We start from the raw sequence: 446571 nt of genomic DNA, 5'->3' as shown, positions 1-446571 counted from the left end.
CGCGCTCCGCCTTCTTCCACGAAGCAACTTGCGCGTAGGTGTAGATGCCCAGTTCGTTCAGCGTGCCCTCGATCTTCGGACCGACGCCCGAGATCAGCTTGAGGTCGTCGACGGCAGCCGGTTTTTCGATGCCGGCCGGGCGGTTCTTGTCCTCAAGCGACGGTTTGCCGGCAACGGCTGCAGCCTTGACCGGCTTCGACTTGTCGACGGTGTCGCCTTCGACCTTGGCGTTGGCGGCAGCCTCGGCCTTTGCCGTCGCCGGCGTCTTCAGGGAAGCATTGGTCTCGCTGGCAGCCGTCTTGACACGGCCGGCGTTGGACGGCGGCACGGAGACGGCCGGCGCGTCGCTGACCTTCTTGGCGCTGGTCGCCGCCTTGGCCGGAGCCAGATCAGCCAACATCAGCGACGTCAGACCGCCTTCCGGTGCGGAATAGATACGGTCGATCTGCGGACCGGGGGTGACTTCGGCACCCTTGCCTGCTTCGAAACGGTCGATGATCTGCTCGAGTTGCTCGGGCGTCAGGTCTTCGAAGGTATCCTTGAAGATCATGACCATCGGCGCGTTGACGCAGGCGCCCTGACATTCGACTTCTTCCCAGGAGAGCGTGCCGCTCTCATTGAGGGTGAAGGGATCGTGGGCGATCTTACTCTTGCAGACCTTGATCAGGTCTTCGGCGCCACGCAGCATGCACGGCGTCGTGCCGCAAACCTGAACGTGCGCACGCGTACCGACCGGCTTCAGCTGGAACTGGGTGTAGAAGGTCGCGACTTCGAGCGCGCGGATATAGGCCATGCCGAGCATGTCGGCGATCGACTCGATGGCGGCCTTCGTGACCCAGCCGTCCTGGTCCTGAGCGCGCATCAACAACGGGATGACGGCAGACTGCTCACGACCCTTGGGGTATTTCTTGATCGTTTCCTTCGCCCAGGCGGCGTTCTCCTTGCTGAAGGCAAAGCTCGCTGGCTGGACGGTGTCTTCGGCTAGTCGACGAACGGACATTCTAGTGGACACCTTATCAGTTAATCGAACCGCACCGCGATTTCGTCACCGAGACGAATTCGCAGGCATAGGCTGACTGGTCTTTCTGCAAAAATACGATGTAGCGCGTGCCATTGGCGACCGCGGCCTTGATCTCGTAGCCCTTGGCCACAAGGTCGGCCATCGAGCCCCCGCGCATGCCGCCCGACGTCGCGCCGCTATCGACCGATTCCTGTGCGGAAGCGGTCGATGCAAACGCGAAAAGAGCAAGCGTGGCCAGGGGCACGAGACGCATCAGCGGTCCACCTCACCGAACACGATATCGAGGGAGCCCAGCACGGCCGAAACGTCGGCAAGCTGGTGTCCCCGACAGAGGAAATCCATCGCCTGGAGATGCGCGTAACCCGGCGCACGGATCTTGCAGCGATAGGGCTTGTTGGTGCCGTCGGAGACGAGGTAGACGCCGAACTCGCCCTTCGGCGCTTCGACGGCGGCGTAAACTTCGCCGGCCGGCACGTGATAGCCTTCGGTGTAGAGCTTGAAGTGGTGGATCAGCGCTTCCATCGAGCGCTTCATCTCGCCGCGCTTCGGCGGAACGATCTTGCCGTCGAGCGACGAAACCGGGCCGACTTTGGCATCGCCGAGCAGGCGATCGACGCACTGGCGCATGATGCGCGCCGACTGGCGCATTTCGATCATGCGGATCAGGTAGCGGTCGAAGCAGTCGCCGTTCTTGCCGATCGGAATGTCGAATTCCATGTCGGAATAGCATTCGTAGGGCTGCGAGCGGCGCAGGTCCCAGGCAGCACCCGAGCCACGCACCATCACGCCCGAGAATCCCCAGGCCCAGGCGTCATCGAGTTTGACGACGCCGATATCGACGTTGCGCTGCTTGAAGATGCGGTTGCCCGTCAGGAGCTCGTCGATGTCGTCGACGGTCTTCAGGAACGGATCGATCCACTTGCCGATGTCTTCGACCAGCTCGTGCGGCAGGTCCTGGTGGACGCCGCCCGGACGGAAATAGGCCGAGTGCATGCGCGCGCCGCAGGCACGCTCATAGAACACCATCAGCTTTTCGCGCTCTTCGAAACCCCAGAGCGGCGGCGTCAACGCACCGACGTCCATGGCCTGCGTGGTCACGTTCAGCAGGTGCGAGAGGATGCGGCCGATTTCCGAGTAGAGGACGCGGATGAGCTGGCCGCGGATCGGCACTTCCGTGGCCGTCAGCTTCTCGATCGCCAGCGCAAAGGCGTGCTCCTGGTTCATCGGCGCCACGTAGTCGAGGCGGTCGAAATAGGGCACGGCCTGCAGATAGGTCTTGGTCTCGATCAGCTTCTCGGTGCCGCGATGCAGCAGGCCGATATGCGGATCGACGCGCTCGACGATCTCGCCATCAAGCTCGAGCACCAGACGAAGAACGCCGTGCGCCGCTGGATGCTGCGGGCCAAAGTTGATGTTGAAATTGCGGACGTTATGTTCGGTCATACCGATTGCTCCAGGCCGGACGGCAGCCGTTCAACGGCTACCGCGGGCCATTTAGTCTCACCGTGCCTTCGCCTTCTCGTCGCCGGGCAGGACGTAATCCGTACCTTCCCAGGGAGAGAGGAAGTCGAAGTTGCGGAATTCCTGCTTCAGCTCGACGGGTTCGTAGACGACGCGCTTGGCTTCGTCGTCGTAACGGACCTCGACAAAACCGGTGACCGGAAAGTCCTTGCGCAGCGGATGTCCTTCGAAACCGTAGTCCGTCAGGATGCGGCGCAGGTCCGGATGGCCGGTGAACAGGATGCCGTACATGTCGTAGGCTTCACGTTCGAACCAGTCGGCGCCGGGATAGACCGGCGTCGCCGACGGCACAGGCTCGTTCTCGCCGGTCTGGACCTTGATGCGCACGCGCAGGTTCTGGCGCGGCGACAGCAGGTGATAGACGACATCGAAACGGTCGGGACGCTGCGGCCAGTCGACGCCGCAGACGTCAACGAAGTTGATGAAAGCGCAGTGCACGTCATCGCGCAGGAAGGTGAGCAGCGCGATGAGGTTCGCAGACGTCGTCGTCAGCGTCAGTTCGCCATAGTTCAGCGACGCGTCGGAGATCAGCGCACCGCGTGTTTCGCGCAGGTAGGACGCAAGCTCGTTCAGGGCTTCACTCATATCAAAGACCCCCTGCCTTAGCGCTCGATCGTGCCGGTCCGGCGAATCTTCTTCTGCAGCAAAAGCACGCCGTAAAGCAGCGCTTCTGCCGTGGGAGGACAGCCTGGCACATAGATGTCGACGGGAACGACGCGGTCGCAGCCGCGAACAACCGAATAGGAATAATGGTAGTAGCCGCCGCCATTGGCGCAGGAGCCCATCGAGATGACGTAGCGCGGCTCCGGCATCTGGTCGTAGACCTTGCGGAGCGCAGGCGCCATCTTGTTGGTCAGCGTACCGGCGACGATCATGACGTCGGACTGACGCGGTGAGGCGCGCGGCGCGAAACCGAAACGCTCGGCATCATAACGCGGCATCGACATCTGCATCATCTCGACCGCGCAGCAGGCGAGACCGAAGGTCATCCACATCAGCGAGCCGGTACGGGCCCAGTTGATGAGCTCATCCGTCGAGGTGACGAGAAAACCCTTGTCGGCGAGTTCATTGTTGATCTCGCCGAAGAATGCATCATTGCTGCCGATCGGCTTGCCGGTGGAGGGATCGATGATCCCCTTCGGCTTGGGCGCAACGAGCGTAGTGCCGGATGCTGCTAGTTCCATTCCAGCGCTCCCTTCTTCCATTCATAGATAAAGCCGATCGTCAGCACGCCGAGGAAGACCATCATCGACCAGAAGCCGAACCAGCCCAGCTCATGGAACGAGACCGCCCAGGGGAAGAGGAAGGCCACTTCGAGGTCGAAGATGATGAAGAGGATCGACACGAGATAGAAGCGGATGTCGAACTTCATGCGGGCGTCATCGAACGCATTGAAGCCGCACTCGTAGGCCGACAGTTTTTCCGAATCAGGAGCCTTGAAGGCGACGGCGAAGGGAGCAATCAGAAGCGCCACACCGATCACCAATGCGATTCCAATGAAAATCGCGATCGGAACGTAGGAACCGAGAAGTTCAGTCATTGTTATCCGTCCCTGCCTGCGGGAGGGCGCATGGGAGAGCGCCAGAACAACAGATCTCGCAGGCCGAAAAATATGTTGCAACGCCAGAGTGGTTAGCGCAGCCCGCGCCCGTGCGCAAGCCTTCAAGGGTCAATTAAACCGGTTCGCGACACAGGATCGAATGGGTGGAGACGACAAAGCTCGGAATCGCAAGCCGTGACCGACTTTACCGTAAACAGCGGCAAGGAGAGACAGATTGCCGCAGTGCACAAATCAGGGCTAGCGCACGCAAAAACAGGAGGAGTGTAAGAAGAAGAAATGGCGCGAGTGACGGGGCTCGAACCCGCGACCTCCGGCGTGACAGGCCGGCACTCTAACCGACTGAGCTACACCCGCGCATGATGACCGCGAACGATCATTATTACCACCATCGGCGCTTCCTGAGAATGCCTAGGCAATTCCAGATCAAGAGTGGCGCGAGTGACGGGGCTCGAACCCGCGACCTCCGGCGTGACAGGCCGGCACTCTAACCGACTGAGCTACACCCGCATCATCTTGACTTGGTTGGAGCGTTTCCGCCCCAACACCGAGCGGGCTTGCCCGTTCGATGAGCGGCTAACTAAGCGGTTCGCATTTGGGTGTCAAGCGTGTTTGAAGACAAATCCGTGACGGAATGAAAATAGATCCACAGGACAAAGTGACGACAAAGTTCAGGAGGCCGGATCATGCACACGACGCAGCCACATGCCCACTCCGATCGCCTCTTCCATCCCGTGCAGTGATCCCGAACGGCAAATCTTTATCTCTCGCCCTCCCCTGCCACGGGTGACGGCCAAAGACACGCTTTCTTGTCCACAACCAGGAACCCCGGCAATTCAGGGCATCGCGCGATCCAAGACAAAAAAAATCATAAAAACGATACAAATGCTCTTGCGGTTTTTTTCGGTTACGCCTAGATCACGGCCACCGACGCGGCGGACTGATCCGGTCCAAACGCTGAAGGGCGATTAGCTCAGTTGGTAGAGCGCCTCGTTTACACCGAGGATGTCGGGAGTTCGAGTCTCTCATCGCCCACCATTTTCCTTCTCCTCCCAATTCATCGCATAAGATAGCGACCTCGCGGCGTTAGAACCTTGTTGCGTTCGTGACTGTTCATAGGCCGAGAATGCGTTCGCTCCGGCGACGCCTATCTGTGCCACGATAGCGCTGATGTTGAGCGGCGCCTGTCGGGGACAGAAGCGGCTGTGCCTGACAGCCGCCGTCAGCCATGCACTCCCCACCATCGACGTGACCGGCCGTTCCTGTCGGTCAGCTGATTCTGTCGCGTGGCTCTACGCCCCGCGATACTGTTCGTCGGTCACATGCTCCAGCCAATCCACAGCCTTGCCGTCGAGCGCTTCCTGAATCGCAAGATGAACCATTGCGGTATCGGGTGCGGCACCGTGCCAGTGTTTTTCGCCCGGCGGGAACCAGACCACGTCGCCGACACGAATCTCGCGCACCGGGCCGCCCCAGCTTTGCGCGAGGCCGCGGCCGGCGGTCACGATCAATGTCTGACCGAGTGGATGGGTGTGCCAGGCGGTGCGGGCGCCCGGCTCGAAGGTAACGCTGACGGCGCGGATCCGCGCCGGATCTGCGGTCTCGATGACCGGATCCTGCCGCACCGTACCGGTGAAATACTCAGCCGGCGCGCGCGTCGAAGGTCTCGACCCACCGGGTATGATGTCCATCTCTCGTTCCTCCGGGTTTTTCGTTTGCGGCGCTTCTTTTCAGCGAAAGCGCGTCACGCCAACAGGCACTACCTCGCCCGCGAGCCTATCATAACCTGTGGATTGTCACAGTCGGGCAGGCACTGCGGGCGATCTCGCAAAGATGTTCGTGGTGCGTCAGGTAGATCACCTGGCCCACGCGCGCCATTTCGGCCATTTGCTCGAAAGCGCGGCCAGCACGCCCGTCATCGAAGGTCTCCATGATGTCGTCGGCGATAAAGGGCAGCGATTCGCGCGCTGCCGCGATTTCGTGATAGCCGGCGATCCTGAGCGCCAGATAGAGTTGGAATCGGGTGCCCTTGGAGAGATCCTTGGCAAGTTTCGATCCACCACCAGCGGCATTGGCGATCAGGAACTCCTGCCCCTTGTCGGACTGCGCCGATAGGCCGGAATATTCTCCGCCACTGATCCGGCTGAAGGTTTCGGAGGCGCGGCGCATCATCGCGCTGCGATGCCGCTCGCGGAAAAGCCGGAGCGCCATCTCCGCTGCGATGACGCCGGCCCGGAGCCGCAAATAGCCAAGCGCCCTGTTCTCGATGTCGAGCAGCAGCGTTCGCCGCTTCTGATCGAGATCGGCAACCGTGTCCCCGCCTTCGACATCGACGAGTGCCTTCTCCTTGCCGCGCATATCCGTGTGCAACTCGCTGACTTCGCGGTCGCTGTCTTCAAGCGCCGCATCGAGCCGCGCCAATTCCAACAGGACCGCGGCCTCATCGAGTTCCGTGAGCAACGCCTCGGCCTGCTCGCAGGTGGCGACGCCCAATCGGGAGGCGATATCCGCTTCCAGTTCGGCGATTCGCTGGCGCAGGCGCTCCTGTTCGCGCGCGGCTTCGAACTGCTGCATGGCATCGTCGACCGTTTCACAGTCGAAAAACGCGAGGACGAGGCGCCGGCGCGCCATGTGGAGCTCTTGTTCGGCACAGATTGCGCGTCGCTCGTCGTCCAAGCGGGCCAGTTCCGACAGGAATGTCGCCCGGCGGTCGGAAAGCCGCTGGGCCTCGGCGGCACGCGCCTTGAGCGCCGTAAACGTTGTGAACGTATCGTCTGTCAGCGGTCCGCCAGCGAGGTCGGCGATGGCACGTTCGAATGCCGCCTGATCCTTGCGCATCCCGGCGACACGATACTCGAGATCGGCCTTGCGCTGTACGAGCTTGTCCAGGTCCTGCAGGACCGCAAGCATCGCGCCAATCTGCTCCGGCACGAGCCGGTCGCTGCGTTCCGCAAGCCAGCTCTTGGCAAGAAGCGTATTCCACTGCTCCTGCCAGGTAGTCATTTCGGTTTCAGCAAGATCAAGGGTCGAGCGTCGGCCTTCAAGAACCGTCGCGCTGCGCTTTGCCGCCTCGCGGGCTGTGTTGCGGGCGGCGGCTGAGGTCTGTGCCTGCGATACGACGCGCTCTGCGATCTGCAGGAGATCGTCGAGTCGCTCCGACAGCCCTCCTTCCATGCCGATGCCGGCGAGTTCGTCGCTGAGCCCGCGAATCGCTTCGGCCTCCTCGGCATGCGCCCGGTCGAACTCCAGACGGACAGGGCGCAATTGCGCGCGAAGTTCGAGCGCCGAACTCCGGATAGCGAGCCAGGCTTCCAGTTGGAGCAAGCCCGTGACGCTCGGCAAGCCGCAGGACGTGACGACGACTTCCAGAGACTGCGCCTGGAGCGCCACCTCCTCGCTGCATCGCTGCTGCTGCTCGCGCAGCGCCGCAAGGCGGGCGCGTCTCTCGGCGATCGAAAGAGACAGGCCGCGCATATCGGCAAGCCGCGCCGTTTCGGCGAGGCGCAGCGCGGTAACTTCGTCATCCCTACCCATCGCCTCTTCGAAAGCGACAGCCGTTTCCTGAAGAAGCCGGCCCTTGTGCCGCTCCCAGGCCTCGTCACGACGGCGACGCAGTGCCGCGGCCGAAACATCGTCCAGAGTGCCGCCAACGGCGGACTGCGCGGCCAGCCGCGCCTCCTCGCCCACAAGCAGCTCCTGCTCGCCGGCAACGCGATCGGATACGCGCGCTTGCCGCTCTTCCAAAGTGGCTGCGGCCCTACGCAACGCCTCAAGCGCTCCGGGCGCTGGAACGCTGAGCGCCAGCAGATCGTCGGCGCTTCCAGCGAAAGGCTTCAGCTGCAGCAGCTTGTCGGCAAGTTCCGCTTCCAGCCGATCCAGAGATTGCGCCGCGGCCTGTTTCCGAAGCAGGCAGTCACTGCGACGCAGCAGCGTCAGTCGCCCCGAAAGACCGGAGGTGTCCGCCAGCCCCCCTTCTCCATCAATCCGCACCAGCTCACATTCAGCGATCCGTTTTTCCTCGACCGCGGCTTGCACTTCGTGGTGAGCCGAAGCGCGCCGTTCGGCCAGTGCAGAATGTCGGCGCGCCAGATCCTGCAGTCGCGCACCGACCCCTGCCGGCAGCAGCAGATCGGCAGGGTCGCGGTCTGCCGGTTCACCGAGCCGCAGCAGGCAACCGACGATCTCCGTCGACGTTCTCGCCAACTCTTCCAATCGCGACGGCATATCGCGCGCGGCCGTGACATAGCGCGCATCGAGGGCCGTCTCCTGCAGCGCCGTCAGCCGTTCGGCCAGGCACAGCCCTTTTTTGTCGAGCGGAAGCTCTTCCAACGCATTGCGGCGGTGCTGCATCTCGCTTTGGTTCTGCCGAAGCCTGACCTCGATCTCCGCTTCCTGGCGGCGAAGCGCCGGCAGCTCGGTTGCCCACTCGGTCGGCGGGACCGGCAGCACCGGCGCGCTCGCCAGTTCCATGCGAAGCGCACGCAGCCGGCCAAAGTGCGGCAGGGCCTCGATCTCCGCCTTCAAGCGAGACTGCGCGACCCGAAGTTCGGCGCGACGTGTGATCGCTTCCTCATGCCGGTCGCGTGCTTGCGCCAGCGTCTTGCGCAGCGCCGCATATTCGCGTGCGTTGATGTCGAGGGCATTTCGCTCCGTCCTCAGGGCGTCAAGCTGCGCCTTCAGCTCTGCAAGCTGATGCTTGCGCGCCTGTGGCCGGTAGAAGGCGTCGGCCTGGCCGCGCAAGGCGGCAAGGATCGCCGTACTGTCCGGCAGTCCCGAGCTTGCGGAAAACAACAGCGACCCAAGCTCTCCCTCGCTCTTCAGGATCGCCTCGCCGCCCTTCTCGATGCTCTCGTCATCGAGCGAAAACATTGTCTGATAGGTGTCGCGATCGATCGCGCCCAGCACACCGGAGAAGAGATTGTCGGGCAAAGGCTGGTCGTCGATGCCGACCAGCGAGTTCGACTTGCGTTTGACCCGGAACACGCGGTGCGTCCGATCAGCCGCCTCGATGGTGCCACCGACCCGCATTGTCGGATAGGGATGCAGGAACCCATAGGGGCTCGAGTGTTCGATCCCGAAGAGCAGATCGAGGAAGCCCGAGAACATCGTTGACTTGCCCGCCTCGTTCGGCCCGTAGACGATATGCAGATCGGGCACGCCGGCCACGCTCTCACCGAAGTCGAGGCGGCGATCGGTGAATTTGCCATAGCGGACGAGATCGAGCGCGCGGAGCCGCATCAGTGGATGCCCTCGCCGGAACCGCTGCCATGAAGATGGGCAAGCACTTCCGTGCCTCCCGACGCGCTGGCCTCGAAGGCAAGCTGCTCGATCGCGTCTTCATCGGGTGCCAACGCCTGGCGCATCTCAGGAGGCAATTGTTGCAGCAGATCTTCCACGGCTGCCCGGACGTCCTGGCGAAACCCGTGGGCCGGCAGCACATCGGCCTCGACGAGGGCCACCAGCTCATCGACAGGATCCAGCATCGCACCCGTTTTTTCCACCAGTGGATTGCCGCAGGCGAGTTCCAGCTTCTCGATCCAGCAACCGACGATGCCGGCCGCGATGTTGTCGATCTCGGCGCGCAGCAAATCCGTATCGCGGCGAAGGCGCCAGGCCAGCGGCGTCGCCCCCGTGAACGTTACGCGCAGGATCACATTTTCCGCCGGCGTATCCACAGAGATCCGCACAAGCGCCTGCCTGACCGCATCAAGCACGTCGCGCCACTCGGAGAGGCCGGTGATATCGACTGGCAGGCGCTCGAAACTGGCGATGCCGATCGGCAGTTCGGTAATCTCCGCCCGGCCGTCCTCATCGATCGCCACCAGCGTCACGCTCTTCACACCGGCTTCGTTGACGTCGCGGCCCTGCGGTATGCCGGGCATGACGACGAAGGGGCCCGTTGCATGGATCTGGCGTTGATGGATGTGGCCGAGAGCCCAGTAGTCAAATCCATGTGCCACGAGGTCGGCGGCGCTGCAGGGCGCGTAGAGATCATGGCCGGCCGCACCGGCAAGGCTCGTGTGCAGCATGCCGATGTTGAGCGCGCCCGACATCGGCGGCTGAAAGGCCGGCAGCAGGCTTTCCGGCGCGTGCGGGCTGGCGAAACTCACCCCGTGCACATAGACGTCGCGCCCGCTTGCCAAGGTCTTGGCAAGAACGGCCTTCGCTCTGCCTTTGAACACATGCGCCGAAGGCGGCAAAGTGAGCTCGTTGGTGACTTGCGACTGGGCATCGTGGTTGCCACGGATGATGAACGTCCGGATCCCCGCCTCATCCAGCCGGCGCAACTCCCGCCCGAGAAACAGCGCCGTGTTCATCGACGTCTGGCTGCCATCATAGAGATCGCCTGCAATCAGCAGCGCATCGACCTTTTCGGCAATGCAGAGATCGACGATCTTGACGAAGGCGCGCCTGGACGCGCCGCGCACGATCTCCGCGAGGTCGGCGTTTCTAAGGGCGAGGCTGCGGAGGGGCGAATCGAGATGAAGATCTGCGGTATGGACGAAGCGGAAGGGCATGGCCGACCATGGCCCGGCAGGCCGGCGCCCGTCAATCAGTGGCGACCCTTCATCCACGTGGGAGATTGGTCGGCTGCAGACGAGCATTCTTCAGACCATCCAAGTAAAGCCAAGACTAATACAGAACATCTCCGCAGAGACTGCCGAAAACGAATGATCAACAGCACCGCCGGAGTACCTGCAAATATCAGATTATACTCACTTTAATCGATTAGGGTTTTTGTAACATCTTGTTCGCTAGGTTTCCGTCGGCTGCGCTCCCAGCGCATCCAGGCACCGGAATGATTCCTGCTTCGGCATCCGCTCCGTCATGACGATCAAGAGCCGGAACGACTTCATCAAGTACAGCTTTTATGGACGGCCGTCCTTCCGGGGGAAACCTATGTCACGACTCAAGATTTCACACACGCTCATTGCCCTCTTCCTCGTGGTCGCCGTCATCGTCGCGGCGCTAGCCGTCTCGTCGCTCGGCGGCATCAAGATGATGAACGAGCGCAACAACGAGATCGCCACCACCTGGCTGCCGCGTGTCTCGCTTTCCCGCGCGCTCGAAACCCAGCTTTCCGATACGCGCATGGCCTTTGCGCGCCACCTGATCTCGCTGACGCCCTTCGAAAAGAAGGCCGCGGAAAAAGTCATCGGCCAGACCGTCGAAGGCTTCAACAAGCTCGCCGACGACTATGCGGCGCTGATGGTAACGGACGCCGACAAGGCCGCGCTGGAAAAGGTACGCGCTGCCTATCAGGCCTACCTTTCCATCGCCGATGGCATGGTCAAGCTCTCCAACAACCTCGAGAACATGAAGGCGCAGAGCGTCTTCAAGGTCGAGATGCGGGAGACCGAGCAGAAGGTCGACGAGGCGATCAAGGAAGTACGCGCGCTCAACGTCGCCGGCGCCGACGCCGCGGTTGCAGCAAGCTCGGCAACGCACGACCAGATCCGCATGATCGAAATGGCCGTCATCGCTGTTGCGGCGATCATCGTGCTCGGCGCCATTCTCTATGCCGTGCGCGGTATCGCCCGCCCGATCCAGATCATCACCCGTTCGATGGCGCGCCTTGCGGAAGGCGACACGGACAGCAGCATCCCCTACGGCGCCCGCAAGGACGAAATCGGCGAGATGGCCCGTGCCGTCGAAGTCTTCCGTCAGGCGGCAATCACCAACCAGCAGCTCGAAGCGGATGCCCAGACACAGCGCGCCCGGGCCGAGGCCGATCGCCTGCGCCTGACCGAGGAAGCCGAAACTGCGGCACAGCGCCGCCTCCAGGAAGCGACGGCCGGTCTTGCTGGCGGCCTGCGCCGGCTTGCCTCCGGCGATCTCGCCTTCCAGCTCGACGAACCTTTTGCACCGGACTTCGAGCAGCTCCGCCACGACCTGAACCAGACCGTCGCCCAACTGGCCGATACGCTTGCCGCCGTTTCGGCCAGCTCCGGCAGCATCGACAGCGGTGCGCGCGAAGTCAGCCAGAGTGCGGACGACCTGTCGCGTCGGACCGAGCAGCAGGCAGCCTCACTGGAAGAGACGGCCGCTGCGCTCGACCAGATCACCGTCAATGTCGGCAATTCGTCGAAGCGCACCAACGAGGCCCGTGCCGTCGCCGGCCAGGCAAACGAAAGCGCCCGCAAGTCCGGCGCCATCGTCTCGGGCGCGGTCGATGCCATGGGCCGGATCGAGCATTCGTCGAGCCAGATCTCGAACATCATCGGCGTCATCGACGAAATTGCCTTCCAGACGAATCTTCTGGCGCTGAACGCCGGCGTCGAAGCAGCCCGCGCCGGCGATGCCGGCAAGGGTTTCGCCGTCGTCGCTCAGGAAGTCCGCGAGCTTGCCCAGCGCTCGGCCAATGCGGCCAAGGAGATCAAGGACCTGATCCGCAACTCCGCTGTCGAAGTCGAAAGCGGCGTCCGGCTCGTGCGCGAAACCGGCGAGGCTCTCCGCACCATCGAAGGCTTCATCGTCACGATCAACCAGCACATGGATGCGATCGCCATCTCGGCGCAGGAGCAGTCCGCCGGACTGTCGGAGGTCAACACCGCCGTGAACCAGATGGATCAGGTGACCCAGCAGAACGCAGCCATGGTCGAGGAAGCCAATGCCGCAAGCGCCACGCTTGCCCAGGAAGCCGGCCGCCTGCGCGAGCTGATCGCCCGCTTCACGCTGGAAGAGGCTCAGGCCTACGGCTACGCGCCGTCGGCCGGCTCGACACGCCGGGCGGCATAACCACGACGCACGCCGTGCTTGGTTTTTCGCGGGCGGGTTCGAGACACGAAATTCTTGACAAACCGACAGAAACGGCCGCCGGAAACGGCGGCCGTTTCTTTGCCTCCAAGTGCTTACCGTGAAGTCTCAGAGGTTTCTGTCGACAAAGGTGGCAATTGTAACTATCACTAATGTTACTGCCATTTCACATGGCACCTCATGAAATTCCAGCGACGATCATGAAGAAGACATTTGAAGTTTCCGATAGACTGTTCGAGCTCTACCACCGGGTTCACCGGCTGGTGAACGAATCGATGACCGAAGAAGGCGTGTCGCTGGCACGCAGCAAGTTCCTCTTCTTCCTGAGCAAGCTCGGTCCCTGTCGCTCGACCGATATCGCCTGTGCGCTGAACTTCGCGCCGCGCACGGTCACCGAGGCCATCGACGGTCTGGAACGCGACCGCCTGGTGATGCGCAAGCCCGATCCCGAGGACCGGCGCGCCAAGATCGTCTCGATTACCGAAACGGGCCGCGTCGTGCTTGAGGCCGCCGAGCATCCACGCAAGCAACTGCTCGAGGAGATTTTCTCGGCGCTCGACGACGAGGAACTCGATGCCCTCTACGGCATCGTCGGCAAGCTGGTCGACAGGACGGACGAGATCCGCAAGCGCAAGGATGAGGCCGAAGAGGCGGCGCAGGTCGCTGTCGCCCGCTAGTCGCTATTTCCTACCAGTCCGAAACAGAAAGAGGCCGGGACATCATGTCCCGGCCTCTTCCGTTTTCTCCGGGCGTTAACGCTTACATCGCGTTGATCGCGCCAATGGAGAAGAACAGGGTTTCGCCGGAGGAGTCGTCGACACCGTCATTGTCGGTCACGACATAGCCATTGCCGGCTGCATCGACTGTGAAGCCCTCGACCTTGTCGACGACATAGCCGTTGAGCGCCTTCAGGTCGGGAATGAGGTCACGAACCTCCTCCTTCTTGACGACAGGCAGTTCGCCACCAAGTGCTGCCGGCTTCAGTTCCGTCAGCGCGACGCGGTAGATCTTCTTGAGCTTGGCTGCCTGGCCGATCAGGTTGTCGCGCTCGATGATGTAGGCGTAGTCACCATGAACGGAGATTTCCGACAGGCCGACCCAGCCGTCACCGGCCTTTTCCAGGGGGTAGCGCACGGCACCCCACTCTTCGCTCTTCGGCTTGTAGGAGACGAGCTTGACGAAGCCCTTCTCGTCGTCCTTCCATTCGCGCTGAACAGCCATCCACAGCGTCTGGTCGTCGCCTTCGCCAACAACGGTGATGCCTTCGAAGCCGAAGCGGGTTTCGCCGGCGCGCAGCGCCTCAGGCAAAGCGATTTCCTTCTTGATCTCGCCCTTCTTGTTCACGTGGAAGAGCGCGTGGCTGTAGAGCTTGTCGGAATTGCCTTCCGATGCGAGCCAGAAGCCCCCTTCCCCGTCATTGGCGATGCCTTCGATGTCGAGCTTCTGAGCCGGTGCGCCGTCACGGGTGATGGCGAGCGTCTCGGTGATCAGCGCCGGCTTCTGGGTGGCGTCGATGGTGAAGATCGTCGGCTGCGACGAGAAGACCGAGTCGTTGACGGCGCGCAGGAAGCCCGGCTTGTCCGAGACGGCAGCAAGACCGGAGAGTGCACCGAAGCCGATCGGCAGCCCGTCCTTCTCGGCGGAGTGGATCTGCGGATAGGCAGCTTCGCCTTCGCCGCGCTCATAGATCATCACATGCGAACGCGCGCCGCCGTCCTCGACGAGGTCGACTTCATTGGCGGTCGCAAGCAGATTGCGCGACGGGATCGCGACGGCGCCTTCCGGCGAGATGCCCGACGGCAGCAGTTGCAGCAGTTCGGGCTCCGCACCCGTATCCTTGTAGACGCCGACGACGGAAGCGCGCTCGGCGAGCAGGAAGAACAGGTTGTCGTCGCCGAACTTGGCCGCTTCCAGCCCCTCGGGCTCCGCGCCCTTGGCCGACGAGCGCTTTTCCGGGTAGTGGCCGATCGCGGCAACGGCATGCTCGAAGCTCGCGCCCGATTCGTAGAGCACCTTGCCGGTGGTGTCGAAGATCGTGAAGCCGCGCGAGCCGCCTTCGTAGTCACCTTCGTTGGCAACGACGATGCGGTTATCGTCGAGCCACTTCACCGCATCGGGCTCGCGCTTGCGGCCCGGCTGCTCGTCCTTGAAGGCGATGGCGCCGTTGCGCTTGATGTCGATATCATTGAGGTCGACGGTGCCAGCAGAGAAGTGCGTCTTCACCGTCGCAGTCTTGCCGTCGATGATGACGATGTGGTTGTTCTCCTGCAGCGTCAGCGCAATCTCGTCCTTGCCGTTGAAGGAGACGAACTCCGGCTCCGGATCTTCGCCAGCGATTTCGGCAAGACCCGTCAGCGTCACGCGCTTCAGCGAGCCGCAATCGGCAACGCCGTCCTTCAAGGACAGGATCACCAGATCGCCGGCCGGCATCTGCGGGATCTTGCCGTCGTTCACTTCCTCGTCGCGCTCGTTTTCAATGGCGATGGCCGCAAGCGTACGGTCCTTGTTGACGGCAACCGAGTCCGGCTGACCGCCGAGATCGCAGGTCGCATCCACCTTCTTCGACGCCAGGTCGATGATTGCCAGAAGACCGGAAGGCTTGACGAAGCTTTCGCGCGTGTTGACCGCAACGAGCGCCTTGGCGCCGGCAACGGTAACGGAGGTCGGCTCACCGTCGAAAGAGATTGTGCCGGCTGCCTTCGGCGCCTTGGCATCGGTGATGTCGATCAGGCCGACGCGCTCGCCCGGGCTGTCGGAGTAGATCAGCGTATTGCCGTCTTCGCTGGCCGTGATGATCTCGGCGGACGTCGGCGCTTTGCGCGCGTCACCATCAGGCAGATTGTCGGCAACGGCAAAGGACGCAATACGATTGAATACAGGTTCAGCCGCCGCAGGAAATGCCACCGAAGCAAGAAGGACGGCCGCGAACGCGGTCACGCGCGAAGTAATGATCATTGAAATCCCCCATGGAGAATACTGAAAACATGGGGGTTCTGCGCGACTGCGATGACAGCCGAATGACACCGGCCGGGTTTTACACCGTTCAGGTTGCAACAGCCTCCCGTTCGCGCCGACTCTCGTTGCGCATGATGAACAGTGACGCGCCAAGGATCAGGACCGCACCGAACCAGAGATAGCCTGTCGGTGCGTAACCGAAGACCAGCCAGCCGGCAAAGACATTGAGCGGCAGCTTCAAATCATCGAAGGGCTGCACATAGGCGGCGTCGGCAACCGTATAGGCGAGCGTCAGCAAATATTGCGCGAACACTGTCATGACCCCGGCGAGCACGAGAAGGCCGAGCGCCATGCCCTGCGGCACCGCGAAACCGGCCGTGAGCGCAATGGCGCCATTGATCGGGGTCAAAAGGACAAGCAGCCAGATGGTGATGGTTTCGGGACGCTCGCTGCTCGTCAGGCTCTTGGTGATGAGCGACGAGGCGCCCCAGAGCAAGGCGGAGAGGATCGGCAGCAGCGCTGCCCAGGTGAAGCTGTCCGACCAGGGTTCAAGAATGATCATCGCACCGGCAAATCCGACCGCGGTCGCGGTCCAGCGGGCCGGACCGACGCGTTCGCCGAGAAACAGGCGAGCGCCAAGGATGATGAAGAACGGCGAGGTCATCACCAGGGCAATCGCCTGCCAGATCAGCACATGCGCAAGGCTGGAGACCCAGGCCCCGACGCCGAAGGCCGCGAGGGCCACGCGCACGACGTGGCGCCACGGGTAATCGGTGCGCATCGCCGAAAGTCCGACGCGCCGCAGGAACGGCAAAGAAAAGAGAAGGGCGAAGGCATATTGCCAGAAGGCCGTGGCGGCAGCGGGAAAGCCGAGTTTCATCGTCAGCCATTGGGTAACGACATTGAGCCCGGCGAAGGCAATACCGGCCAGCACCATGAAGCCGGCACCGGCCATGGCGCGCGAGGAGGACAAACCGAGGGAAGTCTGATTCATGTCACGCATCCTGAGAAATGGACAAACACAAATCAGGACGCATGAGCGCACGGCACGACGCCGGGCAGCCCTGCTCTTCGTGCCGACGACCATTCTCTTTCATCCGGACTATGACCGTCGGCTCCGGAATTGCACCGGATCTGCTGACCCCTTCCCCGCTTCAGGAGAAAGGCGCTCGCGGGCTTGGGTCACCGCATGATGTTGCAGCGCCCTTACCGCCGGTGGGGATTTTCACCCCGCCCTGAGAATGGGCAAGCCGTAGAGCAAATGGCAGGAGGCCGCAAGGGCAGCCCCCCGGAATGCGAAAGGGTCCGGCTTTCGCCGAACCCTCGAATACCTGGACTGCCGGCCTCGTGTCCGGCCGCCAAGCAAATCTGATCAGCCGTTGACGGCGTCCTTCAGGCCCTTGCCGGCCGTGAACTTCGGCACGTTGCGGGCCGGGATGTCAACTTCCGCACCCGTGGACGGGTTGCGGCCCTTCGAGGCTTCGCGGCGCGAAACCGAGAAGTTGCCGAAGCCGACCAGGCGAATGTCGCCGCCGCTCTTCAGCTCGCCCTGGATGGTCTCGAAAACTGCATCAACTGCAGAAGATGCGTCGGTCTTGGAAAGTCCGGCCTTCTCAGCAACGGCAGACACGAGCTCATTTTTGTTCATGTTTCCACCCCTTTCAGATTGGTTCGAAACGACTGTGTTTTAAGCCGCGGCGGCTTGCGCATCGCCCGCGTCTTGCCTTTCCCAATTGCGCCTAATCCCTTGGAATGCAAGGCTTGCAGGGCGCTTTTACAACAAAAAAGACCGGCCAGAGGCCGGTCTTCCCAATTTTTCTGCAAAATGGGCGCCGCGTGAGGTCGCGGCGCCCATTCACCGGCACTTTTTAGTGGGCGATCGAGGTGCCTGCTTCGTCCTGCGAATCAACCACTGCGACGGTTGCCGGCTCCCTTGCCGGGTCCCATTCGATCGGTTCCGGCATGCGCGCCAGAGCGTGTACAAGCACCTCGCCCATCCGCGAAACCGGGATGATTTCGAGCGCGTTCTTCACGTTATCCGGGATCTCGGCGAGATCCTTCGCGTTCTCTTCGGGGATCAGCACCTTCTTGATGCCTCCCCGGAGCGCTGCCAGCAGCTTCTCCTTGAGACCGCCGATCGGCAGCACGCGGCCGCGCAGCGTGATCTCGCCGGTCATCGCGACGTCCTTGGAGATCGGGATGCCGGTCATGATCGACACGATCGCGGTTGCCATGGCGACACCGGCCGACGGACCATCCTTCGGCGTCGCACCTTCCGGCACGTGCACGTGGATGTCGCTCTTGTCGAACATCGGAGGCTCGATGCCGAAATCGATCGCCCGCGAGCGGACATAGGACGCCGCCGCCGAAATCGATTCCTTCATCACGTCACGCAGGTTGCCGGTGACCGTCATGCGGCCCTTGCCGGGCATCATGACGCCTTCGATCGTCAGCAGTTCGCCGCCGACCTCGGTCCAGGCAAGACCCGTGACCACGCCGATCTGATCGTCGCGTTCGGCTTCGCCGTGACGGAAGCGCGGAACACCAAGGTAGTCGTTGATGTTGTCCGCCGTGACTTCGACCGTCTTCGTCTTGCCCTTGATGATCTCGGTCACCGCCTTGCGGGCGAGCTTCATCAATTCGCGCTCGAAGTTACGAACACCGGCTTCCCGCGTGTAGGTCTGGATGACCGCCATCAGGGCTCCGTCAGTCACGGAGAACTCCTTCGGCTGCAGCGCGTGGTCGCGGATCGCCTTCGGCAGCAGATGCCGCTTGGCGATCTCCAGCTTTTCCTCTTCGGTGTAGCCGGCGATGCGGATCACTTCCATACGGTCCATCAACGGCGCCGGAATGTTCAGCGTGTTGGCCGTGGTGATGAACATCACGTTGGACAGGTCGTATTCGACTTCCAGGTAGTGGTCCATGAAGGTCGAGTTCTGTTCCGGATCCAGCACCTCGAGCAGAGCCGACGACGGATCGCCGCGGAAGTCCTGGCCCATCTTGTCGATTTCGTCGAGCAGGAACAGCGGGTTGGACCGCTTCGCCTTCTTCATCGACTGCACCACCTTGCCCGGCATGGAGCCGATATAAGTGCGGCGGTGACCGCGGATCTCGGCTTCGTCACGAACGCCGCCGAGCGCCATGCGCACATATTCGCGGCCGGTCGCCTTGGCGATCGACTTGGCGAGCGAGGTCTTGCCGACGCCCGGAGGGCCGACGAGGCACAGGATCGGGCCCTTGATCTTCGACGAACGCGCCTGCACGGCGAGATACTCGACGATGCGTTCCTTGACCTTATCGAGACCGAAATGATCCGTGTTGAGCACGTTTTCGGCATGGTTCAGGTCGGTCTTGATCTTCGACTTCTTGCCCCAGGGCAGACCGAGCAGCCAATCCAGATAGTTGCGAACCACGGTCGCTTCCGCGGACATCGGGCTCATCTGGCGCAGCTTCTTCAGTTCAGCGTCAGCCTTTTCGCGCGCTTCCTTGGAGAGCTTCGTCTTGGCGATGCGCTCCTCGATCTCGGCCATCTCGTCACGGCCATCCTCGCCGTCGCCGAGTTCCTTCTGGATCGCCTTCATCTGTTCGTTGAGGTAGTACTCGCGCTGGGTCTTTTCCATCTGGCGCTTGACGCGCGAGCGGATGCGCTTTTCGACCTGCAGGACGGAAATCTCACCTTCCATGAAGCCGAGCGCCTTTTCCAGACGCATCTTCACGCTGGTGGTCTCCAGCATTTCCTGCTTCTCGACGATCTTGATCGACAGGTGCGAGGCGACCGTATCGGCCAGCTTCGAATAGTCTTCGATCTGGCTGGCGACACCGACGACCTCGGGGGAGATCTTCTTGTTGAGCTTCACATAGCTCTCGAACTCGGAAACGACCGAGCGGCTCAGCGCTTCGATTTCGACCGGATCTTCTTCCGGCTCGCTCAGCGTATGCGCGGATGCCTCATAGAATTCGTCGCGCGGCGTGTAGCCGTCGATCTTGGCGCGCGCGCGGCCTTCGACCAGCACCTTGACGGTGCCGTCGGGCAGCTTCAGCAATTGCAGGACATTGGCGATGGTGCCGACTTCATAGATCGCGGACGGTTCCGGATCGTCGTCGGTGGCGTTGATCTGGGTGGCAAGCATGATTTGCTTGTCGGTGCCCATGACTTCCTCAAGCGCACGGATCGACTTTTCGCGGCCGACGAAGAGCGGCACGATCATGTGCGGGAAGACCACGATGTCGCGGAGCGGCAGGACCGGGTAGGTCGCGCTTTCAGTCGCCGGTGACGTTTTGTTCGTCATGTCATTTCCTTTCCGTCCCGATTTCGGGCCCGTTCCCGGGAGCCCCGCAGGCACTCCCGGTTGTCATATTTTCCACATCAAAGTGGAGTGCCACCGCGTCCATTTCAAGGCTGGACGCGACACCCACCAATCGTGGCCGGGTCCTTCTGACTACGCATCATTTCTGTTGCGGGCCTTGCGACGGAGAACGAGGCTCAAGGACGCGCAACGATAAAGGTCCTTCATTGAATCGTCACATCATTGCGTTGTTTGAGACACTTTAGCAACAATCGAATTGTGAAATCTGCGCTCGGGCGGCTTTGTCTCAACAGCTAAGTGCGCGAACATGAAAAAGCCCGCACAAGGCGGGCTTCTCAAACGATAATTCGGCGTTATCAGGCCGAAACGTTGGTCTTTTCGTCCGACCGCTCGGAGTAGATGTAGAGCGGCCGCGCCGCGCCCTTGACCACCTCGTCGGAGATGACCACTTCGCGCACGCCTTCGAGCGTTGGCAGCTCGAACATCGTGTCGAGCAGGATCTTCTCCATGATCGAACGGAGGCCGCGGGCGCCGGTCTTGCGCACGATCGCCCGGCGGGCAATCTCGCGCAGCGCGTCCTCGTGGAAGGTCAACTCGACGTCTTCCATCTCGAACAGGCGCTGATACTGCTTGATCAGAGCGTTCTTCGGCTCGGACAGGATCTGGATCAGCGCATCTTCATCGAGATCTTCGAGCGTCGCCAGAACCGGCAGGCGGCCAATGAATTCCGGAATGAGACCGAACTTGACCAGATCTTCCGGCTCGAGTTCGCGCAGAACCTCGCCGACGCGGCGATCTTCCGGCGAGCGGACCGTCGCACCGAAACCGATCGAGGTCTTCTCGCCACGGGCGGAGATGATCTTGTCGAGGCCGGCGAATGCGCCGCCGCAGATGAACAGGATGTTGGTGGTGTCGACCTGCAGGAATTCCTGCTGCGGATGCTTGCGACCACCCTGTGGCGGAACCGAAGCAACAGTGCCTTCCATGATCTTGAGCAGCGCCTGCTGCACGCCCTCGCCCGAAACATCGCGGGTGATCGACGGGTTGTCGGACTTGCGGGAAATCTTGTCGACTTCGTCGATGTAGACGATGCCGCGCTGCGCGCGCTCGACGTTGTAGTCGGCGGCCTGGAGCAGCTTGAGGATGATGTTTTCGACGTCTTCACCGACGTAACCGGCTTCGGTCAGCGTCGTGGCGTCGGCCATGGTAAACGGCACGTCGATGATGCGGGCGAGCGTCTGGGCGAGATAGGTTTTGCCGCAGCCGGTCGGGCCGACGAGCATGATGTTGGACTTCGCCAGTTCGACGTCGCTGCCCTTGGCGGCATGCGCCAGGCGCTTGTAGTGGTTGTGCACGGCCACCGAGAGGATGCGCTTCGCCTGCTGCTGGCCGATGACGTATTCGTCGAGGACCTTGATGATTTCCTGAGGGGTCGGCACACCGTCGCGGGACTTGACCATCGAGGTCTTGTTCTCTTCGCGAATGATGTCCATGCACAGTTCGACGCATTCATCGCAGATGAAGACGGTCGGTCCGGCAATCAGCTTACGGACTTCGTGCTGGCTTTTGCCGCAGAACGAACAATAAAGCGTATTCTTCGAGTCACCGCCGTTGCTTCCGCTGACCTTGCTCATTTCCACTTCCTTCCAGCACGCCGGACACTTCAAGCGAAGTATCGCGGACCACTCAATTCGCCCTGTAGCCTATCCTCACGCAGGGCTTCCGGGAGTACTTACCGCACCTGGGCGACCATGCCCGATGCGGCTGCAACGACTCTCCCAACTCATCCGAACACTATGCCCTCAGAATCCAACATAGCATTAACGGTCCATATTACCGGCTTTACCCTGACGATAAAGCCCTTGAGCCATTACAATTGTGTCACAATTACATCTATCGCGACACAAAAGCGCGTTATCAGGCCTGCTCGGTGCCTTCGATCTCTTCGCGCGAGGTCAGTACCTTGTCGACGATACCCCACTCCAGAGCTTCGTCCGCGCTCATGAAATGGTCGCGATCGAGCGTCTGCTCGACTTCCTCGTAGGTACGGCCGCAATGCTTGACATAGACCTCGTTGAGGCGGCGCTTCATCTTGAGGATGTCGCGGGCATGGCGTTCGATATCGGAAGCCTGGCCCTGGAAACCGCCGGAGGGCTGATGAACCATGATGCGCGCATTCGGCGTGGCGAAGCGCATGTCCTTGTGGCCGGCCGCCAGGAGCAGCGAACCCATCGAGGCCGCCTGGCCGACGCAAAGCGTCGAGACCGCCGGCTTGATGAACTGCATCGTGTCGTAGATCGCCATACCGGAGGTGACGACGCCACCCGGGGAATTGATGTAGAGCGCAATTTCCTTCTTCGGGTTTTCCGCCTCGAGGAAAAGGAGCTGGGCGCAGACGAGCGTCGCCATCTGATCTTCGACCGGACCGGTGACGAAGATGATGCGCTCCTTCAGAAGGCGCGAAAAGATATCGTAGGAACGTTCACCGCGGTTGGTCTGTTCAACAACCATCGGCACCAGTGCCAGGGCGGTATCAACGGGATTTCTCATATCGAACCTTCATCAATCGGGCTCGCAAAACCTTTGCGAGCCGGGAATCACGGGATTTGCCTTCTGTCCCTACATAGAGTGTCAACACCCTTCACTTCAAGTCGCGAAGCTTCGATAAGCTTAATCGAAGCCCCCTTTGCTGCGAAGTTCGGCGCTCCTCCACACATGGTTGTCAATAGAACCTTTTTTCGCCGACATGCGCGCCGCAAGCCGCCGCGACCGAGCATTTCACACAGGGTTCGATGACGTCGGTAAACGAACGGCAAATCGTGTATCGGCGGCGCCGCCTTCCTAGAGCTGTGACTCGATCGGCAGAATACGGATCAGGTTGGCAATCATCCGCCTGGCAAGGCTGGCATCCGGCTCGCGCCGCAACAGCCGCTCGGAGCCGTTGGCGCGATCACGCCAGACAAGCCGTGAACCGTCCATCCCGAGCCGGTAGCTGATCGACGGCGAGGTCTCCTCCTCGAACATGCTGGCCAGCTCGCCGGCAAGAGCCGCATCGGCAAAGACGACACCCATTTCCGTATTGAGCGATGCGGAGCGGGGGTCGAAGTTCATCGAGCCGACGAACCCGTTCAAGCCATCGACCACGAAAGCCTTGCTGTGCAGGCTCGCATTGCGGCGCCCGAACAACGTCATGCGGTGCCCTTCGGCAACGTCGCCCTGCTCCTTCAATTCGAAGAGAGCGATGCCGGCCTGGATGAGCTTCCGGCGGTACTTGATGTAACCGCCGTGAACGGCTGCGACATCGGTCGCTGCGAGAGAGTTGGTCAGCACCGCGACCCGAGCTCCGCGCGAAACGATGGCCGCAAGCTCTCGCGTGCCGGCAACGCCGGGGATGAAATAGGGAGAGATGATCCTCAAATCCCGCGTCGCCGCTTCGATCAACGGGAAGAGTTCGCGCAGCAACCAGTTCTGGCGCCGCTGCATCAGCGCCTTTTCCGGCGGGTCGGATGCCAGGCGGATCTGCGAACTCCAGTGAAGCCGCCGCGTGCCGTGATAGATGCCGGTTTCCTGGGCAGCCTTGTCGACGCGCTCGATGTAAAACCGGCCCGCGGGTGTCCGGGCAAGCCCGTCGACGGCCTCACGGAGCGCCGGCAAATATTGCTTGCGTGGCGTGCGCAGTGCAGCGATCGGGAGGACGGAGTCGCTGTTCCAGTACCGGTCGAACATGGCGGACGCCTGGTCCAGCACCGGCCCCACCATCCAGACGTCGAGGTCGCGGAAGTTGGAAAGCTCGGCGGCGTCGAAATAGGCGTCGCCGATGTTGCGCCCGCCGGCGATTGCGACCCGGCCATCCGCCACCCACAGCTTGTTGTGCATGCGGCGGGTGGCGCTGAAGGCGCGGATCGCCATCTCGAAGCCGCGGCGAAAGCGGTCGGTCCGCGCCCGGCTGGGGTTGAAGAGCCGCACCTCGATATTGGGGTGGGCGTCAAGCGCGATGCACATGCGATCATGAATGCCGGCGTTGATGTCATCGAGCAGCAGCCGGACACATACGCCTCTGTCGGCCGCCGCCAGAATCTCTCGGGCCAGCAGAAGACCGGTCAGATCATCCTTCCAGTAATAATACTGCAGATCGAGGCTGCGCCCGGCGCGCCGCGCCGCATGCGCGCGCACTACCAGGGCCTCGATACTGTCCGACACGAGCGCCACGCCATTTGCGTTCGGGCGGCCGGCAAGAAGGGGCATGATAAGCCGATCGAGTTCCGTACCGGCCTCGGCCACCGGAAGTGCCGTTGACGGCAGCCCGTGCGGGCGCCGTCCGAACCGGCCATAGATGTAGAGGATGGCCGCCACGACCACACCGACGATCGCGGCGACGATGATCAGAACGGAGGATAACATCGAAAGCGCGCCTCGCCGTCAGACCGACCCCGCACGGCCGGCCCCAACCCGATTTCCGTCGCGGTGATCCTGCTGGGCAGCCTTCAAGGCGATGGAGGCTTTCACCGGCAGATGGTCCGAGGCGATCCGCGCAAGCGGTGAGTCATGCACGGCGACCGACGTTACCAGGTGGTGCGGATTGCCAAGCACGCGATCGAGCGGCAGCAGCGGAAAACGCGACGGGAAGCTCGCGACCGTGGCGTGCGACGGATCGAAAACCGGACTTAGGAACGACAGTGACGATCTCCGGCCCATGCGCCACTCGTTGAGATCGCCGATGAGCAGCGTCGGCCGCCCGTTCGCGCCGGCTGCCGCTTCAAGGATCGCCTCGGCCTGCTGGGCGCGGGAATGCCTGAGAAGACCGAGATGGGCGGCGATGATGCGCAAGGGGCCGACCTTCAGGTCGAGATCGACGACCAGCGCGCCACGCGGCTCGACACCTGGGAGTTTCAGCTGCCTGACATCGGAAACGGCGCCCTCGCGTAGCAACAGCACATTGCCGTGCCATCCATGCCCCTTCGCCGAAAAGCCGGAGATCGGCACCGAAACGAGATGGGCCTCGCGCCGGAGATGTTCGAGATCGAGAAGACCGGCACGCTCGCCGAACCGCTGGTCCGCTTCCTGAAGCGCAACGATATCGGCGCCCAGTTCGCCAATCACATTGGCAGTCCGCCCGGGATCGAAACGGCCGTCGGTACCGACACATTTATGGATGTTGTAGGAGGCGATGACGATGTCGCCGCGGTTCACCGCAGCTTCGCGATGAACGACCGTGGGACGCCGCTTGCGGATCGCTGCCACGATCCCCGCCGATAGACTGGACTGGTTTTTTGCCATGCCGCTCCCTGCCTGCTGCCCGCATCATTGCGCAAATAGGTCACCGGGCGCCACTGAAAAAGGGTGGAGAGCAGAAGTTGTTTCGCAACTGCGATACGGGAGCGAACGGGTGGATGCCGGGACAGCACGAGCATCGCCGGCGTCCATTTTCGCCGCTCTCGATCAGTCGGCCGGTCCTGCGAACAGGATCAGATTTCCGTCCGGATCGAGCACGATGAAGGTGCGGGCACCCCAGGGTTCGGTCCGCAGCGGCTGGTGAAAGTGTACGCCAGCAGCCTGATAGGTCAGGAACAATTGTTTGATGTCATTGACGGTTTCGAGCGTGATGGCAGCCGAAAGCAGGTCCTCGCGCTGGCGGATGTCATCGACGAAGACCGGCTCGCAGACAAGGCGTAGAGCAAGCCTGGCGCTGTTGCGGATCACTTGCCCATAGAATGGCGGATCGCCGTAGACGAAATCGACGGCAAAGCCGAGCTTCTCCGCGTAGAAGTCGCACGAGGCCTTGATATCGGCAACGAACAGCTGAGCGGCGATCGACTGCAGCACCGGCTGCGATATGGTGGGTTTTGAGTGCGGGGTCATTGTCAGGGCTCCTGATTTGAGCGCCTGCCAACCGTCGAATCCCGATTGGCGCGCGATAAGCTCCTGCGCGTCGGCGAGCTTGAACTCCGCCTTGAGAATGGCGTCGTCATCAAGGTCACAGTAACGGGGCAAGGCCGCCCTGATCTCCGCTGCGACCGGATGGTACCGTTCGCGATGCCATTTGAGGTACGCTTCGCCTGCTTCTTCAGGTTTTCAAGGTTTGGCATGGGCGCAACTACGGTGTGTCTCCCGTAGGCGGGCGTGCCCTTTCAGCCTCTTGCCGATGCGCCCTACGCAGCGCCAGGAGATTGACGACCATTTCCGACACTGTCAACGCCATGCCGATGGCCGGAGGGATATCTGCACTTGCCGGCTGAACGCCGGTTCCCGTAGAAATAGACGTCGGTCAAATTCTGTAAAGAGCCCGTTGCATGCCTGCCATAACCATTGACGGCGCCCAAAGGCGCGTTTCTATCGATGCGCGCAATCCCGCTTTCTACCGTGAGCCGCTCGCCGCCTATGCCGAAATCCACGCGCAATGTCCGGCCTTCTTCTGGGAGGAGCGGCAACAATGGTATTTCGCAGGCTATGACCAGGTAAACGTGCTGCTCCGCGACCGCCGTTTCGGTCGGCAGATCCTGCATGTGGCGACGCGCGAAGAGGTCGGCCTGTCGGCGCCGAAGCCACATCTGAGGGACTTCGACGCGCTGGAGGAACATTCGCTGCTGGAGCTCGAGCCGCCGGCACACACGCGGCTGCGCACCCTCGTCAACCGGGCGTTCGTCTCAAGGCAGATCGAACAGCTGAGACCGGATATCGAGCAGCTGTCGCACGCCCTTATCGATGGTTTCGAAGGCGACGGCGAGGTCGAGTTGCTCAAGACGTACGCCGAAACGATCCCCGTGACGATCATCGCCCGCATGCTCGGCATACCGGTCGAGGCGGCGCCCGATCTTCTCGACTGGTCGCACCGCATGGTCCGGATGTATGTCTTCAACCCGAGCCACGAGACCGAACTCGACGCCAACCAGGCTTCCGCCGAATTTGCCGCCTATCTGCGAGAGATCATCGCCGAGAAACACCGCAATCCCGCCGATGACCTGCTGACGCACATGATCACCTCGGAAAAGGATGGCGAACGACTTTCCGAGGCAGAGTTGGTCTCGACCACCGCCCTGCTCCTCAATGCCGGTCACGAAGCGACTGTGCATCAGATCGGCAATGCCGTGAGAACCATCCTGCAATCCGGACCTTCCGCCGAGGATCTGTTTGCCACGGAGGCATCAACGGGGCTGGCGATCGAGGAGTGCCTGCGTTTTGCGGCACCGCTGCATATTTTCCAGCGTTACGCTCTCTCGGATGTCGAGCTGGAAGACGGCATCACCCTTCGCAAGGGCGACAAGATCGGCCTTTTGCTCGGGGCGGCAAATGTCGACCCGAAGAAGTTCACGGACCCGAATGCGTTCCTGCCGACGCGCGATGAAGGCGCCAATGTCTCCTTCGGGGCCGGCCTGCATTTCTGCATCGGGGCGCCGCTGGCCCGGCTTGAACTCAATCTATCGCTGCCGATCCTGTTTCGGCGGCTGCCGGACATGCGGCTGAAGAACGAGCCCGAGGTGAAGGACGCGTTTCATTTCCACGGCCTGGAGCGTCTCGACCTCGTCTGGTAGCTGCATCGAAGACCGCCCAATCTCCGGCGCTTCGGCACTCACAAGCGGATGACGTAGTCCTTGCGGGTTGTCTCCACGACCTCCCAGGTCCCTTCGAAGCCCGGACGCAGGATCATGCTGTCGCCGGCGCGCAAATGCGCCGCCTCGCCACCATCCTGCGTGACGATCGAATAGCCGGAGATGATGTGGAAATATTCCCACTCCTCATAGACGATCCGCCACTTGCCGGGCGTCGATTCCCAGACCCCGGCATAGAGGCCGCCATCGGCCTCCTCCAGGTTCCAGGTACTGAATTGCGGCGCCCCGGAGATCAGCCGGTCGCCAGCGGGCGTGCCGGTTTCCGGCTCGACGGAAGACAGATCGAACTTCTGCATATTCGCCATTGGGCACCTTTGCTGGAGGCACTGCAACCTCCCCCGTCATGGGTTTCAGATTTGGTTTCGTCACACACCTCCGGGGCAACGTCCATTGTTTTTTCGAGGATATTCCCGCCTCCGTTCTGCTGGTGCCGCCATTCCTCGATCGAGGCGGACGTGGACCGGCATTTCGAAGCAACTCGGCTCCCGCCCCATCCGACCTTGAACTTTCACTCGTCTACCGCTGGATCCTGCCGTCTATCGGCGTCAGAAGCCCGGCGCTGGCCGCTCTCGTCGGCGACCGGGTGTCGGCTAGGGCTGGCAAACGCCAGCCCTTCACCAGTCCGTAGATTGCCGGGATGACCGCCAGTGTCAGCACCGTCGACGAGATCATGCCGCCGATCATCGGCACGGCGATGCGCTGCATGATTTCCGATCCGGCCCCGGTGCTCCAGAGGATCGGCACCAGCCCGGCGATAATCGCCACGACCGTCATCATCTTCGGCCGGACCCGTTCCACTGCGCCGACCATGATCGCGTGATGCAGGTCGTCCCGCGTGAAGGGGCGCTGTTCGCCGGTGCATTCCTCACGGCGTTCGCGAAGCGCCTGGTCGAGATAGATCAGCATGATCACACCCGTCTCTGCCGCCACGCCTGCAAGCGCGATGAAGCCGACGACCACCGCCACCGAGGCGTTGAAGCCCAGCCACCACATCAGCCAGATGCCGCCGACCAGCGCGAAGGGCAGCGACAGCATGACGATGAGCGTTTCGGTCAATGCCTTGAAGTTCAAGTAGAGCAGTAGGAAGATCAGCGCGAGGGTCAACGGCACGACGATCGCAAGGCGCGCTTTTGCCCGTTCCAGATACTCGTACTGCCCGCTCCAGGCGACCGAATAGCCTGATGGAAGCGACACGCTCTTCGCGACGGCTTCCTGAGCTTCGGAGACATAGCTGCCAAGATCGCGGTCGGCGATGTCGACGAAGATGTAGACCGCGAGCTGGCCGTTTTCGGTCCGGATCGTTGTCGCACCGCGTTCAAGCTTGACGTCCGCGACTGCGCCAAGGGGCACCGTGCCGCCGCCGGGAAGCGCGACCTCGATGTCGCGCGCGATCGACTGCGGATCGCTTCTGAACGCCCGCGGATAACGGACGGCGACGCCGTAGCGCTCCCTTCCCTCGACGGTCAAGGTGACCACCTCGGACCCGAGCGCCGTGGCGATGACATCCTGCACGTCACCGATGCTGAGGCCGTAGCGCCCGAGCGCGGTGCGGTCGGGCACGATGTCGAGGAAGTATCCGCCTATGACACGCTCGGCGTAGGCGCTGGACGTGCCGGGGATCGCCTTCAGCACCGTCTCGATGTCGCGCGCCACCCGCTCCATCTCCTTGAGATCGGTGCCATAGACCTTGACGCCGACGGGCGTGCGGATGCCGGTCGACAGCATGTCGATGCGGGCGCGGATCGGCATGGTCCAGGCGTTGGAGACGCCGGGGAACTGAAGCGCTGCGTCCATCTCCCGCTTGAGGCTGTCGATGGTCACGCCCAGCCGCCATTCCGACTTCGGCTTCAGGGTGATGATCGTCTCGAACATCTCCGTCGGCGCAGGATCGGTGGCAGTCAGCGCCCTGCCCGCCTTGCCGAAGACCGTCTCCACTTCCGGGAACGACCTGATGATGCGGTCCTGGGTTTGCATCAGCTCGGCTGCCTTGGTCACCGACAGGCCGGGCAAGGTCGTCGGCATGTACATGAGCGTGCCTTCGTTGAGGGTCGGCATGAACTCGCTGCCGATCTGGCGCGCCGGCCACACCGTTGCGGCGAGGGCGGCGACCGCGAGCAGGATCGTGATCGTCTTCGCGCGCAGCACGCCGTGAATGATCGGGCGGTAGGTCCAGATCAGGAAGCGGTTGAGCGGGTTCTTGTGCTCCGGCACGATCCGGCCGCGCACGAACAGGACCATCAGTGCCGGAACGAGCGTCACCGACAGCAGCGCGGCTGCCGCCATGGCGAAGGTCTTCGTGAACGCGAGCGGTCCGAACAACCGACCCTCCTGGGACTCCAAGGTGAAGATCGGCAGGAAGGACACGGTGATGATCAGTAGGCTGAAGAACAGTGCCGGGCCGACCTCGCTTGCCGCTTCTATCAGGACTTCGGCTCTGGGTTTGTCGGGCGGCGCGCGCTCCAGGTGCTTGTGGGCGTTCTCGATCATGACGATCGCCGCATCGATCATCGCACCGATGGCAATCGCTATGCCGCCAAGGCTCATGATATTCGCCCCGATGCCGAGAGCCCGCATCGCGACGAAGGAAATCAGGATACCGATCGGCAGCATGATGATGGCGACGAGCGCGCTCCTCACATGCAGGAGGAAGACGATCGTCACCAGTGCGACGATGATCGACTCCTCGACCAGCGTGCCCTTGAGCGTCTCGATCGCCGCCTTGATCAGCTCCGAACGGTCATAGACGGGCACGATCTCGGTGCCAGCCGGCAGGCTATCCTTGATCGCCGCCAGGCTCTTCTTGGCGCTGTCGATGACGTTGAGGGCATTTTCGCCGACCCGCTGCAGGACGATGCCGCTTGCGACCTCGCCTTCGCCATTCAGCTCGGTGATGCCGCGCCGCTCGTCGGGAACCGTCTCTACCCGCGCCACGTCGCCGAGGCGCAGCGGCGCACCGCCTTCGGTCATCAGCACGATGTTCTCGATGTCCTTGATGCCTTGCAGATACCCGCGGCCGCGAACCATGAATTCGAACTCGGAAATCTCGACCGTCCGCCCGCCGACGTCGCGGTTGCTGGTGCGCACTGCGTCGGCAATCTGCTTCAGCGTCACGTTCTGGGCGCGCAGGCGCGCCGGATCGACGACGACGGAGTATTGCTTGACGAAACCACCGACGCTCGCGACTTCGGCCACGCCCTCGGACTTCGAGGCGGCGAAGCGCACGACCCAGTCCTGCAAAGAGCGCAGTTCTGCGAGCGACAGTTCCTTGGCGACAAGGGCGTACTGGTAGACCCAGCCAACACCCGTCGCGTCCGGGCCGAGGCTCGGCGAGACGCCTTCGGGAAGCCGGCTTGCGGCGGCGTTGAGGTATTCGAGCACGCGGCTTCGCGCCCAATAGGGATCGGTCCCGTCCTCGAAGATGACGTAGACGAAGGAGATGCCAAAGAAGGAGAAGCCGCGCACAACCTTCGACCGTGGTACCGTCAGCATCGACGTTGTCAGCGGATAGGTGACCTGATCCTCGACCACCTGCGGTGCTTGGCCGGGATAGTCGGTGAAGACGATGACCTGCACGTCCGAGAGGTCGGGAATGGCATCGAGCGGAAGCGAGCGCAGGGAGTACACGCCCGCGGCGATTGAGAGGGCGGCTGCAACGATGATCAGCACCAGATTGCGGGCGGACCAGGCGATGACGTTCGGGATCATGGCTTCACCTCGTCCGCAGTGAGGGCGCTTAGCGCCGCATTGAGATTGCTCTCGGCGTCGAGCAGGAAGTTGGCGGAGACGACGATCTTCTCTCCGGCTTCAATCCCTTTCCTGATTTCCGTTCGGTCATTGCCGCGCGCTCCGAGCTCGACGTCACGCGGTTCGAAGCGGCCTTCGCCCTTGTCGACGAACACCACCTGTCGGTCGCCCGTGTCGATGACGGCGCTGTTGGGCACCGCGACGACCGGGGCGGTGTCACCCGAGGCGATCTCGACCTCGGCGTACATGTTGGCGAGCAGCAGGCCCTCGGCGTTGGAAAGCTCTATCCTCACCTTGGCCGTGCGAGTCTGCGTCTGAAGCTCGGGATAAATCAGATCGACGGCACCCTCGAAGGTCTTTCCGGGCAGGTTCCGCACCCGGACCGTCGCATGCGCGCCTTGCCGGATGGTCGCGGCATCGAACTCGGGCACGTCGGCGATCACCCACACCTTCGACATGTCGGCAATCCGGAACAGGACGTCGCCGGCCTCGGCCATCATGCCGGTCGTGGCGCTGCGTTCGAGGACGACGCCATCGCTTGGGGAGAGATAGGCGATGCTTCTGGGCACCGTCCGGCTCCGTGCAATCGCTCTAACGGTCTCTTCCGGCACGCCGAGATTGCGCAGTTGCAGCGCGCCGCCGACGTCGAGATCTGGCTTGCCGCCACCGCGCAGTTCAGTGGCGTATTCGGCCCCGGCCTTGGCGATGTCCTTCGAGAAGAAGTGGAAAAGCTCGTCGCCCTTCAGCACCCGGTCGCCAGTCGTCACATCGGCGACGCCCTCGATGAAGGCGTTCGCCCGCATCGAGACGATCCGCACCAGGCGCTCGTCGAACGTGACCGTTCCCGGCACCCGCACCTGGCGGCTGACGACGGCGTTCTCTGCCGTCGCCGTCTTCACCCCGGTCCGCTGTAACTTGCCGAGCGAGACCTTCACGACGGAGCTGTCCGCCTCCTCTTCCTCGTATACGGGAAGATAGTCCATGCCCATGGAGTCCTTCTTCGGCACCTTGGAGGTGTCGGGCAGGCCCATGGGGTTGCGGTAATAGAGGACTTTTCGCTCGCCCGCCGTCGGCGTGGCTTCCGCCTTTTGGGGAGCGGCCTTCTTCACCGTGTCGAAGGAGATGTCCTCGCTCTCGCGCACGGCAACGAAAGCGCGACCGTCTGCTGTCTCTCTCGGTGTGGCCGAGTATTCCGGCGAACCGTCTGGACTACGATAGTAGATGACCTTGCCAGTCGGCTTGACTGCAGGGGCCATGGTTTCCCCGAGCGCCTGCTCGGGGAAGACCTTGTTGATGTCGGTGGCAAGGCCGCGCGTGCCAGCCGCGTACCCTCCCCCGCCGGCGACGGCGAGGGAGCTAACGAGGAGCAAGAACTTCACGGGCTTCACGGCGTGGCCTGCAGAACCAGTTCGCCTTGGACGGTCTCGGTCTCGCCCTGGACCTTCGCCGCCAGCTTGAAACGCCAGCCGCCCTCCATGCTGAGGTTAGTCTTGAAACGATAGACGCCGGGTTCCGTTGACGGCATGACCTCGACCGGAGTGGTCATAGCCTCCATGCCCTCCGGTGCCATGTCCATCCGGGTCGTGAAGATCACAGCGTCGGAGACGGGTTTGTCGGTTCGCTTGTCCACGAGGCGGACGGCGACTGTCGCCTCCGGTCCGTGGGCCACTTCGGACTCGACGAGCTTGAACTCGTAGTCCGTCGCGGCGGCGTAGGAAGTGGCAGTCGAGGCCAGCGCGATCGCCAGCGACGCGAAGATCGCCTTCGCGGAAAATTTCTTTGCAGTCATATTGAAATCTCACCCAGGACGGGCGCGTCGGCCACGTCCCTGAAAAATACGATAGTCGGATGCCTCCGCCATTGCGGGCAGAGCGAATCCAGTGGCTCGAAGGGTGAGATCAGGCTTTGGGAGGCCGTGCCGGCGGTTCGACGAGAGCAGACGGCAGGCCGTTTTCCTGGAGGACCGGATGCGACAGCTCGCGTGCCGACAGATCGATGCGCCAGCTATTCGCCTTGCTGCCGTGCGCAAGGATGATGGAAGAGCAGACGAGCGCGAGGGGACATGTCTTTCCGCAATCGTTCTTCTGAGCAGGTTGCCGCTCCGGACAGCAGGACATGTCGTCCATGCCTGTCATCGCATCCATCTGCATGTCGGACGAAAGAGCCATGGCGCTCGCAGCCGTGCTGACGCTCACGGGAACGATTACGATCCCGAGCAACGCCAACACACAGAGAAAGCGCCGGAGCGCGACGACAGCGAACATGCAGCTATGCTTGCATAGCGCGACGTTCATTGGAAGCCGGTCACGGAAAGTTGCGACCGGCCGACGCATCAGAGCTTTGCCAGCGACTGTTCGAGGTCGGCGATGATGTCGGAGACATCCTCGATGCCGACCGACAGACGCACGACATCGGGGCCGGCGCCGGCCGCTACCTGCTGCCCGGGCGTCAATTGCCGATGGGTGGTCGAGGCCGGGTGGATGACGAGCGAGCGTGTGTCGCCAATGTTCGCCAGATGCGAGAACATTTCCAGCCCCTCGACGAAGCGCTTGCCCGCCTCGTAGCCGCCCTTGAGGCCGAAGGTGAAGACGGCACCGGCACCCTTCGGCGAATAACGCTGCTGCAGCGCGTGGTTGGGATCGTCCTCAAGCCCGGCATAGTTGACCCACGAAATCTTGTCGTGCGTCTTCAGCCACTTGGCGACCGCAAGCGCGTTGTCGCAATGGCGCTGCATGCGCAGCGGCAGGGTCTCGGCGCCGGTCACGAGCATGAAGGCATTGAACGGAGAGATTGCCGGACCGAAATCGCGCAGTCCCAGGACACGCGCGGCAATGGCGAAAGCGATGTTGCCGAAGGTTTGGTGCAACACGACACCGGCATATTCCGGACGCGGCTCCGAAAGCATCGGATACTTGCCCGACTTCGACCAGTCGAAGGTACCGCCGTCGACGATGACACCGCCCATCGAATTGCCATGGCCGCCGATGAACTTCGTCAGCGAATGCACGACGATATCGGCGCCGTGCTCCAGCGGCCGCAGCAAATAGGGTGTCGCCATGGTGTTGTCGACGATCAGCGGCAGGTCGTGCTTGCGGGCGACCTCGGCGATGGCGGCGATATCCACGAAGGTGCCGCCGGGATTGGCGAGGCTCTCGATGAAGATCGCCTTGGTGCGCCGGTCGATCTTCGCCTCGAACGAGGCGGGGTCAGCAGGATCGGCCCAGCGCACCTGCCAGTCGAAGGACTTGAAGGCGTGGCCGAACTGGTTGACCGAGCCGCCATAGAGCCGGTTGGCTGCGACGAAATTGTCGCCCGGGTTCATGATCGTGTGGAAGACGAGCAGCTGAGCCGCATGGCCGGAGGCAACGGCCAGCGCAGCCGTGCCGCCTTCGAGCGCCGCGATGCGCTCCTCCAGCACCGCCTGGGTCGGGTTCATGATGCGGGTGTAAATGTTGCCGAACTGCTGGAGGCCGAAGAGTGCCGCGGCATGGTCGGTGTCGTTGAAGACGAAGCTCGTCGTCTGGTAGATCGGCGTCGCCCGCGCGCCCGTGGTCGGATCGGGCTGTGCCCCTGCATGGATTGCGAGCGTGTTGAAACCAGGGTTGTCTTTCGTCATTTCGTCCCTCCCATGACCAGAGCGCGGCCGCCAGCCGGCGCGCCGAGGACGCTCTATCACCTTGAATCTGCGTGTGATCCGCTATCGAACCTCCGTGGCCCAGCGCGGAGGTGGCGGCACTATTCCAGAGCCTACGTGTGCGGTCAAAGAGGATTTTTACGAAACTGACGGTTGCGCAAGCCGCAGCCGTTCTGCGGGCCGAGATCAGCCGATCAGGCGCGGATATTCGATTGCCGGACAGCGATCCATGACCACCTTGATCCCGGCCGCTTCCGCCTTCGCCGCTGCGCCGTCGTGGCGCACCGAAAGCTGTCCCCAGATCACCTTCGGCAGCGTGTCCAGCGCCAGGATCTCGTCAACGAGCGCCGGCAAGGCATGGGCGGCGCGGAAGACATCGACCATGTCGACCGGTTCCTTCACGTCGGCGAGCCGGCCGACGACGGTCTGGCCCTGAATGGCCTTGCCGACATGGCCGGGGTTGATCGGAATCACCCGATAGCCCTTGCGCAACAGGAACGCCATGACCCGATGGCTCGGCCGCTCGGCATTCGGCGAGGCACCGACGAGAGCGATCGTCTTGGTCTCGCGCAGGATGTCGGCGAGATAGTAGTCCGGATAGGCGTCGTGATTCATGTGGGGCTTTTGATCCATCTAATTAAACGGCCGTATAATGGGGCCGCTCCCTTCCAAGTCAACTTCGTGCAGCAATGCGCCTCAGACCCTGACGCAATACAAGACTTTACGGTTGCATTTGCGTGCGAGCGGCGCCACAAGCTTCACCAGGCCCGCCACATCGTTTCCGAGGTTCCATCTTGCCGCTTGAAGTCATTGCGCTCGTCCTGTTCGGGGCGTTGTTGCACGCGACCTGGAATGCCCTGGTCAAGGCAGGCTCGGAAAAATCGCTCGACGCAGCAATGATCGCGCTCGGGGCCGCCGCCGTGGCCATCCCCTTCCTGCCATTCCTGCCCCTGCCGAAGCCGGAAGCCTGGCCCTACATCCTGGTTTCGGCCCTGTTCCAGTTCGCCTATTTCCAGCTCGTCGCCGCCTCCTATCGCGCTGGCGATATCGGTCTTGTCTATCCGCTGATGCGCGGTACTGCGCCCTTGATCGTCGCGGCCACCAGCGGCGCGCTGATCGGCGAACAGCTTACCTTCGGTACGATGCTCGGCATTCTGACAATCTCTGTCGGCGTGCTGACGCTCGCCTTCGAGTCCAGAAAGGGCGGAAAACACGCGATCGTGCTCGCCCTCCTTAACGCCTGCGTCATCGCCAGCTACACCTTTGTCGACGGCATCGGCGCGCGCGTATCGGGCAATGCGATTTCCTACACGCTGTGGATGGCGCTCTTGCCGCCGGTGCTGCTCTTCGCCTGGGCCTTTGCCCGCCGCGGCATCAAGCCGGTCGCCCGCCACGTCTATAAGAACTGGTGGCGGGGTCTGATCGGCGGCGCCGGATCGATTGGCGCCTATGGCCTGGCGCTCTGGGCGATGACCAAGGCACCGGTCGCCACCGTCGCCGCCCTTCGCGAGACGTCGATCCTGTTTGCGGTGGTGATCTCGGTCGTGTTCCTCAAGGAACCGGTCAGCGTCTGGCGCATTGCGGCTGCCTGCGTCATCGCGCTTGGCGCGCTGCTGCTGAAGCTCGCCTGACGATGCCGTAGATCAGTCTTCCTTCCACTCCGGCATGCGTTTGCCGAGGAACGCGCCGATGCCATCCTCGGCATCGCGAGCCAGCATATTCTCGACCATCACGCCGACGGCATAGTCATAGGCCTCCGGCAGGTCCATCTCCGCCTGGCTGTAAAAGGCTTCCTTGCCGATCTTCAGCGCCTGCGGCGACTTCGAGACGATCACAGCCGCATATTTGTCGACCACCTGGCGCAGATACTGCTGCGGCACGATGCGGTTGACGAGGCCGAAATCCTTGGCGGTCGACGCATCGATGGTCTCGCCGGTCAGCAGCATCTCCATTGCCTGCTTGCGGTGCGCGGCGCGCGTGAGCGCGACCATCGGCGTCGAGCAGAAGAGGCCGATATTGACGCCCGGCGTGCAGAAGGTGGAGCTGTCGGTGCAGATCGCCAGGTCGCAGCTTGCGACAAGCTGGCAGCCGGCGGCGGTTGCGAGCCCGTCGATCTCAGCGATGACGGCTTGCGGCAACCGGGTGATCTTCAGCATTAAGTCTGCGCAAAGGCGGATCGTTTGTTCAAAGAAGGCCCGGCCCCGGTCGTCGTCTTCGCGATGCGCGGTCATTTCCTTGAGGTCGTGCCCCGCCGAAAACAGCTTGCCCGACGCGGAAAGCACAACAACCCTCATTTCCTTGGAGGCGGCGACCGCATCGAACTCGGCGTGCAGCGCCTCCATCATGGCGATAGACAATACATTGGCCGGCGGGTTGTTGAGCGTCAGCCGCAACACCGGCCCGGAACGTTCGCGCAGCAGCAGGCCGTTCGGCTCTTCCTTCTTGAACGATACCACTTCGGCCATCTCTTTCTCCTGAAACTTCTACTCGGGCTTGGTGGTACGCCGGACACGCGCGCGGTGCAAGCTGAGCGCAAAACCAGACGGCGCGTTCCGTCTACGACCTTTTTCTGCCTTGCGTCCGGCCGTCGGCCGGTTTCAGGTGGCGGGCGAATATGTTGAAGGATGCAATGCATGACCATCGAGCCGATCATGACCGTCGACGAACTCAACCGGTTTCTCGACACGGATTTTCCGCAGGTCCACACTGATGGCAAGGTCTTTCACGTCACGGCGGCAGGCCCAGGCTTTGCCACCATGCGGCTCGATCCGAACGAAAGGCACATCCGTCCGGGCGGCACCGTCTCAGGCCCCACCCTCTTCGCGCTTGCGGACGTTTCCGCCTATATCGCGCTGATCGCCCATATCGGTCCGGTCGCGCTTGCGGTTACCACCAATCTCAACATCAACTTCCTGCGCAAGCCGGACCCGGAACCGCTCGAATGTACCTGCCGGATCCTCAAACTCGGCAAGCGGCTCGCCGTTCTCGACGCATCGATCGTTAAGGTCGGTGACGACGATCTCGTGGCCCATGCAACGGCGACCTATTCGATTCCGCCGCGTTAAAGTGTGGTATCAAAATACCATACATGTAACTTATTGTTTTTGCTTATATTTATTTACATCGCACAGATTTCGCGTTCTTGACGCTTGTTTCGCACTTGCGTATAAGCTGCCGCAGATCGCGGTCCTCAAGGGCCGCTTTCTTCTTTTGCCCGGGAAACCGGGCAAAACCAAGCAACAAGAAACGCCCGGCGGTTCGCCGCCCGGGTCCAAAGAAAGAGTTTAGATATGGCAACCTTCGTTCAGAAGCCTGCAGAGGTGGAGAAGAAGTGGATCATCATCGACGCCGAAGGCCTCGTTGTTGGTCGCCTCGCTTCCCTCATCGCAAACCGCCTGCGCGGCAAGCACAAAGCTACCTTCACCCCGCATGTTGACGACGGCGACAACGTCATCGTCATCAACGCCGAGAAGGCAGTTCTGACGGGCAAGAAGTACACCGACAAGAAGTATTACTGGCACACCGGCTACCCCGGCGGTATCAAGGAGCGCACCGCGCGCCAGATCATCGAAGGCCGCTTCCCGGAGCGCGTCATCGAGAAGGCCGTCGAGCGCATGGTTCCGCGTGGTCCGCTCGGCCGTCGCCAGATGAAGAACCTGCGCGTTTACGCAGGCGCCAACCACCCGCATGAAGCACAGCAGCCGGCCGTCCTCGACGTCGCCAAGCTGAACAGCAAGAACACAAGGAGCGCCTAATAATGGCCGACCTTTCCGCTCTCAAGGACATCGCCACGACCGCGGAACCGGCTGCTCCGGTTCACGTCAAGAAGGTCGACGCCCAGGGTCGCTCCTACGCGACCGGCAAGCGTAAGAACGCTGTTGCCCGCGTATGGGTCAAGCCCGGCTCGGGCAAGATCACCATCAACGGCAAGCCGTACCTCGACTACTTCGCTCGTCCGGTTCTGCAGATGATCCTGCAGCAGCCGATCGTCGCAGCTGCCCGTGACGGCCAGTTCGACATCGACGCGACGGTCGCCGGTGGCGGTCTCTCCGGCCAGGCCGGTGCCGTTCGTCACGGCATCTCCAAGGCCCTCACCTACTTCGAACCGGGCCTGCGCTCCGTTCTGAAGCGCGGTGGCTTCCTCACCCGCGACAGCCGCGTGGTCGAGCGTAAGAAGTACGGCCGTGCGAAGGCACGTCGTTCGTTCCAGTTCTCGAAGCGTTAATCGCTTCCAAACTGCGACTTGGAAAGGCGGGGCTTTGCTCCGCCTTTTTTTGTTATCATCGCCCCCACCGTATCCCGCAGCATCGATCCTCCGAGGCATCGCATGACAAGCTCCCCCGTCGCCAAGACCCCAGAGCCGCCCTACTACATCGTCACCTTCTCCTCGCGACGGACGGCCGGCGATCACGGCTACGACAATATGGGCACGGAGATGGAGAGGCTGGCGCGCGAACAGCCAGGTTTTCTCGGGCTCGAAAGCGTGCGTGGTGCTGATGGCTCCGGCATCACCAATTCCTATTGGGCGGACGAGGAGAGCATCGCGGCGTGGAAAAGCGACGTCCGGCATTTGACCGCCCAGCGGCTCGGCCGCGAGCGCTGGTACGAGGATTATCAAGTCCGTGTCGGCAAGATCGAGCGGCAATACGGGTTCGAGCGCTCATAGGGTCCCGGCAGTCGCCATGACCGAACCGCTTCAGATCGGCAGTTCCGTCGTCGACTTGAGTTCACGCAACACGAAGCTCGACACGACCGTGCGCACATGCGGGTTGCGCATCAGGTAGCGCGTCATGAAGGCGTCGTAACTTTCGACGTCGTTGGCGCGGATCTTCAGCATATAATCGAAGGTGCCGGATAGAGCGTAGCATTCCATGATCTCCGGGCGATCGCGCACCAACGCCGAGAAGGCTGCGATCGCCTCGTCATGATGATCCTCCAGCGTCACGTGAGCGATGATGCAGAGTTTCAGATCGAGCTTTGCCGGATCGAGCAACGCCACCCGCTTGCGAATGACGCCATCCGTCTCCAGTTCCTGCAGCCGTCGCCAGGCGGAACTTTGCGACATGCCCGCCTTCTCGGCGAGATCGGAGAGCGACTGGCCGCTATCAGCCTGAATCAATCGCAGCAGCTTTCGAACGGGCTGGAGATTTTCTTTCACATCGGACGGCATCTTGAAATTTCCTCCCGTCATCAGGCCCGTGTCTGGCAACTGTGGAACAAATACTCGCGCCATCCGCGATACAATTGCAACAGGAGATTTGTTCTGACGAATGAGGAGACGTCATGACGAAGGAGAGTACATACACTGCGAAACTGCCGGAACCGGACGGAACTTATCATTACACTCCGGAAGAAGATGCGATCTGGGGCGAGCTCTATCAGCGGCAGATGAAGCTTCTCGCTGACAAGGCCTGCGACGAATATTTGGAAGGCGCAAAGACACTCGACCTGGGGCCGCATCATGTGCCGCAGCTGAAGGACGTGAACCGCCGTCTAGCGGAAACCACCGGCTTCGGCGTCGAAGGCGTGCCGGCGCTCATTCCGCCGTCCCGTTTCTACGAGCTTCTGTCCCAGGGCAAGTTTCCACTGGCGACCTTCATCCGCCGGCGTGAGCATATCGACTACATCGAAGAGCCCGACATCTTTCACGAAGTCTTCGGTCACTGCCCGTTGCTCACCAACCAGAGTTACGCCCACTTCGTCCGTCGCTTCGGCGAGAAGGCCGTTTCGCTCGGCAAAGGTTACTCCTGGCATCTGTTCCGGATCTTCTGGTTCACCGTCGAGTTCGGCCTGATCAACACGCCGAAGGGCCGCCGCTGCTACGGCGCAGGCATCGTCTCCTCGCCAAACGAGACGCGCAACGCCATGGAGACACCGGGTGTCGAGTTCCGGCCGTTCGACCTGATGACCGTGCTGCGCACGCCGTATCGCATCGATATCGTGCAGCCGATCTATTACGTGATCGACAGCTTCGCCCAGCTCGAAACGATCATCGAAGAAGATATCGCCGCGCGCATCACCGAAGCGAAGGCGCTTGGCGACTTCGCCCCGACCTACGAAGCCAAGGCTTCGTAATCGCGGAAGAATCGGCCGGCAGGGCCTTGCCTTGCCGGCGACGATTGTCCAACGTCTCGCCACCACAAGTTAGAGCGGGATACGAGCACACGGCTCTCTTCATCCCGCCCTGAAGCAGAGACGGGACATGGCCAACAGGACAATCGATCATGCGCTGACGGCGCGCTCACTCACATCGGCGGCATCCGATCCGACGCATGCCGGCATTCTCTCCTTCATGCGCCGCAAATATTCGAAGCAGTTGAAGGGTGTCGACGCCGTAGTCTGGGGCGTTCCCTTCGATGCCGCCACGTCCAACCGTCCTGGCGCCCGCTTCGGGCCACAGGCGATCCGTCGCGCCTCCGCCATCTTCGACAACGATCCGCAGTACCCCTTCGAGCGCGACCTCTTTGCCGCGATGGCGACGATCGACTACGGCGACTGCCTGCTCGACTACGGCAACCATTCGAAGACGCCGGCGACGATCGAGCGCGAAGCGGTGAAAATCATCAGAAGCGGCGCTTATCTGCAGACGCTCGGCGGCGACCACTTCATTACCTATCCGATCCTGAAGGCGCAGGCGGCCATCCACGGCCCCCTCGCCCTCGTGCAGTTCGACGCACACCAGGATACCTGGCCGGACGAACGGGGGCGGATCGATCATGGCTCCTTCGTCGGACGTGCCGCACGCGAGGGCCTGATCGATACCGACGCCTCGATCCAGATCGGCATCCGCACCCACGCACCCGAAGACTGCGGTATTCGCATTCTCTATGGCTATGACGTCGAGGAAATGAGTGCTGCCGAGATTGCCGAAACGATCATCCGGCAGGTCGGCGAACGCAAGGCCTATCTCACCTTCGACATCGATTGCCTCGACCCGGCCTACGCGCCCGGCACCGGCACGCCGGTTGCCGGCGGCCCGTCGAGCGCCAAGATCCTCTCGGTGCTGCGCAAGCTCGGCGCCCTGACGATTGTCGGCAGCGATGTCGTCGAAGTGGCACCCGCCTACGACCATGCCGAAGTCACCGCAATCGCGGGCGCCACTGTCGCCATGTTCATGCTGGGACTGCATGCGGAGAAACTTGCGGAACGCGCACCGCTGCGCTGAAGAACCGTATCGCCGTTGCGACCAGGGGCGGCTGCTTGTATAGGAACTAACAGGGCTGGCGGCGGTCCGCCGGCCTGTTGAGAAATTGATTCAATTCTATGCCAGAATGATTCCGGAACTATCCGTAAATCACTGACAGAACGGGAAAATCATGAAACCGAAGATCTTCATCGATGGCGAACACGGCACCACGGGCCTGCAGATCCGCACGCGCATGGCCGGCCGCAGCGACCTCGAACTGCTTTCCATCCCGGAAGCGGAACGACGCAACGCCACGATGCGCGAAGATCTCCTGAACGACGCCGACATCGCCATTCTGTGCCTGCCGGACGATGCGTCGCGCGAAGCGGTTTCAATGGTTTCCGGCAACAACAAGGTGCGCATCATCGACACGTCGACGGCACACCGCATCGCCCCGGACTGGGCCTATGGCTTTGCCGAAATGGACAAGGCGCAGCCGGAGAAGATCCGCGATGCACGCCACGTCGCCAATCCCGGCTGCTATCCGACCGGCGCCATCGGCGTGATCCGGCCGCTGCGCCAGGCAGGTATCCTACCGGACGGCTACCCGGTCACGGTCAACGCTGTTTCCGGCTACACCGGCGGCGGCAAGCAGATGATCGCGCAGATGGAAGACGAGACCAATGCGGACCACATCAGCGCGCCGCACTTCCTCTATGGCTTGCCGCTCAAGCACAAGCACGTGCCCGAAATGAAGATGCACGGCCTGCTCGACCGTGCGCCGATTTTCGCTCCCTCGGTCGGCAAATTCGCGCAGGGCATGATCGTCCAAGTCCCGCTCTATCTTGAGGATCTTGCCGCCGGCGCAACGCTGGAGACGATCCACTCGGCGCTGGTCGAGCACTATGCCGGGCAGTCGATCGTCGAGGTCGTGCCGCTTGCGGAAAGCGAGAAGCTCGCGCGCATCGACGCGACCGAGCTTGCCGGCAAGGACACGATGAAGCTCTTCGTCTTCGGCACCGCCGGCGGCAATCACGTGAACCTCGTCGCCCTGCTCGACAATCTCGGCAAGGGCGCTTCGGGCGCGGCCGTCCAGAACATGGACCTGATGCTGTCGGCCTGATCGGCGGCAGCCTGGAAAAACAAAAGACCCCGGCGAGCCGCTCGTCGGGGTCTTTTTTTATCACATATGTTGAAGCGTCAGTCGCGCAGCTCGATCGCCGTCGGCCGCGGATATTCGCCGTAGAAACCACGCCAGTGGGCGATGGCGAAACCGAGCACGACAAGGGCACCGCCCTGGTGTAGCACGCCCCAGCCGATCGGCACCTGCAGCACCAGCGTGGTGATGCCGATGACCGCCTGGGCTGAGACGAGCAGAAACAGAAGCACAGAGCGCCGCGCATGGGTCGTCTCAGGAGCAGCCCTCAGAGAGACAATCATGTGCATCAGCGCGAAGGCAAACAGCACATAGGCGCCTATCCGGTGAACGAACTGCACCGTCTTCGGATTCTCGAACAGATTGATCCACCAGGGCTGCTGCAGGAACAGGTCCTGCGGAACGATCGCTCCATCCATCAGCGGCCAGGTGTTGTAGCTGAAGCCGGCGTCGAGGCCGGCGACGAGCGCGCCGAGATAGATCTGGAACAGGCTGAAGATGGCGATGATCATTGCCATCTTGCGCGAACGATCCGTGGGCGCTGCGTCGTTCGAATGCGGACTGAGCCCCCGGAAGATCCACATACAAGAGGCGAAGATCAGACAGGCAATGACGAGGTGCGTCGCCAGCCGGTACTGGCTGACCTCGGTGCGCTCGACGAGGCCGGAGGAAACCATCCACCAGCCGATGAAACCCTGAAAGCCGCCAAGGCCGAGGATGCCGAGAAGCGGCATCCGGAGCTTGCGCTCGACCCGGCCAGTCAGCCAGAAGAACGCGAGCGGCAGAGCGAAGATGATCCCGATGGTGCGGGCCAGTAGGCGATGCGCCCATTCCCACCAGAAGATCGTCTTGAACTCGTCAACCGTCATGCCGTTGTTCATCTGCTGATACTGCGGAATGCGCTGATAGAGCTGGAACTCTTCCTCCCACTCAGCGGCCGAAAGCGGCGGGATGACACCATGGATCGGCTTCCATTCAGTGATCGACAACCCCGATTCCGTGAGGCGTGTTGCACCACCGACAAGCACGAGCGCAAAGAGCGTGAAAATAACGACGGCGAGCCAGCCGCGGATCTGCCGGCGGTTGCGCTCGGTCTTGCCGATCTCGTTTCGAAGCATCTGTTCTGTCGCCATTTCGACGCCGGCCATTATTTTGCCTCTGGTATCGCAGGGTTGTCGGCGGCGCGACCGGACGGATCAACGGTCGCACCTTTCGGAAAGCCGTTGATTTGCACCAGAGCGGCATGCAAAACAAGACCGAAACCTTTGCGGCATGCCGTCGCGGTCGGTCCGCGCCCATGCAAGCCATCTGAAAGAAGTGAAATGCCCGTACGCCTCAGAAAGCTGATCGGCACGATCCTGATCATCATCCTCGTCGTCGTTTACGCACTGGCTGCCGTCACCTTTGCCTCGCTGCTGCTCGGCGCCGCACCCTGGTGGGTGCATCTGGCCTACTTCTTCTTCACCGGCCTGCTCTGGATATTGCCAGCCATGCTGATTATCAAATGGATGGAAAAGCCGGCTCGCGATCGCTGAGCCAAAGCGCAGCGGCCATTTGAGGAGACGCAAAAATGAGACTTGCGGTCATCGCCGATATCCATGGCAACGATCTCGCGCTCGAGGCCGTTCTCGCCGACATCGATGCGCTCGGTATCACCGACATCGTCAACCTCGGCGATCACGTGAGCGGCCCGCTCAATGCAGCGCGCACTGCCGACATCCTCATGAAGCGCGCGATCCCCTCGATCCGAGGCAATCACGATCGCTATCTGTTGACAGTCGACCCCCGGGACCTGGGGTTATCGGATCGCTCCGCCTACGATGAATTGCAGCCGGAGCACCGCGAATGGCTGGCCACCCTGCCCGTCGCGCACGTCCACAGGGAAACGTTTTTCTTGTGCCATGCGACGCCGACGAACGATGAGACCTACTGGCTAGAGGCTCTGACGACCGACGGCACCGTCCACATGGCGGCGCGTTCGGCAATCGAGGCTGAAGCCGCCGGCATCAATTATCCGGTCATCCTTTGCGGACACACGCATATCCAGCGCGCCATCCGCCTTTCAGACGGCCGCCTCGTGGTCAACCCCGGCAGCGTCGGCTGCCCCGGTTATGACGACGACCAGCCCGTGCCGCACAAGGTCGAGGCGGGCTCGCCGGATGCACGCTACGCCGTCGTCGAGCAGACGCCGTCAGGGTGGAGCGTCACCTTCCGCAGTGTTCCCTACGACTGGATGGCGATGTCCCGGCTCGCGGCCAGCCGCAACCGACTGGAATGGGCAAGGGCACTGGCCACAGGCTTTATCGATTGAAGCCGCGCCGTGAGATATCCGCAACGCTTCACGCTTTGCTAACTGCGTTCTCCGGTTATTCTTCACTGCCGTTCATAAGAGTTGCTGCATTAAACGGATCGTAGCTGCCTTGAAGTTCAATCGCTCGGCAACAGGGACCGGATGGCACCTTCGATGACGAACTCCGATCTGACCATGGAAGGCTCCGGCGACCGTCGCCCGCGCGCGTCCATGCGTGTGGGTCCGTCCGATGTCACGCGCCGCTTCGATATTTCGATCCACCGCGCCATGGAGCCGCTGGAGGCCGAATGGCGTTCGCTCGACGGTCTTGCCGGCAACTCGCTGCATCATGCCTACGACTGGTGCCGTGCCTGGGCAGAGACGCACGGAAGCGATCTCTTGCTGCTGCGCGTTGCGTTCGATGGCGAGCTTTTCCTCATTCTGCCGCTGGAACTCAGGCACGGGCGCCTGTTTCGAACAGCCCGCCTGATCGGAACGGAACACAGCAACCTCAACACGGGGCTCTTTGTCGACGGCGCCTCCGCAGTCATGACTCCGGCACTGGCCCACGCCTTGGCCCGGGATATTCGAACGGCGCTCCGCGGCCTTGCGGATGTCGTCATGCTCGACCGGATGCCGAGCGAGTGGCGTGGCGGCGTCAGCCCCTTTGCCGCACTTCCAGGCGTCGCAAACCCCAATTCGTCATTCCAGCTGCCCCTCCTCGGCAGCATTCAACTCACACTGGCGCAGATCAACGCCAAGCGCCGCCGCAAGAAGATGCGCATCTCCGAACGACGACTGACGGAGATGGGCGGCTACGACTACGTGATCGCCCGCACCCCCGGCGAGGCGCAGGCGTTGCTCGATACCTTCTTCCGGCAGAAGGCGACGCGCTTCGCAACACTCGGCCTTCCCGACGTCTTTCAGGACGCCGAGACACAGGCCTTCTTCCATGCGCTTGCCTCCCATCAGTACGGCAACCCACAGCTCATGCAGCTCAACGCCATCCGGCTTAGAGGAGAACGTGACGGGCAGGTCGTTGCCGTCGCCGGGATTTCGCTCAAGGGCGACCATGTCATCTGCCAATTCGGCTCGATCGACGAGACGCTGGCAGGCGAAGCAAGTCCGGGTGAATTGCTGTTCTATCGGATGATCGAACGCCTCTCGACGCAAGGCGTGCGCCTGTTCGATTTCGGTGTCGGCGACCAACCCTACAAGCGATCCTGGTGCACGATCGAGACGCCGTTGCGTGACATTACATTACCGGTGACCCTCCCGGGGCGCCTTGCCGCCCTGCGCCATCACCTTGTCGTACGCGCAAAGGCAGCGGCGAAGTCGAACAAGGCCGTTTACGCCCGCCTGCAGCGAGCGAGGCGGTTCAGGCAAGGCAAAATCGGTGCACAAAGCACCGGGGACTGAAGGCCGAACAGCAGCAGCCCGCGTTGACTTCTCGCTTTCGACACGCCGTCGTCGGTTAGGCGGCATCCCGGTCAGGATACTCCGGATCGGCTGCCTGCCCGGTCATGAGAACGATGTCGCGATAACCGGCCGCACCGAAACCGGTCAGAACCTCGACGATCCGCTCATCACTGACCGACGGCGCCGAGAGGATGATCTCTGCGCCATCGCGGCCGGTAATCTTCTCGACAGCCATTTCGTCCGCCGGGCCGCACTCGACTAGAACGAGATCGTAGGCGTTGGTCAGGGCGTCGATGATCATCTTCAGCCGTTCGATGCCCCGCATCGCCTGCCGCGGATCCGCATCGCCCTGGGGAATGACGTGTGCATCAGAGAAGCGGTCGGCGTGGATCGTATCCGTGAAGGGCACCTCAGCCGCCAGCAGGTTGGTTATTCCGGGAAGCTGCGGCGAGCGCGCCATCAGGCGCGTCGGGCAGGCCGAACCGGTCAGGTCGATCAGCACCACCTTGATATCGTCCTCAGCCAGCAAGCGCGCCAGCATCACGGTTGCGGTCGATCCTTCGTCTCCGCCCGGCGACACCGAAATCGCAACACGCGCGCCGGTGGCGCGAAGATGTTCCGCCACCGCCTCGATCGAGAAGTCCGGTTCGGCGGCAGCCTCCACGGTGTCCGTATCTGCAGCCGGAATTTGCGCCGCCGGCACCAGTTCGACTGCATCATTATCCTCGGTGACAGGCGCCACTTCAGGCTGCCTATCCGCTGCCATGATCGGGATATCGGTGGCGCTTGCAGCCAAGGCCGGCCGCGGGCGAACCGGTGCCAGCCGCTCGCCGGTTGCCGAAACCGGACGCAGCGCCCGGCCGCTGAACAGTTCGCCAAGCATGATCACGACGCAGCTCAACAGGAACGTCGCGAGGGCGGCAACGATCGTGATCGGCAGCACTTTCGGGAAGTTCGCGCTCGTGGGAACCACCGCGCTTGAAATCACACGTGCATCGGCGGGTGTCGCATTTTCCACCGTGCGCGACGTCGCCTCGCGGTAGCGTGCGAGATAGGTCTCGAGCAACTGACGTTGCGCGGTCGCTTCGCGCTCCAGCGCACGCAGTCCCACCTCTTCCTCGCCGGCCTGTGCGGACTGAGCCTTCAGCGCGTTCAGCTGCTGGACGAGCTGCCGCTCGCGCAGTTCGCCGACCTTGGCCTCGTTTTCCAGGCTCGCCAGGATCTTGCGGGTCTCGCTGCGAATCTGTCCGCGTATGCCTTCGAGTTGCGATTTCAGTGCCTTCAGGCGTGGGTGGCCATCCAGCAATGTCGTCGAAAGGTCGGCAACCTGCCCCTGCAGATTCGCTTCGGTCTCCTTCAGCCGCTGGATCATCTGCGAGCCGACGACGTCGGTGATCGTGTCCGCCGCCCGGCCGCTTGCAAGGGCCGAGCGCACGCCGGCAGCGCGTGCCTCCGCATTGGCGCGCTCGCCGCGCACCCGGGTCAGCTCGGTCGAAATATCGGTCAATTGCCGCGTCGCGAAATTCTCGGTCTCGCCGGTCGGCAACAGATCGGACGAAGAGCGGTAGGCGGCAACCTTCGCTTCCGCATCCCGCACCTTCTCGCGCAGATTGGCGATCTCCGGTTCCAGCCAGCGGGTCGCCTCGGAATTGGTGTCGAGCTTGGCGCCGCTTTGCAACGTAAGGAAGACCTTCGCCATTTCGTTCGGAATGGCGGCCGCGAGCTGGCGGTCCTTCGAGGTGAAGGCGATCGCGATCACGCGGGACTTCTCGACCTGATAGACTTGGAGCTTGTCGTTGAATTCCTTGAGCACCCTCTCCTCTGGCGGCATCTCCAAGGGGTTCTTCTTGAGGCCGAGCATGACGAGAAGATCCGAAAGCGCCGAGGGTGCTGCCGATGGATCGAACTCCTTCAGCTCATAGAGCTTCATATTGCGCGCGACCTGCTTGATGAGGTCCGCCGAACGCAGCACCTGCACCTGGCTCAAGATCCCGGATTCGTCGAAGACACGATCGGCGCCGGCCTGCGAAGACTGATTGGGGCCGCTGAACTCCGGCTCGCGCGATTCGATCAGCACGCGGGTTTCGCTCTGATAGTCCGGCGCAATCATCTTTGCCGCACCGAAGGCGAGTGCTGTCACACAGGCTGTTGCGAGCAACACCTTGACGCGCCGATCCCAGACAGCGCGAAACAGGCCGCCGAGGTCGATATCCACATCCTGTTGACCGCTGCCGCTTCCCGACATGCTATTGGCTCCGAACCCTCAAATTTTGCCGGAGGGTAAACGAACATGGTAACGCAAGGGTTAATACGATCAACCTCCGGGTGATAAACCCCTCCCCGTTGCAGCGATACGGCGCAAAAATTCTACCGCGAGTTTACCGGCTATTAACCCTAACGGATCGATAACGTCTGAAAAGGTGGGTCGTTTCCGGAGCCTATGAACCGCATGTCAACCGCAGCTATCAAGACAGGTCTCGCGATCACGGCGGCAGTGCTGTCGATGTTGCTCAGCGGTTGCACAAGCTACCAGCCGGCGCCGAAGGCTTTTAGCGAAGCCACCATCCAGCCCTACCGCCTCGACAGCGGCGATCGCCTGCGCATCAACGTCTTCGAACAGGCTGGCCTCAGCGGCACCTATACGGTCGACCAGGCCGGTTACGTCGCGTTTCCGCTGATCGGCACGGTCGCCTCGCGCGGCAAGACCCTGCCGGAGCTCGAAGGCATGATCGCCGCCAAGTTGCGCCAGGGCTATCTGCGCGACCCCGACGTGACGATCGAGGTCGATCGCTACCGCTCGGTCTTCATCATGGGTGAAGTCGGCCAGGCCGGACAATATGCCTACGTGCCCGGGATGACGGTGCAGAATGCGATTGCCGTCGCCGGCGGTTTCTCGCCGCGCGCCAACCAATCCAACGCCGACCTTACCCGCAAGATCAACGGCCGCATCATCACCGGCCGCGTTCCGATCACCGACGCGGTTCTCGCCGGCGATACGATCTACGTCCGCGAACGCCTGTTCTGATCTCGATGCAGCAACAGCGTCCCCTGCGCATCATCCATTGTTTCAGATCGCCCGTCGGCGGAATTTTCCGCCATGTGCGCGATCTTGCCGAGGCGCACGCCCGCGCCGGCCATGAGGTCGGCATTCTCTGCGACAGCACCACCGGGGGTAGTCACGAGGATTCACTGTTCGACGAGATCCGGCCCTATCTGGCGCTCGGCCTCGTTCGCATGCCGATTCACCGCTCAGTCGGGCCGTCGGATCTTGCCGCGCTATGGCGCGGCTACAAGGAAATCAGAAGTTTGCGACCGGATGTGTTGCATGGGCACGGCGCCAAGGGTGGCGCCATTGCCCGCCTCATCGGTTCAGCCTTGCGGGTCAACAGGTATCGCGTAGCCCGCCTCTATTCCCCGCACGGGGGGAGCCTCCACTATCGCCGCCGCTCCCTGATCGGGCGGCTTGTCTTCCCGCTGGAACGGGTTCAGGAGCGGCTCGCGGATGCGCTCGTTTTTGTCTGCGACTTCGAGCGCCAGACCTATTTCACCAAGGTCGGTGCGCCACGTGTACGGCACGAACTGATCTACAATGGGATCGACGACGGGGAGTTCGAGGTGATCGCCCCTCGGCCGGATGCTGTCGATTTTCTCTATATTGGCATGATGCGGGACCTGAAGGGTCCCGATTTGTTTGTGGAGGCGTTCGCGCGGACCGAGCGCCTCGTCGGGCGACCGCTTTCGGCGTTGATGATTGGCGACGGCCCACAGCAGCAGGAATATAGCGAACTGATGCTGCAGCAAGGTCTGAGCCGCCGTATCAGGATGCAACCGGCGATGAAGACCCGTGAGGCGTTTACGCTGGCGCGCAACGTCGTCGTTCCCTCGCGGGCCGAGTCCATGCCCTACATCGTCCTCGAGGCGCTTGCGGCGAGAAAGCCGGTCATTGCCAGCCGTGTCGGCGGCATCCCGGAAATACTGGGGGCCGCCAGCGCCGCGCTCGCCGAACCGGCCGACGTTCAGTCACTGGCCGCCATCATGGCGCGCTCGATCAGCGAAAAGGACTGGGCGGTGCGGGTCATGCCTGAGCCGAACACATTCAAATCGCGATTCGCCGCTTCGGTAATGTCGTCCGATATGCTAGAGCTCTACCGGGAATTGTGCCGTTACCAGCCGTCCACGGATAGCGTGTCGTCTACAACGTAAGCGTTTCTTAGTGGCTTTCTGCTATCCGGACTGAGGGACTTCAGCGCCGGAAGACAGCCATGAACAAGTTTGACCGCCCGGATTCATTCGATCCCGAAGCGCTTCGCAAGAAGATTTCGGAAATCCGCTCCCGTGCGCCGGGCGAGATGCCGAGCGGCGAGCCGTCTGCAGAACTCAATCCGCTGGCGCGGCAAATCGCCGAACAGTTCCGGGCCGACACCTATTCGCCGGCCATGATCATGGGGCTGATGCGGCTCTTCGAGTTCAGCGCGCTCTTCGCCATCGGCTACGCGATCAACGCGCTCTACGTTCAACCGGGCTTCGAGCAATTGCCGCTCTATCTGGCGATACTGATGGGAGGCTCGGCGCTGGCGGTTGCCGCGATGCAGATCGCCGATACCTACCAGATCCCTGCATTGCGCGCCTGTCTGCGCGTGATGCCGCGCATTCTCGCGGCCTGGGCGGTCGCCTTCGGTGGGATTGCCATCGCCCTCTTCTTCCTGAAATCCGGCCACCAATATTCCCGCGTCTGGTTCGGCGGCTGGTTCGTCGGTGGCGCGCTCTTTCTCGTCGCCGAACGTGCCTTCATCGCCTATTCCATTCGCCACTGGGCCCGCAACGGCACGATGGAACGCCGCGCCGTCGTCGTCGGCGGCGGCCAGCCGGCGAAGGACCTGATCCGCACGCTTGAGGATCAGCCCGACAACGACATCCGTATCTGCGGCATATTTGACGACCGCGACGAGCGCCGCTCGCCGAACGTCATCGCCGGCTATCCGAAACTTGGAACGGTCAACGAGCTCGTGGAGTTCGCGCGCCTGGCGCGCATCGACATGCTGATCATCTCGTTGCCACTGACGGCGGAAAAACGCATTCTCGAGCTCCTCAAGAAGCTCTGGATCCTGCCGGTCGACATCCGGCTCGCGGCCCACGCCAACAATCTGCGTTTCCGTCCGCGCAGCTATTCCCATGTCGGCGATGTGCCCATGCTCGACATCTTCGACAAGCCGATCGCCGATTGGGACTCGGTCGCCAAGCGCGGCTTCGACATCTTCTTCAGCCTGGTTGCCCTGGTGCTCCTATGGCCGATCATGCTGGGCGCCGCCATCGCGGTCAAAGCCACCTCTCCCGGCCCGATCATCTTCAAGCAGAAGCGGCACGGCTTCAACAACGAGACGATCGAGGTCTACAAGTTCCGCTCGATGTATACGCATATGAGCGACCCTTCGGCACGCAACGCCGTGACCAAGGGCGACCCTCGCGTCACGCCGGTCGGCCGCTTCATCCGCAAGTCGTCGATCGATGAACTGCCGCAGATTTTCAACGTGCTGAAAGGCGAACTGTCGCTCGTTGGGCCGCGTCCGCACGCCGTCGCGGCGCAGACCCAGAACCGGACCTATTCCGACATCGTCGAAGGCTATTTCGCTCGCCATCGCGTCAAGCCAGGCGTTACCGGCTGGGCGCAGATCAATGGCTGGCGCGGCGAGATCGACAATGATGAGAAGATCCGCCTGCGCACGGCGTTCGATCTCCACTACATCGAAAACTGGTCGCTGCTCTTCGATCTCAAGATCCTGTTCCTGACACCTTTCCGGCTTCTCAACACCGAGAACGCCTATTGAGCACCGTCGAGACAGGCCGGTTCCCGATCGCTCGTCCCCAGCTTGCGGCGCTCTCGCTGCTTGGCTCCGGGCTCGTGGCGTTCGCCGTATTTCTCTCCGGCTTCGTCATCTTCGAGCCCGCGCCCTATGAATTGTTCCTGGTCGCGCTCATTGGCCTGTGGGCGCTCTTCGGTCTCAAGATTTCCCGCAGTGTCGCTCCCCTGCTCGCGCTCCTGACGCTGTTCATGGTGGGCGGCATCCTGTCCTTGACGGTCATGGTCGACTTGACCAAGGGCCCGATGTACATGGCGGTCTCCGGCTTTCTTGCCCTATCGTCGGTGTTCTACGCCGCGATCATCGAAGACCGCCACGAGCGCCTGCGGCTGATCTTCAATGCCTGGGTGGCAGCGGCCATCATTACCGCGTTGCTCGGCATTCTCGGCTATTTCGGCGCAGTTCCGGGCGCGGAGAACTTCACACTCTATGGCCGCGCCAAGGGCGCCTTTCAGGACCCCAACGTATTCGGACCGTTTCTCTCGGTGCCGGCCATGTATCTGATCCATGGCATCCTGACGCAGCCGATCCAGAAGGCACCACCGAAGATCGCCGCATTGATGATCCTCGCGCTCGGTGTCTTCCTGTCGTTTTCGCGTGCGGCCTGGGCGCTCAACCTCTTCTGCGTCGTCGCCTTCGTCTTCGTCATGCTGCTCAAGGAACGCAGCGGCCTCTTCCGCCTCAGGATCCTCGTGCTGGCGCTCGTCGGCGGGCTTATGGTCGTCGGCGCTCTTCTCGTCGCCCTTCAATCCGAGCAAGTCGCAACCCTCTTTTCCAGCCGGTCGCAACTCGTGCAGGATTATGACGGCGGGCATCTCGGCCGTTTCGACCGCCATCGCCTGGGCTTCCTGATGTCGATGGAGAAGCCGCTCGGGATCGGGCCGATGGTCTTCAGCACAATCTTCCCGGAAGACGAGCACAATGTCTGGCTGAAGTCGCTGACCTCCTACGGCTGGCTCGGCTTCATCAGCTATGTCACGCTGATCATCTGGACGCTTTCGCTCGGCTTCCGCTTCCTGCTGCTCAACCGCCCCTGGCAAACCTACCTGATGATCGCCTGGGTCGCCGTTCTCGGCCATGTCGGCGTCGGCAATGTCATCGATACCGACCACTGGCGCCATTTCTACCTGCTCCTCGGCATCATCTGGGGATGTGCCGCTCTCGAATACCGCCATCGCCGGCAGGCACGCGCCGGCTGGAGCTCCTGATCATGGAACACATCGTTGCGGGCCGGCGCACGGCCCTTCCCCTGCGCCTGCTCCAAGTGCTGGAGCCGAGCGGCGGCGGCTCGGGCCGACACTTCCTCGACCTCTGCCGCGGCATGCACGAGCGCGGGCACCATGTGGAGGCAGTTTATTCGCCAGTGCGCGCCGAGGAAGGTTTCGTGCGCGAATTGAAGGCAATCGGCCTGCCGGCCGTCCACGCCGTCGATATGAAGCGCGCGCCGGGACCTTCTGATATCGGCCGCTTTCTTGAATTGCACCGCCTCATTCGCCGCGGCAACTTCGACATGATCCACGGCCACAGTTCGAAGGCCGGCGCGCTGACGCGGCTGCGGCTGCCCGGCCCCCATGTTCCGCGTGTCTATACCCCGCACGCCTTCCGGACCCTCGACCCGACACTCGGCCGCGCCGGTCGCCTGATCTACGGCACGATCGAATGGGGCCTCGCCAGCTTCCTCACCGACCATCTGATCTGTGTTTCGGAGGATGAGTATCGTCACGCCCTGTCGCTGAACATGCCGGAAAAGCGGATGTCGGTGATCGTCAACGGCGTTGCCCCGCCCTCATGCGAGATGGCGCAAACGATTCGCGCCAGCTTCGGGATCGCGCCGGATGCCTTTGTCTTCGGCTTCATTGGCCGCCTCTCGGCGCAAAAGGCGCCGGAGCGGCTGATCGCTGCTTTCCAGAGCGTCGCCGCATCCGTGAAAAAAAGCCATCTGGTGATGGTCGGCGCGGGCGAACTCGAAAGGAGCCTGCGCAAGGCAATCGCCGAGAGTGGATTGCAGAACCGCATGCACCTGACCTCGGCCTTCACCGGACCGCAGGCCGCACCGGCATTCGATCTTCTGGTCATGCCGAGCCGCTACGAAGCAATGTCCTACGTGATGCTGGAAGGGGCGGCCGCAGGCAAGCCTATTATCGCCACCGATATCGGTGGCGCCCGCACGGTCATCGAAGATGGCCAGAACGGCTTCATCCTGCCGAACAGTGACGACACGTCCCTGCTCGCCAAGACGATGGTTAAAGCCGCCACACCGGAAACGTTCGGAAAACTGTCCGCCATCGCGCAAAGACTGAAAGACCGCTTCACCCTCGACGTGATGCTCGATCAAACGGAAACGCTCTATCAGAAGGCGGCCGCCAAACGCCGCGTACCGGCAATCCTTCAGCCGGCGGAGTAGCGCTGCAAAGAGGGAAATGAAAAACAGATCAATCGCTCTATGGGGGATTGAGGATTGAGAAAAATGGTCGGAGCGGCGGGATTCGAACCCACGACCCCTTGACCCCCAGTCAAGTGCGCTACCGGGCTGCGCTACGCTCCGAACCGAGGAAACCCCTATATAACCAGCGCTTAGAGCGCAAGCGGGAATTTCGAACTCGGCGTGAAAAAGAAATCTCCGGCGTGGAAAAGCTGCGGGCACTCGGCGGGTCGATCAGAAGAAAAGTCCATTTTGTCGGAAGATCGCCCATGGATCGGCGATCCTCGATCGCAATGGAACCTTCACCAAACCTGAAATCACATCGTTGGAAACGCTGCCCTGACGTAACGTGAGCTTGCCATCACAACCGATTTGAGGGACAGTTTGGTACTGGCCCTTGAGGCCTGGAGCCTCCCTTTCAGGAGTAGACCATGCCTCTTAAATCTCTGATGGCCGTAACCGCACTTGTCGTCCTGACGCTGTCCGGATGCGCGACGTCCGGTTCGACCAACACAACCTACGCGCAGTGGAACGGCCCCTATCCGCAGCCTGATGTTTCCGCATCCAGCCCCGGTGGTTTCCGTATGTCCTACTAAACGCGGCAACTTTAGTGTGAGCGACAGAACACGGGCCCTGTGGGCATCCCTCAGTCGCTCACGTCAATGCATGCGTGGTTTGCCCCTTCCCTTGGGCCTGCAGCATTTGAATGCGAGCCGCCAATCTCACAAACTGACGATCGAACGAGTATTCGCCGATTGCTCGGCCGGAACCGTCGGCTGACTGTTATGCGACCCACGACCGCGCAAGCGTCACGCCTGCGTCGTCGGTCAATTTTCCTATGGTCTTGAAGGCGGGGCGCCTCGTCGGACGAGCACGCGCTTGGTAGGCGACCGCGGTACTCTCAGCGCACCTGATCGAGCAGGCGTTTGCATTCCAGGAGATCGTAGAGCGCCTCCTGCAGCAGCGCCCGGTCTTCCTTGCCGACGGACGACGATTTGCCGAGCGAGATTTCCGGCACGTCGTCGCTGCCGCCGCCGAACGAGAAGAAGCGGCGGCTCGCCGGTGCCTTGGCGCGGCCGACGATCTGATCTTCTTCCGAAACGCCGGCCTTGGGCGGTGCCGGCTCCTCGTTGCTCGACGCCGCAAGCGCTTCGACGGTTGCGAGATCGCCGCTGGCAATGGCGGCAACGAACTTGTTGCCGTTGGTTTTCAACAGCTTCTGCACGCCCTTGATGGTGTAGCCGTGATCATAGAGCAGATGCCGGATACCCTTCAGGAGATCGACATCCTCCGGCCGATAATAGCGACGACCGCCGCCGCGCTTCATCGGCTTGATCTGCTGGAAACGGGTTTCCCAGAAGCGCAGAACATGCTGCGGCAGATCGAGGTCGTCGGCGACCTCGCTGATGGTGCGGAAAGCGTCCGGGCTCTTTTCCATGTGGTTCCCAATCCATGTCACGCGACTCACGCTCGCGGGCCGCAATGAACCGATATCATACCGATGATGGCACGAATCGGGTCCATTTCAACGGCTTATGGATGGGTTTTCAACCACATTTGTGGCTGAAGCCATGACTTCACGCCGCGGGAGATGCCGGCTTCTGCTTCGCTCTACGGCTGAGATGGGCCTTCAGCACGCGCTGCTTGAGCACGTTGGACGCCTTGAAGGTCATCACACGGCGCGGCGAGATCGGCACTTCCTCGCCGGTCTTCGGGTTTCGCCCGATGCGTTCGTTCTTGTCGCGGACCTGGAAGGTCGCGAAAGAAGACAGCTTCACGCTCTCGCCACGCACGATTGCGTTGCATATTTCGTCAATGACGGTTTCCACCAACTCGGCAGACTCTGTCCGTGACAGACCTACCTTGCGAAAAACCGACTCAGCCAAGTCTGCTCGTGTTACTGTTTTTCCGCTCATCTTCCCCCACCAACGTCTGGCACGCCGATCAGCGACCGAAGACTATTGCCCTTGCCTATTGTGGTCAAGCGCCTGCGTTGCCTCAGCATTTTTTACCAGCGTATCAGAACGGAGCCCCAAGTGAAGCCACCACCCATGGCTTCGAGCAGAACGAGATCGCCCTTTTTGATCCGGCCATCGGCCGCCGCGGTGTTCAGGGCCAGCGGAATGGACGCCGCGGAGGTGTTGCCATGGAGATCGACTGTCACCACAACCTTATCGAGCGGGATGCAGAGCTTCTTGGCCGAGCCATCGATGATGCGACGGTTGGCCTGGTGCGGCACAAGCCAATCGATGTCCTCGGCCGTCGTGCCGGTCGCCTCGAAGGCTGCCTCGATAACGTCGGTGATCATGCCGACCGCGTGCTTGAAGACTTCGCGGCCTTCCATCTTGAGATGGCCCACCGTTCCCGTGGTCGAAGGACCACCATCGACATAGAGCTTGTCGCGATGGGCGCCGTCCGAGCGAAGCTTCGCCGTCAGCACGCCACGGTCGGCATTCGTACCCTCGCCTTCCTGGGCTTCCAGGATGATGGCACCGGCGCCGTCGCCGAAGAGCACGCAGGTCGTCCGGTCGCTCCAGTCGAGGATGCGCGAGAACGTCTCCGAGCCGATCACCAGCACGCGCTTGGCAAGACCGCCGCGGATGTAGGCGTCGGCCGTCGTCACCGCATAGACGAAGCCGGAACAAACGGCCTGCATATCGAAGGCTGCGCCATGGCGCATGCCAAGGCGATCCTGGATATTGACGGCGGTTGCCGGAAACGTGTTGTCCGGAGTCGAGGTCGCCAGGATGATGAGGTCGATGTCATCTGGCGTAAGCCCGGCATTGGCGAGTGCGGCGCGCGCGGCGCCTTCGCCGAGCGACGCGGTCGTTTCGCCCTCGCCGGCGATGTGGCGCTGCCGGATGCCGGTGCGCTGCACAATCCACTCATCGGACGTATCGACCTTGGATTCCAGCTCCTGATTGGTAACAACGCGCTTCGGCAAAGCTGCGCCGAAGCCGCGGACGACGGAACGGATCATCTATTCAAACCTCATCATTCATGCCGGCGGAAAGGGCCTGCGGCGGTTCTGCACCATGGTACTTCGCCAGATCGAGCTCGATCTTCGACTTCAGGCCATTCTTCACCATGTCGTAGCCGACATCGATCGCGGCTGCGAAACCTTCGGCATCCGCACCACCATGGCTCTTGATCACGACGCCATTGAGGCCAAGGAATACACCACCGTTGACCTTCCTGGGATCCATCTTCTCGCGCAGGCGATCGAACGCACCCTTGGCCAGGATGTAGCCGATCTTGGCAAGCAGGGTGCGCGACATTGCAGCGCGCAGATATTCGGCAATCTGGCGCGCGGTGCCTTCGGCTGCCTTCAGCGCGATATTGCCGGAAAAGCCTTCGGTCACAACGACGTCGACCGTCCCACGGCCGATGTCGTCGCCTTCGACGAAACCGTAATAGTCAAAGCCATCGATATTGGCTTCACGGATCAGGCGGCCAGCTTCCTTGACCTCTTCCTGTCCCTTGATTTCCTCGACACCGACGTTGAGAAGCCCAACCATCGGTCGTTCGATCTCGAAGAGGGCCCGCGCCATGGCGCCGCCCATCAGCGCGAAGTCCATGAGTTGCTGCGCATCCGCACCGATCGTCGCGCCGACGTCGAGCACGATGCTCTCGCCCTTCAGCGTCGGCCAGATGGCAGCGATCGCCGGGCGCTGGATCCCCTGCATCGTGCGCAGACAGAAGACCGACATGGCCATGAGCGCGCCGGTATTGCCGGCCGAAACGACGACATCGGCCTCGCCGGCATTGATCGCGTCGATCGCCTTCCACATGCTCGATTTGCCGCGGCCGCGGCGAAGCGCCTGGCTCGGCTTCTCGTCCATCGCCACGGCGATTTCACAATCGTAAAAGGTGCTGCTGGCCTTGAGCTTCGGATATTTTCCCAAGAGTTCCGCGCATTGCGCTTCGATACCGAACAACACGAACTTGATGTCCGGATGACGCTCGAGCGCTCTTGCGGCACCCGGGATGACGACTTCGGGACCATAGTCGCCACCCATCACGTCAAGTGAAATTCTGACCACGCGTGTCTTATCCTTCATTTCTGCCACACAACACGTGCCGTCGTGGCGCACTCACCTGGGACGCAATGACGAAACATATTGCTTCTGACGCTTGAGCCAAGCACGCGGCAGATCGCTTCACGGCTCTTTTGGCCGGTTTGGGGCCAAAATACTGCTTTTCCTTTGCGTGACAACCGAATTATAGAAGAGGCTTTCGCGGCCTCAGTCCTTTTTCCAGTCCTTCAGGACAGCAAACGGGTTCGGCTTCTTGTCGTCCGCTGAGGTGCTCTCGATTCGCTCGCCGAAAGCCGCACCCGGCTTGCGCGGATAGGGGTCGATGGCAAGCGCCACCTGCTCGCTGACGACGACGCCGGCATCGATCGTGTCGCCCGTGAACGTGTCGGGGATGTCGGGACCATCCGGGTCGAGAATCATCTCGCCGCCGTCGTTGCTCGCCTGGCGGGCGAGCCGCGATCCTTCGGGAACCAGGATCGCTTCGACCGGTTCATGGATGTCGGCCTCGACGGGCTCGAGCGTCACCACGCAGCTTTGCACGATGCGGGCCGTGACATCGCCCTTGATCTTGACGCCATCCTTCTTCCAGCGCGCGATCTGCAGCTCTGCGCTGAGCGACAGCACATCCCTGACGCACCAGAGCTTCGCCAGTGCCGCCCTTTCCCGCTCGTTTGCTGAAAGCTGCACGCTGACAGCGTTCGCCGAGATATGCCCCACCTTCACCGGATAGGAGAAGGCCGGCTGGCTATCGTCTTTCATGATCGGATCCTTCCTCGCCAGGGCGATTGATGCCGCCCAGTCGCGAATGCAGCTGCCGCCCGGGTTCCGGCTCGCGGCGCTGATATCTCTTAATAACCGCTCTATTAAACGCCAGCGGATGGAATCTGCAACTGACCGGCCTCGACAACCTCTTCGGCAATGTCGGCGAGTTGCGCCTCGACAGTCAGCAGATAGGCTGCAAGCGCCTCCATCGAGGGTGCTGCATCGCCGCCTTCCGGATGAAAGTTGCGCTTGAGTGCCGCTGCCAAGGCGGCCGTATCCTTCGCTTCCAGCGCTGCCGCGTAGGATTCGAGGCGACCGTAATACATGCCGGCCAGCTTCTTCATCTTCTTCGGAACGCCGGCATCGCCCACGCCGAGTTCGCGGATCGAGTGATCGACGTCCTCGAAGAAAGCGTCTATGATCTCCTGGGCGATTTCCTGGCCGGGCCTTGCCGAAGCACGGGTGCGGCGGAAGTAGAGGATCAGCACAGCCGACAGCATCTCGAACCGCCCCATGACCGTGTCCGGCACATCGAGGTCGGTGTAGAGATAAGGTTGGCGCGCGGCCGACGTCAGCAGTGCATACTGACGCTCGACAATCGCGGCATTGCCGCTTTTTCTTTTGAACAGTCCAAAAATCATCACAAAGCTCGGGCTTGGCTTTCTCGAAATGCGCGCAAGCGCCCATCCCGTTGTTGCATGACAGCCGAAGCTGGTTTACCGAAGCAGGCACGAATTGCAATGGCGGATCTGCCATCGTTTCTCCAAGGGGAGCTGTCGTTGACGAAGCGGTATTTGAGAAAAAATTTTAAAACCCTCGGCCGCGTGGCGGCCGTAGCTACCATCGCCGGTCTCACCCTTTCAGCCTGCCAGTCCGCCAATGTCGGTGAAGTCCTTCATCAGGGTTATGTGGTTGACCAGGAAACGCTAAACCTCGTTCCGGTCGGCTCCAGCCGCGAGCAGGTGCTCCTGTCGCTCGGCACCCCGTCGACGACCGCGACCTTCGACAACGAAGTGTTCTACTACATTTCGCAGACCCGCAAGCGTCCCGTCGCCTTCATGAAGCCTCAGCTGGTCGACCAGTCGATCCTCGCCGTTTACTTCGACAAGGAAGGTACTGTCAGCCAGCTCGCCCATTACACGCTGAAGGATGGCAAGGTCTTCGACATGCTGTCGCGCACGACGCCGACCGGCGGCAAGGAAACGAGCTTCCTCGGCCAGCTGTTGAGCGGACCAGGTGCCGGACAGGCTGCCGCAAAGAGCCTGTTCAAGGACTTCGGCAGCAAGTAATTCACCCGTCACAAAGCAAAAGGCCCGCGGAAGTCTCTTCCGCGGGCCTTTTTCGTTTCAGCGATGCGATCAGGCGAGGACGGCCAGAAGCAGCAGTGCCACGATGTTGGTGATCTTGATCGCCGGGTTCACTGCCGGACCGGCCGTATCCTTGTAGGGATCGCCCACCGTGTCGCCGGTGACGGATGCCTTGTGCGCCTCCGAGCCCTTGAGATGACGCTCGCCGTTCTTGTCGACGAAGCCATCCTCGAAGCTCTTCTTGGCATTGTCCCAGGCGCCGCCGCCCGACGTCATCGAGATCGCCACGAAGAGGCCGTTGACGATGACACCGAGAAGCGATGCGCCGAGTGCTGCGAAGGCCGAGGCCTTCGAGCCCGACAGAAGCAGCACGCCAAAGTAGACGACGATAGGTGCGAGCACCGGCAGCAGCGAGGGAACGACCATTTCACGGATCGCCGCCTTCGTCAGAAGGTCGACGGCGCGACCATAGTCCGGCCGCTCCGTGCCTTCCATGATGCCGGGTTTTTCGCGGAACTGTCGACGAACCTCCTCAACGATGGATCCGGCCGCACGGCCGACCGCCGTCATCGCGATACCGCCGAAGAGGTAGGGGATGAGACCGCCGAAGATCAGGCCTGCCACAACGTAGGGGTTGGAGAGATCGAAGGAGATCTGGCCCACATCGGCAAAGTACGGGTACTTGTCACCATTCGCCGCAAAGTAGCGGAGGTCGTTCGAATAGGCCGCGAAGAGCACCAGCGCGCCGAGACCGGCCGAGCCGATCGCATAGCCCTTGGTGACAGCCTTGGTGGTGTTGCCGACCGCGTCGAGCGCATCGGTGGATTTGCGCACTTCCGGCGGCAGATGCGACATTTCCGCGATGCCGCCGGCATTATCCGTCACCGGGCCGAACGCATCGAGTGCCACAATCATGCCGGCAAGACCGAGCATGGCGGTGACGGCGATGCCGGTCCCGAAGAGGCCGGCGAGTTGGTAGGTGAAGATGATGCCGCCAACGATGACGATCGCCGGCAGGGCCGTCGATTCCAGCGAGACGGCAAGCCCCTGGATCACGTTGGTGCCATGGCCGGTGACCGAAGCCTGGGCGATCGAGTTCACCGGCCGTTTGTTGGTGCCGGTATAATATTCCGTGATCACCACGATCAGGGCCGTCACGATCAGGCCGAGAATGCCACAGAAAAACAGATTCCAGCCGGTGATGTCCTTGCCGTCAACCGTACCAATGGTGCCCCATCCGATCGTGAAGGACGTGGCTGCGCCGAGACCGAGGATCGACAACACGCCGGTGACGATCAGACCCCTGTAGAGAGCGCCCATGATCGAATTGTTGGTACCGAGCTTGACGAAGAAGGTGCCGACGATCGAAGTGATGATGCAGGCTGCGCAGATGGCCAGCGGATAGACCATGACCGTCGCGAGCACCGGCGTGCCGGCGAAGAAGATCGCCGCCAGCACCATGGTCGCGACGACCGAGACGGCGTAGGTCTCGAACAGGTCGGCCGCCATGCCGGCGCAATCGCCGACATTGTCGCCGACGTTATCGGCAATCGTTGCCGGATTGCGCGGATCGTCTTCCGGAATGCCGGCCTCCACCTTGCCGACGAGGTCCCCACCGACGTCGGCGCCCTTGGTGAAGATGCCCCCGCCGAGACGGGCGAAGATGGAGATCAGAGAAGCGCCGAAACCGAGCGCGACCAGCGCGTCGATGACTTCGCGCGAGGCGGGCTCATGCCCGAGGCCGACCGTGAGGACGACGTAGTAGACGGAGACGCCGAGAAGCGCCAGGCCCGCTACGAGAAGGCCGGTAATCGCGCCTGACTTGAAAGCGATGTCGAGGCCGGAGGCAAGGCTGACAGAAGCCGCCTGGGCAGTGCGGACGTTTGCCCGAACAGAAACATGCATGCCGATGAAGCCCGCAGCGCCCGAAAGGACCGCACCTACCAGAAAGCCGAAAGCGGCGGCGGGAGAAAGAAGAACCCAAGCGGCGATGAAAACGACAACACCGACGATGGCAATGGTCTTGTACTGACGCGTGAGATAGGCCTGCGCCCCTTCACGAATGTAGCCTGCGATTTCTTGCATGCGGGCGTTCCCCTGGTCGGCGGCCATCACCGACTGTGTTGCCCAGATGGCATAAACCACCGCGAGCAACCCGCATGCGATAACGCCCAGTAAAATGGTCATTTCGCATTACCCTCCGTTACAACCCGCGGACTCACTCCCGGCCACGGGCCCCTCAAAACCGCGAATCACGCGCCACCTCCTCAAGCAGCACCCCCCACGGCGCGGCCAGAGTGCGGTTGCAACGGGAGATCGTCAAGCCCCGGAAAACGCCAGTGAGAAGGCGCTCCGGCGGCTTTGAATGTCAGGAGAATGGAGTTAGGCGGCGGCCTTCCGCGGTGTGCGCTTCAGGAGCAGCAGAAGTACCAGGCAGACGATGGTGACCGGCCACACGACCGCGTTCAGCATGTCCCAGCCATAGGCCGAAAGGACCTTGCCTGAAGCAAAGGACGACAGTGCCACGGTGGTGAAGAGGATGATGTCGTGGAAGGCCTGAACCTTGTCGGCCTCCTGCGGACGGTAACTGCTGGCGACGATCGCCGTCGAGCCGATGAAGCCGAAATTCCAGCCGAGGCCGAGCAGCACCAGCGCACCCCAGAAGTTCCAGAGTTCGATGCCCATATGCGCCACAGTCGCACAGGCCATCAAGAGAAGCAGGCCGCAGCCGACGATGCGCTCGGCGCCGAAGCGGCTGATCAGCCCACCGGTGAAGAAGCTTGGGGCGAACATCGCCAGCACGTGCCACTGGATGCCGAGCGTCGCGAGCTCGGTCGAAAACCCGCAGCCCACCACCATCTCGACGGGAGCACCGGTCATCATGAAGGTCATCAGCGCATAGCTGGAGATGCCGCAGACCATGCCGGTGGCGAAGCGCTGGCTGCGTACGATCGCGCCGAGAGGACGCACGGCCTCATGGTGGTGATCTTTCACCATCGCACCCGGTTCGGGCAACCGCAGGGGTGCGAAGAAGAACGCCGCGAGCAGGCAGATCGGCAGCAGCACGACGAAAGCGCCGGCAAAGGCGACGGGCGCAAACAGGTCTCCGGCAAAGATGACGATCTGGGGGCCGAGCACGGCCGAAACGATACCGCCGCCAAGGATCAGCGAGATCGCCTTGGGTTTGTAGAACGACGGGGAAGCATCGGCGGCGGCGAAACGCAGCTTTTGGGTGAAGCCGTTCGACGAGCCGAGCATCGCGAGAGCAAAGGCGAAGAGCCAGAAGCTTTCGCGGAAGAGCGCGACGGCGGCGAGCGCCGCGCCTGCGGCAGCGATCCCGGTCCCGGTCATGAAGGCAAACCGGCGCCCGATCAGGCGCGAGAGCATCGCGACCAGCACGACCCCAAGCGCCATGCCGACGTTGAAGGCGGTGAGCGGTGCTGTTGCCAGCGACTTATCTTCCGCCAGCAACTGGTAGCCGGCGACACCGCCGATGGAGAAGCAGATCGGTCCGACGACGCCGAGAATGGCCTGCGCGGCAGTCAGATGGAAAACGTTGCGGCGCGCTTCGCGAAGGGTGGCCCCCATGTCATCCGCAGCAACCGCAACCATAAACTCTACTTCCTGAACTCGCTACGAACCTGCTTGGCAATACGATCGAGAACGGCATTGACCAGCTTCGGCTCGTCATCCTCGAAGAAGGCCTTGGCGATCTCGACATACTCGGTGACGATCACCGGAACCGGCACGTCCTTGCGTTCCAGCATTTCGAAGGTGCCGGCACGCAGGATGGCGCGCACGGTAGAATCGAGCCGCGACAGTGCCCAGTCGTCCTGAAGCGCCGAACCGATCAACGGATCGAGTTTGCGCTGGTCGCGCACGACGCCGGCGACGATCGAGCGGAACCAGGAGGCGTCAGCCTTCAGATAGGTGTCGCCGTCGACATCCTGGCCGAGGCGATGGGCTTCGTACTCGGCAACCACTTCGAGCACGCCGGTGCCGCCAATGTCCATCTGATAGAGCGCCTGCACCGCGGCAAGGCGCGCTGCGCCGCGCTGGTTGACCTGCTTCAGCGGCTGATCCGAGGGTGTCTTCGTCACTTTTCCGTGCCCAGTTTCTTCTTCAATTCAATCATGGTGAGCGCTGCACGCGCAGCAAAGCCACCCTTGTCACCTTCCGACCGGCGGGCGCGTGCCCAGGCCTGGTCGTCATTCTCGACCGTCAGGATGCCGTTGCCGATGGCGAGGCTTTCGCTCACGGCGAGATCCATGATGGCCCGCGAAGATTCGTTCGCGACGATATCGAAATGATAGGTCTCGCCGCGAATGACCATGCCGAGCGCGACGAAGCCGTCATATTCCGTACCGCCTTCGTCAGCACCGTCGAGTGCCATGGCGATCGCCGGCGGGATTTCGAGCGCGCCCGGAACCGTCACGATATCATAGGTGGCCCCGGCTGCGTCCAGCGCATGTTTGGCGCCGTCGAGCAATGCATCGGCCATATCGTCATAGAAACGCGCTTCCACAATCAGAATGTGGGCTGCCGTGGTCTCTGCCATGGATCACCTGTCTTTGAGAGTTCGTCGCCGGTTGCGACCGGCAGGCGGCGGTCAAACCATGCCCGGCACCGAATGGCAAGCAAATTCCGCCGCAAACGGCCTTTTGCCGCGCCGGACGGCGCCAGAATACCAAGCCCGAAGGGCTATCCTTGCCGTTCGGGCTTCGAACACAATCGCATGGTTGCTTGCGGTTTGCCACGCGGAACAGCAAGTTCAGGTACCAGACAGGAATTGAACGAGGCATCCGCATGCTTGAGATCCCATCAAAGATCCGCCTCCCCCGCGCCCCTCGAGCGGTCCTCTTCGATATGGATGAGCTGCTCTTCGACACCGAGGCGCTTGCCCGCGACGCCATGATGCGGACCGCACCGGATTTCGGCTACGAGATGCCCGCCTCGCTCTATCTCGACACGATCGGCCTCCCAGGCGACGCGACGCGGTCCGTGCTGAGGCACAGCGCGCTCCTCCGCCGCAGTTACCGTCATAGGATTGCAAAATCGAGGCATAAGCAACGTAACGTTTATCAATTTCGACGCTTGTCGGTTGACGTTCCCTCGATCGCGCGACACGGATAGGAACGGACCGTGGATGCTTCTTGCGAAATGCACGGCGTCAGGGAGATAGACATGACGGAAACGCGAAAACCGATCGTCAATCCGAAGACCCTCAACCTCGACCATTGGACGAAAGGCGAAGGGTTCGAATCGAGCGACGCCTCCTTCGGCGCGTTGCTGGGCCTTAAGGATCTCGGTATCGGCTACGGTGAAGTGCCGCCGGGCAAGTCCGGCTGCCCGTTCCACAATCACCACGTCGAGGAGGAGCTTTTCATCATCCTCGAAGGCGAAGGCACGTATCGCTTCGGCAACGAGCGCCATGCGGTTGGACCGGGCGACATTCTTGGCGCGCCTGCAGGCGGGCCGGAAACGGCGCATCACCTGATCAACACTGGCAGCGTGGCGCTCAAATACTTGTCCATTTCGACCATGGCAGCCACCGAGATCTGCGAGTACCCGGACTCGGGCAAGTTCCTCGCCAAGACGCGCAGTGCTGATGGCCAGAGGCGATTCCGCTTCATTGGCAGACCGGAAGACACTGTCGACTATTGGGACGGCGAGCCCGGCGCCTGAGTTCACCACAGCATAGGATCGAACATGCATAGCGTGCCTATCATCGAGACCGACCGCCTCATCCTGCGCCCCTATCGCCGTGACGACTTCCCCTCCTACGCCGCTCTGTTCGGCGATGCCGAGGTGATCCGCTATGTCGGCGGGGTTCCTTTTACGCGTGAACAATCCTGGACGCGTTTCCTGCGCCAGGTCGGCATGTGGCACTATTTCGGCTTCGGTTTCTTTGCCATCCAGGATCGGGAAACAGGCGCTTTTCTTGGCGAGGCCGGGTTTCACGATGTACACCGCGCCATCACGCCCTCGCTTGAAGGCACGATGGAGACCGGATGGGCGCTTTCACCAAAGGCCCATGGCCAGGGGCTTGCGACAGAAGCGGTCAGTGCGGCGCTGAAATGGGCCGATCACCAGTTTCCCACGCTCCGCAAAACCTGCATCATCGATGTCGGCAACCGTGCCTCAATCCGGGTTGCGGAGAAGCATGGCTTCAAGGAATTCTGGCGGACGACCTACCATGGCAACCACGTGATCATGTTCGAGCGCCACCAGAAGGCAACGACGACGCACAAGTTGCGTGCGCACGCCGAAACATGAACAATTTTTAATTGTTTTCCAGACCCTACGCCACGGAAACGGCCAGATTCCGGGCCAGCTTTCTAGGCGTTGGCACGACGCGCCCCCGCCCCAAGCCGAGGAAACGCCGCCCCAATCAGTCGAAACCGTCCAGCACGTCTCAATGCGGGTGACGCCACCCGCAATCGACGTTTGCTGGCCGCTGCGGCACGAGATGGTGACCGGTCTCCGAGGCCCATAAGGGTCACCCGTTCGGGTAGGAGCCCGGCAGTCGCGATGTCGCAAGCAAACAAAGGAGCATGACCATGAACCGCATAGCCAAGCTTTCCGTCATCGCTGCCCTCTCCGCCCTGTCCTTCGGCGGCGTTTCCTACGCGGCAGGCGCCGCGATGAACTGGCCGGCCGAGATCGACCACACGGTTCGCGAATTCAAGGGCGACCAGTTCACCGTCGTTGACGTCAACACGCTCAAGGAATCGAGCCAGACGCGCCTGTGGATCGACGAAGCCACGCCGCAACAACTCTCGTCCCTCCACGCAGCGGTCAACGCCAACAAGCCGCTTGCAGCCAAGCTGAAGGGCCAGAACGTCGAGATGAACAACATCGCGGGCGCTGAACAGGCGGCCGATGGCAGCCTGACCTTCTATCTACGCTGAGCCGCCAATCGCCCTCTCAAAACGCCACCGCCCCCAATCGGGGGCGGTTTGCTTTTTTTGAGACATATTCGGCAAAGAATCTCAGACTTCGCTCATGCCGGCTTCGGCGCCGGGAACTCGGCCAGGCGCGCCGCGTAACGGGCCATGGTGTCGACTTCAAAGTTGACGAAATCACCAGCCTTGCGGTCGCCCCAGGTGGTGACCTCCAGCGAATGGCGGATGAGCAGCACGTCGAATTCGGCGCCATCGACCTTGTTGACCGTCAACGACGTACCGTCGAGCGCGACGGAGCCCTTCGGTGCGACAAACCGCGCCAGATGTTCCGGTGCCCGAAGGCGAAAGCGCACCGCGTCGCCCTCCGACTCCACCGAGAGGATTTCCGCCTTGTCATCGATATGACCGGAGACCAAGTGGCCGCCGAGCTCGTCGCCAATCTTCAGCGACCGCTCGAGGTTGATCCGCGTGCCCTTTGTCCAGCCCGCAATCGTCGTCAGCCGCAGCGCTTCTTCCCAGGCCTCGACCTCGAACCAGCGCTCGTTGCTGCCGGCTTCAGGCAAGGCGGTCACCGTCAGACACACACCGGAATGGGCGATGGAGGCGCCCATGTCGATGGTCTTCGGATCATAGCTCGTGGCAACACGCAGCTTGATGCCTTCCTTGAGCGGGGTGACGGCATCGACGGTGCCGATGTCGGTAACAATGCCTGTGAACATCAGTTTTCTCTTTCGTATTCCTCGAACAGATCCTCTCCGTAGCGCGCTTCGGCGACACGCGTGAAGCCGGTCGGCACGGACTTACGGTCAAATGGGGATGCAATGCCGTTTTCGCCAATCGTCCCCGGCCCGGTGTAAAGCTGGATACGGTCGACGAGGTCCGCATCGAGAAAGGCGCGCGCCGCGACCGCTCCACCTTCGACCATCAGCGAGGAGATACCGCGCGAGGCGAGGGCCGTCAGAAGGTCCGCAATCGAACCGGCTTCGAGCACCTCAACGCCGGCGGCCTCCAGGGCCGCCTTGCGTGCGGCCCGGCCGTCATCGACATCCGCGTCCGGACCGCCGGATCCGTCACTGGAGACCACGATCACCGGAACATCCCGCGCCGTTCGCACCAGTTTCGAGGAAAGCGGCAGGTCGAGCCGGCGGTCGAGGACGATGCGCAGCGGCGAGCGATTTTCGAGCCCGGGTAGCCGCACGGTCAATTCCGGGTCGTCGGCCGTCGCCGTGCCGATCCCGACGAGGATCGCGTCCGTCTCGGCTCTCAGCATTTGCACCTGCCCCCGGGAGATGGGACCGGTGATGCGGACCTGCCCTGCCCCCTTACGGCCGATCATGCCGTCGGCGGAAACAGCAAGCTTGAGAATCACATAGGGCCGCCGGCTTACCTGGCGCATGAGATAGGCTTCGAGTGCGTGCTGCCCCTCTTCAGCGAGAACGCCGATATCGACGATGATGCCGGCATCGCGCAGGCGCACGACGCCGCGCCCGGCGACACGCTCATCCGGATCGAGGATCGAGATCACCACGCGGGCAACGCCGGATGCGACAAGGGCGTCGGCGCAAGGCGGCGTCTTGCCGTGATGCGAGCAGGGCTCCAGCGTCACATAGGCGGTCGCGCCCCTCGCCGTCTCTCCGGCCTCTGCCAGCGCCTGGGTTTCCGCATGCGGACGACCGCTTCGCGCCGTCACGGCGCGGCCGACGATGACGCCTTCCTTGACTATCAGGCAGGCGACGGAGGGATTGGTGGAAGTCTGTCCGAGATGATGGCGGGCCAGCCTCAGCGCCGCGGCCATGAACCTCTCGTCTTCACGGGTGGGTCCTGCCATGGCTCTATCCAGCTTTCGCCTATTCGCCCGGATCGCGCGCGATCTTGGCGCTGATCTCGGTGATGACCTTCTCGAAATCCTCGGCATGCGAGAAATCGCGATAGACCGAAGCGTAGCGCACGAAGGCAACGTCATCGAGGCTCTTCAGGGCCTCGAGCACCTGCAGGCCGATTTCCTCCGAGGGGATCTCGGTCTCGCCGGAGCTTTCGAGGCGCCTAACGATGCCGGAGACCGCCCGCTCGATGCGGTCGCGATCGACCGGGCGCTTCCTGAGCGCGATCTCGAACGACCGCAAAAGTTTATCCCGGTCGAAAGGAACCTTCCGACCGGTCTTCTTGATGATCATCAGTTCACGCAACTGCACCCGTTCGAAGGTGGTGAAACGACCTCCGCAATCCGGACAAATCCGGCGGCGGCGAATGGCGTTCCCGTCCTCTGCAGGACGGGAATCCTTCACCTGACTGTCTTCAGAACCGCAATAGGGGCAGCGCATGAGCGACCGATCACATGTAGCCGTACATCGGGAAGCGGTCGGTCAGCTTGAGGACCTTTTCGCGAACGCCGGCTTCGACGGCGGCATTGCCTTCGTCGGAGTTGGCGACCTTCAGGCCGTCGAGGACCTCGACGATCAACTCGCCGATTTCCTTGAACTCGGCTTCCTTGAAGCCGCGGGTGGTACCGGCCGGCGTGCCGAGACGGACGCCCGAGGTGACGAACGGCTTTTCAGGGTCGAACGGGATGCCGTTCTTGTTGCAGGTGATGAACGCACGGCCGAGGGCGGCTTCCGCGCGCTTGCCGGTTGCGTTCTTCTTGCGCAGGTCGACGAGCATCAGGTGGTTGTCCGTGCCGCCGGAGACGATGTCGAGGCCGTTGGCCTTCAGCGTTTCTGCGAGCGTGCGGGCGTTCTTGACGATCTGGGCCGCATAGTCCTTGAACGACGGATGCAGCGCTTCGCCGAGAGCAACAGCCTTGGCGGCGATGACGTGCATCAGCGGGCCGCCCTGGAGACCCGGGAAGACGGCCGAGTTGATCTTCTTGGCGACATCTTCGTCGTTGGTCAGAACCATGCCGCCGCGCGGGCCGCGCAGCGACTTGTGCGTCGTCGTGGTGGCGACGTGGCAATGCGGGAACGGCGACGGATGCTGGCCACCGGCAACGAGACCGGCGATGTGCGCCATGTCAACCATCAGCCAGGCGCCGACTTCGTCGGCGATTTCGCGGAAGCGCTTCCAGTCCCAGATGCGCGAATAGGCAGTGCCACCAGCAATGATCAGTTTCGGCTTGTGCTTGCGCGCCTGCTCGGCAACGTTGTCCATGTCGAGCAGGTGATCGTCTTCACGTACGCCGTAGGAGACGACGTTGAACCACTTGCCGGACATGTTGACCGGCGAACCGTGCGTCAGGTGACCGCCCGAGTTGAGGTCGAGGCCCATGAAGGTGTCGCCCGGCTGCAAGAGCGCCAGGAACACGGCCTGGTTCATCTGCGAACCGGAGTTCGGCTGAACGTTGGCGAAGTTGACGCCGAAGAGCTTCTTGGCGCGTTCGATCGCCAGTTCTTCGGCGATATCGACGAACTGGCAGCCGCCATAGTAGCGCTTGCCCGGGTAACCCTCGGCATATTTGTTGGTCATGATCGAGCCCTGGGCTTCGAGCACGGCGCGGGAAACGATGTTCTCGGAGGCGATCAGCTCGATCTCGTGGCGCTGACGACCCAGCTCCTTCTCGATCGCACCGAAGATGTCCGGATCGCTGTCGGCCAGAGAGCGGGTGAAGAAGGCGTCATTGGATTGTTCAAGCATCGGCGCGAGGCTCCTCTCAAGGGTGGCAGTTCTTTAGCTTCCTCGCACGGCAAGAGCAATATCTGCTGTGCGGATTGCGCCATTTCCCCCATCTGCCGCGCCGAAATATCGCGAGCGCTGGCGCATGAAAAAGCCGCGCTTCCAGGGGAAGCGCGGCTTGTCGATCTCGTGTCGCAAATTCGCTTATTGCGGCAGCGCGTCCTGATCGACCGAGCCGGGCGACTGCTCGACGCCATAGGGCGACTGCAGCGCCAGCTCGGTGGCACCGTCGCGCTGGTAGATATCATCGCGGAACTGCACCACGCCATCCTTTGCGGACCAGGCCGTGATGTAGGTGAAGAACACGGGCACTTCCTCGGCGAGCGTGATCGGCGTGTTGACGCCGGTCTTGATGGTCGCCTCGATCTGCTGGCGCGACCAGCCGGGCGTATCCTTCAGCAACCAGGTCGAAAGATCGCGCACGTTCTGCACGCGAACGCAGCCGGAAGACTCGAAACGCATCAGCTTGTTGAACAGACCCTGCTGCGGGGTATCGTGCATGTAGACCTGATGCTCGTTGTGGAAGTTGATCTTCGTCGACGACATCGCGTTGATCTTGCCCGGGTCCTGGCGGAACATCAGGTTCGGCGCCTTCTCGGCGTTCCAATCGACCGTTTCCGGCGACACTTCGCCGCCACTGCCGTCGAACAGACGGATCGAGTTGCGTGCGAGATAGGTCGGGTCCTTGCGCATCAGCGGCATGATATCCTTCTGGATGATCGAGCGCGGCGCGGTCCAATAGGGGTTGAGGATGACCTCGTAGATCTTCGAGTTGAGGATCGGCGACTGGCGGTCGATCTTGCCGACGATCGCCGTATGGCGCAGCGCCACGCGGCCGTTCTCGACCGCTTCGATATAGGCGGCCGGAATGTTGACCATCACGTAGCGGCGGCCAAGATCGCCGGACATCGACTGCAGGCGAACGAGGTTGGTCTGGAGCTGGCCGAGGCGGGTGTTGGCGTCGACGTTGATCGCCTTCAGCGTGTATTCGCCGATGACGCCATCAGCCGGGAGGCCATGGCGAGCCTGGAAGCGCTTGACCGCGCCTTCGACGTAGGAATCGAAGGACGAGGAGACGCCTGCCGACTGCGGCAGGTCACCGGAGACCATCAGGCGCTGGCGAAGCTGCTGCACCGACGGATCCGTGACGCCGAGCTCGAGCTTGACGCTGGTCTGGACCATCGGCCAGCCGCCTTGCGAAACGATGTTCTGGTAGTCGAAGATTGCCTGCTGCACGTGGGCGATCGTTTCCGGGCCGAAGACCGGCGTGTTCGAAACGACCGTCGTCGCGGTGCGCGATGCCTTGGCGTCGTACTGGTCGTCCCAGGAGCCGCGGCGTGGCGAATTGATGATCTCGTTCAGGGCGTCCTGTGCGCTTGCCGCGCCGGCGACTGCCACGGCGCCGAAGGTTGCTACCGAGCGCAGAAAGGCGCGGCGCGAGAATGCATCAATTCCATTCTTTTTCGACATATTCCTACCATCCCAATGCGTTGGCACGCGCCCTATGCGCTGACACGCACGTTGCCGGAGCCCTAACACGATCGTGGTTAACAAAGGTCAACCAACGAGCCACCCTGCCCTCACAAGATTTCACGACACCGCGAGTGAGGACCCTCATCCGGCAGGCGAAACGCGAAACGAATCCACGCTCAAGAAAACACGTGGCCGCACCTACCGCATGTCGTCGTCGCTGTCACAGCAATATGGCCAATTCGTGTCTCGGACAGGTTGAACGGCGACATGGCACGCCTTTTGCTTTTCGCCGTAGCGGACAAGCCGGCGGACGAGCTGCAGACGGCAACATTTTGATTTTCTAATATTTTCCGTTTGGAAAGCCGTCCGAACGCAGGAATGGCGCGCAGAAGTGGTGCGGCTTTTCCGCAACAGGATGAGAAGCCGGCAAATGGCAAAGGTCGGACACGCAGGGATTGCGCCCGACCCTTGAACTGGAGGTTCTACAGCGCCGCGCGTCTATTCAGACGCGCAAAGGTCGCTGTACCACATTGAGTTTCTGCATAACTTTGTCCTTAGATCGCTTCGATCTAAGGAGTTATGCAGGGCCTGGATTACAGGCGGTACATGATCGAGTCGTTCCAGAAGCGATCGAGGCGCTGCAGGAGCTTGTTCATCTGGGTGAACTCGTCCGAACCGATACCGCCGACCTTCTGGATCGAGCCGATGTGGCGCTCGTAGAGCTTGGCGACGGTTTCGGCGATTTCCTGGCCGTCTTCCGTCAGGCTGATACGAACCGAGCGACGATCGACGCGGGAGCGCTGATGGTTGATCAGGCCGAGGTCGACGAGCTTCTTGACGTTGTAGGAGACATTCGAGCCCAGGTAGTAACCGCGGGAGCGAAGTTCGCCGGCGGTCAGTTCCGAGTTGCCGATGTTGAACAGCAACAGGGCCTGGACGGCGTTGACGTCGCTGCGGCCATCGCGGTCGAACTCGTCCTTGATGACGTCGAGCAGACGGCGATGCAGACGCTCGACGAGGTGGAGGGATTCCATGTAGAGACCGCGGATGGTTTCTTCCTGAGGGTCTCGGGGCTGAGCCGCCTGCGGCTTCATCTTCGTGTTCATTTGACTGCCTCACTGTTTTGTTTGGCGGTGTCAGTTTGTCTTCCCGCCTTGAGTGAGACCCTATCGAATACGTCTAAAATTCTACTTAAACCGCAGCCTTAACAAGAGCTTGCCATTTGACGAGCCTGTCTCAGGGTGAATCAACTCTTACCTGCTTGGCCTGCCGCCAGCGCTGAAAGACGAGTGCCGCCCGGAAAAGAACGAAGGTGACGGCAACCGCCACATGCAGCACGACCAGCAAAGGACGGGCGCCGAAACTCACCGGATAGAACTCATACATGGCGATCTCGATCGCCGCTGCGACCACCCAGACCACAGGCCCCCAGGAGACGAGCAACCAGAGGCCGAGCGCCGCAACGGGATAAACGACGGCGAGCGCCGTCGCAGCCGCGCGCCACTCCGGCGACAACAGATCGAAGCGCCCGGCGCCACCATGGGAAAAGCCAATCAGCATGGCCCAGTAGTTAAGTGCGAACCAGATGCACGAGGCAGAGACCAGACGCAGGAAGACGCCGAAGAGGATCTCGGTCAGCGATGGTTTCAGCACGTGGGCAGAATCATGAAGCATGGCCGGCAAGATAGGGCGGGTCTTCCTCATCCGCCAGCAGGATCGCAGTTTCCCCTCCCCTGCTGCTATCTTTTTGAAGAGAAGAAATGCCGCAGTTCGTTCGCCCGGCGCGCGGTTCCCAATTGCCGCCGCCCCATGATAAAGCGCTTGGCTAACGATGATTTTGACCGGAAAGGCGTGGGCGCGATGAACGACAGGACAAATCTTGTGGACAGGATCACCGGCCACCGCCGCATGCGCCGCAACCGCAAGGCCGACTGGACGCGGCGACTGGTGCAGGAAAACCGCCTGACCGTCGACGATCTGATCTGGCCGATCTTCATCGTGCCGGGCAGCAACATCGTCCAGCCGATCGAGGCGATGCCCGGCGTCAGCCGCATGAGCATCGACAAGGCGGTGGAAGCGGTCAAGGAAGCGGCCGATCTCGGCATTCCAGCGATTGCGACCTTCCCGAACATCGACATGGGGCTGCGCGACGAGACCGGCTCCAACAGCCTTGCAGCCGACAACCTGATCAATCAGGCGACGCGGGCCTTCAAGAAAGCGGTGCCCGAGATCGGCATCATCACCGACGTCGCCCTTGATCCCTTCACTAGCCACGGCCATGACGGCATCTTTCGCAACGGCGAGATCGTCAACGACGAAACCGTCGAGATGATCGCAAGGGCGGCGGTCGCCCAGGCGGATGCCGGCTCCGACATCATCGCCCCCTCCGACATGATGGATGGCCGCATCGGCGCGATCCGCCAGGCGCTCGACGCCGCCGGGCACCAGAATGTCGGCATCATGTCCTATGCGACAAAGTTCGCCTCCGGGTTCTACGGCCCCTATCGCGAGGCGATCGGCACCGGCGGCCTTTTGAAGGGCGACAAGAAGACCTATTACATCGACCCGGCCAACGGCACCGAAGCGATCCGCGATGCTGCCCTCGACGTCGAGGAAGGCGCCGACATGCTGATGGTGAAACCGGGCCTGCCCTATCTCGACATCTGCTGGCGCATGAAGGAGGCCTTCGGCCTGCCTGTCTTTGCCTACCAAGTCTCCGGCGAATACTCGCAGGTCAAAGCCGCCGCCGCCAACGGCTGGATCGACGGCGAGAAGGTGATGCTGGAAACGCTGCTCGCCTTCAAGCGCGCCGGTTGCGACGGCATCCTCAGCTATTTCGCCGTCGAGGTGGCTCGTATCCTTGCCAAGGGCCGTTAAGCGCGAGCTTCTGTTGCAGCAAATCAATCTTCTACAGCGACCTTTGCGCGTCTGATAAGACGCGCGGCGCTGTGGTGAGCCTCCAATCCTTGTTTTGCAGGCATCACCATCCCATATCCTGCATGCAACCAAGCGAGGCTTAGACGGATGACCATGCACAACGAAGACCTGAGGCTGCCGAGCAATGACTGGCGCGCCTATCAGGGCGTGCTGTCGCGACGCATCTTTGCCTTCCTGCTCGACTACGCCATCATCGCGCTTCTGTGGATCCCGGCGGCGGTCGTCGTCTTCTTCCTGGGCATCCTGACGCTCGGCCTCGGCTTTATGCTTTACCCGGCGCTCTTTGCGATCGTCGCCATGCTCTATTTCGGCCTCACGGTCGGCGGCCGCGAACAGGCCTCCCCCGGCATGCGCATGATGGGCCTGGCGATCGCCCGCACCGACGGGCGCCCGATGGACTTCCTGACCGCCATCGTCCACCTCGTCATCTTCTGGATCGCCAACGCTCTGCTGACGCCGCTGATCCTGCTGATCGGCCTCTTTACCGACCGCAGCCGCCTGCTGCACGACCTCCTGATTGGCACCGTCACGGTCCGCCGTGACATGTACTGACCGGAACGCGGCCCATTGTCGGCAACGCTAAAATAACTGGACGGAGGAGGCGGAAGCTGCAAACGAGTGAGTTGACGTTTTCCATTCTTCCGCCATGCTATTGTCATGAACAACCGCGCGCAGAGTGACCTCCGCACTCGATGAACACACAGACCACACCGTCTCCGCAATTCTACCTGACTGCGCCGGCAGCCTGCCCTTATCTGCCGAACGAGATGGAGCGAAAAGTCTTCACCCACATGGTGGGCGAACGTGCGCCGGAACTCAACGATCTCCTGACCCAGGGCGGCTTCCGCCGGTCGCAGAACATCGCCTACCGCCCAGCCTGCGAGACCTGTCGCGCCTGCATTTCGGTGCGCATTCTTGCCAACGAGTTCAAGCCCACGCGCTCCATGCGCCGGGTGCTTGCCACCAATCAGGATGTGATCTCGGCGGAGTATCCGGCTGAGCCTTCCAGCGAACAGTACAATCTCTTCCGCCGCTATCTCGACCGCCGGCATCAGAAGGGCGGCATGTCGGACATGTCGGTGCTCGACTACGCAATGATGGTCGAAGATACGCACGTGCACACGAAGATCATCGAGTATCGCCTGCGGGTCGAAGGCGACGGCATCAGCGAGAAAGCACGCGGGCCGCTCATCGCAGCAGCGCTGACCGATCGCATGGGCGACGGTCTTTCGATGGTCTACTCCTACTTCGACCCTGCGCTAGAGGACCGCTCGCTCGGCACTTTCATGATTCTCGACCACATTCGTCGCGCCCGCGAGCGCGGCCTTCCCCACGTCTATCTTGGCTATTGGGTCAAGGGATCGCGGAAGATGGGGTACAAAACAAAATTTTTGCCGCAAGAACACCTTATGGCCCGTGGCTGGGAACGCTATGAAGGCGGAGACGCCACCTTGGAAGCCGCTCCTACGAAAACGGGTTAGACATTGAGTTCATCTTCTGATGCCGCGATGCACCGGCGCGGCCTTGCCATCACCGGCCTCGGTGGCCTTGCCCTTTCCTTCGATATCCCGCTCATCCGTTCCGCCGGTGGCGACGTCTGGTCGCTGCTCGCGGTGCGCAGCCTGTCGACGTTCGTCATCGCGCTCGGCGCGTGGTTCGTGATCAACCGCGTGTTCGGCCGGAAGATTTCACTGTTGCCGGGCAAGACCGGGCTCGTCGTCGGCCTGTTCTACGGCGTCAATTCCTGCACGTTCCTGCTCGCGGTCTTCAACACATCGACGGCGAATGTGGTCTTCATCCTCGCCTTCACCTCGATGTTTGCCGCCATTCTTTCCTGGATCTTCCTGAAGGAACGACCATCGAACGCCACGCTCGTGACGATGTTGATCATGGTGTTCGGCGTCGGATTGATCGTTCAGGACGGGTTGGAAAGCGGCCACCTCTTCGGCGATGCGATGGCAGCATCCTCCGCCTTCCTGCTTGCCAGCGCGATCACGATCAGCCGCGCGAGCAAGCGCGACATGGCACTGGTGCCGCTGGTCACGGCGATCTTCCCGGCAGCGGTCGCTCTGTTGATGCTGTCCCCTTCGGGATTCACGATTGCAGAACCCGGCTATATCTTCTTCAACGGTCTGGTGATGATCCCGCTCGCCTTTTTCTGCCTGGCGACGGGACCGCGTTACCTCTCGGCGCCGGAAGTGGGCATGTTCTACCTGCTGGAAACGATCCTGGCGCCGATCTGGGTCTGGCTGGTCTTTGCCGAAACCCCGACAACGCAGACCTTGATGGGTGGCGCGATCCTGATCTTCGCGCTCATCGGCCATTCGCTCTGGCAGATGCGCAGCAGAGCGCTCAGGTCCGCGGTGGCCTGCGCCGAGTAGCGCTATCGATCAATTTTCACGGCGAGGACCGGTCGGCCGGGGGCGGCGCGACTTCTGTTCGGTTTCGCTGCGGCGGTCGCGAATCGGCGTCCGCTCGGGTACAGGCTCCGGCGCGCCGGAGGCCAGCCGGGTTTCCGGCATCTGAACACGCATCGCCCAAAGCTCGCGGTTGGTGTTGATCCAGGTGGCCGCCTCACTCAAAGGCGCCGGATTTCCGCTTAGGGATTCTCCTTCGCGGCGCCGCAGGCGCGTGATGAGGCCCGCTGCCTCGAGGAGTGCTATGTGCTTCTCCAATTCTTCGCCTCGCACCGCAACGGCCGAGGCGATATCGGCGACACGCGCCTCACCGGCAAAGAGGATCTCGAAGATCCGCCGGCGTACCGGGCTGGCGAGCGCCAGGAGAATTTCGTCGAGGGCATTGGCGTTCGGCATCGTATCCATCCTGTTGGATGGGCAGTCATCCACGATACGCCGGCACATACAAGCGCCGCTTTTCGCTCAAGTTCGACTGTATTTCCAATACCTTAATGCGTGAATTCAATGCCCCGGATTGGGACACCAGCCATGCGGCCCATCGGCCGCACGACTGGTATTTTATGGTCAGCCGCTGAACTTTCCGCTGCGCGGGAAGCCCTTCGGAACGACGCGGCCGGCCGATGCGCGATCGGCCTGCCATTCGATCAGCTCATCCTTCGTCTTGGTAAAGACGCGGCCAGCGCTGTCTTCCCAGATGAGCCCTTCTGCGATCGTGAAGCAGCGAATGTCGGAGATGCCGCCATCCTTGTAACGCTGCAGCCGGACGCCCTTGCCCCGCGCCATCTCTGGGATCTGGACGAGCGGGAAGACGAGCATCTTGCGGTTCTCGCCAACGACAGCAACGTGATCACCCTTGACCGGCACGACCAGCTTGGTTTCGTCCGGCATCGAGACGTTCATCACCTGCTTGCCCTTGCGGGTATTGGCAACGATATCGCTTTCCGTCACGACGAAACCGTTGCCGGCAGCCGACGAGACGATGAGCTTGCGCGCCGGATCATGGACGAAGGCGGTCAGGACGTCCTGGTCGTTCTCCATGTCGACGATGATGCGCAGCGGCTCGCCATGGCCGCGACCGCCAGGCAGCTTGTCGCCGCCGAGCGTGTAGACCTTTCCACCGGTCGTGAAGACCAGGATCTTGTCGGTCGTCTGCGCCGGGAACGCCACCTTGAGCGCGTCGCCCTCCTTGAACTGGAGCGACGACGTGTCGGAGATGTGGCCCTTCAGTGCCCGGATCCAGCCCTTTTCCGAGATGACGACGGTGATCGGTTCCTTCTCGATCATCGCCTGCTGGATCGCCTCCACGTCAGCCTCCGGTGCATCCGCGAAGGTGCTGCGGCGCTTGCCGATTTCGGTTGCCTTGGCAAACTTCTTTTTGACCTCGCCGATCTCCCAGGCGACGGTCTGCCACTGCTTCTCTTCCGACGCGAGCAGCGCTTCGATCTCGGCCTTCTCCTTCGACAGGGCGTCGAATTCGGTGCGGATCTCGAACTCTTCGAGCCGGCGCAAGGAGCGCAGGCGCATGTTGAGGATCGACTCGGCCTGCAGATCAGTGAGCGAGAACCGCTCCATCATGACCGGCTTCGGCTCGTCTTCTTCGCGGATGATGCGAATGACTTCGTCGATGTTCAGATAGGCGACGAGATAGCCGGCGAGTATCTCGAGCCGGCGATCGATCGCCGCCAGGCGATGGCGGGACCGGCGCTGCAACACCTCGCGGCGATGCGCCAGCCATTCCGAGAGCACCTCGTTGAGCGCCATGACCCGCGGTACGCGCCCCATGGACAGCACGTTCATGTTCAGCGAGATGCGGCTCTCAAGCTCGGTCAGCTTGAACAGCGACTCCATCAGGATGCCGGCATCGACCGAGCGGCTTTTCGGCACGAGAACGATGCGAACGTCTTCCGCGGATTCGTCGCGAATGTCTTCGAGCAGCGGCAGCTTGCGCGCAACCAGAAGCTCGGCAATCTTTTCGATCAGGCGCGACTTCTGAACCTGATAGGGAATCTCGGTGACGACGATCTGATAACCGCCACGGCCGAGATCCTCCTGGGCCCAGCGGGCGCGGACACGAAAACCGCCACGGCCGGTGCGGTAGGATTCGGCCATGCTTTCGCGGCTTTCGACGATCACCCCACCGGTCGGAAAGTCTGGCCCCTCGATGCCGCCCTTCTGCGGATTGGCCGGATCGTAAAGCAGATCTTCGACGGTCGCTTGCGGATGGCGGATGAGGTGCAGCGCCGCGTCGCACAGTTCATGCGCGTTGTGCGGCGGGATCGAGGTCGCCATGCCGACCGCGATGCCGGTTGCGCCGTTTGCGAGCAGGTTCGGGAAGGCCCCGGGAAGCACGGTCGGCTCCTGGTCTTCCTCGTTGTAGGTGGGGCGGAAATCCACCGCGTCCTGGTCGATCCCGTCGAGAAGGAGCGAACAGACGTCCGTCATCTTCGCTTCGGTGTATCGCATCGCCGCGGCGTTATCGCCATCGATGTTGCCGAAGTTGCCCTGGCCGTCGACGAGCGGGTAGCGGATTGCAAATTCCTGGGACAGGCGCACAAGCGCGTCGTAGATCGAGGCGTCGCCGTGCGGGTGGAACTTACCCATGACATCGCCGACGATGCGGGCGCATTTCTTGAACGACGAGTTGGGTCTGAGGCCCATTTCGCTCATCGCATGCACGATACGGCGATGCACGGGCTTCAACCCGTCGCGGACGTCCGGAAGCGCGCGGTGCATGATGGTCGACAAGGCATAGGCAAGATAACGCTCTTCCAGCGCCGCCTTGAGGTCAACCGGCTGAATATTGTCGTCCCCGCCTGACGGGGGATTAAGGCTTTGTCCCATGGGACCTTGCTAGCGCAACAAACCCGGAACAGCAAGGTTTTCAGGGGATGCGATTGTGGAGAACCCCTTACCCGCCAACAGTTGGCGCGTGAAGCGATCCGCTTGCTCCGGCGCAATGTTCGTGTAACGGTCGGACGGCTATGCGTCGGAGGCGAGCGCTTGGTAACATCCCGGAAAGCATGCCCGACCAGGAACATGTGCGGTTTGGCCAAGCGAATATAATTTCGCCCTGTTTCGTAATAGCTTCGGCTGTAGTTGATTTGGACGATTTGTGAGGGGGATTGCAAGACACGAACTGGCCGCCGAAAACTTCCGGATGTTGCCGTTCGCTCCCAGTTGACGCCCTCTGCGGAGACAAACCAGATTAGCCACGCCTCATCTTCGAAACAGTTACACAATCAAAGATTTTACGAAGGAACTCGACAATGATGCACACGCGCAAGATCCGCCTGATGATGGCGAGCGCCGCGCTCCTCACGCTTACCAGCCCGGCCTTCGCACTCGACGGCGCGGACCTGATGAAGAAGCTCGACGCGGCAACGAACGCGAACGGCACCTCCATCACCTATGACAAGGCCGAAGTGGACGGCGACAAGGTGACGGTGACCGGCGTGCAGCTGAAGGTCGCCAGCCAGCCGGGCGAACCGACGAGCCTGAAGATCGGTGATCTGACCTTCGAAGGTGTCGAGGAAACCGAAGGTGGCGGCTACTACGCCGAAACCGTGTCGTTCCCTGACGTCAATGTCAGCCAGGACGAGGGAAGCATTTCGGTCAAGGACATCCTGCTTTCCGGCCTGACGATCCCCGCCAATGCCAACGGTGGAACGATCAACGACATTCTTCTCTACGAAAGCGCCAGCACCGGCCCGATCGCTCTCAACGCCAAGGGCAAGGAAGTCTTCTCGCTCGAAAGCACCGAAGCGAACCTGGCACGCCAGGAAAATGACGCCGGCTTCGACTTCGACGCGACCGCCTCGGGCATCAAGGCCGACCTGTCGACCGTCGAGGACGCCAAGACCAAGGAGGCGATCGAAAAGCTCGGCCTCACCACGATCGACGGCGCCTTGACGATGAAAGGCAGCTGGGAGGTCGAAAGCGGCAATGTCGCACTCGAAGAATATGCCCTCGACTTCAAGAACGTCGGCCGGCTGAACTTTGCCCTGGACATTTCCGGCTACACGCTTGCCTTCGTGAAATCCATGCAGGAAGCGATGAAGGCCGCCGAGGCCAATCCGAACAAGGAAGAGGCGAACCAAGCCATGGGCCTTGCCATGATGGGCCTGATGCAGCAGCTGACCTTCAACAGCGCCGAAGTCCGCTTCGACGATGCCTCGATCACCAAGAAGGCGCTGGACTATGCCGGTTCGCAGCAGGGCGTTTCGGGTGAGCAGATGGCTCAGTCGCTGAAGGGCCTGGTGCCGATCATGATGGCGCAGCTCAATGTGCCAGAACTGCAGAACCAGGTGTCGGCCGCCGTCAACGCCTATCTCGATGGACCGAAGAGCCTGACGATCAGCGCGGCACCGGAAAAGCCGGTTCCGTTCCCGATGATCATGGGCGCTGCCATGGGCGCACCGAACACCATTCCGTCGGTGCTCGGCGTCAAGGTGACCGCGAACGACTGATCGCTCCGCTTGCTCCGCCCGGAGCAACCGACCTTACCACGAGCTTTGCGCGCCCACCGGGCGCGCAAACTTTAGCGGCTCAGCCTACCTGATTTGCCGTAGCCCACAGGACCTCTGGTCCAGCTTCATTCAGCAGATCTGTATTTTGCACCCGCCGGCCCTCCACAGGACAAGGGCTGTTTCTACTTGCGGCCATGCGAACGGTCGGCACCGTACGTCTTGAAGGCGCGCGCTTCGGTTGCAGTGGCCGTTACTCTCTCCGAACGTCGTTCATGGCGCCAAGAAAATTTCACCGCCGGGCGATAGCGTTTTTCATCAAAATCGTGCATGCCACACTCAGGCGGCCGAGAATTCGACGTTCCGTGAACTTGAGAGCATTTCAGCCTCGACGAGGAATTCTCGGACTCTGTGTAAGAAATACAAATATACGCCTGAATATCATCTTCATATTACGGCAGATCGGACGTAAATGCTCGCCTGGCTCCAGCAATCTGTAAATTTCAGGGAAGAATTGCTGGAGGGGAAATTCGCCCCCGTCCGTGCCGATTACTATTCGGGTCCGCCAGGTAAGCCGCTACGGCTCCTGCTTCAGGCGCGGACGGATTTCCTGTCGATCTGGCGCGCCAGCGACTATACCGAAAACGTCTCGCAGACCCGGATCCTCGGCCGGCAGATCATCGTCGTCAACTCGCCCGATCTGATCCGACAGGTGGTCGTCAAGCGACACGAGAACTTCGAGCGCAAGAGCCCGCAGATGCGCCGGGCGCTCGAGTTTCTGCTCGGCGACGGGTTGTTCATCTCGGATGGAGACACCTGGAAGCAACGCCGGCCGCTGGTGGCCGACATCGTCCACGCCAAGAGAGTGCCGTCCTTCGGTCCTGTCATGGAGAAGACAACCAGCGAACTGGTCGAGCGCTGGAACCAGATGCCCGACGGTGCCGAGGTCAACGCCCTGCACGAAATGGCGGGCCTGACCGCCGAGATCATCGCACGCAGCGTCTTCGGCAACCAACTCGGAGACGACAGTGCGGCTGCCGTGACCGAGGGCTTCACCAGCTACCAGTCGCTGGTCGATTCCATCAACATCGGCTATTTCCTCGGCTTCGACGACGGCTTGCCCGTCCTGCGCACACCGAGCCTGCGCCGCTCGGTCAAGCGCATCCATGGGACCATCGACAAGGTGGTGGAGGATCACCTTGCCGGCCGCGGCGACCACAATTCGATGGTCGAACTGCTCATCCGGCGGCAGCAGCGAAATCCGGAGCTGAAGCTCGACCTCGTCGCCTTGCGCAACGAAGCCGCGACCATCTTCATGGCCGGTCACGAGACGACGGCAGCCACACTTACCTGGACCTGGTATCTGCTTTCGAAAGCAGGCTGGATCGAGAAGGCCGTGCACGACGAGATCGCCAGGGTCTGCGGCGACCGGACGCCGACGATCGACGACGTGCCGCGGCTCGAATGGTGCCGGGCCGTCATTGAAGAAACGCTTCGCCTTTACCCGCCGGTTCCGATCCTGGCGCGACAGACGCGCGAGGCGGACATGATCGGCGACGTTGCCGCCGAGCCGGGCTCGCTCGTCCTGATCGTGCCATGGCTCTTGCACCGCACGGAAAGTCTGTTCGAAGACCCACACCACTTCCATCCGGAGCGGTTCACCGAAGGCCGTCGCCCGACGCCCTACAGCTTCATTCCCTTCGCCAGCGGCCCCCGCGTCTGCCCGGGCCTGCATTTCGGCCTGACGGAAGCGATCCTCTGCCTGGCGATCATCGCTCAGCGCTACCGGGTTCGCCTGCGCGAACGCCACGCGGTCGAGCCGATCTGCCGGCTGACCCTCAGACCGAAGGGCGGGCTTCCGGTCACTTTACACAGGCGAGAAGGCACGTCGCATGGCGCCGGATAATCCTGGCGTCAGGGGACCGATTGCCAAGCGCAAGGCCTGGACTTTCGCTGAGGAGCAACCGCCGCGTCTTGGGGACGCATTGGCAGGCGGTGACCGGTCCCGGGCCTTCCGGCGCTATTGGATTACCGACAATCTGTGGAACCTTGCCAATCTCACTGCCCATTTCGGCATGAAGCTTCTGCCGATGGATGCATGCTCACGCCTGGGGGCCGCACTCGGCCTTTTCGTGGTGCCGCGCTTTCACAAGATCGCCACGCAGCGCGCCCGGGATACGATCAAACATCTGCGTCCGGACCTGAGCCCCGAGGAACAGGAAGCCTTGTTCCTCGAAAACTGCCAGGCCCAGGGACGGCTGATGACAGAATTTTCCGTCATCAACAGGTTGCAGCGGCATGGCGAGAGGTTGCGGACCGATGGCCTTGCTCCGATCCGCGACGTGGCGAAAGACGGCCCCGTCGTCCTCGTCGGGCTTCATCTCGGAAATTGGGAAGTTGGGACGATCGCGTTCCGCAGTCTCGGTCTCCAGCCTCATGCCTTCTACGTACCACCCAAGAGCCGTGCCAAAGCATGGATCGCCGAGCGCGTCCGCAGCAAGGCCGGATTGCGGTTTCTGCCGCCGGGCATGGAAGGAATCCGACCGGCGATCAAGATCCTGAAGAGCGGCGGCGTCGTCAGTATGTTCTGCGACGAAGGCTTTGGCGGCATGATCCGCGGACCGTTCTTCGATCGCAAACCTCATCAGGAAGGCAATCTCGCGCTTGCCATCCGCCTGGCGCGCATGACGGGTGCCACGATCTGCCCCTGGTACGGCTTGCGCACCGACGGTTTCCGTTTCGAATGCCAGGCGCTGGAGCCCCTCCGGCTTCCGGCTTCCGATGAGCCGAATGCACGCCTCGTGAAAGATATGCTGCTGTTGAACGATGCGATCGAGCCCGTCGTTCGCGCGCATCTCGACCAATGGTATTTCCTGGACAACGCGCTTCGGCCGGAATGACGCCTCATGGTTTTCCGCCCACTTGGCTTCCATGATATGATCAGCGCTTGATGCCTTCAGACCCCGGCCTATTTACATTGGGCGGGGATCCGAGGTCCCCGCATTCCTGACCGATAAAACGGAAGGAGGAGCCCATGGGACTGAAGCATGCGGATATCACCGCTATCCTTGGCCCGGTCGACGAGACACTGATGGCCGAGTTGCTGGCGACGGGGGCCACGGCCGGCGAACTCGCCGAGGCCATTGCTTGGGTCAACAACGACGAGGCGCTGATCGGCGAAGGCCGCCACTTGCCGGCTGGCCGGGTTGCGGCGTTGATCGATATCCTGACGCCGGACAATGACGAGGAACGGGACTTCGCGACCTAGCCGATCAGGCGGCGAGGCTGCGCTAGTGATTTTTGATTGCATGCAAGGTTGCCCCCGCGCGGCGGGCGGCGGGAGCATTAGGCCACGTGTTTTGTGTTGAGGGAGGTCAACGATGGCAGCCAAGGAAGTCAAGTTCAGTAGCGATGCCCGCGACCGTATGCTGCGTGGCGTCGATATCCTCGCCGATGCCGTGAAAGTGACGCTCGGCCCGAAGGGGCGGAACGTGGTGATCGACAAGGCCTTCGGTGCGCCGCGCGTCACCAAGGATGGCGTCTCGGTTGCCAAGGAGATCGAGCTCGAAGACAAGTTCGAGAACATGGGGGCGCAGATGCTGCGCATGGTGGCGTCACGCACCAGCGATGTTGCCGGCGACGGAACGACGACGGCCACGGTGCTTGCTCAAGCGATAGTCCGGGAAGGCGTCAAGGCAATCGCCTCGGGTATGAACCCGATGGACCTCAAGCGCGGCATCGACCTCGCCGTCGAGGCGATCGTGGCACAACTGAAGATCCATGCCCGCAAGATTTCCAACAACGAGGAAATCGCCCAAGTCGGCACGATCTCCGCCAACGGCGACAAGGAAATCGGCAACTATCTGGCACAGGCGATGGAGCGCGTCGGCAACGAGGGTGTGATCACCGTCGAGGAGGCCAAGACCGCCGAGATCGAACTTGAGATCGTCGAGGGCATGCAGTTCGACCGCGGCTATCTCTCCCCCTATTTCATTACCGACCAGGAGAAGATGCGCGTCGAATTTGAGGACCCGTACATTCTCATCCACGAGAAGAAACTCTCCAACCTCCAGGCCATGATCCCGATTCTCGAATCGGTCATCCAGGCGAGCCGTCCCTTGCTGATCATCGCCGAGGATGTGGAGGGCGAAGCGCTTGCCACGCTCGTCGTCAACAAGCTGCGCGGCGGTCTCAAGATCGCAGCCGTCAAGGCCCCCGGGTTTGGAGATCGGCGCAAGGCCATCCTCGAGGACATCGCCATCCTGACGGGCGGCACGGTCATTTCCGAGGATCTCGGCATCAAGCTTGAAAACGTGACGCTCGACACGCTCGGGCACGCCAAGCGGGTGATGGTCGAGAAGGAAAACACCACGATCGTCGATGGCGCCGGAACGAAGGCGGATATCGGCGGACGTGTCAGCCAGATCAAGGCACAGATCGAGGAAACGACCTCCGACTATGATCGGGAAAAGCTGCAGGAACGGCTCGCCAAACTCGCCGGCGGCGTTGCGGTGATCCGGGTTGGCGGCTCGACCGAAGTCGAAGTGAAGGAAAAGAAGGACCGGGTCGACGATGCCCTGCATGCGACGCGAGCCGCGGTAGAGGAAGGCATTCTGCCCGGCGGCGGCGTCGCGCTGCTGAGGGTCGTCCACGCGCTCGACGGGCTCAAGGCCGCCAATGACGATCAGCGCGTCGGCATCGAGATCGTTCGGCGGGCGCTCGAGGCGCCGGCGCGCCAGATCGCCGAGAATGCTGGCGCTGAAGGTTCGGTGATCGTTGGAAAGCTGCGGGAGAACAGTGACTTTGCCCACGGCTGGAACGCCCAGACCGGAGAGTACGGCGATCTGTTCCGCATGGGTGTCATCGACCCCGCAAAGGTCGTGCGCGCGGCGCTGCAGGATGCGGCTTCCGTCGCCGGCCTGCTGGTGACGACCGAGGCCATGATCGCCGAAAAACCGAAAAAGAACGGACCGACGCCTCCGTCTGGTGCTGGAATGGACTTCTGACGGCCGCCAGACGCTCATTCTCGCATGGCGAACGCGACCGTCGAGGGCTTGGGGCCAATTCAGCCGCGCCGTTCTACGGCAAGCACTGAACCCAGATCACAGGCAGACCATGAAAAAAGCCCGGCGAAACGATCGCCGGGCTTTCGTTTTTGACAGGTCTCTTCGACCTCAATCCTTCTTCTGCGGGATCGGGCGAAGCGCCAGTTCACGCAGCTGGGCCGGCGTCGCCTCGGACGGCGCCCCCATCAGGAGGTCGACCGCCTGCTGGTTCATCGGGAAGATCGAAATCTCGCGCAGGTTCTTCGCGCCGACGAGCAGCATGACGACGCGGTCGATGCCGAATGCCATGCCGCCATGCGGAGGCGCGCCGTACTGGAACGCACGGTAGAGGCCGCCGAACTGCTCTTCGACTTCCTGCTGCGACTTGCCGGTCAGCTCGAAGGCCTTGACCATGACTTCCGGGAGCTGGTTACGGATCGAGCCGGAGGCGATCTCGAAGCCGTTGCAGACCATGTCGTACTGGTAGGCCTTGAGCGACAGCGGATCTTCGGTGTTCAGCGCCTCGAGGCCACCCTGCGGCATCGAGAAGGGGTTGTGGGCGAAATCGATCTTCTTTTCGTCTTCCAGCCATTCGTAGAACGGGAAGTCGACGATCCAGCAGAATTCAAAGCGGTCACGGTCGACGAGGTTCAGCTCCTCGCCGGCGCGTGTGCGGGCTTCGCCAGCAAACTTGTAGAACTTCGAAGGGTCGCCGGCGACGAAGAAGCAGGCGTCGCCGTCATCGAGGCCAAGCTGGGTGCGGATCGCATCGGTGCGTTCCTCGCCGATGTTCTTGGCAAGCGGACCGGCGCCTTCGAGCTTTTCGCCTTCCTTGCGCCAGAAGATGTAGCCGAGGCCCGGCTGGCCCTGGCTCTGGGCCCAGGCGTTCATGCGGTCGCAGAAGGCGCGCGAGCCACCGGTCTTGGCCGGGATCGCCCAGACTTCAACCTTCGGGTTCGAGGCGATCATGTTCGCGAAAACCTTGAAGCCGGAGCCGGCGAAGTGCTCGGTAACCGCCTGCATCTCGATCGGGTTGCGCAGATCCGGCTTGTCGGAGCCGTATTTGCGGATCGCCGTGTCATAGGGGATGCGCGGGAACTTTTCCGTCACCGGCTTGCCATCGGCGAACTCGACGAAGATCTCGCGGATGACCGGCTCCATCGTCGACCACACGTCTTCCTGCTCGACGAAGCTCATTTCCAGGTCGAGTTGGTAGAACTCGCCCGGCAGGCGGTCGGCGCGCGGGTCTTCGTCGCGGAAGCACGGCGCGATCTGGAAGTAACGGTCGAAGCCGGCAACCATCAAGAGCTGCTTGTACTGCTGCGGCGCCTGCGGCAGGGCATAGAAGTTGCCGGGGTGGATACGCGACGGAACCAGGAAGTCGCGTGCGCCTTCCGGTGACGATGCGGTCAGGATCGGAGTCGTGTATTCGGTAAAGCCGACTTCGCCCATGTGGCGGCGCATCGACGAGATGATCTGGGTGCGCTTGACGATGTTCTTGTGCAGCGTGTCGCGGCGCAGGTCGAGGAAGCGGTACTTGAGACGCACGTCTTCCGGATAGTCCGGCTCGCCGAAGACCGGCAGCGGCAATTCCTTGGCGGCCGAGAGAACCTCGATCTCCTGCGCGTAGAGCTCGATTTCGCCGGTCGGCATGCCCTTGTTGACGGTGTCGTCGGTACGAGCCTTGACGCGGCCGTCGATGCGGATGACCCACTCGCCGCGAACGGTTTCAGCCGACTTGAAGGCCGGGCTGTCCGGATCGGCGACGACCTGGGTGATGCCGTAGTGGTCGCGCAGGTCGATGAAGAGCACGCCGCCATGGTCACGGACACGGTGGACCCAGCCCGAAAGGCGAACGGTGGAGCCGACGTCCGACTTGCGGAGGGCGGCACAGGTGTGGCTGCGGTAACGATGCATCGTTTTATCCCGGAATTGCGAAAGAGCCGCGCAGGCTCGTGGGACACGGCGCGCGGCACATGGTCAAAATCGGGCGGAAAAGCGCATGATGCGCCGGCTTTGTCAAGCCGCGCGACCGCCGCCGCCCCAGATGGAGATGCGTTCTAAACCAAGGAAACGGCCAGTCCAAGGCCGCTTGAGACCGAAGCCGGCCGAAATGCCGCGAAAAGAACGGCAATCGTCACAATTCGGGGCTGTCCGGCCACGGAATGCGGGGCTACACATTGGAAGGCCCCACAATGATCCCCCGAGTCGCGGCCGCTTTCCCGGATGTCGCCTGCCCCATGTCTCAGATTCGCCCGCTTATCCCCCTCCTCGTCACCGCAGGCATCCTCATCGGCGGCAATGGCCTGCAGGGCACCTTCATCTCGCTTCGTGCGTTGGAGGAAGGTTTCTCGACATCCCTGATCGGCGTCGTCGGGGCCGGCTACAATATCGGTTTCGCGCTCGGCTGCGTCTATGTCACCCGCATGCTGCGCGCAATCGGCCACATCCGCACCTTCTCGGCCATGGCGGCAATAGCCTCCGCCGCGGCCATTTCGATGGTGCTCGTCATCAATCCGCTGATGTGGTTTCTGATGCGGCTGCTTGCCGGCATCTGCTTCGCCTGCCTGTTTGCGACCGTCGAAAGCTGGCTGAACGCCAGCGTCACCAACGCCAACCGGGCGCGTACGCTTTCCGTCTATCGCCTCGTCGACCTTGGATCGGTGACGGCGGCGCAATATGTCATCCCGGGCATCGGCCTCGAGGGCTTCGAACTCTTCGCCATCATCTCCATGGCACTGACCCTGTCGCTCGTGCCGATCTCTTTTGCCGACCGGTCGAGCCCGGTGGCACCGGAAGCGATCCGGTTCGACGTCAAGGCGCTCTGGAACATTTCGCCACTCGCGACCGTCGGCTGCATCGTCGTCGGCCTCACCAACGCCGCCTTCCGCTCGCTCGGGCCCATCTACGCCCAGGGCATCGGCCTTTCCGTGACGGCGATCGCCACCTTCATGAGCGCCGGCATCATCGGCGGCGTCGTGCTGCAATATCCGCTCGGCCATTATTCCGACCGGATCGACCGCCGGCTGATCATCCTGATCGCCACTTTCGGCTCGCTGCTCGCCGGCCTGTTCCTGGCCTTCGGCGCCGGCAACGACGAATGGCTGAACTTTGCCGGCATCTTCCTCTTCGGCGCCTTTGCCATGCCGCTCTATTCGCTCTGTTCGGCCCATGCCAACGACCACGCCGCCGAGGGGCAGCATGCGCTGGTATCTGCCGGCATGCTGTTCTTCTGGTCGCTTGGCGCGATCATCGGCCCGCTGTTTGCGTCCTTCCTGCTCGAGATCTTCGGGCCGCAGGCGCTCTTCATCTACACGGCGGCGATCCTGTTCCTGTTCATGCTCTACACCTTGCAGCGCATGACGGCGCGCGGGCCGGTGCCCGCCGGCGAGCGCGCAATGCCGTTCCGCAACCTTTTGCGCACCTCGTCCTTCTTCAACAAGCTCGCCGCCGGCAACAACCACAAGCGCAAGGATGGCTGAGCCTGCGGCAAGATGCGCGCAGTTCGGATAATTGCTGAACTCCACAATCAGGTTTAGAACCGGCAGCAACCTGAACAGCAGCCGAGATTGCCGAAATGCCCGTCATCAGTCGCCGCACTTTTCTTCAAGGCTCCGCTGCTCTGGGAGGTGCCTTTGCGCTCGGCGCCGGCATGGCGGCCCGCGCCGGGGCCGCGCCGGATCCGCAGATCCTGACGGCACGCCTCACCGAAGCGCAGATCGGCAGGGATGGCGTGACGCCGAAGGTGATGACCTACGGTTTGGGCGAGGCTGAGAACAGCGGCGTGCCGCCGGTCCTGCGCATGCGCAAGGGTGCGCCTTACGCCGCGCGTCTCATCAACCGGCTCGACGAGCCGACGACGGTGCACTGGCACGGCCTTCGCATCGCCAACGCCATGGATGGCGTTCCCGAGCTGACGCAGCCCTATGTCTACCCCGGCGACCAATTCGACTATCTCTTCACGCCGCCGGACGCCGGCACCTTCTGGTACCATCCGCACTGCAACACGCTGACCCAGATGGGCAGCGGGCTCACCGGCGTGATTGTCGTCGAGAACCCCGAGGATCCGGATTTCGATGCCGAGATCGTGCTCAACCTCCGTGACTGGCGGCTTGGCACCGGCGGCGCCTTCATCGATCCGTTCAAGCCGCGCGATGCCGCGCGCGGCGGGACCTATGGCACGGTGCGCACCGCCAACTGGCAGCAGGAACCGACTTACGACGCACCGGCAGGCGGGCTCATTCGCGTGCGCATCGCCGCGACCGACGTCACGCGCATCTACACCATCGGCCTCGACGGCGCTGAGGCGATGGTGATCGCGCTCGACGGCAACCCGGTCGACAAACCCTTTTCCCTCGATCGCTACGACTTCGGCCCAGGCCAGCGCGTCGACCTGGCGTTGCGCATGCCCGATGGCGAGGGCCAGACCGTTTCCCTCGGCAATTTCCGCGGATCGCATCCCTGGACCATCGCACGCTTCCGGGCAACCGGCGCGTCGCTGAAACGCGACCTTAGGGATGTCGCCCCCCTGCCCGCCAACCCGATCGCCGAAGCGGACCTTTCCACCGCGACCCGTGTGCTAATCGAGCTGACGGCGACGGCCGAGCACAAGGCGGCACCTTCGATCTGCGGCTCTCTCGGCTATACGTTCTGGGCGATCAACAAGGTGCCGTGGCCGGGCGACACGCCCGATCCGATCGCGCCGATCGAGGAAATGAAGCTCGGCAAGAGCTATGTTCTTGAGGTTGCCAACCGGACGCCGCATGCGCATCCGATCCATCTGCACGGCCTGAGCTTCCGTATTCTCAACTCGAACAAACGGACCTTCCTGCCGCCGCCGACCGATACGATCCTGCTCCTGCCCGACGAACAGGCGGAAGTGGCGCTAGTAGCGGACAATCCGGGCGACTGGGTCATCCATTGCCACATCATCGAGCATCAGAAGACCGGCATGACGGGTTATTTCAAGATCGTCTGAGAATTTCCATTGTGACAGATGCCGCGAAGAGCTACACGAAAATCTAAGCCGCATTTTTGCCACAGTGATTTAAATCTGATGATTGAAACAACCACAGACCTTGAGGCCGCCTGCGAGCAGCTGGCCCGTTCAAATTATATTACGATTGACACCGAATTTCTGCGCGAGACGACCTTCTGGCCGGAGCTCTGCCTGATCCAGATGGCGAGTCCGGATCTCGCCGTCATTGTCGACCCGATGGCCAAAGGCATCGACCTTTCGCCCTTCTTCGCGCTGATGGCCAATCCTGAAGTCATCAAGGTATTCCATGCCGCGCGTCAGGACATCGAGATCATCTTCCATCTCGGCAACCTCATTCCGCACCCGATCTTCGACACACAGGTCGCGGCCATGGTTTGCGGCTTCGGCGATAGCGTCTCCTATGACCAGCTCGTCAACCGCGTGACTGGCACGCAGATCGACAAGTCCTCACGCTTTACCGACTGGAGCCGCCGGCCGCTGACCGACAAGCAGCTCGACTATGCGCTCGCCGACGTCACGCATCTGCGCGACATCTACAAGTACCTGGCCGCAGAGCTGGAACGCGAGGGGCGCTCGTTGTGGCTGACTGAAGAGATGGCGATCCTTGAGGCACGCGACACCTATGACCTGCATCCGGACGACGCCTGGCAGCGTCTCAAGATGCGCGTCAAGAAACCGATCGAACTCGCCGTCCTCAAGACCGTCGCTGCCTGGCGCGAACGCGAGGCGCGCGCCCGCAACGTACCGCGCGGCCGCATCCTGAAAGACGACGCCATCTACGAGATTGCCCAGCAGCAGCCGAAGGACGCGGAAGCCCTGGCACGGCTTAGGACCGTTCCCAAGGGCTGGGAACGCTCCAGCGCCGGAACTGCGGTCATCGAGGCGGTCAACGAGGCGCTCGCGATCCCGAAGACCGATCTGCCGAAGCTACCGCGCCAAAACCATACGCCGGAAGGCGCCGCTGCCGCAGGCGAAATGCTCAAGGTTCTTTTGAAGCTTATCGCCGAAAAGCAAGGCGTGGCCGCGAAGATCATCGCCAACAGCGACGATCTCGACAGGATCGCCGCCGAGGGCGAGAAGGCCGATGTCGGCGCGCTCAAGGGCTGGCGGCGCGAACTCTTCGGTGAAACCGCGCTGAAGCTCATCAACGGCGAAGTGGCTCTTCGTTTCGTCGACAAGAAGATCGAGACGGTGGAGCTCGGCAGCTAGATCGCGTTTGCGACAGGCGGCAAACGGTATCGGGCAGAGTCAAGTTTCCGCCCGATTCCGGCTCTAGCTGAAAGTCGGGCGGAACAGAATCACCATCGTCTCGAACGAAGGTGATTACTGCATGTTTCCTTTAATCGTACCCGATTAAAGGGCAAAAACATGCAGAAATTCAAAGTGCCACAGCGACCCTTGCGCGTCTGATAAGACGCGCGCCGCTGTTGGCGTGGCAGAGCGGCAACGTTGCGTGCCGACTGACACGTATGCCGCTTCTTCCGTACCGGGGCTTTCTATGCGTTGGCGCTTCTCCACTTTCGAAGGACTTCTGCTGCTGCTCGTCATCGCGGGCGCAGGGGCAGTTTACGCATGGGTTTTCTATGGAAAGGGCGCCCTGATCGGCGCCACCTACGCGCTCTTTATGTGCCTGCCGATCATTGCTTTCGAGAGGCGCATCATCTTCCGGCGCCTCAATCGGCGGATCCACGCCTTCTCGACGCCTGTCTTCTTTGTCGCCTCGCTTGCGATCTACTTTGTGCTTCTCGACGTCGGCTACGCGGCGGCCGGCCTGATCATGCAGACAAGCGGCGTTATGGACGACAACTGGATGGAGGCGATGACGCCATCCAAGACGGTCCTGCTCTTCGCATTGGGCATCTCGGGTTCGCTCGTCTTCATCCTCCGGGTTCGTGAACTGTTGGGCCGCGACGTCTTTCTGAGCCTGCTGACGGGCCGTTACCGCAATCCGGTTCAGGAAGAGCGCGTCTTCCTGTTCGTCGACCTCGCCGGCTCGACCAGCTACGCCGAGAAACACGGCGACCTCAGGATGCAGGAATATCTCGGCCGGCTGTTCGCGACGATTGCCGACCCTGTGCTGCGCTATCGGGGGTCGATAGACGACTATGTGGGCGACGCTGCCGTCATCACCTGGCCCTTCGACCGCGCCACCAACAATGCGGCCTGCATTCATTGCGTCTTCGACATTCTGGAAATAATCGATGCGGAGGCGCACCGCTGGCAGAAGGAATTCGGCGAGGTCCCGCGCCTGCGCGCAGCCCTTCATGGCGGCACCATCGTCGCTGCCGAAATCGGCCTCGACAGGCACAAGATCACCTATTTCGGCGATACGGTGAACACCACCGCCCGGCTGGAAGGCTTTTGCAAGACACTCGGCCACCAGGTGCTGATCTCCACCGACCTCGCCCGCAAGATGCGTCTGCCGCACTATGTCCGGGTCGAGGATCTCGGCGAGCACGCGATCAAGGGCCGCGGTCAAAAGCTCGGCGTTCTGGCACTGCGTGTCGGAGGCTCGACGTCCGCCCTTGCGCCCAGTGCGGCGGAATAGTCACCGTCGGGCCGTAGCCGCTTCAGCCGTGCAGTTTTGCGCCCTTGGTAATCTTGTCGACCAGCTTCTTGTCCGCATGGATGGCGATGCCGGCGACCGCGGCATCGTCCGGGCTGGTTTCCGCGAAAACCGCGCGATTGGCATTGTCGTGGCCGGTGGCGAACATGCCGTCGACATAAATCGACGTCCGCACATCCCTTTCGATCGCACGCCGTTGAATGTTGCCAAGCGTCTTCCCATCTGCGGCGAGCACGATGATCGGCTGAACACTCAAGGCGTTGTAGACGTTGCCAGCGCCATCGCGATAGTCTTCACCGATGATATCGGGCTTCTGCCCGGCAATACCGGTGGCGAGGAAGGCGGTGACGTTCAGCTTTTGCCAGGTTGCCAGGTCTTCGCGCAATACGATCGCAAATTTGGTATCGAACATGACGGTCATCTCCATTTCAGCCCGACAGGGCGTGCCGGAAGACGCATTATCGGAGGGTGCTGCCGTCGATCTTGAACGATTGTGCGGGACTCAAGGTGACGGTATCCGGGTCGCTCCCGCCGTCGATGGCATCGAGCGCATAGAAGCGCGCCTGCATGGGAAATTCTTTGAGCCGCACCGCCACGACACCTATGCGATCGGCGTGACGCTGGGCGGCATCCAGACGTTCCAGTACCGCGGCGAAAGCCGCTTCAGCAAACCCGGGAGCATCATCATCCTCCACCCGGACGAGATCCACGATGGCGGCGCGGGAACGGAGATCGGGCTGCGCTATCGGATGATGTATCTGCAGCCGGAACGCTTGCTCGCCGCGCTCGGAGAAACGGGGCGCGCCCTGCCCTTCGTCGCAGCACCTGTCGTGGGTGACGAGGCCCTGCGGCAGGCGGTCGGAGAAGCCGTGATGGACCTCGACAATGGCATCGACGAGCTGGCGCTTGACGACATCCTCGTTCGGATCGCGGAGGGCCTCTACCGGCATGCCGGCGCCAAGGACATCAAGCCCGGAAAGGCCGACAAGCACGCCGTTCTGGAGGCAACCGAATACCTTCGCGCCAATCTCGAGCGGCCCGTGGGTTCCCAGGAACTCGAGGCCGTCAGCGGGCTCGATCGCTTCACGCTGGCGAGGCAGTTCCGCAAAGTTCTCGGCACAAGCCCGCATCGCTACCTCCTGATGCGCCGGCTGGAGCGCGCCCGGCAGATGATTGCCAGGGGAGAAAGTCTTGCAGGTGCTGCGCTCGAAACCGGCTTTGCCGATCAGGCGCATTTCACCCGCCATTTCAAGCGCGCCTATGGCATAACACCAGGACGCTGGGCGAGCCTCGCCGTCGCCGGCTGAGCCTGTCACCAAAGCTTCATCGGTCTGTCAGACAAGCATCACCCCTTCGTCATCTAAGCCGCCTATCGGGTTGCGGTCTACAGCGCCGCGCGTCTTATCAGACGCGTAAAGGTCGCTGTAGCACTTCGAATTGCTGCATGTCTTTGTCCTTAAATCGAGGGCGATTTAAGGAGGCATGCAGGAGGCTCCAACCCATGGTGACTTTTATGACGAAAACGCTTCTCGCCACCGCGGCGCTCTCACTTTTGATGACGATGGCCGCCTCGGCCGAGGAAAAGTCCTTCACCGCAACGCTGAAGGGTCACGCGATCCTGCCGGCGAACACGATCATCGCCGCTCCCTCGGATGCACCCGATTACCTGAAGACCTCCGGCAAGTTCACCTCCGCGGACCGCAAGCGCGCAGAAGCGCTCGGCACCGTGCCGGGCAAGGACGGCGTTCGCCCGACCGGGCTTTCGCTGCCCTTCAACGGCCAGCCGATGCAAGGCTTTTCCGGCATCAAGGCGATGGAGGACGGTACGTTCTGGAGCCTCTCCGACAATGGCTTCGGCAACAAGCTGAACTCCACCGACGCCATGCTGATGCTGCATCACGTCAAGATGGACTGGGATGGGGGCAAGGTCGAAGCGCTGAAGACCCTCTTCCTCACCGACCCGGACAAGAAGGCACCCTTCCCGATCGTCATGGAAGGTTCTGACAAGCGCTATCTCACCGGGGCGGATTTCGACGTCGAATCGATCCAGCCGGTCGCCGACGGCTTCTGGGTTGGCGAAGAATTCGGACCCTACATCCTCAAGTTCGATCTCGACGGCAAGCTGACGGACGTGGTTGCGACGACGGTCGATGGCAAGCCGGTCCTGTCGCCCGACAATCCGACGCTGACGCTGCAGGCCGACCCGTCGAAGAAGACGCCCGCTTTCAACCTGAAGCGCTCCGGCGGCTATGAAGGCATGGCCCTTTCCAAGGATGGCAGCAAGCTCTATGGCCTGCTCGAAGGCCCCCTCTGGACGGACGGCGAAACGGTCGAGCAGGCCGATGGTCGCCCGGCGCTGCGCATCATCGAACTCGATGTCGCGAGCAAGGCCTGGACCGGTCGCAGCTGGCTCTATCCGCTGGCTGAAGGCGGCGAGGCGATCGGCGACTTCAACATGCTCGACGACAAGACCGCGCTGGTGATCGAACGCGACAACGGCGCCGGCACGGTCGACAAGGCGTGTGCCGACCCGAAGGACCCGAAGCCGGACTGCTTCGCCACCGGCTCCAAGGTCAAGCGCATCTACAAGATCGCCTTCGATGACAGCAATGTCGGCAAGGCCGTCCGCAAGATCGGGTACATCGACCTGCTCAAGATCGCCGACCCGGATAACAAGAAGCGCCAGGGCGGCGGCGAAGGCTTCTACGACATGCCCTTCGTCACCATCGAAAACGTCGACCGCGTCGATGACACCCACATCATCGTCGGTAATGACAACAACCTGCCGTTCTCGGCCGGTCGCTCGCTCGACAAGGCCGACGACAACGAATTCGTGCTGCTCGAAGTCGGCGATTTCCTGAAGGCCGAATAATCAAAAAGGGCGCGCCAGCCCAGGTTGGCGCGCCCTTTCCGCAAGAAACAAGATTTTCCTCAGCCTCAGCTTTCGAAGTGGAAAGCGAGCCTCTTGCCGGTGAGCTTGCCGAGTTGCTGCAGGCGCCCATCCAGCCGCTCGCCGGCAAACTCCGAATAGGCGACCGGAACGACGATCTCGAGATCCACGTCCGGCTGGGACGATTTGCGGAACGTCAGGTTCTGCGTAATCCCCGGCATCGACGCCGAGAACAGGTAGGCGACACGCAGCAGGCCGCCGAGCAGCTTCGCCAGTTCCAGCAAGCGCGGCGTGGTGATACCGGCAAGCGCGTTCGTGGCGCCGTCATCGTTCAGCCCTTCGAAGCGGTAGTAGTTGGCAAGCGCGATATAGGCGCGGCCCGCATGGGTGATACCGGAGAAGGTCGAGTGGGCGATGATGTTCAGCGCCTGCAGGCCGCGATAGTCGGGATGCGCGCGCCAGCTGATATCGGCGAGCAGGCACGCGGCCTGACGATAACGGCTTTCCTCTTCCGTCTCTTCTATCCCGAAGAACGGCACCATGCGGCCCGTCCAGTCGGCCAGTTCACGCGCATGCTCGGGTGAGCGGGCGCGCAGGATGGCGATTTCATTCGCCGCCGTCAGCAGCGGATCCTGGGCGCGTTCCTCGTCCTTCAGCAACGAGAACAGATAGCCTTCGCGCACACCGAGTGCCGAGAAGGAAATCCGCTCCGGCTTCATGATCGAGAGCGCTTCCTGCATGGCGATCGCCCCGAAGGGCAGAAGGCTGCGGCGGCTCTTCGAGATCGTCGCATAGGCCGACGGCTTGATGCTCTTCGGCTCGATCACTTCAGGCAGCAGCGCCATCGCCTCGTCGTAGGAAATCTCGTAGCCCTGCATCATGTGCAGCGGATAGTCCCGGGTCTCCATGTGCAGTTTGGCGATCGAGCGCCATGTGCCGCCGACGGCGTAGAAGGTGCGGCCCGTACCGGTCCTCAGCACGGCCGAGTTCTTCATGAACTTGCGCACCCAGGTGCGCGCTTTCGTGAGCGAGCCATTGCTGTGTTCGAACAGCCGGATGCCGCCGAGCGGCAGGGTGATACCCTTGCCGATCTTCGTGCCCGAGACGTCGACGAGCTCAAGGGAACCGCCGCCAAGGTCGCCGACGACGCCATCAGGATCGTGATAGCCGCTGACGATACCCATCGCGGAATAATAGGCCTCCTCCTCGCCGGTGAGGATACGGACCTTATGGCCGAGGATCGCCTCCGCCTTCTCGATGAAGGCCGGACCGTTGCTCGCTTCGCGTGCTGCCGCCGTGGCGAGCACATACATCGATATGGCACGCGCCTGCTTCGAGAGCGCGTGGAAGCGATGCAGCGCCCTGAGCGCGCGCTCGACGCTTTCTTCGTCCATGCGTCCGGTCGCATCGATGCCCTTGCCGAGACCGCACATCACCTTTTCGTTGAACAGCATGGCCGGCGAGCGGCTCAGGCCTTCATAGACGACAAGGCGGATGGAGTTCGAACCGATATCGATAACGGAAACCGGGCGGATGCCGGGCAGACGCCCCTGCGCTTCTGATTCGACCATGCAATTCCAGTTTATTTGTGCCAGCCGCTCTTCCAGCCAGCTATGAGCTTCGGTGCGCTGGACTTCAGGGCTTCACCCCGGCCGGAGAGGCTGGGATTGGTCATGAAATAGTGCTGTGCGTTGAAAGGCTCGGCGTCCTTGCCGACTTCCATCCGGCGAGAGGTGCCATCAGGAAGAATTTCGTAGCTCTGCTGGTTGTCGATGAGATTGCCCAGCATGATCTGCGACAGAACCTGTTCGTGCACAGTCCGGTTGATGAGAGGCACGAGCGTCTCGACCCGCCGGTCCAGATTGCGCGGCATCATATCCGCCGAGCCGATATAGACAAGGGCATTTTCCGATGGAAGCCCATGGCCGTTGCCGAAGCAGAATATGCGGGAATGTTCGAGGAAACGGCCGACGATGGACTTGACACGGATGCTGTCGGAGAGCCCGGGGACTTGCGGCCGAAGGCAGCAGATGCCGCGCACCACGAGGTCGATCTCGACGCCGGCGCGGCTCGCCTTGTAGAGCGCGTCGATGATTTCCGGGTCGACGAGAGAATTCATCTTCATCCAGATCGCCGCCGGGCGCCCGGCCTTGGCATGTTCGATCTCTTCGTCGACGTGCTTGAGGATGCGCGGGCGCAGCGTGTGCGGCGAAACCGCGAGCTTCATGCCGGCTTCCGGCTCGCCATAGCCGGTGATGAAGTTGAAGATGTTCGCCATGTCGTGGGCGATCACCGGGTTGCAGGTGAAGAACGACAGGTCGGTATAGATCTTCGCCGTCACCGGGTGATAGTTGCCGGTGCCGAGGTGGCAGTAGGTCCTGAGCCTGCCTTCCTCACGCCGCACCACCATCGACATCTTGGCGTGAGTCTTGAGTTCGATGAAACCGAAAACGACCTGCACGCCGGCGCGCTCGAGGTCGCGCGCCCAGCGGATATTGGCCTCCTCGTCGAAACGGGCCTTGAGCTCGACCAGCGCCGTCACCGACTTGCCGGCTTCAGCCGCATCGATCAGCGCGCGCACGATCGGACTGTCGTTCGAGGTGCGGTAGAGCGTCTGCTTGATGGCGACCACTTCAGGATCGCGTGCCGCCTGCAACAGGAACTGCACGACGACGTCGAAGGATTCGTAGGGGTGGTGGACCACCATGTCCTTCTCGCGGATCGCCGCCAGGCAATCGCCGGCATGCTCGCGGACGCGCTCGGGAAAGCGCGGATTGTAGGGGTCGAAGCGCAGATCGTCGCGCGGCGCCTTGGTGATTTCAGAGAGCGTGTTGAGCGCCAGCAGGCCGGGGAGAACGGCGATGCGGTTTTCCGGAACGCCGAGTTCCTGCACGACGAACTGGCGCAGCGACGCCGGCATTTCCGAATCGGTCTCGATGCGGATCACCGAACCACGGCGACGGCGCTTCAACGCGGTTTCGAAGAAGCGCACCAGGTCTTCGGCTTCTTCCTCCACTTCGATATCGCTGTCGCGGATGATGCGGAAGGTACCGGAACCCTTGACCTCGTAACCGGGGAACAGCCGATCGATGAACTGGCTGACCATATCTTCGAGCGTAATATAGCGGATGACGTTCTTGACGTCGGGCAGCCGGATAAAGCGGTCGAGCGCGACCGGCAGGCGCAAGAGCGCGGTCATCGGCTCGCGGCCAGTCTTGCTGACGAGCTGCAGGCCCATCGAGAAGCCTAAGTTCGGAATGAACGGGAACGGGTGCGCCGGATCGATCGAGAGCGGCGTCAGCACCGGGAAGATCGACTGGTCGAACTCGTTGGCAAGCCAGCTCCTGTCCTGCGCCGACAGCGACGCCGGGCGCACGATCAGGATGTCTTCCTTGGCGAGATACTGCTGCAGGACCGCAAGCGAGGCCTGCTGCTCCATCTGCAGATTGTCGATTTCCTTGAGGATGTCTTCGAGCTGTTCGACCGGCGTCTTACCATCGGGCGAGCGCATGGAAAGGCCCTGGCGCACCTGCCCTTCCAGGCCCGCAACGCGCACCATGAAGAACTCGTCGAGGTTGGCAGCGGAGATCGACAGGAAGCGAATCCGCTCCAGCAGCGGATGTGCCGTATTCAGCGTTTCTTCGAGCACGCGACGATTGAACTGCAGCCAGGAGAATTCGCGGTTGATGAAGCGCCGCGGGCTGGTCAGCAGATCGATGTCCTCCACTGCCGCCTGGTTTTCGTTCACCGCCGATACCGCGTTATCCATGCTCATTCGATCCCATTGCTCCGGTTGCACCGGCTATCTCAGTTTGACGACGGTTCTGTGACAGTCAATCGGACCGCCGCCGATTCCCCAGTTCTTCGAGAACTTCGGAAGCAAGTGCCCGGCTGAGCTTCGTTCCGCGGGAAAGTGCCAGATGGTCGATGCGCTCGACGATCGTCTGCGCCGCCTCCAGCGACCGCTCCATGCGCTGAACGATATAGCCCACGAGCCGCTCGTCGACGAAGAGCTGGCGGTCGGCGAAAAGCTTGATCAGCACCTGCGTCAGCAACTCGTCATCCGGCTCGCCGATCTCGACGATGGTCGCCGCCTTCAGGCGCGAGCGCAGATCCGGCAGCGTCACCGGCCAGGACATCGGCCATAGCCGCGTCGTCATCAGGAGACCGGTGCCATGCTGGCGCACGTTGTTGATGACGTGGAAAAGCGTCGTGTCGTCAAAGCCACTGCGGTCGGCGTCCTCGAAGAGGACAGGCTTCTCCACCGCAATCAGCGCGGCATCCGAGCCGGCGAGCGGATGGATCGTTTCGGCCCCTGCCCGCTCTTTCCAGATGCTGGCGAGATGCGATTTGCCGGAGCCGACGGGCCCGGCGATGATGACGACCGGCGACGGCCAGTCCGGCCAGTGGTCGACGATGGCGATCGCAGCGCTCAGCCTGTCGGAGACGAGCAGGTCCTCACGGCCCGTCGCCGGGTCGTGGCCGAAGGCCAGGGGTATTTGTTCGAATGGGCGTTTTGTCATGCTGTACTCGGGACAATCGTCGGAAATCAGGCGGCCTTGTCGCTCTTCGCCTTCTTTTCCACGGCCTTGCCGTGCCCGTGATAGAGGTCGCTATCAAGGTACCGCTGGATGCCGAAGCGGACAAGCACGCCGATGGCCGCTGCTGCCGGCACCGCCACCAGCAGACCGACGAAGCCGAAGAGCGCGCCGAAGGCAAGGAGCGCAAACATCAACCAGACCGGATGCAGGCCGACGCTTTTGCCCACCAGCTTCGGCTGGAGGATGTTGCCCTCCATGAACTGACCGCTGAAGAAAACTGCAAGCACGAGGCCGATCCAAAGATAGTCCGGCCAGAACTGCACCAGGGCAACGCCAACAGCGAGCACGAGGCCGACCATGGATCCGACATAGGGAATGAAGCTGATCATGCCGGCGAAGAGGCCGATCAGCAGGCCGAAATTGAGACCGACCAGCGACAGGCCGATACCGTAATAAAGGCCAAGGATGACGCAGAGCGAGCCCTGCCCGCGCACGAAGCCGGCGATCGTCGTGTTCATGTCGCGGGCGATCTGGCGCACATCCGAGACGTAGTCGCGCGGAACCCAGCTATCGACCTTCTCCACCATCCGGTCCCAGTCGAGCAGAATATAGAAGGCGACGACAGGGGTAACGACCAGCAGCGAGATGACATCGAGCAGCGCCACGCCGGAGTTCCAGATCTGCTGGAAGAGCGTGCCGACGAAAGCGGCTCCCTGTTCCAGCAGCTTGCCGGAGCTCTGCTTGAGCGACGGCATCTGGCTCGCCAGCCAATCGGGGATCAGACGCGTCTGCGCTTCGTTGACCAGCACTTGCAGCTTCGAGGCGTAGCCGGGGATGTTCGCGATGAAATCGGCCGCCTGGCTGACGACAACAGGAATGATGACCATGAGCGCCAGCACGAAGACCACGACGAAGCCGATCAAGATGACGACCGTCGCCATCAACCGGCTGAGGCCAAGCCGCTCGAGACGGTCGGCGACCGGATCGAGGAAATAGGCAAGCGCCATGCCGGCAAGGAACGGCAGCAGGATCGAGCTGAAAACCATGAGGAATGCAATGAAGGCGGCAAGCACCAGCAGCCAGAAGATGACCTGGCGCTGCAATCCGGAACCGCTGACCTTGATATCCATGACACTCCTTTAGATCACGTGCTCTTAGGTCGGATCGACCTGAAATCATCAACGTGACCGTTTCTCGTAAGCGAGAGCAGGATGCCGGCGTAACACCGCACACATTTTCCACATCCCGCCCTGGCGCGCCGCATGCGCCGATCGCGTATCACAACCCTTTAAAGGAGATAGGGGGCGGCGCGGGCGCCGGTCAAGTCCAACCGGGTGAGGCCGCGCGGTTTGGAGCTATGCTGCTTTGCTTCTACCGTGGGATATGGGCAAAATGTTGAAAAAACGCCGCCAATCCGTGGTCTCGGCTTGCACTCCCTTGCCTGCCGTGCCAATCGCATCCGCAAAATACCTGTCGCACGACGAGCCTTGGAGAACGAGCATGAGCCAGTCGGGAAAGAACGGCCTCACCTATAGCGACGCGGGCGTGGACATCGACGCCGGCAACCTGATGGTCGAGAAGATCAAGCCGCATGTGCGCTCGACGAGGCGTCCGGGCGCCGACGGTGAGATCGGCGGCTTCGGCGGTCTCTTCGACCTGAAGGCGGCAGGCTTCACCGACCCGGTTCTGGTTGCGGCCAATGACGGCGTCGGCACCAAGCTCAAGATCGCCATCGACGCCAACAAGCACGACACCGTCGGCATCGACCTCGTTGCCATGTGCGTCAACGACCTGGTGGTCCAGGGCGCCGAGCCGCTGTTCTTCCTCGACTATTTCGCGACCGGCAAGCTCGACCCGGACCAGGGTGCCGCGATCGTCGCCGGCATTGCCAGCGGCTGCCGCGAAGCGGGCTGCGCGCTGATTGGCGGCGAGACCGCCGAGATGCCGGGCATGTATTCGGGTGGCGATTATGATCTCGCAGGCTTTGCCGTCGGCGCTGCCGAACGCGGCCAACTCCTTCCCGCCGGCGACATCGGCGAAGGCGACGTCATCCTCGGCCTCGCATCGTCGGGCGTTCACTCCAACGGCTACTCGCTGGTGCGCAAGATCGTCGCGCTCTCGGGCCTTGCCTGGGACGCACCCGCGCCGTTCGGCGAAGGCACGCTTGCCGATCTCCTGATGACGCCGACGCGCATCTATGTGAAGCCACTCTTGAAGGCGATCCGCGAGACGGGCGCGATCAAGGCGCTCGCCCATATCACCGGCGGCGGCTTCCCCGAGAACATTCCGCGCGTGCTGCCGAAGCACCTCGCCGCCGAGATCGACCTCGATGCGATCAAGGCGCCGAAGGTGTTCTCCTGGCTTGCACAGACCGGCGGCGTTGCTGCCAACGAGATGCTGCGCACCTTCAACTGCGGCGTCGGCATGATCGTCGTCGTCCCGGCGGACAAGGCTGCGGAGATCGCCTCTGTGCTGACCGGCGAAGGTGAAACCGTCTTCACGCTCGGCCGGATGGTCGCGCGCGACGAAGGTGCTGCCGGCACGATCTACAAGGGCACCCTCGCCCTATGACGACTGAGGTCTCGACGGGCAAGAAGCGGGTCGTCGTCTTCATTTCGGGTGGCGGCTCCAACATGCTGGCGCTGGCGAAAGCCGCGGCCGAGCCAGGTTTTCCCGCCGAGATCGTTGCGGTCATCGCCGACAAGGCGGATGCCGGCGGCCTCGTCAAGGCGGCAGCACTCGGTATTGCCACACGCAGTTTCCTGCGCAAGGATTTCGACAGCAAGGACGCCCACGAGGCGGCAATCCTTGCCGAGCTCGATCGCCTATCGCCGGATATCATCTGCCTGGCCGGCTATATGCGGCTGCTTTCGGCAACCTTCATCCAGCGCCATCAAGGGCGGATCCTCAACATCCACCCCTCGCTGCTGCCGCTCTTCCCCGGCTTGCACACCCATCAGCGGGCGATCGATGCCGGCATGAAGGTCGCCGGCTGCACGGTGCATTTCGTGACCGAAGGCATGGACGAAGGCCCGATCCTCGCGCAGGCCGTGGTGCCGGTTCTCCCCGGCGATACGTCAGAAAGCCTTGCGGCACGCGTGCTGACCGTCGAGCACCGCACCTATCCGATGGCGCTGCGGCTGATGGCCGAGGGCAAGGTGCGCATGGAAGATGGTCGCGCGGTGAGCCATAGCGCTGCCGAAGCAACCGCCACGCTGATCTCGCCTGCCGCCTAACGAGAGCACCCCGCTTTCAGTGAAATTACTGGAAGCGGAAGCTGGATCAATTCATCACTTCGCCGACGCCAGCCTGCGGTCGAGTGCGTCGAGCACGCGCCTTGTCAGTGCTGGATAGTCCTCGTCGAAGTGGTGTCCACCGTCGATGCCGATGACGTCGACGCCGGTGCCCTTCAATTCAGGGCAGGCATCATCCTCTTCGTCGGTGCCGTAGATGCATTGCACCAGCGCTGGATCGATGCGCCTGATGTCGTCGAGCGGATCGCCGCCCTTGCCATCGCCTTCCGCCCCCAGCCAGCCGAGCACCGAGACCTTGTAGTCGACCATGTGCGACAGCGCCATCAGCGTCACCTGGCGCACATGCGCCTTTTCGTCTGACGGCAGCAGGTTGAAGGTTCGCGGCAGGACGTCGGCACCGAAGGAATAGCCGATCAGCAATACGTTGCGCACGTTCCAGTGCTTGCGGTAGTAGCTCATCACCTTTGCAAGGTCGTCCGCAGTCGCCTGGGGATCACGTTCCGACCAGAAGTAATGCAGGGAATCGAAGCCGACGACGGGAACGCCCTGCTGCTGGAGGACGTCGCCGACCTCCTTGTCGATATCGCGCCAGCCACCGTCACCCGAATAGATCACCGCCATCGTATCGCGCGTCGGCTTGGCGTCGAGAATGGTCAGCGGCAGACCGAACGGGTTGCCGGCGTCGCTCTCGCTGGCGATGATATCCGAGAGATGGTCGGACAATGCCGTGAAGGCGTCATCGTCGCTGTCTTCCTGATCGACATCCGGATGCTTCGCGATGAGCGCCGCCACATGCGAACGACCATCCGCGGAGGCCGCCGGTGAGAAGACGACGGAGACCGGGTCCGGCAAGGCGCCATCGGTCAAGCCATAGACCATGCGGTCACCCTTTTTCACCTTATCGGCCGGCGTGCAGAGTTGTTTCCTGAGCGCGATGCCCTCCTCAGGGTCCACCGCCAGCGTCTGGCCGATCGTGGCAGGAGGTGTCTGGGCGGCAATCGCGAGCGCCATGGCGCCACCGGCGCCGACGCCGGCGACGATGGGCAGCTGGTAGGCATCGCTGCCGATGGCGCGCTGTACCTGCTGGCTGAGCGATTCGATGTCGGAGACCATGTAGATGCAGTCGCCGTCGTCCTTGGCGAGCGACGCGAGATAAGCCTTGAGATCGACACCGATGACGACGGTCTTGTCACCGGTGAGCGTATCGGCGACCGCCTGCTCCTTGTCCGTCCAGCCAGAAGCATCCGAAAGCAGCACGACCAGTGCGGTCGCCTTTTCCTTGGGCAACATGATGCGCGGCGACGGGATCATCCCGGTATCGTAGCTCTTCGGCGCGTCTTCCGCGGCAGCAGGAAGAATGGAAACCGAAAGCAGCAACGCCGCCGAGGTGAGGCATTTCCAGGCGTTCGCGACACGGATCATTTCTTCACCACTCCCTTGAGACCGCCGCCGATCAGGAATGTCGCATCCATCAAGGCGAGGATCGGATTGATGCCGCCACTGGCGACAAGATAGCGCGGTTGCCACTGCGGATGAAACTTCGACTTGAAGGCGCGCAGGCCCTTGAAGTTGTAGAAGCGCTCGCCGTGTTCGAAGAAGGTACGGCCGGCCCGATCCCATACCGGCGCGATCTGGCGCGTCGACATGCCGGACAGGGGTGCCATGCCGAGATTGAAGGCGCGGAACCCCTCCCCCTTCAGATATTCCATTACCTGGGCGAAGAGGAAATCCATGGCTCCCTTCGGCGCGTCCGGCGAGAAGCGCATCAGATCGACGGTGCCCTCCTCCTTCGTCCCGGTCACGAGGATATTGGCGAAAGCGACAATGCGTCCGTTACATGTGAGGATCGCAACCGGCTGCTCCGTCAGATAGTCCGGATCGAAGGCGCCGAGCGAGAAGCCCTTTTCCTTGGCGTTGTGATGGGCGAGCCAGGCATCGGAAACAGCCGTCAGGTCGGCCATGATTTCAGGAACGTCCGCCGGCGGCACGACCTGGAACTCCAGCCCGTCGCGCTGGGCGCGGCTGACCTGCTGGCGCAAGTTTGCCCACTTGCCGCCCTTCATCTCGAAACGGGCGAGATCGACGCGCGCCAGTTCACCGAGCCGGAAGGCGCGCAGCCCCGCATCGGCATAGTAGGCAAGCCCTTCGGCCGACACCTGGTAGAAAACCGCACGACAGCCGGCGGCTCGCGCCTTCTCGATGAAATGCCAGATCAGTTCCGGCCAGGCGTCGATTGGTCCGACCGGATCGAAGAGCGCAATCCAGGAACGGGCCCGCTGCCCGTACATGATGAAGGCCCGCCGGTCGGCCGAGAACAGGATGCTCTTGTCGCCCATGCGCACCAGATTGGCGTCGGACATGTTTTGCGCCTCGACGATCGCCAAGGCGCGCTCCATCGCATCGTCGGAGGCGGGCTCCGCGGCCCCGGTTGCCGGGCGCATCAGGCTCCAGATCGCAAGCATGCTGGCACCGATGGTGACGCCAAGGAGCGCCCGCAGCCCGCGCGGCGCCTCGGCCGAAAATTCGAACTGCCACCAGAGCTCGTGGCTGTATTCGACATCGCGGTAGACGAAGAGCAGGACGACGAGTCCGCCGAGGCAGATGACCCCAAGCGCCGTCAGCCACGGTATGGTGAGCGCCTGGCCAAAGAGGGATGCCGGACGGACGAACAGGCGACGGCTGACGAGCAGCCCCAGGAGAAAGAAGGCGAGCATGCCCGCTTCCACCACCGCGATCGCCTTGATCAGCGACAGCAGGAGTGCGGCGATCGCAATCACGATCGACGCCCACCAGGCACCATCCAGGCGCAGCGCCAGGCCGCGGGAGACGACGACGAGCGCAAGGCCGAGCAGGCTTGCGAGGAAATGGGCGCCCTCGACGATCGGCAGGGGCAGCAGGCTTTCAAGAAAGGCCAGATTTTCGTCGGGTGTCGGCGTCACGCTCGAAAGCACCAGCATGATCGCGAGCACGACGCCGAGCGTCGCCAGCAGCAGCGGCGTCATCCGGCCGCCAACGCGCCGCACACTTGAGGCGACCGGATGGCCGGAGAGCTGGCGGAGCTCGATGCCGATAACGACGGCGATCGCAATCACCAGCGGCAGCACGTGATAGATCACGCGATAGAGAACCAGCGCGCCGAGAATGGTGTCGACATCGGTGTTGTGGCCGAGCGTCGCGATGATGATCGTCTCGAAGACGCCGAGGCCGGCTGGAACGTGACTGAGAACACCGACGCCGACGGCGAGCGAGTAGACGGCGAGGAAAGCCGGCCAGCCGATGGTGCCGGCCGGCAGGAGCACATAGAGGACGGTTGCCGAAGCGGCGAGATCGAGCGCGGTCACCAGGAACTGGCGCGAGACCGTGCGCGAATCCGGCAGCCGCAATGTCAGGCGTCCGAGGCTGACCTCGCGGCCGTCGCGCGCAAGGAAGAACACGGTGAACAACCCGCCGAGGATGACGACGGCGATCAGGCGCAGCAAAAGCGGATCGAGCCCGGTCATCGGCGCCACATATTCGCCGACCGCCAGCAGGCTGAGGCAGGTCACCGTCAGAAGGCCGAGCCCAAAGGCAAGCGTCACGAAGGCAATGATCCGGGCAATATTTTCCGGCTCGATGCCGAGGCGGGAATAGGACCGGTAGCGGATCGCGCCACCGCTCAAGGCGCCGAAGCCGGCGGTGTTGCCGACCGCATAGGCGCAAGCGGCCGTCAGCGCCACATCCGCATAGGGCAATTTGCGCCGGACATAATCGAGCGCGCCGACGTCATAGAAGGTCAGCGCCAGAAAGCTCAGCGCCGTGAAGAACACCGCCGCCGCAAGCGACGCCCAGGGCGTATCTGCCAGGGCTTGGACGACTTCATCGTACTGAACTTCGGATGTCAGGTGAAAGATCGCAAAGCCGAAGAGAGCGATCACAAATAGCGTACCAGCGGCCGAAAGAGAGCGACGGATGCGGCGCAGGAAGGAAATCCAGCCCCCCTCCGCCTGCTGCTCGTCGTCGGTTGCGCTTTCCGAAAGGGAGGATGTCATGGGGCGCCCATGTCAATGATGAGAACATCAGCGCTTTAGCTTACCCGATACCGATCAAAAAGTGAAATATCCGTAATAAATTATCTTCTTATAAAACAATGATTTAGCCGCTGAGTTCGTTGCGGTTGAGCTTTGCCCATTGCAGCAGCATGATCGTCTTGGCGTCGCAAATCTCGCCGGTGGCGATCATAGCGAAGGCCCGATCAAGCGGTATTTCGAGAACTTCGATGTCCTCTCCCTCATGCGCAAGCCCGCCGCCATCCCCACGCTTTTCCGTGACGTCGATGTGGCCGACGAAAAAGCTCGTGCGCTCGGTGAGCGCGCCCGGGCTCATATAGGCATCGAAAAGGTGGGTGGCGCCTTCGACATGGTAGCCGGTCTCTTCCAACGCCTCGCGGGCGATCGCAACTTCCGGGGTGTCGTCGTCCAACAACCCGGCCACCGCTTCGATCATGTAGGCCTCGTCCCCCTGCAAGAGCACGGGAACGCGCAGCTGCCGCACAAGCACCACGCTTTGCCGCTTGGCGTCGACGAGCAGGATGGTCGCCGCACTGCCATGATCGTGAACCTCGCGCTTCAAGGTCGCGGTCACGCCGTTCGACATGTCCTGTTCGAGCGTCACTTCCTCAAGATGGATGAACCCGTCCCAAAGCGTGCGGCGACCGATGATCCTGACGCGTGGATCGTGATGTGTGCTCATGCGAAATCCTTCGTTGGCGGCAGCCATCCGGCCGTTCCTGCCTCTAGAGCATCCCGCTTTCAAGTGGAAGCACTCGAAAGCTGAAAGATGCTCTACAATCAAAGTGCTAGAGCGTCCTTTGTGCGTTCGTCTGAACGCACGGCGTTCTAGTGAATGTGTTCCGTTGTCGCGCGGTCTTCGCGCTCCATCTGCAATGTCGTGTGATGCAGGTCGAACTCCTGGCGCAGCCGCTCTTCGATCGCCCGGCGCACCGTTTCACCATCGGCGCCCTCGGCGAGCACCGCATGGGCGGTCAACGACGGTTGGTTTTGGGTGATTGCCCAGAGGTGAAGATCATGCACCGAGATGACACCAGGCACGGCGGCGATCGTCGCGTGGACATCGGCGAGCCGCACGCCCGGCGGCACGCCTTCGAGCAGGATGTTGATGCACTCCTTCAGCAGCACCCAGGTGCGCGGGAAGACCATGAAGCCGATACCGACGGCGAGCAGGGAGTCCACCCATTTCCAACCGGTGAACCAGATGACCGCGGCACCGACGATGACGGCGAGCGAGCCGAGCATGTCCGACCAGACCTCGAGATAGGCACCCTTGACGTTGAGGCTCTCGTCCTTGTGGCTCGTCAGGAGCCGCATCGAGGCGAGATTGACGAGAAGGCCTATGACGGCGATCACCAGCATGCCGCCCGACTGGATCTCCTGCGGCTCCGACAGCCGCTTCCAGGCTTCGTAGAGAATGTAGAAGGCAACGGCGAGCAAGAGCAGCGCGTTGAAGGCGGCCGCGAGGATTTCGAAACGCGCATAACCGTAGTTGCGCAGCAGATCGGATGGGCGGCGGCCCACATGGATGGCGACGAGCGCGATCGCAAGGGCCGCGGTGTCGGTCAACATGTGCATCGCGTCGGAGATCAAAGCCAGACTGCCGGTCAGTACACCGCCGACGACCTCCGCCAGCATGAAGCCGCCGGTCAGGCCGAGCGACGCCCAGAGCCTCGAAACCGGCGTGCTACCGACATCTGCATGGTGGTGGTCGCCGCTCATGGAGGATTTCCGTCTGCCGTTGAACAACCTGATTTAGCGCGCCATCCTGACCCAGACCCGGTTGTCGTGGAAGGCGGCACCGCCATAGGGCGCCACCGCATCGGCGCCGGTCAGCACGTTGATCCCTTCCCCGTCGAGATGGGCGCCGTTCGGCCAGAGCCCCTCGGCGATCACAACGCCGCGACGCGTTCCCCCGCCGATCTTCGCATGCAGGCGGATCTCACCACGCTGATTGCCGAGCTGAACGATATCGCCATCGGCGATGCCGAGTGCCTCGGCGTCTTCCGCATGGAGCATGACTTCCGGGCGCACTTCCTTCTGAATCGAGGAAGGCGTCTCGGCAAAGGTCGAGTTGAGGAAGGAACGGGCCGGCGAGGTCGCGAGGCGGAAGGGATGCTCGGCATCAGCGACCTCAATCAGGTCGACATGGTCAGGAAACTCCGGCAGCGCTGCATGCGGCCCCTGAATGCCCATGGACTTCGGCGGCCGGTTCGCCGCCGGCGTTCCCGTCCAGTCCGGCTTGAAGCGGAACTTGCCGTCCGGATGACCGAAGCCTTTGAGATAGTGCGCGTCTTCGAATGCCGGCTGGCAGTCCAGCCACTTCTCTTGTCTCATCTCCTCGTAGCCGATGCCGTAGTTGGCAAGCAGCCGGTCGATATGCTGGCGCTCCGTCAGGCCGAAGCCGGCATGGTCGGCAACGCCCAAGCGCTTGGCCAGTTCCTCGATGACGAAGAGATTGGTGCGCACGGACGACGGCGGTTCCACCACCTTGGGGCCGATCAGGATGTGCTGGTGACCGCCGCCACGATAGAGATCGTCATGTTCGAGGAACATGGTGGCCGGCAGCACGATATCGGCGACCGCCGCCGTATCGGTCATGAACTGCTCGTGCACCGCGACGAAGAGATCATCGCGCAGGAAGCCACGCTTCACCAGCCGCTGTTCCGGCGCGACGTTCACCGGATTGGTGTTCTGGATCAGCATCGCGGTCACTGGACCACGGTGGCGCAGCGCCTCGGCATCACCGGTCAGCACGCGGCCGATCTGCGACTGGTCGAGCATGCGGACATCCGGATCGTGGAAGGCTGAGCCGATCAGTTCGCGCTTGTCGAGCTTGAAGATGTCGTTGTTGGAGTGGAAGGCACCGCCGCCTTCATGCTTCCAGGAGCCAAGAACGGTGGCGACGGAGGCCGCCGCATGGATGGCGACCGAACCGTTGCGCTGGCGGGTAAAGCCGTAGCCGAGGCGGAAGTAGGTGCGCGGCGTCGTGCCGACGAGCTTGGCGAAGGCTTCGATTTCCTCGACCGAAAGACCGGTGATGGCGGAAGCCCAGTCCGGCCCGCGCGACTTGAGATGCGCTTCGAGGCCGGCTGGGTCGTCGGCGAATTCCGTCATATAGGCCCGGTCGGCATGGCCGTCGCGAAAGGCGATGTGCATGACGGCGCAGGCCAGCGCCGCATCGGTGCCGGGCTTCAGCACCAGGCCCATATCCGCCTGTTTGACCGTCGGGTTGTCGTAGATGTCGATGACGACGATCTTTGCGCCGCGATCCTTGCGGGCCTTCACCGCGTGCGTCATTACGTTGACCTGGGTCGCGACAGCGTTCGTCCCCCAGATCACCACGCAATCGGCCTTGGCCATCTCGCGCGGATCAGGTCCGCGCAAGGCGCCGGTCGCCATGGCGAAGCCGGTCCAGGCCATGTTGGTGCAGATCGAGCCGAAGAAGCCGGAGTAACGCTTGGCGTGGCGCAGGCGCTCGATGGAATCGCGCTGCACCTGGCCCATCGTGCCTGCGTAGAAATATGGCCAGACGGCCTCTGCGCCATGCTTTTGCTCGGCGCGGATGAACTGGTCGGCGATCTCGTCGAGCGCCGCTTCCCAGCTGACGTCCTGCCAGTTCCCCTCGCCCTTGGCACCCTTGCGGCGCTGCGGCACCATGAGACGGGCCGGATGATAGATGCGCTCGGAATAGCGCGCCACCTTGGCGCAGATCACACCGGCGGTATAGGTGTTGGCGGAAGCGCCACGCACGCGGCCGATCCGCCCTTCGGCAGTCAGATCCACTTCCAGCGCGCAAGCGGAGGGACAGTCGTGCGGACAGACCGAATGGCCGATCGATTTTTCTGCTTTGATGGGGGTCGCAACGTTCATGGCTTTTCTATATGGCATCGACAAACGGGCTCAAAGAGCCAATCGTTCACCCATCGCAACAATTGATCCAGCCATCGGCGGCGCTCATGAACTATCGGCACATCTACCATGCGGGCAATTTCGCCGACGTCCTGAAGCACGCGGTGCTGGCGCGGCTCGTCAGCTATCTTCAACAGAAGGAGAAGGCGTTTCGCGTGCTCGACACCCATGCCGGCACCGGGCTTTACGACCTATCGAGCGAAGAAGCGCAAAAGACCGGGGAATGGCGCGACGGCGTCGGCCGGCTTCTCGAGGGTGATCTACCCGCCGAAATCGCTGCGATCCTCGCCCCGTATCTCGAAACCATCCGTACGCTCAATCCCGGCAGCGAGCTGAAGCTTTATCCCGGCTCGCCCAAGCTCGCGCGCATGCTCTTCCGTCCGCAGGACCGGCTGTCTGCGATGGAGCTGCACCCGGACGACTATGAAACCCTGCATCGGCTCTTCGACGGCGACTTCCAGAGCAGGATCACCGAGCTCGACGGCTGGCTGGCGCTCGGCGCCCATCTGCCGCCGAAAGAGAAGCGCGGGCTGATCCTCGTCGATCCGCCCTTTGAAAAGGAAGGCGAATACGAGCGCCTCGCCGATGGCCTGGCGCGCGCCTACCGGCGCTTTGCCGGCGGCATCTATTGCCTCTGGTATCCTTTGAAGCAGGGCGCGCCAATCAAGGCTTTCCACGAAGCACTGAAGGCGCTCGATATTCCGAAGATGCTCTGCGCCGAACTGTCGGTCCGCAGTGACCGCGAAACCACGGGCCTTTCGGGTTCCGGCCTCATCATCGTCAACCCGCCCTTCACGCTGAAGGGCGAACTCGATCTGCTGCTGCCGTTCCTGAAAGCACGGTTGGGGCAGGATCGCTTCGCCTCCGCCCGCTGCTTCTGGCTGCGCGGCGAAGAACAGGCAACGCGAGGGGCTTGACGGACGGGCGCGACACACCGCAATCTCGTGTGACGATATAGGGAGACGCCCATGACTCGCACGCTCGCAGCAACGCTTCTCATCTCGCTTTCCCTCGCCGCCGCCGCAGCGCCGGGCGCATCCGCCGCCGACTATATCGGCAGCGGCCAGGTCCAATCCTATAACGCAGGTGTTTGCAGCGAGACCTCGGTGCTCGGTTTCATCACTTCGCGCTTCGAATACCGGGATGCGAACTACCTGCACGCCAATCTGTCGATCGCCGATATCCGCAACATGGGACAGAACCGGCAAGAGTTCCGCGATGAGACTCATCTGGTCGAGCGTGAATATTGCTACGCTACGGCGGTCATGACCGACGGCCAGCAGCGCTCGCTCTACTACCTCATCGAACGCCCCTGGGGCTTTGCCGGCGTCGGCAGGAGCATCGAGTTCTGCGTCGGCGGACTTGATCCCTGGTATGTCTATGGCGCGCATTGCGCCTCGCTCCGCTAATCATGAAAGTAATCCGGAATGCGCGCCGGCTTCTGCCGGCGCTTCTCGTTGCGGCCAGCCTGGCCGGCTGCAGCGATCAGAACACCGAGAAGGTGCCGCCGGCTGCCGAGACGAAACCTGCAAAAGCAATCGCCGCGGTGCCGGTCGGCAGCGGATTCGATTTCTATGTGCTTTCGCTCTCCTGGTCGCCGACCTGGTGCGGCGACAACGATCCCAACGGAAAATCCAGCCAATGCGAAATCGGCGGCAACCGCGGCCTGATTGTGCACGGCCTGTGGCCTCAGAACGAAAAAGGATTCGCGGATTTCTGCCCGACGCGGCAATCGGACCGTGTGCCCTCCCCGCTCGGCAAGCAGTATCTCGATCTCATTCCGTCGATGGGCCTGATCGGCCATCAGTGGCGCAAGCACGGCACCTGTTCGGGGCTCAGTCAGGAGGACTACTTCGCCGTCACACGCGCGGCTTGGAACAGGCTCGCGCTACCAGCAGAACTCTCCCCGCCCCGGCAACAAACGAACATGTCCGTCAACGCGATCGAAAGCGCGCTCGTCGCCAAAAACCCTGGCATGACAAAAGACGCGGTCGCGGTCACGTGCGAAGGCAACATGCTCGAAGAAATCCGGATCTGCTTCGACAAGTCGCTGAATTTCCGATCCTGCCCGGCGGTCGATCGCCAAGCATGCAGGAAAGACAGCGTTTCACTGCCTCCGGCTCCATAGGTATTTGTTCTTAGGCAATTCCGGACGCAATTCCGCTTCGCACTCTTGTCGGACTTGCTCTGGACCAGAAGAAAGACGCTCGATGAAGATACTGTACTCTCCTGCCTCGCCCTATTCGAACAAGGTTCGGATGGCGGCGCATTACGCCGGGTTCTCGGCCGACAGCGTGCTGACCGACACCGGAGCCAATCCACCCGAACTGATCGGCAACAATCCGCTGGGCAAGATACCGACACTCATCCTTAACGATGGGCGTTCGGTCTATGACAGCCGCGCGATCATGCACTTCATCGACCGGGAAACGAAGGGCAAGCTTTACCCGAAGAACGCGGGCAAGCGGACCGATGTCGAGATCCTCGAAGCCCTGTGCGACGGCGTCTGCGACAGCCTGCTGGCGATCGTCTACGAGAAACGTTCACACCCGCCGGAAAAGGTGCATCAGCCCTGGATCGACCGGCAATGGGAAAAGGTCGAACGCAGCCTCGACCATCTGAACGCCAACCTGCCGAAGACCGGAACCAAACTCCATGCCGGCCATTTCGCCCTTGCGGCGATGCTGCGCTACATCGAGTTGCGCTTTGCCGGCGAATGGCAGAAGGGTCGCGCCAAACTCAAGAACTGGCCGGCGAAGTTCGAAAAGCACTTTCCCGACTATTCCAAGTTCAAAGCGTAGGAAACGCGCACAAAAAAGGCCGGGTCGCCCCGGCCTTCTTGTTTGATCCGGCGAGAGCCGATCAGAACTTCACGCCCATACCGACGCGAACGCTGTGTTCGTCGTAACCGGAGGAGACGTTGGTGCCGCCCATCCGGAAGTCCTTCGAGCCGTAGTCCGTGTAACGGTACTCGACGCGTGCGGTGATGTTGTCGGTGACAAAGGTTTCCGCGCCGGCACCTGCGGTCCAGCCGACCATGGTGTTCTTGTCGGAAGCGCCACCAACGGTGCCCTTGGCCTGGCCGACGGCGAGACCGGCGGTGCCGTAAAGCAGAACCGGGTTCAGATCGACGCCGACGCGTGCGCGCAGCGAGCCGTTGACGCCCTGCTTCATGCGCAGGTTGCCCTTGCTCGAATCCTGACCGGAGTAGCCGACATCGGCTTCGCCGCCGTATACGATCTGGCCGCTCTGCATGTTGTAGCCGCCGTAGAGACCGCCGCCGAAGCCGGCTGCCGTGTTGCTGCCGGTCGCGTCAAACTGACCATGGTGCCAATCGGCGGTACCACCGACATAGGCGCCCGACCAGTTCTTCTGCGCCGGCTCGGTGTATTCGGCCTGCGGAGCAGCCGGAACTTCGTCGATCGCATCAGCAGCCTGGGCGGCCTGGAAGGCGATGAGGGTCATAGCCGAAGCCATGAGGGTGGTGGTGAGCGTACGCATAAATATTCTCCTTTTCGTACCGATGCCCCTTGGGCTTGGGGTCCCACAGTGAAACATCGGACAACTTTCAATTAACCCGCCCGGTTGAGCTGAAATTGGTCAGCAAATGCGGATTCACAAGAGCCAAAATGTGAAATTTTGGTGGCACAAACACGCCCGAAATTTGATGTTGCCTTGGCGCAACAGGGGATTTATTAACCATGATTCAAGATTAACGAAAGATATACTATACACATACAAAATAATACAATTTACGCCAATTCCATTAATTTTTCGGCAAGGAACTGTCAGGGAGTGTTTCAGGCTCACGTTTCTTGCCTATATCTTGGTCGGCTGACGCGAAGATTCGAAAAAGCGGGATGAAACGTTGAAGAAAGCACGGAAGGCCGCCCTCGTGACCGGGGGCGCCAAGCGGATCGGCAAAGCTATAGTTGAGGACCTCGCGGCCCATGGCTTTTCGGTCGCCATTCATGCCGACGCCTCATTTGACGAAGCGGAAGCTCTAGTCGAAGCACTCTCGAAAGGTGGAACGAAGGCCATCGCGCTTCGCGCCGACCTCACCGATACGGCGGAGACTTCGACGCTCATCGCACGCGCCGCAGAGGCGCTTGGCCCGCTGAACCTGCTCGTCAACAATGCCTCGGTCTTCAAGAAGGACAGCCTCGACGCTTTCGACGAATCAATCTGGGATCAGCACTTCGCCCTGCATGTGAAGGCCCCTTCCCTGTTGGCGCGCGATTTCGCTGAACTGCTTCCGGCGGACGCCAATGGACTCATTGTCAACGTGATCGACCAGCGCGTCTGGGCTCCCAATCCGCGCTTTTATTCCTATATGTTGTCGAAGTCGGCGCTTTGGACCGCTACCCGGACGATGGCGCAGGCGCTCGCCCCGCGCATCCGCGTCAACGGTATCGGCCCCGGGCCGACTTTGCCAAACGAGCGGCAGGACCCGCAGGATTTTGAGGCGCAGGTCGAAGCCCTGATTCTCAGACGCGGGCCGACGCTCGACGAATTCGGACGGACGATCCGCTTCCTGTTCGACACGCCGTCGATTACCGGACAGATGATCGCGCTCGACGGGGGCCAGCACCTCGCCTGGGAAACGCCCGACATCAGGGAGATAGTGGAATGAACGGACGCGTGCCGACAGACGGCGGCATCCTCTATGACGGCAGCGAAGCGGAAGACGACGACGATCTGATCGAGGTCACAGAAAGCACGAGTGCCACGCCACCCGTCGAGTGGAACGAGAATCGCGCCGAAATGGAAGGCTTGAAGGGCGCAGAGCTGATCCAGGCCTTCGTCAAGCTCCTGCCAAACGGCCCTGGCGTCTACCGCATGTTCAACGAGACCGGCGACGTTCTCTATGTCGGCAAGGCGCGCAGCCTGAAGAAGCGCGTCAGCAACTATGCCCAGGGACGCGGCCATTCCAACCGCATCGCGCGCATGGTGCGCGAGACCGCCAACATGGAGTTCGTGACGACGCGCACCGAGATCGAGGCGCTGCTGCTCGAAGCGAACCTGATCAAGCGCCTCCGGCCGCGCTTCAACGTGCTTTTGCGCGACGACAAGTCGTTTCCCTATATTCTGGTGACGGGCGACAGCCGGGCGCCGGCGCTTTACAAGCACCGCGGCGCACGCAGCCGCAAGGGGGACTTCTTCGGCCCCTTCGCGTCGGCTGGTGCCGTCGGGCGAACGATCAATTCGCTGCAGCGCGCCTTCCTGCTCAGGACCTGTACCGACAGCGTCTTTGAGACCCGGACGCGCCCCTGCCTGCTCTACCAGATCAAGCGCTGTTCGGCCCCCTGCACCGGCGAAATCAGCGACCCCGACTATGCGGAACTGGTGCGTGAGGCCAAGGATTTCCTGTCGGGCAAGAGCCAGGCGGTGAAGGCGACGATCGCCGCCGCCATGGGCGAGGCCTCGGAGAACCTCGACTTCGAACGAGCGGCCCTTTACCGCGACCGCCTGGCGGCGCTCAGCCACGTCCAGAGCCACCAGGGCATCAACCCCGCCGGCGTCGAGGAAGCGGACGTCTTCGCGATCCACCACGAGGGCGGAATTTCCTGTATCCAGGTCTTCTTCTTCCGCACCGGACAGAACTGGGGAAACCGCGCCTATTTCCCGAAGGCGGACCCGTCGCTGCCGACAGCGGAGGTGCTTTCGCAGTTCCTGGCGCAGTTCTACGACGACAAGCCCTGTCCCCGGCAGATCCTTCTTTGCGAGGCGGTGGAGGAGCAGGAATTGCTCGGCCAGGCGCTGAGCGAAAAGTCCGGATACAAGGTCGCGATCCAGGTGCCGCAGCGCGGTGAGAAGAAAGATCTCGTCGATCATGCGCTCGCCAACGCGCGCGAAGCCCATGGCCGCAAGCTGGCGGAAACCGCCTCGCAATCGCGCCTGCTCGAAGGCTTCTCGGAAACCTTCAAGCTTGAGCGGGTGCCGCGCCGCATCGAGATCTACGACAACTCCCACATCATGGGCACCAATGCCGTCGGCGGCATGGTCGTTGCGGGGCCGGAGGGCTTCGTCAAAGGCCAGTACCGCAAGTTCAACATCAAATCGACCGACATCACCCCCGGCGATGACTTCGGCATGATGCGCGAAGTGATGACGCGGCGGTTCTCGCGACTGCTGAAGGAAGAAGGCAAACCGGACCGGAGCGCCGAGGCAACCGATGATGGTGCCTTCCCCGCCTGGCCGGATGTGGTCCTCATCGACGGCGGCCAGGGGCAGATGACCGCCGTGCGGGCCATCCTGAAGGAGCTCGATGTCGAAGACTGCGTCACCGCGATCGGCGTCGCCAAGGGTGTCGACCGCGACGCCGGACGCGAACGCTTCTTCGCGCTTGGCCGCGACAGCTTCACGCTGCCGCCGCGCGATCCGGTGCTCTACTTCATTCAGCGACTGCGCGATGAAGCGCACCGTTTTGCGATCGGCTCGCATCGCGCCCGCCGCAAGAAGGAGATGGTCAAGAACCCGCTCGACGAAATCGCCGGCATCGGGCCGACGCGTAAGCGCGCGCTGTTGACGCATTTCGGCACCGCGAAGGCCGTCTCGCGCGCGGGCATCAACGACCTGATGGCCGTCGCCGGGATTTCCGAGACGGTGGCCCGGCTGGTCTACGAACATTTCCACGACGATGGTGCCAAATGACAACCGGGTGTCACAATTCACCGGGCGTTCACATGGAATCAGGCAAATATGACAATTGCCGCGTGATGACCTGTTGACCTCCGGTCAGCAAAGTCATTCTGTACCTGACGAACCAGAGAACACGAATCCATGCCCACGCCCGTCGCCTACAGCATCCCGAACCTGCTCACCTATTTCCGAATCCTGATCGTGCCGCTGATCGTCCTTTGCTTCTTCATCGAAGGGCGGCTGCACAGTTCGGATTTCGCGCGCTGGACGGCGGTCACGCTCTTCGCGATTGCGTCGATCACCGACTTCTTCGATGGCTATCTCGCCCGCATCTGGAAGCAGACGTCGAACATCGGCAAGATGCTCGATCCGATCGCCGACAAGCTGCTTGTCGCCTCGATCCTGCTGCTGGTCGCCGCTGACGGCACGATCGCCGGCTGGTCGATCTGGGCTGCGATCATCATCCTCTGCCGCGAAATCCTGGTGTCCGGCCTGCGCGAATATCTGGCGGCACTCAAGGTCAGCGTGCCCGTCACCCGCATCGCCAAGTGGAAGACGACGATCCAGATGGTCGCCATCGCCTTCCTGCTCGCCGGTCCTGCTGGCGACAAGATTTTGCCCTACACGACGGAAGCGGGTATCGTGCTCCTGTGGATCGCCGCCGCCATCACGCTCTACACGGGCTACGACTATTTCCGCGCCGGCCTCAAGCACGTGGTCAACGAATGAGCACCGTCAATCTCGTCTATTTCTCCTGGGTGCGCGAGCGCATCGGCAAGGGCGAAGAGACCCTGGACGTTCCCGCCAGCGTCGTCACCATTGCCGACTTGCTCCAGCATCTGAAGACGCTCGGCGACGAATACGAAGCGGCGCTCGAACATGAAAACGTCATCCGCGCGGCCATCAACCAGGAACATGTCGACCACAAGGAGCCGATTGCCGGCGCCCGTGAGATCGCCCTGTTTCCGCCCATGACGGGCGGCTGAGCCCATGAACGCGCCGGTGAACGTGCGCGTTCAGCGCGAGGACTTCGATCTCAATACGGAGGTCGCGAAGCTCTCTGCCGGACGGGCGGACGTCGGCGCGGTCGTCACTTTCTCCGGGCTTTGCAGAGATGAGGCGGGCACGCTCGCTGCGCTTGAGCTCGAACATTATCCAGGCATGGCCGAAGCGGAGATCGAGCGCATCTGCCACGAGGCGGTTGAGCGCTTCTCGCTGCAGGCCGCCACCGCCATCCACCGTTACGGCAAGATCATGCCCGGCGACAATATTGTGCTGGTCGTCGCCGCCTCGCGGCACCGGCAGGCCGCCTTCGACGGCGCCAACTTCATCATGGATTTCCTGAAGACCTCAGCGCCTTTCTGGAAGAAGGAACACCTCGGCGACGGCACCACCGGCGGCTGGGTCAGCGCCAAGGATGCCGACGACACGGCGCGGGACCGCTGGTCGACGAAATAGCGCTACATGCGGGGACTTCCCCTCCCGTTTGACTAGGGAATGACTTTCTCCCGGCGCGTCACGACCAGCACGATCACCAGGAAACCGAAGATCACGAAATCGCGCCAGAGGATGGGGCCATAGGCACTCCAGAGCGTTTCGAGGAAACCGACCCCGGCGGCGCCAAGGGCTGCAAAAAGCGGCGAAGCCTGGCCGCCGATTGCGGCGATGAACAGCACCTTGACGCCGAAGGTGAGCCCCGTGCCAAAATCCATGTTGCCGTAGTAGGACGCAGCGAGAATGCCGCAGACGGCGGCGATCAAAGATGCCGCGCCATAGGCGGCGATGTAAACGGTCGCGGCATCGACACCGCAGAGCGCTGCAGCCCCCCTGTCCTCCGATACGGCGCGCCAGAACCGCCCTGCCCGAGAGTGCGTGAGATACCAGTGCCCGGCCGCCACGAGCGCAGCCATGAGCACGGTGTTGCCGAGCTGGATGACCGTCAAGGTCACTGGAAAGCGAGGATCGTCCCAGAAGACGATATTCCCGTTCAGGAACGGCGGCAGCCACAGGCTGCGTGTCTCAGAGGCGAGCCGCGCCGTTTCCATCAGCAGTAGCAGGCAGCCGAGCGAAGCGACGACGACGGTGTTGGCTGACGAAAAGGCGAGCGGCCGCATGACATAACGCCCGGCGACGAGCCCGGCGCCAACGCTGAAGCTCAGGGCCGCAGCCGCGCCGAGGCCAAGGGCGGCCGGCAACACCAGCCACAGCCGGTTCCAGCCGAAATCAGCAAACAGCACGAACATCTGGCCCGAGAAGGCAAAGAGCGCGCCATAGGTGAGATCCGCCCGACGCGTCACGGCGAAGGCGATGGCATAGCCGAAGGCGAGCGCCGCATAGAGCGCAGCGATTGGGACGGCATTGGCGAACTGCTGCAGAAAATAGAGCATGGCGCATCCGGAGCGTGACAAGATCAATATAACTGGTAAAATCAATTTTACCAGTTAGGATTTTCGCATGACCTTCACCTGGACAGCCCATCGATTTGCCGGCGGCGCGCTGGCGCTGGACGTGGCCAATTCCATCATCCTGCGCGCCGATCCGGAGCGCCGGATCGACCGTTTCGCCGATGTCGCGGCAATCGATTCCTTTGCGGAAGCGGCCAACCGTTTCGGGGCGGAGAGTGCCCGCTTCGGTGCACTGGCGCCCGTCGCAGCGGAGAATCGCGGCCGGCTGCTGCAGCTGCGCGAAGCGACTGACCGGCACTTTCGCGCGGCGATATCGGCCAAGGGACGACCGGAGTTCTTGGCCGATTTGCTCGAGGCGATTGCGGCGGTTCTGCGCGGTTCCCTGCCCCACGTCGGCGCACTTTCGCTCGACGCGGCGACGGCGCAATCTGCCCTCAGCCTTGCCGCCAGCACCGAGCCCGACCGGCTGAAGATCTGTCCGAATTGCGGATGGCTGTTTCTCGACCGCAGCCGCAACCGCAGCCGGACCTGGTGCGATATGGCGGTCTGCGGCAATCGCACCAAGGCCAAACGCCACTACCATCGCAACAGGGAGGAAACCGGCTTATGACGAGGATGATCGTTACGCTTGCGGCGGCCGCCATCACGCTGCTCGCCGCCGGGTGCCAGCGTGAGACCGGTCCGGATCCGCTGAAGCTGACGGGAAAGATGTTCGTCTTCAACTATCGTCTCGCCTATGCGGTCTACACGATCACACTGCAGAAAACAGAGCCCGTGCCCGAGGGCAGCGTCGTCATTGCCACCTTCGAGAATCCGGTGGGCGGCGCGCCGTTCACGCTGACGCGCAAGCTTTTTCCAAAGCTCGACAGGGTGGTGCTGGAAAGTCCTGATTTGACCTGTGTGAAAAAGGAAAGGCCTTATGCGGTGACGATCGAGGTCAAAGGACCTGCCGGCGAAACGCTGCAGAAACTGGAGACCACAGTCGTCTCCGATATCGACCAGGACATCCTGCCGGCGAAGCCGCTGGTCGAAGGCCCCGCTTACGACAAGAACCCCGAGGTCTTCAGGGACGGCAAGGCGCCCGAACATTTCGAGACGGCGACTTGCCCGATATGAAAAAACCGGAGCGTTTCCGCTCCGGTTCAAATCCTGAAACAATTCAAGCCTTTGCGGCTCGAACCGAAGATTTTGAATCAGCCGACGATCTCGGTGCCCGAGAACCAGTAGGCGATTTCTTCAGCAGCGGTTTCCGGAGCATCCGAACCGTGAACCGAGTTTTCGCCGATCGACAGGGCGTGAACCTTGCGGATGGTGCCTTCGTCAGCGTTTGCCGGGTTGGTGGCGCCCATGACTTCGCGGTTCTTGGCGATTGCGTTTTCGCCTTCGAGAACCTGAACGATGGTCGGGCCGGAGGACATGAACTCGACCAGTTCGCCGAAGAACGGACGTTCCTTGTGAACGGCGTAGAAGCCTTCGGCTTCGCGGCGGCTCATCCAGACGCGCTTGGAAGCGACGACGCGCAGGCCGGCATCTTCGAGCATCTTGGTGATGGCGCCGGTCAGGTTGCGCTTGGTCGCGTCCGGCTTGATCATCGAGAAGGTACGTTCAATAGCCATTGGCTCAAATCCCTTGTTTCTTGAGAAGTGGCGGTTCATTAGCCGCCAATCCCGCGCAAAACAAGGGGGTTCACCGATGATTCGGCTCGGGCCAAGCGGGTTTCACGCAGCCGTCACACTACGTCCAAGCCCACCGTGCAGATCGAGGCACCGCTCGAACCAATCGGTGACGGGATCGCCTGGCTGAAGCAGGCGCTGCGGCGAGACGATGCGCGCCCACTGAAACGCGCCGAAGACGATATAGTCGGCGAAAAGCGGCGACGCGCCGCCCAGAAAATCCTGAAACTTCAGCATATGGCGCAAAGGCTCAAGTTTCTCTGCGAGGGTTTCGAGCGCGGCGCCACCGCTTTCGGCTACCGCTTCAAGCGACTTGCCAAAGCGCTTCTCGCGGCTCTGCCGGAAGTAGGCCTGATCGACCGGATCGAGGCGATCGTGAATATCCCTGATGATGATGCGGGTGATGGCGGGATGCAGCGTCGTCTGCGACCAGCCCTCGACGAAGCGGGAGACCGCCATCGCCCCCTCACCGGCGAAGAGCGGCGGGCGATCCGGATAGGTTTGTTCGAGATAAAGCGCGATCTCGAAGCTATCCTTCACCAGACGTTCACCGTCACGCAGCAGCGGCACCAGGCTCGTCGCTCCATCCTCGACCGCGGGGATCTCGGTGAAGCCGATCGGCACGACGTCGAAATCGAGCCCCTTGTGCGCGAGCGACATCTTCGTCTTCCACACATGCGGCGAGAACGGACGCGTCCTGTCGGCCCCACAAAGCGAATAGAGTTTTCTCGACATATAAACTCCCGGTCGGTTGGCGTCCCGTTGAACGACAAATCGGCCACGTCATCAAATCAGTAAATTTCATGAGTGATATCAGCCACAGAAATGCGGTTTCGAGTTAGCTTCGCCGCCCCTTCAAAGGAGATACCCGATGCTCGATCACTTTCGCATGTTCGCCGACTATAACCGATGGGCGAACCGCCTGATCTATGCCGCTGCGGCAGAACTGACCGATGCCGAATTGCGGGAAAGCCGCGGCGCCTTCTTCGGCTCGCTGCTTTCGACCCTCAACCATATCCTCGTTGCCGACCGGGTCTGGATGAAGCGCTTTACGCACGAGGGCGACACCCCGGCCTCGCTCGACACGATCCTCCACGACGACCTCTCGGCCCTCGCCGCCGCGCGGACTGCCGAGGACGAACGCATCATTGCCTGGATCGACGGCCTGAGTGATGCACGCCTTAGCGCCGTCCTCACCTATACGCCGCTCACCAACCCCACGGTCATCACGCAGAAGCTGGCGCCGACGCTCGGGCATTTCTTCAACCATCAGACCCATCATCGCGGCCAGGCGCATGCGACGCTGACCGCACTCGGCCGCCCATCGATAGCGCTGGATCTCGCGTATTTCCTGAGAACCGAAGGGTCAAAGTGGGCGTAACGGAGACCGGAGCGCGCCCAACCCAAGCGACCGCAGTGGTCGGAGCTCACGCTCCCGCCACTCCGCAAGCTTCTTGAGCACCTGACGCTGGCCGAGCCAGGCGACCAGGCCGAGCGCCACACCGCCAACGATCGACAGGACCGAAAACACCACGGACGGCAATGCCGGTTGCAGCGGCAGCATCAGCAACTCCGGCACGAAGCGGTGCAGAATGTAGATGTGGAAGCCCGCCGCCGACAGAGGCAGGATGAGCAGTGCCGCCCAGCGCGGCACGCTGATGCGCGGGAGATAAAGCAGCGCCGCGAGGACGGCGATTTGCAGGAGGTATTTGATTTTCGTCCCGATCCAGACCCCCTCGTATAGGCCGAAGAACAGGAACGCCCCTGTGCCGGCCGTCATCAGCAGCAGGCGCTGCTTACCGGTTTCTGCGACAGCGGCACACCAGCCGATGACCGCGAGATAGAAGATCCACGGCAGGGTAAAAATCTGGCGATTGCCGATCGGCCACAGGAGCGGCAGCGCCAGCCGGGCGGCGAGCGCCGCCAGGAGCAGGCTCATACCGGCGGCGAAAGGCCTTGCCGACACGTACCGCCGGAACTGTGGGATGGCGAAGAGCCCGACGAAGACGAGCATCATCTGGCAATAGGCTTCGATGAACCAGTAGAGATACGGCACCATGCCGTGCGTCTCCGGCAGGGCCACACCGAAATTGCCGAGGAGGAAGACCGAGGCCCAGGGCACCTCGCCCCAGGCGACCGCATAGGCGGCGACGATCAGATAGTATGGCACGAGCACTTGGACGAGCGGGCGCAGGATGGCCAGGCCGTCTCCCGCCAGAAGCGGGCCCATCTGGAAGCGGGCGAGGCTGAAGCCCACGAGAACGACCATGGCTGCCGATCCGCCGGGGATGGGCCAAAGCAATTCGTGGTGCAGCACGACCAGCAGAATGGCCAGTGTGCGGATCACCAGATCCATCCCGATCCGCCGCGTGGCGGTCTCGCGGCGCTCCTGCGCCGATAACTCGGCGATAGACAAGGTCTCCCAGGCGTCGGGAACCTGTCCCAGCGCCTTTTCCAGACCGATCGAGAGCTGAACGAAGCGCAGGGAATCGCCGCCCAGCGACACAAAACTGTCGGAGCGCTTTACCCTTTTCGGATAGAAGACCTGCGCAAAAAGCTCTTCGATGCCGCCGTTGTCGTCGTCAACGTTCGCCGCTGCCTGGCGGGCTGCCATGTTGAGCGCGTTGTAGTCGACCTTGCCGCTGGCAAGCCGCGGCATTTCGGCGAGGGGGGTGGCCTTGAGATGCGAAAGCGTCAGCCCGCTTGCCTGTGCGAGGAACCGTCTGATCTCTTCCGCATCGCGGCTGCCGGCATAAAAGGCGTGAAGGCCGGCATCGTCACCGACGACAGCAGCAGTAATGCCGCGCCTTTCGAGCGCCGCTTCCAGCACATCGTGAGCGATCCTGAGGCCGGCGATCTTGGAAATCCGCTTCATGCGGCCGACGATCTGGAACAGGCCGTCGGCATGGCGCATCGCGAGGTCGCCGGTGCGCAGTTCGGTGAGTTCGGCGCCGCGGCAGAGATCGTCACGCGACGTGGCATAGCCCATCATGACGTTCGGGCCGCGATAGACGAGTTCGCCGGCCACACCGTCGTTTTCAATCGGCGCTCCGCTCTCGTTCTCGATCAAAAGGCGCCCACCGGGGATCGCGACGCCGATCCTGTCCTCGTTGCCGGCAAGCAGGGCGGGCGGCACATAGGCGATCCGCGCGGTGGCCTCGGTCTGGCCGTACATGGCGAAAAAGGCCGCGCCTTGAGCTTTGAGGTGGTCGCTGTACAGACGGATGACGTCCGGGCTCAATCGACCGCCGGCCACGGTCATGAAGCGCAAGCGCGGGAACCGCCGATCGCGGAAGCCCACCTTCTCCAGCAATTCGTAGGAATAGGGCACGCCCGCAAGGTTTGTGCTGCCGCTTGCGGCGAGACCTTCGAGAAAATCGGCATCGAGGATCGATCCACCGGGAATGTAGAGGCTGGCGCCGACTGCCAGGTGAGAATTCAGTACCGACAGGCCGTAGGAATAATGGAGCGGCAAAATGAGGCAACCGCGGTCATCCGCCGTCAGGCCGAGATAGTCGGCGATGGACGCGGCGTTTACGGAGATGTTTTCCCGGGACAAGCGGACGGCCTTGCCACAACCGGTGCTGCCCGATGTCGAGAGCATCACCGCCAGCTCGGAATGCGGCGCACTGCCATTTTGCCGCAGCGGCTGTTCCGTGCGCCAGCGGCCGTCAATCCGGCGAAAGGCATGATCGGGATCGAAGGCATCGACCCAGGATCCGGCGGCCCCGTTCTTCGGGGCTTGCATCGCCACGGCATGTCCAGCTGTCAGCGCTGCCAGATAAGCGACGATGGCATGTTCGGAAAGCTCGGCCTCGATCGCCACCAGCCCACGCGGGCCGCGGAAGGACGGCGCCTGGCGCGTGACCCGCTCGCCGAGTTCCCGATAAGTGACAACCCGCTGCCCGGAAAAGACCAGCGCCGGCCGGTCGCCCCATTTCGCCAGATCCGCAATGAACGAGAGGGACATCCTTGACCGTCGCTGTTTGCCTCGGGCCCCCATGCCCGATTTAGCAGCGCCGAATATAATTGGTGACTAAAGGCGTCAAGTATAAAGATTGCCCGGACTGACGGCTGTCAGTTGGCATGCGATTCTCGGTTGCGTCCGACCGCGAGCAGAGGGAATTCAGCAACCATACCGGGCGCGAATGGGCGGCCGGCCGAAATCTTCAGACTCCCTTAAATGCGGGCTTCCATAGTGCCGTTGGATCCGGACACCACTATCCGGCACACATTGGGGACCACGACAGAATGACCAGGCAAGTTCCAGCGGACGCCAGCCGATCGCAGGCGAGGCAGGCGGCGATCATTCTGAAAGTGGCGCATGCAATGTCCGCGCACGGGGTCGCTGCCCTGCCCCGCAACTACGAGCTTTTCTACGAGGCGCTGTCCGGTCGCCTGCCCCAGCTTTCCCGGGAGCTTGCCGAGCTCGGGCACAATCCGCAACAGGACTCACTGGACGCTTTGGGCCTCAAGCACCACCTCGTCTCCCACGCAGCCCTCGCCGCGGACCGGGCGAGAGCGACAGCCCAGGAAGCCCTCGCCGACATGGCCAGCACGCTCAAGCTTGCGCTGGCGCAGAAGCAAACATTCAAGACCGAACTCGATCATTTCACCAGTCGGCTGGCAGCTGACCCCGTCGTCGGCCTGTCGGAGTTCGCGAACGATGCCGCGCGGCTGCGCGAAGCGGCAGGCCGTTTGATGAACGAAGAGAGTGCTCTGCAGCACACCCTGGAAACCAGGGCGCAGCGCATGGCCGAACTCGAGGGAGATCTCGCCGAAAGCCGCCGGTCGCTCACCCGCGACCCCGCTACCGGCTTGCCGAACCGTCTGGCGCTGACAGCGAAGCTCGACTCCATTCTCGAAACGGAGCGAACCGACCAGCCGGTCGCCCTGCTTCTCGCCTCTGTAGAAGGACTTCGCGGGATGGCCGAGCACCACGGTGGCACGGTTGCGAGCAAGGCGCTCACCAAGCTGTCGGCGCTGTTTCGCAAGTCGATCAAGAAGAACGACTTCGTCGCCCGCGTGGGTCAGCAGGACTTCGCCTTCGTCTGCCGGGACGCCAGCGTCGAAAACGCCGAAGCCATTGTTCGGCGCCTGTGCCAATCCGTGGAGGAACTGAAGGTCACCCTTCCGGGGCGCGCGCACACCGCCGAGACGCTCTCGCTTGCGGCCGGGATCACCATAGCGCAGCCGGCATCGACGAGCGCCGATCTCCTGACCCAGGCCGAATTGGCACTGGCCGGCGCGCGCGATGGCGCCGGCATCCTCTGTTATTCGGCGGCACTCGGCCGCGACCGCGGCAGGACCTACGGTCAGAACGCCGCCTGAGTGTCGCGCGTCAGGCGGCGACCGGCTGGCGGTTTTCGTCGATCTCCGTCGCCTTCTCCCGGAGACAGCCAAGCAGGCGAAAGAGTTCGGTGCGCTCGCAATCATCGAGCGCCGAGAACAATTCGTCGATCGTGCGATGACGTGGCTGTAGCGCCGCTTCCAGTGCGAACCGGCCGCGATCGGTGATCGAGATGATCTTCGCGCGGCGATCTTCCGGGTCCGCTTCACGGACGACCATGCCGTCGCGCTCCAACCCGTCGATCGCTTCGGTGACGGTTCTCGCCGCAAAACCGAGCGCTGAGGCGATATCCGCGCAGCGACAGGGCCCCAGCGTGTTGAGATAGAACAGGAATTTGCTGCGCGCGAGCGAAACGCCTTCCTCCGACATCGATGTGTTCACCAGGCGATGAACGCACTGATAGAGATCGAAGAGCCGCTCGGCGACTTCGATTTTTTCTGTCATGGCAATGTACCTCATTTGGCAACGCCAAAACGAAACAACCCGGCCCCGCGTGGCGGGACCGGGCTGTTCGGTCAACCGTTTGGCGTGACTTACTGCTTGTTTTCGTCGGCCTGGCCGAGAGCCTTGGCGCCGCTGTCGGCGATCGCGCCGGTTGCCGTCGCATCGACGGATCTGTCTTCGACGCCCGCATAATAGTCGCCGCGGCTGGTCGTGCTGGCGGAGACACCGGCGCCGGCGGACGCTTCGGCGCGGCCGGTGAAGAGCGGCGTGGAGCTCACACCCTCATAGTAGCTGCCGCCGGCCACAGCGGCCGACGCGCCGCCAAGCATGGCGGCCGCAACGAGGATCGCGGCAATGGACTTCTTCATAGATCGGTTCCTTGGTGGAGGTAGACGGTGGGGCTATGCCCCGCCTGGGCGCTTGGGAGGTCGCCTCATAGGATCATGGCAATGATCAATCAAATCCCTTGAAAGAGGGTGCGGGGAGAAACCCACACCCCTTCTTCGTCGCGGTTAGCGCGAAATACCCTGATAGTACTCACCTTCGCCGCCGATCACGCTCTTCGGCGCAACACCGTAGTTGACGACCGAACCGGTCCGGGTGCTGTCAACATAGCCAGCTTCCGAATTGCCGATGGTGAAGGAGGTCTTGCCCGTCACCGCAGGCGTGCGCTCGGTGTAGAGCGGCGTCGGGCTGACGCCTTCGTAGTAGCTGCCGCCGGCGAAGGCAGCGGAGGCGCCACCGAGGATGGCGGTTGCAACGAGAGCGGCGGAAAGAGCGGTCTGGATTGCAGTTTTCATGATCTTCACTCCTGGGAGGCTCGTTCACATGAACGAGGTTTCATCTAAATTGTCCGTGGCCGGATCGGTCGTCCCTCTAAACGCGGGGCCCTTGCCGATGGCGTTCAGTCGATCGAGGCGGTCAGAAGAGCGTTCCCCGCCCTTCCATTATTGAGATGGTCCCTCACGATGAGGATGTGTAGTATCGATTGTCGGAACGCCTTGTTCAAAAATCGATAACAATGCCCCCTTGAAATCGAGAACGGGCACCGAGCGGTCACTCAGGCGAACGCGGCCAGGATGCGCCTCTTGCCTTCCCGGACGAGTCCGGGCAAAAGGCCGCAATGATCCAGATTTCCGGCCTTTCCGCCCGTATTGCGGGCCGTCTCCTCATCGAAAACGCATCCGTGACGCTTCCGGCGGGCACGAAGGCCGGGCTCGTGGGGCGCAATGGTGCCGGCAAGTCGACGCTGTTTCGCATCATCACCGGTGAATTTGCCTCCGAGGCCGGCAGCGTCTCCTTGCCGAAGAACGCCCGTATCGGCCAGGTGGCCCAGGAAGCGCCCGGCACCGAGGAACCGCTGATCGAGATCGTGCTGAAGGCCGACAAGGAACGCTCGGCCCTGATCGCCGAAGCCGAGACCGCAACCGATCCGCACCGCATCGCCGAGATCCAGACCCGGCTTGCCGATATCGGCGCCCACTCGGCCGAAGCGCGGGCCGCGAGCATTCTCGCCGGCCTCGGCTTCGATCACGAAGCGCAATTGCGCCCGGCCTCCTCCTTCTCCGGCGGCTGGCGCATGCGCGTCGCGCTCGCCGGCGTGCTCTTCTCCGAGCCGGACCTGTTGCTGCTCGACGAGCCGACCAACTATCTCGACCTCGAAGGCACGCTCTGGCTTGAGGACTACATTCGCCGCTATCCGCACACGGTCATCATCATCAGCCACGACCGCGATCTGCTGAACACTGCGGTCAACGCCATCGTGCATCTCGACCAGAAGAAGCTTACCTTCTATCGCGGACCCTATGACCAGTTCGAGCGGCAGAAGGCCGAGGCCGACGAGCTGCAGATGAAGGCGAAAGCCAAGAACGATGCGGCGCGCAAGCACCTGCAGAGCTTCATCGACCGCTTCAAGGCCAAGGCCACCAAGGCCCGCCAGGCGCAAAGCCGCGTGAAGGCACTTGAGCGCATGGGCACGATTGCGGCGGTGATCGAGGATCACGTCCAGGGCTTCTCCTTCCCGGACCCGGAGAAGGAAGCCGCCTCGCCGATCATTGCCGTCACCGGCGGTACCGTTGGCTACGAGCCCAGCAAGCCGATCCTCAAGCGGCTGAACCTCAGGATCGATACCGACGACCGCATCGCGCTGCTCGGTTCGAACGGCAACGGCAAGTCGACCTTCGCCAAATTCATCTCCGGCCGACTGGCGCCGGAGGCGGGCGAACTGAAGATCGCGCCGAACCTCAAGGTCGGTTTCTTCGCCCAGCACCAGCTCGACGACCTCATCCCCACGCAGAGCGCCGTCGAGCATGTGCGCCGGCGCATGCCGGACGCCCCCGAAGCCAAGGTGCGTTCGCGCGTGGCGCAGATGGGGCTGGCGACGGAAAAAATGGAAACGCCTGCCAAGGATCTCTCGGGTGGCGAGAAAGCACGGCTGCTGATGGGCCTTGCCGCCTTCGACGCACCGAACCTCCTGATCCTCGACGAGCCGACCAACCACCTCGACATCGACAGCCGCAACGCGCTGATCACCGCCCTCAACGACTATTCCGGCGCTGTCATCCTGATCTCGCACGATCGCCATCTGATCGAGGCAACGGCCGACCGGCTGTGGCTGGTGCGCGACGGAACGGTGACGAGCTACGACGGCGACCTTGAGGATTATCGCAGCCTGATCGTCGGCGGACCCAAGCCCAAGGACGACAAGGCCAAGCCGAACGGAGCCGATGACAGCCTCTCGAAGGCGGACCAGCGCAAGGTCAATGCCGACAAGCGCGCTTCGCTGGCGCCGCTCCGCAAGAAGATCAATGAAATCGAATCCTTGACCGGAAAACTGGAGAAACTGATTCAGGCACTTGATGTGGAACTGGCCAATCCGGTGCTCTACGAAAAGTCGCCTGCGAAAGCCGCCCAGAAAGCCAAGGAACGCTCCGACGCGGCAGTGAAACTCGCTCACGCCGAAGAGCAATGGCTCGAGCTTTCCGCCGAGTATGAAGAGGCAATGGCCGGCTGACAGTAGCCTGCCCGACCGGTCAGCCCAGTTCGAACGTGGTGATGCCGTAGATCCGGGTGAGCGGCAGCCCGGGGTCGGGCCCGCGATACATGCGCGCGGTCTCGAACACCAGCCGTAGATTGTAGCGATCGCAAAGCGCCTTGGCCGAGGCGTTCGGTTCGGGGATGTCGAGGTAAATTTCGCTACCATTGACACCGGCGGCGAGCTTGCGGAAGACCAGATCGGCGCCGGTCTCGGTGTCGGAGAAGAGCGGTCCAATCTTGAACCCGTTTCGGCAAGCCCGGATCGTTCCATAGGCCGCCACCGCGCCGTCGCGCAGCAGCAGGATACTGCGCCGTCCATCGCTCGACTTCAGCCATTCGCGAAGGAACGCCTCGCGACGCGCCGGGACGAAGCGGCGGTCGTACTCGGTGAGCAGCGACATATGGATCGGCGCGACCTCCAAAAGATCGGCGCCGGGCGGCTCGATTACGTCGATGACACCGCCGTAGCGGATGTTCGCATGGGCATAGGTGAAGCCGGACCGCCGATAATTCTCCTGCTGTGCGACCACGCCGTCGAGGCCGACGATGCGGTTCCTGGCGACGGCCATCGCCTGTTGCCACAGTTGCCGACCGATCCCCTTGCCGCGGTATTCCGGTCGCGTGATGTAGAATCCGAGAAAGGCGTAGTTTTCGTTGTATCGCACCAGCGAGATGGCGCCGACCGGCCCGTCCTCTCCATCGGCTATCCAGTAACCGTCCGGATCGGCCGCCCAGAAGGCGCCGACATCACCGAGCCCGGGATTCCACCCCTCCTCGGCCGCCCACTCGATCATGACGTCGAGTTCGGCGCGGCTGGCACGACGGATTTGCTGCTGCATGGTTCACTCCTCTTGGGCGGTCCCTATCGTCAGCCCGGTTGACGGGACGAATCGGCACGTCCAGTGGTAGAGCTAGCGCGGTGGCGTTCAGAGGGAATGATAATCTGTCGATTTCCCCGACATTGATGGCATATGCTGGCGACGGACCGGCGGCGCTTGTCCGCCCTGCGCAATCTGCTACAAGAGCCGACAATAAGTCATACAAATCGAGCGGAACACCATGGCCCCCATCAAAATTGCCCTTGTCGGCGTCGGCAAAATCGTTCGCGACCAGCACCTGCCGGCGATCGCCAAGAACAGCGACTATCACCTGATCGCCGCCGCAAGCCGGCATGGCACGGTCGACGGCATCGACAACTTCAAATCGATCGAGACGATGCTCGAAGCCGTGCCTGCGATCGAGGCCGTATCGCTCTGCATGCCACCGCAGTATCGCTACGAGGCCGCCCGCGCAGCACTCGACGCCGGCAAGCATGTGTTCCTGGAAAAGCCTCCGGGCGCCACCCTCAGCGAGGTCGCAGACCTCGAGGCGCTGGCGGCATCGAAGGGGCTGTCGCTGTTTGCGAGCTGGCACTCCCGCTACGCGCCGGCCGTGGAAGCGGCAAAATCCTTCCTGGCGGCAACGACGATCAATGATGTCCAGGTCATCTGGAAGGAAGACGTGCGCCACTGGCACCCGAACCAGGAATGGATCTGGGCGGCGGGTGGCCTCGGCGTCTTCGATCCCGGCATCAACGCGCTTTCGATCGTCACCCACATTCTGCCGCGCCCGCTGTTCGTGACCTCGGCCGTGCTCGAATTCCCCGAGAATCGCGACGCGCCGATTGCTGCCACCATCACCTTCACGGATGGGAAGAAACTGCCGGTTTCCGCCGAATTCGACTGGCGCCAGACCGGCAAGCAAAGCTGGGATATCGTCGCCCGGACGGCGGCGGGCGAGATGGTGCTGTCCGAAGGCGGCGCCAAGCTCGCCGTCGACGGCAAGCTCGTGCATCAGGAGCCGGAACAGGAATACCCAATGCTCTATCGGCGTTTCGCCGAGATCGTCAAAGCCGGACGGTCGGACGTCGATCTCGCGCCGCTGCGTCACGTCGCCGACGCCTTCATGCTCGGCAAGCGCAAGTTCGTCGAAGCGTTCCACGACTGATTTTCCAGACAGGCAGAAACGCAAAGCCCGCGGTATCGGCCGCGGGCTTTGTTCGTCGCAATGCGCTGTAAACTCAGGCCTTCTTTTCCCACCGGCCGTCGCGGTTCTGCTGCCAGTAGGTGAGGCTGTGCCCCTCCCCCTTCAGCCGCTTCCAATGGGCGCGCGCGCCTTCGACCTGATCCTGATCGTAGCCGTCGAACATGAAGACGATGCGCTCATAGGTCGAAACATCAGGCGGGCTGGCGCCATCGATGACGAAACGCACCGTCGCCGCATTCGCATTGCCTTCGTCCGCCACCAGCAACACCGGCTGATCGGCAGCGAAATCACCGGCATCCGTGCCATGCGGCAGGAAGCTCTCGTCGCGATAGACCCAGAGATGCGTGTCCAGCGCGTCACGCCGCTCGGCATCGATCGTCTGCACGGCCACCCGCCAGCCGCGCTCGACACTCTTGTCGAGCAACGGCGGCAGCGCGTCTTCGAGCTTCGATTCCGTCAGGTGATAGAACAGGATTTCGGTCATGCCGATCGCTTCCCGCTTTTCGTCACGTCCAGCACGGCCGGTCAGGATTCGTAGCTCGCCCGCACCAGTTCATCGAGCAGCCGGACGCCGAAGCCCGAGCCCCAGGACTGGTTGACCTCATCCGTCGGCGCGCCCATGGCGGTGCCGGCGATATCGAGATGCGCCCAGGGCGTGTCCTTGACGAAACGCTTCAGGAACTGCGCCGCCGTCACCGCGCCGCCGTGGCGGCCGCCGGTGTTCTTCATGTCGGCGAACTTGCTGTCGATCATCTTGTCGTATTCCTTGCCGAGCGGCATGCGCCACAGGCGTTCCTGCGTCGCCATGCCGGCGGCAAGGAGCTGCCCGGCCAGACGGTCGTCGTTGGAGAACAGGCCGGCGTGATGGGTCGCAAGCGCAACCATGATGGCGCCGGTCAGCGTCGCAAGGTCGATGATTGCCTGCGGTTTGAAGCGGTCGTTGCAATACCAGAGCGCATCGCAGAGCACGAGACGGCCTTCGGCGTCAGTGTTGATCACTTCGATCGTCTGGCCGGACATCGAGGTTACGATGTCGCCGGGGCGCTGGGCGCTGCCGTCGGGCATGTTTTCCACAAGGCCGATGATGCCGATGGCGTTGACCTTCGCTTCACGCGCGGCCAGCACATGCATGAGGCCGGTGACGGCGGCCGCACCGCCCATGTCGCCCTTCATTTCCTCCATGCCGGCGGCCGGCTTGATCGAGATGCCGCCGCTGTCGAAGACGACGCCCTTGCCGACAAAGGCGAGCGGCCGTTCCTTGGCCTTGCCGCCCTTCCACTGCATGATCACGAGGCGCGGCGGTCGGGTAGACCCCTGGGCGACGCCGAGCAGCGCGCCCATGCCGAGCTTTTTCATTTCCTTTTCCGTGAGGATCTCGACCTCGACGCCGAGCTTCTCCAGTTCCTTCGCCTTGGCGGCAAACTCGACCGGCCCCAGCACGTTCGCCGGCTCGTTCACCAGGTCGCGCGCCAGGAACACGCCTTCAGCCACCGCCTCTGCTGTGCCGAAAGCCTTTTTCGCGGCAATGACGGTACCGGTGACGATCGTGACCTTGGTCGGCTTGCCGGAGGACTTGGCGTCGTCATCGGACTTCTTGGTCTTGTAGCCGTCGAAGCTATAGGCGTTCATCTCCATGCCGAGCGCGAAATCTGCGGCCGCCCTGCCGGTCACGTCGACCCCAGGCGCATCGACGAATACGGTCACCTTGTCGACTGAGCCGAGTTTCGCCGCAACGGCGCCGCCGGCCTTCAGCCAATCGTGATCCGAAAGCGCATCCGCCTCTCCGAGGCCAAACACAATGATTCGGTCAGCCGGCGAGCCATGCGGCGCAACAATATCGAGGCTGGAGAACGCCTTTCCGGTGAACTTCTTCACCTTGGCTGCCTTTGTCACGACGTCTTCCGGATCGGCGACATCCGTGCCGGCCGCGGCTCCGCCACCCGACGTCTTGAGGAGCACGGCAACGCCGCCGCTCGGCCGGTGGGACTTGGCAAAGGTGAACTCGAACTTCATCGGCATTGAAAAACTCCGGGATATTTTCCTGTTTCCGTGCGCAGCCAGAGAATCGAAAGTAGCTTCCGAGAGCCGGGCGCCAGGGCAAGGTGATCTGGCCGCGACGCATCTGGACGACACGGCGAGGCTTGTGGCGATCCGCCCTGTTACCGGGCGGTTACAGTGGAAAATATTCGCAACATTCGCCACCGTCAAAGCTGTGGCCGGCACCCTTCTCGCTTTTCAACCGCTTGGCAAGATGCCCCCGGATGTTTACATGCGGTTAACCGAGGTTCTTCGCCTTAAATTATCCCTGTTGCTTCACAGTTTGAGCGACACGAAATAGCGGGTAAGAACCGGGCTTCGGTTTGGACCCGGGCAATGCCCGGTCCGACGCCGCCGCCGGACAGAAACATGAGCAGGATTTTGGACCGGACACGGGCATGAAGCTGATCGAACGCTACATCTTCCGGCGTGCCTTGGTCATGTTCCTCGCGACACTCCTGCCATTGCTCGGCATTGTGTGGACGACGCAGGCGCTTGCCAACGTCAACCTGGTTACCGACAGCGGCCAGTCGGTTCTGGCCTTCGCCAAACTGGCAACCCTCATCCTGCCTTCGGTCATCCCGATCATCCTGCCCTTCGCACTGGTCATCGGCGTCACCCAGACCCTGACCACGATGAACACCGATTCGGAACTGACCGTGCTCAACGCCGCCGGCAGTTCGCGCATGGCCATCATCCGGCCGGTCATCTATCTGGCCGCGGCCCTGAGCGTCCTGTCCTTCGCGGTCGATAACTTCGTCGAGCCCTATTCGCGCGTTTCGGTACGCAAAATGCTGGCGACCGCCAACGCCGACCTTCTGTCGTCGGTCGTTCAGGAGAATTCGTTCCGCAAGGTTGCCGACGGGCTCTACGTTCAGGTCGGAGCACGGCGCAGCGGCGGCGTATTGCAGGGCATCTTCGTTGCCGATTCGCGCAATCCCGCCTTCGAGCTCGTCTATTACGCCCGCGAAGGCGCGGTGGATGAAAAGAGCTCCGCGCTGGTGATGAAGGACGGCGAGGTGCAACGCAAACTGCCTGACGGCAGCGTCTCGATCATCAAGTTCGATTCCTATGCCTTCGACCTCGCCGACATGACCAAGACCACGCGCGAGGCGACGATCCGGGCGAAGGACCGCGACCTGGCCGGCCTTCTCAATCCCGATCCGAACGATCAGGTCTACAAGAACAATCCGCTTGCCTTCACAGCCGAGATCAACCGCCGCCTGACGGAGTGGACCTTTCCGCTGCTCTTCGGCCTGATCGCACTGGTGTTCAGCAGCGATGCGCGCTCTCACCGGGAAGCACGCGTCCATCCAATGGTGAGCGCGCTCGGAACAGCGCTGCTCATCCGCTGGATGACCTTCTATGCCGGCAACAGCGCCGAGGATTCCATCTGGTTCGTGCCGCTGATGTATATCGTGCCGCTCGCAGCCGGCGGACTCTGCATTCACCAGCTGGTGAGCAACAAACGTCTGGATATCCCGATGACCGGGCAGGAAAAGCTGCAGGATCTCCTGGTTCGCCTGCGCCTGGTTCGGCGTGACGCCGAGGGAGGGCAGCCATCATGATGGGCACGCTCGGACGCTATTTCTTCATCCGCTATGTGATCACCACTTTCTGGTTCCTCGTCGGCATCTTCTCGCTGATCTTCATCATCGACTTCAGCGAGCAGGCGAGCCGCCTGGCGAACCTGCCGCACTATTCGATCACCGGCGCTCTGCTGATGACCGCCCTCCGTATCCCGCTGATCCTCCAGCAGACGATACCGTTTGTGGCGCTGTTTTCGGCAATGGCGGCGCTCATCTCCCTCAACCGGCGCTACGAACTGGTCGTGACCCGCGCCGCAGGTATTTCCGTCTGGCAGTTCCTGCGTCCCTTCGTCCTTGGCGCCTTCCTCTTCGGCGTGCTCGCTGTCGTTGCGCTCAACCCGCTGGCGGCCTGGGGAACGAAGCGTGGGGAGGCACTGCTGGCGGAATGGGGCGCCTCGCGATCCTCGGATTCCGGATCGATTCCGTGGCTGCGACAGATCTACAACGGTACCGATACAATCATCGGCGCGCGCTCGGTCCAGGACAATGGCACGACGCTCCTCAACGTCACCGTTATCCACTTCGATCCACAGGGAACGATCATTCTGAGACAGGATGCGACGTCCGCGAAACTCGAAGATGGTTACTGGCTTCTTAACGAAGTAACTGAAACGCGAAACGGCCAGCTGCCGCGGCGTTTGAAAACAGCACAACTCAGCACCAATCTGAAAGCCGAGTTTGTTCAGGAACGTCTTGCAAAGGCTGATTCCATTCAGTTTTTTGACCTTCCGGCAAAGATCGAGGTGGCTCGCTCCTTTGGTTTTTCAACCAATGGCATGGAAACCCAATTTCACTCGATGCTCTCGCTGCCACTGCTTCTCGTCGCCATGACGCTGATAGCCGCCTGCGTGTCGCTCAAGTTTAGCCGGTTTAACCAATCTAGCTCCGTAATTCTCGGTGGCATCCTTTCAGGCTTCGTGCTTTATGTCGTCACCGTGCTTGTCAAAGCATTCGGGAGCAGCGGCATTGTGCCTCCTTTCGTTGCAGCCTGGTTGCCAGTTGTTGTAGCGATGGCGCTGGGCTCGACGATTCTTTTAAATCAGGAGGATGGCTAGTGGCGGTAGTGAACCGCAAACGCATGACGCTGATCAACGCTACCCTGCTTGCAGGCGTGGCGCTGCAGACACTTGCCATGGGAATGAGTGCGCCTGCGATGGCGCAGCAGACTTCGGACCGCCTCGATTCGCTGCGCCCGAACATGCCAGAAGACGCCAAGCTGCTTCTGTCCGCCAATGAGCTCGTTTACAACAAGGACGCCGAGAAGGTGATCGTGCGCGGCAACGTGCAGATCGACTACGGCGGCTATAAGATGGTGGCCCGTCAGGTCGAATACGACCAGAAGAATGGCCGCATCTATGCATCCGGGGAAATCCAGTTCATCGAGCCGGGCGGCAATGTCGTCTACGCCGACAAGATGGACGTCACCGACGATTTCGGCGACGGCTTCCTTGAGCAGATGCGAATCGAAACCACCGATCTGACCCGTCTTGCCGCCACGAGCGGCGAGCGTCGGAACGGTGAGGAGTTCATCTTGAACGAGGCCGTCTACACGGCCTGCACGCCCTGCTCGACCAAGCCGGAGCATCGCTCGCTGTGGCATATCAAGGCGCAACGCGTCGTTCAGAACGGTCGCACGCGGACGATTCGGCTTGAGAATGCCCGCTTCGAACTCTTCGGCAAGCCGATCGCCTATATCCCGGTGATGGAGCTGCCCGACCATACGGTCAAGCGCAAGAGCGGCTTCCTGTTCCCGACGTTCCGCTCGGCCCAGAAGCTCGGCGTCGGCGTCGGCGTCCCCTACTATTGGGCGATCTCGCCCTATATGGATGCAACGGCAACCGTGACGGGCCTGACCCGGCAGGGCTTCCTGCTGGAGGGCGAGTTCCGTCAGCGGTTCCACAACGGCTTCCATACGCTGAACGTTGCCGGCATCAGCCAGCTCGACAAGAGCAAGTTCACGCCGGGCACGGTCGACGCGATGAAGACCAATCGCGGCATGATCGCGTCGCGGGCTGAATTCGAGATCAACCCGCGCTGGACGTTCGGCTGGAACGTCCTCGTCCAGTCGGATGCCAACTTCGCCAAGACCTACGAACTGTCGAACTTCGATAACACGACCTATGTCAACCAGGCCTATCTGACCGGCCTCGGCAAGCGAAACTTCTTCGATCTGCGCGCCTTCTACTTCGACATTCAGGACGCGGACCCGAATAGCATCAATGAAAACCAGCAACCCGTTACGCAGGTCCTTGACTACTCCTACAAGGCGCCAAAGCCCGTGCTGGGCGGCGAGCTTTCGGCAACCGTCAACTTCACGAACGTCAAACGAAACCGGCTGGACCTCGAAACCGTCCCCGGTGTCGTCAATCGTTTCCGCGGCCTTGAGGGCACGACCCACCGCCTGACCGGCGAGCTTGAATGGAAGCGCATGTTCATCGCTCCCGGCGGTCTCGTCGTCACGCCGCTCCTTGCGGCGCGCGGCGATGCCCTCGGCCTCAACATGGACGCGCCGGGACCGCTCTACACCAGCGACTACGACACCAGCGACGCGGCGACGCGGCACATGTTGACCGCCGGTCTCGAAGCCCGTTACCCGATCCTGTTCGTCGGCGAAAACAGCAGCCACGTGCTTGAGCCGATCGCTCAGCTCTACGCACGCCCTGACGAACAGGACGCCGGTGGCCTGCCGAACGAAGACGCCCAGAGCTTTGTGTTCGATGCGACCAACCTTTTCGACCGCGACAAGTTCTCTGGCTTCGACCGGGTCGAAGGTGGTACGCGCGCCAATGTCGGCTTCCGCTATACCGGTACCTTCGACAGTGGCTACGGCCTGCGCAGCATCGTCGGCCAATCCTTCCATCTCGGAGGCCTGAACTCCTTCGCAACCGACGACCTGGTGAAGGCCGGCGCGAATTCCGGTCTGGAAACCAAGCGCTCGGACTATGTCGCGATGTTCGGCATCGACGCACCGTCCGGCCTGATGGCGAGCCTCTCGGGCCGCCTCGACGAAAAGGATCTGGCACTGCGCCGTGCCGATGCGACCGTCGGGTATCTCGGCACGACGTGGCAGGCGGCGATGACCTATACACGCATCGAAGCGCAGCCGCTTTATGGCTCGCAGGTGAACCAGGACGAAATCCAGACGGCGGCCGCCTACAAGTTCCATGACTACTGGTCGGTCTTTGGTGCCATCACTTACGACATCAACCAGGACGTCATCACGCGCAACGGCTTCGGCATCACCTACGACGATCAGGACACCCTGTTCTCGCTTGTCTACAAGCAGGAACGCGATACCGGCAGCACGCTGGCGAACGATTGGTCGATCGGCGCCAGAATCAGCTTCCGTACGCTCGGTGACGTGAATGTCGGCGACACCAAGTTCGAAGAGCTGGATTACTATTAAGATCATTGAAACGAGGGGGCGGAACGCGAAGTTCGCCCCCTCGCGCAATTTTGGGCTGCTCAAACGGTCTTGTCATCGTTTGGCCGCATGTATTATGCATTTCCTCCGACAAGATAAGGCAACGGCGCAAAGCCGGTAGGCGGACAAGGCCCGACGGCGGTGATCGTCCGGCAAACAGGAAAAGGTAATGGGCGGGAAAATGTCGATCTTGAGGACGCTTTCGGTATTGGCTGTGGCCGGAGCCCTGAGCATCGCGGCATGTGCCGGTGCGCAGGCTGCAAGCCAGGTCAAGGTAACGGTCAACAACACCGTGATCACCTCGGGCGATATTGCCAAGCGGGTTGCATTCCTGCGTCTTCAGCGCCAGAAGGGCGGCCCCGAGGAAGCGAAGAAGCAACTGGTGGACGAGGTCCTGAAGCGCGCCGAAATCGTTCGCATCGGACAATCCGTCAGCACGCAGGACGTCGATGCCGCCTATGCCCGTTTTGCTGCGGGCAACAAGCTTTCGGCGGAACAGCTCGGCAAGATCCTCGACCAGGCCGGTGTCGGCGCCGATCACTTCAAGCAATTCATCGCCGTACAGATGAGCTGGCCCCGCGCGGTCAACTTCCGCTATGGCAATTCGAGCCGCCTCCAGGGCGCCGATCTCGTCAAGCGGATGATGGAAGGCGGCGGCAACAAGCCGGTGACCACCGAATACTTCCTGCAGCAGGTGATCTTCGTCATTCCCGAGAAGAAGCGCGGCGCCATCACGGCAAAGCGGCAGGCCGAGGCGAACGCCTCCCGTTCACAGTTCCCGGGCTGCGAGACGTCGAAGACCTTTGCCGCCAACTATCGCGACGTTTCGATCCGCAGTCTCGGCCGGATGCTTGCCCAGCAGCTGCCGGACGAGTGGAAGCCGTTGGTCGAGAAGGCCGGGGAGAACGGCACGACCGGAACCCGCGTGACCGAAAAGGGCGTCGAGTACCTGGCAATCTGCAAGAAGCGTGAAGTCAACGACGACACGGCCGCAGAAATCGTCTTCCGTGCCGAGGACATCGGCAAGAAGAAGGCCGGCGGGGAAGATCCGAACAGCGAAAAATACCTCGAGGAACTGCGCAAGAAAGCGCAGATCGTCAACAAGTAAGCACAGCGGCAACATGCGCGAACCAACCGGCGGACCACTCGCCCTGACCATGGGCGACCCGGCCGGTATCGGGCCGGACATCAGCCTTTCGGCCTGGCTTGGCCGCCGCGAACACGCGACGGCACCCTTCCTGTTCATCGGGGATCCTTCGGTGCTTGCCGCGCGTGCGGCGACGCTTGGCTATTTGGTTCCCCTTCGGGAGACGGATTGTGCCGGCGCCATGTCCGCGTTCGATGCGGCGCTGCCGGTGCTGCCGCTTGCCTGCCCTCACCCGGTCACTGCAGGCGATCCCGACACTGCCAATGCCAGCGCCGTCATCGGCGCGATCGACACGGCAGTACGGCTCGTGACCGCCGGCGAAGCCTCCGCGGTCGTGACCAACCCGATCGCCAAGGCAGTCCTTTACGATGCCGGCTTCCGCTTTCCGGGCCATACCGAGTACCTGGCGGATCTCGCCGAGAAAGCAACGGGGCAACCTGTTCTGCCTGTCATGATGCTTGCCGGGCCGAAGCTGCGCGCCGTCCCCGTCACGATCCACATCCCGCTGAAGGATGTGCCGCACCAGCTGACGCCGGATCTCATCTATCGCACCTGCGTGATAACGGCGGCGGATCTGCGCAACCGCTTCGGGCTTGAGCGCCCGCGCCTCGCGATCGCCGGACTGAATCCACACGCCGGCGAAAACGGCGCGCTCGGCCTTGAGGATGACGCGATCATCCGCCCCGTCATCGACCGGCTGCGCGCTGAAGGCATCGATGCCGTGGGGCCGCTGCCCGCGGATACCATGTTCCACGATCGGGCGCGCGCGACCTACGACGTTGCGATCTGCATGTACCACGATCAGGCGCTGATCCCGGCAAAGGCGCTCGGCTTCGACGACAGCGTCAACGTCACGCTCGGCCTTCCCTTCATCCGCACATCGCCCGACCACGGTACTGCCTTCAGTCTGGCCGGCAAGGGCGTTGCCCGCGACGACAGCTTGAGAGCTGCGCTCGACCTTGCCGCAACGCTCGCGGCCAATATGCCAGGAGATACCCGCTGATGGCCGCGCTCGACGGTCTCCCCCCCTTGCGCGACGTGATCCAGCGCCACGGCCTCGACGCCAAGAAGGCGCTCGGCCAGAATTTCCTGCTCGACCTCAACCTGACACAGAAGATCGCGCGGACTGCCGGTTCGCTCGAAGGCGTGACGGTCATCGAGGTCGGCCCTGGTCCCGGTGGCCTGACGCGCGCCATCCTGGCTCTCGGCGCCAAGAAGGTCATCGCGATCGAACGCGACTCCCGCTGCCTGCCGGCGCTTGCCGAAATCGGCGCGCATTATCCCGGCCGGTTGCAAGTGATCGAAGGCGACGCCCTGAAGACGCGGTTCGAGACGCTTGCCGACGGCGGGCCGGTCAAGATCATCGCCAACCTGCCTTACAATGTCGGCACGCAATTGCTGGTCAACTGGCTGCTGCCCGAACGCTGGCCGCCTTTCTGGCAATCGCTGACGCTGATGTTCCAGCGTGAAGTGGGCCTCAGGATCGTCGCCGAGGCGGATGACGATCACTACGGGCGCCTCGGTGTGCTCTGCGGCTGGCGTACAGAGGCACGGATGGCCTTCGACGTGCCGCCGCAAGCTTTCACGCCGCCACCCAAGGTGACGTCATCGGTGGTCCATCTGGAGCCCGTGGAAAATCCGATCCCCTGCTCCGTTTCATCTCTGGAGAAGGTAACGCACGCTGCCTTCGGCCAACGCCGCAAAATGTTGCGGCAAAGCCTGAAGCCGCTTGGCGGCGAGGCCCTGCTGGCAAAGGTCGATATCGACCCGCAGCGACGGGCCGAGACGCTTTCGGTGGAAGAGTTCTGCCGGTTGGCAAACTGCCTCTAAGCGAGAGACCAATCGCGACCGGTCAGCCGCCAGTCGGGCGAGATATGGCGCGATTCGAAAATGGCTCCCGAAGGAGCCATTCTTTTGCAGTTGTCAGAACGGGTTCTCCGTCAGGAGCCCGTTGACGAAGTCAAACAGACCCGGGCGCCGGTCGCGGCGCAGACGCTCCGCCTCGACAATCGCCCGCACCGCAGAAAACGCGCGGTCGAGGTCGTCGTTGAGGACGATGTAGTCGTATTCCCGCCAGTGCTCGATCTCGGCGCGCGAATTGGCAAGCCGCGTGGCAATCACCTCTTCGCTGTCTTCCGCCCGGCGATGCAGGCGTGACTGCAGCTCGGCCATCGACGGCGGCAGAATGAAGATCGACACGACGTCGCCGGCCATCTTTTCCTGAAGCTGCTGAGCGCCCTGCCAATCGATGTCGAAGAGCATGTCGCGGCCGGCGGCCATCGCCGCTTCGACGGCGTCGCGCGGCGTTCCGTAGAAGTTGCCGTGCACCTCGGCCCATTCGAGCAGCGAGTCGGTTGCCCTGAGCGCCTCGAATTCACGGATCGTCTTGAAATGATAATGCCGTCCGTCGATTTCGCTCGGGCGGCGCTGGCGCGTCGTCACGCTGACGGAAATGCTCATCTCCGGATCAGCTTCCAGGAGGTTGCGCGCGATCGTCGATTTTCCAGCACCGGACGGCGAGGAAATGACGAGCATCAGCCCACGACGGGCAATCTTGATGGGCGAAGGGGTCGCCGGGGTCATGCTTTACTCCAGATTCTGGACCTGTTCGCGGAACTGGTCGATGACGACCTTGAGTTCGATGCCGGCGGCCGATACGGCGGCCGCATTCGACTTGGAACAGATCGTATTCGATTCTCGGTTAAATTCCTGTGCCAGGAAGTCGAGCTTGCGGCCAACCGGGCCGCCCTTCGACAACAGATCGCGCGCCGCAACGATGTGCGAGCCGAGCCGGTCGATTTCTTCCCGAAGATCCGCCTTGGTGGCAAGCAGCGCCACTTCGGCGTAGAGGCGTTCCCGGTCGAGCGAGGAGCCATTGTCCATGACCAGGGCCACCTGCTGCGCGAGCCGATCGGCGATCGCCGCGGCGCTGCGCGATGGATCCGCCTCTACCGTCGCCGTGAGTGTCTCGATGCCTTCAACCTGCGCCAGCAGGATCTGACAGAGCGTGGCCCCCTCGTCTTCGCGCATGACACGGAGGTCGGAAAGCGCCAGCCTCAGTCCTTCGAGGATGTCCGTATCAAGCGCGGCGCGCTCCTCTTCGCTTTCTTCCGGTTCGCGAAAATCGACAATGCCGCGGATGGAAAGCAACGTGTCGAACTTCAGCGGCGCCGGGTCGACGAGATCGCCGAGCTGTTCGCGCAAGTTCAAGACCGCCGTCAGCGCACCCTGATTGACCACCGCCTCGACGGTCGCTTCCGCGCCGCTGACGGAAAGTCCGATCTGGAGATTGCCGCGCGAAAAATAATCGGCCGCGAGCCTGCGCACTTCGGGCTCGAAGCGCTCGAGCCCCTGCGGCAGGCGTAACCTGAGATCAAGACCCTTGCCGTTGACGGAGCGCAGTTCCCAGGCCCAACGGCGGCGGCCACTGCTGCCTTCCCTCCGGGCAAAGCCGGTCATCGATTGGAGCGGCATCGTCACCTCCGTTGTGTTTCAGCAGAAGCAATAAGTCGACGGCGCGGCATCCCGCAAGGGATATCCGCGCCGTGATCTATCCGTCCACAATGCAGGCGTTTATTGCGGCTGCGCTGCTGTCGCTGCCGGTTCGGCCGTTCCAGCGTCGGCGGCCGCCTTTGCGGCTTCCGCAGCCTTCTCGGCTTCCACCTTGCGCCAACGCCTTACATTCGCGTTGTGTTCGTCCAGGGTCTCGGCAAAGACATGGCCGCCCGTACCGTCGGCCACGAAGTAGAGCTCCGGCGTGCGCGAAGGATTGGCGACCGCCTCCAGCGCTGCACGGCCCGGATTGGCGATCGGCGTCGGCGGCAGCCCCTTGATGATATAGGTGTTGTAGGGCGTCTGCTTGTCGATGTCGGACTTCAGGATCGGTCGGTCCGCCGGCTTTCCGTCACCGCCGAAAATGCCATAGATGATCGTCGGGTCGGACTGCAGCCGCATGCCCTTGTCGAGCCGGTTGATGAAGACGGAGGCGACCCGTGGCCGTTCGTCGGCGCGGCCGGTTTCCTTCTCCACGATCGAAGCCAGCGTGACGAGTTCCTCGACCGTCGAGACCGGCAGGTTCGGATCACGCTTCTCCCAGATCTGATCGACCAGAACCTTCTGGGCGGCAACCATCTGCTGAACGATCTCGCCGCGCTTGGTACCGCGTGTGAACTTGTAGGTATCGGGCATCAGCGAACCTTCCGGCGGAAGCTCGGTCGGCAGATTGCCAACCAGGACCGGATCGTCGGAAAGCTTGTGGAACATCTGCTTGACGGTCAGGCCTTCGGGCAGAGAAACCGAATAGAGGATCGACTTGCCCGACTTCAGAAGCTGCATCACGTCCTGCATCGACGAGCCGGCCTTGATCTCGTATTCGCCGGCCTTCAGCGTCTCGTTGTCGAGATAGGCCTCCGAGACGAAACGGAAGACGCGCGCATCGGTGATGATGTTGCTGCGCTCGAGACCGCTGGCGATCTCGCTCATGCCGGCGCCGCCCCTGACGATGAAGTTCTGGTTTGCCTGCAGCGGACCCGGCTTCTCGTACTGATGCATGGCATAGTAGACCGTGCCGGCCGCAGCGAGTGCCGCAAAGACGATGATGGTCATCACGAAATTCAGGAAAATCACCACCTGGCTGCGCGCCTTGCGCGACCGCTTCGGGGGCTGTGGCACTTTTTCCGGGCGCAGTGCCTCGTTTGCCGATTTCGGAATGATCGGCCCGTTGCTCGCGTTTTCATTGCGGCCGAATTGCGCCGCGCCGTTATCGTTTGAGTCGCTCACGATTATCCCGAACCCGAAATTCGCAGCCTCATTCTCTATCCTGCCCCGGTGCGAATTTCGGACTGGACCATGGCAGGCTTAAGTCAATTTCATAAACGGCGCCGACCTGGCGGGCGGCATTCCGCAGTCTTCAACACAATAGACCTGCGGCGCGGTGCATTGGCACCCAAGAACCACAGAAATGTGTCGGTTCACCGTCCATTCAAGAGAACGCGATGGGGACCTGACACTTTACAGAACCGCACGTCTTATAGGACGCGTTAAGGTCGCTGTAACACTCTAAATGGCTGCCTGCTTCATCCTTAAACCGGACAGGAGACATGCAGTCGTTCGGAACGCGCCGCCTTCGGTTATCCCTGGGGCGAACGACATGTTCCCGGCAATAGCTAAATGGCAAGCTGACAGATATGCCTTGCGCGAACATAGCGGTCGGCAACGCCGCCGCGATGGCGGCGCATCCTCCCAAAACATGCTTGTAGCGAGCAATGCGGCAAAAGCAGGATCATCGGACCGACTTGTTGGATCGATCCGATGATTGGCAGGGGCCCGATCAGGCGCCCGTGTAACGGCGCAGGACCAGAGAGGCGTTCGTGCCGCCGAAGCCGAAGGAGTTCGACAGCGCCACGTTGATCTCGCGGTTGCGCGCGACGTGCGGCACGAGGTCGATCTTGGTTTCCACAGACGGATTGTCGAGGTTGAGCGTCGGCGGCGCAATATTGTCGCGAATCGCGAGCACCGAAAAGATCGCTTCGACAGCACCGGCAGCGCCAAGCAGGTGACCGATCGCCGACTTGGTCGAGGACATGGAGATCTTCGACGCATGCTCGCCGACCAGGCGCTCGACCGCGCCGAGCTCGATCGTGTCCGCCATGGTCGAGGTGCCATGGGCGTTGATGTAGTCGATGTCGGCCGCCGTCAGTCCGGCGCGCTTCAGCGCCATCTGCATGCAGCGATAGGCGCCGTCACCATCTTCCGACGGCGCGGTGATGTGGAAGGCATCGCCGGAAAGGCCGTAACCGACCACTTCCGCATAGATCTTGGCGCCACGCGCCTTGGCGTGCTCGAGCTCTTCGAGGATGACGACGCCGGCGCCCTCGCCCATGACGAAGCCGTCACGGTCGACATCGTAGGGGCGAGATGCCTTTTGCGGGTCGTCATTGTGCTGGGTGGACAGCGCCTTGCAGGCGGCAAAGCCCGCGAGCGAGATCCGGCAGATCGGCGATTCAGCACCGCCGGCGACCATGACGTCGGCATCGCCGAGCGCGATCAGGCGGCTGGCGTCACCGATCGCGTGCGCGCCGGTCGAGCAGGCGGTCACGACCGAGTGGTTCGGGCCGCGCAGCTTGTGGCGGATCGACACCTGGCCCGAGGCGAGGTTGATCAGACGGCCGGGAATGAAGAACGGCGAAATGCGGCGGGGGCCCTTGTCGCGCAGCGTATAGCCGCCTTCGACGATGCCTTCGAGACCGCCAATGCCCGATCCGATCAGCACGCCGGTCGCGATCTGGTCCTCGTCGGTCTCCGGCTTCCAGCCGGCGTCGGCAAGCGCCATGTCGGCGGCCGCCATCGCGTAGACGATGAACGGATCGACCTTGCGCTGCTCCTTCGGCTCCATCCAGTCGTCGGCGTTGAAGGTGGCATCGGTGCCGTCACCGAAGGGAATGCGGCAGGCGATCTTGGCAGGAAGGTCCTCGACCTCGAATTCGGTTACCTTGCGTGCAGCATTCTGCCCGGCAAGAAGGCGCGCCCACGTCGCCTCAGTTCCGCAACCCAAGGGAGATACCATGCCGGTACCGGTGATAACGACACGTCTCATAGTCCGCGACCCACCCTGACTTTTCAATTTCAGAGCCGGATCGGACCACGTGTGACGAACTCGATCCGGGCATCCATTTTAAGGTTCTCATTCACGATCAGAGGGAAAAGCGGAGAACGCTTGCTGATCGGCACCCGCGCTTGCGGGACAGCCCACTTCCCTAGGCTGAAACGGGCCGCTTTCGGCGGCCCGTCTGCGGCCGTAGCCGCTCAGATATTAGGCCTGAGCCTTTTCGATGAACTTGACGGCGTCGCCGACAGTCAAAATCGAGTCAGCAGCGTCGTCCGGGATTTCAACGCCGAATTCTTCTTCGAAAGCCATGACCAGTTCGACGGTGTCGAGCGAGTCCGCGCCGAGGTCATCGATGAAGCTTGCGCCTTCGCTGACCTTTTCGGCGTCGACGCCAAGATGATCAATAACAATTTTCTTTACGCGTTCTGCGATATCGCTCATGTCGGAGTTCCTCGACCTTCGTTTCTGTAGGCGCCTATTCCGGCACCGGTACTCTTATGTAAGCCTGATAGACCAAGACGGCCTACCCGGCAATCCATCCAACCGGAACTGCGGCAAACCCAGGGCAGCCAAGGCTGCCGGACACCTGGCGGGACCGGTCGACTGCTAACAGTCATGGCCCGATTAACACGGTTTAAGTCTGCCGCAAAGTCCGAAAATGCCTGACATTCGCTTGCTCAACATTGAATTTCAGGCATTTGGCAGGCGGTGTCCCGGGACGTTGAATATCACCCGTCGCACAATCTCGGCGGGCGGCACATCCCGGAAACCGGATCAGATCATGGCCATGCCGCCATTGACGTGAATCGTCTGGCCGGTGACGTAGCCAGCCTCGTTCGACGCGAGATAGACGACGGCCGACGCAATCTCCGCGCCGGTGCCCATGCGCTTCATCGGGATCGCGCCCATGATCGCGTCCTTCTGCTTGTCGTTGAGCTTGCCGGTCATCGCACTTTCGATGAAGCCTGGAGCAACGCAGTTGACGGTGACGTTGCGCGTCGCGATCTCCTGGGCCAGCGACTTGGAGAAGCCGATCATGCCGGCCTTGGAGGCACAGTAGTTGGCCTGGCCGGGATTGCCGGTGACGCCGACGATCGAAGTGATGTTGACGATGCGGCCGAAGCGGCGGCGCATCATCGGATGGGTGAGTTCGCGCGTCAGGCGGAACACGGCGGTCAGGTTCACTTCGAGAACAGCATCCCAGTCCTCGTCGCTCATGCGAACGAAGAGGCCATCCTTGGTAATGCCGGCATTGTTGACCAGAATGTCTACGCCGCCGAGCTCGGCTTCCGCCTTTTCGCCGAGCGCCTTGACTTCAGCGCGATCCGAAAGGTTGGCCGGGAAGAGCTGCACGCGATCGCCAAGTTCATTGGCGAGCGCTTCCAGCTTCTCGACGCGCGTGCCGTGCAGGCCGACGGTCGCGCCCTGTGCGTGCAGCATGCGGGCGATTTCTTCGCCGATACCACCGGATGCACCGGTGACGAGAGCCTTGCGGCCGGAAAGATCGAACATCTGATTGATTCCTTGTAACTGGTGCGCTTGTTCGACGGCTTACGCGAGCAGTGCTGCAAGAGCCGTGTCGATATCGGCAGGCGTATTGACGGCGATACCGTTGACAGTCTTATCGATCCGGCGGGCAAGCCCGGTCAGGACCTTGCCGGAACCGAGTTCATAAAGCGTCGTGACATTGTTGGCGGCAAACCATTCGACCGTCTCACGCCAGCGGACCTGGCCGGTGACCTGCTCGACGAGCAATCGGGCGATTTCGCCGGCGTCGCTGACCGGTGCAGCGAGCACGTTGGCGACCACGGGCACGACGGGATTGTGCTTCTCGACCTTGGCGAGAGCCTCGCGCATGGCGTCGGCGGCCGGCGCCATCAGGCTCGAATGGAAGGGTGCGGAGACCGGCAGCATCAATGCGCGCTTCGCTCCCTTTTCGGATGCCAATGCGGCAGCCTTCTCGACGGCAGACTTCTCTCCGGAAATGACCAGCTGGCCGCCGCCATTGTCGTTGGCGATCTGGCAGGAGCCGAGTGCCGAAGCCTCGCGGCAGACGGCTTCGACATCGGCATGCTCCAACCCGATGATCGCAGCCATCGCACCCTTGCCGACCGGTACGGCCGCCTGCATCGCGTTGCCGCGAATGCGCAGGAGACGCGCCGTGTCGGCGATCGAGAAGGTGCCGGCAGCACAGAGCGCCGAATACTCGCCCAGCGAATGGCCAGCGACGAAGGAGACCTTCGACTTGATGTCGAGTCCCCTGGCTTCGAGCACCCGGATGACGGCCATCGATACGGCCATCAGCGCCGGCTGCGCGTTCGCGGTCAGCGTCAGCGTTTCCTCGGGGCCGTTCCACATGATCTCGGACAGCTTCTCTCCGAGCGCCTCGTCAACCTCGGCGAAGACGGCAGCGGCTTCCGGAAAAGCGTCCGCCAGATCCTTGCCCATGCCGACAGCCTGGCTGCCCTGGCCTGGAAACGTGAATGCAATGCTCATGGGATAGTCCCTTCCCTAGATCACTATGATTTTGGGTCGAATCGACACAAAATCATAGTGATCGGTTCTTATGAGTTAGAGCGGGACGCGGGCGGATAACCGCACACGCTTTTTCTTGCCCCGCTCTGGTTTCCTCTCCATTCACATTCCTGAACGGCGAGTCAAGCGCGCAAGGCCCGCCGAACCGAGCCGCAGCCGCCTTTTGCCCTTGATCTTCACCAATCAAGGCGTAAGTTTGCCGCCCGAAGTCGACCTGCCTTCAACACTCCCAAGGGCGAAGGCTATCACTCCATTTCCGGCGCGCGCACCCCTTGTCCCACGGGGCCGATGCACGTCTTTCACAAGGATCTCCATTCAATGCGTTACAACACGCTTGGCCGCACCGACATCAGGGTCTCGGAAATCTGCCTGGGCACCATGACTTGGGGCTCGCAGAATTCCGTCGCCGAAGCGCATGAACAACTGGACCACGCCTTCGACAAGGGCGTGAATTTCATCGATACGGCAGAACTCTACCCGACGACGCCGCTCTCGTCCGAGACCTACGGCGATACCGAGCGCTTCATCGGCGAGTGGCTGGCAAAGCGCGGCCGCCGCGACGACGTCGTGCTCGCGACCAAGGTCGCCGGCCCCGGCCGGCCCTATATTCGCAATGGCGGTCCTACCACGCCGGAAGGCATCGAACAGGCAATCGACGCCAGCCTTCGACGCTTGAAAACCGACTATGTCGACCTCTACCAGATCCATTGGCCGAACCGCGGTCACTATCATTTCCGCAATGCCTGGTCCTACGACCCGGCCAAGCAGGACAAGGCGCAAGTCGCCGGCGATCTCAGGGCGATCCTCGACAAGCTCGGCGATCTCGTGAAGGCCGGCAAGGTCCGCGCCATCGGTCTCTCCAACGAAACGGCCTGGGGAACGATGAAGTTCATCGACATGGCCGAACGATACGGCCTGCCGCGGGTCGCCTCGGTGCAGAACGAATACAATCTGCTTTACCGCGCCTATGATCTCGACCTTTCCGAGCTATCGCATCACGAGGACGTGGGCCTGCTTGCCTATTCGCCGCTCGCAGCCGGACTGCTCAGCGGCAAGTATTTGGACGGCGCCAAGCCGACGGGCTCCCGCCTCTCGATCAACGGCGACCTCGGCGGCCGCTTCACGCCGCACCAGGAGCCGGCGGTTGCCGGTTATGTGCAGCTTGCACGCGAGCACGGCCTCGATCCCGCTCAGATGGCAATCGCCTTCTGCCTGACGCGGCCGTTCATGGCGTCCGTCATCATCGGCGCAACATCGATGGAACAGCTGAAGACCAATCTTGGCGCCGTCGACCTCACCCTGTCGCAGGACGTCGTGAATGGCATTCGGCGGCTGCACCGTCTCTACCCCATGCCGATCTAAAGGCGAGAATCGATCGCCGATGGCCGTGCCTCAGACAAAAGCGGAGTTGCTCAAGGCGATCGACGTCCAGTTCGCCAAGCTGATGCGCGAACTGGATCAGGTCTCCGACGACCAATTTCGCGAGCCTTCGCTCGAAGGGCACGCCAAGGGCACCACGATGAGCGTCGGCGATCTCGTCGCCTACCTCATCGGCTGGGGCGAACTCGTCACCAAGTGGATCGACCGCGATCAGCGCGGCGAACGCGTCGACTTCCCCGAGACCGAATATAAATGGAACGAGCTCGGCAGGCTCGCACAGAAGTTCTATGCCGATTTCCGGGCTCTCTCGCCGGCGGAGCTCATCGCCCGCCTGAGACGCAGCAAGGAAACGCTGGAAGCGCTGATCAAGGCGCGGGACGACCAGGCGCTCTACGGGAAACCGTGGTACGGCAAATGGACGCTTGGTCGCATGATTCAGTTCAACACATCCTCTCCCTACGCCAATGCCTCAGGGCGTTTGCGCAAGTGGAAGAAGGTCAAAGCGCTGGCCTAGATATCTAAAAGATGCGCCAAGCCTTGCCTTCCCGCGAAAAATGCGTATAAGCGCGCTGTTCGAAATGCCCGGTCTTCTGGCTGGTGGCTGAACGGAGGGCCGGCTTCCTCGAGGGGAGCCGTTAGGATTGCAAGTCTTTCCGGCCTCCCGTGTCTCCGCTCTCGACCGTCTCGATACAACACTTTCTTGCCGGCTGCCTGTCAGCCACTAAGAACAGTCGTTGAGGCTTAGCCGCCGAGGTCCGGGCTGATTAACGCAAGAAAGGCAAGCCACAATGGCTCTTTATGAACACGTATTCCTGGCCCGCCAGGACATCACGCCGCAGCAGGTCGACGGTCTCGTCGAGCAGTACAAGGGCGTGCTCGAAGCAAACGGCGGCAAGGTCGGTCGCGTCGAGAACTGGGGCCTGAAGTCCCTCACCTACCGCATCAAGAAGAACCGCAAGGCTCACTACGTTCTGATGGACATCGACGCTCCGGCAGCGGCTGTTCACGAAATCGAGCGTCAGATGCGCATCAACGAAGACGTCCTGCGCTACATGACGATCGCCGTCGAGAAGCACGAGGAAGGCCCGTCTGCCATGATGCAGAAGCGCGACCGCGACGATCGTCCGCGCCGCGATGGCGACCGTCCGGAGCGCAGCTTCGGCGACCGTGGTCCGCGTCCGGACCGTGGCGACCGCGAAGACCGCCCGCGTCGTCCGCGCGAAGACCGCGCGTAATCAAGAAGCTTTAGGAGATAAAGACAATGGCTGAAGTTTCTTCCGCTCCGGTTCGTCGCCCGTTCCACCGTCGCCGCAAGACCTGCCCCTTCTCGGGCGCAAACGCTCCGCGGATCGACTACAAGGACATCCGCCTGCTGCAGCGCTACATTTCCGAGCGCGGCAAGATCGTTCCTTCCCGCATCACGGCCGTTTCCCAGAAGAAGCAGCGCGAGCTCGCCCAGGCGATCAAGCGTGCACGCTTCCTCGGCCTGCTGCCCTACGTCGTTTCCTAAGAACGGCTGACTCTCCGTTGGTCGACTGACTCGACGGAAATTGACTCTAGGGAGAGGCGCTCCCCTTAGGTGAGCGCCTCTTTCCCTCCCTTCCGCGGTGGGCGCGGATCGGAACCGGTGCGAAAGCACCAAAATCCCATGCTGGGGCCGGGCTTTGCCATCCCCTAACTGCACGAAGCAGGACAGCGAACGTGACGAATGTGAACAGGACATCGCTGCTGACCGGCGTTCTCGCCGGCTTTACCGCCGCCCTCTTGTCGATGGGCGCGAACACGCAGTCGTCTCTTGCGATCGTCCTCTATGCTGCGTCCGCGCTCCCGATCCTGATTGCCGGCCTTGGCTGGGGCAATGCAGCGGCGATCACCGCGATCGTCAGCGCAGGTGCCACCGCTGCCGCGCTCATCTCGCCCTATTTCGCGCTGCTGATCCTCGTCGTCACGCTGATCCCGGCCGGTTGGCTCAGCCACCTCGCCAATCTTGCCCGCCCGGCCTCGGAACTCGGCGGTCCGGATGAAGCGCTCGCCTGGTATCCGCTCTCCGATATTCTCAGCCACCTCGCCGGCCTCGTGACCATCGGCATGATCATCGTCGGCTTCATCGTCGGCTATGGCGCCGACATCTCCGACCGCATGGTCGATATCGTCATCCAGGCGGTGAAGGCGCAGGACCCGGGCTACAATCCGGACGTCACTGCCGTTGCCCAGATCAAGTCGCTCTTCACGCTCGCTTTGCCACTCGTCCAGGGTGCGATCTGGGTGCTGATGCTCTTTACCGCCTATTATGTCGCGACCCGCATCGTGCAGATGTCGGGCCGGGCGCTACGCCCGCGCGAGGATATCCCCTCGACGCTACGCATGCACCGCAACGCGATCTTCATCTTCCTCGGCGGCCTGGTCCTCACCTTCCTCGGCGGCGCGCCGGCAACGATCGGCGCGTTGATCTGCGGAACCTTCGGCGCGGGCTTCCTGCTTGCCGGATTCGCCTCCTTCCATTTCCGCACGCGCGGCAAGTCCTGGCGGCTTCCCGTGCTGTGGATCGCATACCTGTCGGTGCTCGTGTTCACGATCCCGGCATTCTTCTTCCTCCTGTCCGGCCTGATCGATACGCGACGCACCATCGCGGTCACGCCGGTTGGAAAAAACTGACCAACGAATTGGAACACTGAAAGGAAAACCAACATGCAAGTCATTCTTCTCGAACGTATCGCCAAGCTCGGCCAGATGGGCGAAACCGTAAAGGTCCGCGACGGCTTTGCTCGCAACTACCTGCTGCCGCTCGGCAAGGCGCTGCGCGCCAACGCCGCCAACAAGGCCCGTTTCGAAGCTGAGCGTTCGACGCTCGAAGCCCGCAACCTCGAGCGCAAGTCGGAAGCCCAGTCGGTTGCCGAAAAGCTCGACGGCAAGACCTTCGTCATCGTCCGCTCCGCTGGCGAAACCGGCCAGCTCTACGGTTCGGTTGCTGCTCGCGACATCATCGAAGTGCTCGCTGCCGAAGGCTTCAACGTCGGACGCAACCAGGTCGACCTCAACCACCCGATCAAGTCGATCGGCCTGCACAAGGTCACGCTGCACCTGCACTCGGAAGTCGAGATCTCGGTTGAAGTCAACGTTGCCCGTTCGGCTGAAGAAGCCGAGCGCCAGTCCAAGGGCGAAAGCCTGACCTCGGCCGACGCCATCTACGGCGTTGACGAAGACGCTCTGAAGCCGGAAGACTTCTTCAACCCGGAAGCCGAATTCGAAGGCGAAGAAGAATAAGCCTTAGCGGCCATCCCATATACGAAAGCCCGGATCATCGATCCGGGCTTTTTTATTGGCTCCAGGGGGTAGAACTAAAATCGCAAGACGCGAGGCGGCAGATTACCCATGCGCAGCGACGGGCACGGCGTCGCTGGTCACCTGATCCGCTGCAGTCCGCGCCCGTGCGTCCTTGTCGACGCGCACGACGACCGAGAGACCGGGCGAGAGCATCTCAGCCAGCGGCTGACCGGGATCGACCACGATCCGCACGCCGACGCGCTGAGCCACCTTGGTGAAGTTGCCTGTGGCGTTGTCCGCGCGGATCACGCTGAATTCCGAACCGGCTGCCGGCGAGAAGCGCTCGATGTGTCCCGTAAGTTCGCTCTTCTGCAGGGCGTCGACCGCAATGGCGACGGGCTGGCCAGCCTTCATGCCGTCGAGTTGCGTCTCCTTGAAATTGGCGACGACCCACACTTCGTTCGGCACCAGCGCGAGCAGTTGTGATCCCGCCGTCACATATTGACCGATCCGAGCGCCGATCTCGCCCAGCCTGCCGTCACGCGGCGCAACGATGCGGGTATTTTCGAGATCGATACGCGCCAGTTCGACGGCCGCCTCGGCACCGGTCACGGCAGCTTCCAATCCGGCGCGCGCGCCAAGCGTGGTCGCCAATGCCTGCTTCGACACTTCCAGCCCGGCCTCAGCCTGGCTCACAGCCGCGTCCGCCTGTTCGAAGCCGGCACGCGCCTGATCGGCATCGCTGCGCGTCGACACGCCCTTTTCGGCAAGCGGGCGAATGCGATCCCAGGTGGCGCGCGCCCGATTGAAGGCCGCCTTGGCGCTATCGAGCTGCGCTTCGCTGGCGGCGATACCGGCCTTGGCCGACAGTTCCTGCTGATGGGAGTTGGCGAGCGCCGCCTTCTGCCCGGCAAGCGTCGCTTCGGCCTGCGCCAGCTTCTGGGCGTAGATGCGATCGTCGATCTTCACCAGCAACTGCCCGGCCTTGACCGCCTCGTAGTCGTGCACGGGAACATCGGCGACATAGCCCGAAAGCTGCGGGCTCATGATTGTCACGTAGCCGCGCACATAGGCATTCTCCGTCATCTCCACGGAGCTGTGGAACGGTGGCAGCCGCCAGGCATAGAGCACGAGGGTCACGCCGGCGATGCCGGCGAGAAGCACAATGATGGTGGTCGGGGAACGTAGGAACTTCAGCATGGTCTTCAACTCGATTAATCAGGCGGCCGGCGCCGGCGCGGGGCCGGTCAGCCGCTGCGTGAGCCAATTGTAGGACATGTGCAGGAGCAGGCCGGCGAGCGCGACAAGCGCGATCACGGCGGCAAGCAGGAATGCGTCGTTGTAGGCAAGGATGTAGGCTTCGCGGGTGACCTGCTGCGACAGGAGCACGGTGCCCTCGCCACCCAGCAAGGTCTTGTCGCCCATCACTTTGCTATAGGCGGCGGAGAGCTGGTTGACGCGCTGGGCAACCAACGGGTTCGACAAGACGATCTGTTCGGAGAGAATGTTGGAGTGGAATTTTTCACGGATCGTTACGAAGGTGCCGAAGGCTGCGGAGCCGATCAGGCTGCCGATGCTCTGGGTGAAGAGGAAGATCACGATGAAGCTCAGGATATAGCTCGGCCCCTTCGCAAGCGCCGCCTTGAAGCCGCGCGCCATGGCCGGCGGCAGGAAGAGCGCAGTGCCCGAGGCAATCATCGCCTGGCTCAGATACATCTGCTCGGGCCGTGTCAGGCTCGTCGCCTGGCTGTCCATGTAGGCGCCGGTCGCCAGCAGGCCGAGCGCCAGGACGTGCACACTCTCTGCATGCTGCGGGTTCATCAGCACGGCACAGAGCAGGCCGCCGGCTATCGCCGCGGCAAGGATGATCCAATACAGCGTCGCGACCTGTTCGAACTGGAGGCCGAGCTGTTGATAGAAATTCGTCGCGATCGTGGACTGCTCGGAGGCAACCAGGCGGAAGACGAGCAGAACGGCAGCAAAGTGCACGATCTCCTTCGAGGCGATCCAGCGTATGTCGATCAACGGCACCTTGCGATGGAGTTCAATCAGCACCACGGTCGTCAGTGTTGCGATTGAAACGACCAGAAGGACGCCGAGCCAGGGTGCCTCGAACCACCAGTAGAGACGCCCCATGGTCAACACGATGGCCAGGCAGCCGAAGGCAACGGCAACGAGCAGATAGCTCAGGATATCCATGCGCTGGATGACCTTGGCATGCGGCACCGGCGTCAGAGGCAGCAGATAGATGATCGGCAGCGCGATCAGTGCCAACGCCATTTCGAGCGTGTAGAGCGCATGCCACTGGCCGTATTCGATCAGGGTCGGCGAGATGAGACGGGTAATCGGCGCGGAGATCGTCGTGCAGGTGAGCGCCAGTGCCAGACCGACCGTCAGCTTGCGCGCCGGCGGATAGGCTTCGAGCATGTAGAGAAAGCCGAGCGTCGACATCGGCGCAGCAGCAATGCCGCTGATGAAGCGGACGACGATGGCCGAATGCAGGTCGGAAACGAAGACGTTCATCAGCGATACGATGACGAAGCCGACGATGCTGATTTCGGCAAAGCGGCGCAGCCCGTATTGAGCGCGAATCTTCACCAGCGCGATCGACAGGCTGACATTGGGCGCCATGTAGGCCGCCGACAGCCAGCCGGCCTCGACCGAGGTCGCCGAGAGCGAACCCTGGATCTGCGTCAGATTGGCAAGCGCCAGGTTCATGCCCAGGCCCTGCGTCAGGAACAGGAGAACCGACCCGACGACATAGACCGCCGATAGTGCCAGGCTTTTGTCGACCGGCATTGGGGCGGGCGCCGGGACCGGTGCAGCAGGCGAAATTTCCTCTTGGTCGTCGCCGGCCGCGCCCGTCTCCAGCGGAGCGGCGTTGCGATTGTCGCTTGCAGCAGCGGTCGCGACTGCGCTCATCGCCGTCACTCTCGCGCCAGCGACTGGACGTTGTCGGCGATCGCCCGCACCACCCGTTGCGTCACGGCAAGTTCGGCGGCATCGATACCTTGCAGCACTTCCGCCCGGATCTCGTCGGCAAGCCTAAGGATTTCGTCAGCGACCGAGCGACCGAACTCAGTCATATGGATCTGCTTGGCGCGCCGGTCGGAGGCCTCGACCCGCCGTTCGATGAAACCTTGCTTCTCCATGCCATCGAGCAGACGCACCAGTGTCGGCGTTTCAATATCGAGCTCATCGGCCAGCTCGCGCTGGTTCAAACCATCCCTCCGAGTCAAGGCGAAGAGCGCTCGGGCCCGCGACAGCGTGAGCCCCCTCTCCTTCACTCGAGCATCGAACACGGCCCGCAGCTTGCGATTGACCAGCGACAGAGCATCGAACAATTCGCGGTTCACGGTGGGCTGATACATTGGTATCTTTTCCATATTACTAGCATGCTAATTATTTTGACTCTATCTAATCCAAATGCGGGGGATTTTCAAGATCAGGATTTTGAGGTGGGGGAGGACGGCGCTAGACTCCCCCATGCCCGGAAGGCTCGGGTGATTCGTCGCGTCAACGGCCAATTTTGTGGCAAGGCGAGATTCTACGCTTTTGTGAACCTGACCTGTGGATCAGTCGAACAACGGGAAAAGCGCGAGGCTGCGATGAGACGCTTTGCGAGTGTGTCCCCCCTGCACTTGACCCGGCTCGCGGTAGATCGCAAACCGGTGCCACACCAGACAAAGGCAGAGATAAAACGACATGAATGACGCGGCGCGAAAGCTATCCCCTATCGGCAAGGATCAGGCGGACCAGCACTATCGCGAGGCGCCGAACAACCTTGAAGCCGAACAGGCTTTGCTCGGCGCGATCCTCGTCAACAACGACGCCTTCTATCGTGTCTCGGACTTCCTGAAGCCCGTGCATCTGCACGAGCCGCTGCACCGCAAGATCTTCGAGGTTGCCGGTGACATCATCCGCATGGGCAAGACCGCGAACCCCGTCACCATCAAGACCTTCCTCAAGGCCGACGAGAAGGTCGGTGACCTGACCGTCGCGCAGTACCTTGCGCGTCTCGCTGCCGAAGCCGTGTCGATCATCAACGCGGAAGACTACGGCCGCGCGATCTACGACCTCGCTCTTCGCCGTTCGCTGATCACGATCGGCGAGGACATGGTCAATATCGCCTATGACGCGCCACTCGACATGCCGCCGCAGGGCCAGATCGAAGATGCCGAGCGTCGCCTGTTCGAACTCGCCGAGACCGGCCGCTACGACGGCGGCTTCCAGTCGTTCAACGATGCCGTCGCGCTCGCGATCGACATGGCGGGTGCGGCCTTCGAGCGCGACGGCAGCCTCTCCGGCATTTCCACCGGCATCCTATCCCTCGACGCCCGCATGGGCGGCCTGCAGCGCTCGGACTTGATCGTGCTTGCAGGGCGTCCCGGCATGGGCAAGACCTCGCTTGCCACCAACATCGCCTACAACATCGCCGCCGCCTACGAACCGGAAGTCCAGGCGGATGGTTCGTTCAAGGCCAGGAACGGCGGCGTCGTCGGCTTCTATTCGCTCGAAATGTCGTCCGAACAGCTCGCCACCCGTATCATCTCCGAGCAGACCGAGGTCTCCTCGTCGAAGATCCGCCGCGGTGAAATTTCCGAGGCCGACTTCGAAAAGCTCGTCGCCTGCTCGCAGATGATGCAGAAGGTGCCGCTCTATATCGACCAGACCGGTGGTATCTCGATCGCCCAGCTTTCCGCCCGCGCCCGGCGCCTGAAGCGCCAGCGTGGCCTCGATTGCCTGGTAGTGGACTATATCCAGCTCATGACCGGCTCGGGCAAATCGAGCGACAACCGCGTGCAGGAAATCACCCAGATCACCACCGGCCTCAAGGCGCTCGGCAAGGAACTGAATGTTCCGATCATCGCATTGTCGCAGCTCTCCCGTCAGGTGGAGAGCCGCGAAGACAAGCGCCCGCAGCTCTCCGACCTTCGTGAATCGGGCTCGATCGAGCAGGACGCCGACGTCGTGCTCTTCGTGTTCCGCGAGGAATACTACGTGAAGAACCTGGAGCCGCGCGACGAGTTCGATCCGAAGTACGAAGAGTGGAAGATGAAGATGGAGCAGGTAAAGGGCACGGCGGACGTGATTATCGCCAAGCAGCGTCACGGACCGACCGGCACCGTGAAGCTCGCCTTCCAGTCGGAATTCACGCGCTTCACCGATCTCGCCGATCCCTCCTTCACCCAGTACGAAGAACACTAGAGTTCCGTGGGGGCGGCCGGAGCGGGCTGGGAAAAATGTTTGCGGTTTCCCAGCCCGCTCTACTTCACAACGAGCCGCCCAAACGTGCTGGGCTCAACCGGCACCGCCTTTTTACCAGGCGCCGCCTAGAACCTGACGCAACAGCGCCACCGAAACCACGCCGACGGCAACGGATGCCAAGAGCGGCAGCCTGGTTGCAGCAACCGCCGTCGCGGCAGCGGCAATCGTTTCGGCCGGGCCGGTGACCACTGCCGTCGGAGCGATGACCGCCATCAGAACCGCTGGCGGAATGGCCTCGAGGGCGCGCTTCTGGTTTTCTCCGATCGTGACATAGCGGATCAGCACGAGACCGCCGATGCGGGTCGCGACCGTCGCGACTGCCATGGCCAGGATCGCAAGCAAAGTGTTGAGATCGACGCTCATGCGTGGGCCTCCTTGTGTCCGCCTGAAAGCATAGCCACGACGACGCCGGCTGCAGCACCCGCCGCAATGTACCAGACGCCCGGCAGCAATTGATGCGTGACCACGGCCGCACAAGCGCTCGCGGCCAGAACGGCACCCGTTTCGCGCCCCTTCCAGAACCCCATGACCAGGATGATGAAAACGGCAGGGAATGCGAAGTCGAGGCCGATGACCTTGGGATCGCCCAGCAGGGCGCCAACCATCGCGCCCGTCAGGCTCGTCAGGACCCAGGCGCAGTAGAAGGGCACGGCGAGGCCGGCATACCAGGCGGGCGTGAGTTTGCCATTGCTCGCGCGCATCTCGGCCATGGCCCAGATTTCATCGGCGAGAAGCAGCATCGAGGCATAGCGCGCCGGCCCGGAGAAACCGTCAAGCTTGCTGCCGATCGAAGCGCTCATCAGCACATGGCGGATGTTGACGAGCAGAGCCGAGAAGCCGAGTGCGGCCCAGGACGCCGGATGTGTCCAGATATCCATGGCGACGAATTGCGACCCGCCGGCAAAGACCAGTGCGCTCATCAGCGTCACCTCGGCCGGCGTCAGCCCCTTGGCCGCCGCCACCGCACCGAACACCAGGCCGATCGGCATGACGGCTACGATCAGCGGCGTCATCGCGATCGCCGCGGCCCGAAATTCCTGCAACGCATTTCTTACCTGCAACGTCCCTGTCTCCATTCACACGAAACGGAGAACGTCTATAGGCGGAAGCAGGTCCCGTATTGAACGAAAGTGATCAGCCGGCACGGAAGGCGCCGGGTGTCACGCCGGTGCGCGCCTTGAAGTGGCGGCTGAAATGCGCCTGATCGGCGAAGCCGCACTGATACGCCGCATCCACCGCCGACCAGCCATGCCTGAGCAAGGTCTTGGCGGTGCGCACGCGCTTGTCGGTCAGAAAGGCATGTGGAGTGATATGGAATTCCTTGCGAAAGGCGCGGATCAGGTGCGCGCGGCTGAGCCCTGCGACCTTGGCGAGTTCCTCGAGCCCGACGTCTTCAGCATAATTCTCGATCAGATAGTCCCGCGCCCGATGCACGGGGGACTGCTCGCGCGTCTCGATCGGGGTGATGATCGTACTGCCGTGCCTCTCGAACATCGCCGCAAGCACGCCGAACATTCTTTCTTCGGCTTCGAGCGTGCCGCCGGCCAGCTCAAGCGTTCGGTGTGCTTGATGAAAGGACAAGGCGAGGTCCGGATCCTGCAGCACCCGCCTCGAGAAGGACGGCGTTCCCTTGAAAGCGCGACCGGTCACGTCCTCGATGATGTTCACCAGCAGATCGGCGCTCGGATAGACCATGCGATAACGATAGCCGCTGCCGCCGGGGTGGCCGTCGTGGATTTCGTCGGGGTTGATCAGGTAGAAGAACCCAGGGCCCGCCTCCGAACGTTCGCCCTTGATCTTGCTGATCTGCGAGCCGGCCTCGATCGCGCCGATGCTGAACGTCTCATGTGCATGCGGCGCGAATTCATGGGTAATGAAGGTCGCCGTCAGACATTCCATGCCCATAAAGCGAGGATCGCGCCAGAAGCGCGTGCGCTCACCGCCTTCAATCGGCATGACCTCTATGGCTTCTTCCTGCGAAATCGTCTGCATTGGGCAACCATAGTGACCCGAGGCGATCCCGTCTTGCACAAAAGTGCTCGTCCTTCCTTCAAGGCCCGCGTGACGGCGATGCGACAGGCGCGCATTTGCGACCATGGGCCGTTGGCTGTATTGCTCTTCGTATCGTCCACGAAGAGTGTCCGGCATGCTCCCCCCAGAATTTCTTTCCGCCTCCAACCGCCTTACGATCGATCTCGGTGCGCTTGCCGACAATTGGCGGTCGATGAATGCCCGCTCCGGCAAGGCGCGGGCGGCAGCGGTTCTGAAAGCGGACGCCTATGGCCTCGGCATCGATGATGCAGCCCCTGCCCTCTATGCCGCCGGTGCGCGCGACTTCTTCGTCGCCAATGCCGAGGAAGGTGCGGAACTGCGCCCCCTCGTTCCGGAGGGCCGTATCTACATTCTCGCGGGCATGTGGCCGGGCAACGAAGAGCTCTTCTTCGACAATGACCTGGTGCCGATCATCAATTCCGACGAGCAGCTTGCGGTATTCATGGCGGCTCTTTCCGAGCGCGGCGACCACCCCTGCGTGCTGCATATCGATACCGGCATGAACCGGTTGGGCCTCTCGGTCGAGGCCGCCGTGGCGCTTGCCAATGACCCGGCGCGACCCGCAAGCTTCTCGCCAGTCCTGATCATGAGCCACCTCGCCTGTGCCGACGAACCGCAGCACCCGTTGAACGCCTACCAGCTCGGGCGCTTCCGCGAAGCGACCGCTGCCTATGAGGGTGTCGATGCAAGCCTTGCCAATTCCGGCGGTGTGTTCCTGGGCGCCGACTATCATTTCGAGCTCACCCGGCCGGGCATCGCCGTCTATGGCGGCGAGGCGGTCAACGATGCCATCAACCCGATGACCCCAGTGGTAACCGCCGAAGCCAGGATCATCCAGATCCGCGAGGTCGCGGCCGGAGGCACGGCGAGCTACGGCGCCTCCGCCCGCTTCGACAGGGACAGCCGCATCGCCACCGTCGCTGTCGGATACGCCGATGGCTACCATCGTTCGGTCTCCGGCGGCGGCGTGGCTCTACGGCAGGCAACGCCATCAGGGGCATTCGGCTTCCTGCACGGCAAGCGCGTGCCGCATGTGGGGCGCGTCACCATGGACCTCAGTCTGTTCGACGTCACGGACCTGCCGGCCGGTGCAGCGCGGCCGGGCGATTACATCGAGCTTTTCGGCCGAAACATCGCCATTGACGACGTGGCGCGCGCCGGCGGAACCATCGGCTATGAGCTGCTGACCAGCCTCGGGCATCGTTACATCAGGAACTATGTCGGCGCCGTCTGACGTGGCTTTCCCGTGAATTCCTTGCGGCCTTCGCTAAAATTCACCTTTTGTTCCGCGTTCCGCGGCATTATGTGACGACAAAGGTGATTCTCCTGTCGTCGGCGGCATCGCCTCGCATGTGCCGGCGGCTCCCAGATTTCGAAAGTCCGATCCTGATGGCGAAAGCCCGTACCCAATTCATCTGCCAGAACTGCGGCACCGTCCACACTCGCTGGGCGGGCAAATGCGAAGGCTGCGGCGAGTGGAACACGATCATCGAAGACGATCCGACAGCGGGCATCGGCGGCGGTCCGACGCGCGCGCCGAAGAAGGGCCGCCCGGTGGCGCTCACCACGCTTTCCGGCGAGATCGAGGACGCGCCGCGTATCCAGACCGGGATTTCGGAACTCGACCGGGTGACCGGCGGCGGTTTCGTGCGCGGCTCGGCGCTGCTCGTCGGCGGCGATCCCGGCATCGGCAAATCGACGGTGCTGATGCAGGCGGCCGCAGCGCTGTCGCGTCGCAACCACCGCGTCATCTATGTCTCCGGTGAAGAGGCCGTGGCGCAGGTGCGTCTGCGTGCGCAGCGCCTGGGTGCTGCCGATTGCGACGTGCTGCTTGCCGCGGAGACCAATGTCGAGGACATCCTGGCAACGCTTTCGGAAGGCAAGCGACCTGATCTCGTGATCATCGACTCGATCCAGACGCTCTGGAGCGACATCGTCGATTCGGCGCCCGGCACGGTCACCCAGGTGCGCACCGGCGTGCAGGCGATGATCCGCTTCGCCAAGCAGACGGGAACCGCCGTCGTGCTCGTCGGTCATGTCACCAAGGAGGGCCAGATCGCCGGCCCTCGCGTCGTCGAACACATGGTCGATGCGGTGCTTTACTTCGAAGGCGACCGCGGCCACCACTACCGCATCCTGCGCACCGTCAAGAACCGCTTCGGCCCGACCGACGAGATCGGCGTTTTCGAAATGTCGGACAAGGGTCTGCGCGAAGTCGCCAACCCTTCGGAGCTGTTCCTCGGCGAGCGCAACGAGAAATCGCCGGGTGCGGCAGTCTTTGCCGGCATGGAAGGCACCCGCCCCATTCTTGTCGAAGTGCAGGCGCTCGTCGCGCCGACCTCGCTCGGTACGCCGCGGCGCGCTATCGTCGGTTGGGATTCCGCCCGCCTGTCGATGATCCTCGCTGTGCTCGAAGCCCATTGCGGCGTACGCCTCGGCCAGCACGACGTCTATCTCAATATCGCCGGCGGCTATCGCATTTCGGAGCCTGCTGCTGATCTAGCTGTGGCTTCCGCACTGGTTTCATCGCTTGCCGGGCTTGCCCTTCCGGCCGATTGCGTCTATTTCGGCGAAGTCAGCTTGTCGGGCGCCATCCGGCCGGTTGCGCATACCGCACAACGCCTTAAGGAAGCCGAGAAACTCGGGTTCTCGCAGGCGGTCCTACCGTCCGCGTCCACCGAATTGCCGAAAAACGGCAATGGCCGATGGAGCGAAATGGAAAGCCTGCCGGATCTGGTGGCGCGCATCGCGGGATCGCGAAACGCGCTGAGACCGGTGGAGGACGAAGATTGAAGATGCGGATGCCGCAGACCGTCCACGACTGCATAATTCCTTAGATCGGGATCGATTTAAGGACAAAGTTATGCAGCAGGTCTGAGCGCTACAGCGACCTTTGCGCGCCCGAAAGGACGCGCGGCGCTGTAGGGCCGCGAAGAGGCTGAAAATGCCCTGAACGTCAAGCAGGGCCGATGGCGGATAGGCTTGAGGAGACCCGGACGAACCGGGTCCGGAGTAAGGACAAAATGCCCATTACAATTCTCGACGGTATCGTTCTCGGCGTCGCCCTGTTTTCCGCAATCCTGGCCATGGTTCGAGGCTTCTCGCGCGAGGTGCTCTCGGTCGCGAGCTGGGTGGGTGCGGCCGCGGCCGCCTATTTCCTCTACCCGCAGCTTCTGCCCTACGCCAAGCAGTACACCAACAGCGATACCGTCGCGCTGATCGGATCGGCGGCCGTGATCTTCCTGGTCGCGCTGATCATCATTTCCTTCATCACAATGCGGATTGCCGATTTCATCATCGACAGCCGCATCGGCGCGCTCGACCGCACCCTCGGCTTCCTGTTCGGTGCCGCCCGCGGCATTCTTTTGGTCGTCGTCGCCATGCTGTTCTTCAACTGGCTCGTCGCTCCGCAGCAGCAGCCGACCTGGGTAACCCAGGCGAAGTCGAAGCCGCTGCTCGACAATCTCGGCAACAAGCTGATCGCGCTTTTGCCTGAAGAAGCCGACGCCACCATTCTCGACCGCCTGCGCGGCAAGGACACCACCGGCGAAGGTGAAGGCGAAGCGCCGGCGGCGACCCCCGGCCAGACACCGTCGACGACGCCGGAGCAGGCGCCCGCCGACGACGCACCGGCCACCAACGGCTGAGACAGGAACGATTTGCCGACAAAGCCCGCCCCGCGGGCTTTGTCCTTTTGGGGAATAACGCTTGCAGCCGTTTTCAGCTAAGATCGCTTGAAGATGGCGGGCCTGATCACGATATGCGCACCGGTACGGAGCAAAGGCGACAGTGATGACCGATCTGAGATCCATGGAAATCCACGATGAACTCGAAGGCGATGAACTGCACGAAGAGTGCGGCGTCTTCGGCATATTGGGGCACTCGGACGCGGCGGCGCTGACGGCGCTCGGCCTGCATGCGCTCCAGCATCGCGGCCAGGAAGCCGCCGGCATCGTCACCTTCGACGGCAAGCAGTTCTGCACCGAAAAGCGCATGGGCCTCGTCGGCGACCACTACACCGACCCGGCGACGCTGGCAAAGCTCCCCGGCTTCATGTCGATCGGCCACACCCGCTACTCGACGACGGGCGAAGTGGCGCTGCGCAACGTCCAGCCGCTCTTTGCCGAACTTGAAGTCGGCGGCATCGCGATCGCTCACAACGGCAACTTCACCAACGGCCTCACCCTTCGCCGTCAGTTGATCGCCGATGGCGCCATCTGTCAGTCGACCTCCGACACCGAAGTCGTCCTGCATCTGATCGCCCGTTCCAAGCAGGCCTCCTCGTCCGACCGCTTCATCGACGCCATCCGACAGATGGAAGGCGGCTACTCGATGCTGGCGATGACGCGCACCAAGCTGATCGCCGCGCGTGACCCGATCGGCATCCGACCGCTCGTCATGGGCGAACTCGACGGCAAGCCGATCTTCTGCTCCGAAACCTGCGCGCTTGACATCATCGGCGCAACTTACGTCCGCGATGTCGAGAACGGCGAGGTGATCATCTGCGAGATCCAGCCCGACGGATCGATCTCGATCGATTCTCGCAAGCCGGAGGTATCGCAGCCGGAACGCCTCTGCCTGTTCGAATATGTCTATTTCGCCCGCCCGGATTCGGTCGTCGGCGGCCGCAGCATTTACGTGTCGCGCAAGAACATGGGCATCAATCTCGCCAAGGAGGCGCCCGTCGAAGCCGATGTGGTGGTTCCGGTACCGGACGGCGGAACGCCGGCCGCCCTTGGCTATGCCCAGCAGAGCGGCATTCCCTTCGAATACGGCATCATCCGCAACCACTATGTCGGCCGCACCTTCATCGAGCCGACGCAGCAGATCCGCGCCTTCGGCGTCAAGCTCAAGCACTCAGCCAACCGCGCGATGATCGAAGGCAAGCGCGTCATTCTGGTCGATGATTCGATCGTGCGTGGCACGACGTCGGTGAAGATCGTGCAGATGATGCGGGAGGCCGGTGCACGCGAAGTGCATGTGCGAGTCGCGAGCCCGATGATCTTCCACCCGGATTTCTACGGCATCGACACGCCGGATCGCGACAAGCTGCTCGCCAACCAGCATGTCGACCTCGCCTCCATGTGCCGCTACATCGGGGCAGACTCGCTCGAATTCCTGTCGATCGACGGCCTCTATGAGGCGGTCGGCGGCGAGAAGCGCGATCCGAAGGCGCCGCAGTTCACCGACCACTATTTCACCGGGGACTATCCGACCCGCCTTCTCGACCAGGAAGGCGCCAGCAATGTCCGCAAACTCTCGGTTCTCGCCAGCAACGGATAATCAGACAATAAAATGACGATCGATCTCAAAGGCCGGGTGGCCGTGGTCACCGGCGCATCGCGCGGTATCGGCTATTTCACCGCTCTCGAACTGGCCAAGGCCGGTGCCCATGTCGTCGCCTGCGCGCGCACCGTCGGCGGGCTTGAAGAACTCGACGACGCGATCAAGGCTGCGGGCGGTTCGGCGACGCTGGTGCCCTTCGATCTCGCCGACATGGCAGCGATCGACAAGCTCGGTGGCGCCATCAACGAGCGCTGGGGCAAGCTCGACATCATGGTCGCCAATGCCGGCGTGCTCGGCACGATCTCGCCGATCGGCCATGTCGAGGCGAAGGTGTTCGAAAAGGTGATGAACATCAACGTCAACGCCACCTGGCGGCTGATCCGCTCGCTGGAGCCGCTGCTGATCAAATCGGACGCCGGCCGTGCGCTGATCCTGTCTTCAAGCGCCGCGCATAAGTGCAAGCCCTTCTGGGGGCCCTACTCCGCATCGAAGGCCGCCGTCGAGGCGCTCGCTCGCACCTGGGCCGGCGAAACGCAGCGCCTGCCGCTGCGCATCCTCTGTGTCGATCCCGGCGCCACCCGCACGGCGATGCGCGCGCAGGCGATGCCCGGCGAGGACCCGGAGACCGTGCCGCATCCGTCCGAGGTCGCCGCCAAGCTCTTGCCGCTCGTTGGTCCGCAGCAGACCGAGACCGGCAAGCTCTATATCGTCCGCGAAGACAAGATCGTCGATTACAGGATGCCGGAGTAAGCTTCGACGCGCTTTCCAAACAAAGAGGCCACCGTGTCACCACGGTGGCCTTTTTTGTACCTTGCTGAAACTCAGTCAGTCCTTGTCACCCGGCAGGCCGTCCCCACCCGTCGACGGGTGCGCCGGCCAATCGCCGCCGTACTTGCGCTGCCAGGAGCGCGCGCCGAAGGGCAGCGTGATCAGGTAGCCAAGGGCCGTCACTGCCATCGTCTCCCAGGTATAGGTCATCAGCGTCGCGACATAGAAGACGACGCCGAGAATGGCCGGCAGGACGAGATCGCGGCGCACACGGCTGTTTTCCGACTTGCCGGACCAGACCGGCAGACGGCTGACCAGCAGAAAGGCGATCAGCACGGTGTAGCCCGATGCAATCAGCGCGAAGGTGCGCTCGGGCGCCAATCCCAAGAGGCCGAGATAGACCGGAAGCAGGACCAGCATGGCGCCTGCCGGTGCCGGCACGCCAACGAAATATTCCGACTGCCACGGCGCCTTGGACTGGCGCTCTGCCATGACGTTGAAGCGCGCAAGCCGCAGGCCACAGGCGATCGCGTAGATCAGCGCCGCGATCCAGCCGATCGAGCGGGCCTGATCCAGGATGAAGACGTAAAGCACGAGCGCCGGCGCAACGCCGAAATTGATAATATCGGCGAGGGAGTCCATCTGGCCGCCAAAATTCGACGTCGCCTTCAAGAGGCGTGCGACGCGGCCGTCGATGCCGTCGAGGAATGCCGCGAGCAAGACCATGGCAACCGCAAGCTCGATGCGGTTTTCGAAGGCGAGCCGAATGCCCGAGAGACCGGCACAGATCGCCAGCACCGTGATCAGGTTCGGGATCATCAGGCGCAGCGGTATCTCGCGCAGCCGAGGACCACGACCGGTGTCGTTTGAACCGCTCGCGTCGCCGGTAGCTTTCGGCGGTTCGGCTGGGTTTTCCTGTTCAGAGTCTTCCATGTACACTCCTTATGCGCGACGGCTGAGGACCGGGCCCTTGGCCGAGCCGAACTCGGCAAGCACGGTTTCGCCGGCAACGGCAGTCTGGCCGACGCTGACGCGCGGCTCAGCTCCTGCGGGCAGGAAGACGTCGAGGCGCGAACCGAAGCGGATCAGGCCGAAGCGTTCGCCGGCCTCCAGCGAGCCGTTTTCATACTTCCAGCAGAGAATGCGACGGGCAACGAGGCCGGCGATCTGAACGACTCCGATCGCGCCGTGCTTGGTCTCGATCACCAGGCCATTGCGCTCGTTCTCGTGGCTGGCCTTGTCGAGCTCGGCATTGACGAACTTGCCGGCGCGGTAGGCGACGCGGGTGATGGTGCCGGCCATCGGCGCACGGTTCACATGGCAATTGAACACATTCATGAAAACTGAAACGCGGAGCATCGGTTCCGAGCCGAGGTTCAGCTCTTCCGGCGGCAGCACCGTTGCGATCGACGAAACGCGGCCATCGGCCGGGCTGATCACCAGATCGTCGTCGATCGGCGTCATGCGTTCAGGGTCGCGGAAGAAATAGGCGCACCAGGCGGTCAGCACGAAGCCGATCCACATCAACGGCTCCCACAGGAAGCCAAGCACCAGCGACACGACAAAGAAGATCGCGACGAAGCGATAGCCTTCCTTGTGCACCGGTACGAGCGTGTTGCGGATCGTATTGACCAGGCTCATAAACTCTACTCCAGATTTTCCGTGGAACGTGAACTAGCGCGAAATGCCCTGGCGGGCAACGTCGCCCGCCAGACAGCGACAAAACGCGTCGCGCTCAGAAAAGAAAGAAACGCCATCAGATCGCCGGCTCGCCGCGGGTAACTATGCCGAGATCGTCGCTCTCGCGCACGCGCTTCAACTGCTCCTCGGCCTGCGTTGCTTCGCGCTGGCGGCTCCACATCGACGCATAGAGGCCGTCGCGGTCAATCAGCTCGCCATGGGTGCCGCGCTCGGCGATGACACCATCCTTCAGCACGATGATCTCGTCGGCGTTGATCACGGTCGAAAGCCGGTGGGCGATCACGAGCGTCGTGCGATTGCGCGAGACCACGTCGAGCGCTGACTGGATTTCCTGTTCCGTGCGCGTGTCGAGTGCCGATGTCGCCTCGTCGAGGATCAGGATCGGCGGCGCCTTGAGGATGGTGCGGGCGATTGCGACGCGTTGCTTCTCGCCGCCTGAGAGCTTCAGGCCACGCTCGCCGACCATGGCCTGGAAGCCTTCGGGCAGCGTGTGGATGAAGCCGGCGATCTGTGCCGCCTCAGCGGCCGCTTCGACCTCGGCTTCGCTGGCAGAGACCCGGCCGTAGCGGATGTTATAGGCAATGGTGTCGTTGAAGAGCACGGTATCCTGCGGCACCATGCCGATGACCGAGCGCAGGCTCTTTTGCGTCACCGTCCGCACGTCCTGGCCATCGACGGTGATGGCCCCTTCCTGCACGTCGTAGAAGCGATAGAGCAGCCGGGAGAGCGTCGATTTGCCGGCGCCCGACGGGCCGACGACCGCGACCGTCTTGCCGGCGGGCACTTCGAAGGTAATGCCCTTGAGGATCGGTCGCGCCGGATCATAGGCGAAATGCACGTCCTTGAAGGCGATGGCGCCCTTGCCGATGACGAGTTCGCTCGCATCCGGGCGATCCACCACTTCGGCGCGTACGTCGAGCAGATCGAACATGTGCTCGATATCGGTCAGGCCCTGGCGAATTTCGCGGTAGACGAAGCCGATGAAATTGAGCGGAATTGCAAGCTGGATCAGCATTGCGTTGATGAAGACGAAATCGCCGAGCGTCTGTTCACCGCGCTGAACAGCGAGCGCCGACATGATCATCATGACGGCCGTGCCGGCGCCGAAGATCAGCGCCTGGCCGAAGTTGAGCCAACCGAGCGACGTCCAGACCTGGGTCGCCGCCGCCTCATAGCGCTCCATCGACTTGTCGAAGCGACGGGCTTCCATCTCTTCGTTGCCGAAATACTTGACCGTCTCGAAGTTCAGGAGCGAGTCGATCGCCTTGGTATTGGCGTCGGTGTCGCTGTCGTTCATCGAGCGGCGGATGGCGATGCGCCAGTCGCTCGCCTTGACCGTGAACCAGATGTACAGCCAGACGGTGACGGCCGTCACGAACAGGTAGCTGAAGCCGTAGCCCCACCAGAAGATCACCGCCGTCAGCAGGAATTCGATCAGGGTCGGCACGCTGTTGAGGATTGTGAAGCGGACGATCGTCTCGATGCCCTTGGTGCCGCGCTCGATGACGCGCGAAAGCCCGCCGGTGCGCCGCTCCAGATGGAAGCGCAGCGAGAGCTGGTGCATGTGGACGAAGGTCTTGTAGGCAAGTTGGCGAACCGCGTGCTGGCCAACGCTTGCAAACAGCGCATCGCGAAGCTGGTTCAAGCCGGCCTGCAGCAAGCGCGCGAGATTGTAGGCGAGCACCAGCATCACCGCGCCGGTGAGGAACTGAGGCAGGAAACCCAAGGCATCCGGCTTGCCGTTCAGCGCATCGGTTGCCCACTTGAAGGAATAGGGAACGAGGATCAGGACGACCTTGGCGATGATCAGAATGACCGTTGCCCAGATGACCCGGAGCTTGAGATCGGCCCTGTCCGTCGGCCACATATAGGGCCAGAGATTGGCGATCGTCTGCAACGGATTGCTCGTATCGGCCGAAACAGTTTTCTTCTGGGGTGCCACGTTCTGATCCGCTCTTACGTTTCGCGCTGCTTGACGGCTTAGGGAGCCCCACGAGCCTTGCCGCACCGTGCTTTCCCTCTACAGCGCCGTCATCACCGTTCAATGAAAAGCGGCGCCTCGTTGAAGGCGCCGCCCTTGATCGAGAGATAGGCATCCATCGCCGCCGCCGCAATGTTGTTGGCGGGCGATCGACTGCCTATTGCTCGTGTTTCATGTGCTTTCTGTGAATCTCGCGCGATTCATCGTCCGGCAGCGCCTTATCCGGCACACCGAAAACCTGTCCCGGGCGAATGCGGTCCGGGTCTTCGATCTGGTCCTGGTTGGCCAGGTAGATCGTGGTGTATCGCAAGCCGGCACCATAGACGCGACGCGAAATCTGCCACAGCGTGTCGCCGCGACGGATGATCACGGAGGATTTGCTCTCCTTGAGCGGCTCCTGCTGGACCGTCTGAGGCTCTTCCTGCTGGGGAGCAGCCGCGGCAGTTTCAGTGCTTGGCGTCGTCGCGGCGTCGCTCGCCACTGCGCTGCCTGCACCCATCGCCTTCGCCAGCTCACCCTGCGCCGGGGCATTGCCCTTCGGCAGGGCCTGCGCGTCCGACGCCGGCGTCGCGCTGCCGCGCTCGGCCAGAACCGGACCAACGCTCGCGTCGACCTTGGCAAGCGCCGAAGCAACGCTCGGCGCATCCTGCGGCGCGGCCTTCAAGGCTGCCAGCGCATCGGCTGCCGCCTTCGACGCCCGTGCCGAGGCCGCGGCCAGCGCCTGATCGGAGTTGTCGGCGAGCCGGAAGTCGGCCAGCGACTTCAGAGCGATCTCCGTTGCGGAACGCGCTGCGGCGAGTTGCTCGCCTGTCGGGACCTTGCCATTGGCATAGAGCCCCTTCAACAGAGCCAGCGCCTTGCCTGCCTCGGCGCGTACGCCATCAAGACCGGCTGTCGCCGAGGGCGTGCCCGACGGCGCCACGGCGGCGACCTGCGAGCCTGCGGGGCGGTCGAAGGGAACCGAAGCGCGCATAGCGACCTTGGTGCCATCCTCGTTCAGCATATCGGCGCGGATGATGTGGCTGCCAACGGTCAACTCGATCTCGCCATCGACGACGAAATTGCCCTTGTCGTCGGCCTTCATTTCTCCGAGCAGCTTGTCATCCGCATAGACGCGCACCAGCGCACGCGGCCTGGCGCTGCCCGCGACGAACATCTTGCTTCCCTCGATCTCGACGGCACTCACCTGCAAGCCGGGAACACCGAGCGCCTTTGCCGGAGCCGAGGATGCGTCGCCGGTCGCGAGCGGCGTCTGCGTCGCAGTCGATGCGACCTCGGCCGGCTTGTTGTCGGTCCCTTGCTCGCTTTCGGCCTTGGCAGCTTCCGGCGTCGCGATCAGTCGGCTTGCCTCACCTGGCTTCGACACCATGGCGAGAAGTTGACCGGAGGGGTCCTTGGGAACCGAAACGGTCGCAACTTCCTCGGAACTCTTCACCGTGCCGTCTTCACCGGTGCTGCGCAGCGTCAACTGATAGTCGCCAGCCGGCAGAGGCTTGTCGAAGACGGCCGCAAAGTCACCCGTCGCGCCGACATCGGCGGTACCGACAACGGTGTCGCCGCTCAGAATCTCGAGCTTCGAACCGGGCTCGGCGTGCCCAGCGATCACGGTCGATCCATCGGGCTCCACGCGCAGCACATCGAAACCGGGCACGTCCGGATTTTCGGCGGGTGCGTTCGTCGGCGCAGCATTGGCTGTCTGTTCGGCCTCACCGGCCTTGGCGTCCAGCGGCTTCGCGGTTCCTTCGGTCGCCTGCGGGCCGCCGGTGCCAGCAGCAGTCTCGTTCGATTGGCTCGCGTTGCCTGCGGCCGGTTCGTCCGCCGGCTTCTTGCCGTCACCACGCAGGTTCGGTTGCACCACGAATACCATCAACGCTGTCGCTGCCACGAGGACAGTAATGGCCACCCAGCCGGCCTTATTTTTGATCATGCCACTCTCCACACGGAGCGGAGCAACGCTCCGCGCATGCCCTCTCATCGGCCTGCGGTGCGGGCTTGCGCCATTCATTATAGCGCAACAGCAAGCGAACCGTCCGATTTCTTCAATCAATCCCTGAAATTGCTAGCGATTCGCGATTCGGCACACAAGCAGTCAAGGGCGCCGCAACCGCCGGAAACCCAGCTTTCCCCTCATTTTTCTTGACCCATGCTGCGCTGCAATGTTTTTTGGGGGCATGAGCACTGAGAACAGCACGATTCGATCCATCTGCGTCTATTGCGGTTCACAGCCGGGACGCGACAACGCTTACATGGAAGCCGGCCGCGCACTTGGCCGCTCGATTGCCGATCACGGTCTTCGCCTGGTCTATGGCGGCGGCACGCGCGGCATCATGGGAGCCGTGGCCAGCGGCGTCCTTTCCAACGGCGGCGAAGTCACCGGGATCATCCCGGAATTCCTGATGGACAAGGAAGCCACCCGGCATTCGCTCGGCCAGCTGAACGAGCTGATCGTCACCGCCGACATGCACGAGCGCAAGCACACGATGTTCGAACGGGCCGACGCTTTCGTGGCGTTGCCGGGCGGCATCGGCACGCTGGAAGAGATCGTCGAGATCATGACCTGGGCGCAGCTTGGCCGTCACCGCAAGCCGATGGTCTTCGGTAACATCAACAATTTCTGGCGGCCGATGCTGGATCTGCTGCAGCACATGCGCGAGGAGGGTTTCGTACACACGGCGCACCTCGTGCAGCCGCTCGTCGTCAATGATGCGGTCGACATCGTCCCGACCATTCTTGCTGCTGCCAGTGGTGGCAACGGGCGCGAGGGCGAGGCTGAGATCATTTCCAGGCTTTGATCTTTTAATTCCCGGACAACAAAAAAGCGCGCTCACCGGCGCGCCTTTTTCGTTTTTGTCCCATTCGCTTGCGTTACTCGGCGGGGCTCGCCTGCAATGCCGCGCGGCGCGCACGGCTTTCGGCCAGCATGGCGCCGGAGTAGATCACCAGCGCCGCCCAGATCAGGCCGAAGGCGATGAGCTTCGCGGTGCCAAAGGGCTCGTGGAAGACGAAAACGGCGATCAGGAAGATCATCGTCGGAGCGATGTACTGCATGATGCCGATGGTCGACAGCCGCAGCAGCTTGGCGCCGTTGGCATAGATCATCAATGGAATGGCCGTGACGACACCGCAGGACATCAGCCAGAGAACATCGGCTGTGCCAGTATCGCCGAAATGCCCCTGCCCGGTCGCCTCGAGCCAGATGATGTAGCCGATCGCTGGAACGCTGAGCAGCAACACCTCCAGGAAGAAGCCCTGGTTCGGACCGACCGGCAGCGTCTTGCGGAAGAAAGCATAGAAGCCCCAGGACAGGCAAAGGCCGATCGACACCCACGGCAGGCCGCCGGCATCGAAGGCGAGCACGGCGACGGCCGATGCCGCAAGCGCGATCGCAACCATCTGCGCCGGGTTCGGCTTTTCCTTCAGCAGCACCGCGCCGAGGAAGATCGAAAACAGCGGGTTGATATAGTAGCCGAGCGCCGTCTCGATCGCGCGGCCGGCGCCAATCGCCCAGACATAGATGCCCCAGTTGATGGTGATCAGCACGGCGGTCAACGCCGCCATGCGCAGCATGCGCGGCGAGCGCAGCGCCACCTTGATGTCATCGGTACGACCGAGCCAAAGCAGAACCAGACCCGCGAGCGGCACCGACCACACGATCCGGTGCGCCACCACTTCCGGCGCCGGAATGTGTGCGACGGCCTTCATGAAGAAGGGCAGAAAGCCCCAAAGCAGATAGGCGGTCAGCGCGAAGGCAAAGCCTCTCGCGGAATCGGTATTTTCGGCGGGTGCTTTCGCGTTCGGCTCAGCCATAACATCTTTTCCTGGTGTGTTTGGCGGAGCCGTGGTGGCAACGGGCCGCTCTCCGGTCGCTCCTGCATGCGTCCTTAAATCGCATCCGATTTAAGGACAAAAACATGCAGCAATTCAAAGTGCTACAGCGACCTTTGCGCGTCGGATAAGACGCGCGGTGCTGAAGGGAAGGCGCGGCTTACCAACCGACAAAGCCTCCCACGGATGCGTCCTACTCCAACGCCCGGGAATGCACCAATTCATTTCCGTGAAGAGATGGTGAGTTTTGCTTATCATCCCACCGCAGCGGAGCCTGCCCTACCTCGCCGCCGACGTCATTCGGCGGCAATCAGGCCGACATGGTCGCGGTTCTTCAACAGCTTGAAGATGATGCTGTCCATCAGCGCCTGGAACGAGGCGTCGATGATGTTGTCGGAGACGCCCACCGTCCACCAGCGTGCGCCGGTCCCGTCAGTCGACTCGATCAGCACGCGCGTGATCGCCTCGGTGCCGCCATTGAGGATACGGACCTTATAGTCCGCCAGTTCGAGATCTTCGATTTCCGACTGGTACTTGCCGAGGTCCTTGCGCAGCGCCAGGTCGAGCGCATTGACCGGGCCATGGCCTTCGGCAACCGACATCATCGTCTCGCCGTCGACCACCACCTTCACCACCGCTTCCGATACGGTCTTCAGATGGCCGTTGGCGTCGAAGCGGCGCTCGACCATCACCCGGAAGCTTTCGACGTGGAAGAAATCCGGCACCGTGCCGAGGATGCGGCTTGCCAGCAGCGCGAAGCTCGCATCCGCCCCCTCATAGGCATAGCCGGTCGCTTCCCGTTCCTTGACGATGGCGATCAGCTTGTCGAGTTTCGGGTCGTCCTTGCTGACGACGATGCCGCGGCGCTTCAGCGCGTTGATGAAATTGGCCTTGCCGCCCTGATCGGAGACCATGACCTTGCGCAGGTTGCCGATGCTTTCCGGCGCGACGTGCTCATAGGTGCGCGGGTCCTTGAGCAGCGCCGAAGCATGGATGCCGGCTTTGGTGGCAAAGGCCGATGCGCCAACATAGGGCGCCTGCTGGTCCGGCGAGCGGTTCAACAGCTCGTCGAAAGAATGGGCGAGCTTCGTCAATTCCTGCAGGCGATCGGCATCGATCGCCGTTTCGAAGCGATTGGAATAGGTCTCCTTGAGCGCGAGCGTCGGGATCAGCGTGACGAGATTGGCGTTGCCGCAACGCTCGCCGATTCCGTTCAGCGTTCCCTGGATCTGGCGCACGCCGGCTTCCACCGCCGCCAGCGAGTTGGCGACCGCCTGGCCGGTATCGTTGTGGGCATGAATGCCGAGATTGGCGCCCGGCACGCCGGCAGCGATCACAGCAGTGACGATCTCGCGCACCTCCGGCGGCTGCGTGCCGCCATTGGTGTCGCAGAGCACAACCCAGCGGGCGCCGGCTTCAAAAGCGGTCTTCGCGCAGGCGAGCGCGTAAGCCGGGTTGGCCTTGTAGCCATCGAAGAAATGCTCGCAGTCGACCATCGCCTCACGACCGGAGGCGACCACCGCCTCGACAGAAGCGCGGATGTTGTCGAGGTTTTCCTCGTTCGTGCAGCCGAGGGCGACCTCGACATGATAGTCCCAGCTCTTGGCTACCAGACAGATGGCGTCGCTTTTTGCGGCAAGCAGGGCCGCGAGGCCCGGATCATTCGACGCCGAAACCCCGGCGCGCTTGGTCATGCCGAAGGCGACGAAAGATGCCCTCTGCGTGCGCTTGCGCGTGAAAAACTCGGTATCGGTCGGGTTCGCGCCGGGATAGCCGCCCTCGATGTAGTCCATGCCGAACGCGTCGAGCAGACCCGCAATCGCAATCTTGTCCTCGACCGAAAAGTCGATGCCGGGCGTCTGCTGCCCGTCCCGTAGCGTCGTGTCGAAGAGGTAGATGCGTTCCCTGGTCATGGCTAATCGTCCAAATGCTCGGTTCTTGCTGGTCTTACTCGGTCTTGCCTGCGTATCGGTCCGTCGCCCGGATCAGCCGGTCGAGAATGCCGGGCTCGGAATAGGCGTGCCCTGCCCCTTCGATCAGATGGAGCTCGGACCCCGGCCAGGCCTTGTGCAACTGCCAGGCGTACTTCGCCGGGCACGGCATGTCGTAGCGCCCGTGGATGACGACGCCGGGAATTCCGCGAAGCCGGTGAACATCCCGCAACAATTGGCCGTCGTCCATCCAGCCGGCATTGACGAAGAAGTGGTTTTCGATGCGCGCGAAGGCATCGGCATATTCGTCGTCGGCGAAAGGTGCGCTCGTCGACAGTTCCGGCAGCAGCGTAATCGTCTCGCCTTCCCAGATGCTCCAGGCCTTGGCGGCGGCAAGACGCGTCGCCTTGTCGTCGCTCATCAGGCGGCGGTGGTAGGCGTGCATCATCTCGTGCCGTTCGTCTTCCGGGATCGGCGCGATGAACCGCTCCCATTTGTCCGGGAACATCTCCGAGACGCCGAACTGATAGTACCAGTCGAGCTCGGCCTTCGTCAGCGTGTAGATGCCGCGCAGCACGAGTTCCGAAACCCGCTCCGGGTGCTTCTCGGCATAGGCGAGCGCCAGCGTCGATCCCCAGGAGCCGCCGAAGACCAACCACTTGGCGACCCCAGCCTGTGCGCGCAGCCGCTCGATATCGGCGACGAGATGCCATGTGGTGTTGGCCTCGATCTTCGCGTGCGGAGTCGACTTGCCGCAGCCGCGCTGGTCGAACAAAGTCACATCATAGAGCGCCGGATCGAACAGGCGACGATGGTTGGCAGAAATCGTGCCGCCCGGTCCGCCATGCAGGAAGACGGCAGGCTTGGCGCCTGGCGTGCCGACCTTTTCCCAATAGATCACGTGACCGTCGCCGACATCGAGGTGGCCCGATGCATAGGGTTCGATTTCCGGGTAGAGCGTACGCAGTACAGTCGTCATTTTCAGTCTTTCGTCAGCGGCCAGTGCACGGTGTCGTAGTCCGGGTGCTGGCGGTTCGTTTCGAGTATGATCAGATGGCGGGTGGCGGACACCTCGCTGCCGTCATCCGTCTCTTTTTCGGGCAGTCTGGCGAGCCGCGAAAACCACAGCACACGAGACTCGACGCCGGCCTGATAGACGGGCAACACGTCATCCGGATCGTCGAGCGAACCGAGCGTGATATTGATGAAATCCGCATCCGGCATGTCATAGAACAGCGGCGTGCCGCAGTCGCTGCAGAAGCCGCGTCGAACCAGATGCGACGAGCGGAACCAGGACGGCTGGCCGCGGGTAATATCGAAACTGTCGCGCGCGACATTCGCCAGCGGCATGAAATAGTTGCCGGCCGCCTTCTGGCACATGCGGCAATGACAGATATGCGGATCCGCGAGCGTGCCTTCGGCACGGTAGCGGACGGCGCCGCATTGGCATCCACCGGTATAGATGCGGGCGATGGTCACCGGAATGCCCCCGAAGGGTGCCATTGCTCGGTCTCGTGATCCGGGTGCTGGAAGGAGATGATGCTCTCCTGCCGCGCATAGAAGTCCTGATCCTCCAGCACCGGCTGTTCGAAGATGGTATCGACCCAGGGCAGCCGCGACGCGTGATTGACCTGGATTTTCGGCGCGAGATCGGTGCGATCGTCAAACGTGCCGATCGCGATCTCGAGGCCGCCGGGGTGCCGGTAGGTCATCGGCGTGCCGCATTTCGGGCAGAAGCCGCGATCGATGTTGACCGAGGACTGAAAGTAGCTCGGCTCGTCCCGTACCCATTCGACGCCATCCTTCGGCGCCGTCACCAGCGCCGAGAAGAACGAGCCGAACTGCTTCTGGCACATGCGGCAATGGCAGATCGACGGACGGCCAAGCTGCCCCCGGATACGGAAACGGACTGCGCCGCATTGGCATCCGCCTGTTCGAACGTTTTCGCTCATCGACTTTCCTCCGGGGGCCAAGTTTCGGTGTCGTGGTCGGGATGCTGGTAGGAAACGAGATTGGTCAGAAATTCGATCGCGTCCGGATCTTCCATCGTATGAACGCCCGGCAGATCGGCCACGTGATCGACATAGGGCAGCTTGCCCTCGATGCCCCACTGGATGGTGGGCACGATGCCCTGCGGCTCGTCGAAGGTGGCGATGGCGAGCGCCATGCCATCCGGTGCCTCGTAGGTCAGCGGCGTGCCGCAATCGGCGCAGAAGCCGCGTCGCGCGGCGTTTGACGACTGAAAGCGCTTCGGCTCGCCGCGCGTCCAGGTGACATGTGCGCCGCGAACGGAAACCAAGGGCATATAGAAGTTGCCGCTCGCCTTCTGGCACATGCGGCAATGACAGACGGATGCGTCACCAAGTTTGCCCTCGACGCGGAAGCGGACCGCGCCGCACTGACAGCCTCCGGTATAATAGGGCCTGTTGTCGAGACTCATCGCAACCCCTCCTCAAGCCGGCGCGTGGCAGACGGCTTCGATGTTGTTGCCGTCGGGATCGAGTACGAAGGCGCCGTAGTAATCGGGGTGATAGTGCGGCCGAAGCCCGGGCTTGCCGTTGTCGCGCCCGCCGGCCGCCATCGCCGCCTCGTAGAAGGCATCGACTTCGGCGCGGCTTCTTGCCGAAAACGCATAGTGCCGTCCCGGACCGGTCGTCGCCTCGTGCAACCAGAAGACCGGCCGTTCGCGGCCATAGCCGCCAACCTTGACGCCGCCGGTATGTTCCACCGGCACCATCATCAGCAGCGAGGCGCCGAGCGGAGCGAAGGCCTTGTCGTAGAACGACCGCGCCCGGTCGAAATCCGAGACGGGAATGCCCGTGTGGTCGATCATCGCACGAACTCCTCTTTCATGCATGCTCTCCGCGTTTCCGCCGTTCCTGGAGGCATTGTCCGATCCCGCTCAAAGGGATCGGACAAAACTCGCCGCCGGGCTCGCGATCACCGTTTGATGTCCCAGGTCGTCACACGCTCGCCGGTTGCCGCATCCTTGCCATCCTTGAGCTGGATGCCCTGGGCGAGAAGATCGTCGCGGATCTTGTCGGCCTCGGCGAAATTCTTCGCCTTCAGCAGTTCCAGGCGGGCGCGGACACGGCCGTCGATGTCGCGTACCACGCCCTCGTCGAGTTCGACCGCCTCAGGCACAACGCCGATCAGCGCAGCACTGGCGGCGAAGGTGCCGAGCAGCTTCGGATCGGCCGCCGCCTTCTGGGCGAGCGCATGGAGCGCCTGAACCGCAGCGACGGTGTTGAGGTCGTCGGCGAGCGCCGCCACGACGGGCGGATCGGCCTCGCCCTTCGCCTCGCCCGGCACCGGCCATTTCGAAAGCAGGTGCTCGGCTTCCTCCAGCCGCTTCACCGAGAAATCGATCGGTTCGCGGTAATGCGTCATCAGCATGGCAAGCCTCAGCACGTCGCCCGGCCACTGGCGACCGGCAAACTTCTCCGTGTGCAGCAATTCGTAGATGGTGACGAAGTTGCCCTCGGACTTCGACATCTTGCGGCCTTCGACCTGCAGGAAGCCGTTGTGCATCCAGACATTCGCCATCACTTGCGTGCCGTGGGCGCAACGGGACTGGGCGATCTCGTTTTCATGATGCGGGAAGATCAGGTCGAGCCCGCCGCCATGAATGTCGAAGACCTCGCCGAGATAACGTTTGCTCATCGCCGAGCACTCGATATGCCAGCCCGGACGGCCCCTGCCCCACGGACTGTCCCAGCCCGGCTCGTTGTCGGCCGAAAGCTTCCACAGCACGAAATCGCCGGGATTTTTCTTGTGCACTTCCACGGCAATGCGGGCGCCGGCCTGCTGTTCGTCGAGGTTGCGCTTTGAAAGCTGACCGTAGTCGGCCATCGACTTGGTATCGAACAGCACCTCGCCGCCCGCCTGATAGGCATGCGCCTTGGCAAGCAGCTTTTCGATGATATCGATCATCTGCGCGATGTTGTCGGTCGCCCTCGGCTGCACGTCGGGATCGAGGCAGCCGAGCGATTTGGCGTCCGCCAGAAACTGCGTTTCGGTCTTCTCTGTCACCCGCCGGATCGCTTCATTGAGCGGCAGGGTCGGATAGTCGCGCAGCGCCCGCGCGTTGATCTTGTCGTCGACGTCGGTGATGTTGCGGGCATAGGTCACGTGCTCCGCGCCATAGACGTGGCGCAGCAGCCGGAAAAGCACATCGAAGACAATCACCGGCCGGGCATTGCCGATATGGGCATAATCATAGACCGTCGGGCCGCAGACATACATGCGGACGTTGTCGGGATCGATCGGCCGGAACTCGACCTTCTCCCGCGTCAGCGTGTTGTACAGCTTTAGTGTCGGCGCTCCGCCCATTCCCAATCTCCATATGCATACGACCGTCGAAACACGGCGCCCGGGCGGCCCGCGCGTTTGTCATCTTGGATTTTAGGAGACGAAAACGGCCAGGCCAGCGGGACGCTAGCGAATAATCTTCCGGCAGATAATGCAGATAACCGTTTTCATAGGCTCACTTATCGCGCGTCGCCTGTGCTCGGTCAAGAGGTCAGCCGCATGCAAGCACAGTAAGCTATCGAAAGGGAAACGGCGGCCATGGATTTGTCATGATTGGGCTTATCTGAGAGCGCCACGCGGAAAACAGATTCGCGGTGTAGTTGGTTCTGCACCACGGTTCCTGTCTCCGGAGAACAGGGAGGAGCGTCGTTTTCGCGCTGAATGACGAGAACGGCATGTATCCGGTTCAGGTAAGCATCAAGGAGTGAGTGCAAGTGAAAGCCGCAAAGACCAAAGACGTCGCCAAATCCGCAAATCTCATCGAACAGTATCGCCCGCTCGGCCTGAAGGCCGTACTCGCCGCCGCGCTGCAGGCAAAGGTGAAGCCTGCGACCAAGCTGACCAAGCGGCCCGCCTGACCCTCAGAACAGGGACATCTGTGCGTTAGCCGGTTCGGCCGGTTTGCTCTCGGGTCGAGCGTCCGGCGCGACCTTGGGCGTCACCGCCTCCTGAATGTCAGGGCCGGCATTGGCAACCTTGTTGACTTTGTCGGAAACGGGGATCGCCTCGAAGTAATCCTCCGCCACGGGGCCGAAGAGATCGACAATCTCGCGCGGCTCCTGCGTCTTGCAGTCCAGCCAGCGGGCGAAATCCTCGGGCTTAATGACGACGGGCATACGGTCGTGGATCTGCCGGATCGAGGCATTGGCCGCCGTCGTCAGGATGGCGGCGGTGTCGACTTCCGAGCCATCGGCCGACGACCAGGTCTCCATCAGACCGGCGAAGGCAACGATCCCGCCCTTGCGCGGGCGCACCCAATAGGCTTGCGACGGCTCGCGGCTGCCTTTCGGCGGCCGGCGCCACTCGTAGAAGCCGGAGGCCGGCACCAGCACGCGCCGGTGTCGCATGGCCGCCCGGAACGATGCCTTTTCAATCGCCGATTCGGCGCGGGCATTGATCAGCAGCGGAAAGTCACGCGGGTCCTTGACCCACCCGGGCATGAACCCCCAGCGCACGAGGACCGCCTTGCGTTCCGGAAGATTGCTGCCGGGCTGAGCCCGTTCGCCGGAAACGACGACCATGATCGGCTGGGTGGGCGCTATGTTGAAGCGCGCCGGAAAGTCTTCGCTTTCCAGCAGCGCAAATAATTCCAACAATTCTTCCGGCGTCGCCGTCAACGCAAAACGTCCGCACATGACACGGATGTGGCACTTCACGTAGGATGGGTCAACGTTACTGAGGCAATTTGATTCCCGATGTCGACCAAGCCTGAACTCGCCTCCTCGGTCATTCTCGAACGCGACGGCCGCTACCTGCTCGTGAGGCGGGCCAACCCGCCGTCGGCCGACATGTACGCCTTTCCCGGTGGACGGGCGGAGCCCGGAGAGACGCCGGCTGAAACTGCGCTTCGCGAATTGTTGGAAGAGACCGGCATAGAGGCCCGCAATCCCGTGCTGTTCGAAACCTACGACCTGCCCGGCAAGGAATCGGAAGGACGGCATTTCCTGCTTTCTGTCTTCCGAGCCGACGCGGGTGGCGACGCGGTAGCCGTTGCCAGCGACGACGCCGCCGGTCTTGGCTGGTTCACGCCGGCCGAAATCTTTGCCTTGCCGATCCCGGACAGCGTGCGCGAATGCGTGGAAAGGCTCGCGGAGATCGACACGGAATCCGGCCGCGGCCTTGAAACCGCCGTCAATTCCGGCTTGGTGGAGCCATGATCACTGCCCCGATCCTTGCGCGGCTTGCCCTGGCCGGCCTCGCGCTGACAGCCGCCACCGGTGCGGCGGCGCAAAAAACGCCGACGAAAGAGACGGCAACCACCGAGGCTGCAGCCCCTGCCGTCGTGGAGGAGAAACCCACACCCTACGACCAGAGGTTGATCCGGCTTTCCGAAATCATCGGCTCCGTTCACTATCTCAGGAACCTTTGCGTCAAGGAGCCGGAGGATGTCTGGCGTCGTTCGATGCAGGAATTGATCGACAAGGAAACGGCCGACGAGATCAAACGACGCGAAAGGATGACCGCCGCCTTCAACCGTGGGTATCGCACCTTTGCCTCTGTTTATACGACCTGCACGGGACCGGCGATCGTCGCCGAGCAGCGATACCGTGCCGAAGGCGCAACACTTGCGTCAGAAATCGTCGCCCGCTTTGGAAATTAGCAATAAATTAACCTCTTTTCTCACGACCCCGTGTCGTTTCGGGAAAAGGCTGCTAAGTTCGTTAAGAGAGTGGTAAGAAGTGGCGAGTCCGTCACAGCCGTTCAGTTGGAGTTCAGCCGGACGGCCAAAGAATGAACCGCTTGCACAATGGAAGTCGCATGGAACGAATGATGGAACCAAGCCTGACCGACATCGATGACATGATCGTCCACGAGAAAATGCAGGCTGCGCTGGAACACCAGAGCGAGGCCTGGGCGGACGGCATGGCTGATGGTATCGAGCCGGAAATCATCGCCGATGCGGCCATCGCGCTCGCCATGCGGGAAACCGTTCGGCTTCATGGCGAAGACGGTGCGGAAGCGATGCTCAATTCGCTTCGCGAACGCGTCCTCGCCGGCGAGTTCTCGCCCCAGCGCACGCTTCAGTAATATCAGGACTGCCCGATGATTCGGAATCTTGCAAACCGGACCCTTCCGGTTCGCCTCGCCACGCTGCTTTTGGCCGGTGTCGCCGTGAGCACCCCGGCAGCGTTTTCCCCCGCCTTTGCTCTCAGCGAATTGCAGGGCGCGCCGCAACCCGTTCCCACCGAACAGCCCACTACCGGCGACCAGAAGGCGGCGCCGCCTGTGGCCGAACCTGTCGCGGAGGAGCCGGACGAAGAAGAGAAGCTTCCGCTCGAAATCCCGATGCCCGATCCGCTGATCAACAAGTCAGCGACGGCCACCAAGGACGAGGCCCCCGCGGCCGAAGAGCCTGAGACGGCCGGGCCTGTCGAGGTTCTGACAGACGTTTCCAAGATTCCGGCGCCGGTTGCCCGGATGCGTGAACTGATCGTCGAAGCGGCTGCTTCCGGCGATATCGAGCGCCTGCGCCCGTTGCTCGGCAAGGGCCCGACCCAAACCCAGGTCACCGGCGTCACCGGCGACGAGGACCCGGTCGCGATTCTGAAGGGACTTTCGGGCGATCAAGAGGGTGTCGAAATCTTGGCGATCCTGCTCGACGTGCTGTCGACCGGTTTCGTGCTGGTGGACAAGGGCACGCCGCAGGAGGCCTATGTCTGGCCCTACTTCGCGGAAAAGAAGCTCTCGACGCTCACGGCACCGGAAAAGGTCGATCTGTTCCGCCTGGTCACCGCAGGGGACTTTGCAGACATGGAAGAGTTCGGCAGCTACAACTTCTACCGCGTCGGCATCATGCCGGACGGAAAGTGGAAATTCTTCATCGCCGGCGACTGACCGCCGGCGACCGAGCTTGCCGATCCTCTCCGAACATCCTACCTCTTCGCCAAGAGATCACGATGGTACCAGGTCGAGTCGACCCGGATCGCGACGTGATCGGTGTTTGTTGTACGCATTTCCGGACGCAAAACCGCTACGTACTTTTGCTGGAAATGCTCTAGGTTAGAGCGGGTTCCCACCCGCCGAGCAGGATTCGAACGATGCCCAGAGTTCGCCTCGACGACCGCGCGATTGTCGCCGTCTCCGGCAAGGACGCCGAAGATCTCCTCCAGGGATTGATCACCACCGACCTCGATGCGCTGGCGCCCGATGAATCGCGTCCCGGCGCCTTGCTGACGCCGCAGGGCAAGATTCTGTTCGACTTCATGATCTCCCGTGATGGCGACTGCCTTAGGCTGGAGACCGCGCGCGACCAGGCGGAAGCACTGCTGAAGCGGCTGACGATGTACAAGCTTCGCTCGGCGGTCGACCTTTCGATCGATGCGTCCGCCGCCGTCACCGTGATATTTGACGAGGCCCCGCCTGAGGGGGCTTATCGGGATCACCGCTTCGAGAAAGCCGGCGTCGCACTCTTCCGCGCCTATGGCGAAGCAGCCGGCGACACGGCCGGCGTCGAAGAACTCGAGCGGATTCGCATCGCAGCGGGCGTCGCGAGTGCCGGCACTGATTATGTGGCGCAGGATGCTTTTCCGCATGATGTTCTCCTCGACAAGAACGGCGGCCTTTCCTTCAAGAAGGGATGCTACGTCGGCCAGGAAGTGGTGTCGCGGATGCAGCACCGCGGCATGCCGCGCCGCCGGGTCGTGATCGTCTCTGCGCAGACCGCGCTTCCCCCGACGGGAACGACGATTACTGCGAACGATAAGTCCATCGGCACGCTGGGTACGGTTCAAGGCAAGTCGGCACTCGCGATCGTGCGCATCGACAAGGCGGGAGAAGCCATGGCGAACGATGTTCAGTTGCTTGCCGGTGACGTACCGGTGACCATGGTCCTGCCCGAATGGACCGGGCTCACCTTCCCGACGAGCGCCGACGAGGCAAGCGCGTGACGTCGACCCGCGCTTGGCAACGCATGCTCTCCGGCCGCCGGCTGGACCTGCTCGATCCGTCGCCGCTCGACGTGGAGATCGGCGACATCGCCCATGGGCTCGCGCGCGTTGCCCGCTGGAACGGCCAGACGGCCGGCGACCACGCCTTCTCGGTGGCGCAGCACAGCCTGATGGTCGAGGACATCTTTCGCCGCAGCAACAAATGCAGCACCGACGACTGCCTGCTGGCACTGCTGCATGACGCGCCGGAATATGTGATCGGTGACATGATCTCGCCGTTCAAGGCGGTGGTCGGCGGCGGCTACAAGTCGGTGGAAAAGCGGCTGGAAAGCGCCATTCACCTTCGCTTCGGCCTGCCGGCGCAATGCTCCAAGGAATTGAAGGATCGGATCAAGAAGGCCGACCACGTCGCCGCCTATTTCGAAGCGACCGTGCTTGCCGGCTTCTCGGTCGAAGAGGCGCGCAAGTTCTTCGGCCAGCCACGCGGCATTACCCGCGAAACGCTGCTGATCGATCCCTTGCCGGCCGTCGAAGCGCAGCGGCTGTTCACGGAACGGTTCCAGGTTCTGGAAGCAGAGCGCCTGCCCGCACGCGCGGAAATCTGACATGCCGGAGATCGTCGTATCGCCGCTCGCCCGCATCGCCGAAATGGCCGTTCGCCATGGCTGCACCGAGATGATCAGCCTTGTCGCCAAGGGCCAGGACTTTCATCGCCCCGGGGTCATCGCCAAGGCGCGGCACCTGACGCTCGGCATGAACGACATCACCTTTGCCGGCACCGGTGACCTCATCGCGCCGCAGGAAGAGCATGTCCGGCAGATCGTCGCCTTTGCGCGCGAATGGGATCGCGCGCGGCCGCTGCTCGTCCATTGCTGGATGGGCGTTTCGCGTTCGCCGGCAGCGGCGCTTATCGCGGCTCTTGCCGCCGAGCCGGACCAGGACGACGCAGAATTGGTTCAGCGCCTGCGGCGCGCCTCGCCCTTCGCAACGCCAAACAGCCGGCTTATCGAGATCGGTGATACGGTGCTCCAGCGTAACGGGCGGCTCATGGCCGCCGTGCGCGGGATCGGCCGAGGTGCGGACACCGATGGTAACGCACCCTTTGTCCTGCCGCTCCTTGCCGAGGGGGCAGCCGTTGCCGACTGAAACGCAGCCGACGACGGTCGAAATCGGCCTCAATGCGGCGATCGTCGCCGTCGTCCAGCGCAGTCCTCGGATCCTTGCCGTCAGCGAAACCGACGGCGACGCGCGAGACAGCCTGCCCTTCGGCCCCTTTGATCCGGCGCTGCATCGGACCTTTGAGACGAGCCTGCGCGATCGCGTCGAAAAGCGCACGGCGCTGAAACTCGGCTATATCGAACAGCTCTACACCTTCGGTGATCGCGGCCGGCAGCGGCTTCCGGGCGAAGAAGGCAAACACATGGTCTCGGTCGGCTATCTGGCGCTAACCAGGACCGACGCCGAAAACACCGAGCGGCTCGCCGAAGCCGGCGCGCACTGGCGCGACTGGTACGGCTACCTGCCTTGGGAAGACTGGCGGCAGGGCCGCCCACCGGTCCTCGATCAGGCGATCCTGCCGGGGCTTGCCCGCTGGGAGACTGGCGCCACCGGCGAAGAACAGGCCGCCCGGATCGCCCGCCGCCGGGCACGCATTCGCCTGGCATTTGGTCTCGACGATTTTCCCTGGGACGAGGAGCGGGTGCTGGAGCGCTACGAGCTGCTCTACGAGGCCGGGCTCGTGCCCGAAGCTGTGCTCGACGGCCACGGCAACGGCCACGACGTTCTGACCGTCGGACAGGCCATGCGCCATGACCATCGCCGCATCGTCGCGACAGCGATCGCGAGGTTGCGCGGCAAGCTCAAATATCGCCCTGTCGTCTTCGAACTGATGCCGCCGGAGTTCACGCTGACCGACCTGCAGGCGACCGTCGAAGCGATCTCCGGCCGTCACCTGCACAAGCAGAATTTCCGCCGCCTCGTCGAAGGTGCGGAGCTGGTGGAACCGACAGGCATGACACTGTCTTCGACCGGTGGGCGCCCGGCCGCCCTCTTCCGCTTCCGCCGCCAGATCCTCGACGAGCGCCCTGCCCCCGGCCTCAAGGTTGGCGGGCGATGATCGCAGTCAATAATCCCTGAAAAGCGGACCTGCGTCTAAAAACATCCCGAGACGCCACCTACATTGCTGGATCATGATATGATTGGTGCAGCGAGTGGAGACGAAACTCTCGTATGCCCGCCACCTGACGTTTAAGACCGAGGTAAGCCCATGCTGCTCGCACTGACCCTGCTGACGTCGCTGCTCGGAACCTCGCCCCAGTCGGGTATCGACGAGAAGCCGAAGATGCCCGACTACTTCAAGAACCAGCAGGGCGGCGGCATGCAGCCTCAGACCACGATCTGCAATCTCAACAGCCAGGATTCGAACGGGCAGTTCAAGACCTGCCGCTACGATTGCGGCACGCAGATCACCGTCGGCGAGCGCTTCGCCTGCCCGTTCATCATGCAGCGATAACGCTGGTTGAACTGCTCGTTACCGGTTGATCACCACATCGAGGCCAATGTCGAGCGTTGGAGCGGCCATGGTGATCTTTGAAGTCGAGATGTAGTCGATGCCGCTTTCGGCAATCGCGCGCACAGTATCGATCTTGACGTTGCCGGAGGCCTCGAGCCGGGTGCGGCGGGCGTCGAGCGCGTAGGCGTCGGTGGAGAGCTGCCAGAATGCCTGGTTGACGGCGACGGCTTCGCGCAGCAGCTCCGGGCCCATATTGTCGAGCAGGATGACGTCGGGCTGGGCGGTCAGCGCCTCGCGCATCTGGTCGAGACCATCGACCTCGACCTCGATCTTGACGAGATGGCCGCAATAGGCCCGCGCCGCGTGGATGGCGCTGGCGACACCGCCGGAAACGGCGATGTGGTTATCCTTGATCAACACCGCGTCGTCGAGCCCGTAGCGGTGGTTGGAGCCACCGCCGAGACGCACGGCATATTTCTCGAGTGCGCGCAGCCCCGGGATGGTCTTGCGGGTACAGCAAACCTTCGCACGCGTATGGGCGATCTCGTCGGCGAATTTCGCCGTATAGGTCGCAATGCCCGAGAGATGCATAAGGAAATTCAGGCCCACCCGCTCGGCCGATAGCAGGCCGCGGGCACGGCCGGAGATGCGGGCGAGCTTCGTGCCCGGCGCCACCTGGTCCCCATCCGCCACCAACGCCTCGAAACCGATCGACGGATCGACCAGACGGAAGGCGGCGCGCGCGAGATCGAGCCCGGCGACGACGCCGGGGTCGCGGGCATTCATGCCGGCCGTTGCCGTCAGCTCCGGTCCGATCGTCGACAGCGTGGTAATGTCACCGGCGCGGCCGAGATCCTCAAGCAGTGCGGCGCGCACCTGGTCCTCGATCATCAGTGCGGGCAGTTCGGGGCGGAGGGCTGCGGTCATCTGCTGGCGGTCCTTGAGCTTCAGTCACATGCGAGTGGCGGAGTGCCGGATCACGCCGGTTCCGTTTCAGCCAATTCCTTTGAAAGGCGATTGGCTTCGGCGAGCGTCAGGTAGGTGCGTCGGCGCCATTCCGGCCGCTCCGCCGGGCAATCGGCGCGGAAGTGGCCGCCGCGGCTTTCCGTGCGGCGTAGCGCACCGACGGTGATCAGCTTGGCTGTCGTGATGATGTTGGTAAAGCGCATGCGCGAATTTTCGCGCTCGAGCCGCTCGATCTCTCGGATTGCCTTCAGCAGGCTCTCGCGCGTGCGGATCACACCGACGCAATCGCTCATCACCTGGCGCAGAACCTTGAGCTGCGGGCTATCTTCGACGGTCACCGGATCGTCACTCTCGCCGGCATTGTCGCCCCACTCGGTGAGCTGCGGCGTCGGCAGCGTGCCCTTGATGTTTTCGGCGATACGGGCCGCAAAGACGACCGCTTCGAGCAGCGAGTTGGAGGCAAGGCGGTTGGCGCCATGCACGCCTGTCGAGGTGACTTCGCCGGCGGCCCAGAGGCCATCGATCGAGGTGCGGCCCTCCGCGTCCGTCAGCACGCCGCCCATATGGTAGTGGACCGCGGGCACGACAGGGATCGGCTGGGTCACCGGATCGATGCCGGCCGCGGTGCACGAGGCATAGACCGTCGGGAACATGTCGGGGAAGTGCTTGCCCACTGCCTTGGTGCAATCGAGGAAGGCACCGCGCCCCGCCTGAACTTCGGCAAAGACCCCGCGCGAAACGATGTCGCGCGGCGCAAGCTCGCCGTCCGGGTGAATGTCGAGCATGAAGCGATGGCCGGCCGCATTCAGGAGGTAGGCACCGTCACCGCGGAGCGCCTCGGTCGCCAGCGGCGCCGGGTCCTTGCCGATGTTGATCGCGGTCGGGTGGAACTGCACGAATTCGGGATCGGCAATGATCGCGCCGGCGCGGGCTGCCATGCCGAGCCCTTGCCCGCAGGCTTCCCACGGATTGGTGGTGACCGCATAGAGATGGCCGACGCCGCCGGAGCAGAGTACGACGGCGCGCGCCGGGAACGAGACGCGCTTCTTCGACTGTCCCGCATCCGGCCGCGCGATGACGCCGGAGATGAACCGGCCCTCGCGAACCAGTTCCTCCACGACGTAACCCTCGATCACGCGGATCGACGGCGTCTTGCGCACCGCGGCAATCAACGCTTCCATGATCGCCTTGCCGGCCATGTCGCCCTTGACCCGGACGATGCGGCGCTCGGAATGCGCCGCCTCGCGCGACAACAGCAGCTTGCCTTCGAGGTCGCGATCGAAGGGCACGCCATATTCCAGAAGATCGTGAATGCGCGCCGGGCCTTCGGCGACCATCATGCGCGTCATCTTCTCATCGACGATGCCGGCACCGGCGGCGAGCGTGTCGGCGACGTGTTTCTCGAAGGTGTCGCCCGGGCTCATGGCCGCCGCGATGCCGCCTTGAGCCCAGGCCGAGGAAGCGCCGTGACCGATGGGCGCGGCAGCCAGGATCGTCACCGGCCTCGGGCTCAGCTTCAGCGCGCAGAAAAGGCCGGCCAGGCCGCCGCCGACGATGACGATGTCGTCAATCCCGTTGAAGGATTGCGGGCGGAAATGGTCGGTCAGCATGTTTCATTCTCCTCCAATGCGCATGCAGAGTTTCTATATTCTACAGCGACCTTTGCGCGCCTGATAAGGGGCGCGGCGCTGCAGGCCGGGCGAACCGCCAGGCGGAATCGTTACTGCTTGAGGTTCACCATGCGTTCGACCGCAAGGCGGGCGCGGGCGGCGATCGCCGGATCGACGAGAACCTCCTCCGTCATGTTGAGCAGGCTGTCGAGGATCTTCGGCAGCGTGATGCGCTTCATGTGCGGACAGAGGTTGCAAGGCTTGACGAACTCGACGCCCTCGATCTCTGCCTGAATGTTCGACGCCATCGAGCATTCGGTGACGAGAAGCACCTTCGACGGGCGGTTGTCCTTGACATAGTTGATCATGCCCGACGTCGAGCCGGCGAAGTCGCAGACGGCGATCACATCCGGGTGGCATTCCGGATGGCCGATGATCTCGATGCCCGGATTGGCTTCCTTGTAGGCAAGCAACTCGGCAGCGGTGAAGCGCTCATGCACCTCGCAGTGGCCCTTCCAGGTCAGGATCTTCTTGTTGGTCTGGCGGGCGACGTTCATCGCCAGATATTCGTCGGGGATACAGAGCACCGTGTCGGATTCCAGGCTCTCGACGACGTCAAGCACGTTGGACGAGGTGCAGCAGATATCGGTCTCGGCCTTCACGTCGGCAGAGGTGTTGACGTAGGTGACGACGGGAACGCCGGGGTAACGCTGCTTCAGAAGGCGCACATCGGCGCCGGTGATCGATTCCGAAAGCGAGCAGCCGGCTTTGCCGTCCGGGATCAGAACCGTCTTTTCCGGGCTCAACAGCTTCGACGTTTCGGCCATGAAGTGGACGCCGCACTGGATGATGATCTCTGCATCGACTTTGCTGGCGTCGCGGGCAAGCTGCAGCGAGTCGCCGACGATATCGGCGACGCAGTGGAAGATGTCTGGCGTCTGATAGTTATGCGCGAGGATGACGGCATTGCGCTCCTTCTTCAGCCGGTTGATGGCGTGCACATAGGGCGCATAGACCGGCCACTCGATCGCCGGGATAAAGTCCTTCACCTTCTCGTAGAGATGTTCCGTCTCGCGTGCGACCGCTGGCGTGAAGGCAAGTTCGGGTCTTTCGATGACACCAAAGCGCTGGGCAGCGCTGACAAGAACCGGGTTCGCCACCGCCTCTTTGCGGGAAACAACGCGCGTCATCGAGATCTCCTCTCCGCCCTCTTCCCGGGCAGCTTTTTCAATTATGCTCAATCTGAGCATAATTGAACCAAAACAAAAGCGGCAAAGCCGCATGGGTTGATTTAGAAAGTTTTGTGACAGAATTCAAGAATGGAGCGCTGTTTTTCGCAGCGCCCCAGTTTGCACATGCGGTCAGGCCATCGCCGGCCGCACCACGCTCTTCTCCTCGATCGGCCAATGGACGATCGCCGCGAAGATACCGAGCACCACGCCGAGCCACCACACCGGATCGTAGGAACCGAAGTGGTCGTAGAGGTAACCGCCCATCCATACACCCAGGAACGAACCCACCTGGTGCGAGAGGAAAACGATGCCGCCGAGCAGACCCAGATGCCGCGTGCCGAACATGATCGCGACCAGCGCGTTGGTCGGCGGCACGGTCGAAAGCCAGAGCAGGCCCATGACGATCGCGAAGATGACGACGGAGACCGGCGTCTGCGGCAGCAGCAGGAAGGCGGTCACCGCCACCGAGCGGGCGATATAGATCAGCGCCAGAAAGTAGGGCTTCGAGTAGTGCTGGGCGATGAAACCCGCAGACAGCGAGCCGATGATGTTGAAGAAGCCGATCAGCGCCAGCGCGATCACCGCATAGCGCGCGTCGATGCCGATATCGCCGATATAGGCCGGAAAATGCGCAGTGATGAAGGCGACCTGATAGCCACAGACGAAGAAACCGGAGACGAGAAGCAAGTAGCTCTTGTGGCCAAGCGCCTCCTTCAGCGCCTCGCCGATCGACTGCTTGTATTGCGCCTCGCTCTGGCGACCGGAGGAGGCATTGCCACGCAGTGGAATCGCGAAGAACGGCACCAGCAGCATGAGGACGCCGAGATAGACGAGGCTGTCCGACCAGCCATAGGCGGAGATCAGCCCCTGGCTCAACGGCGCGAACAGGAACATACCGGCAGAGCCCGCCGCCGTGCAGATGCCGAAGGCGAGCGACCGCTGATGCGGCGTGACGTTGCGGGCAAAGGCCGACAGGAGAATGCCGAAGGAGCCGGAGCCGACCGCCATGCCGACGAGCACGCCGCCACCGATATGCAGCCAGATCGGCGCATTGGCAAAGGCCATGATGATGAGGCCCGCAGCATAGAGAAGGCCAGACATGGCAAGCACCCGCCAAGTGCCGAACCGGTCGGCGATCGCGCCGAAGAACGGCTGGCTCAAGCCCCAGCAGAGGTTTTGCAAGGCCATGGCGAGGCCGAAAGTCGTCCGATCCCAGCGGGTGTCGGCGAGCATCGGCAACTGGAAGAAGCCCATCGCCGAGCGCGGGCCGAAGGTGAGCATCGCAACGACCGAACCAGCCGCGATGATCAGCCAGGGCATCTCCTGACGAGCATGGGACGGCGCGGATGCTCCGGAAACAGCGGACATGAAATATCTCCGATTGATGGACCGGCATCCTAGGCGGCGGCTAAAACAGATAAAAGCCAATTATATTGACGCCGCGATCACCGGAATTGATGCCTGAGTTACGCAGCGCTTCGGAATCGGTTGCGGAACTCCCTGGGCGTCATGGCCTTGGCCGCCTTGAACTGCCGATTGAAGTTGGCGATCGAGCGATAGCCCACGGCTTCGGCGATGTGGGCGATCGATCGTCCAGAGCCGCTGAGGAGCGCGCAGGCTTCGCCGATCCTCAACCGCATCAGATACTCCGAGACCGGCATGTTGAGGTGGCGCAGGAACAGGCGATGCAAACCGGAAAGGCTGAGGGCGGCAAGGTCGGCGAGTTCCTCCATCGATGGGTTCTCGGCGTAGTGCAGATGGATATGGTCGAGCACACGGTCGAGGCGACCACGATCGACCGATCGGCCCGATGGCGTGACGACACGGCTGGACAACGGCGCCACCTGTTGCTCACGCGCCAGGATTGTCAGCAGAGAGAGGACATCCGGCAGCCGTTCCTCCGGCGCCAGCCTGCGCAACCCTTCAAACAGCGGCCTGACACGGGCGGCAACTTCCGGAGTGAACTGCAAGCCCGGGGCGGATCGCTCGAACATCGCCTTGACACCGGTGAGCTCGACAAAGCCGTCGTCCAGACGTTCCACCCATTCCGGATGAAACCAGAGCACCAGCGCCACGTGCGGTTCGGCACCGTCAATCTTACCCGACGAGTGCCAGGTGTGCGGCAGGTTGGAACCGACGAGCACGAGATCGCCGTCGTCATAGGCGCCGATATGGTCGCCGATGAAGCGCTGGCCGCGCGAGTTGAGCGTCAACGTCAGTTCGAACTCCGGATGATGGTGCCATTGGAACGGAATGGAATCGTCGAGGCGGCGGTCGAGCAGGATCGACGAAGCATTGGTCGCCCGCGGTATTTTCTGCAAAACAGGCTTCATGTTGCATGCCTTCGCCTCACGATGCCAGAATAGTATCAATTTTGGCATGCTTCGTGCAACATGGCCTCGACCAGAAGGCTAGGCTTTCTCCATCGACCAATCGAACATTCAAGGCGAGGAGACATTCATGCAGGCGCTCAGAGACAGCCACCCCACGGCTGCCAATCTCGAGGTACAACTGAAGGACATCAAGAAGCGGCTGCCGCTGCGCGTGCTTTCGGAAACGGACTGGCAGCATTGGGTCAGCAAGGGCTACGTCATCGTGAGACAGGCGGTGCCGCCGGCCAATGTCGAGCGCCTCGTCGATCTGCTCTGGCGCTTCGACGAGAAGGATCCGAGCGATCCTTCGACCTGGTATGCGCCGCAGCGGCGCGAGCACAAGATGAAGGAACTCAACAACACCGGCATGCTGGAGATCTACAATCACCAGTATCTCTGGGACAACCGGCAGGAGTCGCGCATCTACGGCGCCTTCGTCGACATCTGGGATCGCGAGGATCTGTGGGTGACGATTGACCGCGCCAACCTCAATCCGCCGAAGAAGGTGAAGGGTAATCCTGACGGATTCATCCATTGGGATGTCGACACCTCGATCCGGCCGCTGCCGATCGGCGTTCAGGGCGTGCTGAGCCTGAAGAAACAGGACGGCGACGTCGGCGGCTTCCAATGCGTGCCGGAACTCTTCGAAAACTTCGAAAGCTGGGAGAAGACGCAAGCTGCCGACCGCGACCCGATGCACCCCGACATGGCCGGTCTCTCGACTGTCAACATCGAGATGGAGGCGGGCGACCTGATGATTTTCAACAGCCTGCTCGCCCATGGTGTGCGCCCCAACCACTCCGACGACCGTGTGCGGATGGCGCAATATATCTCGATGCATCCGGCGGAATGGGACAATGTCGCCGAGCGCGAGGAACGGGTGCGGCTGTGGCGGGAACTCGACCACCCCAAGCGTGACGCCTTTCCCGGCGACCCGCGCCAATGGGAAAAGCTCAATGCCTCCCCCGCCAGCCTCTCGGATCTCGGCGCCAAGCTTCTCGGAATCACGCCCTGGGCGTGATGCGGCCCGGAGCAATTCCGAGAAGAATGTGAAACGGCTTTCCGTCCGGAGTTGCGTCCGATTTAAGCCGAAGCACGCACCTTCATCGGCCAGCGTTCACCGCGCCGGCCGGTGACCTTGACCTCATCGCCAAGCTTGAGGGTGCCTTCGCTGCGCGGCACCGCGTTCCAGCCGAAGAGCACGCCGGGCACGCGCCGATCGGAGGACATGCGCTTTTCGGCCAGTCCCTGGATCGGGTTGCCGCCAATACGCTCGCCGGTGATCTGATCCTGTGTCGTCATGATGCAGCGGGCGCAGGGCTTGACGAGATCGAACCGAATGCCGCCGATCTCGACGCTTTCCCAGAAATCCTCATCCCAGGCGTCGTCGCAATCGACGAGGATGTTGGTGCGGAACCGGTCCATGCCGACGGGCTCCTGGCCCTTTTCGGCGAGGGTCCGGTTGAGATCGGCGAGCGAGCCGGTCGTCGTGATCAGGACCGGGAACCCATCGGCAAAGCCGACAGGCGCTGCGGTGCCGGCCCACTCGGCACCGACCAAGCGCTCGGCCGAGGCGTCCATGTGGGCAAGCTTGACCGGGCGGCCGAACCATGCGGACAGCGTCTCATCCGCCGTATCGTCGGAAACGGCGGCATCGACTTCACTGCCCCAGACCTGGACGTTCAGCCGGCGATCCGGATCAAAGCGTACCGAGGTTTCCCGGTCGCCCATCCTAAGATGCACACCGCCATCGATGTGGCTGGCTTCGACCTTCGCCAGCGCCTGCAATTCGCGCTGGGTGATGAAGCGCCCGTCCGGCTCGATCAGCATGAAGCGCCGGTCGCCCTCGACGCCATCGAGGTTGACGGTAACCGTCTCACGGGCGATGGCGCGGCCGCTTTTCAGCGGATGAATGTTGAGACCGGTCACCTTCATGGACAATTCCTTCATGTTCAAAAATAGATTCAAGCGCCTGACGATCCGATTCACGGGATAGCGGCAATATCTTGAAAGAATTAGATTTCATCGAGCATCATGGCAAGCACGTCGCGCAGGCGCTCCTCGCGCTCCGCCGCCAATCGGCGGCCAGCTTCGGTCTTGAAGCCATCGGCCAACCGGAACAGCTTGGTCTCGAAATGATCGATGGCGAACGCCTTGTCATCGAGTTCCCTTGCCTCCGCCAGCGGATCGAGCGGGTCATAGAGACCGCTGCCCATGCGCCCGGCGATATAGAAGCAGCGGGCGGCGCCGACCATACCGATCGCATCCAGCCGGTCGGCATCCTGAAGAATCCTCGCCTCCAGCGTCTCCGGTGCAATGTTGGCGGAGAAGCTGTGGGTCAGGATGGCGTGCGCCACGGCGCCGGTCTCTCCCGTACCCCAGCCGAGTTCCTGCAGAATGCCGGTCGCCTTCTCCGCCGCCAGACGTGATGCCTGGGTGCGCAAGGGCGAGTTCTTCTCGACCGAGACGCAATCATGGAGCAGGACGGCGGCGGCGAGCGAACGCGTATCGCCGCCCTCCTCCGCGTGGATGCGCGCAGCATTCTTCCAGACGCGGATCAGATGCGCGGCATCATGCGAGCCGTCATCGGCGGCAAAGGCATGCGGCAGCAGCACCGCGGCGAGATCCTCATGCGGCGCGAAGGCTGCCGCCAGTTTCGAAATATGTGTCATGACGTCCTATTGCTGTTCGGCAGGATCTGTCGGCGCCGTCGATGCGACGCCGACACCGGACAGGATCTTCTGATAGAAGAGCCCTATCCCGATCAATACCCCGCCAAGGCCGATGAAGGACAGGGCCCGCAGGAAACCTTCGAGGTTGGACATGTCGATCAGGAACACCTTCAGGACAGCGACGAAGACGAGAACGGCCGAAGCGATGCGAATGCTCTTGGCATGGAAACGCGAACCGAGCACAAGCAGCAGCACGCCGAGCAGCAACCAGACGACCGAGTAGGTATATGTCTCTCCCTGCAGGAAGCCCTTCCAATCCGCGATGTTTTCTCCCTGCCATGCGCGGCGGACCGTGAGGCTCGCCCAGGCGAAGGCCAGCACCGCGCCGCTGACCGCAAGCGCCATGACATAGGGCAACGGCCGCTTGTCGCGCGCATACCAGGCCAGCCCCGCATAGCCGAGCCCCGGCAGCAGATAGCCGATCAGCAGGAGATCGAAGAACGGGATATGACCGAGAAGCTCGCCGCTGAAGTAAGGGTTGAGGCCGAGGAGATGCGCCGAAAGCACCGACAACATCGAAAGCACGCCGAGGCCCATGCCGCCATAGCGGAAGACCGGGCTCGGCGACTTCATGTCGAGGCTCATGAAGATCGCCGAGGCGCCGATCGCCAGCAGGGTATAGATCGATTGCTCGCCGAGCGTCGGTACTGCGCTGTCGAGCACGCCGCCGTTCATCGCATGGCGCACGAGGATCGCGAGCGTCAAGAGCACCAAAAGGCTGGCGAGCGCCTGCAGGAGGTTGCGTACCCGTATGTTCGGCCAGGATCTGAGGAAATAGGCGGAGCCCGCAAGCAGTGCGGCGGGAATACCGTAGCCCGGCAGCAGCGCGTTGAAGACGGGCGTGGTGCCGAGATTGCCGGCACCGACGATCGTCGGCTCCCAGGCGATGCGCCCGAGAACGACCACAGCCGCAGCACCGGTCATCCAGGGCAGGATCGGCCAGGCGCGGATGCGTGTCGCGAGCGCATAGGCCGTTCCGAGCACGGCAATCGCAAGTGTGGTGACGAGCCCATCGGTCCAGGCATGAAGGGCAAGGACAAAGAACGCGAACGAACCGGCGACCAGCAATCCAGCCGCGATATCGCGCGCCTCCGCCTCGCCGCCGCGGCGGTAGAGCCAGTCCGCCAGCGCGAGCAGCGCGGCTCCGGCGAAGAGCGAGAACAGGCCGTGCGGCAGATCGAAGGCATAGTTGCCTGTCATCAGGAACGACATGGCCGTCAGCGCGATCGGGACAACGGCGGCGATGCCGGCCCAGAGGGTCGAATAGTGCGGATGGGTGACGAGGCGGCGCGACAGCACGAAGCCGCCGAGCGCCACGAACAGCGCCGCAAGCAGCATCGCCGTGATCATGGCAGTGCGGCCGGGCAGCACGATCGTCGGCAGAGCGTCGGCCAGCGAGGGATCGAGATAGGCGAGCACACCGCTCAGCGCCGTCAGGCTCCAAACGCCGGCCACTGCCCCGACGGCCGAAAGCACGGCGGGATAGACCGCCGTCGGCCGCCCGGCTCCCAAGGCCGCCAGCGCCGCAATGACCACAGCAAATTCCGTCACGGGATATTTGACCGCGGCCACCGCCGGGCTGATCAGAAGGAGCGCAAGCACCGTGGCGGCGATGGCCGCGGAAATGGAGATTGCCGCATGTGGCGGGATAAACAACCGCTCCCATGGTCCGGCAACGGCACCGCGTCGCTCCGCACCTTCAGGGACTTCGGGCACGGGTGCAGCTTCCGTAGCACCTGGCCAGACGAGGCCGATGCCGACGGTCATCACCAACAGCGCAAAGGCGACCGGCAGCGGTTCGAATGGCGAGGTCGCAGTGATATAGGCAAGCCCCCAAAGCCCGATGCCGGCGTTGGCAAGGGTCGGCACTACCGTCCAAGTCCGCAGCCGCGACGCGAGCAAGGTCGCAAGCCAGACGATCGAGAGGAAACCGAAGAGGACCCAGGGTCGCGGCTCGTCGCTCGAGACGAGTGCCGGCGTTGCGAGCGAGGCAAGCAGGCCGAGGCCGGCGAGCGCCTGCCCATGCAGTAGCGACAGACCAACGGTCGCAAGCGAGATCGCGGCCAGCAGAACGAATGCCGTGCCCGTGCCGATATAACCGTAGATGCCGTAGGCGGCATAGGCGACACCGAACAGGGTGACGGCGCCGGCAGCCGTCAGGATGCCGGGGATCATCGCATTCTGGAATTCGTCGGCGATGACAGGCACCGCGCGCCTGCGAATGACCTCCCCTGCTGCCATCAGCAACAGACCGAACAGGGCGGCAATCGTCAGGCGAACCGCCGGGCTCAGGAGGCCGGCATCGATCGAATATTTGACCATGAAGACACCGCCGAGCGCGAGCGCAATGCCGCCGACCCAGACGGCCCAACGTGCGCCGAGCCGGCTTTCCAGGCTCTCGGTCTGACGGAGCGCAGCCGGAACCGGTTGTGGCGCTTCTGTGCTGGCGGCAATGGTCTCGGCACCCTCGATGTCTTCCGCCGCGTTCTCCGCGTCGCCAAAGATCCGGGCCCCTTCGCGCGCGCCGGCCGTCAGGCCGATCGCAGCCTCCTCTACCGTCTCCGGTTCCACCGGCAGTTCGGGCGCGGCGGCGAGCTCTTCGGTCGTCGCTTCGGCCTGAACGCCGGCGCCCGATGAGGTCTTCAGCCTTGCGACCTCCGCCTTCAGCGCGGCGATTTCGGCCCCCAGCCGCTCGGCCGTCTTGCGACCGCCGGCAAAGGCGGAAAGAGCGAGAATGAAGGCAAGAAAAGCAAAGAGTTCGAACATGTTTTCCCCTGGCAGTCGCACGCACAGACCGCACGCAACCATACAGATTTTTACGCGCGCCCCAAATCGCTACAGCGCCGCGCGTCTTATCAGACTAGCAAAGGTCGCTGTAGCACTCTGAATTGCTGCGTGTCTTTGTCCTTAAATCGGAGGCGATTTCAGGAAACATGCAATAGACGGCCGAGCACTGTAATCTCTTCACGGAATTGTCGCAGAACTGTCACCGAGCAACTGGTACAGGCGGATGAACACCGCTGTCTCGGCGCGGTGGTTTCCATCGTTCAACCAGGAGACCCGATCATGGACAAGCATCTCGGCCAGACGGAAGAGACCGAATTCAAGACGCTGACGGAACGCAGGGAAGAGCTGGAAGACATTGGCCACAACTGTTCCACCAACCCGACGATGGGCGACATTATCCATCGCCGTTTCTCGCGCCGCTCGTTCATCGGCGGCTCGCTCGCCGTTGCCGCGATTTCGACGACGGTCAGCCCGCTGGCTCTCCTGACTGCACAAGAAGCACGCGCCGAGGAAGGTTCGCGCTTCGACTTCACCGAGATCGAAGCCGGCGTCGACGAGAAGCACCATGTCGCCGAAGGTTACGATGCCGACATCCTGCTGCGCTGGGGCGACAAGATCTTCGCCGACAGCCCGGAGTTCGACCCGAAGAACCAGACGGCCGCCGCCCAGGAAAAGCTGTTCGGCTACAACAACGACTATGTCGGCTTCATTCCGCTTGAGGGCAGCGCCGACCATGGCCTCCTGGTCGTCAACCACGAATATACCAATGCCGAGCTGATGTTCCCGGCCTTCGCCAGCGTCGTGAAGGAAAAGGTGACGAAGGACGGCAAGGAAGTCGAGGAGGAGAAGGTCGTTCTCGGTGAGTACACCAAGGAACTGGTCGACATCGAAATGGCCGCCCATGGCGGCACGATCATCGAAATCCGCAAGGTCGACGGCAAGTGGCAGCCGGTTCTCGACGGCAAGAACAACCGTCGCATCACGGTCAACACCGAGATGCAGATCACCGGGCCGGCGGCCGGTCATGACCGTCTGAAGACGCCGTCCGACCCGACGGGAAAGAAGGTGTTCGGAACGATCAACAATTGCGCCGGCGGGGTCACCGCCTGGGGCACCTACATGATGGCCGAAGAAAACTTCAACGGCTATTTCGGTGGCGAGCTCGCCGAAGACCACCCGGAATACAAGCAGCTCAAGCGCCTGGGCGCACCGGGCGGCCAGTACGAATGGGCCTCCTTCTACGACCGTTTCGACGTCTCCAAGGAGCCGACCGAGGCCAACCGCTTCGGCTGGATTGTCGAGGTCGATGCGCTGGATCCGACCTCGGTGCCGAAGAAGCGCACCGCGCTCGGCCGCTACAAGCACGAGGGTTGCGAATCGATCGTCAACAAGGACGGCCGCGTCGTGCTCTATTCCGGCGACGACGAGCGTTACGACTATGTCTACAAGTTCGTGACCAAGGGCATCTTCAACCCTGATGATCGCGCCGCCAACATGGACCTCTTCGACGAAGGCACGCTCTATGTCGCCAAGTTCGACGAGGACGGCACCGTCACCTGGATGCCGCTTACCCACGGCGAAGGCCCGCTGACCGAGGCCAACGGCTTCGCCTCGCAGGCGGACGTGCTGATCAACACCCGCTTCGCCGCCGACGCGCTCGGTGCCACCAAGATGGACCGCCCGGAGGACGTTCAGCCGAACCCTAGGACGGGCAAGGTCTACGTGATGCTGACCAACAACACCAAGCGCAAGGCAGAAGAAGTCGACGCCGCCAACCCGCGCGCCAAGAACGCTTTTGGCCACATCGTCGAGATCACCGAAACCGACGGCGACTTCGCCTCGCTGAAGAGCCGCTGGGATGTGCTCCTGAAGTGCGGCGATCCTGCTGTTGCCGAGGTTGGCGCCTCGTTCTCGACGGCGACCACCAAGAACGGCTGGTTCGGCATGCCCGACAACTGCGCCATCGACACCGACGGCCGCCTTTGGGTATCGACCGACGGTAACAACCAGAAGGAAACCGGCCGGACCGACGGCATATGGGCGATCGACACGGACGGCAGTGCCCGCGGCACGTCGAAGCTCTTCTTCCGCGTGCCGGTTGGCGCCGAAATGTGCGGCCCCTGTTTCAACCCGACGTCGGACACCTTCTTCCTGGCCGTCCAGCATCCGGGCGACGCCGGTCTTGCCACTTACGAGACGCCGGCAACCCGCTGGCCTGACTTCAAGGACGACATGCCGGTGCGTCCGGCCGTCGTCGCCGTGACCAAGCAGGGCGGCGGCCGCATCGGCTGACAAAAGCTGCGATCGCAAAGAAGAACGCCGCGCTTTACCGCGCGGCGTTTCTTGTTTCTGGAGTTGTATTTGACGCCGCAATTCCGGACGGAAAACCGCTTCACACTTTTCCTGGAATGGTATTTGAAGCGACGCAATTCCGGACGGAAAACCGCTTCGCACTTTTCCTGGAATTGCTCTTAACGCCGCAGATTGTCGATCGGGAAGATCGCGCAGGTTTCGGTGCCGTGAGCCAGCAGCTTGCCGTTTCCGTCGCGAAGCCAGGCTTCCGAAGTCGCGATCGTCCGGCCACGGTGCACGATACGTCCTTCGCAGAAGACTTCGCCCATGCCCGGCAGCAACGGCCGCACGAGGTTGACCTTGAATTCCACCGTCGTATAGGCCTCGCCGGGTTTCACCGTGGTGAAAACCGCGCAGCCGAGCGCCGAGTCCATGATCGTCGCCGTCCATCCGCCATGCACCGTGCCGAGCGGATTGAGATGTTCCTCGGTCGGAAATCCCTTGAAGACCACCCGGCCGTCTTCGACTTCGCTCAGTCCGAACTTCAGTGTCTTCGACATCGGCGGCGCCGGCAGCTCGCCGCTCAGCAAGTCCTGCATCGCCTTGAGACCGCCGTCGCGGGCGACGCGGTCGAGCGACAGCACGCCGATGCCGGATACGGACATGCCGGGATAAAGTTCTTGATACATTGATAACTCCTGGGGATCAGGCGGCTGAGGATTGCGCTTTCAGCGCTTTGAGTGCCGCATGGACGAAGCCGTCGCGCGCGGAAGAAACGTCGAGGCCGCGCGGCTCATAGACATGGCGGTGGAGGAAGAAGGCGGTCAGGCGGAAAGCGGCGGCAAGGCTGTCGTGATCGGCAGCCCGGCGTGCTTCGGCGGAGAGGAAATCCGGCAATGCCAGCATACGGTCCGCATAACGTTCCCCGGCCGAGCGGCAAACCGCCCTGCCCGATTTTGGCGACACATAGACAAGCTCGGTGCGGGCGCCGGTTGCCACACATTCCGTCAGATCGAGCCCGAAGCCGAGATCGTTGAGAACCGCGAGCTCGAAGCGCACGAACAGTTCTCCGGCATCGGCCGGATCGGCGAGATGATCGACAATGACGGTGAGCGCCTCGTAGAGATGCGGATGCGGGTCACGCTCAGGAAGCAGCCGCAGGAGTGCTCCGAGCGCTTGGATGCCATAGACCGAGGTCGCCGCTTCCATCAAACGTGCAGCGCGCAGTTCCACCGGCTCGATGCGGAATTCCCCCATATGCTCGTCAAGCCGCGCGCGCCAGGTGACTTCCACCGAATTGCCCGGCTGCAGCACCGGCTGCATGACGCGCGAGCGGCCCGAGCGCACCATGCCGAGATGCCGGCCGTGGGCGGCGCTCATGACCTCCACGATGGCCGAGCTTTCGCCGTGCCGCCGTATGCCGAGAATAATGGCCTGATCGCTCCATTGCATGGATATGGCATACACCCGCGATCGAAATCGGATCAAGCGATGTTGCGATAGCCAGCGTGATAGGGCCGACTGTCGCCATTCGGCCACACTCACTGGCTGCCTCATTTGCGACATGCTGTCGCCGCCCCGACGCCGTCTTTGACATTAGAACGGAAGAGCGGCAAAAGCCGTGCCTCCCGCCCGAAAAAAACAATCAGCAGGATCAAAACTTCATTATGTGTGTGTCCCGGAACAGCGCCGGCCGCCTGGCGCAGCTCTTCGCCCTCCTTCTCGCCACCTCGACGCTCGCCAGTTGCGTCACCACGTCAGTGCCGGCCAAGCCGAAGGGACCGGATCCATACTATGTGGCGATGTACGGGCCGCTGCCCAGCGAAAAGTTCCCGCTGGAGGCGATCGACATCAGCAAGGTCGACAAGCGCTATCTGCGCCAACAGGTCGCCTACCAGACGTACGAGCCGCCGGGCACAATCGTAATCGATACCCAGAACCGCTTCCTCTACCTCGTCCAGGATGGCGGCATGGCAATGCGCTACGGCATCGGCGTCGGCAAGGCGGGCCTGGAATTCGAGGGCGAGGCGCGCATCGCGCGCAAGGCCGAATGGCCGCGCTGGACGCCGACACAGGACATGGTGGCACGCGAACCGGAGCGCTATGGCCCGCTTGCCGGCGGCATGGAGCCGGGCGTGCGCAACCCGCTCGGTCCGCGCGCGCTCTATCTCTTCCAGGGCAATCGCGACACGCTGTTCCGCATCCACGGCACGACCGAGGCCTGGTCGATCGGCAAAGCCGTTTCGAGCGGCTGCATCCGTCTTTTCAACCCCGATATCATCGATCTCTACAGCCGCGTCCCGCTCGACTCGCGCGTCGTCGTGCTGCAAGCCGAACCGCCGATGACCGAGCCAACCGCCGGCGTGCCGATGGCGAGCGTTTCGAACGGCGGCCTGCCGCCCGCCTACTGATGCCTGCTTGACGGAATGCCGGCCGCCTACCAGGCGTCCGGCGTCCGCACCATGTGCACGATATTGGCCGGGTTCATGATCCAGCCGCCGCGAAAACCTTCGCCGAGATCTTCCACCGCATCACAGCGCACAACGCCCCTGGCGGCGAGATGATCAAGTGCGCCCACATGGTCATCGGTAAAGAGTTCGAGCCAGACCTCGGCCTGGCTGTAGTTCGGCGCCTCGTCGATCCAGAGTTGGTTGGGCCCAAGCTTGAAGCCGATGGCCGGCAGCTTTTCTTCGATGGGTTCGAGGCCGACCGTGTCGCGATAGAAGGCGACGACTGCTTCGTATTGATGCGAGGGAACCTTCACCGCGATATTGATGCCGCCTGTAATTTTCGTCATGGCGCAATCTCCTATTGCCGCCCGACGACTGCCGATGCGGCTCATTGTTTGTGTTTCGATTGTCGATAATCTCGCGCCCGGATCCGGAGCGGAAAGCCCGGTGCCGGCTGGCTCAGGCTTGCGGCTCAAGTGCCGGCTTGCCTGAGAGTTCGCTGAGGTAATAGCCCTGGCGCAGGTTGATGCCGTATTCGAGCCAGGCCTTCATGCAGGCAAGCATCTGCGACCAGCCTTCGCAGTTGACATAAGACCCCTTCTGCCCCTGCTCGTTCTCACGCCATCCCTTTTCGGCGATCGTCACCATGGTGGCGCCGTCATCCAGCGACTGGAAACACATCTCCACGCGGGTCTGGTAGGGCTCCTCGCCCTTGGCGACCATGGCGTCCCAGCGAAAAACGATCCTCTCGTTCTGCTCAACCGCCTCGACCTGGACCGGCACTTCCCCCCACCATTTGACCGTAGCGCCGGTGACCAGCGGCCCGCTGATGCCGCCAAGGGTGACGAAATAGCGACTGAGCTGATCCGGATTGACGACGGCATCGAAGACCTGGGCGACCGGGCGATCGATCCGTCCATTCACACGGAATTCGAAGGGCATCTGATGTTCCTCCTATTGAGCCCGAACAGAATATGTTATAAAAACATAACATGTCAACCGATTCGAAAGACGACCTCGTTTTCAAGGCTTTGGCCAATGGACTGCGCCGCCAGATGCTTGACGCCATGAAGCACGCGCCGCAGACGACCGGCATGCTCTGCGAGCAATTCGGCAATCTCGATCGCTGCACCGTCATGCAGCATTTGAAGGTGCTGGAAGAGGCCGAACTCGTGCTCGTTCGCCGCGAGGGCCGCGAGCGCTGGAACCACTTGAACGCTTTGCCGATCCAAGCCATTCACGACCGCTGGATCAGCCAATATGCGGGGCACGCAATGTCGGTCCTCTCCGCCCTGCAACAGGGACTGGGCCAACCGTCGGAGTGATGGTTTCGACTTTCCATTGCCCGGCTTTCTTCGTAAGAACGCCCTGACAACACAATCTGGGGACATGGTCGTGCGCTACCTCATCACCGGCACCGCGGGCTTCATCGGCTTTCATCTCGCCAAGCGATTGATCGACGAAGGACATTTCGTGGTCGGCTTCGACGGCATGACCCCCTATTACGACGTGACGCTGAAGCAGCGCCGGCATGAGATCCTGGCGCGTTCGAACGGCTTCAAGGCTGTCGTCGGCATGCTCGAGGATCGGGCAGCGCTCAACCATGCGGCGGAGATTGCCGAGCCCGAGGTCATCATCCACCTCGCGGCCCAGGCCGGCGTCCGATACAGCCTTGAAAATCCCAAGGCCTATGTCGATTCCAACCTGATCGGCTCGTGGAACATCCTGGAGCTGGCGCGGGAACTCGGCCCAAGACACCTGATGCTCGCTTCGACGTCCTCGATCTACGGCGCCAACGAGAAGATCCCGTTTGCGGAGACCGATCGCGCCGACGAGCCGATGACGCTCTATGCCGCCACCAAGAAATCGATGGAACTGATGGCGCACAGCTATGCCCATCTCTACAAGGTTCCAACCACTGCCTTCCGCTTCTTCACGGTCTATGGTCCCTGGGGGCGGCCTGATATGGCGCTGTTCAAATTCGTCGATGCCATCCACAAGGGACAGCCGATCGACATTTATGGCGAAGGCCGTATGAGCCGCGACTTCACCTATATCGACGACCTCGTCGAAGGTATCCTCAGGCTCTCGCATGTGGCCCCGGCAGAAGAGAACCGCGTGCCATCCGAGAAGGCCGAGGACACGCTGTCGCGCCAAGGACCGTTCCGCGTCGTCAACGTCGGCGGCGGCCAGCCGGTCGAACTGATGACGTTCGTCGAAACGGTCGAGAAGGCCGTCGGCAAACCGGCACTGCGCAACATGCTGCCGATGCAGCAGGGCGACGTGCCGCGCACCTATGCCTCCCCCGATCTTCTGGAGGCATTGACAGATTTCAAACCCTCAATCCCGGTGGAAGAAGGCGTGGCGCGCTTTGCCGCCTGGTATGAGGAATACTACAATGTTGGCGGGAAAGCCGGATCCTCGGCCTCGCAGGCATAGATACGTGCAAACCAGCATGGTTTCAGCGTTCGCGGACAAGAGCTCGCCAGACAACAAAGGAAAGAGCCTATGAAAATCACAATGATCGGCGCCGGCTATGTAGGCCTCGTTTCCGGTGTGTGTTTTGCGGATTTCGGCCACGACGTCGTCTGTCTCGACAAGGACGAGAGCAAGATCGACGCGCTGATGCAGGGGCGTATTCCGATCTTCGAACCCGGCCTCGACCATCTGGTGGCCAGCAACGTCGCCTCGGGTCGGCTGTCGTTCACGACCGATCTCGTTTCCGCCGTCGCCGACAGCGACGTCATTTTCATCGCGGTCGGTACGCCTTCCCGCCGCGGCGATGGTCATGCCGACCTCTCCTACGTGTACGCGGCGGCCCGCGAGATTGCCGAGAACCTCGAGGGGTTCACCGTCATCGTTACCAAATCCACCGTTCCGGTCGGCACGGGCGATGAGGTCGAGCGCATCATTCGCGAAACCAATCCTGACGCCGATTTCGCCGTCGTCTCCAATCCGGAATTCCTGCGCGAGGGTGCGGCGATCGAGGACTTCAAGCGGCCGGACCGGATCGTCATCGGTGTTGTCGACGATGATGCGCGGGCGCGTGACGTCATGACCGAGGTTTACCGGCCGCTCTATCTCAACCAGTCGCCGCTCGTCTTCACGTCGCGCCGCACCTCCGAACTGATCAAGTATGCCGGCAATGCCTTCCTGGCGATGAAGATCACCTTCATCAACGAGATGGCCGACCTCTGCGAAAAGGTCGGCGCCAATGTCCAGGACGTCGCCCGCGGCATCGGCCTCGACGGCCGCATCGGCTCGAAGTTCCTGCATGCCGGCCCCGGCTACGGCGGCTCGTGCTTCCCGAAGGACACGCTGGCACTGGTCAAGACCGCGCAGGACCATGACGCGCCCGTCCGGCTCGTCGAGACCACCGTTGCGATCAACGACAACCGCAAGCGGGCAATGGGCCGCAAGGTGATTGCGGCTGCCGGCGGCGACGTGCGCGGCCACAAAATCGCGATCCTCGGCCTCACCTTCAAGCCGAACACCGACGACATGCGCGACAGTCCGGCGATCGCCATCGTGCAGACGCTGCGGGATGCCGGCGCCCACATTATCGGCTACGACCCGGAAGGCATGGAGAACGCGAAGAAGATCATCGACGGCATCGACTATGCCAGCGATCCCTATGAGGCGGCCAACGAAGCGGATGCGCTGGTGATCGTAACGGAATGGAACGAGTTCCGCGCGCTTGACTTCCGCCGCTTGAAGTCGGCGATGAAGACACCCATTCTCGTCGACCTCAGGAACATCTATCGCCAGGACGAGGTCGTGAAACACGGCTTTGCCTATTCCAGCATCGGCCGGCCCCTCTGAGGGGCCTCGGTCCACGGGAGGGGCGGAAGCGGACAGAACGGCGCGCCGATTATGCTTTTGGAATCGGCAGCGGCGGCAGAGCTTCCCAACTCTTGCCGGCAAGGATGACGCAGCTACGGCCGTTGACGTCCGTGACGATCAATGTCCAGCTGCCGTTGTCGGCCGCATAGACTTCCAGGATCGCCTGAGGATTGATGAGCGCCGTCGCGGCTGGCTTTTCCCGATACTGCCGCGCCAGAAACTCGATCACCTCGGATCGGTTCGCGCAATTTATCGGGGCCTGCGAAACTGCGGGGACCGGGCGCGCCGTCACCCCGGCTGCCAGAAGGGCGGCCAGCGCGAAGCCGCGGATCACCTTGCGTACCATCACGCAACTCCTTTCACCGGATGCCCGGCGGAGGAGGAGTTTCCGCTAACCTTTTCCGCCGTAAATCCGGCTGCTCCATCGGCGCACTGCTCACAAAACAGCGCAGTTGCCACGATGGAGAGAGTATGGCGGAAAGCCGCGATTATTACAATTATCTAAATTATAGACCATCCATCGGGGGCGCCGCGCGTCGCAATGACGCGTGGCGCTGTAGAACCGATGCCGAAGCCGCTATTTGCGCTTCATCGCCTCCATCAGGGCCGCACCAAAGGCGCCCTGCGACGGCGCTTGCGGCTTCTGCGGGCGCGTGGGCGCGCCACGGTTGCCGCCATTCGGTGCGCTGCCACGGGCCTCGCGGCCTGACTCAGCGCCACCATCCTTCCGCATCGTCAGGCCGATGCGCTTGCGGGCGACATCCACCTCGGTGACGCGGACAGTCACGACATCCCCGGCCTTCACCACTTCATGGGGGTCCTTGATGAAACGGTCCGCGAGTTGAGACACGTGGACGAGGCCATCCTGGTGGACGCCGATGTCGACGAAGGCACCGAAAGCCGCGACATTGGTGACGGTGCCCTCGAGCTGCATGCCGACCTTCAGGTCCTTGATGTCGTCGATGCCCTCGGCAAAGGTCGCGGTCTTGAAGCTCGGGCGCGGGTCACGGCCCGGCTTTTCGAGTTCGGCGAGAATGTCCTTGACGGTCGGCAAGCCGAAGCGCTCGTCCACGAAGGTCCGTGGGTCGAGTTGCTTCAGGGCGACACTGTCGCCCATCAGAGCGCGCACGTCGCGCCCGCAGGCGGCCACGATCTTCTTGGCGACGCCATAGGCTTCCGGATGGACGGAGGAGGCATCGAGCGGCTCCTTGCCGTTCGGGATGCGCAGGAAGCCTGCGCACTGTTCGAAGGTGCGCGCGCCGAGCCGCGGCACTTTCAACAGTTCCTTGCGGCTTCCAAACGGCCCGGTCGCGTCACGATGCGCGACGATCGCCTCGGCCGAGGATTTGCCGAGGCCGGACACCCGGGCAAGCAGCGGTGCCGACGCCGTGTTGACGTCGACGCCGACGGCGTTCACCGCGTCTTCCACCACCGCATCGAGCGAGCGGCTGAGCTTCGACTGGTCGACGTCGTGCTGGTACTGGCCAACGCCGATCGACTTCGGCTCGATCTTCACAAGCTCGGCCAGCGGATCCTGCAAGCGGCGGGCGATCGAGACTGCACCGCGCAGCGAAACGTCGAGGCCGGGGAACTCCAAGGCGGCCGTTTCAGATGCCGAGTAAACCGAGGCGCCGGCTTCGGAAACGATGACCTTGGTCGGCTTCGGCGCCGGCAGCTGCAGGAGCATGTCGGCAACGAGCTTTTCGGTCTCACGGCTGCCGGTTCCGTTGCCGATCGCGATCAGCTCCACCTTGTGCTTGCGGATCAGCGAGGCGAGCTCGGCCTGCGTGCCACGAACGTCGTTCTTCGGTGGGAACGGGTAGACGGTCGTCGTTTCGAGCAGCTTGCCGGTGCCGTCGACCACCGCGACCTTGACGCCGGTGCGGATGCCCGGATCGAGGCCCATCGTGGCCCGCGATCCCGCAGGCGCGGCAAGCAGCAGGTCCTTGAGGTTGCGGGCGAAGACGTGGATCGCCTCCTCTTCGGCACGCTCGCGCAGTTCACGCATCAGGTCGAGCGACAGCGACATGGAGAGCTTCACGCGCCAGGTCCAGCCGATCATCTCGGCCAGCCATTTGTCACCCGGCAGATGGGCGCCGACATTGTAGGCGGCGGCGATCATGCGCTCGACCGGCTTTACCGGCGACGTGTCGTCCTGATCGACGACGATATCAACGGACAGAACCTCTTCGTTCCAACCGCGCAGCATCGCCAGCGCCCGGTGACCGGGCGTCGTCGCCCAGCGCTCGGAATGGTCGAAATAGTCGGAGAACTTGGCGCCCGCCTCCTGCTTGCCGTCGACGACCTTGGCGCGCAGGAAGGCGGCGCCCTTCATGTGGTTGCGAAGGCGGCCAAGCAGATCGGCGTTTTCGGTCATGCCTTCGGCGATGATGTCGCGCGCGCCATCAAGCGCCGCCTTCACATCAACCACCTCGGCGGTCAGGAAGGCCGTTGCGCGATCGGCCGGCGCGACGGAGCGATCGGCCAGGATCGCTTCCGCCAGCGGCGCGAGGCCACGCTCGCGGGCGATCTCAGCCTTGGTGCGGCGCTTCGGCTTGTAGGGCAGATAGATGTCTTCGAGTTCCGCCTTGGTTTCGACGGCAGCGATCTTGGCTTCCAGTTCGTCCGACAGCTTGTCCTGCCCGCGGATCGACTCGAGGATCGATGCCCGACGCGCCTCGAGTTCGCGCAAGTAAGTCAGCCGCTCCGACAGCATACGCAATTGCGTGTCGTCTAGGCCGCCGGTCACTTCCTTGCGGTAGCGCGCGATGAACGGCACAGTTGCCCCCTCGTCCAACAGCTCGACAGCGGCTTTAACCTGCGAAGGTGCTGCCTTGATTTCGCTGGCAATAATGGCGGCGATGGATTTAGCGGGGTTGGCCATGGGAATTCCGTCTTTCCTGCAGCGCTTGGAAGCCCTGCACGTTTTGTCCTTGGATCGGAGATGATCCGCGGAAACAGGCAGTCGTTTGGTCGGCGACCATAAAGGCGCAGGGCTTCGAGGCCAAGTGAAGGCCTTCGGAGGAAATTCCGAACTCCACAGAAGATGGGGGATGGCCATCCCGTGTCGACCTATAGCGACAGGGATGGCCCTTGCATCAGACCGCGATCGCAGCCGGTTCGATGTGTTCTTCCGCCGGCGCCTCGTCCCAATTGTTGACCGGTTCGAGCGGCGGCCGACGCTTCTCGAACTCGATCAATTGCCGCTCCCGCTCCTCGATGTAGCCGCGCGTGACCGGCACGGCATCGAGAGAAGGCGAGAGCTGAAGCTGGAAGATGAAGTGTTTGTCGTAGAGGAAGGCCGTTTCGGAAGCCGCCAGGTAGAACTCCCACATGCGGAAGAAGCGTTCGTCGTAGAGCCTTACCGCCTCTTCGCGGCGCGCGACGAAACGCTCCCGCCAGGCCCGCAAGGTCCAGGCATAGTGCATCGGCAGGATCTCGACATCCTTCACCAGCAGCCGCATACGCTCGACCGACGGCAGAACCTCGGAGAGAGCGGGAATATAACCGCCGGGGAAGATGTACTTTTCGATCCACGGGTTGGTCGCCCAGGGCTTGTAGACCTGGCCGATCGAATGCAGCAGCATGACGCCTTCCGGCGTCAGCAACTCCTTCATCTTGTTGAAGAAATTTCCGTAATTGCCGATGCCGACATGCTCGAACATGCCGACGGAGACGATGCGGTCGAACTGCCGGCCCTCAAGGGTGCGGTAGTCCTGCAGTTCGAAGCGGACACGATCGGAAAGCCCGCGCCTGGCGGCACGATCACGGGAAACCTTCAGCTGCTCCTCGCTGAGCGTGATGCCCGTGACTTCGACTCCGGAGGATTCGGCCAGATACATAGCCATCCCGCCCCAGCCGGAACCGACCTCCAGCACCTTCTGCCCCGGCTCCAGCAGAAGCTTCGCGGCGATGTGCCGCTTCTTGGCGAGCTGTGCTGCGTCGAGCGATATTCCCCGCGGCTGGAAATAGGCGCAGGAATATTGCCAGTCCTCGTCGAGGAACAGGTTGAAGAGATTGCGATCGAGATCGTAGTGATGGGCGACGTTGTTCCGGTTGCGATTGACCGGCATGCGGCTCACCAACTGCTGGCGCAGCACATGCCACAGGCCTGTGATCGTGTTGGTGGCATTTGCCGCATTCTCGATGCCGTTCGCCTTCACGATCGAAAGCACGTCGAAAATGTCACCTCTTTCGATGACGACGCGCCCATCCATGTACATTTCACCAAAGCGAAGGCCCGGGTCCCGGACGATCGCATTCTCCGCCTCCGCGTCGACGATGCGGATTGATGCCGGTTTTCCGGTGCCGTCACCCAAAATGACCTGTTCGCCGGAAGAAAAAGTCACCGTCAGATTGCCGTTGCGCACCAGACGGCGAAGCAAAGTCAACAATGCTGCATTCATATCTCACCCCTACCAGACCTACATACGTGTCCTGGCGCACGAGAGATGCGAAGGGCCGGCTCTTTCGGGGCTTCCGGGGGTTGCGTGAGCGCGCATGGCGAACAGACGCGAGCACGTCCGGAAGCGGCGAGAACCGGCTCGGGCGTGGCGTCACGGGCATCCAGCGGGCGCGTCAGGATCCTTGTGCTTGCCCCGCCGGAAATTCGTCAGGCCAGCCGCCATCGGGCTCCTATCCATCAGAACTTCCATTAATTTAGGAAGCTTCCATCGATTGGCAATGGGTTCTCTATGGCCCCTCATAGATTTGTTTCCTTAGCAAATGAGGAAACGCGGCTATGCGCCAACGACTCCGCGCCCTCGCAAGCGAGCACGATCATGCGGGCGATCGAAATCCAGCATCGGGCCGGCAGGAACGATGCGGGTCGGATTGATGTGGGCAATGCCGTAGTAGCCGCGTTTGATATGATCGATGCGCACGCTCTCGCGGATACCCGGCCATTGATAGATTTCGCGCAGATAGTTCGACAACGCCGGGTAGTCCTCGATCCGGCGGATGTTGCATTTGAAGGCGCCATGATAGGCCGCATCGAAACGAATCAGGGTGACGAACAAGCGGATGTCCGCCTCGGTCAGGTACTCGCCTGCGAGATAACGGTTGACCGCGAGGTGTGCCTCGACTTCGTCGAGCATGCCGAACAGGCTCGACACCGCCTCATCATAGGCTTCCTGCGTCTTTGCAAAGCCGGATCGATAGACGCCGTTGTTGACCCGCTCGTAGATCGGGCCATTCCAGCGATCGATTTCGCCACGCAACGCCTCCGGATAGAAATCGAGCCGGTTGCCGGTCAGATGATCAAAGCCTGAGTTCAGGATGCGGATGATGTCGGCGGACTCGTTGTTGACGATCCGCCCTTCGCGCATGTCCCAGAGAACCGGTACCGAGACCTTGCCGGTATAGGTCGGGTCGCTCGCCACATAGAGTTCATGATGAAAACGGATCTTGCCGACGCGCTCGCCGGCATCGACCGGCTCGTCATAGGTCCAGCCATCCTCACCGAGCACCGGGTTGGTCACCGTAAGTCCGATGATCTCCTGCAATCCCTTGAGGTTGCGGAAGGCAATCGTGCGCGAGGCCCAGGGGCAGAGATAGGAAACGAACAGGCGGTAGCGCCCCGCCTCGGCCGGCAGAGCCGGCTGGCCATCCGGCCCTGGGCTCCCGTCCGGCGTGATCCAGCGATGAAAGCGCGTCGGCTCCCGGTAGAATGCACCGCCTTTCATCTCGCTGGCCGCAACGTCGCCCTCGACCCATTTTCCTTCGACAAGCTGCGGCATCTCTTTTCTCCGGATCGCAAAATCAGCGATAGCTACGTCTCACAGGGCGCGGCTGAGGGTCAATCGCGCGCGCGGGTGACACATCGTTCGCAATCCGCGACACGCACGTGAGGCGTGTATCAACATCCTGACGCCACAATGTCGAGCAATCCGGATTCGAAGAGGAGAAACAGGATGAAGAAGTTCGTTGCTGCCATTGTTCTGTTTGCCGCCGTCGTCTGGCTGATGAACACGTCGCTGTTCGTCACGCCACCGGCAGGCTCGGCGAAGCTGCTCTCACACCGAGGCGTTCACCAAACCTATCCGAAGGCCAATGTCGGCAACGACACCTGCACTGCAACGATCATCGATCCGCCACAGCATCCCTATCTCGAAAATACGATCGCCTCGATGGGGGCTGCCTTCGATGCGGGCGCTGATGTCGTCGAACTCGACGTGCATCTCACGCCAGACAAACAGTTCGCCGTCTTTCACGACTGGACGCTCGACTGCCGGACCGAAGGCAAGGGCGTTACCGAGGAAACGCCGATGGCGACGCTGAAGTCTCTCGATATCGGTTACGGCTATACGGCCGATGGCGGCAAGACCTTCCCCTTCCGCGGAAAGGGCGTCGGCCAGATGCCGACGCTGGACGAGGTGCTGGCTGCCCTGCCCGACCGCAAGTTTCTCGTCAACTTCAAGAGCCGGCGCGCCGAGGAGGGCGCGGCACTCGCAACGCTGATCGAAGCGCGGCCGCAATGGCGGCAGGCTATGTTCGGGGTCTATGGCGGCGAGGAACCGACTCGCGAGACTCTGAAGCGCGTGGAAGGGATGCGCGGCTATGACCGGACGTCGACGATGGCGTGCCTAACGCGCTATCTCGGCTATGGCTGGACCGGACTGATGCCGGAGGCTTGCCGGAACACCCTCGTCATCGTGCCCGGCAATTACGCGCATTTTCTCTGGGGTTGGCCCGACCGGTTCTCCGCGCGCATGAAAGCGGCCGGAAGCGAGATCATCCTGCTCGGCCCTTATCACGGCGGCGACTTCACCACCGGGATCGATACGATGCAGGATCTGGAATTGGTCCCGCCGGGGTTTTCCGGCTACATCTGGACCAACCGTATCGAGATGATCGGCCCGGCCCTGGGAAAGCGGCAGATCGCTGAGGCCAGAGCAAACTGAGGCGGCATCCACCCCACGGCTTGCCCCTTGCCGGCATCGTATGCCCAAGCTTATCGCGGGAATTCGAGGCCCATTTCGCGGAAGCGCTCGGGGTCGTCGCCCCAGTTTTCTCGCACCTTGACGAACAGGAAGAGATGCACCGGCTGCTCGAGGATCTCGGAGATCTCCTTGCGCGACGCCGTCGAAATCGCCTTGATCGCGTCGCCGTTCTTGCCGAGCGCGATCTTCTTCTGGCTTTCGCGCTCGACGTAGATCACCTGTTCGATGCGAACCGATCCGTCCTTGCGCTCTTCCCACTTCTCGGTTTCGACATGCGAGGCATAGGGAAGCTCCTGATGCAGACGCAGAAACAACTTTTCGCGGGTGATTTCGGCCGCGAGCTGGCGCATCGGCAAATCGGAAATCTGATCCTCCGGATAGTACCAGGGACCTTCCGGCAACGTCTCGGCGAGATAGTCCATGAGGTCCTTGCAGCCCGAACCGTTCAGCGCCGAAATCATGAAGGTGCGTTCGAACTTGATCGTCTCGTTGGCCGCAGCCGCGAGCTTCAAAAGATCCTCCGGCCGCACCTGGTCGATCTTGTTCAACACAAGAATCTTCGGCTGGTGCACTTCTTTCAGCCCCTCGAGGATCGCTTCCGCATCGCCCTTCAGGCCACGCTCGCTGTCGATCAGGAGCATGATCACGTCGGCGTCCTTGGCGCCGCCCCAGGCGGTCGTGACCATGGCGCGGTCGAGCCGCCGCCGCGGCTTGAAGATGCCGGGCGTGTCCATGAAGACGATCTGAGCGTTGTCGTGGATCGCGATGCCACGCACGATCGCGCGCGTGGTCTGCACCTTGTGGCTGACGATCGAAACCTTGGCGCCGACGAGGCGGTTGACCAAAGTCGACTTGCCTGCGTTGGTCGCGCCGATCAGCGCCACGAAACCCGAGTGGGTCGGCGCGCCTTCAGCGGCCGTATCTTTTTCCATGTCCGTCATTTTTTCCGTCAATTTCCGGCGGAGTTTTTCCGCCACACGCCTTCGCGTTCCAGCAATTTCATTGCGGCGACCTGTTCGGCGCCACGCTTGGACCTGTCGATCCCGGTCTCCGGCGCGACCCCCTCGATCTCCACGGTTACCGTGAAGCGGGGATCATGATCCGGGCCGGAACGATCGTCCGTCCTGTAAGTCGGCGCGATGCCAAACTTGGCATGCGCCCATTCCTGCAATTCGGTCTTCGCATCGCGGCGGGCACCGTCGGCGCGGACCGCCCGATCCTTCCAATGGCGCAGCACGAAGCCGCGGGCGGCCTCAAGGCCCCCATCGAGATAAATGGCGGCGATGAGCGACTCTACCACATCGGCGCGCACATTCATCATCGCCTTGCCGGTAATCTTCTTGACGTCGGAACCGGTGCGGATGAACTGGTGCAGTTCGAGATCGTCGGCGACCATGGCGCAGCTTTCGGCGCTGACGAGCTGGTTCAGCCGTACCGACAGCTCGCCTTCATTTGCGTCGCGAAACGTCTGGAACAGAAGTTCGGCAATGCAGAGCCCCAGCACCCGGTCGCCCAGAAACTCCAGGCGCTGATAGTTGGAGCCTTTGGCGCTGCGGGCGCTGGAATGGGTGAGCGCCCGATCCAGGCGCTCCTTCTCAGCAAACTGATAGCCAATCACGGTCTCGAATTTTGCCCGATCCTCCGCGCTCAGCGACCGCGACTTCATTATTCGACCGCCTTGAACAGACGATCGTAACGCAGGTTCGCCGGCCACTTCCAGACTTCGCGGAACGAGGTGTCGTTGCCGAGCGAGAAGAAGATCATGCTGGCGCGGCCAACCAGGTTCTCGGCCGGGACGAAGCCGACGTCGAAGCGGCTGTCGGCCGAGTTGTCGCGGTTGTCGCCCATCATGAAGTAGTGACCTTCGGGCACGATGAATTCGCGGGTGTTGTCGCCGCGCGAATCCGGGAACTGGTCGAGCGTGTCGTAGGACACGCCATTGTCCATCGTCTCACGATAGACCGGGACGTCTCCGCCGGTGTCGTACTGATCGTCGGCGCGGAACGCACCGTCCGGCACGCGGTCGACCGGCTTGTCGTTGATGTAGAGGATGCTGTTGCGCACCTGGACGCGATCCCCCGGCAGGCCGACGAGGCGCTTGATATAGTCGATATCGGGGTTCGGCGGGAAGCGGAAGACGACGATATCGCCACGTTTCGGCTCGCTGGCGAAAATGCGGCCGGAGAACAGATCGGGAGAAAGCGGCAGCGAATACTTGGAAAAACCGTAGGCGAACTTGTTGACGAAGATGTAGTCGCCGACGAGCAGCGTCGGCATCATCGAGCCCGAGGGAATGGTGAAGGGCTGAAAGAGAACGGTACGGATGACTACGGCCAGGAGGAGCGCCTGGATAACGACCTTCACGTTTTCCCAGAGACCGCTCTGCTTCGCTTCTGTCTTTTCTGCCACGCTAGTGTCTTCCTTTATCATGGCAACGCCCTCACCGGGGCTTGCTCTTAACTTTCTTCCGCAGTTCTGATCCCACCTTCAAACTGCGTACAATCCGGTCTCATATGCTGCAGACTGCCTGCCCTTCAATCGCCTCGGACCGGGTTTTCCAGCGGAATGCTCTAAACCGTTCCCTCAACCGGGGCAACGGGCAGCGCTTCGATAATCACGAAGGCCTGCGCCAGAGGAAAATCGTCGGTGATCGTTAGGTGAATGGCCGCCCGGTGATGGGGCGGCAGCATCTGCGCCAGACGCTCCGCTGCACCGCCGGTGAGGTTCATTGTCGGTTTGCCGCCGGGCAAATTGATGACGCCCATGTCCTTCCAGAAGACGCCCTGCGCAAGACCCGTCCCCAGCGCCTTCGAACAGGCTTCCTTGGCGGCGAAGCGCTTGGCGTAGGACGCAGCCCTATTCTTCCGGCCTTCGGACTTGGCGATCTCGATTTCCGTGAAACAGCGCTGCACGAAGCGCTCGCCGAAGCGAGAAAGCGAGTTTTCGATCCGCCTGATATCGATCAGGTCGCTGCCTATGCCAATGATCATGAGGAAGATCCGAAGTCTTTGGTGCGCGCCCGGCGTCGCTTTTGAAAGATGCGAGCAGCGTGGTAGGCCGCAAGATAGGAAATCAGCGCGCCGGCGGCGGCCAGCGGCAGGGAACCGATGAGCATCGGCTTGAAGACCGGTCCCCAAAGGGCAGAGAGGTCAAGGTGCTCGACCATGCGCATCACGTCGGCGCTGCTGGCGGCGTGCGCGCTTTCCACACCCAAGATGGCGATGCCCAACTCATAGGACGCGGTCAGGATCATCGGGATCGTCACCGGATTGGCAAGCGCGGTGGTGATCGCGGCGGCAACCAGATTGCCGGAGAACACGAAGGCCAGAGCGACGGCTATGACGATGTGCAGGCCGAAGAACGGCGTAAACGACGACGCTACGCCCGCAGCCACCCCGACAGCAATCGAGTGCGGCGTCGAGGAGAGGCGCAGGATCCGCAAGGTAATGTAGCGCGGACCACGCCGAAAGCCCTTGCGCGGCCAAAGGAGTGCGCGGAGCCTTTCGGAAATCGTGACCGGGTTTCTGCGTCTAAATAACATTCTGCCGTCATGACCGCATCTTGGAGCCGTCGACCGGCACAAGACGGCGCGTCCGCCTGTTTGCTGGCCGCAAGATAGGCGTCATGGCTGCGGCTTGCAACCCGCCGGCGCGCCGCGCATATGTCGCAGGCAAGCCATTCACGGAACGCATGGCTTCAGCATCCCGCCACCAGACGGGACGCGATCGACTTAGTAGTTGCGGAACAGGCCGCGATCGATCTGGCGCTGACGGTACTCGAGATCGATGCGATCGACCGAACTATTGAGATAGGCGAGCTCGCGCTCTTCCTGAGTGGGGACGCGCAGTGCGCGGGTGATCTTCTTCAACTGATTGAACATGGCAAACCTCTTTGTTTACCTCCCGATACAGAAGATAGTTTAGAAGTCCCTTTTCCACCAGTTCCAGGAAAAGGCGGCAGCCATGCAGTCACAGCATGCCTTGCCGCTTTGCCATGCACCTCGTGCCTGTTTTTGAGGCAGCGACATGTAGAACCGACGGCCACGGCGGCCCTGCAGGCGCCGCGCCGGTTGGCTCATTCAAAGAGGCGCTTCACCGTGGACACGCTCGGAAGCTCCTTGAGCTGCGTGATCAGATGGTTGAGCTGGCGCAGATCCCAGACTTCAAGATCGAACTGCAGCTCGCTGAAGTCCGCCGCCACGCGGCCCATCGAGAGTGAGCGGATATTGACGTCGCTGGTCGCGATCGCCTGAGCCACTTCGGCCAGCGTTCCCGGCTCATTCAGGGCGCTGATTGCAATCCGAGCCATGAAGCGGCTGCTGTTGGCTTCGTCCAGATCCCAGCGCACATCGATCCAGCGCTCCGGTTCGTCGTCGAATTTCTGCAGGATGGGCGACTGGATCGGATAGATGGTGATGCCCTTGTCCTTTTCCATGATGCCGACGATACGATCGCCGGGAATGGCACCGGCGGGGCTGAAATGCACCTCGGCATTGCCGGAGAGACCGCGGATTGGAAGCGCTTCCGGCCCTTCGACCTGTACTGCGCCGTTCGCATCCTTACCAAGCCCCGGCAGTTTGAACACCATGCCGGCGGCGCTGCGCATGTTGAACCAGCCATCGTCGGCGCTCGGCTTCACCGTCACGCGCTCATCCTGGTGATCCGGGAAGACCGCGCGCAGGACATCGAGCGAAGAGAGCTCGCCGCGACCGACCGCAGCGATCGCGTCTTCGACTTCCTTCTGACCGAGACGATGCAGCGCCGGCTTTAGCGCTTCGCGCGAAAACGTCTTGCTGGCGCGCTCGAAGGTGCGCTCCAGAATGCGATAGCCGAGGCCGGCATATTGCTTGCGAACCGCGGCGCGCGTCGCGCGGCGGATCGCCGAGCGCGCCTTGCCGGTGACGACGATCTCTTCCCAGGCCGGCGGCGGCACCTGAATGCCCGAGCGAATGATCTCCACCTCGTCACCATTGTTGAGGCGTGTGACCAGCGGCATGATGCGGCCGTTGATCTTGGCGCCGACGCAGGTGTCGCCGATGTTGGTGTGTACGGCGTAGGCGAAGTCGATCGGCGTCGCGCCACGCGGCAGCGCGATGAGCTGCCCCTTGGGCGTGAAGCAGAACACCTGATCCTGGAACAGCTCGAGCTTGGTGTGCTCGAGGAATTCTTCGGGGTTGTCGCCCTCGGCGAGGGATTCGATCGTGCGCCTGAGCCAGGAATAGGCGTTCGACGTCGGCGACAGGGCCTGATCCGCCGAGTTCCCCTCCCCGTCCTTGTAGAGCGAGTGGGCCGCGATACCGTATTCGGCGATATCGTTCATGCGCCGCGTGCGGATCTGCAGCTCGATGCGCTGGCGCGAAGGGCCGACGATCGTGGTGTGGATCGACTGATAGTCGTTCTGCTTCGGCGTCGAGATGTAGTCCTTGAAGCGACCTGGAACAACGCGCCAGCGGGTGTGCACGATGCCGAGCGCCCGGTAGCAGGACGGGATGTCATCGACGATGATGCGGAAACCCCAGACGTCGGAAAGCTGTTCGAAGGACAGCGACTTCGACTGCATCTTGCGGAAGACCGAATAGGGCTTCTTCTGGCGGCCCTTGACCTGCGCAGCCTTCAGGCCTTCGGCCTGAAGCAGTTCGCGCAACTCGTCCTCGATCTTCTTGATCAGACCTTCGTTGCGCTGGGAAAGTTCTTCCAGTCGCCTAGTGACCGTCTCGAAAGCTTCCGGGTTGATGTGGCGGAACGAGAGATTTTCGAGCTCTTCGCGCATATCCTGCATACCCATGCGGCCGGCGAGCGGCGCATAGATATCCATCGTTTCTTCGGAGATGCGGGCCCGCTTCTCCGCCGACATGTGGTCGAGCGTGCGCATGTTGTGCAGCCGGTCGGCAAGCTTGACCAAAAGCACACGCACGTCGTCCGAGATCGCCAGCAGCAGTTTGCGCAGGTTCTCAGCCTGCTTGGCCTTCTTGGTGACGAGATCGAGCTTCTTGATCTTCGTCAGCCCCTCGACGAGCGCACCGATGTCTTCGCCGAAGAGATCATCAATCTCCTGGCGGGTCGCGGTCGTGTCTTCGATCGTGTCGTGCAGCAGCGCGACCGCAATGGTCGACTCGTCGAGCCGCATTTCCGTCAGGATCGCAGCCACTTCCAGGGGATGAGAGATATAGGGATCGCCGCTTGCCCGCTTCTGCTGGCCATGCTTCTGCATCGCATAGACGTAGGCCTTGTTCAGCAAGGCTTCATTGACGTCGGGCTTGTATTTTTGCACGCGCTCAACGAGCTCGTATTGGCGCATCATTCGCTAGCGGTCCTCTGGATCAGGGTGATTTTAGGTCGAAACGACCTAAATCATAAACGTAATCGTTTCTCATAAGGTAGAGCGGGATGCGGGCGGACAACCGCATCCACTTTTCCTCATCCCGCTCCAGAAGAAATCAATAAAAAAGTGCGCCAATCATACGAGTGGCGCACTGCTTTGAAAACACGCAGGAACGGTCGTTCCGCGAAGGATCTCAGTAGTCGTCGCTCTTTTCCGGCGGCACAAGACCTTCGATGCCGGCCAACAGTTCTTCTTCCGACATGCGGTCGAACGTGATCGCTTCCGGCTGATCTTCGTCTTCGGCAACTTCGGTGAAGGTGGTTTCCGCTTCCGATTGAAGCAGCGAAGCCGGATCGGGCTCGGGCTCGTCCACTTCAACATGCTTCTGCAGCGAATGGATCAGATCTTCCTTGAGGTCGCCGGGAGAAAGCGTCTCATCGGCGATCTCGCGCAGCGCAACGACCGGGTTCTTGTCGTTGTCGCGGTCGATGGTGATGGCGGCACCCTGGGAAATCAGGCGCGCGCGGTGGCTGGCAAGCAGAACGAGTTCGAAACGGTTATCGACCTTGTCGATGCAATCTTCGACGGTGACGCGGGCCATTGCCTGTCCTTTTGGGCTCGAAGCGCGGCGGCATCGCCGCTGCACGGATTGACGACACGAAACCGGAACGGCCGTCTAGCGACGGCCTCGTCGGCTCCGATTTCTGGAATTAGCCGCCCGGATACAATCAAAACAAGACAAGTTCAAGTTTTTCCTGCAAGTGCCGCTCACGTAACGTCACACTTCGTGATAAAATGCGATCATAATGGGCTGGAAAACCTTAGCCGCAAACATCTGGTTGCATCATTGGCCTCGACGCCAAAACGCCTGGTAGAAAAGGCACTCCAGGGATGTGGACTATCTATAGCAACTGCTAAAACTAGCTATATTCGCGAGCGCCCTGCTGGAATAATGCAATGCCTAGCCTACATTATTTGCAATATCAGCAATTATTAATGTAACCGACTTATTTTTGCGTATCGGCCGGCAGCGGGCATTTGATGCGCCGGCATTGAAAAGGAAAGACGATGTTTGATCCCCGCGAAAAGATCGCACTTTTTATCGACGGCGCCAATCTCTACGCGGCATCGAAGAGCCTCGGCTTTGACATTGACTATCGCAAACTCCTGAAAGCCTTTCAAAAACGCGGTTACCTGCTGCGCGCCTACTACTACACCGCCCTCATTGAAGATCAGGAATATTCTTCGATCCGCCCGCTGATCGACTGGCTAGACTACAATGGTTACAAGGTCGTGACGAAGCCGGCCAAAGAATTCACCGACTCACTTGGCCGCCGCAAGATCAAGGGCAACATGGACATCGAACTGGCGATCGATGCGATGGAACAGTCCGAGACCGTCGATCACCTCGTCATCTTCTCCGGTGACGGCGACTTCACCACACTCGTCGAAGCGCTGCAGCGCAAGGGCCGCAAGGTCTCGGTCGTGTCGACAATGTCCACCCAGCCACCGATGATTGCCGACGACCTTCGTCGCCAGGCCGATCACTTCATCGACCTCGCAACGCTGCGGGCCGAAATCGGCCGCGAGCCTTCCGAACGCACGCCGCGGCATACGGCCGAACCGGTGGCGGACCCCGTCGAAATCTAAAGCGGCGATCTAGCGGACCAAGGATCGCTTAGATCATTTCATTGTCTCATCGAAACACTGAAGTGATCTAAGTCTTTGAAATTACGCAATTCCGGACGGAAAACCGTTTAGCACTTTTCCTGGAATTGCTCTAGCCACGATCCTTCAGCAGGCGGTTTTTCTGCCGGTTCCAATCGCGCTCTTTCGAGGTCTCGCGCTTGTCGTGGAGCTTCTTGCCCTTGCCGAGCGCCAGTTCGAGCTTGGCCCGACCGCGCTCGTTGAAGTAGATGCGCAGCGGGATCAGCGACATTCCTTCGCGATTGACCGCGCCCTGCAGACGATTGACCTCGCGCTTCGACAGAAGCAGCTTCCGCCGCCGCCGGGTTTCATGGTTGAAGCGGTTCGCCTGCAGATATTCCGGCAGATAGGAGTTGATCAGCCAGATCTCTCCACCTTCGTCCGTCGCATAGGATTCAGCAATGTTGGCCTTGCCTTCGCGCAACGACTTGACCTCGGTGCCGGTCAGAACCAGACCGGCCTCGTAGGTGTCGACGATCTCGTAGTTGAAGCGGGCCTTTCGGTTTTCCGCCACAACCTTGTTGACCGTGCGCTGGCTTCCTTTGGGTGCCATCAGTTCATCAATCCTGCATGCCTCAGCGCCGCGTCGATCGCCACCTCGGTTGCCGGCTCCAGCGTCGACAGCAGCGGCGAGCGCACGGTGCGGCTCATCCGGCCGAGGCGGTTCAGCGCATATTTCGCGCCGCAAAGGCCGGGCTCCATAAAGATCGCCTTGTGCAGCGGCATCAGCTTGTCCTGATAGGCAAGCGCCTTGGCGAATTCACCGGCAAGCGTCGCCTCCTGGAACTCGGCGCAGAGGCGCGGCGCCACATTGGCCGTGACGGAAATGCAGCCGACGCCCCCATGGGCATTGAAGCCGAGCGCGGTCGCGTCCTCGCCGGAGAGCTGAACGAAATCCGGACCGCAGGCCATGCGCTGTTCCGAAACGCGCTCGATCTTGCCGGTCGCATCCTTGACGCCGATGATATTCGCATAGGCCTTGCTAAGCGCCGCCATGGTCTCGACACTCATATCCACGACCGACCGGCCGGGGATGTTGTAGATGACGATCGGCAGCTTCACGCTTTCGGCGATCGCGGCATAATGCGCGAAGAGGCCCTTCTGCGTCGGCTTGTTGTAATAGGGCGTGACAACGAGGATCGCATCGGCACCAGCCTTTTCGGCATGCTGCGCGAGCTCGACTGCTTCCGTCGTGTTGTTGGAGCCGGCGCCGGCGATCACCGGCACCCGCTTGGCCGCCGCCTCGATGCAGAGCTCGACGACTTTCTTGTGCTCGTCATGGGAAAGGGTCGGAGACTCGCCGGTGGTGCCGACCGGCACGAGACCATGGCTGCCTTCTTTTATCTGCCATTCCACATGCGCGACGAAACCATCCGCATCCACCGCGCCGGTGGCGGTGAACGGTGTTACGAGAGCGGGAATGGAACCCTTGAACATGCACAACTCCTGACGGCGCAAAGACGCAAAATGCACTCATGCTTTGGCCGTAATCGACGGTTAAAAAACTGCCGCACCATAATCATGTGAGGGGGCTGCGGCAAGCGTCGTGACACGGCATTTCACGCCGGTTTTCATGCAAAAGCTTGACGTTCGGCCCGCATAATGGTCCCGCTCCGCCATAGGCCTGGGGCGGCGTGGTGCGATTGCCATGATCAATATTGGCCGCTAGTCTTGCCTCAGACAATCCGGCGGCAGCTGAATGTGAGACACGGGGAACACGGCCTCTTGATGCGCGGATCAAATTTTCTGCCTGTCGCCGCCATCGTCGGCGCTGCGTTGCTCACATCGCCGGCCTTCAGTTCCGAAACGCCGGAACGGATACCGGTTCCGGCGCATAAACCCGACATATCGAACAAGGCCGCGCAGGTTGCCGTCGACGAAACCACCAATGCCATTCCGGCGATCGTCACCCCGGTCAACAGCGATCTGAAGACGGGCCTCGACGCCCTCTCCAACCGGCAGCCGGCGACCGCGATTTCCGTGCGCAATGCCATGAGCCGCGATGCACTCGACCGTCACATCCTGACCTGGGCGATTGCCGTTTCCGGCCAGCGCGGCATTCCTTCCTTTGAGATCGCCGATGCCCAGCGCGAACTTCAGGGATGGCCCGGCCTGAAATCCCTGCGCGCCAATTCGGAGCGGGCGCTCTATCGCGAAAACCCGCCGGCGCCGGACGTCCTTGACGCCTTTGGCAACACGCAGCCCGAGACAACCGAGGGAACCCTCATCCTGGCTCGTGCCCTTGTCGCCCAGGGACAAACGGAAGCAGCGGCGAAACGGTTGCTCGGAATTTGGCAACGGGACGCGCTCGACAAGGATATCGAGACCCGGATTCTCGCGGAGTTCTCCAGTCTACTAACACCCGCCGATCATCAGCGGCGCATGGCCATGCTCCTCTACCGCAATCGCGTCGAACAGGCCGAACGCTTTGGCGATCTCGGCAAGGCGCAGTCGCTCTATCGTGCCTGGGCAGCAGTCAGCCGCGGCAACGACAAGGCAGATGCGCTGATCGCGGCGGTCGATCCTTCCTGGCGCAAGGATCCCGCCTATCTCTTCATTCAGATCGAGTCCTTGCGCAAACAGAAGAAGTACGAGGAAGCGGCCAAGCTGCTTGCCCGTATGCCAAGGGACAGAGGGGTGCTCGTCAATCCTAGCGAATGGTGGATCGAGCAACGCGTTGTCAGCCGAGGCCTGCTCGACGCCGGCGACTTCAAGGGCGCCTACCGGATCGCGGCCGGTCATATGGCCACGGAGGCGACCGATATCGTCGATGCCGAATTCCACGCCGGCTGGTATGCACTACGCGGCATGGAAGATCCGGCGATCGCAGCTCGCCATTTCCGCCGCATCCTCGATGCGTCAAACCGCCCGCTTTCCGCCTCCCGCGCCTGGTACTGGCTGGGCCGGTCGGCCGAGGCCGGCGGACCGGGCAATGCCAGCGAGTATTTCGCCAATGCGGCGCGCTACCCCGGCACCTTCTATGGTCAACTCGCAGCCGCCCGGCTTGGCCGCAAGGCGCTGAACGTCGCCTACCCTGCCCCGTCGGCGGGCGATCGGACACAATTCGAAAATCGCGAGGCGGTGCGGGCGATCTCCCGCCTTGAAAGCGCCGGCCATGCCTGGCGCGCCGACAGTATCTACCGTGCGCTTGCCGAAGAACTGAACAGTCCCGGCGAACTCGCCCTGCTTTCGGCGCGCGCCGAGAAGGCCGGAAACCACCAGCTTTCGCTCCAGATCGGCAAGATTGCATTCGGACGCGGCATCGATGTCGCGGCGCTCGCCTTTCCCGTCGGCGTGATCCCTTCAAGCGCCAATATCGACGGTTCCGGCAAGGCGCTCGCCTATGCGATCGCGCGGCAGGAGAGTGCCTTCAATCCCGCAGCCATCTCCACCGCCAATGCCCGCGGCCTGCTGCAACTGATGCCGGGTACCGCCAAGGGCGTCGCCAGCCGCTATGGCCTTGCCTATTCGCAGGACCGGCTGACCAGCGATGCCGGCTACAACGCCACGCTTGGCGCGCACTATCTCGGCGAACAGATCAGTAGTTTTGGCGGGTCCTATATCCTGACCTTCATCGCCTACAACGCCGGACCGCGCCGTGTTCCGGAATGGCTTGGCCGCTATGGCGATCCGCGCGGCAAACCGATCGACGAAGTCGTCGACTGGATCGAGCGCATTCCATTCCAGGAGACCCGCAATTATGTGCAGCGGGTCATGGAAAACTATCAGGTTTACAAGTCGAGGCTCGGGCAGAACGCCGACATCGTCGAAGATCTGAGGGTGGGGCGGCAATAGCCGAACGCGCCACCCGCCGTTCAAGCAATCGTGATGATCGCCGGCGGCACAAAAGGCGGCTTAAGCCATTTCCCTTCTGAAGGTTCGATCTTTCCTGAAGGAAATGGTGAACACAATGAAGACCTTATCCATTATCGCCCTGTCTCTGGCGACGGCAATGAGCAGTGTTCCGCCTGCCAATGCATTCCCGATCGCTCCGCAGGTATCTCGAACGACTGACATTCAAAAGGCTCAGTTCCCATACGAGCGCGGCGAAGCCCGAAAGAACCGCCCCAGTTGTGTCGTTCCTTATTGCGAGCGCGGCGGCCGGCGCGGCTATTACCGGGATGGCGATAGACGCGGATACTATCGGGACGGCTATTACCGGGATGGCTACTCTCGCGACCGTTATCGCCGCCACTACCACAACGACAATGATGTCGGCGCTTTCATTGGTGGGCTTGCGGCAGGCGCAATCGTCGGCGGTTTGCTGAGTCAGCCGCGATACTACAATGGGTCGCGTGCAGTCAGCGGCAATGCCCATACGCGCTGGTGCTACGCCCGCTATCGGTCCTATCGCGCCTGGGACAACTCGTATCAGCCCTATGGCGGTCCACGGCGACAATGCTCGCCCTACTGACAAGGCAGATGACCACGTTCGCAAGTAGCGCGCTGTTAGCGAGCCATTCGCGGCGAATGCGCGCTATGCACGCGCCTTGCCCTTTCACCTCGAGCCGCTACGATCCTGCCGTTAGCGGTTGGAGGCAGGCAGACGATGAATCAAGGCGGGTTTCGGGAGCATCGGTTCCTCGCGGCTGATGATTTGCAACTCTACGTGCGGAGCTACGGCCTTGTGCGTCCCACACCTGCAGTTCCGATCATCTGCCTGCCGGGCCTCACCCGCAACAGCCGCGATTTTCACGAACTCGCAATCTTTTTGTCGTCACCGTGCGGTGGCGGACACACCGTCTTCTCACTCGATTATCGCGGCCGAGGCAATTCGCAGCGTGACGACGACAAGAGCCACTACTCAATCGCAATCGAAACAACCGACGTCATTGCGGCCTGCACGCATCTGGGGATTGATCGTGCAGTTTTTATCGGCACTTCCCGCGGGGGGCTGATCCTGCACCACCTCATCGGGGTTGCACCCGGCCTCATTGCAGGCGCGGTGCTCAATGACATTGGGCCCGTCATCGAAATCGAGGGCCTGCTGGCCATCCGGGACTATCTCAACAAGGAGCCAGGCGAGCCGACAAGCTGGTCCATGGCGCCTGGCTATCTGAAAGAACTCCACGGAGCCGATTTCCCGATCCTTGGCGAACGCGATTGGCTACAAATGGCAAAGGCGGTCTACCGCGACGAGGACGGCACGCCGGTGCCAGATTTTGATGTAGCCATCGCGCAGCAACTGCTTGGCCTGACCGCTGAGACATTGTTGCCAGATCTCTGGCCGCAGTATGGGGCCCTTTCCCGGATGCCGCTTTTGGTTATCAGAGGCGAGCACTCCCGGCTACTCTCGGAAGGGACGGTAAGCGAGATGTGCAAGCGACATTCGGGAACGGTAGCATTCACCGCACGAGGTCAAGGCCATGCACCGCTACTGCACCTCGACGGCCCTCGCCAGGCAGTGAGCGCCTTTGTCACCGCCATCACAACTGCGGCGCCAAGCTAGCACCGATCGGCTGCACTCAGAGGGCCATCTCGACCATTGACCTCGACGGGCGCATGCACCCGGCTTAACCGGGTCGCGTCGCCGGCGCGTGGCTGAGCGTTGCACAATTCAGAAACGAAAAAACCCGGCTCGAAAGCCGGGTTTCTCTCTCCTGACCGAAGTCAGACGATATTAGAAGTCGCGCTGCAGACGGACGAAGCCGAATACCTGGTCGTCGCTGTTGTCAGCATCTTCATACTGAACCGAAACGCGGGTCGCGAGGCCTTCGGTGATCTTGTAGTCAACCGTTACGCCAGCGCGCCACATGTCGTCGCTACCGAAGTCGGTGAACGAGTCCTGCAGGCTGCCGAAGTACTGAACGCCGGGGGTGATGGCGAGCTTGTCGGTAGCGTTCCAGCGGTAAGAAGCTGCAACGGTCCACTCGGATTCAGCCCAGTAGGTGTTCGGGTTCGAAGCCCAGATACCAGCGAGCTGGAAGACGCCCGGGCCGAGGTCAGCCGAGAGCAGAGCGCGGATCGCGCCTTCTTCCCATTCGGTGTCGTAGCCGCCGAGCAAGTCGAACGAAACGCCGCCGACCGAAGCCGAAACGATACCGGAGACGCCGATGCCGTTTGCCTTGGTGGACCAGCCTTCGAGCTCGTCAATCGAGATACCGGCCTGGAACGAACCGCCGTCGTAGAGGTAGGCGATCGAGTTGAACTCGGTGACGTTGCCGAGCGTGTCGGTTTCGCCGTTCAGGCCCTTATCCCACCAGTTGTAGAAGAAACCAGCCTTGAGGCCACCGAGCTGGATGTAGGCTTCATCAACGTCGATGAAGTCGCTGTCGCCAGAGTCGGTGTCGTTGTCGGCGTTGAACTCAGCAGCGAAGAAGCCGGTGAGCGTGCCGTACTCGGTGTCGCTCTTGGCGTCGAACGAGATGTAAGCGCGCGAGAAGGCATCCCAGTCAGACGTGGAATAGTTCGGGCCGCCGTTGTCGAGGAAGTCATGGTTCGCCTGGTTGTAACGGCTCTGCGAGGCGTTGTCACCAAACGAGGTCTGGAAACGGATGAAGCCGCCGATTTTGAGGCAAGTTTCGGTGCCCGGGATGTAGAAGTAGCCAGTGCCGAAAGCGTCGCAAACGCGAACGTATTCCATGGGCTCCGGCTCGGCTGCGACGATTGCGTCGGCTGCCTGTGCGCCGGATACTGCTGCGAGAGCAGCAGCGGAGCCGAGAAGAAGGCTCTTGATGTTCATTTCTGACCTCCAGTCAAAAGTTTCAAACGGGTCTGGGTATTTTGCTGAAGGACAGCTTTCCCTGCCCCATCCCCAACGTTCAAGAAGTCGGACGATCAACCGCCCTTGCTTCCGGAGTTGAAAATACAAGACCGGATCATCGGCGCAACGTCCAACTAGCGAGATCACGTGCTTTGCATCGCCCTTCGCCGAACCCTGTTGCTGAAACGACACAAAATCGCCGCAGACCCCGGAAGAAAATTAACAAAGCATTAAGAAAAGCCTTTGGTGGCAGGGGTTTAGCGTAAGGGAAACACACGCAGCCTGTTTCAGAAAGAGGCAGAAAGCTGCCCAAAATAGGGGAAAGGATGGCCACAAACACCGACTCCACCTCCGCAGGGAGCGGCTAAAACAGCATTCGCTCCAGGAAATGAGAACAGGACGGACCGTTCGCAATCCAAAGATTCATCAGAATCAATGCCGAGATTCGCAAACGAAACGCATCCTTGATTCTGGTTCTGCGAGAATCGTGGACCTGCACCCGCAGGAAGAGAACATCAATCGACGGACACCGCCCGCAGAGATCTCGGACGACGGATGATGCCGGCCAAGCAGAGAGAGAGAGAGAGAGAGAGAGAGAGAGAGAGAGAGAGAGATGCTGAAGCTGAAGCTGAAAACAGAGGGTGAGACAGCAGCCGAGATAGTGAACGCGGTAGGAATAGGCCGTGCGAGCGTCCTTAGGATACTGAAAGAGGCTGCGTAGGGTGAAGATGCAGAACGAAACTGGAGGGCTCGCGGCGAGCCTCCATCGGTGAGATGTTGGGATAAGCCGCCGCTAGAGCAGTCAGTTCATCTCTGACTTCCTTCGAGGTCTTTAGGCCGAAGATCAGTCCATCGGGTTCCTCTGCACCAATCGGGCAATCGTCGTAGGGCCTACCGGAGGACCTTCCTGCCCCCGTAACTAATCGCCATTCACTCTCATACACCCACTCGGCCCGGTATTGATCTAAACCGGAGCAAGACTTCGAAAGGGCAAACGTGCCTGGGTGCGGATTGGTCAGGCTGGAGGAGTACAGCGAGGACCCATGTCAAAAGGTCGCCTCCCTAACCCGGAAGGGCAGACATCTGGCCGACAGCCTTTATCGTCTTCTGGAATCTTAGCCCGAGGTGTCCCAAAACATTTCTGGGTCACACGACTGGGTCACAGCAGCAACAAGCCCCATCATTAGGGCTGTCCGCAAATCACTGAAAACTTAGAAGAAATTGGGGCCGCCTGTGACCCAAAAGAACAGTGGCGGAGAAGAAGGGATTCGAACCCTCGATACCGTTTCCGGTATACTCCCTTAGCAGGGGAGCGCCTTCGACCACTCGGCCACCTCTCCGTTAGCGCCTGACTAGTGACACTCAGCGGCCAATGCAAGATTTTTTTGTCGGTTTCCGGCAATTCCCCCCATTTTCCGTGTGGGCCTGGCCGGCAGGAAGCAAACGTGTGGGCGTAGCGACAGGCCACTCGTGCAGCCAAGTAGGAGTAGCTGGAAAGTTTCGGCGCTTGCCGTCCCCCGATTCTCACAAGCAATAGAAATGGAAACCCGAGATCCGCGAGTCTTGCCTCTCATGCCCTACGATTTGCGTGCGAGACGCTCGATCGCCTGCTGAGTGGCGGCACCGAAGTCGCCGTCAATCGGTCCACCATAGTAGCCGCGGTCCTTAAGCAGCGCCTGCATTTCCTTGCGGAACGCCGGCGTGAAGTTGTTGGGCTGCGTTCGCAATTCTTCCAGCTTGGCCGGGTCGCCGCCCTCGATGCTGGCTGCGGCCCAGCGAACCGCCTCCTTTGCGTCTGCCTTGGTACCGAGGCCGTAATCATAGAGACGGCTCAGATTGCCCATGGCGTAGGCGCTGCCGGCATTCGCGGCCATCTCGTACCAGGTGCGCGCCTGCACATAGTCCTGCGAGACACCGTTGCCGATATCGTAGAACCAGCCGAGCAATGCCATGGAATAAGAATCGCCCATATTGGCCGCCTTCTCGTACCAGACCTTGGCTTCGCCGTAGTTCTGCTCCGTCCCCAATCCGTTCTGATAGGCCCATCCGAGTGACGACATGGCATTGGTGTCGCCGCTTTCAGCTGCTTTCTTGTACCAGGACAGCGATTGCGCCAGGTCCTTGGGCAGGCCGAGCCCTTCCCGGTAGAACCAACCCATCGTTGCCATGGCGTTGGCATAGCCCTGGCTGGCCGCCTGCTCATACCACCTCGCCGCCTCCGCATAGTCCTGCGCGATGCCGCCGTAGCCCTCGCGATAGAGCCAGCCGAGTGACGCCTGGCCGTAGGCGTTGCCACCTCTCGCCGCCACCTCGAACATGCGCTTGCCCTGGTCTACGTCCACCGGACCATCGGTCCCATAGACTGAGAACCAGGCCAGATTCGTCAGCGCATACATGTTGCCGCCGTCGGCCGCCTTCCGGTAGTTGCGCCGCGCGTCGACATAATTGCGGCCGGCATCTTGCGCCCGACCCAGCATGTTGACGAGCATCATATCGTCCGGGTTCTCGTTGACGGCCTGGGCGCAGGCGGTCAAAGCCCGCTCGGAATCGAGCTTCAGGAAATTGACCCCGAGGAAGCCCGGCATCGATTGCGGCTCGCCCGCCAGCAGATAGCAATCGCGCGAGGCCTGGGTGTCCTTACCGGTCGGCGAGACGTTGAGACCCTTTTGCGGCTCGAGCGCCGCGATCTGCTGCTCGGCTTCGGCTTTATACTTGCTGTCAGGATAACGCTCAATGAAGCGCGTCAGCGCCGCCGCATCGGTCGACTGTTTCAAGGCTTCCCAGGCAATCTCGTCAGGCGTCACGCTCGACGTCTGCTCGGCTTCGGTCAAAAGCTTCAGCTTCTTTTCGGCGAGCATCTTATAGACCGGGTCCGATCCATGCTTCGCCAGGAAGGCGGTTAGCAGATCCTTGTCGGCGAGGTCGCGGATGTTCTGCCAGTCGGCAGCCGCCTCGGATTGGCTGTTCGGCGACAGTTGTCCGCCGTTGTTGGTGATACTGATGTTCACCTCTTTGATATTGAGGAAGATCTGCGCACCACCGAGCGACCCATAAACGAACGGCTCCTGGCCGCGATTGGTCACCGACACCACCTCGTCCCGCACCTTGCCGAGCGCAATGCGGACATCGACGCCGGGTTCGGTCAGGTATTTGGCGAGTGCGGTGGCGAAGGGGCTGTTCTTGCCCTCCCCATCGAGCGCGACCGTGCCGGCCTTGGAGGCAAATGCGACGAGCAGGTCGGCCGATTCCGGTTCGACCCGCGCCAGCCCGCGCGAAACCGCCCTGGTCGAGATCGAGCGTGTCATGCTCTGCTCAAAGGGATTGTTGCGGCAGGCGTCGAGGATGACGAGCTTGAGCTTGGTGGCGCCTTCGAGCGAACGCTGAACCCGGTCGAGCCCGATGGCCTCGTCCTCGACGTCCTTGTCCGTTTTCAATTGCACGTCGACGGGAAGCAGAAAATTCTCGCCGTTCATCTCCATGCCGTGACCGGAATAATAGACGATCGCGACTTCGGCACCGGTTGCGAGGTCTTCGAACTCGCGCAACGCCTTGACCATGTCCTGGCGACTAACGTCGTGCACCGTCGTGACGGTATCGAAACCGGCCTCCTCGAAGGAGGCCTTCATCAGTTCCACGTCATTGGCAGGGTTGTTGAGCGGTGACGTTGCTTCATATTTCTCGTTGCCGATCAACAGTGCGACGCGCTTGGCAGCCCACGCATCGGACGCCGACACAAACAACGCCATACAAAGAATAGAGAGCGGCAGCCAATGCCGCAAATGCCCCATGAACATGCCCTTCCCTCCGGCACCGACCATCGTTCTTCGCCTTGCCCGGCTTGAATGACGAACGATGCCCTCACCCCTCTGAACCGCGGAATCACCACATCGGGCGTTCCGGTCATGCCGGACCAAAGTATTACGTATGAGGTGGGGGCTTTCAATGTGCGCACGCATCATAATTTATTCCGTGACACGCGCGTGGCCGGCACAAGGTCGAAGCAAGTCGGTGCGCTTAGCTGAAACATGATAGCGGCACGGCTGTCGATTCCATCGACGACGACGTTGCCGGAGGTTGCGAAAGGCTATCGGTCGGAGCTTGCCATGTCTATGAAGATGCATGTCGCGGAAGGAAAGCCCGGCCAGCTTGCGACTGCCCATCAGCACTACTTCATCGAGCGGCCCTGCCGCATCCTCGTCATCGGCGAACACCTGAAGGCGAAGACCAAATATCAATGCCTGCTGCGCCATATCTCGATCGCCGGCGCGATGCTCGATTTCAACGCGGCAATCCTGATACCAAAACACTTTTTCCTGGAAATCGAGGGGTTCAAGGAGGAAATCGGCTGTTCGCAGGTCCATCGCGAAGGCGCAGAGCTTGGCGTGCGCTTCAATATGCTGCTTTCGCCGGACTTCCTGCGCCGGCTGATCCGCATGCAATTTTCAAGTGGCGGAATCTGACCTTTCAAAGCAGGCCGTGCGACATTAGATTTTTAGTGATCGATTTCAGGGGATTGCAAGTTTCTCATGCAAAAGTGATTCTAGCATCGGTGGAAATCGCCCACCGATACAATGTGGGACAAATGAATTGTCCGGGGTCAAGGAATGCGGTCAGAAACTGATCGCACCGTCCGACCCGGCACTGGCGGAGAATGACGCATGCAGAACCAGACGATGTACTCCTGCGTCCCGTCGCCTTTCTACGAGCGGCGCTATGAGCGATTCTCCATCGGGCACGCCGGTACGCTGACCGCTGTGCAGCCGGGGCTCGGCAGCGTCTCCGTGCGATCCTGCCGGATGATCGACATTTCGCGTGGCGGCGCGAGCTTTGCCGTCGACACCAACATCGGCCTGCCCCAACACTATTATCTGCATATCGTCGGCACGCCGCTCAGGATCGGTTGCGCCGAAGTCTATCGCAACGGCGAGCGCATCGGTGTCCAGTTCATCAAGCCGATCGAGCAGACCTTGCTGCGCGAGATCATCCGGCAAGAGTTCTTCACCGGGCAGGTCAAGAACGCAAAGCCGCGGCTGTAGAGCACCGGAATTCCTGCAGCTTTTCTCGCGGGGATGATTCCGAATTGCCAAAGCATGCGATAAGTTCCCCGTGACGCTATTCGAACGGGGCCTATTATTCAACATGTCCGCATTTTCTCGCTTCACGCCGCTCATCCAATCCCTGCCGTCAACAATTCCGTTTGTCGGGCCGGAGGCCATCGAACGCCAGAGGGGTCGCCCGATCGCCGCGCGAATCGGAGCCAACGAAAGCGGCTTCGGCCCCGCCGAAAGCGTGATCTCAGCGATCCGGGAAGCAGCCGGCGGAACCTGGAAATACGCCGACCCGGAAAACCACGACCTGAAGCAGGCACTTGCGGCCCGCCTCGGCACCAGCCCGGCCAATATCGCGATCGGTGAAGGCATCGACGGGTTGCTCGGCCAGATCGTCCGCATGGTGATCGAGCCGGGCATGCCGGTCGTCACGTCGCTTGGCGCCTACCCCACGTTCAACTATCACGTCGTCGGCCATGGCGGCCGGTTGGTCACGGTGCCCTATGCCGGCGACCGGGAGGACCTCGACGGCTTGCTTGCGGCCGTGAAGCGGGAAAATGCGCCGCTCGTCTATTTCGCCAATCCCGATAATCCGATGGGAAGCTGGTGGCCGGCAGACCGCATCGTCGAGTTTGCCAGGGCCCTTCCGGAAACAACGCTCTTCATTCTGGACGAAGCCTACTGCGAAACAGCGCCGGCAGATGCGGTGCCGGCGATCAGCGCCCTGATCGATCGCCCGAACGTCGTGCGCACGCGCACTTTCTCGAAAGCCTACGGGCTCGCCGGTTCGCGTATCGGCTATGTGATCGCCACGCCGGGCACCGCCCAGGCATTCGACAAGATCCGCAACCACTTCGGCATGAACCGGATTGGTGTCGCTGCGGCAATCGCCGCGCTTGCGGACCAGGAGTATCTGAAAGAAGTGACGGCTAAGATTGCGGATTCTCGCCAGCGTATCGCTGCGATCGGCACAGAGAACGGCTTGTCGCCGCTCGCCTCGGCCACGAACTTCGTGGCGATCGACTGCGGCCGGGATGCGGTCTTTGCCCGCGCGATCGTCGATACCCTGATGAACGACCATGGCATCTTTATCCGGATGCCGGGAGTGGCGCCCCTTAATCGCTGCATCCGTGTCAGTACCGGACCGGAAGCTGAGATGGCCCTGTTTGAGGCCGCGCTGCCCGAGGTTCTGAAAAAGCTGGCCTGATCCAGCTTTCAGAGTCCGGCTGTTGGGCGGCGCCCCTCTGGGGGGCCGCTCATTTGGTTCAATGAACCGTCATCCATTCGCGAGCGGCGCGCAGAGCTGCGGCGAGATCTGCCTTGCTCATCGTCATCGCCAGATCGGCGCGCAGATCGACTGCACGGTCGCAGCCCTTGATCGCGGCAATGTTCAGCCACTTGTGGGCGGCGACGAGATCGACCGGGCGACCGTTTCCGGTCGCATAGGCCAGACCCATTTCACAGAAGATTTCCGCCTGGTTGTCACCACCCATCGCGGCATCCGAAGCAATCTGCATATCAAAGCGTGCCATTGTCTTGTCCCTGTCTTGCCTGGTTGGTTTTTCCGAAGCGGCCCGCCCGTTTGGGGCGGACCATGCTCCAGATCAGCACTTGTTTTGGTCCCTGTTCGACCTTGCCTCTTTGCGGGCCTTCCGGAGCGCGCCATCTTTTTGCGGCGTCGTCTTCGGTGGTTTTTCGGAGCGTTTTTGTCCGCTCGTCTTATGGCTTCAATATGCAGCAGGGCTTTCAATGCGCGCTTAAAATGCATGCTTAATTTGCGACAAACAAAGTTCAAACGCTTGGTAAACTTGAGCTTTTGTTAAACATCGGAAGTCCGGGAATCCGGCGCATTCGCTTCAAAATTTACGAAAAATTCAACTGCCGATTTCAACCAAACGCTAACCACGAAAAGATCGACGGTGGCAGAGCCGCCAGGATTTCCTAGATTTCGACCTGCTTGAAACGGCCAAGAAAAAGCAGCAAAAGCCGCCGTTTGGCTTGTTTACCTTTACGTGCGCGTAAGCTATCTTGCGCGCGGCAGTGAGGAGACTGCCTTTTTTGCATACGAGGACATCTAAAGCTGCCGGCGGAGCGGACCACGCCGGCAGCCTCGATCTGGAGGACTGGAATGTTACGTACCTTGCTCATGACCGCGACGCTCGCCCTTGGCATTGCCGGGACGGCGGCAGCGGCAGAACCGATCGTCGGCAACTGGAAGACCGCAAGCGGCGCGACCGCGGAGATTGTGCCTTGTGGCGGAGCCTTTTGCGTGACGCTGAAGACCGGCAAGCATGCCGGCAAGCGCATCGGCAACCTCGCCGGTACCGACGGCAGCTATTCGGGCGAAATCACCGATCCGGATACCGACAAGACCTATAGCGGTTCTGGCGCCGTCAACGGCAATTCGCTGAAGATGAAGGGCTGCGTCCTGAAAGTGCTCTGCAAGTCACAGACCTGGACGCGCCTCTAAGCGCGCGATACGGCGGCACGGACACATTGACGAATTGAAAGGGCGGCCATCGGCCGCCCTTTTTGCATGTGCGGTCCATGGACTTAGCGCTGTTACGCGACCGTTCGCAGCGCCGCCCCCTTGGCTCCTCCTTGTGCACCCACTGTGATCGCGACCGGTCTCGATCTCCCGGTCCGTGCAGCGCGGCTCCCCATGCAACCGAAGATGAACGCCAGATGAACGGACATCTCAGCATCAATTCAGTTTGGGTGTGCGAAAACACACTCAATCGATTTGAACCTGCCTCCAAACAACGGACAGAACCATGGATATCCTTGCTCGGCGCCTCACCATCATCAGCCTTCTGATGGTCGTTTTCGCTGTAACTCTCGCCGCTGCCGTCAGCGCGGACACCGAACGTCGCCGCACCAATACCTATCTCGGTTCGCTGACGGATTGCACCGCGCATACGGCGCAATACTGCCAGGCCAAACTCTAACCGCCGGGACGAGACGGGCTACGCCCTGCTCCGCCGCCAAGTGAAACCGATCACCGCGTGATCTGATGGAGAAACGAACATGCTGGCCGCTCTTTCGACATCCGCGTTTCTTTCGCTGCGCGTGCTTGCACTGGCCGGCCTGCTGATGGCACCGGTTGGAGCGCTTGCCTACTCCAAGGCCAACGGTGCCGGCATCGGCAAACAAGGCGCCGGCCTCGTCCTCTTCGTCACCCTGCAGCGTCAATCGATGACCTAAGGTGCGTGCCACCCGATCGGATTGCATGAAAGGGGCGCCCGCGCCCCTTTGTTCTTTCCGGCATGTACTTGACGCCGCTTTCCTGTCCTCTCGCACTTGCAACGTCGTGCTTCTTTTAAGATACGCCAAGGTTGCTGCAGCACTTTGAGTTTCTGCTTGTTTCCCCTAATCGGATACGATTGTGGGATTCGCCACAACAGCCCCTTGTCAGCCCCGATGCCCCCTTATCTCGTCTATACGCTTGCCGCCCTTGCCGAAATCGCCGGCTGCTTTGCCTTCTGGGCGTGGTTGAAGCTCGATCCATCGTCTGGCTTATTCCAGGCATGGCCTCCCTGGCACTTTTCGCCTGGCTCCTCACCTGGATCGACAGCGAAGCTGCGGGCCGCGCCTACGCGGCCTATGGCGGCGTCTACATCGCCGCGTCGCTGCTCTGGCTCTGGCTTGCCGAAGGGGTCAGGCCCGACCGCTGGGATCTGGCCGGCATGACCATCGCCCTTCTCGGCAGCGCGGTCATCCTCGCGGGCCCGCGTTGAACCGATGACCTGAGGCCGCCGCGCGGTTGTGCAAGCCAATATCTTGTCGTTTGCTTGTCAGAAGCCGCAGCCTATAATGCGACATGAACAAGCGAATCTCTTCACACTCCGTCCTTTCCGTCGCAACGCCTGAGCCTCTCGAGCCGCAATACTTCGACGATCCTGCGGCTGCTGTCGATTGCCTCGAGGCGCTCTACGAGCGCAATACCCGGTTCCTCTGCGAAGCGTTCGAGGGCCTGGGCAAGTCCGACGAGCCGCTCACCCGCTATCGCGCCTGCTATCCGCAGGTCAGCATCGAGACGAGCAGCTTCGGACATGTCGATTCCCGCCTGTCCTTTGGCTATGTCAGCGCGCCCGGCGTCTATACGACCACGATCACCCGGCCGAAGCTTTTCCGGCACTATCTGAAGGAGCAGCTCGGGCATCTCATACGGAACCACGGCCTCGGCGTCACCGTCTCGGAATCGGCAACCCCGATTCCCCTGCATTTTGCCTTTGGCGAGGGCGCCTATGTGGAGGCATCGGCGGCAAACACCATCGACATTCCGCTGCGCGATCTGTTCGATGCGCCTGACCTCACGACGACCGACGACGAGATCGCCAACGGCTCCTACGAGCCGGGTCCCGGAGAACCCTCGCCGCTAGCGCCCTTCACGGCTCAGCGCATCGACTATTCGCTGGCGCGGCTCAGCCATTACACCGCGACGAACGCCACGCACTTCCAGAACTTCGTGCTCTTCACGAACTACCAGTTCTATATCGACGAGTTCTGTGCCTGGGCCCGCCAGCAGATGGCCGAAGGCGGCAATGGCTACACGGCCTTCGTCGAGCCCGGCAACATCATCACGCCCGCCGGCGCCGACAAGCCGGAGACCGACTATACGCTCGCACGGCTGCCGCAGATGCCCGCCTATCACCTGAAGAAGAAGGGGCACGGCGGCATCACCATGGTCAATATCGGCGTCGGCCCGTCCAACGCCAAGACGATCACCGACCATATCGCTGTGCTGCGCCCGCATGTCTGGCTGATGCTCGGCCACTGCGCCGGTCTTCGCAACAGCCAACGCCTTGGTGACTACGTGCTCGCGCATGCCTATATGCGCGAGGATCACGTTCTCGACGACGACCTTCCGGTCTGGATCCCCTTGCCGGCGCTCGCGGAAGTGCAGGTGGCACTGCAGGACGCCGTTGCCGAGGTCACCGGCTACCGGGACTACGACCTCAAACAGATCATGCGCACCGGAACCGTCGCAACCATCGACAACCGCAACTGGGAACTTCGCGACCAGCGCGGCCCGGTCAAGCGCCTGTCGCAGGCCCGCGCCATTGCGCTCGACATGGAATCGGCGACGATCGCCGCCAACGGCTTCCGCTTCCGCGTGCCCTATGGAACGCTGCTCTGCGTATCGGACAAGCCGCTGCATGGCGAATTGAAGCTGCCGGGCATGGCGACCGCCTTCTACAAGACACAGGTCAGCCAGCACCTGAAGATCGGCATCCTTGCGCTGCAGAAGCTTGCGGCCATGCCGCCGGAGAAGCTGCATTCCCGCAAGCTCAGAAGCTTCTACGAAACCTCGTTCCAGTAACCATTGGAATTGCGCAATTCCGGACGGAAAACTGCTTCACACTTTTCCTGGAATTGCTCAGCGCCGTCTCCCGAGCGCCATCGACAGCATCGTGCCCGCCACCGCGGACACGATGATCAAGAGATGTGCGTTGACGCCGGCCGCCGCGAGTTGTTCCACTCCGGCGCGATCGGCGCCAGCGCCGAAGGACACTGCCCCGGCCGCGATCGCGGCCGGATAGGTGCCGACGCCAGCGGGCGCATGCATCGGCAGCACCGAGGAAAGTTCGCCGCCGAGGGCACCACCGAAACAGGCGGCCAGCGGCGCAACGCCCATGAAGGCCAGCACCCAGGCAAGGACAAGCACCTTGACCGCCCAGTTGAGGATGGTCATGCCCCAGGCGCGCAGGAACGCGACGATATTGGCCGGGACGCCCGCCTCCAATTCGTCGACAATGACATCGAGCTTTGTCGGCAACAGCCGACGCGCCAGCGCAATCACTTGATCCTTCAGCAGGAAGAAGAGAAGCGGCGAGACGAACGCGGCAAGCCATGCAATCCACAGCGCGGCTGATCCGCGGCCGATGACGAGGCCGACGGCCGCAACGACGAGAAGGGCGTGCAGGTCGAGCAGGCGCATCACCAGAAGAGCGGACGTGCCGCGCGCGAGCGGCACGGAAAACTCCGAGCGCATCAGCAGCGGAAAGCTCGTTTCCCCGGCACGAAACGGCAGCATGATGTTGAGGAGATTATGGACCTGGGTGACGCGAAACAGCGGCAGGAAGCGCCCCGCCGTTTCGTTCGGGAAGTAATCGTAGATGCGATAGCAGCGAATGAAATAGGTTGCGACAAGCAGCACCAGAGCCGAGACGGCGGAACTGAAGCCGATCTCGGACCATTGCCTCAGCAGCGCCGGCCATCCCCAGAACCATTCGACGAAGGCCGCATAGGCCGCAATGGCACCTGCCGACAGTAATGTCATCCGGTTGCGGGCGAACCAGGATCGCCGATCGGACTCGCAATCCGAAGTCATCAGGTCTCGATTTCCCGTGTTGAAACGCAAGATTGAACGTTGGTTATCACTGATAACTGTGCAAGAAAACGGTTATGTAGCCCAATCCAAATCTTGCGGCATTGTAAGCGCCGCATGTACGAGCTGTTCCTATGTACCCCATCGAACTATCCGTCGTCATTCCTGTGTTCAACGAAGAGGACAGCGTCCAGCCGCTGATCACACGTGTCCGCGATGCGCTGGCGAACTTTCCGTCTCCGTGGGAACTGATCCTCGTTGACGACGGCAGCACCGACCGAACGCTGGCAAATGCAAGAATGGCTCTTTCCGATCCGGGCCTCGATCTCAAGATTGTCGAATTGCAGAAGAACTTCGGGCAAACGGCAGCGATGCAGGCCGGCATCGACGCTGCCGCCGGGCGCCTGATCGCCACGCTTGACGGCGACCTGCAGAACGATCCGGCCGATATTCCCGAAATGGTCAAGGCGATCGAGGAGCGCGAGCTCGACCTGCTGGTCGGCTGGCGAAAGAACCGGCAGGATGGTCTCCTGCTCAGGAAGATCCCGTCCTGGTGCGCCAATCGCCTGATCGGCAAGATCACCGGCGTCAGGCTGCATGACTATGGCTGCAGCCTCAAGGTCTATCGAACCTCGGTCATCAAGCAGGTGAAGCTGATGGGGGAAATGCACCGCTTCATCCCCGCCTGGGTCGCCGGCGTGGTGCCGAGCAGCCGCATCGGCGAGATGCCCGTTACCCATCACGCACGGCAGCACGGCCAATCCAAGTATGGGATCTCCAGAACCTTCCGCGTGATTCTCGATCTGCTGTCGGTGCTCTTCTTCATGCGTTACAAAGCGCGCCCAGGGCACTTCTTCGGATCGATCGGGCTTGCGACCGGCGCGCTCAGCGCGCTGATCCTGGTCTATCTCGGCTTCGACAAGTTCATCCTCGGCAACGACATCGGAACGCGACCGATGCTGATCGTCGGTGTCATGCTGTTCCTTTCGTCCGTTCAGCTCATCACGACAGGCATTCTCGCTGAGATGATGGCGCGAACCTATTTCCGCGACGACGGTACCACCAACTACATCGTGCGGCAGGTCTTCGTCCGGGACCCGGCCGATGCTTGACGTCGTCAATCGTCGGCCAAACACCGTCGTTGCGCTGATCGCCGGTTACTTTCTGCTCTGCATCGGCTTACGCCTCGCCATTTCCACATCGCTCGAAATCGACGAGTCGGAACAGGCCTTCGTCTCGCAGTTCCTGATGCTCGGCTATGGTTCGCAGCCCCCGTTCTACAATTGGCTGCAATACGGGCTGACCTCGGCCTTTGGGCCGTCGCTTGCGACGATGACGGTGCTGAAGAATGGGCTCCTGTTTCTGTGTTGCCTCTTCTACGGCCTCGCAGCACGCGAGGTCCTCAGCGATCGACGCCTGACCGCGATCGCAACGGTCGGCGTGCTGACCTTTCCGCCGATTTTCCTGCTCGCACAGCGCGACCTTTCGCATACGGTCGCGGCACTGTTTGCCGTATCGCTGTTCCTTTACGCTTTCGTCCGGACGATGACGCGGCCAAGTCTGTTCGCCTACGTCCTGACTGGAGCGGCGGTCGGCATCGGCGTCATCTCGAAGTACAACTTCGCACTCGTCCCAACCGCCGCGATTCTTGCGATCCTGCCCGAGCCGAAGCTTCGCGCCCGGCTCTTCGACTGGCGCATTCTGGTTGCGATCGCCGTCTGCACACTGATTGCGCTGCCGCACGGCTACTGGATTCTCGAAAATCTCGGCGCCGCCTCGCGCAATACCCTCAATGAAATGGGAACGGCCCAACAGACGAGCTACCTGACGAAGGCGCTCAAAGGGATCGTTGCGCTGGTAGCCGCCACGCTTCGCGGCGCCGCACTTCCCCTGATCGTCTTCGCTCTCGTCTTCCGCAAGGACCTGCCGACGATCTGGCGCGCCGAAAACCACTGGACACGCGTCGTCGGGCGCATGTTGCTGCTGTGCCTCGGCGCCGTGCTGCTGATCATGCTCGCCGTCGGCGCCACCCACATGCGCGAGAAATGGCTGGTTCTCTTTCTCGTCCTGCTGCCGCTTTACCTGGCCCTCAAGGTGGAGGCTTCCGGCGTCGACACCACACGCAGCGTTCGCCCCTTCCTGCTGCTCGTCGCCTTCATCATCGTCACCACTTTGGTGGTCGTCTCGGCACGCGCGGTTGTTCGCCCCTGGTTCGGCAAATTGTCGAGGCTCAGCATTCCCTATAGCACCCTTGTCGATACCGTGGTCCGACAGGAGGGAGCCGAGCCGGCGATGGTCATCGCCGCGGACAAGCTGCTTGGTGGCAATGTGCGCACGCGCCTGCACGGTGCCAAGGTCTTCGTCCCCGGCAACAGCAGCAGCTCTCCGATCGAGCATCCGGCCGGACCGCTCCTCGTGGTCTGGAGCGACAACGGCAAGCTCGATGCTCAACCACCTGAAGGGCTTCTCGACATCTTGAAGTCGCTCGGCGTGCCGGAGGCGGCGATGAAGCCGCAGCAACTCGCCCTGCCCTATCTCCACGGCAATCTGCCGGATCGCTATGGCTTCGGCTACTTCTGGATTACCGACCCGTCGCGGTCGGCGCCGACGAGCAACTTGAGTTCGCCCGGGTGAATGCGAAGCGCGACGTCACGGCCCATCGGCAGGAGCTCCCCGTCGATGACGCAGTTGATCTTGCGTTCTACCTTGGGAAAATGCAGATCGAGCGCATGGCCGCTCATGGCGGTAATCAGCGGGCTGTCGCGGAATTTGCCGCGCATCACATCAAAGGCGAGCTTGGCCACGCCCGGCGGGCTCAGGGGCGGCGCCGTGTAGAAGCCGAGATGGCCGGCTGTGACATCGTCGGCATACATCAGCGTATCGCGGCCGAACGGATTGTTCGAGACTGAAACCGCCGAAACATGACGGCTCTCCTTATGGCCGTCGACGTCGAACTCGATCTCGAAATCGGGCGGATTGAGAATCACGCCTACCGCGGCGCGGGTGCTTGCGGCGATTTTGCCTGCCCTCGAACGAAAGCTGAAAGACTCGCGATAGCGCACCATGCGGGCATGCAGGCCCATCGAAAACTGATGTACGAAGGCCCGGCCATCAGCGCTGCCGATGTCACCGTCGATGATCACGCCATTCGCCAGCACCTCCGGAACCTTCCAGATATCGAGCGGCAGCTTCAGCGTGCGGGCAAAAAGGTTCATCGTCCCGGCGGGAACAACGCCGAGCGGCATGCGGTTTTTCCAGGCGACCCCGGCAGCAGCCGAGATCGTGCCGTCACCGCCGCCGGCGATTATCGCATCGAGGTCATCGCGGCGGCATGTGCGCTCCAAGGTCTCGCGCATCTCGCTTCCGGAAACCGTCGCAATTTCGATCTGGTGGCCGGCGGTATGGAAGACCTCCTCGACCTTCCGGCCATAGGCCGCCATATCCGTCGTGCGGAAGGTTCCGCCTTCACGATTGAAGATCGCCTTGATTTTCATGAATGGGTCACTGACTCCGTTGCCGCGGCAAAGCTGCTCACCGCGATCAGATAATCGCGATTGCGGCCAATTCCAGAACCTTGCCGAAACTTAACGGGAATGGAGCGCGTGCCGGTCGGCGCTCGGAGACCGGTAATGGCAACCGTTCAGCGCGGCTCGGGCAACTTCAGTGGCCCGCCGGTCTTGATCGATCGGATCGCGAAGTTCGAACGGATGTCGGTCACACCCGGCAAGGCAAGCAGCGTCTCGGTCAAGAGCGTCTCGTAAGCCGGGAGATCCTCGACGACGACCTCGGCGAGGAAGTCGGCATTGCCCGAGATCAGGAAACAGGACACCACCTCGGGAATGGCGAGCAGCGCCTCCTGCTGCCGCTGCGCATTCTCGCGGCTGTGCCGTCCCACCTTGATCTCCACGAAGACGGTGAGCCCGAGACCGGCTTCCTTGCGGTCGATATCGGCCCGATAGCCACGCAGGATGCCGGATTTCTCCAGATTGCGGATGCGCCGCAGGCAGGGCGACGGCGAAAGATTGACCTTTTCTGCGATCTCGACGTTCGTCGCGCGCGCATCCTCCTGAAGGATCCTGAGGATAGCGAGATCGAACTTATCGAGATTTGGCATGTTCACAAACTTCAGAGGTTACTATTGGCACATTGTTGCTGATGATAGTCTATTTCGGGCATAAATCGCAAGGACATGCCCGGCCTTCCGGGCGTAATCTTCCTTCCAGACCCAAAAGCCCCTCAGATATCCAAATCGGGAAGGAAATTCAAATGGTTGCGCTTACGCTTGCTCGCGGCAATACGTCGCCTGCCACCGCCGGCTATGCCGGTGCCTTCGTGACCGTCCTCATCTGGGCGGGCTGGATTCTCGCAACCCGCCATTCGGCCGGCACCGCACTCAGCACAATCGACCTTGGCCTGATCCGCTACGGCGTACCGGCGCTCCTGCTCGCGCCGCTCTGGCTCAAGACCGGGCTCTTGCCGCGCAAGCTGCCGATCCTGCTCCTCGCCTTGATGGTCGCGGGCTCCGGCGCGGTCTTTTTCCAGGTCTCTGCCTTTGCGATCCACTCGGTTCCCGCCTCCTCCGTCGGCATTCTTCTCGGCGGCTCGATGCCGCTTGCCACCGCCCTGATCGGCATCACGATCTTTGGCGAGCGTCCGGACCGAATGCGGATGGTGGGTTTTGCCGCGATCGTCGCCGGTGTCGCTATCCTGCTGACGCGCAACCTTGCCGTTTCAGTGTCCACAGGGTGGATCGGATACGCGCTGTTGCCCGCAGCGGCCACGCTCTGGGCGATCTACACCCACGCCTTCCGCCGTTCGGGCCTGAGCCCGCTGCAGGGAAGCGCTTTAATTGCGGCCTGGTCGTTCCTGATCCATCTGGCGCTTGCCGCCTGTTTCGGAAGCACGCTTGCCAGCGTTCCGGTCAAGGAGATCGCCCTGCAGATCACCAGCCAGGGCATCCTCTCCGGCCTCATTGCCATGGTCGCCTATGGCTTTGCGGTGAAGAGCCTCGGCGGCACGCAGGCCGCTGCCTTTACGGCGCTGACCCCGGTGCTGGCGATGATCGGCGGCGCGATCCTGCTCGGCGAGCAAATCGGCCCGTTCGAAATGCTGGCCGCAATCGTCACGGCTATCGGCGTGGCGCTTTCGACCGGCATTCTCTCTACCCGCACCTAAACCGAGAAGTTCCCCAATAAGACAAAGGCCCCGGCGCGTTTCCGCTCCGGGGCCTTTTCTTTTCTTGAGATCGCTCGGCTCAGCCGTGGATGATCTCCCGATGCTTCTGCAGGCGATGGCCATAGGCCTGGCTGACACGATCGAAGATGATCGCGATGCCGACGATGGCGAGCCCGTTGAAGATGCCGAGCGTGAAATACTGGTTGGCAATCGCCTTCAGCACCGGCTGGCCGAGGCCCTGAACGCCGATCATCGAGGCGATGACCACCATGGCGAGCGCCATCATGATCGTCTGGTTGATGCCCGCCATGATCGTCGGCAGGGCCAGCGGCATCTGCACGTTCTTGAGCTTCTGCCAAGCCGACGAGCCGAATGCATCGGCTGCCTCAAGCACGTCCTTGTCGACAAGGCGGATGCCGAGATTGGTGAGCCGGATCATCGGCGGTATCGCGTAGATGACCACGGCAATCAGTCCTGGAACCTTGCCAATGCCGAGCAGCATCACGACCGGGATCAGATAGACGAAACTCGGCATGGTCTGCATCACATCGAGGATCGGATTGACGATGTTCTGGACCCGGTCCGACCGGGACATGACGATGCCGAGCGGAATGCCGATGGCGATCGACAAAACGGTACAGACGAAGATCATCGAGATCGTCTTCATCGTGTCGTCCCACATGTCGAAGTAGCCGATGAGCAGCAGCGTACCGATGCAGCCGGCGACGATCTTCCAGTTCCGACTCGCCACCCAAGCGATCAGCGCGATCAGCACCAGGATGATCGGCCAGGGCGTCTTCGTCATGAAGCGCTCCGACTGGATGAGGAAGAACTGCAGCGGTTCGAAGAAACCTTCGATTGCGTCGCCATAGGCGCGCGTGAACGACCGGAACCCCTCGTCGATAGCCTTCTTCAGCGCCCGCAGGCTTTCGTCGTCCATATGCGGAAACTGGGTCAACCAGTCCATTCCAATTCCCCTTCACATCTCACCGGCCGCGATTGTTGTTTTGCTGTTGCCGGGGGGTCAAACAAAGAGGCGGCGCAAGGATCGCGCCGCCCGTGGGTTCAATCGGTCGCAATCAGAGCGCGGCCTTGACCTTTTCGGCGACCTCGGGCGAGACCCACTGAGTCCAGATGTCGGGGTTTTCCTGAAGGAAGTGTTTGGCGCCCTCCTCGCCGCTTGCCTGGTTGTCGGTCATCCAGGCCATCAGCTTGTTGACCGTGTCGTTGGTCCAGGCGCGCTTGTTGAGGTAGTCCATGGCCGGGCCCGCGCGATCGGCAAAAGCCTTTGTCACCAGCGTCTGGACCTTGTCCTTCGGCCAGTCGTTCTTCTTCGGGTCCGGGCAGTCGGCAACCGTGTTGCAGCGTTTCCACTCGGCTGCGTCCGCCGCGACCCCATGCCCGAGCTTGACCATCTCGTATTTGCCGAGAAGGGCCGTCGGCGCCCAGTAGTACCCGACCCAGCCCTGCTTGCGCTCATAGGCCTTGGCGATCGAGCCGTCGAGACCGGCGGCCGATCCGGTGTCGACCAGCGTGAAGCCCGCCGCCTCGCCGCCATAGGCCTTGTAGAGCTGAGTCGTCACTACCGTTCCGCCCCAGCCCTGCGGGCCGTTGAAGACGGCGCCCTTGCTGGCGTCTTCCGGATCCGGGAACAGCTCCTTGTGCTTCAGCACGTCGTCGATCGTCTTGATGTCGGGATTGGCGTCAACGATGTATTTCGGGACCCACCAGCCCTGAACGGCGCCATCGGAGAGTGCGACGGCGGCACCGACGAGCTTGCCTTCTTCGAGGCCGCGATTGACGACGTCGGGCAGAAGATCCACCCAGCCTTCCGGCGCGATATCGGGCTGGCCCTTTTCGATCATCGAGGTGATCGTCGGCACGGTATCGCCAACGACGAGCTCGGCGTTGCAGCCATAGCCTTCCGCCAGGATGATCTTGTCGACGCTCGCCAGCACTTCGGCGCTCTGCCAGTTCATATTGGCAATCGTCACATCGCCGCATTCGGCGGCCGAGGCCGCACCAGCAAGGCCAAGAAGGCCGGCGGCCAGGCACGTCGTTGCAAGAAGCTTCTTCATTTCCGTTCCCTTTGTTCTGGCGGTGCATCCCGTCGCACTGCCGATCTCACCGCGGGGATCGGCAGCGTCACAAGGCTCGGTCCAACTCGAAACAACAGGGACCGAAAGGCCTGCGGATTCGTCGGCTTCGAGCCGATGACACCATGAAAGCTAACGGGGTTTGCCGGCAAGGACTTTCCCAATAGCGGCACGGATTGCCTTTTCGATGATCGGACTACCGCTCGACACGTGCGCGCGAATACAAAAGAGGCGCCGGAGTTCCCTCCGGCGCCTCGAACAATTTCGTTTCCGCGAACCTCGGAGGTCCTGCGGCCGCCATCCAAAGATCACATATTCGGATAGACCGGGCCTTCGCCGCCCTGTGGCGGCACCCAGTTGATGTTCTGGTTCGGGTCCTTGATGTCGCAGGTCTTGCAGTGCACGCAGTTCTGCGCGTTGATGACGAAGACAGGCTTGCCGTCCTTCTCCACCCATTCGTAGACCCCGGCCGGACAGTAGCGCGTCGACGGGCCGGCAAAGACGTCGAGTTCCGACGTGCGCTGCAGCTCCGGATCCTTGACCTGCAGGTGGATCGGCTGGTCTTCCTCGTGGTTGGTGTTCGACAGGAACACCGAGGACAGCCGGTCGAAGGTCAGCACGCCATCCGGCTTCGGGTAATCGATCTTCTGGTGCTGCGCGGCCGGCTCAAGGCTCTGCGCGTCAGTCTTGCCGTGCTTCAGCGTGCCGAAGAACGAGAAGCCGAACAGCTGGTTGGTCCACATGTCCAAGCCGCCGAGCGCAACGCCGATCGCCGTGCCGAACTTCGACCACAGCGGCTTGACGTTCCTGACCCGCTTCAGGTCCTGGCCGATGGCGCTGTCGCGCCAGCCGCGCTCGATCTCGATCGGCTCGTCATTGGCGCGGCCGCTCGCGATCGCCGCCGCCAGCTTCTCGGCCGCGAGAATGCCCGACAGCACCGCATTGTGGCTGCCCTTGATGCGCGGCACGTTGACGAGACCGGCCGAACAGCCGATCAGCGCACCGCCGGGGAAGGACAGCTTCGGCACCGACTGGTAGCCACCCTCGGTGATCGCGCGGGCACCGTAGGAGAGCCGCTTGCCGCCCTCGAAGGTGCCGCGGATCGCCGGATGGGTCTTGAAGCGCTGGAATTCCTCGAACGGGAAGAGATAGGGGTTCTTGTAATTGAGGTGCACGACGAAGCCGACGGCGACCAGGTTGTCTTCGAGATGGTAGAGGAACGAGCCGCCGCCGGTCTTCATGCCGAGCGGCCAACCGAAGGAGTGCTGCACGAGACCCGGGCGGTGATTCTCCGGCTTCACCTGCCAGAGCTCTTTCAGGCCAATGCCGAATTTCTGGACGTCGCGATCCCTGGAGAGATCGAATTTCGCAATCAGCTGCTTGGCGAGCGAACCGCGCACGCCCTCGCCGATCAGCGTATATTTGCCCAGGAGCGCCATGCCACGGGCGAAGTTCGGTCCCGGTTCGCCGTTGCGCTCGACGCCCATGTCGCCGGTGGCAACGCCGATGACGGCACCTTCGTCGTTATAGAGCACTTCGGTCGCGGCAAAGCCCGGATAGATCTCGACACCCAGGGCTTCCGCATGGCTTGCCAGCCAGCGACAGACATTGCCGAGCGAGACGATATAGTTGCCGTGATTGTTCATCAGCGGCGGCATCATGAAATTCGGCAGACGGATCGAGCCGGCCGGGCCCAAGAACAGGAAGTGGTCGTCCGTGACCTCGGTCTTGAACGGATGGTCGGTCTCTTCGCGCCAGCCCGGCAGCAGCCGGTCGATGCCGATCGGATCGACGACGGCGCCCGAGAGGATATGCGCGCCGACTTCGGCGCCCTTTTCCAAGACGACGACCGAAAGCTCCGGATTGACCTGCTTCAGCCGGATCGCCGCCGCAAGACCGGCAGGCCCCGCCCCGACGATGACAACGTCGAACTCCATGCTCTCGCGTTCGGGCAGATCTTGCTCGGTCATACCGTCTCTCCAGTCTCACCGGTCTTCTGCCGGTTCAGTTCCCAGGACATATCATTCCGTCATGGCAAATGCAGTTTGGCTTGTCGAGCCGGGATGCGACAGACGATGCCCGCTTTTGCGCATGAGGTCATGAGTTTAGGGCAAATGTTTATATGACGTGTACGTAAACGTAAATACATCATTTTGTCGCGTGCCGACGCTATGAGCCATTCGGCCTTGCTTTTGCCGAAGAGCCATGCCACGAGGCCGCCGCACCCTTCCGGCGGTCCGCGCCGGCATATCCCATTCGCAAACGGCACTCGACTCGGCGCCCCTCTGGCGCCCGGACGACGTGTCTTTTGCCGACTTCGGGGCCGGCCGCCTGAACATGCGGAGACGGCCCGACAAAATTACATGTTGCGTTGCGCGCCGCCGGCTTGCTCCGGGCGGCGGAGCGACGCCAGACGCAAGGAGACCACCATATGGCCAAGGCACTGGGCTTCGACTTCGGCACCACCAATTCCGTGCTTGCCGTTGCCGCCGGCGATACCACCCACTCGATGCAGTTCGACAGTCTCGCCGGCACGACCGACGCCATGCGCACCGCGCTTTCCTTCATGAAGGACGCCAACCTTGGCGCCCAGGCACTGAAGGTCGAAGCCGGCCAGGCGGCGATCCGCGCCTTCATCGACAATCCGGGCGACTGTCGTTTCCTGCAATCGATCAAAACCTTTGCCGCAAGCCCCCTCTTCCAGGGCACGCAGGTCTTTGCCAAGCGCCACAGCTTCGAGGATCTGATGCGGGTGTTCCTGAACAAGCTGCGCGACTATGCCGGCGACAGCTGGACGGATCAGTATAGCCGCATCGTCGTCGGCCGACCGGTGCATTTCGCCGGCTCCAGCCCTGATCCGGCGCTCGCGCTTGAACGCTATGGCGCAGCCCTCTCGGAATTCGGCTTCCCGGAGGTGCACTACGTCTACGAGCCGGTGGCGGCGGCCTTCTACTTCGCGCAGAACCTAAAGCAGGATGCAACGGTCCTGGTCGCCGATTTCGGCGGCGGCACCACCGACTATTCGCTGATCCGCTTCGAGACCAAGGCAGGGCGGCTGACCGCAACCCCGATCGGTCATTCGGGTGTGGGCATTGCCGGCGACCATTTCGACTTCCGCATCATCGACAACGTCGTCTCGCCGCTGATTGGAAAGGGGAGTCTCTTCAAGAGCTTCGACAAGCTGCTTGAAGTGCCGTCGAATTACTATGCGAATTTCGGCCGCTGGAATCAGCTGTCCATCTTCAAGACGTTGAAAGATTTCACGGATCTGAAAAAGCTCGTGCGCCAGAGCCTCGAGCCGGAAAAGCTCGAAGCCTTCGTCGACCTGATCGAACATGACGAGGGCTATCCGCTCTACAACGCGATTTCGGCGACGAAGATGCGGCTGTCGCAGGAAGACGAGACCGAATTCTATTTCGCCCCGCTCGGCGAAATGTCGCGCCGCACCGTTCGCCGCAGCGACTTCGAAGGCTGGATCGCGCCGGAGCTGGCCCGCATCGAGGGCGCACTCGACGACGTGCTGCAGTCGACCGCGACGGCGCCCGGGTCGATCGACAAGGTGTTCTTGACCGGCGGCACGTCTTTCGTTCCGGCGGTGCGCGGCATCTTCGAGCGGCGCTTCGAGGCCGACCGCATCGAAAGCGGCGGCGAACTGCTGTCGATCGCTCACGGTCTGGCGCTGATCGGCGAGCACGAGGACATCGCCCACTGGACGGCCAATGCGGCGTAAGCCGAGGCCTGCGCGCCTGATGTGCATGACCTTGGATAGGAATGCCGGGGGCCGGAAAAGCGGTTCCGGTCCGACGGCTTATGGGTTAGGTTGGCGGCCATGATTTCCGCCCACGATCTCTCTCCGGCGCAGCTTGCCGCCCTCCTCGCCTTCCATGCGGATGCGGGCGTCGAATGGCTGCTGGAAGAGGAGCCGGTCGACCGCTTCGCCGAGTTCGAGGCAATGAAGGCGGCGCGCGGCAACGCGCGCGCGCCGGCGGCCAACGACCGTGGGGAGACACCCGCTTCGCAACCGGCTGCACGCCAGACAGCGGCAGCGGCTGCCCCCGCTTCCGCTCCATCCCGCGAAAGCCGCGCACCCGCTCCGGCCGCGAGCGCCCCTGCCGTCGCCATTCCCGATGCGCAGGCGATCGAAGAGGCGCGCTTTGCCGCCGAATCAGCCCGATCGCTCGCCGAGCTCAGGGTTGCGATGGAGGGTTTTGCCGGCTGCAATCTCAGGAACAGCGCCCGCAACCTCGTCTTTGCCGAGGGCGACCCGGCAAGCGGCATCATGATCGTCGGCCCGATGCCCTATGCCGACTGCGATCGCGACGGCCAGCCCTTCGCAGGCCGGCTCGGCGAGATGCTGACCCGCATGCTCGCCGGCATCGGCTTGGCGCGCGAAAGCGTACTGCTCAGCAACGTCGTGCCCTGGCGCCCGCCGGGCAACCGCGTGCCGACGGCGCGCGAAGCCGACATCTGCCGTCCCTTCATCGAACGGCAAATCGCCCTTGCCGAGCCCAAACATCTGCTTTTGCTCGGCAATTTCACCGCCCGCTTCTTCTTCGGCGGCAACGACACGATCCACCAGCTTCGTGGCGAATGGCGGGAGCTTTCGATCGGCGGCATCACGGTGCCGACGCTCGCAACGTTGCACCCGCAGGATCTGATGACGGCGCCCGTCAACAAGCGCTTCGCCTGGCAGGACCTGCTTGCCTTCAAGGCCCGGGTTCAAGGCTGATTCTCGCCGAATTACGGTGCGCCCATGCGGCGCCAACCTGCCTGCCCGCTTTATGAACAAAGAATGAAGAAAGCCATGCGGTTTGCGCATATCAGCGGCGCATTATGACGCATTGCAAAATGAGATGTTGCAGCGCAATATACTGGCACGGGAGGAATGGAATAAGGAATTGAACCATGACTGCCCGCTTTCGTCCGATCCACAGCAGCTTTGAGACGCTCCGCCACACCGGCGCTGCTTACCGGACGCCGTTCAACCGCTTCGGCACGGCAGCCAACGAGCAGATGACCGCGATCGGCCTTGCCCGGACCACCCGTCCGGCGCAGATTTTCGCCGATTTCATTCAGCGCTGATCCCCACGCGATACGCTTGACCGCGTATCGCGTGCACAAGTCGCCATTATCGGCCGACGACGAAGAAAGGAACGCAACCATGACCAAGCCCATCGTTAGCCTCAAGGTCCTGTTCGATTCGATCTCCGACATCGGTACTGCCGTGCGTGCCTCGCGCGAATACACCATTCTCAGCACCAAGAAGGATGCACGCCGCGCCCATCGCGTGGCCGTGAGCCCGCTGCTGCCGAACTGATCGCTGCCGGCAAAGAGGCCTACCGCCTTTTTGCCATCGCCTGTCGCAATCGACAGCGCCCGAAAAACTGGATAGAGCCACACTCGCTTTGACCTTGGAGTGTCGGGCTCGTCCGGTATCCGTCAGACCGTCCTCGCTCCACCTGCGCTTGCCTGCCGTCGCCATCGATGGAGGGGCGCCTTGTTTTCAGGAGCGCCGATGCTGGCCAACCTCGCTTCCGTCTTCAGCCTGATGGTGTCGACCCTGCTCATGATGGTCGCCTTCGGCCTTCAGAGCTATGTCATCCCGGTGCGCTCCGTCGCAGAGAACTGGTCGACGCTGACGGTTTCGATCATCGCCACCGGCTACACGGTCGGCTTCACGCTATCCTGCATCGTCACGCCGAAATTCGTGTTGCGCGTCGGCCATGTGCGCGTCTTCACGGCGCTGATCACGCTGCTTTCCATCGCAATCCTGCTTTGCGGCCTCATCGTCGACTGGCGCGCCTGGATCGCGTTTCGCGCCATATCGGGCTTTGCGATTTCCGGAAGCTACCTCGTCATCGAAAGCTGGCTCAACGAACGCGTCACCAACGAAAACCGCGGCCTGCTGTTTTCGCTCTACCTGATCACGACGATGGTCGGCACGATCGGCGGACAATATATGGTGCCGCTCGGCGACCCGACGAACACATCCCTGTTCATGCTCTGCGCCGTGCTGTTTTCGCTCGCCCTGCTGCCGACGGCCCTCTCCTCCTCGCCGATGCCCGCACCGCCCGCGCAGGCCAAGTTCGACATCCCGACGCTCTTCCGCCGCTCGCCGGTCGCCGTCGTCGGCGGCTTTCTCGCCGGTGCGCTCTCCGGCGCCTGGCTCAATCTCGGCGGCGTCTTCACCCAGAAGATCGGTCTTTCCACCGCCGAAGGTGCGACCCTGCTCGCCTCGCTTTTGACCGGCAGCGCGATCTCGCAGATCCCCATCGGCCGCCTCTCCGACAAGATCGACCGGCGCATCGTCATGATCGGCTGCGGCGTCGTCGGCGTCGTCTCCTGCCTGGTGATGTCGGCCGCAATCGGCAGTTCGCCGACCGTTCTCTACGCCATCGCCGCCCTCGTCGGTTCGGTACTGTTTCCGATCTATGCGCTCAACGTCGCGCATGCGAACGACCTCGCCAAACCCAACGAGTATGTCGAGACATCGTCCGGCCTGATGATCACCTATGGGCTCGGCACGATCTCCGGCCCTCTGATGGTCGGGCCGGTCATGGATCGCTTCGGCCCGGCGGCGCTGTTCCTCGTTCTCGCTGTCTATTTCGCCCTCTATGGCGGCTACGCCGCCTGGCGCATCCTGCAGCGCGAGCAGCACAAGGGCCTGGTCGCCAAGACCGATTTCCAGGCAACGAGCGTGATGCCGACACCCGGGCCTGATGTGACGAGCCCCATCGCCCAGCAGATGGCGCAAGAACCGCTAATCGATGACGACACGGTTCCTGCCTGGGATAAGCCGCGCTCATAAAGGCCACCGACAGAAGCGAACTCGCGCTTCGTCCTCAGCCCTGCGGCGTCACGTGCTTGCGGGCGCCCCTGCGCTCCAGCCCGAGCCGATGTTCGCGGAAGATGATGAAGATGCCGGCCCCGACGACGATGGCGGTGCCGATCAGCATGGTGGCCGTCGGAACATCGTCGAACAGAAAATAACCGATGATCAAGCCGAGCACGATCGACGTGTATTCGAACGGCGCGATCGTCGACATGTCGGCATGACGATAGCTCTCAGTCAAAAGGATCTGCGCGACGCCGCCGCAGAAGCCGGCGACCATAAGCAGCAGGAAGGCTTCGCGCGAGATCGACGGCCAGCCGAAGGGCAGCGTCGCCAGCGAGAAGACCGAGGCCGACAGCGAGAAGTAGAGCACGATCGTATGGGTCCGCTCGTTCTTGACGAGCTTTCGCACCAGCACCATTGCCACCGCGCCGAGAGCCGCCGAAACCAGCACCGCTGCGGCGCCCAGCGCCTCCAGCGAACCGAAGCCGCCTTCGCGGAAAAGGGTCAGCCGCGGCCACGTGATGATCATCACGCCGACCAGCCCGATGACCACCGCCGACCAGCGATAAAGCCGCACCGTCTCGCCAAGGAAAAGTGCCGCGAAGGCGACGGCGATCAGCGGCATGGCGTAGCCGATGGCGATCGCTTCGGGCAGCGGCAGATGCACGAGGCCGTAGAAGCCGAAGCTCATTGCGAGAATGCCGACGAAGCCGCGGGCGATATGGCCGGTGAAATCCTCTGTCTTGAAAGCATCGCGCAACTGTCCGCGGAAGGCGAGATAGCCGAGAATGGGCACCATGGCGAAGGCCGAGCGGTAGAAGGTGATCTGGCCGGTGGCCATCTCGTTTCCGGCGGCCTTGATCAACGTCGACATGCAAACGAAAATGACGACGGAAAGGACCTTGAGCAGGATCCCCTTCATCGGGCTTTCGACTTCCGCATCCATTGAGGGCACTTTTCGAACAGCCTCCGCCGGCGATCAGCAGACACGAGGGCTGGTTTGGAGATTTTTAGGCGGAGAAACCGCCACAGGACTTCGTCACCTTAGCGACGCTCGGCAAGAAAGTCGGATCAAACTTCGTGATGAATGACGTTTTTTCTTGATCGATTGCCGTTCGGCAAAACGACGTCGAGCTTTTCTTTAGCTGCCGCGAAAAAAACCTTTCCAATTCATGTCTTGTTAGTCCCACTTCGGTACACGTCAATCCGATAAGGGAGCGGGAAGACCTTCGGGAAGCCATGCCTTTTCTGTCGAAAGTGCGGTCGCCGGCATCACAATCGTGTGGCATTATCCGACTTTTCGCCCCTTGGCCTTTTCACCATCACAGGCGCCCACTACAAATTCTCCAGTAGAACGGCGCAAGCGGGACTGACCATGCGGACAAATACTGGCCAGATCATTCATCTGGAAGACTATCGGCCGACCGACTTCGTTCTGGAGAGAGTGGATCTGACCTTCGAGCTAGACCCGAAGGAAACCAAGGTCGAAGCCCGATTGATCTTCCATCGTCGCGAAGGCGTCGACGCATCGGCGCCTCTGTTGCTCGACGGTGACGAGTTGAAGATGACCGGCCTGCTGCTGGACCAGGAAGAGCTCGCAACCGCCCTCTACGACGTTGCCGACGATACGCTGACCATCCGCGGCCTACCGGAAACCGCACCCTTCGAAATCACCATCACCACGCTGCTTTCGCCTGATACGAACACGCAACTGATGGGGCTTTACCGCACCAACGGCATCTACAGCACCCAGTGCGAGGCCGAAGGCTTCCGCCGCATCACCTATTTCCCCGATCGTCCGGATGTGCTTGCCGTCTACACGGTCAACATCATCGCCGACAAGGCGTCCGCTCCCCTCCTGCTGTCCAACGGCAACTATCTCGGCGGCGCCGACATGGGCGACGGCCGCCATTTCGCCGCCTGGTTCGACCCGCATCCGAAGCCGAGCTACCTCTTCGCGCTCGTCGCCGGCGATCTCGGCGTCGTCGAGGATACGTTCACGACGATGTCCGGCCGCGAAGTCGCGCTGAAGATCTATGTCGAGCACGGCAAGGAGCCACGCGCCTCCTACGCCATGGACGCGCTCAAGCGCTCGATGAAGTGGGACGAAGATGCCTTCGGCCGTGAATACGACCTCGACATCTTCATGATCGTCGCCGTCTCCGACTTCAACATGGGGGCGATGGAGAACAAGGGTCTCAACGTCTTCAACGACAAATACGTGCTCGCCGATCCGGAAACGGCGACCGATGCGGACTACGCCAATATCGAGGCGATCATCGCGCACGAATACTTCCACAACTGGACCGGCAACCGCATCACCTGCCGCGACTGGTTCCAGCTGTGCCTCAAGGAAGGCCTGACGGTTTACCGCGACCACGAATTTTCCGCCGACATGCGCTCGCGTGCGGTCAAGCGCATTGCCGAGGTGCGGCACCTGAAGTCGGAGCAGTTTCCCGAGGACGCCGGCCCGCTGGCCCATCCGGTGCGGCCGACGAAGTATCGCGAAATCAACAACTTCTATACGACGACCGTCTACGAAAAGGGCTCGGAAGTCACCCGCATGATCGCGACGATCCTCGGCCGCGATCTGTTCAAGAAGGGCATGGACCTCTATTTCGACCGGCACGACGGCCAGGCCGTCACGATCGAAGATTTCGTCGCCTGCTTCGAAGAGGCAAGCGGCCGAGATCTCCGCCAATTCGCGCTCTGGTACCACCAGGCCGGAACGCCGCTGGTCACCGCTTCTGGCGCCTATGACGCGGCCAAGCAGACCTTCACCTTGTCGCTCGAGCAGACCGTGCCAGCGACGCCCGGACAGGGCGCCAAGGAGGCGATGCATATTCCGCTGCGCATGGGTCTGCTGCTTGAAGGCGGCAGCGAAGTCGACCTCTCCTCGGTCTCCGGCGCCGACTTGACCGGCGACGTCCTGCACCTCACGGAGCGCAAGCAGACGGTGGTTTTCTCCGGCATCCCGTCGCGCCCGGTGCCGTCGTTCAACCGCGGCTTCTCCGCGCCGATCAATCTGCATATCGAGCAGAGCGCCGAGGACCTCGCACTAATCGCGCATCACGAAAGCGACCTCTTCGCCCGCTGGCAGGCGCTCAACGCCATTGCGCTCAGCAACCTGGTCGAGGCCACGGCGAATGTCCGCGCCGGAAAGCCGGTCGTTTGCGACACGGCGCTCATCGACGGCCTGGTCCGTGCGGCCGCGGATGACACGCTGGAGCCCGCCTTCCGCTCGCAGGCGCTGGCGCTGCCGAGCGAATCCGATATCGCCCGCGAGATCGGCACGAACAACGATCCCGACGCGATCCACGCCGCACGTCAGCAGATCCTGGTGGCCGTTGCCGCTGCCGGACGCAACACCTTCCTCAAGTTGGCCGAAGACCTCGTTTCGTCAGGCGCGTTCAGCCCGGATGCTGCGAGTGCAGGCCGGCGGGCGCTGCGCAACAGCGCCCTCACCTACCTCGTCCAGGGCGATGAAGGGCCGGAGCGCGCCGCCAAGGCCTTTGCCGCCGCCAACAACATGACCGATCTCAGCCATGCGCTGGCGCTGCTCGCGCACCGCTTTCCGGATGCCGCCGAGACCTCGGAAGCGCTTGCGACGTTCCGCAAGCGTTTTGCCGACAACGCACTCGTCATCGACAAGTGGTTCGCCGTCCAGGCGACGATCCCCGGCGCCGCAACGCTCGATCGCGTCAAGGCGCTGATGGCCGAGCCCCTGTTCAATGGCAACAATCCCAACCGCGTGCGCTCGCTGGTGGGCACCTATGCCTTCGCCAACCCGACCGGCTTCAATCGCGCCGATGGTGAGGGCTACCGCTTCCTCGCGCGCCAGATCCTCGACATCGACCCGCGCAACCCGCAGCTTGCGGCCCGTATCCTCACCTCGATGCGTTCCTGGCGCTCGCTGGAGGACAAGCGCGCCGGTCATGCCCGCAAGGCCTTGAAGGAGATTGCCGGAGCGTCGAAACTTTCGGCCGACGTCGGCGACATCGTCGAGCGGATGCTCAAGGCCTGAGTCCTAGAGCATCCGGCTTCAAGTGGAATCACTGCTCTAGAATCAAAGTGCTAGAGCGTCCTTTGTGCGTTCATCTGAACGCACTGCGCTCTGGAACTCATTGATTTTGTTTAGGGCCGGGCCGCTCACGCGACCCGGCCTACTATTTCCCAACGATAAGAAATGGTTAACAAATCTTTACCAACGCCTCTGGACAAGGCGAATCGCCCTGTGATTCATTGAGTCAGATTCGGGCGAGCGGCGCGCCGAATCATCAGAGGGTTTTCAGATTGGGAAAGATGGCGGACGCGCGACAGGCGAGCGCAGCCGACGGGCGGTTGCGACTCAAGTTTCCGGGGCTTGCCGGCCGCCTGGAGCAGGAGTTTATCTCGCAGGCGAAGATCTTTGCCGGACCGACCTCGCGGCGTCTGGCGAGCGCGGAGCCCGTTCTCAAGCGTTCCATCCCGATCCTCATCATCGCATTCCTGATCATCGTCGCGGTCTCGCGCATGTCCAGCATCATGGACGAGCACGCCCGCATGGAAGAGAGTTCGCGCCAGACGGTCGGGCTCGCGGCCGCCATCGCGGTTGCGGCTTTCCAGACGGACGGTGCAGCCCTTTTTGACGAGGGCCGCCGCGCGGACGCGGAACAACGTTTCAGCCAGTATCTGCCAACCGGCATGCTCGATCCCGGCACATTTATCCTTGCGGTCCGGAAGGATGGCCGGATCTTCGCAAGCACCCAGGAAGGCGGACCGCTCATCGGCCGGACGCTGGCGGCGGTCGCGCCGGATATCGCGACGCTGCAGTATTTCGGCGAGCATTCCAGCGTCATGAAGACACCGATCGTCGGTGTCGACCATATCGTGGCACTGGCGCAATTGCCCGATGCGGCCGGGGTGGTGCTGGCCGCGACGCCGATCACCCAGCTAGAAACGACCTGGCGCGACGAGGTGTCACTCAACGTTACGCTCTTTGCGGGCATTTCGGCGATTCTGCTGATGGTGCTTTACGCCTACTACATTCAGGCCAAGCGGGCCCGCGACGCGGATTCGGTCTTTGTCGAATCCAACCTGCGTGTCGAGACGGCGCTGTCACGTGGCCGTTGCGGCCTCTGGGATTTCGACCTTGCCAACCGTCGGCTGTTCTGGTCGCGGTCGATGTACGAGATGCTCGGCATGCCCGGCGAGAGCAGCGTGCTCTCCTTCGGCGACGCCGCGCGGCTGATGCATCCCGATGATCGCGGCATCTACGGCGTGGCACGCACCATCGCGCGCGGCGACGCGCGCCAGATCGACCAGGTTTTCCGCATGCGACATGCGGATGGCCACTATGTGTGGCTACGCGCCCGCGCGGAAATCATCCGTACCGTTTCCGGGCGGGCGCATCTGATCGGCATCGCCATGGACGTCACCGAGCAGCACCGGCTTGCCCAGCGCTATGCCGAAGCGGACCAGAGGCTCGCCGACGCGATCGAATGTACGTCTGAGGCCTTCGTCCTTTGGGACAAGCATGACCGCCTGGTCATGTGCAACACCCACTTCCAGGAAGCCTACAAGCTGCCGGATCACGTGCTTGTTCCGGGCACCGAACGCATTGCCGTGCAAACCGCGGCAGCACGCCCCGTGGTCGAACGGCGCATCGCCGATCCTGACCGTAGCAACCAGTCGCAGACGAGCGAGGTTCAACTTGCCGACGAACGCTGGCTGCAGATCAACGAGCGGCGCACGCGCGACGGCGGCCTCGTTTCCGTCGGCACCGACATCACGCTTCTGAAACGCCACCAGGTGCGCCTGCGCGAATCCGAGCGGCGTCTGATGGCGACGATCGGCGACCTTTCGGCGTCACGCATGACGCTGGAGCGGCAGAAGACCGAGCTTTCGGTCGCCAACTCCAATTACCAGGCGGAAAAGGAACGCGCCGAAGCGGCGAACCGCGCCAAGTCGGAATTCCTGGCGAACATGTCGCATGAACTGCGCACGCCGCTCAACGCCATCCTCGGCTTCTCGGAGATCCTGCAGAACCAGATGTTCGGGCCGCTCGGCTCGGAGAAATACAACGAATACTCGCGTGACATCCACGAGAGCGGCAAGCACCTCTTGAACGTCATCAACGACATCCTGGACATGTCGAAGATCGAGGCCGGGCACATGCGCATCAGCCGCGAGAGGATCGATCTGGCGCCGTTGATTGAAGAGACGCTGCGCTTCACGACAATCCCGGCGGAGCAGAAGAACATCCGTGTGGTGCAACAGATCTCGTCGGGCCTCACCATGGTCGCCGATCGACGCGCCATGAAGCAGGTGCTGCTCAACCTGCTTTCGAACGCCGTCAAGTTCACCAACAATGGCGGGCGCATTTCGCTTCGAGCGCGCAAGGTGACCGGCGCCGTGACACTGACGATCGCCGATTCCGGCATCGGCATTCCGCGCGACGCCCTTCAGAAGATCGGCCAGCCTTTCGAACAGGTGCAGAGCCAATATGCCAAGAGCAAGGGCGGATCGGGCCTCGGGCTCGCGATCTCGCGCTCACTCACCCGCCTGCACGGCGGCAGCATGAAAATACACTCGACGGAAAACGTCGGCACCATCATCTCGGTTAGAATCCCCGACCGCGCCTGAAGCGGGATCAGGAGAAGTGCGAACGGTTTCCGCTCGCATCCCGCTCAGCATATTGATCGCGATGATTTAACGCGTCAGTGAACGACGCTCAGCCTGAAACCACCGATTGGAAAACGCGCCGCACCGCCTTCGACAGCCGGCGGATGTCTCCCTCCAAAGTTTTCAGGTCCGGATAGTCCCCTGCCCGGCAGACGAGATCGATCAGCCCGGCCGGCGCCTCCTTCGGCTCGAACTCTCCCTCGATGCACAGCCGCACGATCTGCGACAACTCGGTAAAGAGGTGCAGCGCCTCCAGGGCGACATCGAGATCGTTAGGGTTCATCAAGGCGTCGCCGAGCAGCTTCAGCGCATCGCCGGTATTGGTGCCGGCGGTCAGCGGCTGAACGCCCTTCGCGGGCGCGACGAGCGCCAGGTACTGGCTGATGAACTCGATATCGACGAGGCCGCCCGGAATGAGCTTGAAATCCCAGATGTCGCTCGGCGGCTTCTCACTATCGATCATCTCGCGCATGGAGATCACGTCGGCACTCACCTTGGCAACATCGCGCTTGCGGCCGAGGATTTCGGCGAAGATCGCATTGGCCTCGGCAATCAGCTTGTCGTCGCCACAGATGCAGCGCGCCCGGGTCAGAGCCAGATGCTCCCAGGTCCAGGCCTCTTCGCGCTGGTATTTGGCGAAGGCGTTGATCCTTGTGGCGACCGGCCCCTTGTTGCCGGAAGGGCGAAGCCGCATGTCGACCTCGTAGAGAATGCCTTCGGCGGTCGGCGCGGAAAGTGCCGCGATCAGGCGCTGCGTCACCCTCGTGAAATAGCGCGTCGGGTCCAGCGGCTTGGTGCCATCGGACTCGGTTGCCGCCTCATCGTAGTCATAGAGCAGGATCAGGTCGACGTCCGAGCCCGCGGTCAGCTCGTGGCTGCCGAGCTTTCCCATACCGACAACGGCGATGCGGCCGCCGGGGAAATCGCCGTGCACGGAGCGGACTTCGTCCTGCACCGCCTTCACCGCCGCGGCGATGATCAGGTCGGCGAGATCGGTAAAGGCGCGGCCCGCCTGGGCACCCGATATGGCGCCGGTCAAAAGCCGGATGCCGATCAGGAAGCGCTGCTCGGCAGCGATGATGCGCAGGCGGTCGAGCACCTCCTCATAGTGCCGCGCGCCGCCGACGAAGTTGGCGATGCGCGGCGCGAGGTAGTCCCGGGTCGGCAGTTCGGCGAGCAGGCCCGGATCGAGCATGCCGTCGAAAACATGGGGACGCGCGGCGATGATTTCGGCAAGCCGCGGCGCCGACGACATGACGTTGACGATCAGTGACAGTAGGCCCGGATTGTTGCCGAGCAGCGAAAAGAGCTGGATGCCCGCCGGTAGGCCGGAAATGAAATTATCGAACCGCAGCAACGCTTCGTCGGCCCGGCGGCTTTCGCCGAAGACGCGCAGAAGCTCCGGCGTCAGCTCGGTCAGCCGTTCGCGCGCTTCCACCGATTGCGTCGCACGGTAGCGGCCGTAATGCCAGGTGCGGATCGTATGGGAGATGTCCGACGGCCGCTGGAAGCCGAGCTTTCGCAATGTCTCCAGCGTATCGGGGTCGTCGCGCTGGCCAGTGAAGACGAGGTTGCCGGTCTCGGTCGAGAGCTTGGCCTCCTGCTCGAAAAGCTGCGCGTAGCGGCGCTCGACGGTTTTCAGCACGCGCGACAGCGCCTTGGAGAAAGCGGCCGTGTCCTCGAAGCCGAGCATATAGGCGATACGCTTCAGCTCCGCCTCGGTCTCAGGCAGGACGTGGGTCTGCTCGTCGCGCACCATCTGTATCCGGTGCTCGACATCACGCAGGAACCAATAGGCCTCGACAAGTTCGTCGGCAGTCTCCTCGTCGATCCAGCCGGCCTTGACGAGGACCCGCAGCATCGGTTCGGTCGCGCGCTGGCGCAGCTCCGGCATGCGGCCGCCGGCGATCAACTGCTGCGTCTGCACGAAGAACTCGATCTCGCGGATGCCGCCACGGCCAAGCTTGATGTTGTGCCCCTTGACCGCGATCTCGCCATGCCCCTTGTGCGCATGGATCTGCCGCTTGATCGAATGAATGTCGGCGATCGCCGCATAGTCGAGATACTTGCGGAAGACGAAGGGGACCAGCTCGCGCAGGAAGCGCTCGCCGCTCTCGATATCACCGGCCACCGGCCGCGCCTTGATGAAGGCGGCCCGTTCCCAGTTCTGCCCCCTGCTCTCGTAATAGAGCATCGCCGCTTCGACCGGGATCGCGAGCGGCGTCGAGCCCGGGTCCGGCCGCAGGCGCAGGTCGGTTCGGAAGACATAGCCGTCGCCGCTGCGCTCCTGCAGGATGCGGATCAGGCGGCGCAGCAGGCGGCCGAAGGTTTCCGAGGCATCATCGCGATCGACGATGATGCCGGATTGCGGATCGTAGAAGACGACGAGGTCGATGTCGGAGGAGTAGTTGAGCTCGAATGCGCCGAGCTTGCCCATGCCGAGCACGACGACGCCGGAACCGACACTCGGGCAGGCGACATCCTTGACGATCAGCTTGCCGCTCTCGTGCGCGCTCAGCAGCAGGTGATCGATCGTCGCCGAAACGGCAGCACCGGCAAATTCGCTAAGCCAGCGCGTGGTTTCGCGGCCATCGAAATGCCGGGAGAGATCGGCAAGCGCCACGGCGAAGGCAAGCTCGCGTTTGGCTCTCCGCAGCCGCGCCATGATCTCCGTGTCCGGCAGAGCGGCGCCTGAGGCGTTCGGCTTCCAGGCGTCGCGGGCGCGCCGCACCCGCTCGGTCAGAAAGGTCAGGAGATCTGTGGACAGCAGCTCTTCGAGAATGGCTGGCTGGCTGCCGCCAGTGTCGCGCAGGAAAGGCGAAAGCGCAAAAGCGGACACCACAAAGGTCTTGAACGGGCTTTCGCAGGCCAGCAGTTTTGCGATCTGGTCGTGGCCCTTAGCCATGTCCTTCAGCACCGAATGCGCTGTCTTGGCATCGGCCTGGGTTGCAGGACGGATCGGCGCCGTCTCGATCTCCCAGCACTGCTGCACCTGTTCCTGCATGCCCTCTCCCTTCCGCTGCAGCGGGTGTGGCGGAACAACCGCGCACACATTCCTCATACCGCCTCTTCTCCGGGAACCGGTCTATCAGGTTGCAGCCATCGGGAAAACCATTTGCACGGTCAGACCCTTGCCACCGTCGCCGGCCGCGGGCTCGGTATCGGCAAGACGCAGCGAGCCGTGATGCGTCTCCATGACCGCCTCCACCAGCGACAGGCCGAGGCCCGTGCCCGGTTTGGACCGGCTCTCATCCAGGCGAACGAAGCGCTTCACCACCTCGTCATGCATTGCTGCAGGTATGCCAGGGCCATGATCGGCGACAGACAGCAGCACATACCCATCGCGCTTTTCCAGAGAGACCTTGATCAGCGGATTGTCCGCACCGTCAGCATATTTGATGGCGTTGTCGATGAGGTTGCCGAGGGCCTGTCCGATCAGTTCGCGGTTGCCCGATATCCCGACGTTCTTGATAACCTCGGCTTCGAGTTTCAAGCCGACATCCTCTGCAACGGGCTCGTACAATTCGACGCAATCGGAAACGATCTCAGAAAGGTCGACCTCGCTCATCTCGGCCGCGGACGAGCCGGCCTCGACCCGCGAAATCATCAAGAGAGCATTAAAGGTCCGGATCAGTTGATCGGACTCGCCAATGATCTCCTCGAGCGCGCCGCGCTGGCTGGTTCCCTTGCGGGCAAGTGCGGCTTCCGCCTTGTTGCGCAGGCGCGTCAGCGGGGTCTTCAAGTCATGGGCGATGTTATCGGAGACTTGGCGCAGACCTTCGTTCAACTTCTCGATGCGGCCGAGCATGGCATTCAGCGATTCCGACAGCCGATCGAACTCGTCGCCGGAGCCGCTCATCGGCAGGCGCTGCGAGAGATCGCCGGCCATGATCTTGGTGCTCGCCTCCGACATGCGGTCGATACGCTTCAAGGCGTTGCGGCCGATGCCGAACCAGATGACGAGCGCGCCAAGCCCCATGACGCCGAGCGCCACCATCAGCGCCTGACGCACCAGCGCGCGAAACTTCTGCGGCTCCTGCAGATCGCGACCGACGAGAATGCGCAGACCATTGTCGAGCACCAGCACGTGGGCGAGCGCCACATGGCTGTCCTTCTTCGTCTCGTCCGTATAGCGCTGATAGGCGAAGGGACGTTCGGTCCAGCCTTCGCTATCAAGCAGTCCCGGTTCGAGGCTTGCGACGTTGCCGGCAAGAATCTCGCCGCTCGGCCCGGCAATGACATAGAGATTTGCGCCCGGCTGACGCGCGCGGCGTTCAAGCGAGCGCAGAAGACCGTTCATGCCGGCGCGATTGTAGACCTGCTCGATCTGCGCCACTTCCGCGGTCACGGCATCGCGGGTCTGCTGCTGCAGCAACCGCTCCGACATGCCGGTGACATAGAAGACGAGGAAGGCCGCACAGAGCGAAAAGAGGATGAGGTAGAGGGCGGAAAGCCGAACCGCGGTCGTTCTGAAGAGAACGCGAAGCTTGCTCATGCGGGCGCCCGGTCATCCTTGATCATGTAGCCGGCACCGCGCACGGTGCGCAGCAGAGGTACATCGAAGTCCTTCTCGATCTTCGAGCGCAGCCGCGAGACATGCACGTCGATGACGTTGGTCTGCGGGTCGAAGTGATAGTCCCAGACGTTTTCCAGCAGCATGGTGCGGGTGACGACCTGGCCGGCGTTCTTCATGAGATATTCGAGCAAGCGAAACTCGCGCGGCTGCAGCGGGATCTCCTTGCCCTGGCGGCGGACGGAATGCGACAGACGGTCGAGTTCGAGATCGCCGACGCGGTAGACCATGTCCTGCTCGGGCGTACCCTTGCGGCGGCCAAGCACCTCGACACGCGCCAGCAGCTCGTTGAAGGCATAGGGCTTTGGGAGATAATCGTCGCCGCCCGCCCGCAGGCCCGTGACACGGTCGTCGACCTGCCCGAGCGCCGAGAGGATCAGCACCGGCGTGTGGATATCCTTGCGCCTGAGTTCGGTGATCACAGACAGGCCATCGCGGCGCGGCAGCATGCGATCGATCACCAGAACATCGTAGCTGTTCTCGCTGGCCATGAAGAGGCCGCTCTCGCCGTCGCTGGCGTGATCGGAAACGATGCCTGCTTCACGGAAGGCTTTCGCCAGATAGGCTGCCGCCTCGAGATCGTCTTCAATGATGAGAATCTTCATACGCGCGACCATAGTCCCGGACCCCTATCTGTCTCAACCGGTTTCGGCTTTCCGACAACCGGCCAGACAACCGGATTGGCGAATGCCCTCGATCACGGAAGCATCGGTCGGATGGACCCAAAATCATCGTGATCGATTTTCGTAAGTGAGAGCGAGATGCGGGTGGAAAACCGCACACACCTTCTTCATCCCGCTCCAAACGACGAGCGCCGCGAAATCACTTGGAAATCGCGGCGCTCCGGTCAATCATTTGACTGCCGCGATCAGCCCTGATCGATCGGAAGGGCCACGAAGCGGCTACCGTTCTCGGCCTCTATCTGGAAGAGCGCCTTGCTGCGGCCGTCCTTCTTGGCAGCGTTGATGACCTTGAGGATATCGTCGGCAGACTTCACCTCCTGATTGTTCACGGAGACGATCTTCTCGCCCGTCTTCAGGCCACGGTCGCTGGCATCAGAGTCCTCATCGACCGAGGCGATGGTGACGCCCTTGCCGTCGTCGGACGGCACGACGGTGACACCGAGGTCAGCCAGCGCCTGTTCGCTCGAAGGCTGTGTTTCTTCGGACTGGTCGTCCTGGCTCTTGGCTGCTTCCTTGTCATCCTTCGGCAAGGTACCGATTTCCAGCTTCACGCTTTCGGACTTGCCGTTGCGCCACAGCGCGAGGTCGACGGTCGTGCCCGGGTGGATTGCGGCCACCTTGCGGGCAAGATCACGCGGATCCTTGACCGTGTCGCCATTCAGAGCGGTGACAACATCGCCCTTCTTGATGCCAGCCTTTTCACCGGGAGAGCCGGCCTGCGGCTCGACGACGAGCGCGCCGCTTGCCTCAGCCAGGCCGAGCGATTCGGCGATGTCCTTGGTCACCGGCTGGATCTGCACGCCCAGCCAGCCGCGGGAAACCGAACCATCCTTGATCAGGTCGGCGACGACGTCCTTGGCGGTAGCTGCGGGGATAGCAAAGGCGATACCGACGTTGCCGCCCGACGGCGAGAAGATCGCGGTGTTGATGCCGACCACTTCACCGGAGAGATTGAAGGTCGGGCCGCCCGAGTTGCCGCGGTTCACGGCCGCGTCGACCTGCAGGTAGTCGTCATAGGGGCCGGAGCCGATGTCGCGGCCACGGGCCGAGATGATGCCCGAGGTCACGGTGCCGCCGAGGCCGAACGGATTGCCGACAGCGACGACCCAATCGCCGACGCGGACCTTGCTGTCGTCAGCCCAGCTGACATAGGTGAACTTGCGCTTGTCGTCGACCTTGAGCACGGCGAGGTCGGTACGGCTGTCCTTGCCGATCAGCTTGGCATCAAGTTCGGTGCCGTCATTGAGGATGACGGTGAAGGCCGCGCCGTCGGAAACGACGTGGTTGTTGGTGACCAGGTAGCCGTCTTCGGAGATGAAGAAGCCCGAACCCTGGGACGTCGGACGCAGGCGACCTTCGCCATGCGGGCCACGGCGACCCGGGCCACCGCGCTCGGCACGGTCATCGCCGCGCGGGCCGAATTCCTTGAAGAAGCGCTTCAGCGGGTGATCATCCGGCAGGTCGTCGAAGCCGCGACCGTTGAAATCGAAGGTGAAGTTGTTGCCCTCTTCGGAAACCGGATTGACGCGCGACTGGACGCGGACCGAAACGACGGCCGGCGAAACCGCCTCGACGACATTGGCAAAGCTCGGCACCGACGGTGCTTCCACCTTCACCGCTTCCGCAAAGGACTGGGAGACGCGCGCCGGCAGGCCGGAGGTCAGCATGACGGCGGCAAGGCCGGCAACCGTCGAGGCCTTCAGAACGGTCTTGAGGGAGGGACGCAGGGATTTGGTCGTAATCATCCGTTTTGCCTTTTCTCTTCCTGATGCGGCCTCAGCGGCTGCATCGAAACCTGGTTGCGATGTCCGCCTTCAGGGAGAGGCGGGCTCGTTTGGCTGACTGGAAGTCTAGCCGATGACGAAAGATGTAACGGATGGGACCTTACTGAGTTCTGTCCGGAAAATGAATTTTTGGTAATGTTCGGCGACAGCGAAGAGGGACACTGCTCAAGCCCGTTCCAAAGCGTGGGCCATCACAAATGGCTCCGCTCTCCAACCGGAGAGATCCCCAACGGTTTCAACATGTTGGCCTGGAGACGAGGAGCGCGAAGCGGCAAATTGCGCCACGTCGCTTTTGACAGACGTCAGGGCTGAAGCAGCTTCTTCAGCTTTTCCTTTTCATCCTCGGAAAGCGGCGTTCCCTTTGCCTGGGCGCCGCGCCGGCGGGCCGCAATGACAAGGGTGATCGCCCCGACGAGCAGCAGGGTCGCGGGCATGCCCCACAGGATCAGCGTCTTTGTCTCGAAGCGCGGCTTCAGCAGCACGAATTCGCCGTAACGGGACACGACATAATCGATCACCGCTTCATCGCTGTCGCCATTGGCCAGGCGCTCGCGCACAAGCACCCGCAGGTCCTTGGCGAGCTCGGCATTGGAATCGTCGATCGATTGGTTCTGGCAGACCATGCAGCGCAGCTCGGCCGAGATTGCACGGGCACGCGCCTCCAGCGCGGGATCGGCGAGTACCTCGTCCGGATTGACCGCGAAGGCGGAGCCGACCGGCGAGAGGAGCAGCAGGAGCGCCAGCAGCAGACGGATCATTCGGCAGCTCCCACCGGTACTGTCTTCGGCCGCTTCGCCCGGGTCGGCGCGCCGACCCGCAGGCGACGGTCGCTCAAGGACACGAAACCGCCTGATATCATGAACAGCGTTCCGCCCCAGATGCAAAGGATCATCGGCTTCCACCAGATGCGCACGACGATACCGCCTTCGCTGATCTGGTCACCGAGCGAAACATAGAGCTGGCTGAGCCCGAAGGTCCGGATGCCGGCCTCCGTCGTCGGCATGCGGCGCGCCTGATAAAGACGCTTCGACGACCAGACTTCGGACACGGCAGCGCCGCCGCGGCTGATGGTAAAGTGACCGGATTCTTCGGTGTAGTTCGGGCCGCTGCCGTTGCGCATGCCATCGAAGCGCAGGGTGTAGCCGCCGGCATCGACCGTCATGCCGGGCTTCATCTCGACCACGGTCTCGGTTTCGAACGCCGTGACGGCGACGATGCCGATCAGGGTGACGCCGAGACCGATATGAGCAAGCGCCGTGCCGAAGGCGGAGCGCGGCAGGCCGGTGAAGCGCCGCCAGGCAACGTTGCCCGCGACCTTGCCAAGACCGGAGCGCAAGGCGAGATCCGTCAGGGAACCGGCGATCAGATAGACGCCAAGAGCGATGCCGAAGAGCGCCAGGACCGGGCCGCCATTCATTGCGTAATAGTAGCCGGTACCGAACACGAGACCGACCGCAACCGCAGCGAAGAGCCGCTGGGCGACGCCGACCAGGTCACCGCGTTTCCAAGCGAGCAATGGACCGAACGGTACCGCGAAGAGCAGCGGCAGCATCAAGAGACCGAAGGTCATGTTGAAGAACGGCGGACCGACGGAGATCTTGTCGCCGGCGAGCGCCTCCAGCACCAGCGGGTAGAGCGTGCCGGTCAGCACGGTCGCGGCCGCCGTCGTCAGGATCAGGTTGTTGAAGACAAGGGCGCCTTCCTTCGAAATCGGCGCGAAGATCCCGCCGGCTTTCAGATGCGAGACACGCAAGGCGAAGAGTGTGAAGGCGCCGCCGATGAAGAAGACGAGGATGGCGAGAATGAAGATACCGCGCGTCGGATCCGTGGCGAAGGCATGAACCGAGGTCAGCACGCCTGAACGTACGAGGAAGGTGCCGAGCAGCGACAGCGAGAAGGTCATGATCGCGAGCAGCACGGTCCAGATCTTCAGCGCTTCGCGCTTCTCCATGACCAGGGCCGAATGCAGCAGCGCCGTGCCCGCGAGCCAGGGCATGAAGGACGCGTTTTCCACCGGGTCCCAGAACCACCAGCCGCCCCAGCCAAGCTCGTAGTAGGCCCAGTAGGAGCCCATGGAAATGCCCGCAGTAAGGAACGTCCAGGCGGCAAGCGTCCACGGGCGCACCCAGCGCGCCCAGGCGGCATCGATGCGGCCCTCGATCAATGCCGCGATCGCGAAGGAGAAGCAGACGGAGAAGCCGACATAACCGAGGTAGAGCAGCGGCGGATGAATGGCGAGGCCGACATCCTGGAGGATCGGGTTCAGGTCCTTGCCTTCACCAGGCGCCGGGATCAACCGCGCAAACGGATTGGACGTCAGCAAAATGAAGAGCGCAAAGGCCATGGCGATCCAGGCCTGGACCGCAAGCACATTCGCCTTCAACGTTTCCGGCAGGTTGCGCCCGAAGGCTGCGACCAGCGCCGAGAAGAATGTCAGGATCAAAAGCCACAGCAGCATCGATCCCTCGTGGTTCCCCCACACACCCGAGATCTTGTAGATCAGCGGCTTCAGGGAATGGGAGTTTTCCCAGACGTTGCGAACCGAGAAGTCCGAGGTCACATAGGCGAAGGTGAGCACGACGAAAGCGAAGGCGACCAGCAGAAAACAGGCGACCGCTGCGCTTGACGCCAGTTCCATCAAGCCGCGATCGTTCAGCCGCGCTCCGAGGATCGGCAAAGCGGCCTGGATGACCGCGGTCGCCAATGCCAGGACCAGCGCGTAGTGTCCGAGCTCGATGATCATTTAATGGTTTCCTTCCCACTGAGCTCAACGCCCTGGGCCTTCAAGCGGTCGGCGACGTCCTTCGGCATATAGGTCTCATCATGCTTTGCGAGAACCGTATCCGCCACGAAGACGGAACTCCCTTGAACGAAGGCTCCCTCCGTCACCACGCCCTGCCCTTCGCGGAACAGGTCGGGCAGGATGCCCGTGTAAGTTACCGGCACGCCGGCAAGCGTGTCCGTGACGGTGAAGGTGACCGTCTTGCCGTCGCCGCGCTTCACCGACCCTCCTTCGACCACACCGCCGAGGCGGATACGCGTGCCCGGAGAAACGCTCGCCTTGGCGAGATCGCTCGGCACGTAGAAATAGGCGATCGCCTGGCTGAAGGCGAACATGACAAGAAAGGCTGCGAGAACCAGGAAGCCGACGCCACCGCCGATGATCGCCAGTCTTTTTTGTTTGCGCGTCATTGCGTCACTCCATCGGTCGCAATCCCGAGTTCACGAGCAAGCGCCAGGAGCTGTTTGCCCCCGTCGCCATCGGCCGGGAAGGTCTTCAGGCCCTCCTTTAGCGCTGCCGCGGCCTTGTCTCGTTGATCAAGGACAACATGGGAGCGGATCAGTCGCGCCCAGCCTTCGAGGTTATCCGGATTTTCCTTGAGGCGGCTTTCGAGGCTTTCGACCATGCCGCGGATCATTTCCTGACGATCGCCGGAGCTCATGCTCTCGGCGGCCGCGACATCCTCGGCGTTCGGATTGCCAGGTGCGGCAGCACTGCTGGTGCCGGCGCCCGTCAGCTCTGCCACATGCTGCTTGACCAGCGGCAGCCATGGCGCGTCCGCGGGAGATGTTGCGGCCAGCCTGTTGAACGCCGTCAGTGCCTCCTCCTTCTTGCCTTCCTGCTTGAGACCGAGGGCAAGGTAGAATTCCGAGCGCGGATCATTGGGGTCGAGCGTCAGCGCCTGCCGGAGCGCCTCCTGCGCCTTCGTCGTCACGAGCCCGTCGGACTGCACGACGAGCGCCTCGGCATATCCGCCTAGGCGCGCCGGCGTCGGCCCCAGCAAGCGGATCGCCCGATCATAGGCGCCAACCGCTTCCTCAATGCGACCGTTGCGCATGTAGATCGGCGCGAGCAGATCCCAGCCGGCACCGTCGTTCGGGTTCACCGCGAGGTGGTTTTCGGCCTTGGCGATCAGGATATTGATATCGCCGTTGGGATCGGCAAGACGAGCGGCAAGCGGCTGCGCCGGCACGTCCGGGCTGCCGGTCAGCAAATAGAGACAGAGCCCAACCGCGGGAAGACAGAGGAGCACGAATATCTGCGCCAGACGATTGGCCCCGCGCTGCGACGAAACGGCCGTCGCCACAGCGCGATCGCTGTCGCCGGCTGCCAGCAGTCGGCGCGCCACTTCGGCGCGCGCAAGCTCGGCATCGTCGCTGCCGATCAGACCGCTGTCCTGATCGCGCTTCAGTTCGTCGAGTTGGTCGCGATAGACCTCGATGTCATGGCTGTGGGGAGACGATGGGGCTTCCCCTGCCCGCATCAGCGGGAGGATCAGCACGGCGGCGACGGCCGCCGTCAAAGTGGCGACGAGGATCCAGAACAACATGGACGCTCAATACTATGAGGCCCATGCCATTCCAACTCGAAAACCCGTCATGACGGAGATTTGAGGCGTTTCGCCGCAACGGCCGACCAAGCCCGCCCCTGGCAACTCTCTGACGCCTCAGAGAAGCTGCGCTCAGGTCAGCGGTGTCCAGCTGCCGTCGGGATTGCGGCACGCGGCACCCCGGGCCGTCTTCGCCTGGGTCTTGATCGTCACGGTATGGCTGTACTGGCGGCAATTCTGCGATCCGACCTGATAGGGAGCGGCCGCAACGACGGAACCGCTGACGCCGCGTCCGTTCCAGGTCACAGGCTGGCCACCCGGTGCCGCCTCGAGTGCGCGATACTCCGCCTCAAGCGCCCGCTGGCGGTCGGACGTGCCGATATCGAGATCGGCAAGGCGACCGATCACGCCGCCCTGAAGCGCCGCGATGTAGGTTGTCGAGGAGACACCGCGGGTCGCGGTCGAACCGAGGCCGGCGACACCACCCTTGCCGCCCGAGGTGGTGCCGCAACCGGCAAGAGCCACGGCCGACGCGATCACCACGATCCTACCGCCAACGACAAAAGTCCGTGTCATTTCTGCCTGGTTCCTCATGATCCGCGACACTCAATCATCCCTATCCGAAGCCGCATTCAAGAACCCCATGCATTCGGGTCAAATGACGACTTGTGCTTGATTTTCTTTTGGCATTCCCCGCCCGCCGAGGCAACGGCGTGCCCTGCCGATGTGACATTTTCGAGCACGGGTGTGACACCTAGATCACGAAACCGCGCACGCCCATCCTCATCTTGCTCTAGGCCGCGGCCGGCAACAGGAGCTGCGCGCGCAAGCCCCCTTCGTCCCGTCGCGACAGCGTAATGGTGCCTTGATACTCCCGCACGATCTCGCTGACGATCGAAAGCCCGAGCCCGGTTCCAGGCTTGCTTTCGTCAAGCCGCTTGCCGCGCTTCATCGCCAGCGCAATCTGGTCGGGATTGAGCCCCGGGCCGTCATCATCGATGTCGAGCACGATCCACTGCCTCCCGGGTTCCTTCGCATGCAGCTCGACCGGCGCCGGCCGCACGTTCAGCCACACCTCGCCACGGGCGTGGCGGGCGGCATTTTCAAGCAGGTTGCCAACGGTTTCCTCGACGTCCTGCAACTCCATCGCGAGCACCAATCCCGGCGGGTTGATTGACAGATGGACCTGCTTTTCCGGGTTGAGCTTGCGCATCACCCGAACCAGGCGTTCGAGCGCCGGCTGCGCCTCGGTCCTCGCCAGGACGGATTCCCGCTGCGCCGCGATCCGCGCGCGGCTGAGATAGGACTGAACCTGCATCTGCATCGCATCGACTTGGCTGCGCACCAGTTCGCCGTGCGACGCATCCAGCACGCGGGCCTCGTTGAGGAGCACGGCGATCGGGGTCTTCAAGGAATGCGCGAGGTTGCCGACCTGCATGCGCGCACGCTCGACGATGCGGCGGTTGCTGTCGATCAGCGCGTTGACTTCGTTGGCCAGCGGCTGGATTTCGCGTGGGAAGGCTCCATCGAGCCTCTCGCTTTCGCCGGTGCGGATCTTCTCCAGCGAGCGACGGACCTGATCGAGCGGACGCAGGCCGAAGAGGATGGTCAGCGCGTTCATCCCGAGACCGCCAAGACCGAAGATGGAGAGCGCGATGGTCAGGTTTCGGGTGAAGCGATTGATGTCGGCTTCGAGGACATCACGGTTGCCGGCCACGCGAAAACGCGCGGTGTGGCCCTGAATGTCGAGCACGACCTCGGTCTCGGACACCTCGACCTCGTTACCGAACGGATCCTTGGTGGTGTAGAACCGGACGTAGCCGGTGTCGAACGGAACCTCATCGACGCTGGCGATCGGCAGCTTGCCGTTGCCGAGTGACGTCGAGATCAAGGGCGGTGTGTCGAATTCGCCGATCGGATCGACGATCCAGTACCAGCCGGTCTGCGGCTGCGAAAAGCGGAGATCGCCGAGCTGCGGGCTTCCAGAGAGGACCGTCTTCTCGTTGACCGAAATCGAATTGACGACATTGAAAAGCTGCGCGCGCAAGAGGTCCTTGAAGCCGCGCTCGGAGCCCTGCCGATAGAGTTCGGAAATGACCACGCCGATCACGACCAGGGCGACGACCGCCCAGACGGTGGAAACCGCCAATACGCGGGCTGTGAGCGATCTAATTGCCATTGCCCGGCGCTTGCATTCGGTATCCGAGACCGCGCACCGTTTCGATCAGGTCGTTACCGATCTTCTTGCGCAGCCGGCCGATGAACACTTCGATCGTATTGGAATCGCGGTCAAAATCCTGGTCGTACATATGCTCGACCAGTTCCGTGCGCGAAACGACCTGGCCCATGTGGTGCATGAGATAGGAAAGCAGCCGGAACTCGTGCGACGTCAGCTTGAGGGCCACGCCATCGACGGTTGCCTTGGAACCCTTGGTATCGAGGCGCACCGGGCCGCAGACGATCTCCGAGCTTGCATGGCCGGCAGCACGACGGATCAGGGCGCGAATGCGGGCGAGAACCTCTTCGACATGAAAGGGCTTGGCGACATAGTCGTCGGCGCCGGCATCGATGCCCGCGACCTTGTCGCTCCAGCGATCGCGCGCCGTCAGGATCAGCACCGGCATGGTCTTGCCATCGCCGCGCCACTTCTCCAGAACCGTGATGCCATCCATCTCCGGCAGGCCGATATCGAGGATCACGGCATCGTAGGGCTCGGCATCGCCGAGATAGTGCCCCTCCTCGCCGTCATAGGCCTGATCGACGACATAGCCGGCCTCCTTCAGCACTTCGGCGAGCTGCCGGTTCAGGTTGGCGTCGTCCTCGACAATCAGAATGCGCATTCGCCTCTACTTCCTCTCGCGGCCATCCCCGCTGCTTGTTTCGCTAAATCCTAGCCGATTTAAGGACAGAAACATGCAGGCATTCAAAGCACTGCAGCGACCTTTTCGCATCGGACAAGACGCACGGTACTGCAGGGATCGCTTACATCGGCACCTTGACGGTCACCTTTTTCGGTCGCCCACCGTTACCGGGAACGAGCACCGTGATCACGCACTGGCCATCGGACGTCGGTTGTGCCGACAACAACTCGCCGCCGGTGTCGGCGACCACCTGTGCAGCGGCCGCGCTGCAATCGCCGGCCACACGGACGACATTATCCGACGGCACGTTGATCGCAGGCGGGCTGAAGCCCGCGAGGCCTGCAGCAAGCGCGGCTATGATCACTGGTGAAGACATGAACGCACTTTCGACTTGGGAAGCATCATGGCAGAAGCAATAACCGAATGAGGCTGAATGGCAAATGAATGTCGGCCTTCCGAGCCACCAGGAACCCATTGGAAAACCCACAGACTCAACTGGAATTCCGACCCTAGATTGCAGCAATTCCATCCCTGACGGAACCCGGGCCAAGGCCCTCGTTCGGCAAGCGATAGCCACTTCATGCGACAGTTTCATCTGCGCGGCTGCTGGGAGAACAGAGCTTGAAGCTCACCGGCCTTGGTCGTGGCAGCCTTTTGTTAAGTATGTTTCGCTAGACTTCAGACGTCGTCATAGGCTCGCGCGTCGCGATGGCCAGGGCATCCGCCATAGCCCGAACACTGAGACAGCACATCAAGCAGGAAGCGATTCCCGATTCCTTTGAATCCCTTGGCGGCGATCGTTCGAAAACTGAGTCAACACCCTGCGAGGTTGAGTCAAGTCGATCGCAGCCCGATTCCGGCAGCCAGGCTAAGCCACTGACACCCTTCGATTTCATAGCGATGGTTTTCGCCCCCTAGCGTGCAAGCGTGCCGACGTTCGGCACATCCTATTCGTGCCTGAATACGTGAAGCTTGGCGTTCGCGTACAAAGAATAGACGTTCGCAAAATTACTTCAAAAGAACAGCCAATTTAGTCGCATCTGAACTACCACATCTGTGAATTGACGGACGGCTGTGGATCAACGAAAAATTAATCGATTTAAATATTTTTCAATCGTTTAAATGATTTAAGCCACTGATTTACAAAGTCTTTACGATATGAAATTGTCCGCCGCATCAAACGTCATGAAACCGTCATAGGCCCGGGAGGATCGGATGCAGACGCTCGCCAACAACCAGCCCGCATCTCAGCAGTCCAAAGTACCGCAATCGCTGCTCGACCGTTTCGAAAACGAATGGCGCGCCATGCGCGCTGCCGGCGAAAGCACCCCGAAGCCGATCCAACCGGCTGAGTAACGCCTGTCAACGGCGCATCGATTGTCGCGCGCCATGACCCTCCCAACATAGAGAAGACGCAACACGGAGTTGAACCTTCGGGTCGGGATGAAACACGTCCTGCAATGCCGCGTGTTCCGTCGCCGCTCGAACGGATAGGCGCCGTGGCAAATGCTGCGGCCCTTCGATTTTTGTGGCGATTTTCAGCCTTTTGGCCATTCGGAAAAACCATGTTACTCTTCCCGAATGCTAACCGAAGAGATCGAAAAACTCGCGCTAAGCTTGCCGGGAACGGAAGAAAACGCGCATTTCGGCACACGGGACTTCCGGGTGGGAAAGCGCATTTTTATGAGCTTGCCGGAAGCGGGTCGCGCGGTCTTCAAATTCACGCCTGACCAGCAGCGCATGCTTCTGGAAATGGAGCCCGGGGTCTGCGCTGCCGTGCCCGGCGGCTGGGGAGACCGCGGCTGGACCTCATTCTACTTCGTCGAAGCGGACGAAGGTCTCGTCCGCCAGTCGATGGAAACCGCCTGGCGTAACGTCGCGCCGAAAAACCTCGTCAAGAAGAACGGTGGCAGCCATTAAAGCCTGTCACGCAAAAGTGGGCAGCGGTTTTGCGATAACGACATGCGAAATATCAAAAACTTAAAGCGCAAGGCGCGAATCTGAAAGATCGCGACGCGCATTACGCTGGCTCGAAAAGCGGATAGCCGCCTCGCCGGAATGCAAAGCGCTCCGCTCTCAGGGCGATTGCGAAGCGCCGGCCGGTCCCCTCTCAATCCACGCTTTCCTGTCCCACTTCCAGCGGCCAGGTGACGAGATAATCTTCATAGTCTTCGATATCGATGCCATCCTCGGCGACGGTGCGGCCACGCACCGAAATGCCTGCAGCATGAACCGTGTCCGGGTCGCCTGAAACCAGCGGGTGCCACCAATAGAGATCGCGCCCCTCGGCAACGAGGCGGTAACCGCACGTCGGCGGCAGCCAGGTAATCTCGCGCACGGCCTTGGGTGTCAGTTGGATGCAATCGGGCACCGTCGCCTGCCGGTTTTCATAGTCCTTGCAACGACAGCTCTCGCCATCGAGCAAGGTGCAACGGATCGAGGTCCAGGCGATCTCGCCGGTATCCCAATCCTCCAGCTTGTTCAGACAACAGAGCCCGCAGCCGTCGCAAAGGCTTTCCCACTCCGTATTGGTCATGTCCTCAAGGCTTTTCGCCTTCCAGAAAGGCATTTCGCCCATCGTCATCACACTTTCGTCAAATAGCCCGCGATACAGAAATTTCGCAGAAAATTGCCGGTTTTTTAAGGCCGGCGGCGCGATATGCAAGTAGATTGGAATTTGACGTCGTGCAAATATTGCCCGGCGCCGGCATGATGCCACAAAGCCTTCAGGACGTTGAGACGTGCGGGAACCGAGGAAAGACGATAACCGGCCGAAAAAACGGCACATCTTTCTCAGGGTCGACTCCTGGATCGATTCCACGGTCTGGAATGCCGGCTTCAAGCTGTCGCAATGGTGGGAAGATACCACCATCTTCTTCCGCCGTTTCCGCGTCACAGGCTGGAAAAAGGTCGTCTTCGAGGTGCTCGGCGAAGGCATGAACTGGGGCACCGTCGGCTCCGTGCTGATGCTGGCGCTCGCGCTTCCCGCCTTCGAGGAAACCAAGGGAAACTGGCGCGCCCAGAGCGACTTCGCCGTCACCTTCCTCGACCGCTACGGCAATGAAATCGGCCACCGCGGGATCATTCACGAAGATTCCGTGCCGATCGACGAACTGCCTGACCATCTGATCAAGGCGGTGCTGGCGACCGAAGATCGCCGCTTCTTCGACCACTGGGGTATCGACTTCCTCGGCCTTGCCCGCGCGATGACCGAGAATGCTCGCGCCGGCGGTGTCGTCCAGGGCGGCTCGACACTGACCCAGCAGCTCGCCAAGAACCTGTTCCTCACCAACGAACGCACGATCGAGCGCAAGATCAAGGAAGCCTTCCTTGCCGTCTGGCTCGAATGCAACCTTTCGAAGAAAGAAATCCTGAGGCTCTATCTCGACCGCGCCTATATGGGCGGCGGCACCTTCGGCGCGGCTGCGGCAGCCCAGTTCTACTTCGGCAAATCGATCACCGATGTCAGCCTGGCGGAATCGGCGATGCTCGCCGGCCTCTTCAAGGCGCCCGCCCGCTATGCGCCGCACGTCAACCTGCCGGCCGCGCGCGGACGCGCCAACGAGGTTCTGAGCAACCTCGTCCAGGGCGGGCTGATGACGGAGGGGCAGGTGATTGCGGCGCGGCTCACTCCCGCAACCGTGATCGATCGCGCCCAGGTGAAGGCACCCGACTTCTTCCTCGATTGGGCCTTTGACGAAGTCCAGCGCATCGCCCGTCCCTTCGCGCAGCATTCGCTGATCGTGCGCACCACGATCGACATGGGCCTGCAGAACGCTGCCGAGGACTCGGTGGAATCGAGCCTGCGCCAATATGGAGAGAGCTTCCATGTGAAGCAGGGCGCGCTGGTCATGATCGAAAACGGCGGCGCGGTGCGCGCCATGGTCGGCGGCCGCGACTACGGCGAAAGCCAGTTCAACCGGGCGACCCGCGCGTTGCGCCAGCCAGGCTCTTCCTTCAAGGTCTACACCTACGCAGCGGCGATGGAAAAAGGCATGACGCCGGAAACGGTCGTCGTCGACGCACCGATCACTTGGCGCGGCTGGTCACCACAGAACTACGGCCGCAGCTATGCCGGTCGCATCACCATCCTGACGGCGATCGCCAAGTCGATCAACACCATCCCCGTGCGCCTCGCCAAGGACAAACTCGGCACCGATCTGATCGCCCAGACCGCCAAGAACATGGGCATCGAAACACCGCTGCGCACCGACAAGACGATGCCGCTCGGCACATCGGAAGTCACCGTGCTCGATCAGGCGACCGCCTATGCCGTGTTTCCGGCCGGCGGCATGCAGTCGCGCCGCCACGGGATCAGCCAGATTCTCAACTATGACGGCGACATTCTTTACGACTTCGGGCGTGACGAACCGCCGGCGCGGCGCGTGCTTTCGGAAACCGCAAATACATCGATGAACTCTATGCTGACGCAGATCCCGATCATCGGCACCGCGCGCAAGGCCGCCCTCGACAACGGCATTGTCGTCGGCGGCAAGACCGGCACGACGCAGGCCTATCGCGACGCCTGGTTCGCCGGCTTCACCGGCGACTATACGACCGCCGTCTGGTTCGGCAACGACGATTACACGTCCACCAACAATATGACCGGCGGCTCCCTGCCGGCGATGACCTTCAAGCGGCTGATGGACTATGCCGAGCAAGGCATCGAGCACCGCGCTATCCCCGGCGTCACCGCCCCGACGGCGCCGGCGAAGCAGCCAGAGGTCGCGACGGCCAAGCCGGACGAGAACGCCCTGCCGCCACTCGTCCGCCCGCGCTCGTTGTCGGCCGAGGTCACCCGCCTGCTGCGCACGATCGGCGAGACCTTCGAAAAGGCCCCAGCACTGAAAGCGCCAGAAAAGGCCGGCGGCAGGCTCGCCGCCCTCGGCGCTGCCGAAGAAAAACGCTCCGGACAGACGGACCCCAATGCCGCCAGCAACTAAAGTCTCCCGGCCAGGCCCGCGGCATCCATCTCATCGTGAGGCCGCGCGCGACCCGTCAGTCGCCGTTGCGCCGGGCGCCAATTTCGGCGAGATATGGAGGCAACCCCATGTTGCCCCGCCACAGAACGATTTCCGATAGAGCCGCCCTTGTTTCGAATCCCCTTCCTCGTCGCCCTCGCTCTTGCCATCGCCTTCGGCGGCGGCATTGCCTCGGCCGTATGGGCGCTGAAGGCGACCGTCGGCTTCGGCTCGATCGCGATCGGCCCGTGGGTCGCTTTTCCGGAAGCGCAGACGATCAATGCCGATCCCTATGCCAAGGCACACCGGGCGCGCGCGGGGGAACTTCTGTACGGTGGCGCCGAAGGATTGATGTTCAGCGCGCAGACCGACGACAGGGGCCAGAAGCTCCAGGCGACCTGCTCCTATGACGTCACGGGGCTGACGCCGCAGGCTCGCTTCTGGACGCTTTATGCCGCGAATGCCAACGGCCTGCCGTTGCGTCCCGGCTCCGACCTGCCCTCGGCCCTCAATTCCTGGACGGTGCTGCGCAGCGAAAACAGCAATTTCACGATCCATGTGTCGCCGAACGCCCAGCCGGACAATTGGCTGGCCGTGCGCCATGCGGGGACCTTCCGGCTGGTCTTGACGCTGCTCGACACGCCGACGGCGGGTTCCTCGGGCCTGATCGACCTCGCCATGCCTGTTATCACCAAGACCGGGTGCGGCGATGCGTAAGGTTCTCTTCGCCACGGTCCTCGGCCTCGTCGGCGCCGCCCTGCTGCACATCATCATCATCCTGTCGCTGCCGCAATTTACCGGCCGCGACGCCTATACCCGCGTGTTGGGGCTGCTCGAGATGGACAGTTTCTTCGCGCTGACGAGCACGCCGGGGTCGACCGGCCTTGCCAATGACGATCCCTATCTCAGGGCGGCCGTTTGCAGCTTCTCGATCTCGGACGGGCCGGCGCGCTTCCTCGCCAGCGGCAGCGTGCCGTTCTGGTCGCTCGCGGTCTTCGACAGCAATTCGAACGAAGTCTTCAGCATGAACGACCACACGGCGGTCAACGGCAAGCTCGATCTTGTCGTCGCGACGCCGATCCAGTTGGTGGAACTGCGCAAGTCTCCGCCGGAGGCGCTGGCACAATCGATCATGGTGGAGATGAAGGAACAGGACGGCTATGCCGTTTTGAGAGCGATGGCGCCCGTCGACAGTTTCGAGGAGCAGGTCCGCAATTTCCTTGCGGAATCAAGCTGCGAGCCATTTCGGCGCTAGAGTATCCCGCTTTCAAGTGGAATCACTTGAAAGCGGAAAGATGCTCTAGAAACAAAGTGCTAGAGCGACCTTAGTGCGTTCATTTGAACGCACGGCGCTCTAGATGCTTCGGACGTGAAGGCATCTGACCACGCAGTCGCGGCTGCGTGCGGCAGACAGCCAACGCAAAGACTACGTTCAGTGCAGGAGTTATGGTGAAGGACCCTGATGTTTCGGGCCAAGGACGCGCGCCCGGTCGTAACCGGCCGCCGATGCGGGAAATCGAACGTTACTGCTTCTTGATCCGGCGTCCATCGGGTGCCGTCGGCTGCGGGTCGCGGTCGAGGCGTTCGTAGCGGATACCGGTAAACAGAAGCACTTTGGCCCCGCCCGATATGGCCGGCGGTCTACGCGGCGGTACGCGAACCTTTCGGTCCTGAATTCTGATCACGTCTGCCATGCTCGTCTCCACAAAGTCTTGAGACGGATGAACTACCGTACAGATTTCACCCTGCCCTCTCGGGCCAGCGCATTTTTCCAGGCCTTGCCTGGACAGGCGCGCTTTTCTCGTTTGCTCCTTCTTCCGGTCGCCCGGATGTTGCTCTTCTGGTTCACACGACGCAGCCCGATGATAACGGGTCCGCCCCGATTGAGCCATAGGCTGGTTAACAGATTGCTAATACACCGCTGCAACACCAACCTAGATTCATTATCTCGCCAGACGAGCCCCCGAGATGTATCCGAGGTAACAACCTGGAGCGGCGGTTCGCAAACCGCGGCTTTTCGCTAGCGTCGCGAGATCAGGCCAAACAGAAACGACACCCCGGCAACCGCCACCAGCGTCGACAGAGGCTCCTCGCGCACGCGCTCGCGAACGCGTTCCACCATCAACTCCGCCTCGCCCTGCACGACTGCCCTCGTGCCGCTGCCAATCGCAGAGACTGCTTCGGTCAGCCGGGCGATTTCCGCCCGCAGTTCGGCAATCTGCACATCAACCTCAGCACGCGCTTGCGCCTGCGAAACGTTTTCGCTGACTGTCTGCACGGCCTCCAGTTTCTTTTCCACCATTACAATGCTCCCTTGTCTGCGCCGTCTCAACGCTCCGGATGGCGTTTGGTTCCGCCAGAAGCTGCAGAAAACCGGAGCGCCGAAAAGCAAACGGGCGGCCAGAGCCGCCCGTTTTCCAGTCCAACGCAAGAACGCCGTTTCAGGCGCTCCACGTCAGTTTTCGCAGTTCGGATCGTCGAACTGGCACCGAACAAACGGTGCCGGGCGGGCGCCTTCGTAGATGCCGTCATCGTTCTGGCGAACGCGCACGCCGTCGCTGCGACGTTCCCATTCGCGGCGCTCTTCACGCACGGTCTGCTCGCGGTTCCATTCGCTCTCGCGGCGCCGCCACTCGTCTTCACGTTCACCGGTTTCCCAGTCCCGGCGCTCGCGGCGGCGGTCACTTTCCCAGTCGCGGCGGTCGCGCTCGCGCTGGCGCTCCCAGTCGCGACGATTCCGGCGGTCGTCGACCCAATCCGGTCCGTGGCGCCAACGATCGCGCTCGCGATAGAAGTCACGACCGCGGTAGTTGCGGTCCCAATAGTTGTCGAACTGGAAGACGACCGTTGGAATTCCGAGCGAGCGATAATAGCGGGGCTCGACGTAAACGCGATTGCGGCGATAGTCGGCCTGGACATAACGCCCGGCGACCCAGCCGCGCCCACCGTAGAACGAGACATCGCACCACGGCAGATCTGCAAGGCATCCGTGGATTTCCACCGATTCGCCGACCGGGATCATCGATACCGCCGGATAGCGGGTGCTCGGACCGGAGCGCATGTTCACATTGGCAGTGGCAAAGCCTTCGGCAGCCTCGGCGACAACCGGGGCCGCGAGGAGCGCACAGACCGCCGCTGCGCGCAGGATAAATTTCTTCACAGTTCCATATCTCCCATGCAGAGGCCCCTCTTCATTTGGCCTCCAAACGTCGGCGGGCGTCCGGAGCCCTTGACCGTCGCCGCGATAACTCCTGACCGCATGTGGATTTTTTATGGCTGATGCCGCGGATGTCCCCGAGAAATGCGGGGCCAGCGGGGCGAATGGGCGGCCCTGTCGCGCGCCACGCATGTGCCGTAAGCCTGAATAAAGCTCCAACATCCATAGTTAACAGTGCGCTAACGCTTTTCTTCTAATTTTTGCGACGTGTGCCTTTCCGGATCACCGGAAACGGCGATCATGTTTTGCGTGCAGGGAATTACCGTGACGGATCGCTTTCGTGAGTTGGAAAGGCCACAGACCGGCCGCTTGAAGGACGTTGTCCTGATGGCGACGGTTACCGGTTTCGAAAGCCTGCGCATCCCCCGCAAATCCGATATGAAGCAGTTTGCCGAACTGTTCGAACCGCTCTTCCTCGGCTCCAGCAACGAAGCGCGCCGTCAGGCGGCGGCAGCCCTTTCCCAGTGCTCGCAGATCCCCGAAACAGTCGCCGCATTGATCGGCGGCATGCCGATTTCGATTGCCGCGATTTTCCTGACGCGTTCGAAGGCGATAGCCGACCGCACTCTCATTGCGGTCATCCGCGAGCGCGGGCCGGAACATGCCGCAGCAATCGCGCGGCGTCCCAACCTCTCCCCTCTTGTCGTCGATGCCCTGGTCGAGCACCACAATCCACTCGGGCTTGCCGCGCGCAGCAGCGCGGCAAAGCAGGCGGTGGCGGAACAGACACACCCGGAGGCTGCAGCCGCTTCCTTGCGCACCGCCCGCGAAGAAGCGCTCAGGCACGAGATCAAGACCCTGGCGCGAGCGGGGTCACGCAACCCCACGCCGGCCGCCTCATCCGAGGCAATCAATGACGTGCATGCTGCATTGCTTGTTCGCTTTGCCCGCAGCGGCGAGATCATCCTGTTCTCGCGCGTCCTCGGCCAGGCGCTCGGCACCAAGGACGCCCACGTCGAGCGCATCCTGCTCGATATTTCCGGACAGCGGCTTGCGACGAGCCTCGTCGCGCTCGATGTCCAGGCGACCGATGCCGGTTTCGTGCTTCAGGCCCTGTATCCGCATCTTCGTGAGCCCTTCGGCGAGACGAGCCATGCGGAAGCGTTGATCGGCGCCATGAACCGTACCGCCTGCCGCGAACAGCTCGATGGCTGGTTCGAGGCAGAGGCCGAAGAAAGCGCTCCAGCGGCAAGGCACGAAGCCTACTTTGCCGAAAATCCCGCCAACGATGCGCGGCAGATCGGCGCCCGCAAGATTGCAGCGGCCGCCGGCAATGTGCAGCCCCAGCGGCTTTTCGGCCGGCGACGCGGCTAGGCGCAGAAAATACTCATCCTGCTCCTCGCCTTGATGCGGTCTGCTTCCCGTTTCGGGAACATGCCTGGGCGTACCGGTGAGTCCTCGCCCGCCCTAGAAAAGCTGCTTCATCGCTTCGATGGTCCAACTCCACTCGCGACCCGTCGGAGCCTGCGGTCCTGCGATGCGGCCATTGCGATCGGCAAGACGGTGTCAGGGCCGGCTTGCCCCTTCCTCCGGAACCACCTCGAACAGATCGCCATGGTCGTCCAGCTCGATCTCCACGATCCAGCAATCCGGATCGAAGCGGATTTCGCCTGCGAGCGCCGCATCGACCCGCTCAGTATCGCTGTCGCGCAGCCTCGCTTCGAACTTGCGGCCGAGCGCGACTTCGTCGTCGAAGAAATTCTGCGGCGCCGGGGCAAAGAGCGTCTCCGTGCCGAGCCGCGTCCGCTGGCGGATGAAGATCGCACCGGCCTCCTCCGCTCCCTTGCGCAGCACGGCCGCATAGCCGCCGAGCGAAAACGCGCGGCGCAAGAGGGACGAGACGAAGATGTGAGACTTCAGGCGCATGAAAGGCTGATACACGCGCTGGACGGCGCAGGCAAATCGGCGGCGCGGTCAAACCCCACTGGCAATCAGAGTGCGCCGATTTCCTTGAGCTTTTTCAAGACCTGGGCATTCGGTTCACCGGTCTGCGGCAGGCGGTAATGTTTCTCGAAATGGCGGATCGCCGCCCGCGTCTGCGCTCCGGCGACGCCATCGACCGTCACATCCGCATAGGCGAGGTTGCTCAGCCCCTTCTGGATGTTCAGCACCAAGGCGCTCGAAACCGGGATTTCGGCACGCGGAACGAAATTGCTCTCCTTCTCGGAGGAACGAATGGCGGCAGCGACCGGATCGATCTCAACGCCACTGCCCTTGGCCTCGGCGAGAGGTCTTCCCGCCGGCATGACCTGAGCAGCCTGATCGCCAGGTGCCGCCCGAAGTGCCTGCAGCAACTCCGTACTGGCCGAACCCGTCTCGGCGCGGCCGGCCTGCGCTTCGAAGCGCAGGATCGCGGCCGCCGTCCGCGGACCGCTGCGCCCGTCCGGCGCGCCGTCATAAAGGCCAACGCGGTTCAGTTCCTTCTGGATGTCGGCCACGAGCTTCGAGGTCGCGCCACCGGGCACGCTCGCCACGCGCTCAGGCGACGGCTTTTCCGTCGGCAGATCCGCGGAAGCCGCAGCTATCACGCCTTCGACATTGTCCGCCTTGGCCTCGCCCTCGCGCTCGATGACGAAGGTGGTCACGTTGCGCGGCTCGATCTCTTCGCCCTTGGCGATGGCGATCCGCTGCGCGGTTTCAGCGCTGACGAGCGGCACGCGGGTGCGCATCAGCGGTGACGGGTGCACACCGTGCTGGTACCACATGGCATTGGCGGCAACGAAGGAAAACACGACCAGGAAGGCGGCCGAGCCGCCAGAGACCAGGGGATGGCGCGCCATCAGCCGGCCGGCAAGCCCAACACCCTGTCCGGCAAGAGCCAGCCCGCGCACGGCCAGGCCAGGCGCACGCCGCGCGGCCTTCTTCCGTTCAGGCTGTTTTCGCTTGCGCGGCGCCATATCCCCGTTCCTCGTTCAAACCAACGTCTTCGGACCGCCCTCCTTCGGCGGCCGGCCTCGCCTCTCCGTCGCGCAGGCGCGGCGGAAATTCCACCGTCACCGACGAACGCTGCTCTTCTTGCTCGGCAACGGCGATGCCGGAGCCGTCGCGCGGTATCGTCACGACGATGACGGTCCCCTCACCCTCGCGGCTGCGAATCGTGAGGTCGCCACCATGAAGGGCAACGAGGCCCTTGACCAGCGAAAGGCCAAGACCCGTGCCTTCGTAGCGGCGTGTATAGTCGTTCTGGATCTGGACAAAAGGTTGACCGAGCAGCTCCAGCTTGTCGGCGGCAATACCGATGCCGGTGTCGCTGACCGAGAGCTTCAGCATCGCACCGTCCACTTCAGCGTCGATCGTCACGACGCCGCCATGGTCGGTGAACTTCACGGCGTTGCCGACCAGGTTGATCAGAACCTGCTGGAAGGCGCGCTGGTCGGCATTGACTTCGCCGATGCCGCGGGTGACGCGGCTGACGAGCTTGACGCCCTTTTCCGCGGCTTGGTGCGACAGCATCGCCTCGCAGGCGGCAACCGCCTCGGCGACGCGGAACGGCTCGGGCATGAGCTCGTAGCGTCCCGCCTCGATCTTGCTCATGTCGAGCATGGTGTTGACGACGGAGAGCAGATGTTCGCCCGACTTGTGGATGAGGCCTACATACTCGCGCTGGCGATCGTTCTCGAGCTTGCCGAAATACTCGCCGGCCAGCACGTCGGAAAAGCCGAGGATGGCATTGAGCGGCGTGCGCAGTTCGTGGCTGACGGCGGCGAGGAAACGGGTCTTGGCATCGTTCGCGGACTCCGCTTCGGCGGTCCGGGCCGCCGCCTCGGCGCGCAGGCCTGCCTCCTGAGAGACATCGCGCGACTGCGCAAGGATCGCCGTCAAGTTGCCATCGCGATCGCGCAAGGGCGCCAAGTCGCAGGACATGTAGACGAACTGTTCGCCTTCGATCGGCAAGGTCCGCCGTTCGATACGGATATCGACCGTCGCCCGATCGCCGCCCTGGCGAAGGATGTCGATCGCGCTCAGGAACGTAATGCGGTCGGAGACGTGAATCTGCTCGATGAAGCCGCGGCCCGCCGGGTCGCGCATCAGCGTCAGGTGCTCGGCGGCATCGCGCCCATGCACGGAAAGGACATTGCCGCGCAGGTCATGCACGGTCACGAGGCCCGCAAACAGGTCATAGGCTGCCGAGAGGTCCCGGAGAACGGGATCGGACGGAGCCGGCGCAGCAGTTTCCGGCGCCCGGCCGCGAGCGATCGCCACGGCTGCCGCGAGTAGCGAAGCGGAAGCCCAAAGAGCGGTTCCGAGCGGCAGGGCCGAGGACACGGGTATGGCGAGCGACAGGGCGAGCGGCGCCACCGGCAGTGTCGTCAAAGACACGGCCGCAACAGTGCGCAAACGTTTCGTGTCGCGGCGCCCGGCGGGCGAAGAAGCCTCACGACGGGGCAGCCACAGGGCCGCGATCTCGTCCACGCGGGACGCCCATCTGCCAGCCATGTTACGCAATACGCTCACGCTTTACCCTGCTACATTTGTTGTTCTTGCGAGGCTGGCGCGACCGATTTCCCCTATTTGGAAACCGCGGTTCAGACCGCCTCGTGACATGTCGGAATCTCGCATCCCCGGCTTAATGAAAGAATAAACGCGCCCGTGCCGGAACGGTGCGAAACGGCCGAAAAATCCCGTTTTGGAGCAAATTGAGCGACCTTCATTTCTTGTGGTTAACGGGGCGTAAGCAACGGATTTCTGTGCATTTTCTGCACAGCGTTAACGATTGTGGCGAGCCCGCCGGCACGCCATTGCCGACGCTTCCGGGCTTCGCACACAGGGTCCCGCCACGAACCTTAACGGCGAAAGCTAAAATGCGACACAAATGCGCGGCAAAGCACTCGACGGCGGCATTTCATTAAAATTTGAAGCAAATGCCGCGCGATTTTGAAAAGCCGTCTTGTGATTCCCGTCCTAATGTCGGTGTCAACAAAGGGACGGACGCTGCCTCGAAGGCAGCAGCTCCCCGAGGAAACGACGGCAGCGTGAACGGGTATCAGGGGATACGACGGCGCTGCGGGATGCCGAAGGCACAAAAGCCGGCTAGAAGACTGGCGAGCTCAGGCAGATGAACGAAGGATGGGCAGAACATGTGGTTTCTCATCAAGGCGACATTTTGGTTTTCGCTGGTGCTGGTGCTGCTGCCATTCCTCGATCCGTCGAGCTCGCAGAAGCTGGAGCACGCTCCCAAGGTCGAGCTTGGCGACACCTTCGCCGCCGCCAATGAGGCCTTCCAATACATCAGCGCCATCTGCATCCAGAAGCCTGAGATTTGCGAGAAAGGGGCAGAGACCTTCGTCGCCCTCGGCCACAGGGCCCGCGAAGGCGCTCGTATCGCCTATGAGTTCCTGGATACCCAGTTTGCCGAAACCGATGCGGCCCAACCCGATGCCAAGGTGATGACCGGAACGGTCACACCGGTCATGACCGGCACGGTCAAGCCCGCTGCCGATGTGGCAGCACCCGCCACCGAGGTCAGCACCATCGATGCAGAGCCTGTCTTCAAGCGCACGCCGGTTCCGGAAAAGCGCCTCGATCCCAAGGCCGCGATCATCCAGTAGTCATGCCAAGCCCTCGGTCGAGACCGGCGGGCCACCCATTCGCAACTTAACTGCCTGACTTGCCGCCCTGTCGTGGCCGCCGCGAGGATCCCATCCCCTCGCGGCGTTTTCTTTTCAGGCGCAACCTTTGATCGCCAAGAGCCAGCCACGCACAAGCCGTGGCTGCTTAGGTCCGCCGCACGGCAAGCGGAGGCACCCAATGCAGATCTACGGGCTTTTTTCGAATGCGGGCGTGACGCGGCCAGCGACAGCCGGCACATCGACCGCCGTCGAAGGCAAGAGCCCGGCATCGGCCGCATTGCTCCTCGGCACCGATGACGACACTGGTGACCGCGCCGCCGCAGCAAAGAAGAAGCTCGACGACATCAAGGAACAGCTTCGGATGCTCCGGTTCTTCGCATCGGATCCGGAAACGCTCGCGAGGCTCGCCAAGCAACTCGCTCAGCAACTCGGCACGGCAGCCCAGCAGTTGGCCGGCGCAGACGGTGCCGGAGCGATAAACGGCGTTGCCTCCGCTGCGGCCGTGGCCGCCTTGGCAGATACCGGCAGTGCGCAAGTGGAAGGTGCTATCGCCGGAAACGATGCAGCCACGTCCGCAGAGCCGACAAGCTTTGCGGAGCGCGCCTATCGTGAATTCAGCGACGATGACGGTGAGTCCGGCGCCACCACGAAACTGGCCGCCGAACTCAAATCGCTTGCCGAGAAGATAAAGCAGCTGTTGCAAAAGGCCGAGCAGGAATTGCACACCGAGGGATCTGCCCGTGACGCTGACGATGCGCGCGCGGCCGGCCATGCCTTGTCGGCGGCCGTCGGCAAACTCGGCGGGATCGATGCAGGCGCCGGAAATGCCTTCATCTTCCCGTCAAGCGTTTCGATCTGACCGCGCCGGCGAAATGCCGCCGACACCCAAGGTAACTGTTATTGGCGGTTCTCAATGGGCTTGCCATCCCCTATATGAGGACTGAAAGCCCGCATGCCTGATGGCAAAGGGGCATGAACAGGGACAAAGCTCGTTCGCGGCAAGGACCGGCGGGCGTATAATCCCCTGATAACTGGACCCGGACCATGACGACGCTTGACCAGATCATCGACGATTTCGCCTTCCTCGACGAGTGGGAGGATCGCTATCGCTATGTGATCGAACTCGGCAAAGCTCTGCCGGACATGCCGGAAGCCAAGCGGACCCAGGAAAACAAGGTTCAGGGTTGCGCCAGCCAGGTCTGGCTCGTCACCCAGACGGCCGGCAATCCGGAGGACCCTGTCCTGACTTTCGAAGGTGAATCGGATGCGCATATCGTGCGCGGCCTGGTCGCAATCGTGCTCGCCATCTATTCCGGCAAACATGCCTCGGAGATCGCCAAGACCGATGCGATCGATACCTTCGGCAAGATCGGCCTGATCGAGCACCTGTCGACGCAGCGCGCCAATGGCCTGCGCTCGATGATCCGCCGCATCAAGAACGAAGCCGAGCTTCGGCTGGCCGCCTAAAGCGCGTCGCGATCTCTCAGGTTCGCGCCTTGCGCTTTAAGTTTTATGATATTTCGCATGTCGTTATCGCAAAACCGCTGCGCACGTTTGCGCGAAAGGCTTCAAGGCGCCGTCAGGACCTGCCGCAGCGACCGCGCTGCTGACAGTACAAAACACAAGAGCCGGACGCTCAGGCCCGGCCCTTGTGTTCAAACCAAATGCCGTCAGGCAAATTGCAGCAACCAGCCGCAAGGCTTCACCAGACGGTTGAAGTCTTATTTGCCACGGCGCTTGCGGCGCTGGCCGAGGCCCATTTCCTTGGCGAGACGCGAGCGTGCTTCCGCATAGGCGGGCGCGACCATCGGGTAGTCGGTCGGCAGGTCCCATTTCTCGCGATATTCTTCCGGCGACAGATTGTGGTGAGTCATCAAGTGGCGCTTCAGCGACTTGAAGGTGCCGCCACATTCGAGGCAGGTGATCTGGTCGTCCTGGACGGACTTGCGAACCGACACGGCCGGCTTCGGCTTTTCAACGGGGATGACGACCGGTGCCGGCGCCGCGGTGTTGTTGAGCGCCGAGTGCACATCTGCGATCAGCGTGGAAAGCTCGGCGACGGGAACCACGTGATTGCTGACGTAGGCGGCAACGATTTCCGCCGTCAGCTCAACCAGAAGTTCATGGCTCGCGCCAAGCGCTGTTTCAGTCATTTCTTTCTCCTATCGGACTTCAGCACAACCCGAAACGGCGTCTCGGGGGGAGGAACGCTTGCAAGAGCCGCCAGGAAGCCTTCGCTGCCTTGGGATGGACCATCAAACGCGGCAAGGACAAACGCCGGCCACGATATCAAGAGTAGGAATTTTGATTACGAAACCTGCTGCCGAGTCACCGGGACGACCGAACTCTCAAAGCAACAACCAACATTCACAACTCAAGCTGGAATTTCAGATCAAAGTATTTCCACGACGACACTTTACATTTACTCGATTAACATCGATGCGTGAAATGTCCAAACATAAATTTGCCGACAGTTAGCAACTTTATCTCCGAATTGCTAAAATGGCCACACTGCATCGCAAAGTTCTGAAATACAGATTCAGAAATGTCATCGATCAGCGATGACGTGGCTCTACTTTTGTGGAAGCTGATCTACAACTGACAGCTTCGTAAGTTTGTAACCGGCCTGATGTGCGGCTTTTGCCAAGAGATGAGCCGAGATTGGTGCAGTCAGAACGAAGAAGAAGAAGCCTGCAAGCGCCCGAATCAGTATCGCCGCATCCAGAGAATGAACGCCCGCAGCCAGCAGCAACAGGCCTGAACCTACGGTGCCGGCCTTAGACGCTGCATGCATACGGGTGTAGAGATCGGGAAAACGCAAGATGCCAATTGCCGCAAGCAGCGAAAAGATCGCGCCGACGATCAACAGAGCGGCAACCAATACAGCAACGGCCATGTCCAGGACGGGGTTCATCGGCGCCCTCCCTTATACTTGCGACGGACCGCATTGGATCTCGGTGCGGACGCGCGCTTTGATTCCGGCGAGCTACGCTCAACGTTGGCCGTCTCTGGCGAAAGCCCGCGAGCCAGGATGAAGCGGGCAAAGGCGACGGTCGCGAGGAAGCCGACCAAGCCAAGGGCAATGGCAATATCGATGTAGAGGTTGAAACCGGTGCGGATCGCGACGACGGCAATCAGGCCAATGGCGATCGCCACCAACATGTCGAGGCCGAGCACGCGGTCCGGTAAGGTCGGGCCGCGGATGATGCGCCAGACAGTAATCAGAAGGGCAACAGACAGCGCGATAAGTGCGAAGCCCGTAGCGAGGGCTTCGATCTGGTCTGGCAGGCTCATTCGAAAGCCTCCTTTATCCGCCGTTCAAAGCCGTTGGCGATATCGCGCCTGAGGCCGCCGGGATCGGCGCAATTGAGCGCATGGACGTAGAGCGTCCGGCGGTCGTCGGAAACGTCGACCGACAAGGTCCCAGGCGTCAGCGTGATGAGATTGGCGAGCAACGCGATTTCGAAATCACTCCTGACCGTCAAGGGATAGGCGAAGATGCCGGGCTTCAGCTTCATCTTCGGCTGGATGACCATGAGCGCGACCTTTGTGGCCGAGATTGCGAGCTCCTTGAAGAAGAGAGCGGTCAACAACAACAGTCTGAGCGGGCGCACCGGATAGGTGACGGGCTGGAGCTCGCGCCGGATCAGCCATAGAGACAGCGCTCCAACGGCGAAGCCGAGGATCAGATTGGCCAGCGAGAAACTGGCGCTGATCGCACCCCAGATCGCCGTGAACACCAGGTTGATGGTTAGGAACTTGGTCACGGGGCACCTCCCGGGAAAACCGAGTTCAGATAGGCCGAGGGCTCAGCGAGCGAGGCAGCAGCGCTTTGAATGGTCGAAAGCAGTGGCTCCGGGTAGAGACCAATCGCCAAAGCCAGGATGACCAGTACGGTGAGCGGCAGCAGCGCCGCCGGCGAGATCGTCGCGGAAGCGGTCGTGACCTCCCCGGCTGCCGCATCGCGCCAATAGGCCAGCAGGAAGAAACGCCCGGTGACAACAGTCGTCAGGAAGCCGGTGAAAAGCAGGGCCGCGGCCAGCCACCAGGCGCCGATATCGAGCGCCGCCTTGACCAGCATGACCTTCGGCCAGAAGCCGGAGAATGGCGGCAGACCGGAAACGGCGAAGGCCAGCATGAGCGTCAGCGCCGCGAAACCGGCGTGGCGACGATAAAGGCCTGCCAGCGACGAAAGCGAGAAGCTGCCACCGAGCTTGGCCGCAACGCCGGATGCGAAATAAAGCGCAGTCATGACGAGCATCGAGTGCAGCGCGTAGAAGATCGCGCCGCCAATGCCGCCCGGCCCGCCGACCGCAATCCCGGCGAGGATCGAGCCGATGCCGGAGACCACGAGATAGCCGAGCATGCGGCGGAAATCCGATTGCGCCAGCGCCCCGAAGGCACCGACGAGCATGGTGAGCGCGCCGGCAAGGGCAATGACGAAGCTCAGTTCCTCGCGCTGGAGCGGCAGCAGCATGACGGTGACGCGGATCAGGGCGTAAATGCCGACCTTGGTGAGCAGGCCGGCGAAGAGCGCCGACACCACGACGCGCGGCGTATGGTAGGAGGCCGGCAGCCAGAAATTGACCGGGAACGCCGCCGCCTTCATGCCGAAGGCCAGCACGAAGAGCGCCGTCAGCGTCATCAGCGGCGCCGTGCCGGCAAGGCCTCCTGCCTTGCGGGCGATATCGGCCATATTGAGCGTGCCAAAGCTCGCATAGAGATAGCCTGTCGTGATCAGAAACAGGGTGGTCGCGACCAGATTGAGGAAACCATACTTCACCGCTCCGTCGATCTGCTCGCGCTCGGAGCCGAGCACGATGAGGCCGAACGACGAGATCAGCAGCACCTCGAACCAGACGTAGAGGTTGAAGATGTCACCCGTCAGAAATGCACCCGAAACGCCGGCCATCAGCAGCATCAGGAACGGGTAGAAGCCGTAGCGCCGACCGCTGTCGTTGATATCCGCGAGCGAATAGATCCCGCCGGCGAGTGCCACCACCGAGGCGGTCAACGCAAAGAGAGCGCCCGTCAGATCAACGGTGAAGGCAATGCCGAAGGGCGGCAGCCAGCGTCCCATGACCATTGTCACCGGACCGCTCGCAAGCACATGCCGAAGCAGGAGAATGTCTATCAACACGAGACCGGCCAGTCCGAGGACAGCGATGTAAGGGTGCCAATCGATCTTTCGGCGCAGCATGACAAGCAGTGCGCCGATCGCCAGGCACCAGGCGACCGGCAGGATCACCAGCCAATCGGCAGAAGCGACCGGCTCGAGAACGAGTGCGGCGGAAAGATCTGCGTGGGGAGAAGTTGAAGCGGCCATGGGTCGGTCAGTATCCAAGCGGCGGAGCCGGCTCGTCCTTCGGCTCGGCGACGCGCATCTCGTCGGTATTGTCGGTCTGCAGCACCTCGTAGGCGCGCCACGCGAGAACCAGCAAGAAAGCGAAGAAGGAGAAGGAGATCACGATCGCTGTCAAGATCAGTGCCTGCGGCAGAGCGTTTGCCGCCGGTCCCGTGAGCGCGTCCTGGTGGCCGGGGACGACCGGCGGCACGCCGCGCGTCAGCCGCCCTCCGGTGAAGATCAGCAGATTGACGGCATTGCCGAGAATGGCAACACCAAGCAACACCCGGATGATGGATTTCGACAGCAGCAGGTAGACGGCAACCGTGAAGAAGATACTGACGAGCAGCGCGAACCAGGCTTCCATCACTCGCCTCCCCGCTCTTCGAGCGAAAGCGCAATCGAGCTGATCGCCCCGACGACGACGAGATAGACGCCGCAATCAAACAGCATCACCGTCGAGAGCGGGACTTCCAGGCCGAGAACCGAAGGATAGATCCAGAGACCGGTCATGAAGGGGACGCGTGCCGCAATCGAGATCAGGCCGGCGACCGTCGCTGCGAACAGCCCCGCGCCGGCAATCGTCATCGGGTGAAAATAGATTGCACGGCGCACCGTCTCGACGCCGCAGGCGATGCCGTAGATCGCCAGCGCCGAAACCGCGATCAACCCGCCAATGAAGCCGCCGCCGGGCTCGTTGTGGCCTCGCAGCAGCACGAAGATCGAAAACAGCACCATCAGGCTGGTGAGAAAAGGGGCGACGGCCCGGAAGATCACCGACATCATGCGCGTTCCTCCGCATCCGGATCATTGTCGGCGATGCGGCGGAGAGAACCAGCCCTCAAGCGGACCAGCGACAGGATGGCAAGACCGGTGACCATCACCACGGCGATCTCACCCAGCGTGTCCGTACCGCGGAAATCGACGATGATGACGTTCACCACATTGGCGCCGTGCGCGATCGATTTCGAATAGAGATTGAAGAATTCCGTCAGCGTGGAGTCAAAGGGAACGCCCGTCGTCTTCAGTAGCATCAGGCCGAAACCCAAGCCGCAGGCGAGTGCAATGGCAAAATCCGGGACCTTCTGGGCAAGCGGCCGATGGTCGGACGGCGAGAGCCTGAGGCGCGTCATCACCAGTGCCAGGACGACGACCGACAGCGTCTCGATCATGAACTGGGTGAAGGCAAGATCCGGCGCACCATAGAGCAGGAAGATGACGGCAACGGCAAAGCCCTGGATGCCGAGCGAGACGATCGCTGTCAGCCGATCCGGAGCGAGCACGACGGCAACGAGACCGATGACCGCGATGGCCATGATCGCAAGCTCGTGCAGTGGCACGTCGGGTGCAAAGAACGGCGCGCGCGGCAGTTCGCCGTAGGTGAGCGGAACGACCAGCAGCACGCAGGCAACCAGGATGAAGGTCGCCGTCATGTAGACGTCGAGGCGGCCGGATTGCAGCCGGCGCGTCAGCCCGACGGAAAAACGAACGAGCCCGCGGATGAGCTGGTCGAAACCACGGTCCGGCCCCCAGCCGATATCGGCAAGGATTGCGGCGATGAAACCACGCAAACGATCGAGCTTCAGGTAGAAAACGATCCCGATCAACGCGGTCGCGGTCGACATGGCCAGCGGCACCCCGACATGCGGAACGACGGACATCGTGACCGCACGCGGTTCGCCTGATATCGCCGATGCCATCGGCGTCGACACGAGTTCGTGGGTCAACCCCGAGAGCAAGGCGGCGGAAAGCCCCTTGGCGGCAAGCAGCGCCGGCCCGAGCCAGAGCAGCACCGGCGCCTCGTGCGCCGCCTTCGGCGTCTCCACCTTCGCACCGATGAAAGGCTTGAGGGCGACGGCAAAGGCCACCGCGAACATCAGAGCATTGCCAAGGATCGCGATTGCCGCAAAGACCACGGAGCGCCGGTCGAAGCCGGAGAGCGCGTAGTAGATTTCCTCCTTGGCGATGAAGCCGAAGAAGGGGAACAGGCCGCCCATCGAAAATGCGGCTGCAAGCGCAATGACGAACGTAAGCGGCATGGCGGAGCGCAAGCCCCCGAGCCTGGTCACGTCACGCGCGCCGGTCTCATGATCGATGATGCCAGCAACCATGAACAGGGCACCCTTGAACAGGGAGTGTGCGACAAGATAGAGCGCCGCCGCCTCGATCGCGTGCGGGAAGCCGAGACCGGTCAGCATGACCAGCAGCCCGAGCGAGGCCATGGTCGTATAGGCGAGCATCAGCTTCAGATCGGTCTGGCGGCAAGCAAGAGCTGCGCCGATGACGAGCGTGGCGCCGCCGAAGAGCGGCAGCAGGATCTGCCATTCGGGCGTGCCGCCGAGCACGGGATTGAGCCGCATCAACAGATAGACGCCGGCCTTCACCATTGTCGCGGAATGCAGGTAGGCCGAAACGGGAGTCGGTGCTTCCATCGCGTTCGGCAGCCAGAAATGGAACGGAAACTGCGCCGACTTGGTGAAGGCTCCACCGAGGACGAGAATGAGCGCGGCCAGATAGAACGGGCTCTCGCGCATCTCCGTACCAAAGGCCATGAGCAGCGAAAGCTGGGTGACTCCGCTGACGTTCCAGATGATCAGAAGTCCTGCGAGCAGGAACAGGCCCCCTCCTCCGGTCACGATCAACGCCTGAAGGGCTGCGCGCCTTGCCGCTTCGCGCGAATGATCGAAACCGATCAGCAGGAACGACGTGATCGAGGTCAGTTCCCAGAAGACGAAGAGCATCAGGAAGCTGTCGGACACGACAAGCCCGAGCATCGATCCCATGAACATCAGGATGAACGAGAAGAACCGTCCCTGCTGTGGATGGCCTTTCAGGTAACCGCCTGAATAGAGCACGATCAGCATGCCGATGCCGGCGATCAGCAGGACGAAAGTCAGCGACAGGCCATCGATCAACCAGGAAAAGCTGACATTGAACGACGGGATCCAGGCATAGCCGCCGGTGACCACCTCGCCTTTGGCCACGTCCGGCCAGAAGCGGGTGAAATGCAGGACAATGGCCGCCGGGAAGAGTGCCAGAACCCAGGCCGCATTGTGCCCGAGGAGGCGCGTGAGCAGCGGCGCGACCAAAGCTCCCACGAAAGGGAGTGCGAGAGCCAGAAATGTCAGGGCCGCAACATCCATCGTCCTGGCCTGCTCCTTTATGTTTTCACGATACAATCAATCGAAGACCCGACATAAAAGAAGGGTTGTGGCGCCTCAAGCCTTATCCAGATAAAATCGACGTTATGTGCCGTTAAGTCGCTTCGGAGATCGGACGCAGCAGTCCAAACACTATCAGATTCGTTCGTTTCGTGCGGAGGCGGCCGACAACAATTAAAATGCTGTTAGCATAATATTCAGTTGTCGTCGCAGCAGGATCGAACGTCCTAGAATCGGGACAATAAGACGTGGTAGTTGTACGTAAAGGCTTCTTCAATTCAAAATAATACGAAGCCTGGATCCGCCTGCCGGCGGAAACCAACGGCTGCTCGGAACGTCTGCCTTCGACGATATCTGTGAACCGCAAGGCGCCGGCTCATCGACCGTCTTTCTGCCGCAAGCAGCATGAAACGGAACAACACAACGATCACGGGCGAGGCCTGCTTGGAACGATCTCGCATAGTCGTCATCGCCAGTATCCTGGCTGCACTCGGCGCGATCCTGCCGATGATGGCGGCCTATTATCTTTCCTGGTCGATCGCGGTGCGCAGCGAGCAGACACGGCTTTCCCATCTTGCCGACTACGCCATCATGCGCGCCGATGCGGCGCTCGAGGAAGCCTCCCGGGCGCTGAAAGCCGCCGACCGGTTTGACATGCCGCCCTGTATGGCAACACATATCGCAGCGCTGCGCTCCCTCGTCGTCAATACGACCTCCATCGAAGACATCGGCTATTTCGAAAACGGGCTGCTCAGGTGCACGTCGTGGGGCTATCCGCCGCGCCGTCTCACCCGCTCTCCGCCCGCCGATTTCTTCGCGAGCAACGGCGTCGAAGTCATCCCGCGGATGTACCCGACGATCAGTACCGGCGCCCCCATGACGGCGTTTCGCTATCGTTCCTACACCGTACTGACCAACCCGGCTCGATTTGTCGACGTGATTGCGGAGCCCGGCACCCGGCTTGCAGTCGCCACGAAAAACGGCGTCCTGATCGGCACTCTGAACAATCCTGACGCGTCGCTTACGGCCCGGCTCGCCGAACTTCCCGAAACCGGCAGCAACGCCGACGATCTGTTCGCAACCTCCCATGGAGCAAACTGGATCGCCGTCGCGAGCGCCCCCAACATCGCCATTTTTAAGGACATGGACCGGGAGCGCCTGCTGCTTCTGCCGGTCGGCGCCCTGGTCGCAGCGCTTATGGTCGGCCTCGTCGTCTGGCTGTCGCGGCGCCGCCTTTCGCCGCTCGGAGAGCTCTCCATCGCCGTTCAGCGGCGCGAATTCATCGTCCACTATCAGCCGCTCATCGAACTGAAGACCGGCATCTGCGTCGGTGCCGAAGCGCTCGTACGGTGGCGGCGGCCCGACGGGCAAATGGTCCGCCCCGATCTCTTCATACCGCTGGCGGAGGAGAACGGCCTGATCGAAGAAATCACCGACCAGGTCATCTATGCCACGATTGCCGAGCTGAAAACGGTCCTCCTTGCGGATCGCTCGCTGCACATTGCCGTCAACCTTGCCGCCGACGACATCAAGTCGGGGCGCATCCTGCCGGTGATCCAGGCGGTGCTGGAAAACACCGGCATACTGACCCAACAGATCTGGCTGGAAGCGACCGAACGGGGCTTCATGGACGTGAAATCGGCCCGCGCAACGATCGAGGAGGCCCGCCGGCGCGGCCACTCGGTGGCGATCGACGACTTCGGCACCGGCTACTCAAGCCTGCAATACCTGCAAGAGCTTCCGCTCGACGCACTGAAGATCGACAAATCCTTCATCGACACGATCGGAACGGACTCTGCCACCAGTTCGATCACGCCGCATATCATCGACATTGCCAAGTCGCTCGATCTCTACATCGTCGCCGAGGGCATCGAGCGGCAGGAGCAGGCCGACTATCTCATCGAACGCGGTGTCCAGTATGGCCAGGGCTGGCTGTTCTCCAAGGCGTTGCCCGCAGCGGAATTCATCGCCTTCTACAACAACAGCAAGCGCCGGCGCGGCGCCGGCCCGACCGTAATCCGCCGCGAGATCGCCTGACGCCACGCCGTCGACCGCAATGCCGGGCCGCGACGTGAATTGCGCGCTTCCGGCGGCATTCCTATATAGTCGCCGCAACGACAGGAGATCTTTCATGACGACCGTTAAGACGCCCAAGGTGGTGAAGACCGATGCGGAATGGCGAGCCCTGCTCTCGCCGGAGCAATACCGCATCACCCGTCAGCAGGGTACCGAGCGTCCGTTCACCGGCCCTTTCGTCAACAACAAGCAGACCGGCACCTATGAATGCGTCTGTTGCGGCCGAGCCCTCTTCCGCTCGGACACCAAGTTCGATTCCGGTTGCGGCTGGCCGAGCTATTTCGCTGCGATCGACGACCAGGCGATCCGCGAGATCGAGGACCGCTCGCACTTCATGGTGCGCACGGAAATCCGCTGTGCCGACTGTGACGCCCATCTCGGTCACGTGTTCCCGGACGGCCCGCCGCCGACGGGGCTTCGCTATTGCCTCAACGGCCATGCGATGACGTTTACCGAGGATTGACACTGACGCGCGGAAGGAGTGGCATGGGGGCTGCTGTTCCATTAGGAACAGGCCCTGCACCGAAGCCGCGCTATCTAGACTTTGGGTCGAGCAAGCGAGAGGAGGTCCGCATGCTGCGCATCCTGACAGCACTCACGCTCCTGCTTTCGTCTGCCCTGGCAGCGGCGGCCGCCGACGATTGGCTACCCTATGCCAATGCGCGTTTCGGCTACGTGCTCGACATTCCGCCTGGCTTCGAACTGCAGAGCCAGGGCGACAATGGAGACGGCGCCAGCTTTCATGCCAACGACAATGGTGCGACCCTTTCGGTCTTTGGCAGCACATTGCTGGATGGCGACTTCGAGACTGACGTCAACGACCGCATCGGGATCGAGCGCGAGGGCGACTGGCGGATCGCTTATGCGCGGGTGACGGCAGCCTGGGCAAGCTTTTCGGGCGTCCGTGGGGAAGAAGTGTTTTATACCCGTGCCATCGCGCTCTGCGACGGCAGCGCCGCCTATTTCCGCCTTCAGTACCGCAAGAGCCGGCTCACCAGTTTCGACGGCGTGATCTCGCGGATGGCGGAGGCCCTCAGGCCATCGGAAGGCTGTCAGCACCCGCCTGTCGCTGCGGTTGCGGGCGAAGCGCCGAACTGACCGCCGCTCAGGCTGCGGCGCTGAAGCAGCTCACCACGGCCGAATAGTGAACGGCCGCACCGGTCACAACGAAACCGTGCCAGATCGCGTTCTGGAAGCGCAGCCTTTCCCAGACATGGAAAATCACGCCGGCGGAATAGATGATGCCGCCGATCAGGATCAGCACCAGCGTCGTTGCCGTCAGCGCCGACAAGAGCGGCCCGACAGCGAGCACGCCGCTCCAGCCCATGGCGAGATAGAGCAGGATCGCCAGCCGGTCGAACCGGCCGGGGAAAAGACATTTGATCGCAACGCCAAGGGCCGCGATCGCCCAGATGCCGATCAGCATCACGAACAGGAACGGGTCTTCCAACCCGCGCTGCAGGAACGGTGTATAGGTCGCGGCGATCAGGATGAAGATCGAGGAATGGTCGAAGCGGCGCAGGAACCATTTGGTCCGCGAGATCGGATAGAGATTGTAGAGAAACGAGATCGACAGCGTCGCGAGCAGCCCTGCCCCGTAGACGGCGGCGGCAGCGAGTTGGCCGCTGGTGCTCCAAAGCGTCGCATAGAAGATCAGTGCGGTGACACCGACGAGCGCGGCGGCAAGACCGATGCCGTGCACGATGCCGTCGGCAATCAATTCCGAGCGGTCATAGTTCCATTTGACGCCAGCGAATTCCACGCGATCCCTCTCCCGGGTCTCTGTCTTTTTCTCGGGCACGCTCGTAGCTGTCGCGCCATCATCGCCATCCTGCCACAGCCCTGGGCCGCCGCAAAGATATGGTGGCGTGGCGAAAGCATCAACTTTTGCAACGCATTACAACAATCGCATGACATATCTGCTGAGTGCGCGGGACCTTGTTCGCAGGCGCGGCGATGACCACATGCGCTGACAAGATTACGCCGATCGGGAGGAGAACCATGTCGAAGTTGCGCACCCCTCAGCCGGAACTGGCGGCCGCGCTCAGCGAGCTTTGCCTGCGATCGAAAGCGGTATGGGGATACGACGCCGCCTTCCTGGAGGCTTGCCGTCCGGCGCTGACGCTGACGGCCGAGGACTGGAAGGATTCGGACCTGCAGATCGCCGTCGATGGCGAGCGGATCCTCGGTCTGGCGCAGGTTCGCTCCGATGGCCAGATCGCCGAACTCGACAAGCTCTTCATCGATCCGGACGCGCGCGCCGCTGGCATTGGCCGCAGCCTTTTCGCCTGGTGTGTCGAAGCAGCGCTCAACCGCGGCGCCACGGTCATGACGATCGATGCCGACCCGGGCGCTGCCGATTTCTATCGCCGCATGGGCGCGGTCGATGACGGCGTCATCGCATCGACCGTAATCCCGGGGCGCTTTCTGCCGAGACTGAAGCTGGAACTAAGATAACAATCCGAAGATCGCCGCTGCGGGCACGGCGGCGATCGCTCGATGGTTCATCTTCCGCCCCGGGCAACCTCCGCCGCACATTCCTGACAGAGCGGCGCATGGGGAACAGCTTGCAGGCGCGCTGACGAAATCGGCAGGCCGCAGCGGACGCAGGTGCCGAAGGTGCCGGCGGCGATCCGGTCGAGTGCCGCGTCGATCGCGCGGATCTCTTCTTGGCCGGCAAGACCGAGGCCTTCCAGAACCTCGTCGCCTTCCCGCTCGGTCACGCGATCCGGCACATCGGCGTTCATGGGCTCATCGAGATCGTGCTCGATCTTGACCAGCCGCCCCTGCAGTTCCTCCTTGCGGTGGGTGAGGCGGCTGCGAAAATCGTCAAGCGCAAACTTGTCCATCTGAAGACTCCTCGGCGGTGGCGGCGCAGGATCGCGCCGCAGCCGCTCTTATTGTTGGTGGGTTACCGGTCGACGAGTACGGCGCACGGGCAATGGCTGACCACGCGGCTCGCGGTCGAACCGATGAAGTAATCGATCAGGCCCGGCCGGTGGGAGGCGATGATCACCAGATCGGCATTCTCTTCGCTCGCGCAGGCGTTGATGGTGCCGGCAGCACCGCCGGTGCGAATTTCAACACGGCCGTTGATCCCGTGCTTGGTCTTCATGTCCTCGAGCGTCTTTTTTGCCTGCTTGCGGGATTCCTCGACCATCTCCAACGGGAAATCGACGATCATGTAGCCCTGCGCGTAGGCATTCAGATCTTCGACAACGTTGAGCAGGACAATCTCGCCCCCTTCGTCGATCAGCTTCTCGGCGATGCCCAGCACAGATTCGCCGTGCTCGAGCTGATCCATGGCAATCGGGACGATGATCTTCTTGTACATGCTGTACTCCTTCTGTTGCCCTCACGGATCGCCGCGCCAGATGTGGCGGGCCAATCCCTCGTCTGGAGATTGCGCCTCGACCGCTTTCCCGGCTTTGATTGAAATCAAATCGAAAGCGCCGCGCTCGCGTGACCCTACTCAAATGGAGGTAGGGCGACGGCAACCACTGTCAACGCTCATCGAACACAACATCAAGCGACTGACGGGCTTCCGTGAACGGGCGAGCCGGCCCATATTCCAGGCAACAGTTTCAACGAAACTGGGCCGGCAGACCAGCCACGGTTTCGACGCCCAAGGAGGCAGACATGACGGATACCCCGACCGAACACGCCCTCGCCATGCCTGCGCATGTCGACCACGCACATCTGGTCGTCCAGGATCTGCCCGTTGTTTCGGCCTGGTACCAGAGAATCATGGGCTTGAAGCCGATCGAAACGAGCAAGAGCGGCGAAACGCTCGGCGTTGCCGGCCGCCCGCTCCTCAGCCTGACAACCGAAGGTAACGCTGCCAGGGCACCCCGCAATGCGCCGGGTCTCTTCCACAACGCCTTTCTCGTGCCGAACCGTGGGGAACTCGGCCGTTGGCTGGCCCACGCCGCCCACAACAACATTAGGCTACAGGGCGCTTCCGACCATCTGGTCAGCGAAGCAATCTACCTCGCCGACCCCGAAGGCAATGGTATCGAGGTCTATCGTGACCGGCCGCGATCCGAATGGAGCTTCAAGCCCGACGGCACCGTCGGCATGGATACGCTGCCGCTCAATCTCCAGGCGCTCTATGACGAAGCACCCAAGGACAATTGGGACGGCATGGCTGATGGAACCGCCATCGGCCATATCCATCTGCAGGTCTCCAACATCCCCGAAGCCGACGCGTTCTTCCGCGACGTGCTGGGGCTCGGGCTGATGGCACGCTATCCGGGCGCGAGCTTCTTCGGTTCGGGCAAGTACCACCACCATGTCGCCGCCAACATCTGGAACTCGCGTGGCGCACCGAAGCGCGAAGGCCATATGACCGGGCTTTCGGACTATACGATCCAGTACAAGGACCCGGCCGAACGCGCCGCGGCGCTTGCCAAGCTCGATGCGCTGGAAATTCCGGTCAACCGCGCCGGCGATGGCTACAGCCTCATCGACCCCTGGGGCATCGGCCTCAAGCTGGTCGCCTGACCCCTCTCTCCCGGGCTGCAGACGAATGATGTCTGCGGCAACTCGTCGGCCGCAGCCGCCTCAGGCGCTGCGGTCGTATTTTTGCTGCGCCTCCAGCACCGCCTCGATGTTGTCTTCGGCCCAGCGCGTCAGGGCGGCGACGGTCGACGTCAGCGTGCGGCCAAGCGGCGTGATCGCATATTCAACGGTCACTGGCACGGTGGCATAGACGCTGCGGCTAACGAGACCGTCGCGTTCCAGCTTCTTTAGAACCTGTGACAGCACCTTCTGCGAAATGCCATCGATCTCGCGCTTCAGCTGATTGAAGCGCACCGGCTGTTCGTCAAGCTTGCCGAGCACCAGGACCGCCCATTTGTCGGCAAGCCGGTCCAGCACCAAGCGGGTCGGGCAAGTCTGGATATAGACGTCGTATTCCATCACGCCCCCACGGCGGTTTCCGGCCGGAAACCGTGTCACCAAAACCTGCCTCCACATGGCGCGATCGCCGTGCCGGCAGCCGAGGGCAAGACGAGCTTCATCGATACGCGCGACATCGCCGAATGTGCGGCAGCCGCCCTCACGAGCGACGCCTTCAACGGACGCGCCTACAATCTCACCGGCCCGAAAGCGCTGAGCTACGACGAAGCCGCCGCGATCCTGTCGCGCGTTACCGGCAAACCGATCGCCTATGCACCGGTCGACGACGATACCTTCGTTGGCATTCTGACAGGGGCCGGCGTGCCGGCGGACTATGCCCGCTTCCTCGCCTCCATCTTCTATCCGGTGCGCGAGGGCTGGGTCGCCAAACCGACCGGCGACGTGAAGACGATGACGGGCCACGAGCCGCGCAGTGTGGAGACTTACGCCAAGGACAACATCGCGGCGCTCAAAGGCTAACCACTATCTGATCGGTCCCGCCCGCCGACTGGCGGGCGGCATGCCGACAGCGAACTATATATTCCTAAAGTTGCGGATGAAGCTTTTTTAGGCCCTGCGTCAACACGTCGCCGGATAGCCGCTGCGTCGTCGATCAATAAACTTGAGTATTTTACTCACATATCTTAACCGCATGTCCAAGTGGCCTCGCCAAAGGCCACATACATGCGGAGTTAATGATATGAAAAATAGGAATATTTTTATGGCTGCCCTGGCAAGCAGCACCCTGCTTTCGAGCCCTGCCCTGGCCGTTGACTTCCGCCCCCAGGCGGAGATCGAAGGCGGCTTCTTCAGTGGTGGTTCGGGTGCCAGTGGCGGCTTTTTCCTGCCCTCCGTGCTCGATTCGGGCAATGCGATTTTCATCGATACACGCGGAGCGATTGAAAATGACTCCGTTCGTCAGGGCTCGATCGGTGCGGGCTATCGCTTCCTCGCCAATGATCAATGGGTGATCGGCGCCTATGGCTATTACGACTATCTGAAGAGCAGCTACGGCAACTCCTTCAGCCAGCTGTCCTTCGGCCTCGAAGCGTTGAGCGGCGACTTTGAAATGCGCAGCAACTTCTATCTGCCGCTGACGAGCGCGAAGACGCTAAACGCTTTCAACACCGCCTACGTGCGCGACCACGTGCTCGTCTTCCAGGAAGGCATGGAACGGGCGCGGCGCGGCATCGATGCCGAAATCGGCGGCCGGCTGCCGGTGTTCGAGGAAGGCTCCAAGGTACAGCTCAAGGTCTTCGGCGGCAGCTACTGGTATGGCGGCCGCAACCTCGACGACATGTTCGGCGCCAAGCTGCGTGCGGAGCTGACCTTCACCGACCTGCCCGGCCTCTCCGAAGGCTCGACGGTTTCGCTCGGCGTCACCGGCACCTATGACAACGAGGACAAGCTCAAGGGCGCCGTCATGGCCCGGCTGCGCATCCCGTTCGGCGCGACCGGTTCGACAGCTGATGCTTTCGACCCGATGACCCAGCGCGTCGAACGCTCGACCCGGATCCGCACTCATGCCGGCGCCACCGGCGACGTCGAGGCGGCGCTGTTCGCCGACAGCGGCCGCAACGCCGGCCGGGTCGTCAGCGTTTCCTCGGCCTCCGGCAATGCCGATGCCATCAATACGCTGATCGGTTCGGCGGGGACGAACGCGCTGATCCTTGCCGACGGCGACCTCGGCCTCGACCGGACGCTGGCCCTTCAGAGCGGCCAGACGCTTCTGGGCGGCGGCGGTGCGCTTGCCGTGCGCGGCGCACGAAGCGGCGCGACGACCACCTTCGTCAATGACGGCGCGGCCACGACGATCACCGGCTACAATCCGGCCCAGGACGTGATCGCCATGGCCAGCGGCAGCACGGTCTCGTCGCTTGCGGTCCGCGGCGGTCTCGCCGGTATCTCGGCGACCGATGCAGCGAACGTGACGATCGACAACGTCGATATTTCCGCTACCAATCACGACGGCATTCGCTTTACGCGGGTCAATGGCGCGCTGGTTCAGGACAGCCGTATCCACGATCTCTTCATCTGCGAAAACAACACGACCTGCGAATTCTCGATCTACAATCCGAACAAGGCGCCCTTTGCCGCCGTCAGCTCCGTCGGAAGCCGCGACGTGACAGTACGCGACACCTCGATCGACAAGGTGACCTACGGCGTCTTTGCCGGCGGCGAATTCAGGAAGGTCGGCCGGACAGACTATGAGCTGGTCACCGGCACGGAAAACGTCACGATCGACAACGTGACGATCAGCAACTCCCGCCGCGAAGGCGTGCTGCTCGTCGCAGGCAAGGATGTCAAACTCGATCGTGTCTCGGTCGACAATTCCAAGCAGGATCGCGACATGGATCTCGTGGTGCTCCAAGGCACTTCGAATGTCGCCATCAACGACATGCGGCTCATGGGCGGCATCAACGGCCTGATGCTCGTTTCCAGCCCCAACCTCGATGCGACGACCACCAACGTCAACGTGAAGGGCCTGACGGTCGACGGCACGCGCAATGCCGGCATTTTCTTCAACCCGGTCTCGGGCATCTCGCTTCAGGACGTTGCCGTTACCAATGCCGGCACCTATGGCGCCTATATCTACGGTAACGAGTACGAGTTCCTGGGAGGACCGGTGCGCGACATCGTGTTGAAGAACATGACGGTCGACAAGGCCGGCAAGGCGGGCCTCTACTTCTCCGGTCCGACCGAGGACATCACGGGCAATGTCAGCGTCACCAACACGCCGAAGGATTGCCTGCTCGACAACGGCTGGTCGGCCGGAACGATCACCCAGTCGCCAGCCTCGGTCCTGACGGTCAACGGCACCAAGCTCGACCAGGGCAACGCCGCGGCCCATTGCCGCTAACGCGCAATCCACGCCCGGACAGCTGGACGTGGCTTCTCTTTTCCCCGATCGGGTTGGCCTATTCCGATCGACGGCACTCAAAGGTGACCGGGTGGTCACCTGCGATGCAGGGGACCGCCCGGCCCGGTTTTCCGGGACGGTGCCCTGTCAGACCGGCAGGCGGCAGACGACGCCGACGAGCCTGGCAACCAGCGGCCGCACAAGAAGCACGCAGATGAAGGCGACGGGCATTGCCAGTCCGTAGGAGCTGAGCACGCGGGCCGGATAACCGGCATCGATGCCTGTGTTGGCGCCGACGATGACGCAGCACATCAGAAACGCCATGATCGCCGACATGAAGAAGGCAAAGGCGACGGGCGCCGCTCGGGGCGGCAACTTGCGGCGACGCGCGATCCGCGGAGCCGATAGGGTGTCTTCCATCAGAAACTCTCCTGAGGTGACCGAGGGGACCATCCCCTCGCTTCGGACCGAACTATACGGATCGGGCTGCGGCGATGTAGGCCATTGCAGCCTCCTTCAGAAATAGGCAAAACCATCGAATATAGAACAATATTCGATGGATGTGGTTATGGACACGCTGCGCGGGGTGGAGAGTTTCGTCAGAAGCGTCGAAGAGGGCAGCATCGCCGCGGCCGCGCGAAAGCTGGGGATCACCCCCGCATCGGCAAGCCAGAACATTGCGCGGCTTGAACGTACGCTCGGCAGTCGGCTGCTCAGCCGGACAACCCGCCAGCTCGGGCTCACCGAGAGCGGCAGAATCTATTACGAGCGGGTACGCGGTGTCGTTCATGAACTGGAGCTTGCAGCCGCTGCCGTCTCGGCGCTCAACGCCGAACCGCGCGGACCGCTCAAGATCGCTTCATCTGTCGCCTTCGGCCGCCATGTCGTGGCACCCCTGGTGCCGTCCTTCGCTGCCAAATATCCCGATGTCTCGATCGAACTCGTCGTCACCGATCGGGAGATCGACCATATCGGCGAAGGGATCGACATCAGCGTGCGCTTCGGTCTGCAACTGGAACAGGGCTTGATCGCCCGCAAGCTTGCTTCCGTGCCGATGATCATCTGCGCCGCGCCATCCTATCTGGAGCGGCGCGGCCGTCCGCAACGGCCGGAAGACCTCATCCACCACGATTGCCTCGTCTATCGCTATGCCGGGCACGGCCGCATCTTTCGCTGGGCATTCACCCGCGACGGCCTGCGCTTCGAGCCGGAACTGAAAGCGACGATCGTCAGCAACGACATCGACACGCTTGCCGAAATGGCGATCGCCGGCGCCGGCATCACCCGCCTCGGAGCCTTTATCGCAGCGCCGCTGATGGAGCGCGGCCTGGTCGTGCCGCTGTTTGGCGGCGCACCTCGCGAAGGCGTTGCCAACACCGACCACGAGCCCTTCGACTTCTATGCCTGCTTTGCCGATCGCCAGGCGGAAACACCGAAGGTTCGGGCGTTCATCGACCATGCGGTGCAGTCGCTCAAGGGCCGGTGGTAGCCGTCACAATCGCCCGGTAGCCACGCTATAAGGCGGGCACCGCCTGCGGGACATTCTGCCGGTCGGCTTCCTCCGCGAGCTTTGCCTCGCGGCGAAGCTTGAGTTTATTGCCGACTTCGACGATCGCATGGATCGCCGGCACGAATTCCTCACCGAGGTCGCTGAGCCTGTATTCGACCGAAGGCGGTGACGTTGGCACGATCCGCCGTTCGATCGCGCCTTTCTCCTCCATCTCCTTCAGTCGTGTGCTCAGCACCTTCGCCGATATCCCGGGGATATCAATCTTGAGCTCACTGAAGCGACGCGGACCGCCGCTCAGATACCAGATGATGTTGGGCGCCCAGGCGCCGCCGAGCATGACCATGCACTCGCCGACCGGGCAGGTAGGCGGCAAGGGGGCGGCCCTATTCTTTCGAATTTTCAAGCTCATGGGCAAAATTCTCCAGTTACCGCGGGGAAACCGGAAACATCGGTAACATAAAGTTATCTCATATACAAAAGTTATCGCCTGAGGTTAGGTTCCGCCCGTCTTCGACAGAGACCACCATTGCAAAAGGAATTTGGCCATGAAGCTTTTTTATGCCCCCGGCGCCTGCTCGCTCTCGCCCCATATCAGCCTGCGCGAGGCCGGCGTCGATTTTGAGATCGTCAAGGTCGACACCACGACCCACCTCACCGAAGGCGGCGCCGATTTCAAGGCGATCAATCCCAAAGGCTATGTGCCGGCGCTGGTGCTGGAAACCGGCGACGTCGTCACTGAGGGTGCGGCCGTCGTGCAATATATTGCCGACCGTTTTCCTGAGGCCGGGCTGGCGCCCGCCAACGGTACGCTGGAGCGCACTCGCCTGCAGGAGCAACTGAACTTCATCGCTTCCGAATTGCACAAGGCGTTCTCGCCACTGTTCAGCAAGACGGCGAGCGCCGACGCAAAGGAAGCCGCCGCAGCGCAGGTCGGCAAACGCCTCGGCAACGTCGAGACGCTGCTATCCGATCGTCGCGCCCATGTGCTCGGAGACGCTTTTTCCGTAGCCGACGCCTATCTCTTCACCGTCGTCAATTGGACGAGCGTCACGGGTATTTCGCTTGGCCCTTGGCCCCACCTGACAGCCTATATGCAGCGGGTCGGCCAGCGCCCCTCCGTGCAGGCGGCAATGAAAGCCGAAGGGCTGATCGCGGCATGAGCGGCTCATCGAACGATCCGCGCTTCGGCGCCGTCATCGAGGTGCTGCAAGGCTACTTCGATGGGCTCTACCGGAGCGACACCGGCCTCCTCAGGCAGGTCTTCCATCCGAAAGCGCTCTACGCCACGGCGACGGATGGTTCCCTGTTCGAGCTCGACATGGAGCGATATTTTCCTGTTGTCGACAAGCGCCCCTCGCCCGCCAGTCGTGGTGAGGTGCGTGCAGACCGGATCCTTTCCATCGAATTTGCGGGACCGGTGGCGGCACTTGCGAAGGTTCAATGCGCTATCGGCGAAAAGGCCTTCACCGATCTTCTGTCTCTTGTCTTCGTCGAAGGACGCTGGCAGATCATCGCCAAGGTCTTCCACTACGACATCAAACCCGCGAAGTAAGGAGGGGCATATGCCTTACGTGAACATCAAGATTACCCGCGAGGGCGCGACCGCCGAGCAGAAGGCCGCCCTGATCAAGGGCGTGTCCGATCTGCTTCAGACCGTACTCAACAAGGATCCCGCCACCACCTTCGTCGTCATAGACGAGGTAGCGCTCGAAGACTGGGGTGTCGGCGGACTGCCGGTTGAGGAATACCGGCGGCAGGCGAAGACGAAAACGTAAGAATGGCAGGGCCTTCCCCCATCTCAAGGGGGAAGGCCGCCTCCAGAGAACGGCGAACGCTCGGCCGCTGCCAGCCTTTGCGCTTGATCCCCATCAGCAGGCTCTCTATCTCATTGTCTCCCGCCGCATTGATCCCGGAGACGCATCTTGTCCGTATTCAGCAACCTCCCCAAAGCTCCCGTCGCCGCAAAAAAGCCGGTGAGCGACACGCGCCACGGCATCACCCGTACCGATGACTATGCCTGGCTGCGCGCCGACAATTGGCAGGCGATGTTCCGCGATCCCTCGATCCTCGATCCGGAAATCCGCAAGCACCTGGAAGCGGAAAACGCCTATATGAACGCGGCCATGGACGACACGAAGGCGCTGCAAAAGGCGTTGTTTGCCGAGATGCGCGGCCGGATCAAGGAAGACGACAGCTCGATACCGGTCAAGGACGGCCCGTTTGCCTATGGCCACGCCTATGTCACCGGCGGCGAGCAGCCGCGTTACTTCCGCATTCCGCGCAACGGCGACCACAAGGACGAGGCGATCCGCCAACTGCTGCTCGACGGCGACAAGGAGGCCGAGGGCAAGGCCTATTTCCGCCTCGCGGGTCTCGACCACTCGACCGACCACAGCCTTGGAATCTGGGGCTATGACGACAAGGGCTCGGAATATTTCACGCTGAGGGTTCGCGATCTCGCCACCGGCGAGGACCTGACCGATATCATCGAGAACACCGGCGGTGGCGGCGCCTGGGCGCCGGACGGCAAAAGCTTCTTCTATACCGTGCTCGACGACAACCACCGGCCTTCGAAGATTTTCCATCACGTGCTCGGCACCAACCAGGCGGACGACCGGCTGGTCTATGAGGAAGCGGATCCGGGGTTCTTCATGTCGGTCGGCGGCTCGCTGCTCGACGACTTCATCTACATCGACATCCATGACCACGAGACGAGCGAATATCGGCTGCTTTCGACCAGCGACCTGACGGCAGAACCGAAGCTCGTCGCCGAGCGCGTCACAGGGCTCGAATACTCGATGACCGAGGGCGGCGACGTCTTCTACATCCTCACCAACGCCGACGGCGCCAAGGACTTCAAGATCTTGGAAGCGCCGGTAAATGCACCGGGCAAAGAGAGCTGGCGCGAGGTGGTGCCGCACAAGCCCGGCACGCTGATCCTCAGCCACATGGCCTATGCCCGTCATCTCGTCTGGCTGCAGCGGCGCGAAGGTCTGCCGGAAATCGTCATCCGCGACCGAAAGACCGGAGAGGAACATGCGATCGCCTTTGCCGAAGAGGCCTATTCGCTCGGCCTATCGGGTGCCGCCGAATACGATACCGACGTCATCCGCTTCTCCTACTCTTCGATGACGACGCCGTCGCAGCTCTTCGACTACGACATGGCGACGCGTCAACGCACGCTGCTGAAGACCCAGGAGGTGCCTTCCGGCCACAACCCGGACGACTATGTCACCCGGCGCGTCTTCGCCCCCTCCTGGGACGGCACTGAAGTGCCGGTGACGCTGCTCTATCGCAAGGACACGCCGCTCGACGGCTCCGCCCCCTGCCTGCTCTATGGCTATGGCGCCTACGGCATCACCATTCCGGCCGGCTTCAACACCAATTGCCTGTCGCTCGCCGATCGCGGCTTCGTCTACGCCATTGCCCACATTCGCGGCGGCAAGGATCGCGGCTTTGCCTGGTACGAAGACGGCAAGATGGCCAAGAAGACCAATACCTTCAAGGATTTCATCGCCGCCGCTGACTATCTGAATCAGCAGAAGTTCACATCCTACGCAAAGATCGTTGCCGAGGGCGGCTCGGCCGGCGGCATGCTGATGGGCGCTATCGCCAACATGGCTCCGGAGAAGTTCACCGGGATCATCGCCGCCGTGCCCTTCGTCGACGTGCTCAACACCATGCTCGACGACACGCTGCCGCTGACCCCGCCGGAATGGCCGGAATGGGGCAACCCGATCGAAAGCCGCGAATTCTACGACATCATCGCCGGCTACTCGCCCTACGACAATGTCGGCGCAAAGTCCTACCCGGCGATCCTCGCGCTCGGTGGCCTCACCGATCCGCGCGTCACCTATTGGGAGCCGGCAAAGTGGGTCGCGCGGCTGCGCGAGAAGACCACCGGCAGCGAACCGATCCTGATGAAGACCAACATGGATGCCGGCCATGGCGGCGCGTCCGGGCGCTTCCAGCGGCTCGAAGAGATCGCCTTCGAGTATGCCTTTGCGATCAAGGTCGCCGGCAGGATGTAACCATTGCGGGATGAGGAAAAGTGTATGCGGTTTTCCGCCCGCATCCCGCTCTAGCTTATGGAATCGATCACGATGGATTTGGGGTCGATCCGACCCAAAATCATCGTGATCTAGGAGGCACTGCCATGCCCGTCCATGTCGCCCTGCTCCGTGCCGTCAATGTCGGCGGCACGACTTCGCTCGCCATGGCAGACCTGAAGGCAATCTGCGAGGGGCTCGGCTTTGCCGACGTCAAGACCTACATCCAGAGCGGCAACGTCCTGTTCCGCTCGGATCTGCCGGCAGCCAAAGCAGCAGCAATGCTGGACGGCGCCCTTCTCGAAAAGTTCGGGAAGGCGCCGGGCGTGATGGTCCGGACCGGCGCACAATTGCAGGCGATCGCCGATCGCGCCCCTTTCCCGGACGCCAAACCCAACCTGCTGCACATCGTGTTCCTCTCGGAGCCCGCACCCGCGGACGCGCTCGACAAGCTTGTCGCCCCGGATGATGAGGAAGTGCGGTTGGCTGGACACGAAATCTACATTCATTTCCCCAATGGCTCGGGACGTTCGAAGCTCAAGCTGCCGGCGGCAAAGGCCGGCACCGCGCGCAACTTCAATACGGTGCGCAAGCTCGCCGCTTTGGCGCTTGAGATGGAAGGTTAGGCGGCGGCCGGCTGGAACAGCAGCCGGACCAGGGATCGGAGTACGAGCAACTGCTGCGGCAGGCTTTCGGGCTGCTTCAGCGCTTTCGACAGGATGATGCCGCCTTCGAGCACGGTCGAAACCATGTCGGCCAATTGATCGACATCCAGCGGTTCGCGGGGCCGATAGACGCGCATGATCTCCGCGAACATCGCGCCGAAGCGTCGACGCCACGCCAACGCCGCCTGCCGGTTGATTTCCTGAATCTCGCGATCGAAGGCGCGCTCCTGGGTACACATCACCGCAACCAGACATCCGGGGTGGCCGTTCGGCAGGTCGGACAGAGTTTCGGACAGCAGTTTCAAACCGAGCAGGAACGCCTGCAGCGGGTCGTCGGCCAACTGATGGGCTCGACCGAAGATCTCATCGTAGATGCGCTCGTCGTTCTCGATGTAGCGTTCGAGCAGCGCCCGGGCGAGTTCGTTCTTGTCACGGAAATGGTAGAAGAACCCGCTCTTGGTAATGCCGATCTCGGCGATCAGTTCGTCGATCGAGGTCGCGCCGAAACCCTTCGCCAGCACCGCCGCCTCCGCGGTGTCGAGGATTCTCGCTCGCGTTTCCTCACCCTTTCGCATTAGCGGCTGCCCTACCATTGGTGCGGTTTCCGACAACGAAGGGGCCATCAGCCGACGACGCCGTGACGGAACCAACGCAGTAAGTGACTGATTTCGCTACAATATGCGGATATATTAGCAATAGTATACCTTAAGTCGTCTAGTTTAGAAGACGATAAAAAGGCAGTAATTTACGTGGTTCTGCGGGATTGGAGGCGTCCCCGAGCCCCATCAGCAAGACTGAACCGGTGGAGACCGACATGGCCAAATACCGACGGAGCCTGCCACTCTTGAAGGGTGGGCTGTTCCTGAGCGACGGCGGCATGGAGACGACGCTGATTTTCCACGAAGGCGTCACGCTTCCACACTTCGCAGCCTTCGTGTTGCTTTCGACCGCCGATGGGCGGCGTCGGTTGCTGAGCTACTACGCGCGCTACCTCGCGATCGCTCAGCAACATGGCATCGGCTTCGTGCTCGATACGCCCACATGGCGGGCAAGCTCGGACTGGGGCGTAAAGCTTGGCTACAATGACGAGGCACTGGCCGTCACAAACCAGAATGCCGTCTACATGCTTGCGGAACTGCGCGGCGAATATGAGCGCCCGCAGGCACCGATCGTGCTCAGCGGGGCGATCGGGCCGCGTGGCGACGGCTACCGCCTGGGCCGTATGAGCCCTGACGAGGCCGAAGACTACCATTCGCCGCAAATCTCGGCCTTTGCCGTCAGCGATGCGGACATGGTGAGCGCCTATACGCTGACTAGCATCGACGAAGCGACCGGCATTGCCCGTGCGGCCCAGAGCCACGGCATGCCCTGCGCCATTTCCTTCACGGTGGAGACAAATGGTCGGCTACCGGACGGCCGCACGCTTCAGACAGCAATCGAGACCGTCGACGCTGCGACCGGCGGCTATCCGCACTACTACATGATCAACTGCGCCCATCCGAGCCACTTCGAAACAATCCTCGACGCCGAAGGCACCTGGACGCAACGCATTGCCGGCATCCGGGCCAACGCCTCGATGATGAGCCATGCTGAACTCGACAATAGCGAAACGCTCGATGCCGGCGATCCCGCCGACCTCGGGCAGCGGTACAGAACACTGACAGCGCATTTGCCACGATTGCGCATCCTCGGTGGCTGCTGCGGCACCGATCATCGCCATATCGCGGCAATCTGCGAGGCCTGCCTTCCACCGACGGCGCTGAGCGCCTGAGGCACGGGGCCTCGCCCTCCCGGCCCTCTCGCGAGTAATCGCGGGAGGGCGCCGCGTTTTTGGGCTCCCGCAAAGCCATAGTGTTAGGGATGAGGAATGCGTGCGCGGCTTTCCGCCCGCATCCCGCTCACTTCCAAGAATCGATCACGATGATTTTTGGCCGCGCCGACCCACAATCATCGTGATCTCGTGTAGACTTGGGCGGAAAGGACGGCCCCGGGTTATCCCGGCAGACGCCGTTGACCGCTTGATCATGAACTACGCTCCCCCCTCACCGACCGGAAATGCTGAAGCCTTTGTCTTCGACAACAGCTATGCGCGGCTGCCACAGCAGTTCTTCGCCCGCGTCGAGCCGACCCCTGTTGCCGAACCCTGGCTGATCAAGCTCAATAAGTCCCTGGCAGAGGAGCTCAGGCTCGACGTCGCCGCACTCGAGCGCGAAGGTGCACAGATCTTCTCCGGAAACCATGTGCCTGTTGGCGCCGAACCGCTTGCCATGGCCTATGCCGGCCATCAGTTCGGCACCTTCGTGCCGCAGCTTGGCGACGGCCGGGCGATCCTGCTCGGCGAAGTGATCGATCGAAACGGAACGCGGCGCGACATTCAGTTGAAGGGACCGGGCCAGACGCCGTTTTCACGCCGTGGCGACGGTCGCGCGGCGCTCGGGCCGGTGCTGCGCGAATATATCGTCAGCGAGGCGATGTTTGCCCTGGGTATCCCGACGACACGGGCGCTGGCGGCCGTCGTCACCGGCCAGCCCGTCTATCGCGAACAGATCCTGCCCGGCGCCATCGTTACGCGCGTTGCCGCGAGCCACATGCGCGTCGGCACCTTCCAGTTCTTCGCTGCGCGCGGCGACATGGCTTCGGTGAAGATCCTCGCCGATTACGCGATAGACCGGCACTATCCCGACATCAAGGACAAGGACCGGCCGTATCTCGCCTTCTTCAAGGCGGTGACCGCGCGCCAGGCGGAGCTGATCGCCCGCTGGTTGCATGTCGGTTTCATCCATGGCGTAATGAACACCGACAACATGACGATATCCGGCGAGACGATCGACTTCGGCCCCTGCGCCTTCATGGACGCCTACGACCCCAGGAAGGTGTTCTCCTCGATCGACCAGATCGGCCGTTATGCCTATGCGAGCCAACCCGGCATCGGCCAGTGGAACCTCGCCCGCCTCGCAGAGACCCTGGTGCCGCTCTTCGACGATAATGCGGACACGGCGGTCGAACTGGCCAACGATGCGCTCGGCGAATACGGCGCAATCTTCCAGCGCCATTGGCTGGACGGCATGCGGGCCAAGATCGGACTGGCCACGAGCGAAGAGAGCGATCTCGATCTCGTGCAATCACTGCTGACCGCCATGCACAAAGGCGAGGCCGATTTCACTCTCACCTTCCGGCGGCTGTGCGACAGTGCCCGCGATCCGGCAGGCGATGCGATGGTCAGCGCTACCTTTGCCTCGGCCGAGGCAATCCAGCCATGGCTTCAGGACTGGCGCCAACGGCTTTCCCGCGAAACGGCAACGCCCGAAGCGCGCTCGGCGGCGATGAAGGCCGTGAACCCCGCCTACATCCCCCGCAATCACCGCATCGAACAGGCGATCGCGGCGGCAACCGACGACGCGGACTTTTCGCTGTTCGAAGCGCTGATCGACGTCACCGCGAAGCCCTCCGAGGATCAACCGCAATTTGCCGCCTACCAGGAGCCGCCAAAGCCCGAAGAGGAAGTGCAGCGAACCTTCTGCGGCACTTGACCGCCGCCTGAAGCAAGCCAGCTGATGCAACGTCGCCTTGAAGCGATCCCGCACAGTTCCTCCGGTATTGATTCACCGAAACGCTCTATCTTCTTGTTTTTGCGCGCTGCGAAGGCAGCGCCGCTTCTCTGGCAGCGGGTTGAGCCGAAGCGCATGTCAGCCTTGCCTTCAGCTACCTCGGCGCCTTGAGCACAACCCCATCGCATACCTCTAAATTTCCGCGCTGCGAAATTGTGGCTATTGAAAGGCAGGTGCGGCGCGTTAGGTGCTACCGGTAAGGGTGCCAAACGCGCCATTCCACGCCAGGCTGCCGCGACGTTGCTTGCGACCGCCAACTCCGAAACCGACCTGTCTCACGCGGCCCCGAACGGGGACCGGCGTTATGGAAAAAACCGTGCCGCGGCACCGTTCTTCAATGCGGGAGTTTCCATCATGCTCATCCTGACGGCCATCGTCTTCGCTCTCATCGGCCTCGTGCTCGGTGGCGGCGGGGCCAAGCTGCTGATACTCGGCGGCAGCCCCTACTACCTCGTCGTCGGTATCGGCTTGCTGCTGACGGCCGTGCTCCTGTTCATGCGGAAATCGGCGGCGATCTGGCTCTATGCGTTCATTATCGTCGGCTCGCTCGGCTGGGCGATCTCGGAAGTCGGCTTCGACTGGTGGCAGCTTGGCCCGCGCGGCGGCGTCATCGTGCTTCTGGGGCTCTGGCTGCTGCTGCCGGCCGTCCGTCAGCCACTCGGCTTCCAGAGCCCTACGGGCGAGCGCTATGCGGTGAGCGCCTGGCCGCTGGCGATCGCCGTACTCATCTCGATCGGCGTGGCGGGCTATGCCCTGATGCTGGATCCGCACGATATCCGAGGCGATCTGCCAAGCGATATCGTTGCCGCCAACCCGCCGCTGGGAGGCTCGGTGCCTCCGGGCGAATGGCATCAATACGGGCGCACGCCGTTCGGTCAAAGGTATTCGCCGCTCAACCAGATCACGCCGGACAATGTCGGCAATCTGAGGGTTGCCTGGCAGTACCAGACCGGCGACGTCAAACGGCCCGACGACGTCGGGGAGACGACCTATCAGGTTACGCCGCTCAAGATCAAAGACACGCTCTATGCCTGCACCCCGCACAACTGGGCGATCGCGCTCGACGCGGCGACCGGCGAGGAGAAATGGAAGTATGATTCCAACTCGGGCATGAACCCCGACCGCCAGCATCAGACCTGCCGCGGCGTCACCTATTGGGCCGACCCGGTTGCCGCGCCGGGCAGCCCCTGCGCCGAGCGGGTCTACCTGCCGACCTCCGATGCGCGCCTGATCGCGCTCGACGCCGCGACCGGCTCCGTCTGCACCAGCTTTGCCGATAACGGCGTGCTGCATCTCGAAACGGGCATGAAGTACAATCCGGCCGGCTACTATTATTCGACGTCACCGCCAGTGGCCGTTGCCGGCAAGCTCATCATCGGCGGCGCCGTCAACGACAACTACTCGACCCAGGAACAATCCGGCGTCATCCGCGCCTTCGATACCAACACCGGCGCACTGATCTGGAACTGGGATAGCGGCAATCCGGATGTGACGACGCCCCTTCCCGAGGGCCAAACCTACACGACCAACTCGCCAAACAGCTGGTCGGTGTTCAGCTATGACGAGGGCCTCGGCCTCGTCTACATCCCCATGGGCAACCAGGTGCCGGACCAACTGGGCATGGGCCGCAGCGAGCACGTCGAGAAATATTCGTCCTCAATCGTTGCACTCGACATCAACTCAGGCGCCGTGCGCTGGGTCCGGCAGACCGTACATCACGATCTCTGGGACATGGACGTGCCGGCGCAGCCGGCCCTGCTCGACATCACCAAGGAAGACGGCACCGTGGTGCCGGCGGTGGTCGGGCCGACGAAGCAGGGCGATATCTACGTGCTCGACCGCAGGAGCGGCGAACCGATCATCCCCGTTGAGGAGGTTCAGGCCCCGGGCGGAGCGATCCCTGAGGATTTCACCGCGCCGACGCAGCCGGTCTCCGGCCTCACCTTCATGCCTGCGCCGCTGCAGGAGAAGGACATGTGGGGCGTCACGCTCTTCGACCAGCTTGCCTGCCGCATCGCCTTCCGGTCGCTGAAATACGAGGGGCGCTACACGCCGCCGTCGATCGAAGGAACGCTCGTCTATCCCGGCAACTTCGGCACCTTCAATTGGGGCTCCGTCGCCGTCGATCCGGAACGTCAGGTGATGTTCGGCATGCCGACCTACCTTGCCTTCACCTCGCGTCTCGTGCCTCGCGATCACGTTCCGCCAAAGGGACAGGACGAGAAGGGGTCGGAACAGGGCCTCAACCGCAACGACGGCGCGCCCTATGGTGTCTTCATGGGCCCCTTCCTCGGGCCGCTCGGCATTCCCTGCCAGGCGCCGCCATGGGGTTATGTCGCCGGCGCGGATCTTCGAACCGGCAAGATCGCCTACAAGCACAAGAATGGCACCGTCGAGGACATGACGCCGCTGCCATTGCCGTTCAAGGTGGGCGTGCCAGGCATCGGCGGACCAATGATCACCAAGGGCGGCCTCGCCTTCCTTGGCGCCGCGGTCGACGACTATCTGCGCGCCTATGACCTGACGACCGGCCGCCAGCTCTGGGAGGCACGCCTGCCCGCCGGCGGCCAGTCGACACCGATGAGCTATGCGGTCGGCGACAAGCAGTATGTGCTGATCGTCGCCGGCGGTCACGGTTCGGTCGGCACCAGGCCAGGCGATTACATCATCGCCTACACCCTGCCTTGAGGCGCGAGAATCATCCCTAACTCTCGCTAGAAGGTTGCAGCGGCAAGCTCCGCGCAAGCCGGCAAAAGCAGCTTCCCCCGGACGACAGATTCCGGGGGATTCCCATGAAGATCGACAACAGCATCTCGAACTACTACTTCTCCCAGCGCCGCCAGCAGATGGGTACGGTTTCGCCGATCGAAGAGACCGGCACCGACGCGCGCCCGCGCCAAGCCCCGACGATTGCGCCGCCGTCGACCTCGAACGCGCTCTCCAACGCGCTGTGGGCGACCGCGACCCGCGACGAAACCGGTACCGCCTCGATCACGGACAAGGAAGGGGCGGCGCCCTCGGGCAACTCGGTCAGCGACGAGTTCCTGAAGCGGGCGAAGATGAGCCTGGCAGAACAGATCCGCGCGCAGATCCTGGAGTCGCTAGGTCTCAGCGAGGAAGACCTCAAGGCGATGGATTCCGAGCAGCGCAAGGCCGTCGAAGACGAAATCCGCCAGGCGATCGAACGTGCGATGAGTGTCGAAAAGCAACGCGATAACGCGGCCACCGACATTGCCGATAGCGCAAGTGACGCCCTCTAAAAAGGCGGCACTGCCGGACGGACTTGTCTCGTTCCGGCAATGGATGATATCCAGCCCTCCTCAAGAGAGGACCAAGATCCGTGCGCCTGATCCGCTAGCGACGTTCATCGCCAGAAAATTCACCGAGCCGGGCCGCCCTTCGGCGGCTTTTGGCATGGCATTTTTCCGGCCGCATGAACGCCTAACATTGACATGACCGTTCACCGGCCATCGCTGGGATCATCTACATGACAACCAAAGACGGAATCATTTCCGAAACCGGCAGCCTTCGCGCCGGCCCCTTCGACCTTGGCTATGCGATCGAGGGTAGCGGCACGCCGCTGCTCGTCGTCGGCAGTGCCATCTATTATCCGCGCACCTTCTCAAGGGCGCTTCGCGAAAAGCTGCGGCTGGTCTTCATCGACCATCGCGGCTTCGCGCCCGCATGGACGAAATATACCGCCGGCGACATCGGCTTCGAGACGGTGCTCGACGACCTCGACCGGCTGCGCGCGCATCTCGGTCTCGAGCGGTTTGCCATCCTCGGTCATTCCGGCCACGGCTACATGGCGCTCGAATATGCCAAACGGCACCCGGAGCGCATCAGCCATGTGGTTATGGTCGGGACCGGCCCGAACCATTCGGCCCGCCACATGGCGCTCGCCGACCGGATCTGGGAGGAGACCGTCTCGCCCGAGCGTAAGGCGATCTTCGAACGGGAAATGGCCAAGCTTGGTGCCGACATCGCCGCGCGGCCGGAGGAGCGGTTCAAATCGCTGCTGATCCGGCTTGGCGCGAAGAGCTGGCATCAGCCGGACTTCGACGCGGCGTCGCTTTGGCTAGATGTCACCGTCAACAACGCGGTCTTCGATCATCTCTGGGGAGAGGTCTTTCGCGACATCGATATCCGCAAGGGGTTGAACGCGCTGACGGCACCTGTGCTGCTTGCACTTGGCCGATCGGATTATCTCGTCGTGCCGGCCTCCACCTGGGACGAGTACCGGGAGGACTTCGCGGACCTGACGGTGCAAACCTTCGAGAAGAGCGGCCACACACCGCAACTGGAGGAAAGCGATCTCTTCGATGAGGTCTTGCTCTCGTTCCTCGGTAACAAACCTGACTGCGGCTGAGCCGGGCCAGCATTGCTGCCGGGGCCACAGTCTCGGCATTCGGGAAGGGCCTAGATAGGCCCTTCCCTCCCACTGCCATTGACACAAGGCAGCGCACAACTATCTATTGCTCTAGAAGCTATAGGTTTGAGGCAGACATGTATTCCATCGGCGATCTCTCGCGGCGCACCGGCGTCAAGATTCCGACCATTCGCTATTACGAGCAGATGGGGCTGATCGCGGCACCCGAGCGTTCCGAAGGCAACCAGCGGCGCTACGAGAGAAGCGAACTCGAGCGGCTTGCCTTCATCCGCCACGCACGCGATCTCGGCCTGTCGATCGATTCGATCCGGGATCTCCTCGCCCTCAGCCAGCATCCGGAGCGGCCGTGCGGCGAGGCCGACCGGATTGCAACCGAGCACCTGGCAACCGTGCGCGAGAAAATCGCCCAACTAAAAAAACTGGAACACGAGCTTGAACGGATCGTCGCCTGCGACGGCAATCACACCGTGGGCGACTGCTACGTGATCCGGGCATTGGCCGACCACTCGATGTGCGAGAGCGAGCACTGAGATTGCGGACGATATTCGATCGCGCCCAAAATCCCCGTTGACAATATCGCGAAAACGGACAATCTAGCGCCCATGATCAAGAACGCACCCATTTGCCGCGCGTATTTTTGGCTGTTCCGATAGGAGCGGCCTGCTGATCATATTCAACAAGGCCGCCATCAGGCGGCTTTTGTTTTTCCGGCTCCTGATGGCGAGAAAACCCGAGGAGCCAAGACATGCTACAGACCGCCATCCCTACCCTTCATCCGGTGCCGTCGGCACGGCCACCGATGGTCACGATCCGCTGCGCCAAGCAGCGCGACCTGCCGGAACTGCGCGAGATGATCGCCGAGCTTGCCGCCCACCACGGCGATGCCGCGCCGATCACGCCCGAACAGCTCGAACGCGATCTCTTCGGCCGCACGCCCTGGATCACGGCGCTCGTCGCCGAGGCCGGCAACCGCCTGATCGGTTACGCGATTCTTGTGCCGATCTACCGGGCTGCCGAAGGCGCACGCGGCATGGAACTGCATCACCTTTTCGTTCGCCCTGAAAGCCGCGGCACCGGCATCGGCCGTCACCTCGTTGCCAAGGCGCGCGAGCAGGCGAAGATGGCCGGCTGCGACTTCCTTTCGGTCAGCGCCGCCACGGGCAATTTCCAGGCGCATCATTTCTACGAATCCGAACGCTTCGTGCCTCGCCCGGTGACCGGCATGCGCTATATGCAAAAGCTTGGATGAGGACGGACCGATGCGTCTTGCAATCGTGCTCTGTGAAGGCTTCGCCGATTGGGAATGTGCGCTGTTGATGGCGGCGGCGCGCACCCATCTCGGCATCGACGTCGAGGTCGCCACCGCCGACGGCGCACGCGTGACGTCGATGGGCGGGCTCGACGTCTCGGCGCATCTGTCGGTCGACGCGCTCGATCCTGCAGGCTTCGACGGCTTGGTGATCTGCGGCGGATCGATCTGGGACACGAATGAGGCTCCTGATCTCTCGACAACGATCCGTGCTTTCGATCGCGACAGGCGGGTGGTCGCGGCCATCTGCGGCGGCGTCAATGCGCTCGCCACAGGCGGTCTTCTCAACGGCATCGACCACACCGGCAACAGCGCCGAAAGCCTTGCAGCGCTGCCCGGCTATCGCGGTGGGCCGCACTATCGCGATCAGTCGCAGGCACTGCGCAGCGGCCACGTCGTCACTGCCGCCGGAACCGCGCCGATCAGTTTTGCCGGCGAGATCCTGCACGGACTTGGCCTTGGCTCGACGGAACTCGACGGCTTTCTCGCGCTCTACGGACACGAGCATCGGACGAATGAAAGCGGCAGCGTCGGCTGAGACTTGCGCTAGAGCGCTGTGCGTTCTTATGAACGCAAAAAGGTCGCTCTAGCACTTTGATTCTAGAGCATCTTTCTGCCCACAGCGATTCCACTTGAGGGCAGGATGCTCTAGAGCCAGTTCGAGATCTGATCGAGCAGCTTTTTCACCTTGCCGGCGACCGGAACGGTCGCATCTGGGGCGGGATAACCGACAACCAGGATCAGGAACGGCTTTTCACTTTCCGGTCGGCCGCAGATCTCGTTGAGGAAACTCATTGGCGCCGGTGTATGGGTGAGTGTCGCGAGCCCGGCATGATGCAGCGCCGTGATCAGGATACCCGTGGCGATGCCGACACTTTCGTTGATGTAGTAGTTCTTCTTCAGGTCGCCCGGATTGGGGCCGCCGCGCTTCTGCGAGAATATGACGATCAGGTAGGGAGCGGTCTCAAGGAAAGGTTTGTCCTCGTCCGTGCCGAGCGGCGCCAATGCGTCGAGCCATTCCTGCGGTGCCTTATCCCGATAAAAGATGCGCTCTTCCTCTTCCGCCGCGCGGCGCACCTCGGCCTTGATCGCGGCGCTCTCGATGACCGTGAAATGCCAGGGCTGATGATTGGCACCACTCGGCGCCGTGCCGGCCGCCTTCAGACAGGTTTCGATCACCTCCCGCGGCACGGCGCGATCGCGGAAATAGCGTGTGGTGCGCCGACGGTTGATCTCGTCGTAGAAGTCGGCGGCACGCGTCGCCATCTCCTCGGGGCTGCGCTCGATCCACTGGTCATAGGGCACGGTTTCGTGTGGGCGCATTCAGTCTCCTCCTCGTTGTCCTGCAGCAACGCGCGCGCCTCTCGACGCACAACGGTCGCTGCAGCACTTTGAATTCCTGCATGTTTTTCCCCTCAACCGGTGACGATCGGGGAAAGCATGCAGAAGGAGTTGAGCGCGCCTCGACGCGAAGATCAAGGGTCAGAGCGCCGGGACCGCCTTGAGATAGGCGGCAATCGCCTCCCGGTCGGCCGGCGTCAGTTTCGCCATGTTCTTCTGCACCTCGACCATCGAGCCGCCGACGGAATCGAATTCCGGCGTGAAGCCGGTTTCCAGATAGGAGGCGATATCCGATGCACTCCAGCCGCCGATGCTCTTGGAACCGGGCGTGATGTCGGGGATGCGGCCCTGGCCCTCCGGATTCGGCGCGCCGGCCAGCCACTGATTGGGCTCGAAACCGCCAATCGCATTACGGGGCGTATGGCACTCGCCGCAATGGCCCGGCCCCTCGACGAGATACTGGCCGCGGGCAAGCTTTGGATCGTTGGCGTCCACCGCGACACGGGGCTTGTCTGTCAGGAACAGCAGCTTCCAGCCGCCCAATGCCACCCGCATGTTGTAGGGGAACGGCAGTTCGTGCGGCGGCGCCACGTCCGCGCTCTTCGGCAGGGTCTTCATGAAACCCCAGAGATCGTTGACGTCCTTGGTCGTCATGCGCGTATAGGAGCCATAGGGGAAGGACGGATAGAGATGCTCGCCGTTGCGTCCCACGCCGCGGGTCATCGCATTGCCGAAGTCCGCAAGCGTCCACCCGCCGATGCCGGCGGTCTCGTCAGGCGAGATGTTCGGCGCATGGAAGGTTCCGAACGGGCTCTTCAACGGGGCGCCGCCGGAAAGAACGAGACGAGCGTCACCTTCGGCGCCCCGCTTGGCGTGACAGCTCACGCAGCCGCCGGCCCAGAAAACCTGTTCGCCGTTGGCAAGATCCGGTTCCCCGAGCCCCTCCCAATGAGACGCACTCCACGGCGCCGGCTTCGTCAGCCACCAGAAGGCTGCTCCACCCACGACGCCCAGCACCACAAGACCCGAAATCAGCTTTCTCGTGCGACGCCCCATTGTCACCCCTCATGCCTAGCCGCAGGCGGGCCGGCTCTAAATGCAGATAGAGGCACGCGGCTCGAAGTCGCGTGCCTCCCTAGTCAACATGATGCGACGTCGCCGCCCCTTAATCCTTCTTCAGGCGATAGCTCTCATGACAGCTGCCGCAGTCCTTGCCGATGCCGCCAAGGGCCGCGCCGACTCCGGCCTGGTCAGCCGGGAGCTGTGCCAGAACCGTCGCGGTATCCGTGCCGAGCTTGGCGGCCTTGGCCTTGAAGTCATCCATGTTTACCCAGATCTTCGGGCTCGCCTCGGTCTCATGCCCCGTCTCCGAACCGGCCGGGAAATGGTCAGGGAAGGTCTTTATCGTTTCGCTGATCGTCGTCAGCGACGCTTTGACGACCTCGGCGTCATAGGGTTTCTCACCTTTGGCGATGCCGGCAAGCGCGCCGGTCGCCGCACCCACCTTTTTCATCAGCTGCTGACGAACCACCTGCGGCTCGTCGGCTGCCGTGACGGCAGTAACCCCCAGGCCCGCAAGAGCGGCAGCCAACATCAGTGCGCGTATTTTCATCAGGTTCTCCCGGTCAATCAAATCTGTTTGGCGAATCTGCCTGGCAAGCCTTCATGTCCAATGCGCCGGCATGATGTCATCTTGATTATTCTGCGGAAGTAACATTTTTTTGATGTGCTTGTTACGACAGCAGAATTTCCAATGATCGCCTCGTATTTCCGGGATTTCGACCGGTCAGAAGTATAAATATGACATTTATAATCATGTTTATACTTCACTCGCGGCCACGATGGACATCAGTTCGCCCAGCCCTGCCAGATGGTGAACGCCGCGACCAGAATGAGCACCACGCCGGCGGCGCGGCCGATCCACATCGTTGCGCCGGGGCTGCCAACCAGGAAATCACGACCGCGGCCGGCGGCAAGCGCTAGGCCGCCATAGATCGCGAGCTGCGTTGTCGCGATCATTGCGGCCATGACCAGAGCCTGCGACCAGATCGGCCCAAACTGGGGTTTGAGGAACTGCGGATAGACCGCCAGCATGAAGAGATAGGCCTTGGGGTTCATCAGGCTCGTCAGCGCACCCTGCCGGAAACTCGCCCAGCGCGAGAGCTTCCCCGAGCCTTCGATGCCGCCGATGGTGATCGAACTCCTGACGAGCGAAAAGCCGATCCAGGCGATATAGGCAGCACCGGCGACGAGCAGCACGTTGAAGAGACCAGGCACCAGATGCAGAATGACGCTGACCCCGAGCGCCGCATAGAGCGTGTGCAGCACGCCGCCCGCCATGATGCCGGCCGTCGCCGACAGGCCGGAGGCTCGGCCACCGGTCAGCGAGTTCGCCAGAACGAAGACCATGTCCATGCCCGGCACGATGATGATGCCGAACAGCAAGGTGAAGAAGAGCCAGAGATTTTCCGTGTAGGTCATGTCAGTTGTCCGTCGTCCGATTTTTCATTTCTCAAGACGAATTGCTGTTTTTTCAATTCGTTGGCTGATGGTATAAATCCGGGCAACTGACAAGGTATTGTCAGGAGCGTTGACGACGGGAGCGGTTTTCGATGCGCAAGGCGTCACGGCTTTTCGAGATCATCCAGATCCTCAGGCTTGCGCGAAAGCCGGTGACGGGCGCGCAGATGGCCGAGACGCTGGAGGTGACGGTGCGCTCGATCTACCGCGATATCGCAGCACTTCAGGCGATGCGGGTGCCGATCGAGGGCGGCCGCGGCATCGGCTATATCCTCAGGCCCGGTTTCGACCTGCCGCCGCTGATGTTCTCGATCGAAGAAACGGAAGCGATCGCCGTGGCGCTGGCGCTGCTGTCGCGGACCGGCGACGAAGAACTGAAGGCGGCAGCCGGCCGCGTCAACAAGAAGATCACAGCCGCGGTGCCCGAGCCGCTCCGGCTCGCCTTCCGTTCCCAGGCGCTGCATGCCTGGGGAACGATCGCCCCCTCGCCCGCCGGCATCGATCTCGCCTTGGTGCGCCGGGCGATCCGCGACGAGCAGAAGCTCGAACTCAACTATCGCGACGAACTCGGCCGCGCGACGGAACGGATGATCAGGCCGGTGGCGCTGATCTATTATTCGGAAACCGCCAACATCGTTGCCTGGTGCGAATTGCGGCAGGCGATCCGCAATTTCCGCGCCGACCGCGTCGAACATTGCGAAGCCGCCGACGCCTATTTCCCGGGCGAAGGCAACCGCCTGAGGGAACTCTGGGTCAGCGGCTGGAAAACGCCACCGACCGCGGCCTGATGCATCTATCGCCGGAGCGCAGCCCAAATGAAAAGACCCGGCGCAAGCGCCGGGTCCAAACGTCATGCACCGAAAACGAGCGCCTTACTTGGCCGCGGCTTCGTACATTTCGAGCACGTAGTCCCAATTGATCAGGCTGTCGACGAAGGCTTCGAGGTACTTCGGACGGGCGTTGCGGTAGTCGATGTAATAGGAGTGTTCCCAGACATCGACGCCGAGGATCGGCGAAGCACCGTGAACGAGCGGGTTTTCGCCGTTCGGGGTCTTAGAGATCTCAAGCTTGCCGTTCTTGACCGAGAGCCATGCCCAGCCCGAGCCGAACTGGCCGGTGCCGGCAGCGATGAAATCGGCGCGGAACTTGTCGTAGCCGCCGAGGTCGGACTTGATGGCCGCGTCGAGCTTGGCCGGCAGGCTGGTGCCGCCGCCGCCCTTCTTCATCCATTTCCAGAAGTGGATATGGTTGTAGTGCTGGCCGGCATTGTTGAACAGCGGCTGGTTGGTGCCGTAGGACTTCTTGACGACTTCCTCGAGCGACAGGTCGGCAAGGCCGGCTTCTTCAGCAAGCTTGTTGCCGTTGGTCACGTAAGCGAGGTGATGCTTGTCGTGGTGGTATTCGAGCGTCTCGCGCGACATGTAGGGCGCCAGCGCATCGTAATCGTAGGGAAGGTTCGGCAATTCGAAAGCCATGTGGGCATCTCCTCTTGGCATGGGATTTCGTCAGGTAAATCTGTGAGCGGGAACATAGGCACCAGCCCCCATGGAGGCAACCGATGCAATGCCAATTTTTCCTCAACCCACGGAATATACTTTCAACATCATTTTGAAAGCATGACACTTTCGAGCACATTGACGCCACGGTTTGCTTGCAGCCTCGCCGCTCTTGCAATCATGCAATAAGGATCACCCATGCCACAGCGCTTGCTCCCCGCTCTCGTTCTCTCCACTGCTGCGGCCTTCACCGCATCCGGTGCCGCGGCCTCTTCCGGCGATGCGTGGGAGACGTTCCGGGCAGAGGTTTCGAAGAAGTGCCTGGCGGCCGCCACCTCCCTGCAAAAGGCCAGCGCCGTCGTCGATCCCTTCGGCTCCGAGAGCTTCGGTCTGGCGCTGGTGATCGGTACGCCAAAGGGCTCCAAGGCCGCAGTCACGCAGATCTGCGTCTTCGACAAGAAAAAGAAGACGGTCGAACTCGGCGGCGAGCTTGCGCCCGACACGGTGAAAGTGGGCGTGCCGACAAAGAAGAAATAGCCGAGAGCCGACCTGGACCACGAGCTGCCTGCCGTTTGCAGCCAGCTGCCGTCAGCCACAATGAGCTGCGAATCGACGGCCGCTCGTCGCTTGAGCTTCAACCGACCCGTTGATAAGTCTTGGTCATGGTGAGCGATACCTATGTGAGGATCCTGGACTCAGCCGAACACCTCATGGTGTCGCGGGGCTACAACGCGTTCAGCTATGCCGACATCTCGGGCGAACTGGGCGTCGGCAAGGCGACCATCCACCATCACTTCCCGACCAAGGCTGGCCTTGCGGCTATGGTGCTTGCTCGCTACCGCAAGAGCAATCGGCGCCACGTCGAGGGATTGTTTGCCGCCGTCAGCGATCCGGTCGCGCGGCTTGAAGCCTATGTCGGCTACTGGGAAGACTGTATCGCCAGGCAGGATTTGCCCTTCTGCATTGGCGCCCTGCTCGCCTCGGAGTTACCCTCGCTGCCGGACGCTGTCGTTCAGCAGGTACGCGGTCATTTTGCCGACCTTTCCGGCTGGCTCGGCGCAGTGATCGAGGACGGCGTGGTCAGCGGGCATCTGAAGGCGGTGCGAGGGCCGAAGGCAGAGGCCGAGACCCTGATGGCCACCGTCCATGGTGCGATGCTTGCCGCGCGCGTCGCCGGTTCCGATCCGGCCGTTTTTTCCGCGATCGCCCGGCCCGCATTGGACCGGCTCAAGCCGACAGTCGAAGCTTGATCGCCGACCCGAAAGCGCCGGCGATGGAACGAGCATGTGCAGGACGCTGTTCCCGCGGGAACGGTGGACTGTGCAGACCCGCGCTAAAAATCAAAACCAACGGACGCGATGGGCAGCTAAATCCATCGCGTCTCTTTTTCGCCAAGTTACCGACCAACTAGTCGGTCGAAATCTGAAGGAGTAAGCTCATGGCAAATCCGCTTTCCACGCTCGGCATCATTCATACCGCAATCAGCCTCGCGCCCGTCGTTGCCGGCCTCTACGGCTTTGCCCGCTACGGCGCGATCGTGCCCGCCACCCGATCCGGCAAGATCTACCTCGCCACGCTCGTCCTGGCGGTCCTGACCGCTGCCGGGCTTTCAAGCACCGGCGGCTTCAACGAGGGTCATGCGCTTGGCATCGTGACGCTGGCGGTCATCGTCGGCAGCTTGGCGATCGAACGGTTGGCCTTCGTTGGCCGCCTGAAACCCTATCTGACGACGTTGGGCTTCTCCTTCAGCTATTTCCTGCTGATCGTGCCGGCAATCGCCGAGACGCTGAAGCGCCTGCCCGCCTCGCAACCGCTTGCCAGCGGGCCGGAATCGCCGATCGTGCAAACGACGCTGCTTGCCTGGCTGGTCATCTTCCTGGCAGGCTTGTCGGTCCAGGCCTACCTGATCCACAAGCGCGCCTTGGTCAGGGCGCGCGCTCCCCGCTCGTACTGAGTGCCCGAACCGACAGCCATTTTGCCCCAGCGCCGAGCGCCGGGGCATTGCATGTGAGCGTGCGTCAGACGTCGCGGACTGCGTGCGCCCAATCCATATAGAGATCGCGCGCCTTGGCGGCGACCGGACCGGCCTGCAGGTCTCGGCTTTCGAGGCGCGTGACCGGCAGCACCTTGGAATAGTTGCCCGTGGTGAAGATCTCGTCGGCCGTTTCGAAGTCGGCCATGGTCAGTGTCGCCTCGACCACTTCGAAACCGGCTTCGCGCAGGAGCGTCATCACGCGGAAGCGGGTGATGCCGGCGAGGAAGGTGCGGTTGGCGGCCGGCGTATAGACGACGCCGTCCTTGACCAGGAAGACGTTGGAAGAGCCGGTCTCGGCGATGTTGCCGAGCATGTCGCGCACCAGCGCATTGTCGAAGCCCCGCGAGCGGGCTTCGGTCAGGACGCGCGCATTGTTTGGATAGAGGCAGCCGGCCTTGGCATCGGTCGGCATCGATTCCAGCGTCGGTCGGCGGAAGGGCGAGAGCGTCAGCGACGAGCCGCCATGGCCGTTGCCCATCGGCGCCTCGAACAGGCAGAGCGCGAAACGGGTCGATTCCGGGTCGATGGCGACGACCCCGGCAGCGCCGTGCTCGGCCCAATACATCGGCTTCACATAGAGCGCTGTCTTGCCGTCGAACTTCTTGGCACCCTCCCAGGTCAGCGCTTCGATCTCTTCCGCTGCCATCGTCGGCTTCAGACCAAGCGCCGTCGCCGAGCGGTTGACGCGCTGGCAATGCAGATCAAGGTCGGGCGCAACGCCGTCGAAGACGCGGGCGCCGTCAAACACCGTCGAACCCAGCCACATCGCGTGCGAGGTCGGGCCGATCAGCGGCGGGTTGCCCGAGAGCCATTCGCCATCGACATAGGTCCAGGTCACTGAGCGGGGGGATGTATCGACGGCCATCGGCGTCTCCTTCAGGTTTTTTGTTCTGCTTGTTCGGCATAACCCGAAAAAACAGCATCGTGGTGAATGGGTATATCAAAAAATGTCATGGCGGCCATTCTGGTACCCGGACGGCCTCTCGCTTAGTCTCATGCGCAAAGGAAAGGGACAGCCGTGCGCATCAAGCATCTGGACGAGGACGACGTGGATATCTTCCGCCGCATACGGCTGGAAGCGCTCAACCGCGAGCCACAAGCATTCGCCTCGACTACGGCAGACTGGGAGCGCCTTTCGACGGAGGAATGGCGGGCGCGGCTGACGACCAACGCCGTCTTTGCCGCTCTCGACGGGGACCAGCCTGTCGGCATCATGGGGCTGATGCGCGAACGCGCGAGCCGGCTGGCGCACCGCGCCACGATCATCATGGTTTATGTGCGCGACGAAGCCCGCGGATCCGGCGTGGCGCGGCACCTTCTCACCCATCTGACCGACCATGCCCGCGCGTCCGGCATCCGCCTGCTGGAACTGGTCGTACGCGCCGACAACCCGACGGCCATCCGCTTCTACGCGCGTGAGGGTTTTCACGAAATCGGCCGTGTCCCCGGCGGCATGCTCGACGGAGACGTAGAGGTCGACGAAATTCTGATGGCGCGACACATCGACGGCCGCGCCGTACCCGCATTGCAAGGAGCGCCCCGATGAAAGCCATGTATTACGATGCGTTCGAAAAGACGCCCGAAATCCGGACCCTTCCCGATCCGACCCCGACCGAAAACGGCGTCGTCATCAAGGTCGAGGCCACAGGGCTTTGCCGGTCCGACTGGCACGGCTGGATGGGCCATGACGCCGATATCCGGTTGCCGCACGTACCGGGCCACGAGCTGGCGGGGGTTGTCACCGCCGCCGGCCGCGGCGTGATGCGCTACAAGGTCGGCGACCGGGTCACCGTGCCCTTCGTTTCCGGTTGCGGCCGCTGCGGCGAGTGCCGCTCCGGCAACCAGCAGGTCTGCGAGGCACAGTTCCAGCCGGGCTTTACCCATTGGGGTTCTTTTGCCGAATATGTCGCGCTCGACTTTGCCGACCAGAACCTCGTGCATCTGCCCGAAAGCATGGACTTCACCACGGCCGCGAGCCTCGGTTGCCGCTTCGCCACCTCGTTTCGCGCCATCGCCGACCAGGCGAAGGTGAAGGGCGGCGAATGGGTCGCTGTACACGGCTGTGGCGGTGTGGGCCTGTCGGCGATCATGATCGCAGCCGCCCTCGGCGCCCAGCCGATCGCGATCGACATTGCCGAGGACAAGCTCGCCTTCGCGAAGACGCTCGGCGCGGTCGCGACGATCAACGGCCGAGAAGTACAGGATGTGGCTGCGGCGGTGAAAGACATCACCGGCGGCGGCGCGCACGTCTCGATCGACGCGCTCGGCAACCCGGTCACCTGCTTCAACTCGATCAAGAACCTGCGCCGGCGTGGCCGCCACGTGCAGGTCGGGTTGATGCTCGGCGACCAGGCGACGCCGCAGATCCCGATGGCGCAGGTGATCGGCCATGAGCTCGAGATCTATGGCAGCCACGGCATGCAGGCCTGGCGCTACGACGCCATGCTGACGATGATCGCCGACGGCAAGCTGAAGCCGCAACAATTGATCGGCCGGGAGATCTCGCTTGCAGAGGCGATCCCTGCACTGACCGCCATGGACCGCGCAACCGACCTCGGCATCAGCGTCATCACGCGGTTCTGATAGCGCCATGGGCGGCCGGAAAAGCGCCGTCTACGAGAGGGTGCCGGCAATGCCCATTCCGACTCACGGCCTCAATGCGCTAAACCTTGTTCCGGATCGGGGGCAAGGCAGATGACCATTGGGAGACGGCGAAGGTTGATCAAACGTCAGCGCACCGGCACGGCGCTTGCCATTGCCGCGACGATCTCTTTCCTTGCCGGCATGACCGACGCGATCGGGCTCTTGAGCATTGGCGACTTCGTCTCCTTCATGAGCGGCAACACGACCCGGGCAGCAATCGCCCTCGGCGATGGCGATTTTATCGGCGCCTTGCTGCTCGTCGGCGCGCTCGGGGCGTTCATCATCGGCAACGCACTTGGCGTCATCGCAGCCGCGCGCCTCGGCGTCGTCGGCGTGCTCTCGACGGTCAGCCTCGTGCTGATGCTCTGCGCCGGTTTCGGGGCCCTTATGCCGCGGCCCTTCTATTTCTACGGCGTCGTGCTCGCCATGGGCCTGGTCAATGCGGCGGTCGAACATATCGAGGGCTTGCCGATCGGGCTTACCTACGTGACGGGGGCACTTTCCCGCTTCGGGCGCGGTCTCGGCCGCTGGCTGCTCGGCAACAGGAACCGTCAGTGGCTGGTGCAAATCGTGCCCTGGCTCGGCATGTTCTCCGGCGCGGTCGCCGGCGCTCTCTTGCAGCGCCACTTCGGCGCGGCCTCGCTCTGGGCGTCCTTTGCGCTCGCCGCTGGGCTAGCGCTTGCCACTGTTCTCGTGCCGTCTCGCTGGTCGCGGCGCTATATCCATTCGGGGTGAGCCTCAGCTCCAACGGCAGCTTTTCACCCCTCCCAAGATTTTGCCCTTAAGCGCGGCCGGGTTTCAGGGCAAAATCTGCAAAGAAGAATCACGAGCGAGGTCCTGCCATGGCGCTTGCGGCAGCCGTCACCACGGATGAACTCTATCATCCCATCCTCAAGGCCAATCCGGCGCATCCGGCCGGATGGCCGATCCGGGCAATCGTCAGCTCACAGACCGAAGCGCGACACAATCGCGCGCTCTGGGCGCCAACGCACCTGATCTCGATCCGCGCTCCCGGCAGCCGACTGCTCTCGATGATCGAGCTACCGCCGGAAAAGCATCTGGAACTCTTTTTCGGCGATACCACCGATCCGGACGAGCCGGATGCGGCGCGCCCGCAAGCCATCGAAGCCACCTTCGCCTTTGTCGACCGCCTGCCCGAAGACGCCCATCTGCTCGTCCATTGCCTTCGGGGCATTGGGCGCGCGACCGCGCTCACCCTCGGCATTCTGGCGCGCTACATGCCACCGGAGGACGCCGCCGCCGCACTCCATGCGCTGCGCCCGGAGGCCAAGCCGAACAGGCATGTCGTCAACCTTTGCGACACGGCGCTCGGGCTCAAGGGCAAGCTCGCCAAGCAGGCACTACGCTTCCCGGCGAAAGTCTGGAAACCAGCCAAAAGCTGAAGCTAGAAATACGCAGCTTGGCCGCCAGCCGTTGTGCATCGCACAAAGATTTGACATGATCCCACGAAAGAACGGTGACAGTTGACTGCCTGATCAGGCATGATGCTGTAAGCCTTTGTTTTCGGACGGGCTTTGACGGGAAGATTCGACCTTGACCCGCCAGCGCCGAATACAAAAGACGGGAGGAAAAGATGTCCCACGCGGCCTATGTGTTTGACGCTTACGGCACGCTCTTCGACGTGCACGCGGCCGTCAGGCGCCACGCGCAGGAAATCGGCCCGGACGGGCAGGCTTTTTCCGAACTCTGGCGGGCCAAGCAACTCGAATATTCCTGGGTGCGCTCGCTGATGGGCAGCTATCAGGATTTCTGGCAACTGACCGAACAGTCGCTCGACTACGCCTTCGCACGTTTTCCCTCCGCCGACCCGAAACTTCGCAAGCGATTGCTCGACGCCTATTGGACGCTCGACTGCTATCCGGAAGTGCCGGCGGTTCTGAAAGGGCTCAAGGAGCGCGGCGCCCGCATCGCCATCCTCTCCAACGGCTCGCCGGCCATGCTCGCCTCTGCGGTCCGCAACGCGGCACTCGACATCGTCATCGACGACGTGTTTTCCGTCGACGCGGTGAAGGCCTTCAAGACCGCGCCTGCCGTCTACGACATCGTCACAACCGGCTACCGGCTTTACCCGCATGCCGTTTCCTTCCAGTCGTCGAACCGCTGGGATATCGCCGGGGCGACGAAATTCGGGTTTCGCACCGTATGGATCAATCGGGCGGACATGCCGGACGAATATCGTGATCACGGGCCGGCGCTGATCCTGCCCTCTCTCGAAAGTCTGCAATTCGGTATCTGAAGGATCTCCCCATGGTCTGGTCGCCTGCGCAGTATCTGAAGTTCGAAGACGAACGCACGCGCCCAGCCAGAGATCTCCTCGCCCAAGTGCCCGACCTGCCCGAAGGCATCGCCTTCGATCTCGGCTGCGGCCCGGGCAACTCCACCGAGCTCATCCGCGACCGGTTTCCCGAGGCCACACTTTCAGGCCTCGACAGCGACGAGAACATGCTCGTTGCGGCGGCGAAGCGGCTGCCGGGCATCACCTTCGAAAAGGCGGATCTCGCAAACTGGGTCCCCCCTGCCGGCGCTTCGCTGTTTTACGGCAACGCTGTCTTTCAATGGCTGCCGAACCACCTCACGATCTTCGAAAGACTGATGGGAGCGCTCGCATCAGGCGGCACGCTTGCGGTCCAGATGCCGGACAATCTCGGGGAGCTGAGCCATTTGCTGATGGAGGAGACAGCGCGCAGCTCGGCTTTCACTGACGCCTTTGCCGGCAAGACCGTCCGCCGCAATCCCATGCCGGGCCCGGCAACCTATGTCGAACGCCTGGCGCCACAGGCCGCCAGCATCGAGGTCTGGCACACGATCTACTACCACCGGCTCGCCAATGCCGAAGCGATCGTCGAATGGGTGAAGGGGACCGGCCTCAGACCCTATCTCGATGCCTTGCCGGAAGATAAACGCGACGCCTTTGCTGCCGACTACACGGACCGGATCCGCGCTGCCTATCCGGCCATGAGCGACGGCAAGGTCCTTCTGCGCTTCCCGAGATTTTTCATCGTCGCGGTGAAGGCCTAGCGCCGGGCGACGCTACATGCGTTCGACCAGGAAATCGATGAAGGCACGGATACGGGCGGCGAGATGCTCATGTCCGGCATAGACGGCGTAGACCGTCTCGATCTCGCCCGACTGATAATCTTCGAGCAGCGGCACGAGCGTTCCGGCTTCGAAGTCCGGCTCGACATGGAAACGGCCGATACGGCCAACGCCAATGCCGGCAAGGCAAAGCTGGCGGACGATCGAACCGCTCGAGACCTGCATGTTGCCGAAGACCGAGCGCAATTCCGCAGCCGGCTGCCCCGGCATGCGGAACGCCCATTCGTCGACGCTGCGACGGAAATTGAAACGAATGCAATTGTGGCCGTCGAGTTCATCGGGCGTTTGCGGGACCCCATGCTTTTCCAGATAGCCCGGCGATGCGATCACGACCGGACGGCTTTCCATGAGCTTGCGTGCCTTGAGGGATGAATCGCGCAACGGACCGGTGCGGATCGCCACGTCGGCGCGCTCTCCGACGACATCGATCATGCTGTCCGTCAGCGTCAGATCAAGTTGCACCTCCGGATAGCGGGCGAGGAACTCTGGCGCGAGCGGCATGATGTAGCGCTCGCCAAAGCCGACTGCGGCGTTCACCCGCAACAGCCCGCGCGGCGTCATGCGGCCCCCGGCAGCGACCAGTTGTTCGGTCTCCGCGATTTCCGTGAGAATCCGCTGGGCGCGTTGCAGATAGACTTCCCCCTCCGGCGTCAGCTGCAGGGTCCTGGTCGAGCGCACGAGCAGGCGCGTGCCCAACCGGTCCTCGATACGGGTCACCAGTTTGCTGACGGCCGACGGCGAAAGCTTCAGGCGCCGCGCAGCCGCCGAGAAGCTGCGGGTCTCCGAAACGGCAACGAAGACCTCCATTTCACCTGCCCGATTGTCCATGCGTCACCTTTGAATCCAATTCACAGTCCTTTGTACCATTATGCTGATTATCATGATGAGTGCCAAGGCTCATATTCCGCCCGACTTCAACAACAACCAACGCGCCCGGTTCCTCCCAGCCGGGTGGGAAAGGTCTCGTCGTGCCTATTGCTATCCTTGCGCTGACGATCGCGGCCTATGCGATCGGAACAACGGAATTCGTGATCGTCGGTCTGCTGCCGACGGTCGCCACCGACCTCAATGTCACCCTGCCGCTCGCCGGCCTGATCGTCAGCGTCTATGCGCTCGGCGTCACCTTCGGCGCGCCGGTGCTGACGGCACTCACCGGCCGGATCGAGCGCAAGCCGCTCCTGATCGGCCTGATGGCGCTGTTCATCGTCGGCAATGCTGCGGCCGCCCTGTCGCCGAGCTACGAACCGCTTCTCATTGCACGGGTCATCTCCGCCTTTGCCCATGGAGTGTTCTTCTCGGTCGGCTCGACCATCGCCGCCGACCTCGTTCCGGAAGACCGGCGCGCATCGGCCATCGCCATGATGTTCATGGGCCTCACCGTCGCGATCGTCACCGGCGTGCCGCTCGGCACCTGGATCGGCCAGACCTTCGGCTGGCGCGCCACCTTCTGGGCTGTGACCGGCCTCGGTGTCGTCGCGCTCACCGCGATCGTCGCCCTGCTGCCGAACACGCTCTCCAAGGCCCCGCCGGCCAAGCTTATCGACCAGGTGCGCGTGCTCGGGTCCGGCCGCCTGCTGATCGTCTTTGCCATGACCGCGCTCGGCTACGGCGGCACCTTCGTCGCCTTCACTTTCCTGGCGCCGATCCTGCAGGACATCACCGGTTTCTCGGAAGGCGCCGTCAGCCTGATCCTCGTGCTCTATGGCGTCGCGATCGCCATCGGCAACATTGCCGGCGGCAAGATCGCCAACCGCGATCCGGTCAAGGCGCTTATCGGCCTGTTTCTGGCCCAGGCGGCCGTGCTGGTGCTCTTCACCTTCACGGCCCCCTCGCCGGTGCTGACGCTGGTGACGCTCGCCGCACTCGGCTTCCTGTCCTTTGCCAATGTTCCCGGCCTGCAGCTCTATGTCGTGCAGCTTGCCAAGCAGTACCGGCCGGGCGCCGTCGATGTAGCCTCGGCGCTGAATATCGCCGCCTTCAACCTCGGCATTGCCGTCGGCGCCTGGCTCGGTGGCTTGATCGTCGCCTCACCGCTCGGCCTCGGCATGACGCCCGTCATCGGCGCCCTGCTTGTCGCCGCCGCGCTGCTGCTCACGCTTTTGAGCGGCGTTCTTGATCGCCGGGCCGGCGCCGCCTACCAACCGGCTTGAACCGCCGCACCTGAGGACCACCTATAGATCGTTCCTTTTTCGCCCGGCCATCCGGCCGGGCGCTCGCCAAGTACAGCAGGTCAAGTACAAGGAGTTACCCACCATGCATTCCGTCAATTCAAACGGTGCCAACATCCCGGCGCTCGGCTTCGGCACTTTCCGCATGCCCGGCGCCGACGTGCTGCGGGTGCTGCCGGAAGCGCTCAAGCTCGGCTTCCACCATGTCGACACGGCCCAGATCTACGGCAACGAGGCCGAGGTCGGCGAAGCCATCCATAACTCCGGCGTGTCACGCGCCGACATCTTCCTCACCACCAAGGTCTGGGTCGACAAATATGCGCATCGCGACTTCCTCGCCTCGGTCGACGAGAGCCTGAAAAAGCTGAGGACCGACCATGTCGACCTGCTTCTCCTGCACTGGCCGGGCGGCAGTGACGTGCCGATGGCCGAGCGCATCGGCGCCCTCAACGAGGTGCAGAAGGCCGGCAAGGTCCGTCATATCGGCGTCAGCAACTTCAACACGGCACAGATGGAAGAAGCGGTGAAGCTCAGCGACGCCCCGATCGCCACCAACCAGGTCGAGTACCACCCCTATCTCGACCAGACCAAGGTGCTCGAGATCGCGCGCAAGCACGGCATGTCGATCACTGCCTACTACGCGATGGCGAACGGCAAGGTCCCGAACGATCCACTGTTGAAGGAGATCGGCGCACGCCACGGCAAGACGGCCGCCCAGGTGGTGCTGCGCTGGCTGGTGCAGCAGAAGGACGTGATCACGCTTTCCAAGACCGCGACGATCGATCGGTTGAAGGAAAACTTCGCGATCTTCGACTTCGCGCTCGGCGACGGCGAGATGGCCGAGATCCACGCGCTTGCCCGCCCCGACGGTCGCATCGTCAATCCGGAGGGTCTGGCTCCGGTCTGGGACAAGGCCGCCTGATCTGCTCTCTTGTAGTGGAGCGGGATGCGGGCGGAAAACCGCTCACACTTTTCCTCATCCCGCTCCGCCATTTCGCCGCCGGCCAATTCCCAGCCGGCGGCGGATACGATATGGACTTGGCCCACAGGCACCGATCAGAGGGAGGGGGCGATGTCTTTGCATGAGGCGCAGACGAGCGATTTCGCTCCCGACTGGCCGGCGATCATCGCCGTCGTCCTGGGGGTCACCGCCTTCTCGGTGGCACAGGGGCTCACCTATCCGCTAATCTCGCTTTCGCTTGAAAGCCGTGGCGTCTCTGCCGGCATGATCGGCCTCAATGCCATGGGCTTTGCCGCCGGTCTCGGCGTGGCAACCCTGCTTCTCGGCCGGTTGACGCGGCTTGCCTCCGCCGACCGGCTGATCATCGCCAGCCTCTGCGGCTGTTCCATCTGTCTCGCGACGCTTGCCTCGACGTCAGAGCTTCCCATCTGGTTTATCGCCCGTTTCGCCCTCGGCTTCTTCGTCAGCATGGTGTTCATGCTCGGCGAAGCCTGGCTGAACACGGCCTGTCCCGACCGGCTGCGCGGTCGCGTTTCCGGCCTTTACGGCGCCGGCATGTGTGGCGGCTTTGCCGCCGGTCCGCTGGCGATCCCGTTGCTCGGCACCAGCGGCGGCCTCGGCTTTGCGCTGCTGGCGATCTATATCGCGCTCGTCGCCTTCCTCACCGGCCTCTTGACCATGGGCGCACGCACGCGCCCCGAACCTTCCTCGACACGCGACCTCTTCGCCTTCTTCAAGAAGGCACCGATGCTGATCCTCATGGTGCTGATGTTCGGCTTTGCCGATATCGCGGCGATCTCGGCCATGCCGGTCTACTTCGTCAAGACGGGCCACAGCCAGGCCTTTGCCGCGCTCAGCGTGACGGCGCTTGCGATCCCGACCGCGCTGGCGCAGCCCTTCATCGGCGTGCTTCTCGACCGGCTGCCGCGCCGCCGCGTGGCGATCTCAGCAGCCGCCGTCGCCGCCACCGGCTACCTTCTGGTGCCGTTCCTGTCTTCGAACGTGGCGTTGCTGCTGACATTCGCCTTCATCGGCGCCGCCAGCTTCGCGCTCTACACGGCCGCCCTGACGATGCTTGGCGAAGAATATCGCGGCAGCATGCTGGTGGCCGGCAGCGCCGCCTTTTCGCTCGCCTATGCCGCCGGCAGCGCTGCAGGGTCGGGCGCCACCGGCGCGCTGATGAACTTCATCGACCCTATCGCCGGCCCGCTCGGCGTGGGCGCCGTCCTCGTCATCTTCACGCTGATGTTTGCAGTGGCAAGGCGCCGTTAGGCCTCGGCGCAGCGCAAGGCAAGCGCCTCACCGAAAACACGGGCGGCCGGCCCGAGCGGCTCATCGATCCGATGCACCAAGTAGGCCTCGGCACCGACCTGACTGTTGCGGCCAAGGGCCGTCGTCGGCATGCGCACCAGCCGGCGCTCTTCGAGATCCCGCTCCACCTGCCAGAGCGGCAGCCGGCCCCAACCGAGACCGGTGCGGATCATCGCATGTTTCGTATCCTGGCTGCTGACGCGACAGGTCTGCGGCGAGAGCACGCCGAAATCCCGCCCCACTGTCCGCTGCGACGGATCGGACTGCACGATCTGAAGGTGGTCGGCAAGCGCGGCGTTTTCGAGTGCGCCATCGGCGGCACTCAGCCCCAAGGGATGATGCGCGGCAACGACTGCAACGATCTGAACCGTCGAAAGCGCCTGGCGGGCGATGGCCGGATCGCGGAAATCCTCTCCGACCATGATGCCGACGGTGAAGCGGCGTTCGACGAGACCATCTAGCGGTCCGCCCAGCGGTGAAACCGCAAGCCTGATCGAAACATTGGGGTAGATCGTCCGCATCTCGTTCAGGGCCAACCCGACCGTCTCGATCGGGAAGAGCGTGTCGACGATCACGGAAAGCTCCAACTCGATGCCCTCGCCAAGCCCGCGCGCGCGGGCCCGCATAGCGTCCACCCGCAGCAGGATATCGCGGGCATTGGCAAGCAGCGCCTGCCCTTCCTGTGTCAACACCGGTCTGTGTCCGGAACGGTCGAATAGGGCGACGCCAAGCTCCGCCTCGAGATTGGCGATGGCGTGGCTGACCGCAGACTGCACGCGTGAGAGTTTCGCGGCACCCGCACGGAAACTCCCGCTTTCGGCGACGGTCACGAAGGTCCGCATCTGATCGAGTGTCAGGGCATCCAGCATGATCGATTCCATAGATCAACTTGATGAAATTTATATCACTTCAACAGATCATGGAAAGCATCCATCTTCTTTTCCGAACAGCAAGTGCTCAGCAGGAAGGAAGGCCCGATGGCCAGGATACTCGTGCTCTACTACTCATCCTACGGTCATATCGAGACGATGGCGGGGGCGGTTGCCGAGGGCGCGCGCGCCGCGGGCGCCACCGCCGTGCTCAAGCGGGTGCCCGAAATCGTGCCGGAAGCCGTTGCCATCAAGGCGGGCTACAAACGCGCTCAGGACGCGCCGGTCGCGACCGTCGCGGAACTGCCGGACTATGACGCGATCATCATCGGCACGCCGACACGCTTCGGCAACATGGCCGCGCAGATGAAAAACTTCCTCGATCAGGCGGGCGGTATCTGGGCGCGCGACGCCTTGGTCGGCCGCATCGGCAGCGTCTTCACCTCGACCGGAAGCCAGCATGGCGGCCAGGAATCGACGATCCTCGCCACCCATACCGTGCTTCTCCACCTCGGCATGGTGATTGCCGGCCTACCCTACAGCTTCAAGGGTCAGATGCGCATGGACGAAATCACCGGCGGCTCGCCCTACGGCGCCTCGACGCTCGCCGACGACGGCAACGGCGGCGACCGTCGGCCAAGCGCCAACGAGCTGGAAGGCGCACGCTTCCAGGGCCGCCACGTCGCAGACCTGGCGGCGGCGCTGGTCGCCGGTCGTGCGCGCGTTGCGGAGCTTGCCTGATGGCCACGGCCACAACCTTCGTTCGGGAGAGAACAGATTGGGCGGGCGTGATGACGGTTGTTGCCGCCGGCGTGGTCGCGGCCATGCAGGTCGGCAAGGGGCTGATTGCCGGTCCGTTGCTTCAGTCCGACCTCGGGCTCGATCTCCCCGCCCTCGGCTGGATCACCTCGGTCTTCGCCATCGTCGGCGTCGTCGGCGGCATGACGGCGGGCGCGTTCGTCGCGTCGGCCGGCGATCGGCGCCTGCTCGCCATCGGGATGGCCATGTTGGCCCTCGGCTCCTTCGGTGGAGCGGCCAGCCACGCCTTCGCGCTGCTTCTTCTGTCACGCATCGTCGAGGGCTTCGGGTTCCTGCTCGTCGTCGTCGCCGGCCCGGCCATTCTGATGCGCTTGGTGACATCGGATCGCCGCGACCTCGTCTTTTCGCTGTGGAGCTGTTTCATGCCGGCGGGCATCGCGGCCGCCATGCTGACGGGGCCACTTTTTCCCGATTGGCAAGCGATCTGGAGGAGCAACGGGCTGATCACGCTGGCAAGCCTGGCTTCCATCTTCCTGGCGGTGTCGCCGTCTCGGGAAACATCCAGCATCGCCGCCAGCTTCCGGGATGATGCGACCGAAACGCTTACAAGCCGCGGCCCGGTGCTGCTCTTCGTTCTGTTTTCGCTCTACAGCCTGATGAGCTTCACGCTTTCCAGCTTCCTGCCGATCCTGTTGGTCCAGCGTATGCACGTCTCGCTCGGGACCGTCGGCCTCCTCAGCGCCATCATCACACTGGTGAACGTCATCGGCAATCTTGCCGCCGGCCATCTGCTGTCTCGCAGCTTTGCCCGCGGCCGGTTGATCGCCAGCGCTGCCTTGCTGATGGGTGTGTTCGGCCTATGGATCTTCCTGAGCCAGTCCGGTGGAAATCTGATCTTCGGGCTTTGCGTGCTGTTTTCCGCGATCGGCGGCCTGATCCCCGCCACGTTGATCTCGTCGGTGCCGATCCTGTCGCCGCGTCCGGCGCTTGCGCCGTTGGCAATGGGGCTCTTGATGCAGGGCAGCAATCTGGGGCAACTCGTCGGGCCGGTTGCAGTCGGAACGGCGATCGAACGCTACGGCTGGGCCTCGGGCGCGGCCTTCATCGGCGTCGGCGCCCTTCTCTGCATCCTGCTTGCGAGCACACTGGAGCAGACCCTGCGAAGCAAGGCCCAACGGCGATGATGGCCTGCATGCAAAGAGCAAATCGCAAAGAAAAACCCACCGGCGGCAAACCGGTGGGTTCGGCATTTCCGGCGGATTGTCCGCGGATCAGACGAACTGGCTGAGGCCCGGAACCGAGGCGACGACTTCGTCGACCACTTCATCGCCTGCCTTTTCCTTGGCAAAGGCGATGGTCTCCTTGGCGAGCGAGGTGATTTCGCCCATGCCGAGACCCTGGCTCATCAGCTGCTGGCCGAGCGCCATGACGCCGCCGCCGCCGATCGCCGACATCAGGCCGCCGAGCAGACCGCCGCCACCCGTGCCTTCGCCATTGTACTGGGCGATGAGCTCGGAGGCGCCCGGAATCGCTTCGATCATCTGGGCAACCGGGCCGTCAGCGGCTTCGCGCTGCAGGAAGCCGAGGATCATGCCGACAGCCTTTTCGGCCGTTGCAGGCTCGATGCCGACATTCTCCGCGACGCGCGTGACCAGTTCATTCATGGAAAAACTCCCTCACTTGGATTTTTGACGTTGACGTCAAGGTAAATGATCGCCCACCAAATAACAAGCCGTGAGCAGTGACTATCGGCCCGTCGATAACGCCGCTTTCCGGTCGCGCGCTGGCACAGCCTTGTTGCCGGGCGCAACCGCAGCACCTATAACAGAAAACCAGGCACATTTCGATGACGGGCACTTGCGATCAACCGCGAACCGCCCGCTTTCATTGATGAAACGGAGATGAAGCCCACATGTTGGAAGAAGGCAAGCTCTTTATCGGCACCAGCCGCAAGCCTGATGATTCGATCAACAAGGGCGAGTATCTGGAACTCAAGTTCGGCAACCGCCACGGCCTGATCACCGGCGCCACCGGCACCGGCAAGACGATCACCCTGCAGGTCCTCGCCGAAGGTTTTGCCAATGCCGGCGTCCCCGTCTTCTGCGCCGACGTCAAGGGCGATCTCTCCGGCATCGGCGCGATCGGCGAGCCCAAGGATTTCATCCTGAAGCGCGCCGAGCAGATCGGCCTGCCGACAAATCCTTACGAGTTCCAGGAATTCCCGGTCATCTTCTGGGATCTCTACGGCGAGAAGGGCCATCGCGTCCGCACCACCATGTCGGAAATGGGGCCCCTGCTCCTTTCGCGGCTGATGAACGCCACGGATGCGCAGGAAGGCGTGCTCAACATCGCCTTCAAGATCGCCGATGAGGGCGGCCTGCCGCTGCTCGACCTGAAAGATCTGCAGGCGCTGCTCAACTACATGGGCGACAATGCCAGCGCGCTCTCCAATCAGTTCGGTTTCATCTCCAAGGCCTCGGTCGGTTCGATCCAACGCGAACTCCTGATCCTCGAACAGCAGGGCGCCGAACATTTCTTCGGCGAACCGGCGCTGAAGATCACCGACATCATGCGCACGACCAATGACGGGCGCGGCGCGATCTCGGTGCTGGCGGCCGACAAGCTGATGATGAACCCGCGGCTCTATGCGACCTTCCTGCTTTGGCTGCTTTCGGAACTGTTCGAGGAACTGCCTGAGGTGGGCGACCCGGACAAGCCGAAGCTGGTGTTCTTCTTCGACGAGGCGCATCTGCTTTTCAACGATGCGCCGAAGGTGCTGACGGAGCGTGTCGAACAGGTCGTGCGCCTGATCCGCTCCAAGGGCGTGGGCGTCTACTTCGTCACGCAAAACCCGCTCGACGTGCCGGAAACGATCCTCGGCCAGCTCGGTAACCGCGTTCAGCACGCGCTTCGCGCCTATACGCCGCGCGACCAGAAGGCGGTGAAGACCGCCGCTGACACCTTCCGCCCGAACCCGGACTTCGACTGCGCCACCGTCATCACCAATCTCGGCACCGGCGAGGCTCTGGTCTCGACGCTCGAAGGCAAGGGTGCGCCCTCGATGGTCGAGCGCACGCTCGTGCGTCCGCCGCAATCGCGCGTCGGTCCGCTGACCGAGGCCGAGCGGCAAAAGGTGATGGATGTGAGCCCGGTCCGCGGTCTCTATGACGAGGATTTCGACCGCGAATCGGCCTATGAGATGCTGACCGCGCGCGCCAAGAAGACGGCCGAAGCGCAGGCGCAAGCACAAGAACAGGCCGAACAGCAGACAACGGAAGCGAATACCGGCGGCAGCCGCTGGACGCTGCCCGGCTTCGGCGACGACGAGGCGGCGGCACCAGCGGGCAAGCAGGCGCGGCCACGCAGCTCCGGCTACCAGCGCGAGACGGTCGTCGAAGCCGCGATGAAATCGGTCGCTCGCACCGTCGCGACCCAGGTCGGCCGCGCCCTGGTGCGCGGCATCCTCGGCAGCCTCAGCCGACGCTGAACATAGCCGCGGCAACCGGCAATGCTTGAGGTCGATATTTTGCCCGCGCCCTGATTTCGATCGAGGCGCGTCGTTATTTTGAAAGGAACATTCGCATGGACGTTAAGGATTCGAACGGCGCCATCCTCCAGGACGGCGACAACGTTACCCTGATCAAGGATCTGAAGGTCAAGGGCACCTCTACGACGCTGAAGCGCGGCACGATGGTCAAGGGTATTCGCCTCACCGACAACCCTGATGAAGTCGAATGCCGGGTGGAGAAGATCAAGGGCCTGGTGCTGCGCACCGAGTTTTTGAAGAAGGCATAGCCCACGGCTGACGGCCTTCTCCGTCGGCAGCCACCTCATGCAGCGCCTGCGTGGAGCATCATGATCTCCGAGAACACAAAAGCCCGGCGGAACGATCCGCCGGGCTTTTGGATTCCGATTGGAATTCAGATATCAGGCAACCGTCAGCTTGACGTCGATATTGCCCTTGGTCGCATGGCTATAGGGGCAAACGATATGCGCCTTCTGGACGAGGTCTTCGAGAACCGCCTTGTCGACGCCCGGAGACGTGATCTCAAGCGCGGCATCGATACCGAAGCCGGTGCCATCTTCGCGCGGACCAATGCCGACTGTTCCCGTCACTTTCGTGTCTTCCGGAAGCTTTACCTTCTCCTTGCCGGCGACGAACTTCAGGGCGCCGAGGAAGCAGGCCGAGTAGCCAGCGGCAAAGAGCTGTTCAGGATTGGTGCCGCGGGCGCCGTCGCCGCCAAGTTCCTTCGGCACAGTAAGGGTGACATCGAGAACGCCATCGGCGCTCTTGGCCTGGCCAGCACGGCCACCGGTTGCGGATGCAGTGGTGCGGTAGAGAATAGGCATTGGCGGTCTCCTTTGCGTTTCCAAGTGGATGAGGGTTAGATAGCGCAAAATTCAATTGCGTGCAAATTAATTTTGCAAATTGCATTTTCGCCCTGTTTTTGCGAGAATGCGACCATGGCAAACAAAGCGGCACATATAGATACCATTCCGGAGGAGGCGCTGTCGCTCGGCAAGCAGCTCTGCTTTGCCGTCTATTCGGCGGCGCATGCCTTCAATCGTGCCTACAAGCCGCTGCTCGATCGTTTCGGCCTCACCTACCCGCAATATCTCGTGCTGCTTGCGCTATGGCAACAGGACGAAATGACGGTGAAGCGCATTGGCGAGGAGATAGGGCTCGATTCCGGAACGCTGTCGCCGCTTCTGAAACGCCTGGAGGCAGCCGGCTTTGTCGCGCGCCAGCGCGACCCAGGTGACGAGCGACAGGTAATCGTTCGCCTCACGGAGAAAGGCCGCGATTTGAAAAGCGAGGCCTTCGGTATTCTCATAGATATCGGCAAGGCTTCAGGCTGCAGCCTGGAAGAAGCGGGCGAAATCCGCGAGACGCTGCATCAGTTGACGCGGCAGCTCAATTCCGGCCATGGCGCGGACTGACATTTGCAGAGGCCGCCCCTCGTGACTGGGGGATGCCGCGAGCGACGACGCCCGTGGTTGTTAGATGACGAGGATCGGCGCCTTGCCACGCACGCGATCGTAGAGGTCCATGACATCCTGGTTGAGCATGCGAACGCAGCCGGACGAGACGGCCTTGCCGATCGACTTCCATTCCGGCGTTCCGTGGACGCGGTAGAGCGTGTCCTGACCATTCTGGAAGATGTAGAGAGCGCGTGAACCGAGCGGGTTGTTGAGGCCCGGCGCCATACCGCCATTCTTGGCCGAATAGGGTTTCAGCTGCGGCTGGCGGGCGACCATGCTGTCCGGCGGGGTCCAGCGCGGCCACTTCTGCTTCCACTGGATGACGCCGCGGCCCGACCAGGCGAAACCTTCACGGCCGAGGCCGACGCCGTAGCGCAGTGCCCGGCCGCCCGGCTGGATCAGATAGAGGTAGCGGTCACCGGTATCGACGACGATCGTTCCCGGCTGTTCGCCAAAGGGATCGCTGACCTCCTGACGATAGAAGCGCGCGTCGATCTGACGGAACGGTACCTCCGGCACCTGATAGCCGCCGTCGTACATGGAGGCATAAATATCCGAAACATAGAGGCCCTGCGGCGGCAGACCGGTCGGAACTGGCCCTGGGCCATCCTGCCTTTCATAGATGCCTTCCGCGCGCGGATCGGTAAAGCGTCCTTCGAGCGCAGGATTGCGGAACACAGGCGCCGTCTCATAGCGGAAGACGTCCGTGTTCATCGAGGAGGTGCAGCCTGCAAGACCGGCGGAGGCAAGAGCCAATCCGGACGAGCGGAGAAATTGACGGCGGGAGAAGACGACTGAAGAGGACATCGAACTCTGAAGGGCTTGAGTGCGGCCTGAGGAGTGCTGCATGAAATTGCTTAACGAAATACTACGCACAGCCCCTCGGAATGGGGCGATGCTTGCATTTCCGGCTGGACCGAAGCTTGCGTCTTGGCGTGAAACGAAGAGAACTCAGACGCTGTGAGCGTTGAAACGTGGCTGGCGCATCAGTGTTTCAAAATCCGGCGCGGAGAGCGGCCGGCTGAAGAAATAGCCTTGGATCTCGTCACAGCCGCTCTGGCGCAGGAACTCGACCTGGGCCTGGTTTTCCACACCTTCGGCGATGACGCGCAGGCCAAGATTTTGGGCGAGTGAGATGATCGCCGCGGTGATCGCGTTGTCGTCGAGATCGACAGGAATATCCGCAACGAAGGACCGGTCGATCTTAAGGCGGCGCACCGGGAAGCGCTTCAAGGCGCTGAGGCTAGAATAGCCGGTGCCGAAATCGTCGATTGCCAGGTGCACGCCGATCGCCTGCAGCTCATGCATGGTGGCAATCGCCCCCGGCACGTCCTGCATGATCAGGCTTTCCGTCAGCTCAAGCTCGAGACAGCAGGGCTCAAGCCCGGTTTCGGCGAGAATTGCCGCCACGTGACCTGCCCAGTTGCGCTCGCGGAACTGGCGCGCCGAAACGTTGACGCTGACGATCAGCGGCGGCAGGCCGTCATCCTGCCAGTCCTTGGCCTGGCGGCAAGCGGCGCGCAGCACCCAGTCACCGATCGGCACGATCAGCCCGGTTTCTTCGGCAAGCGGAATGAACTCGGCCGGCGAAACCGTGCCGCGCTCTGGATGACGCCAACGAAGCAAGGCTTCGGCTGCGAAAACGCGGCCATTCGCAAGGTTCATCTGCGGCTGGAACTGCAGAAAGAATTCTTCATGTGCCAGCGCCCTGCGCAGCTCCTCCTGCTGACGCAGCTTCTCGTGCGCCTTGGCGGCCATTTCCTCGGTGAAGACCTGCAGATTGTTGCGCCCGAGCTCCTTGGCCCGATACATCGCCATGTCGGCATTGGCGAGCAGCTCGCCGACGGTCTTGCCCTGATTGGGAAAGCAGGCGACGCCCATGCTGCAGGTGACCTGCAGGCTTCGGCCCTCGATCTGCATCGGCCCCGCGATGGCGCGGCGAATATCTTCAAGCCTTGCCAGCACGACATCCCGTTCGCAGGGAAGGCCGTTCAGAAGCAGAATGAATTCGTCGCCGCCGACACGCACGACCATATCCGACTTGCGCACCGACGAGCGCATGCGGGAGGCGGTGACCTTCAACAGCTCGTCGCCGGCCGCATGGCCGAGCGTATCGTTGACCAGCTTGAAATTATCGAGATCGAGGAAGGCGAGCACCGCCCATTGACCGGTGCCGCGCAGGGCCTCCAGCGCCTCGGCGACCTGCTCCTCGAACAGCGCCCGGTTGGGCAGGCCCGTCAGCGCATCATGATGCGCCATGAAACTGATACGGTCCTCCGCGTGCTTGCGCTCGATTGCAATACCGGCGAGATGCGCCGCCATCGCAATCAGCTCCTTCTGCCCTTCGTTGGGAACGCAGACCGCGCCGGAATAGAGCGCAAATGTGCCAAGCACCTTGCGGTCGCGCGAATGGACGGGAGTCGACCAGCAGGAGCGGAACCCATAGGGTCGAACGAGCTCGCGATAATCGTCCCAGAGAGGATCGGCGAGAATGTCCGAGACGATCACCTGTTCGCCGCGCCAGGCCGCCGTGCCGCAGGAGCCCATGTGAGGGCCGATCTCGACGCCATGGATCGTCGCGCAATAGCTCTCGTCGAGGCTTGGCGCCGCGCCATGGAACAGGTGGCGGCCATCGGCCGACAGCAACAGCACCGACCCCTTGATGCCAGGCATCAGCGCCTCGATCAGCAGGATCATGTCGCGGAAGAATTCGTCGAGCGGTCGGCTGTTGGCGATCATTTCCAGTAGGCGGGCCTGCCCTTCGAGCAGGCGTTCGGCCGCCTTTCTGTCGGAGATATCGCGCGACACGCCGACGACGCCGACAATCTCGCCGCGCTTGTTGCGCAGCGGCACCTTGGAGGTCATCAGCCAGCGGTCGCGGCCCTTGCTGACGATCGCCCGTTCCTCGATGCCGAAAATCGGTTCGCCGGTTTCGATGACGCGGCGCTCGATGTCGGCGATCGCCTGTGCCATGTGCGGCGGATGGAGATCGAAGTCGGTCTTACCGACGATATCCTTGAGACCTTCCAGGCCGTTGTCGGCAACAGTCACCTGGTTGGCGATGAGGAACCGCCCTTCGACATCCTTGGCATAGATGTAGTCGGGCACATGGTTGATCATCGTCTCCAACCAGTAGTGGCGGTCGGCGATGTCGGGTTCGGTCGGAAAGATCCGCGCAACTTCTTCCGCCAGCCGATGGCTGGCATCGATCAGGCGACGTGTATCCTCGTTGCCGCCAGCATTTAAGGCGGCATATCGCGGATTGCGAGACGTGTTCTTCGCCAAGCAAGGCCTCCCGACGCGCTCAGCCGCGTCGCTGGTCGATCTTTCCCCACTTCACGTTAGACGAGCAAGAGTTAGCCCTTCCTAAATAACTTGTAGAAAAATCGTGCAGAGGTTGCAATCTCCAAGTTGCGTGCCTGAAAAGAAGGGGTGACGGCGCCACCCCTTCGTCGATTTCAGGACAGACGTCGGCGCGCCGCCGGCGCGAGCATCAGCAGTTGGTCGGCCACCACCATGATAACGATCGCAAGCCCCGTCAGCGGAAAAGTGAGGCCAAAGAAAATGGCCATGATCCACAATCCTGCATAGACACTGCGCTTCGGCGGCATCGGCGGCACCCCGACGCGCCCCGCCGGGCGACGCTTCCACCACATGACGACGGCGGAGAGCGAGATGAGCACGATGGACAGGCAGGCGGCAAGCATCAACAACTGATTGGCGCGCCCCCACTCCTGCCCCTTGTGCACGTTGATGCTCCATTCGATCGCCTTTCCGAGCGCCGGGTAATCGCCAAAGGCTACATCGACAAGCGGTTTGCCGGAGTACTGGTCGATGTGGATCGTGCGCTCCCGTGCGAGCTCGGCCGGAAAGATCGCGGCCGTGTAGACGCCGCTCTCATCGGTCGGGAGCGCCAGCTCATAGCCGGGCAGCATGCCGGCCTCATCGGCGATCGCGACCGCGCGGTCTATGCCGACCGGCTCGGCGCCGACGCCGCTCGACGTCGGGACCGGAGCATTCTCCATCAGCCAGTTCGCCCTGGGGAGGACATCGGTCGAAACCTTGGTCGAGGTTGGCACCTGGTCCCAAAGCACCGCGGGATAGCCGAGCCCCATGGCCGTCAGCTTGCCGTTGACGGTGGCGCCCCAGTAGCCGGACCACAGAAGACCGGAGAAGGCGAGGAAGACGATCAGCAGCCCGGCGACGATGCCGGTCACGGCATGAAGGTCACGCCAGAACACGCGGCGCGCGGGCGTGCCGCGCACGGTCAGCACACCGCCGGTCTGCTGGCGCGGCCACCAGAGATAAATGCCGGTGAAGACCAGCAGAATGGCAAAGCCCGCAACAATCTCGATGATCGTTTCGACCGACTTACCGAAATAGTCGAGGCTGTGCAGGTCCTCGACCACCTGATTGAACTCTTCCGTGGGCGCGACGTGATCGAGGATGGCGCCGGTATAGGGATCGACGAAGACCAGCATTTTGGCCTTGCCGATACCCACCGTGACGCGCGCCGAGCGATCGGCACCGGCGGGTGTGCGATAGGAGACGGCGGCGCTGCCGGGCACGGATTCGACAGCGGTGGCGACGATCGCCGAAGGCGGCAGCCGTTCGGTCCCGGCAGGCACGATGTTGCGATAGGCGAAGACGGTATCGTCGATCTCGTCGTTGAAGAGATAGAGGCCACCGGTGACGGCCAGGCTGATCATGAACGGGATGACGAGCAAGCCGGCAAAGAAGTGCCAGCGCCAGATGGCGCGATAGAGGGAAATGCCGCGCTCGGCGGCGACCGGCTGCGCTGCGGCGCCGGTAAAGGATGCGGTTGTCATGGGTTTCTCCGGGAAATCCGCATTATCGCGGCTTCGCCTCGTGATGGTCGGGTCGGTCGCGGATCACGGCCGGCGACGTCGAACAGCAGTTTCGACGCCTGGGAGGCCGTCAGCCGCCGCTCAAGCGGATATCAGGGAGAAACCCGATGGTGGCGCCCTAGGCCCTGTGCCGCCGCGGAGCACACCGCGAACAAACAGAAGTTCATTGGCAGGAACCGACACATGCCAGGCGAGAGATAGCGGTGGTGCGGCGATCGGATACGGCGCCGGCAGATCAGCGGGGGCGACGAGGCAGCAGGACTGGCATCCATGGCCTTTCGTACCACCTTTTCCGTCGGCATCGTCGTGGCCGGTGAGGCAGAGATCGGCAAACGTTCCATCGGGAAGCGCGTAGGCGGTCGTATCAGGCGCAACCGGCATGGCGACCGCCGGCTGCTGGCTCAGGGCCGAGATGACGAGGACAAGCGCGCAGAGCAAACGCGCCGCCATGTCCGTCAACCGATCGCCTAGAAACCGTCGCGCCAAAAGTGCCCCCAAAATCGACTGCGACAGCTAAAGACCAACGGCGCGAAAGGCAAGCGGGCAATGGGCCGCATGGCCTATCAAAAGATTTCATGTGTGGTATCAGCGGCGCCGGCTTTCGCCGTCCAGCACGCTTGGCTTAAGACAAGGTCACGGCAACGACGGGAGGACGACATGCTGACGATCTACGGAGTCTATCGCTCGCGCGCATCGCGCAATTACTGGATGGCGTGGGAGCTCGGAATCCCCTTCACGTCCGTTCCGGTCATCCAGGCGCGCCGGGTTGCAGATCCGCTTGCCGCCGATGCGCCCATCAACACCAAGTCGCCGGCCTTCCTCGCCGTCAACCCGATGGGTCTGATTCCGGCGATCGAAGACGACGGCGTCGTACTGACGGAATCGCTTGCCAACAATCTTTTCCTTGCGCGCAAATACGGCGGCCCGCTGGGACCGGCTGATATCCGTGAAGAGGGACTGATGGGCAACTGGACGATGTGGGCGGCGACGGAGGTCGAGCCGCATGCGGTGCAGATCATCCTCACCTACGACTACGGCACTGAGGAAACCGACCAAGGCAGGGCAACGATCACTACCTGCGCCAAGTCCCTCGACAAGGTGTTTACCCGCCTGGAAGAGCACCTCGACGGGCGCGACTACCTGGTTGGCGATCGCTTCACCGTAGCCGACCTCAACCTCGCGGAAGTCTTCCGCTACGCCATGAGCCAGAAACAGCTCTTCGAGAAGCATCCACGCGTTTCGGCCTGGCTTGCCCGCTGCCATGCCCGCCCGGCTTTCAAGGCGATGATGGAAGAGCGGCTGAAAGAGCCGGCGGATTGAGCCGTCCGGAGGGGGGCTCGTTTCAAGTGATCAGCGCATGGTCGCCGCGTCGAAGCGTACGCGCGGCGCCCTGAGATCGAGCAGGCGCATGCCCTCCTCCACCTCGTCACGAACCCAGCGCTTGAAGGCGGCTGCGGCCTTGCTTTCCCGCCGCGATGGCGAGCTGACGAAGTAGTGGCCGTAGCCGGTGCCCACGCGGATACCGAAGGGCACGACCAAACTGCCTTGGGTGATCGCGAAGCCGGCGAGCGTCTGCCAGGCGAGCATGACCCCCTGCCCCGAGATCGCCGCATCGAGCACCAGCGACGCCTCATTGAACGTGTGGCGCACGCTCATTTCGGCACCGGAGAGGCCGACTTCGCGAAGCCACACCTCCCAGCTGAACATCGAGTGACCGTCGATCACGGCCGGGAGCTTTAGAATATCTGCAGGTACACGCAAGTTCTCCGCCATGGCCGGCGAACAGACGGGAAAGACCTCCTGCTGCAACAGCAGTTCGGATTTCACACCAGGCCAATCGCCCGAGCCCACACGGATGCCGACATCCACATCTGATGTATCGAGATTGACGAGCTTGGTCGTAGCGTCGATGCGCAAGCGAATGTCGGGGTGGCGCTCGGCGAAACGGTTCAGCCGATAGACCAGCCAGCGGGCGGCAAAGACCGGTGCCACCGAGATCGTCAGCACCGACTCGTCGCGTCGCCGAGCCGAGGCCACGGCCTCCGCCAGCTCCTGAAAGGCGTTGCTGAGGCGGACGAGGAAACGCAGGCCAAAGTCGGTCGGGACGAGGCCGCGCGGCGTGCGCTCGAACAGGATGCGGCCAAGCTGGGCCTCCGCCTTGGCAATCTGCTGGCTGACGGCGCCTGAGGTCACGCCGAGCTCCTCGGCAGCAGCCGCCAACGAACCAAGGCGACCGGCCGCTTCCACGGCGCGAAGCCCGTTCAAATGGACGGAATTCAGATCTCTCATATAGTTTTCCTAAACCCGTTCGGTGCTATTCTCAATTGAAAAGACAGCGAGACAGGCAGATCATCCAAGCATCGAAAGGATGGGCCGCCATGTTGAAGCTTCTCTCGATGTTGACCGCATTCGCCACTTTTGAAAGTCGGAAGCAGGATACGCGACTAGCCTGGGCGCGTGACCCGCTGCAGCACCCGGATCTCGAGCGGATGGACGAACGCGAACTCGGTGATCTGCCCTTCCCCGGCTGGCCCTGGCCGCGCGCGGCCGAGTGCGCCAGCGACTGCCTGCAAGCCGGGGGCCGGTGACGGACAATGACCCTGTGATATGCTGACGGGATGAGCGAGGATCTCGACCGCAATTTCGCACGGGTCGTCAAGCTGGCGGAAGCCGCCGGCTTGCCGGAGGTTACCATCGGCACCTCCTACGGCACGCCGGCACTGCTGGTGAAAGACAAGAGCTTCGTGCGCATGAAGGACGGCGACACGCTTGTCGTCATGTGTGCGCTCGAGGAAAAGGAATTGCTGCTGGAACTCGACCCGCAACTCTATTTCGAGACCGATCACTACAAAGGCTGGCCGGCGATGCTGGTTCGGCTTTCGGTGATCGACGATAAGAGCCTGACCGGGCGACTGGTTGCAGCCTGGCGCCAGAAGGCGCCAAAGCGGCTTGCTGCGAAACTCGCCGGCTGACCGCTTTCAGCTTCGATCCCCGACCTTGTAGATCAGGCAAACCTTGCCGTCATCGACCCTCTTCACGTCATCGAGTTGCACGTAGTGGCGCTGGGCGATGGTTTCGAACAGCGCCTTGCCCTTCCCCACCACCAGGGGATGGATGGTGAGACGCAATTCGTCGATCAGGCCGTGATCCATCAGGCTCGACACGGTGCGAGCGCCGCCGACGACATAGATGGTCCGACCCGGCTGGCGCCTTAGCTGCTCGATCTCGGCAGCATCGCGAACGATGGTGGCGTTGGCCCATTGCACCTCCGAGCGCTCTTTCGAGAGAACATAATGCGGCGTGCTCAAAGCAAAATCCGTATATTCGATCTCCTCCTGCGTCGGCACCTTGCCGGTAAACTCCAGCGGCGCATGCGGATTCTGTTTGATCGCGCTCCAATATTGCTCATAGCCCGAATACATGCCGCTCCCGAGGACGCAGGCATCGATCTCAGGCAGGAGGTCGAAGGTGTCCGACCAGGAATCGACCCAGTCCGTATAGCCATCCGGTCCATCGATCATCCCGTCGATGGACATCTGCATGCCGGCAACCACCTTGCGCATCGTCGTTGTCTCCCTGTTGGCGTTACGCAACAAGGACGTGCGCGCGGCGACTGAGCCGACATAGGCGGTAAAAATCTCGCGCCGGCGGCTGGCGGCATCCAATGAGCGGCCTTCCATTTCAGAGCTCGCGCCTATACCGGTGGAAGCTGACGGCCACACAGGTGTTCTTCCATGATCGTTCGCGACCGCCCCAGCCTTCTGAAACTGTTCTTCATCCTCAGAGGATCGGTCATTCAGCGGATCTTTCCGCAGGTGCTGTTCGTCTTCGGCCTTTCCGCCTTCGTCGTCTGGGCGCACCGTGCCGATCCCGGCATCGTTCCAAGCGTCAACAGCGGCCCTTTCGCCTTGCTCGGCATTGCGCTCTCGGTGTTCCTCGGTTTCCGCAACAACGCCTGCTACGACCGCTGGTGGGAGGCGCGGAAGGATTGGGGACAACTGATCTTCACGTCGCGCGATCTTGCCCGGCAGACACTGGTCCTGGTCGACGCGAAAGCATCGGAGAATGCGGCGCGGCAACGGCTCCTCAACATCGCCATCGCCTTTGCTCACGCCCTGGTTGGCCACCTGCGACCGGGCAATCATGCAGCCAGGGCACTCGCGCGACTGCCCGACGATCTCGCGCCCGGCTACGAGGCAAGCCGCAACGCGCCGGACTACCTCTTGCGTGAGATGGGCCGCGATCTCGCGGGCTTGCGTGCTTCGGGCGCAATCAGCGACTTTCAGTGGGCCCAGTTGGACGGCACGGTCGGCAGGATGTCGGCGACGCTTGCCGCCTGCGAGCGCATCCGCAACACGCCGGTGCCTTTCGGCTACACGCTGCTCCTGCACCGCACCGCCTATCTCTTCTGCTTCCTGCTGCCCTTCGGCTTTGCCGATGCGCTCGGTTGGGCCACGCCCTTCGTCACGGCGCTGGTCGCCTACACCTTCTTCGGCCTCGATGCACTCGGGGACGAATTGGAGGAGCCGTTCGGCGTGTTGCCGAACGACCTGCCGATCATGGCGCTTGCCGAAACGATCGAGATCAACCTGCGCGAGGCGCTCGGCGAGACAGACCTTCCGCCCTTGCCGCAGCCCAAGGACTACATCCTGATGTAGCCCAGATGGTCGCGCGGCTCAGGCCTTGAGCGTGGCCAGGACCCGGGCAACGGCCGGACGCGCGGTCATGCGGTTGCGGTGATCCAGGATTTTCGGGAAACGCGCGGGATCCACACCGTCCGATTCGAGCCAGCCGGCGATGGTGAAAAGGTAGGGATCGGCAACCGAATAGGTCTCGCCCAGGACGAAGGGGCCTTCGAACATCTTGTTCTCGATCAGTTCGAAGCAGGCCGCCATGTTGGAGGCGACCTTGGCCTTCATTGCCTCGTGCGCCGCCGGATCGTCGGCCCAGCGCGCGCCGCGACGTCCATGGGCATGGGCGACATGCACCGTCGAGCAGAGATAGTTCATGAACGACTGCAACTGCGCAAAAGCAAAGGCATCGCCCCTTGGTGCAAGGTTCGCTGCCGGATTTGTCTCGGCGATATAGGTGAGGATCGCCGGCGTTTCAGTGATGACGCCCCGGTCGGTCAACAGCGCCGGCACCCGGCCCTTCGGGTTTACCGCGAGATAGTCAGGCTTGGTCTGTTCGGCGGTCGAAAAATCGACGCGGCGTGCCTCATAGTCAGCGCCCGCCTCCTCCAGCGCGATATGCGAGGCCAATGAGCAGGTGCCCGGGGCGTAGAACAATTTCAACACTTCAACTCTCCTCTGCGATCATGCGGATCGGATGACGTGGTGCCGACAGACCCGAACCTGCCCTATCAATTTTGCCGAACTGAAGCGGAATGCTGTCGGTGAACCGTGCGCTTCCGGCCGTTTCAACTCCAGACCAAAGATCGGCGGCAGAAGAAAGGATGTCAGCCCGATTGACAAGCCCGAACGGATTTCAATAGAACGTGATTGTTACGTTATAACATTATTTGGAGTTGCTTATGAAAACGCTCTTTTCAACCTTCTTCGCTGCCGGCCTGCTTGCCGCCGCTGCGACGCCCGCCTTCTCCCATGGCGCATGGATCGGCGAGCGCTGGGGAACGCTGGCGGTGATCTACGGCCACGGCCCCGCGGACGAAGCCTATGATCCGGCCAAAGTGAAATCGGTCTCGGCCGTTGGCGAAGACGGTAAAGCGCTGCCGGTGACGATCGAGGCGGAAGACAATCACGCTACGCTGAAACTCGACGGCGAGCCGGCGCTCATCGCTCTTGAGTTCGACAACGGCTATTGGAGCGAAGGCGCCGACGGCAAATGGGTGAACAAGCCGAAGAACGAGGTGCCTGGTGCCAAGCAGGCGAGCCATTCGGTCAAATACAGCATCGCGCTGGTGCATGCGCATGGCGCACTGCCGGCCTTCCCGGCACAGCCGCTGCAGATCATCCCGCTCGACAACCCTGTTGGCCTGAAGCCGGGCGAGAAATTTCGCATCCGCCTCCTGCTCGACGGCAAGCCGCTCGAAGGCAAGGAAATCACCCTTGACTATGCCGGGCTGCCCGAGCTCGTCTCTGAAAAGACGAACGCGAATGGCGAAGCGGAAGTGACGCTGCGCAACGCCGGCGTCAACATTCTTGCCGTCAGCCACGCGATCCCGCTCGAAAGCAACATCGCCGCCGACAAGAAAGGTTTAACGGCCACGCTGACCTTCGTCGCCGAGCCGCACGTGCACGAATAGGCCTCCCGCCTCCCTCACCGCAATGCGGACCCAATCCTCGGGTTGGGGCCGAGATTGAGGTGGAGTTCAGAAGCACCGCCACGGCCCGGCAGGTATCCCTGCCGGGCCGTTTCCGGTCAGGCAACCAGCGCCTCGCCGCAACCGGGCACGTCTTCCAAGCGGTAGTAGACGGGAATGCCGCGTTCACGGGCGATGCGCACGTCGTTGTCGGCACCCTTGCTGTCGCCCGGCAGACGCAGCACCGCGTCGCACAGTGCCAGCAAGCGGCCGGCGACGGGATGGAAAATTTCCTCGTAGAGGTCGTCCCCGATGCGCTCGCCACCCGCCGCATTCCACACCGGCAGCGCCACCCATTCGCCGATGACAGGCACGTGCCCGGCCCGAAACAGCGCATAGGACGGCTCCTCCAGTCGCTTCAGGTTGGCGGCCATCTTGGCCGGGTCGTCTCCGGTTCCCGAGCGATAGGGCCCCGCGATCAAAATCAGCATGATCTTCTCCAAATTTTTGCACGAAATATCCAGATCATTCTGGAATATTCACGATATTTCGTGCAATATCGTGAAGAGTCAAGGAGGTATTCATGCTGACAACACAGAGACGGGCTTTGATTTCGGCACGGTTGGCGCGCGACGGCGAGATCGTCGCCAAGCGCCTGGCGGACGAACTGGACCTCTCGGAAGACACGATCCGGCGCGATCTCCGCGAGATGGCGGCGGAAGGTTTGCTGAAGCGCGTACATGGCGGCGCGCTGCCGCTGGTCCCGCCGCTACCAAACTTTACCGCACGGCAGGAGATTGCCGGCGACGTCAAACACCGGCTTGGGCGAAAGGCCGCGACGATGATCGAGGCGGGCCAGACGATCTTTCTCGACGGCGGCACGAGCAACGCGGAAATCGCGCGGGCACTGCCGCGGGAGATGCGGCTGACCGTCGTCACCCACAGCCCGACGATTGCCGCCGAGCTCGAACGCCACGAAGCCGAAGTGATCCTGATCGGTGGCCGGCTCTACAAACATTCGATGGTTGCGACGGGCGCGGCGGCGCTCACCGCCATCGCCGGCATCCGCATCGACCTGTTCTTCCTCGGCGTCACCGCCATTCATCCGGTTCACGGAGTTTCCACCGGCGACTTCGAGGAGGCGGCCGTCAAGCGCGCGATCCTCGCCCAGGCCGCCGACACCTATGTGCTTGCGACAGCGGAGAAATTCGACGCAGTTTCGCCACATCGCGTGGCCGGAATCGCCGATCTCGCCGGCTTCATCGTACCGGTGGAAATCGAGCGCCAGATGCTAACGCCCTATGACGACGCGAGCGTTGTGATGATCGGCGCCTGACGGTGCCAGCGCGCCGAGGCTGTCCGTGAGGGCTGCAGGCGAGAACCGTCGCCCGCGAACCTCAGGCGGCGAAAGCGTCCGTGACCCTGACGCCGCCGACATGGATGCCGTTCCAGTTGTACATCGAGTGATTTGCCTGCGCCATCAGGGCCGCGTGCAGGTCCGGCTCATCCCTGAAGAAGCGCGCAAGCGTTGCCGCCACCATCGCTTCGGCGGCGCGGGTCGTGCCGTCCTCGCATTTCAGCGCGATGGCGATGCCCTTTTCCGGGATGGCGGCACAGAACACGCCTTCGGCACCGGTCTTGGCGAAGATGCGGCCGGGGGCCGTTTTCATCAGCCGGGTGCAGGCGCGCTTGGTTCCGGCCACGTAGAAGGGCTCGACCATGCAGGCCTCGATCAGCCGCCTGGAGGCCCGGGCGCGTTCGGGTCCAAGACCGACGCCGGTCGCCATCTTGGCAAACCCGTGCGCCAGGCCCTTGAGCGGAACGGCGTAGGTCGGGATCGAGCAGCCGTCGACCCCGCAATTGTCCGTGCCGAGGATCGCCCCGGTCAGGCTTTCCATCGTGCCGCGGATTTCCTGCTGCAGCGGATGCTCGTAGCCGACATAGCCCTTCACCTCGGTGCCGGAATGGCAGCAGGCGCAGATGAAGCCTGAATGTTTGCCGGAGCAGTTGTTATGAAGCGCTGTCGGCGCCTCCAGGCTGCGGGCCTGGCCGATCAAGGTCCTCTGGTCGGACGACCAATGGGCGCCGCATTCGAGCGCCGAGACGTCGAGGCCCGCCGCCGCGAGCATCTTTGCGGCAAGCTCTACATGCTCCGGCTCGCCGGAATGGGAGGAGCAGGCAAGAGCCAGTTCCCTGTTGCCGAAACCGTAGGCGTCGGCCGCACCGCTTTCCATCAAGGGCAGCCCTTGCATCGCCTTGCAGGCGGAGCGCGGGAAAACGGCGGTGTCAGTCTCACCGAGCGAAAAGACGGTCCGGCCATCGCCGTCGACGGCGATCACAAGTCCGCGATGGCGACTTTCGACGAGGTTTCCGCGGGTGACTTCGACGAGAACGGGATTCGACATGCCTTGCCCTCAAATTTCCGAAATTGCTCCGTGCATTTAGCAGGAATCTTAAGGCAGGAAACGGAGTTTTCATGAAATTCGCCCGCAGGCTCGCCGCCGCCTTTCTCATCATCTACCTTCTGCCGGCGCTAGCCTCGGCCGGCTGGTGGTACATGCAGGACCGGCCACAGAGCTGGCGCTCTGCCGACTGGTCCTCGGCGGGCATCCTGCCGAAGACAGCCGAGAGCCCCGATGCGGCGATCTACGTCTTTTCGGCAACGACCGGCGGCATGAAGGGCGCCGTCGCCAGCCACGCCTGGATCGTGACCAAGCAACAGGGCGCCCTCGCCTACAACCGCTACGACAAGGTCGGCTGGGGCAAGCCGATCCGCCGCAACGCCTATCCGGCCGATGCGCGCTGGTATTCGAACGAGCCGAGATTGGTTGTTTCGATCACCGGAACCGAAGCCAGCCGGCTGATCCCGAAGATCGAAGCGGCGATCGCAAGCTATCCCTATGACGCACCCGGCGGCTATCGGATCTGGCCGGGCCCGAACTCCAACACCTTCGTCGCCCACGTGCTGCGCTCCGTGCCGGAACTCGGCGCCGTGCTGCCGCCCGACGCCGTCGGCCGCGATTATCTGCCGGAGGGCAAGTTGTTCCAGATCGATGCCGATGGCCGTGACATGCACGCCACGCTCTATGGCGTCGCCGGTATCTCGGCTGGTGTTCGCAGCGGCCTCGAACTGCACTTTTTCGGCCTCGTCGCCGGATTTGATTTCGCGAAGCCCGGCATCAAGATCCCGGCGCTCGGACGCTTCGGGGTGTGATCTGCAAAGTTCCAACAGTTGAGGCTGAAGGCCCGGGCGGGGAATACCGAAAATGGAAAAGGGCCGCCCGAGGCGACCCTTCCCTGAGTTCTGGCCAAGTGAGTGGCCCGGGCTTTAGGCCCGAAGGAAGGCGGGGATCAAGCCGAGGGCTGCCTCGACGTGTTCACCTCTCCCATGCCCTTCACCAAGACCGAAATCTCATTAGACATTGGATCACCTTCCTTTCTGTTCGTTTCAGATGGCAACAAGGTAGGTGATCCCACGGTATTTGCAAGACCGACTAAGGTTTAATGGCGCAAATCACGTGGCGATCCGGGGATCACATGGACATGATGATCTTGCCGATATGGTCGCCGGTCTCCATCTCGCGATGCCCGTCCGCCACCTTGGCAAAGGGCAGCACGGAGTGGATCACCGGCGCGACCTTGCCCGCCTCGAGCAGCGGCCAGACCTTTGCCACCAGACCATCGCGGATCGCCTGCTTCTCCGCCGGCGTACGGGGACGGAGCGCCGAGCCCATCACATGCAGACGCTTTGTCAGGATCGGCGCGATGTTCGCCGCCTCGACCTTGGCGCCGCCGAGGAAGGCGATGATCGACAGGCGGCCGTCCTTCGCCAGCGAAGCGATGTTGCGGTCGAAGTAACGCCCGCCGACCATATCGAGGATGACGTCGACGCCGCGTCCATCCGTCTCTTCGATAACGACCGTTTTGAAGTCCTCTTCGCGATAGTTGATCGCGCGCTTGGCGCCGAGCGACTCGCAAGCCTGGCATTTCTCGGCGCTGCCGGCGGTGACGAAGACCTCGGCGCCGAAGGCCTTGGCAAGCTGGATCGCCGTCGTGCCGATGCCACTGGAGCCGCCATGGATGAGGATCGTTTCGCTCGCCTTCAAGCCGGCCATGTCGAAGACATTGGCCCAGACGGTGAAGAAGGTTTCGGGCAGAGCCGCCGCCTTCACCGCGTCATAGCCCTTCGGCCAGGCCAGCGCCTGGCTTGCCGGGACTGCCGCATATTCCGCATAGCCGCCGCCGTTGGCGAGCGCGCAGACTTTGTCTCCGATTTGAAATCCTTCCGCACCCGCGCCGAGCGCCACCACCTCGCCGGCCACTTCAAGGCCGAGGATCGGACTTGCACCCGGCGGTGGCGGATAGTCGCCCTTGCGCTGCAAGACATCGGGACGGTTGATGCCGGCCGCCTCCACCCGAACGAGGATGTCGCCCGGTTTGATCTCAGGCAACGGTCCCTTTTTCAGGACCATGTTTTCCGGTCCGCCTGGGGCCGGAAGATCGACGAAGTTCATTTCTGACGGAAGGGACATGGCACCACCTCATGCTGCTGATGTGCCACATCTAGCGCTGACGGCGTGCCGCGAAAAGGGTGGCGGTAGTATTGGCCGATCAGGGTTCGGCCGCCAGGAAGGACAGGATCTCGCCAGCCACCAGTGCCGGGCTTTCCCAATGAGGGTTGTGGCCATGGCCGGCCAAGCTGATCGAGCGCGCCGAGCCGATGGTTTCCGCCAGCAGCCGGCGATGCCCAGCGTCGAACAGCGGATCCTCACTGCCGCCGATCGCCAGCACCGGCAAACGCAACTGCCGCGCGGCGGCGCGAAGATCGGTCGCGGCAAGGCCATCGAGGATAGCGAGCCACGTCTGCGTCGGTATCTCTGCGGCCTCCTTGCGCATGTGCGCAAGGAACGCCGGGTCGACTGGTTGGTTGCAGGCGTGCCAGACATCGAAGAACGGGTGTTCCTGATCCAGCGGATCCTTCAACGCGCGGATCGCCCGCGCCGTTGGACTCCTCGCGTCGAGGCCCGGCTGCAGGCTGCCGGATAAAAGAACGAGGGCCCGGACCAGGTCCGGGCGAAGGGCGGCAAGCGCAATGGCGGTCATTGCCCCCATGGAATGGCCGATGACGACGATATCCCTCAGCGCCAGCCTATCGGCCAGACAAGCGAGATCCCGCGAAAAATCGGCAACCGTTGCCCCCGGCCCCGCCTGCGACGCGCCGTGGCCGGCGAGATCCGGAATGATCAGTCGATAGCCCACGAGGTGGGGCGCGACCAGCGAGAAAGAGCGGCTATTGTCGGAATAGCCGTGGAGCAGCAACAGCGCCGGCCCCTCGCCGCGATCGACATAGGCGAACTGGCGCCCGCCGGGCAGTTCGAGCCGCCGCTTCAGCGGCGACCAATCTTGCTGGTCGATGACGATCACAGTCCGAGCGCGGCCTTGACCGCGGCAAGCCCCGGCTGCCCGTCGAAGGTCGTCACCCCGGAAAGCCAGGCGTCGAGCCGCTGCGGCTCCTGCTCGATGGCCTTCTTGCCGGCCTCCTCCGGCGCCAGCCCGTCGCTCATCAGGGAACCCATGCCGCGGTTCTCGAAGTCGATATCGAAGCTCAGATTGTTGAGGAGCCTGGCGACATTCGGGCATTCCTGCAGGTAGCCCTTGCGCACCTGGGTCGAAACGGTCGCCGCGCCAAAGTCCGGTCCATAGAACTTGTCGCCGCCGGTCAGATACTTGATCGACAGGGCCGTGTTCATCGGATGCGGCGCCCAGCCCTGAAAGACGATGAAGGACTTGTCGCGAACCCGGCGCGTGACTTCCGCCAGCATGCCTTGCTCGCTTGATTCCACCACTTCCCAGCCATCAAGCCCGAGGCCCTGGTCCTTGACGGCATCCAGCATCAGCTGGTTGGAGCCGGGCTCGATGCCGTACATCTTCTTCTCGAATTTGTCGGCAAAGATCTTCAGGTCCGCGAAATCCCTGACGCCCGCCTCCCAGACATAATCGGGTACGGCGAACGTGTACTTGGCCCCCTTCAGATTGGTGCGGACGGTTTCGACCGAACCGTCGTCCTTGTAGGGCTTGTAATAGGAGACCATCGCCGGGTCCCAATAGCCAAGGAAGACGTCGAGATCGCCGCTGCGCAGACTGGTGTAGATGACGTCAATGCCGAGCAGCTTGCTTTCGGGTTCATAACCCAATGCCTTGAGGACTGTCAGCCCGACGCCCGTGGTGAACGCCAGATCGTTCCAACCGGGCTCGGCCAGCCGGACTTGCCGACAGGATTGCGCCTCGCCGGCCAAGGCCGGAGAGGCGACGGCGACAACGGCAATGGTGGACATCAACAGTTTCAGCTTCGGCATCGCATCCTCCAGTTTGTCCATTCGGACTAATAATTGTCCCATGGGTCAACATTTGATCTTTCCGGAAAGTTTGTCAATGTGGGAATCGTTTGGAGGCGGCTGATGCGACTGACGAGGATAAGCGAGATCAGGCGGCGCGAGCTGCGCCGCGCGGCCTTTGAGGTGCTGCAGAAAGAGGGCATGGCCGGCGCGACGCTGGAGAAGGTCGCGACACACGCCGGCGCCTCCAAGGGCATCGTGCTGCATTATTTCGCCAACAAACAGGAGCTTTTCGAACATGCCATGCGCGAGGCGAACGCCGCGCTCAAGGAAGCGGTGGTCGTTCGGCTGAACCGCGCACGCACGCCGCGCGAGCGGCTAGAGGCGATCATTGAGGCGAACTTCGAGGAGCGCTTCTTCCAGCCTTCGGTCTGCCATGCCTGGCTTTCCCTTTGTGCGGAAGTTCCGCGCGAGCCGCAGCTTGCCCGCATCCAGAAGGTGATCCACGCGCGCATGCGCTCGAACCTGCTTTCCGCGCTCGTGGACCTGTTGCCGGCAGAAGACTGCGAGACCGTGGCGCTCGGCATCACTTCATTGATCGACGGCCTTTGGCTTAGGCTCGGATTGCAATCGGAAGGGCTGACGCGCGACACGGCGCTTTCCCAGATGCGCGACTATCTCGCCCATCGCATACCCGCGACCTAAGCGAGCCCGAAGACGGGAAATCAGCCGCCGAGTGCGTCCATGACAAGACCGGCTTCGCTGGTCTTGGCGCGGGATTTGATTTCGGCGATGCGGGCGCTGACGGCCTGGGCATCGGAAAAGACGAAGCCCTCCGGCAGGCCGAGGACGGCGATCGAGCAGCGCATCAGCGCGAATTCCTTCGGCGCACCGTCGCGACCATGGCCGCTGATGCGGCCCTCGGCCTGGTGCTCCGCCGAGTAGAGCTGGCGCACGTCGGAGCGGAAATCGTCCAGCAGGCGGTTCAGCACCGCCTCCAGCTCCTCGACCGAACAGCCGCTGATGCCGACGAAGAAATCATCTCCTCCGACATGGCCGAGGAACTTCTCCTCGCCGATGAAGTGGCGGCGCAGGAGTGCGGCAAACAGCGTGATCGCGAGATCGCCCTTCTGGAAGCCGTAGGTGTCGTTGAACGGCTTGAAGTCGTCGAAGTCGCAATAGCAGAAATAGCGGGTCTGATCGCCGTCGAGGATCGCGTCCTGGACGTAGTCGCGGATGGCGCGGTTGCCGGGCAGGCCCGTCAGCGGGTTCTGCTCCTGCGCCATCTTGAGCTGCTTTTCGTTGATGATCTTCAGAAGCGACGAGGCCGAAAGCGTACCGGCGTAACGCATGTTCTCCGTAAGGATCAGGCAATCGCTGCCGTCCATGCCGGCGAAGATCTTCAGCATTTCATCCGCGGGCGTATCGAGATCGGCGATCGGTGCCGGGCTGACGAAATGCGAGATCCGCCGCTGGTAGATCCGGTTCTTGAGGAGATCACGGCCGAAGGGGTGATAGATCAGCTCCTTGACGTGATACTCATGCAGAATGCCGCGCGGCTCGCCATTGGCGTTCAGAACCGGGAAGAAGCCCTGGCGCGGGTTTCGCCGGAAGAGATCGAAGACGGAATCGAGTTCATCGCTTTCGCGCACCGTCGGCAGTTGCTCGATCTGCTTGCGGATCAGGATACTGTCGAGCGAGGACGAGGGTCGCCTCACGCTGACGCTCTGATCGAGATGCGGATAGGCGGGCAGAAGCTCGCTGAGATGGGTGGTCGGCCGGGCGACGTAATAGCCCTGCACGAGATCGCAGCCGAGGTCGCGGCAGGTGAGGAACTCCGCCTCCGTCTCGACGCCCTCGGCGATGACCCGCGTACCAAGCACATGCGCGGTGTTGACGGTGTGGCGCACGAGGTGGCGCTTGCGGGCGTCAGCCTCGATGCCGGAGATGAAGTGCCTGTCGATCTTCACGTAATCGACCGGCTGGTCGCAGAGCAGCTTCAGCCCGTTGAAGCCAGCCCCGAAATCGTCAATGGCGAGCTTGAAGCCGGCGAGCCGGAGATCGCGCACGAGCGCGGAGAAGTCCGGCATCTTGCCGCTGTCGAAACGCTCGGAAAGCTCGAAGCAGAGCGACGAAGGGGCGATACCGGCGCGCTTCAGATGGTTGACGAGGCGCTCGACGATGTCGCCCTCGCCGCCGACGAGGCGCGAGTCGAAATTCAGAAACAGGGTGCGGGCGGAATGATCGGGCAGCGTCGCGAAGCCGGCGACGGCGCGGCTGTTGATCATGTGCTCCAGCGCCAGCAATTGCCCGGCTTCTTCCGCCTTGTCGAGCAGTTCCAGCGGCGAGGCAAAGCCCAGTTTCTGGAAGCCGCGCATCAGCGATTCGTAACCGAAGACGGTGCCGGTCGCCGCTTCGGTGATCGGCTGGAAGGCACTCTCGATCACCAGCTTGGCGAGCGTGACGATCTGGTCGTCGCCGAACCGGCGCAACGAGAGGATTTCGGCGGGGGCGGCGGACATGCCGGGCTCCAGAGACAGGGGAACGGACGATCGGACGCCGGCAGCATGGCCGCCAACTATCAACGAAGTCTTTCCCCATTATGAAGCTTTGATGAAAGCTATATGACAGTCGCTACCGCCCTTGATCTACTGCAAACATTCTAATGAAATCAGTAGTTTCATGAGCGATTGCTGCGGTTGCCCGGGCGCCGATAACGGCCGCTTTCGTACGGCCGGGCACCCAGCTCGGAACCCCACAGGAAGGGGGCGGTTATCCCTTCGCCAGCACGCCGAAGGCGATCAGCGACAGGCCCTGCATCACCAGGTCGACGGCGAGGAAAAGGCCGAGGATCCAGAGACTGTTGACCGGCCAGCCGGCGGCGATGATGAGGCCGGCGGCAAGCGTGACCAGACCGCCGAGTGCCACCCATCCCCAGCCTTGTACTGGCCTGAGCTTGAGACCGACCCAGATGCGGAAGCAGCCGGCGACGATGAGGGCGATCGCCATCACGAAGGTCAGGAAGGACGAGGCAAGCAAGGGATTGATGAAGGCAAACAGGCCGGCGATCGTATAACAGGCGCCGCTGAGCCCCCAGTAAAGTACGCTGTCCCAGCCCTTGACCTGGAAGGCGTGGGCGAGATTGAAAAGCCCGCCGACCAGCATGATGATCCCGACATAATAGACCGAAGCGACCGTGGCCATCAGCAGATTGCCGAAGGCAAGGCCACCGCACATGATGAGCAGCACGCCGAGTGCTACGAACCACCCCCATTTGCGGGCAACCGCCGTCTTGTCGGCGTGATCGAATGCATGGGTCATTTCAACCTCCAGTCCTTCAGATCGCGGGATCGCTACCGGGAGGATTGAGCCGGATTTCTTCGAAAAAGGGAAGCGAAAACACCGAAGATTTTTATTGATTGATGAGTCAATCAAAAATAAACTGACCTCCGTCAAGGGAGAGACGGATGCCAAAGGTCGGAATGGAGCCAGTGCGCCGCAAGGCGCTGGTGGACGCAGCACTTCGCGTGATCGGCGACCAGGGCACGCTGACCGTCACCATGTCCGAGATCGCCCGCCACGCCGGCGTCTCCCCTGCCCTTGCCCACCACTATTTCGGCAGCAAGGAACAATTGCTGATCGAGACGATCCGCAGCCTTCTACGGCAGTTGCGCGACGACACGGTGACGGCGCTTCGCACGGTGGCAGGCCCACGCGAAAGGCTGAGCGCCTTGATCCGCGTCTCCTTCCAGGCAAGCCAGTTCGCCCCAGATACGATTGCCGCATGGCTCGCCTTCTATTCGGAGGCGCAACGGTCTGAGGAGGTGCGGCGGCTGCTCGTCGTCTATGCCCGGCGCCTGCGCTCCAACCTCATGGCGAGCCTCAAGGCCCTTTGTGCCGACGATGACGCGGAACGCATCGCTGAAGGCGCTGCTGCGATGATCGACGGGCTTTATATCCGCCAGAGTCTGCGCTCCGCGCCGATCAGCATCGAAGCATCGATCGCGCTCACGGAAGACTACGTCAGCTCGCACATCGATCGGCTCAAATACCAGGGAACGGCCGCATGACAGCAAGATCGAACATCCTGATCATCATGGTCGACCAGCTGAACGGAAAGCTCTTTCCGGACGGACCGGCCGCGTTCCTGCATGCGCCGAACCTGAAAGCGCTCGCCGCGCGCTCGGCCCGCTTCCGCAACAACTACACCTCGTCGCCGCTCTGCGCCCCTGCCCGCGCCTCGTTCATGGCCGGGCAATTGCCGAGCCGCACCCGCGTCTACGACAACGCTGCCGAGTACCAGTCCTCGATCCCGACCTATGCGCATCATCTGCGCCGCGCCGGCTACTACACGGCTCTGTCGGGCAAGATGCATTTCGTCGGGCCGGACCAGCTGCACGGCTTCGAGGAGCGGCTGACGACCGACATCTACCCGGCCGATTTCGGCTGGACGCCCGATTATCGCAAGCCCGGCGAGCGCATCGACTGGTGGTACCACAATCTCGGCTCTGTCACGGGCGCCGGCGTCGCCGAGATCACCAACCAGATGGAATATGACGACGAGGTCGCCTTCCTCGCCAATCAGAAGCTTTATCAGCTCTCGCGCGAAAACGACGACGCGACACGCCGTCCCTGGTGCCTGACCGTCTCCTTCACCCACCCGCACGACCCCTATGTGGCGCGCAAGAAATTCTGGGATCTCTACGAGGATTGCGAGCATCTGCTGCCCGAGATCGGCATGCTGGCGGAGGACCAGCAGGACCCGCATTCCAAGCGCATCATGCATTCCTGCGACTATGTCAATTTCGACCTGACGGAAGACAATATCCGCCGGTCGCGCCAGGCCTACTTCGCCAATATCTCCTATCTCGACGAGAAGGTCGGAGAGCTCATCGACACGCTGACGCGCACCCGCATGCTCGACGACACGCTGATCCTTTTCTGCTCGGATCACGGCGACATGCTCGGCGAGCGCGGCCTGTGGTTCAAGATGAATTTCTTCGAAGGTTCAGCCCGCGTGCCGCTGATGGTCGCAGGCCCCGGTGTGACGCCGGGTCTGCACTTGGCCCCGACCTCCAATCTCGACGTGACGCCGACGCTTGCCGATCTCGCCGGTATTTCGATGGACGAGGTGAAGCCGTGGACCGACGGCATGAGTCTCGTGCCCATGATCAAAGGTGAGGAGCGCAGCGAGCCGGTGCTGATGGAATATGCAGCGGAAGCTTCTTACGCCCCGCTCGTCGCCATCCGCGAGGGCAAGTGGAAATACATCCACTGCGCGCTCGATCCGGATCAGCTCTACGATCTCGACGCCGACCCGCTGGAACTGAAGAATCTGGCGGCCCATCCGGAAACGCAGGTGCAGGCGGCAACGCTGCAGGCCTTCCGCGAGATGTGCGCCGCCCATTGGGACATGGAGGCTTTCGACGCGGCCGTGCGCGAAAGCCAGGCGCGGCGCTGGGTGGTCTACGAGGCGCTCCGCAACGGTGCCTACTACCCCTGGGATCACCAGCCGCTGCAGAAAGCATCCGAGCGCTACATGCGCAACCATATGAACCTCGACAATCTCGAGGAATCCAAACGCTATCCGCGGGGAGAATGACATGAAAGCCCAACCGCAAGCCTCGCACTTCATCGACGGCGAATATGTCGAGGACATCGAAGGCACCGTCATCGAGAGCATCTATCCGGCGACCGGCGAAGTGATCGCCCGGCTGCATGCGGCAACGCCGGCGATCGTCGAAAAGGCGATTGCAGCCGCCAAGCGCGCTCAACCGGAATGGGCGGCGATGAGCCCGACGGCCCGTGGCCGTATTTTGAAGCGCGCTGCCGAGATCATGCGCGAGCGCAACCGCGAGCTCTCGGAGCTCGAGACGCTCGATACCGGCAAGCCGATCCAAGAGACGATCGTCGCCGATCCGACGTCCGGTGCCGACAGTTTCGAATTCTTCGGTGGCGTCATCGCCACGGCGCTCAACGGCGACTACATCCCGCTCGGCGGCGATTTTGCCTATACCAAGCGCGTGCCGCTCGGCGTCTGCGTGGGTATCGGCGCCTGGAACTATCCGCAGCAGATCGCCTGCTGGAAGGGTGCGCCGGCGCTTGCCGCCGGCAATGCCATGGTCTTCAAGCCGTCGGAGAACACGCCGCTCGGCGCGCTGAAGATCGCCGAGATCCTGGTCGAGGCCGGCCTGCCGAAGGGCCTCTACAACGTCATCCAGGGGGATCGCACCACCGGTCCGTTGCTCGTCAACCATCCTGACGTCGCCAAGGTGTCGCTGACCGGCTCCGTGCCGACAGGCAAGAAGGTAGCCGGTGCGGCCGCAGCCGAACTCAAGCACGTCACCATGGAGCTCGGCGGCAAGTCGCCGCTGATCGTCTTCGACGATGCCGATCTCGAAAGCGCCATCGGCGGCGCCATGCTCGGCAATTTCTATTCGACCGGCCAGGTCTGCTCCAACGGCACCCGCGTTTTCGTGCAGAAAGGCATCAAGGAACAGTTCCTCACCCGGCTGAAGGCCCGCACCGAGGCGATCGTCATCGGCGACCCGATGGACGAGGCGACGCAGCTCGGCCCAATGGTATCGATGCCGCAGCGCGACAAGGTCTTTTCCTATATCGAGAAGGGCAAGGCGGAGGGCGCACGGCTCCTGACCGGCGGCGGCATTCCGAATGCCGTCAACGCAGAAGGCACCTACATCCAGCCGACGGTTTTTGCCGACGTCACCGACGACATGACGATCGCCCGCGAAGAGATCTTCGGGCCGGTCATGTGCGTGCTCGATTTCGACGACGAGGCCGAGGTGATCGCGCGGGCCAATGCGACCGAATTCGGCCTTTCGGCCGGCGTCTTCACCGCCGACATCACCCGCGCGCACCGCGTCGTCGATCAGCTCGAGGCCGGGACGCTGTGGATCAACACCTACAACCTTTGCCCGGTGGAGATCCCGTTCGGCGGCTCGAAGCAGTCCGGCTTCGGCCGCGAGAATTCGGTCGCCGCGCTCAACCACTACAGCGAATTGAAGACCGTCTATGTCGGCATGGGGCCGGTACAAGCGCCGTATTGAGAATTGGGGCCTCCATCGAGAGGCGGCTCCACCTCCCTCATCCTCGGGCGAGCGAAGCGAGTTCCGGGGATCCAGCAGCGCCACGTCTGTGGCGCACAAGAGTCTTCAAGCGACAGACGTCGCTTGGCTGGATTCCTGTGACACGCACAGGAATGAGGGGTGAAAGCGCCAGATAGGTCGAACGCGAGACGCTAGAAGAAAGACCACGCTTATGCAGGCAGATTACATCATCATCGGCTCCGGCTCCGCCGGTTCGGCGCTCGCCTACCGCTTGTCCGAAGACGGCAAGAACACGGTGCTGGTGCTGGAATATGGCGGCTCGGATATCGGCCCCTTCATCCAGATGCCGGCGGCCCTTGCCTGGCCGATGAGCATGAAGCGCTACAACTGGGGCTATCTCTCCGAACCGGAACCGAATCTCAACAACCGGCGCATCACCGCGCCGCGGGGCAAGGTGATCGGCGGCTCCTCCTCGATCAACGGTCTCGTCTATGTGCGCGGCCATGCGGAAGACTACAACCGCTGGGACGAGCTCGGCGCACGCGGCTGGGCCTATGCGGACGTGCTTCCCTATTTCAAGCGCATGGAAAATTCGCATGGCGGCGAAGCGGGCTGGCGCGGCACCGACGGGCCGCTGCACGTCAAGCGCGGCCCGGTCCACAACCCGCTGTTCCACGCCTTCATCGAAGCGGGCCAACAGGCCGGCTTCGAGCTCACCGACGATTACAACGGCTCGAAGCAGGAAGGCTTCGGGCTGATGGAGCAGACCGTCTGGCAGGGACGGCGCTGGTCGGCGGCGAACGCCTACCTGAAGCCGGCAATGAAACGGCAAAACGTCTCGCTCGTGCGCTGCTTCGCCCGCCGGATCATCATCGAGAACGGCCGGGCGACCGGGGTCGAGATCGAGCGCGGCGGCAAGATCGAGATCGTCAAGGCGAACCGTGAGGTGATCGTCTCGGCCTCGTCGTTCAATTCGCCGAAACTGCTGATGCTCTCGGGCATTGGTCCAGCACAGCACCTCAAGGACATGGGTATCGAGGTGAAGGTCGACCGGCCCGGCGTCGGCCAGAACCTGCAGGACCACATGGAGTTCTATTTCCAGCAGATTTCGACCAAGCCGGTGTCGCTCTATTCCTGGCTGCCGTGGTTCTGGCAGGGCGTTGCCGGCGCGCAATGGCTGTTCTTCAAGAAGGGCCTCGGCATCTCCAACCAGTTCGAGGCCTGCGCCTTCCTGCGCTCCGCACCCGGCGTCAAGCAGCCGGATATCCAGTACCACTTCCTGCCGGTGGCGATCAGCTACGACGGCAAGGCGGCCGCCAACACGCACGGCTTCCAGGTGCATGTCGGCTACAATCTTTCCAAGTCGCGCGGCAACGTCACGCTGCGCTCCTCCGATCCGATGGCCGATCCTGTCATCCGCTTCAATTATATGAGCCACCCGGAGGACTGGGAGAAGTTCCGCCACTGCGTGCGCCTCACCCGCGAGATCTTCGGCCAGAAGGCTTTCGACCACTATCGCGGTCCGGAGATCCAGCCGGGCGAGAAGGTGCAGTCGGACGAGCAGATCGACGAATTTCTGCGCGAGCACCTGGAAAGCGCCTATCACCCTTGCGGCACCTGCAAGATGGGCGCCAAGGACGATCCGATGGCGGTTGTCGATCCGGAAACCCGCGTCATCGGCGTCGATGGCCTGCGCGTCGCCGACAGCTCGATCTTCCCGCATGTGACCTACGGCAACCTCAACAGCCCGTCGATCATGACCGGCGAGAAGGCAGCCGACCACATTCTCGGCAAGCAGCCGCTGGCGCGCTCCAACCAGGAGCCGTGGATCAACCCGCGCTGGGAGGTCAGCGACCGATAAGGATCGCGTGCACCAGAGCGCCGTGCGTTCAGACGAACGCACGGCGCTCTAGCACTTTGATTCTAGAGCATCTTATCCGCTTTCAGTGATTCCACTTGAAAGCGGGATGCTCTAGGCGGCACTTTTTCCTCGCATTCGACAGCCGCAATGTCTGCGGCATGTCACGTTCGCCGACGCTATCTCGTCCTATCTTCTCGAGTGCCCGAGAAGAAGGAGACGAACATGACACCGAGGCTGGACCTGCTTGCCGTTACTCCAGCGGCAATGCCATCATGGCTCCTCGTGCCTGCCGGCCATGCCATAGCCGATTGCCCCGAACGGCGATGGGGGGCGTGATGACCGACGAAGACGTCAGAACGACCTTCGAGCCGCTGCGTCCCCGACTGATCCGCATCGCCTATCGGATGCTGGGTTCGGTCAGCGAAGCCGAGGATGTCGTCCAGGAGGCATTCCTGCGCTGGCTCGACGCCGACCGCACCGCCGTCAAGGATTCGTCAGCCTTCCTGCGCCGCATCGTGACGCGACTTTGCCTCGATCAGTTGAAGTCGGCGCGGCACCGACGCGAGACCTATGTCGGACCATGGCTGCCGGAACCGGTCGTCGAGGAAAACGACGACCTCGACGACATCACCTTGCCACTGATGATGGCGCTGGAGCGCCTGTCGCCGCTCGAACGGGCCGCGTTTCTATTGCACGATGTCTTCGGCGTCAGCTTCGATGAAATCGGCGAGACGCTCAGCCGCAAACCGGCGACCTGCCGTCAACTTGCCAGCCGCGCCCGCGTCAATATCCGCAGCGCTCGTCGCCGCTTTGTCATGCCCCGGGAACAGGGCCTCGAAATCGCCTGCGCTTTCTTCGCGGCTTCGCGTAGCGGCGACATGCAGCAGCTTCGGTCGCTGCTCGCAACGGAGGCGATCGTCTATGCCGACGGCGGCGGCAAGACAGTGGCGCCGAGACGGCCAATCGTGGGCTTCGACAAGGTCATGAAACTCCACGCGTCGCTGGCTCTGATCTTTGCAGAGACGATGTCGCGGCTCGTGCGCTACGACTTCATCAACGGGCTACCCGGTTTCATCACCATCGAAGACGGCGAGATCCTGCAGACAACCGCCCTTGAGATCGAACAGGACCGGATCACCGCCATCTATGTCACGCGTAATCCGGAGAAGCTCAAACATCTCCCGGGGACGCTGAGGCAGTTCGATGGTCACGCCATTCATTGAACGACAGTGACTGCGTCCTGACGATCGCACGCGGTCGCTACTGCATGTTTCCTTAAATCGTAGCCGATTTAAGGACAAAAACTTGCAGCAAGGCAAAGTGCTACAGCGACCTTTGCGCGTCTCATAAGAAGCGCGGCACTGTAGAGCCCACCGCCCCATCAACCGATCCTGACCAGCGTTGCCTTCAACGTGCAACGCGCCGCCGGCGCGCGTCTTCGCTCGCGCGCTGCAGATCCATCACCCAAAACCAATGGAGACCAAACCATGAGCAACATATGCATCGCCGTTATCTATCACAGCGGCTACGGCCACACCGCACGTCAGGCGGAAGCCGTCAAAGCCGGAATCGAGCGGGTCGACGGCACGCAATGCCTGCTCTTGACCGTCGACGAAGCACCGGACCGGTGGAACGATCTGCTCTCGGCTGAGGCGATCATCTTCGGCACGCCAACCTATGTCGGGGGTCCATCAGCCGCGTTCAAATCTTTCCAGGAGGCAAGTTCGAACGCGGTGATGGCCAAAGGCTATCTCTGGAAAGACAAGATTGCCGCTGGCTTCACCAATTCGGGAACCGCTTCCGGCGACAAGCTCGCGACGCTGATGCAACTTGCACTCTTTGCTGCCCAGCACAGCATGCACTGGATCAACCTCGATCTGCCGCCGGCCAACCACTCGACCACAGGATCTTCTGACGATCTCAACCGGCTGGGCTTCTGGCTGGGTGCTGGGGCGCAGTCGAATGTCGACCAGGGGGCCGATCTTGCGCCGCCGCAATCCGATCTCGCCACCGCAACGCATCTCGGGCAACGGGTGGCCGAAGCGACGCTGCAGTTCGTGCGCGGCAGAGCGCTCAAGCAGGAGCCAGCCCTCCCCGCGTGGAAAACGGCCAACGACCGATAGAACCAGCATCAGAGAAAGCCGATCCAGCGCCCAGCCAGGAGCGCTGCCGGCCACACCGTCAGCGAGACGGCTGCCGGGATGCGAAGACGCCATGAGACCGGGCCGCCATTTACGGCGGCCCGCCAGGCGCCGCCCATATGCACACTGACAGCGTTGACGGCACCGATCCCCAGCAGAGCGATCTTTGCGAGAAAGGCAGCATTCGTGACATAGGCCGCCGGGCGCACGCTGAAGAGGCATAAGCCAGTGGTGATCGCCAATGCTAAGCCAACTGCCGCCGCACGCGACAGAAACGGTCCGAGCACTTCAAGTGAGGTGTTGCCGAAGAAACCGAGCAACCGTAAATCCAACGGCACGATGGCGCCCATCAGCAGCCCGATCGCGAGAATGTGGGCCGCATTGACCAAGAGATAGAGAAGCGCCGAACGCCTGAGCGCAGCGCCGACCGGCCAGCCGGCGATCCATTCGACAAGCTCCGCCCCACTCATCCACCGGCCCGGATGCGTTCCGGATAGATGTCATAGGTCTTGCCGGAGACCGTGATGCGCACCGCCTTCATGCGCTTTTCGTTCGGGTCGAGCGAGCGGTTGCCGAGAACGACGACGGCGTCACCGGCCTTGGCTGATCCCTCCACAAAGCCGGAGCGCTCCGTCTGCCGGGGATTGCCGAGTTCGACGTGCCACATGCCATCCGCGGTCGTTTCCACCTGCAAGGTCGGATGCGGCGGCGCCATCGATATTTCGCGGATGATGCCCTTGAGCTCGATTTGGTCGGCCTCGGCCCAGGACCATCCGTGATGGGCATAGGCGCCGGTGACCAGAAGCGCCGTCAGGACACCCGCTGCAACGCCACGGCGTGAAATGGCTTTCAACATGTGCGTGCTCCTTCGCCTGTTTCGGAGAGGCGGCAGCTTGAACCCGAAGAACGATTTGCGAAAGGATGTGGTCTTCAACACTTCTTGAGCATCGCCAACCGCCTCCTGTGGTTGCGATGACCATGGGTTGCGCGAGCTTTGTTCAACACCTTAAAATTTAGCCATTCTTAATCTCCGGTTGTTATGTCTAGATAAGACGGAGTGAACGCTGGGCGAACGTGCCATGAGGGCAGTTTCGCCGCGTAGTAACGCGTGCTCCATCCCCATCATCGTCATTACTCCCTGCCAAGGCGAGCTCGCTTCCCGATGACCATGCGGCCTTGTCCGCGGTCACCGGCCGAGGATGATTTGCCTTGCGGGCAACCGAGGAGCGTTTTTCATGACAATCAAAGCACGCCTGCTCGTGTGCTTGTCCCTGCTCGCCGTCGCCATGCTGGTCATGATCGTCACGGCTTTCAATGCGATGACATCGATCTCCAAGCGCACCGAATCGATCGTCGCCGACCGGCTGTTGCCGGTGGCGCAGCTCGATACCGTCGCCGACATGTACGCCGTCGAAATCGTCGATACGACCCACAAGATGCGAAGCGGCGCGCTTGGGTGGGCTGACGGCAAGGAGAAGATCAACGCGGCGCTTGCCACCATCGACGAACAATGGCGCGCCTATGAAGCAACGAGACTGACGCCTGAGGAAAAGAAGCTTGCGAAGACCTTCGACGCAGCCCGCGTCGGCAGCGAGCAGGCGGTCAGGGACATGCTCGAGATCATCGATCGACAGGACATCGCCGAGTTCGGCCGGTTTATCGACAGCCGCCTTTACGCGGCCATCGATCCGCTGGCCGAACCGATCGGCGCCCTGGTCAAGCTCCAGCTCGCGGAAGCCGACCAGGAGCTGGAGGCGGCCAAGGTGGAAAAGGACACCCTGACACGCTGGCAGGTCATGATCGCCGCCTTTGCCATCGCGCTTCTCGGGGCAACAGTCTGGTTCGTGGCCGCCGGTCTCTTTCGGCCGCTGACGCAGCTGTGCGAGGCCATGCGGCAGCTTGCAGCCGGCAACCTCAAGGCCACGATCTTCGGCGAAGGCCGCCGTGACGAGATCGGCCAGATGGCGGGTGCCGTCGCTGTCTTCCGCGACAATGCGCTCGAACGCCAGCGGCTCGAGCAGGAAGCGGAGGCGGGTCGAACACTTTCCGAACGCGAGCGCGAGCAGCGCGAGGCGCAGAAGGTCAAGGAAGCTGCCGAGATCCAGACCGCGGTCAATGCGCTCGGCTTCGGTCTCGACCGGCTGGCGGAAGGCGACCTCACCTATCGCATCGACACGCCGCTTGCCGAACGGCTCGACACGCTACGCACGAACTTCAACAGCTCCGTCACCAATCTCGAAGATGCGCTGCGCTCAGTCGGCGAGAACGCCCGCAGCATCAATGCCGGCGCCAGCGAAATCCGCTCTGCGGCCGGTGACCTTTCCAAGCGCACAGAACAGCAGGCGGCTTCGGTCGAGGAAACGGCGGCTGCACTGGACCAGATCGCGACCACCGTGGCGGATGCCAGCCGGCGTGCGGAGGAGGCAGGCACCTTGGTGACGCGCACCCGCGGTGCAGCAGAGAAGTCCGGCGAGATCGTCGGCAACGCCGTCACCGCGATGAGTGGCATCGAAGCCTCGTCGCGGGAAATCTCCAGCATCATCGGCGTCATCGACGACATCGCCTTTCAGACGAACCTCCTGGCGCTGAATGCCGGCGTCGAGGCGGCCCGCGCCGGCGAGGCCGGCAAGGGCTTTGCCGTCGTCGCCCAGGAGGTGCGCGAGCTCGCCCAGCGCTCGGCGCAGGCCGCCAAGGAGATCAAGGTGCTGATCGCCACATCTGGCCAGCAGGTCAAATCCGGCGTCACGCTGGTGCGCGAAACCGGCACGGCGCTCGAAAGCATCATCACCGAGGTCAAGGAGATCAGCAGCCACGTGACGGCGATCGTCGAAAGCGCCCGCGAACAGGCCGCCGGCATCCAGCAGATCAATACGGCGGTGAACGCGATCGATCAGGGAACGCAGCAGAACGCGGCAATGGTGGAGCAATCGACCGCCGCGAGCCATAGCCTCGCCCGCGAGGCCGGCGCGCTCAACGATCTGCTGATGCGCTTCAAGACGGGCAACGGCCAAGCGGCGGCACCACGCCTCGTGACGAGCGAGATTGCTGCCCCTTCGCCCGCACGCGCCTTGGGCCGCAAACTCGCCACGGCCTATCGCAGTGCCCCGCAGGCACAGGAGGCCGGCTGGGCAGCGTTCTGACGGTCTGGCTCTCCCCTTGGCAGGAGGCGCGGGCCCGCAAGGTTCGCGCCTCCTCTTCAAGGGTTGCCGTCGTAGCCATACAGTATAAAATCTAGTAAATTACTAGTCTATATTCGGTTTTTCGCTGCCTTTCGTTCTGAGAGGCAGATTTGCTCCAAACAAACAGCATTAGAAACCGCTATTTCTGTCCATTGTCGCATTGGGCTGCGATATTCCGACCAAGTTGGAACAGGACGCAGCCATGACCACGTCATCCCTCGAAACCACCGCCAAGGCACTGAACGAGACGCTCGAAGGCCTGGATCTCGCCGGTCGGCTGGCGCTTGTCGCAAGCCTTGAAGGGCAGGCCGTCTTCACGACCTCGCTCGGTATCGAGGATCAGGTGATTACCGCGGCCATCGGCGAGAACAAGCTGTCCATCAATGTCGCGACACTGGAGACCGGGCGCCTGTTCAACGAGACGGTCGCCCTTATCGAAAAAACCGAAGAAACCTACGGGATCCTGATCAAGCGCTACCATCCGGAACAGGCCGACATCGACGCCTATGCGGCGCGCTATGGCCTCAACGGCTTCTACGAGAGCGTCGAGGCCCGGCATGCCTGTTGTGACGTGCGCAAGCTGAAGCCGCTTGCGCGCGCACTCCAAGGGGCAACCTTCTGGGTCACCGGCCTGCGTCGGGGCCAGTCGGGCAATCGCGCATCGACCCCGTTCGCGGAAGCTGATGCCGAACGTGGCCTCATCAAGATCAACCCGCTGGCGGACTGGGACATCGAGACCATCCGTGCTTACGTCGCCGCCAATGCCGTTCCGGTCAACCCGCTGCACGCCCGCGGCTATCCGTCGATCGGCTGCGAGCCCTGCACCCGCGCCATCAAGCCCGGCGAGCCGGAGCGCGCCGGCCGCTGGTGGTGGGAGAACGACGAGAAGCGCGAATGTGGTCTGCACGTTCCGGAAGCTGCCGCCAGTTCCATCATCCCGAATTCGAGCAGCGCCGCCTGAGGCTGGCGCGCTCGTCTGAAGACAAATCCTCCCGGAGACTGAAATGCCCCATATCCATCCGGAAACGGAACTGCACAATCCGCAGAGCGCCAAGCCGCCGCTCGATCCGCATCTGAAGGCACTCGAGAACGAAGCGATCCACATCTTCCGCGAAGTGGCCGCCGAGTTCGAACGCCCGGTCATGCTCTATTCGATCGGCAAGGACTCCTCGGTGCTGCTGCACCTCGCCCGTAAGGCCTTCTATCCTGGCCGCGTGCCCTTCCCGCTCTTGCACGTCAACACCGGCTGGAAGTTCGCCGAGATGATCGCGTTTCGCAACGAGATCGTCGAGCGCTACGATCTCGACCTGATCGAGCACATCAACCCGCGCGGTGCAGCCGAGAACGTCACGCCCTTCAGCCACGGTTCGGCGCTCTATACCGACATCATGAAGACCGAGGCTCTGCGCCAGGCGCTCGACGCCGGCCAATTCGATGCGGCCTTCGGCGGCGCGCGGCGCGACGAGGAAGCAAGCCGTGCCAAGGAGCGCATCTATTCGTTCCGCACGCCGGATCATCGCTGGGATCCGCGCAACCAGCGCCCGGAACTCTGGAACGTCTATAACGGCATGATCCGCAAGGGCGAAAGCGTGCGGGCCTTCCCGCTCTCCAACTGGACCGAAGTCGACATCTGGCGCTACATCCAGGCCGAGGACATCCCGATCGTGCCGCTTTACTTCGCTGAGAAGCGCCCGATCGTCGAACGCGACGGCATGATGATCCTGGCCGAGGATCCGCGCCTCGAACTCTTGCCGGGTGAGACCAAACGCGAGGAAGTGATCCGCTTCCGCACCCTCGGCTGCTTCCCGCTGACCGGTGCCATCCGCTCCAGTGCCACGACGCTCGACGACATCATCTCCGAACTCGAAACCGCGACCGTATCCGAACGCCAGGGCCGCGCCATCGACCGCGACCAGTCCGGCTCGATGGAAAAGAAAAAACGCGAAGGATATTTCTGATGACTGCTCCCGCAACCGCGAATGCCGTTGAGCACGTTGCTGCCGGCGAGGTTCTGGCCTTTCCGGCGCAGGAGCCGGCGCGCGCCGCGCGTGACAGCCGCCCGCTTCGCCTCATCACCTGCGGCTCGGTCGATGACGGCAAGTCGACGCTGATCGGTCGCCTGCTCTGGGACACCAAGGCGGTCAAGGAAGACCAGGCCGCGACGCTCCAGCGCGATTCCAACGGCAAGCAGAACGATCTCGGCCTGCCCGACTTCGCGCTGCTCCTCGACGGCCTGCAGGCCGAGCGCGAACAGGGCATCACCATTGATGTCGCCTATCGCTATTTCTCGACCGACAAGCGCTCCTTCATCGTCGCCGACACGCCCGGGCACGAGCAATATACCCGCAACATGGCAACGGGCGCATCGACCGCCGACCTCGCCGTGCTCTTGGTCGACGCCCGCGTCGGCCTGCTTGAGCAGACCCGCCGGCATGCGACGATCGCAACCCTGATGGGCATCAAGCAGTTCGTACTGGCGGTCAACAAGATCGACCTCACCGACTACGATCGCGCCCGCTTCGAAGAGATCAACCACGAGTTCCGGGAACTGGCATTGTCGCTTGGCGTGCGCCAGGTCACCGCTATTCCCGTCTCGGCTCTGAAGGGCGAGAATGTCGTCTATGACGGCCGCGCCTCCATGCCCTGGTATGACGGCCCGACGCTGATCGAGGTGCTGGAACTGGCAACCACCCGTTCGGCCCAGACCGTCGGCTTCCGCCTGCCGGTACAGCGCGTCTCGCGGCCCGGCGAAAGCTTCCGCGGCTATCAGGGCACGGTTGCCGGTGGCTCGGTGAAGCCGGGCGACAGTGTCGTCATCCTGCCCTCCGGCATGGTGGCCAACGTCACCAAGATCGTCACCTTCGACCTCGTGCGCAACGCCGCCGTCGCCGGCGACGCGATCACGCTCGTGCTCGACCGACAGGTTGACGTGTCGCGCGGCGACATGATCGTCGCCATCGACAGCCAGCCGCTGACCGGCCTTGCCTTCGATGCCCAGCTCGTTGCCCTGCAGCCGGAAGGCATCCAGCCTGGCAAGCGCTACTGGCTGAAGAGCGGCAGCCGCCGCCAGCGCGTCCAGATCCAGCCGGCAAGCCAGCTCGACCTTAAGACCGGCAAGTGGAACCATGCCGAGCAGCTGCCGATGAACGCCATCGGCAAGGTGCATCTCGCCTTCGACGAGCAGGCGATCTTCGACACCTACGAGCAGAACCGCTTCACCGGCGCCTTCATCCTGATCGATCCGGACACCAACAACACGGTGGCTGGCGGCATGATCACGGCAAAGCGCTCGGCGCTTGGCGGCATCCACACGGAGGACGCCCGCGTCATCCTCTCGCTGCCGGCGGACCTCGCCGACCAGCTGATGGCGACCGAACTCTTCGCGGGCCGCCGCGAGGAGGCCGAAATCCGACGCGTCAGCGCCGGCAAGGCGGTCGAGATCATCGACGATATCGACGGCTGATCGAAAGCCGCAGCACACACAAAAAAGGGGCCCCGAACAAGGCCCCTTTTTCGTTGCTGAAACCGCGGTTGCTATCGGTCGATTTGGGCCTTTTCAAACAAGTCCGTCGCCCTATCTCCCTGGCGCATGGGAGAAGCACCATGAAAACGGAACATCAAGGCGAGGATGCGAGGCAAAAAGGTTTTCGCGGGCGCATGGTATCGATCGAAGCATTTGCCCGGAAATATCGGCTCGATGCGGAGGAAGCCGAGCGACTGGAGAACCAGTTCGGTCCGGTCGCCGGCGAAATAGACCTGCTGCAGGCGGCCAGGCGCAACGGCATGCCGGAGGAGTGAACTCCTGCCGGAATTCATCATCAAAGCTGCTGCTCGATCGCCGGGAGAACCATCGTCAACGGCGCCGGTTCGGCGTGCTGCCAAAGCTGATAGCCGACGACGCTGCCAAGTATGGCGGTCCATATGGCGATCTCGCGAAAGGTGAATATCGGTTCCTTCAACATCTGAGCCTCTCGGGCAAGAACAAGTGTTGACGGAAATATCGCCCTGATTGTTCACGCTGATAAGACATCATTCCGTGAACACGTCGTTTCAAAGTGAACAATAAAGCTGCGCGTCGCTGCTGCAAGAGTGATCCGCCGCGGTTGGAGGACTGCCTGATACCGCCACCCGATCCGCTTCCCTGAGGAAGGCTCTCCGGAGCGCCACCGTCCCAAAACGGGACAGGGCTGGCAATCGCTTCACCTTGACCCGAAATCGCACAGATCGCACCTTTTCATCCGTCTCCGCATTCGTAAGTTGGCGCGTCGATCATGAGGATCGATAGGACTGTTTCACCGTTCCTGGACGTTGTGGGACAGTCCGCCTGACCGTGGACCGGCAGCAAGGTTCCTGTCCGGCATGTGCCGTCATCCTTGGCCTCTCCCCCGCCACAGCACCCCATCCATGCGGCGTATCGATGGACAGAACCGACCTCTCCGGCGTATCTGGACGACTTTCGCGCAACGATGCGCCGAATCAGGGGAGACGAGAAGGTGAGCACGGACAAGCAACCGGAAACCACCGTGAAGGTCGAGAAACGCATCAACGGCAAATGGTGCTTCGTTATCAAGTATCGCGGCGTCACCTATCCCGCCCAGGGCAACTTCACGTCGATGCTGCAAGCGCAGGCCGCGGCCCAATCGGCGCTAAAGACGCTCGAAGGGCAGGGCTGACAAGCGGACGGGGCGTTGCCATATCGACAATGGAAACGCTCTCCTGCTGCTGCCTGTCCGCTGCGCCCGCCTGGTCCCTACTCGACTGCGGAGCGGATGATGTTGCAGAGCCCCTCCTGCACCACCTGTTTGGTGGCCACCTGCCCCACCTGAATATCGAACATCGCATCAACCCGCGTGCCTGAACCGCGCTTGCGGGCAACGACGCGTAGCGTCTGCAGCCGTCCGGAGCCGGCGGTATCCTGATAGGCCTCGATGGTCCCGAGCGACTTGTTGATCTCGATACCCGAAAATCCTTCCGCCGCGACGCCCTGCGCCATCCGCTGCAAGGCGGCCTCGGGCTTCAGCTTCGGAAACTCCTGCCAGGTCTTGTAATAGACCGGCGTCACCAGCGGCACGCCCGAAGCCTTGAAATTCTTCTCGCAGCTCTGCGCCGCCGCCACCGAATGGCAGGCCAGAAGCAGAACCGCTGCAATGAATAGATGCTTGATCGACATTCCCGTTCCTCGTCGTCATTGATCGAATGACGGGAACCTAGAACCTTCGCCTTCGCCCAGACAGGCCGACGCGGGTGCGAATGCACGGCTATTCGACCAACGGCTTCGAGGGAGCGACGAACGGCTAAGATGGGGGACGAGTGGGCGTAAAAGATCGACGCCGGAACAGGCGCGCAAAACGCAAGCGCATACGCTGCGGCCGCCGAGCGCCATGCAAGGGAATGATCGGGTAAAGGATTGATTTGGCTGGTCGGAGTGGCAAGATTCGAACTTGCGACCCCCACGTCCCGAACGTGGTGCGCTACCAGACTGCGCTACACTCCGTGACCAGCGGCGCCTCTATAGAACAGGCATTTTGATTTCACAAGCGCCTATCTCGAAAAACCTTGCGCCTTTTTCAAAAAACTTGTGACGGTGGAAAACTCATGCGGAAATTGCCGTTTTCCGGGGGCGTCGGCGCCTGAAAGCGCGCCCGATAGGGACTTTGTGCAACGCTTCATATTTTCCTGAAATGCAAGGCGCGGCGTGGATTTCCTTTCGCCTGGTTTGGCGCTAGAGGCACAACGGAAAGCGCGGAAAACCAGGGGATACGGGCTTCCGCGCCATGCCTATTTCAGAACGAGAACCAAAGGGACAGAAACATGAACTTCCGTATGATGACGGTGGCGGGCCTTGCGCTCGTGCTTGCCGGCTGCACGACGACCGGAACGGGGATCTCCAAGAACGCGGTCGAAGCGCGTTGGCTCGGCCAGCCGGCCGGCGGCTTCTTCGCTCAATACGGTCCGCCGATCTCCGACGTCGAAAGCGGCAGCTCCACCGTCTATAGCTGGAAGGGCGGCTACAAGACCCGCAAGGTTCCGGCGCAGTACGAAACCACCAAGGACGGCAAGCGCGGCAAGCGCATCTCGTCGGCACGCACGGAGTATCTGAGCTGCTCGGTCCAGCTTACCGTCTCGTCCGACTATGTGATCCGCTCGATCCGCATTGCCGGCGACCGCAAGCGTGCCGATGGCCCGAGCTGGTGCGAAGAGTTCCTGGGCGCACCGGCACAGACCAAGCCGGCCGCAACCGGAGGCTAAGCGCCAAGAAACCAAAAAGCCCGCCGGTGAAAATCGGCGGGCTTTTTCTATGGAAAGAATGTCGAACTCAGCTGCTGCTGTTGTCCTCGACGGGTGCGTCGGGACCGTTCTTTTTGATCGAGTCGATGGCGTTCTGCGCGCTGGCCTTGGTCTTGTAGCCCTCGGTCGAGAACATCACTTCGCTGTTGTACTTGAAGCGAACCCGGTATTCACCAGCCTTGTCTTTGTAGATTTCGAATTTGTGAGCCATCTTCTCCCTCATACAAGTAGGAATCAACGGCACTAGCGTGTCAGTTGCAGAGTGACTTGACAAGAGCACACGCATATCCGGCACGCTTGCCGGTTCTCAATCGCATGTTTGGAAGATGATGGCTGGGGCGCCAGGATTCGAACCTGGGAATGCCGGTACCAAAAACCGGTGCCTTACCGCTTGGCGACGCCCCAACTGGACTGACGGAAAACAAGCCCGCCAAATCGAGCGCCTGATTATCAAAGCTCGCCGTCCGTCACAATCACTAAGTTGACACTAAGTTGGTTTTTCGGCGGATTTGTCGATCAGCTGTGCAAAAGGCCGGCAAGCACACTGCGACACAACGTCTGCCGCTGCCGCCTGCACCCTTCCCTTCCTGCATCGCACCTCCTATTGTCCCGCCGAAATGGAGAAGATCATGAGCCAGTTTCGCGCCCGCCCTCCTGCCGTTCCGAGCGTGCTCGTCGATGACGCGGTGGTGCGTATTACCCGCTGGGATTTCGAGCCCGGCGCCGATACGGGCCACCACGTGCACGGTCTCGGCTATGTCGTCGTGCCGATGACCGACTGCCAGTTCCTGCTCGAGGAGGAAGGCGGCAGCCGCCGTGTCGATATCGCCAAGGGAGCGGCCTATCGCCGCGAGGCGGGCATGGCGCACAATGTCGTCAATGCCGGCAGCGAGCCGATGTCGTTCATCGAGATCGAGTACAAGTGAAAGCCAGGAAGAGACGCATGCAGGGGCCAGACTTCGATCTCGATTTCAAGCCGGCCCATGGCGAGGCGGTGACGGTTGCGGACGATGTGCAGCGCATCACCGTCAACAATCCCGGCCCCTTCACCTTCCACGGCACCAACAGCTATATCGTCGGAAAGCGTTCCGTTGCGGTGATCGACCCCGGCCCGGATGACGAGGCGCATTTTCAGGCGCTGATGGCCGCCCTTGCCGGCCGTGAGGTCACCCATATCGCCGTCAGCCATACGCATCGCGACCACTCGCCACTTGCGCGCCGGCTGAAGGCCGCGACCGGTGCGCTGATCGTCGGCGAAGGCCCGCACCGCTCCGCCCGCCCGTTGCATACGGGCGAGACCAATCCATTCGCCGAGAGTTCGGACATGGAGTTCGCCCCCGATCTCGTGCTTGCCGATGGCGGGCGGATCGAGGGCGATGGCTGGAGCCTGACGGGGCTGACGACGCCCGGCCACACGGCCAACCATATGGCCTTCGCACTCGACGGCACCGGTATCCTCTTTTCCGCGGACCACGTCATGGCCTGGGCGACGACCATCGTCGCGCCGCCGGACGGCGCCATGGCGGACTACATGGCCTCGCTTGAAAAACTGCTCTACCGCGACGAGCATCTCTACCTGCCCGGCCATGGCGGGCCGGTGACCGAGCCCGCCTCGTTTCTTCGGGGCTTGCGCGCCCACCGCAAGATGCGCGAGCGCGCAGTGCTCGAACGTATTCGCGCCGGCGACAGCCATATCCCGGATATGGTCAAGGTCATCTATGCCTCGACCGATGTCCGGCTGCATGGGGCGGCGGCACTTTCGGTCCTTGCCCATCTGGAAGACCTGATCGAGCAAGGGCGGGTCGAGACCGATGGGCCGCCCTCGCTCCTTGGCGCCTACCGGCTGGCGGCTGGCGGAGCCGGCTGACCATGCGGCGGGTCGCCTACAGCTATCGCAGCGATGCCACGGTGCCTGCCTTTGCCGACGACAATCCCGTAATCGTCTTCGACGGCGAATGCATTTTCTGTTCCGGCTGGGTGCGTTTCCTGCTTCGCCATGACCGGCGAGCGCAATATCGCTATCTCACGGCGCAGTCGCCGCTTGGCCAGGCGCTCTATCGGCACTACGGCCTCGACGCCAGCAGCTTCGAAAGCAACATCCTGATCGAGGACGGCGTCGCCCGCTTCAAATCCGACGGCTCGATGCGGACGCTTGCGCGGCTCGGCCTGCCATGGTCGCTGGTGAACGTCTGCCGTATCCTGCCCGCTGCCCTTCGCGACCCACTCTATGATCTCGTGGCGAGAAACCGCTATCGCATAGCCGGGCGCCGTCAGAGTTGCATGGTGCCGACGCCCGAGGAGCGTGTCCGCTTCATCGCATGACGACGGAAATCATGGTCCAACAGCAGAGCCTCTACCGGCGGATCCTCGGACGCGATTGGGATCTCGTGCCGGCCTCGATCCAAGCCCTGCATGACAGGTCGGAAGGACACGCAACCTTTCGCGGACGTGCGGTCGTCGAGCGAGGCGGATCGATCTGGGCCCGTCTTGTCGCCTCTGTCTTCGGCTTTCCTAGCGCCGGTGCGGATGTGCCGGTCGATATCCGCTTCGCCTGCGGCAATGGTCGGGAGGTCTGGACCCGGCGCTTCGGTGAAAAGATCCTGCGCAGTTCACAGCAGAAGATAGAGAAGCGGAACGAACAACTGCTGGCGGAGGATTTCGGACCGGTCCGCATCCTGTGCGCCTTGGAGCCTGCAGAAAATCGCCTGCACCTCTCGGTTCGCGCCTGGTCCTTCCTCGGCCTCCCGCTTCCCTTGCGGCTCGCGCCGGGCGGCCGGACGTTCGAGGAAGATCGCGACGGCCTGTTTCACTTCCATGTCGAGGTCGAAAGCCCCTTGACCGGCTTGATCGTGCGCTATCGCGGCTGGCTTGCACCAGCCGATGAGCCGACGTCGTTGCGGGCGTCCGCCCTCGATCGAAAAGCTACCGCTCAATTCGATGGCCGCGGCGCCGCCGTGAACGACTGACGTCTCCTGGCGGTACTCTGCCGATCAATCGCCGGCAATGCCGAGCAGCTCGGCATCGAGCGCCCGCAGGAACTGATCAGCGAAGGCGGCGCCCATGCCGAGGTCATGCGGGCCATAGCGGGAGGCGACACGCAGGTCGACGAAGGTTGTTTCGGCCTCTTCGCGCAGCCGGATCAACACATCGAAACGGAAGCCGGCGATCAGCGTGCGCCATTCACCCTGGAGCACGACGTCGCTGGCGCGGCGCCCCGCAATCGCCCCTTCGAGCGAGAGTTCCGGCCGCGCCGCCGGCACCGGTACGTTCTCCGGTTCGACGGTCGTCTCCGCTCCGGCATTCGGCCGTACGGTCAGATCCTCGAGATCGGCGCGGGCGTTTTCGACGCCAAGCTCCTCGGTGATGCCGACGCGGTTCTGTTCGATGACAGTGCGCACGCCCTGGTAAACGCGGTCGAGTGCGCCATCGTAGCGCCGGCCGGTGAGGCCCGGATAGGCAAGGATCTGCGCTTCCCGGTCCTCGGGCGTCACAGCGCCCTTGCGTTTCAGCCAGCTCTCTTCGGTCTGCGGTACCTTGAGCCATGGCGGCGGCGTCACCGTGTCGGTGCTGACATCGTAGATCGCCGGGCGGGTCAGATATTGCACGACGCCGAAGCCGATGAAACCGAGCGCCGGCGCGGCATAGACAAGAGCCGCAGCAGACGCGAGGCCGCCGATCGCGGCGACCTGCCAGAGGCGTGCAAGACCGACGACGGCAAGCAATACGCCGAGCAGCGCGAAAATGCCGGACAGGCCGACAAGAGCCAGGAAATGCGGTGTCGTCAGTGGCCCGAAGCGGTGCGCCAGCAGCGAGAGCACAAAGAGCACGAAGGAGACACGGGCGAAGCGACGCGCCCAATGGGCGGCATAGGAATAGGGACGCTCGTACCGGACCATCATGTAGTTGAATCAATCCCCTGCCGCGAAACAGATCGCATTCTTAGACCATGCCCCGTGCCGTGAAAACAGGCAATGCCCAGTCGGCCGCCGCGCCGCGGGCCACGCCTGAGGCTTCGCCGCAAAATCGCCATTCTCGTTAACCACCTATCAACACATGGGAATGTGCCCGCGCGCCCAAGAATCGGCCGGCGCGGAGTTTCAATCGGAGGCAACGGCCGCGCACGGCTTCATGCGAGAGTACGCGGCGATCGACGGAGAACCGACATGGGCGCATCGCAGGCAGCCGTGGCCATTGCCACCCCTACCCCTCTTCCCCCGCGTGACGGCGGAGTTCCGATGGGGCTCTTCGAGCTCGAACTCTCCCTCGACGGCTTTTCCGGAAACAAGGACGATTTCGCTGGTTTTGTCCGGACCGTTGCCGACAATGCCGGCGGCGAGTTTCTGTTTGCATTGCCTGCTTCGGAACTGGTCGAAGATTGCCTGAGTGTCGCCGTGCTCCGGCTTGGCGAGCAGGACAGCGAAACATCGATCCTGTTTGCCTGCCTTGATGAGCAGGGCACGACCATCCGCCTCGAGCACCCGGGCGATGGCACGCGAGACCTGGAGCGCTTCGCCGAGTCCTTCGTCGGCGTGCTCGAACGCATGTGATCGCCGCCTGCCGGCGGGGGTTTAAACTGGCTTCAATCGAAAAACCTACGCGCTGACGTGTCGGTTCTGGCGTGCTGATCACGTCGGGCCAAGCCTCAGAAAATCAACTTTCAGGACGACATCGGACGCTTTACGTCTCCCCTGCGTGCGACCGCGCGCCTGCCGCAGAATTGGCGTGGTCCGCTTCGATTTTCGGCGCAACTCCCTATATTAATTGCGATTCGAGAAATGAATACGAAGGCGGCACCCAGGAGACACGAACATCATGACGACCCGATTGACGATCCTAGTCGCAGCCGCCCTACTGCTGACGGCGTGCCAGACCATGACACCGGAAGAGCGGCGCATCGCCGACGGCAACACCTGCGCCTCCTACGGTTTCCGCCGCGGCACCGACGCCTTTGCCACCTGCCTGCAACGCATCGAACTCGACCGGCGCGCTGAATCGCGCGCCTTCCGCTATCAGAACGACGTGATGATGTGGGGCTGGGACCGCCCCGTCGTCATCATGCGCTGACGGAGGCGTTCAACCGAAGCAACCGGTAATGTCGCGGCTCGACGATCAGCGTATCAAGGCGACCCGGGCGCACAAGCCCGGGTCGCCAAGGAAGGCTACAGGCGGAAGGTCTTGACCGCGTTACCCCGCTCCAGCTCCTTGCTGGCCATGAACAAGGCCGTCTTTTCTTGCTGCTCGTTCCCGGCGGCGATGAGATCCAGAATGGCTTGAAGCCTGCGAATTGCAGTTGCCTTGTTGCGATGCTGCGATCGCTCCTCTCGGCAAACGACCGTGTGGCCCGTGGGGACATGCGTCGCCCGCACGGCGCTATCGGTAGTGTTTTGATGCTGGCCACCGGGCCCGCCGGCCCGCAAGGTTTCGAAGCGCAAATCCCCAAGCTCGATCGTCGGTACGACGCCCGCGCCGGAAAGATCCACTTGCCGGACACCGACAAACCAGTTCTGTCGTTGATGCCCTTTTCTAACCGGGCTCTTGAAAACAAAGCGAATCGTCCCGCAATAGGCTCTTGCCAAATCTTCGGATCGAGCGCCTGCCATCGTGACGATTGCGGATTTTGGACCGAACGCATCCGGTTGCCCGCCAAGGGCCAGGTCAAAGCTGCAGCCGTTGACCTTCGCTTCCTTGCCCAAGATGTCGATCAGCGCGGCCATGGCAATGCGACATTCCACCGGACCGTTGCCGGAGGTCAGAAAGAGCGTCACTTCACCCATGGCGCATCCTCCTTATCGTCGTCCGCTCCCACTTCGTTTTCTCGCGCACCCGTTCCTGCGGCTGCACGTTCTTGTAGGTGACGAGCGGCTTCATCGCCGCGATCGGTCGAATAAGCCCGAACGCCTCGAGGTCTGCGACAACCTTAGCGGCATCCTTGTAGGCGCCGGCCGCCTCCTCGATCAGCAGGTTGCGATCCTCGCAGATTGCGAGACCACCCCAGGCATTGATGCGCAAGGCATCACGCTCGGAGCGATTGCCACCCACGCGGCCGTGCATGGCCTTACGGTCATATTTCCTCCCCGCACCGTGCGAGATGCCCCAATGCGATCGCTCCGCACCGGCCAGGGCGCGCACCAGAAAGCTTCGCGTTGCGCGCGATCCAGCGACCGGCGCGACGGCATCCTCACCGATTGCGGCCGCGCCCTTATAGTGCAGGAAGCCCGACGCCGTGGCCCGCACCAGGTTGTGCGGGATATCGGCAACCAGCGACAGATCGGCGCGCAACGTCCGCGCTGCCCGCTCCGCCACCATTCGCCGGTTAAGCGAAGCCCATCGAACGCACTCGCCGCTTCCGGCGAGCCATTCAACGGCGGCGGCCGAACCGGCAGCCAGACCGTCCCGCAAGTGTTCTGTGCCGAGCGTGCGACCGAAAAGATTGGCGCCCAGCGAACGCGAGCCCGAGTGGACCAGAAGATAGAGCTTCTGCCGGTCGGCCACACTTTCCGCCTCGTCCTCGAACACTTCGTCCACGGCCTGCAGCTCACAGAAGTGGTTGCCGCCGCCGATGGTGCCGAGGGATTGCGGGCCCATGTCAGGCGAAAGATCGTGCTCCGCCAGGCGGGTTGCCATGTCGCCGAGATCGATCTGCTCCAGCCTGCGCAGTTGCTCGGCCGCCTTTTCGACCTTGAATTTGCGCAGCGGCAAGGAGAGCTCGAAGAATGACATGCCGCAGCCGATATCGTTGCCGATCAGCTGCGGGTAGAGCCGCTGCGAAAGCGCGACCATGCCGACGGGGCCATACTTGCCCGGGTGCAGATCCGGGAAACCGGCGACCGACATCATGCCGGGGAGACTGGCAATTCCCGCCAGTTGATGAACTGCCGCGCCTTCAATCCAGCTGCCGGCAGTAAAATAATGCGTGACGGTCGCTCTGCGCGCACCATCGTCGCCTTCGGGGACGATGTCCCCAAAAGAATGATTGCCCATGAAAAATAATCCAGAACAGGGTCAAACAGCCGGCACATTGGCCAGCAGGACGGGCCCTTTCAGCGCATCAACGCTGATTAGCCGCGAAGCCCCAAGGGGCGTGTGGAAACGCACTGCGTCATTTTCCGCTCCCGTTCTGAACAAACCGCTATGCACATGCATAGCGAATGATCGCCCGCGCCGATACGGCGCGAACGAGGCGCTGATGCACTATCCGCTCGCCGCTTGCAACCAGGAATGCAGGGCTCCGATAAACCGGCGTCCGCGCGTTGCATCGTTGCAACACGCAGAGGGCGCCCCTACCCCTTGCCGTTGATCGCTGCTTGGGCGGCGGCAAGACGGGCAATCGGCACGCGGAACGGCGAGCAGGAGACGTAGTCGAGACCGGCGTCCTCGCAGAAGCGGATCGAGGCCGGGTCGCCGCCATGTTCGCCGCAGATGCCGAGCTTCAGACCGTTCTTGGTCCGTCGTCCGCGTTCGGCGGCGATCTGGATCAGTTCGCCGACACCTTCGAAATCGAGCGAGACGAAGGGGTCCTGCTCGATGATGCCCTTCTGCTGGTAGGTCGCCAGGAACTGCGAGGCGTCGTCGCGCGAGATGCCGAAGGTCGTCTGCGTCAGGTCGTTGGTGCCGAAAGAGAAGAAGTCAGCCGCTTCGGCGATTACGCCGGCGCGGAGTGCTGCGCGCGGCAGTTCGATCATCGTACCCACGAGATAGTCGATGCCGATGCCGGCCTCGCCGATCACTTCCTTGGCGACCGCATCGATGCGCTCCTTGACGTAGTCAAGCTCGGCCCGGAGGCCGACCAGCGGCACCATGATTTCGGGAACGACGGCCGCGCCGGTTTCGCGGGCGGCCTCCACCGCGGCCTCGAAGATCGCGCGCGCCTGCATCTCGGCGATCTCAGGATAGGAGATTGCCAGACGGCACCCACGATGGCCGAGCATCGGGTTGAACTCGTGCAGCTCGTCGACACGCTGGCGCAGTGCCGACGGGTCGAGCGAAAGTGCGCCGGCGACATCGGCGATCTCCTCGTCGGTCTTCGGCAAGAACTCGTGCAGCGGCGGGTCGAGCAGGCGGATCGTCACCGGCAGGCCATGCATGATCGAGAACAATTCGGCGAAATCCGAGCGCTGCATCGGCAGGAGCTTGGCGAGTGCCAAGCGCCGGCCGGCCTCGTCGTCGGCGAGGATCATCTCGCGCATGACGTTGATGCGGTCATCCTCGAAGAACATGTGCTCGGTGCGGCAGAGGCCGATGCCCTCGGCGCCGAAGGAGCGCGCCGCGCGCGCATCCGCCGGGGTTTCGGCATTGGTTCTGACAGTCATGCGGCGGCTGGCATCCGCCCAGGCCATGATCTTGCCGAAGTCGCCGGAAAGCTCCGGCTGCAGCATGGCGATCGACCCTTTCAGCACCTGGCCGGACGAGCCGTCGATGGTGATGATGTCGCCCTTGCGGAGCGTCACGCTTCCGGCCGTCAGCAATTCGTTGCGAAGATCGACGCGGATGCTGCCGGCGCCGGAAACGCAAGGCGTGCCCATGCCGCGGGCAACGACAGCCGCATGGCTGGTCATGCCGCCGCGGGTCGTCAGGATGCCTTCGGCGGCGTGCATGCCGTGAATGTCTTCCGGGCTGGTCTCGACGCGCACGAGTATGACCTTGCGGCCTTCCTTGTCGGCCTGCACCGCCTCCTCGGAGGTAAAGACGATTTCACCGGTCGCAGCACCTGGCGAGGCCGGCAGGCCGGAGCCGATGATGTCGCGCCGCGCATGCGGATCGATCGTCGGATGCAGCAGCTGGTCGAGCGACGCCGGATCGATGCGGGCGACGGCCTCCTGCTCGGAAATCAGCCCCTCCTCCGCCATATCGACGGCGATCTTCAGCGCCGCCTTGGCGGTGCGCTTGCCCGAGCGCGTCTGCAGCATCCAGAGCGTGCCGCGCTCGATGGTGAATTCGAGATCCTGCATGTCGCGGTAGTGCCGCTCGAGCGTATCACAGATCGACCGAAACTCGGCGAAGGCTTCCGGCATCAGCTTTTCGAGCGACGGCTTGTCGGAACCGGAGGCGAGACGCGCGGCCTCGGTGATGTTTTGCGGCGTGCGAATGCCGGCAACAACGTCTTCGCCTTGCGCGTTGACGAGGAACTCGCCGTAGAGTTCGCTCTCGCCGGTCGACGGATTGCGGGTGAAGGCGACGCCGGTTGCCGACGCATTGCCGAGATTGCCGAAGACCATCGCCTGGACGTTGACCGCCGTGCCCCAGGCAGCCGGAATTCCGTGCAGATGACGATAGGTCACCGCGCGCGCGTTCATCCAGCTTGAGAAGACGGCGCCGATGGCGCCCCAAAGCTGTACTTCCGGATCCTGCGGAAACGGCTCGCCGAGCGCCTCTTCGATCGCCTCCTTGTAGCGGGAGATGACATGCTGCCACTCGACGGCGGAAAGCTCGGTGTCCTGTTCGTGGCCGAGACGCGCTTTCTCATCTTCGAGGATTTCCTCGAAGACGTCGTGATCGACGCCCATGACCACGTCGCCATACATCTGGATGAAGCGACGGTAGCTGTCCCAGGCAAAGCGCGCGTCGCCGGCGTCATGGCCGAGCGCGTGCACCGACTCGTCGTTGAGCCCAAGATTGAGAACTGTATCCATCATGCCCGGCATCGAGGCGCGGGCACCGGAGCGAACCGAAAGCAGCAAGGGATGGCTGGTGTCGCCGAAGACGCGGCCCGTCACCTCCTCCATCCGGCGGATACCCTCGCGCACCTGATCGTGCAGGCCGTCAGGCATTTGCCTGTCGTTGTCGAAGAAGTTGTTGCAGGCATCGGTGACGATGGTCAGGCCAGGCGGCACCGGCAAGCCGAGGTTGCACATCTCGGCAAGGTTTGCGCCCTTGCCACCCAACCGCTCGCGGTCACCTGCACGTCCTTCGGCCTTGCCCCCACCGAAGGTGTAAACCCATTTCGTCATGCCTGCTCTCCACCCAGATACAGTGTTTTATGACGATTTACAGTATATGCTTCAGGCTGAAAATGCATCCGGCGAAGATTTATGCTGCACCGCATCATTTTCTGTAACAATGCAACATATTGGCAGGCCGAGGGGCAGAACCCGCACAACATGGGCTTTGCCTCTTCTATCGGCACCACAAATGCCCGCCAGAGGCTTGAGTGTCGACATTGCCCGATCCATTATAAAAACCTAATATAAATGCACGCGATGGGGCGCATCCAAGAATATCCCGTCATGGCGATCCGTTTCAGTCCCGTGGGCTTGGAGGGTAGGTCATGCAATGGCGTGCGAAAGTGAGATCCTGGCTCCTCTCGGTCGCGATGGTCTTGCTCGTGGTCGGGCATGGCCTCGCCGAGGAGAGCGGCAAGCGGCTTGCGCTCGTCGTCGGCATGACGAACTACGTGGCGGCAGGAACGCTGCCCAACGCCTCACGCGACGCCGAAGCATTCGGCACCTTCCTCAACGGGCAGGGATTTGAAACCGATCTTGTGCTCAACGCGGATCGCAGGGGCCTTGCGGCCGCGCTTTCAAGCTTTTCGCGCAAAATCGGCCCGGAGGATGTCGCCCTCTTCTACTACGCCGGCCATGGCATGCAGTTGCACGGCGAGAACTTTCTCATCGGCACGGATGCTAAGCTCGAGAGCGAGTTCGATGTTCCCGCCGAAACCATAGCCCTGTCCGAGATCATTACCGCGCTGGAGAAGCGTGCCCGGATATCGATGATCTTCCTCGATGCCTGCCGCAACAACCCGCTCGCCAACCGGCTGAATACCGAAGTCGAAGGCGCCACCCGCGGCGGCGCGACCAGAGGGTTGGCGCCGATCGAGACCCAGGGTGCCGGCACGCTCATCGCCTTTGCCGCCGCGCCCGGGCAAGTGGCCGCCGATGGAACCGACGGGCACTCGCCGTTTACGCGCGCTCTGATCGCCAATCTCTCCGGCGCTGGCCTGGAGGTCGGCACTGCTTTCAAACGCGTCGTTCGCGACGTGCGCAAGGAAACGCAGGGCAAGCAGCAGCCTCAGATCCTGTCATCGCTTTCGCTCGAATTCTATTTCGGACCGGAAGCGGCCGCGCCGCAGATCCAGGCCGCCCTGCCGGCCGTTGCGGTACCGGCCATAGACCCCGAAGGACTGGAGGCCGAAGCAGATTTCAAGAAGGCCTTGAGGATCGGCACGCCTCGGATCTGGCACTTCTTCATCGAAAAGCATCGCACCGGCGAATATGCGGAACTCGCTCGCCAGACGCTGGCACAGATCGAGCCCGCGGCGGTGCGCAACCAGTCTCATCTGCCACAATCCGTCGAAGCACGGCTGTTGCCGGACAAAGACAAGCGGCGAAACGTCCAGCTCGCACTTGCCGCCCAGGGATTTGCGGCGGGCACGGCCGATGGCGTTTTCGGTGGACAGACGCGCGAAGCGATCAAACTCTTCCAAAGCACCAACCGCCAGCCGGCGAGCGGTTTCATTACCGAGCGCACCGCAGCAGCCCTCGGCATCAAGGTCAACGACAGCGCGGAAGGCATCTACAGCGCGACCAAAGCCCGACGCTACGATGTTGCCAACCTCGAAGGTCTCGAAACCGATAAACGTGTTCTGGAGGCTTTAACCTGCCTGCGCCACTTCGATACCGTATACGGCGCGTTCGGCGGGCATCTCTATGTCGCCGTGCAAACGGGTACGATTCTGGCAGTTTACGCGCGCGGGATAGCCAGCGGTTGCGGCGCGCATCTTGCGGCGATTTCCTCTCAAGAAGAGAACACTTTCGTCGCCTCGCTTTTCAACGCCGACCAAAGGTTCTTCCAGACGGGCTACGATCCCACCGGAAACGTCAGCTACAAGATGGGCCCATGGATCGGCCTTACGCAAGATCCACAGGGCAAGGAGCCCAAGGGCGGCTGGCACTGGGATAACGGCAAGCCGCTGACCTACACGAAATGGTTCCAGGACATGCCGAACGAGGGCAAGAAGGGCGACGATATCGGCATGTACTACGCGCACCGCAACGGCAGAGCCGACACGAAGTCCGTCTATGTCGACACCTGGGACGATATGGGGCCAACCGACGGAACGGGCGGTCTCATTCTCGAATTCGAGTGACTGCCTGGACCACCGCGCAGGTCGGCACGCCCGCATAACTGGATAAATCACAATTATCTAATATAATTCACGCGATGGGGACGCATCCATGAATATCCCGTCATGGCAATCCGTTTCAGTCTCGAGGGCTCGGAGGGTAGGTCATGAAATGGCGTGCGGATCTGAGATTTTGGCTCCTCTCGGCGCTGATGGTCCTATTTGCTGCAGGGAACGCTCTTGCCGAAGGAAGTGGCAAACGGCTGGCGCTGATCGTCGGCATGAGCAACTACGTCGTTGCCGGAACGCTGCCCAATGCCTCACGTGATGCCGAAGCGTTCGACGCCTTCCTCAAGGGCCAGGGATTTGAAACCGACCTCGTGCTCAACGCGGATCGCAAGGGTCTCGCCGGCGCGCTTTCAAACTTTTCGCGCAAGATCGGGCCTGAAGACACAGCCCTGTTCTACTACGCCGGGCACGGCATGCAGCTGCGCGGCGAAAACTTCCTCGTCGGGACCGATGCAAAGCTTGAGAGCGAATTCGACGTCCCGGCCGAAACCGTAGCGCTTTCCGAGATCATCAATGCACTGGAGAAACGTGCCAGGATATCGATGGTCTTCCTCGACGCCTGCCGCAACAACCCACTCGCCGAAAGACTCACGCGCGAAGTTGAGGGTGCCACCCGCGGCGGCGCAACCAGAGGATTGGCGCCGATCGAGACGCAGGGTGGCGGAACGCTCGTCGCCTTCGCCGCCGCCCCTGGCCAGGTCGCCGCCGACGGAACCGACGGACATTCGCCGTTCACCCGCGCGCTGATCGCCAATCTCTCCGGCGCTGGCCTTGAGGTCGGCACCGCTTTCAAGCGGGTCGTTCGCGACGTGCGCAAGGAAACGCAGGGCAAACAGCAGCCGCAAATCCTGTCCTCCCTGTCGCTGGAATTCTACTTCGGGCCGGAGATGATAGTGCCGCATACCAATGCCACCCTGCCTGCAATACAGGCACCGGCAGTCGGCCCGGCTGCGCTTGGGGCGGAAGCGGATTTCAAGAAGGCCCTGAGGATCGGCACGCCACGGATCTGGCACTTCTTCGTCGAAAAGCACCGCACCGGCGAGTATGCGCAACTCGCGCGCCAGACACTGGCACAGATCGAACCCGCAGCGGTGCGCAACCAGTCGCATCTTCCGCTGTCGGTAGAAGCGCGGCTCTTGCCGGACAAGCAACAGCGCAAAAACGTCCAGCTAGCACTCGCAGCCAAGGGCTTTGCATCCGGCGTGGCCGACGGCGTTTTCGGCGGACAGACACGCGAAGCGATCAAACGCTTCCAAAGCACCAACCGTCAGCCGGCGAGCGGTTTCATCACCGAGCTCACTGCAGCAGCCCTTGGCATAAAGGTCAACGACAGGGCAGAGGGCATATACAGTTCAACGACGGCGCGAATCTATGACATCGACGACCTTACCGGGCTCGAAACGGACGAACGCGTCCTTGCCGCCATAAAATGCCTGGGTCACGAGCCCTCCGTCTATGGTGCTTTCGGGGGCCATCTCTATGTCGTGGCACGAACGGGGTCGACTCGCGCACCCTATGCCGAAACCGTCGCCAAGAACTGCGGCACATATCTTGCCTCGATCACATCGGACGCGGAAAATGCCTTTATCGCATCGCTGTTTAACGCCGACCCGGGCTTTTTCGATATGGGCTACTACGCTCCGGACAACATCAGCTACAAAATCGGGCCGTGGATTGGCCTGGTTCAGGACCCGCAAGGCAAGGAGCCAAAAGGCGGCTGGCACTGGGACAGCGGCGAGGCGATGACTTACACAAAATGGGTCCCAGGCGCGCCATACGAATTCAAGCCGGGCGCCGATTCCGCGATGTATTTTACCCAGCGTGACGGCCGGCAAGACATGAGGAGTACCTACCTCAACACGTGGCAAGACATGGGGCTCATCAACATGTCCCCGAGCCTCGTTCTTGAATTTGAGTAGTCACGCATATCGATTCCGGCGATGGGGTGCATTCAAGAATGTCCCGTCATGGCAATCCGTTCAGGCTCAAAGGCTCGGAGGGTAGGTCATGAAATGGCGTACAAAACTCACGTCCTGGGTCTTCTCGGCCCTGATCGTCCTGCTTGCAGTCGGGCACGCCCTCGCCGAGGAGGACGGCAAACGGTTGGCGCTGATCGTCGGCATGAGCAACTACGTCGTTGCAGGTATTCTGCCCAATGCTTCGCGCGACGCCGAAGCGTTCAAGACCTTCCTCGATGACCAGGGCTTTGAGGCCGACCTCGTGCTCAATACAAATCGCAGGGGTCTCGCCGAGGCGCTTGCGCGCTTTTCGCGCAAGATCGGCCCCAAAGACGTTGCACTGTTTTACTACGCCGGACATGGCATGCAGCTGCACGGCGATAATTTCCTTGTCGCAACCGATGCGAGGCTCGAAAGCGAATTCGACGTGCCAGCCGAAACCATGGCACTCTCCGAAATTGTCAACGCGTTGGAAAAGCGTGCGAAGATCTCGCTGATCTTCCTCGATGCCTGCCGCAACAATCCGCTCGCAGACCGGCTCAATCGCGAAGTGGAGGGCGCAAGCCGCGGTGGCGCCATCAGGGGGCTCGCACCGATTGACACACAGGGTGCAGGCACGCTCGTGGCCTTTGCCGCGGCACCCGGACAGGTCGCCGCAGACGGCACCGACGGGCACTCACCCTTTACCCGTGCGCTGATCGCCAATCTCTCCGGCCCTGGCCTTGAAATCGGCACGGCCTTCAAGCGCGTGATCCGGGAAGTACGCTCAGAGACGGACGGGAAACAGTCACCGCAGATTCTGTCTTCGCTCGATCTGGAGTTCTATCTCGGCCGCGACACAACCGTTAGAGAGCCTGCCCATTCGGCGGCGACCACCGTGGATCTCGCCGCGCTCGACTTTGGCAAGGCGATGCGTGTCGACACCATTCGAACCTGGAAACGCTTCATAGCCAAACATGGCAGCGGCAGCTACGCCGACGCAGCCCGCCAATCCGTTCGGCGTCTCGGAGCAATTGACGACCTGCGGTCGCCATTGGTAGCGATGGCGCAGGAGCAAAAGGTGTTCGACAGCAGGGAAAAGCGTTCAAGCGCGCAAGAGGCATTGCGCAGCGAAGGGTTCGATACGGGCCAGACAGACGGGACCTTCGGTGGCCAGACGCGCCGGGCGGTAACCTCGTTTCAGACAGCCCGCGGTCTGACGCAATCCGGATTTCTCGACCAGGAGACCAGCGCCGCCCTGGGCCTGGGATTTGCTCGCGTCGACCACCAAATCCTCTCGGCTGCAATCGCACGCCGCTATGATGCCGCCGATCTCGAGGGGCTTGAGGATGCGGCAGTGGTGGCCATGGTGCGTTGCCTGTCGCCGTTGTCCTTGACCTACGGCATGTTCGACGGGCGCCTCTACGCGGCCGCCTACAATGCGCAGCAGATCAGCTGGCAGGAAGCCAAGGCGACTGCCGAACGCTGCGGCGGTCACCTTGCCACGATTGAATCCAGTGACGAAAATGCGTTCGTCGCCTCGCTGGTAAACACGGACGCCAGGTTCTTCAACAGCCTGTTCGAAGGCGGGGAACATCGCCGCGTCGGACCCTGGCTCGGGCTCGTCAACGAGAACGGCATCGGCGACGCATGGACCTGGGTGACGGGCGCCGTTGTCACCTACAGCAGGTGGTTCAGGCGACCGCCGGAGAAGGCAGGCGCTGCGACGCTATATGCGGCATATCGCGCAAACAAAGTCCCCCTGGCCGCCTACATCGATACCTGGGGAGCGCGCGATGCGTTGCGGCCGGTGCCGGGGTTCATCACCGAATTCGAGTGAGTGGCTACACCACTTCCCTCAAACGCTCTGCCGTCTGCAGGTCGACGGAGACGAGTTGGGACACGCCCTGCTCGGCCATGGTCACGCCGAAGAGGCGGTTCATGCGGGCCATGGTGATCGGGTTGTGGGTGATGATGATGAAGCGGGTCTCGGTCGAGGCCGCCATCTCGTCCATCAGGTTGCAGTAGCGCTCGACATTGTGATCGTCGAGCGGTGCATCCACTTCGTCGAGCACGCAGATCGGCGCCGGATTCGTCAGGAACACCGCAAAGATCAGCGCCATCGCCGTCAGCGCCTGCTCACCGCCCGAAAGCAGCGTCATGGTCTGCGGCTTCTTGCCTGGCGGGCGAGCGAGGATTTCCAAGCCCGCTTCCAGCGGATCGTCGCTCTCGATCAGCTGCAGCTCGGCGGTGCCGCCGCCGAAGAGGTGGGTGAACAGCCGCTGGAACTGGACGTTGACGACATCGAACGCAGCGATCAGGCGCTCGCGGCCCTCGCGGTTCAGGTTCTGGATGGCGCTCCTGAGCTTGCGGATCGCCTCGATGACGTCGTCGCGCTCCCTAAGGAGAAGGGCGAGCTTTTCGGAAAGCTCCTTCTGCTCCTCCTCGGCACGCAGGTTGACGGCGCCGAGCCGTTCGCGTTCGATCTTCAACCGCTCGAGTTCACGCTCGATGTTGCGCATGTCGGGCAGCGCCTCGTCGACGGCAAGCCCGGTCAGGCGCATCACCTCGTGCGGCGCACAGGAGAGCGCTTCCTGGATGCGCGCTTCGATTTCGACGCGGCGCTCACGGGCCGAAACCAGCCGCTCCTCTGCGCGGCCGCGCTTCTCGCGCGATTCCGCAAGCTCGGACAGTGCCGTCGCCGCCAGCCGATCCGCCTCGCGCTGGTGATTTTCGGCCTCAGCGAGAAGGTCAGCCGCCTCGCGCCGTGCGGCTTCTGCCTTCTGCAATTCGTTCATCAACGCGCGGCGCTTGTCATCGAACTCGTCAGGCGCGTCGATCAGCTCTTCCACTTCGTCGCGGGCTTCGGCTTCGCGGTCGCGTAGCGTGGAGATATGCTCTTCGGCGCTGGCGGCGCGCGCCTTCCAAGTCTGGCGCTCGTTGGCTATCGCGGTGATGCGCCGCTGGCGGGCCTCGTTCTCGCGCGCCAGGCCGTCATGGGCGGCACGGGCCTCGGCAACTGCGGCACGATCGGCGGCGACGTCGGCCGTCTGGGTGCGCAGTTTCAATTCGAGTTCGGAGAGATCGGGCGCATCCGTCAGTGCGTCGTTGGCCGTCTCGATCTGCTCGGCCACTTCCTCGACCTGGACCTCGATCTGGCTGCGCGTTTCCGCCAACACCGCACGGCGGCGAGCAAGATCGCCGGAGGCGCGCTCGGCGGCAGCAAGGGCGTCACGGGCTTCAGCTAGCTGCCGCGTGATCATGCGCTGCGCATCGCGCGAGAGCCGCAGTCTTTCGTCTTCGGCGTGGATGCGTGTACCGGCGGCCGCAAGTTCGGCCTCGGCGCGGCGCAGCGCCTCTGCTGCGCCCTCGGCTTCGGCATCGAGTTCTGCCAGCCGGTTCTTCTGGGCCAGTCGCAGGGCGGCCGCACTCGGCGCCTCGGAGCCGGTCACGTGCCCGTCCCAGCGCCAGACGGAGCCCTGCTTGGTGACGAGGCTCTGGCCCGGCTTCAACAGCGGCAGCAGCCGTTCCGCGTCCGCTTCGCTTGCGACAATGCCGATCTGCTTCAGCGCGCGGGTCAGCGCATCCGGCGCTTTCACATGCGCAATCAGCGACGTAACGCCCTCCGGCAGGCCGGCATCGCCGGCATGATTTCCCAGCGCCCGCCAATGGGCCGGCGCGTCCGTTTCGAGCGGGGAATCGAGATCGTCGCCAAGGGCTGCGCCGAGCGCGATTTCGAAGCCTCGGTCGACCTTCATCTCCTCGACGACGGCAGGATAGGTGCCGCCCGATGCCGCTTCCAGCATCCGCCGGATCGTGCGCGCTTCGGTTTCGATGCCGTTGAGAGTAGCGCGTGAACGATCAACCGGCGGACGTGCCTCGACCTCGGCGCGACGCGCCTCTGCCAGTGCTTCCTCAATCGCAAGCACATTGGTTTCGGCTTCTTCGAGCGCGGCTTCGGCGACCTCGACCTGGCCCTGTTTCTCATGCGGATCGGGAAGCGCGGCCATCTGCCGGTCGAGCTCGTCGAGATCGCGCGACTGATCAGCAAGCTGGCGGGCAAGCCGGGCCTGTCGCTCCGAGAGATCACGGAGAGTGCGTTCGAGCTGGTTGCGGCCGGCCTGCGCCTCGGCACGCTCAGCGGTCAGCCGCGCCAACAGCGCTTCGTTGCCGGCGAGCTTTTCGTTCGCCTCCTGCAGCCGTTCGCGCGCTTCCGTCGCACGGTCGTCGGCCTCGGCCAGCATGTCGCTGAGCTCGGCTTCTTCCTCGTCGAGCCGCGACAGGATGCCGGCATTGTCGACGACGAGCCTCTCTTCGCGGGCGATATCTTCTGCAAGCTGCGCCAGACGGCGCTGCAACTCGTCGCGCCGCCTCAGGATCCGGCCGGCATCTTCTTCGAGCTGCGAGCGGGCGATCTGCAGGCGTTGAAGTGCTGCCGCGAACCGCGCTTCATTCTCGCGCAGCTCCGGCAGCTTCAGGCTGGCAATCGCCTGATCCTTCGCCGCCTGCATCTGCGCTTGCGCCTTTTCCGCGACCAGCGACGTGATCTGATTGAGCTGGCTCGTCGCGTCCGCTTCCGCCTCCTTGGCGTGCACCCAGCGGATATGGAACAGGATCGCCTCGTGCTTGCGGATGTCGGCCGAAAGCATCTTGAAGCGATTGGCCTGACGCGACTGGCGCTTGAGGCTCTCGATCTGGCTTTCGAGCTGCGAGGTTACGTCGTCAAGGCGCTCGAGATTGGTCTCGGCTGCTCGGAGGCGCAGTTCCGCCTCATGGCGGCGCGAGTGCAGGCCGGAGATGCCGGCTGCTTCTTCGAGGAGTTGCCGACGCGCCTGCGGCTTGGCGGCGATCAGCTCACCGATACGCCCTTGCCCGACCATCGACGGAGAGCGCGCGCCGGTCGAGGCATCGGCAAAGAGGAGCTGCACATCCTTGGCGCGCGCTTCCTTGCCATTGATGCGGTAAACGGAGCCCTGTTCGCGCTCGATACGGCGCGTCACCTGGATCTCGTCACTGTCGTTGAAAGCGGCCGGTGCCGTGCGATCGCCGTTGTCGAGATAGAGGCCGACTTCCGCCGTGTTGCGCGCCGGGCGGTTGCCGGATCCGGAAAAGATCACGTCGTCCATGCCGGAGGCGCGCATGTTCTTGTAGGAGTTCTCCCCCATCACCCAGCGCAGCGCTTCGACGAGGTTCGACTTGCCGCAACCATTCGGTCCGACGACGCCGGTCAGGCCCCGCTCAATGATGAACTCGGTCGGTTCGACGAAAGATTTGAAGCCGAGCAGGCGGAGCTTGTTGAACTTCATGCGGGCGACGCTGGGGCGACGAGATACCCCCCTCTACAGCGCCGCGAAACGAAAAAAACGGGCGCACGGCTGCTGCCGTCGCCCGTTTTCAGGAAAAGCGAAGGATCAGAGCTTGCTGTCGATGAGGGCCGACATAACGTCAACCGACATGTCCCCCGAATAGTGCTCACCATTGACGAAGAAGGTCGGCGTCGACTGTACGCCGAAATCCTTTGCGCCCCGCTGCATGACAGAGTTCACATCATCCAGAAGTTTTTGGTTCGTCAAGCAGGCCTCGAAGCTCTCCTGTGTAAAACCGGCGAGTTTGGACATCTGCAACAGCGCATCACGGCCATTCTGGGCCGCGGCCCACTGCTGCTGCTGCTTGAAGAGCATGGAGATCATCGGGAAGTACTGGCCTTCCGGCGCGCAACGCGCCAGCATGAAGGCGGCAGCCGCGCGCGGATCGAACGGGAATTCGCGCACGATGAAGCGGACCTTGCCGCTATCGATGTACTTCGTCTTGATCGCTTCGAACGTGTTGTTGTGGAAGGCCGCGCAGTGCGGGCAGGTCATCGACATGTATTCGACGATGGTGACCGGCGCATTGGCTTCGCCCAGCGCCATTTCCGGCAGGACGCCCGGCTCAAGCAGCTTGGCCTGATCGACCGAGCCTTCCGAAGAAGGAAGCTCGACCTTCACGGGAGCGGCGGTCGACTGAGCGACTTCGGTGCCTGCAGCCGGCTTTGCTTCGGTGCTTGCCGGGGCCGCGGCCGTCGATGCCGTGGTGATGGCGTCCGTAGCGGGATTTGCCGCCGTCTCGCTCGCCTCGGTCGGCGCGGTTGATGCCGTTTCCTTCTTTTCGTCGCTGCAGGCAGCAAGCACCAGGGCGACGGTTGCGATGGCGGCACCGCTGAGCAGGCGTTTCGTAAGGTTCATTGCGGAAGCGGACATGAATTTGACCCGTGTTCGGAGGGATTTATGGTGCGGATTCGATATCTTGCTGCGCGCGGGGCGGCAAGTGGCCGGTCGTCAACAGAATTCAAAGAATTGTGACCGGCTGATGGCCCTACCGCCGACGCGGCGCGAGCACGGCCGTCCCAAGCCGACGCAAAGCCGCCTTCAGTTCTTCGCTCTCTATGCCCTCGACCATCGCTTCCAGCCGGCGCGCGGGCTCGCCCGAAAGTGGCTTCGGCTTGCCACGGTGTTTGTGCTGCGGCGACACGGGCTTCTGAACGATGCGCAGTTGGCCGATGGCATAGAAACCGAAGAAACCGTTGATGCGCTGGATCAGTTCGCCCTGGGCATGGGTCAGGAAGAGCGCACGTGCGCCTTCACAAGCGACCGTCAACACGCCCGGCTGGTAGCCGCCCTCACCCGAGATTTCCGAGGCGCGGCGCGGCCAGGCGATCTTCTCCGGCCGCGTGCAATCGGCGAAGCCTTCCCCGGCAATTTCGTCCCAGGAGCCGAGCAGCATGGTGTTGATGCCTGCCCGCTTGGCGAGGACGGGGTCGATCAGGCCGTTGGCGACTTCGCTGATCTGGACGACACCCTTGCGGGGCTTCTGCTCACTCACGAAAGCGACTTTCTGTATGCAACGTCGATTGAGCCTTGATGCCGCGGCTCCGCTTCGCCAAGTATAGGCCGGAAAGAGAACTCCCGGCAAATCATGCACGATTCAATCCCAGCGGCCGACGCCGCTCCCCTACTTTTGGAATGGTACGACAGGCACCACCGCGACCTGCCCTGGCGGGTCTCTCCGCCTATGGCGAGCCGAGGGATCGTTGCCGATCCCTATCACGTCTGGCTGTCGGAGGTCATGCTGCAGCAGACGACGGTCCAGGCAGTGAAGGCCTATTTCGAGAAGTTCCTGTCGCTGTGGCCGACAGTCGAGGACCTGGCGCGCGCCGAGAACGAGGACGTGATGAAGGCCTGGGCCGGGCTCGGCTATTATGCCCGTGCCCGCAACCTGAAGAAATGTGCCGAAGCCGTCGCGAACAGTCACGGTGGCCGTTTTCCCGACACGGAAGACGGGCTGAAATCCCTTCCGGGCATCGGCGATTACACCGCAGCCGCGATCGCGGCGATTGCCTTCAATCGCAAGAGCGCCGTACTCGACGGAAATGTCGAGCGGGTGATCTCGCGCCTCTATGCGATCGAAGCGCCCCTGCCGGCAGCGAAGCCCGAAATGCGGGCGCGCGTCGCCATCCTCACGCCTGATGATCGTCCGGGCGATTTCGCCCAGGCGATGATGGACCTCGGCGCGACGATCTGCACGCCGAAGCGGCCTGCCTGCTCGCTCTGTCCCTTCCGTGCGCACTGTCGCGCACTCTCGGTTGCCGATCCCGAGACCTTTCCGCGCAAGGCGCAGAAGAAAGAAAAGCCACTTCGGCGCGGCGCGGCCTTCGTCGCGATCGATGCCGACAATGCCGTCTATCTGCGCAAGCGGGTCGAAACCGGCCTTCTTGGCGGCATGACCGAGGTACCCGGCACCGACTGGACATCGCGACAGGACGGCGACACCTCGCTCGCCTCCCAACCCTTCGTTGCGCCCTGGGAAGACTGCGGAACCATCAGCCACGTCTTCACACATTTCGAGTTGCGTCTCTCCGTCTACCGCGCCAATGTCGCGCGCGCCGGAGCGGAGGGCGACGGCTGGTGGGAACCCGTTCACTCCCTCGGGGCCCAGGCGCTGCCGACGGTCATGAAAAAGGCGATCACCCAGGCGATCCCTGACGCCTTCAAGGCTGAACGCTGAAAGATCGAGCAAGGAATGCAGCTATGAGCAGCATCGATATCCGCCATATCGTCTTCGACATCGGCAAGGTGCTGATCCACTATGACCCCAACCTGCCCTATAGCCGCATCATTCCGGACGAGGCCGAGCGCGAATGGTTCTTCGCCAATGTCTGCACCCATGACTGGAACATCGAGCAGGACCGTGGCCGCCCCTGGGAGGAAGCCGAAGCGCTTTTGATCAAAGACCATCCGGAACGCGAAGAGCAGATCCGTGCGTTCCGCAAGCATTGGCAGGAGATGGTGCCGCACGCCTATGTCGAAACGGTCTCGCTGCTGGAGCGGCTGATCGCCGAAGGGCGCGACGTGACCATGCTGACCAATTTCGCCTCTGATACGTTCCGTGAGGCCCAGCAGCTCTATCCCTTCCTGACATTGCCGCGCGGCGTCACGGTTTCGGGCGACGTGAAGCTGATTAAACCCGATATTGCCATCTACGAGACGCACACCCGCACCTTCGGGCTTACCCCCTCGGCCACGCTCTTCATCGACGACAGCGTGCCGAATGTCGAAGCCGCACGGCTCGCCGGCTGGCATGCGGTACACTTCGTCGATCCGGAGAAACTGAAGGCCGACCTCGTCGCCTACGGCATCCATCCCTGACGCAGGCCGTCTCGCCGAAAGCCAGCCGATGGCCAGCTAAGTGCGGTATTGTCAGCTTTCGGCCGAAACCATGCGCCACACCACCCAGCCAGCAAGCGCTGCGACCACCAGCCAGATGCATAGGATCGCGACCAGACCGCCGCGGCTGGACGGGCGCCCCTCCTGTGCCGTCGCCCGCTCCCGAAATTCGTGCATCAGCGCCGGCGGCACGAGACGCACCGCCAACAGGATGCCGAGCGGAACGATGACCAGATCATCAAGGTAGCCGAGCACCGGAATGAAATCGGGGATCAAGTCGACCGGCGACAGCGCATAGGCCGCCACGGCGCCGGCAACGAATTTCGCTGAAAGCGGCGTTCGAGGGTCTCGTGCAGCGAACCAGAGTGCTACGACATCGCGTTTGATTTGACGCGCCCATTGCTTCACGCGCTTGAGTCGATCGGGCAAGGTCATGCGGAAGGCACCCCTTGTTCGGGTGAAGACTGGTTTCTCCGAACCCTATTTCCGGACGCAAGGACTGGCAATCAGGCGAAGCTTCGTTGCCTATCGCGTCAGCCGTTCCGGCAAGCATACCGGGAACATACAAATGCCCGGAATCCCGTTTTTGAGGATTCCGGGCATTTAAAGCACTCCTTCCGGGACTGAAGGTACAAAAACCGGTCGGAGCGCTTTTCGAAGGATCCGGCGAACTGGTTGATCAGTTCAGCTTTGCCAGATCATTTCGAATGACGGTTCTGAGTTCGTCGATGGGCTTCAGGGTGTTCCCGTCTTCGAAGTGCCAGAATGTCCATCCGTTGCATGCATCAAGCCCCTGGACCTTGGCGCCCAGGCGGTGAATTGAGCCGGCCTCGCCGCCGGAAGCGACCGTGCCGTCGGCGCGGACGATCGCGCTGTAGCGGCGCTTGGCGTCCGTGAGCACCGTGCCGGGCTTGATCAGCCCGCTTTCGATCAGCGTGTTGAAGGCGACACGCGGTTCGGCCTTCTTGCCGGTCATCACCGACAGCATGGCCTTGCCGAGCGGTTCGACCGCGTCGATGCGTGCCGATGCCGCGTCGATATAATCCTGCTCGCGCTCGATGCCGACGAAATGGCGGCCGAGGCGCTTGGCGACGGCACCGGTCGTGCCGGAGCCGAAGAAGGGATCGAGCACGACGTCGCCAGGCTTGGTGGAGGCCATGAGGATACGGGCGAGCAGTGCTTCCGGCTTCTGCGTCGGATGCACCTTCTTGCCGTCGTCGCCCTTCAAGCGCTCGTGACCGGAGCAGATCGGAAACAGCCAGTCGGAGCGCATCTGCACGTCGTCATTGGCCGCCTTCATCGCATCGTAGTTGAAGGTGTAGCCCTTGGCATTTGCGTTCGGCGTCGCCCAGATCAGCGTTTCATGGGCGTTCTGGAACCGGCGACCCTTGAAGTTCGGCATCGGGTTGGTCTTGCGCCAGATGATATCGTTGAGGATCCAGAAGTGCAGGTCCTGCAGGATGGCGCCGACGCGGAAGATGTTGTGGTAGGAGCCGATGACCCAGAGCGTGCCGGTCGGCTTCAGCACGCGGCGGCAGGCGAGCAGCCAGGCGCGGGTGAAGGCGTCATAGGCCTCGAAGGAGGCGAACTGATCCCATTCGTCATCGACGGCATCGACCACCGACTGATCGGGACGGGTCAGCATGCCGCCGAGCTGGAGGTTGTAGGGCGGGTCGGCGAAAACGACGTCGACCGAATTGTCGGGAAGCGCATTGAGCGCCGCAACGCAGTCACCCTTGATGATGCTGTCGAGCCAGCCCAGCGGGCGGGTGGAGCGGGAGACTTCGGCAAGCGAAACAACTGAAGACATGGACAACTCGCAAATACGCTTACTCGGAACGGACTATGGAGCTTATGGTTACCGAAGATGGTTACCAAAGCCTGAAGGCCGTTCCGAAAAAGTTCGTATTCACGCCATGTTAGTGAGAACTTTTGCAGCGGCGTTTCATTTGGCGTCGTGAAAGGTGCGGCTGTCGGCCGGCGCTTCACGGCGCTCGTTCAGCCCGTAATCACGGATGACGGAGGCGATGCGCAGGCGATAGTCGGCAAAGACGCCATGGCGTCCCGCATCCTGCGCAGCGCGATGTTCGGCGCCGTTCCGCCAAGCCTTCACCGCCTCCTCGTCGCGCCAGAAGGATAGGGACAGCACCTTGTCGGGATTGGCGAGACTCTGGAACCGCTCGATCGAGATGAAGCCATCGATGCCGTCAAGCAAAGGGCGCAGATCGGCGGCAATGCCGAGATAGGTGTCGCGACGACCCTCGGCTGGCAGGACTTCGAAGATGACGGCAATCATGTTTCACTTACCTCCAGCAGACATAGATACGTTCTTCAGGAAGATTCGCTCCTCCTTCAGGATAAACCGCTCGCGGCGGGAAAAGGCATAATTCTCTCGGCCGAGCGGATCGGCGGCAAGCCGGGCGCGATAGGCCTCGTAAGCCGCGAGGCTCTCGATGTTGTAGACCCCGTAGGCCGTTGTCGCCGAACCCTCGTGTGGTCCGAAATAGCCGATGAGATCAGCGCCGCAGCGCGGGATCGCCTCGCCCCAGTTGCGCGAATAGGTGGCGAACTCCTCCTTCTTGAAGGGATCGATTTCGTAGCGGATGAAGCAGGTGATCATCGTCGTCTCCTTGTGGCCACGGCATTTTGCGGGCCTTCGATGAGTGGAGTATGCCCGCTTGTTTGACAGGGATGCTTCGACTACGATCGAAGTATGAAGGAAGGTCCTGACATCGCTCTCATCGGATCGCTGATCGGCGATCCCGCCCGCGCCAACATGCTGACGGCGCTGATGGCCGGCCGTGCCCTGACGGCGACCGAACTTGCGACCCACGCCGGCATCACGCTGCAGACCGCCAGTTCCCACCTTTCCAAGCTCGAGGCGGGGGGCCTGCTCACCCAGCGCAAGCAGGGACGGCACCGCTATTTCCAACTCGCCGAGGACGAAGTCGGGCTGATGCTCGAGAACCTGATGGGTTTTGCCGCAAGCCGCGGCATGAACCGCCATCGACCAGGCCCGAAGGATCCGGCGCTCCGGAAGGCGCGCGTTTGCTACAATCATCTCGCCGGCGACTATGGCGTACGCATGTATGACAGCCTGATTGCCGAGAAGCAGATCGAGATCACCGGTGACGACTTGGCGCTGACGCCCGCCGGCCAGAGCCGGATCGAGGCGCTCGGCATCGACTATGCCGCACTGAAAAAATCCCGCCGGCCGATCTGCCGCACCTGTCTCGACTGGAGCGAGCGTCGCTCGCATCTCGCGGGATCTCTGGGCGAAGCGCTGCTGACGCTGTTCATCGACAAGGGCTGGGCAAAACGCGAAGCCAACAGCCGCGCCATCCGCTTTACGGCCAATGGCGACAAGGCGTTTTCGGAGCTGTTCCCGCAATAGTGGCTGCGCGTCTAAATCGACGCAATTCCGGACGGAAACCGCTTCACACTTTTCCTGGAATTGCTTCGTAGGCAACGCAATTCCGGACGGAAAACCGCTTCACACTTTTCCTGGAATTGCTTCGTAGGCAACGCAATTCCGGACGGAAAACCGTTTCACACTTTTTCTGGAATTGCTTCGTAGGTAACGCAATTCCGGACGGAAAACCGTTTCACACTTTTCCTGGAATTGCTTCTAGCCGACGATCGAGAAGGCTTCGCGGGTTTCGCCGGCCGCTGTCCTGACCGGCGTCTTGCCGATCCATCCAACATGCCGCTCAAGGATCTTCGCGGCCTCATCGCCGCGGCCTTCGCGCAAGGCTGCGAGGATCGCGCGGTGATCGTGGTCGGTGCGCGCTTCCCAGCTCGTGCGCCAGGCAGAGAAGAGAAAACGGGCGCTGGCCGCATGCAGATCGTCGATCGCGGCCAAGAGCCTCGGCATGCCGCAGGGCTGCAGGATCAATCGGTGAAAGGCGCGGTTCGCCGCTTCCCAGGAGCGCACGTCGCGCGAGGTGTCGGCGGCGACCGTCGCCGCTTCCGCCCGGTCAAGGATCGCCGGCGTCAAATGCGGGATCGCATGGCGAAGCGCCAGAACCTCAAGAACGGCGCGCATCTCCGCAACCTCCCTCACCTCCTTGAGATCGAAGGAGGCGACGCGGACGCCGCGGCGCGGTTCGCTGACGGCAAGCCCCTGGGCTTCCAGCCGCCGAAAGGCTTCGCGAACGGGAACGTGGCTCGCGCCGAATTCCTCGGCGATGTGATCCTGCCGCAAGCGCTCCCCGGGCATCAAAATGCCGGAGATGATCCTCTCGGCGAGTGCCCTGCTGATGCGACTTGCAAGTGTGTCGTCCTGTTGCTTTTCCATCGCCTACAGATAGAGCCGCGAAACAATACTGTCGAGCAAGCGGAACAGCGGTTTCGATAATTTCCAAAGGTTGAGCTTTCGGCCGCCTTCGTATAAAGCTCTGGCGTACGAAAGCCCCGCGCCGCGCAAGCTATCCTCCCCCTGCCTGCGGCGCCTTCTTCTCCCAGGGAACTGTTTCAAATGTCCGGTATCGATCTCATCATTTTTGATTGCGACGGCGTTCTCGTCGATTCCGAAATCATCGCTTCGGAAGTCGAAGCCGCGCTGCTCACCGAAGCGGGTTATCCGATCAGCGTCGAAGAAATGGCGGAGCGTTTTGCCGGCATGACCTGGCACAACACGCTGTTGCAGATCGAGAAGGAAGCGAGCATCCCGCTTTCCGCGTCGCTGATCGGCAAGGTAGACACCATTCTCGACGAACGTCTGGAGCGCGACGTCAAGATTATCGACGGCGTCAAGCCGATGCTGCTGCAGCTCGCACTGCCCCATTGCATCTGCTCGAACTCCACCTCGGCGCGCCTCGCCATGATGCTCGGCAAGGTCGGCATCAAGGACCACTTCGGCCCGCGCATCTACTCGGCGCGCGACCTCGGACCCGATCGCGTCAAGCCGAAGCCGGACATCTTCCTGCATGGTGCCAAGCAGATGGGCGTGAACCCGTCGCGGGTGCTGGTCATCGAGGACTCGGTGCATGGCATCCACGGCGCGCGCGCCGCCGGCATGCGCGTCGTCGGCTTCACCGGCGGCTCCCACACCTTCCCGTCGCATGCCGACAAGCTGACGGAAGCCGGCGCGGAGACCGTGATTTCGCGCATGACGGCCCTTCCGGGCGTGATCGCAGCACTTTCCGAATGGTCGGAATCGCTGACAGCCTGAGACGCCGCGGCCGACCGATTTTGCCCCCTTTCGCCCCGGCCTTCAGCCGGAGCGGGAAAGAAGCCTTCGGCCACCACGGCAGGCGTCCAATTAGGCGTCGAGGGACACGATGACACATTGCAGTCGCGTCGCGTCCCCTAGAAAATCTCCCCGGTTTTCGAAAAGCCGCGCACGAGGGCCATATCAAGCAAGCCCCATCAGGGGTATTTCTAGGAGGAAACACTATGCGTCTTTCAATGTTGACAGGCCTGACCCTGGCGGCCAGCGTCGCCTTCGGCCCGCTCGCCTTTGCCGATATCACCGTTGGCGTCATCACGCCGCTCACCGGCCCGGTCGCGGCCTATGGCGAGCAGGTGAAGAACGGGGCGGAAACGGCCGCTGAAGAGATCAACAAGGCTGGCGGCATCAACGGCGAGAAGATCGTCCTGAAGCTGCTCGACGATGCCGGTGATCCGAAGCAGGCCGTTTCGGTTGCCAACCAGGCGGCCGGCGAAGGCATCCGCTACGTCGTCGGCCCGGTGCTTTCGGGCACCTCGATGGCGGCTTCCGACGTTCTCGCCGAGAACGGCATTCTGATGGTGACGCCGACGGCAACGACGCCTGACCTCACCACCCGCGGCCTCTGGAACGTGCTGCGCACCTGCGGCCGCGACGACCAGCAGGCTGAAGTCGCTGCCGCCTATGTGGTCAAGAACCTCAAGGACAAGAAGGTCGCCGTGCTGCACGACAAGGCACCCTACGGCAAGGGCCTCGCCGACGGCTTCAAGAAGGCGATCAACGCAGGCGGCATCACTGAGGTCGTCTATGAAGGCCTGAACCCGGGCGACAAGGACTTCAGCGCCATCGTTACCCGCCTGAAGGCCGAGAATGTCGATGTCGTCTACTTCGGTGGCTACCATCCGGAGGGCGGCCTGCTCGCACGCCAGATGCACGACCAGGGCGTGAAGGCACAGATCTTCGGCGGCGACGGCCTGTCGAACACCGAGTTCTGGGCAATCGGCGGTGAAGCTGCGACCGGCACGGTCTACACCAACGCCAGCGACGCGACCCGCAACCCGGCATCGGCGCCGGCCGTCGAAGCGCTGAAGGCGAAGAACATCCCGGCCGAAGCCTTTACCCTCAACGCCTATGCCGCCGTGCAGGTGCTGAAGGCCGGCATCGAGAAGGCCGGCTCCGCCGAAGACGCGACTGCAGTTGCCACTGCGATCAAGTCCGGCGAAGCGATCGACACGGTGCTCGGCAAGCTGACCTACGGCGAAGCCGGCGACCTCACCTCGCAGGCTTTCTCGCTCTACAAGTGGGAAGGCGGCAAGAGCGTTCCGGCTGAGTAAGCTAGAGCGCGATATAAAATAGAAACGCCGGGGCTTGCCCCGGCGTTTTTGTTTGCAGGCTGCAATCGCAGCTTACTTTTTCTTGCCCTTTGCCGGCGGACCTTCGTCGAAGCCGACATAGACCGTGGCATTGGAACCGGACCCTGCCGGCAATGTCACGTCGGCCTTGGTAAAGACGAATTGCGTCGAGCCGGTCGAAGGAATTTCGACCGCATGCTGCGTCAGCTCGGAATAGAGCGTCTTGTCCTCGTCGGTCGCAGCCACGCGGATCGGCATGGTGATCTTGCCGGGACCGCCGGCGGGACCGCTGACGACGCGGCCCTGGACCACGACCGTAATGGTCATCGCGCTCTCGCTCTGTACGCATTGCCGCGTCGTGTCGGCAAGAGAGGCCTGATAAACGACCTTCGTCGGGTCGTTCTTGGCGCCCTTGGCGTAGCTGGTGAACACCGACGTGCCATCGCGCAGGATGACCTGCGGGCACGCGGCCTGGACGACGGCTGGCGTCGGAGCGGTGGCGCTGCCGCCCGCATCGATCGCTCCGCCGGATTGCGTCTTGTTGCAGCCGGCGAGGACCGCGAGAAAAGATATTGCGAGAACAGGCCGGGATACTTTGCCAAACACGTTGAACAACCTCTGCTGGACCGGTTGAAACTCCTTGACCGAAATCTCGGCCGGAAGACCTTTCGTGGCCTTCGGGCATCGTCTATAGCAGCGACAAACTGAAAAATCGATTGGGTCGGCGTGTCCCTTCCGAATTTTCCGAAACCTGATCTACGGTCGGAAATTGCGTCGGTGACAAGAATAGATGCAGACTTTGTCAAGGACTGACGCAATAAGACGGGCAAACCGCGGCGCCGCTTTCTAGGGTCGTCGCGATCGGCAGGTGGGACGAAGGACAATCATGGTGAAGTATATCTCGACGCGCGGCGAAGCCGCTCCTCTCGGCTTCTGCGACGCACTGCTTGCCGGTCTTGCGCGCGATGGCGGCCTTTATCTCCCCAAGGAATGGCCGAAGTTTTCGAAGAAGGAAATCCGCGGCTTGCGCGGCAAATCCTATCAGGAGATCGCGTTCGCCGTCCTCGAGCCCTTCACTAACGGTGAGATCCCAGCGGCCAAGTTCCGCGAAATGATCGACGAAGCCTACGCCACCTTCCGCCACCCGGCCGTGGCTCCGCTCGTCCAGACCGGCCCGAATGCCTTTGTCATGGAGCTGTTCCACGGCTCGACGCTCGCCTTCAAGGACGTGGCAATGCAATTGCTCGCGCGGTTGATGGACTACGTGCTCGCCGAGCGCGGCGAGCGCGCCACCATCGTCGGCGCGACCTCGGGCGACACGGGCGGTGCGGCGATCGATGCCTTTGCCGGCCGCGAACGCACCGACATCTTCATCCTCTTCCCGCACGGCAAGGTTTCGCCGGTGCAGCAGCGACAGATGACGACCTCGGAGGCATCGAACGTTCATGCCATCGCCGTCAATGGCAACTTCGACGATTGCCAGAACCTCGTCAAAGCCATGTTCAACGACGCCGCCTTCCGCGATCGCGTGAAGCTTTCGGGTGTCAACTCGATCAACTGGGCGCGCATCATGGCCCAAATCGTCTATTATTTCACTACTTCGGTCGCGCTCGGCGGGCCGGATCGTAAGATCTCCTTCACGGTGCCCACCGGCAACTTCGGCGACATCTTCGCCGGTTACGTCGCCAAGCGCATGGGCCTGCCGATCGACAAGCTGGTGATCGCCACCAACGAGAACGACATCCTTGCCCGCACGCTGAAGACCGGACGCTACGAGATGCGCGACGTCAAGGCGACCACCGCACCGTCGATGGATATCCAGATCTCGTCGAACTTCGAACGGCTTCTGTTCGAGGCGAACGACCGTGATCCGGGCGAAGTGCGCGCGGCAATGGACGGCCTCAAGCAGTCCGGTTCCTTCACCATTCGCGATAAGGCGCTGAAGGCCATCCGCAAGGAATTCCGCGCTGGCCGCGCCTCGCAGAAGGAAGTGGCCAAGACGATCGCCAAGACGCTGGAGAAAACCGGCTATCTGCTTGATCCCCACAGCGCTGTCGGCGTCTTCGTCGCCGCCAAGCACGAGAAGCCGTCCGCCCCCATGGTGACGCTCGCCACCGCCCATCCGGCGAAATTCCCGGACGCGGTAAAATCGGCCAGTGGTATTGACCCGGCGCTTCCGACGTGGCTTGCTGACCTGATGAACAGGGAGGAGCGTTTCGATATCCTGGATGCGGACCTGAAGAGCGTCGAGACCTTTATCGGCGAGCGCACCCGTCTCCGGGGGTAAGAACGAGAAGAAACGTATGATGAAAGTTGAGTGCACCCGGCTCCCTTCCGGGTTGACGGTGGTAACCGAGCAGATGCCGCATCTCGAAAGCGTGGCGCTCGGGGTGTGGATCAAGTCCGGTTCGCGCAATGAAACCCTGGGCGAACATGGCATTGCCCACCTGCTGGAGCACATGGCTTTCAAGGGCACCGCGCGGCGCACCGCCCGCCAGATTGCCGAGGAAATCGAAAATGTCGGCGGCGAAGTCAACGCCGCCACGTCGACCGAGACGACGTCCTACTACGCCCGTGTCCTCAAGGACCATGTGCCGCTGGCGGTCGACATTCTCGCCGATATTCTCACCGAATCCACTTTCGACGACGAGGAGCTGCGGCGCGAGAAGCACGTGATCCTGCAGGAGATCGGCGCTGCCGACGACACGCCGGATGACGTGGTCTTCGACCGTTTCGCCGAGACCGCCTATCGCAACCAGACCGTCGGACGTCCGATCCTCGGCACCCCCGATACGGTCATGTCGTTTTCCGCCGACCAGATCCGCCAGTATCTCGGCCGCAACTATACGACCGATCGCATGTTCGTGGTCGCGGCCGGCGCCGTCGAGCACGACGCCTTCGTGCGCCAGGTGGAGGAGCGCTTCGCCTCGCTTCCACGCACGCCGATCGCGACCCCGGTGCTCGAAACCGCCCGCTACACCGGTGGTGAGAGCCGCGAGACGCGGGACCTGATGGACGCCCAGGTTCTGCTCGGCTTCGAAGGCAAAGCCTATCACGCCCGCGACTTCTATTGCTCGCAGATCCTCGCCAACATCCTCGGCGGCGGCATGTCCTCCCGCCTCTTCCAGGAAGTGCGCGAGCATCGCGGCCTCTGTTATTCGGTCTATGCCTTCCATTGGGGCTTTTCCGACACCGGTATCTTCGGCGTGCACGCGGCAACCGGCGGCGAGAACCTGCCGGAATTGATGCCCGTCATCGTCGACGAACTGCGCAAGTCCTCGATGAACATCGAGCAGCAGGAAATCGAGCGGGCCCGCGCCCAGATCCGTGCACAATTGCTGATGGGCCAGGAAAGCCCGGCCGCCCGCGCCGGCCAGATCGCCCGCCAGATGATGCTCTACGGCCGCCCGATCCCCAACGAAGAACTGATGGAGCGCCTGTCCGGCATTACCATCGAACGCCTGACCGACCTTGCCGGCCGGCTGTTCTTCGATACGACGCCGACGCTCTCGGCGATCGGCCCGCTGGAGCAGCTTGCCCCGATGGGCGACATCCTGTCGACATTGACCGGCAAGGCCGCCGTACCGCACGCCGTCGCCAGCTAAACAGGCCCAGATCATTTCATGGTTTCATCGAAACCGTGAAATGATCTTGCCTTTTCGAGGCGACCGCATGTCTCCTTAAATCGACCTCGACTTAAGGACAAAGACATGCAGAAAATCAAAGTGCTACAGCGACCTTTGCGCGTCTGACAAGACGCGCGGCGCTGTAGGCAACTCCTGGCGGAAAGCGTTTGCCACTTTTCCTGAAATTGCCCCGGGCCGCCGAGGACGCATACACCGTATGCAAATGGTGAAGTCTTTGCGTCTTTTCGCAAATTCGGATTCGATTTGCGCGCAAAGTTGTGCAACGTTTCGGTTTGTGACAGCGCAAAGGCGCGCTGCCGGGCGGATGATAAAAGGTCCCCGCACGCAAACTGGACGGCCTCGGAGGCAGCTATGACACGATCGGTTTTTCGGTTCCTGTCGCGGCAGCCGGAGGCGATCGAAATTGCCGACCAGAATTATCTGCTGCGGCTCCCGCGCTATGCCGATTATCGTCAATGGTACCAGCTCAGAAGCGAGAGCCGCGCCTTCCTGGAGCCTTGGGAACCATCCTGGCGTACTGACGAGATGACAGAGAGTTCCTTTCGCAGCCGGGTCATCCGCAACGAACAGGAATATTCGTCCGGCCAGGCCGTGCCCCTCTTTCTTTTCCACAAGCCAGACGAGACGCTGCTCGGGGGCCTGACCATCGGCCACATCCGCCGCGGCGCCGGGCAAAACTGCATGATCGGCTACTGGATGGGCGCGCGCCACGCCGGCAAGGGCCATATGTACGCGGCCCTGAGGCTCGCTATTCCCTACATCTTTTCGACCCTTGAGTTGCACCGTATTGAAGCAGCCTGTATTCCGGACAACTCAAGAAGCATCCGGCTCCTTGAAAAGGCCGGTTTTGAGCGTGAAGGCTACTTAAGACAGTACTTGAGAATCAATGGCCAGTGGCGAGACCACGTGCTCTTTTCTCTCCTGTCCGACGATGCCCTACCGAACAGGAATATGCCCCTTTGATGCCTCTAGCCCGCTCGCCCTTCGCCTGGTCAGCCTCGAAGCTGGCAGCGTTTCTGATTACGCTCACGGCGTTTTTCTGCGCGCTAGGCGGTGCGGCCCAGGCTCTGGAGCCGGTAAAGATTTCGCGCGAGGACACCGCGCTCGACCTGACGGCAACGACCGAGATCTACAGCGGCCGCAACGAGGCCTTCCAGGTCTCAACGGCGCCCGGAACCGACGGCATCGTGCGCCGCATCGAAGTGCGCTCGAGCAGCGAAGACCATCAGGGCGACTGGGCGGTGTTCGCGCTCGCCAACGTTTCGGCCGAACCGCTCGACCGCGTGATCGTGGCGCCGCATTTCCGGCTGGTGAATTCCAAGCTCTTCTGGCCAGATCTCGGCTCCAAGCGCATCCTTTCGATCACGCCCAGCGAAGGCTTCGCGCTGAGCCGCGAGCCGAGCGACGAGGCGGACGTCTTCCGCATCACGCTGGCGCCGGGCGTCATCATTACCTTCGTCGCCGAACTCGCGACGCCGGAGCTGCCGCAAATCTATCTGTGGGAGCCGGACTCCTACAAGGACACGGTCAACGCCTTCACACTCTACCGCGGCATCGTGCTTGGCATTGCCGGCCTGCTCGCGGTGTTCCTGACCATTCTTTTCGTCGTCAAGGGAACCTCGATGCTGCCGGCAACGGCGGCGCTCGCCTGGGCGGTTCTCGCCTATATCTGCGTCGATTTCGGCTTCCTGTCGAAGCTCATCAGCGTCACCGCAGGCGACGAACGAATATGGCGAGCGGGCACCGAGGTCTTCCTCGCGGCGGGCCTCGTGATCTTCCTGTTCACCTATCTCAATCTCAACCGCTGGCACCAGCATCTGGGTTACGCCACGCTCGCCTGGATCCTGGGCCTCGGCCTGCTTTTCGGCGTCGCCGTCTATGATCCGGCGATTGCGTCCGGCATCGCCCGCCTCTCCTTCGCGCTGACGGCAACCGTCGGGATCGTGCTGATCGCCTATCTCGGCTTCAACCGCTACGACCGCGCGATCCTTCTGGTGCCGGCCTGGCTGCTCATACTCGTCTGGCTCTTCGGCGCGTGGCTGACCGTCACCGGCCAGCTCGCCAACGACATCGTGCAGCCGGCGCTCGGCGGCGGTCTCGTCCTCATCGTGCTCCTGATCGGCTTCACCGTCATGCAGCATGCGGTTGCCGGCAGCGGCTACCAGCAGGGTCTGTTCTCGGATCTCGAACGCCAGTCGCTCGCGCTCACCGGCTCCGGCGACACCGTCTGGGACTGGGACGTCGCCCGCGACCGCGTGGTGACCATGCCCGATATCTCGACGCAGCTCGGCCTGTCGCTCGGCAGCATGCATGGCCCCTTGCGCAACTGGTTGCCGCGGCTCCACCCTGATGACCGTGACCGCTTCCGGGCGACGCTCGACGTGCTCCTCGAGCGTCGTCGCGGCAAGCTCAATCACGAATTCCGCGTGCGCGCTGAAGACGGCCACTATCACTGGCTTTCCATTCGCGCCCGGCCAGTGCTCGGCGCCAACGGCGAAATCATCCGCTGCGTCGGCACGATCATCGACATCACCGAACAGCGCAATTCCGTGGAACGTCTGCTGCACAACGCGCTGCTCGACAATCTGACCGGTCTTCCGAACCGCCAGGTCTTCCTCGACCGGCTGCAGGCGATCCTGCTGATGGCCGACGGCAGCAATTCGGTCCACCCGACGGTGCTCGCGATCGACATCGACCGCTACAAGCAGGTCAATGATCTCCTGGGCATCGCCGCCGGCGACAACATCCTGATCGCCTTGACGCGACGGTTGCGGCGGCTCCTGCGCCCGCAGGACACGCTTGCCCGCCTCGGCGGCGACCAGTTCGGCCTGATCCTGATGTCGGAGCGCGATCCCGCCAAGGTCGCGGATTTCGCCGACGCGGTGAGCAAGGCGATCATGGTGCCGCTCAACTACGGCAACCGCGAAATCAACCTGACGGCTTCGATCGGCCTCGTCTCCTGGCTCGACCAGGAGCAAAGCGCAGCAGGCCTGCTCGACGATGCCGAGCTCGCCATGTTCCGGGCGAAAAAGGAAGGCGGCAATCGTGTCGAGCCCTTCCGCCCTGCTTTCCGTACTTCTGGATCGGACCGGCTTCAGCTCGAAGCCGATCTCAAGCGGGCGATCGAACGCAAGGAGCTCTCGCTGGTCTATCAGCCGATCGTCCGGCTGAATGATGCCGAGATCGCCGGTTTCGAAGCGCTGATGCGCTGGGATCATCCGAAGCGCGGCAACATCTCGCCGACCGAGTTCATTCCGATTGCCGAGAATTCCGACCTCATCAACCAACTCGGCATGTTCGCCTTCGACAAGGCAACGAGCGATCTGACGGAATGGCAAGTCCAGGCCGGCGACCTGCCGATCTTCGTCTCGATCAACCTTTCGAGCGCGCAGCTGCTCAACAACGAGCTCTATGACGACGTCCGCGCAATTCTCACCAAAAACCGCTGCGATCCCGCCAAGGTGAAGATGGAACTGACGGAATCGCTGGTGATGGAAAATCCCGAGCAGGCCCGTCTCGTTCTCGAAAAGCTGAAGGAAGCCGGATTGAAACTGGCACTCGACGACTTCGGTACCGGCCATTCGTCGCTTTCCTACCTCACCCGCTTCCCCTTCGACACGATCAAGATCGACAAAGCGCTGGTGCGCGACCCGAGCGACAAGCGCGGCATCCTGCTGCGCTCGGTGATCACCATGGCGCGTGAGCTCGACATGCAGGTGGTGGCCGAAGGTATCGAATCCGAAGACGATGCGATCCAGCTTTCACAGATGGGCTGCGACTACGGACAGAGCTTCCTCTTCGGCCCGCCGATCGGCTCGGAATCGATCCAGCGACTGTTGAAGGAGCGCTTTCCGCTGATGAAGCGGGCGTGAGTTCGGCAACACGACGCCGCTCAGCGCGCAGATCGCCATAAGCCCGTCGGCTACAGCCCGGCGGGCTTTTCATTTCAGCATGAATGATTGAAGAACGCCGGCTAAGACGGCGATCAGGCGTGACCTGCGTCCACCGAGAGCATCGCGGCCGACACGCCCATCAGCGCCAGCGCCCGGTCGTATTTGTCGTCCAGCGCCTTGTCGAAGATCAGTTCCTCGCGTGCCGGGCTCGTGAGCCAGCCGTTCTGGGTGATTTCCGCCTCGAGCTGCCCCGGACCCCAGCCGGCATAGCCGAGCATCATCGTCGCCCTGACTGGCCCCTCCCCGCGCGAAATGGCGCGGACGATATCAAGCGTTGCCGTCAGGCAGATGTCATCGCTGACCGGAATGCTGGAATCGCTCAGATAGTCGTCGGAATGCAGCACGAAGCCGCGCCCGGTCTCAACCGGTCCGCCGGCCTGAATCTGGAAGTCTCGTGTCATCTGCGGAAGCCGGATCGCCTCTTCCTCGTCGAGAATATCGAGGTGGAGCAACACGTCCGGAAAGGTCAGTTGTTGAGGCCGATTGAGCACAAAGCCCATCGCGCCGTCGTCTGAATGGGCACAGATGAAGATCACCGTGCGGGCGAAATTGGCATCAAACATTCCCGGCATGGCGATCAGGAATTGACCGTCAAGGAAACCTCGCTCCCGTCTCTTCTGCGCCATCGGAGTCGACATCATGGGAACAGCCTACCAATTCACCGCGAAATGAAAAGCGCCTCAGCGTCGCGGCCGGGAAATATTGCACGCACGACGTTCACTTCGCCGTGTCCGATCAAGCGATTATGATCGTTGCTCTCTTCGCAGCGACTGGAGCAGCATCGGCAAAAGCGATATTGCTTCCGACATGATCCAGCGCTCCACACATCAGAACATGGCCCAGTTCATTGGCGCGGCAAGCCTCATCGCCGCTTTTTTTCTTACCGTCGCTGCACAGGCGGCCACCAGCGATTGGGTGACCTCTCCAGGCGGCATGATCCGCCTCGTCGCAGCCCAACCCAGGCAAGATGGCACGATCCCCGCAACGCTCGAAGTCAAGCTCAACGCTGGCTGGAAGACCTATTGGCGCGAGCCGGGCGCAAGCGGCATCCCTCCGCAGGTGACGATCGATCCGGCGAGCGGCGTCGTACTCGAGAAGGTCGGCTTCCCCGTGCCGAAGGCGTTCGACGATGGTGTCGTGCGCTACGTCGGCTACGACAAGTCGGTCGCTTTCCCGCTGACGCTGAAGCGCGTCCAGGGCACGGGCGACGTCAATATTCGCGCCTCGGTGTTTCTCGGCATCTGCGAGGACATCTGCATCCCGGTTCAGGGCGAGTTGACGCTGGCGCTGAAGCAGGGCGATTTCGACAATCCGCTCGACAGCGCGCGCATCGATGACGCCGTTGCCGCCCTGCCGGAAGCGCCTTCCAAGGACTTTGCCGTCACGGCGAGCCGCTATGATGCGGAAAAAACCGAGCTGCACCTCTCCGTGCACTTGCCTGATGGCGCGGACCATCCGGAGCTGTTTTTGGCCGGCCCCTCCGGCGTTTCCTTCGGCAAGCCCGAGATCTCGACCGAGGGCGAGACGGGCCTCAGCGCAGCCGTCCCGGTTCGCCTCTCCGGCAAGGACAGGGAACTCAAGGGCAAGCCGATCGTTGTCACCATACGGACCAAGGGCCGCAGCATGGAGACGACCCTTGCCTTTGATTAGGCCGCATCTATAGTCCGCCGAGTTCTCCGACGAGTGCGGAGAAGTGAAGACGCAAGCAACGCAAGGAGAGTGCCGTGACCATTACCGTCGGAGACAAACTGCCAGCCGCAACCTTCAAGGAAAAAACCGCCGACGGTCCGGTGGAGGTCACCACCGATCAGCTCTTCGCGGGCAAGCGCGTCGTGCTCTTCGCCGTTCCAGGTGCCTTCACGCCCACCTGCTCGCTCAACCATCTGCCCGGTTACCTCGAAAACCGCGACGCGATCCTTGCCCGCGGCATCGACGATATCGCCGTCGTCTCGGTCAACGACCTGCATGTGATGGGTGCCTGGGCAACCGCATCCGGCGGCATGGGCAAGATCCACTTCCTTTCCGACTGGAACGCCGCTTTCACCAAGGCACTCGGCATGGACATCGACCTTTCGGCCGGCACGCTTGGCGTCCGCTCGAAGCGCTATTCGATGCTGGTGGAAGACGGCGTGGTGAAGTCGCTCAATCTCGAAGAAAGCCCGGGACAGGCGACCGTTTCCGGCGCTGCCGCGATGCTCGAGCAGCTCTGAGCGCAGAGTTAAGTGCAAATGGAAACGGGCCTCAACGGGCCCGTTTTTCATTTCACGAGAAGAGAGTCCGGACGGCGCCCCTTCTTGTAGGGTTCCATGCCCTTGCGGGCGAGCTCGTCGGCGCGCTCGTTTTCCGGATGGCCGGCGTGGCCCTTGACCCAATGCCAGGTCACCTTGTGTCGGCGGTTGGCTTCGTCCAGCGCCTGCCAGAGTTCGCCATTCTTCACCGGCTTCTTGTCCGCGGTTTTCCAGCCGTTCTTCTTCCAGCCGTGGATCCACTTGGAGATGCCGTCCATCACATATTTGCTGTCGGTATGCAGATCGACCTCGCAGGCGCTCTTCAGCGCGTCGAGCGCCGAGATCGCCGCCAACAATTCCATGCGGTTGTTAGTCGTCTCGGCTTCGCCGCCGGAGAGTTCCTTTTCCACCTCGCCGTAACGCAGCACGGCGCCCCAGCCACCCGGCCCCGGATTGCCGGAGCAGGCACCGTCCGTGAAGATGTCGACGTGTTTCATGCCCGGCCCTCTTCGCGTTTCAGGCCGTATTCAGCGCTCGAAGCGATGGCGCGGTGGAAGCGGATCTTCGTCAGATATTCGAGCGGATCTTTCTTGACGACGAGCGCGCCAGCGGGCGTCATCAGCCAATCATAGAGCCGCGTCAGGAAGAAGCGCAGCGCCGAGCCGCGGCAGAGCAGCGGCAGGGCGTCGACCTCCGCCGGCGTCAGCTTGCGCACGCTCTCGTAGCCCGAAAGCATCGCCATGCCCTTGGTAATGTTGTAGGAGCCGTTTTTCTCGAAGCACCAGGAATTCAGGCAGACGGCAACGTCATAGGCGAGATAGTCGTTGCAGGCGAAGTAGAAGTCGATCAGGCCGGAAAGCTGGTCGCCGAGGAAGAAGACATTGTCCGGGAAGAGATCGGCGTGGATGACGCCATCCGGCAAGGACTGCGGCCAATGACGTTCCAGATGCTCGAGTTCCGCCGATATCTCGTCCTTGAGACCCGACTGCACCTCGTCCGCGCGCGCCTCTGAATTGACCCAGAGTGGCCGCCAGCCGCCAACCGAAAGCGCATTGGTGCGCTTCAGCGCGAAGCCTTCGCCGGCAAGATGCATGGCGGCAAGCGCCTTGCCGACCTCGTGGCAGTGTTTTGCCTCGGGCTTCCTTAGCCACATGCCTTCGAGGAAAGTGATGACGGCGGCGGGGCGACCGGAGAGCTCGCCGAGCAATTTACCATCGGCCCGCGGCAGCGGTAGCGGGCAGGACAGGCCGCCGTCGGCCAGATGGTGCATCAATCCCAGGAAGAATGGCAGGTCATCGGCGTTCACCCGCTTTTCGTAAAGCGTGAGAATGTAGGAGCCCTTGGTCGTGTGCATCAGGAAATTGGAATTCTCGACGCCCTCGGCGATCCCCTTGTAGGAGGTCAGCTGGCCGACGTCATAGGCGGTGAGAAAACGGGAGAGATCGTCTTCCGTGATATCGGTGTAAACTGCCAAGGGCTTCCACTCTCAAGAAATGCGGGCAAGAAATGTGACTATTCGCCGTTGACGAAGGCCATGTCGGCTGATGTCAGCGGCACATGGCGGATTTCGCGGTTGACGAGGAAGTTTTCGTTTTCCTCGACCGTATCGGCAAGTTCCACCTTCGCGTCGTAACGTTCGCGGAATGCCTCGATGATCTCGTTGACGATCACTTCGGGCGCCGAGGCGCCGGCCGACAGACCTACCGTCGAGATATCGCCCATCGCATCCCAGTCGATTTCCGATGCACGCTGCACCAGCACGGACTTCTTCGCGCCGGCCCGCAGCGCCACTTCGACCAGTCGCTTGGAATTGGAAGAGTTGGGCGCGCCGACGACGAGGAACAGGTCGCAGCCCGGCGCTGCCTGCTTCACCGCCTCCTGACGGTTGGTGGTGGCGTAACAGATCGAATCTGCAGCAGGCGCCGTCAGGTTCGGAAAGCGCTCGTGCAGCCGCTTGATGACGCCGGCCGTATCGTCGACCGACAGCGTCGTCTGGGTGACGAAGCCGAGATTGTCCGGGTCCGGCGGCTGGTAGACGTCGGCATCTTCGACCGTTTCGACGAGCGACACGGCGCCTTCCGGCAACTGCCCCATGGTGCCGATCACCTCCGGATGACCGGCATGGCCGATCAGCACGACGTGCCGACCGAGGCGGTGATGGCGCATCGCCTGCTTGTGGACCTTGGAGACCAGCGGGCAGGTGGCGTCGAGATAGAAGAGATTGCGGGCGTCAGCATCCGCGGGCACCGATTTCGGCACGCCATGGGCCGAGAAGACCACCGGCTGCTTGCGGTGCTCCGGCGGGATCTCGTCGAGCTCTTCGACGAAGATCGCGCCCTTGGCCTCAAGGCCCTCGACGACATAGCGATTGTGCACGATCTCGTGGCGGACATAGACGGGCGCGCCGAACTCCTTCAGCGCCAGGACGACGATCTGGATCGCCCGGTCGACGCCGGCGCAAAAACCGCGCGGCCCGCAGAGGCGAATGGTGATCGGGGATTTTGCTGCCGCTGATGATGCCATGGATCAGAATGCCAATAGAAGGAAAACAAGCGCTGCGATCGCCGGGCCGCCCTGGATTAAGAGGATGCGCGGCTTGACCGACCACGCGCCATATATAGCGGCAACGATCACGCACACAAGGAAGAACACCTTCAGCTCGAAGGCAAAGGACGGTTCCGACTGGATCAACGACCAGAACAGGCCGGCCGCGAGAAAACCATTGTAGAGACCCTGGTTCGCCGCAAGGACGCGTGTTGTCTCCGCTTGCTCCGGTGTCATGCGGAAGACAGCCCTCCCCCGAGGTCCTGTCCACAGGAACATCTCGAGCACGAGAAAGCCGACATGCAGCAAACCCGTCAACGCAATCAGAGTGTTCGCGATAATCGCCATCCTTGTTCCCCGCTGTCGATCCCTTCAGCAGGGTTAGCACGGCGGCGCCGTCCGGGCTATCGCCCGCGGCGCGCCACGTAAATGCCGCTGACCAGCACCAAAGCTGCCGCCAGCCCATACCAAGTCAGGGCGTATTGCAGATGGTTGTTGGGCAGGTCGAACTGGGTAACGCCGCCGATCGGCAGACCGCCAGGGTTGAGTGTCGCATCGGCATCGACGAACAGCGGCAGCACCTTGTCGGCCGGAAGCCCGACCGACGACGCCATCGTGTCGAGATCCTTCCAGTAGAAGATGTTCTTGGCGAGATCATTGTCCGGAACGAGCGACGACGGCTTTTCGGTGAGCTTCGGTCTTGCAAGACCGTGGACACCTACGAAGGCCGGAAGCTCGCCCGCGAGACGGGTCGACGATTCTTTCTGTTCGAAGGGCACGAAGCCGCGATTGACGAAGAGCACGCGGCCATCGTCGAGCGTCAGTGGCGTGAAGACGTAATAGCCGGTGCGGCCGTTAAAGGTCGCGAAGAAATGCCGCTCCTTGCTGTGATCGAAGGTGCCTGTAACCGTGACGGTGCGGTAATCGATGTCCACCCCATCTGCGAGCATCTTCTCGATGTCGCCAAGCGACACCGGAGGCGCCGACCGACGCTCCTGGATCGCGGTCAGCAGGCCTTCCTTCCAGTGCAGCCGCTGCATCTGCCAGGTGCCGAGCGAGATAAGGATGGCGAAGGCGACGGCGAGCAATAGGAAGGCGCCGAGGCGTCCGAGGAGGCCGCGCTTCTTGACTTCGATCTCAGCCACGGTCGATTTCGCCCGGGCGCGCATTGTTGCGGTACTGCAGGTTGATCAGGACGCCCTTCAGCATGCGTGTCAGCGCGAGGCTGAGGATGGTCGCGAGCGGGATCCACAACAGGAAATGCAGCCACAGCGGTGGGTTGAAGTTGACCTCCGCCCAAAGCGCCGCGCCAACGACGACGAAGCCGACGATCAGGATGACGAAGACCACCGGGCCATCGCCGGCATCGGCAAAGCGATAGTCCAGGTCGCAGCTTGTGCAGGCCGGTTTGACCTTGAGGAAGCCGTCGAACAGCCTGCCCTGGCCGCATCGCGGGCAAAGCCCCTTGATCCCTGTCATCACCGGGTCCACCGGCGGGAAATGTGCCTTGTCTTCGCTCACGGCTTGATCTCGATCGGTGTGTTGTTGGGGACCATCGTCCAGATTTCTTCCATTTCGGCATTGGTAACGGCAATGCAGCCATTCGTCCAATCGAAGCGCTGCGTCAAAAACGCCAGCCAACCGAAATAATTGGGCTGGCCATGGATCATGATCATGCCGCCGGGATCGACCCCATTTGCGACCGCGGCCTTGGTATCTTCCGGTGCCGGATAGGAGACGTGGATGGACTTGTAGTAGCCGCTTCCCGGATTGCGCCAATCGAGGAGATAGAGCCCTTCCGGCGTCCTCTCGTCGCCTTCCTGCCGCTTGTGACCAACGGGGTTTCCGCCGAGCGCGACCGCATATTCGCGGATCAACTGGCCACCGTGGAAGAGCTGCAAGAGCCGCCGTTCCTTGTGGACGACGACCCTATCCGCAACGTCGGCCGCCGCAGCCGAGACGGAGCCGGCCAGCACCGCCATGACCATGATCGACGCAACCCGCATTTCGCACCCCCGTCGCGTTGCCATCATCACAAGCCACCAAAAGAACAAGGCGGCTGCATGGCTGCAACCGCCCTGTTCATAAAGATCGAGATGCTCGCGCTATCAGCCGTGAGCGATCGGCGCACCCCAGCTGCCCCAGATGTAGATGGAGAAGAAGAGGAAGAGCCAGACGACGTCAACGAAGTGCCAGTACCAGGCAGCCGCTTCGAAGCCGAAGTGCTGCTTGGGCGTGAAATCGCCGCGCAGGGCACGGATGAGGCAGACGAGCAGGAAGATCGTGCCGACCAGAACGTGGAAGCCGTGGAAGCCGGTCGCCATGAAGAAGGTCGCGCCGTAGATCGAGTCCTTGAAGGCGAACGGAGCGTGGGCGTATTCGTAGCCCTGAACGAAGGAGAACAGCACGCCGAGCGCGACCGTCAGCATCAGGCCCGAGATCAGGCCCTTGCGGTCGTTGTGCAGGAGCGCGTGATGTGCCCAGGTGACCGTCGTGCCCGAAAGCAGCAGGATGACGGTGTTGTAGAGCGGCAGGTGCCACGGATCGAGCACTTCGATGCCCTTCGGCGGCCAGACGCCGCCGGTGAAGGTGGCGCGGGTTGCCTGGATGGCTTCGCCCGGGAACAGGCTCGCATCGAAGAAGGCCCAGAACCAGGCCACGAAGAACATCACTTCCGAAGCGATGAACATGATCATGCCGTAGCGCAGGTGCAGCGACACGACGCGGGTGTGGTGGCCCTCATGCGCTTCCTTCACCGTGTCCGACCACCAGCCGAACATGGTGTAAAGAACGATGATGAGACCGGCGAGCAGGATCCAGACGTTGGCGAGCTCGAGGCCGAAGATCTTCAGCGAGCTGCCCGCGAGGTAGCGCATGTAGCAGATGCCGCCGAACGCCATGACGAAGGCGCCGATCGATGCAAGCAACGGCCAGGGGCTCGGGTCGATGATGTGGTAGTCGTGATTCTTCTGATGCGCACCGGCCATGTCAGTAATCCCCGAAATGTCTCTCTCTTGTCGCCCTTCCGGCATAGCCGAAAAGGACCTCCAGTCAAAGTTTGTTCTCTTGCGTCTTCACCTGCGCCACCGGTTTCGACGGTTCGCGTGGGTAGAAGGTGTAGGAAAGCGTCAACGTCTTGATGTCCTTGGTCTCCACCGCCTTGACGATCTCCGGATCGACGAAGAATACCACCGGCATCTCCATCTCCTCTCCCGGCTGCAGCGTCGTCTCGGTGAAGCAGAAGCACTGTACCTTGTTGAAATAGGCACCGGCCTGCATCGGCGTGACGTTGAAGGTCGCCTGGCCCGTCGTCGGCTTCGACGACAGGTTCTTCGCCCGGTACATCACCTGCACGGTTTCACCGATGCGGATATCGATGTCGCGCTGGACCGGCTTGAACTCCCAGGGCAGACCGCCCGAGGTGTTCGCGTCGAAGGTGACCCTCACCTTCTCGTCCAGGATTACGTCCGAAGCCTGCTCGACGCGCTGCGTCGTACCGTTATAGCCGGTGACGCGGCAGAACATGTCGTAGAGCGGCACGGCGGCATAGGCCATGCCGACCATGCCGGCGACGAAGGCAAGGCAAGTGCCGACGACGACGCGGTTCGAGCGCTGTTTGGGCGTGGTTTCCGATGAACTCGTCATGCCATCCCGCCTCAGTTGACCATGCCGTTGCCGAACTTGATCAGCGTGACGATGTAGAACAGGACGACAAGCCCGAAGAGGACGAAGCCGAGCGCGATGTTGCGACCGCGGCGCGATTTCTTCTGGGCATCAGTGAGCTTGACGGTTTCCATCAGGCAATACTCCCGGCGTGCAGCCAGATATTGACGATCAGGTGATCCGCCATCAGGGCGGAGAAGATCACGAACAGATACATGATCGAGAAGGCAAACAGCTTCTTGGCGGGCAGCATGCGCTCATCCGCTTCCGGCATGCGCAGCACGCCGATCGAATACCAGATGAAGCCGAGACCGAGTGCCGCTGCCACGAGGCCGTAACCGATGCTCGCGAAACCGAGCAAGGTGGGACAGATACCGATCAGCGCGGTCAGCACGGCATAGATGACGATCTGCTTCTTGGTGGTCGCCTGGCCGCAGACATTCGGCATCATCGGCACGCCGACGGCGCCATAGTCGCCCATCTTGAAGAGGGCAAGCGCCCAGAAGTGGGCTGGCGTCCACAGGAAGGTAATCAGGAAGAGAACGATGCTTTCGATCGAGACGGCGCCGGTGACACAGGCCCAGCCGATCATCGGCGGGAAAGCACCGGCCGCACCGCCGATGACGATGTTCTGCGGCGTCGAGCGCTTCAGCCACATCGTGTAGATGACCACGTAGAAGAATATGGTGAAGGCGAGCAACCCGGCTGCGAGCCAATTGACGGCGAGCCCGAGGATGATCACGGAAAAGGCGGAGAGCGTCAGACCGAAAGCCAGCGCTTCCTGCGGCAGGATCTTGCCTGCCGGGATCGGGCGCTTGGCGGTACGGCTCATGACTGCGTCGATATCGGCGTCATACCACATGTTCAGCGCACCGGAGGCGCCGGCGCCGACGGCGATGCAGAGAATAGCGATGAAGCCGATGAAGGGATTGATGTGGCCCGGCGCGAGCACCAGCCCGGCGAGTGCCGTAAAGACGACGAGGGACATGACACGCGGCTTCAGAAGCTCGAAATAATCGCGCGCAGAGGCTTCGGACAGGCGCGCAACGCCTTCCATGCCGACTGCTTCGTGATTGTCGATGACCGTCATGTCGTGTCCCTGTGCAAGTCCCGGCCGCAATGGCCTTGTGTCGCCGGTTTCCCGGCGGGGTGAAGCCGCCGGAACCGGCGGCTTCTGTTCGTTGCCCGTCACTTGATGCGCGGGAGCTGCTCCCACTGGTGGAACGGCGGCGGCGACGACAGCTGCCATTCCAGAGTGTTCGCGCCCTCGCCCCACGGGTTGTCGCCTGCGACGCGCTTCTTGGCGAAGGCTTCGAAGACGCCGAAGAGGAAGATCAGCACGCCGACGGCTGCGATGTAGGAGCCGTAGGACGAAACCATGTTCCAGCCGGCATAGGCATCCGGATAGTCGATGTAGCGGCGCGGCATGCCGGCGAGGCCGAGGAAGTGCTGCGGGAAGAAGATCAGGTTCACGCCAATGAACATGACCCAGAAGTGCAGCTTGCCGACGAGCTCGGAGTACATGTAGCCGGTCATCTTCGGGAACCAGTAGTACCAGGCCGCGAAGATCGCGAAGACGGCGCCGAGCGACAGAACGTAGTGGAAGTGAGCAACCACGTAGTAGGTGTCGTGCAGCGAACGGTCGAGGCCGGCGTTGGCGAGCTGAACGCCCGTGACGCCACCGACGGTGAACAGGAAGATGAAGCCGATCGCCCAGACCATCGGGGTCGTGAAGCGGATCGAACCACCCCACATCGTCGCGATCCACGAGAAGATCTTAACGCCGGTCGGAACAGCGATAACCATCGTCGCGAAGACGAAGTAGCGCTGCGTGTCGAGCGACATGCCGACGGTATACATGTGGTGCGCCCACACGATGAAGCCGACGGCGCCGATCGCGACCATGGCGTAGGCCATACCGAGGTAGCCGAAGATCGGCTTGCGCGAGAAGGTGGAGACGATGTGGCTGACGATGCCGAAGCCCGGCAGGATCAGGATGTACACTTCCGGGTGACCGAAGAACCAGAACAGGTGCTGGAACAGGATCGGGTCGCCGCCGCCTTCAGGCGCGAAGAAGGCCGTGCCGAAGTTGCGGTCGGTGAGCAGCATGGTGATGCCGCCTGCCAGAACCGGCAGCGAGAGCAGCAGCAGGAAGGCGGTGATCAGAACCGACCAGGCAAAGAGCGGCATCTTGTGCAGCGTCATGCCCGGAGCGCGCATGTTCAGGATCGTGGTGATGAAGTTGATCGCACCGAGGATCGAGGATGCGCCGGCGATGTGCAGGCCGAGGATCACGAAATCCATGGCCGGCCCGGGCATACCCGATGTCGAGAATGGCGGATAGATCGTCCACCCGCCGCCTGCACCATAGGCACCGGCCGGTCCCGCGACGAACATCGACAGGAGCACCAGCAGGAAGGCCGGGATGATCAGCCAGAAGGAGATGTTGTTCATGCGCGGGAACGCCATGTCCGGCGCACCGATCATGATCGGAACCATCCAGTTGGCGAAGCCGCCGATCAGCGCGGGCATGACCATGAAGAAGATCATGATGAGCGCGTGCGCGGTCGTGAACACGTTGAACATGTGCTTGCCGCCGTCGATGGCAGCATCACCCTCGAAGCCGTAGACCATCTGCGCCAGACCGTGGAAGATCTGGATGCCCGGCTCCTGCAGTTCGGCGCGCATGAACACCGAGAGCGTGCCGCCGATGATGCCCGCGAAAATCGCGAAGATCAGGTACAGCGTGCCGATGTCCTTGTGGTTGGTCGACAGGAACCAGCGCTGAAAGAAGCTCAGAGGCTTATGCGCATGGTCTGCGTGGCCATGATCGGAGTGATCATGGCGTTGATCGTGATGAACGGCTGTTCCAGCCATGGGTCGAGCTCCCCTTCCGATTACTGTGCGGCGTTTGCGGCGACGTCGACGGTCTTGGCCGCATCGATGGACGCCATGAGCGCCTTGTTCGCATCGCCGAGATTGGTAGCGGCGGCTGCGAGCCAGGTGTCGTATTTTTCCTGCGAAACAACGCGGATCGCGATCGGCATATAGGCGTGATCCTTGCCGCAGAGCTCGGAACACTGGCCGTAGTACAGACCTTCGCGGTCAGCCTTGAACCAGGTTTCGTTCAGGCGGCCGGGAACGGCATCGATCTTCACGCCGAAGGCAGGCATTGCGAAGGCATGGATCACGTCGGCGGCGGTGACGAGGACACGAACCGTCTTGCCGACCGGAATGACAACTTCGTTGTCGACGGCGAGCAGGCGCGGATATTCCTTCTTGTCTTCCTTGCCGAGGGCGGCGCGATCTTCATCCTTCACCAGCAGGCTGTCGAAGGAGAGCGGGCTTTCGCCGACTTCATATTCATAGGACCAGTACCACTGGTTGCCGGTCGCCTTGACCGTCAGGTCCGGATTGGCCGGCGGCGTGAGCTGCGCGGTCAGGAGCTGGAAGGACGGAATGGCGAGGAAAAGAAGCACGATGACCGGACCGACGGTCCAGACGACTTCGATGGCGGTGTTGTGGCTGGTCTTGGAGGGAACCGGGTTAGCACTCTCGCGGAACTTGACCACGACGATGATCAGCAGGAGGAGAACGAAGAGGGTGATCGGAATGATGAACCACAGGGTATAATGTTCAAACCACGTGATTTCTTCCATGATGCCCGTAGCGGCCGACTGAAAGTTCGTCTGCCAATCGACAGGCTTGTCAGCAAAGGCGCTCGAAGCAAAAAGCAGACAGGCAAGCGCTGCCAGAACTGCATAAGCCTTGTTTTTCACAATATGTCTCCCCAATGCGCTTGATCAGGATCAAACCGGAACGCAGAATCCCTGCGATACTGCTGCGCTTCAAACCACAGTTTGTCCGATGCCGCAACATCTGACCAATCAACCCCATGCGGCATTTTTGCACAAACGCATCTTTTCACACAGGCACCCCTTAGAAGCCGTCACGAATCGACTTATATGACGTCTTCCGCGCCCCTAAAGGCGCGATCGCACGCGGTTCGCGCGGCAACACACAGGATAGGGCGTTAACCCGCCCAATTTCCGCCATATGACGCTGGAATGTGCCCCGCAGGGCTTTTCATTTATTCCCGCGCGCTTCAAGAATAGCCCTGATGATTCGACGTTTTGAGGTTTACATGGGCCTGCCCCTCTTTTCGCGACTGTCGGCCTTCGCCGCCTTCGGCCTTGCCGTTCTCGCTCTCCCCGCTCAGAGCCTGGCCCAGCAGCCCGCCGGAACACCCGGCACGGTCAAGTCCAACCACGGCGCGTGGTCGATCGTTTGCGATCAGCCGGCAGGCGCATCCACCGACCAGTGCGCGCTGATGCAGAACGTCATTGCCGAGGACCGGCCGGAAGTCGGCCTGTCGGTGGTCGTGCTGAAGACGGCGGACCGCAAGGCGAAGATCCTGCGCGTGCTCGCTCCGCTCGGCGTGCTGCTGCCAAACGGCCTCGGCCTCAACGTCGACGGCAAGGATATCGGCCGCGCCTACTTCGTGCGCTGCTTCTCCGACGGCTGCTATGCGGAAGTCGTGCTTGAAGATGAATTGCTGAAGACCTTCCGCTCCGGCGCGAAGGCGACCTTCATCGTCTTCCAGTCGCCGGAAGAAGGCATCGGCATCCCGGTCGATCTCAAGGGCTTCGGCGAAGGCTACGACGCGTTGCCCTGACCGGTCGCCGGACCCCACACAAACAAGACACAGGGCCGCGCTTCGAGCGCGGCTTTTTTATTGGCAGCCGCCGGCACAAACGACAAAGCCCGGATCGACGATCCGGGCTTTGTCGTATTCAGAGACGTCAAGCTTTAGATGATGTCGGTTCCGGTGATCTTGATGCCGAAGCCTTCGAGGCCGACATAGTGGCGCTCCCGCGAGGCAAGAAGGCGGATAGAGCTGATGCCGAGATCTTTCAGGATCTGGGCGCCGAGGCCGATTTCCAGCCATTCGTTCTCGCGCGCCTGCGCCTCGTCATGTGCTTCACGATCGTGTTTGCCCTTGCGGGCCGTTTGCGACACGCCGACGCCGACCGATCCTTCGCGCAGGTAGACGATGACCCCCCTGCCCTCGTCGGCCATGCGCTTCATGATGCGATCGATCTGGCAGTCCTTGCCGAACACGTCGGCGCCAACATTTTCGAGATGCAGGCGGACCGGAATGTCAACGCCATCGCGAATATCGCCGAAGACGACGGCGAGATGCTGCATCGGATCCCAGGGCAGCGAATAGGAATGCCCCTTGGCCGCACCGTAGGGCGTTTCGATATCGAAGGATCCGCCCTGCTCGATCAGGGTTTCCTTGCGCTGGCGGTAGGCGATGAGGTCGGCGACCGAAACCTGTTTCAGCCCATGGGTCTCGGCAAAGCTCGCGACCTGCGGTCCGCGCATGACGGTGCCGTCATCGTTGACGAGTTCGCAGATGACGCCGATCGGCGGCAGGCTTGCGAGCTTGCAGAGGTCGACGGCGGCTTCCGTGTGACCGGAGCGCATGAGAACGCCGCCTTCGCGGGCGACCAACGGGAAGATGTGGCCCGGGCGAACGAAGTCCGTCGGCCCGACATTGGGGTTGGCGAGGTTGCGCACCGTCAACGTACGGTCATCGGCGGAAATGCCGGTCGTGGTGCCGTGCTTGAAATCGACCGAGACGGTGAAGGCCGTCGTATGGGCAGAATCGTTTTCAGCAACCATGGCATTGAGGTTGAGGCGTTTCGCCTCCTCGCGCGGCATCGGCGTGCAGACGATGCCCGACGTGTGGCGCACGATGAAGGCCATCTTCTCCGGCGTGCAATGCACCGCGGCGACGATCAAATCGCCCTCGTTCTCGCGGCCGTCATCATCGGTCACGACAACGATTTCGCCGGCCTCGAAGGCGCGGATGGCGTCGACGACACGCTTCTGGTCATAGGACATGGTGCTCTTCCCGAAATAGAGGGCGAATTACTTACAGCGCCGCGCGTCTCGTAGACGAGCAAAGGTCGCTGTAACACTTTAAGTTGCTGCATAATTTTGTCCTTAAATCGATTCCGATTTAAGGAATTATGCAGTAAGCCGGCCGGTCTGGCCGCGGTCACGCAGGTAGTGATCGGCGATCGTGCAGGCAAGCATCGCCTCGCCGATCGGCACGGCGCGGATGCCGACGCAGGGGTCGTGGCGGCCCTTGGTGCGGACATCGACTTCCTTGCCATCGCTGTCGACCGAGCGGCGCTCGGTGAGGATCGACGACGTCGGCTTGATGGCAAAACGCGCGATCACGGGTTCGCCGGTGGCGATGCCGCCGAGAATACCGCCGGCATGATTGGAGAGGAAGACCGGCTTGCCGTCGGCGCCGATGCGCATCTCGTCGGCGTTCTCCTCACCGGTGATCTCGGCCGCACCGAAGCCGTTGCCGATCTCGACGCCTTTGACGGCGTTGATCGACATCAGGTTGGAGGCAATGTCCTGATCGAGCTTGGCATAGATCGGCGCGCCGATGCCGGCGGGCACGCCCTCGGCGACCACTTCGACGACGGCGCCGATCGAGGAGCCGGCCTTGCGGATGCCGTCGAGATATTCCTCCCAAACCGGCACGATCTCCGGATCCGGCGCGAAGAAGGGGTTGTTGCCCACCTCGGCCCAATCCCAGTTGGCCCGGTTGATCTTGTGTTTGCCGATCTGGACGAGGGCGCCGCGCACGACGAGCCCCGGAACGACCTTGCGGGCGATGCCGCCGGCGGCAACGCGCGCCGCGGTCTCGCGCGCCGAGGAACGGCCGCCGCCGCGATAGTCGCGGATGCCGTATTTCAGATCATAGGTGTAGTCGGCGTGGCCAGGACGGTAACGCTTGGCGATCTCGGAATAGTCCTTCGAACGCTGGTCGGTGTTCTCGATCAGCATGGAGATCGGCGTCCCGGTCGAGATCATCGTCTCGCCGTCCTCGTCGAACATCACGCCGGAGAGCACCTTGACGAGATCATCCTCGCGGCGCTGCGTCACGAAACGCGACTGCCCGGGCTTGCGCTTGTCGAGCCAGGCCTGAAGTTCGGCGAGCGTGAAACGGACGCCGGGCGGGCAACCATCCACCACGCAGCCAAGCGCCGGGCCGTGGCTTTCGCCCCAGGTGGTGACGCGGAAGAGGTGACCGAAAGTGTTATGCGACATGAAGGCTACCGGACCTTAAGCAAGCAACGGCCGTACGTTTTTCGTACACGGATGCCCTCTCTTAGTGGAAAGCCGGGGACGGGGAAAGACTTTTGCGCCTGCCGCCGTCGCTTCGTCACGATGCCAGGCGCAGGCCGCGGTCGGTCGCAAAGGCGAGGAACTTCTCCGCGCTCAACGGCCGGGAGAAGGCATAGCCCTGCAGGACGTCGCAGCCGAGGATGCCGAGCATCTCCGCATGTGCCATCGTCTCGACACCTTCGGCAACGGTCTCGATGTTGAGCGAGCGGGCGATCTCGATGATCGAACGGACCAGGGCCTGCTCCCGCCGCGCGCTCAGAACCGGAACGACGAGCTGCCGATCGATCTTCAGCCGCTTCGGCTTGATCTTCAGCAGGCTGACGATCGAGGTATGACCGGTGCCGAAGTCATCGAGCTCGATATCGATGCCGAGTTTCTTGATACCTTCGATGTTGGTGGCAACGATGTCGTCGCTCTCGTCGAGGAAGATCGATTCCACCAGTTCGAAACAGATCTGGCCGGGCGCGATGCTCAAGCCTTCGAGCGAGGACAGCAGATCATCCTCCTGAAGCCGCTTCGCCGAAACGTTGACGGAGATCTTGGGAACTCTGAGGCCGGCGGCCGCCCAGCGCATGTGGTCGATCAGCGATTTCTCCAGCACGAGGCGATCAAGCGCCGCCATGACATTCAATTCCTCCGCGATGCCAAGGAAACGATCCGGCGTCAGGATGCCCTCACGCGGGTGGTTCCAGCGCACCAGCGCCTCCACCCCGCACAGCGCAAGCGTGGTCGCGTCGAACTGTGGCTGATACCAGGGTTCGAACTCGTCCCGTTCGATGCCTTCGAGGATCTCGTCGGCGATCCGCTTGGCGGTCACCACTTCGGCCTGCAACACCTCGGTGAAGAACTGATAACGATTACGGCCCGCCTCCTTGGCCCGGTAGAGCGCGATATCGGCATTAACGAGCAGCTTGCGCGCATCGATCTCCGCGCCACGGCCCACCGCCACACCGATGCTGACACCGAAGCGGCAGGGAAAACCGTTGTAATCGACCGGCTGGCGCATCGCGGCGATGATCCGGTCACAGCGCGCCGCCAGCGCCGCCTCGCCCGGCGCACCGGTGACCGCGACCACGAACTCATCACCACCGATGCGGGCGATGATATCGCCGGGCCGGATATTTGCCCGGAGGATTTCGGAAGCGTGGATCAGCATGGCGTCGCCGGCTGCGTGGCCGAGCGTGTCATTGATCTGCTTGAAACGGTCGAGATCGATATGGAGGACGGCGATATCCTCGTGATCACCGGCCCTCGCCAGCCGCTCCAGCGCCTTGTCGAGCATGCGGCGGTTTCCAAGACCGGTCAGGGGATCGTGCAGGGCGTTGTGCTCGATCCGTACCCGCGCCTGCTCCAACTCGGCGTTCTTCGCATCCGCCATCGCCTTGGCTGCCCGCAACTGCTCGGTCATCAGCACGTCTTCGGTGACGTCGAGCGCCATGCCGACGAATTTGCGTGCGCCATCCGGCCCCACATGAAGCTTGCCGACCGACCGGATGTGGCGGACGCCGCCAGCCGGCAGAAACACGCGCGCCTGGTGCACATAGGTCTCGTCCGCCGCGATTGCGCGGTTGACCGCGTCCAGCGCCGGCGCCCGATCATCGGGATGAAGCGCGGTGAGCCATGTCTCCTCGTTGGTGGTCCCATCGGTGTAGACGAGGCCGTAGAGCTGGTGCATGCGGTCGTCCCAATAGGTCAGTCCGCTATCGAGGTCCGCCTCCCACATGCCGCATCGATAGGAATCGAGTGCCAGGTCGAGCCGGCGTGAAAGCAGTTCAAGATCCTGCTCACGCTCGTAAAGACCTTTCAGTGCCTGCTCGAGCTCGAGGTTCTGTTGATCGACCTGGGCCTTGGCCGCAGTCAGCCGCTCGGTCTTCATAACGTCGTCTGTGACGTCCCAACTGATGCCGGTGACCTTTGCGCGCCCATCGGCGCCGCGGTGGCTGGATCCGACGTTGCGGATGTGGCGCAAGGTTCCGTCAGACAGCACGACCCGGTATTGCGAGCGATATTCCAGGCCGTCGTCCAGGCTGCGGAACAGCGCGTTGGCGGCGATGCCGATGTCCTCCGGATGCACTGTTGCGCGCCACTCCTCATAGGTCGGTTCCTCCAGATGGACCTCCAGCCCATGCAGGTGGAACATGCGATCGTCCCAGGAGCGCTGCTGCGTTTCGACGTCGATCTCCCAGACGCCGATCTTGGACGCGTCGAGCGCGAGGTTCAGCCGGTGGGAGAGCGTCATCACCTCCCCTTCCCGCGCTTTCAGCTTGGCAATGTTGCGCTGCCGTTCGTTGAAGAGCCCGCCGGTCAAGAGGATCGGGATTACCACGATTGCGACAGCGGCGGCGATCGCCAAGCGAATGGCATCGATGTTTTCGGGAAGCTGGTCCCACTCGCCAACCGGCATGGCTGCGAGCTCCCAAGCGCCACCCGCCAGATCCAGCCGACGCGTCACCGGTGCCTTGCGGAAAAGCGCGTCGTCGCCGAAGAACGCATCCTGGATCCGCTCCTGCTCGGAGATATCCCTGATCGCGAGGTGAACGTCGACGTGGCGATGATCCTTCGTCAGTTCCGGCGTTTCGCTGCCCGCCTCCAAGAGGCGCGCGGCGCGATAGAGCGCCCTTTCATCGATGATGGCCTCGACATAGCCCCAGCGCTCCATCCGTCCCTGGATCTTGGAAAAGACAGGCAAGAAAAGCTCGAAGCCGTTGCGGCCGCTCGGCAAGCGAATGGGGCCGATCATCACGGGTCTCACCGTCGACGATGCGCGTTCTATCGCGTGCCTTGTCGCGCCGAACCTGTTGAAATCGGTGCCGACGAACCATTGCTGGCTTTCACGCGGAAAGGCGATCCGCACAACACCGGCGGGCGCAGCCGAAGCGCGCACCATCTGCGGGTTCTGGAGAAGAAGCTTCGTTGCCATGACGGTAAAATCGTCAGGCGTCATCGCCGGGTGCACGCCGATGCTGTTGGCAAATCCGTTCAGCGCGGCGATGTTGGTGTTTATCTCCGATTGCAACCGGTTGGCGATGAGGTTCAGTTCGTTCTCGACATCGATCCTGAGGTCACTCTGGAAGTTTTCGCGATTCTGCCGCTCATAGACGTACCCGCCGGCAAACACGACGAGGCCGGCGATCGCCGCTGGTATGAGCGATGGTTTCGCAAATCTGGCTGCCGCCCGAATGCGCTGGCGCAGAACGTCGATGATCTTCAATCTTTTCCCCTCGATCCCCAACCAAAGGTAGCGAGCGAACCTTAAGATTGGCTTTCGTCACAAATCCTTGGAAAACCCTATGATTCATGGGGAAATCAATATTCCGCCTCCCCTACTTCGACGCTCCCCCGCTTGAAAAAAACGATGTCGCCGTCCAGTCTTGCGGCGTCGGACAGGCCATCAAAAAACCGGGGCCTGACGGCCAAAAGCCAAGTTACAAGGCAATTTTTGCCACAATCGGGGACCAAGGGTGATGACAAGAATG

Annotated in this window: 429 protein-coding genes, 7 tRNA genes, 4 pseudogenes and 1 riboswitch (1 of these 441 cut by a window edge); of the genes and pseudogenes, 207 read left to right on the top strand and 233 right to left on the bottom strand. The window is 62.3% G+C overall.

Going from position 1 to position 446571, the window contains the following annotated elements; translation table 11 throughout:
- The 8 genes from AC3WWH_RS06535 to AC3WWH_RS06500 form a co-directional block, all read right to left on the bottom strand.
- Positions 1–1000, bottom strand: partial view of an NADH-quinone oxidoreductase subunit E gene (locus AC3WWH_RS06535; RefSeq protein ID WP_058321495.1) — the 5' portion only. 128 nt of this gene lie to the left of the window's left edge; the window shows 1000 of its 1128 coding nt (coding positions 1–1000); the start codon lies at positions 998–1000; its stop codon lies beyond the left edge, outside the window.
- A 16-nt stretch (positions 1001–1016) separates the two neighbouring features.
- Positions 1017–1274, bottom strand: coding sequence for a hypothetical protein (locus AC3WWH_RS06530; protein ID WP_058321496.1), 258 nt, complete (start codon positions 1272–1274; stop codon positions 1017–1019).
- Positions 1274–2464 (bottom strand): NADH-quinone oxidoreductase subunit D, encoded by a 1191-nt coding sequence (locus AC3WWH_RS06525; protein ID WP_058321497.1) that lies wholly within the window; start codon positions 2462–2464, stop codon positions 1274–1276. The genes AC3WWH_RS06530 and AC3WWH_RS06525 overlap by 1 nt, the downstream gene beginning before the upstream one ends.
- A gap of 57 nt (positions 2465–2521) precedes the next feature.
- Entirely contained in the window at positions 2522–3127 is a 606-nt protein-coding gene (locus AC3WWH_RS06520) for an NADH-quinone oxidoreductase subunit C (RefSeq protein WP_057252333.1), read from the bottom strand.
- 17 nt (positions 3128–3144) lie between these two features.
- Positions 3145–3726: a NuoB/complex I 20 kDa subunit family protein gene (locus AC3WWH_RS06515; protein ID WP_057252335.1), complete on the bottom strand. Its 582-nt coding sequence runs from the start codon at positions 3724–3726 to the stop codon at positions 3145–3147.
- Positions 3717–4082: an NADH-quinone oxidoreductase subunit A gene (locus tag AC3WWH_RS06510; RefSeq protein ID WP_034803593.1), complete on the bottom strand. Its 366-nt coding sequence runs from the start codon at positions 4080–4082 to the stop codon at positions 3717–3719. Before AC3WWH_RS06510 ends, AC3WWH_RS06515 begins: the two co-directional genes overlap by 10 nt.
- A gap of 298 nt (positions 4083–4380) precedes the next feature.
- Positions 4381–4457: transfer RNA gene (locus AC3WWH_RS06505), tRNA-Asp, on the bottom strand.
- Between the two features lie 76 nt (positions 4458–4533).
- Positions 4534–4610: transfer RNA gene (locus AC3WWH_RS06500), tRNA-Asp, on the bottom strand.
- Between the two features lie 452 nt (positions 4611–5062).
- On the opposite strand from AC3WWH_RS06500, the gene AC3WWH_RS06495 reads away from it, so the two are divergent.
- Positions 5063–5138: transfer RNA gene (locus AC3WWH_RS06495), tRNA-Val, on the top strand.
- Positions 5139–5392: 254 nt separating this feature from the next.
- Here the strand turns inward: AC3WWH_RS06495 and AC3WWH_RS06490 are convergent.
- From AC3WWH_RS06490 to AC3WWH_RS06480, 3 genes are all read right to left on the bottom strand, one after another.
- Positions 5393–5791 carry a (R)-mandelonitrile lyase gene (locus AC3WWH_RS06490; protein ID WP_057252339.1) on the bottom strand — a complete coding sequence of 133 codons (399 nt, stop codon included), beginning with the start codon at positions 5789–5791 and terminating at the stop codon, positions 5393–5395.
- 88 nt (positions 5792–5879) lie between these two features.
- Positions 5880–9338, bottom strand: a complete 3459-nt coding sequence (locus tag AC3WWH_RS06485) for an ATP-binding protein (RefSeq protein WP_058321498.1) — start codon at positions 9336–9338, stop codon at positions 5880–5882.
- The gene (locus tag AC3WWH_RS06480; protein ID WP_058321536.1) at positions 9338–10618 is read right to left on the bottom strand and encodes a metallophosphoesterase family protein; all 1281 of its coding nucleotides are present in this window, start codon (positions 10616–10618) and stop codon (positions 9338–9340) included. Before AC3WWH_RS06480 ends, AC3WWH_RS06485 begins: the two co-directional genes overlap by 1 nt.
- Before the next feature lie 382 nt (positions 10619–11000).
- Here AC3WWH_RS06480 and AC3WWH_RS06475 point away from each other — a divergent pair, with 382 nt between their 5' ends.
- Both AC3WWH_RS06475 and AC3WWH_RS06470 read left to right on the top strand, forming a co-directional pair.
- Entirely contained in the window at positions 11001–12839 is a 1839-nt protein-coding gene (locus tag AC3WWH_RS06475; protein ID WP_058321499.1) for a methyl-accepting chemotaxis protein, read from the top strand.
- 218 nt (positions 12840–13057) lie between these two features.
- A complete protein-coding gene (locus AC3WWH_RS06470) occupies positions 13058–13534 on the top strand; it encodes a MarR family winged helix-turn-helix transcriptional regulator (protein ID WP_057252345.1) in 477 nt (158 codons plus the stop codon).
- An 82-nt stretch (positions 13535–13616) separates the two neighbouring features.
- On the opposite strand, the gene AC3WWH_RS06465 is transcribed toward AC3WWH_RS06470, so the two are convergent.
- The 9 genes and pseudogenes from AC3WWH_RS06465 to AC3WWH_RS06425 form a co-directional block, all read right to left on the bottom strand.
- On the bottom strand, positions 13617–15812 hold the full coding sequence (locus AC3WWH_RS06465) for an esterase-like activity of phytase family protein (protein ID WP_058321500.1): 2196 nt from the start codon (positions 15810–15812) through the stop codon (positions 13617–13619).
- Between the two features lie 88 nt (positions 15813–15900).
- Complete coding sequence (locus tag AC3WWH_RS06460; protein ID WP_197417279.1) at positions 15901–16815, bottom strand: DMT family transporter; 915 nt, start codon at positions 16813–16815, stop codon at positions 15901–15903.
- Between the two features lie 78 nt (positions 16816–16893).
- A riboswitch (FMN riboswitch) is annotated at positions 16894–17059 on the bottom strand.
- 125 nt (positions 17060–17184) lie between these two features.
- Entirely contained in the window at positions 17185–17460 is a 276-nt protein-coding gene (hupB, locus tag AC3WWH_RS06455; protein ID WP_057252351.1) for a DNA-binding protein HupB, read from the bottom strand.
- 220 nt (positions 17461–17680) lie between these two features.
- Positions 17681–20101, bottom strand: a complete 2421-nt coding sequence (lon, locus tag AC3WWH_RS06450; RefSeq protein ID WP_057252354.1) for an endopeptidase La — start codon at positions 20099–20101, stop codon at positions 17681–17683.
- A gap of 374 nt (positions 20102–20475) precedes the next feature.
- A complete protein-coding gene (gene clpX, locus AC3WWH_RS06445; RefSeq protein WP_034803621.1) occupies positions 20476–21753 on the bottom strand; it encodes an ATP-dependent Clp protease ATP-binding subunit ClpX in 1278 nt (425 codons plus the stop codon).
- Positions 21754–22036: 283 nt separating this feature from the next.
- Positions 22037–22669 (bottom strand): ATP-dependent Clp protease proteolytic subunit, encoded by a 633-nt coding sequence (locus AC3WWH_RS06440; protein WP_057252356.1) that lies wholly within the window; start codon positions 22667–22669, stop codon positions 22037–22039.
- 291 nt (positions 22670–22960) lie between these two features.
- On the bottom strand, positions 22961–24520 hold the full coding sequence (locus AC3WWH_RS06435) for a phospholipase D family protein (RefSeq protein WP_058321502.1): 1560 nt from the start codon (positions 24518–24520) through the stop codon (positions 22961–22963).
- 18 nt (positions 24521–24538) lie between these two features.
- Positions 24539–25396: an endonuclease/exonuclease/phosphatase family protein gene (locus AC3WWH_RS06430; RefSeq protein WP_058321503.1), complete on the bottom strand. Its 858-nt coding sequence runs from the start codon at positions 25394–25396 to the stop codon at positions 24539–24541.
- Positions 25397–25558: 162 nt separating this feature from the next.
- Positions 25559–26205, bottom strand: a pseudogene (locus AC3WWH_RS06425) (VOC family protein).
- 204 nt (positions 26206–26409) lie between these two features.
- Between AC3WWH_RS06425 and AC3WWH_RS06420 the strand changes: the two are divergent.
- Positions 26410–27648, top strand: a complete 1239-nt coding sequence (locus tag AC3WWH_RS06420; protein ID WP_058321504.1) for a cytochrome P450 — start codon at positions 26410–26412, stop codon at positions 27646–27648.
- Between the two features lie 38 nt (positions 27649–27686).
- On the opposite strand, the gene AC3WWH_RS06415 is transcribed toward AC3WWH_RS06420, so the two are convergent.
- The 7 genes from AC3WWH_RS06415 to AC3WWH_RS06385 form a co-directional block, all read right to left on the bottom strand.
- On the bottom strand, positions 27687–28031 hold the full coding sequence (locus AC3WWH_RS06415; protein ID WP_058321505.1) for a cupin domain-containing protein: 345 nt from the start codon (positions 28029–28031) through the stop codon (positions 27687–27689).
- Between the two features lie 211 nt (positions 28032–28242).
- Complete coding sequence (locus AC3WWH_RS06410) at positions 28243–31431, bottom strand: efflux RND transporter permease subunit (RefSeq protein ID WP_058321506.1); 3189 nt, start codon at positions 31429–31431, stop codon at positions 28243–28245.
- Positions 31428–32858, bottom strand: a complete 1431-nt coding sequence (locus AC3WWH_RS06405; RefSeq protein ID WP_058321507.1) for an efflux RND transporter periplasmic adaptor subunit — start codon at positions 32856–32858, stop codon at positions 31428–31430. Before AC3WWH_RS06405 ends, AC3WWH_RS06410 begins: the two co-directional genes overlap by 4 nt.
- The gene (locus AC3WWH_RS06400) at positions 32855–33259 is read right to left on the bottom strand and encodes a FixH family protein (RefSeq protein ID WP_058321508.1); all 405 of its coding nucleotides are present in this window, start codon (positions 33257–33259) and stop codon (positions 32855–32857) included. The genes AC3WWH_RS06405 and AC3WWH_RS06400 overlap by 4 nt, the downstream gene beginning before the upstream one ends.
- A 109-nt stretch (positions 33260–33368) precedes the next feature.
- Positions 33369–33764 carry a hypothetical protein gene (locus AC3WWH_RS06395; RefSeq protein WP_058321537.1) on the bottom strand — a complete coding sequence of 132 codons (396 nt, stop codon included), beginning with the start codon at positions 33762–33764 and terminating at the stop codon, positions 33369–33371.
- A 38-nt stretch (positions 33765–33802) separates the two neighbouring features.
- On the bottom strand, positions 33803–35086 hold the full coding sequence (locus AC3WWH_RS06390) for an O-acetylhomoserine aminocarboxypropyltransferase (protein ID WP_058321509.1): 1284 nt from the start codon (positions 35084–35086) through the stop codon (positions 33803–33805).
- A 204-nt stretch (positions 35087–35290) separates the two neighbouring features.
- Positions 35291–35719 (bottom strand): CoA-binding protein, encoded by a 429-nt coding sequence (locus tag AC3WWH_RS06385; RefSeq protein ID WP_058321538.1) that lies wholly within the window; start codon positions 35717–35719, stop codon positions 35291–35293.
- Positions 35720–35898: 179 nt separating this feature from the next.
- On the opposite strand from AC3WWH_RS06385, the gene AC3WWH_RS06380 reads away from it, so the two are divergent.
- Positions 35899–36735: an EamA family transporter gene (locus tag AC3WWH_RS06380; protein ID WP_057252374.1), complete on the top strand. Its 837-nt coding sequence runs from the start codon at positions 35899–35901 to the stop codon at positions 36733–36735.
- Between the two features lie 12 nt (positions 36736–36747).
- Here AC3WWH_RS06380 and AC3WWH_RS06375 read toward each other — a convergent pair whose 3' ends face one another.
- On the bottom strand, positions 36748–37569 hold the full coding sequence (locus AC3WWH_RS06375) for an enoyl-CoA hydratase (protein ID WP_058321510.1): 822 nt from the start codon (positions 37567–37569) through the stop codon (positions 36748–36750).
- Between the two features lie 168 nt (positions 37570–37737).
- On the opposite strand from AC3WWH_RS06375, the gene AC3WWH_RS06370 reads away from it, so the two are divergent.
- The 4 genes from AC3WWH_RS06370 to AC3WWH_RS06355 all read left to right on the top strand — a co-directional run bounded on the left by AC3WWH_RS06370 (position 37738) and on the right by AC3WWH_RS06355 (position 39770).
- Positions 37738–38169, top strand: a complete 432-nt coding sequence (locus AC3WWH_RS06370) for a PaaI family thioesterase (RefSeq protein WP_058321511.1) — start codon at positions 37738–37740, stop codon at positions 38167–38169.
- A gap of 225 nt (positions 38170–38394) precedes the next feature.
- Complete coding sequence (gene rplM, locus AC3WWH_RS06365; RefSeq protein ID WP_057252379.1) at positions 38395–38859, top strand: 50S ribosomal protein L13; 465 nt, start codon at positions 38395–38397, stop codon at positions 38857–38859.
- Between the two features lie 2 nt (positions 38860–38861).
- Positions 38862–39329 (top strand): 30S ribosomal protein S9, encoded by a 468-nt coding sequence (rpsI, locus tag AC3WWH_RS06360; protein ID WP_057252381.1) that lies wholly within the window; start codon positions 38862–38864, stop codon positions 39327–39329.
- Between the two features lie 102 nt (positions 39330–39431).
- Positions 39432–39770 carry an antibiotic biosynthesis monooxygenase family protein gene (locus AC3WWH_RS06355; RefSeq protein ID WP_058321512.1) on the top strand — a complete coding sequence of 113 codons (339 nt, stop codon included), beginning with the start codon at positions 39432–39434 and terminating at the stop codon, positions 39768–39770.
- A 30-nt stretch (positions 39771–39800) separates the two neighbouring features.
- Here AC3WWH_RS06355 and AC3WWH_RS06350 read toward each other — a convergent pair whose 3' ends face one another.
- Entirely contained in the window at positions 39801–40274 is a 474-nt protein-coding gene (locus tag AC3WWH_RS06350; RefSeq protein WP_058321513.1) for an Lrp/AsnC family transcriptional regulator, read from the bottom strand.
- Positions 40275–40387: 113 nt separating this feature from the next.
- On the opposite strand from AC3WWH_RS06350, the gene AC3WWH_RS06345 reads away from it, so the two are divergent.
- The 3 genes from AC3WWH_RS06345 to argC all read left to right on the top strand — a co-directional run bounded on the left by AC3WWH_RS06345 (position 40388) and on the right by argC (position 43353).
- On the top strand, positions 40388–41179 hold the full coding sequence (locus AC3WWH_RS06345) for a phenylalanine 4-monooxygenase (protein WP_058321514.1): 792 nt from the start codon (positions 40388–40390) through the stop codon (positions 41177–41179).
- A 127-nt stretch (positions 41180–41306) separates the two neighbouring features.
- Positions 41307–42269: an agmatinase gene (speB, locus tag AC3WWH_RS06340; RefSeq protein ID WP_058321515.1), complete on the top strand. Its 963-nt coding sequence runs from the start codon at positions 41307–41309 to the stop codon at positions 42267–42269.
- A gap of 151 nt (positions 42270–42420) precedes the next feature.
- Entirely contained in the window at positions 42421–43353 is a 933-nt protein-coding gene (gene argC / locus AC3WWH_RS06335) for an N-acetyl-gamma-glutamyl-phosphate reductase (RefSeq protein ID WP_058321516.1), read from the top strand.
- 77 nt (positions 43354–43430) lie between these two features.
- On the opposite strand, the gene AC3WWH_RS06330 is transcribed toward argC, so the two are convergent.
- A complete protein-coding gene (locus AC3WWH_RS06330; protein WP_492376902.1) occupies positions 43431–44534 on the bottom strand; it encodes a COX15/CtaA family protein in 1104 nt (367 codons plus the stop codon).
- Between the two features lie 174 nt (positions 44535–44708).
- Between AC3WWH_RS06330 and AC3WWH_RS06325 the strand changes: the two genes are divergently transcribed.
- The 3 genes from AC3WWH_RS06325 (at position 44709) to AC3WWH_RS06315 (ending at position 47095) form a co-directional block, all read left to right on the top strand.
- Complete coding sequence (locus tag AC3WWH_RS06325) at positions 44709–44921, top strand: DUF2842 domain-containing protein (protein ID WP_057252395.1); 213 nt, start codon at positions 44709–44711, stop codon at positions 44919–44921.
- Positions 44922–44956: 35 nt separating this feature from the next.
- Positions 44957–45697 carry a metallophosphoesterase family protein gene (locus tag AC3WWH_RS06320; RefSeq protein WP_058321518.1) on the top strand — a complete coding sequence of 247 codons (741 nt, stop codon included), beginning with the start codon at positions 44957–44959 and terminating at the stop codon, positions 45695–45697.
- A gap of 153 nt (positions 45698–45850) precedes the next feature.
- Positions 45851–47095: a GNAT family N-acetyltransferase gene (locus AC3WWH_RS06315; protein WP_058321539.1), complete on the top strand. Its 1245-nt coding sequence runs from the start codon at positions 45851–45853 to the stop codon at positions 47093–47095.
- A 55-nt stretch (positions 47096–47150) separates the two neighbouring features.
- On the opposite strand, the gene AC3WWH_RS06310 is transcribed toward AC3WWH_RS06315, so the two are convergent.
- Positions 47151–49340, bottom strand: a complete 2190-nt coding sequence (locus AC3WWH_RS06310) for a GumC family protein (protein WP_058321519.1) — start codon at positions 49338–49340, stop codon at positions 47151–47153.
- Between the two features lie 204 nt (positions 49341–49544).
- On the opposite strand from AC3WWH_RS06310, the gene AC3WWH_RS06305 reads away from it, so the two are divergent.
- From AC3WWH_RS06305 to AC3WWH_RS06285, 5 genes are read left to right on the top strand one after another with little or no spacing between them, the layout of a single operon-like run.
- The gene (locus AC3WWH_RS06305) at positions 49545–50120 is read left to right on the top strand and encodes a polysaccharide biosynthesis/export family protein (RefSeq protein ID WP_492376901.1); all 576 of its coding nucleotides are present in this window, start codon (positions 49545–49547) and stop codon (positions 50118–50120) included.
- Between the two features lie 5 nt (positions 50121–50125).
- Positions 50126–51298 (top strand): glycosyltransferase family 4 protein, encoded by a 1173-nt coding sequence (locus AC3WWH_RS06300; protein WP_057252401.1) that lies wholly within the window; start codon positions 50126–50128, stop codon positions 51296–51298.
- 59 nt (positions 51299–51357) lie between these two features.
- Positions 51358–52920, top strand: a complete 1563-nt coding sequence (locus AC3WWH_RS06295) for an undecaprenyl-phosphate glucose phosphotransferase (RefSeq protein ID WP_058321520.1) — start codon at positions 51358–51360, stop codon at positions 52918–52920.
- Positions 52917–54161, top strand: a complete 1245-nt coding sequence (locus AC3WWH_RS06290; protein ID WP_110878256.1) for an O-antigen ligase family protein — start codon at positions 52917–52919, stop codon at positions 54159–54161. Before AC3WWH_RS06295 ends, AC3WWH_RS06290 begins: the two co-directional genes overlap by 4 nt.
- Positions 54162–54163: 2 nt before the next feature.
- Positions 54164–55357 carry a glycosyltransferase family 4 protein gene (locus AC3WWH_RS06285; RefSeq protein ID WP_058321521.1) on the top strand — a complete coding sequence of 398 codons (1194 nt, stop codon included), beginning with the start codon at positions 54164–54166 and terminating at the stop codon, positions 55355–55357.
- Between the two features lie 64 nt (positions 55358–55421).
- Here the strand turns inward: AC3WWH_RS06285 and AC3WWH_RS06280 are convergent.
- Positions 55422–55498: transfer RNA gene (locus tag AC3WWH_RS06280), tRNA-Pro, on the bottom strand.
- Between the two features lie 308 nt (positions 55499–55806).
- Here AC3WWH_RS06280 and AC3WWH_RS06275 point away from each other — a divergent pair.
- On the top strand, positions 55807–55971 hold the full coding sequence (locus AC3WWH_RS06275; protein WP_093232207.1) for a hypothetical protein: 165 nt from the start codon (positions 55807–55809) through the stop codon (positions 55969–55971).
- A gap of 305 nt (positions 55972–56276) precedes the next feature.
- On the opposite strand, the gene AC3WWH_RS06270 is transcribed toward AC3WWH_RS06275, so the two are convergent.
- From AC3WWH_RS06270 to AC3WWH_RS06245, 6 genes are all read right to left on the bottom strand, one after another.
- Positions 56277–56813 carry a MerR family transcriptional regulator gene (locus tag AC3WWH_RS06270; RefSeq protein WP_057252555.1) on the bottom strand — a complete coding sequence of 179 codons (537 nt, stop codon included), beginning with the start codon at positions 56811–56813 and terminating at the stop codon, positions 56277–56279.
- Positions 56814–56952: 139 nt separating this feature from the next.
- Positions 56953–57291, bottom strand: coding sequence for an integration host factor subunit alpha (locus AC3WWH_RS06265; protein ID WP_057252557.1), 339 nt, complete (start codon positions 57289–57291; stop codon positions 56953–56955).
- 92 nt (positions 57292–57383) lie between these two features.
- Positions 57384–58355, bottom strand: a complete 972-nt coding sequence (locus AC3WWH_RS06260) for a beta-ketoacyl-ACP synthase III (RefSeq protein ID WP_057252559.1) — start codon at positions 58353–58355, stop codon at positions 57384–57386.
- A 4-nt stretch (positions 58356–58359) separates the two neighbouring features.
- Positions 58360–59418 carry a phosphate acyltransferase PlsX gene (plsX, locus tag AC3WWH_RS06255; RefSeq protein WP_058320505.1) on the bottom strand — a complete coding sequence of 353 codons (1059 nt, stop codon included), beginning with the start codon at positions 59416–59418 and terminating at the stop codon, positions 58360–58362.
- Between the two features lie 201 nt (positions 59419–59619).
- Entirely contained in the window at positions 59620–60171 is a 552-nt protein-coding gene (locus AC3WWH_RS06250) for a YceD family protein (protein ID WP_058320179.1), read from the bottom strand.
- A 104-nt stretch (positions 60172–60275) separates the two neighbouring features.
- Positions 60276–60815, bottom strand: a complete 540-nt coding sequence (locus tag AC3WWH_RS06245; protein ID WP_058320180.1) for a ubiquinol-cytochrome C chaperone family protein — start codon at positions 60813–60815, stop codon at positions 60276–60278.
- Between the two features lie 138 nt (positions 60816–60953).
- Between AC3WWH_RS06245 and AC3WWH_RS06240 the strand changes: the two genes are divergently transcribed.
- Complete coding sequence (locus AC3WWH_RS06240; protein WP_057252891.1) at positions 60954–61463, top strand: outer membrane protein assembly factor BamE; 510 nt, start codon at positions 60954–60956, stop codon at positions 61461–61463.
- 69 nt (positions 61464–61532) lie between these two features.
- Here the strand turns inward: AC3WWH_RS06240 and AC3WWH_RS06235 are convergent, their stop codons facing one another.
- The 5 genes from AC3WWH_RS06235 to AC3WWH_RS06215 all read right to left on the bottom strand — a co-directional run bounded on the left by AC3WWH_RS06235 (position 61533) and on the right by AC3WWH_RS06215 (position 66494).
- Positions 61533–63668: a sodium-translocating pyrophosphatase gene (locus AC3WWH_RS06235; RefSeq protein WP_058320181.1), complete on the bottom strand. Its 2136-nt coding sequence runs from the start codon at positions 63666–63668 to the stop codon at positions 61533–61535.
- A 195-nt stretch (positions 63669–63863) separates the two neighbouring features.
- The gene (locus tag AC3WWH_RS06230; protein WP_058320182.1) at positions 63864–65093 is read right to left on the bottom strand and encodes an MFS transporter; all 1230 of its coding nucleotides are present in this window, start codon (positions 65091–65093) and stop codon (positions 63864–63866) included.
- Between the two features lie 5 nt (positions 65094–65098).
- Entirely contained in the window at positions 65099–65581 is a 483-nt protein-coding gene (nusB, locus tag AC3WWH_RS06225; protein ID WP_113398386.1) for a transcription antitermination factor NusB, read from the bottom strand.
- Positions 65578–66039, bottom strand: a complete 462-nt coding sequence (gene ribH / locus AC3WWH_RS06220) for a 6,7-dimethyl-8-ribityllumazine synthase (RefSeq protein ID WP_034803742.1) — start codon at positions 66037–66039, stop codon at positions 65578–65580. Before ribH ends, nusB begins: the two co-directional genes overlap by 4 nt.
- 263 nt (positions 66040–66302) lie before the next feature.
- Positions 66303–66494, bottom strand: a complete 192-nt coding sequence (locus tag AC3WWH_RS06215; protein ID WP_156432981.1) for a hypothetical protein — start codon at positions 66492–66494, stop codon at positions 66303–66305.
- A gap of 171 nt (positions 66495–66665) precedes the next feature.
- On the opposite strand from AC3WWH_RS06215, the gene AC3WWH_RS06210 reads away from it, so the two are divergent.
- The 3 genes from AC3WWH_RS06210 to AC3WWH_RS06200 all read left to right on the top strand — a co-directional run bounded on the left by AC3WWH_RS06210 (position 66666) and on the right by AC3WWH_RS06200 (position 68392).
- On the top strand, positions 66666–67166 hold the full coding sequence (locus AC3WWH_RS06210) for a cupin domain-containing protein (protein WP_057252572.1): 501 nt from the start codon (positions 66666–66668) through the stop codon (positions 67164–67166).
- Between the two features lie 24 nt (positions 67167–67190).
- Entirely contained in the window at positions 67191–67757 is a 567-nt protein-coding gene (locus AC3WWH_RS06205; RefSeq protein ID WP_057252574.1) for a GNAT family N-acetyltransferase, read from the top strand.
- A gap of 284 nt (positions 67758–68041) precedes the next feature.
- Positions 68042–68392 carry a hypothetical protein gene (locus AC3WWH_RS06200; RefSeq protein WP_058320185.1) on the top strand — a complete coding sequence of 117 codons (351 nt, stop codon included), beginning with the start codon at positions 68042–68044 and terminating at the stop codon, positions 68390–68392.
- A gap of 92 nt (positions 68393–68484) precedes the next feature.
- Here AC3WWH_RS06200 and AC3WWH_RS06195 read toward each other — a convergent pair whose 3' ends face one another.
- From AC3WWH_RS06195 to AC3WWH_RS06165, 7 genes are all read right to left on the bottom strand, one after another.
- A complete protein-coding gene (locus AC3WWH_RS06195) occupies positions 68485–69105 on the bottom strand; it encodes a riboflavin synthase (RefSeq protein ID WP_058320186.1) in 621 nt (206 codons plus the stop codon).
- Positions 69105–70214, bottom strand: a complete 1110-nt coding sequence (gene ribD / locus AC3WWH_RS06190; RefSeq protein ID WP_058320187.1) for a bifunctional diaminohydroxyphosphoribosylaminopyrimidine deaminase/5-amino-6-(5-phosphoribosylamino)uracil reductase RibD — start codon at positions 70212–70214, stop codon at positions 69105–69107. The genes AC3WWH_RS06195 and ribD overlap by 1 nt, the downstream gene beginning before the upstream one ends.
- A 19-nt stretch (positions 70215–70233) precedes the next feature.
- The gene (nrdR, locus tag AC3WWH_RS06185) at positions 70234–70707 is read right to left on the bottom strand and encodes a transcriptional regulator NrdR (RefSeq protein ID WP_034803756.1); all 474 of its coding nucleotides are present in this window, start codon (positions 70705–70707) and stop codon (positions 70234–70236) included.
- 10 nt (positions 70708–70717) lie between these two features.
- Positions 70718–72013, bottom strand: coding sequence for a serine hydroxymethyltransferase (glyA, locus tag AC3WWH_RS06180; protein ID WP_058320188.1), 1296 nt, complete (start codon positions 72011–72013; stop codon positions 70718–70720).
- A 183-nt stretch (positions 72014–72196) separates the two neighbouring features.
- Positions 72197–73522: a L,D-transpeptidase family protein gene (locus tag AC3WWH_RS06175; RefSeq protein ID WP_058320189.1), complete on the bottom strand. Its 1326-nt coding sequence runs from the start codon at positions 73520–73522 to the stop codon at positions 72197–72199.
- A gap of 596 nt (positions 73523–74118) precedes the next feature.
- On the bottom strand, positions 74119–74631 hold the full coding sequence (ldtR, locus tag AC3WWH_RS06170) for a transcriptional regulator LdtR (RefSeq protein WP_058320190.1): 513 nt from the start codon (positions 74629–74631) through the stop codon (positions 74119–74121).
- Positions 74632–74761: 130 nt separating this feature from the next.
- A complete protein-coding gene (locus AC3WWH_RS06165; protein WP_058320191.1) occupies positions 74762–75199 on the bottom strand; it encodes a DUF6163 family protein in 438 nt (145 codons plus the stop codon).
- Positions 75200–75385: 186 nt separating this feature from the next.
- Here AC3WWH_RS06165 and hemB point away from each other — a divergent pair, with 186 nt between their 5' ends.
- From hemB to AC3WWH_RS06145, 4 genes are all read left to right on the top strand, one after another.
- Positions 75386–76402 (top strand): porphobilinogen synthase, encoded by a 1017-nt coding sequence (gene hemB / locus AC3WWH_RS06160; protein ID WP_058320192.1) that lies wholly within the window; start codon positions 75386–75388, stop codon positions 76400–76402.
- A gap of 147 nt (positions 76403–76549) precedes the next feature.
- Positions 76550–77014 (top strand): RDD family protein, encoded by a 465-nt coding sequence (locus tag AC3WWH_RS06155; RefSeq protein ID WP_058320193.1) that lies wholly within the window; start codon positions 76550–76552, stop codon positions 77012–77014.
- Positions 77015–77154: 140 nt separating this feature from the next.
- Complete coding sequence (locus AC3WWH_RS06150) at positions 77155–77943, top strand: arginyltransferase (RefSeq protein ID WP_058320194.1); 789 nt, start codon at positions 77155–77157, stop codon at positions 77941–77943.
- A 3-nt stretch (positions 77944–77946) separates the two neighbouring features.
- Positions 77947–78843: a DMT family transporter gene (locus AC3WWH_RS06145; protein ID WP_058320195.1), complete on the top strand. Its 897-nt coding sequence runs from the start codon at positions 77947–77949 to the stop codon at positions 78841–78843.
- 105 nt (positions 78844–78948) lie between these two features.
- On the opposite strand, the pseudogene AC3WWH_RS06140 reads toward AC3WWH_RS06145, so the two are convergent.
- Both AC3WWH_RS06140 and parC read right to left on the bottom strand, forming a co-directional pair.
- Positions 78949–79275 (bottom strand): annotated as a pseudogene (locus AC3WWH_RS06140) (helix-turn-helix domain-containing protein); the annotation flags it as partial.
- A gap of 168 nt (positions 79276–79443) precedes the next feature.
- Complete coding sequence (parC, locus tag AC3WWH_RS06135; RefSeq protein ID WP_057252599.1) at positions 79444–81720, bottom strand: DNA topoisomerase IV subunit A; 2277 nt, start codon at positions 81718–81720, stop codon at positions 79444–79446.
- 425 nt (positions 81721–82145) lie between these two features.
- Between parC and AC3WWH_RS06130 the strand changes: the two genes are divergently transcribed.
- The 5 genes from AC3WWH_RS06130 to groL all read left to right on the top strand — a co-directional run bounded on the left by AC3WWH_RS06130 (position 82146) and on the right by groL (position 88348).
- Positions 82146–83345: an aq_1923 C-terminal domain gene (locus AC3WWH_RS06130; protein ID WP_058320196.1), complete on the top strand. Its 1200-nt coding sequence runs from the start codon at positions 82146–82148 to the stop codon at positions 83343–83345.
- A 469-nt stretch (positions 83346–83814) separates the two neighbouring features.
- Positions 83815–85248 (top strand): cytochrome P450, encoded by a 1434-nt coding sequence (locus AC3WWH_RS06125; protein WP_058320197.1) that lies wholly within the window; start codon positions 83815–83817, stop codon positions 85246–85248.
- A complete protein-coding gene (locus AC3WWH_RS06120) occupies positions 85235–86242 on the top strand; it encodes a lysophospholipid acyltransferase family protein (protein WP_057252605.1) in 1008 nt (335 codons plus the stop codon). Before AC3WWH_RS06125 ends, AC3WWH_RS06120 begins: the two co-directional genes overlap by 14 nt.
- A 134-nt stretch (positions 86243–86376) precedes the next feature.
- Complete coding sequence (locus AC3WWH_RS06115) at positions 86377–86610, top strand: hypothetical protein (protein ID WP_057252607.1); 234 nt, start codon at positions 86377–86379, stop codon at positions 86608–86610.
- A gap of 112 nt (positions 86611–86722) precedes the next feature.
- Positions 86723–88348 (top strand): chaperonin GroEL, encoded by a 1626-nt coding sequence (gene groL, locus AC3WWH_RS06110; protein ID WP_057252609.1) that lies wholly within the window; start codon positions 86723–86725, stop codon positions 88346–88348.
- A gap of 168 nt (positions 88349–88516) precedes the next feature.
- Here the strand turns inward: groL and aspS are convergent, their stop codons facing one another.
- The gene (aspS, locus tag AC3WWH_RS06105) at positions 88517–90304 is read right to left on the bottom strand and encodes an aspartate--tRNA ligase (protein ID WP_057252612.1); all 1788 of its coding nucleotides are present in this window, start codon (positions 90302–90304) and stop codon (positions 88517–88519) included.
- Positions 90305–90627: 323 nt separating this feature from the next.
- Here aspS and AC3WWH_RS06100 point away from each other — a divergent pair, with 323 nt between their 5' ends.
- The 4 genes from AC3WWH_RS06100 (at position 90628) to AC3WWH_RS06085 (ending at position 95934) form a co-directional block, all read left to right on the top strand.
- Positions 90628–91869, top strand: a complete 1242-nt coding sequence (locus AC3WWH_RS06100; protein WP_058320506.1) for an MFS transporter — start codon at positions 90628–90630, stop codon at positions 91867–91869.
- Between the two features lie 95 nt (positions 91870–91964).
- The gene (locus tag AC3WWH_RS06095) at positions 91965–93365 is read left to right on the top strand and encodes a multicopper oxidase family protein (protein ID WP_058320198.1); all 1401 of its coding nucleotides are present in this window, start codon (positions 91965–91967) and stop codon (positions 93363–93365) included.
- 78 nt (positions 93366–93443) lie between these two features.
- Positions 93444–94595, top strand: coding sequence for a ribonuclease D (gene rnd, locus AC3WWH_RS06090; RefSeq protein ID WP_058320199.1), 1152 nt, complete (start codon positions 93444–93446; stop codon positions 94593–94595).
- Positions 94596–94884: 289 nt separating this feature from the next.
- On the top strand, positions 94885–95934 hold the full coding sequence (locus AC3WWH_RS06085) for an adenylate/guanylate cyclase domain-containing protein (protein ID WP_058320200.1): 1050 nt from the start codon (positions 94885–94887) through the stop codon (positions 95932–95934).
- A 22-nt stretch (positions 95935–95956) separates the two neighbouring features.
- On the opposite strand, the gene AC3WWH_RS06080 is transcribed toward AC3WWH_RS06085, so the two are convergent.
- Entirely contained in the window at positions 95957–96364 is a 408-nt protein-coding gene (locus AC3WWH_RS06080) for a DUF2000 family protein (RefSeq protein WP_058320201.1), read from the bottom strand.
- On the opposite strand from AC3WWH_RS06080, the gene AC3WWH_RS06075 reads away from it, so the two are divergent.
- The gene (locus AC3WWH_RS06075) at positions 96363–97259 is read left to right on the top strand and encodes an AraC family transcriptional regulator (protein WP_082640646.1); all 897 of its coding nucleotides are present in this window, start codon (positions 96363–96365) and stop codon (positions 97257–97259) included. The genes AC3WWH_RS06080 and AC3WWH_RS06075 overlap by 2 nt on opposite strands.
- A gap of 206 nt (positions 97260–97465) precedes the next feature.
- Positions 97466–98824, top strand: a complete 1359-nt coding sequence (locus AC3WWH_RS06070) for an esterase-like activity of phytase family protein (RefSeq protein WP_058320508.1) — start codon at positions 97466–97468, stop codon at positions 98822–98824.
- A 65-nt stretch (positions 98825–98889) separates the two neighbouring features.
- Here the strand turns inward: AC3WWH_RS06070 and ppx are convergent, their stop codons facing one another.
- The 4 genes from ppx to AC3WWH_RS06050 all read right to left on the bottom strand — a co-directional run bounded on the left by ppx (position 98890) and on the right by AC3WWH_RS06050 (position 104513).
- A complete protein-coding gene (gene ppx / locus AC3WWH_RS06065) occupies positions 98890–100413 on the bottom strand; it encodes an exopolyphosphatase (RefSeq protein ID WP_058320202.1) in 1524 nt (507 codons plus the stop codon).
- Between the two features lie 11 nt (positions 100414–100424).
- Positions 100425–102611, bottom strand: a complete 2187-nt coding sequence (locus AC3WWH_RS06060) for an RNA degradosome polyphosphate kinase (protein ID WP_058320509.1) — start codon at positions 102609–102611, stop codon at positions 100425–100427.
- A 64-nt stretch (positions 102612–102675) separates the two neighbouring features.
- Complete coding sequence (gene hdaA / locus AC3WWH_RS06055) at positions 102676–103365, bottom strand: DnaA regulatory inactivator HdaA (protein ID WP_058320203.1); 690 nt, start codon at positions 103363–103365, stop codon at positions 102676–102678.
- 26 nt (positions 103366–103391) lie between these two features.
- Positions 103392–104513 (bottom strand): AI-2E family transporter, encoded by a 1122-nt coding sequence (locus tag AC3WWH_RS06050; protein WP_057252628.1) that lies wholly within the window; start codon positions 104511–104513, stop codon positions 103392–103394.
- A 370-nt stretch (positions 104514–104883) separates the two neighbouring features.
- Here AC3WWH_RS06050 and purM point away from each other — a divergent pair, with 370 nt between their 5' ends.
- Complete coding sequence (gene purM / locus AC3WWH_RS06045) at positions 104884–105954, top strand: phosphoribosylformylglycinamidine cyclo-ligase (RefSeq protein WP_058320204.1); 1071 nt, start codon at positions 104884–104886, stop codon at positions 105952–105954.
- Positions 105951–106619, top strand: a complete 669-nt coding sequence (gene purN / locus AC3WWH_RS06040) for a phosphoribosylglycinamide formyltransferase (protein ID WP_057252632.1) — start codon at positions 105951–105953, stop codon at positions 106617–106619. Before purM ends, purN begins: the two co-directional genes overlap by 4 nt.
- A gap of 54 nt (positions 106620–106673) precedes the next feature.
- On the opposite strand, the gene AC3WWH_RS06035 is transcribed toward purN, so the two are convergent.
- The 5 genes from AC3WWH_RS06035 to AC3WWH_RS06015 all read right to left on the bottom strand — a co-directional run bounded on the left by AC3WWH_RS06035 (position 106674) and on the right by AC3WWH_RS06015 (position 114574).
- Positions 106674–108059 carry a virulence factor family protein gene (locus AC3WWH_RS06035; RefSeq protein ID WP_113398384.1) on the bottom strand — a complete coding sequence of 462 codons (1386 nt, stop codon included), beginning with the start codon at positions 108057–108059 and terminating at the stop codon, positions 106674–106676.
- Complete coding sequence (gene mprF, locus AC3WWH_RS06030; protein WP_058320206.1) at positions 108056–110665, bottom strand: bifunctional lysylphosphatidylglycerol flippase/synthetase MprF; 2610 nt, start codon at positions 110663–110665, stop codon at positions 108056–108058. The genes AC3WWH_RS06035 and mprF overlap by 4 nt, the downstream gene beginning before the upstream one ends.
- 103 nt (positions 110666–110768) lie before the next feature.
- The gene (locus AC3WWH_RS06025; RefSeq protein WP_058320510.1) at positions 110769–111365 is read right to left on the bottom strand and encodes an NUDIX domain-containing protein; all 597 of its coding nucleotides are present in this window, start codon (positions 111363–111365) and stop codon (positions 110769–110771) included.
- A gap of 146 nt (positions 111366–111511) precedes the next feature.
- Entirely contained in the window at positions 111512–112405 is an 894-nt protein-coding gene (locus AC3WWH_RS06020) for a cation diffusion facilitator family transporter (RefSeq protein ID WP_058320207.1), read from the bottom strand.
- A gap of 33 nt (positions 112406–112438) precedes the next feature.
- Positions 112439–114574 (bottom strand): molybdopterin-containing oxidoreductase family protein, encoded by a 2136-nt coding sequence (locus tag AC3WWH_RS06015; protein ID WP_058320208.1) that lies wholly within the window; start codon positions 114572–114574, stop codon positions 112439–112441.
- Between the two features lie 68 nt (positions 114575–114642).
- On the opposite strand from AC3WWH_RS06015, the gene AC3WWH_RS06010 reads away from it, so the two are divergent.
- The 4 genes from AC3WWH_RS06010 (at position 114643) to AC3WWH_RS05995 (ending at position 117396) form a co-directional block, all read left to right on the top strand.
- Positions 114643–115512, top strand: a complete 870-nt coding sequence (locus tag AC3WWH_RS06010; RefSeq protein ID WP_058320209.1) for a 23S rRNA (adenine(2030)-N(6))-methyltransferase RlmJ — start codon at positions 114643–114645, stop codon at positions 115510–115512.
- Positions 115513–115563: 51 nt separating this feature from the next.
- Entirely contained in the window at positions 115564–116004 is a 441-nt protein-coding gene (locus tag AC3WWH_RS06005; RefSeq protein WP_058320210.1) for a hypothetical protein, read from the top strand.
- 2 nt (positions 116005–116006) lie between these two features.
- Positions 116007–116723: a ribonuclease T2 family protein gene (locus tag AC3WWH_RS06000; RefSeq protein ID WP_058320211.1), complete on the top strand. Its 717-nt coding sequence runs from the start codon at positions 116007–116009 to the stop codon at positions 116721–116723.
- Between the two features lie 82 nt (positions 116724–116805).
- Positions 116806–117396 carry a glutathione S-transferase gene (locus AC3WWH_RS05995; RefSeq protein ID WP_058320212.1) on the top strand — a complete coding sequence of 197 codons (591 nt, stop codon included), beginning with the start codon at positions 116806–116808 and terminating at the stop codon, positions 117394–117396.
- A gap of 61 nt (positions 117397–117457) precedes the next feature.
- Here the strand turns inward: AC3WWH_RS05995 and AC3WWH_RS05990 are convergent, their stop codons facing one another.
- Positions 117458–118096 carry an outer membrane protein gene (locus tag AC3WWH_RS05990; RefSeq protein WP_057252653.1) on the bottom strand — a complete coding sequence of 213 codons (639 nt, stop codon included), beginning with the start codon at positions 118094–118096 and terminating at the stop codon, positions 117458–117460.
- A gap of 367 nt (positions 118097–118463) precedes the next feature.
- Between AC3WWH_RS05990 and AC3WWH_RS05985 the strand changes: the two genes are divergently transcribed.
- The 5 genes from AC3WWH_RS05985 to AC3WWH_RS05965 all read left to right on the top strand — a co-directional run bounded on the left by AC3WWH_RS05985 (position 118464) and on the right by AC3WWH_RS05965 (position 122695).
- Entirely contained in the window at positions 118464–119228 is a 765-nt protein-coding gene (locus AC3WWH_RS05985) for an SDR family oxidoreductase (RefSeq protein WP_057252655.1), read from the top strand.
- On the top strand, positions 119225–121249 hold the full coding sequence (uvrC, locus tag AC3WWH_RS05980) for an excinuclease ABC subunit UvrC (RefSeq protein WP_058320213.1): 2025 nt from the start codon (positions 119225–119227) through the stop codon (positions 121247–121249). Before AC3WWH_RS05985 ends, uvrC begins: the two co-directional genes overlap by 4 nt.
- Before the next feature lie 129 nt (positions 121250–121378).
- Positions 121379–121966 (top strand): CDP-diacylglycerol--glycerol-3-phosphate 3-phosphatidyltransferase, encoded by a 588-nt coding sequence (gene pgsA, locus AC3WWH_RS05975; RefSeq protein WP_057252657.1) that lies wholly within the window; start codon positions 121379–121381, stop codon positions 121964–121966.
- Entirely contained in the window at positions 121963–122223 is a 261-nt protein-coding gene (gene moaD, locus AC3WWH_RS05970) for a molybdopterin converting factor subunit 1 (protein ID WP_057252659.1), read from the top strand. The genes pgsA and moaD overlap by 4 nt, the downstream gene beginning before the upstream one ends.
- Positions 122224–122227: 4 nt before the next feature.
- Positions 122228–122695 carry a molybdenum cofactor biosynthesis protein MoaE gene (locus AC3WWH_RS05965; RefSeq protein WP_057252660.1) on the top strand — a complete coding sequence of 156 codons (468 nt, stop codon included), beginning with the start codon at positions 122228–122230 and terminating at the stop codon, positions 122693–122695.
- Between the two features lie 32 nt (positions 122696–122727).
- Here the strand turns inward: AC3WWH_RS05965 and AC3WWH_RS05960 are convergent, their stop codons facing one another.
- Complete coding sequence (locus AC3WWH_RS05960; RefSeq protein WP_058320214.1) at positions 122728–123624, bottom strand: branched-chain amino acid ABC transporter permease; 897 nt, start codon at positions 123622–123624, stop codon at positions 122728–122730.
- A gap of 67 nt (positions 123625–123691) precedes the next feature.
- Here AC3WWH_RS05960 and AC3WWH_RS05955 point away from each other — a divergent pair, with 67 nt between their 5' ends.
- Entirely contained in the window at positions 123692–124252 is a 561-nt protein-coding gene (locus tag AC3WWH_RS05955) for a CGNR zinc finger domain-containing protein (protein ID WP_058320215.1), read from the top strand.
- Positions 124249–124758, top strand: a complete 510-nt coding sequence (locus tag AC3WWH_RS05950; RefSeq protein ID WP_057252666.1) for a hypothetical protein — start codon at positions 124249–124251, stop codon at positions 124756–124758. Before AC3WWH_RS05955 ends, AC3WWH_RS05950 begins: the two co-directional genes overlap by 4 nt.
- A 77-nt stretch (positions 124759–124835) precedes the next feature.
- Here AC3WWH_RS05950 and ndk read toward each other — a convergent pair whose 3' ends face one another.
- Together ndk and AC3WWH_RS05940 are read right to left on the bottom strand one after the other, a co-directional pair.
- The gene (gene ndk / locus AC3WWH_RS05945; RefSeq protein WP_034803877.1) at positions 124836–125258 is read right to left on the bottom strand and encodes a nucleoside-diphosphate kinase; all 423 of its coding nucleotides are present in this window, start codon (positions 125256–125258) and stop codon (positions 124836–124838) included.
- Between the two features lie 102 nt (positions 125259–125360).
- On the bottom strand, positions 125361–126050 hold the full coding sequence (locus AC3WWH_RS05940; RefSeq protein WP_058320216.1) for a glutathione S-transferase family protein: 690 nt from the start codon (positions 126048–126050) through the stop codon (positions 125361–125363).
- A gap of 136 nt (positions 126051–126186) precedes the next feature.
- On the opposite strand from AC3WWH_RS05940, the gene AC3WWH_RS05935 reads away from it, so the two are divergent.
- A complete protein-coding gene (locus tag AC3WWH_RS05935) occupies positions 126187–126696 on the top strand; it encodes a DinB family protein (RefSeq protein WP_058320217.1) in 510 nt (169 codons plus the stop codon).
- Here the strand turns inward: AC3WWH_RS05935 and AC3WWH_RS05930 are convergent.
- Positions 126682–129318 (bottom strand): non-ribosomal peptide synthetase, encoded by a 2637-nt coding sequence (locus tag AC3WWH_RS05930; protein ID WP_058320218.1) that lies wholly within the window; start codon positions 129316–129318, stop codon positions 126682–126684. The two genes, AC3WWH_RS05935 and AC3WWH_RS05930, sit on opposite strands and share 15 nt — an antisense overlap.
- A gap of 326 nt (positions 129319–129644) precedes the next feature.
- Here AC3WWH_RS05930 and AC3WWH_RS05925 point away from each other — a divergent pair, with 326 nt between their 5' ends.
- Complete coding sequence (locus tag AC3WWH_RS05925) at positions 129645–130646, top strand: GGDEF domain-containing protein (RefSeq protein ID WP_058320219.1); 1002 nt, start codon at positions 129645–129647, stop codon at positions 130644–130646.
- 10 nt (positions 130647–130656) lie between these two features.
- Here the strand turns inward: AC3WWH_RS05925 and AC3WWH_RS05920 are convergent, their stop codons facing one another.
- The 3 genes from AC3WWH_RS05920 to AC3WWH_RS05910 form a co-directional block, all read right to left on the bottom strand.
- Positions 130657–131109 (bottom strand): MarR family winged helix-turn-helix transcriptional regulator, encoded by a 453-nt coding sequence (locus tag AC3WWH_RS05920; protein ID WP_058320220.1) that lies wholly within the window; start codon positions 131107–131109, stop codon positions 130657–130659.
- 89 nt (positions 131110–131198) lie between these two features.
- Positions 131199–131477: a hypothetical protein gene (locus tag AC3WWH_RS05915; RefSeq protein WP_058320221.1), complete on the bottom strand. Its 279-nt coding sequence runs from the start codon at positions 131475–131477 to the stop codon at positions 131199–131201.
- A 144-nt stretch (positions 131478–131621) separates the two neighbouring features.
- The gene (locus AC3WWH_RS05910) at positions 131622–131909 is read right to left on the bottom strand and encodes a hypothetical protein (RefSeq protein ID WP_057252679.1); all 288 of its coding nucleotides are present in this window, start codon (positions 131907–131909) and stop codon (positions 131622–131624) included.
- A gap of 323 nt (positions 131910–132232) precedes the next feature.
- Between AC3WWH_RS05910 and AC3WWH_RS05905 the strand changes: the two genes are divergently transcribed.
- Positions 132233–134122, top strand: coding sequence for an ABC-F family ATP-binding cassette domain-containing protein (locus AC3WWH_RS05905; protein WP_057252683.1), 1890 nt, complete (start codon positions 132233–132235; stop codon positions 134120–134122).
- 19 nt (positions 134123–134141) lie between these two features.
- Here the strand turns inward: AC3WWH_RS05905 and AC3WWH_RS05900 are convergent, their stop codons facing one another.
- A complete protein-coding gene (locus AC3WWH_RS05900; RefSeq protein ID WP_058320222.1) occupies positions 134142–134984 on the bottom strand; it encodes a GNAT family N-acetyltransferase in 843 nt (280 codons plus the stop codon).
- A 220-nt stretch (positions 134985–135204) separates the two neighbouring features.
- Here AC3WWH_RS05900 and AC3WWH_RS05895 point away from each other — a divergent pair, with 220 nt between their 5' ends.
- Entirely contained in the window at positions 135205–136131 is a 927-nt protein-coding gene (locus AC3WWH_RS05895; RefSeq protein WP_058320223.1) for a Gfo/Idh/MocA family protein, read from the top strand.
- 73 nt (positions 136132–136204) lie between these two features.
- Here the strand turns inward: AC3WWH_RS05895 and AC3WWH_RS05890 are convergent, their stop codons facing one another.
- Together AC3WWH_RS05890 and AC3WWH_RS05885 are read right to left on the bottom strand one after the other, a co-directional pair.
- Positions 136205–136654, bottom strand: coding sequence for a DNA polymerase III subunit chi (locus AC3WWH_RS05890; RefSeq protein WP_058320224.1), 450 nt, complete (start codon positions 136652–136654; stop codon positions 136205–136207).
- Positions 136655–136695: 41 nt separating this feature from the next.
- A complete protein-coding gene (locus AC3WWH_RS05885) occupies positions 136696–138189 on the bottom strand; it encodes a leucyl aminopeptidase (protein ID WP_058320225.1) in 1494 nt (497 codons plus the stop codon).
- On the opposite strand from AC3WWH_RS05885, the gene AC3WWH_RS05880 reads away from it, so the two are divergent.
- The 7 genes from AC3WWH_RS05880 (at position 138167) to rsmA (ending at position 146197) form a co-directional block, all read left to right on the top strand.
- Positions 138167–138508, top strand: a complete 342-nt coding sequence (locus AC3WWH_RS05880; protein WP_156432983.1) for a hypothetical protein — start codon at positions 138167–138169, stop codon at positions 138506–138508. The genes AC3WWH_RS05885 and AC3WWH_RS05880 overlap by 23 nt on opposite strands.
- Before the next feature lie 97 nt (positions 138509–138605).
- On the top strand, positions 138606–139775 hold the full coding sequence (gene lptF, locus AC3WWH_RS05875; protein ID WP_058329472.1) for an LPS export ABC transporter permease LptF: 1170 nt from the start codon (positions 138606–138608) through the stop codon (positions 139773–139775).
- Complete coding sequence (gene lptG, locus AC3WWH_RS05870; RefSeq protein ID WP_058320226.1) at positions 139769–140851, top strand: LPS export ABC transporter permease LptG; 1083 nt, start codon at positions 139769–139771, stop codon at positions 140849–140851. Before lptF ends, lptG begins: the two co-directional genes overlap by 7 nt.
- Positions 140851–143202, top strand: coding sequence for an LPS-assembly protein LptD (locus AC3WWH_RS05865; protein WP_492376900.1), 2352 nt, complete (start codon positions 140851–140853; stop codon positions 143200–143202). The genes lptG and AC3WWH_RS05865 overlap by 1 nt, the downstream gene beginning before the upstream one ends.
- 187 nt (positions 143203–143389) lie before the next feature.
- Positions 143390–144328, top strand: coding sequence for a SurA N-terminal domain-containing protein (locus AC3WWH_RS05860; protein ID WP_057252696.1), 939 nt, complete (start codon positions 143390–143392; stop codon positions 144326–144328).
- Between the two features lie 13 nt (positions 144329–144341).
- Positions 144342–145370 (top strand): 4-hydroxythreonine-4-phosphate dehydrogenase PdxA, encoded by a 1029-nt coding sequence (pdxA, locus tag AC3WWH_RS05855; protein WP_057252698.1) that lies wholly within the window; start codon positions 144342–144344, stop codon positions 145368–145370.
- Positions 145370–146197: a 16S rRNA (adenine(1518)-N(6)/adenine(1519)-N(6))-dimethyltransferase RsmA gene (rsmA, locus tag AC3WWH_RS05850; protein ID WP_057252700.1), complete on the top strand. Its 828-nt coding sequence runs from the start codon at positions 145370–145372 to the stop codon at positions 146195–146197. Before pdxA ends, rsmA begins: the two co-directional genes overlap by 1 nt.
- 93 nt (positions 146198–146290) lie before the next feature.
- Here rsmA and gmk read toward each other — a convergent pair whose 3' ends face one another.
- The 7 genes from gmk to fabD all read right to left on the bottom strand — a co-directional run bounded on the left by gmk (position 146291) and on the right by fabD (position 153470).
- A complete protein-coding gene (gene gmk, locus AC3WWH_RS05845; RefSeq protein ID WP_057252701.1) occupies positions 146291–146950 on the bottom strand; it encodes a guanylate kinase in 660 nt (219 codons plus the stop codon).
- A gap of 3 nt (positions 146951–146953) precedes the next feature.
- Positions 146954–147841: a YicC/YloC family endoribonuclease gene (locus AC3WWH_RS05840; protein ID WP_057252703.1), complete on the bottom strand. Its 888-nt coding sequence runs from the start codon at positions 147839–147841 to the stop codon at positions 146954–146956.
- Positions 147842–147940: 99 nt separating this feature from the next.
- Complete coding sequence (gene mltG / locus AC3WWH_RS05835; RefSeq protein WP_058320228.1) at positions 147941–149146, bottom strand: endolytic transglycosylase MltG; 1206 nt, start codon at positions 149144–149146, stop codon at positions 147941–147943.
- Positions 149147–149696: 550 nt separating this feature from the next.
- Complete coding sequence (gene fabF / locus AC3WWH_RS05830) at positions 149697–150962, bottom strand: beta-ketoacyl-ACP synthase II (protein WP_058320229.1); 1266 nt, start codon at positions 150960–150962, stop codon at positions 149697–149699.
- A gap of 216 nt (positions 150963–151178) precedes the next feature.
- Positions 151179–151415 carry an acyl carrier protein gene (locus AC3WWH_RS05825; RefSeq protein WP_003531676.1) on the bottom strand — a complete coding sequence of 79 codons (237 nt, stop codon included), beginning with the start codon at positions 151413–151415 and terminating at the stop codon, positions 151179–151181.
- Between the two features lie 333 nt (positions 151416–151748).
- Positions 151749–152486, bottom strand: coding sequence for a 3-oxoacyl-[acyl-carrier-protein] reductase (gene fabG / locus AC3WWH_RS05820; protein ID WP_034803959.1), 738 nt, complete (start codon positions 152484–152486; stop codon positions 151749–151751).
- A gap of 39 nt (positions 152487–152525) precedes the next feature.
- Positions 152526–153470: an ACP S-malonyltransferase gene (gene fabD / locus AC3WWH_RS05815; protein ID WP_058320230.1), complete on the bottom strand. Its 945-nt coding sequence runs from the start codon at positions 153468–153470 to the stop codon at positions 152526–152528.
- Positions 153471–153827: 357 nt separating this feature from the next.
- On the opposite strand from fabD, the gene AC3WWH_RS05810 reads away from it, so the two are divergent.
- The 6 genes from AC3WWH_RS05810 (at position 153828) to rplI (ending at position 158153) form a co-directional block, all read left to right on the top strand.
- Positions 153828–154871 carry an aldo/keto reductase gene (locus tag AC3WWH_RS05810; protein ID WP_058320511.1) on the top strand — a complete coding sequence of 348 codons (1044 nt, stop codon included), beginning with the start codon at positions 153828–153830 and terminating at the stop codon, positions 154869–154871.
- 19 nt (positions 154872–154890) lie between these two features.
- Positions 154891–155403 (top strand): ClbS/DfsB family four-helix bundle protein, encoded by a 513-nt coding sequence (locus tag AC3WWH_RS05805; protein ID WP_058320231.1) that lies wholly within the window; start codon positions 154891–154893, stop codon positions 155401–155403.
- Between the two features lie 274 nt (positions 155404–155677).
- Entirely contained in the window at positions 155678–156124 is a 447-nt protein-coding gene (rpsF, locus tag AC3WWH_RS05800; protein ID WP_057252714.1) for a 30S ribosomal protein S6, read from the top strand.
- 26 nt (positions 156125–156150) lie between these two features.
- The gene (gene rpsR / locus AC3WWH_RS05795; RefSeq protein WP_025426448.1) at positions 156151–156399 is read left to right on the top strand and encodes a 30S ribosomal protein S18; all 249 of its coding nucleotides are present in this window, start codon (positions 156151–156153) and stop codon (positions 156397–156399) included.
- Positions 156400–156590: 191 nt separating this feature from the next.
- A complete protein-coding gene (locus tag AC3WWH_RS05790) occupies positions 156591–157544 on the top strand; it encodes a YybS family protein (RefSeq protein WP_058320232.1) in 954 nt (317 codons plus the stop codon).
- A 33-nt stretch (positions 157545–157577) separates the two neighbouring features.
- Positions 157578–158153 (top strand): 50S ribosomal protein L9, encoded by a 576-nt coding sequence (gene rplI / locus AC3WWH_RS05785; protein ID WP_057252717.1) that lies wholly within the window; start codon positions 157578–157580, stop codon positions 158151–158153.
- Between the two features lie 102 nt (positions 158154–158255).
- Here rplI and AC3WWH_RS05780 read toward each other — a convergent pair whose 3' ends face one another.
- The 3 genes from AC3WWH_RS05780 to AC3WWH_RS05770 all read right to left on the bottom strand — a co-directional run bounded on the left by AC3WWH_RS05780 (position 158256) and on the right by AC3WWH_RS05770 (position 161524).
- The gene (locus tag AC3WWH_RS05780; protein WP_058320233.1) at positions 158256–159353 is read right to left on the bottom strand and encodes an HlyD family secretion protein; all 1098 of its coding nucleotides are present in this window, start codon (positions 159351–159353) and stop codon (positions 158256–158258) included.
- A gap of 18 nt (positions 159354–159371) precedes the next feature.
- Positions 159372–160952: an MFS transporter gene (locus AC3WWH_RS05775; RefSeq protein WP_113399298.1), complete on the bottom strand. Its 1581-nt coding sequence runs from the start codon at positions 160950–160952 to the stop codon at positions 159372–159374.
- Between the two features lie 128 nt (positions 160953–161080).
- The gene (locus tag AC3WWH_RS05770; RefSeq protein ID WP_058320235.1) at positions 161081–161524 is read right to left on the bottom strand and encodes a MarR family winged helix-turn-helix transcriptional regulator; all 444 of its coding nucleotides are present in this window, start codon (positions 161522–161524) and stop codon (positions 161081–161083) included.
- A gap of 334 nt (positions 161525–161858) precedes the next feature.
- Here AC3WWH_RS05770 and AC3WWH_RS05765 point away from each other — a divergent pair, with 334 nt between their 5' ends.
- A complete protein-coding gene (locus AC3WWH_RS05765) occupies positions 161859–163361 on the top strand; it encodes a replicative DNA helicase (protein WP_492376899.1) in 1503 nt (500 codons plus the stop codon).
- 111 nt (positions 163362–163472) lie between these two features.
- Here the strand turns inward: AC3WWH_RS05765 and AC3WWH_RS05760 are convergent, their stop codons facing one another.
- From AC3WWH_RS05760 to AC3WWH_RS05750, 3 genes are all read right to left on the bottom strand, one after another.
- Entirely contained in the window at positions 163473–163784 is a 312-nt protein-coding gene (locus AC3WWH_RS05760) for an AzlD family protein (protein WP_058320237.1), read from the bottom strand.
- Entirely contained in the window at positions 163781–164434 is a 654-nt protein-coding gene (locus tag AC3WWH_RS05755; protein ID WP_057252904.1) for an AzlC family ABC transporter permease, read from the bottom strand. The genes AC3WWH_RS05760 and AC3WWH_RS05755 overlap by 4 nt, the downstream gene beginning before the upstream one ends.
- Before the next feature lie 121 nt (positions 164435–164555).
- Positions 164556–165413 (bottom strand): AraC family transcriptional regulator, encoded by an 858-nt coding sequence (locus tag AC3WWH_RS05750; protein ID WP_058320238.1) that lies wholly within the window; start codon positions 165411–165413, stop codon positions 164556–164558.
- Between the two features lie 154 nt (positions 165414–165567).
- Here AC3WWH_RS05750 and alr point away from each other — a divergent pair, with 154 nt between their 5' ends.
- From alr to AC3WWH_RS05725, 5 genes are all read left to right on the top strand, one after another.
- Positions 165568–166707, top strand: a complete 1140-nt coding sequence (gene alr / locus AC3WWH_RS05745) for an alanine racemase (protein ID WP_058320239.1) — start codon at positions 165568–165570, stop codon at positions 166705–166707.
- A gap of 155 nt (positions 166708–166862) precedes the next feature.
- On the top strand, positions 166863–168266 hold the full coding sequence (gene radA, locus AC3WWH_RS05740; RefSeq protein WP_058320512.1) for a DNA repair protein RadA: 1404 nt from the start codon (positions 166863–166865) through the stop codon (positions 168264–168266).
- Positions 168267–168496: 230 nt separating this feature from the next.
- A complete protein-coding gene (locus AC3WWH_RS05735; RefSeq protein ID WP_057252728.1) occupies positions 168497–169120 on the top strand; it encodes a CvpA family protein in 624 nt (207 codons plus the stop codon).
- Between the two features lie 145 nt (positions 169121–169265).
- Positions 169266–170756 (top strand): amidophosphoribosyltransferase, encoded by a 1491-nt coding sequence (gene purF / locus AC3WWH_RS05730; RefSeq protein ID WP_057252730.1) that lies wholly within the window; start codon positions 169266–169268, stop codon positions 170754–170756.
- A gap of 12 nt (positions 170757–170768) precedes the next feature.
- Complete coding sequence (locus AC3WWH_RS05725; RefSeq protein WP_058320240.1) at positions 170769–171509, top strand: SDR family NAD(P)-dependent oxidoreductase; 741 nt, start codon at positions 170769–170771, stop codon at positions 171507–171509.
- A gap of 75 nt (positions 171510–171584) precedes the next feature.
- On the opposite strand, the gene pssA is transcribed toward AC3WWH_RS05725, so the two are convergent.
- The 4 genes from pssA to AC3WWH_RS05705 form a co-directional block, all read right to left on the bottom strand.
- A complete protein-coding gene (pssA, locus tag AC3WWH_RS05720) occupies positions 171585–172460 on the bottom strand; it encodes a CDP-diacylglycerol--serine O-phosphatidyltransferase (protein WP_093232163.1) in 876 nt (291 codons plus the stop codon).
- Positions 172461–172469: 9 nt separating this feature from the next.
- Entirely contained in the window at positions 172470–173168 is a 699-nt protein-coding gene (locus tag AC3WWH_RS05715; RefSeq protein WP_058320241.1) for a phosphatidylserine decarboxylase, read from the bottom strand.
- A 115-nt stretch (positions 173169–173283) separates the two neighbouring features.
- Positions 173284–175170, bottom strand: a complete 1887-nt coding sequence (locus AC3WWH_RS05710) for an ABCB family ABC transporter ATP-binding protein/permease (RefSeq protein WP_057252736.1) — start codon at positions 175168–175170, stop codon at positions 173284–173286.
- A gap of 196 nt (positions 175171–175366) precedes the next feature.
- Positions 175367–177136 carry an Ig-like domain-containing protein gene (locus AC3WWH_RS05705; RefSeq protein ID WP_113399295.1) on the bottom strand — a complete coding sequence of 590 codons (1770 nt, stop codon included), beginning with the start codon at positions 177134–177136 and terminating at the stop codon, positions 175367–175369.
- Positions 177137–177380: 244 nt separating this feature from the next.
- Between AC3WWH_RS05705 and AC3WWH_RS05700 the strand changes: the two genes are divergently transcribed.
- On the top strand, positions 177381–178001 hold the full coding sequence (locus tag AC3WWH_RS05700; protein ID WP_058320243.1) for an LOG family protein: 621 nt from the start codon (positions 177381–177383) through the stop codon (positions 177999–178001).
- Between the two features lie 73 nt (positions 178002–178074).
- Here AC3WWH_RS05700 and rarD read toward each other — a convergent pair whose 3' ends face one another.
- From rarD to cysS, 8 genes are all read right to left on the bottom strand, one after another.
- Positions 178075–179016 (bottom strand): EamA family transporter RarD, encoded by a 942-nt coding sequence (gene rarD, locus AC3WWH_RS05695; RefSeq protein WP_058320244.1) that lies wholly within the window; start codon positions 179014–179016, stop codon positions 178075–178077.
- 314 nt (positions 179017–179330) lie between these two features.
- Positions 179331–180947 (bottom strand): citramalate synthase, encoded by a 1617-nt coding sequence (gene cimA / locus AC3WWH_RS05690; protein ID WP_057252743.1) that lies wholly within the window; start codon positions 180945–180947, stop codon positions 179331–179333.
- 34 nt (positions 180948–180981) lie between these two features.
- Positions 180982–181944 carry a prolyl aminopeptidase gene (gene pip, locus AC3WWH_RS05685; RefSeq protein ID WP_057252745.1) on the bottom strand — a complete coding sequence of 321 codons (963 nt, stop codon included), beginning with the start codon at positions 181942–181944 and terminating at the stop codon, positions 180982–180984.
- 2 nt (positions 181945–181946) lie between these two features.
- On the bottom strand, positions 181947–182468 hold the full coding sequence (locus AC3WWH_RS05680) for a GFA family protein (RefSeq protein ID WP_057252746.1): 522 nt from the start codon (positions 182466–182468) through the stop codon (positions 181947–181949).
- Entirely contained in the window at positions 182441–182917 is a 477-nt protein-coding gene (locus AC3WWH_RS05675; RefSeq protein ID WP_058320245.1) for a GFA family protein, read from the bottom strand. The genes AC3WWH_RS05680 and AC3WWH_RS05675 overlap by 28 nt, the downstream gene beginning before the upstream one ends.
- Entirely contained in the window at positions 182914–183405 is a 492-nt protein-coding gene (locus AC3WWH_RS05670) for a GFA family protein (RefSeq protein ID WP_058320246.1), read from the bottom strand. The genes AC3WWH_RS05675 and AC3WWH_RS05670 overlap by 4 nt, the downstream gene beginning before the upstream one ends.
- Positions 183406–183417: 12 nt before the next feature.
- On the bottom strand, positions 183418–183798 hold the full coding sequence (locus tag AC3WWH_RS05665; protein WP_058320247.1) for a VOC family protein: 381 nt from the start codon (positions 183796–183798) through the stop codon (positions 183418–183420).
- Positions 183799–183905: 107 nt separating this feature from the next.
- Positions 183906–185297, bottom strand: coding sequence for a cysteine--tRNA ligase (gene cysS, locus AC3WWH_RS05660; protein ID WP_057252753.1), 1392 nt, complete (start codon positions 185295–185297; stop codon positions 183906–183908).
- Positions 185298–185710: 413 nt separating this feature from the next.
- On the opposite strand from cysS, the gene AC3WWH_RS05655 reads away from it, so the two are divergent.
- Positions 185711–185854 carry a hypothetical protein gene (locus AC3WWH_RS05655; RefSeq protein ID WP_176907119.1) on the top strand — a complete coding sequence of 48 codons (144 nt, stop codon included), beginning with the start codon at positions 185711–185713 and terminating at the stop codon, positions 185852–185854.
- A gap of 3 nt (positions 185855–185857) precedes the next feature.
- Here AC3WWH_RS05655 and AC3WWH_RS05650 read toward each other — a convergent pair whose 3' ends face one another.
- Positions 185858–186631, bottom strand: a complete 774-nt coding sequence (locus tag AC3WWH_RS05650; protein WP_058320248.1) for an SOS response-associated peptidase — start codon at positions 186629–186631, stop codon at positions 185858–185860.
- Positions 186632–186691: 60 nt separating this feature from the next.
- Here AC3WWH_RS05650 and AC3WWH_RS05645 point away from each other — a divergent pair, with 60 nt between their 5' ends.
- The 9 genes from AC3WWH_RS05645 (at position 186692) to AC3WWH_RS05605 (ending at position 192395) form a co-directional block, all read left to right on the top strand.
- A complete protein-coding gene (locus AC3WWH_RS05645; RefSeq protein WP_057252757.1) occupies positions 186692–187153 on the top strand; it encodes an NUDIX hydrolase in 462 nt (153 codons plus the stop codon).
- Positions 187150–187596, top strand: a complete 447-nt coding sequence (locus AC3WWH_RS05640) for a TIGR02301 family protein (protein WP_057252758.1) — start codon at positions 187150–187152, stop codon at positions 187594–187596. Before AC3WWH_RS05645 ends, AC3WWH_RS05640 begins: the two co-directional genes overlap by 4 nt.
- 158 nt (positions 187597–187754) lie before the next feature.
- Positions 187755–188024 (top strand): hypothetical protein, encoded by a 270-nt coding sequence (locus AC3WWH_RS05635; RefSeq protein ID WP_093232155.1) that lies wholly within the window; start codon positions 187755–187757, stop codon positions 188022–188024.
- Between the two features lie 15 nt (positions 188025–188039).
- Positions 188040–188831, top strand: a complete 792-nt coding sequence (locus tag AC3WWH_RS05630; protein ID WP_058320249.1) for a hypothetical protein — start codon at positions 188040–188042, stop codon at positions 188829–188831.
- A gap of 203 nt (positions 188832–189034) precedes the next feature.
- Entirely contained in the window at positions 189035–189883 is an 849-nt protein-coding gene (gene ygfZ, locus AC3WWH_RS05625) for a CAF17-like 4Fe-4S cluster assembly/insertion protein YgfZ (protein WP_058320250.1), read from the top strand.
- Positions 189880–190488 carry a YfbR-like 5'-deoxynucleotidase gene (locus AC3WWH_RS05620; protein ID WP_057252762.1) on the top strand — a complete coding sequence of 203 codons (609 nt, stop codon included), beginning with the start codon at positions 189880–189882 and terminating at the stop codon, positions 190486–190488. Before ygfZ ends, AC3WWH_RS05620 begins: the two co-directional genes overlap by 4 nt.
- A 1-nt stretch (position 190489) precedes the next feature.
- Positions 190490–191029, top strand: a complete 540-nt coding sequence (locus tag AC3WWH_RS05615) for a tyrosine phosphatase family protein (RefSeq protein WP_057252763.1) — start codon at positions 190490–190492, stop codon at positions 191027–191029.
- On the top strand, positions 190971–191999 hold the full coding sequence (locus tag AC3WWH_RS05610; RefSeq protein WP_057252765.1) for an NUDIX hydrolase: 1029 nt from the start codon (positions 190971–190973) through the stop codon (positions 191997–191999). Before AC3WWH_RS05615 ends, AC3WWH_RS05610 begins: the two co-directional genes overlap by 59 nt.
- A 150-nt stretch (positions 192000–192149) precedes the next feature.
- On the top strand, positions 192150–192395 hold the full coding sequence (locus AC3WWH_RS05605; protein ID WP_058320251.1) for a hypothetical protein: 246 nt from the start codon (positions 192150–192152) through the stop codon (positions 192393–192395).
- Between the two features lie 18 nt (positions 192396–192413).
- Here the strand turns inward: AC3WWH_RS05605 and nadC are convergent, their stop codons facing one another.
- From nadC to AC3WWH_RS05580, 5 genes are all read right to left on the bottom strand, one after another.
- A complete protein-coding gene (nadC, locus tag AC3WWH_RS05600; protein WP_058320252.1) occupies positions 192414–193322 on the bottom strand; it encodes a carboxylating nicotinate-nucleotide diphosphorylase in 909 nt (302 codons plus the stop codon).
- 50 nt (positions 193323–193372) lie between these two features.
- Complete coding sequence (locus tag AC3WWH_RS05595; RefSeq protein ID WP_058320253.1) at positions 193373–194971, bottom strand: L-aspartate oxidase; 1599 nt, start codon at positions 194969–194971, stop codon at positions 193373–193375.
- A gap of 110 nt (positions 194972–195081) precedes the next feature.
- A complete protein-coding gene (gene nadA, locus AC3WWH_RS05590) occupies positions 195082–196161 on the bottom strand; it encodes a quinolinate synthase NadA (protein ID WP_057252773.1) in 1080 nt (359 codons plus the stop codon).
- A gap of 171 nt (positions 196162–196332) precedes the next feature.
- Positions 196333–197571 (bottom strand): MFS transporter, encoded by a 1239-nt coding sequence (locus AC3WWH_RS05585; protein WP_058320254.1) that lies wholly within the window; start codon positions 197569–197571, stop codon positions 196333–196335.
- Between the two features lie 98 nt (positions 197572–197669).
- The gene (locus tag AC3WWH_RS05580; RefSeq protein ID WP_058320255.1) at positions 197670–198536 is read right to left on the bottom strand and encodes a helix-turn-helix domain-containing protein; all 867 of its coding nucleotides are present in this window, start codon (positions 198534–198536) and stop codon (positions 197670–197672) included.
- A 127-nt stretch (positions 198537–198663) separates the two neighbouring features.
- Here AC3WWH_RS05580 and AC3WWH_RS05575 point away from each other — a divergent pair, with 127 nt between their 5' ends.
- Complete coding sequence (locus AC3WWH_RS05575; RefSeq protein WP_058320256.1) at positions 198664–199596, top strand: phytanoyl-CoA dioxygenase family protein; 933 nt, start codon at positions 198664–198666, stop codon at positions 199594–199596.
- 62 nt (positions 199597–199658) lie between these two features.
- On the opposite strand, the gene AC3WWH_RS05570 is transcribed toward AC3WWH_RS05575, so the two are convergent.
- The 3 genes from AC3WWH_RS05570 to AC3WWH_RS05560 form a co-directional block, all read right to left on the bottom strand.
- Positions 199659–200510 (bottom strand): MOSC domain-containing protein, encoded by an 852-nt coding sequence (locus tag AC3WWH_RS05570; RefSeq protein WP_057252779.1) that lies wholly within the window; start codon positions 200508–200510, stop codon positions 199659–199661.
- Between the two features lie 80 nt (positions 200511–200590).
- The gene (locus AC3WWH_RS05565; protein WP_057252781.1) at positions 200591–201247 is read right to left on the bottom strand and encodes an HD domain-containing protein; all 657 of its coding nucleotides are present in this window, start codon (positions 201245–201247) and stop codon (positions 200591–200593) included.
- A 6-nt stretch (positions 201248–201253) separates the two neighbouring features.
- On the bottom strand, positions 201254–204073 hold the full coding sequence (locus AC3WWH_RS05560) for a DUF2339 domain-containing protein (RefSeq protein WP_058320257.1): 2820 nt from the start codon (positions 204071–204073) through the stop codon (positions 201254–201256).
- Positions 204074–204373: 300 nt separating this feature from the next.
- Here AC3WWH_RS05560 and AC3WWH_RS05555 point away from each other — a divergent pair, with 300 nt between their 5' ends.
- Positions 204374–206386: a PhoX family protein gene (locus tag AC3WWH_RS05555; RefSeq protein ID WP_113399296.1), complete on the top strand. Its 2013-nt coding sequence runs from the start codon at positions 204374–204376 to the stop codon at positions 206384–206386.
- A 179-nt stretch (positions 206387–206565) separates the two neighbouring features.
- On the opposite strand, the gene AC3WWH_RS05550 is transcribed toward AC3WWH_RS05555, so the two are convergent.
- Both AC3WWH_RS05550 and recO read right to left on the bottom strand, forming a co-directional pair.
- Positions 206566–207075: a PaaI family thioesterase gene (locus tag AC3WWH_RS05550; RefSeq protein ID WP_058320258.1), complete on the bottom strand. Its 510-nt coding sequence runs from the start codon at positions 207073–207075 to the stop codon at positions 206566–206568.
- Between the two features lie 16 nt (positions 207076–207091).
- Entirely contained in the window at positions 207092–207838 is a 747-nt protein-coding gene (gene recO / locus AC3WWH_RS05545) for a DNA repair protein RecO (RefSeq protein WP_058320259.1), read from the bottom strand.
- A gap of 215 nt (positions 207839–208053) precedes the next feature.
- Here recO and AC3WWH_RS05540 point away from each other — a divergent pair, with 215 nt between their 5' ends.
- Entirely contained in the window at positions 208054–208797 is a 744-nt protein-coding gene (locus tag AC3WWH_RS05540; protein WP_058320260.1) for a L,D-transpeptidase, read from the top strand.
- 26 nt (positions 208798–208823) lie between these two features.
- Here AC3WWH_RS05540 and AC3WWH_RS05535 read toward each other — a convergent pair whose 3' ends face one another.
- Both AC3WWH_RS05535 and AC3WWH_RS05530 read right to left on the bottom strand, forming a co-directional pair.
- Positions 208824–209183 (bottom strand): hypothetical protein, encoded by a 360-nt coding sequence (locus tag AC3WWH_RS05535; protein ID WP_057252792.1) that lies wholly within the window; start codon positions 209181–209183, stop codon positions 208824–208826.
- A 112-nt stretch (positions 209184–209295) separates the two neighbouring features.
- Positions 209296–209778 carry an SRPBCC domain-containing protein gene (locus AC3WWH_RS05530; RefSeq protein ID WP_058320261.1) on the bottom strand — a complete coding sequence of 161 codons (483 nt, stop codon included), beginning with the start codon at positions 209776–209778 and terminating at the stop codon, positions 209296–209298.
- Positions 209779–209828: 50 nt separating this feature from the next.
- Between AC3WWH_RS05530 and AC3WWH_RS05525 the strand changes: the two genes are divergently transcribed.
- From AC3WWH_RS05525 to rkpK, 3 genes are all read left to right on the top strand, one after another.
- Positions 209829–210161: an ArsR/SmtB family transcription factor gene (locus tag AC3WWH_RS05525; RefSeq protein WP_058320262.1), complete on the top strand. Its 333-nt coding sequence runs from the start codon at positions 209829–209831 to the stop codon at positions 210159–210161.
- Positions 210162–210231: 70 nt separating this feature from the next.
- Positions 210232–211275, top strand: coding sequence for an NAD-dependent epimerase (locus AC3WWH_RS05520; RefSeq protein WP_058320513.1), 1044 nt, complete (start codon positions 210232–210234; stop codon positions 211273–211275).
- A gap of 69 nt (positions 211276–211344) precedes the next feature.
- On the top strand, positions 211345–212658 hold the full coding sequence (gene rkpK, locus AC3WWH_RS05515) for a UDP-glucose 6-dehydrogenase (RefSeq protein ID WP_058320263.1): 1314 nt from the start codon (positions 211345–211347) through the stop codon (positions 212656–212658).
- Positions 212659–212707: 49 nt separating this feature from the next.
- Here rkpK and AC3WWH_RS05510 read toward each other — a convergent pair whose 3' ends face one another.
- The 4 genes from AC3WWH_RS05510 to AC3WWH_RS05495 all read right to left on the bottom strand — a co-directional run bounded on the left by AC3WWH_RS05510 (position 212708) and on the right by AC3WWH_RS05495 (position 218417).
- Positions 212708–213025, bottom strand: coding sequence for a hypothetical protein (locus tag AC3WWH_RS05510; protein ID WP_058320264.1), 318 nt, complete (start codon positions 213023–213025; stop codon positions 212708–212710).
- A gap of 231 nt (positions 213026–213256) precedes the next feature.
- A complete protein-coding gene (locus tag AC3WWH_RS05505; protein ID WP_058320265.1) occupies positions 213257–215563 on the bottom strand; it encodes a Tex family protein in 2307 nt (768 codons plus the stop codon).
- Positions 215564–215777: 214 nt separating this feature from the next.
- Positions 215778–217085, bottom strand: a complete 1308-nt coding sequence (locus AC3WWH_RS05500) for a cyclopropane fatty acid synthase (RefSeq protein ID WP_058320266.1) — start codon at positions 217083–217085, stop codon at positions 215778–215780.
- Between the two features lie 333 nt (positions 217086–217418).
- Positions 217419–218417: a glutathione S-transferase family protein gene (locus AC3WWH_RS05495; RefSeq protein WP_058320267.1), complete on the bottom strand. Its 999-nt coding sequence runs from the start codon at positions 218415–218417 to the stop codon at positions 217419–217421.
- A 174-nt stretch (positions 218418–218591) separates the two neighbouring features.
- Between AC3WWH_RS05495 and AC3WWH_RS05490 the strand changes: the two genes are divergently transcribed.
- The gene (locus AC3WWH_RS05490) at positions 218592–219581 is read left to right on the top strand and encodes a glycerophosphodiester phosphodiesterase family protein (RefSeq protein WP_058320268.1); all 990 of its coding nucleotides are present in this window, start codon (positions 218592–218594) and stop codon (positions 219579–219581) included.
- Positions 219582–219631: 50 nt separating this feature from the next.
- On the opposite strand, the gene era is transcribed toward AC3WWH_RS05490, so the two are convergent.
- From era to rpoZ, 8 genes are all read right to left on the bottom strand, one after another.
- Complete coding sequence (era, locus tag AC3WWH_RS05485) at positions 219632–220561, bottom strand: GTPase Era (RefSeq protein ID WP_057252807.1); 930 nt, start codon at positions 220559–220561, stop codon at positions 219632–219634.
- An 8-nt stretch (positions 220562–220569) separates the two neighbouring features.
- Entirely contained in the window at positions 220570–221286 is a 717-nt protein-coding gene (gene rnc, locus AC3WWH_RS05480) for a ribonuclease III (protein ID WP_113399708.1), read from the bottom strand.
- Positions 221286–222029 carry a signal peptidase I gene (gene lepB, locus AC3WWH_RS05475; RefSeq protein WP_058320269.1) on the bottom strand — a complete coding sequence of 248 codons (744 nt, stop codon included), beginning with the start codon at positions 222027–222029 and terminating at the stop codon, positions 221286–221288. The genes rnc and lepB overlap by 1 nt, the downstream gene beginning before the upstream one ends.
- A gap of 161 nt (positions 222030–222190) precedes the next feature.
- Positions 222191–222610 (bottom strand): holo-ACP synthase, encoded by a 420-nt coding sequence (gene acpS, locus AC3WWH_RS05470; RefSeq protein WP_058320270.1) that lies wholly within the window; start codon positions 222608–222610, stop codon positions 222191–222193.
- Positions 222607–223062, bottom strand: coding sequence for a DUF2062 domain-containing protein (locus AC3WWH_RS05465; protein ID WP_245296263.1), 456 nt, complete (start codon positions 223060–223062; stop codon positions 222607–222609). The genes acpS and AC3WWH_RS05465 overlap by 4 nt, the downstream gene beginning before the upstream one ends.
- A 288-nt stretch (positions 223063–223350) precedes the next feature.
- Entirely contained in the window at positions 223351–223500 is a 150-nt protein-coding gene (locus AC3WWH_RS05460; RefSeq protein WP_065377015.1) for a DUF3563 family protein, read from the bottom strand.
- Between the two features lie 194 nt (positions 223501–223694).
- Positions 223695–225920, bottom strand: coding sequence for a RelA/SpoT family protein (locus tag AC3WWH_RS05455; RefSeq protein WP_057252812.1), 2226 nt, complete (start codon positions 225918–225920; stop codon positions 223695–223697).
- 214 nt (positions 225921–226134) lie between these two features.
- Positions 226135–226542, bottom strand: coding sequence for a DNA-directed RNA polymerase subunit omega (gene rpoZ / locus AC3WWH_RS05450; RefSeq protein WP_057252814.1), 408 nt, complete (start codon positions 226540–226542; stop codon positions 226135–226137).
- A 467-nt stretch (positions 226543–227009) separates the two neighbouring features.
- Here rpoZ and AC3WWH_RS05445 point away from each other — a divergent pair, with 467 nt between their 5' ends.
- A complete protein-coding gene (locus tag AC3WWH_RS05445; RefSeq protein WP_057252816.1) occupies positions 227010–227591 on the top strand; it encodes a LabA-like NYN domain-containing protein in 582 nt (193 codons plus the stop codon).
- A gap of 130 nt (positions 227592–227721) precedes the next feature.
- Here the strand turns inward: AC3WWH_RS05445 and smpB are convergent, their stop codons facing one another.
- Positions 227722–228201 (bottom strand): SsrA-binding protein SmpB, encoded by a 480-nt coding sequence (gene smpB / locus AC3WWH_RS05440; RefSeq protein WP_057252818.1) that lies wholly within the window; start codon positions 228199–228201, stop codon positions 227722–227724.
- On the bottom strand, positions 228201–229085 hold the full coding sequence (gene dapA / locus AC3WWH_RS05435; protein WP_058320272.1) for a 4-hydroxy-tetrahydrodipicolinate synthase: 885 nt from the start codon (positions 229083–229085) through the stop codon (positions 228201–228203). The genes smpB and dapA overlap by 1 nt, the downstream gene beginning before the upstream one ends.
- A 291-nt stretch (positions 229086–229376) precedes the next feature.
- On the opposite strand from dapA, the gene AC3WWH_RS05430 reads away from it, so the two are divergent.
- From AC3WWH_RS05430 to AC3WWH_RS05420, 3 genes are all read left to right on the top strand, one after another.
- The gene (locus AC3WWH_RS05430; RefSeq protein WP_058320273.1) at positions 229377–231443 is read left to right on the top strand and encodes a transglycosylase SLT domain-containing protein; all 2067 of its coding nucleotides are present in this window, start codon (positions 229377–229379) and stop codon (positions 231441–231443) included.
- Between the two features lie 115 nt (positions 231444–231558).
- A complete protein-coding gene (locus AC3WWH_RS05425) occupies positions 231559–232062 on the top strand; it encodes a BA14K family protein (protein ID WP_082640649.1) in 504 nt (167 codons plus the stop codon).
- A 135-nt stretch (positions 232063–232197) separates the two neighbouring features.
- Entirely contained in the window at positions 232198–233097 is a 900-nt protein-coding gene (locus tag AC3WWH_RS05420; protein ID WP_058320275.1) for an alpha/beta fold hydrolase, read from the top strand.
- Positions 233098–233268: 171 nt separating this feature from the next.
- On the opposite strand, the gene AC3WWH_RS05415 is transcribed toward AC3WWH_RS05420, so the two are convergent.
- The 3 genes from AC3WWH_RS05415 to AC3WWH_RS05405 form a co-directional block, all read right to left on the bottom strand.
- Entirely contained in the window at positions 233269–234330 is a 1062-nt protein-coding gene (locus tag AC3WWH_RS05415; protein ID WP_058320276.1) for a porin, read from the bottom strand.
- 1271 nt (positions 234331–235601) lie between these two features.
- Positions 235602–235691 (bottom strand) — tRNA-Ser (locus tag AC3WWH_RS05410).
- A gap of 237 nt (positions 235692–235928) precedes the next feature.
- Complete coding sequence (locus AC3WWH_RS05405) at positions 235929–238169, bottom strand: caspase family protein (protein ID WP_162752522.1); 2241 nt, start codon at positions 238167–238169, stop codon at positions 235929–235931.
- A gap of 285 nt (positions 238170–238454) precedes the next feature.
- On the opposite strand from AC3WWH_RS05405, the gene AC3WWH_RS05400 reads away from it, so the two are divergent.
- The 3 genes from AC3WWH_RS05400 (at position 238455) to AC3WWH_RS05390 (ending at position 240606) form a co-directional block, all read left to right on the top strand.
- Positions 238455–238811 carry a hypothetical protein gene (locus tag AC3WWH_RS05400; protein ID WP_058320515.1) on the top strand — a complete coding sequence of 119 codons (357 nt, stop codon included), beginning with the start codon at positions 238455–238457 and terminating at the stop codon, positions 238809–238811.
- 198 nt (positions 238812–239009) lie between these two features.
- Positions 239010–239387: a PilZ domain-containing protein gene (locus AC3WWH_RS05395; RefSeq protein ID WP_058320279.1), complete on the top strand. Its 378-nt coding sequence runs from the start codon at positions 239010–239012 to the stop codon at positions 239385–239387.
- Positions 239388–239490: 103 nt separating this feature from the next.
- Positions 239491–240606: a pyridoxal phosphate-dependent aminotransferase gene (locus tag AC3WWH_RS05390; protein WP_058320280.1), complete on the top strand. Its 1116-nt coding sequence runs from the start codon at positions 239491–239493 to the stop codon at positions 240604–240606.
- 58 nt (positions 240607–240664) lie between these two features.
- Here the strand turns inward: AC3WWH_RS05390 and AC3WWH_RS05385 are convergent, their stop codons facing one another.
- Entirely contained in the window at positions 240665–240931 is a 267-nt protein-coding gene (locus tag AC3WWH_RS05385; RefSeq protein ID WP_058320281.1) for a sel1 repeat family protein, read from the bottom strand.
- A gap of 596 nt (positions 240932–241527) precedes the next feature.
- Here AC3WWH_RS05385 and AC3WWH_RS05380 point away from each other — a divergent pair.
- The 5 genes and pseudogenes from AC3WWH_RS05380 (at position 241528) to AC3WWH_RS05360 (ending at position 244722) form a co-directional block, all read left to right on the top strand.
- Complete coding sequence (locus AC3WWH_RS05380; protein WP_057252837.1) at positions 241528–241869, top strand: DUF2147 domain-containing protein; 342 nt, start codon at positions 241528–241530, stop codon at positions 241867–241869.
- Positions 241870–242173: 304 nt separating this feature from the next.
- Positions 242174–242347 (top strand): hypothetical protein, encoded by a 174-nt coding sequence (locus AC3WWH_RS05375; protein ID WP_093232134.1) that lies wholly within the window; start codon positions 242174–242176, stop codon positions 242345–242347.
- 79 nt (positions 242348–242426) lie between these two features.
- Positions 242427–242603: a hypothetical protein gene (locus AC3WWH_RS05370; protein WP_162261310.1), complete on the top strand. Its 177-nt coding sequence runs from the start codon at positions 242427–242429 to the stop codon at positions 242601–242603.
- Positions 242604–242819: 216 nt separating this feature from the next.
- Positions 242820–243136, top strand: a pseudogene (locus AC3WWH_RS05365) (YnfA family protein).
- 83 nt (positions 243137–243219) lie between these two features.
- On the top strand, positions 243220–244722 hold the full coding sequence (locus tag AC3WWH_RS05360) for an AMP nucleosidase (RefSeq protein ID WP_058320282.1): 1503 nt from the start codon (positions 243220–243222) through the stop codon (positions 244720–244722).
- 57 nt (positions 244723–244779) lie between these two features.
- On the opposite strand, the gene AC3WWH_RS05355 is transcribed toward AC3WWH_RS05360, so the two are convergent.
- Entirely contained in the window at positions 244780–245733 is a 954-nt protein-coding gene (locus AC3WWH_RS05355; RefSeq protein WP_057252844.1) for a lysylphosphatidylglycerol synthase domain-containing protein, read from the bottom strand.
- 131 nt (positions 245734–245864) lie between these two features.
- On the opposite strand from AC3WWH_RS05355, the gene AC3WWH_RS05350 reads away from it, so the two are divergent.
- Both AC3WWH_RS05350 and AC3WWH_RS05345 read left to right on the top strand, forming a co-directional pair.
- A complete protein-coding gene (locus AC3WWH_RS05350; RefSeq protein WP_058320283.1) occupies positions 245865–246842 on the top strand; it encodes a glycosyltransferase family 2 protein in 978 nt (325 codons plus the stop codon).
- Positions 246835–248364, top strand: a complete 1530-nt coding sequence (locus AC3WWH_RS05345; RefSeq protein WP_057252848.1) for an ArnT family glycosyltransferase — start codon at positions 246835–246837, stop codon at positions 248362–248364. The genes AC3WWH_RS05350 and AC3WWH_RS05345 overlap by 8 nt, the downstream gene beginning before the upstream one ends.
- On the opposite strand, the gene AC3WWH_RS05340 is transcribed toward AC3WWH_RS05345, so the two are convergent.
- Positions 248301–249224: a diacylglycerol/lipid kinase family protein gene (locus AC3WWH_RS05340; protein ID WP_058320284.1), complete on the bottom strand. Its 924-nt coding sequence runs from the start codon at positions 249222–249224 to the stop codon at positions 248301–248303. The genes AC3WWH_RS05345 and AC3WWH_RS05340 overlap by 64 nt on opposite strands.
- Before the next feature lie 146 nt (positions 249225–249370).
- Positions 249371–249844, bottom strand: coding sequence for an Lrp/AsnC family transcriptional regulator (locus AC3WWH_RS05335; protein ID WP_058320285.1), 474 nt, complete (start codon positions 249842–249844; stop codon positions 249371–249373).
- Between the two features lie 152 nt (positions 249845–249996).
- On the opposite strand from AC3WWH_RS05335, the gene AC3WWH_RS05330 reads away from it, so the two are divergent.
- On the top strand, positions 249997–250905 hold the full coding sequence (locus AC3WWH_RS05330; RefSeq protein WP_058320286.1) for a DMT family transporter: 909 nt from the start codon (positions 249997–249999) through the stop codon (positions 250903–250905).
- A 79-nt stretch (positions 250906–250984) separates the two neighbouring features.
- Here AC3WWH_RS05330 and AC3WWH_RS05325 read toward each other — a convergent pair whose 3' ends face one another.
- From AC3WWH_RS05325 to AC3WWH_RS05315, 3 genes are all read right to left on the bottom strand, one after another.
- Positions 250985–251872, bottom strand: coding sequence for an ABC transporter permease (locus AC3WWH_RS05325; protein WP_057252855.1), 888 nt, complete (start codon positions 251870–251872; stop codon positions 250985–250987).
- A gap of 112 nt (positions 251873–251984) precedes the next feature.
- Positions 251985–252983, bottom strand: coding sequence for an ABC transporter substrate-binding protein (locus tag AC3WWH_RS05320; protein WP_058320287.1), 999 nt, complete (start codon positions 252981–252983; stop codon positions 251985–251987).
- A gap of 326 nt (positions 252984–253309) precedes the next feature.
- A complete protein-coding gene (locus AC3WWH_RS05315; RefSeq protein ID WP_058320288.1) occupies positions 253310–254971 on the bottom strand; it encodes an electron transfer flavoprotein-ubiquinone oxidoreductase in 1662 nt (553 codons plus the stop codon).
- A 461-nt stretch (positions 254972–255432) separates the two neighbouring features.
- On the opposite strand from AC3WWH_RS05315, the gene AC3WWH_RS05310 reads away from it, so the two are divergent.
- The 5 genes from AC3WWH_RS05310 (at position 255433) to AC3WWH_RS05290 (ending at position 259809) form a co-directional block, all read left to right on the top strand.
- On the top strand, positions 255433–256731 hold the full coding sequence (locus tag AC3WWH_RS05310; RefSeq protein ID WP_057250363.1) for an Hsp70 family protein: 1299 nt from the start codon (positions 255433–255435) through the stop codon (positions 256729–256731).
- A 99-nt stretch (positions 256732–256830) separates the two neighbouring features.
- Positions 256831–257730, top strand: coding sequence for a uracil-DNA glycosylase (locus tag AC3WWH_RS05305; protein WP_058320516.1), 900 nt, complete (start codon positions 256831–256833; stop codon positions 257728–257730).
- A 176-nt stretch (positions 257731–257906) separates the two neighbouring features.
- Positions 257907–258083, top strand: a complete 177-nt coding sequence (locus AC3WWH_RS05300) for a hypothetical protein (RefSeq protein ID WP_089043882.1) — start codon at positions 257907–257909, stop codon at positions 258081–258083.
- A gap of 79 nt (positions 258084–258162) precedes the next feature.
- Entirely contained in the window at positions 258163–258318 is a 156-nt protein-coding gene (locus tag AC3WWH_RS05295) for a hypothetical protein (protein ID WP_093232127.1), read from the top strand.
- 198 nt (positions 258319–258516) lie between these two features.
- On the top strand, positions 258517–259809 hold the full coding sequence (locus AC3WWH_RS05290; RefSeq protein ID WP_058320289.1) for an MFS transporter: 1293 nt from the start codon (positions 258517–258519) through the stop codon (positions 259807–259809).
- Positions 259810–259843: 34 nt separating this feature from the next.
- Here the strand turns inward: AC3WWH_RS05290 and AC3WWH_RS05285 are convergent, their stop codons facing one another.
- Positions 259844–260782 (bottom strand): DMT family transporter, encoded by a 939-nt coding sequence (locus AC3WWH_RS05285; RefSeq protein WP_057250367.1) that lies wholly within the window; start codon positions 260780–260782, stop codon positions 259844–259846.
- 429 nt (positions 260783–261211) lie between these two features.
- Here AC3WWH_RS05285 and pepN point away from each other — a divergent pair, with 429 nt between their 5' ends.
- On the top strand, positions 261212–263860 hold the full coding sequence (gene pepN / locus AC3WWH_RS05280; RefSeq protein WP_058320290.1) for an aminopeptidase N: 2649 nt from the start codon (positions 261212–261214) through the stop codon (positions 263858–263860).
- Between the two features lie 269 nt (positions 263861–264129).
- Positions 264130–266460 (top strand): PAS domain-containing sensor histidine kinase, encoded by a 2331-nt coding sequence (locus AC3WWH_RS05275; RefSeq protein WP_057250371.1) that lies wholly within the window; start codon positions 264130–264132, stop codon positions 266458–266460.
- An 88-nt stretch (positions 266461–266548) separates the two neighbouring features.
- Here AC3WWH_RS05275 and AC3WWH_RS05270 read toward each other — a convergent pair whose 3' ends face one another.
- The 12 genes from AC3WWH_RS05270 to feuN all read right to left on the bottom strand — a co-directional run bounded on the left by AC3WWH_RS05270 (position 266549) and on the right by feuN (position 281107).
- Positions 266549–269503 carry a bifunctional [glutamine synthetase] adenylyltransferase/[glutamine synthetase]-adenylyl-L-tyrosine phosphorylase gene (locus tag AC3WWH_RS05270; protein WP_058320291.1) on the bottom strand — a complete coding sequence of 985 codons (2955 nt, stop codon included), beginning with the start codon at positions 269501–269503 and terminating at the stop codon, positions 266549–266551.
- 84 nt (positions 269504–269587) lie between these two features.
- Positions 269588–270994, bottom strand: a complete 1407-nt coding sequence (locus tag AC3WWH_RS05265) for a sensor histidine kinase (RefSeq protein WP_057250375.1) — start codon at positions 270992–270994, stop codon at positions 269588–269590.
- Positions 270991–271689 (bottom strand): response regulator transcription factor, encoded by a 699-nt coding sequence (locus AC3WWH_RS05260; RefSeq protein WP_058320292.1) that lies wholly within the window; start codon positions 271687–271689, stop codon positions 270991–270993. Before AC3WWH_RS05260 ends, AC3WWH_RS05265 begins: the two co-directional genes overlap by 4 nt.
- Positions 271690–271940: 251 nt before the next feature.
- Positions 271941–273500, bottom strand: coding sequence for a Do family serine endopeptidase (locus AC3WWH_RS05255; protein ID WP_058320293.1), 1560 nt, complete (start codon positions 273498–273500; stop codon positions 271941–271943).
- 341 nt (positions 273501–273841) lie between these two features.
- Positions 273842–274297 (bottom strand): cytochrome c-type biogenesis protein, encoded by a 456-nt coding sequence (locus AC3WWH_RS05250; protein ID WP_058320294.1) that lies wholly within the window; start codon positions 274295–274297, stop codon positions 273842–273844.
- Positions 274294–276282 carry a heme lyase CcmF/NrfE family subunit gene (locus AC3WWH_RS05245; protein ID WP_058320295.1) on the bottom strand — a complete coding sequence of 663 codons (1989 nt, stop codon included), beginning with the start codon at positions 276280–276282 and terminating at the stop codon, positions 274294–274296. The genes AC3WWH_RS05250 and AC3WWH_RS05245 overlap by 4 nt, the downstream gene beginning before the upstream one ends.
- On the bottom strand, positions 276279–276731 hold the full coding sequence (gene ccmE, locus AC3WWH_RS05240; RefSeq protein ID WP_058320296.1) for a cytochrome c maturation protein CcmE: 453 nt from the start codon (positions 276729–276731) through the stop codon (positions 276279–276281). Before ccmE ends, AC3WWH_RS05245 begins: the two co-directional genes overlap by 4 nt.
- Complete coding sequence (gene ccmI / locus AC3WWH_RS05235; protein ID WP_058320297.1) at positions 276728–277870, bottom strand: c-type cytochrome biogenesis protein CcmI; 1143 nt, start codon at positions 277868–277870, stop codon at positions 276728–276730. The genes ccmE and ccmI overlap by 4 nt, the downstream gene beginning before the upstream one ends.
- A gap of 132 nt (positions 277871–278002) precedes the next feature.
- Positions 278003–278446 (bottom strand): RT0821/Lpp0805 family surface protein, encoded by a 444-nt coding sequence (locus AC3WWH_RS05230; RefSeq protein ID WP_058320298.1) that lies wholly within the window; start codon positions 278444–278446, stop codon positions 278003–278005.
- Between the two features lie 217 nt (positions 278447–278663).
- Complete coding sequence (locus AC3WWH_RS05225; protein ID WP_058320299.1) at positions 278664–280049, bottom strand: ATP-binding protein; 1386 nt, start codon at positions 280047–280049, stop codon at positions 278664–278666.
- Positions 280039–280710: a two-component system response regulator FeuP gene (gene feuP / locus AC3WWH_RS05220; protein WP_034789361.1), complete on the bottom strand. Its 672-nt coding sequence runs from the start codon at positions 280708–280710 to the stop codon at positions 280039–280041. Before feuP ends, AC3WWH_RS05225 begins: the two co-directional genes overlap by 11 nt.
- 142 nt (positions 280711–280852) lie before the next feature.
- On the bottom strand, positions 280853–281107 hold the full coding sequence (gene feuN / locus AC3WWH_RS05215; RefSeq protein WP_057250394.1) for a two-component system FeuPQ modulator FeuN: 255 nt from the start codon (positions 281105–281107) through the stop codon (positions 280853–280855).
- Positions 281108–281946: 839 nt separating this feature from the next.
- Here feuN and AC3WWH_RS05210 point away from each other — a divergent pair.
- Positions 281947–282087 (top strand): hypothetical protein, encoded by a 141-nt coding sequence (locus tag AC3WWH_RS05210; RefSeq protein WP_173515957.1) that lies wholly within the window; start codon positions 281947–281949, stop codon positions 282085–282087.
- A gap of 225 nt (positions 282088–282312) precedes the next feature.
- Positions 282313–282651, top strand: a complete 339-nt coding sequence (locus tag AC3WWH_RS05205) for an MmcQ/YjbR family DNA-binding protein (RefSeq protein ID WP_057250396.1) — start codon at positions 282313–282315, stop codon at positions 282649–282651.
- Between the two features lie 190 nt (positions 282652–282841).
- On the opposite strand, the gene AC3WWH_RS05200 is transcribed toward AC3WWH_RS05205, so the two are convergent.
- The gene (locus AC3WWH_RS05200) at positions 282842–283309 is read right to left on the bottom strand and encodes a YcgN family cysteine cluster protein (protein WP_057251076.1); all 468 of its coding nucleotides are present in this window, start codon (positions 283307–283309) and stop codon (positions 282842–282844) included.
- 163 nt (positions 283310–283472) lie between these two features.
- Between AC3WWH_RS05200 and AC3WWH_RS05195 the strand changes: the two genes are divergently transcribed.
- The 3 genes from AC3WWH_RS05195 (at position 283473) to AC3WWH_RS05185 (ending at position 286947) form a co-directional block, all read left to right on the top strand.
- Entirely contained in the window at positions 283473–285674 is a 2202-nt protein-coding gene (locus AC3WWH_RS05195) for a transglycosylase domain-containing protein (RefSeq protein WP_058320301.1), read from the top strand.
- 147 nt (positions 285675–285821) lie between these two features.
- A complete protein-coding gene (locus AC3WWH_RS05190; protein ID WP_058320302.1) occupies positions 285822–286409 on the top strand; it encodes a DUF1214 domain-containing protein in 588 nt (195 codons plus the stop codon).
- On the top strand, positions 286402–286947 hold the full coding sequence (locus tag AC3WWH_RS05185; protein WP_057250402.1) for a DUF1254 domain-containing protein: 546 nt from the start codon (positions 286402–286404) through the stop codon (positions 286945–286947). The genes AC3WWH_RS05190 and AC3WWH_RS05185 overlap by 8 nt, the downstream gene beginning before the upstream one ends.
- A gap of 268 nt (positions 286948–287215) precedes the next feature.
- On the opposite strand, the gene AC3WWH_RS05180 is transcribed toward AC3WWH_RS05185, so the two are convergent.
- The 3 genes from AC3WWH_RS05180 to AC3WWH_RS05170 all read right to left on the bottom strand — a co-directional run bounded on the left by AC3WWH_RS05180 (position 287216) and on the right by AC3WWH_RS05170 (position 288852).
- Positions 287216–287386: a hypothetical protein gene (locus AC3WWH_RS05180; protein WP_176707512.1), complete on the bottom strand. Its 171-nt coding sequence runs from the start codon at positions 287384–287386 to the stop codon at positions 287216–287218.
- Between the two features lie 326 nt (positions 287387–287712).
- Complete coding sequence (locus AC3WWH_RS05175) at positions 287713–287994, bottom strand: hypothetical protein (RefSeq protein ID WP_057250404.1); 282 nt, start codon at positions 287992–287994, stop codon at positions 287713–287715.
- A 153-nt stretch (positions 287995–288147) separates the two neighbouring features.
- On the bottom strand, positions 288148–288852 hold the full coding sequence (locus AC3WWH_RS05170) for an SH3 domain-containing protein (protein ID WP_082640651.1): 705 nt from the start codon (positions 288850–288852) through the stop codon (positions 288148–288150).
- Between the two features lie 297 nt (positions 288853–289149).
- Between AC3WWH_RS05170 and AC3WWH_RS05165 the strand changes: the two genes are divergently transcribed.
- The gene (locus tag AC3WWH_RS05165) at positions 289150–290223 is read left to right on the top strand and encodes a DUF2336 domain-containing protein (protein WP_057250406.1); all 1074 of its coding nucleotides are present in this window, start codon (positions 289150–289152) and stop codon (positions 290221–290223) included.
- 192 nt (positions 290224–290415) lie between these two features.
- Here the strand turns inward: AC3WWH_RS05165 and AC3WWH_RS05160 are convergent, their stop codons facing one another.
- The 3 genes from AC3WWH_RS05160 to AC3WWH_RS05150 form a co-directional block, all read right to left on the bottom strand.
- On the bottom strand, positions 290416–290775 hold the full coding sequence (locus AC3WWH_RS05160) for a DUF1491 family protein (RefSeq protein ID WP_058320303.1): 360 nt from the start codon (positions 290773–290775) through the stop codon (positions 290416–290418).
- A gap of 65 nt (positions 290776–290840) precedes the next feature.
- The gene (locus AC3WWH_RS05155) at positions 290841–291806 is read right to left on the bottom strand and encodes a peptidoglycan-binding domain-containing protein (RefSeq protein WP_058320304.1); all 966 of its coding nucleotides are present in this window, start codon (positions 291804–291806) and stop codon (positions 290841–290843) included.
- A complete protein-coding gene (locus AC3WWH_RS05150) occupies positions 291778–293346 on the bottom strand; it encodes a sensor histidine kinase (protein ID WP_058320305.1) in 1569 nt (522 codons plus the stop codon). The genes AC3WWH_RS05155 and AC3WWH_RS05150 overlap by 29 nt, the downstream gene beginning before the upstream one ends.
- Positions 293347–293987: 641 nt before the next feature.
- Here AC3WWH_RS05150 and AC3WWH_RS05145 point away from each other — a divergent pair.
- The 3 genes from AC3WWH_RS05145 to AC3WWH_RS05135 all read left to right on the top strand — a co-directional run bounded on the left by AC3WWH_RS05145 (position 293988) and on the right by AC3WWH_RS05135 (position 295946).
- Positions 293988–294458 carry a DUF5330 domain-containing protein gene (locus AC3WWH_RS05145; RefSeq protein WP_057250413.1) on the top strand — a complete coding sequence of 157 codons (471 nt, stop codon included), beginning with the start codon at positions 293988–293990 and terminating at the stop codon, positions 294456–294458.
- 199 nt (positions 294459–294657) lie between these two features.
- The gene (locus AC3WWH_RS05140; protein WP_058320306.1) at positions 294658–295338 is read left to right on the top strand and encodes a peptidylprolyl isomerase; all 681 of its coding nucleotides are present in this window, start codon (positions 294658–294660) and stop codon (positions 295336–295338) included.
- A gap of 185 nt (positions 295339–295523) precedes the next feature.
- A complete protein-coding gene (locus tag AC3WWH_RS05135) occupies positions 295524–295946 on the top strand; it encodes a SufE family protein (RefSeq protein WP_057250417.1) in 423 nt (140 codons plus the stop codon).
- Positions 295947–296200: 254 nt separating this feature from the next.
- Here the strand turns inward: AC3WWH_RS05135 and mucR are convergent, their stop codons facing one another.
- From mucR to AC3WWH_RS05095, 8 genes are all read right to left on the bottom strand, one after another.
- Complete coding sequence (mucR, locus tag AC3WWH_RS05130) at positions 296201–296632, bottom strand: exopolysaccharide biosynthesis transcriptional regulator MucR (RefSeq protein WP_034789336.1); 432 nt, start codon at positions 296630–296632, stop codon at positions 296201–296203.
- Between the two features lie 419 nt (positions 296633–297051).
- The gene (gene mnhG / locus AC3WWH_RS05125) at positions 297052–297375 is read right to left on the bottom strand and encodes a monovalent cation/H(+) antiporter subunit G (RefSeq protein WP_057251077.1); all 324 of its coding nucleotides are present in this window, start codon (positions 297373–297375) and stop codon (positions 297052–297054) included.
- A gap of 14 nt (positions 297376–297389) precedes the next feature.
- The gene (locus tag AC3WWH_RS05120) at positions 297390–297773 is read right to left on the bottom strand and encodes a cation:proton antiporter (RefSeq protein ID WP_057250419.1); all 384 of its coding nucleotides are present in this window, start codon (positions 297771–297773) and stop codon (positions 297390–297392) included.
- On the bottom strand, positions 297770–298246 hold the full coding sequence (locus tag AC3WWH_RS05115; RefSeq protein ID WP_058320307.1) for a Na+/H+ antiporter subunit E: 477 nt from the start codon (positions 298244–298246) through the stop codon (positions 297770–297772). Before AC3WWH_RS05115 ends, AC3WWH_RS05120 begins: the two co-directional genes overlap by 4 nt.
- Positions 298243–299805 carry a Na+/H+ antiporter subunit D gene (locus tag AC3WWH_RS05110; protein WP_058320308.1) on the bottom strand — a complete coding sequence of 521 codons (1563 nt, stop codon included), beginning with the start codon at positions 299803–299805 and terminating at the stop codon, positions 298243–298245. The genes AC3WWH_RS05115 and AC3WWH_RS05110 overlap by 4 nt, the downstream gene beginning before the upstream one ends.
- A gap of 7 nt (positions 299806–299812) precedes the next feature.
- Complete coding sequence (locus AC3WWH_RS05105) at positions 299813–300190, bottom strand: Na+/H+ antiporter subunit C (RefSeq protein ID WP_057250425.1); 378 nt, start codon at positions 300188–300190, stop codon at positions 299813–299815.
- Complete coding sequence (locus tag AC3WWH_RS05100; protein ID WP_058320309.1) at positions 300190–300609, bottom strand: Na(+)/H(+) antiporter subunit B; 420 nt, start codon at positions 300607–300609, stop codon at positions 300190–300192. Before AC3WWH_RS05100 ends, AC3WWH_RS05105 begins: the two co-directional genes overlap by 1 nt.
- A complete protein-coding gene (locus AC3WWH_RS05095) occupies positions 300606–302966 on the bottom strand; it encodes a putative monovalent cation/H+ antiporter subunit A (protein ID WP_058320310.1) in 2361 nt (786 codons plus the stop codon). The genes AC3WWH_RS05100 and AC3WWH_RS05095 overlap by 4 nt, the downstream gene beginning before the upstream one ends.
- A 462-nt stretch (positions 302967–303428) precedes the next feature.
- Here AC3WWH_RS05095 and AC3WWH_RS05090 point away from each other — a divergent pair, with 462 nt between their 5' ends.
- From AC3WWH_RS05090 to AC3WWH_RS05080, 3 genes are all read left to right on the top strand, one after another.
- Positions 303429–305021, top strand: coding sequence for an EAL domain-containing protein (locus AC3WWH_RS05090; RefSeq protein ID WP_082640666.1), 1593 nt, complete (start codon positions 303429–303431; stop codon positions 305019–305021).
- Positions 305022–305115: 94 nt separating this feature from the next.
- Entirely contained in the window at positions 305116–305523 is a 408-nt protein-coding gene (gene msrB / locus AC3WWH_RS05085; RefSeq protein WP_058320312.1) for a peptide-methionine (R)-S-oxide reductase MsrB, read from the top strand.
- A gap of 110 nt (positions 305524–305633) precedes the next feature.
- Entirely contained in the window at positions 305634–306158 is a 525-nt protein-coding gene (locus AC3WWH_RS05080; RefSeq protein WP_057250435.1) for a hypothetical protein, read from the top strand.
- A 7-nt stretch (positions 306159–306165) separates the two neighbouring features.
- On the opposite strand, the gene trhA is transcribed toward AC3WWH_RS05080, so the two are convergent.
- Positions 306166–306822 (bottom strand): PAQR family membrane homeostasis protein TrhA, encoded by a 657-nt coding sequence (gene trhA, locus AC3WWH_RS05075; RefSeq protein ID WP_057250437.1) that lies wholly within the window; start codon positions 306820–306822, stop codon positions 306166–306168.
- A gap of 239 nt (positions 306823–307061) precedes the next feature.
- Here trhA and AC3WWH_RS05070 point away from each other — a divergent pair, with 239 nt between their 5' ends.
- On the top strand, positions 307062–307517 hold the full coding sequence (locus AC3WWH_RS05070; protein ID WP_058320313.1) for a GNAT family N-acetyltransferase: 456 nt from the start codon (positions 307062–307064) through the stop codon (positions 307515–307517).
- Positions 307518–307564: 47 nt separating this feature from the next.
- Here AC3WWH_RS05070 and AC3WWH_RS05065 read toward each other — a convergent pair whose 3' ends face one another.
- Positions 307565–307909, bottom strand: coding sequence for a TraR/DksA family transcriptional regulator (locus AC3WWH_RS05065; protein ID WP_057250441.1), 345 nt, complete (start codon positions 307907–307909; stop codon positions 307565–307567).
- Between the two features lie 62 nt (positions 307910–307971).
- Complete coding sequence (locus AC3WWH_RS05060; protein WP_057250443.1) at positions 307972–308394, bottom strand: universal stress protein; 423 nt, start codon at positions 308392–308394, stop codon at positions 307972–307974.
- A 305-nt stretch (positions 308395–308699) separates the two neighbouring features.
- Between AC3WWH_RS05060 and AC3WWH_RS05055 the strand changes: the two genes are divergently transcribed.
- Positions 308700–309563 carry a VOC family protein gene (locus AC3WWH_RS05055; protein ID WP_058320314.1) on the top strand — a complete coding sequence of 288 codons (864 nt, stop codon included), beginning with the start codon at positions 308700–308702 and terminating at the stop codon, positions 309561–309563.
- 60 nt (positions 309564–309623) lie between these two features.
- Here the strand turns inward: AC3WWH_RS05055 and AC3WWH_RS05050 are convergent, their stop codons facing one another.
- Complete coding sequence (locus AC3WWH_RS05050) at positions 309624–309980, bottom strand: winged helix-turn-helix transcriptional regulator (RefSeq protein WP_057250447.1); 357 nt, start codon at positions 309978–309980, stop codon at positions 309624–309626.
- A 54-nt stretch (positions 309981–310034) separates the two neighbouring features.
- On the opposite strand from AC3WWH_RS05050, the pseudogene AC3WWH_RS05045 reads away from it, so the two are divergent.
- Both AC3WWH_RS05045 and AC3WWH_RS05040 read left to right on the top strand, forming a co-directional pair.
- A pseudogene (locus AC3WWH_RS05045) lies at positions 310035–310439 on the top strand (NmrA family NAD(P)-binding protein); the annotation flags it as partial.
- Between the two features lie 241 nt (positions 310440–310680).
- On the top strand, positions 310681–312819 hold the full coding sequence (locus AC3WWH_RS05040) for an inverse autotransporter beta domain-containing protein (protein ID WP_058320315.1): 2139 nt from the start codon (positions 310681–310683) through the stop codon (positions 312817–312819).
- 147 nt (positions 312820–312966) lie between these two features.
- On the opposite strand, the gene AC3WWH_RS05035 is transcribed toward AC3WWH_RS05040, so the two are convergent.
- The gene (locus AC3WWH_RS05035) at positions 312967–313239 is read right to left on the bottom strand and encodes a DUF2798 domain-containing protein (RefSeq protein WP_058320316.1); all 273 of its coding nucleotides are present in this window, start codon (positions 313237–313239) and stop codon (positions 312967–312969) included.
- 148 nt (positions 313240–313387) lie between these two features.
- Here AC3WWH_RS05035 and AC3WWH_RS05030 point away from each other — a divergent pair, with 148 nt between their 5' ends.
- Positions 313388–314308: a LysR family transcriptional regulator gene (locus AC3WWH_RS05030; protein WP_057250456.1), complete on the top strand. Its 921-nt coding sequence runs from the start codon at positions 313388–313390 to the stop codon at positions 314306–314308.
- A gap of 25 nt (positions 314309–314333) precedes the next feature.
- On the opposite strand, the gene AC3WWH_RS05025 is transcribed toward AC3WWH_RS05030, so the two are convergent.
- Positions 314334–314738, bottom strand: coding sequence for a winged helix-turn-helix transcriptional regulator (locus AC3WWH_RS05025; protein ID WP_058320317.1), 405 nt, complete (start codon positions 314736–314738; stop codon positions 314334–314336).
- Between the two features lie 136 nt (positions 314739–314874).
- Here AC3WWH_RS05025 and gstA point away from each other — a divergent pair, with 136 nt between their 5' ends.
- The 5 genes from gstA (at position 314875) to AC3WWH_RS05000 (ending at position 319004) form a co-directional block, all read left to right on the top strand.
- Positions 314875–315489, top strand: coding sequence for a glutathione transferase GstA (gene gstA / locus AC3WWH_RS05020; protein WP_058320318.1), 615 nt, complete (start codon positions 314875–314877; stop codon positions 315487–315489).
- Complete coding sequence (locus tag AC3WWH_RS05015; RefSeq protein ID WP_058320319.1) at positions 315486–315881, top strand: nuclear transport factor 2 family protein; 396 nt, start codon at positions 315486–315488, stop codon at positions 315879–315881. Before gstA ends, AC3WWH_RS05015 begins: the two co-directional genes overlap by 4 nt.
- A 10-nt stretch (positions 315882–315891) precedes the next feature.
- Positions 315892–316104 (top strand): tautomerase family protein, encoded by a 213-nt coding sequence (locus AC3WWH_RS05010; RefSeq protein ID WP_058320320.1) that lies wholly within the window; start codon positions 315892–315894, stop codon positions 316102–316104.
- A 147-nt stretch (positions 316105–316251) separates the two neighbouring features.
- Positions 316252–318360: a S9 family peptidase gene (locus AC3WWH_RS05005; protein ID WP_058320321.1), complete on the top strand. Its 2109-nt coding sequence runs from the start codon at positions 316252–316254 to the stop codon at positions 318358–318360.
- Between the two features lie 125 nt (positions 318361–318485).
- On the top strand, positions 318486–319004 hold the full coding sequence (locus AC3WWH_RS05000) for a DUF1697 domain-containing protein (protein WP_058320322.1): 519 nt from the start codon (positions 318486–318488) through the stop codon (positions 319002–319004).
- Here the strand turns inward: AC3WWH_RS05000 and AC3WWH_RS04995 are convergent.
- Positions 319001–319618, bottom strand: a complete 618-nt coding sequence (locus tag AC3WWH_RS04995) for a TetR/AcrR family transcriptional regulator (protein WP_057250469.1) — start codon at positions 319616–319618, stop codon at positions 319001–319003. The genes AC3WWH_RS05000 and AC3WWH_RS04995 overlap by 4 nt on opposite strands.
- A 239-nt stretch (positions 319619–319857) precedes the next feature.
- On the opposite strand from AC3WWH_RS04995, the gene AC3WWH_RS04990 reads away from it, so the two are divergent.
- The 6 genes from AC3WWH_RS04990 (at position 319858) to AC3WWH_RS04965 (ending at position 327571) form a co-directional block, all read left to right on the top strand.
- Positions 319858–320814, top strand: coding sequence for a homocysteine S-methyltransferase family protein (locus AC3WWH_RS04990; RefSeq protein ID WP_057250471.1), 957 nt, complete (start codon positions 319858–319860; stop codon positions 320812–320814).
- A 253-nt stretch (positions 320815–321067) separates the two neighbouring features.
- Positions 321068–322573 (top strand): protein adenylyltransferase SelO, encoded by a 1506-nt coding sequence (locus tag AC3WWH_RS04985; protein ID WP_058320517.1) that lies wholly within the window; start codon positions 321068–321070, stop codon positions 322571–322573.
- A gap of 432 nt (positions 322574–323005) precedes the next feature.
- Positions 323006–325339, top strand: coding sequence for a glucose/quinate/shikimate family membrane-bound PQQ-dependent dehydrogenase (locus AC3WWH_RS04980; RefSeq protein ID WP_373419797.1), 2334 nt, complete (start codon positions 323006–323008; stop codon positions 325337–325339).
- A gap of 104 nt (positions 325340–325443) precedes the next feature.
- Positions 325444–325911 (top strand): hypothetical protein, encoded by a 468-nt coding sequence (locus AC3WWH_RS04975; RefSeq protein WP_058320323.1) that lies wholly within the window; start codon positions 325444–325446, stop codon positions 325909–325911.
- Positions 325912–326138: 227 nt separating this feature from the next.
- Positions 326139–327020 carry an alpha/beta fold hydrolase gene (locus AC3WWH_RS04970; protein ID WP_058320324.1) on the top strand — a complete coding sequence of 294 codons (882 nt, stop codon included), beginning with the start codon at positions 326139–326141 and terminating at the stop codon, positions 327018–327020.
- Positions 327021–327157: 137 nt separating this feature from the next.
- Positions 327158–327571 carry a MerR family transcriptional regulator gene (locus AC3WWH_RS04965; protein WP_058320325.1) on the top strand — a complete coding sequence of 138 codons (414 nt, stop codon included), beginning with the start codon at positions 327158–327160 and terminating at the stop codon, positions 327569–327571.
- Positions 327572–327647: 76 nt separating this feature from the next.
- On the opposite strand, the gene AC3WWH_RS04960 is transcribed toward AC3WWH_RS04965, so the two are convergent.
- Complete coding sequence (locus tag AC3WWH_RS04960) at positions 327648–327788, bottom strand: hypothetical protein (RefSeq protein WP_156432985.1); 141 nt, start codon at positions 327786–327788, stop codon at positions 327648–327650.
- Between AC3WWH_RS04960 and AC3WWH_RS04955 the strand changes: the two genes are divergently transcribed.
- The gene (locus AC3WWH_RS04955; RefSeq protein ID WP_058320326.1) at positions 327787–328290 is read left to right on the top strand and encodes a GNAT family N-acetyltransferase; all 504 of its coding nucleotides are present in this window, start codon (positions 327787–327789) and stop codon (positions 328288–328290) included. The two genes, AC3WWH_RS04960 and AC3WWH_RS04955, sit on opposite strands and share 2 nt — an antisense overlap.
- 10 nt (positions 328291–328300) lie before the next feature.
- Positions 328301–328888, top strand: a complete 588-nt coding sequence (locus AC3WWH_RS04950; protein ID WP_058320327.1) for a DJ-1/PfpI family protein — start codon at positions 328301–328303, stop codon at positions 328886–328888.
- A gap of 110 nt (positions 328889–328998) precedes the next feature.
- Here AC3WWH_RS04950 and AC3WWH_RS04945 read toward each other — a convergent pair whose 3' ends face one another.
- The 4 genes from AC3WWH_RS04945 to AC3WWH_RS04930 form a co-directional block, all read right to left on the bottom strand.
- A complete protein-coding gene (locus AC3WWH_RS04945) occupies positions 328999–329673 on the bottom strand; it encodes a nitroreductase family protein (protein WP_058320328.1) in 675 nt (224 codons plus the stop codon).
- A gap of 159 nt (positions 329674–329832) precedes the next feature.
- The gene (locus AC3WWH_RS04940; RefSeq protein ID WP_058320329.1) at positions 329833–330747 is read right to left on the bottom strand and encodes a cytochrome c; all 915 of its coding nucleotides are present in this window, start codon (positions 330745–330747) and stop codon (positions 329833–329835) included.
- A 109-nt stretch (positions 330748–330856) separates the two neighbouring features.
- Complete coding sequence (locus tag AC3WWH_RS04935) at positions 330857–331303, bottom strand: c-type cytochrome (RefSeq protein WP_057250485.1); 447 nt, start codon at positions 331301–331303, stop codon at positions 330857–330859.
- A gap of 236 nt (positions 331304–331539) precedes the next feature.
- On the bottom strand, positions 331540–332172 hold the full coding sequence (locus tag AC3WWH_RS04930) for a LysE family translocator (protein ID WP_057250487.1): 633 nt from the start codon (positions 332170–332172) through the stop codon (positions 331540–331542).
- Between the two features lie 131 nt (positions 332173–332303).
- On the opposite strand from AC3WWH_RS04930, the gene AC3WWH_RS04925 reads away from it, so the two are divergent.
- Positions 332304–332999 (top strand): helix-turn-helix transcriptional regulator, encoded by a 696-nt coding sequence (locus AC3WWH_RS04925; protein ID WP_113398727.1) that lies wholly within the window; start codon positions 332304–332306, stop codon positions 332997–332999.
- Positions 333000–333083: 84 nt separating this feature from the next.
- Here the strand turns inward: AC3WWH_RS04925 and AC3WWH_RS04920 are convergent, their stop codons facing one another.
- Positions 333084–333686, bottom strand: a complete 603-nt coding sequence (locus AC3WWH_RS04920) for a superoxide dismutase (RefSeq protein ID WP_057250491.1) — start codon at positions 333684–333686, stop codon at positions 333084–333086.
- A gap of 219 nt (positions 333687–333905) precedes the next feature.
- Here AC3WWH_RS04920 and AC3WWH_RS04915 point away from each other — a divergent pair, with 219 nt between their 5' ends.
- From AC3WWH_RS04915 to AC3WWH_RS04905, 3 genes are all read left to right on the top strand, one after another.
- Entirely contained in the window at positions 333906–334244 is a 339-nt protein-coding gene (locus tag AC3WWH_RS04915; protein WP_058320330.1) for a hypothetical protein, read from the top strand.
- Positions 334245–334369: 125 nt separating this feature from the next.
- Positions 334370–334957 carry a TetR/AcrR family transcriptional regulator gene (locus AC3WWH_RS04910; protein WP_058320331.1) on the top strand — a complete coding sequence of 196 codons (588 nt, stop codon included), beginning with the start codon at positions 334370–334372 and terminating at the stop codon, positions 334955–334957.
- 188 nt (positions 334958–335145) lie between these two features.
- The gene (locus AC3WWH_RS04905; protein WP_058320332.1) at positions 335146–335661 is read left to right on the top strand and encodes a hypothetical protein; all 516 of its coding nucleotides are present in this window, start codon (positions 335146–335148) and stop codon (positions 335659–335661) included.
- A gap of 64 nt (positions 335662–335725) precedes the next feature.
- On the opposite strand, the gene AC3WWH_RS04900 is transcribed toward AC3WWH_RS04905, so the two are convergent.
- Entirely contained in the window at positions 335726–336607 is an 882-nt protein-coding gene (locus AC3WWH_RS04900; RefSeq protein ID WP_113398726.1) for a branched-chain amino acid aminotransferase, read from the bottom strand.
- Positions 336608–336760: 153 nt separating this feature from the next.
- Between AC3WWH_RS04900 and AC3WWH_RS04895 the strand changes: the two genes are divergently transcribed.
- From AC3WWH_RS04895 to tam, 6 genes are all read left to right on the top strand, one after another.
- Positions 336761–337288: a GNAT family N-acetyltransferase gene (locus AC3WWH_RS04895; protein ID WP_057250501.1), complete on the top strand. Its 528-nt coding sequence runs from the start codon at positions 336761–336763 to the stop codon at positions 337286–337288.
- Positions 337285–338325: a zinc-dependent alcohol dehydrogenase family protein gene (locus AC3WWH_RS04890; RefSeq protein WP_058320333.1), complete on the top strand. Its 1041-nt coding sequence runs from the start codon at positions 337285–337287 to the stop codon at positions 338323–338325. The genes AC3WWH_RS04895 and AC3WWH_RS04890 overlap by 4 nt, the downstream gene beginning before the upstream one ends.
- Before the next feature lie 111 nt (positions 338326–338436).
- The gene (locus AC3WWH_RS04885; protein WP_057250505.1) at positions 338437–339120 is read left to right on the top strand and encodes a YoaK family protein; all 684 of its coding nucleotides are present in this window, start codon (positions 338437–338439) and stop codon (positions 339118–339120) included.
- A gap of 107 nt (positions 339121–339227) precedes the next feature.
- A complete protein-coding gene (locus AC3WWH_RS04880) occupies positions 339228–339788 on the top strand; it encodes a hypothetical protein (protein WP_058320334.1) in 561 nt (186 codons plus the stop codon).
- 191 nt (positions 339789–339979) lie between these two features.
- Positions 339980–340642, top strand: coding sequence for a haloacid dehalogenase type II (locus tag AC3WWH_RS04875; protein ID WP_057250509.1), 663 nt, complete (start codon positions 339980–339982; stop codon positions 340640–340642).
- Between the two features lie 11 nt (positions 340643–340653).
- Positions 340654–341424 carry a trans-aconitate 2-methyltransferase gene (gene tam / locus AC3WWH_RS04870; protein ID WP_057250511.1) on the top strand — a complete coding sequence of 257 codons (771 nt, stop codon included), beginning with the start codon at positions 340654–340656 and terminating at the stop codon, positions 341422–341424.
- A gap of 12 nt (positions 341425–341436) precedes the next feature.
- On the opposite strand, the gene AC3WWH_RS04865 is transcribed toward tam, so the two are convergent.
- Entirely contained in the window at positions 341437–342330 is an 894-nt protein-coding gene (locus AC3WWH_RS04865; protein WP_057250513.1) for a LysR family transcriptional regulator, read from the bottom strand.
- A 140-nt stretch (positions 342331–342470) separates the two neighbouring features.
- Between AC3WWH_RS04865 and AC3WWH_RS04860 the strand changes: the two genes are divergently transcribed.
- The 3 genes from AC3WWH_RS04860 (at position 342471) to AC3WWH_RS04850 (ending at position 345903) form a co-directional block, all read left to right on the top strand.
- The gene (locus AC3WWH_RS04860; RefSeq protein WP_057250516.1) at positions 342471–343652 is read left to right on the top strand and encodes an MFS transporter; all 1182 of its coding nucleotides are present in this window, start codon (positions 342471–342473) and stop codon (positions 343650–343652) included.
- A 103-nt stretch (positions 343653–343755) separates the two neighbouring features.
- Positions 343756–344592, top strand: a complete 837-nt coding sequence (locus tag AC3WWH_RS04855) for an aldo/keto reductase (protein WP_058320335.1) — start codon at positions 343756–343758, stop codon at positions 344590–344592.
- Positions 344593–344742: 150 nt separating this feature from the next.
- Positions 344743–345903, top strand: coding sequence for an MFS transporter (locus AC3WWH_RS04850; RefSeq protein ID WP_058320336.1), 1161 nt, complete (start codon positions 344743–344745; stop codon positions 345901–345903).
- On the opposite strand, the gene AC3WWH_RS04845 is transcribed toward AC3WWH_RS04850, so the two are convergent.
- A complete protein-coding gene (locus AC3WWH_RS04845) occupies positions 345900–346811 on the bottom strand; it encodes a LysR family transcriptional regulator (RefSeq protein ID WP_058320519.1) in 912 nt (303 codons plus the stop codon). The genes AC3WWH_RS04850 and AC3WWH_RS04845 overlap by 4 nt on opposite strands.
- A gap of 108 nt (positions 346812–346919) precedes the next feature.
- On the opposite strand from AC3WWH_RS04845, the gene wrbA reads away from it, so the two are divergent.
- Both wrbA and AC3WWH_RS04835 read left to right on the top strand, forming a co-directional pair.
- Positions 346920–347552, top strand: coding sequence for an NAD(P)H:quinone oxidoreductase (wrbA, locus tag AC3WWH_RS04840; RefSeq protein WP_058320337.1), 633 nt, complete (start codon positions 346920–346922; stop codon positions 347550–347552).
- Complete coding sequence (locus AC3WWH_RS04835; RefSeq protein WP_063891414.1) at positions 347552–348754, top strand: MFS transporter; 1203 nt, start codon at positions 347552–347554, stop codon at positions 348752–348754. The genes wrbA and AC3WWH_RS04835 overlap by 1 nt, the downstream gene beginning before the upstream one ends.
- Before the next feature lie 87 nt (positions 348755–348841).
- On the opposite strand, the gene AC3WWH_RS04830 is transcribed toward AC3WWH_RS04835, so the two are convergent.
- Positions 348842–349234 carry a DUF2780 domain-containing protein gene (locus tag AC3WWH_RS04830; protein ID WP_057250522.1) on the bottom strand — a complete coding sequence of 131 codons (393 nt, stop codon included), beginning with the start codon at positions 349232–349234 and terminating at the stop codon, positions 348842–348844.
- 248 nt (positions 349235–349482) lie between these two features.
- On the opposite strand from AC3WWH_RS04830, the gene AC3WWH_RS04825 reads away from it, so the two are divergent.
- Together AC3WWH_RS04825 and AC3WWH_RS04820 are read left to right on the top strand one after the other, a co-directional pair.
- Positions 349483–351057, top strand: a complete 1575-nt coding sequence (locus AC3WWH_RS04825; protein ID WP_057250524.1) for a helicase HerA-like C-terminal domain-containing protein — start codon at positions 349483–349485, stop codon at positions 351055–351057.
- A gap of 95 nt (positions 351058–351152) precedes the next feature.
- Positions 351153–351365 carry an alkylphosphonate utilization protein gene (locus tag AC3WWH_RS04820; protein ID WP_057250526.1) on the top strand — a complete coding sequence of 71 codons (213 nt, stop codon included), beginning with the start codon at positions 351153–351155 and terminating at the stop codon, positions 351363–351365.
- Between the two features lie 132 nt (positions 351366–351497).
- Here AC3WWH_RS04820 and AC3WWH_RS04815 read toward each other — a convergent pair whose 3' ends face one another.
- Positions 351498–351920 carry an organic hydroperoxide resistance protein gene (locus AC3WWH_RS04815; RefSeq protein ID WP_057250528.1) on the bottom strand — a complete coding sequence of 141 codons (423 nt, stop codon included), beginning with the start codon at positions 351918–351920 and terminating at the stop codon, positions 351498–351500.
- Between the two features lie 114 nt (positions 351921–352034).
- Between AC3WWH_RS04815 and AC3WWH_RS04810 the strand changes: the two genes are divergently transcribed.
- Positions 352035–352511, top strand: coding sequence for a MarR family winged helix-turn-helix transcriptional regulator (locus AC3WWH_RS04810; protein WP_057250530.1), 477 nt, complete (start codon positions 352035–352037; stop codon positions 352509–352511).
- A gap of 60 nt (positions 352512–352571) precedes the next feature.
- Here the strand turns inward: AC3WWH_RS04810 and AC3WWH_RS04805 are convergent, their stop codons facing one another.
- From AC3WWH_RS04805 to AC3WWH_RS04795, 3 genes are all read right to left on the bottom strand, one after another.
- Entirely contained in the window at positions 352572–353360 is a 789-nt protein-coding gene (locus AC3WWH_RS04805; RefSeq protein ID WP_057250532.1) for a L,D-transpeptidase family protein, read from the bottom strand.
- A 144-nt stretch (positions 353361–353504) separates the two neighbouring features.
- The gene (locus tag AC3WWH_RS04800; protein WP_057250534.1) at positions 353505–355838 is read right to left on the bottom strand and encodes a putative bifunctional diguanylate cyclase/phosphodiesterase; all 2334 of its coding nucleotides are present in this window, start codon (positions 355836–355838) and stop codon (positions 353505–353507) included.
- A gap of 173 nt (positions 355839–356011) precedes the next feature.
- Positions 356012–357382, bottom strand: a complete 1371-nt coding sequence (locus AC3WWH_RS04795) for a PepSY-associated TM helix domain-containing protein (protein ID WP_058320338.1) — start codon at positions 357380–357382, stop codon at positions 356012–356014.
- A gap of 309 nt (positions 357383–357691) precedes the next feature.
- Between AC3WWH_RS04795 and AC3WWH_RS04790 the strand changes: the two genes are divergently transcribed.
- Both AC3WWH_RS04790 and AC3WWH_RS04785 read left to right on the top strand, forming a co-directional pair.
- Positions 357692–357892, top strand: a complete 201-nt coding sequence (locus AC3WWH_RS04790; protein WP_058320339.1) for a hypothetical protein — start codon at positions 357692–357694, stop codon at positions 357890–357892.
- A 186-nt stretch (positions 357893–358078) separates the two neighbouring features.
- A complete protein-coding gene (locus AC3WWH_RS04785; protein WP_058320340.1) occupies positions 358079–358741 on the top strand; it encodes a glutathione S-transferase family protein in 663 nt (220 codons plus the stop codon).
- Positions 358742–358771: 30 nt separating this feature from the next.
- On the opposite strand, the gene AC3WWH_RS04780 is transcribed toward AC3WWH_RS04785, so the two are convergent.
- Positions 358772–359710 (bottom strand): LysR substrate-binding domain-containing protein, encoded by a 939-nt coding sequence (locus tag AC3WWH_RS04780; RefSeq protein WP_058320341.1) that lies wholly within the window; start codon positions 359708–359710, stop codon positions 358772–358774.
- A gap of 89 nt (positions 359711–359799) precedes the next feature.
- Here AC3WWH_RS04780 and AC3WWH_RS04775 point away from each other — a divergent pair, with 89 nt between their 5' ends.
- Together AC3WWH_RS04775 and AC3WWH_RS04770 are read left to right on the top strand one after the other, a co-directional pair.
- Positions 359800–360009 carry a hypothetical protein gene (locus AC3WWH_RS04775; RefSeq protein ID WP_057250544.1) on the top strand — a complete coding sequence of 70 codons (210 nt, stop codon included), beginning with the start codon at positions 359800–359802 and terminating at the stop codon, positions 360007–360009.
- Between the two features lie 30 nt (positions 360010–360039).
- Positions 360040–360393 carry an MmcQ/YjbR family DNA-binding protein gene (locus AC3WWH_RS04770; RefSeq protein WP_058320342.1) on the top strand — a complete coding sequence of 118 codons (354 nt, stop codon included), beginning with the start codon at positions 360040–360042 and terminating at the stop codon, positions 360391–360393.
- Positions 360394–360399: 6 nt separating this feature from the next.
- On the opposite strand, the gene AC3WWH_RS04765 is transcribed toward AC3WWH_RS04770, so the two are convergent.
- Positions 360400–361101, bottom strand: a complete 702-nt coding sequence (locus tag AC3WWH_RS04765) for a dihydrofolate reductase family protein (protein WP_082640654.1) — start codon at positions 361099–361101, stop codon at positions 360400–360402.
- 54 nt (positions 361102–361155) lie between these two features.
- On the opposite strand from AC3WWH_RS04765, the gene AC3WWH_RS04760 reads away from it, so the two are divergent.
- On the top strand, positions 361156–362079 hold the full coding sequence (locus AC3WWH_RS04760; protein ID WP_058320344.1) for a bestrophin family protein: 924 nt from the start codon (positions 361156–361158) through the stop codon (positions 362077–362079).
- An 18-nt stretch (positions 362080–362097) separates the two neighbouring features.
- Here AC3WWH_RS04760 and AC3WWH_RS04755 read toward each other — a convergent pair whose 3' ends face one another.
- Entirely contained in the window at positions 362098–362718 is a 621-nt protein-coding gene (locus AC3WWH_RS04755; RefSeq protein WP_058320345.1) for a glutathione S-transferase family protein, read from the bottom strand.
- Between the two features lie 236 nt (positions 362719–362954).
- Here AC3WWH_RS04755 and AC3WWH_RS04750 point away from each other — a divergent pair, with 236 nt between their 5' ends.
- On the top strand, positions 362955–363686 hold the full coding sequence (locus tag AC3WWH_RS04750) for a DUF4198 domain-containing protein (protein ID WP_058320346.1): 732 nt from the start codon (positions 362955–362957) through the stop codon (positions 363684–363686).
- A 116-nt stretch (positions 363687–363802) separates the two neighbouring features.
- On the opposite strand, the gene AC3WWH_RS04745 is transcribed toward AC3WWH_RS04750, so the two are convergent.
- The gene (locus tag AC3WWH_RS04745) at positions 363803–364174 is read right to left on the bottom strand and encodes a hypothetical protein (RefSeq protein ID WP_057250555.1); all 372 of its coding nucleotides are present in this window, start codon (positions 364172–364174) and stop codon (positions 363803–363805) included.
- Positions 364175–364266: 92 nt separating this feature from the next.
- Between AC3WWH_RS04745 and AC3WWH_RS04740 the strand changes: the two genes are divergently transcribed.
- Positions 364267–365019 (top strand): DeoR/GlpR family DNA-binding transcription regulator, encoded by a 753-nt coding sequence (locus AC3WWH_RS04740; RefSeq protein WP_057250557.1) that lies wholly within the window; start codon positions 364267–364269, stop codon positions 365017–365019.
- Between the two features lie 61 nt (positions 365020–365080).
- On the opposite strand, the gene AC3WWH_RS04735 is transcribed toward AC3WWH_RS04740, so the two are convergent.
- Positions 365081–366088 (bottom strand): asparaginase, encoded by a 1008-nt coding sequence (locus tag AC3WWH_RS04735; protein ID WP_492376898.1) that lies wholly within the window; start codon positions 366086–366088, stop codon positions 365081–365083.
- Positions 366089–366159: 71 nt separating this feature from the next.
- Here AC3WWH_RS04735 and AC3WWH_RS04730 point away from each other — a divergent pair, with 71 nt between their 5' ends.
- A complete protein-coding gene (locus AC3WWH_RS04730) occupies positions 366160–366897 on the top strand; it encodes a DUF3750 domain-containing protein (protein WP_057250561.1) in 738 nt (245 codons plus the stop codon).
- Positions 366898–367216: 319 nt separating this feature from the next.
- On the opposite strand, the gene AC3WWH_RS04725 is transcribed toward AC3WWH_RS04730, so the two are convergent.
- The 3 genes from AC3WWH_RS04725 to choX all read right to left on the bottom strand — a co-directional run bounded on the left by AC3WWH_RS04725 (position 367217) and on the right by choX (position 370039).
- On the bottom strand, positions 367217–368215 hold the full coding sequence (locus AC3WWH_RS04725; RefSeq protein ID WP_057250563.1) for an NAD(P)H-quinone oxidoreductase: 999 nt from the start codon (positions 368213–368215) through the stop codon (positions 367217–367219).
- 79 nt (positions 368216–368294) lie between these two features.
- Complete coding sequence (locus AC3WWH_RS04720; protein WP_063893296.1) at positions 368295–369107, bottom strand: alpha/beta fold hydrolase; 813 nt, start codon at positions 369105–369107, stop codon at positions 368295–368297.
- Complete coding sequence (gene choX / locus AC3WWH_RS04715; RefSeq protein WP_058320521.1) at positions 369104–370039, bottom strand: choline ABC transporter substrate-binding protein; 936 nt, start codon at positions 370037–370039, stop codon at positions 369104–369106. The genes AC3WWH_RS04720 and choX overlap by 4 nt, the downstream gene beginning before the upstream one ends.
- A gap of 102 nt (positions 370040–370141) precedes the next feature.
- Between choX and betI (AC3WWH_RS04710) the strand changes: the two genes are divergently transcribed.
- Positions 370142–370723: a choline-binding transcriptional repressor BetI gene (gene betI, locus AC3WWH_RS04710; RefSeq protein ID WP_057250567.1), complete on the top strand. Its 582-nt coding sequence runs from the start codon at positions 370142–370144 to the stop codon at positions 370721–370723.
- Between the two features lie 20 nt (positions 370724–370743).
- Here betI (AC3WWH_RS04710) and AC3WWH_RS04705 read toward each other — a convergent pair whose 3' ends face one another.
- Positions 370744–372540, bottom strand: a complete 1797-nt coding sequence (locus tag AC3WWH_RS04705; protein WP_058320347.1) for a GGDEF domain-containing protein — start codon at positions 372538–372540, stop codon at positions 370744–370746.
- A gap of 250 nt (positions 372541–372790) precedes the next feature.
- A complete protein-coding gene (locus tag AC3WWH_RS04700; protein ID WP_057250571.1) occupies positions 372791–373339 on the bottom strand; it encodes an HdeD family acid-resistance protein in 549 nt (182 codons plus the stop codon).
- A 146-nt stretch (positions 373340–373485) separates the two neighbouring features.
- Here AC3WWH_RS04700 and betI (AC3WWH_RS04695) point away from each other — a divergent pair, with 146 nt between their 5' ends.
- From betI (AC3WWH_RS04695) to AC3WWH_RS04670, 6 genes are all read left to right on the top strand, one after another.
- Complete coding sequence (gene betI / locus AC3WWH_RS04695; protein WP_057250573.1) at positions 373486–374088, top strand: transcriptional regulator BetI; 603 nt, start codon at positions 373486–373488, stop codon at positions 374086–374088.
- Positions 374085–375620 (top strand): choline-sulfatase, encoded by a 1536-nt coding sequence (gene betC / locus AC3WWH_RS04690; protein ID WP_057250576.1) that lies wholly within the window; start codon positions 374085–374087, stop codon positions 375618–375620. The genes betI (AC3WWH_RS04695) and betC overlap by 4 nt, the downstream gene beginning before the upstream one ends.
- Before the next feature lies 1 nt (position 375621).
- Positions 375622–377085 carry a betaine-aldehyde dehydrogenase gene (gene betB, locus AC3WWH_RS04685; protein ID WP_057250578.1) on the top strand — a complete coding sequence of 488 codons (1464 nt, stop codon included), beginning with the start codon at positions 375622–375624 and terminating at the stop codon, positions 377083–377085.
- 211 nt (positions 377086–377296) lie between these two features.
- Positions 377297–378946, top strand: coding sequence for a choline dehydrogenase (gene betA / locus AC3WWH_RS04680; protein WP_057250580.1), 1650 nt, complete (start codon positions 377297–377299; stop codon positions 378944–378946).
- A 335-nt stretch (positions 378947–379281) separates the two neighbouring features.
- Positions 379282–380169, top strand: coding sequence for a sigma-70 family RNA polymerase sigma factor (locus AC3WWH_RS04675; RefSeq protein ID WP_082640655.1), 888 nt, complete (start codon positions 379282–379284; stop codon positions 380167–380169).
- A gap of 264 nt (positions 380170–380433) precedes the next feature.
- Positions 380434–381069 carry a flavodoxin family protein gene (locus tag AC3WWH_RS04670; RefSeq protein WP_058320349.1) on the top strand — a complete coding sequence of 212 codons (636 nt, stop codon included), beginning with the start codon at positions 380434–380436 and terminating at the stop codon, positions 381067–381069.
- An 8-nt stretch (positions 381070–381077) separates the two neighbouring features.
- Here the strand turns inward: AC3WWH_RS04670 and AC3WWH_RS04665 are convergent, their stop codons facing one another.
- Together AC3WWH_RS04665 and AC3WWH_RS04660 are read right to left on the bottom strand one after the other, a co-directional pair.
- On the bottom strand, positions 381078–381557 hold the full coding sequence (locus AC3WWH_RS04665; RefSeq protein WP_057250587.1) for a hypothetical protein: 480 nt from the start codon (positions 381555–381557) through the stop codon (positions 381078–381080).
- Positions 381554–381943 (bottom strand): DUF6152 family protein, encoded by a 390-nt coding sequence (locus tag AC3WWH_RS04660; RefSeq protein ID WP_057250589.1) that lies wholly within the window; start codon positions 381941–381943, stop codon positions 381554–381556. Before AC3WWH_RS04660 ends, AC3WWH_RS04665 begins: the two co-directional genes overlap by 4 nt.
- 379 nt (positions 381944–382322) lie before the next feature.
- Between AC3WWH_RS04660 and AC3WWH_RS04655 the strand changes: the two genes are divergently transcribed.
- The 5 genes from AC3WWH_RS04655 to AC3WWH_RS04635 all read left to right on the top strand — a co-directional run bounded on the left by AC3WWH_RS04655 (position 382323) and on the right by AC3WWH_RS04635 (position 388064).
- Positions 382323–384227: a HAMP domain-containing methyl-accepting chemotaxis protein gene (locus AC3WWH_RS04655; protein WP_057250591.1), complete on the top strand. Its 1905-nt coding sequence runs from the start codon at positions 382323–382325 to the stop codon at positions 384225–384227.
- A 241-nt stretch (positions 384228–384468) separates the two neighbouring features.
- On the top strand, positions 384469–385227 hold the full coding sequence (locus AC3WWH_RS04650) for a phosphoadenylyl-sulfate reductase (RefSeq protein ID WP_058320350.1): 759 nt from the start codon (positions 384469–384471) through the stop codon (positions 385225–385227).
- Positions 385228–385270: 43 nt separating this feature from the next.
- Positions 385271–386224 (top strand): sulfate adenylyltransferase subunit CysD, encoded by a 954-nt coding sequence (gene cysD, locus AC3WWH_RS04645; RefSeq protein ID WP_058320351.1) that lies wholly within the window; start codon positions 385271–385273, stop codon positions 386222–386224.
- Positions 386224–387729 carry a sulfate adenylyltransferase subunit CysN gene (gene cysN, locus AC3WWH_RS04640; protein WP_057250599.1) on the top strand — a complete coding sequence of 502 codons (1506 nt, stop codon included), beginning with the start codon at positions 386224–386226 and terminating at the stop codon, positions 387727–387729. Before cysD ends, cysN begins: the two co-directional genes overlap by 1 nt.
- A 140-nt stretch (positions 387730–387869) precedes the next feature.
- Positions 387870–388064, top strand: coding sequence for a hypothetical protein (locus AC3WWH_RS04635; RefSeq protein ID WP_057250601.1), 195 nt, complete (start codon positions 387870–387872; stop codon positions 388062–388064).
- 20 nt (positions 388065–388084) lie between these two features.
- Here the strand turns inward: AC3WWH_RS04635 and AC3WWH_RS04630 are convergent, their stop codons facing one another.
- Positions 388085–388228 carry a hypothetical protein gene (locus tag AC3WWH_RS04630; protein WP_093232085.1) on the bottom strand — a complete coding sequence of 48 codons (144 nt, stop codon included), beginning with the start codon at positions 388226–388228 and terminating at the stop codon, positions 388085–388087.
- 531 nt (positions 388229–388759) lie between these two features.
- Between AC3WWH_RS04630 and AC3WWH_RS04625 the strand changes: the two genes are divergently transcribed.
- Positions 388760–388939, top strand: coding sequence for a hypothetical protein (locus tag AC3WWH_RS04625; protein WP_058320352.1), 180 nt, complete (start codon positions 388760–388762; stop codon positions 388937–388939).
- Positions 388940–389016: 77 nt separating this feature from the next.
- On the opposite strand, the gene AC3WWH_RS04620 is transcribed toward AC3WWH_RS04625, so the two are convergent.
- On the bottom strand, positions 389017–389436 hold the full coding sequence (locus AC3WWH_RS04620) for a hypothetical protein (RefSeq protein WP_373419798.1): 420 nt from the start codon (positions 389434–389436) through the stop codon (positions 389017–389019).
- A 247-nt stretch (positions 389437–389683) separates the two neighbouring features.
- A tRNA-Pro gene (locus AC3WWH_RS04615) sits at positions 389684–389760 on the bottom strand.
- A 317-nt stretch (positions 389761–390077) separates the two neighbouring features.
- On the opposite strand from AC3WWH_RS04615, the gene AC3WWH_RS04610 reads away from it, so the two are divergent.
- A complete protein-coding gene (locus AC3WWH_RS04610; RefSeq protein WP_058320353.1) occupies positions 390078–390515 on the top strand; it encodes a hypothetical protein in 438 nt (145 codons plus the stop codon).
- 67 nt (positions 390516–390582) lie between these two features.
- Here the strand turns inward: AC3WWH_RS04610 and AC3WWH_RS04605 are convergent, their stop codons facing one another.
- Together AC3WWH_RS04605 and AC3WWH_RS04600 are read right to left on the bottom strand one after the other, a co-directional pair.
- Complete coding sequence (locus tag AC3WWH_RS04605) at positions 390583–390765, bottom strand: YegP family protein (RefSeq protein ID WP_057250604.1); 183 nt, start codon at positions 390763–390765, stop codon at positions 390583–390585.
- 119 nt (positions 390766–390884) lie between these two features.
- Positions 390885–390959: transfer RNA gene (locus AC3WWH_RS04600), tRNA-Gln, on the bottom strand.
- A gap of 224 nt (positions 390960–391183) precedes the next feature.
- Here AC3WWH_RS04600 and AC3WWH_RS04595 point away from each other — a divergent pair.
- Genes AC3WWH_RS04595 through AC3WWH_RS04580 form a run of 4 tightly spaced genes read left to right on the top strand, consistent with a single transcriptional unit; the run spans position 391184 to position 393520 of the window.
- Positions 391184–391480, top strand: coding sequence for a cupin domain-containing protein (locus AC3WWH_RS04595; RefSeq protein ID WP_058320354.1), 297 nt, complete (start codon positions 391184–391186; stop codon positions 391478–391480).
- 17 nt (positions 391481–391497) lie between these two features.
- Positions 391498–392421, top strand: coding sequence for an MBL fold metallo-hydrolase (locus AC3WWH_RS04590; protein ID WP_058320355.1), 924 nt, complete (start codon positions 391498–391500; stop codon positions 392419–392421).
- A 2-nt stretch (positions 392422–392423) separates the two neighbouring features.
- On the top strand, positions 392424–392876 hold the full coding sequence (locus tag AC3WWH_RS04585) for a thiol-disulfide oxidoreductase DCC family protein (RefSeq protein ID WP_058320356.1): 453 nt from the start codon (positions 392424–392426) through the stop codon (positions 392874–392876).
- A gap of 11 nt (positions 392877–392887) precedes the next feature.
- Complete coding sequence (locus tag AC3WWH_RS04580) at positions 392888–393520, top strand: DUF4166 domain-containing protein (protein ID WP_162752520.1); 633 nt, start codon at positions 392888–392890, stop codon at positions 393518–393520.
- A 24-nt stretch (positions 393521–393544) separates the two neighbouring features.
- Here the strand turns inward: AC3WWH_RS04580 and AC3WWH_RS04575 are convergent, their stop codons facing one another.
- On the bottom strand, positions 393545–394453 hold the full coding sequence (locus AC3WWH_RS04575; RefSeq protein ID WP_058320358.1) for a DUF1499 domain-containing protein: 909 nt from the start codon (positions 394451–394453) through the stop codon (positions 393545–393547).
- A 264-nt stretch (positions 394454–394717) separates the two neighbouring features.
- On the opposite strand from AC3WWH_RS04575, the gene AC3WWH_RS04570 reads away from it, so the two are divergent.
- Together AC3WWH_RS04570 and AC3WWH_RS04565 are read left to right on the top strand one after the other, a co-directional pair.
- Positions 394718–395101: a hypothetical protein gene (locus AC3WWH_RS04570; protein ID WP_058320359.1), complete on the top strand. Its 384-nt coding sequence runs from the start codon at positions 394718–394720 to the stop codon at positions 395099–395101.
- 265 nt (positions 395102–395366) lie between these two features.
- Positions 395367–395618, top strand: a complete 252-nt coding sequence (locus tag AC3WWH_RS04565) for a hypothetical protein (RefSeq protein ID WP_057250618.1) — start codon at positions 395367–395369, stop codon at positions 395616–395618.
- Between the two features lie 95 nt (positions 395619–395713).
- On the opposite strand, the gene prfH is transcribed toward AC3WWH_RS04565, so the two are convergent.
- The 4 genes from prfH to AC3WWH_RS04545 form a co-directional block, all read right to left on the bottom strand.
- A complete protein-coding gene (gene prfH / locus AC3WWH_RS04560) occupies positions 395714–396328 on the bottom strand; it encodes a peptide chain release factor H (RefSeq protein WP_058320360.1) in 615 nt (204 codons plus the stop codon).
- Positions 396321–397535, bottom strand: coding sequence for an RNA ligase RtcB family protein (locus AC3WWH_RS04555; protein ID WP_058320361.1), 1215 nt, complete (start codon positions 397533–397535; stop codon positions 396321–396323). Before AC3WWH_RS04555 ends, prfH begins: the two co-directional genes overlap by 8 nt.
- A gap of 299 nt (positions 397536–397834) precedes the next feature.
- Positions 397835–400501 (bottom strand): pyruvate, phosphate dikinase, encoded by a 2667-nt coding sequence (gene ppdK / locus AC3WWH_RS04550; protein ID WP_058320362.1) that lies wholly within the window; start codon positions 400499–400501, stop codon positions 397835–397837.
- Between the two features lie 51 nt (positions 400502–400552).
- Entirely contained in the window at positions 400553–400711 is a 159-nt protein-coding gene (locus AC3WWH_RS04545) for a hypothetical protein (RefSeq protein WP_156414633.1), read from the bottom strand.
- Positions 400712–400818: 107 nt separating this feature from the next.
- Between AC3WWH_RS04545 and AC3WWH_RS04540 the strand changes: the two genes are divergently transcribed.
- The 3 genes from AC3WWH_RS04540 (at position 400819) to AC3WWH_RS04530 (ending at position 406461) form a co-directional block, all read left to right on the top strand.
- Complete coding sequence (locus AC3WWH_RS04540) at positions 400819–402639, top strand: caspase family protein (RefSeq protein WP_057250623.1); 1821 nt, start codon at positions 400819–400821, stop codon at positions 402637–402639.
- Positions 402640–402782: 143 nt separating this feature from the next.
- Entirely contained in the window at positions 402783–404603 is a 1821-nt protein-coding gene (locus tag AC3WWH_RS04535; protein ID WP_058320364.1) for a caspase family protein, read from the top strand.
- An 88-nt stretch (positions 404604–404691) separates the two neighbouring features.
- A complete protein-coding gene (locus AC3WWH_RS04530) occupies positions 404692–406461 on the top strand; it encodes a caspase family protein (protein ID WP_058320365.1) in 1770 nt (589 codons plus the stop codon).
- 4 nt (positions 406462–406465) lie between these two features.
- Here AC3WWH_RS04530 and smc read toward each other — a convergent pair whose 3' ends face one another.
- The 3 genes from smc to AC3WWH_RS04515 all read right to left on the bottom strand — a co-directional run bounded on the left by smc (position 406466) and on the right by AC3WWH_RS04515 (position 411482).
- Positions 406466–409927: a chromosome segregation protein SMC gene (gene smc, locus AC3WWH_RS04525; protein WP_058320366.1), complete on the bottom strand. Its 3462-nt coding sequence runs from the start codon at positions 409925–409927 to the stop codon at positions 406466–406468.
- Positions 409928–410032: 105 nt separating this feature from the next.
- Positions 410033–410860, bottom strand: coding sequence for a DsbA family protein (locus AC3WWH_RS04520; RefSeq protein ID WP_058320367.1), 828 nt, complete (start codon positions 410858–410860; stop codon positions 410033–410035).
- A 115-nt stretch (positions 410861–410975) separates the two neighbouring features.
- Entirely contained in the window at positions 410976–411482 is a 507-nt protein-coding gene (locus AC3WWH_RS04515; RefSeq protein WP_057250635.1) for a DUF721 domain-containing protein, read from the bottom strand.
- Between the two features lie 93 nt (positions 411483–411575).
- On the opposite strand from AC3WWH_RS04515, the gene mutY reads away from it, so the two are divergent.
- On the top strand, positions 411576–412664 hold the full coding sequence (gene mutY / locus AC3WWH_RS04510) for an A/G-specific adenine glycosylase (RefSeq protein WP_057250637.1): 1089 nt from the start codon (positions 411576–411578) through the stop codon (positions 412662–412664).
- A gap of 23 nt (positions 412665–412687) precedes the next feature.
- A complete protein-coding gene (locus AC3WWH_RS04505; RefSeq protein ID WP_058320368.1) occupies positions 412688–413305 on the top strand; it encodes an HAD family hydrolase in 618 nt (205 codons plus the stop codon).
- Between the two features lie 51 nt (positions 413306–413356).
- Here AC3WWH_RS04505 and AC3WWH_RS04500 read toward each other — a convergent pair whose 3' ends face one another.
- From AC3WWH_RS04500 to AC3WWH_RS04485, 4 genes are all read right to left on the bottom strand, one after another.
- Positions 413357–413758 (bottom strand): YkvA family protein, encoded by a 402-nt coding sequence (locus AC3WWH_RS04500; RefSeq protein WP_058320369.1) that lies wholly within the window; start codon positions 413756–413758, stop codon positions 413357–413359.
- 244 nt (positions 413759–414002) lie between these two features.
- Positions 414003–415133 (bottom strand): site-specific DNA-methyltransferase, encoded by a 1131-nt coding sequence (locus tag AC3WWH_RS04495; RefSeq protein WP_057250643.1) that lies wholly within the window; start codon positions 415131–415133, stop codon positions 414003–414005.
- Positions 415134–415268: 135 nt separating this feature from the next.
- The gene (locus tag AC3WWH_RS04490) at positions 415269–415619 is read right to left on the bottom strand and encodes an antibiotic biosynthesis monooxygenase family protein (protein ID WP_058320370.1); all 351 of its coding nucleotides are present in this window, start codon (positions 415617–415619) and stop codon (positions 415269–415271) included.
- A 3-nt stretch (positions 415620–415622) separates the two neighbouring features.
- The gene (locus AC3WWH_RS04485) at positions 415623–415943 is read right to left on the bottom strand and encodes an NIPSNAP family protein (RefSeq protein ID WP_058320371.1); all 321 of its coding nucleotides are present in this window, start codon (positions 415941–415943) and stop codon (positions 415623–415625) included.
- A 93-nt stretch (positions 415944–416036) separates the two neighbouring features.
- Here AC3WWH_RS04485 and AC3WWH_RS04480 point away from each other — a divergent pair, with 93 nt between their 5' ends.
- Positions 416037–416717 carry an ArsR/SmtB family transcription factor gene (locus AC3WWH_RS04480; protein ID WP_058320372.1) on the top strand — a complete coding sequence of 227 codons (681 nt, stop codon included), beginning with the start codon at positions 416037–416039 and terminating at the stop codon, positions 416715–416717.
- A gap of 234 nt (positions 416718–416951) precedes the next feature.
- On the opposite strand, the gene AC3WWH_RS04475 is transcribed toward AC3WWH_RS04480, so the two are convergent.
- The gene (locus AC3WWH_RS04475) at positions 416952–417620 is read right to left on the bottom strand and encodes a GntR family transcriptional regulator (protein ID WP_057250651.1); all 669 of its coding nucleotides are present in this window, start codon (positions 417618–417620) and stop codon (positions 416952–416954) included.
- Between the two features lie 180 nt (positions 417621–417800).
- Between AC3WWH_RS04475 and AC3WWH_RS04470 the strand changes: the two genes are divergently transcribed.
- Positions 417801–418496 carry an HAD family hydrolase gene (locus AC3WWH_RS04470; RefSeq protein ID WP_058320373.1) on the top strand — a complete coding sequence of 232 codons (696 nt, stop codon included), beginning with the start codon at positions 417801–417803 and terminating at the stop codon, positions 418494–418496.
- A gap of 224 nt (positions 418497–418720) precedes the next feature.
- Positions 418721–419827: an ABC transporter substrate-binding protein gene (locus tag AC3WWH_RS04465; RefSeq protein WP_058320374.1), complete on the top strand. Its 1107-nt coding sequence runs from the start codon at positions 418721–418723 to the stop codon at positions 419825–419827.
- A 72-nt stretch (positions 419828–419899) separates the two neighbouring features.
- Here the strand turns inward: AC3WWH_RS04465 and AC3WWH_RS04460 are convergent, their stop codons facing one another.
- A complete protein-coding gene (locus AC3WWH_RS04460; protein ID WP_058320523.1) occupies positions 419900–420451 on the bottom strand; it encodes a hypothetical protein in 552 nt (183 codons plus the stop codon).
- A gap of 280 nt (positions 420452–420731) precedes the next feature.
- Between AC3WWH_RS04460 and thrC the strand changes: the two genes are divergently transcribed.
- The 4 genes from thrC (at position 420732) to AC3WWH_RS04440 (ending at position 427364) form a co-directional block, all read left to right on the top strand.
- The gene (gene thrC / locus AC3WWH_RS04455; protein ID WP_113398725.1) at positions 420732–422132 is read left to right on the top strand and encodes a threonine synthase; all 1401 of its coding nucleotides are present in this window, start codon (positions 420732–420734) and stop codon (positions 422130–422132) included.
- A gap of 16 nt (positions 422133–422148) precedes the next feature.
- Entirely contained in the window at positions 422149–423450 is a 1302-nt protein-coding gene (locus AC3WWH_RS04450) for a M16 family metallopeptidase (protein WP_082640656.1), read from the top strand.
- 393 nt (positions 423451–423843) lie between these two features.
- Complete coding sequence (locus tag AC3WWH_RS04445; protein ID WP_057250658.1) at positions 423844–424455, top strand: GNAT family N-acetyltransferase; 612 nt, start codon at positions 423844–423846, stop codon at positions 424453–424455.
- Positions 424455–427364 (top strand): EAL domain-containing protein, encoded by a 2910-nt coding sequence (locus AC3WWH_RS04440; RefSeq protein ID WP_058320375.1) that lies wholly within the window; start codon positions 424455–424457, stop codon positions 427362–427364. Before AC3WWH_RS04445 ends, AC3WWH_RS04440 begins: the two co-directional genes overlap by 1 nt.
- A 113-nt stretch (positions 427365–427477) precedes the next feature.
- Here AC3WWH_RS04440 and AC3WWH_RS04435 read toward each other — a convergent pair whose 3' ends face one another.
- Positions 427478–428083, bottom strand: coding sequence for a YqgE/AlgH family protein (locus AC3WWH_RS04435; protein ID WP_057251089.1), 606 nt, complete (start codon positions 428081–428083; stop codon positions 427478–427480).
- A gap of 169 nt (positions 428084–428252) precedes the next feature.
- Between AC3WWH_RS04435 and AC3WWH_RS04430 the strand changes: the two genes are divergently transcribed.
- Both AC3WWH_RS04430 and AC3WWH_RS04425 read left to right on the top strand, forming a co-directional pair.
- Positions 428253–429095, top strand: coding sequence for a protein-disulfide reductase DsbD domain-containing protein (locus AC3WWH_RS04430; RefSeq protein ID WP_058320376.1), 843 nt, complete (start codon positions 428253–428255; stop codon positions 429093–429095).
- 74 nt (positions 429096–429169) lie between these two features.
- Positions 429170–429655, top strand: a complete 486-nt coding sequence (locus tag AC3WWH_RS04425) for a peroxiredoxin (protein WP_058320377.1) — start codon at positions 429170–429172, stop codon at positions 429653–429655.
- Positions 429656–429702: 47 nt separating this feature from the next.
- Here AC3WWH_RS04425 and rnhA read toward each other — a convergent pair whose 3' ends face one another.
- The 13 genes from rnhA to coxB form a co-directional block, all read right to left on the bottom strand.
- Positions 429703–430170 (bottom strand): ribonuclease HI, encoded by a 468-nt coding sequence (rnhA, locus tag AC3WWH_RS04420; RefSeq protein ID WP_057250667.1) that lies wholly within the window; start codon positions 430168–430170, stop codon positions 429703–429705.
- Positions 430167–431147 (bottom strand): homoserine kinase, encoded by a 981-nt coding sequence (locus AC3WWH_RS04415; protein ID WP_058320378.1) that lies wholly within the window; start codon positions 431145–431147, stop codon positions 430167–430169. Before AC3WWH_RS04415 ends, rnhA begins: the two co-directional genes overlap by 4 nt.
- Before the next feature lie 38 nt (positions 431148–431185).
- Positions 431186–432196 carry a 4-hydroxy-3-methylbut-2-enyl diphosphate reductase gene (ispH, locus tag AC3WWH_RS04410; RefSeq protein WP_057250671.1) on the bottom strand — a complete coding sequence of 337 codons (1011 nt, stop codon included), beginning with the start codon at positions 432194–432196 and terminating at the stop codon, positions 431186–431188.
- 3 nt (positions 432197–432199) lie between these two features.
- Positions 432200–432565 carry a DUF1304 domain-containing protein gene (locus tag AC3WWH_RS04405; protein ID WP_058320379.1) on the bottom strand — a complete coding sequence of 122 codons (366 nt, stop codon included), beginning with the start codon at positions 432563–432565 and terminating at the stop codon, positions 432200–432202.
- A 56-nt stretch (positions 432566–432621) separates the two neighbouring features.
- Positions 432622–433386, bottom strand: a complete 765-nt coding sequence (locus AC3WWH_RS04400; RefSeq protein WP_057250675.1) for an SURF1 family protein — start codon at positions 433384–433386, stop codon at positions 432622–432624.
- The gene (locus tag AC3WWH_RS04395) at positions 433355–433738 is read right to left on the bottom strand and encodes a DUF983 domain-containing protein (protein ID WP_058320380.1); all 384 of its coding nucleotides are present in this window, start codon (positions 433736–433738) and stop codon (positions 433355–433357) included. The genes AC3WWH_RS04400 and AC3WWH_RS04395 overlap by 32 nt, the downstream gene beginning before the upstream one ends.
- Positions 433735–434223, bottom strand: a complete 489-nt coding sequence (locus AC3WWH_RS04390; protein WP_057250679.1) for a L,D-transpeptidase family protein — start codon at positions 434221–434223, stop codon at positions 433735–433737. Before AC3WWH_RS04390 ends, AC3WWH_RS04395 begins: the two co-directional genes overlap by 4 nt.
- 102 nt (positions 434224–434325) lie before the next feature.
- Complete coding sequence (locus tag AC3WWH_RS04385; protein ID WP_057250682.1) at positions 434326–435204, bottom strand: cytochrome c oxidase subunit 3; 879 nt, start codon at positions 435202–435204, stop codon at positions 434326–434328.
- Positions 435205–435268: 64 nt separating this feature from the next.
- Positions 435269–435862, bottom strand: coding sequence for a cytochrome c oxidase assembly protein (locus AC3WWH_RS04380; protein WP_058320381.1), 594 nt, complete (start codon positions 435860–435862; stop codon positions 435269–435271).
- Between the two features lie 11 nt (positions 435863–435873).
- Complete coding sequence (locus AC3WWH_RS04375; RefSeq protein WP_043619862.1) at positions 435874–436014, bottom strand: cytochrome c oxidase system small membrane protein; 141 nt, start codon at positions 436012–436014, stop codon at positions 435874–435876.
- Positions 436014–436970 carry a heme o synthase gene (locus AC3WWH_RS04370; RefSeq protein WP_058320526.1) on the bottom strand — a complete coding sequence of 319 codons (957 nt, stop codon included), beginning with the start codon at positions 436968–436970 and terminating at the stop codon, positions 436014–436016. The genes AC3WWH_RS04375 and AC3WWH_RS04370 overlap by 1 nt, the downstream gene beginning before the upstream one ends.
- Before the next feature lie 98 nt (positions 436971–437068).
- On the bottom strand, positions 437069–438757 hold the full coding sequence (gene ctaD, locus AC3WWH_RS04365; protein WP_492376897.1) for a cytochrome c oxidase subunit I: 1689 nt from the start codon (positions 438755–438757) through the stop codon (positions 437069–437071).
- A gap of 20 nt (positions 438758–438777) precedes the next feature.
- A complete protein-coding gene (gene coxB, locus AC3WWH_RS04360) occupies positions 438778–439659 on the bottom strand; it encodes a cytochrome c oxidase subunit II (protein ID WP_057250688.1) in 882 nt (293 codons plus the stop codon).
- Positions 439660–440000: 341 nt separating this feature from the next.
- On the opposite strand from coxB, the gene AC3WWH_RS04355 reads away from it, so the two are divergent.
- Positions 440001–440555 (top strand): invasion associated locus B family protein, encoded by a 555-nt coding sequence (locus AC3WWH_RS04355; RefSeq protein ID WP_492376896.1) that lies wholly within the window; start codon positions 440001–440003, stop codon positions 440553–440555.
- Positions 440556–440689: 134 nt separating this feature from the next.
- On the opposite strand, the gene ribB is transcribed toward AC3WWH_RS04355, so the two are convergent.
- The 3 genes from ribB to AC3WWH_RS04340 form a co-directional block, all read right to left on the bottom strand.
- Entirely contained in the window at positions 440690–441790 is a 1101-nt protein-coding gene (ribB, locus tag AC3WWH_RS04350; RefSeq protein WP_058320383.1) for a 3,4-dihydroxy-2-butanone-4-phosphate synthase, read from the bottom strand.
- 126 nt (positions 441791–441916) lie between these two features.
- Complete coding sequence (gene aroC, locus AC3WWH_RS04345) at positions 441917–443017, bottom strand: chorismate synthase (RefSeq protein WP_058320384.1); 1101 nt, start codon at positions 443015–443017, stop codon at positions 441917–441919.
- Positions 443018–443132: 115 nt separating this feature from the next.
- Positions 443133–446306 carry a bifunctional diguanylate cyclase/phosphodiesterase gene (locus tag AC3WWH_RS04340; protein ID WP_063891416.1) on the bottom strand — a complete coding sequence of 1058 codons (3174 nt, stop codon included), beginning with the start codon at positions 446304–446306 and terminating at the stop codon, positions 443133–443135.
- Between the last annotated feature and the right edge of the window lie 265 nt (positions 446307–446571).

This window comes from Ensifer sp. EB106-03-01-XG145 (assembly GCF_058792075.1).
Note: the sequence above shows the minus strand (reverse complement) of the source record. Positions and strands in the feature narration are given on the sequence as shown.

What these genes read in the sequence shown, in the direction of transcription:
- AC3WWH_RS05965 (WP_057252660.1), top strand. Translation starts at nt 122,228, where the DNA reads ATGAACGCGCCGGTGAACGTGCGCGTTCAGCGCGAGGACTTCGATCTC.
- AC3WWH_RS06470 (WP_057252345.1), top strand. Translation starts at nt 13,058, where the DNA reads ATGAAGAAGACATTTGAAGTTTCCGATAGACTGTTCGAGCTCTACCAC.
- lon (WP_057252354.1), bottom strand. Translation starts at nt 20,101, where the DNA reads ATGACGAACAAAACGTCACCGGCGACTGAAAGCGCGACCTACCCGGTC.
- AC3WWH_RS04745 (WP_057250555.1), bottom strand. Translation starts at nt 364,174, where the DNA reads ATGCTGATTTTGATCGCGGGGCCCTATCGCTCGGGAACCGGAGACGAC.
- AC3WWH_RS05270 (WP_058320291.1), bottom strand. Translation starts at nt 269,503, where the DNA reads ATGCAGGAACAGGTGCAGCAGTGCTGGGAGATCGAGACGGCGCCGATC.
- clpX (WP_034803621.1), bottom strand. Translation starts at nt 21,753, where the DNA reads ATGAGCAAGGTCAGCGGAAGCAACGGCGGTGACTCGAAGAATACGCTT.
- AC3WWH_RS05910 (WP_057252679.1), bottom strand. Translation starts at nt 131,909, where the DNA reads ATGAAAACTGCAATCCAGACCGCTCTTTCCGCCGCTCTCGTTGCAACC.
- AC3WWH_RS06175 (WP_058320189.1), bottom strand. Translation starts at nt 73,522, where the DNA reads ATGTCGAAAAAGAATGGAATTGATGCATTCTCGCGCCGCGCCTTTCTG.
- AC3WWH_RS06435 (WP_058321502.1), bottom strand. Translation starts at nt 24,520, where the DNA reads ATGTTATCCTCCGTTCTGATCATCGTCGCCGCGATCGTCGGTGTGGTC.
- AC3WWH_RS05775 (WP_113399298.1), bottom strand. Translation starts at nt 160,952, where the DNA reads ATGCCGGTCGACAAAAGCCTGGCACTATCGGCGGTCTATGTCGTCGGG.
- ribH (WP_034803742.1), bottom strand. Translation starts at nt 66,039, where the DNA reads ATGGCAGAGACCACGGCAGCCCACATTCTGATTGTGGAAGCGCGTTTC.
- AC3WWH_RS06150 (WP_058320194.1), top strand. Translation starts at nt 77,155, where the DNA reads ATGAACACACAGACCACACCGTCTCCGCAATTCTACCTGACTGCGCCG.
- AC3WWH_RS05155 (WP_058320304.1), bottom strand. Translation starts at nt 291,806, where the DNA reads ATGGCGCCGCGCAAGCGAAAACAGCCTGAACGGAAGAAGGCCGCGCGG.
- AC3WWH_RS04670 (WP_058320349.1), top strand. Translation starts at nt 380,434, where the DNA reads ATGAGCAACATATGCATCGCCGTTATCTATCACAGCGGCTACGGCCAC.
- AC3WWH_RS05060 (WP_057250443.1), bottom strand. Translation starts at nt 308,394, where the DNA reads ATGTACAAGAAGATCATCGTCCCGATTGCCATGGATCAGCTCGAGCAC.
- AC3WWH_RS06015 (WP_058320208.1), bottom strand. Translation starts at nt 114,574, where the DNA reads ATGCCATATAGAAAAGCCATGAACGTTGCGACCCCCATCAAAGCAGAA.
- msrB (WP_058320312.1), top strand. Translation starts at nt 305,116, where the DNA reads ATGACGACCGTTAAGACGCCCAAGGTGGTGAAGACCGATGCGGAATGG.
- AC3WWH_RS04655 (WP_057250591.1), top strand. Translation starts at nt 382,323, where the DNA reads ATGACAATCAAAGCACGCCTGCTCGTGTGCTTGTCCCTGCTCGCCGTC.
- pepN (WP_058320290.1), top strand. Translation starts at nt 261,212, where the DNA reads ATGCGGACAAATACTGGCCAGATCATTCATCTGGAAGACTATCGGCCG.
- AC3WWH_RS04380 (WP_058320381.1), bottom strand. Translation starts at nt 435,862, where the DNA reads ATGACGAGTTCATCGGAAACCACGCCCAAACAGCGCTCGAACCGCGTC.
- AC3WWH_RS05950 (WP_057252666.1), top strand. Translation starts at nt 124,249, where the DNA reads ATGACGAGGATGATCGTTACGCTTGCGGCGGCCGCCATCACGCTGCTC.
- AC3WWH_RS05300 (WP_089043882.1), top strand. Translation starts at nt 257,907, where the DNA reads ATGACTGCCCGCTTTCGTCCGATCCACAGCAGCTTTGAGACGCTCCGC.
- lptF (WP_058329472.1), top strand. Translation starts at nt 138,606, where the DNA reads ATGAAGCTGATCGAACGCTACATCTTCCGGCGTGCCTTGGTCATGTTC.
- AC3WWH_RS04970 (WP_058320324.1), top strand. Translation starts at nt 326,139, where the DNA reads ATGACAACCAAAGACGGAATCATTTCCGAAACCGGCAGCCTTCGCGCC.
- AC3WWH_RS06200 (WP_058320185.1), top strand. Translation starts at nt 68,042, where the DNA reads ATGAACCGCATAGCCAAGCTTTCCGTCATCGCTGCCCTCTCCGCCCTG.
- AC3WWH_RS04735 (WP_492376898.1), bottom strand. Translation starts at nt 366,088, where the DNA reads ATGTCGAATCCCGTTCTCGTCGAAGTCACCCGCGGAAACCTCGTCGAA.
- AC3WWH_RS05295 (WP_093232127.1), top strand. Translation starts at nt 258,163, where the DNA reads ATGACCAAGCCCATCGTTAGCCTCAAGGTCCTGTTCGATTCGATCTCC.
- AC3WWH_RS06025 (WP_058320510.1), bottom strand. Translation starts at nt 111,365, where the DNA reads ATGAGCACACATCACGATCCACGCGTCAGGATCATCGGTCGCCGCACG.
- alr (WP_058320239.1), top strand. Translation starts at nt 165,568, where the DNA reads ATGCTCCCCCCAGAATTTCTTTCCGCCTCCAACCGCCTTACGATCGAT.
- AC3WWH_RS05135 (WP_057250417.1), top strand. Translation starts at nt 295,524, where the DNA reads ATGACGACGCTTGACCAGATCATCGACGATTTCGCCTTCCTCGACGAG.
- AC3WWH_RS05940 (WP_058320216.1), bottom strand. Translation starts at nt 126,050, where the DNA reads ATGTCGAGAAAACTCTATTCGCTTTGTGGGGCCGACAGGACGCGTCCG.
- AC3WWH_RS04965 (WP_058320325.1), top strand. Translation starts at nt 327,158, where the DNA reads ATGTATTCCATCGGCGATCTCTCGCGGCGCACCGGCGTCAAGATTCCG.
- AC3WWH_RS05915 (WP_058320221.1), bottom strand. Translation starts at nt 131,477, where the DNA reads ATGAAGAAGTCCATTGCCGCGATCCTCGTTGCGGCCGCCATGCTTGGC.
- AC3WWH_RS04765 (WP_082640654.1), bottom strand. Translation starts at nt 361,101, where the DNA reads ATGGAAGGCCGCTCATTGGATGCCGCCAGCCGCCGGCGCGAGATTTTT.
- AC3WWH_RS04905 (WP_058320332.1), top strand. Translation starts at nt 335,146, where the DNA reads ATGGCAAATCCGCTTTCCACGCTCGGCATCATTCATACCGCAATCAGC.
- AC3WWH_RS05615 (WP_057252763.1), top strand. Translation starts at nt 190,490, where the DNA reads ATGCCGGAGATCGTCGTATCGCCGCTCGCCCGCATCGCCGAAATGGCC.
- AC3WWH_RS05255 (WP_058320293.1), bottom strand. Translation starts at nt 273,500, where the DNA reads ATGATTACGACCAAATCCCTGCGTCCCTCCCTCAAGACCGTTCTGAAG.
- AC3WWH_RS06325 (WP_057252395.1), top strand. Translation starts at nt 44,709, where the DNA reads ATGCCCGTACGCCTCAGAAAGCTGATCGGCACGATCCTGATCATCATC.
- AC3WWH_RS06295 (WP_058321520.1), top strand. Translation starts at nt 51,358, where the DNA reads ATGAACAAGTTTGACCGCCCGGATTCATTCGATCCCGAAGCGCTTCGC.
- rpsR (WP_025426448.1), top strand. Translation starts at nt 156,151, where the DNA reads ATGGCTGAAGTTTCTTCCGCTCCGGTTCGTCGCCCGTTCCACCGTCGC.
- AC3WWH_RS05675 (WP_058320245.1), bottom strand. Translation starts at nt 182,917, where the DNA reads ATGAGCGAAAACGTTCGAACAGGCGGATGCCAATGCGGCGCAGTCCGT.
- AC3WWH_RS04535 (WP_058320364.1), top strand. Translation starts at nt 402,783, where the DNA reads ATGAAATGGCGTGCGGATCTGAGATTTTGGCTCCTCTCGGCGCTGATG.
- AC3WWH_RS05960 (WP_058320214.1), bottom strand. Translation starts at nt 123,624, where the DNA reads ATGCTCTATTTTCTGCAGCAGTTCGCCAATGCCGTCCCAATCGCTGCG.
- rkpK (WP_058320263.1), top strand. Translation starts at nt 211,345, where the DNA reads ATGAAAATCACAATGATCGGCGCCGGCTATGTAGGCCTCGTTTCCGGT.
- AC3WWH_RS05185 (WP_057250402.1), top strand. Translation starts at nt 286,402, where the DNA reads ATGCGTAAGGTTCTCTTCGCCACGGTCCTCGGCCTCGTCGGCGCCGCC.
- AC3WWH_RS05390 (WP_058320280.1), top strand. Translation starts at nt 239,491, where the DNA reads ATGTCCGCATTTTCTCGCTTCACGCCGCTCATCCAATCCCTGCCGTCA.
- cimA (WP_057252743.1), bottom strand. Translation starts at nt 180,947, where the DNA reads ATGACCAGGGAACGCATCTACCTCTTCGACACGACGCTACGGGACGGG.
- AC3WWH_RS06310 (WP_058321519.1), bottom strand. Translation starts at nt 49,340, where the DNA reads ATGTCGGGAAGCGGCAGCGGTCAACAGGATGTGGATATCGACCTCGGC.
- AC3WWH_RS04815 (WP_057250528.1), bottom strand. Translation starts at nt 351,920, where the DNA reads ATGCCTATTCTCTACCGCACCACTGCATCCGCAACCGGTGGCCGTGCT.
- AC3WWH_RS06205 (WP_057252574.1), top strand. Translation starts at nt 67,191, where the DNA reads ATGCATAGCGTGCCTATCATCGAGACCGACCGCCTCATCCTGCGCCCC.
- AC3WWH_RS04590 (WP_058320355.1), top strand. Translation starts at nt 391,498, where the DNA reads ATGCAGGGGCCAGACTTCGATCTCGATTTCAAGCCGGCCCATGGCGAG.
- AC3WWH_RS06230 (WP_058320182.1), bottom strand. Translation starts at nt 65,093, where the DNA reads ATGGTTGCGGTTGCTGCGGATGACATGGGGGCCACCCTTCGCGAAGCG.
- AC3WWH_RS05570 (WP_057252779.1), bottom strand. Translation starts at nt 200,510, where the DNA reads ATGAAGGTGACCGGTCTCAACATTCATCCGCTGAAAAGCGGCCGCGCC.
- AC3WWH_RS05105 (WP_057250425.1), bottom strand. Translation starts at nt 300,190, where the DNA reads ATGGAAGCCTGGTTCGCGCTGCTCGTCAGTATCTTCTTCACGGTTGCC.
- cysD (WP_058320351.1), top strand. Translation starts at nt 385,271, where the DNA reads ATGCCCCATATCCATCCGGAAACGGAACTGCACAATCCGCAGAGCGCC.
- AC3WWH_RS05225 (WP_058320299.1), bottom strand. Translation starts at nt 280,049, where the DNA reads ATGGCAATTAGATCGCTCACAGCCCGCGTATTGGCGGTTTCCACCGTC.
- AC3WWH_RS05360 (WP_058320282.1), top strand. Translation starts at nt 243,220, where the DNA reads ATGAACAAGCGAATCTCTTCACACTCCGTCCTTTCCGTCGCAACGCCT.
- AC3WWH_RS04520 (WP_058320367.1), bottom strand. Translation starts at nt 410,860, where the DNA reads ATGTCCGCTTCCGCAATGAACCTTACGAAACGCCTGCTCAGCGGTGCC.
- AC3WWH_RS04865 (WP_057250513.1), bottom strand. Translation starts at nt 342,330, where the DNA reads ATGGACAATCGGGCAGGTGAAATGGAGGTCTTCGTTGCCGTTTCGGAG.
- ygfZ (WP_058320250.1), top strand. Translation starts at nt 189,035, where the DNA reads ATGCCCAGAGTTCGCCTCGACGACCGCGCGATTGTCGCCGTCTCCGGC.
- AC3WWH_RS04790 (WP_058320339.1), top strand. Translation starts at nt 357,692, where the DNA reads ATGGCCTTTCGTACCACCTTTTCCGTCGGCATCGTCGTGGCCGGTGAG.
- AC3WWH_RS05935 (WP_058320217.1), top strand. Translation starts at nt 126,187, where the DNA reads ATGCTCGATCACTTTCGCATGTTCGCCGACTATAACCGATGGGCGAAC.
- AC3WWH_RS04555 (WP_058320361.1), bottom strand. Translation starts at nt 397,535, where the DNA reads ATGGGCAATCATTCTTTTGGGGACATCGTCCCCGAAGGCGACGATGGT.
- AC3WWH_RS06480 (WP_058321536.1), bottom strand. Translation starts at nt 10,618, where the DNA reads ATGCCCTTCCGCTTCGTCCATACCGCAGATCTTCATCTCGATTCGCCC.
- AC3WWH_RS05040 (WP_058320315.1), top strand. Translation starts at nt 310,681, where the DNA reads ATGGCTGCCCTGGCAAGCAGCACCCTGCTTTCGAGCCCTGCCCTGGCC.
- AC3WWH_RS05715 (WP_058320241.1), bottom strand. Translation starts at nt 173,168, where the DNA reads ATGAGCCTGGTCAATACGATCCGCAACACGCTCGTACCGGTGCACAAG.
- AC3WWH_RS06075 (WP_082640646.1), top strand. Translation starts at nt 96,363, where the DNA reads ATGACGGTCATCTCCATTTCAGCCCGACAGGGCGTGCCGGAAGACGCA.
- AC3WWH_RS06115 (WP_057252607.1), top strand. Translation starts at nt 86,377, where the DNA reads ATGGGACTGAAGCATGCGGATATCACCGCTATCCTTGGCCCGGTCGAC.
- AC3WWH_RS04940 (WP_058320329.1), bottom strand. Translation starts at nt 330,747, where the DNA reads ATGGGGCGTCGCACGAGAAAGCTGATTTCGGGTCTTGTGGTGCTGGGC.
- ppx (WP_058320202.1), bottom strand. Translation starts at nt 100,413, where the DNA reads ATGGTCGAATCAGAAGCGCAGGGGCGTCTGCCCGGCATCCGCCCGGTT.
- AC3WWH_RS04705 (WP_058320347.1), bottom strand. Translation starts at nt 372,540, where the DNA reads ATGTCCGCCGCCCCCGCCGAAATCCTCTCGTTGCGCCGGTTCGGCGAC.
- AC3WWH_RS06520 (WP_057252333.1), bottom strand. Translation starts at nt 3,127, where the DNA reads ATGAGTGAAGCCCTGAACGAGCTTGCGTCCTACCTGCGCGAAACACGC.
- AC3WWH_RS05535 (WP_057252792.1), bottom strand. Translation starts at nt 209,183, where the DNA reads ATGACGAAAATTACAGGCGGCATCAATATCGCGGTGAAGGTTCCCTCG.
- AC3WWH_RS04605 (WP_057250604.1), bottom strand. Translation starts at nt 390,765, where the DNA reads ATGGCTCACAAATTCGAAATCTACAAAGACAAGGCTGGTGAATACCGG.
- AC3WWH_RS04910 (WP_058320331.1), top strand. Translation starts at nt 334,370, where the DNA reads ATGGTGAGCGATACCTATGTGAGGATCCTGGACTCAGCCGAACACCTC.
- AC3WWH_RS05140 (WP_058320306.1), top strand. Translation starts at nt 294,658, where the DNA reads ATGCAGATCTACGGGCTTTTTTCGAATGCGGGCGTGACGCGGCCAGCG.
- AC3WWH_RS04405 (WP_058320379.1), bottom strand. Translation starts at nt 432,565, where the DNA reads ATGGCGATTATCGCGAACACTCTGATTGCGTTGACGGGTTTGCTGCAT.
- AC3WWH_RS04820 (WP_057250526.1), top strand. Translation starts at nt 351,153, where the DNA reads ATGGACGTTAAGGATTCGAACGGCGCCATCCTCCAGGACGGCGACAAC.
- AC3WWH_RS04830 (WP_057250522.1), bottom strand. Translation starts at nt 349,234, where the DNA reads ATGAATGAACTGGTCACGCGCGTCGCGGAGAATGTCGGCATCGAGCCT.
- AC3WWH_RS04985 (WP_058320517.1), top strand. Translation starts at nt 321,068, where the DNA reads ATGAACTACGCTCCCCCCTCACCGACCGGAAATGCTGAAGCCTTTGTC.
- AC3WWH_RS04770 (WP_058320342.1), top strand. Translation starts at nt 360,040, where the DNA reads ATGAGCGAGGATCTCGACCGCAATTTCGCACGGGTCGTCAAGCTGGCG.
- AC3WWH_RS04835 (WP_063891414.1), top strand. Translation starts at nt 347,552, where the DNA reads ATGGCCACGGCCACAACCTTCGTTCGGGAGAGAACAGATTGGGCGGGC.
- AC3WWH_RS05305 (WP_058320516.1), top strand. Translation starts at nt 256,831, where the DNA reads ATGATTTCCGCCCACGATCTCTCTCCGGCGCAGCTTGCCGCCCTCCTC.
- ribD (WP_058320187.1), bottom strand. Translation starts at nt 70,214, where the DNA reads ATGGCAGGACCCACCCGTGAAGACGAGAGGTTCATGGCCGCGGCGCTG.
- AC3WWH_RS06125 (WP_058320197.1), top strand. Translation starts at nt 83,815, where the DNA reads ATGCTCGCCTGGCTCCAGCAATCTGTAAATTTCAGGGAAGAATTGCTG.
- AC3WWH_RS05460 (WP_065377015.1), bottom strand. Translation starts at nt 223,500, where the DNA reads ATGTTCAATCAGTTGAAGAAGATCACCCGCGCACTGCGCGTCCCCACT.
- AC3WWH_RS04880 (WP_058320334.1), top strand. Translation starts at nt 339,228, where the DNA reads ATGGCGCTTGCGGCAGCCGTCACCACGGATGAACTCTATCATCCCATC.
- AC3WWH_RS06285 (WP_058321521.1), top strand. Translation starts at nt 54,164, where the DNA reads ATGGAACACATCGTTGCGGGCCGGCGCACGGCCCTTCCCCTGCGCCTG.
- AC3WWH_RS05765 (WP_492376899.1), top strand. Translation starts at nt 161,859, where the DNA reads ATGAATGACGCGGCGCGAAAGCTATCCCCTATCGGCAAGGATCAGGCG.
- rpoZ (WP_057252814.1), bottom strand. Translation starts at nt 226,542, where the DNA reads ATGGCCCGCGTCACCGTCGAAGATTGCATCGACAAGGTCGATAACCGT.
- AC3WWH_RS04950 (WP_058320327.1), top strand. Translation starts at nt 328,301, where the DNA reads ATGCGTCTTGCAATCGTGCTCTGTGAAGGCTTCGCCGATTGGGAATGT.
- AC3WWH_RS05705 (WP_113399295.1), bottom strand. Translation starts at nt 177,136, where the DNA reads ATGATCAAAAATAAGGCCGGCTGGGTGGCCATTACTGTCCTCGTGGCA.
- AC3WWH_RS05340 (WP_058320284.1), bottom strand. Translation starts at nt 249,224, where the DNA reads ATGAAAATCAAGGCGATCTTCAATCGTGAAGGCGGAACCTTCCGCACG.
- AC3WWH_RS05095 (WP_058320310.1), bottom strand. Translation starts at nt 302,966, where the DNA reads ATGGATGTTGCGGCCCTGACATTTCTGGCTCTCGCACTCCCTTTCGTG.
- gmk (WP_057252701.1), bottom strand. Translation starts at nt 146,950, where the DNA reads ATGACCCCGGCGACCCCTTCGCCCATCAAGATTGCCCGTCGTGGGCTG.
- AC3WWH_RS05550 (WP_058320258.1), bottom strand. Translation starts at nt 207,075, where the DNA reads ATGTATCAAGAACTTTATCCCGGCATGTCCGTATCCGGCATCGGCGTG.
- AC3WWH_RS05015 (WP_058320319.1), top strand. Translation starts at nt 315,486, where the DNA reads ATGAGCGGCTCATCGAACGATCCGCGCTTCGGCGCCGTCATCGAGGTG.
- AC3WWH_RS05860 (WP_057252696.1), top strand. Translation starts at nt 143,390, where the DNA reads ATGGGCGGGAAAATGTCGATCTTGAGGACGCTTTCGGTATTGGCTGTG.
- AC3WWH_RS05445 (WP_057252816.1), top strand. Translation starts at nt 227,010, where the DNA reads ATGTTTGATCCCCGCGAAAAGATCGCACTTTTTATCGACGGCGCCAAT.
- rplI (WP_057252717.1), top strand. Translation starts at nt 157,578, where the DNA reads ATGCAAGTCATTCTTCTCGAACGTATCGCCAAGCTCGGCCAGATGGGC.
- AC3WWH_RS06305 (WP_492376901.1), top strand. Translation starts at nt 49,545, where the DNA reads ATGTCAACCGCAGCTATCAAGACAGGTCTCGCGATCACGGCGGCAGTG.
- AC3WWH_RS04900 (WP_113398726.1), bottom strand. Translation starts at nt 336,607, where the DNA reads ATGGCCGTCGATACATCCCCCCGCTCAGTGACCTGGACCTATGTCGAT.
- AC3WWH_RS04945 (WP_058320328.1), bottom strand. Translation starts at nt 329,673, where the DNA reads ATGCGCCCACACGAAACCGTGCCCTATGACCAGTGGATCGAGCGCAGC.
- gstA (WP_058320318.1), top strand. Translation starts at nt 314,875, where the DNA reads ATGAAGCTTTTTTATGCCCCCGGCGCCTGCTCGCTCTCGCCCCATATC.
- AC3WWH_RS05245 (WP_058320295.1), bottom strand. Translation starts at nt 276,282, where the DNA reads ATGATCATCGAGCTCGGACACTACGCGCTGGTCCTGGCATTGGCGACC.
- AC3WWH_RS05180 (WP_176707512.1), bottom strand. Translation starts at nt 287,386, where the DNA reads ATGGCAGACGTGATCAGAATTCAGGACCGAAAGGTTCGCGTACCGCCG.
- AC3WWH_RS04740 (WP_057250557.1), top strand. Translation starts at nt 364,267, where the DNA reads ATGCTGACAACACAGAGACGGGCTTTGATTTCGGCACGGTTGGCGCGC.
- AC3WWH_RS05810 (WP_058320511.1), top strand. Translation starts at nt 153,828, where the DNA reads ATGCGTTACAACACGCTTGGCCGCACCGACATCAGGGTCTCGGAAATC.
- ctaD (WP_492376897.1), bottom strand. Translation starts at nt 438,757, where the DNA reads ATGGCTGGAACAGCCGTTCATCACGATCAACGCCATGATCACTCCGAT.
- AC3WWH_RS04660 (WP_057250589.1), bottom strand. Translation starts at nt 381,943, where the DNA reads ATGTTGAAAGCCATTTCACGCCGTGGCGTTGCAGCGGGTGTCCTGACG.
- AC3WWH_RS04585 (WP_058320356.1), top strand. Translation starts at nt 392,424, where the DNA reads ATGCGGCGGGTCGCCTACAGCTATCGCAGCGATGCCACGGTGCCTGCC.
- AC3WWH_RS04465 (WP_058320374.1), top strand. Translation starts at nt 418,721, where the DNA reads ATGCGTCTTTCAATGTTGACAGGCCTGACCCTGGCGGCCAGCGTCGCC.
- aspS (WP_057252612.1), bottom strand. Translation starts at nt 90,304, where the DNA reads ATGCATCGTTACCGCAGCCACACCTGTGCCGCCCTCCGCAAGTCGGAC.
- AC3WWH_RS04450 (WP_082640656.1), top strand. Translation starts at nt 422,149, where the DNA reads ATGATGAAAGTTGAGTGCACCCGGCTCCCTTCCGGGTTGACGGTGGTA.
- AC3WWH_RS04930 (WP_057250487.1), bottom strand. Translation starts at nt 332,172, where the DNA reads ATGACCTACACGGAAAATCTCTGGCTCTTCTTCACCTTGCTGTTCGGC.
- AC3WWH_RS06260 (WP_057252559.1), bottom strand. Translation starts at nt 58,355, where the DNA reads ATGATCCGTTCCGTCGTCCGCGGCTTCGGCGCAGCTTTGCCGAAGCGC.
- AC3WWH_RS05070 (WP_058320313.1), top strand. Translation starts at nt 307,062, where the DNA reads ATGTCGAAGTTGCGCACCCCTCAGCCGGAACTGGCGGCCGCGCTCAGC.
- betC (WP_057250576.1), top strand. Translation starts at nt 374,085, where the DNA reads ATGACAGCAAGATCGAACATCCTGATCATCATGGTCGACCAGCTGAAC.
- AC3WWH_RS06490 (WP_057252339.1), bottom strand. Translation starts at nt 5,791, where the DNA reads ATGGACATCATACCCGGTGGGTCGAGACCTTCGACGCGCGCGCCGGCT.
- AC3WWH_RS05430 (WP_058320273.1), top strand. Translation starts at nt 229,377, where the DNA reads ATGCGCGGATCAAATTTTCTGCCTGTCGCCGCCATCGTCGGCGCTGCG.
- AC3WWH_RS05530 (WP_058320261.1), bottom strand. Translation starts at nt 209,778, where the DNA reads ATGCCCTTCGAATTCCGTGTGAATGGACGGATCGATCGCCCGGTCGCC.
- AC3WWH_RS05330 (WP_058320286.1), top strand. Translation starts at nt 249,997, where the DNA reads ATGGTTGCGCTTACGCTTGCTCGCGGCAATACGTCGCCTGCCACCGCC.
- AC3WWH_RS05920 (WP_058320220.1), bottom strand. Translation starts at nt 131,109, where the DNA reads ATGACAGAAAAAATCGAAGTCGCCGAGCGGCTCTTCGATCTCTATCAG.
- AC3WWH_RS05700 (WP_058320243.1), top strand. Translation starts at nt 177,381, where the DNA reads ATGAGCACTGAGAACAGCACGATTCGATCCATCTGCGTCTATTGCGGT.
- AC3WWH_RS06415 (WP_058321505.1), bottom strand. Translation starts at nt 28,031, where the DNA reads ATGGCGAATATGCAGAAGTTCGATCTGTCTTCCGTCGAGCCGGAAACC.
- cysS (WP_057252753.1), bottom strand. Translation starts at nt 185,297, where the DNA reads ATGGGCGGAGCGCCGACACTAAAGCTGTACAACACGCTGACGCGGGAG.
- AC3WWH_RS05455 (WP_057252812.1), bottom strand. Translation starts at nt 225,920, where the DNA reads ATGATGCGCCAATACGAGCTCGTTGAGCGCGTGCAAAAATACAAGCCC.
- AC3WWH_RS05145 (WP_057250413.1), top strand. Translation starts at nt 293,988, where the DNA reads ATGTGGTTTCTCATCAAGGCGACATTTTGGTTTTCGCTGGTGCTGGTG.
- AC3WWH_RS05930 (WP_058320218.1), bottom strand. Translation starts at nt 129,318, where the DNA reads ATGGGGGCCCGAGGCAAACAGCGACGGTCAAGGATGTCCCTCTCGTTC.
- thrC (WP_113398725.1), top strand. Translation starts at nt 420,732, where the DNA reads ATGGTGAAGTATATCTCGACGCGCGGCGAAGCCGCTCCTCTCGGCTTC.
- betI (WP_057250573.1), top strand. Translation starts at nt 373,486, where the DNA reads ATGCCAAAGGTCGGAATGGAGCCAGTGCGCCGCAAGGCGCTGGTGGAC.
- AC3WWH_RS04495 (WP_057250643.1), bottom strand. Translation starts at nt 415,133, where the DNA reads ATGTCTTCAGTTGTTTCGCTTGCCGAAGTCTCCCGCTCCACCCGCCCG.
- moaD (WP_057252659.1), top strand. Translation starts at nt 121,963, where the DNA reads ATGAGCACCGTCAATCTCGTCTATTTCTCCTGGGTGCGCGAGCGCATC.
- dapA (WP_058320272.1), bottom strand. Translation starts at nt 229,085, where the DNA reads ATGTTCAAGGGTTCCATTCCCGCTCTCGTAACACCGTTCACCGCCACC.
- AC3WWH_RS05580 (WP_058320255.1), bottom strand. Translation starts at nt 198,536, where the DNA reads ATGAAGCCTGTTTTGCAGAAAATACCGCGGGCGACCAATGCTTCGTCG.
- smc (WP_058320366.1), bottom strand. Translation starts at nt 409,927, where the DNA reads ATGAAGTTCAACAAGCTCCGCCTGCTCGGCTTCAAATCTTTCGTCGAA.
- AC3WWH_RS04540 (WP_057250623.1), top strand. Translation starts at nt 400,819, where the DNA reads ATGCAATGGCGTGCGAAAGTGAGATCCTGGCTCCTCTCGGTCGCGATG.
- AC3WWH_RS05560 (WP_058320257.1), bottom strand. Translation starts at nt 204,073, where the DNA reads ATGTTCGAACTCTTTGCTTTTCTTGCCTTCATTCTCGCTCTTTCCGCC.
- AC3WWH_RS05585 (WP_058320254.1), bottom strand. Translation starts at nt 197,571, where the DNA reads ATGTCCGCTGTTTCCGGAGCATCCGCGCCGTCCCATGCTCGTCAGGAG.
- AC3WWH_RS06320 (WP_058321518.1), top strand. Translation starts at nt 44,957, where the DNA reads ATGAGACTTGCGGTCATCGCCGATATCCATGGCAACGATCTCGCGCTC.
- AC3WWH_RS06370 (WP_058321511.1), top strand. Translation starts at nt 37,738, where the DNA reads ATGACCATCGAGCCGATCATGACCGTCGACGAACTCAACCGGTTTCTC.
- AC3WWH_RS04990 (WP_057250471.1), top strand. Translation starts at nt 319,858, where the DNA reads ATGGCCAAATACCGACGGAGCCTGCCACTCTTGAAGGGTGGGCTGTTC.
- ndk (WP_034803877.1), bottom strand. Translation starts at nt 125,258, where the DNA reads ATGGCTATTGAACGTACCTTCTCGATGATCAAGCCGGACGCGACCAAG.
- AC3WWH_RS05490 (WP_058320268.1), top strand. Translation starts at nt 218,592, where the DNA reads ATGAAGAAGTTCGTTGCTGCCATTGTTCTGTTTGCCGCCGTCGTCTGG.
- AC3WWH_RS04850 (WP_058320336.1), top strand. Translation starts at nt 344,743, where the DNA reads ATGTCTTTGCATGAGGCGCAGACGAGCGATTTCGCTCCCGACTGGCCG.
- AC3WWH_RS05780 (WP_058320233.1), bottom strand. Translation starts at nt 159,353, where the DNA reads ATGCTGAAGTTCCTACGTTCCCCGACCACCATCATTGTGCTTCTCGCC.
- AC3WWH_RS04960 (WP_156432985.1), bottom strand. Translation starts at nt 327,788, where the DNA reads ATGTCTTGGCTCCTCGGGTTTTCTCGCCATCAGGAGCCGGAAAAACAA.
- fabD (WP_058320230.1), bottom strand. Translation starts at nt 153,470, where the DNA reads ATGAGCATTGCATTCACGTTTCCAGGCCAGGGCAGCCAGGCTGTCGGC.
- ccmI (WP_058320297.1), bottom strand. Translation starts at nt 277,870, where the DNA reads ATGTTGTTCTGGATCCTCGTCGCCACTTTGACGGCGGCCGTCGCCGCC.
- AC3WWH_RS06330 (WP_492376902.1), bottom strand. Translation starts at nt 44,534, where the DNA reads ATGGCCGGCGTCGAAATGGCGACAGAACAGATGCTTCGAAACGAGATC.
- AC3WWH_RS05320 (WP_058320287.1), bottom strand. Translation starts at nt 252,983, where the DNA reads ATGAAGAAGCTTCTTGCAACGACGTGCCTGGCCGCCGGCCTTCTTGGC.
- AC3WWH_RS05840 (WP_057252703.1), bottom strand. Translation starts at nt 147,841, where the DNA reads ATGCCGCTCCAATCGATGACCGGCTTTGCCCGGAGGGAAGGCAGCAGT.
- AC3WWH_RS04575 (WP_058320358.1), bottom strand. Translation starts at nt 394,453, where the DNA reads ATGATGGTCCGGTACGAGCGTCCCTATTCCTATGCCGCCCATTGGGCG.
- fabG (WP_034803959.1), bottom strand. Translation starts at nt 152,486, where the DNA reads ATGTTCGATCTTTCCGGCCGCAAGGCTCTCGTCACCGGTGCATCCGGT.
- AC3WWH_RS04355 (WP_492376896.1), top strand. Translation starts at nt 440,001, where the DNA reads ATGATTCGACGTTTTGAGGTTTACATGGGCCTGCCCCTCTTTTCGCGA.
- AC3WWH_RS04995 (WP_057250469.1), bottom strand. Translation starts at nt 319,618, where the DNA reads ATGCGAAAGGGTGAGGAAACGCGAGCGAGAATCCTCGACACCGCGGAG.
- AC3WWH_RS05805 (WP_058320231.1), top strand. Translation starts at nt 154,891, where the DNA reads ATGGCCGTGCCTCAGACAAAAGCGGAGTTGCTCAAGGCGATCGACGTC.
- AC3WWH_RS04980 (WP_373419797.1), top strand. Translation starts at nt 323,006, where the DNA reads ATGCTCATCCTGACGGCCATCGTCTTCGCTCTCATCGGCCTCGTGCTC.
- AC3WWH_RS05725 (WP_058320240.1), top strand. Translation starts at nt 170,769, where the DNA reads ATGACGATCGATCTCAAAGGCCGGGTGGCCGTGGTCACCGGCGCATCG.
- AC3WWH_RS04595 (WP_058320354.1), top strand. Translation starts at nt 391,184, where the DNA reads ATGAGCCAGTTTCGCGCCCGCCCTCCTGCCGTTCCGAGCGTGCTCGTC.
- AC3WWH_RS04795 (WP_058320338.1), bottom strand. Translation starts at nt 357,382, where the DNA reads ATGACAACCGCATCCTTTACCGGCGCCGCAGCGCAGCCGGTCGCCGCC.
- AC3WWH_RS06400 (WP_058321508.1), bottom strand. Translation starts at nt 33,259, where the DNA reads ATGACTGCAAAGAAATTTTCCGCGAAGGCGATCTTCGCGTCGCTGGCG.
- AC3WWH_RS05770 (WP_058320235.1), bottom strand. Translation starts at nt 161,524, where the DNA reads ATGTATCAGCCCACCGTGAACCGCGAATTGTTCGATGCTCTGTCGCTG.
- ribB (WP_058320383.1), bottom strand. Translation starts at nt 441,790, where the DNA reads ATGTCCTATGACCAGAAGCGTGTCGTCGACGCCATCCGCGCCTTCGAG.
- AC3WWH_RS04890 (WP_058320333.1), top strand. Translation starts at nt 337,285, where the DNA reads ATGAAAGCCATGTATTACGATGCGTTCGAAAAGACGCCCGAAATCCGG.
- AC3WWH_RS05760 (WP_058320237.1), bottom strand. Translation starts at nt 163,784, where the DNA reads ATGAGCGTCGATCTCAACACTTTGCTTGCGATCCTGGCCATGGCAGTC.
- fabF (WP_058320229.1), bottom strand. Translation starts at nt 150,962, where the DNA reads ATGAGACGTGTCGTTATCACCGGTACCGGCATGGTATCTCCCTTGGGT.
- AC3WWH_RS06165 (WP_058320191.1), bottom strand. Translation starts at nt 75,199, where the DNA reads ATGCTTCATGATTCTGCCCACGTGCTGAAACCATCGCTGACCGAGATC.
- AC3WWH_RS06525 (WP_058321497.1), bottom strand. Translation starts at nt 2,464, where the DNA reads ATGACCGAACATAACGTCCGCAATTTCAACATCAACTTTGGCCCGCAG.
- AC3WWH_RS05400 (WP_058320515.1), top strand. Translation starts at nt 238,455, where the DNA reads ATGTCTATGAAGATGCATGTCGCGGAAGGAAAGCCCGGCCAGCTTGCG.
- AC3WWH_RS05990 (WP_057252653.1), bottom strand. Translation starts at nt 118,096, where the DNA reads ATGCGTACGCTCACCACCACCCTCATGGCTTCGGCTATGACCCTCATC.
- AC3WWH_RS06410 (WP_058321506.1), bottom strand. Translation starts at nt 31,431, where the DNA reads ATGATCCCGAACGTCATCGCCTGGTCCGCCCGCAATCTGGTGCTGATC.
- AC3WWH_RS06530 (WP_058321496.1), bottom strand. Translation starts at nt 1,274, where the DNA reads ATGCGTCTCGTGCCCCTGGCCACGCTTGCTCTTTTCGCGTTTGCATCG.
- pgsA (WP_057252657.1), top strand. Translation starts at nt 121,379, where the DNA reads ATGCCCACGCCCGTCGCCTACAGCATCCCGAACCTGCTCACCTATTTC.
- AC3WWH_RS05325 (WP_057252855.1), bottom strand. Translation starts at nt 251,872, where the DNA reads ATGGACTGGTTGACCCAGTTTCCGCATATGGACGACGAAAGCCTGCGG.
- AC3WWH_RS05575 (WP_058320256.1), top strand. Translation starts at nt 198,664, where the DNA reads ATGCAGGCGCTCAGAGACAGCCACCCCACGGCTGCCAATCTCGAGGTA.
- speB (WP_058321515.1), top strand. Translation starts at nt 41,307, where the DNA reads ATGGCCAACAGGACAATCGATCATGCGCTGACGGCGCGCTCACTCACA.
- AC3WWH_RS04430 (WP_058320376.1), top strand. Translation starts at nt 428,253, where the DNA reads ATGATCCAGCGCTCCACACATCAGAACATGGCCCAGTTCATTGGCGCG.
- AC3WWH_RS06010 (WP_058320209.1), top strand. Translation starts at nt 114,643, where the DNA reads ATGAACTATCGGCACATCTACCATGCGGGCAATTTCGCCGACGTCCTG.
- AC3WWH_RS04480 (WP_058320372.1), top strand. Translation starts at nt 416,037, where the DNA reads ATGAAGGAAGGTCCTGACATCGCTCTCATCGGATCGCTGATCGGCGAT.
- AC3WWH_RS06020 (WP_058320207.1), bottom strand. Translation starts at nt 112,405, where the DNA reads ATGAGCGGCGACCACCACCATGCAGATGTCGGTAGCACGCCGGTTTCG.
- acpS (WP_058320270.1), bottom strand. Translation starts at nt 222,610, where the DNA reads ATGATCATTGGCATAGGCAGCGACCTGATCGATATCAGGCGGATCGAA.
- rarD (WP_058320244.1), bottom strand. Translation starts at nt 179,016, where the DNA reads ATGGCTGAGCCGAACGCGAAAGCACCCGCCGAAAATACCGATTCCGCG.
- AC3WWH_RS05160 (WP_058320303.1), bottom strand. Translation starts at nt 290,775, where the DNA reads ATGCGCCTGAAGTCTCACATCTTCGTCTCGTCCCTCTTGCGCCGCGCG.
- AC3WWH_RS05925 (WP_058320219.1), top strand. Translation starts at nt 129,645, where the DNA reads ATGTCCGCGCACGGGGTCGCTGCCCTGCCCCGCAACTACGAGCTTTTC.
- AC3WWH_RS04650 (WP_058320350.1), top strand. Translation starts at nt 384,469, where the DNA reads ATGACCACGTCATCCCTCGAAACCACCGCCAAGGCACTGAACGAGACG.
- ccmE (WP_058320296.1), bottom strand. Translation starts at nt 276,731, where the DNA reads ATGACGCGCAAACAAAAAAGACTGGCGATCATCGGCGGTGGCGTCGGC.
- AC3WWH_RS04885 (WP_057250505.1), top strand. Translation starts at nt 338,437, where the DNA reads ATGACCATTGGGAGACGGCGAAGGTTGATCAAACGTCAGCGCACCGGC.
- AC3WWH_RS04565 (WP_057250618.1), top strand. Translation starts at nt 395,367, where the DNA reads ATGACGACCCGATTGACGATCCTAGTCGCAGCCGCCCTACTGCTGACG.
- AC3WWH_RS05680 (WP_057252746.1), bottom strand. Translation starts at nt 182,468, where the DNA reads ATGGCACCCTTCGGGGGCATTCCGGTGACCATCGCCCGCATCTATACC.
- AC3WWH_RS04725 (WP_057250563.1), bottom strand. Translation starts at nt 368,215, where the DNA reads ATGTCCCTTCCGTCAGAAATGAACTTCGTCGATCTTCCGGCCCCAGGC.
- AC3WWH_RS04500 (WP_058320369.1), bottom strand. Translation starts at nt 413,758, where the DNA reads ATGACCTTGCCCGATCGACTCAAGCGCGTGAAGCAATGGGCGCGTCAA.
- AC3WWH_RS05995 (WP_058320212.1), top strand. Translation starts at nt 116,806, where the DNA reads ATGAAGATACTGTACTCTCCTGCCTCGCCCTATTCGAACAAGGTTCGG.
- AC3WWH_RS04630 (WP_093232085.1), bottom strand. Translation starts at nt 388,228, where the DNA reads ATGTTGAAGGAACCGATATTCACCTTTCGCGAGATCGCCATATGGACC.
- AC3WWH_RS06275 (WP_093232207.1), top strand. Translation starts at nt 55,807, where the DNA reads ATGCCTCTTAAATCTCTGATGGCCGTAACCGCACTTGTCGTCCTGACG.
- AC3WWH_RS04545 (WP_156414633.1), bottom strand. Translation starts at nt 400,711, where the DNA reads ATGTCGACACTCAAGCCTCTGGCGGGCATTTGTGGTGCCGATAGAAGA.
- AC3WWH_RS04580 (WP_162752520.1), top strand. Translation starts at nt 392,888, where the DNA reads ATGGTCCAACAGCAGAGCCTCTACCGGCGGATCCTCGGACGCGATTGG.
- AC3WWH_RS06475 (WP_058321499.1), top strand. Translation starts at nt 11,001, where the DNA reads ATGTCACGACTCAAGATTTCACACACGCTCATTGCCCTCTTCCTCGTG.
- AC3WWH_RS06420 (WP_058321504.1), top strand. Translation starts at nt 26,410, where the DNA reads ATGCCTGCCATAACCATTGACGGCGCCCAAAGGCGCGTTTCTATCGAT.
- parC (WP_057252599.1), bottom strand. Translation starts at nt 81,720, where the DNA reads ATGGGACAAAGCCTTAATCCCCCGTCAGGCGGGGACGACAATATTCAG.
- AC3WWH_RS06465 (WP_058321500.1), bottom strand. Translation starts at nt 15,812, where the DNA reads ATGATCATTACTTCGCGCGTGACCGCGTTCGCGGCCGTCCTTCTTGCT.
- AC3WWH_RS05175 (WP_057250404.1), bottom strand. Translation starts at nt 287,994, where the DNA reads ATGGTGGAAAAGAAACTGGAGGCCGTGCAGACAGTCAGCGAAAACGTT.
- AC3WWH_RS04775 (WP_057250544.1), top strand. Translation starts at nt 359,800, where the DNA reads ATGTTGAAGCTTCTCTCGATGTTGACCGCATTCGCCACTTTTGAAAGT.
- AC3WWH_RS05495 (WP_058320267.1), bottom strand. Translation starts at nt 218,417, where the DNA reads ATGCCGCAGCTTGTCGAAGGAAAATGGGTCGAGGGCGACGTTGCGGCC.
- AC3WWH_RS05900 (WP_058320222.1), bottom strand. Translation starts at nt 134,984, where the DNA reads ATGCAGCAGCAAATCCGTCGTGCCAGCCGCGCCGAACTCGACGTCATG.
- AC3WWH_RS05895 (WP_058320223.1), top strand. Translation starts at nt 135,205, where the DNA reads ATGGCCCCCATCAAAATTGCCCTTGTCGGCGTCGGCAAAATCGTTCGC.
- groL (WP_057252609.1), top strand. Translation starts at nt 86,723, where the DNA reads ATGGCAGCCAAGGAAGTCAAGTTCAGTAGCGATGCCCGCGACCGTATG.
- AC3WWH_RS04700 (WP_057250571.1), bottom strand. Translation starts at nt 373,339, where the DNA reads ATGACCCATGCATTCGATCACGCCGACAAGACGGCGGTTGCCCGCAAA.
- AC3WWH_RS05000 (WP_058320322.1), top strand. Translation starts at nt 318,486, where the DNA reads ATGCCCGTCCATGTCGCCCTGCTCCGTGCCGTCAATGTCGGCGGCACG.
- ldtR (WP_058320190.1), bottom strand. Translation starts at nt 74,631, where the DNA reads ATGAACACGAAGATGAAGCCGCAGGCGGCTCAGCCCCGAGACCCTCAG.
- AC3WWH_RS05120 (WP_057250419.1), bottom strand. Translation starts at nt 297,773, where the DNA reads ATGAGCCTGCCAGACCAGATCGAAGCCCTCGCTACGGGCTTCGCACTT.
- AC3WWH_RS04440 (WP_058320375.1), top strand. Translation starts at nt 424,455, where the DNA reads ATGCCTCTAGCCCGCTCGCCCTTCGCCTGGTCAGCCTCGAAGCTGGCA.
- mnhG (WP_057251077.1), bottom strand. Translation starts at nt 297,375, where the DNA reads ATGGCCGTTGCTGTATTGGTTGCCGCTCTGTTGATCGTCGGCGCGATC.
- AC3WWH_RS04400 (WP_057250675.1), bottom strand. Translation starts at nt 433,386, where the DNA reads ATGCGCGCCCGGGCGAAATCGACCGTGGCTGAGATCGAAGTCAAGAAG.
- AC3WWH_RS05110 (WP_058320308.1), bottom strand. Translation starts at nt 299,805, where the DNA reads ATGGCCGCTTCAACTTCTCCCCACGCAGATCTTTCCGCCGCACTCGTT.
- AC3WWH_RS06315 (WP_058321539.1), top strand. Translation starts at nt 45,851, where the DNA reads ATGACGAACTCCGATCTGACCATGGAAGGCTCCGGCGACCGTCGCCCG.
- rnd (WP_058320199.1), top strand. Translation starts at nt 93,444, where the DNA reads ATGATTGAAACAACCACAGACCTTGAGGCCGCCTGCGAGCAGCTGGCC.
- pip (WP_057252745.1), bottom strand. Translation starts at nt 181,944, where the DNA reads ATGACGACTGTACTGCGTACGCTCTACCCGGAAATCGAACCCTATGCA.
- rnc (WP_113399708.1), bottom strand. Translation starts at nt 221,286, where the DNA reads ATGAAGTCGCGGTCGCTGAGCGCGGAGGATCGGGCAAAATTCGAGACC.
- uvrC (WP_058320213.1), top strand. Translation starts at nt 119,225, where the DNA reads ATGAACGGACGCGTGCCGACAGACGGCGGCATCCTCTATGACGGCAGC.
- ispH (WP_057250671.1), bottom strand. Translation starts at nt 432,196, where the DNA reads ATGGCATCATCAGCGGCAGCAAAATCCCCGATCACCATTCGCCTCTGC.
- smpB (WP_057252818.1), bottom strand. Translation starts at nt 228,201, where the DNA reads ATGGCACCCAAAGGAAGCCAGCGCACGGTCAACAAGGTTGTGGCGGAA.
- AC3WWH_RS04810 (WP_057250530.1), top strand. Translation starts at nt 352,035, where the DNA reads ATGGCAAACAAAGCGGCACATATAGATACCATTCCGGAGGAGGCGCTG.
- argC (WP_058321516.1), top strand. Translation starts at nt 42,421, where the DNA reads ATGAAACCGAAGATCTTCATCGATGGCGAACACGGCACCACGGGCCTG.
- AC3WWH_RS05380 (WP_057252837.1), top strand. Translation starts at nt 241,528, where the DNA reads ATGTTACGTACCTTGCTCATGACCGCGACGCTCGCCCTTGGCATTGCC.
- AC3WWH_RS05825 (WP_003531676.1), bottom strand. Translation starts at nt 151,415, where the DNA reads ATGAGCGATATCGCAGAACGCGTAAAGAAAATTGTTATTGATCATCTT.
- rplM (WP_057252379.1), top strand. Translation starts at nt 38,395, where the DNA reads ATGGCAACCTTCGTTCAGAAGCCTGCAGAGGTGGAGAAGAAGTGGATC.
- AC3WWH_RS05665 (WP_058320247.1), bottom strand. Translation starts at nt 183,798, where the DNA reads ATGATCGACCACACGGGCATTCCCGTCTCGGATTTCGACCGGGCGCGG.
- AC3WWH_RS04620 (WP_373419798.1), bottom strand. Translation starts at nt 389,436, where the DNA reads ATGTCGATCAAGCATCTATTCATTGCAGCGGTTCTGCTTCTGGCCTGC.
- AC3WWH_RS05290 (WP_058320289.1), top strand. Translation starts at nt 258,517, where the DNA reads ATGCTGGCCAACCTCGCTTCCGTCTTCAGCCTGATGGTGTCGACCCTG.
- AC3WWH_RS05505 (WP_058320265.1), bottom strand. Translation starts at nt 215,563, where the DNA reads ATGGCCAACCCCGCTAAATCCATCGCCGCCATTATTGCCAGCGAAATC.
- AC3WWH_RS05425 (WP_082640649.1), top strand. Translation starts at nt 231,559, where the DNA reads ATGAAGACCTTATCCATTATCGCCCTGTCTCTGGCGACGGCAATGAGC.
- AC3WWH_RS04825 (WP_057250524.1), top strand. Translation starts at nt 349,483, where the DNA reads ATGTTGGAAGAAGGCAAGCTCTTTATCGGCACCAGCCGCAAGCCTGAT.
- AC3WWH_RS04875 (WP_057250509.1), top strand. Translation starts at nt 339,980, where the DNA reads ATGTCCCACGCGGCCTATGTGTTTGACGCTTACGGCACGCTCTTCGAC.
- AC3WWH_RS05030 (WP_057250456.1), top strand. Translation starts at nt 313,388, where the DNA reads ATGGACACGCTGCGCGGGGTGGAGAGTTTCGTCAGAAGCGTCGAAGAG.
- AC3WWH_RS05035 (WP_058320316.1), bottom strand. Translation starts at nt 313,239, where the DNA reads ATGGAAGACACCCTATCGGCTCCGCGGATCGCGCGTCGCCGCAAGTTG.
- rpsI (WP_057252381.1), top strand. Translation starts at nt 38,862, where the DNA reads ATGGCCGACCTTTCCGCTCTCAAGGACATCGCCACGACCGCGGAACCG.
- AC3WWH_RS06210 (WP_057252572.1), top strand. Translation starts at nt 66,666, where the DNA reads ATGACGGAAACGCGAAAACCGATCGTCAATCCGAAGACCCTCAACCTC.
- AC3WWH_RS06345 (WP_058321514.1), top strand. Translation starts at nt 40,388, where the DNA reads ATGACGAAGGAGAGTACATACACTGCGAAACTGCCGGAACCGGACGGA.
- AC3WWH_RS05385 (WP_058320281.1), bottom strand. Translation starts at nt 240,931, where the DNA reads ATGGCACGCTTTGATATGCAGATTGCTTCGGATGCCGCGATGGGTGGT.
- AC3WWH_RS06000 (WP_058320211.1), top strand. Translation starts at nt 116,007, where the DNA reads ATGAAAGTAATCCGGAATGCGCGCCGGCTTCTGCCGGCGCTTCTCGTT.
- rsmA (WP_057252700.1), top strand. Translation starts at nt 145,370, where the DNA reads ATGGCCGCGCTCGACGGTCTCCCCCCCTTGCGCGACGTGATCCAGCGC.
- AC3WWH_RS05100 (WP_058320309.1), bottom strand. Translation starts at nt 300,609, where the DNA reads ATGATGTCGGTGATCTTCCGGGCCGTCGCCCCTTTTCTCACCAGCCTG.
- AC3WWH_RS06035 (WP_113398384.1), bottom strand. Translation starts at nt 108,059, where the DNA reads ATGATCCGTGTCGCGAACGCCTGGAAATGCCTCACCTCGGCGGCGTTG.
- AC3WWH_RS05310 (WP_057250363.1), top strand. Translation starts at nt 255,433, where the DNA reads ATGGCCAAGGCACTGGGCTTCGACTTCGGCACCACCAATTCCGTGCTT.
- hdaA (WP_058320203.1), bottom strand. Translation starts at nt 103,365, where the DNA reads ATGACAAAACGCCCATTCGAACAAATACCCCTGGCCTTCGGCCACGAC.
- AC3WWH_RS06005 (WP_058320210.1), top strand. Translation starts at nt 115,564, where the DNA reads ATGACTCGCACGCTCGCAGCAACGCTTCTCATCTCGCTTTCCCTCGCC.
- AC3WWH_RS04530 (WP_058320365.1), top strand. Translation starts at nt 404,692, where the DNA reads ATGAAATGGCGTACAAAACTCACGTCCTGGGTCTTCTCGGCCCTGATC.
- AC3WWH_RS04505 (WP_058320368.1), top strand. Translation starts at nt 412,688, where the DNA reads ATGAGCAGCATCGATATCCGCCATATCGTCTTCGACATCGGCAAGGTG.
- AC3WWH_RS05350 (WP_058320283.1), top strand. Translation starts at nt 245,865, where the DNA reads ATGTACCCCATCGAACTATCCGTCGTCATTCCTGTGTTCAACGAAGAG.
- betB (WP_057250578.1), top strand. Translation starts at nt 375,622, where the DNA reads ATGAAAGCCCAACCGCAAGCCTCGCACTTCATCGACGGCGAATATGTC.
- AC3WWH_RS06355 (WP_058321512.1), top strand. Translation starts at nt 39,432, where the DNA reads ATGACAAGCTCCCCCGTCGCCAAGACCCCAGAGCCGCCCTACTACATC.
- AC3WWH_RS05955 (WP_058320215.1), top strand. Translation starts at nt 123,692, where the DNA reads ATGACCTTCACCTGGACAGCCCATCGATTTGCCGGCGGCGCGCTGGCG.
- AC3WWH_RS05395 (WP_058320279.1), top strand. Translation starts at nt 239,010, where the DNA reads ATGCAGAACCAGACGATGTACTCCTGCGTCCCGTCGCCTTTCTACGAG.
- tam (WP_057250511.1), top strand. Translation starts at nt 340,654, where the DNA reads ATGGTCTGGTCGCCTGCGCAGTATCTGAAGTTCGAAGACGAACGCACG.
- AC3WWH_RS06120 (WP_057252605.1), top strand. Translation starts at nt 85,235, where the DNA reads ATGGCGCCGGATAATCCTGGCGTCAGGGGACCGATTGCCAAGCGCAAG.
- AC3WWH_RS05750 (WP_058320238.1), bottom strand. Translation starts at nt 165,413, where the DNA reads ATGCAGACGATTTCGCAGGAAGAAGCCATAGAGGTCATGCCGATTGAA.
- nadA (WP_057252773.1), bottom strand. Translation starts at nt 196,161, where the DNA reads ATGACGCGCGTTGTTTCCCGCAAAGAGGCGGTGGCGAACCCGGTTCTT.
- AC3WWH_RS05415 (WP_058320276.1), bottom strand. Translation starts at nt 234,330, where the DNA reads ATGAACATCAAGAGCCTTCTTCTCGGCTCCGCTGCTGCTCTCGCAGCA.
- AC3WWH_RS06085 (WP_058320200.1), top strand. Translation starts at nt 94,885, where the DNA reads ATGCGTTGGCGCTTCTCCACTTTCGAAGGACTTCTGCTGCTGCTCGTC.
- AC3WWH_RS06265 (WP_057252557.1), bottom strand. Translation starts at nt 57,291, where the DNA reads ATGAGCGGAAAAACAGTAACACGAGCAGACTTGGCTGAGTCGGTTTTT.
- AC3WWH_RS05250 (WP_058320294.1), bottom strand. Translation starts at nt 274,297, where the DNA reads ATGATCCGTCTGCTGCTGGCGCTCCTGCTGCTCCTCTCGCCGGTCGGC.
- rpsF (WP_057252714.1), top strand. Translation starts at nt 155,678, where the DNA reads ATGGCTCTTTATGAACACGTATTCCTGGCCCGCCAGGACATCACGCCG.
- AC3WWH_RS05565 (WP_057252781.1), bottom strand. Translation starts at nt 201,247, where the DNA reads ATGACACATATTTCGAAACTGGCGGCAGCCTTCGCGCCGCATGAGGAT.
- hemB (WP_058320192.1), top strand. Translation starts at nt 75,386, where the DNA reads ATGAACGACAGGACAAATCTTGTGGACAGGATCACCGGCCACCGCCGC.
- betI (WP_057250567.1), top strand. Translation starts at nt 370,142, where the DNA reads ATGCGACTGACGAGGATAAGCGAGATCAGGCGGCGCGAGCTGCGCCGC.
- AC3WWH_RS04470 (WP_058320373.1), top strand. Translation starts at nt 417,801, where the DNA reads ATGTCCGGTATCGATCTCATCATTTTTGATTGCGACGGCGTTCTCGTC.
- prfH (WP_058320360.1), bottom strand. Translation starts at nt 396,328, where the DNA reads ATGGGTGAAGTGACGCTCTTTCTGACCTCCGGCAACGGTCCGGTGGAA.
- AC3WWH_RS04390 (WP_057250679.1), bottom strand. Translation starts at nt 434,223, where the DNA reads ATGCGGGTTGCGTCGATCATGGTCATGGCGGTGCTGGCCGGCTCCGTC.
- AC3WWH_RS06430 (WP_058321503.1), bottom strand. Translation starts at nt 25,396, where the DNA reads ATGGCAAAAAACCAGTCCAGTCTATCGGCGGGGATCGTGGCAGCGATC.
- AC3WWH_RS05890 (WP_058320224.1), bottom strand. Translation starts at nt 136,654, where the DNA reads ATGACCGAAATCCTGTTCTATCACCTGACGGAATCGAAGCTCGAAGAC.
- AC3WWH_RS05630 (WP_058320249.1), top strand. Translation starts at nt 188,040, where the DNA reads ATGATTCGGAATCTTGCAAACCGGACCCTTCCGGTTCGCCTCGCCACG.
- AC3WWH_RS05905 (WP_057252683.1), top strand. Translation starts at nt 132,233, where the DNA reads ATGATCCAGATTTCCGGCCTTTCCGCCCGTATTGCGGGCCGTCTCCTC.
- AC3WWH_RS05405 (WP_162752522.1), bottom strand. Translation starts at nt 238,169, where the DNA reads ATGGTCGGTGCCGGAGGGAAGGGCATGTTCATGGGGCATTTGCGGCAT.
- AC3WWH_RS06195 (WP_058320186.1), bottom strand. Translation starts at nt 69,105, where the DNA reads ATGTTCACAGGCATTGTTACCGACATCGGCACCGTCGATGCCGTCACC.
- AC3WWH_RS05595 (WP_058320253.1), bottom strand. Translation starts at nt 194,971, where the DNA reads ATGCTGACCGACCATTTCCGCCCGCAATCCTTCAACGGGATTGACGAC.
- AC3WWH_RS05055 (WP_058320314.1), top strand. Translation starts at nt 308,700, where the DNA reads ATGACGGATACCCCGACCGAACACGCCCTCGCCATGCCTGCGCATGTC.
- AC3WWH_RS06070 (WP_058320508.1), top strand. Translation starts at nt 97,466, where the DNA reads ATGACGAAAACGCTTCTCGCCACCGCGGCGCTCTCACTTTTGATGACG.
- AC3WWH_RS06485 (WP_058321498.1), bottom strand. Translation starts at nt 9,338, where the DNA reads ATGCGGCTCCGCGCGCTCGATCTCGTCCGCTATGGCAAATTCACCGAT.
- AC3WWH_RS05210 (WP_173515957.1), top strand. Translation starts at nt 281,947, where the DNA reads ATGCAGACGCTCGCCAACAACCAGCCCGCATCTCAGCAGTCCAAAGTA.
- AC3WWH_RS05670 (WP_058320246.1), bottom strand. Translation starts at nt 183,405, where the DNA reads ATGAGTCTCGACAACAGGCCCTATTATACCGGAGGCTGTCAGTGCGGC.
- AC3WWH_RS06510 (WP_034803593.1), bottom strand. Translation starts at nt 4,082, where the DNA reads ATGACTGAACTTCTCGGTTCCTACGTTCCGATCGCGATTTTCATTGGA.
- AC3WWH_RS06050 (WP_057252628.1), bottom strand. Translation starts at nt 104,513, where the DNA reads ATGGATATCAAGGTCAGCGGTTCCGGATTGCAGCGCCAGGTCATCTTC.
- AC3WWH_RS05200 (WP_057251076.1), bottom strand. Translation starts at nt 283,309, where the DNA reads ATGGGCGAAATGCCTTTCTGGAAGGCGAAAAGCCTTGAGGACATGACC.
- wrbA (WP_058320337.1), top strand. Translation starts at nt 346,920, where the DNA reads ATGGCCAGGATACTCGTGCTCTACTACTCATCCTACGGTCATATCGAG.
- AC3WWH_RS05885 (WP_058320225.1), bottom strand. Translation starts at nt 138,189, where the DNA reads ATGCCGATGAAGTTCGAGTTCACCTTTGCCAAGTCCCACCGGCCGAGC.
- purF (WP_057252730.1), top strand. Translation starts at nt 169,266, where the DNA reads ATGACCGATCTGAGATCCATGGAAATCCACGATGAACTCGAAGGCGAT.
- AC3WWH_RS05335 (WP_058320285.1), bottom strand. Translation starts at nt 249,844, where the DNA reads ATGCCAAATCTCGATAAGTTCGATCTCGCTATCCTCAGGATCCTTCAG.
- AC3WWH_RS04375 (WP_043619862.1), bottom strand. Translation starts at nt 436,014, where the DNA reads ATGGAAACCGTCAAGCTCACTGATGCCCAGAAGAAATCGCGCCGCGGT.
- AC3WWH_RS04665 (WP_057250587.1), bottom strand. Translation starts at nt 381,557, where the DNA reads ATGAGTGGGGCGGAGCTTGTCGAATGGATCGCCGGCTGGCCGGTCGGC.
- AC3WWH_RS06350 (WP_058321513.1), bottom strand. Translation starts at nt 40,274, where the DNA reads ATGCCGTCCGATGTGAAAGAAAATCTCCAGCCCGTTCGAAAGCTGCTG.
- AC3WWH_RS05010 (WP_058320320.1), top strand. Translation starts at nt 315,892, where the DNA reads ATGCCTTACGTGAACATCAAGATTACCCGCGAGGGCGCGACCGCCGAG.
- AC3WWH_RS04485 (WP_058320371.1), bottom strand. Translation starts at nt 415,943, where the DNA reads ATGATCACCTGCTTCATCCGCTACGAAATCGATCCCTTCAAGAAGGAG.
- AC3WWH_RS05645 (WP_057252757.1), top strand. Translation starts at nt 186,692, where the DNA reads ATGTCGACCAAGCCTGAACTCGCCTCCTCGGTCATTCTCGAACGCGAC.
- mutY (WP_057250637.1), top strand. Translation starts at nt 411,576, where the DNA reads ATGCACGATTCAATCCCAGCGGCCGACGCCGCTCCCCTACTTTTGGAA.
- AC3WWH_RS05345 (WP_057252848.1), top strand. Translation starts at nt 246,835, where the DNA reads ATGCTTGACGTCGTCAATCGTCGGCCAAACACCGTCGTTGCGCTGATC.
- AC3WWH_RS05640 (WP_057252758.1), top strand. Translation starts at nt 187,150, where the DNA reads ATGATCACTGCCCCGATCCTTGCGCGGCTTGCCCTGGCCGGCCTCGCG.
- AC3WWH_RS04435 (WP_057251089.1), bottom strand. Translation starts at nt 428,083, where the DNA reads ATGTCGACTCCGATGGCGCAGAAGAGACGGGAGCGAGGTTTCCTTGAC.
- ppdK (WP_058320362.1), bottom strand. Translation starts at nt 400,501, where the DNA reads ATGACGAAATGGGTTTACACCTTCGGTGGGGGCAAGGCCGAAGGACGT.
- betA (WP_057250580.1), top strand. Translation starts at nt 377,297, where the DNA reads ATGCAGGCAGATTACATCATCATCGGCTCCGGCTCCGCCGGTTCGGCG.
- AC3WWH_RS04780 (WP_058320341.1), bottom strand. Translation starts at nt 359,710, where the DNA reads ATGAGAGATCTGAATTCCGTCCATTTGAACGGGCTTCGCGCCGTGGAA.
- AC3WWH_RS05735 (WP_057252728.1), top strand. Translation starts at nt 168,497, where the DNA reads ATGCCCATTACAATTCTCGACGGTATCGTTCTCGGCGTCGCCCTGTTT.
- AC3WWH_RS05610 (WP_057252765.1), top strand. Translation starts at nt 190,971, where the DNA reads ATGGTAACGCACCCTTTGTCCTGCCGCTCCTTGCCGAGGGGGCAGCCG.
- AC3WWH_RS04610 (WP_058320353.1), top strand. Translation starts at nt 390,078, where the DNA reads ATGAACTTCCGTATGATGACGGTGGCGGGCCTTGCGCTCGTGCTTGCC.
- AC3WWH_RS04490 (WP_058320370.1), bottom strand. Translation starts at nt 415,619, where the DNA reads ATGATTGCCGTCATCTTCGAAGTCCTGCCAGCCGAGGGTCGTCGCGAC.
- AC3WWH_RS04570 (WP_058320359.1), top strand. Translation starts at nt 394,718, where the DNA reads ATGGGCGCATCGCAGGCAGCCGTGGCCATTGCCACCCCTACCCCTCTT.
- AC3WWH_RS04805 (WP_057250532.1), bottom strand. Translation starts at nt 353,360, where the DNA reads ATGTCCTCTTCAGTCGTCTTCTCCCGCCGTCAATTTCTCCGCTCGTCC.
- AC3WWH_RS04750 (WP_058320346.1), top strand. Translation starts at nt 362,955, where the DNA reads ATGAAAACGCTCTTTTCAACCTTCTTCGCTGCCGGCCTGCTTGCCGCC.
- recO (WP_058320259.1), bottom strand. Translation starts at nt 207,838, where the DNA reads ATGCAATGGAGCGATCAGGCCATTATTCTCGGCATACGGCGGCACGGC.
- AC3WWH_RS04760 (WP_058320344.1), top strand. Translation starts at nt 361,156, where the DNA reads ATGATCGTTCGCGACCGCCCCAGCCTTCTGAAACTGTTCTTCATCCTC.
- AC3WWH_RS05230 (WP_058320298.1), bottom strand. Translation starts at nt 278,446, where the DNA reads ATGACACGGACTTTTGTCGTTGGCGGTAGGATCGTGGTGATCGCGTCG.
- AC3WWH_RS05755 (WP_057252904.1), bottom strand. Translation starts at nt 164,434, where the DNA reads ATGACGCCGCTGATCGTAGCCGTCATGCCGATCGGCCTGGTGTTCGGT.
- AC3WWH_RS05605 (WP_058320251.1), top strand. Translation starts at nt 192,150, where the DNA reads ATGCTGCTCGCACTGACCCTGCTGACGTCGCTGCTCGGAACCTCGCCC.
- AC3WWH_RS05205 (WP_057250396.1), top strand. Translation starts at nt 282,313, where the DNA reads ATGCTAACCGAAGAGATCGAAAAACTCGCGCTAAGCTTGCCGGGAACG.
- AC3WWH_RS05065 (WP_057250441.1), bottom strand. Translation starts at nt 307,909, where the DNA reads ATGGACAAGTTTGCGCTTGACGATTTTCGCAGCCGCCTCACCCACCGC.
- AC3WWH_RS04385 (WP_057250682.1), bottom strand. Translation starts at nt 435,204, where the DNA reads ATGGCCGGTGCGCATCAGAAGAATCACGACTACCACATCATCGACCCG.
- AC3WWH_RS06095 (WP_058320198.1), top strand. Translation starts at nt 91,965, where the DNA reads ATGCCCGTCATCAGTCGCCGCACTTTTCTTCAAGGCTCCGCTGCTCTG.
- AC3WWH_RS05315 (WP_058320288.1), bottom strand. Translation starts at nt 254,971, where the DNA reads ATGACCGAGCAAGATCTGCCCGAACGCGAGAGCATGGAGTTCGACGTT.
- AC3WWH_RS06100 (WP_058320506.1), top strand. Translation starts at nt 90,628, where the DNA reads ATGTCTCAGATTCGCCCGCTTATCCCCCTCCTCGTCACCGCAGGCATC.
- AC3WWH_RS05370 (WP_162261310.1), top strand. Translation starts at nt 242,427, where the DNA reads ATGCTGGCCGCTCTTTCGACATCCGCGTTTCTTTCGCTGCGCGTGCTT.
- pssA (WP_093232163.1), bottom strand. Translation starts at nt 172,460, where the DNA reads ATGGAAGACTCTGAACAGGAAAACCCAGCCGAACCGCCGAAAGCTACC.
- purN (WP_057252632.1), top strand. Translation starts at nt 105,951, where the DNA reads ATGACGACTGAGGTCTCGACGGGCAAGAAGCGGGTCGTCGTCTTCATT.
- AC3WWH_RS04935 (WP_057250485.1), bottom strand. Translation starts at nt 331,303, where the DNA reads ATGAAAATACGCGCACTGATGTTGGCTGCCGCTCTTGCGGGCCTGGGG.
- AC3WWH_RS04370 (WP_058320526.1), bottom strand. Translation starts at nt 436,970, where the DNA reads ATGACGGTCATCGACAATCACGAAGCAGTCGGCATGGAAGGCGTTGCG.
- hupB (WP_057252351.1), bottom strand. Translation starts at nt 17,460, where the DNA reads ATGAACAAAAATGAGCTCGTGTCTGCCGTTGCTGAGAAGGCCGGACTT.
- AC3WWH_RS04675 (WP_082640655.1), top strand. Translation starts at nt 379,282, where the DNA reads ATGACCGACGAAGACGTCAGAACGACCTTCGAGCCGCTGCGTCCCCGA.
- rnhA (WP_057250667.1), bottom strand. Translation starts at nt 430,170, where the DNA reads ATGAAACACGTCGACATCTTCACGGACGGTGCCTGCTCCGGCAATCCG.
- AC3WWH_RS06130 (WP_058320196.1), top strand. Translation starts at nt 82,146, where the DNA reads ATGATGCACACGCGCAAGATCCGCCTGATGATGGCGAGCGCCGCGCTC.
- AC3WWH_RS05165 (WP_057250406.1), top strand. Translation starts at nt 289,150, where the DNA reads ATGTTTTGCGTGCAGGGAATTACCGTGACGGATCGCTTTCGTGAGTTG.
- choX (WP_058320521.1), bottom strand. Translation starts at nt 370,039, where the DNA reads ATGCCGAAGCTGAAACTGTTGATGTCCACCATTGCCGTTGTCGCCGTC.
- AC3WWH_RS04785 (WP_058320340.1), top strand. Translation starts at nt 358,079, where the DNA reads ATGCTGACGATCTACGGAGTCTATCGCTCGCGCGCATCGCGCAATTAC.
- AC3WWH_RS05265 (WP_057250375.1), bottom strand. Translation starts at nt 270,994, where the DNA reads ATGAGCAAGCTTCGCGTTCTCTTCAGAACGACCGCGGTTCGGCTTTCC.
- AC3WWH_RS04845 (WP_058320519.1), bottom strand. Translation starts at nt 346,811, where the DNA reads ATGCTGGATGCCCTGACACTCGATCAGATGCGGACCTTCGTGACCGTC.
- AC3WWH_RS05150 (WP_058320305.1), bottom strand. Translation starts at nt 293,346, where the DNA reads ATGGCTGGCAGATGGGCGTCCCGCGTGGACGAGATCGCGGCCCTGTGG.
- AC3WWH_RS05050 (WP_057250447.1), bottom strand. Translation starts at nt 309,980, where the DNA reads ATGGAATACGACGTCTATATCCAGACTTGCCCGACCCGCTTGGTGCTG.
- era (WP_057252807.1), bottom strand. Translation starts at nt 220,561, where the DNA reads ATGACGGACATGGAAAAAGATACGGCCGCTGAAGGCGCGCCGACCCAC.
- mucR (WP_034789336.1), bottom strand. Translation starts at nt 296,632, where the DNA reads ATGACTGAAACAGCGCTTGGCGCGAGCCATGAACTTCTGGTTGAGCTG.
- nrdR (WP_034803756.1), bottom strand. Translation starts at nt 70,707, where the DNA reads ATGCGCTGCCCCTATTGCGGTTCTGAAGACAGTCAGGTGAAGGATTCC.
- AC3WWH_RS05500 (WP_058320266.1), bottom strand. Translation starts at nt 217,085, where the DNA reads ATGAATGCAGCATTGTTGACTTTGCTTCGCCGTCTGGTGCGCAACGGC.
- mprF (WP_058320206.1), bottom strand. Translation starts at nt 110,665, where the DNA reads ATGACATCCTCCCTTTCGGAAAGCGCAACCGACGACGAGCAGCAGGCG.
- AC3WWH_RS05650 (WP_058320248.1), bottom strand. Translation starts at nt 186,631, where the DNA reads ATGTGCGGACGTTTTGCGTTGACGGCGACGCCGGAAGAATTGTTGGAA.
- AC3WWH_RS04955 (WP_058320326.1), top strand. Translation starts at nt 327,787, where the DNA reads ATGCTACAGACCGCCATCCCTACCCTTCATCCGGTGCCGTCGGCACGG.
- AC3WWH_RS05375 (WP_093232134.1), top strand. Translation starts at nt 242,174, where the DNA reads ATGGATATCCTTGCTCGGCGCCTCACCATCATCAGCCTTCTGATGGTC.
- pdxA (WP_057252698.1), top strand. Translation starts at nt 144,342, where the DNA reads ATGCGCGAACCAACCGGCGGACCACTCGCCCTGACCATGGGCGACCCG.
- radA (WP_058320512.1), top strand. Translation starts at nt 166,863, where the DNA reads ATGGCGAAAGCCCGTACCCAATTCATCTGCCAGAACTGCGGCACCGTC.
- AC3WWH_RS06515 (WP_057252335.1), bottom strand. Translation starts at nt 3,726, where the DNA reads ATGGAACTAGCAGCATCCGGCACTACGCTCGTTGCGCCCAAGCCGAAG.
- AC3WWH_RS06395 (WP_058321537.1), bottom strand. Translation starts at nt 33,764, where the DNA reads ATGAACGTCGCGCTATGCAAGCATAGCTGCATGTTCGCTGTCGTCGCG.
- AC3WWH_RS04730 (WP_057250561.1), top strand. Translation starts at nt 366,160, where the DNA reads ATGAAATTCGCCCGCAGGCTCGCCGCCGCCTTTCTCATCATCTACCTT.
- AC3WWH_RS05510 (WP_058320264.1), bottom strand. Translation starts at nt 213,025, where the DNA reads ATGGTACGCAAGGTGATCCGCGGCTTCGCGCTGGCCGCCCTTCTGGCA.
- AC3WWH_RS06300 (WP_057252401.1), top strand. Translation starts at nt 50,126, where the DNA reads ATGCAGCAACAGCGTCCCCTGCGCATCATCCATTGTTTCAGATCGCCC.
- AC3WWH_RS04635 (WP_057250601.1), top strand. Translation starts at nt 387,870, where the DNA reads ATGAAAACGGAACATCAAGGCGAGGATGCGAGGCAAAAAGGTTTTCGC.
- AC3WWH_RS06060 (WP_058320509.1), bottom strand. Translation starts at nt 102,611, where the DNA reads ATGGATAACGCGGTATCGGCGGTGAACGAAAACCAGGCGGCAGTGGAG.
- AC3WWH_RS04445 (WP_057250658.1), top strand. Translation starts at nt 423,844, where the DNA reads ATGACACGATCGGTTTTTCGGTTCCTGTCGCGGCAGCCGGAGGCGATC.
- cysN (WP_057250599.1), top strand. Translation starts at nt 386,224, where the DNA reads ATGACTGCTCCCGCAACCGCGAATGCCGTTGAGCACGTTGCTGCCGGC.
- AC3WWH_RS06155 (WP_058320193.1), top strand. Translation starts at nt 76,550, where the DNA reads ATGACCATGCACAACGAAGACCTGAGGCTGCCGAGCAATGACTGGCGC.
- AC3WWH_RS06440 (WP_057252356.1), bottom strand. Translation starts at nt 22,669, where the DNA reads ATGAGAAATCCCGTTGATACCGCCCTGGCACTGGTGCCGATGGTTGTT.
- AC3WWH_RS05420 (WP_058320275.1), top strand. Translation starts at nt 232,198, where the DNA reads ATGAATCAAGGCGGGTTTCGGGAGCATCGGTTCCTCGCGGCTGATGAT.
- AC3WWH_RS04855 (WP_058320335.1), top strand. Translation starts at nt 343,756, where the DNA reads ATGCATTCCGTCAATTCAAACGGTGCCAACATCCCGGCGCTCGGCTTC.
- AC3WWH_RS06080 (WP_058320201.1), bottom strand. Translation starts at nt 96,364, where the DNA reads ATGTTCGATACCAAATTTGCGATCGTATTGCGCGAAGACCTGGCAACC.
- AC3WWH_RS05540 (WP_058320260.1), top strand. Translation starts at nt 208,054, where the DNA reads ATGTGTGTGTCCCGGAACAGCGCCGGCCGCCTGGCGCAGCTCTTCGCC.
- purM (WP_058320204.1), top strand. Translation starts at nt 104,884, where the DNA reads ATGAGCCAGTCGGGAAAGAACGGCCTCACCTATAGCGACGCGGGCGTG.
- nadC (WP_058320252.1), bottom strand. Translation starts at nt 193,322, where the DNA reads ATGACCGCAGCCCTCCGCCCCGAACTGCCCGCACTGATGATCGAGGAC.
- AC3WWH_RS05025 (WP_058320317.1), bottom strand. Translation starts at nt 314,738, where the DNA reads ATGAGCTTGAAAATTCGAAAGAATAGGGCCGCCCCCTTGCCGCCTACC.
- feuP (WP_034789361.1), bottom strand. Translation starts at nt 280,710, where the DNA reads ATGCGCATTCTGATTGTCGAGGACGACGCCAACCTGAACCGGCAGCTC.
- aroC (WP_058320384.1), bottom strand. Translation starts at nt 443,017, where the DNA reads ATGTCGCATAACACTTTCGGTCACCTCTTCCGCGTCACCACCTGGGGC.
- AC3WWH_RS06375 (WP_058321510.1), bottom strand. Translation starts at nt 37,569, where the DNA reads ATGGCCGAAGTGGTATCGTTCAAGAAGGAAGAGCCGAACGGCCTGCTG.
- AC3WWH_RS05260 (WP_058320292.1), bottom strand. Translation starts at nt 271,689, where the DNA reads ATGGTCGCGCGTATGAAGATTCTCATCATTGAAGACGATCTCGAGGCG.
- AC3WWH_RS04915 (WP_058320330.1), top strand. Translation starts at nt 333,906, where the DNA reads ATGCCACAGCGCTTGCTCCCCGCTCTCGTTCTCTCCACTGCTGCGGCC.
- AC3WWH_RS06235 (WP_058320181.1), bottom strand. Translation starts at nt 63,668, where the DNA reads ATGACCATTTTACTGGGCGTTATCGCATGCGGGTTGCTCGCGGTGGTT.
- AC3WWH_RS05555 (WP_113399296.1), top strand. Translation starts at nt 204,374, where the DNA reads ATGGACAAGCATCTCGGCCAGACGGAAGAGACCGAATTCAAGACGCTG.
- AC3WWH_RS05635 (WP_093232155.1), top strand. Translation starts at nt 187,755, where the DNA reads ATGGAACGAATGATGGAACCAAGCCTGACCGACATCGATGACATGATC.
- AC3WWH_RS05285 (WP_057250367.1), bottom strand. Translation starts at nt 260,782, where the DNA reads ATGGATGCGGAAGTCGAAAGCCCGATGAAGGGGATCCTGCTCAAGGTC.
- AC3WWH_RS06385 (WP_058321538.1), bottom strand. Translation starts at nt 35,719, where the DNA reads ATGAATCACGACGCCTATCCGGACTACTATCTCGCCGACATCCTGCGC.
- AC3WWH_RS06390 (WP_058321509.1), bottom strand. Translation starts at nt 35,086, where the DNA reads ATGACGAAAGACAACCCTGGTTTCAACACGCTCGCAATCCATGCAGGG.
- glyA (WP_058320188.1), bottom strand. Translation starts at nt 72,013, where the DNA reads ATGCTTGAACAATCCAATGACGCCTTCTTCACCCGCTCTCTGGCCGAC.
- AC3WWH_RS04475 (WP_057250651.1), bottom strand. Translation starts at nt 417,620, where the DNA reads ATGGAAAAGCAACAGGACGACACACTTGCAAGTCGCATCAGCAGGGCA.
- AC3WWH_RS04920 (WP_057250491.1), bottom strand. Translation starts at nt 333,686, where the DNA reads ATGGCTTTCGAATTGCCGAACCTTCCCTACGATTACGATGCGCTGGCG.
- AC3WWH_RS06245 (WP_058320180.1), bottom strand. Translation starts at nt 60,815, where the DNA reads ATGATTTTTGGACTGTTCAAAAGAAAAAGCGGCAATGCCGCGATTGTC.
- AC3WWH_RS06250 (WP_058320179.1), bottom strand. Translation starts at nt 60,171, where the DNA reads ATGAAAGACGATAGCCAGCCGGCCTTCTCCTATCCGGTGAAGGTGGGG.
- AC3WWH_RS05525 (WP_058320262.1), top strand. Translation starts at nt 209,829, where the DNA reads ATGTCAACCGATTCGAAAGACGACCTCGTTTTCAAGGCTTTGGCCAAT.
- AC3WWH_RS05080 (WP_057250435.1), top strand. Translation starts at nt 305,634, where the DNA reads ATGCTGCGCATCCTGACAGCACTCACGCTCCTGCTTTCGTCTGCCCTG.
- AC3WWH_RS04975 (WP_058320323.1), top strand. Translation starts at nt 325,444, where the DNA reads ATGAAGATCGACAACAGCATCTCGAACTACTACTTCTCCCAGCGCCGC.
- AC3WWH_RS05355 (WP_057252844.1), bottom strand. Translation starts at nt 245,733, where the DNA reads ATGACTTCGGATTGCGAGTCCGATCGGCGATCCTGGTTCGCCCGCAAC.
- feuN (WP_057250394.1), bottom strand. Translation starts at nt 281,107, where the DNA reads ATGTCTTCACCAGTGATCATAGCCGCGCTTGCTGCAGGCCTCGCGGGC.
- AC3WWH_RS06460 (WP_197417279.1), bottom strand. Translation starts at nt 16,815, where the DNA reads ATGCGTGACATGAATCAGACTTCCCTCGGTTTGTCCTCCTCGCGCGCC.
- AC3WWH_RS06270 (WP_057252555.1), bottom strand. Translation starts at nt 56,813, where the DNA reads ATGGAAAAGAGCCCGGACGCTTTCCGCACCATCAGCGAGGTCGCCGAC.
- AC3WWH_RS04925 (WP_113398727.1), top strand. Translation starts at nt 332,304, where the DNA reads ATGCGCAAGGCGTCACGGCTTTTCGAGATCATCCAGATCCTCAGGCTT.